Here is a 448,515-nt window from a genome sequence, read left to right as displayed (position 1 = left end):
GCACCACCCCGATCGGCGGATGGATCGTCCCCAGGATCAGGTTGAGGATCATGATGATGCCGAACTGGACCGGGTCGATGCCGAAGCTGTTCGCCGCCGGCACCAGGATCGGGATCAGGATCAGCAGCGCCGCCAGCGCCTCCATGAAGCAGCCGACCACGAGCAGGATCAGGTTGCAGACCAGCAGGAACATCAGCGGGTGCTGGATCGTCTCGACGATCAGCGGCGTCAGCGTCTGCGGCACGCGCGAGATCGACATGCACCAGCCGAGCGCGCCCGCCGCCATCACCAGCACGGCGACGAGCCCCATGGTCTCGACCGTCTCGATCAGGATCGGCCAGAGCTGCCTCACCTCCAGCGTGCGGTAGACGAAGAAGCCGAGGAACAGCGCGTAGAGGCAGGCGACGGCCGCCGCCTCGGTCGGCGTGACCATGCCGGTGAACATGCCGCCGAGGATGATCGGCGGCGTCATCAGCGCGAAGAAGCCGTTGAGGAAGCTGCGGCCGATCTCGCGGAAGCCCTTGAAGCGCTCCTTGCGGAAGCCCTGCCGGCGCGCGACGAACATCACCATCACCATCAGCGACAGCCCCATCAGGATGCCCGGGATGACGCCGCCGATGAACAGCCGGCCGATCGAGACATCGGCCGTGACGCCGTAGATCACCATCGGCAGCGAGGGCGGGATGATCGGCCCGATCGTCGCGGCCGAGGCGGTGATCGCGGCCGCGGTCTCGGGCCGGTAGCCGGCCTTTTGCATCGCCCGGATCTCGATCGCGCCGGAGCCCGCCGCATCCGCCACCGCCGAGCCGACCATGCCGGCGAAGATCATGCTGGTCAGGATCGAGGCATGCGCATAGCCGCCGCGCAGCCAGCCGATCACCGCGGTCGCGAAGGCGACGATGCGGTCGGTGATGCGCGCCGCCGCCAGGATGTTGCCCATCAGGATGAAGAGCGGCGCCGCCACGATCGGGAAGGAGTTCATCGCCTGCGCCATCTTCTGCGGCACGATCGAGGCCGAGAGATCGCCGAGCAGCACGAAGGCGAAGGCGGCGAGCCCCATCGAGGCGAAGAGCGGGAAGCCGGCGAGGATCGACAGCAGCCAGACGGCCGAGATCTTGAAGATCAGCGCGCTCATTCGGCGGCCTCCTGCAGGGGAGCCGCGGCCGGAGCATGCGGCGACATCCGCCGGTTGCGCAGATTGTCGACCAGCTCGTGCAGGCCCTGGAGCAGCGTCACGATCCCGGCCAGCACCATCGGCGCGTAGAGCAGCCCCATCGAGAGCGGCACCGTGGTCGCCTCGAGATCGTGGTTCGCCTGCACCAGATGCGCGGAATACCAGGCGATCAGCCCGCCGAAGAGGATCATGGCGAGCTGCATCCCCGCCTCGGCCGCGCGCCAGGCCCTGACCGGCAGCATGTCGTGGAAGAAGCGGATGCGGATATGGGCGCGGCGCCGGCTGGCGAGGATCCAGCCCGCCACCGCCACCCACAGCATCAGGAAGCGCGAGACCTCGTCGGTCCAGATCAGCGGCTCGCCGAGCGCGCGGGTGACGATGCCGAGCGTCACCGTGACGAGCAGCGCGACGAGCAGGATCGCGGCGATCACCTCCATGGTCCGGTCGAACAGCCTGGGCCAGATCGTCATGCGGTTCGCTTTCATGGTTAGGCTTCAGGCATCGACGCCATCATTCCGGGGCAGGCCGAAGGCCTGAGCCCGGAACCCATGAACACCACGCCGCAGTAGGAAGCGGGCGCGCGTGCTGCGACTTGCCGGCTCAAGCCGGTGTTCATGGGTTCCAGGCTCGCTGCTGCGCAGCGCCCCGGAATGACGGTCGAGGTTCAGGAGAGCGCCGTCACAGCGCCTGGATGCGGTCCCAGAGGCCCTTGCCCCATTTGCTCTCGAACTTGGCCGGCACGCTCGCCAGCACCGGCTTGCGGAAGGCCTCGTTGTCGGGCGTCGACACGCTCATGCCGGCCTTGGTGAGGCCGTCGACCAGCCCCTTCTCCTGGTCGAGAATCTCCTGGTCCTGCCAGGCGGCGGCCTTGTCGATCGCGGCGACGACGATGTCGCGGTCGGCCTGCGGGATCTTCTGCCAGGCCGCCTCGTTCACGATGACGAGCCGCGGCGTGATGATATGCGCGGTCAGCACCAGGTATTTCTGCACCTCGGCGAGCTTGGCCGAGGCGATGGTCGGCAGCGGGTTCTCCTGCCCGTCGACGGCGCCCTGCGAGAGCGCGAGATAGAGTTCGGAGAAGTTGAGCGGCGTCGGCCGCGCGCCCCAGGCCTCGGCCATGGCGCGGAAGGTGTCGACCTCCGGCACGCGCAGCTTGAAGCCCTTCATGTCCTCGACCGAATGGATCGGCTTCCTGCCGCTGGTGAGGTGGCGCACGCCGTAATAGTTGACGCCGATCATGCGCATGCCGCGCTTGGCGACGAGGACCTGGTTGAGCTCGTCCATCAGCGGGGATTTCAGCGCGCGGGTCACATGCGCCGCGTCCTTCCAGATATAGGGCGCCTCGATGATCGAGATCTGCGGCACGAACTGGCCGAGCTGCGCCGCGCCCTCCGTCACCATGGTCAGCGCGCCCGAGGCGACCGATTCGACCATGTCGCGCGAGGAGCCGAGCTGCCCGTTCGGGAAGGACTGGACGTCGATGCGCCCGCCGGTCTTCTCCTTGATCTCGGCGGCGGCCTTCACCGCGCTCTGCGGCGAGGGATGGCTCGCCGGCTGGCCGTCGGCCCAGCGCAGCACGAGCGGCTCGGCCCGCAGGATGCCGGGCGCGGCGATCGCCGTCGCCCCCGCTGCCGTGGCAGCCAGAAAATCGCGTCTCGTCTGCTTTTTCATGTCCGTTCCCTCCACAGGCAGCCGGTTCTCCGGCTCGTTCGCGATGATCTCAGTACTGCATCGCCCGTGTCCGGGCGTTGCCGATATGGGTCGCCATCGCTTCCGCCGCGCGCTCGGCGTCGCGCGTCTCGATCGCCGCGATGATGGCGAGATGATCCTGCATCACCGGGACGATGATGCTGTTGTGGATGCGCGTCTCGTATTGCCGGATCAGCCGGATCTTGAGCCAGGTGACGCGGAAGGCCTGGCTGACGATCTCGTTGTCGAGATGGTCGATGATCGCCTCGTGCATCAGCCGGTCGATATCCTCGGCATCCTCGATCAGCGTCGCATCGCCGCCGGCCTCGGCCCGCCGGACGATCGCCTCGTGCCGCGCCCGCTGCTCGGCGATCTCCGCATCGGTCGCGTTCCGGGTGTAGAGCGCCGTCGCCTCCTTCTCGAGGAAGAGCCGGAACTGGAAGGCGTTGCGGATCAGGTTGAGGTCGACATGGGCGACCTGCATGCCGCGCTGCGGCACGGTCTTGATCAGCCCTTCCGCCTCCAGTCGCGGGATCAGCTCGCGGATGGCGCCGAGCGGGAAGCCCGTCATCGCCACCAGCTCGCGCTGGGTCACGAACTGGCCGGGCTTGATCTCGCGCGCCAGCAGCCGCTCGGTGAAGGAGGCATAGGCGCGCTCCCGCAGCTTCAGCGGCTCGCCCTCGCGCGGCTCCTGCTCCGGCTGGCTCACCTGTTCCTCCTGTCCTTCCCCGTCATTGCAATGACGGTTCCATCGTGCCCCTCAGGCCGCCTTCGCCTGCATGATCGAATCGAAGGCCGCAAAGAGCCGCTTCCGCGTCGCTTCGTCCAGTGCCTCCAGCGGCGGGCGCATCGCGCCATAGCCGGCATCGCCATGGATGTGGCCGGTCAGCGCCTTCACCGCCGCCAGCACCGGATACGCGCAGATCTCGTCGACCAGCGCGTTCACCGCCGGGCTGTCCTTGCCTTCATAGACCATCGGGCGCACCAGCTCCGGCACCAGGTTGGCGATGCCGCAGATCGTGCCCTGCGCGCCGTTGCGCACCGCCTTTGCGAGCTGGCGCTCGTCGCCCACCAGAATGGCGAGCTCGCCATGCGCCTTCAGCAGCGCCTCGGTATTGGCAGCGTCGCCGGAGGAATCCTTGACGCCGATGACGAGCCCCGGAAACGCCGTCTTCAGCCGCTGCACCAGCCCGAGGCTGATATCCACCGCTGTCACCGAGGGGATGTGGTAGAGGACGACATTGCGGGCCGCGGCGCCGAGCTTCTCGAAGAACTGCGCGAACCAGGCATAGAGCCCCTCGTCGCCGACGCCCTTGAAGTAGAAGGGCGGCGCGACGAGCAGGCCCCTTGCCCCGGCATCGAGCGCCAGCCGCGCCTGCTCGACCGCCTCATGCATCGAGGCCGCGGCCACGCCGGCATAGATCTTCGCGGCCGGGTCGATCCCCGCCCCGATCAGCGCCCCCATCATCGCGGTCCGCGCCGGCAGGCCGAGCGCGGCGCCCTCGCCCGTCGTGCCGAACAGCGTGACCGAGTCGCAGCCATGCGCCAGCACATGGCGGGCATGGTGGACGAGGCGCGGCAGGTCGACGCCGCCGCCCTCCCGCATCGGGGTGGTGATCGCGCAGGAGAGGCCGAAGCGGGTCTTGTCGGTGGCCATGGGAAGGGCTTTCAAGGCTGACTGGTGACTGACATGTTAGTATGGAGACAGCGCCGTCCGCAAGCGGCCCACGCGGCTTTCGCTAGCCGTCCTTCAGGCCTCCGGCCGAGAGTCCGGCGACGATCTGGCGCTGGGCGATGACGGTGACGAGGAGCACGGGCAAGGTCACCAGAAGCGCCGCCGCGGCGAGCGGCCCCCAGGAGATCTGCTCGAAGGTCAGGGAGTTGTAGACGGCCGAGGGCAGCGTGCGGCTCGCCTTGCCGCCGAGCACCACCGAGAAGATGAAGTTGTTCCAGGAGAAGATGAAGGCGAGGATGCCGCCGACCACGATGCCGGGTTTGGCCAGCGGCAGCGCGACATGGCGGAAGGCCTGCCAGCTCGTGGCGCCGTCGATGCGCGAAGCGTCTTCGAGCTCCATGGGAACGTTCTCGAAATACCCGATCATGATCCAGACGATGATCGGGATGGTGATGACGAGATGGGTGATGACCAGCGCCGTGATGGTGCCCACCAATCCGGTGATCTGGAACAGCAGGAACAGCGGGATGAGATAGGACAGGGCCGGCGTCATCCGCGCCACCAGGATCAGGATCGCGAATTTATGCGCCTTGCCGCGCGCGATGCCGTAGCCAGCCGGCACGCCGACGATCAGCCCGAGCAGCACCGCCCCGCCGGTGACCAGGATCGAGTTCCACAGATAGAGCCCGAAATCGTTCTGGGCGAAGACGTCGACATAGTTCTTCAGCGTCGGCGGATCGGGGATGAAGACCGGCGGGAAGGCGGTGTTGTCGAGCTCGTTCTTGAGCGAGAGCGAGATCATCCAGAGGAAGACCAGCACCGCCGGCGAGACCAGCACGAAGACCGAGGCCCAGAAGCCGAGCTTTTTGAGCGTGCGGTTCATGGCGACCTCGCTGTCTGGCCATTTCCAGCACGGTCATCCCGGGCGACCGCAGGGAGACCCGGGATCCATGCCTGAACATCCATCCGGAAAGGTTCCGGCATGGATCCCGGGTCTGCGCTTCGCTTCGCCCGGGATGACAGCGCGTTTATGACAAAAGGTCCGCCCATCACGTGTTCCACTTCGACTTCTGCCGCGCATAGAGCAGCAGCAGCGAGAGCATGATGATGATGACGAAGAAGATCACCACCACGGCCGAGGCGTAGCCGATCTTGTAGAACTGGAAGGCCTGCAGATAGAGGAAGATGTTCAGCGTCTCCGAGGCCGTGCCCGGCCCGCCCTGGGTGATCACGAAGATGGTGTCGAAGGCCTTCAGCGCGTCGATGGTGCGGATCACGATCGCCACCATGACGAAGGGCCAGACCAGCGGCAGCGTGATGTGCCGGAACATGTGCCAGTCGTTGGCGCCGTCGATCAGCGCGGATTCGTAAGGCTCGCGGGGCAGGCCGGCGAGGCCCCCGAGCACGATCAGCATGACCAGCGGCGTCCAGTGCCAGACCTCGACCATCACCAGCGTCGGGATCACCGTGCCGGGATCGTAGACCCAGCCCTGCGGCGGAATGCCGACGAGCGAGAGCAGATAGTTCAGCACCCCGAGCTGCGGGTGGAACATCATCGTCCAGACCAGCGCGACCGCGACCGGCGTCGCCATCATCGGCATGACGAACACGGTCCGCAGCAGGCCCCGCGCCGGGAATTCGCGATGGAACACCAGCGCCGCCGCCGTGCCGAAGACGATCGGCAGCACCACCGCCAGCACGGTGAAATAGACGGTGTGCCAGATCGATTCGAGGAAGCGCGCATCCTGCGCCAGCTCGGCGAAATTACCGAGGCCGACGAATTCCGCGCCGCCGCCGATCTTCCAGTCCTGCGTCGACATGTAGAGCGTGAACAGCCAGGGGAACACGATCACCGCGGCGATCACCAGCACCGCCGGCAGCGAGAACAGCCAGTAGCGCGGCGTGAAATCCTGCGAGGTCGCGGCGGCGCTCACGGGCGCCGCGCTGGAGAGTCTCGCTGGAAGGGATGTGCTGGTCATGCGTTCCGGGCCGTCATGCCCGGGCTCGACCCGGGGCATCTCTGTAAGGAAGCCTAGTGGTCACGGCATAGCCGGGTCGGCCCGGCCATGCCTGTCGCCGAAGGGCGCCGCTCAGCCCTGCTCGCTCTTGGCGAGCACCGGTGCGAAGGTCTCCGTCGCCTTCTTCAATTCGCCGGCGACATCCGCCCCGCCTATCATATTGGTCAGCGCCACGCCGAAGACGTCGCGGAACTCCGTCACCGGCACGATCTGCGGCAGGCCGGCGCGCGCGATCTTGGCGGAGGCCAGCAGGCAATCGAAATACTGCTTGCCGAATTTCGAGGCCTGGATCGTCTCGGTGTCGAGATAGGCCGAGGAGCGGCCGGGCGCGCCGGCGCCGCTCTTCAGCATGGCGATCTGGTTCTTCTTGTTGGTCATGAACTGGAGATAGAGCCAGGCCGCCTCCTTCTTCGAGGAGCCGCGCGAGATGCCCATGCCGTCGGCGAACATGCCGGCGTGATGCGCCTTCGGCCCCGGCGGCGTCACGCCATAGCCGACCTTGCCGACGATGCGCGACTTGCTCGGATCCTCCAGCGGCGTGGCGAAGCCGACGCCGTCGAGCCACATCGCGGCGCGGCCCTGCATGAAGGTCGTCTGGCACTCGTTCCAGTTGAAGCCGACCGAACCGACCGGGCCGGTCTCCTTGTTGAGCTTCTTGTAGAGCTCGCCCGCCCAGACCGCCTCGGGCGTATCGGTCAGCAGCTTGCCCTCGGGCGAGACCGTCTCCATGCCCTGGCCCAGCATCAGCGAGGTCCAGACCGGGACATTGGCGTTCTTCAGCCCGCGCGAGACGAAGCCGGCGATGCCCTTGGCCGGATCGTGCAGCTTCTGCGCGACGGTGAACATCTCGTCCATCGTCTTGGGATAGGCCACGCCCTTCGCGTCGAAGAGCTCCTTGTTGTAGTAGATGATCCAGTAATCGACGAAGAAGGGAAGCGTATCGAGCGAGCCGTCCGCCTGCCGCGCATAGGCCACGGGACCGGCGCCGAAATCGGCGAAGTCGAAATCCGGCGCGGTCAGCGCGGCGTTCTTGATGAAGGGCTCGAGATTCTCGAACCACTTGCCCTTGGCCGCCATGCGCTTCTGCACATGCAGCGAGATGCCGCTGACGTCGAAGCTCGGCTTGCCCGAGGCGAACTCGATCACCGCCTTCTGGCGCTGCTGCTGCTCCGGCACCTGCTCGGAGGAGACCTTGATGCCGGTGAGCTCGGTGAATTCCTTCTCGGCCTGCTGCATCAGGTCGGAGCGCGGGTTCTTGACCAGCAGCACGTCGATCGACTGGCCGGAGAACTTCTTCCAGTCGAAGGCGCCCTGCGCCTGCGCCCTGCGCAGCACCAGCGGCGAGGCGAGCGCGGCCGCCGCGCCGCCGAGCAGCACGCGACGGGTCGGCTTGAGAAGATGATCGGTCATCGGCGTCCTCCCCAGGACTTGCAGGCGGCCCGTTTCGGGCCTTTCATGGTGCGCGGTACCGCCGGCGGGCAATGCCGCCCCTTCCGCGATCGGGAAGAACGCTAATCCGCTTTCCGGCCGGTTGCAAGCTAACATGTTGGCGTGCACATAGTGCTGCCAGACCGCTCCGTTCCGGCGCGGGATCCTCTGCGAGAGCCGCCCGTGACGAGCCCGCCGCGCATCGATTCCCACCAGCATTTCTGGCGGCTCTCCCGCGGCGATTATGGCTGGCTCACCCCCGCGCTCGGGCCGATCCACCGCGATTCCGAGCCCGCCGATCTCGCCCCGCTGCTCGCCGCGCACGATATCGCCGCGACCATCCTGGTCCAGGCTGCTCCGACCGAGGCCGAGACCCGCTTCCTGCTCGGCCTCGCGGCCGCTACGCCCTTCGTCGCCGGCGTCGTCGGCTGGGCCGATTTCGCCGCGCCCGACGCCCCCGCCCGCATCGCTGCACTGGCGGCCGACCCGCTGCTCGTTGGACTCAGGCCGATGGCGCAGGACATCCCCGATCCCGGCTGGCTCGCCCGGCCCGACCTCGCCCCCGCCTTCGCGGCGCTCGCGCGCCATGGCCTCGTCTTCGACGCGCTGGTGAAGCCGCCGCAGATCCCGGCCTTGCTCGCCCTCCTCGACCGCGAGACGCGGCTTCCCGTGGTGATCGACCACGGCGCCAAGCCCGACCTCGCCGGCACCGATCTCGCGCAATGGCGCGACGGCATCGCGGCGCTGGCCGCCCGGCCGAACACCGTCTGCAAACTCTCCGGCCTCGTCACCGAGGCCAGGCCGGGCTGGACCGCCGCGACGCTGGCGCCGGCGGTCGCGCATCTGCTCGCCTGCTTCGGGCCGCAGCGCCTGCTCTGGGGCAGCGACTGGCCGGTCGTCACGCTGCGCACGCCCTATGCCGGCTGGCTCGCGGCGGCCGAGCGCCTCACCGCGACGCTTTCGGCGGCGGATCGCGCCGCGCTCTTCGGCGGCAATGCGGCGCGGCTCTATCTGGCGAAACGTGGCCGAAATCCGGCGAAACCCGTCATGGACGGTTCATCTTCGCGGTCCTAGCCTGCGTTCCGCTGCCCGACCGCCCGGAATGATCCGCCCGGCCAGAGCGGCATCGACAGGCGTCCCTTCACCGGGAGGATCTCACATGACTCGGACCAGATTCGCGCTCGCTGCCGGCCTTCTCGCGCTCGCGGGCGGGTTCACGCTGCAGGCCTCGACGCCGGCGCTCGCGCTGACGATGAAGGAGTGCAGCACCAAGTACCAGGCGGCCAAGAGCGGCAACACGCTGAACGGCCAATCCTGGAACGATTTCCGCAAGACCCAGTGCGGCGACGGCGCCGCCGCGAGCCCCGCCGCCGCTCCCGCCGCGACCGCGCCCGCCCCGGCCAACCCGATGAAGCCGGCGACGACGACCGCGACCGCCCCGGCCGCGCCGAAGCCCGCCGCCGCCCCCTCGGCCGCGCCGACGGGCAGCGCCGTGTTCCCGAGCAAGGTCGATCCGAAATATTCGCAGCTCTCGGCCGGCAAGCAGCGCTTCAAGACCTGCAACGACCAGTACAACGCCAACAAGGCCAGCAACGGCAATGGCGGCCTGAAATGGATTCAGAAGGGCGGCGGCTATTACAGCCAGTGCAACGCCCGGCTGAAGGGCGCCTGAGCCGGCACGGCTTCAAGACGCGCGCCGGCGCCCGCCCGCGCCGGCGCGCGTTCGTTCGTGATGAGGGGCAGCGGAGCGCCGCGAGGCGCAGGTGGTATCAGGCCGCTTCCGTTGAGCCAGGAAGCGGCGCGGAAGGATTGAGCCACCTTCCGCACGCCCCGTGGCGCTCCGCTCATCGGCGTTCTTGCAGACTGCGGGCCGCGCTTATCCGGCTCTGCGCTTCCGGCCCTGCTCCCTCGACGCCAGTTCGGCCGAGCCTCGTCGCGCCTCGGGTCACAAGACCTTTCCCGTCGAACCTTCCAGCGAGCCCCTCGCGCAGGGACCGTAATATCCCCAGGGCGGTTCCCGCAGCCTCCCGAGTCCGGCTTGCAAGGCCGGCCGCAGGGCGCCGCCCTCATCCCGCCACACGACATGCCTCCGGATGGCTGCCCCTCGGGGATGAGGTGGAGCGAGGATAAGCGCGGCCGGACGGGACGGGGATAAGTTTTCTCAGGCGCCCTTGGCGACGGCCTGCTTCAGCCGCGCGATCGCCTCCGCCGCGCCGGCCTTCACCGAGACGTCCTGCGTCTCGCCCTCGCGCTCGATCAGCGCGATCAGCGACTCTGGAGTGATCTCGGCCCGCGCCGCGGTCAGCTTCAGCACGGCGTTGGCGAGGATGTTTGGCCAGAACGCCGCCCCGCCCTTGGCCAGCCCCTTGGCCTTGCGGCCTTCGAATTCACGGGCGAGCTGTTCGGGAGTTTTGCGGGGCATTTGGTTTCCGTGAATCGTGTTCAACTGAGAGCTTAGCTCAATCGGAATGGGCGCGAGGCTCTTTTCCATAGGGAACGAGGGTAAAGATGAGAAGTCGCCGCCGCCAAGCAGCGGACTTCCGCAATCGGTGGAAAGCGGAACATCCGCTCTCCACCTTGCACGGGTCGCTGTCAGCCGGATTGGCGGTCGAGGAAATGCAGATTGACAGGTCCGAGAGGCAGCTTCCTGTTCCGCCTTGGACGCGGCACGTCGGGAACGGACACATCGGAGTCGGTGGGCGTCAGATCGAAGGCGCGAGCGCGGACCTGGCCCATGCCCCTCAGGAAGAAGCCATAATGGACACTTTCAGCTTCGTCGGGCACGTCAAGGACGATTGAGCGACGGGTCCAGCCGGTCGTGCCGCTGATCGCGCCGTCGCTCTTGCGCTGCATCATGTTGTCGAAGCGCAGGACGGTCCCGGTTCCGCCATCGATGCGCATCCATATCGTGCCGAGTCCTGCGTCGGTCGCTCGGAGCTCGGCCGTAAGCTTGAGCTTTTGCCCACGATAGATTTCAGCCGAAACACTCTGCATCAGGCAGCCGAACAGATCCGCGGCGGGCTCTTCCATCGCACGGTCGACCAAGGACTCGATCAAAGCGACCCCCGGATTGCCCGGCTCCAATCCCATCCTGATCTTCTTGGGATCGGTCATGCCGCCAGAGAACCAACCTTCCGCCGCCGGAAGAGGGGCCTGCCGCCGCTCAATGCGTTCGATGATCGCCGAGAGCGTATTCCAATCAGTCGATCCAAATTGCTTTGCGACGAGTTCGAGACAAGCGCTATGCGAAAGGGCGTGCCCTTTCCCTGCCAAGGCCTCCTTGAGGTCCTTGGCCATGAGCTTCGCATTCAAAAAGCTGCGCATCGGTTCCATCCTTTCCGGGCAGCACGAAGGTCAGGGCTCGCATTGCTGACACACCACCCGGAAGGGTCAAACCGATGGATCGGTTGCGCATTCACCATTCCAAACAGGAGCGAGCGGCGGGCTGCGCGGGCCAAGCTCGATAATATCGTGAGTCGTCGATACGTCCAGCGTCCGCTCAGGGGCGCAAGCAGGCACGCATACCCTCCGCTTGACTCCCACCCCCACCCGCCCTACGCCCATCGACGGGACACGCCCCCCCAACGGGGCGCGCCCATCTGTAAGGATGGAGACATCGATGGCGAATACTGCTCCGGCCGTGCGTCCGCGCGTGCCGAATTTCTCGTCCGGCCCCTGCGCCAAGCGCCCCGGCTGGTCCCTCAAAGCCCTCTCCGACGCCCCGCTCGGCCGCTCGCACCGCGCCAAGATCGGCAAGGACAAGCTCAAGCGCGCGATCGACCTGACGCGCGAGGTGCTGCAGGTCCCGGCCGATTACCGCATCGGCATCGTGCCGGCCTCCGACACCGGCGCCGTCGAGATGGCGCTCTGGTCGCTGCTCGGCGCCCGCGGCGTCGACATGCTGAGCTGGGAGAGCTTCGGCGCCGGCTGGGTCACCGATGTCGTCAAGCAGCTCAAGCTCGCCGATGTCCGCACCTTCGACGCGCCCTATGGCGAACTGCCGAATCTCAAGAAGGTCGACACGAAGAAGCGCGACGTCGTCTTCACCTGGAACGGCACCACCTCCGGCGTGCGCGTGCCCGATGCGAGCTGGATCGCGGATGACCGCGAGGGGCTGACCATCTGCGACGCCACCTCCGCCGCCTTCGCCCAGCGCCTCGACTGGCAAAAGCTCGATGTCGTCACCTTCTCCTGGCAGAAGGTGCTCGGCGGCGAGGCCGCGCATGGCATGATCGTGCTCTCGCCCCGCGCGGTCGAGCGGCTCCTGACCTACAAGCCGGCCTGGCCGCTGCCGAAGATCTTCCGGATGACCTCGGGCGGCAAGCTCTCCGAGGGCATCTTCACCGGCGAGACCATCAACACGCCCTCCATGCTCGCGGTCGAGGATTATCTCGACGCGCTCGCATGGGCGCAGAAGGTCGGCGGGCTCGACGGGCTGGTGAAGCGCGCCGATGCGAACGCGCGCGTCATCGCCAAATTCGTGCGCGAGAACGACTGGATCGACTTCCTGGCGGTGAAGCCGAAGACGCGCTCCAACACGAGCGTCTGCCTGAAGTTCACCGACCCGGCCGTCACCGCGCTGCCGGCCGAGGCGCAGGCCGCCTTCGCCAAGCAGGTGGTCTCGATCATCGAGAAGGCCGGCGCCGGCTACGATCTCGGCCATTACCGCGACGCCCCTCCCGGCCTGCGCATCTGGTGCGGCGCGACCGTGCAGGCGCGCGACGTCAAGGCGCTGCTGCCCTGGATCGCATACGCCTTCGCCGAGGCCAAGGCGGGTCTGGGCAAGAAGGCGGCGTAAGCGCTTCGCCCTGTCATTCCGGGGCGCGGGCCTTGGCCCGCGAACCCGGAACCCACGACCGGGCGAGCCCTTTCCACCGCTTCATCAAGAACCGCAGCGTCGCACCCCGTCGTGGGTTCCGGGTTCGGCTTCGCCGCCCCGGAATGACAGGCGGGGCGCCCCCTCCCTTCTCAGCGCCAGACCGCTCCCTGTGCAGCGCGGCGCCAGCCGGAGCCTCCCATGCCCGCACCGAAAATCCTGATTTCCGACGCCCTTTCCCCCGCCGCCGTGCAGATCTTCAAGGATCGCGGCATCGACGTGACCTTCGATCCCGCGCTGGGCAAGGACAAGGACAGGCTCGCCCGGATCATCGGCGATTATGACGGCCTCGCCATCCGCTCGGCCACCAAGGTCACCGCCAAGCTGCTGGAGCAGGCCAAGAACCTCAAGGTCATCGGCCGCGCCGGCATCGGCGTCGACAATGTCGAGATCCCGGCCGCGACCGCCCGCGGCGTGATCGTGATGAACACGCCCTTCGGCAATTCGATCACCACCGCCGAGCACGCCATCGCCATGATGTTCGCGCTCGCCCGCCAGATCCCGGCGGCCGACGCCTCCACCCAGGCCGGGAAATGGGAGAAGAACCGCTTCATGGGCGTCGAGATCACGGCCAAGACGCTGGGCCTGATCGGCGCCGGCAATATCGGCTCGATCGTCGCCGAGCGCGCCATCGGCCTGAAGATGCGCGTCATCGCCTACGACCCCTATCTCTCGCCGGAACGTGCCGTGGCGCTGGGCGTCGAAAAGGTGGAGCTGGACGACCTGCTGAAGCGCGCCGACTTCATCACGCTGCACGTGCCGATGACCGAGAAGACCAAAAATATCCTCTCGGCCGAGGCACTGGCGAAGACGAAGAAGGGCGTGCGCATCGTCAACTGCGCCCGCGGCGGCCTCGTCGACGAGCAGGCGCTGGCGGAGCTGATCAAGTCCGGCCATGTCGCCGGCGCGGCTTTCGATGTGTTTTCGGTCGAGCCGGCGGAATCGAACCCGCTCTTCGGCCTCGACAACGTCGTCTGCACGCCGCATCTCGGCGCGAGCACCAACGAGGCGCAGGAGAACGTCGCCCTGCAGGTCGCCGAGCAGATGAGCGACTATCTGCTCAAGGGCGCGATCACCAACGCGGTCAACTTCCCGTCGATCTCGGCCGAAGAGGCGCCGCGGATCAAGCCCTTCGTCGATCTGGCGGAGAAGCTCGGCTCCTTCCTCGGCCAGCTCACCGAGGCTGCCGTGAAGGGCATCCGCATCGAATACGAGGGCGCGGTCGCGAGCCTCAACCTCAAGGCGATCTCAGCCGCAGCGATCACCGGCGTGCTGCGCCCCTTCCTGCCCGAGATCAACATGGTCAACGCCGCGCTGATCGCGAAGGAGAAGGGCATCGTCGTCGAGGAATTGACCCGCGACGTCGCCGGCAATCTCGAAAGCGTCATCCGCATCGTCGTCGAGGCCGAGGACATGCCGCGCCATGCTTCGGGCACCGTCTTCCATGACGGCAAGCCGCGCATCGTCGAGATCCGCGACATCGCCGTCGATGCCGAGTTCGCGCCGCACATGCTCTATGTCCGCAACGCCGACAAGCCGGGCTTCATCGGCCAGTTCGGCTCGCTGCTCGGCGGCGCCGGCGTCAACGTCGCGACCTTCTCGCTCGGCCGCGACAAGCCGGGCGGCGACGCGATCTGCTATGTCGCGGTCGACGAGCCGATCTCGGACGAGCTGCTCGCCAGGATCCACGAGATCCCGATGGTCAAGCGGGCGCGGCGGCTGAAGTTCTGACCCGACGGCTTCAGCGCCCCAGCGCCGCCGCAATTCTCGTCCCCTGTGGAGCCTGCCACAGGGGATTTTCATGCCTGCCCGCCTTCGCCTCGCCGCCACTGTTCTCGCCTGCCTCGCGGCGCTGCCGGCGCTCGCCGACTGGGACAAGGCCAGGCTCGACAAGGAGATCGGCGGCATCGAGGAACAGGCCAAGGGCCGGCTCGGCGTCGCGCTGCTCGATCTGAAGGACCGCAAGCTCTGGTCGCATCGCGGAGCCGAGACCTTCCCGATGCAGAGCGTCTTCAAGCTGCCGCTGGCGGTCGCGGTGCTGCAGCAGGTCGAGGCGGGCAAGTTCAGGCTCGACCAGCCGATCACCGTCACCCGCAAGGATTTCTCGCTGTTCCACAGCCCGCTCGCCAAGGCCTTCAAAGGCGAGCGCAACGACTATCCGCTGAGCGAGCTGATCCGGCTCGCCGCCGGCGAGAGCGACAACACCGCCGCCGACCTGATGATGCGCGAGATCGGCGGCCCGCAGGTCGTGACCAGGATGCTGCGCGACGGCGGCATCGAGGACATGTCGGTCGATCGCTACGAGCGCCAGTTCCAACCGGAGATCTACGGCCTGCCCGGCTTCGGCTGGGACGAGGCGGTCGACGAGCCCGGTTTCCGGGCTAGGCTCAGGGCGCTGAAGCCGCGCTACCGCATCGCCTCCCTCGCCAAGGCGCTGACCGACAAGCGCGACGCCGCGACGCCGGAGGCGAGCGCGCGTTTCCTGGAGGCCCTCGCCCAGGGCAACTGGCTGCGCGATCCCGCCCATAACGCCTTCCTGACGAAGGTCATCACCGAGACCAAGGTCGGCGCCGACCGCATCAAGGCCGGGCTGCCGGCGGGCTCCACGCTCGCCCACCGCACCGGCGCCGGGCTGACGACCGACGGGGTCAACCACGCCACCAACGACATCGGCATCGCCACCCTGCCGGATGGGCGGCGCTTCGTCATCGTGACCTATCTCGCCGGCGCGCGGGCCGATGCGCCGCAGCGGGAGGCGGCCCTGGCGGAGGTGGCGCGGCTGGCGGTTTCGGCGCTGCGCTAGGCTCAGGACCTATTAAATTGTTTGCGGATCGGGCGATTGGCTGATTCGATGGCGGCGGGAGGTGCCGTCATGGATGATCTGCTGTTGCTGTCCGAGGCGCAGATGCGCCGGATCGAGCCCTATTTCCCGCTGTCGCACGGGGTTGCGCGGGTCGATGACCGGCGCGTGCTGAGCGGCATCCTGTTCGTGATCCGCAACGGCTTGCGCTGGCGCGATGCGCCGGCCGCCTATGGTCCGCCCAAGACGATCTACAACCGTTTCATCCGCTGGAGCCGGCTCGGCGTGTTCAATCGGATCTTCGCTGAACTGGCGGCCGATAGCGACGCGTCGGACCGGCTGATGATCGACGCCACGCACCTCAAGGCGCATCGCACCGCCGCCAGCCTGCTCAAAAAGGGGCTCTACCCCGATGTATCGGGCGCAGCCGCGGCGGCCTGACCTCGAAGCTCCATGCCGTCTGCGACGGCAGCGGTCGTCCGCTCCGCCTGGCGCTGAGCGAGGGGCAGGCCAGCGACTTCAAGGGCGCCGCCATGCTCGTCGACGCTCTGCCGCCCGCCAGCACCATGCTCGCAGATAGAGGCTATGATGCCGACTGGTTCAGAAACGCGCTCGCCGCACGCGGCATCGCCCCATGCATTCCCTCGAAAATCAATCGCAAGACATTCATCCCGCATGACCGCGCGCTCTATCGCCAACGCCATCGCATCGAGAACATGTTCGCCCGTCTCAAGGACTGGCGACGCATCCACACACGATACGATCGATGCGCTCACACCTTCCTGTCCGCCATCGCCTTCGCCGCAAGCTTCATCTTCTGGCTCAATCAATGAGTCCTGAACCTAGTCATCTGAATCTAAAGTTCGCCACATAACGTGCGTTCTGCGGTCTGGCAGAAGCGCTTGACGGAGGCGAGGATCTCGTCGGCGGACTTGGTCCATCGGTAGGGTTTCGGCTTTTCATTATGCCGCTCGATGAAGGTGCGGATATCGCGTTCAAGCTGGCCGGTTGAGGTGTGGACGCCACGCCGCAACTGCTTGCGGGTGAGTTCGGCAAACCAGCGTTCGATCTGGTTGAACCACGATGCCGAGGTCGGGGTAAAATGGACATGGTAGCGCGGGCGGCGGGCGAGCCATGCTCGGACGAGCGCCGTTTTATGGGTCGCGTAATTGTCCATGATGATGTGGATATCGAGGTCGGCCGGCACCTGCGCATCGATCTGCTTGAGGAAGTCGAGAAATTCGGCGGCGCGGTGCCGCTTGTAGCATTTGCCGATCACGAAGCCCGAGGCGATGTCGAGCGCTGCGAAAAGGGAGGTCGTGCCATGGCGGACGTAGCCAGGAGTTCGACGTTCGGGCACGCCGGGCATCATAGGCAGGACCGGCTGTTCCCGGTCGAGCGCCTGGATCTGGCTCTTCTCGTCGACGCTGAGCACCAATGCCCGATTGGGCGGCGATAGGTAGAGCCCGACGATGTCGCGGACCTTGTCGACGAACAGGGGATCACTCGACAGCTTGAACGTCTCTGAGCGGTGCGGCTGCAACCCGAAAGCGGTCCATATGCGGCGGATCGTAGTATGGGAGAAGCCGGTCTCGCCCGCCATCGAGCGGATCGACCAGTGGGTAGCGTCGGCAGGCTTCGAGCGAAGCGTGCGCTCGATCACCGCGGCGACCTGGTCATCCTCGATCGTTCTCGGCCTGCCCGGACGAGCCTCGTCCAGCAGTCCTTCCACACGATCCTTGAGGAAGCGCCGGCGCCACTTGCCAACCGTGTGCTCGTGCACGCCCAACTCGGCCGCGACGACCTTGCTCTGAATGCCGTCGGCGCAGCGAAGGATGATCCGGCAGCGTTCCGACATTGATCGCGCCACTCGTTGCCGGCGGACCTGTCGTTCCAGATACTCCCGCTCTTCCGTCTCCAAAATCAACGGTGCCGTAGGCCGCCCACCCGCGTTCGCCATACTGCGCTCCTCATCACCAGAGCCCAGCATACAATGATGCTTACTTCAGTTCCAGATGACTAGATCGCCGTGCGTCCTAACGGACGCAAAGTGGCAATCTAGCTCTCTGTTTCAGCATCGGATTTTTCCGAAAGCCGGATTCCACTTTTCGGTCCGATGCTCTAAGACCGCCCGCGCCTCAGCGCCCCAGCCGCTCGGCGATGAAGATGCCGCCGAGGACGAGCGCCAGCGCCAGCGCGTGATGCAGGCCGAAAGGCTCCCCGACGATCAGCACGGCCAGGATCGGCGCAAAGACCGGCACCAGATTGACGAAGACGCCGGCCCGCCCCGGCCCGATCAGCTCGATCGCGCGCATGAAGGAGAGCTGCGACAGGATCGACGGGCCGATCACCGTGAAGGCGAGGATGCCCCAGCCGGTCAGGGTCGGCGCGTGGTACCGCCCGAGCCCGATCTCGATGGCGAGCAGCGGCAGCGCGATCACGCAGGCGAAGCTGGCGGCGACGGTGAAGAACACCAGCGGCGGCATCTTCGGCCGGTTGCGGACCGCGACGGTGTAGCCCGCATAGAAGATGCAGGCGAGGATCATCAGCAGGTCGCCCGCTGCGAAGCGCAGATCGGCCAGCGCGTGGATGTCGCCGCGGCTCGCGGTCACGGCCACGCCGAGCAGGGTGAGCAGGACGCCGAAGGCCTGCATGGCGCCGATCGGGATCCGGTAGACGACCAGGGCGCCGAGCAGCACGAAGACCGGGATCGCGCCCTGCAAAATGCCGATATTGATCGCCGAGGTCGAATAGGCGGCGATGTACATCAGCGTGTTGAAGGCCGTGAAGCCGGCGATGCCGAGCAGGGCGATGAACACCCAATGCGCCTTGACCTGCGGCCAATGCGCCGCGATCTGCCGCCGCAGCAGGAAGGGCATGATCAGGCACACGCCGATCCAGCGGAAGGAGGTCAGCGCCATCGGCGTGATGTTACCGACGGCGAGCCGGCTGGCGACGGCATTGCCGGCCCAGATCAGCGTCGTCAGGATCATCAGCAGATAGGCGTTGCTCCAGGCCCGCCGCGGCCAGCTCAGCGTGGAAGTCCGGTCTGGGTGCACGTTTCCGCTCTGTCGCGATGAAGGGGCTCTGCAATAGCCTTGCGCAGCGTGCTCCTCCTATGAGATTGCGCGCACACCCGCCCGTCGTCCGATGCATCCCCCTGGAATTCCCCGATGATCGAAACCGGCCACCGTTCGCTCCGCCTGCTCTTCGTCGACGGCAACACGCGCGAGCAGCGCGCGAACTATGTCAGGGACTATGGCGCGAGCCCGGCCGAGGCCTATGCCGCCGAGGTCGCGGCGATCGAGCCCGGCATCGTCTCCGACATCTGCCTGCCGGCCGATGAGGGCGCCAACCTGCCGGACGGGGCCGGGCTCGAATCCTATGACGGCATCTTCCTCACCGGCTCGGCCCTGCACATCTACGAGATCGAGCCGGCGGTCACCCGCCAGATCGAGCTGATGCGGGCGATCTATGCCAGCGGCACGCCCTGCTTCGGCTCCTGCTGGGGCATCCAGATCGGCTCGGTCGCGGCCGGCGGCACCGTCACCGCCAATCCCAACGGGCGCGAGGTCGGCTTCGCCCGGCGCATCGCGCCGACGGAAGCCGGCCGCGGCCATGCCCTGCTCGCCGGCCGCCCCGCCGCCTTCGACGCCCCGGCGATCCATCTCGACACCATCGCCCTGCCGCCCCACGGCACGACCATCCTCGCCTCCAACAGCGTCAGCCAGGTCCAGGCCGCCGAGATCCGGCACAATGGCGGCGTCTTCTGGGGCGTGCAGTATCATCCCGAATTCTCGCTGGGGCTGGTCGCCTCCATTCTCGGCCGCATGGTGCCGCAGCTCATCGAGGAAGGCTTCCGCAAGGACGAGGCCTCGACCCGCGGCTGGCTGGAGGAATTGCGGGCGCTCGACGCCGACCCGTCGCGCCAGGACCTCGCCTGGGCCCACGGCCTCGACCGCGAGGTGCTCGATGCCGGGCGCCGCGTCACCGAATTGCGCAACTTCATCGAGCGCCGCGTCAAGCCGCATGCCAGCGAGCGCGGCCGGGCCTGAGGCGCCGATCCGAAGTCGGGCCCGATTTCGCCTTGGGTGCGCCGGATTCCGCCGGATGATCGGCGCCTCGCAAGCGCGATCGGGAGGGGATGATCTTGATTCGAAGCCATATTGCCGCCGCCCTCGTTCTGGTGCCGGGCCTCGCGGCCGCCGCCGAGACCGAGCTCGACAGCCGCATCGACCGCGTCACCGTCTATCCGGACGGCGCCCTGGTCACGCGCCTCGGCAAGGCGGCGCTGGCGCAGGGCGCCTCCCGGATCGTGCTGCGCGGCCTGCCGGCGACGGTCGATCCCGCCTCGATCCGCGTCGAGGGCAGGAGCTTCGCGGAAGGACCGGGTAACGGCGCCTTCTCGGTCGGCGCCGTCGATGTCCGCGTCACGCCCGGGGAAGCGAAGCCCGTGCTCGACAGGACCGTCGCGGACAAGCTCAAGGCGCTGCGCGAGCGGAAGGGCGAGCATGAAGGCCGCATCGCCGCCATCGAGGCGCAGCGCGCCACCATCGAGCGCTTCGCCCAGGTCGGCCCCGACAAGCTCGGCCCCGAGGGCAAGGCGTTGCCCGTCTCCGACTGGCCGGCGGTGTTCGAGGCGATCGGCACCGCGCTGGTCAAGGTCCAGGACGAATTGCGCGGCGAGCGGGCGAAGCTCGCCGATGTCGCGGCCGAGATCGCCGCGCTCGAACGCGCCCGCCCGCAGGGGCCGCGCCCCGGCGCGCCGAAGCGCGACGTCGCCATCGCGGTGGAGGCTTCGCAGCCGGTCGCCGCCGAGTTCACAGTGAGCTATCGGGTCGACGGCGCGCAGTGGAGCCCGGGCTACGAGGCCCGGCTGACCACCACCGCGGCGAAACCGGCCCTGATCCTGACCCGCCGCGCCGAGATCCGCCAGCACACCGGGGAGGAATGGAGCGACGTCGCCCTGACGCTCTCCACCACCCGCTCGGCCGGGGGAACCGCCGCGCCCGAGCTGCAGCCGATGCAGGTGGGCTTCTTCGAGCCGCCGGTCGTCTATGAGAACCGGCGGCGCATGGAGGCCGTGCCGGCCCCGGCGCCGATGGCCGCGGCCAAGGCGAGGGCCGAGGCGGAGGCCCAGGCGGAAGCCTCGGCCCGCGCCGCCGGAGGCCGCCCCGCCGAGATCCGGCAGGCGACGGTCGAGGCCGGCCCCTATCAGGCGAGCTTCCAGGTGCCCGGCCGCGCCAGCGTCCCGCCCGACGGCACGGCGAAGACCGTCATGCTGACCCAGCGCCGGGCCGAGCCCGGCCTCTCGGCCCGCACCGTGCCCGAGCTCGAGCAGAAGGCCTTTCTCGAGGCGCGCTTCAACCATGACGAGGAGGCCCCGCTCCTGCCGGGCCAGGTCGCGCTGCACCGCGACGGCAGCTATGTCGGCACCGGCCGCATCGGCCTCGTCGCGCCCGGCGACGACGTCGCGCTCGGCTTCGGCCCCGATGACCGCATCAAGGTCAGCTACGCCCCGGTGAAGCGCCGCGAGAACGAGCCGCGCTGGCTCGCCCAGAGCCGCACCGACCAGCGCGAGTTCCGCACCGTGGTGAAGAGCCTGCACGCCCAGCCCGTCAAGGTCACGGTGCTGGAGCGCATCCCCTTCTCGGAGAACAGCGCGATCACGGTCGAGCCCATCCCGGCCCAGACCACGCCGCCGACCGAGAAGCAGGTCGGCGACCGGCGCGGCGTCTCCGCCTGGACCTTCGAGCTGGCGCCCGGCGCCGAGAAGGAGATCCGCCTCGCCTACCGGATCAAATGGCCGGGCGACCGCGAGGTCAGCTATGAGGAGCAGCCCTTGCCCCGGGCGGCGGACTGAGACGCGGGCAGGTCCGGGCTACCCCTCGGCTGAGCCTTACAGGCAATCCAAAGAATAAAGCGCATCCGGCCAGGAACTCTCGGTGGGATGCGGCGTTGTTGCGATTGGCTGGGGCATTCAGAAACCGGAGTTACTTCGATGCGCAACGCGATCATCGCCATCGCTTCTGCAATGATTCTTTCGACGAGTGCTTACGCGCAGACTGCGACCAGTACGACGGCGGTGAAGGAAGTCTATGTTGCGGCCAAGCCGACGGATGTTCTCAGCAGCAACCTGATCGGCCTCAACATCCACAACGGCGCCAAGGACAAGATCGGCGAGATCAAGGACATCGTCATCTCGAACGGCCAGCTCGCCGGCTACATCGTCTCGGTCGGCGGCTTCCTCGGCATCGGCGAGCACTATGTCGTGGTGTCCCCGGGCGCCGTGAAGGTGAACTACTCCGAGAACGACAAGAAGTGGTCGGCCCTGATGGAGACGACCAAGGACGCGCTCAAGGCCGCCCCGCAGTTCAAATATGAGGGCCGCTGGGCGAAGTAAGCCCTTCGCCGCGACCGCGACGACGACGGCCCCGCTTCGCACGGGGCCGTTTTCGTTCCGGGCCCGCGAGAGCGGACGCCGGGACCGGAGCGCGCTTCACCTTCGCGCCGGCGCGGGCCTCCCCGGAGCCTGCAGGCGCGGCGTGGACTACAGCGCCATCTCCAGCTCGCGGCCGCGGCCGAGATCGGTCATCCAGCGGCGGAAATTCGGCTGCGCCACGATCTGATGCGCATAGTGCCGGCGCAGCGCCTCGGTGAGGCGGCCGCGGCGCCCGAGCCGCGCATCGGCGAAGCCGACCATCACTGAGTTCGGCCAGGCCTGCGGCCGGATCTCGCGCAGCCGGACGAAGAGCGCATCCTCGCCCTCCTCCGGCGCCGCCTGCGCCATCAGGGAGAGCATCGCCGCCGTCGAACGCGAGACGCCCATATGGCAATGCACCAGCAGATGGCCGGTCCGGCGGGCGGCGGCGGTCTCGCGCAGGCCCTCGCCGAAATTCAGGATCGCCTCGACATGCTCCGGCGCCGGCATGATCTGGCCCGGGCGGGGGTCGATGATGTCGTGGAAGCGCAGGGTGACGCGATGGTGCTCGCCATAGGCGTCGAAGGCCTCGATCTCGGCCCGGTCGGGATCGAGCACCGAGAGCACATGCGTCACCTCACGGGCGCTGTTGCCGGGCAGCTCCTCGATGCCGCAGATCGTCAGGGTCGAGATGGCGAGGGTCTTCATCGGGAGCATCCCTTCATCAGGTCGTGCGGGTCATCCCGGGCAACCGGAGGGAGACCCGGGATGACCCGGAATCCGCCTAGGGCAGAAACAGGTTACTCCGCCGCGACGGCGCGCAGGCCCTGGCCGAGCTCCTGGTCGACGAGGCCGACCCAATAGCGCACGCCCGCCGGGATGATCGCGTCGTTGAAGTCGTAGAGCGGCGTGTGCAGGCCGGTGAAGGAGCCGTCCGGGTTGACGCCGTTGCCGATGCGCATGAAGGCGCCCGGCCGGACCAGCATCATCTCGGCGAAATCCTCGCCGCCGGTGCCGGGGCGCAATTTGCCGTCGACGTTCTCGGCGCCGGCCGCCGCCGTCGCCGCGGCGACCGCGACCGCGACCTGCTCGGCCTCGTTGATCAGCGGGCTGGTGCCGCGATGGTAAGAGGCCTCCGCCTGGCAGCCCCAGGCCTGCGCCGTCGCGGCGGCCAGTTCGGCGATGCGCCGCTCCACCGTGTCGCGGACCTCCTGCGAATAGGTGCGGGCGGTGCCGCCCAGCACCAGCTCGGAGGGGATGACGTTGGAAGCGTTGACGTCGCCGCCATGGATGTAGCCGACGCTGATCACCGCCGTGTCGAGCGGGGCGACGTTGCGGCCGACGATGCCCTGCAGGCCCAGCACGAAATGCGCCTGGGCATAGGTGATGTCGGTCGAGCGGTGCGGCTGCGAGCCGCCATGGCCGCCGACACCGCGGAAGGTGACCTTCCACGAATCCGCCGCGGCCAGGAACGGACCGACCGTGGTGCCGAAATGGCCGACCGGCATGCCCGGCGTGTTGTGCAGCCCGTAGATCGCGTCGCAGGGGAAGCGCTCGAAAAGACCATCGGCCAGCATGGCGTTGGCGCCGCCGCGGCCCTCCTCGGCCGGCTGGAAGATCAGGTTGACGGTGCCGGCGAAGTCGCGGTTCTCGGCGAGGTAGCGCGCCGCGGCGAGCAGCATGGTGGTGTGCCCGTCATGGCCGCAGGCATGCATCCGGCCGGGATTCTTCGAGGAATAGGGCAGGTTGGTCGTCTCCTCGAGCGCCAGGCAGTCCATGTCGGCGCGCAGGCCGATGGCGCGCCCGCCCGGCTGCTTGCCGCGGATGACGCCGACGACGCCGGTCTTGCCGACATTCTCGGTGACCTCGACGCCCCATTCCCGCAGCTTGTCGGCGACGAGCCTGGCCGTGCGCACCTCTTCCAGGCCGAGCTCGGGATGGGCGTGGATGTCGCGGCGGATCGCCGTGAACGCGGCATGGTGCTGGTCGAGCCAGGCGTCGAGCTTGGTCATGGTCGCTGATCTTCCCCTGTGCGGTCGCCCCGGCGGGACCTCCCGCCACCGGCCGAAATACCGCCCTAGCCCTTACCTCCGATTGCGGCAGGATTACCGTGCAGATGCTGCAGGGCCGCCATGCTCCGGCATTTTCCGCCCCCGCGCGATGGCGCCCGGGCGACGGCGAAACTTGACCTTCGCGCCGCGTTGGCCCATGAGGGCTTGCAAGGACCTGCCCCGAAACCCCGGCCTTGCGCCGGGGTTTTGCGTTTGCGCGGGCCGCTTGCGTGAGGCAAGGCGGAACAAGCAGGGACATCCCGCTCATGGCGAATGTTGTGGTGGTCGGCGCCCAGTGGGGCGACGAGGGCAAGGGCAAGATCGTCGACTGGCTTTCGAGCCAGGCCGATGTCGTGGTCAGGTTCCAGGGCGGCCACAATGCCGGCCATACGCTGGTCATCGACGGCGTCACCTACAAGCTCTCGCTGCTGCCTTCCGGCATCGTGCGGCCGGGCAAGCTCTCGGTGATCGGCAACGGCGTCGTCGTCGATCCCTGGCACCTCGTCGAGGAGATCGGCAAGCTGCGCGCCCAGGGCGTCGCGATCTCGCCGGACAATCTGCGCATCGCCGACAACGCCACGCTGATCCTGCCGCTGCACCGCGAGCTCGACCATTTCCGCGAGACCGCGAATGCCGGCATGAAGATCGGCACGACCAAGCGCGGCATCGGCCCGGCCTATGAGGACAAGGTCGGCCGCCGCGCCATCCGCGTCATCGACCTCAAGGACCCGGACCTGCTCGCGGCCAAGATCGAGCGCCTGCTCGCCCATCACAACGCGCTGCGCCGCGGGCTCGGCATCGGCGAGGTCGACGGCAGGGAACTGCTCGGCCAGCTCAAGGCGATCGCGCCCGAGGTGCTGCCCTTCGCCGACACGGTCTGGGCGCTGCTCGACGCCGAGCGCCGCGCCGGCAAGCGCATCCTGTTCGAGGGCGCGCAGGGCGCGCTGCTCGACGTCGACCACGGCACCTATCCCTTTGTCACCTCCTCGAACATCGTTGCCGGCCAGGCCGCGACCGGCTCGGGGCTCGGCCCTTCCGCGGTCGGCTATGTGCTCGGCATCGCCAAGGCCTACACCACCCGCGTCGGCGAAGGCCCCTTCCCGACCGAGCTGCATGACGAGACCGGCGAGCTGATCGGCACCAAGGGCAAGGAATTCGGCGTCGTCACCGGCAGGAAGCGCCGCTGCGGCTGGTTCGACGCCTGCCTGGTGCGCCAGACGGTCAAGACCTCCGGCATCGACGGCATCGCCCTGACCAAGCTCGACATCCTCGACGGCTTCGAGGAGATCAAGGTCTGCGTCGGCTACCGTCTCGACGGCCAGGTCATCGAGCATCTGCCGGCCGGCCAGGCCGACCAGGCCCGCGTCGAACCGATCTATGAGACGATCCAAGGCTGGGACGGCTCGACCGCCAATGCCCGCTCCTGGGCCGAGCTGCCGGCGCAGGCGATCAAATATGTCCGCCGCATCGAGGAGCTGATCGGCGCCACCGTCGCCGTGCTCTCGACCAGCCCCGAGCGCGACGACACCATCCTCGTCCACAACCCCTTCGAGGGGTGAGAGCCGTCCTTCGAGGGTTGACGCGGCCCGTCATCAGCGACAAGTGAGGCCAATGGCCGATTTCTACCCGATCCTGGCGCGAGCCGTCGCCGGGCTGCCCGACAACACTCCCGAGGCGCGCCGCGCCATCTTCGATCGGGCGCGGGCGGCCCTCGTCGCACAGCTTCGCGGTCTCGACCCGCCGCTGAGCGAGGCCGAGATCATGCGCGAGCGCCTGACGCTCGACGAGGCCGTCGCCCGCATCGAGGCCGAATACGACGAATCGCCGGCGCCGCCCCCCGGCGGCCGCGGCCCGCTGATCCGCCCGCAGGCCGGCGCCGCCCAGCCGCCGCGCCCACCCGAACCGAAGGCGCAAACCGCCTTCGCGCCGCTGCCGCGCGACGGCGAGGCGCAGGAGCCCGGCGAGGACGGAGCCGACGCCGATTTCGACGCCTCCCTGACCGAGGCGGCCGAGAGCCAGCCCGCCCGCCCGCGCATCCTGCCGCCGCGCGAGCCGCGGGTGAAGCCGGGCCATATCCGCACCGTCGTGGTCGGCGCGGTGGTCGCGCTGGCGGTCGCCGCCATCGCCGGAACCGCGATCTACGTGCACAAGCTCAAGCCGCAGGACGCGCCGCGCCCCAGCGCGGAGACCGCCGCCGTGCAGCAGCCGCCGCAATCCGACAATGCCGGCAAGATCGCCGACCGCGTCGGCGAGCCGAACGCGCCGGCCCAGGGCCGCCCCGGCGCCAGCAACGCGCCCGGCACGCCGGTCCAGCAGCCGGGCGGCGAGATCGCCGTCGCGCAGCGCGCCATCCTCTATGTCGAGAACCCGGACAACCCGCAGCAGCCGCGCGCCGTCACCGGCCGCGTCTTCTGGCGGCTCGACAGCGAGAGCGCCGGCCAGGGCCGGCCGGTCGAGACCATCGTGCGCGCCACGGTCGAGATCCCCGAGGCCGGCCTGAACCTCGACTTCACCATCCGCCGCAACACCGATTCGGCCTTCCCGGCCTCGCATATCGTCGGCATGCGCTTCGTCGGCAGCGGCGACGCGACCCAGACCATCAAGGAGGTCGGCGTGCCGCAGTTCAAGATCGCCGAGGGCGAGCGCGGCGCGCCGCTCTCGGCGATCAACTCGGCGCTGGGCGACAATCTCTTCGTCGCGGCGCTGTCGAACGTGCCCGTCGAGGTCGAGCGCAACACCGACCTGATCCTGAACCGGAGCTGGATCGACCTGCCGGTGCTGTTCACCTCCGGCCGGCGCGGCATCATCACCTTCGAGAAGGGCGTCTCCGGCGCCCAGACGCTGGGCGACGCCTTCGGCCGCTGGCAGTAGGCGACGATAATAGCCGGCAATTCCTGCATCGTCCCGGCCGGGCCGCAACAGCGGCGCCGAGCCGGGATGCCTGCGCCGTTCCGGCATGGATCCCGGGCTGACCCCGGAAGGGTAAAGCGTCAGCTCTTCCGCTGCGCCGCGAAGCGCGCCGCCGCCCGCAGCACCTCCGCCTCCGGCCCGAAGCCGGCGAGCGCCGCCACGGCCGCCTCGCTCAGCCGGTCGCGCTCGCGCTTGGCGCCGTCGAGTCCGAGCGCGCCGATCAGCGTCGCCTTGCCCTTCTCCGCATCCTTCGCCGTCGCCTTGCCCATCTGGGCCGCATCCGCCTCGACGTCGAGAATGTCGTCGGCGATCTGGAAGGTCGCGCCCAGCGCCCGGCCATAGGCGTCGAGCGCCGCCAGCGCCGCCGCATCGGCCCCGCCGAGGCGCGCGCCGATCTCGACGCTCGCCGCCAGCAGCGCCCCGGTCTTCATCGCCTGCAGGCGCCGGATCTCGGCCTCGCCCAGCGCGCCGCGAGCCTCCTCGAAGCGCCCCTCGGCGGCGAGATCGAACATCTGCCCGCCGACCATGCCGCCGAGGCCCGATGCACGGGCGAGCGCGCGCACCAGCGCCGCCCGGACCGCGCCGGATTCATGCGTCGCCGGATCGGCCAGCACGTCGAAGGCCAGCGTCAGCAGGGCGTCCCCCGCCAGGATCGCCGTCGCCTCGTCGAAGGCCTTGTGGACGGTGGGGCGGCCCCGGCGCAGATCGTCGTCGTCCATCGCCGGCAGGTCGTCATGCACCAGCGAATAGCAGTGCAGCAATTCGACCGCCGCGCCGGCCCGCAGCGCCTGCTCGCGCGGGACGCCGAAGAATCCGGCGGTCTCGACCGTCAGGAAGGGCCGCAGCCGCTTGCCGCCGGCGAGCGCGCCATGCCGCATCGCCGCGACCAGCCGCTCGGGCCGCGCGATCTCGCCTTCCGCCGGCGCCGTCCCGAGCAGCCGCTCGAGCAGCCGCTCGATCGCCGAGGCGGTCGCCGCCAGGCGCGGCCCGAGATCGCTCTCGGAGACAGGGGAAGAAACCGGCTTCATCGACCAAACTCGCATTCGCTGCCGGTGGGGCCTTGCCGGACGATGGCCGCATCGTCAAGCTGCGCCGCCATGGCGAGCGTAATGGCGGAACGGGGCGGGACGGGAGGCGGTCTGCTGGGCTGGTTGATCGGATGGTGCTTCAGGCTGGCCTTCTGGCTCGTCCTGGCCTTGGCCCTCGCCCTGGCGCTCTACCGCTTCGTGCCGGTGCCCTCGACGCTGATGCTCGGCCGCTGGCTGACTCTGCGGCCGGTCGAGCGCGACTGGGTGCCGCTGGAACGGATCTCGCCCAACCTGATCCGCGCCGTCATCGCCTCCGAGGACCAGCGCTTCTGCCGCCATCGCGGCGTCGACTGGATCGAGCTCAACGCCGTGATGGCCGACGATGACGGGCCGAGCCGCGGCGCCTCGACGCTGACCATGCAGACCGCCAAGAACGTCTTCCTCTGGCCGGGCCGCTCCTATCTGCGCAAGGGGCTGGAGATCCCGCTCGCCATGGCGCTCGACCTCGCCTGGGGCAAGCCGCGCGTCGTCGAGGTCTATCTCAACGTCGCCGAATGGGGCGAGGGCCTGTTCGGGGCGGAGGCCGCGGCCCAGCGCTATTTCCGCAAATCCGCGGCCCGGCTCACGGTGGCGGAAGCCGCCCGCCTCGCCGGCGCCCTGCCGAATCCGCGGCTGCGCAATCCGGCCCGGCCGAGTCGCGCCCTGCAATCGGCCGCCGGGCGGGTGCAGCGGCGCATGGGCCAGCTCGGCCCCCTCGGCGACTGCGCCCTGCCCGGCTGAGCGCCCCGCCGGGCCGCCGGCCCCGACATATTCGCGGCGCAAAGCCGCGTTAGCGACTTTTTCACGCAAGGCTCTAGCCAGCACGCGCCCGAGCGTGTATGGGCAACGCCTCACGAGATTGATCCGTCGTCGTGGCGGCGGCGTGGCTTTGGCGAGCCGCGCACCGGGCGGCGGCATGATGGAGAGTACAATGGCCGTTCCGAAGAAGAAGACGTCGCCGTCGAAGCGCGGCATGCGCCGCTCGGCCGACGCGCTGAAGCAGCCCGCCTATATCGAGGACAAGAACTCCGGCGAGCTGCGCCGCCCGCACCATGTCGACCTGAAGAGCGGCATGTATCGCGGCCGCCAGGTCCTGACGGTCAAGGCCGAGGCCTGAGACCGCAGCGCCGGAGCCCGCTCCGGCCGGCATGACGAGACGACGGAACCGGCCGAAAGGCCGGTTTTTCTTTGCTTTACGGCGAATGAAAGGAACAGCGTCGTCCCGGCCGGAGCCAAGCGCAGAGCCGGGATCCATGCCCGGGCCTCTGTCGGAAACGCTCCGGCATGGATCCCGGGTCAAGCCCGGGACGACCCGTATTGTCCCGCGGCGGCGGCGCCGGCAGCGTGTCGGCGTCCCGCGACGCCCGGCACGGCCAGCCGCGCCGCCGCCCGGTAGAGCGAGGCCGCCGATCGCGGGCTCGCCAGCCCCCGGAAGGCGAAAGGGCCGATTCCCGCCTGCGAGGCGGCGGCCTGCAGCAGCAGCAGCGCGGTGGCGCTGGCGCCTGCCCGGCCCCGATCGGCTCGCTCTCCGCTACGCAACATGTCTCGCTCCGGCACAACGCGTCGTGACGGAAGGGAAGGTTGCAAGCCGGCGGCCAGGCTTAACGCGGTGTTAAGCAGAATCCTCGCATCGTTTGGAAACGCTTCCGTAACCACCGGGACAGGCAGACCGCGCCAGGACGGCACGGCGCATTGTCCGATCGAGGCCGCCCGCGATGTCCGCCCCGTCGCTCTTCAGCTTCCGCAAAGAACCTGCGGTTGACCCCAGAGGCCTGCTCTCCTCGATCGGCGAAGTGGTCTATGGCTGGGACATCCGCAGCGACGCGCTGAACTGGGGGCCGAACGCGGCCGAGGTGCTCGGCCCGCTGCCCGAGCGGGCGATGACGCGCGGCATCGGCTTCGCCGCGCTGGTCGAGCCCGGCAGCCCGAGCCGCTACGACGCGATCTTCGGCTCCAGCGAGCAGGACCAGGGCGAGGGTGTGCTCTACCGCACCCGCTACGCGCTCGACCTCGACGGACGCAAGATGTGGGCGGAGGACAGCGGCCGCTGGTTCGCCGGCGGCGACGGCCGGCCGGCCCGCGCGCATGGCGTGCTCCGCCTCGAGCGCGCCGCCCGCGGCGAGGAGCCCGGCCCCGCCTCGGCCGAACTCTGCGACCGCCCGGCCCTGGTCGAGCGGATCGGCCTGTGCCTGCAGGAGCAGCTTCCGCAGGAGCGGCCGGTCGCCGTCCTCGTCGCCGCGATCGACGAGCTCGCCCGCCTCAACGACGATTTCGGCCATGAGGCGACCGACGAGATCGTCGCCACGGTGCATGAGCGCCTGCGCTCGGTGACGCGCCGGCGCGACCATCTGGTCCGTTATTCCGGCAACAGCTTCGCCATCATCCTCTCAGGCTGCCCGCGCGAGCAGATCGATTCGGCGGCGCGCCGCTTCATCAGGGTCGTGGCCGAATCGGCGATCGAGACCGGCCGCGGCATCGCCCTGGTGCGCCTGCGGGTCGGCGCCGCGCACGCGCCCGAGCTCGGCAACCATGCCGGCGAATTGCTCGCCGCCGCCGAGACCGCCCTCGCCGCGGCCCGCGCCGGCGCCTCGGACGAGGCGGTGATCGCCCGGCCGCAGCGCCGCCGGCAGGACAGGCCCGAGCATGGCGGCCTCGACGTCCAGGCGGTCAGCGCGCTGAACGAGCGCCGCGTCCGGCTCGCCCTGCAGCCGGTGGTCTCGGCCCATTCGCGCATTGCCGTCTTCCACGAGGCGCTGCTGCGCGTCGGGCAGCCCGAGGCCGGCCTGTTCTTCGCCTCGGCCGAGCTGATCCCGATGCTGGAGCGGCGCGGCCTGGTGCGGCTGTTCGACCACCGCGTGCTGGAGCTGGCGCTGGCGCTGCTGGCCGACGACCCCGCGCTCAGGCTCTCGATCAACGTCTCGCCGGTCTCGCTCGGCGACCCCGAATGGCTGGCCGCCTTCCTGAGCCTGGCCGGCACCTCGCCCGGCCTCGCCGCGCGCCTGATCGTGGAGGTGACCGAGACGGCGACGATCGAGGACCCGGTGCGGCTGGCCAAGCTGCTCGGCCGGATCAAGGAGTGCGGCAGCCGCATCGCCATCGACGATTTCGGCGCGGGCCACACCTCGCTGAAGCACCTGCGCGCCTTCCCGGTCGACATCCTGAAGATCGACGGCGCCTTCACCCAGAACCTGCGCCGCTCGACCGACGACCGCTTCTATGTCCGCACCCTGATCGACCTCGCCCGCCATCTCGGCGTCGAGACCGTGGCGGAATGGGTCGACGACGAATTGCAGGCGACGATGCTGCGCGACTGGGGCGTCACCTATCTGCAGGGTCACCTCGTCGGCCGCGCCGAGCTGGCGCCCTTCCTGCAGCCGCAGCAGCGGCGCGCCGCCTTCGCCTGAGGGCCGGACCGGCCGCCGCGGGCGGGCCGGCGGGCGGCGCCCGCCGACGCCTCGCTCACTTGCTGCGGGACAATTTGTCCAGCCGCTCGCGCATCTCGTTGAGCTCGCGCTTGAGGTCGCCGAGATCGTCGCTCTTGGCGGGCTCGGCCGCGCCGGCCTGCCTGGCCTTCTCGGCCGCGGCGGCGGTGAACGGATTGAACATCCGGAACGCCTCGGTGAACATCTGCATGTTGGCGCGGGTCTGCGCCTGGATGGCGTCGAGCGCGTTGCCGCCGAAGGCCGTTCCGCCGAAGGCCTTGGCCATCTGCTCGCGGAACTTGCTCTGCTCCTGGGTGAAGTTCTCCATCGAGAATTCGAGGTAGCGCGGCACCAGCGCCTGCATGCTGTCGCCGTAGAAGCGGATCAATTGTCGCAGGAAGGTGATCGGCAGCAGGTTCTGCCCGTCCTTGGCCTCCTCGTCGAAGATGATCTGGGCCAGCACCGAACGGGTGATGTCCTCGCCCGACTTGGCGTCGTAGACGACGAAGTCCTCGCCCGCCCGGACCAGCCCGGCCAGATCCTCCAGCGTCACATAGGAACTCGTCCCCGTGTGGTAGAGGCGCCGATTGGCGTATTTCTTGATGACGGTCGGTTCTTTTTCGCTGGCCATCATACCCTGCTAGACGTTGACCCGTGGCACCGGCCCGGCCGGCGCGGTTCGACGGGGCGTTCTCCCCGCACCGACGATAGCCGCTCGGTGCTGCACCGCAAGTTTTTTGAGCGCGGCGCAAAAACCGCCGGAATTGTGGCGCGGGCCCGGCGAGTCCGGGCCGTCCACAGCCGTTCCGCCCGCCCCGGCCCCGCCTCTGTCGGAAAAGCTGACTTGACGCCGTCACGGCAGGCTTCGAAGGTGGCACCGACAGCGGCGTCGGCGGGAGCGGCGCAGCCGGACGGCACTCGAAAGTAGAAGCAAGGAATTCCCCCCATGGCAGATACGGATATCGTGATCGTCGGCGCCGCGCGCACGGCGGTGGGCGCCTTCAACGGCGCTTTTGCCAACACCCCCGCCCATGAGCTCGGCGCCGCCGCCGTCAAGGAGGCGCTGAAGCGCGCCAAGGTGGAGGCCGCCGAGGTCGACGAGCTGGTGATGGGCCAGGTGCTCGCCGCCGGCCAGGGCCAGAACCCGGCCCGCCAGGCGGCGATGGCCGCCGGCATTCCGCAGGAGAAGACCGCCTGGGGCCTGAATCAGCTCTGCGGCTCGGGCCTGCGCACCGTCGCCATCGGCCTGCAGCAGATCGCCAATGGCGACGCGAACATCATCGTCTCCGGCGGCATGGAATCGATGTCGCTCGCCCCGCACGCGGCCTATCTGCGCGCCGGCACCAAGATGGGCGACGTCAAGTTCGTCGACACCATGATCAAGGACGGGCTCTGGGACGCCTTCCACGGCTACCACATGGGCACCACGGCGGAGAACGTCGCGACCAGGTACCAGATCAGCCGCGAGGAGCAGGACCGCTTCGCCGTCGGCTCGCAGAACAAGGCCGAGGCCGCCCAGAAGGCCGGCCGGTTCAAGGACGAGATCGTCCCCTTCACCGTCTCGACCCGCAAGGGCGACATCGTCGTCGACACGGACGAGTATCCGCGCCACGGCGCCACGCTGGAGGCCATGGCCAAGCTCAAGCCCGCCTTCTCCAAGGACGGCACCGTCACCGCCGGCAACGCCTCGGGCATCAATGACGGCGCCGCCGCGCTGGTCATCATGACGGCGAAGGAAGCCGCCCGCCGCGGCCTGACCCCGCTCGCGCGCATCGCCTCCTGGGCGACGGCCGGCGTCGACCCGGCGATCATGGGCACGGGCCCGATTCCCGCGACCCGCAAGGCGCTGGAGAAGGCCGGCTGGAAGGTCTCCGACCTCGATCTCGTCGAGGCCAACGAGGCCTTCGCGGCGCAGGCGCTGGCGGTCAACAAGGACCTGGGCTGGAACCCCGACATCGTCAACGTCAATGGCGGCGCGATCGCGATCGGCCATCCGATCGGCGCCTCCGGCGCGCGCGTGCTGGTGACGCTGCTGCATGAGATGGCCAGGCGCGGCTCCAAGAAGGGCCTCGCCACGCTCTGCATCGGCGGCGGCATGGGCGTCGCCCTGACCGTGGAGCGCTGAACGCCTCCCGCAGATCCGGGATCGACATCCGCGCCCCGGTCAACGCCGGGGCGTTTTCACCCTCAGAGGGTCAAAGAGAAAAGGGAACGGCCATGACGAAGGTTGCTCTGGTCACGGGGGGAACGCGCGGCATCGGTGCCGCCATCTGCAAGGCCTTGCAGGCCGCGGGGCACAAGGTCGCCGCCAGCTATGCCGGCAATGACGAGGCCGCCGCGAGGTTCAAGGCCGAGACCGGCATCCCGGTCTATAAATGGGATGTCGGCGACTACGACGCCTGCGCCGCCGGCATCGCCACGGTCGAGGCCGAGAACGGGCCGATCGACATCCTGGTCAACAATGCCGGCATCACCCGCGACGGCTTCTTCCACAAGATGACCAAGGAGCACTGGTCGGAGGTGATCCGTACCAATCTCGATTCGCTGTTCAACATGACGCGCCCGGTGATCGAGGGCATGCGCGCCCGCGGCTTCGGCCGCATCGTGGTGATCTCCTCGATCAACGGCCAGAAGGGCCAGATGGGCCAGGTCAACTACTCCGCCGCCAAGGCGGGCGACATTGGCTTCGTCAAGGCGCTGGCGCAGGAGAACGCCAACAAGGGCATCACCGTCAACGCCATCACCCCCGGCTATATCGGCACCGACATGGTCGCCGCCATGCCCGAGGCCGCGCTCCAGCGCGTCGTCGCCGGCATTCCGGTCGGCCGCCTCGGCAAGCCCGAGGAGATCGCGCAGATGGTCGTCTGGCTCGCCTCCGAGCACGGCGCCTTCGCCACCGGCGCGACCTTCTCCATCAATGGCGGGCAGTACATGGCCTGAGGCCGGCGCCGCCGCCCCGCGCCGGGTGGCGGCTCCTTCGCGTCAGGCCGCGGCCGGGCGCGGCGTGCCGTCCGGCTCGACCGCCTCCGGCTCCTGCGAGATCGTCGGGTTGAGCGGATCGATCACCTCGAAGGGCCGCTCGACCTTGGCCGGGGCCGCCCGCATCCGCATCCGCAAGGCGGCGAAGCCGGTCAGCGCCAGCGCGGACGCCGCCATGAAGTAGAGCAGTCCGGCGATGCCGAAGCGGGCCATGACGCCGGCTCCGAGCAGCGGGCCGAGCACCGAGCCGACGCCGTTGACCAGGATCAGCCGCCCGCTGACCGCGACCACCCGGTCTGCCGGCATCCGGTCGAGCGCATGGGCGACGCAGACCGGATAGAGCGTCGACATGAAACCGCCGAGCAGCACCGCCAGCGGCAGCCCCGCCGCCAGCGAGCGCGGCGCCGCCACCAGCAGCAGCACCGCCAGGGCGAAGCCCGCCGCCAGCCCGGCCAGCACCAGCCGGCGGTCGTTGCGGTCGGAGAGCCGCCCGACCGGGACCTGGAAGGCCAGCCCGCCGAGCACCGCCACCAGCATGAACAGCGCGATGGTCTGCTGCGGAATGCCCTCCCCCAGCATCCAGGCCGGCACCAGCGCGTAGAAGGCGCTGGTGATCAGGCCGCTGACGACGCAGCCGATCACCGAGAGCGGCGCCTGCCGGGTCAATTCGCCATAGCGCAGCGACGCCTCCGGCGCGAGGCCGGGCGCCTCGGCCCGGGTCGTGCTGACCATCACCAGCGACAGGGCGAACAGCACGATGATCGCCTGGAACGGCGCCGAGGAGCTGATGCTGAGCCAGGCGACGACGAGCTGGCCGATCGCCAGCGCCACGAAGGTCCCGACCATGTAGGAGGAGAACACCCGGCCGCGCTGGTCCGGCAGCGCCTTGGCGTTGAGCCAGCTCTCGGTGGTGACGAACAGCCCGACGCAGCCGACGCCGATCACCGCCCGGCAGGCGGCCCAGGCCGCCGGCGCGGCGACGAGCGGCATCAGCGCCGTGGCGATGACGACGAGCCCGGCGAAGGCGGTATAGGCGCGGATATGGCCGATGCGCTGGATCACCCCGCCGCAGCTCACCGCGCCGATGGTATAGCCGACGAAATAGGCGCTGAGCACGATGCCCGTCGCCGTGGCGCCGAAATCCGCGAGCGTCAGCCGCAGCGACAGGAAGGTGTTGAAGAAGCCGTTGGCGAGCTGCACGAGGCTCGTCGCGGCGATGAGCGTTCCGATCTGCACGAGCATCGCGCCCTCCTGCATGGCGTCCACCGAATCCGGCCGCGATAGCAGCCGCAGGCGGCGGGAGAATGGTCAGGGAACCGGCCGAGGCCGCGGCCTCTCTTAGCCCCGGCCCGGTGGCGATGCGCGTCCCGTCCGGCCGACGCGCCGCGTCGACGCTCAGGCTCTTCTCGCTCCACGCGGCAGCAGGAAGGTCAGGAGGCCGAGCGCCGGCAGCCAGGCGCAGAGCTTGAACACCTGGATGATGCCGATCTGGTCGGCGAGCGCGCCGATCGCCGCCGCGGCCACCCCGCCCAGCCCGAAGGACAGGCCGTAGAACAGCCCGCCGACCAGGCCGATCCGGTGCGGCACCAGGTCGATGGCGTAGATCAGGATCGCCGAGAAGGCGCTCGCCATGACGAAGCTGACGATGACGCTGAGCACGCCGGTCCAGAACAGGTCGGCATGGGGCAGCAGCAGCGCGAAGGGCAGCGAGCCGAGGATCGACAGCCAGATCACCCGGTCGCGGCCGATCCGGTCGCCGATCATCCCGCCGAGGATGACGCCGATGGCGCCGACCACGAGATAGAGGAACAGCATGATCTGCGAGAGCTGCACCTCCACGCCGAAGCGCTGGATCAGGTAGAAGGTGTAGTAGGAGGTGAAGGCGGCGGTGTAGCCGTTCTTCGAGATCAGCAGCACGATCAGCACCGTCATCGCCAGCAGGATGCGCCCCGAGGACAGGTTGTGGCTCGCCACCTCCTCGGCATGCCCCTTGGAGGAGGCCTGCTCGCGCCGCATCGCCGCGTAGCGGGCGCCGATCCAGCCCATCAGCCCCATCGCCAGCAGCACGACCAGCGAGAACCAGGACAGGCTCTCCTGCCCGCGCGGCACCACGACGATCGCCGCCAGCAGCGGGCCGACCGCATAGCCGATATGGCCGCCGACCTGGAACACGCCCTGGGCCAACCCCTGCCGCCCGGCCGCGGCATGGCGGGCCATGCGCGTCGCCTCCGGGTGGAACACCGCCGAGCCGAGCCCGATCAGCCCCGCCGCGAGCAGCACCACGGCATAGCTGTGCGCGAAGGAGAGCAGCAGCAGCCCGACCAGGGTCGAGCACATGCCGGCGACCATCGCATAGGGCCAGGGCTTGCGGTCGGTGACGTAGCCGAGCAGCGGCTGCAGCAGCGACGACGTCACCTGGAAGGCCAGCGTGATGAAGCCGATCTGCATGAAGTCGAGCCGATAGGTCTCCTTGATCAGCGGATACAGCGCCGGGATCATCGACTGGACGAGGTCGTTCAGCAGATGGGCGAGGCTGAGCGCCGCCAGGACGGGCATCAGCGGGCGGCGCGCGACGGCCTGCATCGGAATCGTAGTCATGAAGGAGGCATATCCGAGCCGGCTCCGGCGTCAACGGGGCCCGAAGCATGGCGCCTATGGCCGCGATGCCGGGATGCAGCGCAGCAGAGGCGTCGCCGCGGCCATCCGTACCGTCATTGCGGGCCTCCGCTTCGCCCGGGACGGCATGCGGGCTTATCCCAAAGACGAGGCCGGAGGCCGCCTTGCCGGATCGGCAAAGCCGGCAAAACCTGCTATCGCAGCGTAATCCGTCCCCCGCTGCACGGTCATGACCGCCCGCACCGCCACCCTGACCGGCTTCTGCGCCATCCTGCTCTGGTCGACGCTGGCGCTGTTCGCGGCGATGTCGGGGCGGGTGCCGCCCTTCCAGCTCGCCGCCATGACCTTCGTCGTCGGCGGGCTGCTGATCCTCGCCATCGCGGGGCTGCGGGGCCGGCTCGGCCGCGCCTGGCCCACGCCGGCCTCCTTCGCGCTCGGCCTCTACGGCCTGTTCGGCGACACCGCGCTCTACTACGCCGCGGTGAAGACCGCCCCGCCGGCCGAGGCCAACCTGATCCACTACCTCTGGCCGCTCCTGATCGTGCTCTTCGCCGCGCTGCTGCCGGGCGGCGGGCTGAAGGCGCGCCATCTCGCCGGGGCGCTGATCGGCCTCGCCGCCACCGGGCTCCTCGTCTCCGGCGGGCTCGGCAGCGGAGGCGGCCTCAGCCTCGGCCACGGCCTGGCCGCGCTCGGCGCCCTGACCTGGGCGAGCTATTCGGTGGTCTCGCGCCGCTTTGCCGCGGTGCCCTCGGAAAGCCTCGGCCTCACCATGCTCGGCTGCGCCGTGCTGGCGCTTGCCTGCCACCTCGCCTTCGAGGCCAGCCTGTGGTCGCTGACGGCGACGGAATGGGGCAGCGTCCTCGGGCTCGGCCTCGGGGCGATCGGGCTCGCCTTCGTGCTCTGGGACGTCGGCATGAAGCGCGGCGACGTCGCCCTGCTCGGCGTCGCCTCCTATGCCGCGCCGGTGCTGTCGACGGTGGTGCTGGTACTGTGCGGCTACGCCCCGGCGAGCTGGCTGCTGGCCCTGTCCTGCGCGCTCATCGTCGTCGGGGCGCTGGTGGCGGGCGGCGGCGCGCGGCGGCGCGCGGAAAACGTGGCGCCGCTCAGTTCCGCCGGAGCAGCCGCTCCAGGTAATCCAGCTCCTCCTGCGGCCTGAGCGGATCGCCGAGGCGCTTGCGCAGCTCCTCCAGGATGCGGCGGGCCCGCTGCGTCGCGCTCTCGTCCGCGCCCGGCACCTTGACCCGGCCATCGGCCCAGTCGCGCTGGCGCTGCGGCCGGCCGAGCGGGTCCTCGCTGCCACGCTGCTGCCCGGAAGGCCGGCCCTGCTGGCGCCCGTCCGGCTCGCCATAGGCGTTCTCGGTGCCGTCCCCGGGCTGGCCCTGCATCTGCTGGGCGAGGTTCTGGCCGCCGCGGCGCAGCGCGTCGATGGCCTTGCCCTGCGCGTCGAGCGCCTCGTCGCCATTGCCCTGCCCGAGCTGCTTCTCGGCCTCGCGCATCGCCTCCTCGGCCTCGTCGAGTTCGCCGTTCTGCGGCGCGCCCATACCGCGCATCCGCCGCTGCAGGTCCTGCAAACGCTCGCGCAGCGCCTGCTGGCGCTGGGAGAGGCCCTGCCCCTGCCCGTTCTGGCCCTGCATGCCCTCGCCGCCTTCGCCATCCTCGCCCTGGTCGCCCGGCTGCTGGCCGGGCTGGCGTCCGCGCTGGCCGCGTTGCCCCTGCTGGCCCTGCTGCCCGCGCTGGCCGGGCCGGGCCTGCTGCTGGCCGGGGCGCTGGCCGCGCTGGGCCTCCCCTTGCCGGTTCTGCTCGTTCCGGTAGGTCTCGTCGCGCAGGTTCTGCTGGTCGCGCGTCATCCGGTCGAGATCGCCCAGCGCCTGGTTCATCTGGTTCTGGCGCGGATCGCCCTGACCGGGGCGCGCCATCTGCAGGTTGTTGAGCATCCGGTTGAGCTCTTCCATCAGGCGCTGCGCCTCGGCCATGTCGCCGCGCTTCGACAACTCCTCGATGCGGTCGAGCATGTTCTGCAGGTCGCGCGGCGTCACCGTGCGGAAATTCTCGGGCAATTGCGCCTGGTTCTGCTCGCCGTTCTGCTGCTGGCGCATCATCTGCTCGGCGAGCTGGCGCATATAGTTGTCCATCGCCCGCCGCATCTCCTCGGTGAGCTTCCTGATATCCTCCTCGGAGGCACCGCGCTCCAGCGCCTGCTGGAGGTTCTCCTGCGCCTGCCGCAGCGCCCGCTCGGCGTCCGACATGTCGCCGTCCTCGAGCTGGAGGGCCATCGCCCACATCATCTCCGCGACCTCGCGCAAGGCGTCGTCGCCGCCGGCCTTGCGCAGCCGCTCGGTCAGCATGCGCATGCCGAGATAGGTGCCCATCTCCTTCATGAAGAGCTCGGGCTCGATCATCAGCGCGTCCATGGCGAGCTGCACCTTGGAGCGGTCGTCCACATTCATCACCAGCTTGCGTCGCTGCTCGACCAGCGCCTTGGCCAGCGGGTTGGTGAAGGTGCGCTGCGGCAGCACGACCTCGACCGGCTGGCTACGCCCCTCCTGCCCGGCCTCGTCCCTGGCGATCAGCACCATGCGTACCTTGGCGCCGGCCCAGGGATGCGCCGAGAAGTCGACGCTGCCCTTCAATTCCTCCTCGCCGGTGGCCGAAGGCGGCACGGCGAGGTTCTGTTTCGGCGGCTCGACCAGCGAGCGCCCGCCGGCCGCGGCATCGGGGCGCGAGACGCCGACCTCGATCGAGGCCAGCCCGTAATCGTCCTTGGCCTTGTAGCTGATGCTCAGCCCGCCCGACTGCCCGCCGACGATCGGCTTGGGCGGATCGGTGAAGGCGATGGTCGGCGGCTGGTCGGGAATGGCGGTGATGTCGAGCGTGGTGCCCGGCGCGCCGCTGCCGGTGAGCCTGAGCGTGCCGTTGCCGGCGAGGATATAGCGCTTCTCCAGCACGGCCTGCTGCGGGTCGCTCGCCGGCGCCTGCCGGACCGCCCCCGCTTCGCCTTCCTGCTCGGCCGGCTTGGCTTCGAGCCTGCCGGTGGTGACGACGTCCATGTTCGCCTTGCCCGCGACGCGCACGACGATGACCGATTTCTCCGGCGCACTCAGCTTCGGGCTGGCGAGCCTGGCGAAGTCGATCAGGATCGGCGGCAGCCTCGTATAGGCCGGCGGGTCGATCCAGGCGTCGATGCGGGTCGAGGGCGAGGAGCCGGGCGGCCCCTGCCAGTCGAAGGCGGCGGAAAGGCGCTGCGTCGCCTCCGGCCCGGCGACGAAGAAGGCGGCGATGGCGGCGAGCAGCGGCACGGCGCGCAGCGCCCGCCGGTCGTGCACCGCCATCCGCGGATGCGGCAACTCGACCTTGAGCGCCGACACCTGCCGGCTCTGGCGCTCGACATGCAGCTTCCACAGCGCCTGCGAGACCGGATCGCCGGCGCCGACCGCGAGGCTGTCCTCCAGCGCCGAGGCCGGGCGATGCCCGCCGGCGAAGGCGCGGTCGAGCCGCGTCAGCGCCTCGCGATGCGTCGGCGGAACGAGGCGGGCGACATGCCAGAGCCCGGCGAGGAAGGCGGCGGCGAAGCCGAGGACGCCGGCGAGCCGCCCGTACCAGGGCAGATGCGTCCACAGCCCGAACCAGGACAGCGCGAGGAAGGCGAGGACGATGCCGAGCGGCAGCCAGAGCCGCGGCCACAACCTCTCCCAGCCGAGCGAAACCCGCGAGGCCAGCGCGAGACGGCTCAGCCGCTGCCGGACGCCGTCCATCCTGTCGGGCGCCTTGCGGCGCTCTGCCTCGCTCATGCCATCGCTCCGGGCAGCCCCCATTTCCATGTGAAATCGCCTGATCCGGTCAGGCTAACACGGGAATGTGGCATTGCCAGTCCCCGGGCCGGCCTTTGCACCGCGCTCGACGTTTCGTGAACAGCGGGCGGCGTCACGCCCGGACCCATCCCGGGCAACCGAGACCGCCGGTCACGAGCTGCCCGGATCGAGCCCGGGACTGACGCTGGAATTCACGCGAACCAGACCGGAGCCCGGTCCAGCCCGATCAGCTCCTCATAGCTCTGGCGCGGGCGGGTGACGGCGTACTGGTCGCCCTTGACCAGGACCTCGGCGACCAGCAGGCGCTGGTTGTAGGTCGAGGACATCGAGGCGCCATAGGCGCCGGCGGTCATGAAGGCGACGAGATCGCCCTGCCCGAGCGGGGGCAGCGCCCGCCCGGTGGTGAAGGTATCGCCCGATTCGCAGATCGGCCCGACCACGTCATAGGCGACCTCCGGCGCGTCAGCCGGCCGCTCATCGACCGGCCAGATCTCGTGATAGGCCTCGTACATCGCCGGCCGGACGAGGTCGTTCATCGCCGCGTCGACGACGAGGAACTGCCGGGTCGGCCGCGGATTGAGATGCAGCACCCGCGTCAGCAGGATGCCGGCATTGCCGACGATGAGGCGTCCCGGCTCGAAGCCGAGCTCGACGTCGAGCCCCTTCGTCACCCGCCCGACCATTTGCGCATAGGCCTCGATCAGGCTGGGCCCGTAATCGAAGGCCTTGGGGATGTCGTAGGGGATGCCGAGCCCGCCGCCGAGATCGAGCCGCTCGACGCGGTGCCCCTCGCCCTTCAGCGCGCCGACCAGCGCGACCATCTTGGCATAGGCCGCCTCGAAGGCGTCGATCTCGCGGATCTGGCTGCCGATATGGACGGCGAGCCCCATGATCCGCACGCCCGGCAGGTTGGCCGCCCGGGCATAGAGCCGCCCGACCTCCTCGAAGGAGACGCCAAACTTGTTCTCGGAGGAGCCCGTCGTGATCTTGGCGTGGCCGCCGGCGCCGATATCGGGATTGACCCGGAACACCGCCTCCTGCCGCCTGCCGAGCGAGGCCGCGACCCTGGAGAGCAGGTCGAGCTCGCTCTCGCTCTCGATATTGACCTGGTAGATGCCGGCCTCGACGGCGAAGCGCAGTTCCTGCTCGCTCTTGCCGACGCCGGAGAACACGATCTTGTCTGCCGGGATGCCGGCGGCGAGGGCCTTGCGCACCTCGCCTTCCGAGACCGTGTCGATGCCGGCGCCGAGCGCGCCCAGCGTCTTGAGCACGCCGAGATTGCCGTTCGCCTTCATCGCGTAGAAGACATGCGCCTTGCCGGCCGGCGCGGCCTGCTTCACCGCCGTCTCGAACAGCTTGTAGTGCCGCTCGATCGTCGCCGTCGAATAGACATAGACCGGCGTGCCGACCTCGGCCGCGATCCGCTTGAGATCGACGCCCTCGGCATGGAGCGAGCCGTCGCGATAGGCGAAATGATGCATGGGAACGAACCCTGAGAAGGCCGACTGAAACCGCCCCGTCATCCCGGATGGAGCGCGATGGAATTCCGGGGCCGCGGCCCCGCGCCGCCGGCGCAGGCTCCGGCACGGACCCCGAACCCCGCCTCGGCCGCCCCGAGCGACCGGCGGGGGAGGAAGCCGCTACATCAGCGGATCGAGCAGGAACGGCTTGTCCGGCACGGCGATCGCCTTGTTCGTCTTGGCCGGCTTGGCCAGCACCGAGGTCTGGCCATAGCTCGAGACGTCGTTGGCGTCCTCCCCGCCGATCTGGCTGTCGGGAAGGTCGACCGCGCCGGCGACGTTCGGCGGCGGCTCGAGCGGCCCCTTGCGCCCGCAAGCCGCGAGCGCCACGCCGAGCAGGCCGACGACCAGGAGGGTGCGGCCGAATTTCAGTCGGGAATCAAGCACGAAAACGAACCCTCGGGCGAAACGTGGCGGGACCTTAGCGGAGGATGCGGCGGAGCGCGAGCGCTTGTGACGGGGGAGCCGCCATCCCGGACGAAGCGCAGCGGAAATCCGGGACGACGCGGCGGTTCGGCCGCGAACTAACCCTTCGCGAGCTGCTTCAGCCAGCGCCTTGCCTGCTTGCGGACATTGGCCGGGGCCGTGCCGCCATAGCTGACGCGGCTCTTCACCGACTGGTCGACGCCGAGCACGGCGAAGACGGCCTCGGTGATCTGCGGCTCGACGCCCTGCATCTCGGCGAGCGAGAGCTTCTCCAACCCGACCTTCTTCTCGGAGGCGAGGGCGACGAGCCGGCCGGTGACGTGGTGCGCATCGCGGAACGGCATCTTCAGCACCCGCACCAGCCAGTCGGCGAGGTCGGTCGCGGTGGCGTAGCCGGCGCCGGCCGCCTTCTTCATCGCCTTGAGGTCGGGCTGCATGTCGCGGACCATGCCGGTCATCGCGGCGAGGCAGAGCGACAGCGTCTGGAGGGCGTCGAAGGTGCCTTCCTTGTCCTCCTGCATGTCCTTGGAATAGCTGAGCGGCAGGCCCTTCATCAGGGTCAGCATCGCCTGCAGCGCGCCGAAGACGCGCCCGGCCTTGCCGCGCACCAGCTCGGCCGCGTCCGGGTTGCGCTTCTGCGGCATGATCGAGGAGCCGGTCGAGAAGGCGTCGGAGAGCCGGACGAAGCCGAATTGCGGCGTCGCCCAGAGCACGATCTCCTCGGCCAGCCGCGAGAGATGCATGGCGCAGATCGAGGCGGTGGAGAGCGTCTCCAGCACGAAGTCGCGATCCGAGACCGAATCGAGCGAGTTCGCCGTCGGCCGGTCGAAGCCGAGCGCCTTCGCCGTCATGTGCCGGTCGATCGGGAAGGAGGTGCCGGCGAGCGCGGCGGCGCCGAGCGGGCATTCGTTGAGGCGGGCGCGGGCATCGCGCACCCGGCTGCGGTCGCGGCCGAGCATCTCGACATAGGCCAGGAGATGATGGCCGAAGGTGACCGGCTGCGCCGATTGCAGATGGGTGAAGCCCGGCATCACCGAGCCGGCATGGCTCTCGGCCTTTTCGGCCAGGGCACGCTGGAGATCGGCCATCTGGCCGTCGAGCTCGTCGAGCGTGTCGCGCACCCACAGCCGCATGTCGGTCGCGACCTGGTCGTTGCGCGAGCGGGCGGTGTGCAGCCGGCCGGCGGCGAGGCCGATCCTGTCCTTGAGGTTCGACTCGACGTTCATGTGGACGTCTTCGAGCGCACGCGAAAACGTGAAGGTCCCGCTCTCGATCTCGCTCTCGACCTGCCTGAGGCCGGCGGTGATGGTCGCGACGTCGTCTCTGGTCAGGATGCCGGTCTCGGCGAGCATGGCGGCATGGGCCAGCGAGCCGCGGATGTCCTGGCGCCAGAGCTTCCGGTCGAAATCGATGGAGGCGTTGATCTCCTCCATGATGGCGTCGGGACCTGTGGCGAAACGTCCACCCCACATGCGATTGCTCACGACGGTCTTTCCTGCTTTTGAGGACGCACGATGACGTCTGGAAAAAAGATCGGACTGGCCCTCGGGGTCGTGGCGGCGCTCGGCCTCGCTGGCGTGGCAGCCTTCTACTCCGGGCTGGGCGATGCCGGCAACGGATCATGCAGCGCCGCCGCCAAAACCGCGGCGCGCATGGCGCCGCTCGCGAAGGGCGAGGTCGCCGCGGTCGAGATCCGCTCCCGCCCCGCGCCGGCCCCGGAGCTCGCCTTCGCCGGCCCGGACGGCAAGCCGCTGACGCTCGCCGATTTCAGGGGCAGGACCGTGCTGGTCAATCTCTGGGCGACCTGGTGCGCGCCCTGCCTGAAGGAGATGCCGGCGCTCGACGCGCTCGAAAAGGCGATGGGCGGGCCCGATTTCGCCGTGGTCGCGATCAATATCGACACCCGCAATCTCGACAAGCCCAGGGCCTGGCTCGCCGAGAACGGGGTCACGGCCCTGCTCTTCCATGGCGACCCGCAGGCCGCGACCTTCCAGGCCCTGCGCAAGGCGCATCAGGTCGAGGGCATGCCGGTCAGCATCATCGTCGACAGATCCGGCTGCGAGCTCGGCATCATCCAGGGCCCGGCCGACTGGGCGAGCGCCGATTCGAAGGCGCTGATGGCGGCCGCCGCCGGTCGCCCCTGATCGCCCCCGCGACCGGCCGACGAATTCTTGTCGCATTGCGGCGTTCTGCTGCACGCAGCAGCAGAGGAAAGGATCGGACATGACGGGCGCAGAGAACCGCAGGGGGAAGCTCGGACCGGCGCGCCTCGCCGCGCTGGCATTGGCCGCCCTGCTGGCGGCCAGCCCCGCCGGCGCGCAGGAGCGCAAGCCCGTCGCCGGGACCAGCGTCTCGCTCGCCGCGCCGAAGGGCTTCGAGCCCGCGACCGGCTTCGCCGGGCTGATGAACAAGGCGACGCAGGCGAGCGTGCTCGTCGTCGAGCTGCCGGCCGAGGCCCACGCCCAGCTCTCGGCCCTGTTCGAGAACGCCGACGCGGCCAAGGCGGGCTTCGCCCGCCAGAACGTCACCATCGCCGCGCTCGACCGGGTCGATGTCGGCGGCGAGAAGATCCCGCTCCTCACCGGCTCGCAGATCGCGCCCAATGGCGGCACCTTCGACAAGTGGATCGCGCTGTTCAAGGGCGAGAAGACGGTGATGCTCACCGTGCAGGCGCCCAAGGCCGCCAAGCTCGCCCCCGCGACGGTCAAGACGATGATCGCCTCGGTCTCTCTGGGCAAGGAACCCTCGCTCGACGACAAGCTCGCCGCCCTGCCCTTCGCCATCAAGCCGGCCGCTCCCTTCCGCGTCATCGACACCATCGGCGGCTCCGGCGCGCTGCTCACGGTCGGCGACCGGGACACGGATCCCTCGGGCACGCAGCCCCTGATGGTCGTCGCCTACCAGACCTCGGCGCCCGTGAAGCCGGGGCAGGAGGAGGCGCTCTCCGAGACGCTGCTCAAGGGCACCCGCAATCTCGAGAACGCCACCATCGCCGAACGCCGGCACCTGCCCTTCGCCGGCGGCGACGGCATGCTGCTGCGCGGCGGCTTCAAGCACCCCAGCGGCGCCGACAAGGCCTTCGCGCAATATCTCGCCATCGGCCCGGATGGCCGCTTCGTCCGCCTGATCGTGATGGCGGACGAAAGCGCGATGCCGCAGCTCCAGCCGGCCATCGACCAGACCGTGGCGAGCATCGCCTTCACGGCGAAGTAGCCGCCGCGCCTCCGCAGATGGCCGCTCGGCCCCGCGCCATTGCGATTGGCGCGGCGCGCCGGCGCGGGTAAAGGCATATCCATGCGCTATACGATCGGCCTCGCCACCACCTTCCACGACCCCGCCATCGCGATCATCGGCCCCGACGGCGCCGTGCTCTTCGCCGAGGCGACCGAGCGCTACCTGCAATACAAGCGCGCGCCCAATTGCGAGCCCGATTCGGCCCCGCGGATGGAAGCTCTGCTGAAGCGCTACATCCCGAAGGACGCCGAGGTCGCCATCGCCACGAGCTGGGGCGAGGATTTCACCGGCTTCCTCGACCAGATGGCGCGGGCCGGCTCCTTCACCCTCGACGCGCTGCTCAGGCTCTCGCCGGAGCTCAACCGCTCGCTGGTGCCGGAGCGCACCGAGCGCGCCCTGATCGCCTCGCTGCATCTCGGCCAGCAGCGCGCCGGCATGGGCGTGCTGCTCGGCCTCGACCGCGCCTATGGCAAGGCCAATGTCACCGGCCTGAAGCGCTACGGCCACCATCTCAGCCATGCGGCCTATGCCTGCTGGTCCTCGCCCTTCGAGAACGCCGCCTGCCTCGTCGTCGACGGCATGGGCGAGACCGGCGCCTCGGCCATCTTCGCGCTCGAGAACGGCAGGCTGCGCGAGGTGAAGCGCCATCGCGGCCGGGAATCGATCGGCTTCTATTTCGGGCTCGTCACCGACCTCGCCGGCTTCGACCAGGCCAAGGGCGAGGAATGGAAGATCATGGGGCTCGCGCCCTATGGCAAGGCCGACCCGGAGCTGATGGCGCTGCTGCGCAGGCTCTACACCATCGAGGGCCACAAGCTCTCCTTCGCCAAGGCCGATGTGGTGCAGGCGGTCGCCGCCGAGATCCTGGCGAAACGTCCCGCCGACGCGCTCGACCGGGGCTGGGCCGATCTCGCCCGCTGCGGGCAGGACGTCTTCGCCGAGATGATGGAGGCGCTGCTGGCTGAGGCCGCCGCGCTCGTTCCCAGCGAAAACCTCGTCCTCGCCGGAGGCTGCGCGCTGAACTCCTCCTTCAACGGCAGGATCGCCGGCCGCCACGGCTTTAAGACCGTGTTCGTGCCCTCGGCGCCGGCCGATGACGGCAATGCGATCGGCGCCGCCTGGCTCGCCCATGCCGAGGCGAATCCGGACTGGCGCGCGCCGAAGGGACCGCTCTCGCCCTATCTCGGCTCCACCGTCTCGACCGAGCCCTTCGAGCGCATGCAGGCCTGGGAGAAACGGCTGCGCAGGCTCGCCCCCGAGGAGATCGCGCCGGTGACGGCGAAGCTTCTCACCGAGGGCAAGCTCATCGGCTGGGTGCAGGGCCGCGCCGAATTCGGGCCGCGCGCGCTCGGCAACCGCTCGATCATCGCCGATCCGCGCCCGGCCGACGCCAAGGACATCCTCAACGCCAAGGTGAAGTATCGCGAGGCCTTCCGCCCCTTCGCGCCCTCGATCCTGGCCGAGCAGGCCGCCGACTGGTTCGAGAACTACCAGGACGCGCCCTATATGGAGCGCACGCTGACCTGGAAGGAGGCGGTGCGCCACCGCGTCCCGGCCGTGGTCCATGAGGACGCGACCGGCCGCCTCCAGAGCGTCACGGCCGAGCGCAATCCGCGCTACCACGCGCTGATCTCGGCCTTCCACGCACTGACGGGCGTGCCGGTGATCCTCAACACCTCCTTCAACATCATGGGCAAGCCGATCCTGCACACGGCGGAGGACGCGATCCTGATGTTCTACACCAGCGGGCTCGACGCGCTGGTGGTGGAGGACTGGCTGCTGGTGAAGTGAAGGCTGCCGGCCGCCCGGCCCAAGAGCACGCCGTCACCCCGGACGCAGCGAAGCGGAGATCCGGGATCCATGCCGGAGCGCTGTCCGAAGAAGGTTCCGGCATGGATCCCGGGTCTCCCTCCGGTCCCCCGGGATGACCGCGCAAGATTCGAAGGGCTGAAAAACCGATCCGCCTCGTTGATCGGTCCGATCACACGAAATCGCTGGTTTCGGCCCGGTTTGCGGTCATTCTTCCGGCCCTCGGAAGGGAGACGACGCCATGCTGCAATTGCGCCCGAACTGCGAATGCTGCAACCGCGACCTGCCGCCGCAATCGCGCGACGCCCTGATCTGCACCTTCGAATGCACCTTCTGCAGCGACTGCGCCGAGACGCGCTTCGCCGGCACCTGCCCGAATTGCGGCGGCGAGCTCGTGCGCCGCCCGGTCAGGCCGGGGCGGATGCTGGAAAAATACCCGGCCTCGACAGAACGCATCCGCAAGCCGCATCCGCAATGCGCGGCGGCTTGAAAGCGCTGGCCCGGATTGGCGCGAGGATGGAGCGCGTGTTAGCCAGAGCGGAATGACGACCGCACGCCCTCAGTTCTGGATCGTCGCCGGCCCCAATGGAGTCGGCAAGACGACTTATGCCTTCCGTCACATCAAGGCCGTTTCCGGCAGCACGCGCTTCGTCAATCTCGACGAGATCGCGCGCGGACTCTCCCCTCTCGATCCGTCGATGGAGCAGCAGCGCGCCGGTCGCGTCGCGCTGGAATTGACACGTTCGCTGATCGCCGAGCGGCGGTCGTTCTCGATCGAGACGACGCTTTCGGGAAAGACCCATCTGCGCACGATCGACGCGGCCCGAAAGGCCGGTTTCGTCGTCAACCTGCTGTATTTTCTCGTCGCCAGCCCAGAGGTCTCGCTGGCTCGCATCGCTCGCCGCGTCAGCGAGGGCGGGCATGATGTCGCGGAGGCCGATGTCCGTCGCCGCTTCGCGCGTTCGCTCGAAAACCTGCCGACCTATATCGATGCGGTCGACCAATGGCGCGTCTTCGACAACGCGACCTTGCGCCCCAAGGCGGTGGCCGAAGGGCGGCGCGGTTGCATCTCGCTGATCGAGCGCGAGGGCGGTCTGCCGCAGGCGCTATGGGCGGCGCTGGAGACGCTGCCGCCCTGCGTGGAAGGCTGAGACCGAAGCCTGCGCCCTCAGCTCGCCTGCTTCACCGCGATGCCCTTCTCCTCGAAGAGCGCCTGCAGTTCGCCGGCCTGGAACATCTCGCGGGTGATGTCGCAGCCGCCGACGAACTCGCCCTTGACGTAGAGCTGCGGGATCGTCGGCCAGTTCGAATAGGCCTTGATGCCCTCGCGGATCTCCTGGTCCTCCAGCACGTTGACGCCTTTGAACGGCACGCCGACGTAAGACAGGATCTGCACGACCTGGCCGGAGAAGCCGCACATCGGGAATTGCGGCGTGCCCTTCATGAACAGCACCACGTCGTTGTTCTTCACTTCCGCTTCGATGCGGGCATTGACGTCGGACATGGGATGACGGCCTTTCTGCCGGACGGAACTGATGGCGGTCGCCGATGCGATCCGCCTTATATCGGGACGAGCGTTAGCAGATTCCAGAGGAAGCCGCATCCGCCGCCTCGCCCCTCGCACGATCAGGGTGCGGCATACCCTTCCGGGAAGGTGCGCGACGCTTCGTTCTCGAAGCGGAAATTGGTCATCGCCCAGCCTTCTTTGATCTTCTTGTAGGTGAACTGGTAGTACATGAACGGATAGCGATTATCGTCGTACTGCGCGTAGAACACCATCACCCGGATCAGATCGTTGTAGTTCCGGTCGTAGGCGAGGCCGAGGACATCGGGCTTTTTCTTGCTGAACGGCCTGAGATTGGTGGAGAGTTCGGTGTTCTCGCCCTTCTTCTTCAGGAGCCGCATCACCTCGGCGACAAATGGCTCGGCCCCGTCGCTCTGAAGCCGGTCCAGCAAGGCGCGCGAATTCGCGACCGGATCCTCCACCGGCGGCATGATTTGGGCCATGGCCGAGGTTGCGTTCAGCGCGATACAGAGCGCCGCAGCCGCCAGGCCGGCGCGCAATGACACCGCCAGCCGCCTCATTCCGGCACCGCCGTCGTCAGCGCGAGCGCGTGCAGCACGCCGCCCATATTCCCCTGCAGCGCGGCATAGACCATCTGGTGCTGCTGCACCCGGTTCTTGCCCTTGAAGGCGGCCGAGACGACGGTCGCGGCATAGTGGTCGCCGTCGCCGGCCAGATCCCTGATCTCGACCGCCGCATCCGGCAGCGCCGTCTTGATCATCCGCTCGATCTCATGGGCATCCATCGCCATGGGTTCAACTCCTAAATCAGCAACGCCATCCGTCATTGCGAGGAACGAAGCGACGAAGCAACCCAGGGGGACGCAGAGCGCGGCCGCCCCTGGATCGCTTCGCGGAGCCTGTCCTCGGGCTTGCCGAAGGCAAGACCCGGGGGCTCGCAATGACGATCAGGCCGCCTTGCCGGCCATGTAGCCCGGCAGCCAGCCTTCGTGGATCGTGTTGAGCTCGGCGATCGCCAGCGCCGGCTCCCCCGGCAAGGCGAGCGCCGCGCCGCCCGTGCGGCCGATGGCGAGCGCCGGCACGCCGGCCGCCTTCGCCTCGGCCAGAACCGCCTCGGCCTCGGCCGCCGGAACCGCCAGCACATAGCGCGCCTGATCCTCGCCGAAGAGCGCGGCATGGGCCGGGCCCGCCGGCAGCGTCTCGATGGTGGCGCCGACGCCCTTCGCCATCGCCATCTCGGCGAGCGCGACGGCCAGCCCGCCATCCGACAGGTCGTGGCAGGTCGCGACCTTGCCCGACGCGATCAGCCCGCGCACGAACTCGCCATTGCGGCGCTCGATCGCGAGATCGACCGGCGGCGGCGCCCCTTCCTCGCGGCCGCAGACCGTCGCGAGCCAGGCGCTCTGGCCGAGCCAGCCCTGCGTTTCGCCGATGAGGAGGATCGCCTCGCCCTCGGCCTTGAAGGCGATCGTCGCGTGCTTCGTCACATCGGCCATGACGCCCACGCCGCCGATGGTCGGGGTCGGCAGGATCGAGACGCCGTTGGTCTCGTTGTAGAGCGAGACATTGCCGGAGACGACCGGGAAGTCGAGCGCCTTGCAGGCCTCGCCGATGCCGCGGATGCAGCCGACGAACTGGCCCATCACCTCGGGCTTCTCCGGATTGCCGAAATTGAGGTTGTCGGTGATCGCCAGCGGGGTTGCGCCCACCGCGGTCAGGTTGCGCCAGGCTTCGGCCACCGCCTGCTTGCCGCCCTCGAACGGGTCGGCCTCGCAATAGCGCGGGGTGACGTTGGCGGTCATGGCCAGGCCCTTCGGCCCCTCCTCGATGCGGATCACGCCGGCATCGCCGCCGGGCGTCACCACCGAATTGCCGAGGATCAGCGTGTCGTACTGCTCCCAGATCCAGCGCTTGGAGGACAGGTCTGGCGAGCCGATCAGCTTCTTCAGCGCCTCGGCGTTGCCGCAGGGCGGCGCGACGCTCTCGGCCGCGATGCGCTGCTGCGGCGGCGTCTCGATCCAGGGCCTGTCGTATTCGGGGGCCTCGTCGCCGAGCTCCTTGATCGGCAGGTCGGCCATGACCTCGCCCCGGTGCTTCACGACGAAGCGCAGCGTGTCGGTGGTGTGGCCGATGACGGCGAAGTCGAGCCCCCATTTGCGGAAGATCGCCTCGGCGGCTTCCTCATGCCCCGGCTTGATCACCATGAGCATGCGCTCCTGGCTCTCCGACAGCATCATCTCATAGGCGCTCATGCCCTCCTCGCGGCAGGGCACCTTGTCGAGATCGAGCTCGACGCCGAGATCGCCCTTGGCGCCCATCTCGACCGCCGAGCAGGTCAGCCCGGCCGCGCCCATGTCCTGGATCGCGTCGACATGGCCGGCGGCCATGATCTCGAGGCAGGCTTCGAGCAGGAGCTTCTCGGCGAAGGGGTCGCCGACCTGCACGGTCGGGCGCTTCTCCTCGGACTTGTCGTCGAACTCGGCCGAGGCCATGGTCGCGCCGTGGATGCCGTCGCGGCCGGTCTTGGAGCCGAGATAGACGATCGCCTTACCGACGCCCGACGCCTTGGCGTAGAAGATCTCATCGGCCTTGGCGATGCCGACCGCCATGGCGTTGACCAGGATGTTGCCGTCATAGCGCGAGTGGAAGCCGGTGGCGCCGCCGACATTCGGCACGCCGAAGGAATTGCCGTAGCCGCCGATGCCGGCGACGACGCCGGAGACGAGATGGCGGGTCTTCGGATGGTCGGGCGAGCCGAAGCGCAGCGCGTCGAGCACTGCGATCGGCCGGGCGCCCATGGTGAAGACGTCGCGCAGGATGCCGCCCACGCCGGTCGTCGCGCCCTGATAGGGCTCGATGAAGGAGGGGTGGTTGTGGCTCTCCATCTTGAAGACGATGGCCGTGCCGTCGCCGATATCGATGACGCCGGCATTCTCGCCCGGTCCCTGGATCACCCAGGGCGCCTTGGTCGGCAGCGTCTTGAGGTGGATCTTCGAGGATTTGTAGGAGCAATGCTCGTTCCACATCGCCGAGACGATGCCGAGCTCGGTGATCGTCGGCTCGCGACCGATCAGATGCAGGAAGCGCTGGTACTCGTCCGGCTTCAGGCCGTGCTCGGCGACGAGCTGCGGAGTGATCTTGATGTCGTTCGGAATCACGGGCTCAGGCTTCCTGGCGGTCCGGCGAGGGGGTTTGGCAGGGGCATAGCCTGCCTCACGCCGCAGTACAACGCATTCGCGCCCGTGCCGCCCGTTTCAGCTCCGAATCGCTGAAAGCGCCGCCCTGAGCGGCGCCGGGATCGGCACCGGCTTCTGCCCGGCCCGCTGCACATAGACATGGGTGAAGCGCCCCTGCGCCGCGGCCTGCCCGCCGCCCTGCCGGAAGATGCCGATGCGGTAGGTGACCGAGCTGTTGCCCAGCCGCTCGACCGCGATCCCCGCCTCGACGACCTCAGGAAAGGCGACGCTTTCGAAATAGGTGCAGCCGGTCTCGACCACGAGGCCGACGATCCCGCTCGCCGCCGGATCGAGGAAGCCGTTCTCGATCAGCCAGGCGTTCACGGCCGTATCGAACCAGCCGTAATAGACGACGTTGTTGACATGGCCGAAGACGTCGTTGTCGTGCCAGCGCGTCGGAATGGCGCGGAAGACGCGGAAATCGTTGCGCGTCAGGCGCGGCTGCCGCTCGCTCACCCCTCGCCTCCCGGCTTTTCGCCAGTCCTGATCTCCGGCACGCCGAGCGCGTCCGCCAGCCTCGCCTTGGCCGAGCCGGGGCGCAGCGGCTTCTGCTGGCTCTCATGCGGCGACCAGCCGGAGAGCCAGACGAATTCGAAGGTCGCCGGCAATCGCCCGTCGGGATCGGCGAAGCGCTCGGCATAGAGCGCCGCCGCCCGCAGCAATGTCTCGCGCCGGAGCGGCGCCTTGCAGCGGGCGATAAGGCTGTTCGCCCAGCCCATCGCACGGAGATCGCGGAACAGGCCGAAGACGTCGCGATAGCGCACCGTGACGGTCTCGCTGTCGATGACCGGCAAGGCGAAGCCCGCGCGCTGGAGCAACCCGCCGAGATCGCGCAGATCGGCGAAGGGCGCGACGCGCGGGCTGACCCCACCGGTCGTCTCGCTCTCGGCTTCGAGCAGCGCCTGCCGCAGCTCCTGGAGTGAGCGTCCGCCGAGCAGGCAGGCCATGAACAGCCCGTCCGGCCTCAGCGCCCGCTTGATCTGGATGAGCGCGCCGGGCAGGTCGTTGACGCCGTGCAGCGCCAGCAGCGAGACGGCGAGGTCGAGCGAGCCTGCGGCGAAAGGCAGGCGCTCGAGATCGCCGACGAGATCGGCGCCGGCGCCTTCCGCCTCGGCCATGCGCAGGAGGCGGCCGGCCTTGCCGGCGAGCACGGGCGCGACGACCGGCAGCGGCGTGCCGAGATCGGCGGCCATGGCGAATTCGCGCAGCACCGCCCCGAGGCGCTCCTCCAGATCGCCGGCCGCGCGCTGGAGCAGGAAATCCGGATAGCCGCCGGCAAGCGCGCGCCTCAGCCGCGAGCGGCCGAGCGCACGATCGAAGACGAGGCTGTGGTCGCTCAACTTTGCACCGTCAGCAAGAATGCAAGCCCTCATCCTGAGGAGCAGCCGCGAGGGGGCGTCTCGAAGGATGCTCCAGCGGCTCCTGAGCCTTCTGGACCGTCCTTCGAGACGCCATTCCTAACCGGAATGGCTCCGCGGGACGAGGGCCGTCGGTTCGGAGAGCCGTCGCCTCAGCGCGCCAGCAGCTTCGCGATCTCGGCGCGCAGTTGCGGGCCGAGATCGTCGCGGTCGAGCGCATAGGCGACATTCGCCGCCAGGAAGCCGATCTTCGAGCCGGCATCGTAGATCTCGCCGTCGAAGCGCACCGCGTAGAACGGCTCCTGACGCGAGAGCGCGATCATCGAATCGGTGAGCTGGATCTCGCCGCCGGCCCCCTTCTCCTGGTTGGCGAGCAGGTTGAAGATGGTCGGCTGCAGGATGTAGCGGCCGGAGATGTGCAAATTGGACGGCGCCGTACCCTTCGGCGGCTTCTCGACCATGCCGGTGATCTTCGAGACCTTGGCGCTGGCGTCCTCGACGCCGACGATGCCGTATTGATGGGTCTGGTCGTCGGGCACCGGCGCCACGGCGATGTGGTTGCCGCCATGCCGGTCGTAGGCCGCGATCATCTCGGCGAGGCAGCCCTTGCCGGCGCTGTAGTGCAGCATGTCCGGCAGCAGCAGCGCGAAGGGCTCCTCGCCGACGATCTCGCGGGCGCACCAGACGGCGTGGCCGAGGCCGAGCGGCGCCTGCTGGCGGGTGAAGCTGGTCGCGCCTGCGGCCGGCAGATCGGCCTTCAGCGCCTCGAGCTCCTTGATCTTGTTGCGCTTGGCGAGCGTATCGTCGAGCTCGTAGGCCATGTCGAAATGGTCCTCGATCACCGCCTTGTTGCGGCCGGTGACGAAGATGAAGTGCTCGATGCCGGCGGCGCGCGCCTCGTCCACGACATGCTGCACGACCGGGCGGTCGACGATGGTGAGCATCTCCTTCGGCACCGCCTTGGTGGCGGGCAGGAAGCGGGTTCCCAGACCGGCGACGGGAAGAACGGCCTTGCGGATACGTTTCGTCATGAAGGGTCCTTGGCGCGGTAGCCTGTGCCGAAGCGAGGCTGTGATGGGGCGGGCCGCACAACTGTCACGGTTGCCGGCCATCAGGGGCGTATTAGCCGACAGGCCTTGAGAACCCGTCAACGGTTCTCGGTTAAGCCGGGTTCCTGACAAAGATGAGGCGAGAGACAATGGCGGTATTGGTTTCCGGCGGCGCCGGCTACATCGGCAGCCACATGGTCCTGGAATTGCTCGACCGGGGCGAGAAGGTCGTCGTCCTCGACGATCTCTCGACCGGCTTCTGGTGGGCGGTGCCGCCCGAGGCCACCTTCGTGCAGGGCGACATCGGCGACCAGGAGCTGGTCGAGGGGCTGATCGCCGAATACGGCGTGACCGAGATCGCGCATTTCGCCGCCAGGATCGTCGTTCCGGAATCCGTTTCCGATCCGCTGGGCTACTACTTCAACAACACCGTGAAGACGCGCGCGCTGCTCGAGAGCGCCGTGCGCAGGGGCGTGAGGCACATCATCTTCTCCTCCACCGCCGCGGTCTATGGCGAGCCCTCGGTCTCGCCGGTGCCGGAGGAGGTCGCGCTCAACCCGATCAACCCCTATGGCCGCTCCAAGCTGATGAGCGAATGGATGCTGCAGGACGCAGGCCGGGCGCATGGCTTCAATTATGTCGCGCTGCGCTACTTCAACGTCGCCGGCGCCGATCCGCAGGGGCGCTCCGGCCAGTCCTCGCCCAACGCCACCCATCTCATCAAGGTCGCGAGCCAGGCGGCGCTCGGCCAGCGCGACGGGCTCACCATCTTCGGCACCGACTATGCGACGCCGGACGGCACCTGCGTGCGCGACTACATCCACGTCACCGACCTCGCCCGCGCGCATCTGGCCGCGCTCGACCATCTGCGCGGCGGCGGGGCCAGCCTGACGCTGAACTGCGGCTATGGCCGCGGCTACTCGGTGAAGGAAGTGGTCGACGTGGTGAAGAAGGTCTCGGGCGTCGATTTCCCGGTGGCGCTCGCCCCGCGCCGCCCCGGCGACCCGGCCTCGCTGATCGCCCGCGCCGACCGCATCCGGGCCGAGCTGGGCTGGCGGCCCGAGCATGACGATCTGGAGGAAATCGTCGGCCAGGCGCTGGCCTGGGAGGAGAAGCTCAGGACGAGGAACGCATCGGCCTGAGGCTCGTTCGTGAACATCCGCGCTCATCCCGAGAGGCTGGGCCGCGGGCTTCGATAACGGGTCATCGCGGGCGACCGAACGGAGGTCCGGGATGGCCAGCGCTGCTTTTCGGGCTCGGCAGCTTCCGAAAAGCGCCGCTCAGGACGCCGCCTCCTCCTCGACCGGCTCGCGCACCTCGAGCACGGTCAGGCGCTTCACGTCGCCCGAGCGGGTCGTCCAGTCGATCGTGCGGTCGGCCGCCATGCCGATCAGCGCGACGCCGATCGGCGTCATCACCGAGATGCGGTTCTTCTCGATATTGGCGTCCTGCGGCCAGACCAGGGTCACCGTGGTCTCGCGCTTGGTGCTTTCGTCGCGATAGACCACCTGGCTGCCGATGCGGGCATGGTCGATCGAAACCCGGCCTTCCGGCAGGATGCGGGCCCGGTCGAGCTCATGCGACAGCTCGGCCGCGAGTTCCGGCATGGTGTTGGCCGCGCCGGCCGCGATCCGGCTCAGCATGGCATGGTCCGCGGCCGTGACGGTGATGGCGGGACGCTTGGTGGTCATGAACAGGTCTTTCATCGAAGGCGAGCGCCCGCCGGGCGGACGCAAGGCCGCACGGAATGACTAGGTCGAACTCGCAGGTGAGATGGAAACAGTGGGGCGCCCCCGAGCCGGAGGCGCCAAGCGCGACAGACCCGGGGCTAGAAGCCCGCGATGAGATTACCCGAGCGGTGCAGACCGCGGCGGAAAGAAGAGGCGCTATACATCGCCGCAGAATCCGCCAATCCTGGCGGCTTGTCAAATGGTCAGATCGTAGGGTTCGCGCGCCCGGCTTAACCCTCGCTTAACCTTGTTCGGGCGCTGTGATGGGGTTTCCGCCAGCCTCCGCAGGAGTTCTCATGCGCCTGTCCGTCATCGCCGCTTCGGCCGTGCTCAGCCTGGCACCGGCACTGGCGCAGACCACGGGCTCGATCACCGTCTCGCGCGCCCATGCCGCCCCTCCGGCGGCGACGCCGGCGAGCGTCGGCTTCGATGTCTTCCTGCAGCGGCTCTGGCCGCAGGCGCAGGCGCGCGGCATCTCGCGCGCGACCTTCGACCTCGCCTTCCGCGGCGTGACGCCCGACGCCTCGATCGTCGCGCTGACGAAGAAGCAGGCCGAATTCAGCGCGCCGATCTGGAGCTATCTCAACAATGCGGTCGGCGGCGGGCGCATCCAGCGCGGCCAGGCCGTCGCCGCCGAGAACGCGGCCGTCCTCGCCCAGGTCGAGGCCCGCTACGGCGTGCCCCGGGAGGTGGTGCTCGGCGTCTGGGGCATGGAGACCAATTACGGCTCCTTCAAGGGCGGCAAGGACGTCATCCGCTCGCTGGCGACGCTGGCCTCGATCCGTTATCGCAGCGACTTCTTCCGCGACGAATTGCTGACCGCGCTCGAACTGATCGAGAAGGGCTATGTCGCGCGCGACGAGCTCAAGGGCTCCTGGGCCGGCGCCATGGGCCACACCCAGTTCATGCCGTCGAGCTATCTGAAATACGCCGTCGACTGGACCGGCGACGGCCATGCCGACATCTGGACCTCGTCGAGCGACGCCATCGCCTCGACCGCGAACTATCTGAAGAGCCATGGCTGGGTGGCCGGGCTGCCCTGGGGCATGGAGGTGGCGCTGCCGGAGGGCTTCGACCACCGCCTCGACAAGGCAAGCTTCGCCGCCTTCCGCTCGGCCGGGGTGCGGCGGGCCGACGGCAGGGCCCTGCCCGCTTCCGGCGAGGGGCGCCTGTTCTATCCGGCCGGCCATACCGGCCCGGTCATGCTGCTGACCGCGAATTTCGACGTGATCAAGAAGTACAATTCCTCGGACGCCTATGCGCTGGCGGTCGGCCATCTCGGCGACCGCATCATGGGCCGCGCCGCGATCCAGGCCGGCTGGCCGCTCAAGGCCGCCCGCCTCGACATGGCCGGCACCAAGGACCTGCAGCGCCGCCTGAAGGCGCTCGGGCTCTACGACCACGACGCAGACGGGCGCGTCGGCACCGGCACGCGCGAGGCGGTGCGGCGCTACCAGATCAGCGTCGGCGAGATCGCCGACGGCTACCCGACCCCGGCGCTGCTCGCCCGGATGCGCGGCAGGCGCTGACTTCGGGCCGCCGCCGGCCTATACTGGGTCCGTCACGCGCCTCTGGATCGGATGGCTGATGCGCCTGCGCTCGCTCGTCATGGTTCTCTGCGCCGCCGGCCTGTTCCTGCTGACCGGCGGCCCGCTCTCGCTTGCCCAGCAGCCGCAGCAGCGCAGCCTGTTCCAGCTCTTCTGGCAGTTGCCCGCCAAGCCGGCGGTGCAGCCGCAGCAGCCGCGCCAGCGCGCCGCCCCGGCCGTGCGGCGCCGGCCCGCCGCCCCCGTCGTCGTGCGCGACGATCCGGTGATCCCCAAGGTCGATGTCGCGCATCACGTCGTGGTGATGGGCGATTCCCTCGCCAACCTTCTCGCCGACGGCCTCGACGACGCGCTGAACAACCGGCCCGACGTCGAGGTGGTGCACCGGGCGAAGCCCGATTCCGGCCTCGTCCGCACCGATTTCTACGACTGGCCCAAGGCGGTCTCGGAGCTGCTCGCCGGCGAGCAGAAGGTCACGATCGCGGTGATGCTGATCGGCCTCAACGACCGCCAGCCGATCCGCGACGGCGACACCGTCCAGGAGCCCATGAGCCCGCGCTGGCTCGAGCTCTACCGCGACCGCGTCGATGCGCTCGCCAATGCCTTCGCCGCCCGGCGCATCCCGCTGATCTGGGTCGGCGCGCCGCCGATGCAGAACGCCCGGCTCTCGGCCGACCTCGTCACGCTGAACGAGATCTTCCGCGAGCGCGTCGAGAAGGCCGGCGGGCATTATGTCGACCTGTGGGGCGGCTTCGTCGACGCCGAGAACCGCTATGCCGCGACCGGCCCCAACGTCTCCGGCCAGCCGACGCGGCTGCGCCTCGGCGACGGCATCCATTTCACCAAGGCCGGCGCCCGCAAGGCGGCTCATTTCGTCGATCTGGTGATCCGCCGAATCATCGAGGCGGCGCCGCAGAACAACGTCATCGCCCTGCCGGTCGCGCCGGGCACCGGAGCTCCGACCGCGCCGGAATTGCAGCCCGGCGGAGTCGAGCGCCTGATCGACCAGATGGCCGCCGGCGTGCCGCCGCTCGGCCTCGCTCCCGCGCTCCAGGCCCGCCCGCTGGCCGGGCCGATCCAGCCGCTGACCGGCGAGGCGGCGCCGTCGGAGCAGCCCCTGCTCGCCTCGATCGCGGAGGCGCGCGGCCAGGGCGACGCCGCGCGCCAGCTCGAGCGCGTCTTCGGCCAGGGCATCGCGCCGGAGCCGATGCCGGGCCGGATCGACGATTACCGCTGGCCGCCTCCCGCGACGCGATAAGCCGGACGGTCAACCGGCCATCAGCCGGTCGAAGACGGGATCGGGGTCGTCGACCTCGACCAGCCTCCTGCCCTCGATCACCCAGATCCGCGTCGCCACCCCGCGCACGAAGGCCCGGTCATGGCTGACCAGCAGGCAGGCGGGCTCGTGCTCGATCAGCTCGCTCTCCAGCCGGTCCTGCCCCTCGATGTCGAGATGGTTGGTCGGCTCGTCGAGCAGGTAGAAATTCGGCTGGGCGAGGCGCAGCAGCAGCATCGCCAGCCGCGCCTTCTGCCCGCCCGAGAACCGGGCGATCGGCGCGGACTGGCTCTCGCTCGCGATCCCCGCTCCCGCCAGCAGCGTGCGGGCGAGCTGGTCGCCGGCATCGCTCGACCGCTTCACCGCCTCCCAGGGCGTCGCCCAGGCGTCGAGCTGCGCCAATGCCTGGTCGGAATAGCCGAGCTTCAGGCTCGCCGCGCCGCGGATCTCCGGATCGCCTCCGTCCAGCGCCGCGCGCAGCCGCGCGACGAAGCGCGTCTTGCCGGTGCCGTTGGCGCCGAGCAGGGCGATCCGGTCGCCCTGCTCGATCCAGAGCGGGCCGGTGCGAAAGAGCAGCCGCCCGTCCGGCGCAACGATCGCCGTATCCTTGATCGCGACCAGCGCCTTGGCATGGCTGCCGCTGTTGCCGAGCCGGATCGCCCCCGCCGAACGCTCCTGATGGGCCGGGCGGGCGCTCTCCTCCAGCCTGTCGGCCCGCTCGGACAACTGCCTGGTCTTGACCACCAGCAGGTCCGAGCCGGAATTGATGCCGATATTCTTGAGCTTGGCCGCCTGCTGCCGCAGCGCCCTCACCTTGCGCATATCGTTCTCGAACTGCCGGCCCCGCGCCGCGTCGCGCTCCTCCAGCGCCTGCAAGGCGCGCGAATAGGGCAGCGCGAAATCGGCGCTCTCCGCCGGGCGCAGGAACAGGGTCCGGCGGCTGACATCGTCGAGGAAGGCACGGTCATGGCTCGCCACCACGACGGCGCAATCGCGAGGCAGCGCGGCGAGGAAGCGTTCGAGCACGCCGATCCGCGCCAGATCGAGATGGTTGGTCGGCTCGTCGAGCAGGAGCAAATCGGGCTCGATCACCGCCGCCCGCGCCAGCAGCATGCTGCTCTGCCAGCCGCCCGAGAGCTCGCCGACCGGGCGGCCGCGCAAGGCCTCGTCGACGGCGAGATCGTCGAGCAGGACGTCGACCCGCCAGCTTTCGGTTTCGGCCGCCTCGGCATCGAGCGCGTCGCGCACCGCATCGTGGAGGCTCATGGAAAGCAGCCGCGCCGGCGGATCCTGCGGCGCGAAGGCGGTGACGAGGCCGCGCGCCCGGGTCAGCGTGCCGCCCGTCGCCTCCTCCTCGCCGGCGATGATGCGCAGCAGCGAGGATTTGCCGCGCCCATTGGCGGCGACGAGGCCGAGGCGGTCGCCCTTGGCGATGGCGAGGTCGAGCCCGGCGAACAGGGTCTCGGTACGGATGAGCGACAGGTCTTTGATGGCGATCAGGGACATCGGAATCTCATGAAGTCAGTCTGGCGCGAGCGGGCGCGCCGAAAAAGGCTGACGACGAGACGGCGATGCGTTCCCTGTCAGCCCCGCGAGACGAAGCGCGGGGCGCAGACAGGTCCGCGGGTGCGGCAATGGAAGCGGCGGCGCGGCGCCTGCTTCCCCTTCTGGCTCGATTCCATGGCGGCGAGCATAGAGCATCGGCCCGAAAAAGGGAGCGCGGTTTTCGCAGGAGGCCGATGCATCGGTGCTGAGGGCGCGGCCGATCCGCCTCACACCGGCAGGATCGTCTCGCCCATCAGGTCCCGGTCGATCGCATGCGCCGCCTGGCGGCCCTCGCGGATCGCCCAGACCACCAGCGACTGGCCGCGCCGCATGTCGCCGGCGACATAGACCTTGTCGACGCTGGTCTTGTAGTCGCGGTCGTTGGCGACGACGTTCGCCCGCCGGTCCACCGCCGCGCCGGACTGGGCGATCATGCCCTCGATCACCGAACCGGCGAAGCCGATGGCGAGGAAGCAGAGATCGGCCTGGAGCACGAATTCCGTGCCCGGAATCGGCTTGCGCTTCTCGTCGACGCGGGCGCATTTCACCCCGGTCAGCCGGCCGTTGCGGCCCTCCAGCCCGAGCGTCGCCGCCTGGAACTCGCGCTCGGCGCCCTCGGCCTGCGAGGAGGAGGTGCGGAACTTCGTCGGCCAGTACGGCCAGACGGTGAGCTTGTCCTCGATCTGCGGCGCCATCGGCCGGATGTCGAGCTGCGTCACCGAGAGCGCGCCCTGCCGGAAGGCGGTGCCGACGCAGTCCGACGCCGTATCGCCGCCGCCGACCACCACGACATGCTTGCCCGCCGCCAGGATCGGCGTCTCGGTCGAGATGTCCTCGCCGCCGATGCGCTTGTTCTGCTGGGTGAGGTAGGGCATCGCGTAGTGCACGCCCGACAGGTTGGTGTCCGGCAGGCCGGGATCGCGCGGCGCTTCCGCCCCGCCCGTCATCAGCACCGCGTCATGCTCGGCGACGAGCTGGGCGAAGGGCAGAGTCACGCCGATATTGACCTTGTAGTGGAAGGTGACGCCCTCGGCCTCCATCTGCCGCACGCGGCGGTCGATGTGCTTCTTCTCCATCTTGAAGTCGGGGATGCCGTAGCGCAGCAGGCCGCCGGCCTTGGCCTCGCGCTCATAGACATGCACGTCGTGGCCGACGCGGGCGAGCTGCTGCGCCGCCGCCAGCCCGGCCGGACCCGAGCCGACGATGGCGATGCGCTTGCCCGTGCGCTTCGCCGGGATTTCCGGGGCGATCCAGCCCTCTTCCCAGCCCTTGTCGGCGATCGCCTGCTCGATCGTCTTGATCGTCACCGGCATGTTTTCGAGGTTGAGCGTGCAGGCCTCCTCGCAAGGCGCGGGGCAGATGCGGCCGGTGAATTCCGGGAAGTTGTTGGTGGAGTGGAGGTTGCGCAGCGCCGCCTCCCAGCCCCCGGAATAGACCAGCTCGTTCCAGTCCGGGATCTGGTTGTGGACCGGGCAGCCGGTCGGGCCGTGGCAGAAGGGGATGCCGCAATCCATGCAGCGCGCCGCCTGCTTGCGCACGTCCCGCTCTTCCAGCGGCAGCGTGAACTCGCGGAAATGCCGGATGCGGTCGCCGGCGAGCTGATACTTCTGCTCCTGCCGGTCGTATTCGAGAAAGCCCGTGACCTTGCCCATGCCGTTTCTCTCGCCGTGTGCCCGGGATGTCCCGCGCGCGTGCCTTAACCTGATCGGAGTGCCGGGGCGCATGGCCCCGGACGGTGGCGTTTCGCTTATTCCGCAGCCTGCAAGGTGCGGGCCTGCTCCATCTCGCGCAGCGCGCGGCGGTACTCGACCGGCATCACCTTGACGAACTTCGTGCGGTAATCCGCCCAGTTGTCGAGGATGGTGCGGGCGCGCTCAGAACCGGTGTAGTTGGCGTGGTTCGTCAGCATCTGCATCAGCCGCTCATCGTCATGGCCCGACATGTTGGTCATGTCGATGCGGCCCTTGTGCTCGAGATCGCCGCCGTGATGGTGCAGCCGCTCCATCAGCTCCTCCTCCTCCTCGACCGGTTCGAGATCGACCATGGAGAGGTTGCAGCGCGACTTGAAGGTGCCGTCCTCGTCCAGCACATAGGCGATGCCGCCCGACATGCCGGCGGCGAAGTTGCGCCCCGTCTGGCCGATGACCGCGACGACGCCGCCGGTCATGTATTCGCAGCCATGGTCGCCGGTGCCTTCGACCACCGCGATCGCGCCGGAATTGCGCACCGCGAAGCGCTCGCCGGCGACGCCCCTGAAATAGGCCTCGCCCGAGATCGCGCCGTAGAGCACCGTGTTGCCGACGATGATCGAGCGTTCGGCCACGGCCTTCGAGGCCGGATCCGGCTTCACGATCAGCTTGCCGCCGGAGAGGCCCTTGCCGACATAGTCATTGGCCTGGCCGGTGAGCTCGACCGTGACGCCCGCGGCGAGGAAGGCGGCGAAGCTCTGGCCCGAGGTGCCCTTCAGCTTCACCGTGATGGTGTCGTCCGGCAGGCCGGCATGGCCGTAGTTCTTCGCCACGACGCCCGAGAGCATCGCGCCGGCCGAGCGGTCGACATTCGAGATCGTCTCCTCGATCACGACCGGGGTGCCGGTCTCGATCGCGCCTTCCGCCGCCTCGATCAGCCTGCGGTCGAGCACGGTGTCGATCGGGTGGTTCTGCCGCTCGACATGGCGGATCGCCACGCCCGGCAGCTCGACCTTGTGGAAGAGCTTCGCGAAATCGAGCCCCCTCGCCTTCCAGTGATCGATCGCCTCGCGCTTGTCGAGCAGGTCGGAGCGGCCGACGAGTTCCTCGATCCTGGTGAAGCCCATCTCCGCCATGATCCGGCGGACATCCTCGGCCACGAAGAAGAAGTAGTTCACCACATGCTCGGGCAGGCCCTTGAAGCGCTTGCGCAGCACCGGGTCCTGCGTCGCGACCCCGACCGGGCAGGTGTTGAGATGGCATTTGCGCATCATGATGCAGCCGGCCGCGATCAGCGGCGCGGTCGAGAAGCCGAATTCGTCGGCCCCGAGCAGCGCGCCGATGACGACGTCCCGCCCCGTCCGCAACCCGCCGTCGACCTGAAGCGCGACGCGGCCGCGGAGCTGGTTCAGCACCAGCGTCTGCTGCGTCTCGGCGAGCCCGATCTCCCAGGGCGAGCCGGCATGCTTCAGCGAGGTCAGCGGGCTCGCGCCCGTGCCGCCCTCGAAGCCCGAGATGGTGATGTGGTCGGCCCGCGACTTGGCGACGCCGGCCGCGACCGTGCCGACGCCGATCTCGGAGACGAGCTTCACCGAGACGTCCGCCGCCGGGTTGACGTTCTTGAGGTCGAAGATGAGCTGCGCCAGATCCTCGATCGAATAGATGTCGTGATGCGGCGGCGGCGAAATCAGGCCGACGCCCGGCGTCGAATGCCGGGTCCGGGCGATCTTGGCGTCGACCTTGTGGCCGGGGAGCTGGCCGCCCTCGCCGGGCTTGGCGCCCTGCGCCACCTTGATCTGCATCACATCGGAATTGACGAGGTATTCGGTGGTGACGCCGAAGCGGCCGGACGCGATCTGCTTGATCGCCGAGCGCTTGGAGCGCCCGTCCGGCAGCGGCTTGAAGCGGATCGCCTCCTCGCCGCCCTCGCCGGTGTTCGACTTGCCGCCGATCTGGTTCATCGCGATGGCGAGCGTCTCATGCGCCTCGCGCGAGATCGAGCCGAAGGACATCGCGCCGGTGGCGAAGCGCTTGACGATCTCGGCCGCCGGCTCGACGGCCTCCAGCGGCACGGGCTTGCGCCCGTCATCTTCCGCCATCTTCACCTTGAACAGCCCGCGGATGGTGCTGAGCCGCCGGCCCTCGTCGTTGACCTGCCGGGCGAAATCCTCGTAGCGCTCCTGCGCGTTGAGGCGCACCGCATGCTGCAGCGAGGCGACCACGTCCGGCTTCCAGACATGGTCCTCGCCGCGGACGCGGTACATGTATTCGCCGCCGATATCGAGGCTGTCGCGGTAGAGCGGCGAGTCGCCGAAGGCGTCGCGATGGCGCCTGACGCTCTCCTCCGCGATCTCCTCCAGCCCGACGCCCTCGATCGCGGTGCCGGTGCCGAAGAAGAACTTGTCGACGAAGGCGCTCTTCAGGCCGACCGCGTCGAAGATCTGCGCGCCGCAATAGGACTGGTAGGTCGAGATGCCCATCTTGGACATCACCTTGAGCACGCCCTTGCCGACCGACTTGATGTAGCGCGTCACCACCTCGCCGGCATCGACCTCCTCCGGGAAGGCGCCCTGCTCGTGCTGGTCGAGCAGGGTGTCGAAGGCGAGATAGGGGTTGATCGCCTCGGCGCCGTAGCCGGCGAGGCAGCAGAAATGATGGATCTCGCGCGGCTCGCCGGATTCGACGACGAGGCCGACCGAGGTGCGCAGCCCCTTGCGGATCAGGTGGTGATGCACCGCCGCCGTCGCGAGCAGCGCCGGGATCGGGATGCGGTCGGAGCCCACCTGCCGGTCGGACAGGATGATGATGTTGTAGCCGCCATGGACCGCGGCCTCCGCGCGCTCGCACAGCCGCTCCAGCGCGCCTTCCATGCCGGCCGCGCCCTCGCGCGCCGGATAGGTGAAGTCGATGGTCTTGGTGTCGAAGCGATCCTCGTAATGGCCGATGCAGCGGATCTTCTCGAGATCGTCGTTGGTCAGGATCGGCGTGCGCACTTCGAGGCGCTTGCGCCGCGAGGTGCCTTCCAGGTCGAGGATGTTCGGCCGCGGCCCGATGAAGGAGAGCAGGCTCATCACCAGCTCCTCGCGGATCGGGTCGATCGGCGGGTTCGTCACCTGCGCGAAGTTCTGCTTGAAATAGGTGTAGAGCAGCTTCGACTTGAGCGAGAGCGCCGAGATCGGCGTGTCGGTGCCCATCGAGCCCACGGCTTCCTGCCCGGTCACCGCCATCGGCGCCATCAGCAGGCGGACATCCTCGGTGGTGTAGCCGAAGGCCTGCTGGCGATCGAGCAGCGGCACGTCGGTGCGCGAGGCCCGCGCCTCGACCGGCGGCAACTCCTCCAGCACGATCTGGGTGCGCTTCAGCCAGTCCTTGTAGGGATTGGCGAGGCAGAGCTGCGTCTTGATCTCGTCGTCGCCGATGATGCGGCCCTGTTCGAGGTCGATCAGCAGCATCTTGCCGGGCTGGAGCCGCCACTTCTCGACGATCTTCTCCTCCGGGATCGGCAGCACGCCGAACTCCGAGGCCAGCACCACGAGCCCGTCATCGGTGACGAGATAGCGCGCCGGACGCAGCCCGTTGCGGTCGAGCGTCGCGCCGATCTGGCGCCCATCGGTGAAGGCGATCGCGGCCGGCCCGTCCCAGGGCTCCATCAGCGCGGCGTGGTATTCGTAGAAGGCGCGCCGCTCCTCGTTCATCAGCGGGTTGCCGTTCCACGCCTCCGGCACGAGCATCATCATGGCGTGCGCCAGCGAGTAGCCGCCCTGCACCAAAAATTCGAGCGCATTGTCGAAGCAGGCCGTGTCCGACTGCCCCTCATAGGAGATCGGCCAGAGCTTCGAGATATCCGAGCCGAACAGCTCCGAATCGACGCTCGCCTGCCGCGCCGCCATCCAGTTGACGTTGCCGCGCAGCGTGTTGATCTCGCCGTTATGGGCGACCATCCGGTACGGGTGGGCGAGCCGCCAGGACGGGAAGGTGTTGGTGGCGAAGCGCTGATGGACCAGCGCGATGGCGCTGACGAAGCGCTCGTCCTGCAGATCCTTGAAATAGGAGCCGAGCTGGTTCACCAGCACCATGCCCTTGTAGACGATGGTGCGGGCCGACATCGAGACGGGGTAGTACTCCGCCGTCTTGCGCTCCTGATGCTTGTAGACTTTGTTCGAGACCGACTTGCGCAGGACATAGACCTGCCGCTCGAACTCCTCCTCGCTGGCGATGTCGTCGGGGCGCCCGACGAAGAGCTGGCGGTGCACCGGCTCGGTCTCCAGCACCGCCTTGCCGAGGTCGCTGTTGTCGACCGGCACGTCGCGCCAGCCGAGGAAGTTGAGCCCCTCCTCCTCGACGGTCTGCGCGATGATCTCCTCGCAGAGCGCCCGGATCGCCGGATCGCGCGGCATGAAGAACTGGCCGACGGCGTAGAAGCCCGGCTCTGGCAGGTCGATGCCGAGCCTCGCGCACTCCTCCTTGAAGAAGCGGTGCGGAATCTGGGTGAGGATGCCGCAGCCGTCGCCGAGCTTCGGATCCGCCCCGACCGCGCCGCGATGGTCGATATTGTGCAGGATCTGCAGGCCCTGCTGCACGATGGCGTGGCTCTTGCGGTTCTTCATGTCGGCGATGAAGCCGACGCCGCAGGAATCCTTCTCGTTGGCCGGGTCGTAGAGGCCTTGCCGCATCGGCAGGGCCGGATCATAGGCCGCCGGAAAACGCGCGAGCCCCTCTGCGCCGCTGACCTTGCTGGTTGCGCTCATCGTCAAACCTGCTCCCAGAACCCCGCTGGCTCTTCACCGGCGGACAAACCGTCACTCTCGATCCTCCCCGCGGCAGGCCCCGGCGCCGACGCCGCCGGTCGGCAGCGCGGATGAGGCCAAGGCGGGTCGGCCGTCGTCTCGTCGGAGGCTTACTTGCGCTTCGTTTCGATCGCGCCCGCGTCCTCCGCAGGCGCCTTCGGGCTCGCTGTCGCCCGGCCGCGCCTGTCTCAGGCCGTCGTTTTACGGATGCGCGTACGGTTGGCTTCGGCAGTATTGGCCTGGCCCCTCGTCATGCTCCGCTCCATTGCGACGGCACGACCCCGGCTGAACCAGCCTTCGGTCGGCGCGGTGAAAAATGGGACAGCAACACTGTCCTATTGCGATGAACTTGCCAGAATTCCAATCTACGCACAAGCGCCGATTTCGCGTCGCAGCGAAATTTTATTGCAAAATCGAATCCATGCCAGACATTTCCGGCACGAAAGCCCGAGTCGGACGGTCCGCTTCTTGTTTTGCCGGGTTTCGACCGGCGCGGCGCGCAGGCCCCCTCTCCGCCGCTGTCGGTTGGCAGGAAAGCGGCCCTTCCCTAACCCTTGGCGCATGAACTTCATCAGCGACAACACCGCCGGCGCCAGCCCCCGCGTCATGGCCGCGCTGGCCGCCGCCAATGACGGCCCGGCCTCCGGCTATGGCAGCGACGACTGGACGAAGCGGGTCGAAGAGCGGCTCTCGGCCCTGTTCGAGCGCGAGGTCGCGGCCTTCCTGGTGACGACGGGCACGGCCGCGAACGCGCTGGCCCTCGCCAGCGTGGTCAAGCCCTGGGGCGCGGTGCTCACCCATGAGGAGAGCCATATCGTCGAGGACGAGTGCGGCGCGCCCGAATTCTTCAGCAACGGCGCCAAGCTGGTCGACCTTCCCGGCACCGGCGGCAAGCTGACGCCCGAGGCGGTGGCCCGGGCGCTGGGCTATCTGAACGAGGGCAGCTTCCACAACGTCCAGGCGCAGGCGCTGTCGCTCACCCAGGCGACGGAATGCGGCACGATCTATACGCCGGAGGAGGTCCGCGCCCTCAAGCAGGCCGTCGCGGCGCGGCGCCTGACGGTCCATATGGACGGCTCCCGCTTCGCCAACGCCCTCGTCACGCTCGGCTGCACCCCCGCCGAGATCACCTGGAAGGCGGGCGTCGACGTCCTTTCCTTCGGCGGCACCAAGAACGGCGCCTGGGCGGTGGAGGCCGTGGTCTTCTTCGACCCGGCCCAGGCCGATGAGATGAAATGGCGGCGCAAGCGCGCCGGCCAGACCCTGTCCAAGGGCCGTTTCCTCGGCGCCCAGTTCGAGGCCCTGCTCGCCGAGGACCACTGGCTCGATCTCGCCCGCCACGCCAATGCGCAGGCGAAGCGCCTTGCCGACGCCGCCGTCGACGGCGGCCAGGCGCGGCTCGCCTGGCCGAGCCAGGCCAACGAGGTCTTCCTGATCCTGCCTGCCGCGACGCAAGCGCGGCTGGAGGCGGCGGGCGTGCGCTACCATTCCTGGCCGGGCCGCTCGCTCGCGCCCGACAACGCCCTGCGCGAAGGCGAGATCGTCGGCCGCTTCGTCATGTCCTTCGCGACCGAGCCGGCCGACGTCGGCCGGCTGATCGCGACGATCGCGGGCTGATGCGGCTTTCGGCGCAACCCGGCCCCATGCCTGCCGCAATCGCTAAGGAAAACTGAACGCCGCGCGACACCCGTTAAGGAAGGAAGCCATGGCAAAACGTTCGACCGCGTCGAGGCGCATCGGTCTGATGGGCTTGGCCGTGGCCGGTGCGCTCGCCGGCTCGGCGGGAGGCGCCGCCGCCCAGTTTTATTATTATGACGACGACTACTATGCGGTGCCGGCGGTGCCCTATCCGCCGGCCTATGGCTATGGATACGGCTATCGCTACGCCCCCCGCATCGCCGAGCCGGTGACGGCCTACGACATCCGGCGCATCGCCTCCCAGACCTATGGCTTCGTGCGGATCGACCGGCTCTACCGCAGCGCCGACACCTATGTCGTCGACGGCATGCGGGCGAACGGGCAGCGGCAGCGGCTGATTCTCGACGCCTTCGCCGGCAACCTGATCCGCCGCGTCCCGCTGCGCGGCGCCCAGGCCGGACAGGGGCCGGATATCGCGCGGATCGACCCGCTGCAGGAGCGCGAGCCTTCGCGCCCGCGCCTCGTGCCTCAGCCGCCGCAGCGCCCGGCCGAGCTCGCGCCGCCGGCCGCGGCGAGCGCGCCCGCGACCGTCATCCCGCCTGCTCCCGCCGCGCCGGAGAAGGCGCCGGCCCCGCAGCCCGCGCCGCACCCCCCTGTCGAAGCCAACGCCCCGGCGACGCAGGAGTCGCCGCCCTCCCCGGCCGCGCCGGCCGCACCGGAGAGGGCGCCGAGCCCGCAGCCCGCGCCACAGCCCCCCGTCGAGGCCAATGCCCCGGCGACGCAGGAGGCCCCGCCTGCGGCCGCTACCCCGGCATCTCCCGAAAGCGCCCCGGAGAAGCCCCGGCTGGTCAACCCGCAGGATGTGCGCGGCATCGACGAAACCGAGCGCAGGCCGCCTCTGGCGACACGGCCGCCCGCCTCCGCCGAAGCCGCCGTGCCGCTGGCGCCGGTGCAGGGTCAGGATTCGGGCACCGCGAAACCGCGCCCCGAAACGCCGATCGTCCCGGTGGCGCCGCTGGACTGAGCCGGCATCCGGGTCGGACCGGCGTCACATCCCGGGCGAGGCGGCCTCCCAAGCCGGCCGCCGCCGGCATGGCAAGCCCGGTCCGGCCGTCGGCAAGCCCCGGGAGAGGCGGCTCCATCCTTCGCGCGCAACAAAAAGGGCTCCCGTCTCCGGGAGCCCTCGCCGTTCAGAGCAGAGGCTCTGAAGGATTACGCGGCCTTGGCGGTCTCGACCTTGGCTTCGAGAACCTTGGCCGAACCGGCGCCGATCGGGATCTGGCGCGGCTTCTTGGCCTCGGGGATCTCGCGCACGAGGTCGATATGGAGCAGGCCGTTCTCGAGGCTGGCGCCGGTCACCTGCACATAATCGGCAAGCTGGAAGCGGCGCTCGAAGGCGCGCGCGGCGATGCCCTGATGCAGGACCTCGCGCTTCTCGTCATTGTCGTTCGTCTGCTTCTCGCCCTTGACGGTCAGCGCGTTCTCCTTGCTCTCGATCGAGAGGTCGGCCTCGCTGAAGCCCGCGACCGCGATGGTGATGCGGTAGGCGTTCTCGGCGGTGCGCTCGATATTGTAGGGCGGGTAGCTCGGCGCCGTTTCGTTGCTGGTCGCCTGGTCGAGCAGCGAGAACAGGCGGTCGAAGCCGACGGTCGAACGATAGAGGGGGGAGAGATCGAAATGACGCATGATGTGTCCTCCAGAGAAGCGACAGGCAGTACGGCCCGCCTCGCCTGAGCGCGGGCCTGGTTGAGGTTCGCGCAGCCGGTTCCGGCCTGCGCAGGATTGATCTGGTAAAGCGTTTTCGGCTTTTCAAGAGGCCGGCGCGAAGGGCATAACCAGCCGAGGGGAACCCGCTCGCCGGAGCGGTCCCGAGCGCGGCGGACGCCGCCGCGCAGGACGACGATCCGATCCATCAGAGGGCCGGAGCAGCCTCGCGCTTCGCGGAAGCGCGCAGCGGCGCCGGCCCGGAGTCAGCCATGGCCGAGGCCGCCTTCTTCAACGACCCCGACTATCCCGTTCCGGGCCATGGCAAGGTCTGGCTGGCGACGACGCGGGACGGCGCGTCGCTGCGTTTCGCGAGCTGGCGGCCGACCGTGAAGCCGGTGCGCGGCACCGTCGTCCTGGTCCAGGGCCGGGCCGAGTTCATCGAGCGCTACAGCGAGACCGCCGCCGAGCTGCGCCGCCGCGGCTTCCACGTCCTCACCTTCGACTGGCGCGGCCAGGGCGGCTCGCAGCGCTTCGTCCGCCGCCTGCGCAAGGGCCATGTCGGCCGGCTGAGGCATTACGAGGCCGACCTCGCGCTCGCCATGGCGGAAATGCAGGCGAAGTTCCCGCCGCCCTATTTCATCCTCGCCCATTCGATGGGCGCGGCGCTCTGCCTCGATGCCGCGCGCCGGGACAGGCTGCCGGTCTCCCGCATGGTCGCCATCGCCCCGATGCTCGGCCTCACCATGGTGCGGTATCCCGTGGCGGCGAGCCGGCTCGCCAGCATCCTGTACTGGCTCGGCTTCGGCCGCGCCTTCGTGCCCGGCGGCGGCGAAACCGCCATCGCGACGAAACCCTTCGAGGGCAACCGGCTGACCGGCGACCCGGTCCGCTATGCCCGCAACAGCCGGCTGTCGGCCGAGGCGCGCCATCTCAGCATCGGCGACCCGACCATCGCCTGGGTGCGCAACGCCTTCCGCCTGATGGGCCGGCTCAACGCGCCCTCGGCGGCGCTGGAGGTGAAGGTGCCGACCCTCGTCATCGCCGCGGGCCGCGACCCCGTCGTCTCGACGCCGGCGATCGAGCGCTTCGCGGCGCGGCTGAAGACCGGCGGCGCCCTGGTGCTGCCCGAGGCGCGCCACGAGATCCTGATGGAGAACGACGCGATCCGCGCCCGGTTCTGGGCCGCCTTCGACGCCTTCATCCCCGGCGAGGACCGGGCCCTGCCCGACTCAGCCAGCGAGCAGGGCGAGCGCGGCCTGATGCAGCGCCTTGCTGCCGGCGGCGACGACGCGCCCGCCCCCGGCGGCGCTGCCGCCGTCCCATGAGGTGACGACACCGCCCGCCCCCTCGATGATCGGGATCAGCGCGACGATGTCGTAGGGCTTCAGCCCGCTCTCGATCACCAGGTCGACATGGCCGGAGGCGAGCATGCAATAGGCGTAGCAGTCGCAACCATAGCGCGAGAGCCTGACCTGGCTCTCGACCCGCGCGAAGGCCGCTTCCTCCTCGCCCTGGAACAGATGCGGCGAGGTCGTCATCAGCGTCGCCGCCGCGAGTTCCGGCACCTGGCGCGTCTGCAGCCGCCGCGGCCCGCCCGGCCCCTCATAGCGCGCCTCGCGCCCGTCCCCGGAGAAGCGCTCGCCCGAGAAGGGCTGGTGCATCATGCCGTAGACCGGCACGCCCTGGCGCGTCAGCCCGATCAGCGTGCCCCAGACCGGGATGCCCGAGATGAAGGCGCGGGTGCCGTCGATGGGATCGAGCACCCAGACATAGTCGGCCTCGATGTTCTCGTTGCCGAATTCCTCGCCGAGCACGCCATGCTCCGGGAAATGCGCGCGGATCAGGCTGCGCATCACCGCCTCGCCTGCACGGTCCGCCTCGGTGACCGGATCGAACACCCCGCCGGGGGCCTTGTCCTCGAGGACGTGATGCGCCCGGAAGAAGGGCAGGATCGCCTGCCCCGACCGGCTCGCCAGATCGTTGACGAAGGCCCCGAAATCGACCGCGCTCATCCGCGCCTCCCCGCCTGCGTTTTTGTGCTCTGCAACATGAGCCTGATCCCGATCCCCCTCTAACACGGCGCCACACCCGCAGAAATGCCGTAAATGGTTTTATTTGAAACAGTTTTCAGCCATCGTCATGCATCCATGGCATGGCGACTTTGCCGATTGACGATTTCGCTTGCTTTTCCGCGCCGCACAGTCATATTGTGCACTTGCGAAGGGGAGATGACCTCAAGCCTTCGCTTGCCCTCCTTGGGCGTTTCCTCCCTAGACTTGGGCCGCCACGCAAGTGTGCGGCCCTTTTTTCTGGGCCTGCGCGCTTCGCGGCGGGGGCTGCGCTATTCGGCCGCCTCGCGCCATTCGTCGAGCCAGCCGCTCCAGCGCGCGAAGCAATCGGCAAGCGCCCGCGAGATCCCCTCCCGCAGCGTCTCGAAGCCGGCATGCGGCTCCAGCGTCGTCTCGTTCATGTAGAGCGCGCGGTTGACCTCGATCTGCAGCGCATGCACGCCCGAGGCCGGCGCGCCGTAATGCTCGGTGATGAAGCCGCCGGCATAGGGCCGGTTGCGGGTGACGCTCAGGCCGAGCCGGCCGAAGGCCTCCTCGGCGATGTCGATGATGTAGCCGGCGGCGCTGGTGCCGAATCGGTCGCCGAGGATGATGTCGGACTTGGCCAGCCCGTCGCGGTCGAGCCCCGCCGACGGCATCGAATGCGCGTCGACCAGGATGCAGGTGCCGAACACGCTCTGCGTCCGCTGCACGAGGCCGCGCAGCGCGGCATGGTAGGGCCGGTAGAGCGCGTCGATCCGGGCCAGCCCCTCGCCGATCGGGATGCGCCCCGGATAGATGTCCTGCGCGTCGCCGACGATGCGCGGGATGGTGCCGAGCCCGCCGGCGACCCGCATCGAGCGGGTGTTGGCGAAGGGCGGCACCCGCCCCTCGAACATGCGCGGGTCGAGCTCGTAGGGCTCGCGGTTGACGTCGAGATAGGCGCGCGGGAACTCCGCCACCAGGAGCGGCGCGCCCAGCGCGACGCCATGGTCGAACAGCCGGTCGACGAAGGCGTCCTCCGAGCGCCTGAGCCCCCTGAGCGGCAGCCGCGCCCGTTCGACGAAGCCGGCGGGGTAGCGGCGCCCGGCATGGGGCACGTCGACGACCACCGGCACCACCTGAAGGGCCGGCGGATACAGGCTGAACGGGCGCTCGATCTCGCCGACGACAGCGTCGGGAGCGGGCGGGAACGGGGCGCTGGACAAGCTCATCGCAGCCGACTGAAGCACACAAACCGGACGGGTTGAAGCGGTCCCCGCCGGGCAGCCGTCCCGCGGCGCGGATTCACGCGTTGTTTACCACGATGAGGCCTAATAGAAAGGCATGGTTCCAACGGTGCCGCGGGGTCGCTACCCAACCGCACCGGGCCCGGTGGCGGCACGGGCGCCAGACGCATTGAAACGGACGCTGCATCAGCCGGGCCGGACCCGGAGAGACAGGCCTCAGGGACGGACAGAACAGGCCCATGACGAAGATTTTGCTCGCGGAAGACGACAACGACATGCGTCGCTTCCTGGTCAAGGCCCTGCAGAATGCAGGCTATGACGTCGCCTCCTTCGACAACGGCCTGTCGGCCTATAACCGCCTGCGGGAAGAGCCTTTCGAGCTGCTGCTGACCGACATCGTGATGCCGGAGATGGACGGCATCGAGCTGGCGCGGCGCGCGACCGAGCTCGACCCCGACATCAAGGTGATGTTCATCACCGGCTTCGCGGCCGTCGCGCTCAACCCCGATTCGCAGACGCCGAAGGACGCGAAGGTGCTCTCCAAGCCCTTCCATCTGCGCGAGCTGGTCAACGAGGTCGAGAAGCTGCTGGCCGCCTGAAAGGCCGCCCGGCGCCGCCCGATGCGGATGCCGACAGCCTCGTGAGAATTTATGCGGCAAACGCCTTGCCAGCCGCGAGGCGACTCGCTATAGCCCCCTCACCTCGCAGCGTGAACGCGGCCGCCACGGCCCGGACACGCTTCCTGAAGCCGCCGAGGCGGCCAACGGGCGCGTAGCTCAGCGGGAGAGCACTACGTTGACATCGTAGGGGTCACAGGTTCGATCCCTGTCGCGCCCACCATTTTACTCCTTGTTTTGCAAGGACTTACGGCCACCCTCCGGGGTGGCCGTTTTGCTTTGGGGCCGCGAATGGGGCCGTGAACCTTCAAAGCCCGAAGATTTCATCCTGCTTCCCGCCCCAGGCGACGATCGTCAGCGAGCCGTCCGGCAACGGGCTCTGTAGGGCGAGATCTGCTCCCAGGGCTACGTCATCCAAGCCTCGCACTCGTCTGGCGTCGTCAAGATCACCGGCATGGCCTTCGGATGGACCGCCTTGACCTAGGCGTTCGCGTCGGTGGTGAGGAAGGCGAACAGGTCGGCGGTCACCTCGCCGTCCTTGACCTTCCGGACACTGCGCCATTGCGGCGTCCAGACACCGGCGAAGAAGGCGGTCGGGCGCTCTTCCCCAAAGGCGAACCAGATATCCTCGCCCGCGTCCTTGTAGAACTCGCTGAAGGAGGTGAACTGCTCCAGACAGCAGCTTTCCATGCCAAGCCAACGCGTCCAGTATTTGGTCTGCCGGATGTTGGTGTTGCCGGCGTTCGACTCCATGTGGATCAGCTGCTGCATGTCGACCGGCTTGCCCTTGGCTTCGAGTTTCGCGGCTCGCTCCTTGGCGGCTTTTTCGAGCACGATCGGTTGCGCCGGCATCCCCACCTGGCCATCGCAAGCTCGGACCCGCCGCCGCCCGCCGGGTTGCGGATCACGGGCGCGGTGTAGTCGGGGAAGATTCCTGGCTACGGGACGACCTAGTCATCTGGAACTGAAGTAAGCATCATTGTATGCTGGGCTCTGGTGATGAGGAGCGCAGTATGGCGAACGCGGGTGGGCGGCCTACGGCACCGTTGATTTTGGAGACGGAAGAGCGGGAGTATCTGGAACGACAGGTCCGCCGGCAACGAGTGGCGCGATCAATGTCGGAACGCTGCCGGATCATCCTTCGCTGCGCCGACGGCATTCAGAGCAAGGTCGTCGCGGCCGAGTTGGGCGTGCACGAGCACACGGTTGGCAAGTGGCGCCGGCGCTTCCTCAAGGATCGTGTGGAAGGACTGCTGGACGAGGCTCGTCCGGGCAGGCCGAGAACGATCGAGGATGACCAGGTCGCCGCGGTGATCGAGCGCACGCTTCGCTCGAAGCCTGCCGACGCTACCCACTGGTCGATCCGCTCGATGGCGGGCGAGACCGGCTTCTCCCATACTACGATCCGCCGCATATGGACCGCTTTCGGGTTGCAGCCGCACCGCTCAGAGACGTTCAAGCTGTCGAGTGATCCCCTGTTCGTCGACAAGGTCCGCGACATCGTCGGGCTCTACCTATCGCCGCCCAATCGGGCATTGGTGCTCAGCGTCGACGAGAAGAGCCAGATCCAGGCGCTCGACCGGGAACAGCCGGTCCTGCCTATGATGCCCGGCGTGCCCGAACGTCGAACTCCTGGCTACGTCCGCCATGGCACGACCTCCCTTTTCGCAGCGCTCGACATCGCCTCGGGCTTCGTGATCGGCAAATGCTACAAGCGGCACCGCGCCGCCGAATTTCTCGACTTCCTCAAGCAGATCGATGCGCAGGTGCCGGCCGACCTCGATATCCACATCATCATGGACAATTACGCGACCCATAAAACGGCGCTCGTCCGAGCATGGCTCGCCCGCCGCCCGCGCTACCATGTCCATTTTACCCCGACCTCGGCATCGTGGTTCAACCAGATCGAACGCTGGTTTGCCGAACTCACCCGCAAGCAGTTGCGGCGTGGCGTCCACACCTCAACCGGCCAGCTTGAACGCGATATCCGCACCTTCATCGAGCGGCATAATGAAAAGCCGAAACCCTACCGATGGACCAAGTCCGCCGACGAGATCCTCGCCTCCGTCAAGCGCTTCTGCCAGACCGCAGAACGCACGTTATGTGGCGAACTTTAGATTCAGATGACTAGGTTCAGGACTCATTGATTGAGCCAGAAGATGAAGCTTGCGGCGAAGGCGATGGCGGACAGGAAGGTGTGAGCGCATCGATCGTATCGTGTGTGGATGCGTCGCCAGTCCTTGAGACGGGCGAACATGTTCTCGATGCGATGGCGTTGGCGATAGAGCGCGCGGTCATGCGGGATGAATGTCTTGCGATTGATTTTCGAGGGAATGCATGGGGCGATGCCGCGTGCGGCGAGCGCGTTTCTGAACCAGTCGGCATCATAGCCTCTATCTGCGAGCATGGTGCTGGCGGGCGGCAGAGCGTCGACGAGCATGGCGGCGCCCTTGAAGTCGCTGGCCTGCCCCTCGCTCAGCGCCAGGCGGAGCGGACGACCGCTGCCGTCGCAGACGGCATGGAGCTTCGAGGTCAGGCCGCCGCGGCTGCGCCCGATACATCGGGGTAGAGCCCCTTTTTGAGCAGGCTGGCGGCGGTGCGATGCGCCTTGAGGTGCGTGGCGTCGATCATCAGCCGGTCCGACGCGTCGCTATCGGCCGCCAGTTCAGCGAAGATCCGATTGAACACGCCGAGCCGGCTCCAGCGGATGAAACGGTTGTAGATCGTCTTGGGCGGACCATAGGCGGCCGGCGCATCGCGCCAGCGCAAGCCGTTGCGGATCACGAACAGGATGCCGCTCAGCACGCGCCGGTCATCGACCCGCGCAACCCCGTGCGACAGCGGGAAATAGGGCTCGATCCGGCGCATCTGCGCCTCGGACAGCAACAGCAGATCATCCATGACGGCACCTCCCGCCGCCATCGAATCAGCCAATCGCCCGATCCGCAAACAATTTAATAGGTCCTGAGCCTAGGGCGCGACGTCGAAGCGCGCGAACAGCTTGCGCATGGCCTCGACGTTGCGAGTATGTGAGCAGAGGTTGCACATGATCCGCTCCTGGCTCGCCCGACGCCGCGACTATCAGGCCCTCGTCGATACCGAGGCAAGCAAGCTCGTCGAGCGCGAAGGCGGCGCCGGCTACTACACCGCCAGGCAGATCGCGAGGGCGGCTCGTGACCAGGGCGATCACCAAGCCGTCAAGCTTTGGGGCCGCGTCGCCCAGCAGGTCGCCGACAGGACCGGCCTGGTGCCCGGGCACAGCAAGATCGGGAGGCCGGAATCAGAATGGTGAAGTTCGCCACGTGGTCGCGGTGGCGGCCCTTTCCCGACCCACGCAGGGGCGAAGACCTGGTCGCCCCGATCGGAGCCGGCTGCTACGACCTGCGCTTGCGCTCCACCGGCGAGCGCATCTTGTTCGGCACGGGCGCGCACCTGGCAGAGCGAATGACCTCGCTCCTACCTGCACCCTTCGGCAAAGGCACCCGGAACAACTCCGGAAAGCGCCAGTGCGTCTTGGATGAGATCGCGGACATGGAATACCAGACCATAACGTTCGCGACGAAGGCCGAAGCCCAAGCCTTCGAGCGGACGCTGCGCGGCCTCGGCTACCGATTCCCCGACCTGATCAGTCCTCTACATCATACTCGGCGGCCAGCCTGTCGTAGGCATCCTCGGCGGCCATGTCGGCATCCATCGCTCGCTGGACCTCGTCCAAGGGCACATGAACGCCGCCGAAATGGCTGACGAATGCCCAGGCGAATCGGGCGTCATCGAAGGTGATCCGCACGGTGAGCGGTTCGATAGTCTCGATCACGCGCATCCCTATCTGCCAGTCCCCGCACCAGGCTTCCATCCGGCGAAGGCGATCGCCGGCGGCGTGGCGGTCGAGGCGAAGCTCGACTTGGTGGACCCAGCTATTCATCGGCGCCGCTCGTCCGGCTGCGGACCACGGCCAGGCGCCCGTAGACATAGCCGTACGAGACGGAAGCGTTGTGATCCCGTGCCAGCGCGTCGACATCCGACAGTAGCATGCGGACCGCCTCCCGCGCATGGCCAGCGGCTTCGGCGATCACCGCGTCCACGTCCGCGTCTGTCGGATGTGCGGGTTCCAGCTTCTCTTGCCGCTCTGCTGCCATTGGGGCTGCCCTCGAAATGAGAACATAACTAGAACATCAGAGTCGGCGCGGGAGTCAAGTGACGCCGTAGTGACCATCGGTTAGGCTTCACTTCGAACCATCAATAGGCAGATTATGGATCGCGAATGAGCGAACGTCCCCTCAATATCGTCAACGACCTTCTCGACCTCAGGTCACGCGTCGAGTGTCATGACGAGGAGACCTTTCACCTGCGATCGGAAGCCCGCGTCGGCCGGCCTGAAATCGATAAGCCGGTCGGCGTCATCACCGCCAAGCGCGTCTTCATCAAGCTTGAACTGGATGGCTATGAGATCCGACCGGGGAATCGTCTCGGTGAGCCCGTGAAGCCACCCGTCGTCGAAGAGACGAAAACGGTGATCGAGAGGAACAGCTCGGCATCCGCGGGAGCGAATGCACAACTGGCGATCGCCGCAGATGGAAGGCCGAAAGCCGCGGTCGGCGTAAAAGGCGGCGCCGCGATCGAGGGTAAGGCGAAGTCGCAGACGACGAGCAAGACGAAGGTCGAACGCGGCTACGTCAAGGCCATCGGCGGGGACGTATGGGTGATTGCATCGATCGAGCCGGAGCGCCATCTGGAGGTCGCGACATACGTGACCGACGACGAAGTCCTATGCAAACTCCAACGCAGCAAAGGCGCCAATCGCAGCGCGGTTCGGATCAGCGGATACGTCAAGAAGCGGGACCTCGATTTCGTTCCGCAAGATACCCGTTTCAGCCTGCTGAACTGGAACAAGAAGCAGACGATCAAGGCGTTCCTCGCAAAGGCGATGGGCGCCCAAGCGAAAGACGAGGGCGAGAGACTGGTGATCTCCGAGCAGGAAATCTCGAATGAATAGGGGCGGCCCGCTCTCCGATCTCCTGACCGCCGACGATCTCGACCGGCTTGAGGCCGTCGAAGAGGTCGACGACGACAACTTCATCCGGCTGATCGAGAGGCTCGGGCTGGATCGCAGGGTCGACCTGCGATACCGTGATTTCTCCGGCGTGGACTTTTCGGACTGTGACCTGCGCGGGTGTGATTTTACCGGCGCGGATCTGAGAGGCGCGACCGGTCGAAACGTCGAGTGGGACGATACCACCATCCTAACTGCCGCCGACCTCGATCGCTCGATGTTCGTGGTCGAGCCCAAGCGTCCGGACATCGTCCAACGGTTACCAGAGCTCGGCAAGGAATACGCTCGCATAAAGCGGGCCTATTGGACTGACCAAGCGATGTGGGTGATGGACTCTCTGAAGGAGGGCATCAAGAACCCGATCGAGCGGCAGGCATTGGCGATGTCCCTCTACTTCGACGCGACTGACGGCTTCGTCCGCAACACGATCCTCCAGTTCGTCATCCACGGCAGCGGGCGAGAGGCGCGCCTGGAGTTCCTGAACAAGATCATGACCAATCGCCAGATCCCACCCGGCACGATCGCAAGCGCCCTTCAGACATTCGGGCGCGTGCTCCGGCAGGATGACCAGATCGCGGTTGCGCTCCTGGGCATTGCGGAAGATCCCGGCACACCTCCAGCGATCGTCAAGGAAGCGGTCCGCGCGGCGCTTCGGAACAGGTACATTTTGAAGCACAATCGACGCGTCTATCGTCTAGTCCGTGCGGGCCAGGATACGGAACTGGAGAACCTTTATATCCGGGCCTTTGCGGCGGCGATCGGCGTGGATCATGCGACTGCCGTTTCAGAAGGTCGCGCCCAGGGCGGCGTCTCCTTCGGAGAGAAGGTAACCATGGAGCGCGTCCGCGAGATCGCCCTGAACGTCTGGCGAACCAAGCAGTCGGTCGAGGCCGGCCCCCGGCATGAATGGCGACCCATTTTTCGGGACATTGGCTCGCGGCTGGAGTTCGAGCCATATGTGATGCGGCTGCTCTCCGAACTAGTGGAGAAAGGCCTGAAACTGAATCTCGATTTCGCGCAGGCGGAGGAGAGTTTGGTGCCTGCGTAAAAATCGTGATTTCTGCGTAAGAACGAAGCGACGGCCCTCGAAAGGACCGCCGCCTCCCCGCAAGCGATTGAGCGCGCTAGCTAAATCGTCGTGAAGGTTTTCTCGCACGGTTGCGGGCTGATCGTGCTTGATGCGCGATAGTATTTGGCCACCTCGCGCCGCTCCCCCGGCAGCGCCTTCACCCGCCGCTTCGTGCAGGGCCACAGTGAGTGGGCTATGTCTCGGTCACCCCCTGCCGTCGACCACGGCCATCGCCAGCCGGCCCTTGCAGGCCCTTCGCACTGTGCTCTCGGTGCAGCCGCGGTGCCGAGCGTATGCGCGCTTCGCCCTCCATTCGGGCTCCCGATTTTCCCAGGACCGATCGGACTCGGGCCATCCGCACTGAAGGTTTTCACAGAACCAAGCACCCAGGTCCGTAAGCCAGAAGCTCGAGCCGGTCGGGTCGATCTCCAGGCAATTCAGCTTGGAGAGGATTTCATATTCTTCCCGCCACTCGTCAGCGGCGTAACCCCAGTCCAGTCCGCTGATGCTGCTCGTGTCGAGCACGTGCCACGCCATACTATCGTAGATGTGTGCCATGACTACTCCACTCTGCTTAGAGAAGCCTGACTTGGAGATCGCTAGCTGCTGCCGGCCGGGTCCAGGCCTTTTCGAAAATTGCGCCTACGCGCTGACCGATCTCCATCAGTTCCGGGGAAAGCTTCCCCGACGCGATGGCATCGCGAAATTCCGCGAGTTCGACAGGCGCCGGGTTTATGAACATGAATCCGCGCGCTCCCTTCGGACGCCCCAACCGCGTGGCTCGGACGCCATCGTCATCGGCTTCCGCGAGGATGGTCATCAGCCTGCCGCGATGAAGAAACGTCGCCCGGTCGGGGCCGACAGCGACGAACTGGATTTTGCGCTTCTGCGCCATGATGCACTCCATGCTACTGACTGGTCGGATCGCCGGGGTTGGCTCTCCCCGTGGCAGCTCCTGCAAGCCGCCCCAGGCAGGGCCGAGGCCGCTAGCCCTGCCTGTCCGTCGTCGTGCGCACGCGATCGCTGACGATGGCGTGGAAGCGGGCGCCGACCCTCATCTCAAGGTCGGAGGTTAGCGAGGCACGAATGTTATCCTCCCACGCTTAAGTCGCTTCTTCTCACTACGCAGATGAGCGAGCCTATCGGCGGGCGGGGTGACGATCTCGGTGCTGGTGACGCTGAGGGGCATGCTGCAACTCCACTTGATGACGATGAAGATGGGCGATTTGCGACTTGAGTCCAGCGCCAAAACTACCCTGATTTACTTAACCTTACCTCATATAGGGTCTTGCATCGCCGCCGCCCCCCTGCATCTTGTGCCTGAGCGGCGGCAAGGGTTTACGTGACGGATCCGGCGGCCATCGACCTGGCCTCCCAATCGCCCAGGCGTAGGCGGCGTCAACGAGATCCACGCTCTGATCTCGCTCGATCCGGATCGGCCCAGCCTCATGGAGCGGCGTCACTTCGTCGTGGAGTGGCCGTAGACGAGGAGCTCCTCCACAATGACGACCCGACGCGGGACGAAAAGCGGCCGATTAAGCCCCGGCCGCAACGCGCCGCTTCGAACCGGGACCCTCACCGACATGGCGGTGAGGGCAAGATCAAAATTTGGCATTAGCTCGGCAAGATCGAGGGCCAGGACTAACCACGCCATTCGGCCTAGGTCGCCCTCCGACGATTTGGCGCTGATGAAGCAGACGCTGGCGGAGACGCAAGCGATCGGGCGCAGTTGAAGCCGCGCGCACTTACCCATTTTGTCGTTTTCGTAGTCTCTCGGCAGCATGGCCTTCGAGGCCGCATCCGGCCGAGGAGGCACACATCATGAAACGCGTTTTGCTCGCTATCGCCCGCGCTCTCGCCGCAATCCCGAAACTGGCCTGGACCGTCTGCACGAAGACGGGGCAGATGATCCTGTCGCTGATCCCGGCGCCAGCGGGTCCGGTCACCACCGCCGCCGGCGGCGAGGCCGATGAAGCGCTGGAGATGGCCCAGGCTCGCCAGGAGCAGGCAGAGATGGCGCCGAAGTCGCAATCGCAGGCGCACATTGCCCTAGCCTACGCGGCCACCCTGGTAGCCGGAGGATCGCCGCCGAATCTCGTGGGGCAGCCGCCTGCATTCGTGCGCTGGCTCGAGGACCTGACCCCGTCGGCGGCCCGTCGACTTTTCAAAGCCTCCGTGGCCCAGATCGAGGCGCATCTCGATCCGAAGTGCGCTGAAGATCACCTCGAAGGCGTTCCTTCCATCGGAGCAAGGCCTGCCAGCGCCGCCGCTGTGGGGCTCGGCTCGCAGAAGGGGAACCTCGCTCATGCGAAGATCGTCGACGACATCCTGGCGGGGGTTATTATCAACGAAGAAGATGAGGCAGCTAGACGAGCCGCCTGATCGCTGCGTGAGCCCGCCCGAGATCGAACCGCAGCCGGTTGATCTCCTCCTGCATCGCCGCTTCCCTGCGCCGGGACGCGGCGACTTCGTTTTGGGCGGTGGCCAGGGCGGCTGCTAGTCGGCGGACGCTGGCGACCGAGTTGGCCTCGGCCTCGGCGGCGATCCGCTCGTCCCGGCGCCGGATATTGTTCTGGACAATGGCGTTGGCCAAGCTGCTGCCGATGACCGCGGAGCCCATCTCGAGATTGAAAGCATGGTTCGACATGGGGCGTCCTCCGTTTCGGGCGGACCCTATGACTCTCACATGAGATTCCCTGCAGTCCAGCTCGATCTCCGGGATTCGTAAATAAGGATCCAACGCCGCCAGTACGCGACAGTCTAAACAAGTCCCCAGCCCCAGCCCATCTGATGAGCGTCACGACAATCCGAAACGTCTACCGAGAGCGTCGAGAGGCTTCTCGATGCCAGCTTCGACAAGACGCTCCAAGGCCCCCCTCCCCAACGTCGCGGAGCAAGACGGCAACCGACGTCGCCGGCTTGATCCAGGCAAGCGCCTCAGCCAGGGCCTCAACGATAGCGGCGTCGACAGCGGCCGAATGAGCGGACCGAGCTAGACTGGCGCGAGCGCGGACGACGGAGAAGCGGCGGCGATCAGCGGCTTTGGCAGGATGGGACAGGGCCGACGTCATGAGCGAGATCATGCTGTGTGTCGGCGCAAAGTACGAACGAGGGTATTTTGGAGATCGGGAAGTTGCCCCTTTCGTCGACCACCCCAAAGCCGTACGCCACCCAACCTCGGCAAACTGTGAACCGCTTCGTCGGGCTCACGCAGCCTCTTCAGGTTCGTCGAGACAATCACGCCTGGCATCGACGAGGGCTTTCGCGGCCAGAATCCGCAGAGCGACGATAGCATCTTCGTCATCGCGATCCGCTTTGGTGATCGCCGCCGCAGCTTTCGCTAAGTCGGCCTCCGTCATCTCGCGGCCGCTGCCGCTGATCTCGGATCCGCCAAGATCGACGAGCGTGCAAAGCTCACCTTCGTGATCGATCGAGATGTCGACGCGAATGTCCTTAAAGAAGCCGCAGAAGCGCGCCGCCCGCCGTGAAGACGAAGTATCAAGCGTGACCAATTCATCGAAACGGAGCTCGCCGAGCGCATAATCGTCGGCGTCGAGGGCTTCCTGATCAAACTCGACATACCGCTTCGCTCCGCGCGCAATGCGGTACTCGCCTGGCTCGCGGGTCGGTCTGACGACGTCCGCGAAGTCCCAGCCCCGCGGATAGCTAATCAGCACGAACTGGTTTTCGTCCCAATAGCCGCTCTGTGGGACGATCTCGGCGAGGGCGACATATTCGTTCTGGCTCTCACTCCAGCCATCGTGATGGCAAATGAGGCGCTCATCCCGCATGTCGGCAAAAACGGCAAACTCGACAGGGCAATCCGCCAGGTGCACGTAGCCCTCGGGATCACCAAGATACAGCGATCTCGGCACGAAGATATCTTCGGCCTTGCCACGATCGATCAGCAAGCCGAGGCGCTCCGATGCCGCCAGCGTAGAGATGCTGTCCGACGCATGACCGGCCGCCATGGCAGCGGCGGACGCCTCTTCCTTGGTGCGGCCGTAACCCGCGATCCGATCAGGAGCAGCGGCAGTGAATGCGATGAATCTCGTCCTGGCTTTCGCCATGTCTTCCTCCGTTGTGAGCAACCGGGACTGACGCTCGTTCGGGATTCCGGCCTCCCGCCGCTCGCCTGGGCAAGCGTCACCCCATAGGCGCAAAAGTCACACGCCCCACTCTCGCTCGCGTCAGGTTCGGCTCAGTAGGGAATCTCCTCGTCCCAGCGGTCCGGCCCGGTGGGTTTTCTAACCGGCTGCGACGGCTGCCTGTGCAAGCGGACAGGACGCCTCGAGCCGGGCATGACGGGCCTGGCCCCCGGCAGAGGCTTCCCCATCGCAGCAATCGGAAGCTCCGGCAGCGGCAGGGTGGCGTGCGCTTTCGCGAGAGCATTTTCCAGATCGCGGCAGGCCTCGACGGCGGCCAGAGAGAGACGAGCATCGATGCTGCCAACGATATCGGTCAGCCGCGCGGCGAGAGCGGCACTGCGGAGATTCTGCAGGCGGGCGCGGAGTTCCGAAGCAACGGGCGCAGGGCATTCCATCAGGCGTTTTCCTCGAAGAGGTCGGGAAGACGCGCGGCTCGCTGACGATCGAGGTAGCGGTCGATCCGGAGGGTGTCGATCCGCTTGCGACACGCCTGCACGGCAACCGACAGCGCGGATCGATCGACGTACGCGATCAGATCGCCGGCCCAGTCCTGCGGTGCCGCCTTGATGTCGACGATCTCGGGACCGGCGGAGCGGACGACGAAGTGCCTCCCGTGCTTGCGCGAGATGAGGCGGGTCATGGCACACAAGCGCGGCCCGAAATCAAGATCGACTTCCGAAATCTCGGCCGCGATCGGTCCCTTGCCAACATCGGCAACGATATAAAGACCCATACAGCGAATTCTCCGGCTGCCATGAGGATTTATCCACAGATGGAGGATTCGATACGCTGATACAACGTCAACTTCACTCAAAACAATGCCTTGGTTAACAAGATAAAGCAGAATTGAAGCGCCATAATGACTTCATTTTATTAACCAAATCGCGGAATGGCCCTTGCGTCTATACTAGAAGACGCTCCGTCCCGCAGCCGCAGCGATGACGATTGGCGAAGCCCCAGCCAGATGATCGGTTGCGGCGGTGCGCGGGTTCGCGAAGATCCTCCGGCACGCAGGCCGGCATCGATCACGACAGCGCGAAAAGCCCTGACAGAATTCAGGCCCACCACCCGTCGCGTTGGGTGGCAGGCCTAAATGCTCATTGGGGTGCCCTGAGCCAAGGTCTATATATTGTAGCGATTCATTCGTGAACCACAAGAGAGCGATCAACGGCCTCCGGTGTCGTCCCTGACCGGCAATCCGAGACGCTTGTCGAAAGCGCGGCGAGGCTTGTCCTGGCCGGCATGACTGAGGCGCACCAGTGCAAGACCGGCCAAGCTTCGCACGAATGCCGCAGCGGACATGTCCGGACGCAGCGACCCGAGTGCTTCCGTCAGCGCGTCGAGGATGGCGCCATCGACCGCTCTGGCCTCGCGCACGAGCTTGCGATGCCGCCGGGCGCGTTCGGCGGCCAGACGCGCCCGGTGGGCTCGGAGGGCGCGAGGGTTGGTCTTGTCGATCGGCATCATCACAAGACTATTCGGGATGGGCGGGAAAGGCACAATGGCCGGGACGTCGTTGGAGGCCGGACGTCGTTGGAGATCATACCGGGCCGAAGGCCCTTGCCGGATTTTTCTCGTGGTCATCCCGCAATCCCCGCCGGAGCGGCAGCGGAGGCAAAACCCCGACCATCGGGCCTGGCCAGCCTGCCTTCGGCTGGGTCAACCCAGACCTGCGCGCGCGCAAGCGCGCTTGCATAAGGAGTATAATTATAAGACGAAGCGGCGCCGCCGCCCCTCGATTTTTCAATGACTTGGTCGGCCGGCCGAGTGCAGCGGCCTTCGGGCCGAACGACGTCGGCCGGGACGCGCCGTCAAGGTCCGGTATCACCCTGTCGCTGCGGGAAAATACGCGCAGCGGACGGCTGCAGGGCCAAAAACGACGAAACCCGACCGCCATTCGGGCAGCCGGGCTCATGCGGGCGCAAGGCCCGTCTCATCATGCCGCAATGTCGGAACGGCCTGCGGGTTCTAGGCCGCCTGCACATCGGGCGGGGGTTTGGGCTCCTCCGCGGGCGGGAATGTCGTCAGGATCATCAGGACGTCGAGCGGCAAGCGGCTACCCAAGCCGCCGATGGAGATAGCCGACCACGACCACGGATCCGACGGCGGCTTCGCCTGGGCCGCCTCCATGACGCGCTCGCGCAGGATGGCTTCGGCATCGGCCCGCTCCTGGAGAAGCTCCTCCCGCGTCGCCGTCGCGGCGTTCGGGAGCCGGCTCATCGCGCGATCGAGCTTGCTGGGCGCGGGGATGACGGCGAGCGCATTAGTGACCGCGCAGGTATCGACGACCTCGTACCGATCGAGCTCGCGGCCGAGCCGGCGCTGCGCGTCGTAAATGGCCTGCCACATATCCGGTGCCCAGACCGCGACGCGGACGAGGCGCCCATCCGTCTCGCCGTCGACCCAGATCCGGACGGTGGCATATCCCTGCGCCACACGCGGGTTCATGGCCGCGATCGCCTCAGCGATCATGGTCTCGCCACCGATCACCTCGGGATGGAGCGCAGCCCCCTTCTCGTCGAGGACGCCGCCCATGCGCCTTGCGAGCTCCGCCAGGCCCGCTCCCTTGACGACCTGATCGAGGGTCAGGACGTCGTCGACAACGAAGTCACTCGGGACGCAGGTCGCGCAGACGATCCAGAGCGGCGCCTCACCTGTCCGATACACCGGGCGCAACCGGCCGGCGAATTGCCGCAGCTCCTCCTCGCGCCACTGGGCCTGGATGGCGCGATGCCAGGGATACCCATCGGGGAAGACGGCGTCCTCGATGGTCACATACGCGCCATCACGGCGCTGGAGGCGCCTCTCGCCCTTCGGGGCCCGCAAGCGCTGATTTCCCACCCAGCCTGTGCCGTCGGCATTCCAGTCGGCCTCCTCGGTCTCGTCGTCATAGCTGAACGCGGCCGCCAGACCATCGAGCACGTCGATAGGCAGCTCCATGCGCCCGACACTGAGCGCGACAGCATGGTGCTTGTAAGCGTCGAGGCCACGGAACGCCCCGAAATGGCCGAAGTCCGCATTCGGCGGCGAGCCCCAGGCGGCCTTCACCGCCTTCTCCACCGGCAGCGTCGAGCCGATCAACACGCGCTCGGTCGGGTAGAGCCCGCAGAGATGCGAAATGAGATGCCGGACCTTGGACAGCCTGATCGCCGCTCGCTCACGGTCGTCCGGCGCCTTGTTAGCGTCCGTCTGGGGCAGCAGGCTCTGGTCCGAGAAACTTTCGGCGATCACCACGGTGCGAAGGTGCAGCGGCGCATCGACGCGATGGACGCGAACCGGGCGCGACCCGTAGAGCTTGCGAAGGATGCGTTCGTCCGCGCTGGCATCGAGGAGGAACGTGGGACGATTTGCGAGCACGAATTTGCCGCGCCAGGAGATCCTGATCTGCGGCTCCTGCCCTTCCGCCTGGAGCAGCTTGATCCGGCGCTCACGGCCTTCGCCCCGCCTCTTGCCAGAGCGATAGGCAAGAATGGCGTCCTCGACGATGCTCCAGAAGCGCCACTCGATCATCAGATGGTCCGCCTCGGGGCGGGCCAGCAGGGCGTCGACCTCGGCTGCGCTCATATTCGGACGCACTGCGAGCGCCGAGCTCTTGGCCCGACCGCAGATCGTCTTCGCCGCGTGCACCAGCTCGAGGCCGTTGATCGACTTCTTCGACAGCGACGATTTATAGACATAAGATGCCAGCGCACGTGCCGGGCATTCGCCGGCGAGCAGAGCCTTGATCGCGAGATCGGCCGCCCGATCGCGGTTGATCACGTAGTCCATGGCGGACATGCCATTGCGCCTGTCCGTTTTCAGCAGAAACGGCAACTTCCTGGCCATTCGCAGCGCTTCGATCGGCAGGAAAGCCGTCCGGGCGATCTCGGGCCAGAATCGCTCGTCGATGATGATGGCGCCGATCCTTTCCGACACAGGCTTGGGCAGCGGCGCGGTCAGGTAGGCATGCGGCATCAGGATGAGGTCGGCCGTTCTGGCGAGCTCGAGTTGCGTCCAGACCGGACAGACATCGCGATGGACGCAAACCTCCTCGCGCTTTTCCTCCGTGACAGGATCGACCGTTTGCGAAACGCACATGCCGGCGATGGAGACGTTGGCGGCCTGGAGCTTGGCCATGCGATCACCGAGCAGGCAGCCGGCGGCAACCTTGCCCTTATACTGAAGCACCGTGATGTCGCGAGCCGCGTCCAGTGCTTCCGCCCATGCGTCATCTGCGCCAGCATCAATCGCAACGGTCTTTGCTTCCTCGGCATTGGCATGACCGGGCAGGAAGACCGCGAGCGCGAAAGGGAGCGGGCCCCGCTGCTCCCTCATCGCGACGAACCTCCGGATCAGCGTCGAGGTCTTGCCGGCACCGGTCGGCGCAACGAGCGCTCCGACCTCGTGCAAGGCGTCAGGAAGCGCCTTGCCTTCCTCCAGCAACGCCGCGATCTGGTCAGCGCTGTCCCAGAGCTTCGTCAGGAACGATTCGATCGCATCGCGGACCTCGTCGGCCACGCGCTCGCCGACTGCGATTCGCGCCGACGTATCGAGCAGGCGCAGCCTCTCCGCGCGATCGCGATCCGGCATGTGATCGGCGTCGATCTTCCGAAGGATTTTTCGTGGCGAGGTGCGGCGGTGCTTCGAGCCCGGCTCGGGAAGCCAGCCCTTCGCCTCGCCGAGGTCGCCATCGATGGCGAGCACGGCGTCGGTCGGCGAGATGATGCGGGTGCCGTCCTCCTGCACCGCGACGATGGCCGGCCTGATCCTATCCGCAAGGAGATTGTCTCGCGTCCTGCGGAAAATGCCATCGGCCTCGCGGCGGATCGCTTCGTCGGAATGCCAACGCCCGGTGCGGCCGAGGCTGCGCAGGGCCTCATCGAGGTAACGCGAAAACACCACTTTGCTGCCGTCCTCGCTGCGGACGGCGTCGGCATTGAGCCGAACGTAAGCGAGGGCGCGCCGGAACAAGAATTCCTGCCTGCCGTCAACAAGCTTCTTGCCAAGTCCATCCTTTTCCCAGACGCCGATCTCGAGGCGCCGCGGCGGGGTGATGACCTCGCCATCGAACGCGACCGCTTCCCCGATGAAGGCGCTGGCGACCCCGGTGCGATAGCGGGCGAGCGGGCGCCACTGATCGACCGCGTCCAGAAACTGCCGCAGTTGATCGGCGGTCACCAGCGGCGCGGCTTCCGGGCCGGCCTCCGCGAGATGCTTGACCGGCCAGGTGAAATACTGCCCGGTCTTGTAGTGCTCGCCGAAGCAGGTCAGCGCCTTGCCGTCCGACAGGATCTCGATCTGGTCGGAAGACGGCTTGCCATTGTCGTCGAAGCGATAGCTTGCCGAGCGCAGGAGGTGATCCGGGTCGCGCCGATAGATCAGGGCCGGCCGCCGGCCCCAGCGATGGAACGGCGTCTCCCCGAGGATCTCCAACGCCAAACGGATAATGCGGGTGGTATTCGGCTCGCCCTCGACATCGATATCGATGGCGAAACTGTGCCCCGAAGCCGGGCAGAATTGCACCGCGACGTTCGACAGGCCCGCCTTCCAGGACCAGAACTCGATTTCCGCTGCAGACGGCAGCTTGTCGCGATATTGCGACGGCCGGACCGACTCGCCGGCGACCAGCGCCGGCCGGCGGCCGCCATCCCGGTTCTGCGGGAAGATCGACCAACCCTGTTCCAGGCAGCGCTTCGCCCACCACCTGAAATGCGGCTCGTGCGGCTCGTGCCAGCGCGAGCGAACGGTTCCCTTGGGGGTATCCTCGGTGACAGGCCGCGCGCCCTTGAGGAGCGGATGGTCGAAGACAAAGGGAAGGCCCTCAACCGGAAAAGCGCTTGCAGGCTTGGACTCTTCGGACGCTACCGACACAGGAACTCACCTTGGCTAGACTTGCGCCGGGGGCACCCCTGCAACCGATCGCAAGCAAATCGAATCCAAACCTACCAGATGGCCGAGCAACTTCAAAATCGAGAAGCTAACTCACCTTAGCTTCCGATCTTGATTCCCAAAGTTGACGCCAGGACAGGAGCAGCGTTCGTAACGATCAACGCTGAGGTTATTTTCTCAGCGTCGATGATGCTTACCTGACGCACCAGGGCGATGAAGCGTCGCTCAGCCGGGTGGCTGGCAATGCCCGCGCATCAATGCAGCCGGGACGAGCCGGCCGCGCCCGACGGCGAACCGACGCCCTTCGAACCGAAGACCTCATCGAAATCCCCGACGTCCCGAAAGATCATCTGCGCCTGCTCCCTGGAAGCGACGACCATCGACGTCGTGGCGCAAGACAGGCTGCCGCCCTCGCGGATCGCCCGCGCCATGAGAGGCATGCCCTTGGCCACGATATAGCCAAAGCCGTAGGGCTCATCGCTGTCGTGATAGATCAGGAAAACCACGCCGGCGGGAGCAAAGAGATCGCGGTACCAATCGCGCTGGTCCACTCCGGACGCGATAGCACGCTTCATGGCTTCCAGGTTACGGTTGGCCTGCTCAAGCCTACCCCGCCACTCCGCCGGAACCGGCAAGCGCCCCGACGGGCTGGACAACCGGAAGCTCCTCTTCTTCCGCTTCTTCAGCATCCGCTCCCGGTCCAGACGGGTGTCCGTCGAAAAGGCAGCGCGAATCCGCATCGCCTCGGCCGCGTCCGAGCAGTGCCAGGCCGTCACCTGGACATCGATCCCCTCGTCGGAGGCAGGGTTGAGCGACATCGCGCGGGCAATCGTCTTGGCGCCCTGGAGCACATCCGTCGTGAAAGCGCCCGGCTCCTCCGCATGCGGCACGATCGCGAAGACGATCTCGTTCTTCGCGAAGAGGTCGCGCATGAAAGCGATCGGCTCGGCGCTCTGAACATCGAACGCATTGCGGTTGGCGTAATGCAGGAGGTCCGGGTCGAAGTCGCAGCGGATCCCCTCCGACCTGGAGGACTGGGTGGCACGAAGGATGGCGGTTCGGGTGTCGATCTGGATGATCATGACGATGTGTCTCCGGTCGATGATTTGGAGTAGAGGGTTTGAATTGCGGTTCCCGCGACGATCACCGTCCAGCGGAACAACCACTGCGCTGCTGATAGATTGCCCTTGCTCGGCTCGACGGGCTTCGCGTCAAGCGAGCCAGCGGCCGATCTTCGTTGAAACGTTTGGCGGCGCGCGCACCGATCTCCATCCGTGCTCCCCGGCAACGAAATGGCGGGCGACAGGCCGCGCGCGTTTCTCGGCAACGATGCGCTTCATCAGACGAGCCCCCTAGCAATCCGATAGACTCCCGGATAGTTCAAATTCAGAATATTGGCGGCCGAAAACGCACCCCGTGCGCCTCTGAAGCGCTCGATGGCAGCAATCTTTGCGCTCTCGTCCTTGAGCGGCATTCTATATAGCCTTTTGATTGACGATTTACTTACGATATAAGCCGCTCGTTAATTGAAGGTTACTTTCTCAAAAATAGAGTTTTTACCGGAGTGCATTGCGGAGTTCATGGTTAATTGCCTCGTTTACGGAAACTTAATTTGACGCGCCATACTGTCTTGGCCGGAGGTTTTATGCGTGGGGGCCGGACTTCAGAATCGGCGAATGCCGCACGCGGACGGAAAGGCGGTCAGCCGGCCATCCAGAGCGGCCAATCGCCGGTGAGCTCCGGATGGCGAACCGACGACCGCTCTAATTCGTCGAATTCGTGTCCAGATGCGTCGGCATCCAGCCGATGACCACCTTGCCGCGCTTGTCGCAATAGTGGAAATACACGCGAATGAGACGCTTGGGGGTGCGGCCCCATTTCAGGTGCCGTTCGAGCTCGACCTTCCTGCCCTCCCAGGAGGCCGTGTAGCCCATCGTGGAAAGCTTCGACGCGTCGGCGAGCGAGGGCACCTCCTCGAACAGGGTGCCCCGCAAGGCGGCGGCGTAGGCGCCCGAAGAGATCTGTTCCTTCCTCATGGGGACATAGCTGTCCCGAAGAAAGGTCAAGGCGGTGTAGAGGCGCTCGACATTGACATCGAGACACTTGCGGGTCGCCTTGATCGCCTTGGGCAGAACGATGACATCCGGCCCCAGGTGCCTATCGACAAAATCCAGCAGCTCTTCGAGCGTCTCGGGCGGCGCGACAACGGCAGCCGAGGACGAAGCTCTTTCCCGGAGAGCCAAAAGCTGCGCGCGAAGCGACGCTGTTTCGGCCTCGAGCTGAAGCTTCTCAAGCCGAAGCCTCTCCCGCTCCGCCTCGCTTTCGGCCAGATCTTCAGCCGCAAGGTTGAACAGCTCTTGCGCTTCCAAGGCCTGCTTTTGAAGCGCGGCGTGGTCCAGGTCGACGGTCGCAGCCCCACCGTTGAGGCAAACATCGTCGGCCTCCGAGAGGACGATATCCTGACCCGGCCGCACGTTGAGGCGCCGGGCCTGGTTCCGAATGTGATGGTCAGCCACTCCCAAGCGCGCCGCGAGGGCACTCATGCTCGAGCACGAGCTGATCATCTGGCACAGCGCAGCGTCATCCGGCAATCCGCGCCGAACCTGGCGCCGCCCGTCCACACCGATCTCTGCGGCCTTCGCCGCGAGCAGGGTCGTCGTGACATGGAGATTCCGCGCAAGCGACTTCAGCCCGCTGCCCTGGCCTGCTTCCAGCAGCATCCCCCGGAGGATGTCGTCCGGCGGCAGCCGTTCCCGCCCGAGGCGGAACTCACTGCGGACGCCAAGCCTGCGCGCATGCTTGGCAACGGTTGTTTGGGATACGCCGAGCTTCGCCGCAGCCTCCTTGAGCGAGGAGGATGCCTGGATCACCGCGGCAAGATCGCTCGCATTCGGAAGCGGATTGCGAGCCAACCGCTGCTTGCGACGCATCCTCGCAGGCCCGACCGTCACTCCCGTGTTCGAGTCGGCATGCTGGATCGTCTGATTTACGCAGTCGTGTTCAATGGACGCACTACGGGCGTCGAGGGAAAATTCGGTCATGCACGGTCTCGCCGATAGTGGGCTAGCTACCGTCAGTCCGGCCTATGCCGCGACCGAATGGTTGGGGATGATCCTAATAGCACCCCCTTTTTAATATCACGTTTCAAAAGCGCGTAAGAATGTTGGCTCTTTTCCGACCCGCAATCGACCGACCATCGATACGGCTCGTGGCAACAAGGCTTGCAAGCGGATTTCGATCGGTGGGATTTCGCTGGAGGAAAGGCGCAGCGTGGCCGAACCGCCCTCCCGACCAGCCATCATTCGAGCGGCTGCCAGCAGGAGGTCTCCGAAAGCCCGAGGGGGAGCAACCGCGGTGCTCATCTCGGACGCATGCCCTATGAAAAACAGTATCGCGGGAGGCAGACCGTTCTTGAAAATACGATCACGCTGCACGGCTCGCGCGCTCACGCCCGTGACAACATGGAAAGGATGGGGCCAGTCGCCTCCAAATAGCGGGGAAAGGGCCTCGTCGACCGCGTCCAATAAATCTTGTGCGATATCGGCATGAGCAAGAGGTACTTCGCCGGCATACGGCGTCCTCTTGGTGTACCATAGCGGTAGACCGTCTATCACACCGACGGGAACACTGCCACTTGGGGTCGGGAACGTAAGCTCAACCGGCTTCAAGGTGATCTTTCGCATGGAATTATATGACCGCTGACGCCGATAGCTTCGTAGAGCCGGAGGAAGAATCTTATGCCAGGGATTTAAACGAATGGTTTGTAATGTCGCTAGCACCGCCTGTGCCGTCAGCAAGCCGACGCCCCTTTCCGCCGTTCCCATCGGCGCCTCCATTAGGCCACTTCGACCAAGTGGAGGCTCGCAGAGTGGGATTTGGGGTCGTCGGGCCAGCTGTCATCGTGGCGAAAGACCAGCGTCGCGGTAGCTAAAGGCACTTAGCTACGCATTCTTGCACCGAGGAATTCTTCACATCTGATAAGCGCGAGTTATCAGATGTCAGCCGTGCCGTTTCCGTCGCAGATCGCCCCAAATGGGGGCTGCCGCATGCCGATCCTGCTGGGCTTTTGCCGCGTTTTGCTCAACCTTAACGATCGCTATCGCCGCGCCTTTCTTCGCACCACCGCCGGCGATCGCAATGTCAGCGTCGAGCATAGCGAAATCGCGCAAGGCGCTGTCGCGCGGGACGCAGCCTTCGCATGTGAGCGGCTGCGCGATCACATCCATCGCACCGGCACCAATCTCCGCGCTCATCTCGCCGATAAAATCGCGCCGTAGAGGCCGCCTTCCTCGCGAAGCTGCCAGCGTCTGCCGGCGTAGCTCCGTCGAACCCCAAATTGAATCAGACTGAATCGCGGGAGGATTCCTTGCCACATCTCAATCTAGCCGTTGCCGGTGCTGGCCTGATCGGCCGCCGCCACATCGCCATGATCATGGACAGCGACCGTTGCAATCTCTCAGCGATCGTCGACCCCTCGGAAGCCGCAGCTCAACAGGCGCGAGAGCTTGGCGTCCCGTTGTATCCGACGATAGAAGCCCTCTTCGCTGCCGCGAAGCCCGATGGCATCGTTCTCGCAACTCCCAATCAGTTGCACGTCGTCCACGCGAAGCAATGTATCGAGGCTGGTGTCCCGGCGATCATCGAAAAGCCGGTGGCCGACACTCTGGAAAGCGGCATTGAGCTCGTTGAAATCGCCGAACGAGCGAATGCGAAACTGCTGGTCGGTCATCACCGCCGGTATGGCTCGGTCATCGCCAAGGCCGTCGAGACGATCGGCTCCGGAGCATTGGGTAAGATCGTAGCGGTGGTCGGGACCGCGCTGTTCTACAAGGCCGAGTCCGAAGGCTATTTCGACGGCGCGTTTTCGTGGCGGCGCGAACCGGGTGGCGGCCCGATCATGCTCAATATGATTCACGAAGTCAGCAATCTGCGGGCACTGGTCGGTGAGATCGTCGAAGTCCAGGCCATGGCCTCCAGCGCGACCCGCGGCTTTCCAGTCGAGGACACCGCCGCGATCACGCTGCGTTTCGAGAACGGCGCGCTCGGCACGTTCCTTCTCTCGGATACCGCCGCGACTGACCGGAGCTGGGAGCACACCTCCGGGGAAGACAAGTTCCGCTTCGCCAAGGCTCATACGGACGATGACGATTGCTACTTGGTGAGCGGAACCTGGGGAACACTGGCCATCCCGACAATGCGGCTGCAGAGATACATCAGGGAGGAGGACCGCTCCTGGCATAAGGCCCTGGAGAAAACCAGATTGTCACTCGACGTGGCGGACCCCCTCGCCCAGCAGATCGACCATTTCTGCGACGTCATCGAGGGGAAGGCAGAGCCGCTGGTCACGGTGCGCGACGGCCTCCAGAATCTGCGGGTCGTCGATGCCATTCTGAAGGCGATCACCACCGGAGGCGTCGTTTCGATCGCGAGGTAGCGAAACGTCGACGATCCGCTGCGGCAGGCGCATTCACGAAGCTTTAACAACTCCCAGGAATCCCATGCCCTCAAGCAAGCCCGCCGTGCTGATCGGCCTGATCGGCGCTGACATCCAACAGTCGCTCGCGCCTGAGATCCACATGCGCGAAGGCGAACAGCAAGGTCTTCGCTACTTCTACAGGCTCATCGACATCGCCAGGCTCGGGCTCGACGAAACCGCCTTGCCCGAATTGCTGCTTGGCGCTGAACGATGCGGCTTCGACGGCCTGGGTATCACGCATCCGTGCAAGCAGCTCGTCATTTCGCATCTGACCGAACTCTCCGAAGCGGCACAGGCGCTCGGATCTGCCAACACCGTGCTCTTCAGGGATGGCAAGCGGATCGGCCACAACACCGACTGGGTAGGGTTCGCCGAGATGTTCCGCCGTGACATGGGCGGGCAGCCGCGAGCGAACGTCGTCCAGCTCGGCGCCGGCGGTGCCGGCGTCGCGGTCGCCTTCGCGGCGCTGACTGTGGGCGTGCAGAACCTGACAATCTTCGACGTCGACGCCGGTAAAGCTGACCGTGTCGTGGATACCCTGACGCGGCATTTCGGAGAAGGACGGATCCGGCGCGGAGATGATCTCGAAGCCGCGGTCGCCTCGGCGGAAGGCCTCGTCAATGCGACGCCTGTCGGCATGGACGCGCATCCGGGGATGCCGCTGCCAGAGCGATTCTTGCGCTCCGATTTGTGGGTCATCGACATCATCTATTTCCCACGAGAGACAGAGTTGCTGCGCAAGGCGCGCGCGCTGGGCGCAAAAGCCCTGAACGGCGGGACAATGACCGTCCTGCAGGCTGCCGGGCAGTTCCGCCTATTCGCCAACGTCGAGCCAGACATTGAGCGAATGCTCAGTGATTTCGAACAGATCGCGGCGCGTTAGACCGTCGGGCCGAATGTCGTCCCGGCCCGATGGTCTAGGATTTGCCTCAGCATCGGCTTTTCACTGACCGCTTTTCACTTATCGAGGCGATGCTTCGAGGCGATGCTCTAAAATCGAAAAATCTTAAATTAACTACCGAGGATGATCAATGAGCCGACTTGTTTTCCTTATCAATGGACCAAATCTGAATTTGCTCGGGAAGCGCCAGCCCCATATCTACGGCGACGAAACCCTTGCGGACGTCGAACGCGAATGCGGCAAGCTTGCTGAGGAGCTTCGACTTGAACTGCGCTTCCATCAGAGCAATCGCGAATACGAGATCATCGACTGGATACATGAGGCGAGAGAGATCGCCGGCGGTTTGATCATTAACCCAGGCGCATTCACCCATACGTCGGTTGCGATCCTTGATGCCCTGAATACATTCGACAATCCGGTGTTCGAATGCCACATCTCAAATGTCCACAAACGTGAAGCGTTCAGGCATCATTCCTATGTCTCCCTCCGCGCCGATGGGGTCATCGCAGGGTTTGGGACGCATGGCTATCAACTTTGCCTGCGTAGTATCGCTCGAATAATCGATAGCCGATAAGAAGCATATCATTAGGAAAGCATTTCGATCGTGCTGTTCCGTGGTTCACGGGAAACAGCGCAGCCGGCGATGTCCTCTCCTGAACATTCACGAATGTGGCTCGACGGCAAAGCGAGCAACGGAGCGACCCGTGCTGCGCTTTCGCCGATATCCACGCCGACGCCCGGTAACGCGAGATCGCAGGCAAGCGCCGCCTTGCCGGTCTTCTGCGTCTTCTGCAGCCATCGCCGTGGTTTCGATGCCGGGAAGGGATCGGCGAACGCCGGGCCTGTCGCCTCCGGCCGGCGAATCTCGTTTTTGATCGGCCTTCAATCAGGCGAGTATGCCCCGACTACGCCAAACGTACACGGCACCGCGAGGAGGACGGCCCGATAGCGGGCTTTTGATGATCCGGTTGACACCAATGGCGGGCATTCGGACCGCTCCGGATAGAGCGAACGCACCGGGTCAATCTTCACAACCTCGGCCACCGACGCATTGCGGCCGACGCCATGTCCGGGTGCCGGCGGGAGATTATCCCGTCGTGTCAGACTCGTTCGAGGGCAACGGCGATACCCTGGCCGACGCCGATGCACATGGTGGCGAGCGCGCGGCGCTTGCCGGTCAGGGACAGTTCCAGCGCGGCCGTGCCGGCGATGCGGGCGCCGGACATGCCGAGCGGATGGCCGAGCGCGATCGCGCCGCCATTCGGATTCACATGCGCGCCGTCCTCGGGAATGCCGAGCTCGCGCAGCACGGCGATGCCCTGCGAGGCGAAAGCCTCGTTCAGCTCGACAATGTCGAAATCCGTGGGCTTCAGCCCGAGCCGGGTGCAGAGCTTCAACGTCGCGGGGATAGGACCCAGCCCCATGACGCGCGGGGCAACACCGGCCGCGGCCCCGCCAACGACGCGCGCCAGCGGGGTCAGCCCGTATTTCGCCGCCGCCTTCTCCGAGGCGACGATCAGCGCCGCGGCCCCGTCATTGACGCCCGACGCATTGCCCGCGGTCACCGTGCCGCCCTCCTTGCGGAACGGCGTACCGAGCTTGGCGAGCTTCTCCAGCGTGGTGTCACCGCGCGGATGCTCGTCGATCTCGACGCGGATCGGATCGCCCTTGCGCTGCGGGATCAGCACCGGGACGATCTCCTTGGCCAATCGGCCGTTTTGCTGGGCTGCGACCGCCTTGAGCTGCGAACGCAGCGCGAAGGCGTCCTGATCGGCACGGCTGATATGGCAGTCGGCCGCGACGTTCTCGCCCGTCTCGGGCATGGAATCGATGCCGTACTGCGCCTTCATCAGCGGGTTGACGAAGCGCCAGCCGATCGTGGTGTCGTGGATCTCGGCATGGCGGGAGAAGGCGCTGTCGGCCTTGGGCAGGACGAAGGGCGCGCGCGACATGCTCTCGACGCCGCCGGCGATCATCAGCTCGGCCTCGCCGGCCTTGATCGCGCGCGCGGCGGCGATGACCGCGTCCATGCCCGAGCCGCAGAGCCGGTTGATGGTCGTGCCCGGCACCTCCTTGGGCAGGCCGGCGAGCAGCAGCGACATGCGCGCGACGTTGCGGTTGTCTTCGCCCGCCTGGTTGGCGCAGCCGTAGATCACGTCGTCGACGGCGCCGAAATCCACTCCCGGGTTGCGCTCGACCAGGGCCTTCAGCGGCACGGCGCCGAGATCATCCGCACGGACGGAGGAGAGCGAACCGCCGAACCGGCCGATCGGCGTGCGGACATAGGCGCAGATGAAGGCTTCGGTCATATCGTCGGTACTCTGTTCGCCGCTGACTGGTGAGGCTGGAAAGGCGGCTCTCCGCTGCCTCAGATGTCGAAGAAGACGGTTTCGTTCTCGCCCTGCAGGCGAATGTCGAAAGTGTAGGTGGGCATGCCGTCCTCGTCCGTGCGGGCGGCGATCAGCGTCGGGACACGTACGCGATGCTCGATGCGCCCGAGGATCGGATCCGCCATGTTGGCTGCCTCCTCGTCGCCGAAATAGAGCCGCGTATGCAGCCCGATATTGATGCCGCGCGCCACGATCCAGAAGGTGATGTGCGGGGCCATCGCGCGGCCGTCGAAATAAGGTACGACGCCCGGCTTGATCGTCTCGAAGCGGTAGACGCCCGTGGTGCCGTCGACCGGCTGGCGGAACCAGCCGGGGAAATGCGGGTCGGCCTCGCCCCGTCGCTCGCCTTGGCCCGGATAGAGTCCCAGCGCATCGGCTTGCCAGATCTCGATGAGCGCGTCCTTGATCGGCGTGCCCGAACCGTCGAAGATGCGGCCGGTGACGACGATGCGCTCACCCTTCACCTCCGGGGAGAGCGGCTGCGAGCCGAGATCGTGAGGGTAGACCCCTTCGATGCCGGAGAAGTTCGGCGTCGCGCCGATATGGACATAGGGGCCGGCGGTCTGCGACGGGCTTTCCCTGAGGCGGCGGAGCGATTGGACCATCAGTTGCCCTCCATCCGGTTCTCGAACAGGGTCGAGCGCCGGCCACGCAGTACGATATCGAATTTGTAGGCCATCGTGTCCATCGGCAGCGTCGCCTCGCGATCGAGAGCCGCGACGAGCCGCTCCACCGCCTCCCGGCTGGGGATGCCCATCACGATCGGGCACTGCCAGATCATCGGATCGCCCTCGAAATACATCTGGGTGATCAGACGCTGCGCGAAGGCCTGGCCGAAGATCGAGAAATGGATATGGGCCGGACGCCAATCGTTGACCCCGTTCGGCCAGGGATAGGGGCCGGGCTTGATCGTGCGGAACCAGTAGCGGCCCTCGTCGTCGGTGATGGTTCGCCCGCAGCCGCCGAAATTCGGGTCGATGGCGGCGAGGTAGGTCTCCTTCTTGTGGCGGTAGCGGCCGCCGGCATTGGCCTGCCAGAATTCGACCAGCGCGCCGCGCACCGGCCGCGCGTCCTCGTCAAGCACCTGGCCGTGCACGATGATGCGGGGACCGATCGGCTCCGCGGTCTTCGCGTAGTTAAGGATCAGGTCGTTATCGAGCGTCCCGAGCATGTTGTGGCCGAAGACCGGTCCGGTCATCTCGGAGAGCGTATTGCCGAGCGAGAGCAATGCGTTCTTCGGCGAACGCAGCACCGAGGTCTTGTATTCCGGCGTAAAGGCGGGCGGATGCCAGTTCCGGTCGCGCTGGTAGAACGAGCCGCCCTGATGGCTCGAATTTTCGTTGCGCATTGCGGCGCCTCCCTAGATGGAGCGTCTCTCGTTGAATCGGGTTGGTTTACAACGGGATCGGCCCGACTGGTTTTGATCTTGCTCAATCTATGGCGATCTCGCCGTCTAGCGACCCGAGCGCGGGACGGGTTCAGTCTGCCTGGTCGTCCTGCATCTCGGCATAGGTCGCTTTGGCGATCTTGAAGGCGTGGTTGGCCGCAGGCACGCCGGCATAGATCGCGACATGCAGCAGCGCTTCCTTGATGTCGCTCATGCTGGCGCCAGTATTGCGCGTCGCCCGGATATGCATCGCGACCTCGTCATGATGGCCGAGCGCAGCGAGCAGCGCGATCGTCAGCATCGAGCGCTCGCGCTTGCTGATCGTGTCGCGCGACCAGACCGTGCCCCAGGCGCTTTCGGTGATCAGCGTCTGGAAATCCTCGGTGAAGGGATCCGTGTTCGCGACCGCCGCGGCGACATAGCGCTCGCCGAGCACGGACCGACGGGTCGCCATGCCTTGGGTGAAACGATCCTGTGCGTCAGCCACGTCCGTGCTTCTCCAGATGCTCCGTCACCAGCGTGAGCAGCCGGTCCGGCTGCTCGACTGGCGGAATATGTCCGCAACCCTTGATCAGTGCGAAGCCCGCGCCTGGGATGCGCTGCGCCATCTCCCGCACCAGATCGGGCGGCGTCGAGAGATCACCGTCGCCGACGACGGCAAGCGTCGGCACCGGGACCGAACCGATCGCATTCGTCAGATCCGCCTGGCTCAACGCCTGGCAGGTCGCGATATAGCCATCGGCGGGCTGCCGCAGCAGCGCGTTGCGCCAGCCGGCGAGATCATCCGGCCGTCCGGCATGGAAGGCGGGCGTGAACCAGCGCTCCATGACCGAATCGGCGATCGCCGCGAGCCCGCCCTTGCGGATCGTCTCGATGCGCGCATTCCAGCTCTCGGCCGTGCCGACCTTCGAGGCGGTATCGGCCAGGACCAGCGCCGTAAGGCGCTCAGGCCTCCGCACGGCCAGATCCTGCCCGATCAGCCCGCCGATTGAAAGGCCAACGAGAGCGAAGCGCGTCAGGCCGAGATGATCGGCAAGCCCGATGAGGTCGTCCGTGAAGTCCCCGATCGCATAGGGCCCCGGCGGTACCTCGGAGAGACCATGGCCGCGCTTGTCATAGGTAATGATACGCCAATTGGCGGACAAGGCCGCGGCGACCTCGTCCCAGATGCGAAAATCCGTGCCGAGAGAATTGACCAGGACCACGGCAGGCGCGCCGGCTGGGCCGCTTTCGCGCCAATGAACCAGGCCGTGGCCGAGCCGCGTGAATGCCATCGAACTTCCATGCCCTTGCCGAGGCCCCAACATGACCTGAAAATTCATTTATGTTAAATGGCATTATCGCCTTGTACGATAACTTCCAGGTTATTCTAAATGCCACGAGCCCAATTTGTTCGCTTGGATGGAAGGATCAGGCTTCGCCATCTCACATGCTTCATCGAGGTTGCCCGCCTCAAGAGTTCCGTCAAAGCGGCCACGGCGCTTGGTCTCAGCCAGCCCGCCGTCTCCAAGACCATTCACGAGCTGGAAACGGCCTTGTCAGCAGCTCTTTTCGAGCCGAAGCGTCGGTCGATGGTGCTGACATCTGCAGGGGAAGTCTTTCTGCGCTACGCAGATTCCAGCGTCACGGCTCTCAAATTAGGCATCAGGACGGTTGGCCAGAACAGAGCCTCCGAGCAGTCGATCTTTACCATCGGCGCTTTGCCGACGGTTTCAGCAAGAATATTGCCGACAGCCCTTGCGGATCTCGCGAAGAGCATCCCAAGCCTGAGATTTCGGGTTGTTACTGGATCCAACGACGTGCTCATGTCTCAATTGCGCCTGGGCGACATCGACTTGGTTGTCGGGCGCATGGCTTCTCCGGAGACAATGAAGGGCTTGGCATTCGAATATCTCTACTCGGAGCCAATCGCTTTTGCTGTGCGCCCGGGGCATCCGCTCCTCGGAGTCGCCGGCTTCAGTATCTCCGACATCGCAACCTATCAAATGCTGGTTCCACCGCCCGGCTCCGTCATACAATCGACCGTCGAGCGCTTTTTCGTGGCGCACTCGGTTCAGCCCTCCGAGGGTGAAATTCAAACAGTCTCGGATGCCTTCGCTCGGAACTATCTGCTTCGAACGGATGCAATTTGGGTTATTTCCGAAGGCGTGGTCGCCGAGGATGTCGCCAAGGGCATACTCAAGACCTTGCCGATCGATACCGACGACACGATCGGTCCCGTCGGCCTCACGACACGCACGGATACCGATCTGCCTTTCCCGGCTCAGCTATTTGTAGCTTCATTACGGTCTGCTATCGATTTTCGGACAAGGCCTGACATCAAGGCGGGGCAATATTCAGGAGATCTGCGGCCGTCTAATCAAAGCCGACCCGAATAAAGTAATTCCGCAATTCCCTGAATCGAAAATCGTTCCAAGCTTTTATTTCATCGCGTTTCCTTTACGCGCGCGGCATCTGCCTCGCTCGAAAATGCTCTAAAACGGAGTGCGCTCGCAGACATCACCATCATCGACAAAGCTGCCGAAGCGGCTATGCCGACTTCAGGAGAATGCTCCCAAACGGTCTCCGAAGAGCTGCCTAATTCGCGAACAGATGAACGAACAAATCTCTCAACCAGCGATGGGCGAGGTCTTCTTGCAATCGCTCATGCCAGAACATGGCGAGGCGGATGTCCGGTATCGCGAAGGGTAGCGGAATGCTGACGACGCCTGCCGCCGTGTGGGCATCGATGAGCTTACTGGGAACGGTGACCGCCAGATCCGTCGCGGCAACGATCTGGGGAGCGCCTGCGAAGTGGGGTATGACGAGTGCGATCTGGCGCTCCACGCCCAGCGCCCCGAGGCTCGCCGTCACAAGGCTCTCCCGCGCCCCCGCCCTGGCGACCGAGATATGGGACAATTGCAGGTACCGCTCGAGCGTTAGCGGTGCATCCAGGACAGGATGATCGCGCCGGACCATGCAAACGAAGCTGTCGGTGAACAACGGCCGTGATCGCAGGCTGCCACGCGGATTCGCCAGGTAGCCGATCGCGAGGTCGGCAAGGCCCGCCTCGAGCGCATGCCCGTAGCCGCCCCGTGCCAGTTGACGCACCCGGATGCGGATATTGGGCGAATGTGCCTGCAAATGCCGCATCAGCTTCGGCAGATACACGATCTCGCCGAGATCGGAGATGAGCACCTCGAACATATGGTCCGACGCCGCAGGATCGAAGCCCGGATCGGCGCCGAGGCCATGGCGGATCATGCCGAGGGCGGCATCGAAGGAATCCAGCACCCGCCGGGCGCGCGGAGTCGCTTCCATTCCCGCGCTGCTGCGCACGAACAGCGGATCGCCCAGCGTGCGACGCAGCCGGGTGAGAGCGTTGCTGACGGCAGGCTGCGACAAGCCCAGCCTTTCGGCCGCGCGCGTCACGCTTCCCTCCTGGTCGACGATACGCATCAGGCGAAGGAGATTCAGATCGATCCGGTCAGTATCCATTCGATGAATATTGCCTATTGCGTCTTCGGATTCGTCGATCGCCTGCGCTCGGGATAACGGTCGCTCACGGGGCGCATTCAAGACCTTTCGTCCGACAGGCTATGCGCGCCACCCCATGTCACCAAGCGGGATTTCGAGCTCATGGAAAACGGGTCGGCAGAGGCCGCAGGCGGCGTCACCTTCGAGACTCTCCTGGTGGATGTCGTGGACGGCGTCGCGAAGATTACGCTGAACCGCCCGCGGAAACGCAATGCGATGAGCCCGTCGCTGCATCGCGACATGACGCGCGCTCTCGCGCTGCTGCGCGACGACGACGCGGTGCGCGTTCTCGTCATCACCGGGGCGGAGGATCATTTCTGCGCGGGCATGGACCTGAAGGAGTTCTTCATCGCGCTGAAGGACGCTCCGGCCGAATACGAGCGCGTCTGGCGCATGGCCGTCGAATGGCGGGCCCGGACGCTGCGCAACTATCCGAAGCCCACGATCGCGATGATCAACGGCTTCTGCTTCGGCGGAGCTTTCTCGATCGTCGAGGGATGCGATCTGGCCGTCGCGGCGCAGGAAGCCACCTTCGGTCTCTCCGAAATCAACTTCAAGCTCTTCCCGGGCGGCAGCGTCAGCAAGAGCCTCGCCAATCTGCTGCGCCCGCGCGATGCGCTCTGGTACGGCATGACGGGACGGCCCTTCGACGGGCTGACGGCCGAGAAGATCGGCCTCGTCAACCTCGCGGTACCCAAGGCAGAGCTCGAAGCCACCACCATGGAGCTGGCCCGTGAGCTCGCCGCAAAGGATCCTCATGCGATGGCGGCGACGAAGGAAGCCTACCATATGTCGCTCGAGATGAGCTGGGACGCCGCCATGGCCTATTCCTTCGCCAAGGAGCAGGAGCTGGTCGTCCGCCAGGGCGATGCATGGAAATCCGAGGGGATCGGCGACTTCCTCAAGGGAAAGTTCAAGCCGGGCCTGGAGAGCCACGACGCCAAGATCGGGCAAGGCTGAGGTCGCGCAAGGCCGGCTGGACATCCGCGGGCCGTGGCGCCCCGTGAGGATTGATCCGGCTGATGGCGTGTATTCACGCAGGTGATGCAGGGAGACGCTTCCCGCGTTGAGGCACGATGCGGGCGGCCGTATGTAGATAGAAATAATATAAAATCGGGGGAGGACAGGCTGTGGCTGGAATAACGCGCCGCGCGCTCGCGGGACTGGCAATTCTCGGCGCGCTGCCGCAGCGCGGCCGGGCCCAGGCATCGATGGCTCCGATCCGGATCGGGGTTCTCAACGACCAGTCTGGCGTGTTCTCGGACAGCACCGGGGAGGGCTCGGTGATAGCGGCCCGCCTGGCTGCCGAGGAGTTCGGTGCCGCGACCGGCCGGCGCGTGGAGATCCTCGCGGCCGATCATCAGAACAAGCCCGACCTGGGATCGAACATCGCCCGGCAATGGTTCGACAGGGACGGCGTGCATGCCATCGCCGATCTCGGAAACTCGGCGGTCGCCCTCGCCGTGAACACGCTGGCCCGCGAGAAGGACAAGGTCTGCCTCGTCTCCGCCGGAGGCACCACCGCCCTGACCGGCGCCCAGTGCTCGCCGAATACGATCCATTGGACCTACGACACCTATGGGCAGTCGACCTCGCTGGCGGAGTCGCTGGCCAGAGCGGGCAAGAAGCGCTGGTTCTTCATCACGGCCGACTACACTTTCGGCCACAGCCTGTAGGACGAGGCGACGCGCGCCCTGACGCGCCTCGGCGGCACCGTGGTCGGCTCCGTCCGGCATCCGATCAACAGCAACGACTTTTCGTCCTATCTGCTCCATGCGCAGGCATCGGGCGCGGAGGTCGTCGCGCTCGCGAACGGAGGCGAGGATACCGGCCGGGCCGCGAAACAGGCGCGCGAGTTCGGCCTCACCGATACGCAGACCATCGTCGGCCTCGCCATGCTCATCACGGACGCGAACGCTCTCGGCCTCGAGACGGCGCAGGGCCTGCTCGTCACGGAAACCTTCTATTGGGACCTGAACGACCGCACGCGCGCCTTCAGCCAGCGATGGAGCGACCGCAATCGCGGGCGCAAGCCGACGATGATGCAGGCCGGGACCTACGGCGCGGTCGTCCACTATCTGCGGGCCATCCATGCGCTCGGAAAGGCGGAAAGCGGGGCCGAGGTCGTGCGCAAGATGAAGGAACTGCCGACGGACGACGATGCGTTCGGAACCGGGATGGTCCGGGCCGACGGGCGCAAGATTCACGAGAACTACGTCTTCAGGGTGAAGCGCCCGGCCGATTCCAAGCGGCCCTGGGACTATTACGACCTCGTCAGCACGGTGCCGGGCGATGCCGCCTTCAGGCCCATGGCCGAAGGCGGCTGCCCGCTGCTCGGCAGCATGACGACGAGATGATTCGGAACGGGCGGGTCGAAGGACGGAGGCATCCTTGAGAGGCATGGTTCTTGCCGACGTCGTCGAAAGAAACGCCCGGCTGCGACGCTCGGAGGCGGCCTTCGTCTTCGAGGGACGGACGCTCACGCATGAGCGCTTCGCCGAGCGCTCCTTCGCGCTCGGCAACGCGCTCCTTCGACTCGGCCTCTCCCGGCAGGCACGCGTGGCGGTCCTGGCGGAGAACCGACCGGAGTATTTCGAGATCTTCGCCGGCGTCGGTGCGGCCGGGATGATCACCGTCAATCTCAACTGGCGCCTCGCCGTCCCGGAGCTCACCGGGATCATCGCCGACTGCGAGCCGCAGATCCTGATCTTCGACGGACCTTCCGAGGCAAAGGCGGCGCTCCTGAGGCATGCGCCCGGCATCAGATGGCTGGTCGCACTCGATTCCGCACCCGACTGGGCGCGCTCCTACGAGGAGATGATCGGCTCCGAGGACACGTCGCGTCCGGGGGTGGAGGTGGCTCCGGAGGACATCGAGAGCCTCATCTATACGAGCGGGACGACCGGCCGCCCCAAGGGCGTGATGATAAGCCATCGCGCGCTCCTCGCGGCAGCCTCCGTGATCGCCTGGGAGGGAGAGGCGCGCACGGACGACCGCATGCTCATCGTCATGCCGCTCTTCCATATCGGCGGGAAGATCGAGCAGATGGCGTTCTGGCTCGCCGGCGCAACCACCGTTCTGCACCGATCGTTCGATCCCGCGGCGATCCTGCATTCCTTCGCGCAGGACGGTGTCACTGCCGCCCATCTTGCCCCCACGATGGTCGCCCGGCTCCTCGATCATCCGGATCTCGACGCCACCGCGTATTCGCGACTGAGAGTGATCCATTACGCCTCGGCGCCGATGGCTGTCCCTCTGCTGCGGCGGGCGATGGAGGCGTTCGGACCGATCTTCCTCCAGATCTATGGGATGACCGAGTGCATCACGGTCAGCATCCTCAAGCCCTTCCAGCACCGGCCGGACGGCACCCCGGACGAGGTGCAGCGGCTCAGCTCCGCCGGCCAGCCCTGTTTCGGCGTCAGCGCCCGCATCGTCAGGCCGGACGGCACCGGATGCGGCCCCGGCGAACTCGGCGAGGTCGCGGTCAGATCGGAAGGGCTGATGAGCGGGTACTGGAACGGCAACGCGCTGACGCTCGCGGCCGTCCGGGACGGCTGGTTCCGCACGGGAGACATCGGCTTCCTCGACCGGGACGGCTTCCTTTTCATCGCCGACCGCGCCAAGGACATGATCATTTCCGGCGGCGAGAACATCTACAGCCGGGAGGTCGAAGATGCGCTGATGTCGCATCCCGCCGTTCGCGAGGTCGCCGTTACCGGCGTGCCGGATCCGGAATGGGGGGAGAGCGTCAAGGCCTGGATCGTTCCGCGAGACGGGGCCGAGCCGACGCCGGCCGCCCTGATCGATCACTGCCGGAGCCTGATCGCGAGCTACAAGAAACCCCGTTTCATCGAGTTCACGACCGACCTTCCCCGGCTCTTCAACGGCAAGGTCGACAAGAAGGCGCTACGCGCCCGGACCTTAACGCCCGATGGATCGGTTGCTCGCGGCGCCTTCCCGGGGACAGCCTGATGGCAGGGCTTCGCTATGACGAGATCGAGGCGGGCCAGCGCTTCACCTCGGCCGGCCGGACACCGACCGAAACCGATCACGCTCTCTTCATGATGCTCGTCGGCGACTGGCACGCGATCCACGCCGACGAGGAATATGCGCGCAGGACGGCCGCCGGCAGACGCCTGATGCATGCGAGCCTGGGCCTTTCTCTGGCGATGGGATTGCAAGCCCAGGCGATGGCTTTCGCGGATCCGATGATCGGCGCGATCGGGCTGACGGACTGGCGCTTCCGCACGCCGATGTTCATCGGCGACACGGTCCATGTCGAGATCGAGATCCTGCGCAAGCGGATAACGAGCGACCGGGCCCGCTACATCGTGGAGCGAACGCTACGTCTCGCCAGGCACGACGGCGTCGTCCTGCAGGACGGAACGGCCGCCGTGATGCTGCGCCTGCCGCCGGGCGCAGGCACGGCCTCCCTCCCGTCCGACCATGCCCCGCCACCCGGAGCGCAGCGATGACCCAGCCGATGACCACCGGCCTCTGCCAGGCGACGAGCGACAAGGTCGTCCTGCGCGGGCACGACCTCTCCAAGGACATCATGGGGACGATGTCCTTCGCCGAAGCCTTCTTCCTCCTCGTCGTGGGGCGACGGCTCGATCCGGGCGGCGTCCGGGTGCTCGACGCCGTGCTCGTCGCATTGATGGAGCACGGCATGACGCCGCAGGCGATCGCGACCCGGATGATCTATCTGGCGGCGCCGGATTCGCTGCAGGGTGCGATCGCCGCAGGGCTGCTCGGCGTCGGCGGACAGTTCGCCGGCACGATGCAGGAGACGGCGTCCCTCCTGGCGCGGATCGTTTCGGCGCCTGTCGGAGAGGAAGCCGCGCGCGAGATCGTTCGCGAACACCGGCACGCGAAGAAGGGTATCCCGGGCTTCGGGCATCATCTCCACAAGCCTGACGATCCCCGCTCGCTGCGTCTCTTCGCCATTGCCCAGGAAGGCGCCGTCGCGGGTGCGCATATCGCCGCGATCCAGCTTCTGTCGCGCGAGCTGGATGCGGCTTCCGGCCGGCACCTCACGATCAATGCGACCGGAGCCATTGCGGCCGTGCTGATGGATCTCGGCTTTCCGGCCTCGCTGATGCGGGGGGTCGCGGTCGTGTCCCGGTCGGCCGGACTCGTCGCTCAGATCGGGGAGGAAGAAGCCAACCCGATCGCGAACCGGCTGTGGCGGAAGATCGAGGAAGACGTCGCCTATAAGCCGAGCTAGGGCCTTTCGCGCGAATTGGGCATCGGCTCGCGGGAGAGGCTCGGCAGAACAAGACGTCGGGGGAGATTTCCACGATCGGGGAAGCCCGCCAATGTCGAGGGCATGGCGATCGCCCTGCCGATAGCGCTGCAACGAAAAGGCGCGCCGCCAAAGGGGCGCCGTTCAGGAGGACACCCAATGAAGCACCTTACACTCCTGCTTGCGATGCTTGCCGCAGTGATCGCCGGTCCTGCCCGAGCTCAGGACTGGCCCACGGGACCGGTGACGCTCGTCGTGCCGTATCCGGCAGGGGGCGGTGTCGATACGATCGCCCGGATCCTGGCGGACGACCTTGGCCGGCGCCTGCCCCAACGCTTCATCGTCGAGAACAAGCCGGGCGCTGCCACACTGATCGGTACGAGCGCCGTCAAGGTCGCCCGGCCGGACGGGCAGACGCTGGGAATCATTACCGATTCCCACGCCATCAATCCCGGCTACGGCCGCCCGCTGCCTTATGATTCCGAACACGACTTCGCATTCGTGAGCGGCTTGATCAGGGTGCCGCTCGTCCTGATCGTCAACACCGAGAAAGTACCGTTCCGGACATTGGCGGAGGTCATCGACGCGGCCAAGCGCGATCCGGGCTCGCTGACGTTCGCATCGCTCGGCGGCGGAAGCCCGCATCAACTCGCCTTCGAGTGGCTGCGCATGAAGGCGGGGATCGATGTCCGGATCGTGCCCTATCGCGGCATCGCGCCCGCGCTTCAGGACGTGGTCGGCGGCCAAGTCAGCATGATGCTCGTGGGCGTTTCCGTTGCGGACGGCTTCATCGCGAGTGGAAAGGTCAGGCCGATCGCCGTGACCAGCGCCACCCGACTGCCGCGGCTGCCCGATCTGCCGACCGTCGCCGAACAGGGTTTCCCGGATTACGAGGTGGTCACCTGGTACGGCCTGGTCGCTCCGGCGAGGACACCCGCTTCCACCCTCGCCCGCCTGCATGACGAGATCAGGCGGACGCTGGCGGCCCCCGAGGTCAAGGCGCGGATCGACGAGACGGGGGCGGACATCTTCCCCGGAACGGCCGCGGACTTCGCCGCCTTCGTCAAGGCCGAGACGAGCAAGTACCGGCAGATCATCGAACAGACCGGATCGAAGCTTGATTAGCAGCTTGACGCCGCCGCCGCTCCGACCCCGGGGGAAGCTCATGGATTTCGCATTGCCGGAAGAATTGCGGCAGCTCCAGGAGATGGTGCGTCGCTTCGTCGATCGCGAGCTCATTCCGATCGAGATGGAGGCGATGGACGGTCCCGATCTCAAGCCGGAGATCCGCCTGCACCTTGAAGCGAGAGCGCGGGAGCTCGGGCTCTGGCTGCTCGACGTGCCGGAGGAGCATGGCGGCATGGGGCTCGGCCTGCTTGGCATGACCGTCGTCTGGCAGGAGCTCGCCCGAACGATCGCCCTGCCGCCACGGGGGCCCGGCATATTCGGGCCGGAGGTCCGCGCGGTCCTGTTCAGGCTCGATGCGGCTCAGCGGGCGCGCTATCTCGACCCCGTGCTGCGGGGCGAGAAGCGCACCGCCTTCGCGCAGACGGAACCGGATGCTGGGGCCGATCCCGGCATGATCCGCACGCGCGCCGAGCGGCAGGGCGACGGCTACGTCATCAACGGCACGAAGCGCTTCATCTCGCATGCGGAGCGCGCCGACTTCCTCCAGCTCGTGGCCGCGACGGAGCCCGGCCTCGGCACGCGCGGCCTGAGCATGTTCCTCGTCGACATGGACACGCCGGGCGTCTCGATCGCGCGCCGGTCGGGGACGATGATGGGCGACGTGACCTGCGAACTCGTTCTGGAAAATGTCCGCATTCCCGCGGAGAATCTGATCGGGAAGGAAGGCGATGGAATGCGCCTCAGCCAGAGCTGGCTGACCTCGGGCCGCCTGTATCAGGCGGCGCGCGGGCTGGGCGTGGCGCAGCGCTGTCTCGAGATGGCGACCCGCTATGCACGCGACCGCGTGACCTTCGGATCCCCGCTGAGCGACCGGCAGGCGATCCAGTTCATGATCGCCGACATGTTCACCGAGCACGCGCTCGGGCAGCTCAACGCCTACCGGACGGCGTGGAAGGCGGACCAGGGCACGCTGGAGCGGCACGAAAGCTACATGGTCAAGGTCAGCTGCACGGAACTCGGTTTCAAGGCCGCCGACCGGTGCCTGCAAATCCACGGCGGGTCCGGCCTGAGCCTCGATTTGCCCGTTCAAAAAATGTGGCGGGACGCACGCAGCTTCATGATCACCGAGGGCGCCACCGAGGTGATGCGTGTGGCGCTGGCCCGTGAGATTTTCAGGAGCCTTGCATGAGCGGATGGCTTTCGGCAGCAGATCGGGGGACGGCGATGCCAGGCATGCTGGACGGTGTTCGGGTCGTCGATCTCGGGACCGTCATCACGGGGCCGCTCGCCGGTCAGATGCTGGGCGATCTCGGCGCCGATGTCATCAAGGTCGAGCCGCCCGGCGGAGATCCGTTTCGCCGCACGGACGGAAGCGACTACGGTCCGACCTTCCTCGCCTATAACCGCAATAAGCGGAGCGTCATCCTCGATCTGGCGCAGGATCACGATCGCGCCGCCCTGCTCGCGCTGGTGGAGACCGCCGACGTGCTTCTGGACAATTACCGGCCAGGCGTGCTCGCCAAGGTCGGGCTGGCACCGGACGAGCTGAGGCGCCGCAACCCGCGCCTCGTCCAATGCTCGATCACGGGCTTCGGCGATACCGGGCCCTATCGCCGGCGACCGGCTTTCGACGGCATCGCTCAGGCACTGAGCGGGATCGCCGGCCTCATGATCGATCCGGACGAGCCTCTCGCCTTCGGCCCGACGATCTCCGACAACGTCACGGGGATGTATGCGTGCTACGCGATCCTGGCAGCGTTGATTGAACGTGGCCGCACGGGCGCGGGGCGTCGCCTCGAGGTCAACATGATCGAGGCCTCCATGGCCTTCATTCCGGACGCCTATGCCAATGCGGCGGCCTCCGGCCGGCAGCCCGATCGCTTCTCGAGGGTGGCGGTCTCCCAATCGTTCGTCTTCCGTTGTGCCGACGGCCTGGCACTGGCGATCCATCTCTCGACGCGCGAGAAGTTCTGGGAAGGCCTCGTTACAGCGATCGGGGCGCCGGAGCTGGCGGCGGATGCGCGTTTCGACCGGCATCTCGATCGCGTGCGGAACTACGTCGAGCTTCAGCGCGAACTCGCCTTGCGGTTCGCCGTCAGGCCGCGGGGGCAATGGAGCGATATTCTCGGCGCCACGGATGTGCCGTTCGCCCCTGTACTGAGCCTGTCCGACGTCCTCGTCGACCCGCAGATAGAGGCTCTGCGATCGGCCACTACCTTGCATCACCGGGAACGTGGCGCCGTTCCGGCGATCCATTGCCCGATCCTGGTTGACGGCGCCCGCCCGATCTCTGCCATGAAGGCCCCTCCCACGCCTGGAGAACATAACGACGACGTGCTGGGCAGGGCGGATTTCAAGTTCGGAAAGGAGGGGGGCCAGAACACGTAAGCTAGAGCATTTCGAGCGAAGTCCAGCTTCCAGTAGATGCGGGCGCCATTGCTCGCTGCGAAGGGCATCGTGCGTTCCTCAATCGTCCCGGGCGATCAACGCGGCGACCAGGGCCGCGCTCTCGCCGATGTCGTCGCCGAGCCCGGCCGCCGCGAGATTGCGCGCGATGGCGGTCTCGTCGATCTCCAGCCCTTCGGCGACCGCCGCCATGGCCTCGGCCGCGCCGGCCGCGAGCAGGAAGAGATCGGCCAGCGCGGGGCCTTCCGCCTGCCAGCCGCCGAGGCCGCGCTCCTGCTCGGCCGGGAGCCCGGCGAGGATGCCGGCGGCGAGGCCGGGAGCGCGCAGGCTGGCCGAGAGCGCGACCTGGCAGCCGGTCGGGTTGCGCTTATGGGCCATGGCGGAGGAGCCGCCGCGGCCGGGGATCGCGGGCTCGCGGGCCTCGGCGATTCCGTTCTGCGCCAGCAGCGAGACGTCGCGCGCCATCTTGCCGAGCGCGCCGATGGCGATGGCGAGCGCCGCCGCGATGCCGGCGATGCCGCCGCGGCGGGTGTGCCAGGGCGCCGCATCGGGCAGGCAGAGCGCGCTCGCAAGGCGAGCGGAAACGGCTGCCGCCTTGCCGCCGAGGCCGGCGCGAGAACCGGCCGCGCCACCGAATTGCAGGACGGCACCTGCCTCGATTTCATGGCGCAGGCGGATTGCGGATTCCGCGATGCCGGCCTGCCAATGCGCGATGCGCAGGCCGAAGCCGATCGGGAGCGCGTCCTGCAGCAGGGTCCGGCCGATGGCCGGTGTCGCGGCATGGCGCCGGGCGAGGGTGGCGAGCGCCGTCGTGACACGGTTCAGGTCATTGCCGAGCACGCCGCTCGCGGCGCGGATCTGGCAGGCCAGAATGGTGTCGGCGACGTCCTGGCTGGTCACGCCCTTGTGCAGGGCCTTGGCCGCCTCGCCGCTCAGGGCGGCACGCAACCGCGTCACCAGCGGGATCGCCAACGTGCCGGCGAGCGCCGCTTCCTCCGCCAGTTCGGCGGGGTCGATCTCGATCGAGGCGCAGAGCGCGGCGATCGCTTCGGCCGCTTCCGTGCTGATCAGGCCCTCGGCCGCCTCGGCGCGCGCCAACTCCGCCTCGAAGGCGAGGGCATGACGCAGCGTGGCCGCATCCGAGAACGCGGCCAGCATGGCTGAGGTCGTTGCCGGCCTTGCGCGGAGGAGCCCGCTCACGCGGCCTTTGCGAGGCTGGGAGCGACGGCGAAGGCGGCCTGGGTCTTGGCCTTGACCTCCTCGAGCGTGACGCCGGGGGCGAGCTCGATCAAAGTCAGCCCCCCGCCATTGGCCTTGTCGCAGGTCATCACGCAGAGATCGGTGATGATCATGTCGACGACGCCCGCGCCGGTCAGCGGCAGCGAGCAGCGCTCCAGCACCTTGGATTCGCCGGCCTTGTTGGCATGATCCATCACGACGATGACCTTCTTGACGCCAGCGACGAGGTCCATCGCGCCGCCCATGCCCTTCACCATCTTGCCGGGGATGGTCCAGTTGGCGATGTCGCCGTTGGCTGCCACTTCCATGGCGCCGAGGATGGTCAGGTCGATATGACCGCCGCGGATCATCGCGAAACTGTCAGCCGACGAGAAGAAACTCGAGCTCGGCAGGATCGTGATGGTCTGCTTGCCGGCGTTGATCAGGTCCGGATCGGCCTCGCCTTCATAGGGGAAGGGGCCGATGCCGAGCAGGCCGTTCTCGGACTGCAAGGTGACGTCGACGCCGTCCGGGATATAGTTCGCCACCAGCGTCGGGATGCCGATGCCGAGATTGACGTAGAAGCCGTCCTTCAGCTCCTTGGCCGCGCGCGCGGCGACCTCCTCGCGAGTCCAGGCCATCAGGCTGCCTCCCTCTTGCGCTCGGTCAGCTTCTCGATGCGCTTCTCGTTGATCGTGCTCTTGATGACGCGGTCGACATAGATGCCGGGCGTATGGATCGCCTCGGGATCGAGCGAGCCCACAGGCACGATCTGCTCGACCTCGGCGACGGTGACCTTGCCGGCGGTCGCCATGTTCGGATTGAAGTTCCGCGCTGTCTTCCGATAGACGAGGTTGCCGGCGGTATCGGCCTTCCAGGCCTTGACGATGGCGACATCGGCGCGCAGCCAGGTCTCGCGGACATAGAGCGCGCCATCGAATTCCTCGACCGGCTTGCCCTCGGCGACCACGGTGCCGACGCCGGTCCTGGTATAGAAGGCCGGGATGCCGGCACCGCCGGCGCGGATGCGCTCGGCCAGCGTGCCCTGCGGGTTCAGTTCCAGCTCCAGCTCGCCGGCCAGGTATTGCTGCTCGAACAGCTTGTTCTCGCCGACATAGGACGCGATCATCTTCTTGATCTGCCGGCTCTCCAGCAGCATCCACAGGCCGAAGCCGTCCGCGCCCGCGTTGTTCGAGATCACCGTCAGGTTCTTCACACCCGAGGCGCGAATCTCGGGGATCAGGCTCTCGGGATTGCCCGACAGGCCGAAGCCGCCCGACATGATCGTCATCCCGTCGAACAGCAGCCCCTCAAGCGCAGCCGAAGGGCTGCTATAAATCTTCGTGCTCATGACCTACTTCCGATCTCCGCTCGTTGCCGTTCCCCCGAGGGGGGATGCCTGCGTCGTGACCAGGGTGACACCCGCGACGATGACAACGAAAGCCACGGGATGATACCAAGCCAACGTTTCCCCAAGGAAGACCGATGCGAGCCCTGCGCTGAAGAGCGGAAGGAAATGCATGAACATTCCCGTCGTTGCCGGGCCGAGCACGGCCACCGAGCGGTTCCAGAAAATATAGGCCAGGATAGAGGGGAAAATGGCGAAGTAGATTAGAGCGGGCAGGGTGCTCGACGTCGGCACGAACGCGCCGACCGTGTTTACCTCGAAGAGCATGAAAGGAAGATGGAAAAGGACTCCGAAGGCCGTCGTGCTTCCTAGAAGAGACAGCGGTTTGAGGCCGGGCGGCCGCCACCTGATGAGCACGGTATAGAGCGCCCAGAAGCTCATGCCGGCGAAGACCAGGACTTCGCCGCGACCGATCGTCAGCCGGGCGAGCGCAGATGGGTCGCCCCTGGCGATCACCAGGGCGGCGCCTGCCAGCGACATCAGGATGCCGAGCGCGCGCCGAGGGGTGACGAGCTGGCCGAGCAGTACCCGCGCGATTGCAATGGTTACGACCGGCAGCAACGAATTGACGAGCGCGGCATTGACCACCGTGGTGTAATGGAGCGCAACATAGACGAAACAATTGAAGGCCGTCACACCGATCGCCCCCAGCAACGCCAAGAAGGCGAGCTGGGAACGGATGCGCGACCAGTCCCGCCGCACCGGCGCCACGATGAACGGCAGCAGGATTGCAAGCGCCAGCAGCCAGCGCCAGAACGACATCTGGATTGGCGGGATCTCGCCGCGCATCAGCCGCGCGACCAAGAAATTTCCCGACCAGAACAGGGGTGGAAGCACCGCGACCAAATAGGCCGCCAAGGCGGGGACGGACGCTTGGCGCGTCCGCTCGGCCCGAACAGGCTCAGCCATCGGATGCCTTCTTTGCCATCCGGACCTCCGTGTAGCGTCCAAGGGCGGTGTTCACCGCAATGGCCAGAAGAAAAACGATCAGCAGCAGTGCGTACATGCGCGGCATGTTGAAGGTCGCGTAGGTTTGGATGACGGCATAGCCCAGGCCTTGGTTGGCGAGCTTGGTCTCTGCCAGCAAAGTGCCGACAACCGCGACGCCTAGGCCGATGCGGATGCCGTTGATGACCGGAATCCGCATCGCAGGAAGATAGATCTTGGTGAACATCTGGGACGCGCTCAGCCGGAAGCTGAGCCCGACCCGGATCAGCACCTGATCGACTTCGCGCATGGAACTCGCAACGCTAACCGAGACGGGGAAAAAGCAGGAAAGCGCGCCCATCGCGATCTTGGAGCCAGGACCGACGCCGAACCACATGATCATGATCGGAAAGAAGATGATCTTCGGCGTCGGACCGAGATAATGGAGCAGCGGCTCGAAGGCGCTGCCGAGATAGCGGTTGCGCCCGAGCACGACGCCCACAGCAATGCCGGCTCCCCCGCCTACCGCCACCGCCAGCAGAACCTCGCCAACGGTGACGCCAAGATTCCAGTAAAAGGAGGGGTCGACGAAAAGCAGGACGAATTCCCTCGCGATCAATGGCAGGGGCGGCACGACGTCCCGATAGAGCAGCCCTGAACGGGCGAGAAGCTCCCAGGCGACCAGGACCGTCGTCAGGATCGTCAGGCGTGTCAGGAGAACGGACCGGGCCTCGTCCGATCCGCCGACCCGAGTCAGCTGTGTCGCTCCCAGTGCTGCGAGCCGCTGCATGATTTAACTCTCCGGGCTGGCGTCGGGATCACCGACGCGGCGGAATCTGAATGAGCGTGTCGAGCTGAGCCTGAGTCAAAGGCTGCGCAGTATACTTCAGGGTGACCGCATCGTTTACAATGGTTTCCAATCCGAAGATGCGGTCAGGATTCAGCGCTTCCTTCGGGAAGAATTCGTCGCGCGTGCGTTTTGCGATTTCCAGTGGCACGCCGACGAATTCAGCATAAACTTTGAGCGCCTCATCGCCGGAGTACATCGCCTCGACTGTCTCGCGGTAGGCTTTCATGAAGCGGTCAATCTGATCTTTCTTGTTCTGTAGAACCGCGGTGTTCGTAATCAGGAGACGAACCGTCTGGCTCTTGAACGCTTTGGTATCGTTGCCTGTAGCAATGACACGAATCTCGCCCTTGTTGAGCTGTTCGAGACCAAAGGGGGGAGCCGACCAGCCCACATCGATCTGACCCGACATCACCTGCGTGAGTGTCGGGGCGGGACCTCCCGTCGCCGTCAACCGAGGCTTGAGGCCGTTTTCCTGAACGAATGCGTTGACGACGCCGTGGGTCGACGAGCCGTTGGTCGAATAAGCCACCGTCTTGCCGTCGAAATCCTTGAGGGTCTTGATCGGCGAATCCGCCTTCACATACCAGTACAGATCCTGGCCGCCAGTGGTTTCGGCGCCGATGATGCGGATCGGAGCCCCCTTTGAGAAGGCCGACAGCGCACCCATGATGCCGCCTGCAATCCCAATGTCGACGCTGTTCGAAAGGACCGCCTGCTGCGTTTCGCCGCCGCCCTGCGTATAGAGAAGCTGCAGCTCCAGATTGTGCTTCTTGAAGATGCCGAGCCGGCTGCCGATCTCCGATACCGACGTGTCCCAGTTGCCGCGTTGGCCGACGGCCAGCTTCAGTTGTTCCTGTGCTTGGGCCGAGCCCGCGTTCGAAGCCGCCAGCGCGACCAAGCCGGCAGCCATCAAAATCCGCTGCAATAGAGTCATTTGTTCCTCCCTCCTCTGTTTTTGGATTTTCCGCTGCTGACGGTTGAAGAGCGCCAGTTCGGACAGACGTCAGATCTTGAAGGCCTCCAGCGTCGTAGAATGAAACAGGTCATCGACCGATAGCCGATGGGACGACAGGCCCTGGGAATGATGCGTCTTCAGAAACATATCGAGCACATGCCGGTTAGGGTCCACGCCATAGGACCAGAAGTCCTCGCCCATCAGGCTTCTGGCCGCCTGGAGCTGTTCCTCCACGAAGGGTAGCGTGATCTTGGTCGCTGACGTGTCATTCAGCCGGCCAAGCGCCACCCGCTTTGATTGCTCGAACGCTTTGAGCAGCGCGGCCGGCAGCCACGGATGCCGGTCCACGATCGTGCGACGCGCACCGATCATGTGCATGATCGGAAACACCTTCGTGCGCCGGTAATAGTCCGCCGCCGCTGAGGTGGGATCGGAGAAGAGCCGCACGACGTTCGGATGCCTTGCGTCGAAGGAAGAAGGAGAACGAGGACCGATGAAGCCATCGACATCACCATCGACGAGCATCTGATTGACGGTCTTGTCCGGTGGTGCCGGCACTACCTTGATCTCGGAAGGCAGGTCGAGACTGATCTTCTCTGTTCGTCCAGTCTGCTCCACGCCCCCACGGACCCACGTGATGTCGGACAATCCGATACCGTAATCGTCCTCCAGCAGCGAGCGGATCCAGACATTTGCGGTAAGCTGATATTCTCCGCAGCCGATGCGCTTGCCCTTAAGATCCTCCGGGCGCTCGATGCCGCGGTCGTTCCGGATGAAGATACCGGTATGCCGAAAGGCCCGCGACACAAAGGCCGGTACGCCGATATAGGGGTTTGTGCCTTGCGCTGTTTTGATTGTGAAACTTGAGAGCGACGCTTCGCACACATCGAATTCGGCATGCCTGAAAGCCCGAAAAAATATCTCCTCCGGCACGAGCTTCATGAAGACCGGATCGACACCATCGATTTGGACCTCACCGTCTAGCAACGGCCTGTTGCGGTCGTAGTCACCAATAGCGATTGAAAGACGAAGTTTCGACAATGATGCCTCCCGAGCGACACGACCGGTCGCGCTCATTTTGAAGGATCATGCTGCCTGCGGACGCCCACGACAAAGACTTATCCGAGATGCCAGTGAGATATTACCTGTTTGGCGCTGAGGCCCCGACACGCCGCGCGAGCGGCCCGAGCGACTCAAGCAGACGTTTGACGATCGTGTCGAGAAAGCTGTCGATCGCATCCTGGTGGCGGGACACCGGCGCGTGGGACGGTTTCAGCAGATAAAGGGTACGGGTCAAAGGGGTATCTGAAATGCGTTGAACCGCAATTTTACCGGCCCGAATTTCCTCCACCGCAGTTCCGTAGGGCATGAAGCTCGAAGCAGCTCCCCGTACTACCAAGGTGCGCATCGCAGGAATGGACTGCGCCTCATAGACGATCCGCAGATTTAGCGTATATTTCTCGGCGGCACTTTTCAAAAGGCGCTGGACCATGTCACGTTCACCAGCTTGGACCAGATCATGCGTCAGCGCTTCGGCCAGCGTCAGCGACTCCGGTAGAGGCGTGTCAACTGCCGGACGTACGAAAAGCAATTCCTCAATCAGAATGGCCTTGCGCTCAACGCCTGGACGCGGCTCGTCAGTTCCATAGGCGAATGCATAATTGAGCTCGCCGCGTTCGAGGGACATCGCAAGGCCGTAGCTGAGCTCTTCCACGAGGCTGAGCGACACGTTCGGCATGGTCTGCTTGGCGTCGAGCAACATGTCCGGGCCGATCTGTAGCATGATGCTGGGGGTCAGCCCCAATATGAGCATCTCCTGCTCATGACCCGACACGCCGCGAAACTCTCGCTTGATCTCTTCTACGTCCTGAAGCAGTCGGCGAGCGCGCTCCAACAGGAGCTTGCCGGCCTCGGTGAGTTCCACGCCACGAGAATGGCGCAGCAGCAAATCGGCGTGAAGTTCTTGCTCCAGCTGTCGAATTTGCAGGCCAAGGGCAGGCTGGGCGACATTGAGTTGCTCGGCAGCGCGCGTGATGTTTCCGACCTCTGCGATCCGCACGAAATATTGAAGCTGTCGGAGATTGATCTTCGCCTCCTCTGGAAATGCAAGACGCCAATTATGTCGCTGGCGAGCCTTGTCGAGAAGAAGCTAATACATCATGTCCATGATCACGAGGCACGTTACCGTGCAGGACGAAGCCAGCGTTCGATCCGCTCCAACGCCGAGAAAAGGGCGACGCTCACCAGGATCACAAAGATGATAGTGGCAAAAACGCCAGGAAGATCATACCGTTCAGCAAGATCATTGATGAGCTGACCGAGGCCGCCAAAGTTGATCAGGAATTCAACGCCAATGAGGTTTATCAGTGTGAAAATCAAGCCGAGGCGAATACCGGTAAAGATCGTAGGAATCGCCGCAGGAAACTGAATTTTCCAGAACATCTGCGTCGGGCTCAGATTGTAGCTGTGGCCCACATTCAGCAGCGTTTTCCTGACGCCCTGGAACCCTTCAAGCGTCTTCAACAAGGCCGGAGCGAGCCCAGCAACGAATCCCATCGCGACAATCGTTGCCGAGCTGCGACCAAATATGACGAGAAAGAGCGGATAAGCGAGTACGATCGGTGCAGCAGCGGCGGCTGCGATCCATGATTCTGTGGCCAGCCTCAGGATGCGGTGCCTGTGAAGCAATATGCCGCCACCGATGCCGAAGCCGATGACAAGCAGGCTCGCGGCAAGTGCCTCTGCACCGGTAACCAGCAGCCGGTGCAGAAGCTGCTCCTCGGCGAACAGTCGACCGAAGGAGCTGATAACGGCAGAGGGGAAGGGGATGACGAACTGGTTCAGCACCCCGACAGCGAGCATGACCTCGACGGCGCAGAAGGAGAGCGCGACGCAGCCCAGCCCGAATGCAATGGGCGGTATCCTGACAATTTGCACGGTTTAGGCTCCCCTCAGCCGCGCACTATCCTCGGCTTCCGCCATACCACGCGATGCCTCCTCACGCAGATCGTTCCAGATCTCCGCCACATAGCGGCCGAAAGCGTCACTGCCGACCACATCACCCTGGCGCGGGCGCGGCAGATTAATATCTACGATCCTTTTCACCTTGCCGGGCCGGAACGTCATGATGAGGACCCGGTCGGAAAGCTGCACGGCTTCCGTGATGTTATGAGTTATCAGCAGCGTCGTCTGGCGCAAATCCTGCTGGATCTTGAGAACCTTGTCTCCGAGCAGCACGCGGGTCTGCTCGTCCAGGGCCGCGAAAGGCTCGTCCATCAGCAGGATCTTGGGCTCGAATACCAGCGTGCGGGCAATGGCCACGCGCTGCCGCATGCCGCCGGAGAGCTCGGACGGATAGCGCTGTTCGAACCCGGTCAAGCCAACCATGTCGATGAACTTGCGTGCAATCACATAACGCTCCGCTTTGGGAACGCCTTTGACTTCCAGCGGAAAGGCGACGTTATCGATCACGGTGCGCCAGGGGAACGTCGATTCCTCCTGGAAAACCATGCCAATCGACGCATGAGGCCCCGAGATCCGTTCGCCTCCGACAACGACAGAGCCGTCGTAACCGCGCACGAGCCCGCCGAGGATGTTGAACACGGTCGACTTGCCGCAACCCGACGGGCCGATGATGGATACGAACTCTCCTCGCTTGATCTCGAAGGACACTCCGTCAACGGCGGTCACCGTGCCTTCACGCGTATTGAAACGCATGGAGACGTCCTGGATGACCAAATCGATTTCATCGGTCGTGTCGGCCGCCAGACGCAGCTTCGCACCGGATGCCCGCATATCCGTTTCGTCCTCTGAATGGCTGCCGCTCATAAACCCGATCCGCGCTTCGAAACGCACAATGGTGCGGCGCGCGGAACGGAGGCATTGCTTTCTGTTGCGATAAATCCGAGCATGCCGGCCCTTCCCTTTATCGCGGTCGTCGTTATGGAGATGCTCCGCTTGCAATCGACGGTATGAGCGTCGGGCAGCCAGGTCCAAGATTATCTCGCTTGGCCTCTCAAACATTTGTGCGGTACCCTCGACGCTCCGCGTGGGTGCGCGAAAGTCGGTGTCGCACACATGAGTAGAGGATCAGGTCGGAGTCGAGATCCGGAAATCATGGCAAGCAGAAAGCACGCGCGGGTCGATGAGCCGGCGGTCGAGTTTAACGATCTACCCTTGCAATCGAGCGTCGGCTATCAGTTGCGCATGGCTAATCGCGCGATGCAGCGTTATCTTCAGTCGCAGATCGAACCGCACGGCGTGACACTCGGCATGTGGTACTTCTTGCGCGCTCTTTGGCAAGAAGACGGCCTCACACAGCGCGAGCTGTCCCAACGAATCGGCACGATGGAGCCGACAACGCTCTCTGCCTTGGCGGCGATGGAGCGCTCCGGGCTGGTGACCCGTGAGCGTGACGGTACGGATAGGCGCAAGCTGAACGTGAGGCTCACGCCGAAGGGACATGCGTTGAAGAAAAATCTGATCCCCTGCGCGGAACACGTTATCGATCGCGCGACGATCGGCTTCGCTCCAGAGGACAAGGCGAGATTCCTGGGCTATCTCGCCGCGGTTCAGCGCAATTTTGGGGGCAACTGCGCAACGGCTGAAGAGGTCGACTAGAGCATTTCGAGCGAAGTGGACACCGGTTCGCGTGAAGAAAATGCGATAAAACAAAGATCTGAAGCAATCTCGTGATTCGGAGAATTGCGGAATTGCTCTAGTCTCCAGTCGCTTTAGAGGCTTCGCGGGTCATTCCCGCCGCCATGGTCGGGTTATAGCCTGGCTTCACCCGCGCATCTATCAAAACCGACGCGCCTGCCTTTGCGGCTGCGGCTCCCTCACGGACGGCTGTCACGAGTTCGTCCGTACTCGATACCGGACCGATTCCAACGAGTCCTTGCGCCCGCGCAATGGCTGCGATGTCGATATCGGGATCTCCGATCCGCTGCCCGATCCACTTGTTTTCGACAGGCCGGTCGCGGGTGCGCGCGACGCGCTCCTGATGGATCTCATCATTGTAGAACGACCGGTTATTCGAAACGATCGCCAGGAAAGGCAGCTTGTAGTGAGCGGCCGTCCACAGCGCCGAAACCCCCATCATCGTATCGCCGTCGCCGAGCACGGCGACCGGAAGCCGCTCGGAGCCCTTGAGCGCAAGCGCTGCGCCAATGAGCATGCCGGGGCCGGAACCGATACCGGCGCCGCCGTCGGAACCGAGATAATCGAGCGGGTGGCGAAAATGCCAGGAATCGCCGGCCCAGCCCAGCGGCAGCCGCACCAGGGAGACGATCTCGTCGCGCAGGACCTCACCGATCGCCGCGGCAAGCGAGACCACGTCGAGTTCGCCGGCCTCGCTCCCGAGCCTCAGCGCAGGCAGGGCCGGAAGCGTGTCCGGCTCCGGGCCTGCGCCCACGCCGAGCTCGTCCGCGATGAGATGCAGGGTGAGGTCCGGGTCGCCGCTCAAATACAGGTCGGCGGGCGGCAGCGCCTGATGATCCATGCTCCAGCCATTGTGGAGATGGTGATCGAGCGCAACGTTGATCACCTTCGCACCGGCCGCGCCGCCCCCCTGCTTCAGCGTTCCGGCGAGATCGACCCAGTCGAAGGCTGCGATCACGTCCGCCTCGCGAATATGCTGGGCTCCCGTCTCGTCGAGGAAATGGCCGGGCTTGGCGGCGTGGAGCTCATGGTCGGTCGGGAAGACCGCGCCCACCTTGATATCGGTGAGCACCCGCGCCTTGAGCCGCTCCGCGAGCGCGACACGGCGCGCCCAGTCCCGCGGGTCGCGCGACAGCCGGCCGAGCAGGATGAGCGGGTTTCGGGCGCCGGCAAGCAGCGCGGCGGCGGCGGCGATGTCATCGCTCGCCGGAACGCTCGTGGACGGCGCCCTGTAGCGCGCCGGATCGGGAAATTCGGGCATGGCCTCCAGGCGTCGCTCCTGCATGGAGACGTCGAGGCAGACATAGGTCGGCGCCATGGGGGTCGCGCGCGTCAGGTTGACGGCGCGCAGCAGCGATTCGAGCGTCGCCGGCACCGAAACGGGCTGGTCGTCCCATTTGATGTAAGGCCTGATCAGCGCCGCCTGGTCCTTGGCGGTGTGCAGCCAGTCGATCCAGGGGCGCCGCTCGGCGGCGTCGAAAGGCCCCGTCGCGCCGAGGATGAGCATGGGAACGCGATCGCACCACGCATTGTAGATCGCCATCGCTCCATGCATGAGCCCGACATTGCTGTGAAGGATCACGCCCATCGGATGGCCGGCCACTTTCGCATAGCCATGGGCTACGGCGACGGCATGCTCCTCGTGCAGGCACAGCAGCATCTGCGGCTGCTCGTTGCCGAGATGGTTGACGAGGCTGTCATGCAACCCGCGGAAGCTCGAACCCGGATTCAGGGCGAGATACGGTATGTCGAGCTTGCGAAGCATGGCGGCGACGGCGTCACTGCCCCAGATCCCGTTATCATGGGATGCCACCGGCACGTCGATGCCGTCCAACGGAATGCTCATCAGGTTTTCCTCGGTTGTTCTTCTCATTGCTCAGGCGCCGCCGCCATCCGCACTTCTCGCACAGGATGTCAGCGGCCAGAACGGTTGATGATTGTCTGGCAGCAAGCTCCGGTGCTTTGGGCAGGAGCCGATCGAGCGCATGACGCTCGACCGGCGGCTCGTCGTCACAAAGGCGGGATCCCGCGGGCCGTTCAGGCGCGGCCCTGTTTCAGGCTGACGTGAACATTCTTCTCCTGCGTGAACGCCAGGAGCTCGCCCAGGCACTCCTCGCGCCCCAGCCCCGATTGCTTCCAGCCGCCGAAGGGCGCGCCGAGGAAATGCTTCGAGACCTCGTTGATCCAGACGAAGCCGGCCTCGACCGCCATCGCGGTGCGGTGCGCCTTGAGCAGGTCGTTGGTCCAGATCGAGCAGGTCAGCCCGTATTCGACGCCGTTGACCTGCGACACCATCGCAGCTTCGTCGTCCCAGGGCGCGATCGCCAGGACGGGACCGAAGATCTCCTCGCGGGCGATACGCATCCCTGGCTCGACATCGGCGAAGATGGTCGGTTCGATGTAGAAGCCCTTCTTCAGGGCCGGGCCGTCCGGCGTGCCGCCGCCGGTCACGAGGCGCGCGCCCTCCTCCCTGGCCGATGCGATGTAGCCGAGCACGCGCTCGTACTGCGTGCGGCTGATGATGGCGCCCATCGTCGTCGCTTCGTCCGTCGGCAGGCCCGGCACATAGTGGCTCGCCTTGGCCGGAAGGCGGGCCAGCACGTCTTCGTAGATGGCGCGGTGCACGAAAGCGCGGCTGGTCGAGCCGCAGGACTGCCCGCACCAGGTGAAGTTCATGCCTGCGACGATGGCCTGCGCGACCCGCTCCGGATCGGCGTCCGGAAAGGCGATCAGCGCGTTCTTGCCGCCGAGCTCGAGCAGAACCGGCTTGATCGTGTCGCTCGCGGCGCGCATGACCGCGCGCCCCGCACCCACGCTGCCGATGATCGCGACCTTGTCGATGCCGGGATGACCGGCAAGTGCGGCGCCCGCCTCGCGCCCGCCCGGCAGGACGCTGAACACGCCCTTCGGCAGGATGCCGTGGACGAGCTCCGCCAGCCGCAGCGATGACAGCGGCGCCTGTTCCGGCGGCTTCACGATGACGGCGTTGCCGGCCGCGAGCGGGGCCGCGATCTTGCCGGCACAGAACATGAACGGGTGATTGAAGGCGAGGATGCGCGCCACGACGCCGAGCGGCTGCCGGACCGTGAGATTCAGCGCGTCCGGCCCCATCGGAATGGTGTCGCCCTTCATCTCGGTGACGAGACCTGCGAAGAAATCGAGCTGGGCGGCGGCGATCGCGGCGTCGCCGATCATCTCGCGCACGGGATTGCCGCAGTTCGCCGCATCGAGCGCGGCGAGTTCGCGCGCATTGGCGCGCACCACGGCCGCAACCTCCTTGAGAAGGCGCCCGCGCTCCAGCGGCGCGACATCGCGCCAGACACGGAAAGCCTCCCGGGCGGCGGCGACCGCTGCGTCGACATCGGCGCCGTTCGCCTCCGCAACATCGCCGATCGCTTCATCGAGGCCGGGATTGAAGGTCGGATTGTAGCGCCCCGAGCTGGGATGATGCCATTCTCCGTCGAAATAGAGACTACGGCCGCTCGGTGCCGGTTGAGATTTCAACATCCTTGGGTCCTCACAAGCCACCGCCACGTCGAAGGGCGGCCACGAGGGCCGCCCTTCCCAAACTGCTTCAGGATCAGGAGTGCGCCGCAGCCGCCATCTCGGCTTCCGTCTCATCCTGCTCCATTCCCTCGATCAGCGCGATCTCCTCGTTCGACGCGCCGAGCCGGCGCCAATCCTCGCCCTTGGGGACGATCCCCTGATAGGAGCGCAGCTTGGCCTGCGGGATATGCGGTTCGATCAGGCCGATGGGCGGACCGCCCGCGGCATATTTGCGGGCGGCATCGATCATGACGCGGCGGAACTGCACGATGGCGATGTCGCTGGCGCCGAGACGTTCGCTCGTGCGGTCGGCAATCGGCCCCATGGACTCCCACATCATGATGTCCTGGTTGGGGATGCCCGGGACGCCCGTGAAATTGCCGAGCTTCATCCACTGACGATCCTGCAGGTAATTATTGGCGCGGGTGCGCAGGACCGGCTTGTAGTTCTTGTCGAGATCGATCCCCACCTGAGCCACGCAGAACTTGCGCCAGCTCTCCTGGTCGATGCAGTCGTCATTGCCCCAGGCGATGAAGTGGAAATAACTCGAGACGTCATCCTTGGGCACGATCACGCTCGCGACGTTGTAGGACGAGTTCGGCGGAATCAGCGCGGTGAACGGCGCCACATAGACGGTCAGACGGACGTAGTCATGCGTCTGGGCATTCGTGATCGGCCGGCGCAGGGCGGCGTAGCGGAAACCGTAATTGGTGAGCTGGACCTGGATTCGCGGGTTCTTGTCGGTGGAAGGCCGCGTCCAGTGCGTGTCGGTCGCCCCGGCCGTGGTCACGCGCGCCGGCTTCATGTCGGAGGAGTGGAGGCTCGAGGAGTGAGCGGAGTCGATCTGCCCCTCCATGATCTGGGCCCAGTTGCAAGGCAGGTCGATCTTCACGATCGAGACCTTGGCTTCGGGCGTCGGCGCCCAAGGCGGCGGCTCGAACTCCGGCATCTCGTCCTTCGGCCCCATATAGACCCAGATGAAGCCGCCGGCCTCATGGGTCGGATACGCCTTGTGCTGCACCTTTTCGGCGAAACCGCTCTCGGCCGGCTCGGAGACCATCTCCAGTACCTTGCCGTCCACGTCGAACTTCCAGCCGTGGTAGAGGCAGCGCAGGCCGCATTCCTCGTTGCGCCCGAAGAAGAGCGAGGCCTTGCGGTGCGGGCAGTATTCGCCGAGCACGCCGATGCGCCCGTCCGTGTCGCGGAAGGCGACGAGATCCTCGCCGAAGAGCCGGACGCGAACCGGGGCACCGTCGCTCTCGACGAGTTGTTCCGAGAGCAGGGCCGGCACCCAGTGGCGCCGCATCAACTGGCCCATGGGCGCATCGCCCTCGACACGGCATAGCAATTGGTTTTCTTCGTGCGTCAGCATTGGCTTCCCTCCATCCATCGGCCGGGACTAGCCAGCCGGATAATACTTAGATATCTAATCCTCACATTAGTCTGGATGCAAGCTCCTGTCGAGCGGGAGCAGGCTGAGGGTGAAAATGGCCGAGGAAAATCAGACCTTTAATGTCAAAATCGTCGAGAAGCGGGCGATCGCGGACGACATCGTGATGTTCGAACTGCAGACCGTCGACGGCAGCCCGCTGCCGCCTTTCACGCCGGGCGCGCATCTGGGCGTGCAGGTGCCCAATGGCGAGCTCCGCAAATATTCGCTCTGCAACGGGCCTGACGAACTCGACCGCTACGTCATTGCGGTGAAGAAGGAGCATGGCGGGCGCGGCGGGTCGATCAGCCTGATCGAGGGCACCGAGGTCGGCGACGAACTTCCGATCACGCCCCCGCGCAACGACTTCTCCCTGAAGGAGGGTCCGTCGAGCTACATCTTCATCGCCGGTGGCATCGGAATCACGCCGATCCGGTCGATGATTCGCCATCTGATGGCGACGCGGGGCAGGCCGTTCAAGCTCTATTACTTCACACGGACGCCGGCGATGATGGCGTTTCGCGAGGAATTTGCCGGCCCGGAATTCCGCGGCAAGGTCGTCATCCACCACGACAATGGCGACCCGGAACAGGCCTATGACCTCTGGCCCGTGTTGGAGGAGCCGAAGGGCGCCCATCTCTACTGCTGTGGCCCGCGCGGCCTGATGGAGGCCGTGCGCGACATGACCGGCCACTGGTCGTCGGCTGCGGTGCATTTCGAGGATTTCGGCGCCGCCAGGGCTCGCCCGGAGGACAACACGCCCTTCACCGTTGTTCTGGCCAAAAGCGGCGAGCGCTACGAGATCCCGGTCGACAAGACGATCCTCGAAGTGCTCCGCGCCGCGGGCAGGACATTGCCGAGTTCCTGCGAGAGCGGCACCTGCGGCACCTGCAAGACGCGGCTCGTCGGCGGCGAACCCGATCACCGTGATCTGGCTCTTTCCGAGCAGGAACGCGCGCGCAACATCATGATCTGCGTCTCGCGCGCGAAATCCGACGAACTTGTGCTCGATCTCTGAGGAACGGCGATGAGTGATCCGTTGCGCCTTGGCGTGGTCGGTCTCGGCCGCGCTTTCATGTTGATGCTGCCCACCTTCGCTCAGCATCCGCTGGTGCGCCTGACCGCGGCGAGCGATCCGCGCGAGGAAGCGAGACGGCAGTTCGAAGCCGATTTTTCAACACCCGCCTCGGCCGCGCGCTCCTACGAGACGCCCGAAGCGCTATGCGCCGATCCCGGCGTGGACGTCGTCTATATCGCTTCGCCTCACCAGTTCCATGTCGAGCACGTGCGGCTGGCCGCGCGCGCCGGAAAGCACATTCTCGTCGAAAAGCCGATGGCCCTTGCCCTGGCCGATTGCCGGGCCATGATCCAGGCCGCCCGCGAGAACGGAGTCCATCTCTTGGTGGGACACAGCCACTCCTTCGACGCTCCCTATCTTCGCGCCACCGAGCTGATCCGCTCCGGTGAATACGGCCGGCCGCGCATGATCCTGGCGGCGAATTTCACGGATTTCCTCTACAGGCCCCGAAGGCCGGAGGAGCTCGACACCAGCCAGGGCGGCGGCGTGGTGTTCAGCCAAGCCGCGCACCAGGTGGACGTCGTCAGGCTGCTGGCGGGAAGCAGGATCAGCACCGTCCGCGCCGTGACGGCACGGCTCGATCCGGCGCGCCCGACCGAGGGCGCCTACCAGGCGTTCCTGACTTTCTCCGATGGCGCGAGCGCCATGCTGACCTACAGCGGCTACGGCCGCTACGACACCGACGAGCAGCTGGGCTGGCTCGGCGAGCTCGGCCAGAAGAGGGACCCGTCGCAATATGGCTCGGCGCGCCGAGCGCTCGCCAAGATCGCGACGCCGGAGGAAGAAGCCGCGCTCAAGAACAAGCGCGCCTACGGCATCTCGACAGGCGGAGCCGGTCCCTTTCCCGTCCCGGCAGGTCACAACCATTTCGGACACGTCGTGGTCTCATGCGACAAGGCCGATCTGCGGCCGACGGCCGAAGGGGTCCACATCTACGCCGACGAACGCAACTGGCTCGACCGGTTGCCGGTCCCGGTGGTGCCGCGATCGGAGGTCGTGGACGAGCTCTACGCGGCCGTGCGCAATGGGGTGCCGCCGCTCCACTCCGGCGAGTGGGGCATGGCGACGCTGGAAGCCTGCCTCGCCATCCTCGATTCGGCGGCCTCCGGCCGGGAGATCGACCTCGGCGGCTCACCTGCGGGCGTCTGAGCCGTTCTCCCGACGGCGCAGACGCCGGCTCAGGCATAGGCGGGCCGTTCCGGCGCAAAGCCCATGATGGCGGCGAAGCGCCGGCTGAAATCCGGCCAGGCTTCCGGATTGACGATGCGCGGCGGCGCCCGGCCGTTCAACAGTTCGATCCACTGCTCCGCCGCCGAAACCGCCATCTGGCGCAGCGCCTCCTCGGTGATGCCGCCCGTATGCGGCGTCGCCAGGACATTGTCGAAAGCCAGCAGCGGATGGTCCGGCGGCGGCGGCTCCTTCAGGAACACGTCGATGCCGGCCCCCGCGATGCGCCTCTCGCGCAAGGCCGCGGCGAGCGCCTCCTCGTCATGGATTCCCCCGCGGGCGGTGTTGATGAAATAGGCGGTCGGCTTCATGAGCGCGAACTCCGCCGCGCCCAGCATGTCGAGCGTCTCCTTCGAGCGCGGGCAATGAACGGAGACGTAGTCGCTGCTGCGCAGGAGCTCGCCGAGATCGACCTTGCGTCCATGGCGGCGCGCGATCTCGTCGGCATCGAGATAGGGATCGCAGGCCAGCACCGTCATGCCGAACAGCCCGTGGCAGAGTTCGGCGAAGCGGCGGCCGATCGTGCCGATGCCGATGATGCCGACCGTCTTGCCGTGGATGTCGTTGCCTTGCAGGGCATAGCGGTCGATTGCAGCGCCCGGCCGGCGCAGCAGCTTGTCGGCGAGCCCGATGCGCTTGGACAGGGCGAGCATCAGCCCCAGCGCGTGCTCGGCCACCGCCTCGGTATTGGTTCCGCCCTGGTTGCAGACCAGGACGCCGGCCGCCGTGCAGGCATCGACGTCGATATAGTCGTAGCCCGCGCCGGTCGAGCTCATCGCCAGCAGATTCGGACAGCGCGCGATCAGCGCCGCATCGCCGAACCAGGGTTCGCGCAGCTCGGTGCGTGCCTGGACCTGATAGCCGTGGGCGCCGGCCATGATCTGCCAGTTGCGGGCTTCCGGCGTGGCGTAGTCGAGCTTGACCAGCTCGAGGTCGTCGCGGTCGCGCAGCATGGTCTCGGCTATGGAGTCGACCCAGCTGTCGAAGAAGACCAGCCGCGGCCTGTTGGTCGAAATGCCTGTCATGATCCGTCCGTCCGGGAGCTAGGCCGCATCTGCGGCGGTTCCAGTGAAGAATACGCCGCTCGATCCGCAGGAAGCCGGGATTGAGCGCGAAGCCGCAGCATGGGCGCCCGCCTGCCCGTCCGGGCTGAGGGGCACCGACGCTTCGACCGGGAGCTTGGCCGCGAGGCGATTGCCATTCTCCGGAATGTCGCTTAGTTTTCTAACTAATAAAAGATGGAAACGGCACTGGCGAGCAGGAGGAGAGCATTGAGAATCTTGCTGGGCCTGCTCGTCGGGCTGGGAATCGTCGCGGCGACATTGGTGGCCGCCGAAGGAACCAAACAGCTTCATGTCGCGATCGTCTCGCGAACGATATTTTATCTCCCTGTCTGGCTGGCAGCGGAGAAAGGCTACTTCAAGGACGAGGGGCTCGACGTTCGCATCGACGTCTTCGACAATGCCGAGAAAATCAACGGCGCCCTGCGTGAGAACGCCGTCCAGATCGCCGTCTCGACGCCCGAGAGCATCATCGTCGACGCGCTCAAGGGCGGCAGTTTGCGAATGGTCGCCGGGAACGCCGGTCGGCTGCCGCACTATGTGATCGCGCGCCCGGAGATCCGCTCCATCGCGGATCTGCGCGGCAAGACGATCGGCGTGCTGTCGAACGAGGAAGGCACCACGCATCTCGTGCCTGAAGTGACACGCAGCGCGGGCCTCCGGCCCTCCGACTACACGGTGAAGGCTGTGGGCGGCGCGCCGACGCGCTGGCGGCTATTGCGTTCGGGCGAGATCGACGCCGGCCTTCAGCCGTTCCCGCTGAGCTACGAGGCTGAGGCTGCCGGCTTCAGCAATCTCGGCCCCTTGGCAAATTTCGTGCCCGACTGGCAGTTCACGAGCGTCAATGTCGACCTGCGCTGGGCGGAGCGGCATCGGGCGGAACTCGTCGGCGCCCTGCGCGCCCTGCAGCGGGGGCTCGACGCGATCGCCGGGGATCCCGCTTCCGCGGTCAAGGTCGCGGCGCGCGAGCTCCAGACCGACGAGAAGCTCGCCGAACGCGCCATCCGGGATACTGCCAGGCTGGGGATATTGACGCCGAAGATGGAGATCTCCGCCGCAGGCACGAGGCGGGTCCATCAGGCATTGATCGCGGCCGGGCTCGTCCGGGACGAGCCGTTCGGCCTCGAACGCGTTTCCGATGCGCGGTTTCTGCAGGAAAGCCGCCGATGAACGAGCCGGCGCGATCCCGGAGTTCCTCCGGCAGGGAGATGGTTGCCCACGCACCGGTTCGCGGGCTGTCGCGCACAGCCCTGGCCAGATGACGGATCGCAACCGTGAAGCCGTTCCGCGGCCGCCTTGAGAGAGACTGCGCCGATCCCCGCCGGCCGGTGCCGGCGGCTTTGCGCGACTTCAGGTGGGAGGACTCGTTTGGCCAATGATCTCGAGATATGCAGCGTTTCGAAGCGCTACGGCGATCCGCCCGGCGGGTTGCTGGCGGTCAGCGACATCAGCCTGAATGTGCGGATGGGCGAATTCGTCTCGATCATCGGGCCGAGCGGCTGCGGCAAGTCGACCCTGTTCGGCATCATCGGTGGGCTCCTTCCCGACTACGAAGGCGAGGTGCGCGTCGGAGGGCGGCGTCATGTCGGGACGCACAAGGACATCGGCATCGTCTTCCAGGAGGAATCCACCCTGCCCTGGCGGACCGTGCTGGCCAATGTCGCGCTTCCCCTGGAGATCCAGGGGGTCCCGCGAGCGGAGCGCGAGGAGCGCGCGCGTCATTATATCGAACTCGTCGGCCTGACCGGCTTCGAGAACAGCCGCCCCGTCGAACTGTCCGGCGGCATGCGGCAGCGGACGGCGATCGCGCGCACCCTGGCCTTCCAGCCAAAGGTGCTACTGATGGACGAGCCCTTCGGCGCGCTCGACGAGCAGACGCGGCTGCTGCTCGGCGACCGGGTGCTCGCCATCCACAAGGAGCTAAAACAGACGACCTTGCTGATCACCCACAACATCACCGAGGCGGTCCAGCTCAGCGATCGGGTGGTGGTGATGTCCTATCGGCCGGGGCGTGTGCTGCGGATCGTCGAAATCGACCTGCCGCGGCCGCGCAGCTCCGACAGCGTCACCGACGAGCGTTTCGGGCGCTACGTCGCCGAGATCTGGGGCGACCTCCGCGCGGAGGCGAGCCGCGGCATGAAGGAAGCCGAGGCGTCACGGGGAAGCGGCCGAAGAGCCGGCTGAATCGAGAGGAGAGAAACGTATGTCAGGACTGCCGATACGATGGTTCACGCCGTCGCGTCGCAGCGTGCTCCAGGGGGCGGGCGCCGCGCTCATCGCGTCGCGGCCGGCCAGGGCCGCCGACAGGATGCGCATCGTCAGCAGCCAGAAGGGCTTCTGGGATACGACGCTCATCCTATTCGGCCAGCAGAAGGGCATCTTCGCCGATAACGGGCTCGAATTCGACATCATCTGGACGGATGGCGGCGCCGACATCCAGCAATCCATCATCGCCGGGTCCACCGATTTCGGTGTGGCGCCCGGCATCCTGGGGGCGCTCAGCGCCTTCGTCAAAGGCGCCCCTGTCGCCGTCACCAACGCCGCGATGACGGGCTCGAGCGACCTGTTCTGGTATGTGCGCGCGGACAGCCCGATCCGCAGCCTCGCCGACTGCGCCGGCAAGACAGTGGCATTCTCGCGCCCGGGCGCCTCGAGCGAGCTCATTGCCGCCACCCTGCTCGACCATGCCGGCGTCAAGGCCAGGCTGGTCGGCGCCGGCGGACCCGGCGCCACCCTCACCCAGGTCATGTCGGGCCAGATCGATGTCGGCTGGTCGGCGCCGACGGTCGGCCTGGCCGAGGAACGTGCCGGGCAACTGCGCATCATCGCCCGCGGCAACGATGCTCCCGGCCTCGCCTCGCAGACGGTTCGCGTCGGCATGACCAACACCAGGTTCCTGACGGAGCGGACGGATTCCATCCGGCGCCTTCTCAAGGGAATCCAGCAGACGATCGAATGGGCCTATTCCGGAGACGAGGCGGTGCAGATGTATGCCGATCTCAACCGCATCGATCTCGCCACCGGCCGGCAGGCGCGGGACGTCAATTATCCGAAGGCGGCGCTGGCGCTGGCCCCGATCGGCAACCTCGAGCTCAGCGTCGCGCAGGCCGTCAAGGACAAGCGGTTGTCCGCTCCGCTGACGCCCGACCAGACCAAGGCCTTCACGGCCAATGTCGGCCGGTTCCTGGCATGACGCGCGGCGGGAGCATCGGCAGCATCGGGTTGCTCGTTGTCGTCGCGGCCGGGCTGGAGGCCCTGTCGCGCAGCGGCCGGGTTTCGGCGTTCGTGATGCCGCCGCCCTCCGAGATCCTGGCCGCCATCCCGGCCCTCGTGCTGCACGAGGGGCTGGGCTACGCGACCTGGCTGACCTTTCAGACCACCTTCGCGGCCACCGCGGCGGCGCTGCTGCTCGGCGTTCCCGCCGGCGCCGTGCTGGCGCGGCGGCGCCTGCTGGGGCAGGCCTACGAACCGTGGCTCGAGGCGGCCTTCGCCGCCCCGATCATTCTGCTCTATCCGCTGTTCCTGATCTTCTTCGGCCGGAGCCTAGTGACCGTGGCGGTGATGGGGTTCGTCGTGGCGGTGATCCCGGTCATCATCAAGACGCGGGAAGGAATCACCGCGGTGAGGCCGGTTCTTCACAATCTCGCGCTGTCGCTCCACATGACGCCGCTGCAAAGCCTCGCCAAAATCGTGCTGCCGGCGGCGCTTCCGACGATCTTCGTCGGTTTGCGGCTGGGACTGATCTACGCGATGATCAACATCGTCGCGGTCGAATTCCTCGTGGGCATCGGCGGTCTCGGCTTTGTCGTCGCCGACATGTACGACCGCTACGATATTCCCTCGATGTATTCGGCCGTCGTCTTCGTCATTGTGCTGAGCAGCCTGTTTTTCTTGCTGATCGAGCGGGGGGAGCGATGGCTACGGCCGGTCTGACTGCGTTCGCCCCGTCCCGATCCGGCGGCGTGACGGTGACCATGATCCGGATGCTGACGCTCGCCGGCCTGCTGGCCGCATATCAGGCGATCTCGTCATCGGGGCTCGTTTTCACCGGCGCCATGCCGAGTCTTTGGGCCATCGGCTCGGCGTTGCTGCGGCAGCTTGCGGATGCCGGCTTCTACGCGCATCTCGGCGTCACCGCCTATGAAGCAGGCACGGGCATCCTGATAGGCGGGAGCGTCGGCGTGCTCTGCGGGATCGCCCTGGGCGTCTCGCGACTGCTGGCCGCGGTGCTCGATCCGTGGGTGCGTGCGCTCGCCCCCGCACCCAAGATCGTTTTCCTGCCCATCCTCATGGTGCTCTTCGGAATCGATACCGGCCCGAAGATCGCGATGGCGGCGATCTCGGCTTTCTTCCCGGTGGTCGTGGCGACCTTCGGCGGCATGCGCAGCGTCAGTCCGATCTTGATCCGGGTCGTGCGCAGCTTCGACGCCTCCCTGCCGCAGCTTGTCCGGCTGGTCTATCTGCCCTCGATCGTGGTGCCCGTGCTCGGCAGCTTGCGGCTCGCCACCGGCGTGGCTCTGATCGGGGCGCTGCTGGCCGAGGTGAAGATGTCCAATCGCGGCCTGGGGTATCTGATCATCCAGGACTACAATGCTTTCCGGACGGCGGAGATGTACGCTCTGCTCATCTCGGTGTTTACCCTCGCACTGGTCGTCAATGCAGCGCTGCGGACGTTCGGGCGCCGCTACGGTGCGGTGTGAACGATCGTTTTTCCTGACGGCCCGCCTTGCGCAGACTTCCGCCTTATCCGATTGGAAGGGACCATGCCTCTCGACAACGCGATCAATATCGCGGACCTTGCTGCCCGCGCGCGACGGCGCCTGCCGCGTGTGGTCTGGGACTATCTCGACGGCGGAGCGGAGGACGAAGCGACGCTGCGCGACAATCGTGCCGCCTTCGAACGGTGGCGGCTGACGCCAAGCGTGCTGACCGGCAACAAGCAGCGCGATCAGTCGGTCGAGCTGTTCGGCAGCCGGTTCCTCGGGCCGTTCATGATCGGGCCGACCGGGCTCAACGGCCTGTTCTGGCCGGATGCGGACCTCGAACTCGCCCGAGCCGCGGCCGATGCGGGCGTCGGTTTCGCATTGTCGACGGCATCGAACAACGCGCTCGAACAGGTCGCCGCGATCGGCGCAGGCACGCGCTGGTTCCAGCTCTACCCCTGGGGTGACGTCAGCTTCGCAAGCCGGCTGCTCGAACGCGCGCGCAACGCCGGGTATCAGGCCGTGATCGTCACCGTCGATACGCTGACGGCCGGCAAGCGCGAGCGCGACCTGCGCAACAATTTCTCGCATGAGTTGCGCCTGACGCCCCGGGTCGTGCTCGACGGTCTCCTTCACCCCGGCTGGCTGGCCAATGTCTGGCTGAACAAAGGGATGCCGCGCTTCGAGAACCTCGCCGAGTTCCTGACGCCCGGCGCCACGGCTGCCGAGCTTGCCGACTTCACGCGCTCGAAGCGCAATCCCGCGTTCTGCTGGGACGATATCGCACGGCTGAAGGAGCGCTGGAACGGGCCGCTGCTCGTCAAGGGAATCCTCTCCGGCGCCGATGCCCTGCGCGCCCGCGAGCACGGCGCCGACGGCGTCATCGTCTCCAACCACGGCGGTCGCCAGCTCGACGGCGCACCGGCCTCCATCGACGCCCTGCCCGAGGTGGTGCAAGCGACGGATGGTCGGATGGTCGTGCTCATGGACGGGGGCATCCGGCGCGGCTCCGACATCGTCAAGGCTGTGGCGCTCGGCGCCGATGCCGTCCTGCTTGGGCGCGCGACTCTGTACGGCGTTGCGGCAGCGGGGCGGGCCGGGGTCGAGCGTGCGCTAGCGATACTGCGGGACGAAGTCGATCGGACCATGGCGTTGACAGGCGTGCGCACCCTCGCGGAGCTTCGCGCGAGGGACATCCTCTTCCCGCATCCGGCGTCCAGGAAGATATCCGCCCGGTCCGAACTCGCGGCGTGCTGAGCGCCACGATCGATGCCTCTTCCCCTCTTTGCCACGCCCGCCCGTTTCCCTCCTCATCCCGCTCGCCTGATGGCGAACCGCGTGGAAAGGTCGCCTCTCCCATGACATTGCTGGCGGCGCGGCTCGGCGAGCTGTTTTCGATTCTGTCCGTCCTGGCCTTCGCCTTCGGCGGGGTCGCGATCGCCAAGGCACGCAAAAGCGGGCCCGGCGACGGAGGGGCCATTCTCTCGGTGGGTTTCACCGCGCTGCTTTCTGCAGTCCTCTGGCTGAGCATGGCGCGGGGTTCTGAGAACCTGGTCGGAAGACCTGGCGCGCTCGCAGGTCTCGCATGGTTCGCGCTTTCGGGACTTCTCGCGACGGCCCTTGCCCGCAGCCTCTATTTCCTGTCGGTACGGGATCTCGGCGCGATCCGCGGTGCCGCGGTCAAGCGCGCCATTCCCTTTTTCTCCGTGCTGTTCGGCGTCGTCTTTCTCGGCGAGATCCTGACCTCGGCCAAGCTCGGCGGCCTTCTGCTGATCGCGATCAGCGTAGCCGCTCTGGTGGCGGTCGATCTCGCGGGCAGCGGAAAGTTTTCTGCACCGGCAGCGGATAAGATCGAACCGCTGGGCTATGTCTGGGGAACGGCTTCGGGTCTCTGTTACGCCTCGGCCTACGTCGCGCGTAAATTCGGTCTCAACCTCGTTCCGGACGGAGCGTTGGGTACCTTCGTCGGAGCCATGGCAGCCATGAGTTACTATATGCTGGCAGCGCTCGTCAGCCGACATCGTCGCAGGACGATCGTCACGGCGCTGATCGCGCGCAATGTCTGGAGCTTAGTCGCGGCGGTATGCTTCGCAGCGGGGCAGATCGCCAACTTTTATGCGATACAGTACACTGCGATCTCGACCGTCGGTGCGATCCAGTCGCTGGAGGTTTTCGTTTCGATGCTGATAGCCGCGTTCCTCCTTCGAACCGAACGCGCTCCGAATCTTATCACCATCGCCGCAGCATTGGTCGCAACTGCAGGGGTGCTGCTGGTCGTCGCCTGACGCCAGCTGCACGATCAACCGCAGATTCAATCAATGTTTACCGCCTGTTGGGCGGTTCTTCCGGCGCGGGGTTGTTCGCGGCGGCCGACAGGATCGCAATGGTATCCTGCTCGGCGGCCGCGGCGCTCTTGTAGCGCGGTGCCGTGGTCACCAGCGGCTTTTCGGCGTCGGCCGGCAGGTAGATCTCGATGGCGAAGCGGCCGGAGGCACGATCCTCGACTGGTTCAATACGGATCGTCGGCATGTCAAATCCTCCCTATTCTCATGAGCGCGAAAGTCTCCTCTGGTATTTTAGGATAGCCGCAGGCCGGTGGTCCAAGACAAAAGCGCTTTGTCAGCCAAGCTTCATGCTCATGGTCGATTTCGGCCGTCGCGGCCATCAGGCTTTCGATCATGGCGGAGCGAACCCGTGTTCACCTCGCTCACAAATGCTCCAGGCCTTTGATTTTGCACCGGCTCTCCCGAAAACCGCGTTACGCTTCCGAAAACCGCCTTACGCTTCTCGGGCCATGCTCTAGCTGGCCGACACCAACCGCAATGGCGCGCGCGAGGCCTCGTTGTTGGATTCGACGAGCCTGGCCAATATGCTCAGGAAGGCCTGCCGGTCATCGGGCGCCAGCGGGGCCAGGATTCGCATCTGGGCTCGCTCGACCAAGGGCTCGGCCTGCACGAGAACCGCCTCACCCTCGGGCGTGAGCCGCAGAACCTTGACGCGCCTGTCGTTGTGATTGCCCGAACGCAGGATGAGCTGTTTCGTCTCGAGACGCTCCAGCACGTTGGCGAGCGTGGAGCGATCGAAAGCGACCAGCGCGGACAACCGCGTCGCGTCGATCCCCGGATTGTCGCGGATGGTGACGAGCGCGGCATATTGCACCGGCGTCATGTCCAGGGACGCGCATTCGTCGAGGAAGATCGAGACTGCGATCTGCTGGGCGCGCCTGATCAGATGACCGGGCATCGAATAGAGATTCTGGCTCGCCATTCTATGATCTCCGCCTCGCCTTCGTCCCGCAACGGCGGCAATCCATGCCCAGAGCAACCTCCCGCGGCAAGCGGGACCGGTCTTCCTCTTTCACTTCGCCGGTCCGATCTCCCCCGCGACCAGCATGAAGGACGCGAAGAAGGCCGAGAGCGCTGCCCCGTCTGCGAGCGGCAGGATCTCCGCGACATATTGGTCCGGCCTGACGACGACGACGCAGCCGGCCTCGCGGCGGACGCCGCGCAGATCGAAGATGTCCTGCCCCGAGCGCGTGTCGGCACAGAACAGCTTTTCATAGTCCCATAGACCGTAGCGCCCCTTCGCCGGCCGCAGAAAGGCCGGGACGCGGGCCATATCGACCTCGCGATGGTTCTGCTGCAGCACCGCCAGCACGTCGATCACGGCGTCGACATCCTGTCCCGGCGGCGTATGGCGCCGGACGGGCGACGATTCGTCGGCATCGAGGAAACGGCAGAGCTTCATCAGCTCCGATCCGGCCTCGAAAGGGTCGCCCGCATCGGCGAAGGCGACCAGGCGCCAGCGTCCGTCCGCCTTCGCACAATGGCCCAGTTCCACCGGCTTTGCGTCCGCCAGCCGTACGACCGGGGCCGAATGCAGCCGCATGCCGAGCGGAAAGCCGCTTGCCAGAGCCTGGTGCCGGCCATCGCCGCAGATCAGCGAGGGCTTGTAGCGGACGGCCGTGCCGGCTGTGAACCGCGCCTGCTTGACGAAATAGCGCTGGAACTCGGCAGGATTGACGGCATCATCCTGGTTGCCGGCCCCCGTTTTGGGACGGGCGCTGAACATCCGGGCGAACTCGCGGTCGAAATCGATCAGCTCCTTTGCGACGGCATGGCGCTCGATCGAATATGTGTCGAGCAGCCGCGGCGAGGCCTGTCCCCGGATGACGGCCGCCAGCTTCCAGCCGAGATTGAAGGCATCGCCCATCGAGACGTTCATGCCCTGCCCCGCCTTGGGGCTGTGGGTGTGACAGGCATCCCCGGCGATAAAGACGCGCGGCCGGCGATCCTCCCCGGCCGGGACGTCGTCGAACTTGTCGCATAACCGCTGGCCGATCTCGTAGACCGACCACCAGGCGATCTCCTTCACATCGAGGGAATAAGGACTGATGATGCGCCGGGCTGCCGCAACGAGCCGGTCCGCGGTGATCGCGCGGGCCGAGACCCGCTCGTTTTCGGCGAGCTTGTCGAGCTCGATATAGAAGCGCACGAGATAGCCGCCCTCGCGCGGGATGATCAGCATGCTGCCTTCCTCGGCGGAGTGGATGGCGCTCTTCAGGCGGATATCCGGAAAATCGGTGACCGCGAGGACATCCATCACGCCCCAGGCCTGATTGGCCGAGTCGCCGGTCAGGCTGCGGGCGAGCGCCTTTCGCACGGCGCTGCGCGCACCGTCGCAACCGACCACGTAGCGGGCCTTGACGACCTCCACCGTTCCCCGGCCTTCGGAGCCCACCCGCTCCAGCCTCACCGCGACCGGATGGGACCGGCGGCCGTCGCCATCCCCGCCCGCGATCTCGAGATCGACAAAGCGCAACTCATAATGCGGCTCGAGGCCGAGGGGCGCATTGCGCATGGTCTCGAGGAGAAAATCGTGCACGCGCGCCTGATTGAGGATGACATGCGGAAACTCGGACAGGCCGTCCTCTGTATCCTGGATGCGGCCGTGGCGGATGATCTTGCCGGCATCCGCCTCATCGGGTTTCCAGAAGGTCGTCTCGTTGACCCAATAGGCTTCCTTCACGACACGTTCGGCAAAGCCGAAGGCCTCGAACATCTCCATCGTGCGGCAGGCGATGCCGTCCGCCTGCCCGATCTGGAGCGGTCCGGACTTCTGCTCGACGATGCAGGCGCTGAGATCGGGAAAGGCGGCGAGCTGGGCCGCCAGGACCAGCCCCGCCGGGCCGCAGCCGACGATCATGACATCGACCTCCCGCGGCAGGCTCCGGTCGCCTCCGGACGCCGGGATCGTCCGGACCGCCGGATCCCCCGGCCTGAAACCATCGAGATGAAATTGCACGGGCGCTTCCAGGATCTCGGAACGGTTTGCGGTTCAGCCGGGCACGGCCTCGCAGCGAATGCGCGCTTTCTCGAGCCAGAGATCCCAGGGCCGCTGCATCTGACCCTCGACCTTGTCGACGCAGGCGCGGCACTCGCCCTCGGTCAGGAAGGTGACCTCGCCGAGCTGCATCGCCTGCAACTGGTAGCGTGCGTTCAGCTCCGCATAGACCGCGCGATAGACGGCACGCTTGATCGAATCGCCGACGACGGTCGAACCGTGCCCCCGCATCAGCACGATATCGCTTGAAGAGAAATGCCGCGCCAGCGCCGCGCCGATGTCGTTGTTACTGATCAGCAGATCCGTCGCCTCGCCGGCCACCTCCCGGATCTCGAAAACCGGCGCACGGAGCCCGATGAAGCCCGCCATGTGGAACAGCGGACGCAGATGCGCGCCCTTGACGACGCTGAGCGGCACGATCGAATGCGAGTGGCTATGGATCACCGCCTGGACGTCCGGCCGCGCCTTGAAGATCTCGGAATGGATGAAGCGTTCGAGATAGACCTTGCGCCCCTTCGCGTTCACCGCCTCGCCATCGAGCGTGAACTCCACCAGATCGTCGCGAGTGACCCTTCCCGGCGCCATGTTGCGGGCGAGGAAGAAACGGTCCGGCCGATTGTCGTGCCGGACGCTGACATGGCCGAAGGCATCGACGACACCCTGGTCGAACAGGATGTGATTGGCTGCCACCAGTTCGTCGAGCAAGGCAGGCGAAACGTCGCCCGAAGCGCCGCCGACGTCAGGAACCGCAACCGCGGCCTGGCTTTCAGACTCGTTGCGACACATGGCCCGTCCTCCCTTGGAAGCTGTTCCGCCTTGTCTCTCCGCGACGGCCTCAGCGGAGGCTGGAGAATATGAGAGCACTGAATATCAGCATACAGATCAATTACAAACCTTATCGGCGCATTTTCGAGCAGAGCGGAACGCCTCCGCATAAAAACGACGAATCAGATGCTTGGGGCGCTTTGACGGAGGTACGGAACGCAATGGCCGGCCACGGCTTCACGCGGCTTCCGCTTGGCGCGATGCTCAACCAGGTCGGCGATACCCGGACCTTCCTTGCCCCGCTCCGGGTCAGGCGACGCGCCGCAGATGCGCCTCCTCCGCCGCGGCCGTCCGGAATTGCGCGACCAATCCGTGAAGCCGGTCGATCTGGACGGCGAGAGCCACTGCCGATGCCGAGCTTTGCTCGGCGAGCGCGGCGTTCTGCTGGGTCATCTCATCCATATGCGCCACGACCTGGCTCACCTCGTCGATTCCGCTCGCCTGCTCGTCGCAGGCGACCGAGATCTGGGACACGTTTCCGACGACCCGATCGGACGCCTCGACGATCCGCGCGAGCGTGTCGCCGGCCTGACGCACGAGCGCCACGCCCTGCTCGACCTCGCGCGTCGACGAGGAAATCAGCGTGCCGATGTCCTTGGCGGCGTCCGCAGCGCGCTGCGCCAGCGTCCGCACTTCGGTTGCAACCACCGCGAAACCGCGGCCGGCATCGCCGGCGCGGGCGGCCTCGACCGCAGCGTTGAGGGCAAGCAGGTTCGTCTGGAACGCGATTTCCTCGATGACATTGGTGATTGCCGCCACGCGGCCGGCGGTCGTTTCGATCTGTGACATGGCGGTGACGGCCTGGCCGATGATCGTACCTCCCTCCGTCGCGACCGAGCGCGCCGCTTCTGCATCGGCGACCACCAGTTTGGAGGAGCGGGCCGTCGATTTCACGGAAGCGGCCAGTTGCTCCGTCGTGGCTGCGGTCTCCTCCAGTGAAGCGGCCTGCTGCTCCGTGCGCTGCGCCAGATCATCCGCGCCAGTCTTGATCTCGGTGGAGGAGACCTGCACCTCCTGCGCCGTCTTCTGAATCGTCGCCACCGCGGTGCTCAGCCTGTTCGCGGTGCGGTTGATCGCCGTCTTCAACTGATCGAGCCGCCCGCGGTAATCACGGTTCACATCCTGGACGAGATCGCCCTCCGCGATCGCTTTCAGCACCCGCTCGAAATCGCCGGTGGCGTCGTCGACGACGGCATTGATCCGGTTGATGCCATCGGCGAGGGCGCGCAGCGAAGGATCGTCCGCGACGACCTGGACGCGCCCGGTGAAATCCCCCTCCGCAGCGCGATGGACGACCTCGCCGACCGACGCGACGACCTCGGACATCGCCTGCGCGCGCTCCGCGCGTGCATTCAGCGCCCTGCGCTCCTCCAGCTCCAGATCGCGGACCTTCAACGCATTGGCCCGGAAGACGTCGAGCGCGGCCGCCATGCGGCCGATCTCGTCGGAACGGTCGGCAAACGGGACGGTCGTGTCGAGGGTGCCGTCCGCGATCTCCGTCATCGAAGCCGCAAGGCGGCCGAACAGCGAGCGGATCACGCGGCTCACCCGCAAGGCCAGCCCCACCGCAAGCAGGATGACGACGACCGATGCCGCCCCGTAAAGAAGGAAGCTGCGATAGCTCGAGTCGAGCAGCTCCGCGGTCTGCACCGATAAGCTGTTGCGCATCTCCTCGATCTGCTTCAGCCAGAAGGCCCGGCGCGCCTGGTCGGCCTTCGTCCAGCCGGGTGCATCCTTGGGATCGAGCTTGTCGTAGCCGGCATCGAGCAGCAGCGGCCGCACGCGGTTGATCAGCTGATAGTCGGCGGATCCGAGGAAATCCTTGTATTGCGCGATGTGCTCCGGCCGCGCGAACGCTTCGAACTGCCGCCCGAAGATCTGCTGGAGCTCCACGCCCCGGTGCATGACGCGAAACAGCGACTGGCTCAGCTTGCCCGTCTGGAATGCGATCTCGCCGCGGCCGCCTTCGTTAAGACTGCCGGTGCTGATCTCAAGGGCCGCATGCAGCGCCAGGATCGGCCGGGCGATCTCGCTGTTGTCGACCGCGCCGGCGATACGTCCCACGAGCTCATTGGCGAGATTGCTGCTGTTCTGCAGGAATGCGCCCATCTGCGAGCGATCCGTCTCGCGGCGCATGGCCTTCTGCCGGATCTCGCCGAGGAGCTGGCGCTGCTCGAGTATCCTCCGCAACAACCCGGCCGTTTCGGGATTGGGGATCTGCGCGGCCCCGGCAGCGAGCTCGATGCGCTGGAAGGCCTCGTCCGTCAGGGGCCATTGCGTTTCCATTTTGGCGCGCGCCTCGGCCGTACCCTGAGCGAGATAGGGATAGGCGGCCCTGCCTTCGTTCGGGATCGCGGTCGCCGAGAAGATCGTCGTCGCGTCCACGAGCGCCTGCAGATGCGAGGCCCTCCGGACCTCCTGATAGGTGCGGAAACTCTGGTAGGCGAGGATCGCGCCAAAGCACACCAGTGCCAGGAGAGGCACGAGCGTCAGGCAATGAAGCAGATTGCCAAGTCGGATTTTGTGCATTTTGTCCGCCCCGTTCAGAGGCGAGGATCGTTGCTTAGAAACCTAAATTTTCTCTGTGCCGCCGATGGGCGCCTTCCCACAAGCGACCTCCTCCACAGCCGCGCCCAAAGGCTCAGAACGCCGAACACAGCCGGCTGCCAGGATGCCGGCGGCCCGACGGCGAACCTGCTTACGCCGTTGAGCTCATTATTTTTTCTGTCGCGCAACATCGCGATTGGTAGGACGATCGAGCGGCCGGGACAGGGACGAGCCACCCAATCGAGACAAACGACATCTTTCAGACCAAACAATTCAGTTTGACAGAATTCTGGGCCTCGATTTGCGGCTTTTCGCGAAACTGAAGCGTGCGCGGCAGCGTCGCTTCCGGTCAATTTTCTAATCGAATCTCGTACACGCTCCGGTCGGCGCATGAGCGCAAATTCCCCAGGAAATCCCTTGTTCCGGGCTGTACGGCAGCAAAACGCACCCAAATCCGTGCAGCATGGCAGGAAGAAGCAAGAGGCGAACGCATTCCACCTTTCATGCGAAATCGCCGCGGCTCTCGCCGCGCCGCCAACCCGAGGCGCAGTTTCGGAAGACCCAAAAGCTTCGATAGCTAAGGAAACGACCTTGACAAGCCGGCCGAGGGACGAATGGTATTCGTTATGACGGTATACCATTCGGCCGCGATGAACGGTTGGAATGATAACGAGGGGAAAACGCAAGAAATGGTCCAACCCTGCGACCTCACGGCTTCCGAAGCCCGCTTCCTGATCGGCGCCAAACAGCTCTCCCCGGTCGAACTGCTCACGTCCTGCCTCGCCCGGATCGAGGACGCCAACGAAGCCGTGAACGGTGTCGTCGCCATCGACAAGGAAGGGGCGCGGGCCGCCGCCGAAAGGGCTGAAAAGGCGGTCCTGGCCGGCGAGGAGCTGGGCCCGCTGCATGGCCTGCCGATCGGCATCAAAGATCTCAACGATACGGCCGGCTTGCGCACGACCTACGGCTCGCGGCTCTATGAGCAGCACGTGCCCGCCGAGGACGAGCATCTGGTCGCCAATCTGCGCCGCAAGGGCGCCATCGTCTTTGCGAAGACCAACACTCCCGAATGGGGCGCCGGCGGCAACACCTTCAATCCCGTCTATGGCGTCAGCGGCAACCCGTTCGATGTGAGCCTGACCTGCGGCGGCTCCTCCGGCGGCTCCGCGATCGCGCTGTCGCTCGGCATGATGCCGCTCGCCCACGGCTCCGACAACGCCGGCAGCCTGCGCATCCCGGCCGCCTATTGCGGCGTTGTGGGTTTCCGCCCGACGGCGGGCATCGTCGCGTCCGAGAAGCGGCTGATCGGCCTGTCGCACCTGCCGGTGCAAGGGCCGATGGCCCGCACGAGCGAGGATGTGCGCCTGCTGCTGCGTGCGATGGCGACGTCGGCGAGCATCGACGCGCTGGCCACGCCGCTCGACGAGAAGGACGACGCGCCCGTCGACGTCTCGAGGTTGAAAGTGGCCTTCTCGCAGGATCTGGGTTTCGCCCCCTGCGAGGAAGGGCTGCGCCGCACCTTCGACGAACGGACGGCCGCCTTCGCATCCATCTTCCGCGAGACGGCGGTCGCGCATCCCGATTTCGGCGAGGTCCGGCGCGTCTACGAGATCCTGCGCGCCGTGAACTATATCGGCATGTTCGCCGACCGCCAGAAGGACAAGCCCAGGCAATGGGGACCGCTCGTTCAGCAGAACCTGGACCATGCCGCGCGCTTCTCCCTGGAGGACGCTTCGCTGGCCTTCATCGAGCAGAACCGCATCTACCAGCGCGTGCAGGCTTTCTTCCGCGAGTTCGACCTGCTGATCACGCCGACCGTCGGAGCCTATCCCTGGCCCAAGCACGACATGTATCCCGCCGAGATCGGGGGCGAGCCGATCGCCAACTATTTCGACTGGGTCGGGCTGACCTACGCGATCACGCTGATCAATCACCCCTGCATCTCGATTCCGTGCGGGCGCGATGATCGGGGCCTGCCCTTCGGCCTCCAGATCATCGGTCGCAGGAACGCGGACCTGCATCTGGTGCGTGTCGCCGAGGCGATCGAGAAGGTTCTCGCGCCGTCGCCCGCGCTGGCGAGGCCGCTGCCCGACCTGAGCTATGTGCGGACGGTACAGGTGAACGACCGCATGCAGCCCGTCGTCGCGGCCGGCTGATGTGAGCGGCACTGACGACCGGCAGCGGAGCCGGTCCCGTGCCGAGCGGGGGGAGCCAGGATGCTTCGACATATCGCAGGACGAGTTCTGGGAGCCGTTCCGGTCGTCCTCCTCGTCGCATTGGGGATCTTCGCCCTCGTCAGGCTCGCTCCCGGCGACGCGGCGAGCACGCTGGCGGCCGAGGATGCGACCGAGGCCGATCTCGCCCGCATGCGGGCGCAATGGGGGCTGGACCAACCCCTGCTGGTCCAGTTCTTCTATTTCCTGTCGAATCTGGCGCGACTCGATTTCGGCACCTCCTATCGCTACCACGCGCCCGTGACCGAGCTCATCGGTCAGCGCTTGCCTGCCACCATCGAACTCGCGGTGATCGCGCTGCTCATCGCCGCCGCGATCGCCGTCCCGCTCGGCGTCGCCACGGCGCTGCGCAAGGGCAGCTGGCTCGACGGTCTCGGTTCGCTCGTCGCGGTGCTCGGCGTGAGCGCCCCGTCCTTCTGGGTCGGCATTCTGCTGGTCCTGTTCGTCTCGGGCTATCTGAACCTGCTGCCTTCGAGCGGACGCATTCCACTGGACGTCCCGCTGCGCGAGGTGACGGGCTTCGTGCTGATCGACAGCCTTCTGCAGGGCCAGCTCGGCCTCTTCCGCCAGGGGCTCCAATACATCCTGCTGCCGGCCACGACGCTCGCCTTCGGCATGATCGGCATCATCGCGCGCATCTCGCGCTCGGCGGTGATCGACGTCGGACAGGAAGAATTCGTCGTCACCGCCGTCGCCAAGGGGCTGAAGCGGCGGGAGGTCGTCCGCAGCCATCTTCTGCCGAATGCAACGGTGCCGATCATCACCATCATCGGCCTCGAGCTCGGGACCCTTATCAGCGGCAGCATCGTGGTCGAGGTCGTCTTCTCCTGGCCCGGACTCGGCTCGCTGCTCTACTCGGCCGTCACCTCGCGCGACATCCCGCTGACCACCGGGATCGTCGTCTCCTACACGTTCATCTTCATCTTCCTGAACGTTCTCGTCGATCTGGTCTATGTCCTGATCGACCCCCGCCTCAGGGTCGGGAGGACCTGACCATGCAGGCCTGGCGCTTCCTCGAACTCAAATTCATCATCGGCGTGGTCTGTCTCGGCAGCATCGTCGTGCTGGCGCTTTTCGGCGGCCTCATTGCCGGGCACGACCCCAATGAGCAGAACCTGCTGTTTGCGCTCGAACCGCCTTTCGGCACGGAAGGCGGCTACCTTCTCGGCACCGACCATCTCGGGCGCGACCTCTTATCGCGCATGACGTCGGGAGCGCGGGTATCGCTGGCCATCGCCGGTTCGGTCGTCGTGCTCTCCGGCGTCGTGGGCGTGCTGGTCGGAGCTCTTTCGGGCTACCTCTCGGGAACACGCGACATCCTCATCCAGAAAGTCGTCGAGACGTTCTGGGCGTTTCCTCCGATCCTGCTCGCGATCGCGATCCTCGCCTTCTTTGGACCCAGCCTGACCAATGTCATCATTGCGCTGACGATCCAGCGCTGGATCCCTTACTGCCGGATCGCGCGGGCCCAGGCGCTGATGCTGCGCTCGCGGGAATACATCTCCGCCGCCAAGATCATGGGAGGCGGCACGATCTGGGTGCTGCGTCATCATGTCCTGCCCAACCTGCTCGCCTCGGCCATCATCATCGGCACCTTCACGATGGCGACCGCGATCCTGGCGGAATCGAGCCTGAGCTTTCTGGGGCTGGGCGTTCCGCCCAGCGTCCCGACCTGGGGCGGCATGCTGGCGGAGGGACGCTCCTACATCACGCGCGCCTGGTGGCTCGCGGTTCTGCCGGGGCTGGGCATCTTCCTGACCGTGCTCGGCCTCAACCTGCTCGGCGACTGGCTGCGCGACCAGCTCGACCCCAGGGCGGCGCTGAATCTGTCCTGAGGAACGCGGCATGCATGATACATCCCGGACGGCCGGTGCAGTCCTCGAAGCAGAGGAGCTCTCGCTGTTCCTGCGCGCAGGACACGGCGCCGAGCTGAAGATCGTCGACGGCGTCAGCTTTTCGATCGCACGGGGCGAATTCTACGCGCTCGTGGGCGAAAGCGGCTCGGGCAAGACCGTGATCGCCCGCTCGCTGATGCGGCTCTTCCCGCCGAACACGCTGCGCATGGAAGGTCGTCTCGTTCTGGACGGCGTCGACCTGACCACGGCGCCTGCGAACCGCGTGCAGCAGATGCGGGGCCGCAGCGTCAGCATGATCTTCCAGGAGCCGATGACCTCGCTCAACCCGTTGATGACGGTGGAGCGGCAGATCGACGAGGCGATCGCCGTCGCAGGCGGACTGGGCAGGCGCGAACGTCGCGAGCGGGTCGTCGAGCTGCTGGCGGACGTCCAGTTCGCGAATCCCGAAAGCGTGAGGAGCATGTATCCCCACGAGCTCAGCGGCGGCATGCGGCAGCGCGCGATGATCGCGATGGCGCTCGCCAACAATCCCTCCCTGCTGATCGCCGACGAACCGACGACCGCCCTCGACGTGACGATCCAGCAGGAGATCCTGCAGCTGCTGCTGCGGCTGCGCGATCAGCACGGGCTGTCGATCCTGTTCATCTCGCACGATCTTTCGCTGGTGCGCCGCTTCGCCGATCGCATCGGCGTCCTCTATGGCGGGGTGCTCATGGAAACGGGCCCGGCGCATGGGCTGATCGATCACCCGACGCATCCCTATTCGCGCGCATTGATCGGCTGCATCCCGCGCCGGCGCGAAGCCGGCAGACGGCAGGCCGGCATCGAAGGTCTGGTGCCGGGCGTCGCCGACTGGTTCGACGGCTGCCGCTTTGCCCCGCGCTGCCCGCGCGTGGGCGAAGATTGCCGGCACGGCCGGATCGAGATGACCTCCACCCGGCCCGCCCAGGCCGCGCGATGCCTGTACCCGCTATGACCGTTCCTTCCGCTCCCGTCCTGCGCGCCGAACATATCGGCAAGACCTACCAGGGGCGCAGCAGGCTGTTCGCCCAGGGGACCGGCGTCACGGCTCTCACCGACGTCTCCTTCGAGGTGGGACCGGGAGAGATCCTCGGCATCGTTGGGGAATCGGGCTGCGGGAAATCGACCCTGGCGCGCATCATCGTCGGGCTGGAACAGGCGAGCGTCGGCCGCCTCGTCGCCGGCGACGCCACGCTCGTCGACGTGGCCGAGGGCGTCTTCGTTCCGCCGGCGGCGCGGCGGATCCAGATGGTGTTCCAGGACCCGTATTCGTCGCTCAACCCGAGGATGAAGGTGGGCGATGTCGTCAGCGAGGGACTGAGGATCGCCGGCGAGACGAATCGAGGACTTCTGGCCGACCGCGTGGCCGGGATGCTGCGGCTCGTCGGGTTGCCGGCCGAGGCCGCCTCCCGCTATCCGTTCCAGTTCAGCGGCGGCCAGCGGCAGCGGATCGGCATCGCCCGCGCGCTGATCACCGAGCCGCGCATCCTGATCGCGGACGAAGCAGTTTCCGCGCTCGACGTCTCGGTTCAGATGCAGATCCTGAACCTGCTGCTCGATATCCGGGATCGACTCCGGATTGCCGTGCTGTTCATCAGCCATGACATCGGGGTCATCGAATATCTTTGCGACAAGGTCATTGTTCTCGCGCAAGGCAAGATAGTCGAATCCGGTGCTGCTGGCGCGGTAATCTCAGAACCTTCTCATGCCTACACGAAGAAGCTCATCGAGGCCGTACCCAGAATCCAGGATTGAATTGCCTAACACATCGCCAACACATTGACCCATGTCGGAGGACCGAAGATGATTGACTGCCGAAAGCCTTCGCTTCGAATCGCCGTTCTCGCCGCCGCACTCGCATCGGCCTTTTCGGCATCCGCTCAGACGGACAATGACACGCTCGTTGTCACGACCACGGACACGTTGGTCACGCGGCATCCCTATGCCGAAAGCAGCGCGCAAATGTATTCTGTATGGTGCCAAGTCTACGGCTGCCTCGGTCGCTACAACTATGCCGCGCGCAAATTCGAGGGCTTGCTTGCCGAGCGCTGGGAGCAGCTCGACGTCCTGACCTGGCGATTTCACCTCCGGCGCGATCTCGTCCGGCATGATGGCGGCCCCGGCCCGACGACCGCGGACGTCCTGCATTCCTACAATCAGGTCATGACCGATCCGCAAAGCCAGGGACGCTTCTATCTGTCCAGCGTCAAGGAAATCAGGCGGGTCGATGACCACGCCTTCGATGTCATCACGAAAGAACCCGCCTCGTCTCTGCTCGGCCAGCTCTTCGACAAGTTCACGATCACGAGCGAGGAGATCTTCAAGAAAGAGGGCGGCGTCGCCAGCTACAACACCGCACCGATCGGCTGGGGCCCCTACAAGCTCCGCAATTTCGCGATCAGCGAGCGCATCACGCTGGACCGCAACGAGGCTTATCCGGGAAAGGTCGAGACCGCGCCGCGCACGGTCGTCTTCCGCCGTATCCAGGAGCCGGACCAGCGCGTCACCGCCCTGCTCAACGGCGAAGTCCACATCGCCCGGCTCATTCCCCCGCAGCTCGTCGGCCGGCTCGACAACGTTCCGGCCGTGGAGGTGCGGCGCGCGCCTTCCAACGAGCCGATGTTCATCGGTTTCAATGCAAAGATTAAGCCGTGGGACGATCCCCGCGTGCGCCGAGCCGCCGCGATGGCGATCAACAAGGACATCATCATCCAGCGCATTCTGTTCGGCATGGCCAGTCGGCTCGACGGCCCGGTCGGGACCGAGCAGGTCTGCTACACCGCCCCGATTGCGAACAAGACGCCCTACGACGTGCAGGGCGCACGCAAGCTGCTGGCGGAGGCCGGCTACGCAAATGGCGGCCCGGCGGTCGACTTCTATACCGCGGCTGGACGCTACATTTCCGACCGGCAGGTCGGCGAGGCGATCACCCAGATGTTGAACCAGGCCGGTTTCAAGGTCACGCTGCACACTCCGGAGTTCGCAAGCCTGTGGGCGAATGTGCGAACCGGGAAAGCGCCGATGTACTATATGGGCCGCGGGCTGGCGCTCGAGCCGTCGGAGTGGCTGTCCCAGTATTTCGAAACGGGCGTCACGCCGCGCATCAGCTACTCCAATCCGCAGCTCGACGCCCTGTTCGACAGGGAGAGGAAGACCTTCGCCTTCGAAGAGCGCTGCAAGATCATCCGGGACATCAGCCAGCTCATCGACACCGAGGCGCCAGCCATCTTCCTGTGGAATCACCAATACGTCAGCGGCGTCCGCAAGAGCGTCCGCTTCGTGCCCGACGCTTCGGGAGAACTCTGGCTGCCGGATGTCGGCCTATGAGACGCCCCGATACGTTCCAATTTCACTACAAGGATTGTGAGCTCATGAACGAGGATCTCATCCGGAAGCCGTCACGGCGGACCGTATTGCAGGTGGCCGCCACCTCTCTGCTGGCCTCGTCGGCCCTGCCCCGGCCCGGCGCGGCGCAGACCAGGGCGTTGACGATCACGACGACCGGCATCCTGAACAATGCGAATCCGTACGCGCATTCCAGCATTCATCTCTATTACATCTGGAGCCAGGTCTACGGCAGCCTGGGTCGCTACAATTACGGCCGCAAGGCCTATGAGGGCGTGCTCGCCGAGAGCTGGGAGGTCGTGGAGCCGACGCGCTGGCGGTTCAGGCTGCGCAGCGATCTCAAACGCCATGATGGCGGCCCCGGCCCGACGGCACGGGACGTCGTGCATTCGTGGCGGCGCATCCTCAGCGACGCTGCCAGCCAGCAGGCGTTCTATCTGACCGAAGTCGAGAAATTCGAGGCGGTGGACGATCGCACGGTGGATATCGTGACGAAGCGGCCGGTTGCGCAGCTTCTCTCGTTCCTTTTCGACCGCTTCGTCGTGACGAGCGCGGACCTCTACGAGAAACATGGCGGCGATGCCGACAAGATCGCGGCCTTCGGCTGGGGACCCTACAAGCTCGAGCGCTTCGACATCGACCGCAGCGTCATCGTGGCCCGCAATCCCTTCTGGCCGAACATGCCCGCGGCAGCGCCCGAGACGGTGGTTTACCGGCTGATCCTCGAGCCCGAGCAACGTGTGACGGCGCTGCTCAACAACGAGGTCCAGATCGCCCGGCTGATCCCCCCGCAACTGGTCGATCGCTTGAAGTCCAATAGCGGCGTCAGGCAAATCGAGACCGGCTCGCTGGAGTGGATGTTCCTCGGGATGAACACCGCCATAAAGCCTTTCGACAACCCGCGCGTGCGGCGGGCCGTCGCCCATGCGATCGACGCCGACCTGATCATCAAGCGGCTCCTGTTCGGCCTCGCCGACCGCATGCAGGGCGCCATCGGCAATTTCCAGGACTGTTTCGGCCCCAGCGCGAACCGCCCGGCCTACGATCCGGGCCGGGCCAAGGCGCTGCTGGCGGAGGCGGGCTTCCCGAACGGTTTCGACGTCGAATTCTCGACGGCAAACGGGCGTTACGTCTCCGATCGTCAGATCGGCGAAGCGCTGGCGCAGATGCTGCGTCAGGTCGGCATCAGGGCCAGGCTGAACACCCCGGATTACGCCAACTTCACCAATGACATCCGGCAGGGCAAGCTGCCGCTCTACTATACCGGCCGGGCTGCGAGCAACGACCAGATCGAGGCGCTGGCGCAGTACTTCGAGACGGGCGGCTCGCGGCGAACCAACTATTCCGACCCCGAGGCGGACCGCCTGTTCAAGGACGTCCGCTCGGCCTTCGGCGTCGAGAAGCAGTGCGCGCTCCAGCGGACGCTGAGCGACAAGCTCTCGCAGGACTCGCCCGTCGTCTTCCTCTGGACACACCGGCTGGTGAACGGCGTGCGCGCCAATGTCGATTGGCCGGCCGACGCGACCGGCGAGCCGTGGCTGACCGACATATCGGTCCGTTAGCGGGCCTTCGCCGTATCCGGCGCCACGCTTGCGGCCTGATCCGCAGCGTTTCGCGGCGCGCAGACCATACCATCCGGCCGATGAAGCCGGCACGCGATCGAGGACCTGATGAGCAACAGACAAAGCGCGCTCGAACGCGCGCGAGGCTATATCGACGACGGCAGCTTCCTGCAGCGCCTGACGCAGCTGGTGGCCTATCAGACGGAAAGCCACCCCCCCGGCCGCAAGAAGGAGTTGGAGCGCTACTGCGCCGAGGGGATCGGACCGATCGTCTCCGCGCTCGGCTTCGAGACCGAGATCCTGCCGAACCCTCTCGACGAGCATGGGCCTGTCCTGATCGCCTCGCGTCACGAGGGCGACGGTCTGCCGACGCTGCTGATCTACGGGCACGGCGACGTCGTGAGAGCGATGCCCGAGCGCTGGAGATCGGATCTGGATCCGTGGGTCCTCAAGGTCGAGGGCGATCGCGTCTACGGCCGCGGCGTCGTGGACAACAAGGGGCAGCACCTTCTGGCGATCGAGGCGCTGCGCGCTGTTCTGGAGGAACGGGGATCGCTCGGCTTCAATGTGAAGATCTTCGTCGAGACCGGCGAGGAAGCGGGCTCCCCGGGGCTGAAGCGCTTCCTGGAACTTCACCGGGAGCGCTGCGCGGCCGACGTTTTCATCGGGCTCGACGGTCCCCGTCAAAGCATGTCGGTGCCGGATATCACGCTCGGGACGCGCGGCGGGCTGGCGCTGGACCTCGTCGTCAACCTGCGGGAGGGATCGCACCATTCGGGGCACTGGGGCGGACTGCTCAAGGATCCGACCGTCATCCTGGCCCATGCGATCTCGGCCATCATCTCACGGGACGGCCGCATTCTGGTGCCCGGCTGGACGCCTGCCTCGGTGCCCGCTTCGGTGACTCAGGCCAGCCGGGCGGTCGTGATCGACGACGCGCCGGGTGCGCTGAAGCCGGACGAAGGATGGGGCGAGCCCGGCCTGACCCGTCCGGAGAAGATCTATGCGTGGAGCAGCGCGATCGTGCTGGCGTCCATCAGCGGACAGCCTGAGGCTCCCGTTCCCGCCGTTCCCGGCTTCGCCAAAGCGCGCATACAGTTGCGGCACACCGTCGACGTTGCCGCCGAGGATGTGGCGCCTGCGTTGCGGCGACACCTGGACAGGCTGGGCTTCACGGAGGTCGAGGTCGTCCCGGTGGTCGAGCGCGACATGTTCCCGCCCTCGAGAACCGACCCGGAAGACGTCTGGGTGCGCCGGATCGCGGATTCCATGACGGAGACGGTCGGGCACGCCCCGAACATTATCCCGAACATCGGCGCCTCCGGCCCGTCCGAATTCTTCCGGAAGACGCTGGGCGTCCCCGTCCTGTGGATCCCGCATTCCTATGGCGGCTGCGGTCAGCACGGTCCCGACGAGCACGGGCTGATTCCGCTGTTCCGGGACGGTCTCGGCATCATGGCCGGCGTGTTCTGGGACATCGGTCTCAACCCTGCTACACGCGCGGAGGCCTGATGGATTTCGCCGATGGTTGCAGACGGCCGGGCAATTGCCACAGGATGGATTTAAGACTAAAGTATCTTCGAGTGAAGTGGAAATCGGTTGTGTGAAAAAATACGACAGAATAACAATCTAGATCAGCTTGATAAACTGTTGAATTGTGGAATTGCTCTAGCTGGAAACAATCCGCCGCAATGTTCGAGATCGCCGAATCACCGCTTACTCAAGGCTGAAGCTGACATGCCGCAACCGTCTTCGCTCAAGGTCGTGCAGGACACCCTCAGCCTGCGCGATCGGACCACGGCAGTCCTGCGCAATGCTATCCTGACGATGCGGTTCAAGCCCGGTCAGCGTATCGTCGAGCGGCAGCTCTGCATCGAGACGGGGGTCAGCAGAACCTGCATTCGCGAATCGATGCGGCATCTTGAGGCCGAGGGTCTCGTGCGGCGCGAGCACAACAAAGGCATCTTCGTGTCGAGCATCACACCCACGGAAGCGGCCGAAATCTACGAAGTGCGCAAGATTCTCGAGCCCAAGATGATGGAGAAGATGATCGGCAACATCGACCCGCAGTTCGGTCAAACCATGAAGACCGCACTGCGGCGAGCTGAATCATGCATCACCATGCCAATGGAATACGTTGCAGCGATCGGAGATGTCATCAAAATTCTCTGGAGCGGCTACAACAATGATACTGCAAAGAACCTCCTGATCTCAATTTTTGACCGGATTTCCTACATCCGGATCATTCTAAGTTTTTCAACGACCGCCGAGCAGAAGATTGATACTATTAAGATTCTCGAAGGTGTAATTGATGCCATCGACCGGCGCGATACTGTTGCCGCACAGGAACGGTACATTCATTATCTCTCTCGTGCGGAGTATACAGTGATCCAAATCATCGAATCGAATACCGAGGCTGACACCTTATGGCCCGCCGTCGGCTGAATCTTGAAGAAGCGGTCGAACTTTTTTCCAGTTCCGGGGGCACGGGCGGAGCGCGCAGTGGCAGGCCCTGGCCGGCCAGATGCCTTGTCTGCTCCTATTCTTCGGATGAATCGCATTGACGTCAGGCAAAATAGCTTTATTGGGAACAATTCTTTACATAGATTTCCGTTATATCTAAGATGTAGTATTTAACACTGAAATAATCTGACCTATTTTTCATTTTTGCTTTAAGAGTCGCGGTGCTCGCTCGTTAAATTCGTTCATACATTATTCCATCGCCGATCTTGAGGCCCGCGCCTTTTCTCTGAGCTATACATAGCGACACGCAAATCACTCTCGCTTTCCACGGGGCGGGAAAGGCCGGCTCTTTCCAACTGGTTCACCGCACTCACGAGGGATGGGCCGACCGCCTTGACCGGCGACCAAGCACGATCTGCGAAATGCCGTCCTGATGATACAGCGCCCATAGATAGGGCCATATTCCTATAATGCGCCTTGCTCCGCGAGCAGCTCCTTGATCTGGTCCCAGGCGCGCCGATTGATGGTCTGAACGAGAAGCCGACGTTCCAAGCTCCGGAATAGAGCGAGTATCTGCCCTCGTCATCCAGCCTCGTCCGGCGCTCCCTGCCGGGGCTTACCCAAAGCCCGGCCCCGTTCTTCTTCATCATCTGTCGTCCTCTCGCCGCCGCCGAATCCGGTTCGCGCATCTACCAAGCTATTCGGAACATTCAGCTTTATTGAAGCCCGGCGCCGAGCTCTCTTCATCTGAAACCGAAACGGCGGCCTCGTGCCAAAACGCTGGAGCAGCATGGTTGACAATGCTCCATTCGCCAATAACTTAGCTAGTATAGCTAAGTTATTGGCCCTCGGCGCGAAATGTCGGATGGATAGGTCCCGCGCCGCCAATCGGCCCAGCCCCTGGCTTTCATCGCAGCGCTGAATACGCGCCTCGTTGAACGATTGTAATTGAAACAAGAATTGATCGGGAGGAACGCATGAAAAAATTAATATCCGCCGCTATCGGATCAGTTCTATGGCTTGGCCTGACTGCGACAGGCGTCACTTCTCAGGAGAATAGGACATACTTCGCACTCGGACCGGCGCGTGCGGTCTACGCCACTCCTGCAAGTTCGGCCAGGATTGCCTTTCTCGTCATCCATCGAACGGCCGATTTCACCACCCATGTCGCGTGCCAGGAGTTGCCGAAGCGCGGCTTCGCGGCGCTGTGCATGAGCACCCGCTTCACGAACAATGAATTCCAGGTGGATTGGGACCGCGTCGCCCTCGACGTGAAAGCAGGAGTCGAGTTCCTGAGGAAACAGGCCGGGATCGAGAAAGTCATCCTCTTCGGCCACAGCGGCGGCGGGCCGACCACGAGTTTCTTCCAGGCGGTCGCGGAAAGCGGACTCGCCTTCTGTCAAGATCCCAAGAAAATCCTACCATGTCGCGACGACCTCGCCGGTCTGCCGAAAGCCGATGCGCTTGTTCTCGCAGACGCGCATCCGGGCGTGCCGGTCATCCTCCTGCGCAGCCTGAACGGCTCCGTGATAGACGAAACGCCCGGCCGATTCGACCCTGCGCTCGATCCGTATAATCCCGCCAACGGCTATAGCCCTGCCGGATCATCCTCTTATTCGGAAAACTTTCAGAAGCGCTACTTCGCGGCGCAATCGGCGCGCATGAATGCGCTCATCGAGTCGGCACGATCGCGGCTCAAGGCCATCCGGGAGGCGCGCGGTCCTTATCCGGACAACGACCTTTTTGCGATTCCGCATGGCGGCAATCCCGGTGCGGGCCCTGGTGGCGCATCCCAGCTCCACAGCCTCGACACATCGATCGCTTTACGGAAAACCCGCGAGCCGCAGAAGCTGCTGCGCAATGACGGTTCGATCGTGAGAGAGATCGTCACCTCGGTGAGTCCTCCCGAGCTTGAGACCAAGGACTCGACGATGCGCTTCAATACCGGCACGAAGATCCTGTCCTTGCAGTCCTTCCTGAGCACGCAAGCTGTCCGCTCCAGCAATTCCCTGGATGGCATCGATCACTGCAGCAGCAACAATTCCACTGTCTGTGCCGTTCGATCGATCCGTGCGCCATTGCTGATCGCCGGCATGGGAGGGTACCTCTTCATTCGTGATTCCGAAGAGGAATACGAGAATGCCGCGAGCGTCGATAAGGACCTCATCTTTATCGAAGGCGCTACGCATGGCTTCACCCCATGCGTAACCTGCGCGAGCACTCCCAATGCCTACGGCAACAGCCTGCGCAATTTCTTCGATTATGTAAAGAAATGGGTCGACGACCGGAAATTTTAAATGGCAGGAAAACTTATGGCTGAAGCAATTCTTCCGCTGGGGCGCTGCAGAACGGCACCGCCCGGCGGTCGAAGAATGAAGCGTCGGGGAAAGAGCGTTTCGTGACGGGTCCACGTCTCAAGCCGCGCCATGGCGAAGGCGTTTGTCGACAGCCAGCAGCGCCATGCTCGCCGTGATCGCGAAGGCCACGATCAGGAGCGTCAGGGCCATGATCAGGTCCGTGTCGTGCAGCCCGATGGCTTGCATGAGAAGAAACCCGATGCCGCGCTGGGACGCGAACATCTCGCCGAGCAAGGTGCCGATCAGCGTCAGGGAGAAACCCAGCCGTAGCCCGGTGAAGATCTCCGGCCGGGCCGCGGGCAGGAGCACCGTCCACGCGCTTTGCCAGCGGCTCAGGCGCAAGGCGCGGGACGTCCGCCCGAGCACCGGGGGGAGGTTGCGCAAGGCGCCGAGGGTGAAGATCGCGATCGGCATGATCCCGTGGAGCGCGCCGAACGCGATCTTGGAAGGCATCCCGATGCCGAAGATCAGCAGGACGATGGGGTAGAGGGTGATCTTCGGCAGGGAGTAGAAGGATACCAGCAAGGGCTCTCCCACCTCCCCGGCGAGCCGGCTCATGCCGAGGCAGAATCCGAGGCCGACCCCGACGACCACGGCGATGCCGAGCGCGAGGGCGAAGGCCCGCATCGTCTCGGCCAGATGGGCCGTGAAGCCCTCCGAGGCGATCAGGGCGGCCGCCTTGCGCAGCGTGTCGAGCGGAGGCCGCAGGGCCAGGTCCCCGATCGCCCAATAGGCCAGCTGCCAGAGCGCGATCAGTGCGAGGATGACGAGGAGGTTGTTCCTGGCGCTCGTCATCACGACCGGCTCCTGCGGCTCAAGAGGCGCTTTTCCCAGGCGTAGAAGAGACCGTTGACGGTTCCGGCCACGAGCAGGACGAACAGGATCAGCGGATACATGATCTCGTTCTCGAAGTTGTTGTAGGCGAAGACGATCTCGTGCCCGATGCCGACGCGGGACATGATGAACTCGGCTCCGATCACCCCGATGAAGGAGTAGGAGACCGCGAGCTTGACGCCCGTCGCGAGATAGGGCCCCGCATGGGGCAGGTAGATGCGCCTGGCGGCTTCCAGCGGGCTCATGCCGTAGACCGCCGCCGTCTTGCGCAGCACGCGCGGGATGCGATCCAGCGCGTTGATCGTGTTCACCACGACCGCGACGACCGCGAGCATGAAGCCGATGACGACCTGGGGCGCCTCCCCCACGCCGAAGATGGCGATCATCAGCGGATAGAACGCATAGACCGGCACGGCGTAATAGGCCGTGAAGAACGGCGCCATCGCGTCGGCCACGGCGCGCGAGCGCTGGACCGCGACCCCTACCGCGCTGCCGACGACGATCGCCGAGGCGCAGGCGATCGCGATCTTGCCCAATGTCTGGGCGATCGCGGGCTGGACGCGACCGGAAAGCAACAGGCGCCAGAGCCCGGCGACCATCTCGCTCGGAGGCGGCGCCACGAAACGCGCGATGATGCCGGTGCGGGTGAGGAGTTCCAGCGCCAAGACGATCGCTGCAATCAGTGCGAGCCTTATGGCTGTCGCCCGCTTCATGTCAGCCGGCCTTCTGCGAGAGCGCCGACATCGACTCGTCGCGCAGGCGGGTCCAGAGCCTCGCGGTGATCTCGCCGAAGCGCGGATCCGCGACGACGCGGCTGTCGCGATCCTTGCCCCAGGGCGTTTCGACGAGGTCGATGATCCTGCCCGGACGGGCCGACATGACGCCCACACGGTCGGCGAGCATCGCAGCCTCGTCCAAGGCATGGGTGATGAGCAGCACCGTCGCCCCGGTTTCCCGCCAGAGCTTGAGGAGTTCCTCGCCCATGATCAGGCGCGTCTGCTGGTCGAGCGCCCCGAAAGGCTCGTCGAGCAGGATCAGGCGCGGGCGCTGGACGAGGGTCCGGGCGATGCAGACCCTCTGGCGCATGCCGCCGGAGAGCTGGGCGGGATAGGCGGCGGCGAAGTCGCGCAGCCCCATGAAGGCCAGGGTGTCGTCGACCCGGCGCTTGACCTCGGCCGCGCCGAGCCCTGCCCGCCGGATGCCGAAGGCGACGTTGTCCGCGACGGTCAGCCAGGCGAAGGAGGCGTCCTCCTGGAAAACGACGCCCACTCCCTCGGGGACGGTCCGGCCGTCGAGCGGCCGCCCCTCGAAGGTGGCGGTGCCGTCCGTGGCGGGCGAGAGCCCGGCCACGATGTCGAACAATGTCGACTTGCCGCAGCCCGACGGGCCGACGACGGCGAAGAACTCTCCCCTGCGCAGGTCGAGGTCGATGGGTCCCAGGGCATTGACCCGGGTCCTGGGATCGGTTCCGAAGATCCGGGTCACTCCGCGCAATCCGACATGGACGGCGGCGTCGGTCGCCGCGACGTTCATTTCAGGACGCGCTCGCCTTCGGGAAGGAAGCTCTCGTCGATCATCCGGCTCCAGTCGATGTCGCCATCCGCAGCTCCGACGAGGATCTGGGTCCGCCACATCTCCTTCAGCCCGGCGAGATCGAACTTGCCCGTGCTCCAGTAGGGCAGCGCCCCCTTCGCGTCGTTCAGGTTCCTGACCGCCTGAAGCGCGACCGGCTGCTCCAGCTTGTAGACCTTCGCCACGATCGCCGCCGCCTCCTCCGGCCGCTCCTTCATGAAGGCGACGGCCTTCGCGCGGCCCGCGATGATCGCACGCAGGAAATCGCCGCGCTTGCCGGCCGCGGCCTGCGTCGTGACGCCGACGACGTTGCTCATCGGGGGGAAGAGCTCGCTCGCCGTCGCGATGACCCGGTATTTTTCGCGATACTTGGAGAGCAGCGGCTCCGTCGCCGGGGCCACGTCGATGGCGCCGAGGTCGAGCGCGACGAGGGCCTCGCCGAGCCCGCCGGTCATGACCAGCTCGACATCGGACGGCTTCAGGCCCGCCTTCTCCACGACCAGCATCGCGAGAGCCTGGCTGACGGATCGCGGGCTGGAATAGCCGAGCTTGCGGCCCTTGATGTCCGCGATCGTCTTGATGGGGGAATCGGTCTTCACCATCCAACCGAATTCGGAGACGGTCTGGACGTTGTTGCTGATGATCTTCAAGGCCGCGCCCTGCCGGATCGCCGTCGCGACGGCGATGGGGCTCACCTCGGCATAGGCGATGTCCCCGGCCAGAAGGTTGCGCACGGTCGTGCCCCCGCCCTGCGAGGACAGGATTCCCGTGACCTTGCCGTCGAAGAAGCCCTTCTCCATCGCCACGGCGAAGGGCATGCCGCTGGCGGAGACCCCGTAGTTGCTGACGACGATCTCCTCGGCGCGCGCCGAGGCCGCGCCCAGGGCGCATGCGGCCAGGGCCAGGGACAGGCATCGCCTGCGCAGTCTGCTCATGAAATGCATCTTTTCCTCCCAGAGTTTCTTGTTTGATGGCTTGCCGGCCGGCGTCAGATCTGGTCCGACCAGTACTCCCAGATGCGCCCGATGACAGCGTCGGTCAGGTTGCTCCGGCTGGAAAGCTCGATCTCGCCGCTCGTCAGCGGCGACAGGGGCGCGATGCTTGCCGCCTGGAGCTGCAGCTCCGCGTTGAGCCGTAGGTGCACGGCGCGGAAAGTCAGCTCGCGGATCGAGCGGCCAGCCACGGTGGCGCCGTGCCGGCGCATCGCGACCACCCAGTTGTCCGCCAGCGCCACGGCGAGGGAGGCGGCCTGGTCCGGCGTGCGCACCAGCAGGTCCGTATCGCCGAATTCGTCGCGGCTGTCCCAGATGGGCACCCGCTGCCCGATCACTGCGCCGAGATGGCAGACCGGGACGATCTCGACGCCGGCGATGCAAAAGGCGACGACCGCGGGCGCGTGATTGTGACAGACGGACATGACATCCGGGCGCGCCTTGTAGATGGCGCTGTGGATCACCCGCTCGGCGTATAGTTTCGCGCCGGTATTGCGCACCGGGCGTCCCTCGAGATCGAGCTCGACCAGATCCGCCCTCTCCACCAGAGCCGGGCTGCGCGAGCGGGAGATGAAATAGCGTTCTGGGTCCAGCGGGTGGCGGGCGCTCACATGCCCGAATCCGTCCAGGACGCCTTCGCGCGCGAGAATCCGGTTGGCCGCGACCAGATCGTCCAGGACGTTTTCCACGTCCCCGTCGCGGCACGGCTCGTCCGCGCCAGCGTCAGAAGCGAGCGCTACGCTCATCTGCAACTTTCTCCTCCCCGAAGCCGATGGCGGCTCCGCATGGCCGGGCAGCGCCTGGGCGGGGCACAGATCGACCGTGATCGTTCTTGTCGGCCCAATTTGCTCCCTCACGAGAGGAGGCACAAAGGCTGTTTCCACCTGGCAGCCAGCGAAAAAACAGCTCGCCAGGGCCGCAGGTCATGTGGCATCGCTTCCCGGGCGCCGCATGCTCCACCAGTCCCGGCGCAACCTCTCAAAGGAAGGGCACCGATCGTGCGGTTCCGCCAACTCGAATGCTTCGAACGCGTGTGCGAGTTCGGGAGCATCACCCGGGCAGCAGCCTGTCTCAACGTCGCTCAGACCGCGCTGGGGCTCCAGATCCGGCAATTGGAGGACGAGATGGGGGTCCCCCTTCTGACCCGGACGAGCCGCGGCGTCCTTCCCACGGATGCCGGCAGGGTCTTCCTGGACTGGGTGCGGCGGACGCTCGACGGACGCCGGGACATAAAGGGCGCGCTCGCCGCGTTTCGCGACGACACGGCTCCCAGGATCGTGACGGTCGGCCTCACGCCGAGCCTTACCCTGCTCATGGGCGCGGACCTGGTTCAAGCGGTCGCGCGATCGCCGTTGAACGTGAGCCTCCGGCTCACCGAGGGCCTCAGCCACGTGATGGTGGCGAGTCTCCCCGCGGGCAAGATCGACCTGGCGTTCGCCTTCAAGCCCGAGACGGGCGGGTCCTATCGATGCTCGCCGCTATTGAGCGATTCCTTGTTCCTGGTGCGCGCCCCGTCCGACGACGGGCGCTCGGAAAGGACCGTATCGCTACGCGAAGCGCTGAGCGACCGCTTCGCGATGCCGGATCGCGAGGACGTTGTCCGCCGCATGGTCGAGGACAGCGCCTCCGCCGAAGGGCTGACCCTGGAGGTCGCTTACGAGGTGCATTCGCTCACCGCCATAAAGCAGCTGGTTTCGCGTGGCCTGGCCTCGGCCATCCTCCCGCTGGGAAGCGTCTACGACGACGTCGCCTCGGGGAGGCTGACGGCCTCACGCATCATGGACGCATCGCTCCAGAGGACCCTCTACGCGATCCGCGCCTACGATATCGACCCCGCCGTAGACGCGCTCCTGGTTTCGACCTTCCTCTCCATCTACCGGGAAAATGCCGGCGCATGGGGGATGGGCGAGGTGTTGATGTTGGCCTAGGACCACCGGAGTTCGGCTTTCGCGCGGCGCTCCATCGGGCGGACGACCGCGGTCAGATCGTCGATCTCCACACCTTCGGATCTGGCGCGGCGGTACGCTTCCAGCGCGCTGCGACAGGTGTCCACAAGTGCGCCGTCGGCCGCAGCCGGCTCGGCCAGGAACAGCTCCAGGTCCTTAATCACGACGTCCAGGCTCGCTCCGAAATCGAAGGAGCCGGGCAGGATATGCGCCGGGACCTTGCCCAGCGTCGCGCTGTTCTGGCCGCTCCCGTTGTTGATCACGTCCAGCATCGCATTGGCGGGCAATCCCGCCCTGGCGCCGACGACCATGGCCTCGCAGGCCGCCACGAGATTGACGAGCGCGATCGCGTTGTTGACGAGCTTCAGCGTCTGGGCGCGCCCCGGGGCGCCATCGACCGCGACGACCTTGCGGCTGTAGAGCGCGATCGCATCGCGGACCTGCGAGAGACATGCAGGCTCGCCCGAGACGATCGAGGTCAACTCGCCCGACCGCGCCTTCGGGGGGCCGCCCGTCACCGGCGCATCCACCGTCTCGACGCCGTGGCGGCCCATCTCCGCGGCCAGCTCCGCGACGAAGAGCGATCCGCTCGTCCCGAGATGGACATAGATCGTCCGCCGTCTGCCGTGCGCCAGCCCCGCCGGCCCCAGCAGCGCATCCCGATGGTGACGCTCGGCGGCCAAGCATGCGAAGACGATGTCGGCACCGTCACCCACCGCCCTCGGCGACGGCGCCGGCCGGATATCGGACGGCAAGCCGTCGAACCGCGCGGGATCTGGATCGAAAGCCAAGACTGGCCCCACCGCTGCCAGCCTCCTCGCGATGGGCGCGCCTAACGACCCCAATCCGAGAAAGCCGATCGCCGGAGCCTGGTCGGAGCGCGCCATTTCAACTACCTCGAAATTACCCGGTGCTGTTCACATCCGGTGCCTGAAAGCTTCAAGAATTTTTTTTTGCTTGCTGCGAGCGATGGATTGACGCCCGGCCTATCCTCTCCGACCTCCGCCATATCGCGTCCGACGCAACATCGGCCTCAGCGAGATCGATGGGATTGCTCAGGGACGAAGGCGGCATGTCTCCTTCCCACAGGATGTGACGGCGTGTACAGATTTGGCTGCCTGCAGGAAGCTTAAAGGCCCTCGTCGGCTAAGTGTTTGATCCCGGTATTTGATGGTGCAGTCTTTTCGCAGAGCTGGAAGGATGCTCCTGGCCGCCAGCTGCCCTGGGGCGGCGTCGGCGACGTCAGAACGCTTCCGGGCACAGCCCGGCCAGCAACGGGCGCAATCCCGGCTTCTGCTCGAGGCCAAATCCCGGAGCATCGGTCGCGCGAACCTCGCCTCCGCCGAGCATGCAGGCGGAAGTGTATCCCCCGAAAGGCTGGAAGACGCCCGGATAGCACTCGCAGCCGCCGAGCCCGAGGCCGAGCACGATATGCAGGTTGATGAGATGCCCGCCATGGGGCACCGCTTGGCTTCGGCGGAAGCCATGTCGTTCCATCAACGCGATCATGCGGGCATATTCGCCGAGACCGTAGCTCAACCCCGCATCCATCTGGAATAGATCCCGGCCGGGGCGCATTCCGCCGAAGAGCAGCAGGTTCTTCGCATCGGCGGCCGAGAACAGGTTCTCGCCGGTCGCGATCGCCCCGTCATAGCGCTCGGCGATGCGGCGGTTCAGGTCGAAGTCGAGCGGATCGCCGATTTCCTCGTACCAGCGCAATCCGTAGGAGCTGATCGCCTGCGCATAGGTGAGCGCGGCATCGAGGTCGAAGCGGCCGTTGGCATCGACCGCGAGCGCCCCGCCCTTGCCCGCCACAGTCAGGGCGGCCTCCATGCGGGCGACGTCCTCCGCGAGGGAAGCCCCGCCGATCTTCATCTTGAATGCCGTGAATCCGAGATCGCGATAGCCCGACAGTTCGTCGCGCAGCCGGCCTGCGCTATCGCCGGGGTAGTAATAGCCGCCGGCGGCATAGGCGCTCGTGCTCGCAGCCGGTCCTGCCCGCCCGAAGGCCCGCGCGATCGCGACGCAGGCCGGCTCGTCGGCGAGCTTGGCGTTGAGATCCCAGATGGCCAGCTCGACCGCCGCGACCGCACCGGCCCGGTCGCCATGGCCGCCGGGCTTCTCGTTGCGCATCGCGACCTTGACGACCTCGGCGGGATCGAAACGGCCGCCCGTCTCCTCGATCAGCATAGCGGGCTCCGCCGCCATCAATCGCGGCACGATGCGCTCGCGCAGGATTCCACCCTGCGAGAAGCGGCCGATCGAGTTGAAGGCGAAGCCGGCGACCGGCCGCCCGTTGCGGACCACGTCCGAGACGACGGCGACGAGCGAGACGTCGTGCTCCGCGAAGCTGACCACGGCGTTGGCGACATCGCCTTGCAGGCGCACGGCGATGTCGCGGATGGCGGTGATGCGCATGCTGCTGCTTCAGCCGATGCGTCCTGCGGTGCCTCTCGGCCTCACTGCCCGGTGACACCGGCCTTCTTGATGACCGGTCCCCACTTGTCGAGCTCGGCCTGGAGATGCCTGCGCAGCGCGTCCGGCGTCGCACGCTCCGCCGAGACGGCTTCCGCACCGAGCTTGCCGAAGCTGTCGCGGACGCTCTTGTCCTTCAGGGCGGCGTCCAGCGTGGCGACCAGCTTGTCGACCACGGGTCTCGGCGTGCCCTTCGGCGCGAACAGCCCGTACCAGATCGAGAGGTCGAAGCCGGGCAGCCCCGCCTTGTCGGCGGTCGGCAGCTTCGGCAGCGCCTTGGCCGGCTCCTTGCCGGTGACGGCATAGGCCTTGATCGTGCCCGCCTCGACATTGGGGACGACGTTGACGATCTGGTCGCAGATGAAGTCGACCTGCCCGCCGATCAGGTCGTTCATCGCCGGTCCGCTGCCGCGATAGGCGACTTGCGTCAGCTTGACGCCTGCCGCATCGGCGAAGAGCAGGCCGCACAGATGCGAGGCCGAGCCGACGCCGGCATGGGCATAGGTGGTCTTCTCGGGGTTCTGCTTCACATGGGCGATAAACTCGGCGAAGCTCTGGGGAGCGAGTTGCTTGCGCGCGACGAAGACCGAGGGCAGCTCGGCGACCAGGCCGACCGGCTCGAAGTCCTTCATCACATCGTATTTCAGGTTCGGGTAGAGGAACGGATTGGTCGCCTGGCTGACATGGATCAGCAGCAGCATATGCCCGTCCGGAGGCGCCGAAGCGACCCGCGCGCTGCCGATCGTGCCGCCGGCGCCGGCGATGTTCTCCACGACGACCTGCTGCTTGAGAGGGCCGCTCATCGCCTGCGCCAGGATGCGCGTCAGCGTGTCGCTCGACCGGCGCACCGGCAAACCCCTCACCGAAGTCGTCGAGAAGCCCGTGCCGCAGGGTGGGGCCGAAGATCCGGCCCGGCTGTCGAAGACCCAGCCGTTCTCGGTCGGCATGCCAGCCTTCGACGGCCTCGATCCCAGCACACCGCTGGGCCTCACCGAGAAGGACATGTGGGGCGCCACGCCCTTCGACCAGCTCTATTGCCGCATCAGGTTCCGGCAGGCGCGCTGGTAAGGGACGATGACGCCCCTCGGCCTCGACAATGCCATCGTCCTGCCCGGATCGCTCGGCGGCAGCAACTGGGGCAGCCTGTCCTTCGATCCCGAGCGCCGGGTCATGGTGGGCAATTGGAACCGGGTGCCGATGTATGCGCGCCTGATGCCGCGCGCCGAGGCGGATGCGAGGGGACTGAAGGCGGCGGACGGACGGCCCGGCATCTCGGTCGGCGGCACGGTCCCGCAGGAGGGCACGCCCTATGCCGCTGAGCTTGCGCCCTTCGTCTCGCCGCTGGGAGCGCCCTGTACCGCGCCGCCCTACGGGATGGTCACGGCCGTCGATCTCAACAGCCGGAAGGTGATCTGGAGCCGCCGCTCCGGCACGGCGGAGGATAGCGGTATCCTCGGCATCCGCTCGCATCTGCCGATCCCGATGGGCATTCCCGGACTTGGTGGCTCGATCATCACCAAGGGCGGCCTCGTCTTCATCGCGGCTTCCGGTGAGCAGTCGCTGCGTGCCCTCGACCTTGGGACCGGTGACGTTCTCTGGAAGGGCAGGCTGCCGGCGGGCGGCAATGCCACGCCGATGACCTATCTGTCGCCGGCAAGCGGGCGCCAGTTCGTCGTGATCGCCGCAGGCGGCCACAACCTCATGCAGACCCAGCCGGGCGATCACATCGTCGCCTATGCGCTGCCGAAGACGCCATAGGATGATCGAAACCCATCATCGGATCTTCTCGGGTCGAGCGACGGCCGAGCGGCGCGGTCCCGACTTGCTCGTGCCGGCCGGAGAAGGCTGAGGCGCCGTGTGGGCAGTGGCTTTGCCGAAGCAAAGCGCAATCTGGGCCTCGAACAGGTCGCCAATGTCGATTGGATGAGACGGGTCAATGACGCCGTTGTGGACCATGCCGATCCACAGTGGAGCGGCGAGCAGATGCGGGTGCCAGACGAGCGAATCCTCCGCGAGCTCACCCCGGTCATGGGCAAGCCGTGCGCACCGGCGGATGTGCTCAATGAAAGGGTTATAGACTTCCCTCCGGTAGATCTCACTGAGGAAGGGAAACTTCATTCCCTCTGCGATCACCAGACGAGCAACCGAAGCACGCCCCCCAGGTTCGATTGCCCGCATCACCGGCAGCAACGTGCGACGCAGATAGTGGGCAACGCCTTCGGCTGGCCCGATCTCCTGATGCTCGGCGTTTCCGAGAGGGTTCGTGATTACGTCACGAACAATACCGGCGAACAGCGCTTCCTTGGTCTCGAAATAGAGATAGGGCGTACCCTTGGCCAGTCCCGCCCGTCGCGCGATTCCTGCCATGGTCGTCGCGGCGAAGCCGCTTTCCAGGAACTCCGCCATCGCGGCTTCGATGATCGCGGCCCGCGTGCGCGCCGTCTTCTCGGGACTCGGGCCGCGCGTGCGGGGCTTGGGCTTCTGCTGTCTTTTGCGTTCGTTCACGGCTTGCCTTCCCTCCCGAGCACCGCCGACGATGGCTTCTTTTAAAATGACTATATGGTCATTTAAGGGTGCGTCAAAGATGATCCGGCGCTTGTTTCCGGAACCAATGGACGAGCCGGTCAGCTTCGCGGCTCACGCAGCCAGACCCGCTGGACGCGTCCCGGGGATCTGGCTCCGGAAGGCACGTCCGCATGCCATTATGGCCTTGATTGCTTCCAATCTGGAATCAATGAACTCCGTCCTGCCCCAATAATCGCAGGCGACGTTTTCGGTCAAATAAGCGGGCATCCTGGCTCACCGACACCGCGAGACCCCGTCATGACCGACCTGCGCACCGCTCCCTATGCCGCCTTCGTCCTGCGCCTCGCGCTGGGCATCCTGTTCCTCGCCCATGCCGGGCTGAAGATCTTCGTCTTCACGCCCTCCGGCACCGCCGGCTTCTTCGGCTCGCTCGGCCTGCCGGGCTGGCTCGCCTATGTCACCATCCTCTGGGAGCTGCTCGGCGCCGCCGCGCTGATCCTTGGCGTGTGGCCCCGCATCGCCGCGCTGGTCCTGATCCCGATCCTGCTCGGCGCCATCTTCACCGTCCATGCCCCGGCCGGCTTCTTCTTCACCAATGCCAATGGCGGCTGGGAATTCCCCGCCTTATGGATCGTGGGCCTCGTCGTGCTCGTGCTGACCGGCGATGGCGCCTACGCGCTGAAGCCCACGCCCGCGGGTATCGACAAGCGCTGAGCCGAACCATCCGGAGAGACCGCCATGGCTGCTTCCCCGGACACGATCCATCATGGGGCCGGGTCGGGCTCGACGTCCCGGGGCCTGTCGCTGGGCCGGGTCGCGCTGACCGTCCACGATCTCGATGGCGTTCGCAGCTTCTACGAACAGACGGTCGGCTTGCATCTCCTGCGCCGGGACGGCGAGACGGCCGAGTTGGGCGTCGGCAACGACGTGCTGGTGGAACTGCGCCGGGATCCGTCGGCGCGGCGCCGGTCGCCGCGCGAGGCGGGCCTGTTCCACACCGCCTTCCTGCTGCCGGCACGCGCGGACCTCGGACAATGGGTCAGGCACGCGGCCGCGATCCGGGCGCCGCTGGTCGACGCCTCCGACCATGCCGTCAGCGAGGCGCTCTACCTCTCCGACCCGGAAGGCAACGGCATCGAGATCTACGCCGACCGCCCGGCCTCGAGGTGGCGCTGGAAGGACGGAATGGTGGAGATGCCGAGCGATCCGCTTGACGTCGCGGACCTCGCGGCCAGCGCCGGCGACGGCACCTGGTCCGGCTTCCCGGAGGGCGCAAGCGTCGGCCATGTCCATTTGCAGGTCGGCGCCATCGCGCCGGCCGAGGCCTTCTATGCGGGCGTGCTCGGCCTCGCCATCACCTGCCGCTATCCCGGTGGCACCTTCTATGCCGCCGACGGCTATCACCATCACATTGCGACCAACATCTGGAACAGCCGCGGGGCGGGCGAGCGCAGCTATCCCTCGACCGGCCTGGCCGAGATCCAGATCCGCCTCGATCCGGCGCGGACCGAAGCGGTGCGACAGCGCGCGGGCGACGCGGCGAGCGTGACAGCGGCCGGCATCACGCTGCGCGATCCGTGGGGAACGCCCGTCGCGCTGGTCCTGCGCTAGACGAAAGGCCGCGGGCCAGCCGGGTCCGTGCGGAGAAATGGATATTCGACAATGCTCCTGAATGGAAAATGGACGCAGGACTGGCAGCCGGTCCAGGCGACCGATGCGAAAGGCGGCTTCGTGCGGCAGGTCTCGGGCTTCCGCAGCTGGGTCACGCCGGATGGCGGCGCCGGGCCGACGGGCGAGGCCGGCTTCAAGGCCGAAGCCGGCCGCTATCACCTCTATGTCGCGCTGATCTGCCCCTGGGCCTCGCGCACCCTGATCGCACGCAAGCTCAAGGGACTCGAGGATGTCGTCTCGGTTTCCGTGGTCGAGCCGGCCCTGACCGATCAGGGCTGGCGCTTCGGGGACGATCCGGGGACCGGCCCGGATCTACTGAACGGCGCCACCTATCTGCACGAGATCTACACGAAGGCCGACCCGGACTATACGGGGCGCGCCACCGTTCCGGTCCTCTGGGACAAGACGCGCGGAACGATCGTGAACAACGAATCCGCCGAGATCGTGCGGATGTTCAATGCCGGCTTCGGCGAGCTGGCGCGCGCCGACATCGACCTTTGTCCGGCCGATCTGCGAGCCGGCATCGATGCGCTCAACAAGCGCATCTATCCGCGCCTCAACAACGGCGTCTATCGCGCCGGCTTCGCCACGACGCAGCTCGCCTATGAGGAAGCCTTCCGCGACGTGTTCGGCATGCTCGACGAACTCGAGGCGTGGCTCGCGGGCACGGGTCCCTTCCTCTTCGGCGACCGCTTCACGGAGACCGACATCCGGCTGTTCGTCACGCTGGTGCGGTTCGACGTGGCCTATTACGGCCTGTTCAAGTGCAACCTGCGTCGCCTTGCGGACTATCCGTCCCTTAGCGCCTATCTCCTGCGCGTGCTCGACGTACCGGGCGTGCGCGAGACGGTGAATATCGACCACATCAAGCGCGGCTACTATTCGATCAAGGCGCTTAATCCCACCGGGATCGTTCCCCTCGGCCCCGATGTGCCTGGCCTCGACCCCGTCGCCCGCCGCCTGGCCGAGGCGGCGGGACCGCCGGCACAGGCCCGGGGAGGGCAATATCGATGAGCCGCTCGCTGGTGATCTTCCTGCATGGCGTCGGCAGCCGCGGCGCCGATCTCACGCCGCTTGGCGAAGCCGGGCGTGATGTGCTGACCGACACGGACTTTGCCGCGCCCGATGCGCCGTTCGCGTTCGATCAGGCGAGCGCGGGGCGTCAGTGGTTCAGCATCCGGGGCGTGACGGAAGAAAATCGCCCGGGCCGGGTCGCGGGCACCCGTGAAGCCTTCGACGGGACCCTCCGCAATATTGTCGCGGCCCACGGCCTCGATGGACATCCCGGCCGGGTGGCACTGGTCGGCTTCTCGCAAGGCGCGATCATGGCGCTCGACGCCTTGACTTCGGGGCGCTGGCCGGTCGCTGCGGTCGTCGCCTTCTCCGGGCGCCTCGCTTCGCCGGAGCCGTTGACGCCGTCGCCCGCCACCAGAGCACTCCTGGTCCATGGCGACGCCGATCCGGTCATGCCGCCGCGCGAAAGCGAGGTCGCCGCCAGGCGGCTCCGCAACGCGGGCGTCGAGGTCCGCCACCATCTCCTGCCGGGGCTCGGCCATACCATTTCCGGCGATGGCGCCGCGCTCGCCCTGACCTTTCTCGCCGACGCCTTTCGCGCGCGCTCCAGATCATGATTGGGCGCTCTTGTGGACGCGGCATGGCAGGACTAGAAATGAACGCGCATTCAATTTTGCTTGGCCGAGCATCATCACGCCCGGTACGGGCTCCTCTGAGGTCAACGATGCGTCGTATCACGATGACGGCGGGCGTCAGAGCTGCGGAGGAATCTTGCCTTGATTACACGAATCTGGCTCGTGCTTCTCGGCGCGGTCGTCATGGCCGCCGGACTGTTTTTCCTGGCTGGCGGAGGATATCTTCTCTGGCTGGGAGGCAGCTGGTACTTCCTGACCGCCGGCATCGTGCTCATCGTCGCCGGCCTGCAGATATTCCGCGGTCGCGCATCGGGCGCCGCTCTCTTCGGGCTCGTTTTCCTCGCCACCGGCATCTGGGCTATCTGGGAAGTCGGCTTCCAGTTCTGGCCGCTGGTGTCGCGCCTGTTCGCCATGGCGGTCGGAAGCCTCGTGATCGCTGCGTCGGTTCCGCTCCTGACGCGGGACGCCATCCAGCGCCGGACCGGCTACGGGGCGGCGATCGTGCTCGCAATCGGCATCGTCGCAACGACGGTCAGTGCCTTTTCGCCCAAGAACATGATCGCGCCCAATGAGGCGGCGGTGCCCGCGGCGCCGGCGGCCACATCTGCTCCTGCGACCGATTGGGCCGCGTGGGGCGCCAACAACGCCGGCACGCGCTTTTCCGCGCTCGGCGACATCACGCCGGAGAACATCGGCCAGCTCAGGGTGGCCTGGACGGCTCATACCGGCGAGACGCCGCAGAGCACCGGCTCGGGCGCGGAGGACCAGAACACGCCGATCCAGATCGGCGACAGCCTGTTTGTCTGCACGGCCTATGGCACGGTCCTTTCGCTCGACGCCGACACCGGCGCGGAGAAATGGCGCTACGTGTCGGGCGGCACTGTCCCATCCTGGCAGCGCTGCCGCAGCGTCGCCTATTACGATGCGACGACAGCGGCCCGCGTGACGCCGCTCCCCGATGGGGCCGATGCAACCGTCAGCCCGCGCCGCATCTTCGTGCCGACGGTCGACGCCCGCCTGATCGCCCTCGACGTCGACACCGGCAGGCCGGCCGCCAATTTCGGCGACAACGGCATCGTCGACCTGAAGGTCGGCATGGGCGAGGTCAAGCCCGGCTACTACCAGCAGACCTCGACCCCGCTGGTGGCCGGCAATCTCGTCATCCTCGGCGGCCGCGTCGCCGACAACAACGAGACCGGCGAGCCGCCCGGCGTGGTGCGTGCCTTCGATGCCGTCACCGGCCAGCTCGTCTGGGCCTGGGATCCGGGCAACCGGCCGTCACCCGCGAGCCGCTCTCGCCCGAAGGCTATACCCGCGGCACGCCGAATGTCTGGTCGGCCATGTCCTATGACGCCGAGCTCGGCCTCGTCTACCTGCCGACCGGCAACGCGACGCCGGACTTCTGGGCGGGCGAGCGCACCGAGCTCGACGACAAATACTCCTCGTCCATCGTCGCGGTGAACGTCGCCACCGGCCGGCCGGTATGGACCTATCAGACGGTCCATCACGACCTGTGGGACTTCGACGTACCGGCCCAGCCGGTGCTCTACGACATCCCCAACGCCGACGGCACCACCACGCCCACGGTGGTGACCGTGTCGAAGACCGGCATGATCTATCTCTTGAACCGGCGGACCGGTGAGCCGATCGCCCCCATCGAGGAGCGTCCCGTCCCCCAAGGCAATGTCGAGGGCGAACGCTATTCGCCCACGCAGCCCTATTCGGTCGGCATGCCGATGATCGGCAACCAGACGCTGACCGAGGCCGACATGTGGGGCGCCACGCCCTTCGACCAGTTGCTCTGCCGCATCGCCTTCAAGGGCATGCGCCACGAAGGCGTGTTCACCCCGCCCGGCCTCGATCCGGCGCTGCAGTTCCCCGGCTCGCTCGGCGGCATGAACTGGGGCTCGGTCTTCATCGATCCGACGAAGAACTATATGTTCGTCAACGACATGCGGCTCGGCCTCGCCAACTACATGATCCCGCGCGACCAGGTGAGAGGCGGCAGCGGCATCGAGATGGGGGTCGTGCCGCAGCTCGGCACGCCGTTCGGCGCCATGCGCGAGCGGTTCCTCTCCGAGCTCGGGATTCCCTGCCAGGCGCCGCCCTTCGGCACGCTGTCGGCCATCGATTTGAGGACCCACCGGCTGGTCTGGCAGGTGCCGGTCGGCACGGTGGAGGACACCGGGCCGCTTGGGATCAGGATGGGCCTGCCGATCCCGATCGGCATGCCGACGCTCGGACCGACGCTGGCCATTCGATCGGGCCTCGTCTTCATCGCCGGCACCCAGGACTACTACCTACGTGCCTTCGACAGCCGCACCGGCCGGGAAGTGTGGAAAGCGCGCCTGCCCGTCGGCAGCCAGGGCGGGCCGATGAGCTACCGCTCGCCCAAGACCGGCAAGCAGTACATCATCGTGACCGCGGGCGGCGCACGCCAGTCGCCCGATCGCGGCGACTATGTCATCGCCTACACACTGCAGTGAGAGACCAAGGGCCGCCGCGGAGTATTTCCTCGGCGGCCTTCATTTCAGGAACGACCATTCATGCACCGCGCCGCGCCATTCGCAGATCAGTCGACCCTCTGGCAGCAACTGCGCGACTTCTTCGTCCTTGCTCCCATGTCGCCGCCGGCGTTGAGGGAAGCGCTGAAGATGGGCGCCACATCCTCGGCGACCGTGCTCGTCGCCTGCCTTCTCTTCGGTCCCGAACTCGGCCCCGTCGCCCTGTTCGGCTCGATGCTCGCCCAATGGGAAGCCGGACGGCCGCTGGTTCCGCGCATCCTGTGTGCGCTCATCGTCGGCGCTGTCATGACCGGCTCGATGGCGCTTGGCGTGTTCATCGCACCTTATCGGTTTCTGATCGCTCCCGTGGTCGCCGCCGTCGTCGTCATCACCACCACCGCCTACTATTCGTTCCTACTGACCCGCGGCCCGGGCCCACTGCACCTGTTCTACGCCGCTGCCATCGGCAGCTATTTCGGGATGTTTCCGCAGGTCGCCTGGCCGAGCGTGGCGATCACCGCGTTTTCGACCGCACTCACCGGCCTCCTGACCCTCATGTCCCTGATCCCGGACCGCTATCGCCCGGACCGGCAGGCGCTCGCAGCAGCCGAAGACGCCGTCGCCACCTTCGAGGCGGCGATCGCCGGGGCTGAAGCGCAGGACCGACTGAGGGCCCTGCGGCACGCCGCCTACACGGCGGTCAACCGCGGCTGGCTCACGCTGCAATCGGCCCGGCTCGGGCCGTTTGGCCGCGAGGAAACAGCGAAGTTCGCGCCGGACCTCTTCGCCGTCAATCGGCGACTGGCCCATCTCGCTGCACAGCGGAACTACCCTGGCGCCCGGCTCGGCGAGGAACCGGCACTGGCCGTACCGTTGCGCGGCCATCCCGGCCTCGGATTCCTGTTCCGGCACGGCTTTCGTCGCCGCTCCGTCGCATGGTTCACCGCCTGGCGGGTCGGGCTCGCCACCGCCATCGCCGGCCTGGTCGCGGAAGGCGTTGGCCTCGGCCATCCCTATTGGGCGATCCTCACCGCTGCTCTCGTCCTGCATCTGTGGATCGGGCGCATCGCCACCACCGTCCGCGCGCTGAGGCGGGCCGCCGGCACCGTTCTCGGTCTTGCCCTCGTGGCAGCCGTCGCCTGGGTCGATCCGAATCCTTGGGGCGTCGTGTTCCTCATCCTGGGCTGCATCATGACGATGAACATCCTGTTGCCGCGCAACTATGCCCTTGCCATCGCGTTCGTGACGCCCATGGCGCTGCTGTCCATCGAGGCGACCGGCCATGGTGGCACGATCGGGGAACTGCTCGGAGATCGCCTCATCGAGACCTTCCTCGGCGTCGGTATCGCCATCTGCGTGACCTATTTCACCGGACGCCATACGCCGCGTCTTCTGGTCCGGGATCAGATCCGCCGGACGATAGACGCCATTCACAAGACAATGCTCGTCATCGCGGCTGGCAGGGTCCTTCGATCGGACGGCATCAAGGCGAGAGCGGCGCTCCAATTCGAATTGCTCACCACGACCGCCATCCTCACCCGTGCCACGGCCGACAATCCGAGCCTTGCTGCCTGGCACGATGTGGAGGTCGCCTTGATCGATCTGGGCTATGCTGTCATGAGCGCCTGCTGGATCGCGGACGCCGCACATATGCTCCCCATTGGGAAGGCGATCTTCGAGTTGGACCACCTTGCCCGGTCGCTACCCGATGTGAACACGGATGACGACGATCCGGCGGCGATCTCGTCAGCGCTGGACCGGATAGATCGGCTGCTGAAGTCCTCCGGAGAGGAAAGCCACGCAGAGGATCGTGCGCCGTAAGGCATTGCCATCTCCCCGAGCATATGGCGCTTCGTCCCTCACGACGGATACCCTCTCTGCGCCGGGCGCCGTTCCATCTCGCTTCCCGATTGGATGGAATGAGGGATAAGATGCCATTATAATTGCTCATTCTGGAAACTCAGGTGGACCGTCTCGACTGCGATCGCATGTTCGTCGCCGTGCTCGACACCGGCAGCTTCGCTACCGCCGCGCGGCGCCTCGGCGTCAGCAGTGGCCAGGCGTCCAAGCTCGTCTCGAAGCTGGAGACAGACCTCAGCGTCCAGTTGCTCAAGCGCACCACGCGGGCGCTTTCGCCGACCGAGGTCGGCCAGGCTTATTACGAGCGCATGAAGGCGCTGCTCGAGGAATTCGACACGCTGGATGCCTCCGTCCGCAACGCCTCCGGCGCACCCGCCGGGCGCCTGCGGCTGACGGCGCCGATGTCTTTCGGCACGTTGCAGCTCGCGCCGGTTCTTCTCGACTTCGCACGCGCCTTTCCCGACATCCAGCTCGACGTGGGTTTCTCCGACCGCGTGGTGAACCTGATCGACGAGGGTTTCGACGTCGCTGTCCGGATCGGCAATCCGGTGGACAGCAGCCTGATCGCGCGCAAGCTTTACGATGCGCGGATCGTCGTCGTGGCCGCATCCAGCTATCTCGAGCGCTATGGCGAGCCCCTGCGCGCCGACGACCTCGTCCGGCACGACTGCATCATCGACTCCAATTTCCGCGATCCCCTCAATTGGCGATTCGCACCTGCAAGTGCCGCCGGGTCGACGGTTATCGCCGTGTCCGGCCGCCTGCGCTTTTCCAACGGCGAAACCTGCCTTGCGGCAGCCCGCGCCGGGCCGGCATCAATCGCGGCACTTTCTACGAGCACGCCCGGTCGTCGGTGAATCTTCTGACGCGCGTCCTTTCCTGCGAACTGGACGCGGTGCGTCAGCGTGGCTTCGAGCAGCTTGAGCGTGACGGCCTGCTCTTGCGCGATCTGACGCGGAGCACGCTGCGCGACATCTTCAGGCATGTTCTGAAGCGCGAGGCGATCTACGGCTCGGGGCGCGGCTTCTCCAAGTTCGTGCTGCGCGTGGTGCTAGCCGAACACATTGAGCAATCCACGCTGACGATCTTTCACGAGAGCTTCGTGAAGCCGCCGATGCCGGGGCGAGAAGCGGCCGCGCTCTACGCGGCTTACCTCGCCCACGGCGCCACGGCCGCCGTCGAGGCATGGCTCAAGCTTCCCGTCCCCCGCGACGAGGAGATGCTGCTCGCCGTCATCGAAGCGATGTACCCGCCCTGGTTCGCACCGGACGCGCCTGTGCGGGATTACGGCGCAGACGTCCGCCCGCGAGCAGCGGAGAAGGCCTGAGCAGCGTGGCTGCATCGGCATCCTCGCGGCTTTGGAACGGACCATCCCAGCGGACCTGCCATAGCTTGCGTCGCTCACCGTCACCTACCATGCCTCGCGCTTCGTCCTGCTCTGCGAAACCCTCGAATCGGCATCAAGAGGGCCGACGAGGGCATTTGGATCGTCAGCTTCATGCGCTACGATCTCGGCTTCATCGACTTGGAGCAGAAAACCTTGCGACCCCTTTGGGCCGGGGGGTCTCACCCATTTCTTAGGTACAATACGTCACCTATCTGTCCGGGCCGGACAGCAGAAAACTGGCGCGAGCGAAGGGATCCGAATCCTCGACCCAACCTTGGCAAAGAAGAGACATAGAATGGTTCGCTTCACCGGAGATGAAGCGAACCAGATTTTCGACACTCTGGCAGATTAGGAACAGGTTTTAAAGGATACGTCGCTGGCTCGACCCACGCCTCCTTCGTTGTGAGGTGCGGCCATGTCCGACATCCCGAAAAATCCGGCGCGGATGATCCCGCACCGAAGAGAGCCGCCCCGTTCAGCATCCGCCTGACGGAAGATGAGCGCGAGCGCCTGATTCAGGCTGCGGGCGGGATTCCGCTCGGCAGCCACATCAAGGCGACGGTGCTCGGCCATGCCCCGCCGATCCGCCGCCGCGCCTCGCGCCTGGCGTCCAGACCACAGAGGGCGTCGAATCGGGAAGTGTCATCGACCGTAATGATAGAATATTAGTGCACTTTACGCTATCTACTCTGGAAAAACCGTACCGATTGTCGCCGAATAAAAACGAACGATAAGATCTCATTGTCAAATTATTCATGAAAGTCTGAAAATTTACTTGAATTTTCCAGTGACATAAATATTACTTACTATATTGAGGCTTGAGGATCACTCAATCCCCGCATAGTCCCGCAATCAACCTCTCACAGACCATAGAGCGCCTCCAGATCCTCATCTGAAAGCTGCGAGTAGCGAGACAGGTCTTCGCCTCGGGCAATCTCGAAGGCCCATCGCTGAACGATGATCTCCATCTGTGACCAATACCCAAACTGGGAACCACACCGGACGTCCGCCTCAAGCGCTCGGTGCAGGGTTGTCATAGCATCGAGGATCATGGCGACATCACAGGTATCCGGAGCGATCGCGCCACCTTCAAGGCGCTCGCAAAGAGCAGCGGCCTCGTCGAGTTGTTCAGAAATTTCCATTGGCGGCCAGGCTGCATACCGCACCATCGGTACCGCGGCTGAGCGGGCAAGGTGGAGGAGGCAGTGGCGCTTCACGCTGCTGTCAGACAAGATATGGATTCGTCGTTCATCGTTGGCGGCAGCAGCGCCAATCTGATCGGCCCATGCCCTTGCAACCTCGAACTCATCAAGCCGGAAACAATGCGCGGCCTGGGATAGCGTTGGCCTGTTCCACAAGCATAGTGCAGGCGGCCGTGGCCAGGTTCGGACCGCCCAAACCGGCTCCGGGCAGGCGATGTGCAACGCACCGTCCACGACGATGAACGTTTCAGCGTAGAGAGCCTGTGCTCGTCCCCTCTCGCAATCTTCCGATGACTCCTGAACCACAGGCCCTCGCCACCCACGCTCTGCGACCCAGGCTGCGAAGGTGTGAAGCGACAACGCGCTACTTTCTCCCTCCAGGCTCGATGCGACATTCCAGCGGCTGTTGGGGGTGGGAAAGAAACACGGATCGAAATCGACCGCAGCATGCGCGACAAGTTTGCCGGCGCCGGTAAAGCGCTCCGAGACCTCGCGCTGGAAATCCTTCACTGACAACGGCTCGCCATTGGACCGTCGGCGAGCCGGCCGGAACAATCGGCCGTTCCAATCGAATAGAGTGGATCGCGGTTGCCGACGTTCGATAACGATGGCCGGATGGATCTCAGAAGCCGAGAGCTCGGGAACAAGCACATCGGTATAGGCCCGCACGTTCACGCGATCGGGAATCCGATGTCTCCGGGACGGGAGCACGGTTGCGGTGTAAGAGAACGGCAGGCTCATCAACAATGTCTGATCCTCGGTTGCCTTGCCATGATAGCGATTCGTTTGATTTCCACGTCACGAAAGGAGGTTTCCCACATCACCAACTGGATTGCCGCTGCGATGGTGACGTCACGCGCCAACTTACGAGGCAGGAATTCTCGTCCCCCCGTTACTCCCGCAATATGAATCGCGTTTATGAGCGCGTACGTTACGGGGGGAAGCTGGCGGTTTTGAAGGCACTGGCACCGAACGGCCGGGTTTTGACGATCTGCCTCGACCCAATCGACAGGGCTTGTTGGCGCGCCAAGTTACCCGGCTCCGGTTATCCTTGAACAAGAGATTCCTTATTCAAGTTTAGCCGCCGCCTGAGGTCAGCATCCCCGCCCCCTGGGCGCAGTCCGACCCGGACGTGACGACTCCAATCGAACCGTCCTCGCGGGGGACGACGATGATCTTCATCGCGCGATCCAGCGTCCCGAGCATCATCGTCCCGTTCCACTCGGCCTTCCCGCGATACCTCAGCACGCGCTCGCGGCCGCCCCGGCGAGGCACGGAGCATTCCATCGTCACCGTCCAGCCGGCGCCCTGCTTGCGAGCCGAGATGACGGTGGAGCGGTTGTTGGCGTGAACCTCCGCGCCCCAGGTGTAGGCCTCTGGCGAAAGCTGAGCGGCCGCGGACGTGGCGAGGAGAACGGCGGCGAGGATGGGCAGCGTCTTCATGTCTTGGTCCCCCACAACTGTTGCGCCGCTTCGATCATCTGCTCCGTCGAGATCTCGCCGACGATCCAGCGCTCCGTGAGCGAGAGGTATTCCGGCGTCGGACGCCTGCCGCCCGTCCACATGCTGCCGATCGCTTCCCGCGCGGCCTCTCGCCGGCGCGCGACCTCCAGGTCGGTATCGACGGGCTCGGGCGTCGGGACGTAATCGCGATACGCGTCCGCGAGCCGCCGCCATTCCTCTTCGGTGATTTCCTTTCGCGGCATGCCGATTTCCTCTTGTGCCTTGCACCTGCACACACCGTGCGCACGATTCGGGCGCAGGTCGGCCCGAAGTCAGCGCCACCAGGGGCGCAGGTGCGCATCATTCAATCTCGTCACCCGGGTCGGGCGGGACGTCCGGCGCATTCTCAAGCAGCGCGATGATCGCGGCCGGACCGCCCGGTTCGGCCGCGACGTCCTGGAAATGGGCGCGGATGCGATCGACGAGAGTTTCGTCGACGACGAAGCTGCGCAGATTTCCGATGCGCCGGGGCGAGTGCCAGGGATTATCGAAGGGCACGATCAGGGCCCCGGCCTCGCCCGCCTGCATGCGGCGACGCCCCTCGCCGGTGACGAAATAGGAGACTGTCACGGGGATGGCGTGCCGATCCCTATCGTCGGGGCCGACCAGTCGGATCGGCGGGGTGTAGGCCTCGATCAGGGTGCCAACCGAGCCCGGGCGAAGCCTGTTGTAAGCTGGCCGCGGGACAACGATCTCGACGCCGAGCGCGGCGAGGGCCGGCAGCAGGCGGAAGTCCCGGACGTTAAGCAAGGCTTCGACGTCGGCGATCACGATGAAGCTCATGTCTCGCCCTCAAGCTCGCGCCGCCGCCGCTCCATCATCTCGGGCAAGGCCTCCGCATAGACTTCGACTGAGATTTCGCCGCGGCGCAGGCGGGCGACCATCTCGGCTTCGCCAACATAGTATTTCGACGGCTCGCGCTCGATCCAGGTGAGGCGATACTCAGCCATCCACACGCGGGCTCGCCTGTCCGCTTCGCCCGAGAGAACCTCCGGGGGGATGCGGTAGACCTCGACGATGCGCTCGTCGTTCCAGCCGAGCTCACGGAAAACCGGGGCGACGTAGATCCAGATCTGCCGCCCCGCCTCGACAGGATCGCCACGGTTCTCGGCCCGGATGACGTCTGCCAACATGTCCGCTTCCATGGCGCGCGAGGCCTTGATCCGCATCGTCCCGCCCTCGATCGTCGCGGTGATCGAGAAGGCGGCCGGATCGTCTGACGGCTCACTCATCGCCATCCTCGCGCTCGAACCGGTTGAGGCGAGCCTTCGCGCCCAAGAGGCTGATCTTCTCCGTCTTCACGCGGATCACGTCCGAGTCCGGCATCGCGTGTTCGTCGCAGGCCGCGTGCACATAACCCATGGGCGGCCGGGTCTGCCTCATTTTGGCGTCCTTGCCGCACGTCTCGCACATGCTCGCCGAGATCTCCTCGGCGGCCTCGACGAGTTGGTTGATCCGGCCAGAGGGATCGGCGCCGTGCCAATACATGCGCAGCTGCCCGAACTTCTCTTTGATCTGCGTGAACCTGAATTCCGGCTCCGCTTCCTGGTCGATAAGCTCGTTCACGGCGACGACGAGGTCGTGCCAGCCCGGCCCACACGACATCTCGCACATGAGGCGCATCGGCCATCTCTTGCGGACGCGCAGGGACCACATCTGGTCCGCCACGTAGCCCTCGGCGAGGCGCATCGCGCGGGCGAGTTCAACTTGATACGCCAGCCGGCGCTCGGCGGGGCTACGCATCGGCCTGGTCCTCGCGAGACATCGCTTCGTAGCCGTCGACGATCCACCGCAGGAGACCATCTTCGAACCTGGGGAGGACGCGCATCCCGTCGCCGTCTTCGATCACGGTCTCGATTCGGACGCCGCAGCGTCCCTCGATTCCTGCGAGCGTCAGCTCCATAGCCAGGCCGCGGAGCAGCCCGCCGCTCGTCGCAAACCGGGGCGCGGAGGAAGACGTCCGGGTTTTCGCTCGCGACGGACGCGAGGGTGTTACCGGACCTTTCGACGGCGTCGATCATCAGCCGGCTGGTTACGGGATTGAATGCGAAGGACGGGACGGGGCTGACGGTCGGGAAAGTGCGGCTCATAGCGGTCTCCATCAGTTGCGGGTGGCGAGCCGGTCACGGCCCGAAAGAAGGATCTCGACGCGGCGCCGGAGAGAGCGCATGGAGCCGGGCTTCCAGCCCTCGGCGAGGATCTCGATCTCGTCCGGCGCGAGGTCTTCGACGAAGGCGCCGGCTGCCCCGCGCTTCTCGCGGATCTCGTTGACCAGCCCCTGGGCGATTGCGGGCACGTGCTCGACGCCCGGCGCCGGGATCTCGATGACCTTGAAGCGATCTCGCAGCGGTCCGGACAGCAAGTTCGGGTTGTTCGCCGTGGCGATGAATGAGATCGCCGACAGATCGACGGAGCATTCGAGGTAGGGGTCGAAGATGGCCTTCGCCGAGGTCGGCTCCGTCATGGACAGGAGGACGTCCGCCAACGCGCCGTTGTGCCGGCTCTCGCCGCTCTTCTCGATCTCGTCGAGCACGATCACCGGATTCGCCACGCCGGCCTTGAGGATCGTCTGAAGCGGCACGCTCGCGCGCCCGGTCGACCACTGCCTGGACGTCCCTGCGAAGGCGCCATCGTGAACGCCGGCGGCGCTGTAGACCGTCGACGGGATGTCGAAGCCCTTGAGCATCCCGATCGCGGCCGAGGTCTTCCCGCACCCAGGCCCGCCGGCGAAACACAGCGGAGGCAGCCGAAACGCGCCGTCCGAGTAAACCAGGTGCTGGCCGACTTCGTCGAAGACATGGCGCATCCACGGGAAGCGAAGGCCGAGCGACAGCAGAATCTCGATCAGCGCGTTTGGCACCGGCTTGAGCGGTAGGGCGACGCCCTCGATCCTGCCGAACTCGGCGCGGGGCGTGTCCCTGCGGTCGCGCTGCGTCAGCGTGGCCTTCGGCAGGTGGTCGAGACTCGGCACGACGACCAGCGTCTGCTGCACAGGCTTGGCGTAGGCCCACTGTCCCCGGTCACGGTCGTCCTGGACCGCTTCGACGAGAGTGATCTCGTCATCCTCCTCGACGAGCACCTTCTCGGTTTCGCCGGCCCTGAGCTTTTCCTGATGAGCGGCCCAAGCCTCGATCCACGCCGACATCGACGACTGCGTCGTGCCGGCGCGATCGCGCATCTGGACGTGGAGGGCGCTGTTACGGATCTGCCTCTGGACGGCTTCGTAAGTCATTCCCGACGCCGTCTCGATCGCCGTCCGAAGCAGCCCGTCTCGGATCGGGGCGCGGGCCACGTTCGTGATCCGGTCGAGGGCCCGAAGCACGCAGCGGCCTGCGGCCGACTCGTCGCCGAGGTGCCAGAGATAAATGTCCCCGCGCTCGACGCATTCGTCGAGGCGGCCATTGTATTCGCGGCTCCACTCAGGACGGCGGCGGGAGGCTGCCTTACGCAACGCAGTCAAGTTGCCGAAGGTCGGCTTCGTCATGACCTGGCGCAGCGCGCGCTCGACGGCGGGCGGCAGCGACGGCAGGCCCGGCGGCTCCTGGTCCGCGAGGACGCGCTGCGCCCACACCGCGGCGTCGACTTGCCAAGAGTTCGCGCGCATCGGCCAGCCGGCGAGGAGCTGGACAACGGTCGCGCTGTTCTGATCGTCAAGGATGGCCAGTTGCTGCTGAGCGGCGGCGAGCTCGCCCGGGACGAGCTTGGCGATCTCGCGATCGGTGTCGTCGTATTCGCCAGTGCCCACAGCCGCCTCCGATCACTCTATGGATGACCGATTCGCACATAATGGGTGACCGCTCAAGCGACGGAATGGAATGGGCTTAACGCGCCGTTAAGCCAGCTTGGTCAGCCCTTGGGTGACCGGGACTTGTCCTTTGGGGTTTTCGCCGTCTTGAAATACTCTGCGAGGTCGGCAAGGAGCGCGGCGACGACGTCGGGGTGCAGCTGACCGGAGGTGATCTGCATCTGAAGTCTCTTAGATAGCTCTTCGCGTAGGCGCAGCGTCTGGAGCGTTTCGGCCTGATCGCGCAGCCAATTGATCAGATCTACCGGCGGCGCCCGGGTCTTCTCCTTCGGGTCACACCATCGATGCACGGTGCGGACCGCGACCTCGCAGTGTGCGGCCAGCCGGTATTTCCAGCCGGCACCGAAGACCTCGGGGCCGAGGACCTTGAGGTCGTCTTTGAGCGGTGGAAAGAGATCGCGAAGGACACCCATAGTGTGACCCTAAGCGCAGATGGTTATCGGACCGTCAACCCGCCCCGCGGCTCTTCGATCGCCGGCTCCGCTGCCTCGGCCAAACGGAGCCGGATGTCTTCGATGCTGACCGGTGCGAATCCCCAGCAGTCGACGCCTACGTCGATTGAATTTCGGGTCGCCGCGAGATTGCCGTGCGAGTGCCCGTAGAGCTGGATCGCCCCGTAATGCTGCCCGGGCCATACGCGCATCGCGTAGTGCGACATCACGATCTGAAGGCCGTCCACAGTCTTGAACTGGATCTGGTCCGTCTTCGCCCAGGGCAGCGCAAGCGTGGCGGCGGCGTCGTGATTGCCGGGCGTCAGGTGTTTGCTTCCATTCAGCTGACTGAAGATCCTGCGAACGGTCCGCGGGTCTCGCGAGATGGCAAAATCCCCGAGGTGGAAGACGAGGTCGTTTTTGCCCACGACGGCATTCCACGCCTCAATCATGTGCGCGTCCATGTCGTCGGCGGAGGCGAACGGCCTCTTGCAGTATTTGATGACGTTCGCGTGCATGAAATGCGTGTCAGCGGTGAACCAAATCTTCGACATCGTGCCTCCTGCCGAGCATCGTGCCGGTCGGCGACGCAAGGCACCAGACATGCGCTTTTTCACCCAAAGCCTCGATCTGGGTGAAAATTCGCATCGGCTTTAAAATCTGGGAAATTTCAGACAGATGAAATAGCCTGTATTTCAGGCCATCCCGGTTCGATCTCGCAGATGACCTGCCCGGTGCCGGTGACCTCCCAGCGGCGCCCATCGGGATCGTGCCGGATGATGCGGTCGCCCTCGCCGTAGTGACATGGAACGCCCAGCCGCTCGGCCTCGGCCAGCCACGGCTCGGGCAGGCCAGCGGCGGCGCGCGCGGCCTGGTCGGCGAGCACGCGGTCGACGAGGTCGAAGAGCTTCATGCCTTCAACACCCGTCCGCTCTCGACGGCGAACCGGTCGATTGCTGTCTTCGAGGCGTCAGGCGTCGTGACGTAAGCGAAGACGTCGGTGTCTCCGATGCAGTCCCTGAGATCGCCCATGAAAGCCATCTGGGCATCGAGTGAAGCGACGGCTGCGGCGACGATGTAGAGATCGCCGTTGTCTAGCAGCCGCACGACGGTTCCATCACCGAAATGGTTCTCGGCGAACTCGACGACACGTTCTTCGCCGTCAGCGATCAGCGCATGCTTGCCGCCTTCCGTGCGGCCCTTTCTCAGCCCGTCTTGAAATCCTTGGAGGTATGCGCGTTCGAGATCCGAGGTCGCATCCGTGTGATCGCCGATCTCGGCCAGAGCGGCCTCGACATCGGAAGGCTTCCCGGGATCACTCGTCATCGTCGACGCCCTGCACCAGCGCGAGGCCGCGCTCGCCCTCGCGGGCCTCCCCGACCGTGATCAGGATGTCCGCGCCGAGGCGGGTGAGCGCCTCGATCAGTTCGCCGACGCTGAACTTGCTCAGCTGCCCCCTATCCGCGAGCGCGAAGAGGTCCGCCCCGAGGCCAGTCGCCTCGGCCGCCGCGAGGGGTCCCCAGCCACGTGCCAGGAGGATCTCCGTTACCCGGCCGCATAGACGGGACTTCACGGACATCTCGGCCGGGTTGGGATAGCCTTGGTCGGTCCAGAAGCAGCCGCTTCCTCGGTGGATCGTCATTTCCTCGTCGTCGGTCATCCCGTCACAAAAGCCGGATCCCGATTCCTGCAGTCAAGCGTTGTAGGCAAATCGCCGGATTGCCTACAGGTACCCACCTCGGGCGCAGTGAGCACGCGCCGGGGTGCAGCTGATTCCCAAAACGCAAGACGAACGGCCATGCCATGCGCGAGACGCAGGATCGAGCGCGCTGAAAACGAATCGCTAGAATCAGACGTTGGCAACGCTGACTTGGGCTGGCGCTGCTTGAGGAGGCAGCATGCGACACCCCGATACCCAGCTTATCCATCACCGCGCCGCCGCGCCCGACATCGTCAAGCCGATCACGGACAACGGCGGCAAGACACCCGAGGTCATGGCGATTTTGGACAGCGTCGTGCTCGGCACGATCTCGATCCTGGCGATCCTGGACGGCCACGCACGCGTCGAGAGCGACGTGGAGACAATGGCGCGGAGTTGGGCCGACGCCGTCATGAACCGTGCCTGCCGGACCGATCTCATCGAAGGTCCTCTGGCGGGGAGCACGTGATCATGAGGAACGTCGACACCCACCGGATGCCCCTGATCCCAGGGCCGGTTTCCATCCATCGTCGGGTTTCCAGCGCGCTGACCCGGATGTCCAACCCCATCGGCCGGGTGAAGTGGAAATCGGACAGCTTCATCGCAGAAGCCTTCGAAGCCGGATACCTCAAGCGCGAAGGCAGCGGCGACTACCTCACCTCGAAGGGGATCGGCATCTGGTTCGTCGTTAACCCGCGCCCCGCTGCAGATCCCGACGCCGACCGCCGCCGGGATCTCGTCGCCTATGACGAGGTCCTCCTGGAGATGGGTCCAGAGATCGCCCTGCGCGAGGCGCGGCCTCCGCTCGAACACAGGCAGCGTGTCGACGCCGCGGTGGCGAGGATATTCTCCGACATCGGGTACAAGCCGGGCTGCGGGAAGGCGCCATGATCCGGTCTCCCTCGCTTCATCCCGAGCTCTCGCCCTTCGCCGAGGAAGGCGTTTGCGCCGCCCAACTGCTCGGCGACGGGGGAACTCGCCGAAGGCATCTGGATGCCGGATTGGATGACCGACCAGGAACTCCTCGATACGGGACTGGTCGCCCGTCACATCTTTCAGGACGGCCGCGCGACTTACTGGCTGACGGAGGCCGGGAAGGCACGGAGTTCAGCATGAGCCCCTGCTCGATCCGCACCGACGATGGCACATGGTCATGGGATCGCTGGTGCTCGATAGCGGCCGGTTACCCGCCGAACGATACGCCCGGCGGTTCGGGAGCCTCGATCGGCGCGTCCGCGAACAGATTGGGAAAGAGCCGTTCCCGATAGTCCAGCGGAAAGCCGACCCTGACAGCGCCTTTCGGCGTACTGGACTTCAGGAACCCCTCCTGCACCAGCTTCGACATCGTGTTCCTGGCCGTCCGCTCAGAGGTCTTCAGGACCACATGAGCATCGCCACGTTCGACCTGGCCGAAGCGCAGCACCGCCGCGACCAGCTTTGCGGCGCGATCGTCATGACCGAGATCGAGCAGGAGCCGGCGATAGCGATCGTTGAGCGTTTCAAACCGGAAGGCCGCCTTTGCGAAACGTACCTGATCGAGCATGACGCTCAGCATCCATTCGCAGAAATCCTGCAAGGCCTTCTCCGACAAATTGCCCCGCCCATCGCGGTCTCCCTGGCGGGGACTATCGGCATGATCCATCATGCGCTTGTACTCGCCGCGATCACGCAGCCCACGCGCCAGCCCGCGCGAGATGGACCAGAGGCCGCCGCCGCCAATGCCGGCGCGCAATGCCATGGCATGCGACATCAGGCGGCTGACGCGCCCGTTGCCGTCGATGAAGGGGTGGATGTAGTTCAGCCGATGGTGAGCGGATGCGATCGCGATCACCCGCGCGCTGGCCCAGTTTTCGGCAGCGCCGAAGCGCCGCTCGAAATGCGCCATGAAATCCGGCACACGATCCGATGACGGCGGCAGATGCCGCCCGACCTGGACATCGTCTTCCGCAGCCGACCTGAACTGGCCGGGCACGATCGGCCGCGTCGAGTTGTCCGGATGTCGGACGAAGCGGAATTCGGCTGGCATCTCCTCGTAGAAGCTCTTGTGCACCCACTTGACGAAGGCGATCGAGGTGGCGGACGGCAGACGCCCTTCGAGGAAGGCGCGATCAATGGCCCGTTGCACCAGCACATGCGCCCGTGCCTCAAGCGCGAGGGGGCGCCTCTCGGGATCGAGTTCCTGGTTCGCCAGCGCTCGTTCGATATCCCTGGGCCGGGTGTCGTGCCCCTCGATCAGGTTCGAGTAGTAGCAGTTCATCATCCGAACCAGATCGGCGAGTTCGTCGGCCGAATCGGGATGCAGGTCCCGCCCGAGGGTGGTCACCTCCTGCTGGATTTCTCCGACCAGGTCGGCAAGGACACGGGGAACCTGTTCCTCGAAGAACAGGGGCTCGATACGGCTGGGGGCTTCGACGGCATCATTAGACATTTGCCGATTATGATCAGAAACCAAGATACTGACAATGTGTGATTTTCAGGATTTTTAGGCGCCTCTCTGCCGATATTGGCTGCCGATCTGAGTTAACTGAATTGCGATCCCACTCGGCATCATTCGGCCAACCTGGCCCCGGCCGGGATCACCGATCGTCCAGCGCCGCGAAGGCCTCTTCGAGCAACGCGTCCAGCGCCTCCAGATCCAGGCCCTCGACGCGATCCCGAGCCGGTCCATGTGATCTGGGTCGAGAGCCGTCAGCAATGCAACGGCCGCTATGCGACGCCCCTGTAAGCGTCCCTGCCGTCGCCCGGCTTCGTAAGCGGCTATATAATCGGGTTGTCCGGCGACAGTTCCATGCCTCCGATTCTGTCACCAAGCGACCCGCCCCGCCAAGGTCTCCCCAACCAAATGTCGGACGAGATCGGGACGAGCAGCGCCTCAGTGCCTTGCCGACGGCGTTCCCAATTTCAGATTTCCTAAATGATAGCAATATGTTGCGCTGGCGTCCCGGAAGGGATTCGAACCCCTGACCTACGGTTTAGGAAACCGCAGGTCTGTCGCGGTTAACCCTCGTTTCGCTTTTCGTTGACTGCAGCGGCAGCCACCTGCGAATCTCGCGCCATGCAATTCGTTTTCGACCTCGGAACCGTCGACCTCAGCGACGGAATGGCCACCATCACCGCAATCGCCGGCGACGACGCCCCGCTGTCTCTTGAGACCGCGATCTGGGCGCCCGAACTCGCCGGGCCGTTGGGCTTTCCTGCATGGACCGCGCTTGACCTCCGCGGGGCGATCCGCCGGGGCGACCTTCGGCCCGAGCGGCACGGTCACCGAATCCTTGTCACCAGACGTCAGCTTGTTGAGTGGAGAGATCGTTGCCGAGCCCCGGAAAAGCCCGCGACAGAAATACCGTCCTCGCCTTCGATGAGGAACGCGGCCAGTGGCTCATCCGATTCTGGGACGAGGAAACCGGGCAGCGACGCAAGCGCCGACTTAAGTGCGGCGCAAGCGATCGCAAGGAGGCTGATCGGCAGTTCGCGGAGTTCCTCCTCGAAGCCGATCGGGCGCGAAAAGAGCGCGAGCTAGTCAGCCCGACGCCCGGCGATCCGACGCTCAAGAGGTCAGCGCTGATCTCCATCGATCGCGTGCTCGCGTTCTACGGCGAGCGGCAGATCGGGACGCCGAACCAGGAGATCGTCGGCTATCACATGCAGCGGCTCCTGCCGTTCTGGACGGGCAAGATGCTCTCTCAGATCGATGGCTCGACGTGCCGGGGTTACGTGAAGAAGCGGACGAGAGAGACCTTCACTTCGCCGGGCGCAAAGAAGGCCCGGGAGGTCACCGAATCGACGGCACGGCGCGAGCTTGAAACGCTCGGCGCAGCGGTAGGCGCTTGGCACAAAGAATACACACTCGATTCGCGGCCTTTGATCACCCTGCCGGCGAAATCGAAGGCTCATCCAGACTGGCTGACGGACGGCGAGTATGAGCGCCTCCTGCGCGTGGCGAAAGGCGGACGCATCGTCGCCGGCGACGCCAAGCAAGGCTTCGAGTGGGTCGACGACGGCCAGTCCACCGAGCATCTAGTGCGCTTCCTTGAGCTCACATTCTCGACCGGGTCCCGTGCCGGTGTCATGCTCGGCCTGGGATGGGAGCCCGATCCCGAACGGAAACGCGGACATGTCGACTTTGGCACGACGACGATCTTCCGGCTTGGCCCCGATGCTCCGGTCACGCGCAAGAGGGGCGAGCCCTGCCGTATCCCGGACCGCATCCTGCCACTGCTGCGCGCGTGGCATGCCGCCGACATGGCCGAGAAGGCGAAAGTCGAGGCAGAGGGCGGCGCGTGGGTCGACCGCATCGTGCGATATCACGGCAAGGCCATGGCAAGGATTGGGCAGGCCTTCGAGAACGCGGCGACCAACGCCCGGCTGGAGATCCGCGATATCGACGGCCGCCATAGGCTTACGGACAAAGCGCTCGGACTGCCCACGCCCCACATCTTGAGGCATTCGAAGGCAACGCTGCTGCTCCGCGCAGGTGTGCCGCCGATCGAAGTAGCCGAGTTCCTCTCGATGAGCCTGAAATCGCTCCTCGACACCTGCGGCCACACGGCGTCGGAATATCAGCGGGCGGCGGCCGCCGCCGCTTAGGTGGCCAGGCTGGCGTCTTCCAGGCCATGCCGAGCGAGTGACTGCCTCGCTCGAGCGCAAGAAGGCCATGTAGATATCGCTCGGCTTCCGATACCGCTCTTGATAGCCTAGCTTTTTCGTATCGCATTGGACGCAGTGACCGGATCGCACCCGCAGCCGATGCCCAGCCTTCGCGCACGCCGCGCCAAGCACCGCGGCCGGGCCACGATCCTTGGCGATCAACCTGATCTGCTCATTGCTTACCCGGCGGCCGTAGAGAACGTCGGTCTCACTCAGCCCCTAGCTTGTCAGGAAATCGATCTCGCTTCGCGTCAGATCTATCCATCTCCCCAATTTTTTCGCAGCATATCGCGATCGCCGGCGACTGCCAATCCTGGGGCCACGTTGGGGCCGCGAACGGCGTTTTGGGGCCACGGGGCTGCGAACGGCCATGAACGGTGCAGAACGGCTATAACCGAGAAAATCTTTTTGGATCAGGTCATTGCAGCGATAGCGCCGACCTTGTATGGATCGGAGCTCAATCGAAAAACTACGTTGACATCGTAGGGGTCACAGGTTCGATCCCTGTCGCGCCCACCATTTTCGCCCCCTGTTCTGTAAGATTTTGCAGGACGGGGGGTTTTCGTCTCGAGCCCTCTTCCCTGCCGCTCGCCCGCCGAGAGAGCTCTTCAGGAGCGAACGCGGCGCCCCACGGGTTTCCGCGCGGTCAGGAGACCGCCGGAAGAAGCGGCGCGGCCGATCCGAGAAGCCGGTCGCGAAAGGCAAGCCGCCATTCCGATGCCGATCGCCTGATGGATTGCGACTCTACCGGCGAATCGCCCCGTTGCCTTCAGGCCGCGCCCGGCCGGATGGAGCTTCAGCACCGGGAAGCAGCGCCGCCCTGCTGCCACCGTCGCGGCGGCCCGCCACGATCGAGCCTACCGCAGCAGGTTGAGATAGCGCTCCCGATCTTTGGGGGGCATGCTGGCCGGCAGCGGCGGAAGCTGGAAGCTCCAGGTCTCGGAGAACGTGCGCCCTTCCAGCTCCAGCGCGGCGCGCAATTCGGAGGCCTTGGTCGAATCCTTCACCTTGACCCGGTAGGTCAGGCGCCAGCCCTGGATGGCGGGGTTGGGCTGCAGCACCGTCCCGACGATCTCGACATTGTCGTTGGCGCTGATGCGCGCCACGACCGGCGCGTTGCCCGGCAGGTCGCGCAGCCCCTCGCCCTTGAAGTCGACCAGGAAGGCGAGCGTGCCGTCGGCGGCGCGGATCAGGTTGGACTGGTAGATCTCGCCGGTCGAGCGCAAAGTCTGCCAGACATGGGCCGGGCCGTCCTTCATGATGGCGGGCTCGTCCATGGTCCAGTGGATGCGGTAGTCGAACTGCATCGCATGGCCGACCTCGGGCAGCGTCTCGGGCGACCAGAAGGCGACGATGTTGTCGTTGGTCTCGTCGGCGGTCGGGATCTCGACGAGGCGGACATGCCCCTTGCCCCAGTCGTTCCGGGGCTCGATCCAGGCGCTCGGGCGCAGATCGTAGCGGTCCTTCAGATCCTCGTAGCGCGAGAAGGCGCGGCCGCGCTGCAGCAGGCCGAAGCCCTTCGGATCCTCGACCGCGAAGCTGCTCAGCGCCACCATCGGCGGGTTGTTGAGCGGGCGCCAGATCCATTCGCCGGCGCCGGTATGGATCGCGAGCCCGTTGGAATCGTGGATCGCCGGGCGGAAGTTGTAGGTCGGCGGCGGCTGGTTGGGCCCGAACAGGAACATGCTGGTCAAGGGCGCGATGCCGAGCACCTCCGGCGTCGTTCCGGCGCGCCGGAAGATCCGCGCCTTGACGTCGAGCAGCGTGTCGGAGCCGGGCGTCAGGGTGAATTCATAGGCGCCGGTCGCGCGCGGCGAATCGAGCAGGGCGTAGAAGACGAGCGACTTGTCACCCGGCCCCGGACGGCGGATCCAGAACTCGCGGAAGGCGGGGAACTCCTCCGGGATCGACAGGCCGGTGTCGATGCCGAGCCCACGCCCGGACAGCCCGTAGATCTGGCCCTTGCCGACGACGCGGAAATAGCTCGCGCCCAGCACGCTCATGATCTCGTCGTCCTTGCCGGGCTGGTTTACCGGATACATCACCCGGAATCCGGCCCAGCCGAGCTTGCTGGTCTGCTCGCGGTCGAAATGCAGGTCGCCGAAATCGAAGCGGCCGGGATCGTAGGGGATCTCGTGCACCGCGTCGTCGACGATCTCGCTGATCCTGACCGGCGTGTTGAACTGCATGCCCTGGTGGTAGAAGGCGAGCTTGAACGGCGTGCCGAGCTCCGACCAGGCGAAGCGGTCGCGCCGCGGCTGCATCTTCTGGTAGTCGAGGAACTGCATCTTGCTGAAGACGTCGGGCAGATTGCTGGCCGGAGCGGCATAGGGCGCCGCCGCCATCGCCCTGGCGCGGGCGACCACCTCGTCCAGCCCGAAGCCGGGACGTTCCTGAGCCGGGGCCGGGCCGGAGAAGGCCAGCACGCCGGCGAGCATGGCCCCCAGGGACAGGGCGCCGGATTGCCGTCGAGTCAGACCGTTCCCGGGCGAAATCGACGTGGATCGGGCCGAGGAAGGCCGGGCCGGGTCAGAGGGTCCGGCCGCGGGACGGGTCGACAAGTTCACGGAAGCTCCCTTAAATACCGGATGACAGGATGGTACGCGCCCGTCCTGCCTGGCAGTGGCGCGTCCGAGACAAATGCCCATCATGGGGACGAGGGTCAAGGAATCAGCCCCCAGCGATTCGACCCGCGTCCGCGCCCCCGCCAACCACGATCGAAGTGAACGAATCAAGCATGGATAATCGAAACGGTGTGCCGGTCGTCGACGGGCGAGAGGAGGATTCCCGCACGGAGACGAACAGGAGCGGTCTGTCCCGGCGGCAGGCGCTCGGCGCCCTCGCCTCGGCCGCCGCGGCGGCGGGAATGGCCGGCAGCCCTGCGGCGGCAGCGCCGAAAAAGCCGGGCAAGCCGACGGGCCCCGCCGCCAAGGAGGCCTTCATCGACGACCTGATCGCGCGCATGACTGTGGACGAGAAGGTCGGGCAGCTCCGCCTGATCAGCATCGGCCCCGAGATGCCGCACGCCAAGCTGATGGACGAGGTCGCGGCCGGGCGCATCGGCGGCTCGTTCAACACCGTCATCCGGCGCGACAATCGGCCGCTGCAGGAAGCCGCCGTCAAGCGCAGCCGCCTGAAGATCCCGCTGTTCTTCGCCTATGACGTGGTGCACGGCCACCGCACCACCTTCCCGATCCCGCTCGCGCTGGCGGCGAGCTTCGACATGGCCGTGATCGAGCGGATGGCGCGCGTCTCGGCGATAGAGGCCAGCGACGACAGCATCGACATGACCTTCGCACCGATGGTCGACATCAGCCACGACCCGCGCTGGGGCCGCACCTCCGAAGGCTTCGGCGAGGACCCCTATCTGGTCAGCGAATGCGCCCGCGCCAGCGTGCGCGGCTTCCAGGGCGCCGCGCCCGACAAGCCCGACACGATCATGGCCGCGGTCAAGCATTTCGCGCTCTACGGCGCGGTCGAGGGCGGGCGCGACTACAACACGGTCGATATGAGCCCGCTGCGCATGCACCAGGTCTATCTGCCGCCCTACAAGGCCGCGATCGACGCCGGCGCCGGCGGCGTCATGGTCGCGCTCAACTCCATCAACGGCATTCCCGCGACCTCGAATGTCTGGCTGCTGCAGGACCTGCTGCGCAAGCAATGGGGCTTCAAGGGCGTCACCGTCAGCGACCACGGCGCCATCACCGAGCTGACGCGGCACGGCGTCGCGCGCGACAACCGCGAGGCGGCCAAGCTCGCCATCAAGGCCGGCATCGACCTCAGCATGGCCGACCAGATCTATCTCGCCGAGCTGCCCGGGCTCATCGCCTCGGGCGAGATCAAGATGGCGGAGATCGACGCCCGCGTCCGTGAGGTGCTCGGCGCGAAATACGATCTCGGCCTCTTCGCCGATCCCTTCCTGCGCATGGGCAAGCCGGAGGACGACCCCGCCGACGACAAGGCCGAAAACCGGCTGCACCGCCAGCCGGCCCGCGAGATCGCGCGCGAGACCATCGTGCTGCTGGAGAACCGCAACCAGACCCTGCCGCTGAAGAAGCAAGGCACCATCGCGCTGGTCGGGCCGCTGGCCGATTCCGGGCTCGACATCCTGGGAAGCTGGTCGGCCCAGGGCGTGGCCGAGCAGGCGGTCACGGTGCGAGCCGGCATCGAGAAGGCGATCGAGGGCAAGGCGAAGCTCCTCACCGCCCGCGGCTCCAACGTCCTCGACGACGAGAAGGTCGTCGAGTACCTCAATTTCCTGAACTGGGACAAACCCGAGGTCGTCCAGGATCCGCGCCCGATCGAGACGATGATCGAGGAGGCCGTCTCGGTCGCCAGCCAGGCCGACGTGGTGATCGCGGTCGTGGGCGAGGTGCGCGGCATGTCGCATGAATCCTCGAGCCGCGTCACCATCGACATGCCCGGCTCGCAGCGCCGGCTGCTCCAGGCCCTGAAGGCGACCGGCAAGCCGCTCGTCGTGGTGCTGATGAACGGCCGCCCGCTTGCGATCGGCTGGGAGAAGGACAATGCCGACGCGCTGCTGGAGACCTGGTACACCGGCACCGAGGGCGGCAACGCCATCGCCGACGTGCTGTTCGGCGACCACAACCCCTCGGCCAAGCTGCCGATCAGCTTCCCGCGCTCGGCCGGCCAGATCCCGACCTATTACAATGCGCTGCGCATCGGGCGCCCCTTCACGCCGGGCAAGCCGGGCAACTACACCTCGCAATATTTCGAGGAGGAACAGGGGCCGCTCTATCCCTTCGGCTTCGGCCTGAGCTACAGCCGCTTCACGCTCAAGGACCTGAAGCTCTCGGCCACGCGCCTGAAGCGCGGCGAGACGCTCGCCGCCGAGGCGACGCTGACCAATGAGGGCAGCTATGAGGGCGCCAATATCGTGCAGCTCTACATCGCCGACCCTTTTGCCTCGATCGCGCGGCCGGTGAAGGAGCTGAAGGGCTTCCAGAAGATCACGCTCAAGCCCGGCGAAAGCCGGGTGGTGCGTTTCGAGATCGGCGAGGACCAGCTCAAGTTCATCAACGCCGATCTCAAGGAGGTGGTCGAGAACGGCCGCTTCGACGTGCAGATCGGCCTCGATTCCCACGATGTGCTGGTGCAGAGCTTCGAGCTGGTCTGAGGGATGTCGGGCAGGCCCCTCACGCCTCGCTCGGCACGCGCTCGCGCACGAAGCGGCGCAGCAGCGCCTCGAAGGCCGAGAGCGCCGGCGGGACCGAGCGGCCGCTCGGCCGGATCATGACGATGTCGCGGGTGATCGCCGGCTCGACCAGCGGCTTCGCCACGATCGAGGTCGGCGCCACGGCGCGCGCATAGGTCGGCAGCACGGCGATGCCGAGACCGGCCTCGACCAGCGCCAGCGCCGTGGTGATCTGCGCCACCTCATAGGCCGGCCGGAGCGTGATCTGCGCGCTCTCGTAGCCGACCTCGACCAGGAGCCGGATGCCGCTGTCGCGCGTCAGCGTCACCAGCTCCTCCTCGGCGAGTTCGCGCCACGCCACGGCCTCCCGCCCGGCAAAGCCGCTGTCGCGGCCGCAGAACAGCATCAGGCTGTCGCGCGCCAGCGGCAGGCGCTCGATATTATCCTCCAGCGCCGAGAAGGTGCCGATTCCGCAATCGGCCTTGCCGAAGCGCACCGCCTCGACCACGAGGTCGTTGCGGGCATCGAGGATCGTCACCTGCAGGCCGGGATGCTTCCCGCGCAAGGCCGCGATCGCCGGCGGCATGATCACCGCGGCGAGCAGCGGCGGCACCGCCACGACGATGCGCCCGCGCCGGCGCTCGGCCAGGCCGTTGGCATTCTCCACCGCCGTGTCGAGATCGGTCAGGATCTTCACGGCCGCGCCATGGAACTCGCGCCCGCCCTCGGTCAGCTCGACGCGCCGCGTCGTCCGGTCGAGCACGCGGATGCCGAGTTCGCGCTCCAGCTCGCGCACGAGCTGGGAGAGCGCCGGCTGCGCCATGTGCAGCCGCTCGGCCGCCTTGGTGAAGGTGCCCTGCTCGGTCACGGCGAGGAAAGCCTGGATCTGGCGCAGCGTGATCGCCATGGGCGCTCCGATTTATAAGAACAGCTTCCCAATTCATACGAATGTTGCGAGTTGCCGTATAGCCCGCCCGTGCCATCATCGTCATGCCGCCTCGATGACGATGCGGTACGGCGCGGGCCGGCGGCTGAGGGGTCTGCGCGATGGACAGGCCGCCCGCGCGTCTCTCCGCCGCGGGCTCGGGAAGCGGGAACAGGCTTGATGAAATACGCCAGGAAGGACGCCAAGGCCTATGCCCGCGCCCATATGAAGGGCATCTGGGCGGCCGCGCTCACGCCGTTTAGCGATACGCTCGCCATCGACGAGGACGGCTTCAGGCGGAACATCCGCCACTGGCTCGACGAGCTGAAGATCGACGGGCTGTTCATCGCTGGCAAGCAGGGCGAGTTCTTCTCGATGTCGATCGAGGAGCGCAAGAAGAGCTTCGAGCTGGCGGTCGAGGCCGCGGCTGGCAGGGGTCAGACCATCATGTCCTGCTCCGACCAGAACATGGACGTGGTGATCGACCTCGCCCGCCACGCCCAGAAGGTCGGCGCCGACTACATCGTCGTGCATGCGCCGATCCTGCATTTCTTCAAGGCGCAGGACGAGACGCTCTACGAATACTACCGGACCATCGCCGGGAAGGTCGATATCGGCATCGCGCTCTGGAGCCACCCTGATTCCGGCTATCTGATGAGCCCGCAGCTCTGCAACCGGCTCGCCGATATCGAGAACGTCGTCGCGATCAAGTACAGCGTGCCGCGGCCGATGTATGCCGAGCTGACGCGGCTGGCTTCCGACCGCATCCTGGTCAGCACCGCCTCCGAGGAGGAGTGGCTCGACAACATCCTGGAGCTGGGCTGGCAGCTCTATCTCTGCTCCTCGCCGCCCTATCTGCTCCAGACGGCCCATGATCTGCGCATGCGCGAATACACCGACCTCGCCTTCCGCGGCGAGGCCGGGAAGGCCCGCGCCGTGCGCGACAGCCTGAACCCGGTGCGCGAGGCGCTGCGCGGCACGCGGCCGGCCGAGAAGCCGCATGCGCACCAGAAATACTGGCAGGAGCTGCTCGGCCAGGTCGGGGGCCGCGTCCGGCCGCCGATGCTGGAGCTGACCCAGGAGGAGAAGGCGGCGACGCGGGCGGCCTTCGAGGCTTGCGGGCTGAAAGCCGGCCCGCCGCTGGCGAAAGCCGGCTGATCGACGTCGCGAACGCATGACAACGGGAGAGGTGGAACCATGGCGACCGAAGGACGGCTCAAGGCCTTCAACTTCAAGAAGTGGATCGCGGAGCACGAGCACCTGCTCAAGCCGCCGGTCGGCAACAAGAAGGTGTTCGACGACGGCCAGATGACCGTGATGGTGGTGGGCGGGCCCAACCAGCGCGCCGATTTCCACGACGACCCGGTGGAGGAGTTCTTCTACCAGCTCAAGGGCGACATGATGCTGAAGGTCGTCGATGACGGGCAGCATTACGACGTCACCATCCGCGAGGGCGAGGTCTTCCTGCTGCCGCCGCATGTGCGCCACTCGCCGCAGCGCCCGCAGGAAGGCTCGATCGGTCTCGTGGTCGAGCCGGCGCGCCATGCCGACCAGGTCGACGGCTTCGAGTGGTACTGCTTCGAGTGCAACGGGCTGGTGCATCGCATCGAGCTGAAGGTGGGCGATCTGGTCAAGGACCTGCCGCCGCTCTACGAGGCCTTCTTCGCCGATGAGAAGGCCCGCACCTGCAAGCATTGCGGCGCGCTCCATCCCGGCCGGAAGCCGCCGGAAGGCTGGGTCTCGCTCTGATGGCGCCGGGCCGAAAGGCGGACTCCACTTTTCGGCGAGCGCCATGCTGAAATAACAGGCAGGACCGCCTTGCGTCCGGACCGTGGCCCGGCGATCCTGCACCATCGCCGCAACGGCGTCGAACACCGGAACACGCATGAGCGCGGCGGCGCAGAAACGCCGCGTCGAACCATTTCAGAGGCAGAACGGAACGACGGGAGTCCATGATGAAACTGCGCGGATTGCTTTTCGGCATCGCGGCATCGCTGGCGGCGGGGGCCAGCGCCCTCGCCCAGCAGGCGCCGGTCAAGATCGGCATGATCACCACCCTGTCCGGCCCGGGCGGCTATCTCGGCCAGGACATCCGCGACGCCTTCAAGCTCGCCATCGAGATGGAGGGCGGCAAGCTCGGCGGCGTGCCGGTTGAGCTCACGGTCGAGGATGACGGGCTGAAGCCCGGACAGGGCAAGCAGATCGCCGAGAAGATGCTCAAGACCGACGGGGTGAAGATCCTGACCGGCATCGTCTTCTCCAACGTCGCCGGCGCGACCGTGCCCGACATCGTCGATTCAGGCGCGCTCTATGTCAGCCCCAACGCCGCCCCGTCCAACTTCGCCGGCAAGGAGTGCAACGAGAACTATTTCGTCGTCTCCTGGCAGAACGACAGCCTGCACGAGAGCGCCGGGCAGTACGCCACCAATCTCGGCTACAAGAAGGCCTTCATCCTCGCCCCGAACTACCAGGCCGGCAAGGACGCGCTGACCGGCTTCAAGCGCATGTTCAAGGGCGAGATCGCCGGCGAGGTCTATACCCGCCTCGACCAGACCGACTTCGCTCCCGAAATGGCGCAGATCCGCGCCGCCAACCCGGATGTGGTCTTCCAGTTCCATCCCGGCGGCGTCGGCATCGCCTTCCTGCGCCAGTACCAGCAGGCCGGCCTGCTCGGGAAGATCCCGATGGTGCTCGCGGCGCCCTCGCTCGATTCGACGACGCTCAACGCGGTCGGCGACGCGGCCGTGGGGCTGCACGTCACCAGCCACTGGAACACCGATTTCGACAACCCGGCCAACAAGGCGTTCGTCGAGGCCTGGACCAAGGCCTATAACCGCGTGCCGACCTATTACGCCAGCCAGGGCTACGACACCGCGCTCGCCATCGCCTCGGCGCTGAAGGCGACCGGCGGCAAGGTCGACGTCCCGGCCCTGCGCAAGGCGATGCGCAAGGCGGACTTCGCCTCGGTGCGCGGCGCCTTCAAGTTCGGCCCGAACCAGCACCCGGTGCAGGACTGGTTCGCCCTCGAGGCGCAGAAGGGCGCCGACGGCAAGCCGGTGCTGAAGACGGTCGGCAAGGTGCTGAGCAACCATAGCGACGTCTACGCCAAGGACTGCAAGCTCTGAGGCGCGCCGACCCCGCCGGCCGGCCAGCCCGGGCTGCGAGGTTCGCTCCGACCTGTGCTGATCGAGCTTGGAAGCACGCCGTCGTTCCGGGGCAGGCCGAAGGCCTGAGCCCGGAACCCGGAACCGATGCCGCCGGTCGGAGGTCGCGCCGGTAGCGGGTGTCTTTTCCGGCGCCCGCATCGGTTCTGGATTCCGGGCTCTGCGCTGACGCGAAGCCCCGGAACGACAGCAGAGTTTCCGTCCTCCAGAGGATTCCGGCTTCCGCAAAGATGACCCTCGTTCTCGAACAACTGCTCAACGGCCTGCAGTTCGGCGTCATGCTGTTCCTGCTCGCGGCGGGGCTGACGCTGATCTTCGGCATCATGGGCGTGATCAATCTCGCCCATGGCTCGCTCTACATGGTCGGCGCCTATGGCGCGGCCTTCGTGGCGGCGCAGACCGGCTCGGTCGTGCTCGCCATCCTTGGCGGCCTCGCCGCGGCGGCGATCGCCGGCATGGCGATGGAGCTCGTCGTGCTGCGCCGCCTCTATGCGCGCGACCATCTCGACCAGGTGCTGGCGACCTTCGCGCTGATCCTGATCTTCAACCAGGGCGTCACCATCCTGTTCGGGCGCCAGCCCCTCTTCGTCTCGGTGCCGCCGGCGCTGAACGGCTCGGTCCAGCTCCTGCCCGGCCTCGCCTATCCGGTCTACCGCCTGGCCATCATCGCGGTCGGGCTGCTGGTGGCGCTCGGGCTCTACCTGCTGATCAACCGCACCCGCATCGGCATGCTGGTCCGGGCCGGCGCCACCCATCGCGAGATGGTGCGCGCGCTCGGCGTCGACATCCGCCTGCTCTATACCGCCGTCTTCGGGCTCGGCGCCCTGCTCGCCGGCCTCGCCGGGCTGATGGCGGGGCCGATCCTGGCCGTGCAGGTCGGCATGGGCGAGCAGATCCTGATCACCACCTTCGTCGTCGTCGTCATCGGCGGCGTCGGCTCGATCCGCGGCGCCTTCTTCGGCGCGCTGATCGTCGGCCTCGTCGACACGTCCCTGCGCGCCTTCCTGCCCGGGCTGCTGCGCCATGCGATGACCGGCTCGGAGGCCGACGCGCTCGCCGCCGGCCTGTCCTCGATGGGCATCTATCTCCTCATGGCCGTCGTGCTGCTCGTACGGCCGAAAGGGCTCTTTCCCGCCCATGTTTGATCGCCGCAATGTCTGACAACACGATCGAGCGGGCCGCACCCGCCCCCCTCGCGATCGGGACGCTGCTGGCGACGCTCCTGCTCGCCGCCGCGCTGATCGCGCTGCCCTTCGCCATGCAGGCGCTCGGCCAGCCCGCGCTGGTGCCGCTGGCGAGCCGCGTGCTGATCTACGCCGTCGCGGCCGCGAGCCTCAACCTCGCCCTCGGCTTCGGCGGCATGGTCTCCTTCGGCCACGCCGCCTTCTTCGGCGTCGGCGGCTATGTCGTCGGCATCCTCTACCAGAGCTATACCGGCGACGAGCCCTTCCTCGGACTGATCCCCGGCACCGACCAGCTCCTGATCACCCTGCCGGCCGCGATCCTGGTGGCCGGGCTGCTGGCGCTCGTCATCGGCGCGCTGAGCTTACGGACAAGCGGCGTGCAGTTCATCATGATCACGCTCGCCTTCGCGCAGATGCTGTTCTTCCTGTTCGTCTCGCTCAAGGTCTATGGCGGCGACGACGGCATGACGATCCGCCGCCGCAATGCCCTGTTCGGCCTGAACACGCGCGACGACGCGACCTTCTATTTCATCTGCCTCGCCGTCGCGGCGGTGGTCTTCCTGCTGTTCTGGCGGATCGTGCGCTCGCGCTTCGGCCTGGTGCTGGCCGGCATCCGCCAGAACGAGCGGCGCATGGCCGCGATCGGCATCGCGCCCTATCGCTACAAGCTCGCCGCCTTCGTCATCTCCGGCATGGGCGCCGGCCTCGCCGGGGCGCTGATGGCCAATTACATGCGCTTCGTCAGCCCCGACATGCTGCACTGGACCAAGTCCGGCGAGCTGATGATCATGGTCATCCTCGGCGGCGTCGGCACGCTGCTCGGCCCGCTGCTCGGCGCCGCGGCGCTGGTGACGCTGGAAACCGTGCTGACCTCCTGGACCGAGCATTGGCAGCTCGTGCTCGGGCCGGTCCTGCTGCTGGTCGTGCTCTTCACCCAGGGCGGGCTCAACGGCCTGCTCGCCCGGCTGCGGCCCGGACGGAGCGCGCGGTGACCGCCCCGCTTCTCTCCGTGCGCGGGCTGCGCAAGCGCTTCGGCGGGCTCGTCGCCACCGACGGCGTCGATCTCGACGTGGTCGAGGGCGAGATCCACGCCCTGATCGGCCCCAACGGCGCCGGCAAGACCACGCTGATCACCCAGCTCTTCGGCGAGTTGACCCATGACGAGGGCGCGATCCGGCTGTCGGGCGAGGAGATCGGCGCGCTGAAGACGCCGCAGCGGGTCGCGCGCGGCCTCGCCCGCACCTTCCAGATCAACCAGCTCCTGCCCGACTTCAGCATGCTCGACAATGTCGCGCTCGCCGTGCAGGCGCATGCGGGCCACAGCTTCCGCTTCTTCGCCGATGCGCGCCGCGACGAGGGCCTGCGCTCCCGCGCCCGGCAGCATCTCGCCGCGGCCGGCCTCAGCCACCGCGCCGAGACGAAGGTCGCCGATCTCTCCCATGGCGAGCAGAAGCAGCTCGAATTCGCCATCGCGCTGGCCTGCGAGCCGCGCCTGCTGCTGCTCGACGAGCCGATGGCGGGGCTCGGCCACGCCGAGAGCGAGCAGATGGTCGCGATGCTGTCGGCGCTGAAGGGCCGCGTCACCATGCTTCTGGTCGAGCACGACATGGATGCGGTGTTCAAGCTCGCCGACCGCATCTCCGTGCTGGTCTATGGCCGCGTCATCGCCACCGGCACGGCCGAGGAGATCCGCGACAACCCGGAGGTGCGCACCGCCTATCTCGGCGAGGGAGACGCCTGATGCTGAGCGTGCGCAACCTGCAATCCGCCTATGGCGCGAGCCAGGTCCTGTTCGACGTCGCGCTCGACATCGCCGAGGGCGAGGTCGTGACCCTGCTGGGCCGCAACGGCATGGGCAAGACCACCACAATCCGCTCGATCATGGGCCTGCTCGCCCCCCGGTCCGGCGACATCCGCTTCGAGGGTCGCGCGGTGGCCGGCATCGCGCCCGAAAAGATCGCCCGCTGCGGCATCGGCCTGGTGCCCGAGGGCCGGCAGGTCTTCCCGACTCTCTCGGTGCGCGAGAACCTCGTCGCCACCGCCGCGAACCGGCTGAAGCGCCCCTCGCCCTGGACGCTGGAGCGGGTCTACGCCCTGTTCCCCCGCCTGCAGGAACGGGCCGGCCAGTCGGCCCGCACGCTGTCGGGCGGCGAGCAGCAGATGCTGGCGGTCGGCCGCGCGCTGATGACCAACCCGAAACTGCTGATCCTCGACGAGGCGACCGAAGGCCTCGCCCCGGTCATCCGCGCCGAGATCTGGGGCTGCATCGAGGCGCTGAAGGCGCAGGGCCAGTCGATCCTGCTGATCGACAAGAACATCAACGTGCTGAAGCGCATCGCCGACCGGCACTACATCCTCGAAAAGGGCCGCACGGTCTGGTCGGGCACGAGCGCCGACCTCGCCGCCAACGCCGAACTGGTGCACCGCTATGTCGGCGTCTGAGAACGACCTGCCCGAACTCGTCGCGCACAGCGCCGCGACCGATCCCGTCGAGGCCCTGCGCGACGCCCTGACCGAGATCCTGAACGGCCTGATCGCCGCGGGCTGCGGCCCGCATCATCTGTGCGGAATGGTCTGGGAGACGGACCGGCCCGCGGCCTTCCACCTGTCGCGCCACACGGTCGAGCTGGCCTGGCGCGAGGTCTTCGTCGGCTTCCGCCCGCCGATCGCCCTGCGCCCCGCGACCGCCCCCGGCCTGACGATCCGCGCCCGCCACGTCGCGCCGCAGCCTTTGCCCGACACGCTCGTCGACGGCTACGGCTTGCGCGAGCTCGGCCGGCAATACAGCCCGCGCCTCCAGGCCGACATGAAGGCGCTGTTCCGGCAATGGAGCCGCGACGGCGAGGCCTTCCGCGCCCGGCATGATGGCGTCGATCTCGCCTATGGCCCTGGCCGCTTCGAGACGCTCGACCTCTATCGTCGCGCGGACGCGGGCCGGGCGCCGGTCTTCGTCTTCATCCATGGCGGCTACTGGCAGGCCTCGGACAAGATCCAGCATGCGCAGTTCGCGCAGGGGCTGCTGGATGCCGGCTTCGCCGTCGCCATGCCGAATTACGGCCTCGCGCCCGACACGCCCCTCGAAGACAGCCTCGCCCAGACCGTCGCGGCGCTGAACTTCCTCGTCCGCGAGGCCGATGCGCTTGGCCTCGACGCAGCGCGGCTGCATCTCTGCGGCCATTCCGCCGGCGCCCAACTCGCCGCCATGGCGCTCTGCGCGCCGGACGCGCCGCCGATCGCCTCGGCCCTGCTGCTCTCCGGCCTCTACGAGCTGAAGCCGCTCGGCCATCTGCCGCTCGGCCGTTTGCTCGGCCTCGACGATGCCGCCCGCGCCGCGCGCCTGAGCCCCCTCGCTCATCCGCGCCCGAGCACGCCGCGCCTCGCGCTCGCCGTCGGGGCGGGCGAAAGCGACGCCTTCAAGGCGCAATCGGCCCGGCTCGCCGCCGCCTGGCAGGCGCCGGAGCCCCTGATCTGCCCCGGCTATCATTTCAGCATGCTCGACGGGCTGAATGGCGGCGCCCTGCTCGACCTCGCGCTGGCGACGGCCGCGCCATGACGCGAGCCCGCCGCCAGACGCTGCGCCTCGCCCTGATCGGCTGGGGCGCGATCAGCCGGCGCATCGCGGCGCTGCTGGCCGGCGCCTCCGACATCGGCATCGTGGCGGTCGGCGTCCGCAACGCCGCCGGGGCGGCGGACATCCCCGCCGGCGCCCGCCTCGTCACCGACCCGCAGGCGCTCGCGGGTCTCGATCTCGACCTTGTCGTCGAAGCCGCCGGGCGCGAGGCCGTCGCCCTCTGGGGCGAGGCGGCGCTCACCCATGCCGCGGCCGTCGCCGTCGCCTCGACCAGCGCCTTCTGCGACACCGCCTTGCTCGACCGCCTGCTCGAAACGGCGCAGGCGCATGGCAGCCAGTTGCTGATCCCGCCCGGCGCGCTCGCCGGCATCGACGGCATCGCGGCGGCCTCGCTGCTGCCGCTCGACGCCGTTGTCCACCGCATCGTCAAGCCGCCCGAGGCCTGGCGCGGCACGGCGGCGGAAGGCCTCGTCGCGCTCGACGGGCTGACCCGGCCCGCGACCTTCTTCTCCGGCACGGCGCGCGAGGCCGCCTCGCGCTTCCCGCAGAACGCCAATGTCGCGGTGATCTCGGCTTTGGCCGGCATCGGGCTCGATCGCACCCGCGTCGAGCTCGTCGCCGATCCGGCCGCCGGCGGCAACGGCCACCAGCTCAGCGTCCGCGGCGCCTTCGGCAAGCTCGACCTCGCGATCGAGAACCGGCCTTTGGCCACGAATCCGAAATCCTCCGAGATGACCGCGCTCGGCCTCGTCCGGCTGATCGAGAACCGCATCCGCCCGCTGGTGCGCTGAAAACGGCCCCGCCGGCCACGGCATCCCCGCGACCGCGGGGAGGCCGTGATCCACGGCTGATCGCCCCCGAAGAAGCCGAGGACCTGGATCCCGGGTCTCCGCTTCGCTCCATCCGGGATGACGCCGTCCCCCTCCTTTCGGCGTCATGGCCCATCGCGGAATTGATAAGGCAAACAATCTGAATTTATCTGATTTATCCGTCTGGATCGCGCAATGAGCCACGCCCTATCGTCCGGCGAAACCGGGGGAATGGCCCGGAGATTCACGCTGAACGCGCCAGCCGAGGCCTGCATGACGACCTATCCCGATCTCAAGCTCTATATCGGCGGCGCCTGGCGGAAGACGGCGGAGGAGCTGCCGGTCCTCAACCCGGCCGATGAAAGCGTCATCGGCGCCGTCCCCGTCGCCTCCCAGGCCGATCTCGACGACGCGCTGGCCGCCGCCGCCGAGGGCTTCAGGCTCTGGAGCCGCACCGCGCCGCGCGAGCGCGGCGCGATCATGCTCAGGGCCGCCGCGCTGATGCGCGAGCGCGCCGAGGAGATCGCCCATGCGATCACGCTCGAGCACGGCAAGCCGTTCAGGCAGGCCTGCCTCGAGGTGGTGCGCGGCTGCGAGTTCTTCGAATGGGATGCGGCCGAGGGCCAGCGTACCTATGGCCGCGTGGTGCCGAGCGAGCCCGGCATCCGTTACATCGTCATGCGCCAGCCGGTCGGCATCGTCGCCGCCTTCTCGCCCTGGAACTTCCCGATGAGCCAGCCCGCGCGCAAGATCGCCGGCGCGCTCGCCGCCGGCTGCGCGATCATCATCAAGGCGGCGGAGGAGACACCGGCCGGCGCGCTCCACATCGCCCGCGCCTTGCACGATGCCGGCCTGCCGCCCGGCGTCTTCAACCTCGTCTTCGGCGTGCCGGCCCGGATCTCGGACTATCTGATCCCGAAGCCGCAGACCCGGCTCGTCGCCTTCACCGGCTCCACCGCCGTCGGCAAGCATCTCTCGGAGCTCGCCGCCCGGCACATGACGCCGGTGCTGATGGAGCTCGGCGGCCACGCCCCGGTCATCGTCTGCGACGATGTCGACCCCGTCGCCGCCGCCCAGGCCTCCGCCACCCGCAAGGTCCGCAATGCCGGGCAGGTCTGCACCTCGCCGACGCGCTTCTTCGTGCAGGAGGCGATCTTCGAGCGCTTCGCCCGGAGCTTCGTCGAGAAGGCCCGCGCGACCGTCGTCGGCAACGGCCTCGACCCGGCCACGGAGATGGGCCCCGTCGCCAATCACCGCCGCATCGAGGCGCTGGAAGCCCTGACCGCCGATGCCCGTGCCCGCGGCGGCCGCGTCCTGACCGGCGGCGAGCGCATCGGCAATCGCGGCTATTTCTTCCCGCCGACCGTGCTGACCGAGCTGCCGGACGACGCCCGGGCGCTGCGCGAGGAGCCCTTCGGCCCGATGGCGATCATCAACCCGGTGCGCTCGGTCGAGGAGGCGATCGAGAAGGCGAACGCCCTGCCCTTCGGGCTCGCGGCCTATGGCTTCACCCATTCCGCCGCCCGCGCCGATCTGCTGGCCGAGGGCATCGAGGCCGGCAACGTCTCGATCAACACGCTGGAGGCCTCGGTGGCCGAGGTGCCCTTCGGCGGCGTCAAGGACAGCGGCTATGGCCGCGAGGGCGGCGCCGAGGGCCTCGACCACTACATGACCATCAAGACGCTCTCGCACCGCATGGCGATCTAGGAACATCCGCCCGAAAAGCGGAACGCGGTTTTCGGGAAAAGCCGGTGCGAGGTCAAAGAGCTGGGGTATCGGACTGAATACGATATTCAGCCCGATACCCTAGGCGCGCGCCCGCCGGCCCGCGGGATTCTCCGGCGGCAGCAGGCGGCCGGAGCCGGAGAGGATGCTGGCGGCCAGCGCCCGCGCCGCCGCCTCATGCGACTGCCCGCCGACCACGACGAACTCGATCGAGCCCAGCCGCGGCAGGGCCTCGCGCGGCTCGACCTCGGCCAGCCCGGGCGGGATCAGCCGGGCCGAATGGGCGGTGACGCCGAGCCCGGCCACCGTCGCGGCGCGCAGGCCCGCCAGGCTGCCGCTGGTGCAGGCGACCCGCCAGGCCCGCCCGGCCCGCTCCAGCGTCGCGATCGCATGCATGCGCGAGATGCTCGGCGGCGGATAGAGCACCAGCGGCACCACCGGCTGCTCGGCCAATCGTGAGCCCGGCCGGCCGATCCAGACCAGGCGTTCCTCCCAGGCGACGACGCCGCGCGCATCGCCGGTGCGGCGCTTGACGAAGATCAGGTCGAGATCGCCGGCATCGTATTGCTCGTAGAGCCGGCCGCTCAGCCCGACCGTCAATTCCAGGTCGACGGCGTGATGCTGCATGGCGAACTCGGCCAGGATCTCCGGCAGCGCCGTGAAGGCGAAATCCTCGGAGACGCCGAGCCTGAGCCGCCCGCGCAGGGTCGAGCCCTTGAGGTAGTGCTCGATGCGGCTGCCTGCTTCCAACACCTGCCGGGCGAAGGGCTGGATCGCGTCGCCATCCGGCGTCGGGCGCACCTCATGGGTATCCCGCGCCAGCAGCTTGCGGCCGACCCGCTTCTCCAGCCGCGCCACATGCTGGCTGACCGAGGATTGCCGGAGGCCGAGCTGCCGCGCCGCCTCGGTGAAGCTCAGCGTCTCGCAGACCTTGAGGAAGCTGCGCAGCAGGACGGGGTCGAGCGGTTTCGGATCGGCACGCATGGCCATCATGATTCATGATAGGCAATATCATGTCCAGTCCGGATCAAAATGATGCGGCGATCTGTTAGGAAGCCGTCCTCGCTGTTCAGGAAGGCCCGGATGATCCGCCGCACGCTCGCCCGCTTCGGCATCGACCCCTATCTGCTCGCATTGCTGGGCACGGTCGCCGTCGCGATCCTGCTGCCGGCGCGCGGACAGGGCGCCGTCGTCGCGAACCAGGCCGTCTCGGTCGCGGTCGCGCTGCTGTTCTTCCTCTATGGCGCGCGACTCTCGCCCAAGGCGGTCTGGGAGGGGCTGCTGCACTGGCGGCTGCAATCCCTCGTCTTCGCCAGCACCTACATCCTCTTCCCGCTCCTCGGCCTCGGCCTGACCAAGGCGTTCGGCGCCTGGCTCTCGCCGGCGCTCATCCTCGGCCTGATGTTCGTCTGCGTCCTGCCCTCGACGGTGCAGTCCTCGATCGCCTTCACCTCGATCGCGCGCGGCAACGTCGCCGCGGCCCTGTGCAGCGCTTCGGTCTCGAACCTGTTCGGCATGGTGGTGACGCCGCTGCTCGTGATGCTGCTGCTCGATTCCAAGGGCGTCGGCTTCAGCGCCGAGGCGATGAAGAGCATCGCGCTGCAATTGCTGCTGCCCTTCGCCGCCGGCCAGCTCCTGCGCCCCTGGATCGGCGCCCTCCTGCAGCGCTACAAGGCGGTGATCTCGATCGTCGATCGCGGCTCGATCCTGCTCGTGGTCTACGACGCCTTCAGCGAGGGCATGGCCGCCGGCATCTGGTCCCAGGTCACCCTCGGCGATCTCGTTATGGTCATCCTGCTCGACATGGTGCTGCTCGCCGCCGTGCTGGCGATCACCACCCTGCTCAGCCGGCGCCTCGGCTTCTCGAAGGAGGACGAGATCGTCATCGTCTTCTGCGGCTCGAAGAAGAGCCTGGCCAGCGGCATTCCGATGGCCAACATCCTCTTCCCCGGCCAGGCGCTCGGCCTCGTCGTCCTGCCGCTGATGCTGTTCCACCAGATCCAGCTCTTCGCCTGCGCCACCCTGGCGCAGCGCTACGCCAGGCGCCCGGCCGAGCCGCACCCCGAGCCGACCGCCCCCGCCATGCTCGGCTCGGCGAAAGCCTGAGCAGGCCTTCCACCTAGCCAAACCTTGACCTTGCCGATCTCCGGCGCGCCCCTACATGAAGACCAGTCGCCCGTACCCGGATACGGGCCCCTTCATGGAAGGGCAGGCGGAGACGAGGCGAGGCCCTGCGCGGTCCGGGCCGGCTTCGCCGGATGTCTCCAGGGAGAGCCGCGGCGGCCGCCCGATGGCGGCGTCACGGCGTCACGGCGGTCGCCCGCCTTCCGGTGGATCCGGCCGTCGCCGACGATGGAGGATTGCATGACCCTGAGCGAGAAATCCCAGCGCGAGATCCGCAAGATCGCCTATGCCATCTGGATGCAGGAGGGGCAGCCGGAAGGCCGCGACCGGGAGCACTGGGAAGCGGCCAAGGAGATCTGGGCCTTCCGCAGCCACAACCATGCCCTCGCCGACGAGGGCGAGGACGATAGGACGGCTGCCTCCGGCCCGGGCGAGCGCCAGCGGCCGGAGCATGGCCGCCCGCTATAGCGGGCCGGACACCCCCGCCGCCTCAGCGCCGCGGGGCCTCTCGGGCAAAGGCCGTCACCGGCAGGCCTTCAGGGGCAAGTATAGCCGGCGGGAGTCGCGGCGCAGCGCGCGCCGGTCGGCAGGATCAGCGCGCCGCCCCGGTCGCGGCGGACATAGTCGCCATTGGGAAGCTGGAAGCCGCCCGTGACATCGGGCGTGACCCGGGTGCCGTCGGGCAGGACGAGCTGGCCGCCGTCGCGCCTGATCTGCTTGGCCACGCCGGCCTGGGGCGCGGGGGCCGGTTCCGGGCGGCCGGACACGCAGCCCGCGAGGAAGAGCGCGATGGCGCCGACCGATATCGATGTCCTGATCATGACCTCACCTTTGCCGCGTCGATGAGAAACCGAAGGGCGACGGCGGCCGGAACCGCCATCGCCCGCATAGTGACGCCGCGACGGGCGGCTGGGAAGCCGCCCGCGGCCGCATGCCGAGACCGGGCCTGCCGTGCAGGCCCGGCCGGTCCGGCTCAGTACACCCAGCGGCAGACGCGCTCCCGCCGGCCGAAGCGGTTGCGGCGGACGGTGCAGACCTGGCGGCGCGGCCGGGGGCGGCGGTGGCGCGGCCCGCGATGATACTGGGCCTGTTCGATCGGCGTGCCATCGGGCAGCGTCGCGGCCTTCTCGGCCGGCGTGGCGCCGAGGACGGGAGCGGCGGCGCCGAGCGCGGCGGCATCGGCCTTGCCGGAGATGGCGACGGTCGCAGCGCCGGCGGACAGGGCGAACAGCCCGAGCAGGAAAGAGCGTCGTTCCATGAAATGGTTCTCCAATCGAATCAAAAAAGACCCAGTCGAATCAAACGGGACCAGGCTATTCCCCAAAACGGCAGATCGACAACAATGTTTCGTTAACGGAGCCGAATTGATCTCCGCGATATCGGCGCCGGAAAGGCCTGCGCAGCCGAATCGCAATGCTGGCGGAACCGGATCGCGATCTGGAACGTTGACGCTTTTCGCCCCATGCCCTGAAGCGATGATTATCCGACTATCTGGCCACCCGTGGGCTGGTCTTGGAATCCCCCGCAGCCACGGCCCCGGCGGCGCGAGCCCGCGCGGACAGGCCGGGCCGCCGGCGGCCCGGCCCCGCTTCGCCGAAAGGAAAAAGGGTTCCGCCGCTCAGGGCGCCGGCGGCGTGCCGTGGGTGTGGAAGCTCTCGATCGTCCGGAGCCCCCAGGCCTGGCCCTTCTTCCGCTCCGCCTCGGTCCAGGTCACGGTCTGCCAGTCGGGATCGAGGATGAGGCGGGCGCCGGCATTGGCGATCTCGACGCGGTTTCCGGCCGGCTCGTAGACATAGAGGAAGAAGGTCTGCTGCACCGCGTGCTTGTGCGGACCGGTCTCGATGAAGACGCCGTTCTCCAGGAAGAGATCGGCCGCCTCCAGGATGTGCTCGCGCTGGTCGACCGCATAGGTGACGTGGTGGAAGCGCCCCCGCGCGCTGGTGTGGTCGCGGGTGTAGGCGATGTCGTAGCTCTTGTTGTTGACCGTGAACCAGCAGCCGCCGACCTCGCCGGAATCCAGCACGATCTGCTCGGTGACGCGGCTGCCCAGCGCCTTCGGCATGAAGTCGCGGATCGCGGCGACGTCCTGCGCCAGCAGGTTGAGATGGTCGAGCCGGCGCACGGCGCAGCCGCGGCCATGGTTGCGCTGCGCCTGGTTCTTCAGCGCCGGCCGCTCGCCTTCGGGCGCGACGTATTTGCGGGTGTCGAAATAGATCTCGAAGACATGGTTGTCGGGGTCGCGGAAGCGATAGGCCCGGCCATGGCCGAGATCGCCCTCGCTCCAGCCGATGCCGGCGCCCATCGCCTCGATCGCCGCGACGCGCCGCAGGAGGGCCGCCTCGCTGGAGGCGCGATAGCCGATATGGCCGACGCCGGTGGTGTTCGAGGCGGTCAGCTTCAGCGTGTGGAACTCATAGTCGTCCCAGGCTCGCAGATAGACGGAATCGCCCTCGCGCCCGCTCTCCGTCAGCCCGAAGACGTTCACGAAGAAATCGAGGCTGGCCTCGGGCTTGTTCGTGAAGAGCTCGACATGGCCGAGATGGGCGACGTCGAAGCAGGGCTCGCTGCTCATCCCCGAAATCCTTTGAAGTCTTGTTTTTCGACGGAACCGCCGAGTCATCCCGGATCTTTGCTTCGCTGCGTCCGGGATGCCCCGCGGTTCCTGCAACCGCTCTTCAGCCCCAGACGTCCTTCGCCACCTCGAGGATGCGCGAAAGCTTGGCCCATTGCTCCTCCTCGGCCAGCACATTGCCTTCCTCGGTCGAGGCGAAGCCGCATTGCGGCGACAGGCAGAGCTGTTCCAGCGGAGCGTATTTCGCCGCCTCCTCGATGCGGCGCTTCAGATTGTCCTTGCTCTCGATCGCCCCGAACTTCGAGGTGACGAGGCCGAGCACGACCTGCTTGTCGCCCTTGGGCAGGAAGCGCAGCGGCTCGAAACCGCCGGACCGGTCGTCGTCCCATTCCATGAAATAGCCGTCGACATCGATCTGGTTGAAGACGAGATCGGCCACCGGCTCGTAGCCGCCGGACGCGATGAAGGTCGATTTGAAGTTGCCGCGGCAGGTGTGGGTGGTGATCTGCATGTCGGCGGGCTTGGCCTTCAGCGCCGCGTTGAGGATGTCGCGATAGGTGAAGATCAGCTTGTCCGGGTCGTCGCCGCGCTCGGCCAGCATCGTCCTCTGCTCGGGATCGCAGAAATAGGACAGGCTTGTGTCGTCGAGCTGGAGATAGCGGCAGCCGGCGTCGTAGAAGGCCCTGATCGCCTTGGCATAGGCCTTGCCGAGGTCGTCATAGTAATCCTCCATCCTGAGATAGGCGGAAGGATCGACCGCCTTCCGCCCGCCGCGGTAGTGCAGCATGGACGGGCTCGGGATCGTCATCTTCGGCACGCGATCGGTGATCGAGGCCAGGAATCGGAAATGCGCCAGATGCGGATGGTCCTCGGGGAAGTCGAGCTTGCCGGTGACGCGGATGCCCCGCGCCTTGGTCGCGACGCCCTTGAACTGGATGCCTGAATCCGAATCGTAGCCGGTGACGCCGGAAAGCCCTTCGAGAAAGTCGAAATGCCAGAAGGCACGGCGATATTCGCCGTCGGTCACGGCCTGCAGGCCGATCTCCTCCTGCGTCCTGACGAGCTTCCTGATCTCCTCGTCCTCGATCCGCGTCAGCTCGGCCTGGCTCATCTCGCCGGCGGCGACCCTGGCGCGGGCCTCCTTGACCGGCGCGCTGCGCAGCAGGCTTCCGACCATATCGCCCCGGAACGGCGGCTTGGCTCTCTGCGTCATGGTGTTTCCTCCCGGTTCTTCATGGTCAGGCCGCGGCGGCGAGGCCGAGGTGGTGTTCGAGCCGTTCCGGCTCGGCGATGAGCGCGGCGCTGCGCTCGGCCAGGACGACGCGGCCGCGTTCGAGCACGATGGCGTCGTCGGTCAGCTCGAGGATCTTGCGCGCATGCTGCTCGATGACAATGGCGGCGAGCCCCTCCTCGCGGAACAGCGCCTTCAGCGCCTTCAGCAATTCCTCGACGATGATCGGGGCCAGCCCCTCGGTCGGCTCGTCGAGCAGGAGCAGCTTCGGGTTCAGCATCAGCGCCCGGCCGATCGCCAGCATCTGCTGCTCGCCGCCGGAAAGCTGGTTGCCGAGATTGGCCTTGCGCTCCTCCAGCCGCGGGAACATGCGGAAGACGCGGGCGGCGTCCCACGGCCCCGGACGGGCCACCGCCGTCAGGTTCTCCAGCACGGTCAGCGATTTGAAGATGTTGCGCTCCTGCGGCACCCAGCCGATGCCGGCATGGGCCCGCTGCTCGGGCGAGGCGGCGGTGAGGTCGCGCCCGGCGAGCGCGATCCGCCCGCCGCGCCGGCGCGTCACGCCGATGATGCTGTTGACCAGCGTGGTCTTGCCGACGCCGTTGCGCCCGAGCAAGGCGAGCGAACGGCCCTCGGCCAGGGTGAGGTCGATGTCGAACAGCACCTGCGCCTCGCCATAGCCGGCGCTCAGCTTCTCGATGGTCAGGAGCTCGGGAGTCGCTGCGTCAGACATGGGCGTCCTCGCCGAGATAGGCCGCGCGCACGGCCGGGTCGCGCGCCATCTCCTCCGGCGTGCCCTCCGCCAGAACCCGGCCGTTGACCAGCACGGTGATGCGCGTCGCGAAGCGGAAGACGAGGTCCATGTCGTGCTCGATCAGCAGCACCGAGACGTCGTCGGGAAGCTCCGCGACCGTCCGCATCAGCTCGCGGCGCTCGGCCTCGGGCACCCCGGCCGCCGGCTCGTCGAGCAGCAGCACCGAGGGCCGCGCCGCGAAGGCGGCGGCGATCTCGATCTGGCGCTGCTTGCCATAGGGCAGCGTCGCGATCCGCCGGTCCATGATGTCGTCGAGCCGGAAGCGGTTCAGGATCTCCGCCGTCTGGTCGACGAGTTCCGCGTCGCGGTCGAGCGCGCGGAAGGGGTGGCTGCCGCGCCCGAGCCGCTCCGCGGTGACGAGCGCGATCATTTCGAGCGGCGTCATCGTCGCGAAGAGCTGATTGATCTGGAAGGTGCGGGCGAGGCCGCGCTTCACCCGCGCCGCGCGCGGCAGCGTCGTGATCTCCTCGCCCATCAGCTCGATGCGGCCGGAGCTGGGCTTGAGCACGCCGGTGAGCTGGTTGACGAAGGTGGTCTTGCCGGCGCCGTTCGGCCCGATCAGGGCGTGGCGGGCGCCCTTCGCCAGGGTGAAGTCGACATGGTCGGTCGCGGTGATGCCGCCGAAGCTCTTGACCAGGTCGAAGGTCCGGAGTGCCGCGCTCATCGGGCCGCTCCCCTGCCGATGCCGGCGAGACGCCCGGCGACGGCCTTGACGCCGCCATGGATGATCTCGCGTCCGCCGAGCACGAAGAGCACCAGGAAGAGCCCGATCCAGAACATCCAGTATTGCGGCGTGAAGGTCGCGATCGCGTCCTGGAGCAATTTGAAGGCGATGGCGCCGATGAGCCCGCCATAGAGATAGCCGGCACCGCCGATGATCAGCACCAGCATCAGATCGGCCGAGCGGTGGAAATCGAGCACGTCGAGCGAGACGAACTGGGTGGTCTGGGCGAGCAGCGCGCCGGCCGCCCCGGCATAGGTCGCGGCGATCGTGTAGGCGGCGGCGAGGCGGCGCGCATTCGGCACGCCCGAGGCGGAAGCCCTGAGCGGGTTGTCCCGGATCGCGCGCAGCGAGAGCCCGAAGGGCGAATGCACCACCCGCCGCGCCACCAGGAACAGCGTAAAGAGCACGCAGAGCGAATAGAGATAGGCGGTGCGGCCGAAGATGTCGAAATCGAACAGGCCCAGCACCGGCCCCATGACGACGCCCTGCAGCCCGTCGGCGCCGCCGGTGAGCCAGCCGAGGGAGTTCGCCAGCTCGTAGAGGATCAGCGCCACGCCGAGCGTGATCATCAGCCGGGTGAGGTCGGTGCCGCGCAGCACCAGCGGGCTGGTGACGAGGCCGAGCAGCCCGGCGGCCGCCATGCCGGCGGCAAGCCCGGCCAGCGGATCGCCGCCGACATGCTTGGCGAAGAGCCCCGCCGCATAGGCGCCCGTGCCGAGGAAGGCTGCATGCCCCAGCGAGACGATGCCGGCATAGCCGAGGATCAGGTCGAGCGAGAGCGCGAACAAGGCGAGGATCGCGATCTCGTTGAGCAGCAGGAGCTGGCTCGGGAACAGCAGGAAGGCGGCGAAGGCCAGGCACCAGAAGGCGATCTCGGCCGGATGCCAGCGGCGGCCGGCATGGAGCGCCTGCCTGACACGGCTCTCGAAGGTCTCGGCCCTCATGCGCGGACCCTCGCGAACAGCCCGTGCGGGCGGGTGATCAGCAGCACGACCATCAGCGCATAGATGATGAAGGCGCCGATCTCCGGCACCAGGTACTTGCCGATGACATCCGCCACGCCGAGCAGCATCGCGGCGAAGAAGGGGCCGGTGATGCTCGACGTGCCGCCGACGGTGACGACGATCAGGAAGTAGATCATGAATTTCAGCGGAAAGCTCGGGTCGAGCCCCATCAGTTCGATGCCGAGCGCGCCGCCCAACCCCGCCAGCCCGCAGCCCAGCGCGAAGGTCAGCGCGAACAGCCGGTTGACCGGAATGCCGAGCCCGCGCGCCACCCGCGCATCGTCGACGGCGGCGCGCAGCCGGCTGCCGAAGCGGGTGCGGGTGAAGCCCCATTGCAGCGAGACGGCGAGTAGGCCGCAGATCGCGATGACGAAGAGCCGGTAGCGGCCGATGCCGATGCCGGCGACCTCGAAGCGCCCCTGCAGCCAGGGCGGCAGATGCATGAACTGCTGGGTCGAGCCCATCAGCCAGTCGGTACCGGCCACCGCCATGAAGACCAGCCCGATCGAGAACATCACCTGGTCGAGATGACTCTTGCCGTACATCGGCCGGTAGATCAGCCGCTCCAGCACGACCCCGACCAGCGCCGCCGCCAGGAAGGCCAGCGGCAGGCTTGCCAGGAACGGCACGCCCAGCCGCTGCATCGCCTGCACGGCGACATAGCCGCCGAGCATGGCGAAGGCGCCGTGGGCGAGGTTGACGAAATTCATCAGCCCCATGGTCACGGAGAGCCCGCAGCCGAGGACGAAGAGCACCATCCCATAGGCGATGCCGTCGAACAGGATCGTCAGCATGCGTCCTGCACCTGCTCGGCCGGAAATGCCGGTCTCGTCCTGGCTGGACAAGCCACCGTCCTTGCGCGGAGCGAAGCGACGAAGCCATCCAGGGGCGGCAGGGCGCGAGGTTTCAACCCAGCCCCCTGGCTTGCGTCGCTTCGCGGGCAATGACGGTTCTTCACTTGCGGGCCTTCACCGGGTCCTTGACGTCCTTGATCGTCTCGAACTCGACATTGTGGAGCTCGGAGCCGACCTTCTGCGTCTTGCGGACATAGATGTTCTGGATGATGTCGCGGGTCTCGGGGTCGATCTTCACCGGCCCGCGCACGCTCTCCCAGGAGGCGCCCTTCATCGCCGCGATCAGCTTGTCGCCGCTGGAATCGCCCTTGGTCGCCTCCAGCGCCTTGGCGACGAGCTTCATGCCGTCATAGCCGCCCACCGCCATGAAGTTCGGCCGCATGCCGGCATTCGCCTTCTGGAAGGCCGCGACGAACTCCTTGTTCGCCGGGCTGTCATGCGCCGCCGAATAGTGATGCGTGGTGATGGTGCCGAGCGCGACGTCCCCGATGCCCTCGAGGATGTCGTCGTCGACCACGTCGCCGGGGCCGATCAGCTTGACGCCGGCCTTGTCGAGGCCGCGCTCGACGAACTGCTTCATGAACTGCGCCCCGACGCCGGAGGGCACGAAGACGAAAAGCGCGTCCGGCTTGGCCTCGGAGACGCGCTGGAGGAAGGGTGCGAAATCGGGATTGCGCAGCGGCACGCGCACGCTCTCGACCGTGCCGCCGGCCTGCTTGAACCGGCCGGCGAAGGAGGTCTCGGCGTCGATGCCCGGCCCGTAATCGGTGACGACGGTGAAGACCTTCCTGATGCCGTTCTTGGCGGCCCAGTCGGCCATCGGCTCGGAGGCCTGCGGCAGGGTGAAGGAGGTGCGCACGATATAGGGCGAGGCCTCGGTGATCGAGGCGGTCGCCGCCGCCATCACGATCTCCGGCACCTTGGCCTGGGTCGCGATCTGGGCCGTCGCCATGGCGAGCGGCGTCAGGCCGAAGCCGGCCAGCACCGCGACCTTGTCGTTGACCACCAGCTCCTGCGCGAGGCGGCGCGTCGCATCGGCATTGCCGGCGTCGTCCTTGAGGATGACCTCGAGCTTGCGCCCGCCATGCACCGCCCCTTCCCTGGCGAGGAAGAGCTTCACCGCCGCGTCGATCTGCTTGCCGGTCGAGGCGAAGGGCCCCGTCATCGGCAGGATGAGGCCGATCTTCACCGCCTCCTGCGCCAGCGCGTATCCGCTCGTCGAAGCGGCCAGCGCCAGTCCGAGCATGCCACCCAATACCGTCCTGCGATGCGTCATTGCCGTTCCTTCCCCTGCTCTGGCCCGTTCTTCCAAGCCGTTCTTCGTTCGTCTCAATCGTCGTCGCGATAGACCAGGCCCGCCTTGGCGAGGCCGTCGCGCATAGCGTACATGTCCAGTCCCAGCTCGCCAGAGGCGAGACGCCGGCGCTTCTCCTCCTCGGCGGCCTCGCGCTGGCGTGCCGCCGCCGCGACCGCCTCGGCCTCCAGCCGCGGCACCACCATGACCCCGTCGTCATCGGCGACGACGACGTCGCCGGGATGGACCAGCGCCCCGGCGCAGACCACCGGCACATTGACCGAGCCCAGCGTCGCCTTGACCGTGCCCCTGGCCGAGATCGCCCGCGACCAGACCGGGAAGCCCATCCCGCTCAGCACGCGCACGTCGCGCACCCCGGCATCGATGACGAGGCCGACGCCGCCGCGCGCCCTGAGCGAGGTCGCGAGCAGGTCGCCGAACATGCCATCCGTGTTGTCGGTGGTGCAGGCGACGACCAGCACGTCGCCCGGCTGCACCTGCTCGATCGCGACATGGATCATCCAGTTGTCGCCGGGCTGGGCGAGCACGGTGACGGCCCCGCCGGCGATCTGCGCGCCGGCATAGATCGGCCGCATATAGGGCTTCATCAGCCCGCTCCGGCCCATCGCCTCATGGGTGGTCGAGACGCCGAGCTCCCTGAGATCGGCCATGGCGGCGGCGGGCGCGCGCTTTTTCGTGCGGATCACGACGGGGGTCATGCCAGCGCCTCCAGCGCTTCCGGGAACAGCCGCTGATAGGCCTCGCCATAGGTCATCGCCTTGCCGGAGTTGCGCCCGCCCTGCATGCCGCGGTTCAGCGCCACGCGGGTATAGTATTCCCACAGATGCTTCTGCGCCGCGAGGATCTCGAAGGCCTTGCGCTTCTGCTCCCAGACCTCGTCGATGTTGAGGATGACGTTCGGCTTGAAGTTGCATTGCTCGGGCTGGTGCGGCTCGAACAGGAAGACCGGGGGGGCGGCATAGGCGCGGCCCGGATCGGGCTTGTGCCCGGCCGCCTGCGCGATGATGCGCGCCTCCTGGGCGAAGCGCGTCGCCTCGGGATGGTCGACATTGTAGGGGTCTTCCAGCGCATGGGTCAGCACGAAGCGCGGGCCCAGCTCATGGAAGATGTCGATCGCCCGGTCGAGCATTTCGGGGGTGGTGCGCAGCGGATAGTCCCCGGCATCCATGAACTCGATCTCGGCGCCGAGCAGTTCCGCCGCGGCTTGCGCCTCCTCGCGGCGCTGCGCCTTGACGTCCTCCATCCTGACGCCGGCCTTCTTCCAGGCGAACTGGCTCTCGCCGCGCTCGCCATAGGACAGGCAGAGGATCTTCACCCGCATGCCGCGCCGGGCATGCAGCGCGATCGCGCCGCCCGCCCGCCAGACGAAATCGCCCGGATGCGCCGTGATCACCAGACCCGTCTTCTGCGCGCTCGCCATCGCCGCCCGCCCTCCTTCCCAGCTCATTCCGCGGCATGGCGGGCGCCGCCCGCCTGCGCCGCCATGACGCGCGCCGGCACGAAGGCGCGCCCTTCCATCAGGATGCGCGCCGTGCGCAGCAGCCCGGCCCGCTCGACCACCGGCCGCTCGGCGGTCCCGCCCAGCGTCAGCGTCACGGTGAACTCGCCGGTCGGATGCTCGACCGGGAGCGAACGCTCCCGCCCCTGCGGCATCGCCGCCACGGAAGCCGCCGGCGAACCGGGCAGCGCAGCCGCGGTCGCCACCGTCACCGCGGCGAAGACGCCGATCGAGGCGTGGCATTCATGCGGGATGAAGCTGCGGGTGCAGATGGCCCCGCCGGCGCGCGGCGGCGCGACCAGCGCGATCTTCGGCACGACCTTTTGCGCGACGTCGCCGAGATTCATCAGGGGCCCGGCGGCAAGCCTGATGCGCTCGATCCGCGCCTTCAGCTCCATGTCCTTGTCGAGCGCCTCGCGCGGCTCGTAGCCGGTCCGCCCAACATCGGCCGCCCGCATCACGATCACCGGCATGCCGTTGTCGATCAGCGTGCAGGGCACGCCGTCGACCAGATCGACGGTGTTGCCGGTCGGCAGGAGCGCGCCGCAGACCGAGCCCGCGGCATCGAGGAAGGCGATGTCGATCGGCGCCGAGGTGCCCGGCACGCCGTCGATGCGCGCGCTGCCCTCGGCGCTGGCCTCGCCCTCCGGCGTATCCATCGTCAGCGCGGCGACGGTGCCGGTGTTGAGCGTGCGGACCAGCAGCGTCGTGCGCGCGCCATCCGCCTTCGCCAGCCCGCGCGCCAGCGCGAAGGGGCCGATGCCGGCGAGGATGTTGCCGCAATTCGGCGTCGTGTCGACCGAAGCGGTCTCGATGCCGACCTGCGCGAACAGGAAGTCGATATCGCAGCCCGGCTCGCTCGAGCGCGAAACGATCGCGACCTTGCTGGTCAGAGGATGGGCGCCGCCGAGTCCGTCGACCTGCCTTTTGTCGGGCGAACCCATCAGCGCGAGCAGCAAGGCGTCGCGCGAGGCGGTCTCCGCCGGCAGGTCGTCGCGCAGGAAATAGGCGCCTTTCGAGGTGCCGCCGCGGATCAGCATGCAGGGAATGGCGATCTGCCCCATGGCCTAGGCTCCCGCCGCCGTGGCGCGTGCGCCGCGCTGCTGGGCGTCGGCGACGGCAGCGGCCAGCCCCGGCTCCAGCCCCGCGGCGGCGAGCATCTCCGCCGCCTCGCGCATTTCCGCCGCCCGGCGCACGCCATGCGTCGCGACGCGCTCGCGCATGTCGGCGGCGAGCCGGTGGAAGTCGATCGAGGGAAAGGTCGCGTGCAGGCTGGCGAAGACCGGCTCGGTGACGTCCCAGGCCGCGCAGGCCGTGGCGCAGTCGACCATCAGCGCCTCGAGCCCCTTGATCACGATGCTGCGGCAGAGCTTCATCGCCGAGGCACGGCCGAAGGCTTCCGAGACCGGGGTCAGGTTCATGCCGAAGCCGTTGAGCGTGGCCGCCGCGGCTTGCGCCTTCGGTCCGCCGGCGAGGATCGCGACCTTGAGCCCCGGCTTCAGCACCGGCGCCATCACAGCCGCCTCGAGATAGGCGGCCCCGCTCGCCTCGACGGCCCGGGCGGCGCGCTGCTTGGTGGTGGGCGCGGCGGAATTGACGTCGACGAAGATCTGGCCGGGCTTCAGCCAGGACGCGGCCTCGCCCGCCACGGCCTCGGCGCGGTCCGCCGTGACGGCCGAGAAGACGAATGAGGCTCCGGCGCAGGCCTCGGCGGCGGTAGCGCCGAGCCCGACCCCGAGCCGCTGCGCGGCCTGCTCCAGCCGCCGCCCCGGCTCCGTGCCGAACAGCAGGTCGTAGGCGCGGATGCCGGCCACGCCATTGGCCAGCAGATCGCGCGCAAAGGTCTGCCCGACCTCGCCGAACCCGATGAACGCGATCGTCGCCGGTGTCGAACCAGCCATCGCCGCCACTCCTGATGCGTTTCCGTCCCGCGCCAAGGGTGGAGCAGCCTCATCCCCTCATCAAATGATAAGAATGCAGTGATTGATTATTTCGATTCATCTTTCCGCGCCGCCACGCCGCGCTTCAGCGCCTGGCTGAGCAGGACGAGCAGATCGCGCGCGGCCGGCCGCAGCGGCACGCTCTTGCGGGTGACGACGCCGAGCGTGCGCGTCACGGCCGGCGCGCGCAGCGGCACCGCCACCAGCTCGCCATCGGCGAGCGCATCGAGCGCGAGCTGGGGCACGATCGCGTAGCCGATGCCGGCGCGCACCAGGCTGACGGCGGTGACGACGCGCTGGACCTCGTAGCGCCAGCTCAGCGCCTCCCGGCGCGGCCCCAGCGCGTCGTCGATCAGGATCCGGTTCCCGGTCTCGGCGCTGACCCGCACCAGCGGCTCGCCCTGGAGCTGCGCCCAGCTCAGCGCGGGCGCCGCGGCGAGCGGCATGCTGCGATGGCTGAGCAGCACGAAGGGCTCCTTGACCACCGGCTTGAGCTCCAGGTCCCAGCGATTGGCGGCGACGATGGTGACGCCGAACTCCGCCTCGCCCGACTGCACCTTGTCCGCGATCTCCGAAGCCGAATTGTCGTGCACCCTGACGCCGATGCCGGGATGGCGCCGGGCGAAGGCGGCGATGACGGAGGGCATGCAATGCACCGCGATCGTCGGCAGGCAGCCGACCGAGACCTGCTCGGCCCCCTCCCGCGTCTCGACCCGGACCTCGCCCAGCGCCGAGCCGAGATCCTCGAAGATGCGCCGCGCCCGCGGCAGCAGCGTCGTCCCGGCGGCGGTGAGCGAGACCTGCCGGGTGGTGCGCAGGAAGAGCGGCGTGCCGAGCGCCTCCTCCAGCTTGCGGATGCGGTGGCTGAGCGCGGTCTGCGAGAGGTTCAGATGCGATGCGGCCGCCCGGAAGCTGCCGCGCTCGGCGATGCTGACGAAGGCCTGAAGCCCCAGGACATCAACGCGCATGGGAGACATCCGGGGGCGAACCCGCTCCGGCGGCGCCGCGCCATGCGGAAGTGGCGGACAGGGAGGGATTTGAACCCCCGATACCCTTGCAGGTATGCCGCATTTCGAGTGCGGTGCATTCAACCACTCTGCCACCTGTCCGCGGTCGCCTTCGGTCGAAGCGAGGCGCTTACTACACAAGCCGCGCCCGGGGAGCAAGCCTCTCCGGCCGGAGAAATCTACCGTCCCCAGCCGGTTTCGCTTGACCTTCCGCCCCGCGGCGACTATCGAGCCCCATCCGGCGTGGGGAAACCCGCGCCCGATCTCTTTTGGCATGTGCGCTGCGTCGCATGCCGGCCAGAGCAAGCCAGACCACGCAATCGACTGCCAAAAAGCCGTCCCGCGGGCTTCCATCCGGAAGCCGCGACAGGACGGGGCCGAACATGGAGGACAAAATGTTCGCAGTCATCAAGACCGGCGGGAAGCAGTTCCGCGTCGCCGCCAACGACAAGATCACCGTCGCCAAGATCGAGGGCAACCCGGGCGACACCGTCGCCTTCGGCTCCGTGCTGATGCTCACCGAGGGCGAGAAGACCACGCTCGACGCCAAGGCCCTTTCCGAGATCACCGTTGCGGCTGAGATCGTCGAGCAGGCCCGCGGCGAGAAGGTCATCGCCTTCAAGAAGCGCCGCCGCCAGAACTCGAAGCGCAAGCGCGGCTTCCGCGCCGAGCTGACCGTCATCCGCATCACCGACATCCTCACCGGCGGCAAGAAGCCGGAGATGAAGAAGGCCGATGCCGCCGCTCCGGCCGCCGAAAAGGCCAAGGCCGCTCCGAAGGCCGCCAAGGCCGAGGCCGGCGAGGAAGCCGAGAAGCCGAAGAAGGCCGCCGCCAAGAAGGCTCCGGCCAAGAAGGCGGCCAAGGACGAGGCGTCCGAGGCCTGAGGTCGGGTTTTCCCGGCGTCGATATCTGCGCCGGACCATCATCGTCGAGGCATCGCCCTCGCTCTGTCGCTGCTGACAGAATGGTGCTCCGGCATTTCGTATCCGAGACGGGTGGCCTTCGCCGCCGATTCGGGTTAGAGAGACACGACAAGTTTTGAGGTAGGGCGTCATGGCTCACAAAAAGGCAGGCGGCTCGTCGCGTAACGGCCGCGATTCCGAAAGCAAGCGACTCGGCGTGAAGCGCTTCGGCGATCAGGCCGTCGTTGCCGGCAACATCATTATTCGTCAGCGCGGCACGAAGTGGCATGCCGGCGTCAATGTCGGCATGGGCAAAGACCATACCCTCTTTGCGACGACGAACGGCCGCGTCCGATTCACCACGAAACTCGGCCGAGCTTTCGTGAACGTAGTCCCGGCCCAAGAGGCCGCAGAGTAAAAGGCGGATAGGGACATCTCTCGATCCGCCGGTTCCATCGAACCGAACGGATCAAGGGTTGAAGGCCCGCTGAGGGTCTCCCGAAGGTCAGCGAGAGGGGAGATGGGACCAAAGTCCCAGCTCCCTTTTTTCGTTTGCGCCGACGGAGAGACACGATGTTCCCCGAATTGACCCGCGACGATGTCTTCCGGCTCGAGACCCGGCGTCTCTGGCTGCGTTGGCCCCGCATGGCCGATGCCAACGCCATCCTTCGCCAGGCCGGCGACAAGGCGGTGGCGGAGATGACGGCATCGATCCCGCACCCCTATCCGCCCGAGGCGGTGGAGCCCTTCATCTTCGCGATGCGCAAGGGCAACGCGCTGGGCGAGCATCTCGCGCTGGCGATCACGCCGCGCGCGAAGCCGAACGAGCTGATCGGCATGATCGGCGCGCACCGGCAGGCGACGGGCACGCCCTTCATCGGCTACTGGCTCGGCACCCAGCACTGGGGCAAGGGCTACGCCACCGAGGCGGTCCAGGGCCTGATCGACACGCTGTTCTCGCTGGTCGACATCCCGGCGATCGAGGCCGACACGCGCGTCATCAACCCGGCCTCGCGGCGGGTGCTGGAGAAGTCCGGCTTCCGCCCGGAAGGCTCCTTCCTGAAGTCGCTGCCGGCCCGCGGCGGGCTGTTCCCCTGCGAGCAGTTCCGGCTCGACCGCTCGACCTGGGCGGCGCTGAAGAGATGGGGCGCCACCGGCTGGACGCATGCGCCCGGCCAGGCGGAAGACCCATCCGACGCGCCGGAGCCCGAGCTTCCGACCCGGGGCCAGCAGATGCAGGGCGAGCCCTGCCCGGCTTGAGCGCGTCGGAAAAGGACAGCCGCGGATAGCCAACCTCCACGGCTCCGATCGGCCAAAAAATGCCCGGCTTACCGCCGGGCATTTCTCTTTGGTGGCATAGGGCCACCTCCTGCCCGCAGGCAGGCTACGTCACTTCACGAAGGTCCCGTGCAGCTCGTCCTCGATATGCACGCGGATGATCTCCTCGAAATTCGACTCGGCCCTGAAGCCGAGCGCCAGCGCCCGCTGCGGGTCGAAGTTGCGCGGCCAGCCGGCGACGATCCTGTCGATCACCGGATCGGTCTCGCGGCGAATACGCTTCACCACGTTCTCGCCGGCGACCTTGCGCAGCATCTCGATCTGCTCGGCCACGGTGCAGGAATAGCCCGGCATGGTCAGCGCCCGGCGCGGGCCGATGGCGGCGGTGTCCATCGTCGCGGCATGGACGAGGAAGCCCACCGCCGAGCGTGGCGAGGCATGCCAGTGACGCACCTGGTCCGAAACCGGCAGCACCGCCTCCTCGCCGTTCAGCGGCTCGCGGATGATGTTCGAGAAGAAGCCGGAGGCGGCCTTGTTGGGCTTGCCCGGACGCACGCAGATCGTCGGCAGGCGGATGCCGACCCCGTCGAAGAAGCCGCGCCGCGAATAGTCGCAGAGCAGCAATTCGCCGATCGCCTTCTGCGTACCGTAGCTGGTCAGCGGCGTGGTGAAGAACTCGTCCTCGATCTTCTCGTGGAAGGGCGCGCCGAACACGGCGACCGATGAGGTGAAGACCAGGCGCGGCATATAGCCCTCCGCATGGCGGATCGCCTCGAACAGATAGCGCGTGCCGTCGAGATTGATCCGGTAGCCCTTGTCGAAATCGGCTTCCGCCTCGCCCGAGACGACCGCGGCGAGATGGATGATCACCTCCGGCCGGGTCGCGATCAGCTTCTCCGCCTCGCCCGCGAGCGAGAGATCGGAGACGACCGATTCGAAGTCGAAGGGCGCGGCCGCCGGCGGCGTGGCCGGCACGACGTCCTGCGCCGTCACGCGGGTGACGGGCTTGCCGCCGAGCCCGCCATCGCGGGCCAGCCGCTCGATGAATTTGCGCCCGACCATGCCGGCGCCGCCGAGAACGAGGATATGCATCCTTACCTCCCTGGAGTTCTGAGATCGTGCTGATCGGCCCGAGACGATCGGGCCGCCCCGGGCTCTGCCCGGGGTCCGTGCCGGCGCGCTTCCGCCGAAGGCTCAGCCCCGGCTTCCGGCGCGGCGCTTCGCGCCGGCCGGAACGAAGCGTGCATGCCGGGCTGCCGCGTCAGAGCGCGAAGCCGCCATCGGCGAGATGGATCTGGCCGGTGGTGTAGGTCGCCTCGTCCGAGCCAAGATAGACCGCGAGCCAGGCGATCTCCTCGGCGGTGCCGAGCCGGCCCATCGGCTGGCGGTCGATGAAGGCCTGGCGGGCGGCGGCCTCGGTCACGCCGGTCGAGGCGGCGAGGTCCTTGATGCGCTGGTCGAGCGAGGGCGACTGGATGGTGCCCGGGCAGATCGCATTGGCGCGGATGCCCTTCTTGATGAAGTCGGCCGCCACGGATTTGGTCAGGCCGATCACCGCCGCCTTGGTCGCGCCATAGGCGTAGCGGTTCGGGATGCCGCGCACCGAGCCGGCGCCCGAGGCGATGTTGACGATCGAGCCCGCGCCCTTGGCCAGCATGCCCGGCAGGAAGGCCTGGATCGTGCGGTGCATCGCCTTGACGTTGAGGTCGAAGGAGAAGTCCCAGGCCTTGTCGTCGGTGTCGAGGACCGTGCCGTGATGGACGAAGCCGGCCGCGTTGACGAGGATGTCGATCGGCCCGACCTTCTCGGCGAAGGCGTTGACGGCCTTGGTCGAGAGCACGTCGAGCTTGCGCTTCTTCGCCTTCGGAATGCCCTCGAGCAGGGTGACGTCCTTGTCCGTCGCCCAGACCGTGGCTCCCTCCGCGACGAAGGCCTCGGCGATGGCCCGGCCGATGCCCTGCCCCGCTGCGGTGACGACCGCGACCTTGCCCTTCAAACGACCCGCCATGTTCCTGTCCTCTTTCAACCGGCTTTGGAAAAGATCTTGCGCATATGGGTCAGCCGCCGGTCGGGCAGATCCTCATGATGCGTGATGGTGTAGCCCAGCCGCTCATACCAGCCGATGCGGCGGGTGAGCCTGGCATGGGTGTAGAGATGGACGGAATCATAGCCGAGCGCCCGCGCCCGCTCCTCGGCGAAGGCCATCAGCCCCGCGCCGAGCTTGCGGCCCGCGGCTTCAGGCGAAACCGCGATGCTCCAGAGGATGAAATCCGAGGGCTCGGCCTGCAGCACCAGGACCGCGTCGAGGCCGCTCGCCCCGTCGACGAGCCAGACCTCGTGCTCGGCCAGCACCTCGTGATAATCCGCGATGCGCGGCAGCGAAGGCACGCCGATGATCGCCTCGTTCGGCAGATAGGCGGCCTGCGTCAGCGCGACGATGGCCGGGATGTCGGAAGGCGTGGCGCGGCGCGGCGTCATCGTCAGCCCTGTGTCCTGGCGATCTCGCCCAGCGAAGCCTTCTGCCGGCCTTGCGCATCGAAATTCCCGGGCGCCAGCCAGGCCTGAAAGGCGCGGGCGCGCGCCGGCCATTCGGAATCGAGGATCGAGAACCAGGCCGTGTCGCGGTTCGCGCCCTTCACCACCATGTGCTGGCGGAACACGCCCTCGGGCTGGAAGCCGAAGCGCAGGGCCGCCCGCTTGGAGGGCTCGTTGAGGTCGTTGCACTTCCATTCATAGCGGCGATAGCCGAGCGAGAAACCGTATTCGCCAACGAGATAGATCGCCTCGGTCGCCACCCGCGTGCGCTGGAGCGCCGGCGAATAGGTGATCCAGCCGACCTCGAAGACGCCATGCTCGGGGCGGATCTCCATGATCCAGAGATGGCCCTTGGCCTTGCCGTCGGCCTTGTCGATCACCGCAAGCGGCACGATGCCGGCCTTCGCCACCATCGTTTCGAGCAAGGCGCGGTATTCGTCCTTGCTCTTCGGCGGCGTCGCCGGCAGCCAGTCCCAGATCGCGTCGTGGCCGGCCGCGGCCGACCAGATGTCGTCGAGATGGCGTGCCACGTCGAGCGGCTCCAGCCGGCAATAACGCCCATCCAGCACCTTCGCCGGCGGAAACGGGGCGGGCTTCCAATCCTGCAGAGACGTCATGATTTTCCCCTCCCCCGCCAGCCGGTCAGATCCTGCCGAACCTCCCAGCCCGGGCCGAGCTCGGCCGCGACCGCATGGGCGATCGCATGGCCCTCGGCCTCCCAGGCCAGCCGCTCGACCTCGTTCGGAAAGTCGGAAGCCGCCTCGTCGTCCTCGTCATAGATCGCGTCGAAGGCGTCCATCCAGGCTTCGAGCCGATCGGCCAGCGCCTCGGAAAGGCCGATAGCCTCGGCATCGACGGCCCGGCGCCGTCCCTTGGCGTCGAACTGCCAGAGCCCGCTATGGCCGAGCCATTCCGGCGCGATCAGGATGCAGCCGCCGTTCATGAACGCGCCTTGAGATCGTCCCGGAAGAAGGGGTTGAGGGGGGCGGACGGACCGTTTCCGGCAAAGCCCCTGAAGCTGCCCTCCTCCGCGATCAGCCGCGTCGCCTCGATGAAGGCCGCCCAGGCGGCCCGCGCCAGCGCGCCGCCGATCGAGATGCGCCGCGCGCCGGCCGCCGCGATATCGGCGACGCCGAGGCCGTAATCGCCATAGACCAGCACATTGACCGGCCTGCCGCCGGCCGCTGCCACGATCGCCCGGATCTCCTCGGCCGTCTTCGGCCCCGGCGCGTAGAGCACGTCGGCGCCGGCCGCCGCATAGGCCTCGATCCGGCGCACCGCCTCCTTCAGCGGCTCGGGATGGCCGGTCAGGAAGCATTCGGCCCGGGCCGTCAGCAGCACGCCGGAGCCGGTCTCGTCGACCGCCTTGCGCGCCGCCCTGATCCGCTCGACCGCGAGCTCGAACGGATAGAGCGGGTCCTCGGCGCGCCCGGTCGCATCCTCGATCGAGAGCCCGGCGACGCCGGTCGCCACGCAGAGCTTCACATTGGCCGCGACGCCGTCGGGCGTATCGGCATAGCCGTTCTCGAAATCGGCATTGACCGGCAGGTCGGGAACCGCCTTCACCAGCTCGGCGATATGGGCGAGCATCGCGTCGCGCGGCACGTCCTGGTCGGCGCGGCCCTGCGTGAAGGCGAAGCCCGCGCTGGTCGAGGCCAGCGCCTTGAAGCCCTGTCCGCGCAGCCAGCGCGCCGAGCCGAAATCCCAGGGGTTCGGCATCACGAAGCAGCCGGCCTCATGCAGCTTGCGGAAGGTTTCGACCCGAGGGGAATAGCTCATTTTAAATCGTTTCAAAGCGGTCGGAACCACGGGCTGGCATAGTGTCGGCCGCCGGCCCGTTTGTCAGCCCCGTCCCCGCGCATTTAGCGGCGGGAACCATTGCGCGGACGGAATAGCCGCGGTGTCGTCCCGCACGCGCCGCGGCATGTGAATGCCGCGGCGCAGATGCCGGACGATCCTCCGGAAGAGGCACCCGGCGTCGCGGCGTGAGCAGCGGCGCCTTCTCGTCACGCGGTCCCGTGTCTGCGCCGCGCCATGGCATGCCGCGGCGCGCGCGGGATGACGCCGCGTTCAGTGGTTGTCGCGCGGCACGCCGAATTTCTTGTTGATCTTCTGGTACTTGACCGCCGGCTTGAGGACCATGCCCTCGGACAATTCGTCGACGATCTTGCGCTGGATCTCCTGCCAGGGCGTCTGGCTCTTCGGGTATTTGTAGCCGCCCGCGGCCTTGAACGCGGCCCGGCGCTCGGCCAGTTCCGCATCCGAGATCAGGATGTCGGCGGTTCGCTTGTTCAGGTCGATGCGGACCTTGTCGCCAGTCCTGAGCAGGGCGAGCCCGCCGCCCGTCGCCGCTTCCGGCGAGGCGTTGAGGATCGAGGGCGAGCCCGAGGTGCCGGACTGGCGCCCGTCGCCGACGCAGGCGAGCGCGGTGACGCCCTTCTTGATCAGGTAGTCCGGCGGGCGCATGTTCACCACCTCCGCCGCGCCCGGATAGCCGACCGGCCCGACGCCGCGGATGAACAGGATGCAGTGCTCGTCGATGGCGAGCGCCGGATCGTCGATGCGGTGGTGATAATCCTCCGGCCCGTCGAAGACGATGGCGCGGCCCTCGAAGGCGTTCGGGTCCTTGGGGTTCTCCAGATAGCGCTTGCGGAATTCCGGCGTGATCACGCTGGTCTTCATGATCGCCGAATTGAACAGGTTGCCGGAGAGGTTGAGGAAGCCGGCCTCCTTCTTCATCGGCGCGTCATAGGCCTTGATGACGTTGCGGTCGCCGGAGAAGAAGCCCTTGCAGTTCTCCTCATGGGTGCGGCCGTTCGCCGTGATCGCCGGCTTGAGCTTACCCTTGGCGAGCAGTTCGGCGATCACCGCCGGCAGGCCGCCGGCGCGGTAGTAGTCCTCGCCGAGATATTCGCCGGCCGGCTGCATGTTGACCAAGAGCGGCGTGTCGTAGCCGATCTTCGTCCAGTCCTCGTTGTCGAGCTTGACCCCGATATGCTTGGCGATGGCGTTGACGTGGATCGGTGCGTTGGTCGAGCCGCCGATCGCCGAGTTGATGACGATGGTGTTCTCGAAGGCCTCGCGCGTCAGGATGTCGGAGGGCTTCAGATCCTCCCAGACCATCTCGACGATGCGCTTGCCGGTGAGATAGGCCATCTCGTAGCGGTCGCGATAGGGCGCCGGGATCGCCGCCGCGCCGGGCAGCGTCATGCCCATCGCCTCGGCCAGCGCGTTCATCGTCGAGGCCGTGCCCATCGTGTTGCAGTGGCCCGCCGACGGCGCCGAGGACGCCACCAGGTCGACGAAGCCCTTATAGTCGATCTCGCCGGCCGCCATCATCTGGCGCGCCTTCCAGACGATGGTGCCGGAGCCGGTGCGCTCGCCGCGGAAGGAGCCGTTCAGCATCGGCCCGCCCGGCAGCGCGATCGCCGGGATGTCGACCGTCGCGGCGGCCATGATCTGCGCCGGGGTGGTCTTGTCGCAGCCGGTGGTCAGCACCACCGCGTCGATCGGATAGCCGTAGAGGATTTCGACGAGGGAGAGATATTGCAGGTTGCGGTCGAGGCTTGCGGTGGGCCGCTTGCAGGTCTCCTGGATCGGATGGATCGGGAACTCGAAGGGCACGCCGCCCATCTCGCGGATGCCGTCGCGGATGCGCGGGGCGAGATCGAGGTGATGGCGGTTGCAGGGGGCGATGTCGGAGCCGGTCTGCGCGATGCCGATGATCGGCCGGCCCGACTGCAGCTCCTCGCGCGAGAGGCCGAAATTCATGGTGCGCTCGATATAGAGCGCGGTCATGTCGGCATTGGCGGGATTGTCGAACCAGGCCTTGGAGCGCAATTGCTCGGGCTTGATGCGCCGCTTCGCCCTGCGCTTCGGGGCCACGTTGCTCTCCGGGGTCTTCGCCATCGAACGCTCCTCTCCCACGCCTCGCCGAAACCTCGCGAGACGCCCTCTTCTTTAGAACGATGCGACGATTATCCGGTCCGGCCCCGCCGCCCGCAAGGGGCTCGCCCCGATAAATCATACTATTTTTCATGCGCGCCTTGCATGGTCGAGGCGCGGAAAGTTGCGCGGGGGAAAGTTGCGCGGACTTGCATCGCGGCGCCATTTGCGGCGAAGACTGGGCCCGAAGGCCGCCTGCAAGCCGGCCAGCGGAAACAGCCAAGCCCGAGGCCGCCATGACCCTGCACGTCGTCCCTTCCTTCGCTCGCATCGGCGAGGAGAACGCCTTCGCCGTGCTGGCGCGGGCCACCGAATTGCAGCGGCAGGGCAAGGACATCGTCAATCTCGGCATCGGCCAGCCGGATTTCTCCACGCCGGAGCATATCGTCGAGGCGGCGGTGAAGGCGCTGCGCGACGGCCATCACGGCTACACCCCGGCGAACGGCATCCTGCCGCTGCGCGAGGCGGTCGCCGCCGATCTGCACAAGCGCTTCGCGGTCGAGGTCTCGCCGGAGAGCGTGATGATCGTGCCCGGCGGCAAGGTCACCATGTTCATGGCGATCCTGATGTTCGGCGAGCCCGGCGCCGAGATCCTCTATCCCGATCCCGGTTTCCCGATCTACCGCTCGATGATCGAATATACCGGCGCGACGCCGATCCCGGTGCCGATCCGCGAGGAGAACGGCTTCGCCTTCTCCGCCGAGGAGACGCTGGCGCTGATCACGCCGAAGACCCGGCTCCTGATCATCAACTCGCCGGCGAACCCGACCGGCGGCGTCACCCCGAAGGCCGAGATCGACAAGCTCGTCGCCGGGCTGTCGAAGTTCCCCGATGTCGCGATCATGTCGGACGAGATCTACGACCAGATGGTCTATGACGGCGAGAAACACGTCTGCCTGCTGAGCTACCCCGAGATCCGCGACCGGCTGATCCTGCTCAACGGCTGGTCGAAGACCTATGCCATGACCGGCTGGCGCCTGGGCTACTCCGTCTGGCCGAAGCCGCTCTACGACAATGCCCGCAAGCTCGCCGTGAACTCGCATTCCTGCGTCAACGCCCCGGCGCAATGGGCGGGGCTCGCGGCGCTCACCGGCCCGCAGGACGCCGTCCACGCCATGGTCGCCGAGTTCGACCGCCGCCGGAAGGCGGTGGTGAAAGGGCTGAACGGCCTGCCGAACGTCTCCTGCGCCGTGCCGAAGGGCGCCTTCTACGCCTTCCCGAACGTCTCGAAGACCGGCTGGAAGGCGAAGAAGCTCGCCTCCGCCCTGCTCGAGGATGCCGGCGTCGCCACCATCGGCGGCCCCGATTTCGGCGTCCATAGCGAGGGCTATATCCGCCTCTCCTACGCCAACTCGCTGGAGAACATCGAGAAGGCGCTGGAACGGATGAGGCGCTTCCTCGAACAGGCCAGGGCCGCGTGAGGGACGCGCCCGGCTATCTCTGGCTGGCTTTCGCCATCGTCAGCGAGGTCATCGGCACCTCGGCGCTGAAGGCCTCGCAGGAATTCACGCGGCCCCTGCCCTCGCTGATCACCGCGGCGGCCTTCCTCTGCGCTTTCTACTGCCTGTCGCTCACGCTGAGGACGATTCCCGTCGGCGTCGCCTACGCGATCTGGTCCGGCGTCGGCATCGTGCTGATCAGCCTGATCGCCTTCGCGCTCTTCGGCCAGCGGCTCGACGCGCCGGCGCTCGCCGGCATGGCGCTGATCGTCGCCGGCGTCCTGGTGATCAACCTGTTCTCGAAATCCGCGGCGCATTGAAGGCCGCGATGCCTCCTCGTCATCGCGAGGAGCGAAGCGACGAAGCCATGACGGCGTGACGCCTCAGTTCCGCGCGGCCGTGGCGGTCACCCCCGGATCGACCTTGAAGCTCGACGCCTCGATCACCGCCGTGCCGATCATCGTCTTCACCGAGATCCGCACCGGCACCATCACGTCGGTGCCGGCCACGGGCGCGAGCCAGGTTGTGATGTCCCGGTTTTCGCTCATGAACTTGGTGCTGGGCCTCAGCGCCCTGTGGCCGGCGATCGGAACGTAGCGCGCATGGCAGACCGAGACCGGCCCGCTATAGCCGTCAAGCTTGACGTTGCGCGTGCCGGCGCTCGAAAGCTTGATGTCGTAGCGCGCCGCGCCGTCGAAGATCGGCAGCACGCGGTTGCAGGCCCCGCTTCTGCCCTTGCCGTTGACCGGCATGATGAAGGCGCTGAGCGGATCGACGATGTTGTGCCTGTGGCTCTCGGTGAGCGGCACGCGGTCCGGCTTCTCGTCGATCGGCGGCTCGATGTCGATGCCCGCGACGCTGTTCTCGGCAAGCGCCATCCGGACCGTGCGGCTCTCGCTGGAATTCGCCGAGCTGACCGCGAAGGTCCGGGGCGAAAGCCGGCCGCCGACCAGCGTGCCCGTCGCCGCGCCCGAGCCGCGTCCGCCGGTGACGCCGCCGACCACGCCGGTCAGCTTGGCGACGAGGTCGAGCTTGTAGCTCGAGCCGTCGATATTGCCGCTCAAGCCCGCCTTGCCGAAGGTGATTCCCAGAAGCGAGACGTCGTATTTGGCGTCGAGCGAGGCCGCCTCCGCCAGGGTGGCGCCGGCCATTGCCAGGATCACACCTGCCAGGGACGATGCGGCGGCGGGCTTCATCCAGTTCCTCCGGGGCGGCGCGATCCTGCCGCGATATGCTGTGTGATTCGGTCCGAATCGTGACCGCTGCGCCGTCCGCGGACGGCCTGTCCCTGGCAGCATCCTGCCTGGCTCTTTACGAGCCGTTAACGCTGACGCGCCGCCGCCGCGCGCCTTGGAGTTTTTCTTGACGCCGGCTCCGGCCTTGGCTATGGAACCGCGACTTCAATTTGACTTCCGGTGCTCGATGGCCGGCACGTCGCGTGTCGGCATTTTTATTTGAGCGCTCCGGGGATGCAAGGAACGATTGCCATGGCCCGCCGTTGCGAACTGACCGGGAAAGCCACCCAGACCGGCCACCTCGTCAGCCACTCGAACCGCAAGACGAAGACGGTCTTCCGTCCGAACCTCGTCAACGTGACGCTGCAGTCGGACGCGCTCGGCCGCTCGGTGCGCCTGCGCGTTTCGGCCCACGCCCTGCGCTCGGTTGAGCATCGCGGCGGCCTCGACGCCTTCCTGCTCAAGGCTGCGGCCGATGACCTCTCGGTCGGCGCGCTCTCGCTGAAGCGCGACCTTGAGAAGAAGCTCGCCGCCAACTGAGCGAGCGGCCTTTTCGGGTTTGAAGGAAGCGGCCGCGAGGCCGCTTTTTCGTTGGCGGGACCGCAGATAACGGCTCACGCCAGCTCGAATTCCAGCAGCAGCGTCCGTTGCAGGAATGAGAAATTATCGTCCGAGATCAGGGTGAGGATCGTCCGCCCCTGATCCAGATGGACCGACAACCCCTCCATGTTATCGATCTCGAAGCCGAGATCCGCCTCGATCAGGTAAGGCCCGTCGAGCAGCGCGCCGGCCTTGAGATCGCGCCCGGCGATTCGCCGGATCCGCATGCCAACGCCGCGCCACGGCTTGTACCAGCGTTCCAGCAGCAACAGATCGCCGGAAGGCAGAAAGGCGAGATCGGTGATGTCGTAGCCGTCGTGTCGCGCGACCTTGAACAATTCCGGCCGGCCGGGCTTCAGGATGACGCCGAGCGTCGGCTCGTCCTCGCGGACTGAGCGCTCCGCGATCGCCACCACGATGCCGGTATGCGGACCCGCCGGCGCCACGCCGATCGCTTCCAGCCCGCGATTGCGCGGCAGGCGCTTGATCGCGGCCGGCACCGGCACGGAACGCGCCCGCGCATCGAAGCCCTGCCCCGCCCAGTCGAAGCGCAGCACCTCATGCGTCCGCTCGACGCCGACATAGGCGACCCCGCCGGCAATGGCGAGGCTTTCGGTGTCGAAGGAGCGCGAGCGGATCAGCGGGCGCCCCGAAGCGCCGAGCATGGCCGCCATCTCCGCGCCCTCCAGCGCGACCGGGCGCCCCTCCTGCGAGGCGACCTTCGCCGTCAGCCAGAAACCGCGATCGCTGACCGCGACGAGGTCGCGCCCGTCGGCCGAGCGCCACAGCCCCGAAAACCCGCCGAAGCGCGGATGGCCGCAGGACAGCACCAGCCCGCCGCGGAACTGCAAGGCGCCGAAGCGCCGCTTCTCGGGGCTGCGCGGCTCGAAGGCGGCGATGCGCCGGGCACCGATCGCGACGGGAAAGCGATTCTGCTCGATCGCCAGCGCCGCCCGCGGCAGCGCGAGCGAGCCCAGCCCCGCCAGCAGGCCACGGCGGCTGAGGCGCATCAATGCAGGCGGCGCGAGGCGGAGGCAGAACCCGAAGCCGGACCGTCTTCCTCGAACAGCTCGGCGAGCTTCTCCGTCATCACGCCACCGAGCTCCTCGGCGTCGACGATGGTGACGGCGCGGCGGTAATAGCGCGTGACGTCGTGGCCGATGCCGATCGCGATCAGCTCGACCGGCGAGCGCGTCTCGATCTCGGCGATGACATGGCGCAGATGCCGCTCCAGATAGTTGCCGGCATTGACCGAGAGGGTGGAATCGTCGACCGGCGCGCCGTCCGAGATCACCATCAGGATCTTGCGCTGCTCGGGCCGGGCCAGCAGGCGCTTATGCGCCCAGTCCAGCGCCTCGCCGTCGATATTCTCCTTGAGCAGCCCCTCGCGCATCATCAGCCCGAGATTTTTCCGCGCCCGGCGCCAGGGGGCATCGGCCGCCTTGTAGATGATGTGGCGCAGATCGTTGAGGCGGCCGGGATTGGCCGGCTTGCCCGATTGCAGCCAGGATTCGCGCGACAGGCCGCCCTTCCAGGCGCGCGTCGTGAAGCCGAGCAGCTCGACCTTGACGCCGCAGCGCTCCAGCGTCCGCGCCAGGATGTCGGCGCAGGTCGCCGCGACCGTGATCGGCCGGCCGCGCATCGAGCCGGAATTGTCGATCAGCAGGGTGACCACCGTGTCGCGGAAGTTGACGTCCGATTCCTGCCGGAAGGAGAGCGGCTGGAACGGGTCGATGATGATGCGCGGCAGGCGGGCGGGATCGAGCGCGCCCTCCTCCAGGTCGAACTGCCAGGAGCGGTTCTGCTGCGCCATCAGGCGCCGCTGCAGCCGGTTGGCGAGCCGCGCCACCACGCCCTGGAGATGGGCGAGCTGCTTGTCGAGATAGGCGCGCAGGCGCGCCAGCTCCTCGGCGTCGCAGAGCTCCTCGGCGGTGACCGTCTCGTCGAACTTGGTCGTATAGGCCTTGTAGTCGGTGGTCTGGCGGCCGTCGTTGCGGCCCTCGCGCGGGCGCGGCGCCTCGCCGGCCTCCTCGGATTCGGAGTTCTCGTCCTCCTCTTCCCAGTCGCCGGCCGGCGCGTCGGTCGATTCGGAGGCGCCGTCCTGCAATTCCTCGGTGGCGTCCTCGCTGACCTCGACCTCGGAGCGCTCGGAGCCGCTTTCCTGCTCGGATTCGCCGTCCTGCTGCTGCTGGTCGTCGGAGGACTGGTCCTGATTGTCCTCGTCCTCCTCGGATTCGTCGCCCTGCGCGGTCTGGTCGGCCATGTCGAGCGCCGCCAGCATGTCGCGCACCGTGCGCGCGAAGCCGCGCTGGTCCTCGATCGATTTCGACAGCCGGTCGAGGTCGTCGCCGGCCTTGGCCTCGATCTGCTCGCGCCACAGATCGACGATCTTCTCGGCCGCCTTGGGCGGCTTCAGCCCCGTCAGCCGCTCGCGCACCATCAGCGCCAGGGCGTCCTCCAGCGGGGCGTCGGCGCGGTCGGTGATCTCCTCGTAGCGCCCGCCGCGATGGTAGCGGTCCTCCAGCATCGCGGTGATGTTGCCGGCCGTGCCGGACATGCGCCGGGCGCCGATCGACTCGACCCGGGCCTGCTCGATGGCATCGAAGACGGCACGCGCCGCATCGCCTTCCGGCGCGGCGCGGCGGTGGATCGTCGCGTCGTGGCAGGCCAGGCGCAGCGCCATCGAATCGGCATGGCCGCGCAGGATCGCGACGTCGCCGGCCGTCAGCTTGCGCGGCGGCTCGGGCAGGCGCGCCCGCTCGCCGACCAGCGAGGGCTTGTCGGCGGCGAAGACGATTTCCATTTCCGGCTTGCGCGCGATCGCCTTCATCGCGCCCGAGATCGCCCGCTTCAGCGGCTCGGCCGGGGCTTCCTTCGGCGTTCCGGGCTTGCGGTTCGAGATGGACAAGGCTCGGCCGTCCTCATGGATTTCGAAAGTTAGCGCGACCGCCCGTCGAACATCGTCGGCGAAAGGTCGCCCGGCTCCACCCCGGCGAGGCAGCGCACATTGACCGCGACCGTCGGCGTCCCGTCGGGCATCGCCCCTCTCGCGAAGGATTCGATGCCGCAGGTCTCGCAGAACAGATGCTGGATCTTCTGCGTGTGGAAGCGGTACTCGGTCAGCGCATCCGCGCCCTTGGTCAGGGTGAAGGCGCTGGCGGGCGAGAATGCGAGGATCGAGCCGCGGCGCTGGCAGTAGGAGCAGTTGCAAGTGAGCGTCTTGCCGAGATCGGCCTCGACCTCGTAGGCGACCCGCCCGCAGTGGCAGCTTCCCTGATACTGCGCCATGGCTCCTGCCCTCCCGTTAGCTGAGCACGACGTTCGCCGCGCTCTCCGGCAGCTCCTTGCCGAAGGAGCGCTGGAAGAACTCGGCCACCAGCGTGCGCTCCATCTCGTCGCACTTGTTCAGGAAGGTGACGCGGAAGGCGAAGCCGATATCGCCGAAGATCGCCGCGTTCTCGGCCCAGGTGATGACCGTGCGCGGGCTCATCACGGTCGAGAGATCGCCGTTCATGAAGGCGTTGCGGGTGAGATCGGCGACGCGGACCATCTTGTTGACGATGTCCTTGCCTTCCGGGCTCTTCTGGTAGTGCTTCGACTTCGCCAGCACGATCGCGACCTCGTTGTCGTGCGGCAGATAGTTCAGCGTGGTCACGATCGACCAGCGGTCCATCTGGCCCTGGTTGATCTGCTGCGTGCCGTGATAGAGGCCCGAAGTGTCGCCGAGGCCGACCGTGTTGGCGGTGGCGAAGAGCCGGAAGGCGGGGTGAGGACGGATGACGCGCTTCTGGTCGAGCAGCGTCAGCTTGCCCGACTGCTCCAGCACGCGCTGGATCACGAACATCACATCCGGCCGACCGGCATCGTATTCGTCGAAGACCAGCGCGATGTTGTTCTGCAGCGCCCAGGGCAGGATGCCGTCCTGGAACTCGGTGATCTGCTTGCCTTCCTTCAGCACGATCGCGTCCTTGCCGACGAGGTCGAGGCGCGAGACATGGCTGTCGAGGTTGACGCGGACGCAGGGCCAGTTCAGGCGGGCCGCGACCTGCTCGATATGGGTCGACTTGCCGGTGCCGTGATAGCCCGAGATCATGACGCGGCGGTTATGCGCGAAGCCGGCGAGGATCGCGATGGTGGTGTCGCGGTCGAAACGGTAATCCGGGTCGAGATCCGGCACATGCGGATCGGCTGCGGAATAGGCCGGCACTTCGAGATCCGTGTCGATCCCGAAAGTCTGGCGCACCGACAGCTTCATGTCGGGCAGGCCGGGCGCAGTCGTCGTCGTCATCTTCTTGTCTCCGGGCGCAGGGCCATGGCCGGCAACTTGCCGGTTACCCAGTGCCGACCGAGGAGGGAGGCGGATCGTTCCTCATTAGAGCGAAAGACCGGAAGCGGCAATTCGCAAAGCTGCAACCCGGCCCTCGCAAAGGGCATGCCGGCTCAGGGTCTCGACCGATCAACGCGGTTCGCGAGCAGCAGTTTCACCGCTGCGACAGCGCGTCCGCCGTCGTCGGGGCGGGGCCCGCCCGCCGGCACCGGACGCCCGATCCGCGCCGCGACGGCGCGCCACAGCGCCGCCGCCGTCAGCGGCGGCCCCGAGAGCCGCAGGCACGACGCCAGCCCGGCCCGCTCCAGCGCCTCGGCCCGGACCGCCTGCTCGGTCTCCGCCCCGGCATCGAAGGGCACGACGATGGCCGGGCGCCGCGCCGCGAGCAGGTCGAGCACGGTGTTGTAGCCGGCCTGGCTGACCGAGAGCGCGCAGCCGGCGAGCAGGGCCGGGAAATCCGGCCGCGCCCGCTCGACGACGGCATGGCCGGGAGCCGCCGCCGCCAGTTGCCGGAACGCCGCCTCCGCCACGCCGCGTCCGACGAGGATGCGCCAGCGCCACGCCGCCGGGCCGATCCGCGCGGCTTCGAGGGCGAGCTGGAACAGCGGCAGCGCCGCCGCCGAGCCGCCCCCTGAGACGACGATCTCGCCCGTCCTTCCCGAGCCCTCATCCTGCGGAGCAAACCGAAGGCTCGTCTCCTCAGGATGAGGGCCGTGGCAGGCAACGCCGGCACCATCCGCCAGATAACCCGTATAGAGCAGCTTCGCGGCCAGCGCGGCATCGACCGGCCAGGAACGGTCGAGCGGCAGGAAATCCGCCTCGCCATGGACGAGCACCGCGTCGAACAGCCGCGCGAGGCGATCCTGCGCTTCGGCGATGCGGGCGGCTTTCGGCGTCACCAGCACGTCCCTGACCGAAGACAGCACCAGCGCCGCGGGATTCGCCGCCTTCGCAGCGGCGATGACCGCCAGAAACTCCCCGGCCAGTTGCCGCCGGCCGAAGGGAAAGTGCTCGGTGACGACCACGTCCGGCCGCAGCCGCGTCGCCAGCGCCTCCAGCGCGGCGATGCGAGCGGCCATCCGCTCGGACCCCGCCGGCCGCCCCTCCTCGGCGAGCAGGTTGCGGAAGTCGACGCCTTCCGTGCGGACCGGCGGCAATTGCTCGAAGGCGAAGGGCTCGCCCTCCGTCGGCCGCAGCGGCATGCCGCCGCTGGCGAGCGTCACCGCGAAGCCGCCTTGCGCCAGAGCCCGGGCCAGATGCGCCGCCCGCACCAGATGCCCGCTGCCGAGCAGATGCGTGACGACGATCAGGACCGTTCCGCTCATGCGCCCTCGCCCGCCGAGCTCCGCAGCGTGGCGGCGATCCGGTCGAGCCCGGCCGCGGCCGAAAACGCCCCGGTCAGACGCCGGAAGGCGGCCTCGCCCAACGCCAGGCGCCGCTCCGGCGCGGCGGCGAGATCGGCCAGCGCCGCCGCCAGCGCCTCGACGTCGCCGGGCGGGACGAGCACGCCTTCGACGCCGGAGCGCACGAATTCGGGGATGCCGGCGAAATCGGTGGCGACGATCGGCAGCTTCTGGCTCGCCGCCTCCATCACGACATTGGGCAGGCCGTCGCGGTCGCCGTCGCCCGCCTGCTTCGAGGGCAGCACGAAGAGGTCGGCCTCCCGCAGGGCGGCGACCACCTCCGCCTGCGCCTTCGGCCCGGTCCAGTCGATCCGGTCCGCGAGGCCGAGCGCCCGCGCCTGCGCCTTCAGCGCCTGGAGCTTCTCGCCGCCACCGATATGCGTCAGCCGCCAGTCGAGCACGCAGGGCAACCGCGAGAGCGCGTCGAGCAGGTCGTCGAAGCCCTTCTTGGCGACGGCGCGCCCGACGGTGACGAAGCGCACCGGGTCGGACGGGTCGGAGCCGTCGCGCGCCGGCCGCGGGCCGGGCGCCGGAAAGCGGGCGAGGTCGAGCCCGTGATAGAGCAATGCGACCTTGTCGGGCCGCTCCGCCAGCCGCTCCAGGGCGCGATGCCCGTCCTGCGTGCAGGTGACGCCCCAGGCGGCATCTGCGATCTTCTCGCGCTTCTCCCAATCCGGTGTCGTCCAGATGTCCTTGGCATGGGCGGAGAAGGACCAGCTCAGCCCCCGAAGCAGCGCGGCATAGCGAATGACCGAGGCCGGCGTGTGCAGATAATGGACGTGCAGGTGCCGGATGCCCGCCGGAAGCTCCCGCGCCATGACGCAGGCCTGGCCGAAGCGGCGCCAGCGGTTGCGCGTCCGGTCGCGGGCGAGGTCGCGCAGGAACACCGGCAGCAGCCGCAGCAGCCCCGGCCGCCGCAAGGCGCCGAGCAGGCCGCGCGCCACGCGGCCCCAGTCGTCGTGCAGATATTCCGGCAGGTAGCGCACCCGCGCGGTGATCTGCCTGTGCATCAGGTGCCGGTCGGCATCGGTGGGATGGCGCAGCGACCAGATCTCGAAGGCGAGGCCGCGCTGCTGCAGGCCGAGCAACTCCTGCGCGATGAAGGTTTCCGACAGGCGCGGATAGCCCTTCATCGCGATGGCGAGGCGTGGCGCGGCCGGAGATGTCATCGCCGGCCGATCAGCATGAAGCGGGTATAGTTCTTCGTCGGCCGCGCCCCGGCGAACCAGACCTCCGCCAATCCCGCCTGTTCGCGGAAAGCGTCGAGCGAGGGCACGCAACTGCGATGGTCCGGCTCGCGGTAATAGTCGTTCGACTGCAGCAGCAGCGGCAGGCCGGCCGGCAAGGTCGAGAGCCAGCCCGGAACGTCGTCGAGATGCTCGCAGCTCGTATTGACGACGAGCCCCGGCGCCGGCGACAGCGCCGCGAAATCGAGCTCCGTCATATCGGCGGTGACGGCCCGGAAGCGGCCGGCCGCGACATGGCGGTGGTTGAGCGTCTCGGCCACGGGCGCGCAGCTCGGATCGATGTCGAGGCTGACGACCTGCGGCACGGCGAGCCTGTCGTCGTCGAGCAGCAAGGCACCCAGCACGCCGTACCAGGCGCCGAGCACCCAGACCGGCCCGTCCGGCCGCGGCAGCGTCCTGGCCAGCTCCTCGACCAGCCACTGCTTCGAGGCGATCTGCTTGTGGTTGCAGGCGATCGAGAGGTCCGGCGGCGCGCCCTTGCCGTAGAGCCGGGCGACATCGGCGACGATGCGATTGCCCGACAACGCCGCCATGCCGCGCAACAGGTCGTGAAAAGCCTCGACGGGCGGTTCTGGCGTCATGGTTCGTTCGGTTTGAGGCAAAAGCCCGCGGACCATAGGCAGGCTCGCCGGCAAACGCCAGCCTGCCTCCGGCGTCAGGCTCCCTCCGGCTTCCGTTGCGGATCCGGCGCGGCGCCGGCGGCTTCGGCCTCGCCCCGGACCGGCTCCGCAGCGGCGGCAGCCGGCTCCTCGCTGCCGCGCCGGCGCCGCGCGGCCTCGGCGGCCGGGGCGAAGCCATAGGCGGCGAGAGGGGCCTCGCGCCCCTTGATCACGACCTTCAGGGCGGTCGCATCGGGATAGCTGCGGGCGGCCGTGCGGACCGTATCGTCCGAGACGAGGATGTCGGCGAGCACCCGCCGCGTCGCCGCTTCGAGCTGGCTCGCGATCATCACCGTCTCGCCCACCGTGATCTCGCGCCGGCCGAGATGGTCGTTCTCGACCGCGCCGACGATGGTGTTGCCGGTGTGGATGCCGATGCCGATCCGCAGCGGCAGCGGCAGCGCGGCGCCGAATTCGCGGTTGAGCGCCTCGACGGCGCGCACGATGTCCGCCGCCGCCGCGATCGCCGCCCGCGCCGCCTTCGCCATCGAGCCCTCGAGGCCGAACACCGCCATGAAGCCGTCGCCATAGAAGGCGTCGATGCGCCCGTCATGGGCGGTGATCGCCTGGCCCATCTCGTCGAAGAAACGGTTGAGCAGGCCGATCAGCTCCTGCGGGAGCTGCCGCTCCGACAGGGCCGAGAAGGCCCTGAGATCGGCGACCATCACGGTCAGGTCGCGCCGGCCCAAGGTCGCGTCGGGCTCGAGGCTCCGGCCCGGCATGGCGTTGAGGCGCGAGGCGAGCAGGATCTGGACCTGGAGGTCGTCGCGCGGCCTGATCTGGCAGGCGAGCCTGACCCGGTCCGGCGCCGAGATCCGGCGCAGCAGCCTGGCTTCGTTCGCCGCCGGCGGCGGCAGGCGGTCGGCGCCGTCGATCACCAGCACCCGGCAGGTGGCGCAGCGCGCCCGTCCGCCGCAGAGCGCCGCATGGGGGATGCCGAAGCGCCGGAACATCTCCAGCACGGTCGGCCCCGGAGCCAGCCGCCGCGTGCCGTGCCCGACGAAGCGCATGGTGATCTGCCGGGCGGTGCGCATCCGCACCTCGCGCACCGCGACGAAGGCCATGAAGCCGGCGACCAGCCCGTAGAACAGCCGCTTCGCCCAGATCACCTGGAACGAGACCATCGCCTCCTGGGCCGGCGTCACCAGCTCCGGCGGCAGCCCCAGCAGGAGCGCCTGCCGCGCCGCGACGAAGAAGCCGATCAGGGCGAGCAGCGGCACCAGGATCGCCGCGAGCAGGAAGAGGTCGCGCCAGTGGCGGTAGCTGTCCCGCGAGCGCAGCAGGAAATGGATGCCGATCATCCCGTGCGCCCAGACCAGGATGAGGAGCAGCGACTGCGTCAGGGCGGCATTGGGCCAGATCCGCCGCAGCACGGCCCGGTAGCTCTCGTCGATCTGGAAATAGGCGCCCGCCACCCGGGTGGCGATGATATGGTCGACCAGCAGGAGCGGGATCGCCAGGCCGAGCGCGATCTGCAGCATCTCGCGCGCCGGCATCTTGAAGGTCCGGCGCTGCGCCACCCGCAGGAGCGCGAAGAGCGGGTGCAGCAGCAGGGAGCCGTAGAGCGCCACGGTGCCCGGCCAGGTGTGCCAGAACCAGTAGCGCCAGTTCTGCACCTGCTCCATCGCATACACGCCGAAGATGCCCATGGCGTGGTTGAGGAAATGCGAGGTCGCGAAGGCCAGCAGGATCAGGCCCGAGACGAAGCGGATGTTGCGGCTCCAGGAGGACACCTGCTCCATACCCGTTCCCGTCGCCCCCCCGGCGCCGGCAATCTGTGACACGCTCATCGGCAGGCCCGTTCCATCAGGCCTCTTCGCCGGCGAGCAGCAGCGCGTTCGCCAGCCGGGCGACGCGCTCGGCCAGGTCGCGGCTGACCGCGAGGCTGAATTCCGGCACGGTCTGGAGCAGCTCGAAGAACAGGTCCTTCGGGATCCTGAGGGCCAGCACGTCGGTACCGGCCGTGACCTTGCCGAGGAAGCGCTTGCCGCTCAGCAGCGAGACGTCGCCGATGATGCTGCCGGCCTCCTTGTGGAACCGGCGGCCGCCGCCATCCTCGCGCCGCTGCGAGAATTCGACGTCGCCCTGCAGGATCACATAGACCCCTTGCAGCCGCTCCTGGTCGCTGACGATGACGGAGCCGGCGGCAAAGCGCAGCCGCTCGCCCATCAGCGCGACGAGCTTGAGGCGCGAGGGCGGCAGGTCGCGGAACAGCGACAGTCCGCTGAGGCAGGCGAGATCGGCTTCGAGCGTCATGACCGGGCCTCCATCCGCTGAGCGTCCTCGAGGCGGGGCGTCTGGCCGAGGGCATCGCTCCCGGCCGGCGGCGCGGCGCCGGCCTCGACGACGCCGGTCGGACCGTGGAAGGCCACCCGCAACGGAACATCCTCGACCAGACTAGCATCTCCCATGAGAAGAAACAGTGTCATGCCGCTGCAATAGCGGCGCAGCCGCGCGACGACCGCGGCCGGATCCTCCGCGACCGCCAGGAAGGCCCCGACATCGAGCACCGCGATCTGCGGCGCCTTGATCAGCGCCTGCATCAGCGGAACCGCCTGGCGCAGCCGGGCCGGCAGATAGCGCCCGCGGATGCCGCTCTCCGTGTCGAGGCCGAGGCGGTAGAGCGTGCCTTCGAGCCCGACGCGCGACAGCGCCTCATGGACCACCATCGAGACCTTCTGGCCGGCATCGGCGATGCCGTAGCCGACCCGCCCGAACAGCAGGTTGTCGCGCACGCTGGCGCCGAACATCACCTGGTCGGGATCGTAGAAGGCGACGTCGCCCGCGGCATCGGCGGGCAGGTGCTTGCGGAAGCTGGCGCGGGCCCGCAGGATCCGCTGCTGCAGGCGCTGGTCGATCAGGTTCAGCCGGTGCTTCGGCTCGATATAGCCCAGCGCCAGCGCGACGAGGTCGCATTCGGTCTCCGGGTCGAGCGGCGCGCGCATGTCCTGCTTGGCCAGGGTCGCGGCCAGCCCGTTCAGCCGCTCGAAATCGAAGGCGGAGCCGAAGGAGTAGCGCTCGAACAGCGCATGCCCGGTCGGCAGGCCGGCGAAGATCTCGACCACGGTGGCGACGATCCGCCGGCCCATCTCCGCCAGTGGCTCGACCAGCGCCTCGGCCTGCAGGATGGCGTGGGCATAGGGCTCGAAATAGAGCGTGGCGCTGTCGAAGCGCGACGTCGCGCAGGTGCCGAAGATCAGGTTCTCGGCCATCGTCGCATTGGCGTTGTAGCGGTCGGCGACGAAGGGCTCGACCAGGTCGCCGCGATCGGTCCGCGCCAGCTCGCGCGCCACGGCCCGGCGCGCGGCGATGATGCGCCGGTCGGCCTCCTCGCTGATCGGGGGCATCACCTTGCCGCCGAGACCGAGATTGTAGATGTCCTCCGTGCAGCCGAGCACGTCGAGCAGGTCGCGGACGCGGCGCGCCAGCGCCGCCCGGTCGTCGAGCCCGGCCCCGTCGTAGTCGGTCCAGTCCGCCTCGAAGGGAAAGGGCGAGTTGCCGGAGCGCAGCGCCTCGACGAAGCGGCGCTGCTCGCCCGGCGGGACCGTGCCCTGCCCGTTCAGCTTCGGCCGATGGCGCTGGAGCGGCAGCAGGATGTTGTCGCGCATCGAGCCGGCGATGATCTCCGCCTCGTCGCCGGCATAGCCGACGATATGGCTCGCCCGCTCGACCGACATGGCCGAGAGCGGCTCTCCGTCGATCAGCACCCGGCCGGCATAATTGGTCGCCTGGCGGCCGAGGATGCGCCCGAGCACGTCCTTGCCGCCGCCCTGCGGGCCGATCAGCGCCACGAGGCCGGGGCGCGACACGCGGAAGGACAGCGGCGTCAGCAGCGGTTGGCCGCGATTGTCGAGCATCTGCAGGGATTCGACCTGGATCTCGCCGCCCGGCGGCAGCGGCGCCACCGCCTTGTCCTCGTCGAGGACCAGCGTGTCGTCGTTGTTGAACTGCGCGATCACCTGCTCGTATTTGATGGTGACGTCGTTGCGCTGCTGGTCCCAGTCGATCAGCTCCTTGATCGGCGAGGGCAGGTCGCGATAGGCGGCGATCACCGCGACGAGCTGGCCGATGTCGAGCCGCCCCTGCAGCGCGAAATAGCCGCCGATCGCGTAGAAGAAGAACGGCGTGATCTGGGCCAGCAGGTTGTTCAGGAACTTGACCGCGAATTTCCGCTTGTAGAGCGCGTAGCGGATGTCGAAGAGCTGCCCGAGCCGGGCGGCGATGTCCGACTGGACATAGGCCGTGGCGCCATGGCCCTGGATCATCGGGCCGGCGTCGACGATCTCGCCGATCCGGCCGGCGAGCTGGCGCGAGGCGATCTGCCGCTCGCGGCCGAGGCGGAGCTGCTCGCGCCGCAGGATCGGGATGATGATCGCCTGCGCCAGCACGATCAGCAGCGCGATCGAGCCCAGCCAGAAGCTCTGCGCCATGATGAAGACCAGCGCCGTCAAGGCCTGGCTGAGCAGGAAGACCGGCTGGATGAAGGCGTCGCCGACGAAGCCGCCGATCGGCTCGACCTCGTCCTTGATCATGCTGGCGATCTCGGCCGGCTTGACCGCCCGCATCTCCTCCGGCCGGAAGCGCATGAGCTGGCTGAACAGGTCGTAGCGCATGCGCCTGAGCATGCGCTCGCCGAGGATGCCCTTGCGCACGTTGACGACGTATTTGAAGCCGCCATTGATCAGGACGAGGACCAGGAAATAGCCGGAAAGCCCGATCAGCAGGCCGAGCTGCCCGACCTGGATGCCGTCGAACACCCTGACGCTGGCGCCGCCCAGCCAGGAGGGCAGCCGCAGCGTCAGGTCCATCAGCGTCGCCGTGCTGTGCCCGCCCTTGAAGGCCCCGCCCTGGATGGCGTCGTTGACGATGCGCTTGGGAACGTCGAACGACGCCCAGTTGAACGGGATCGAGACGAGGATGATCGCCAGGACGACGATCTGCTCGCTGCGGCTCTTCTGCCAGATATAGCGGAAAAGGTTGGGCTCCAAAGGAGACGATCCTGTTCGGCGCGGCCGCGCACCCGGTTGAAACGGGGCTCCGCGGCCCGTAGGCGTCCATATATGGTGAGCGCGGGGCGGCGCACAATCCGCGGCTCCGGCCGGCCGGCATGCCGCCGCCCGGAGCCGCCCTATTCGGAGACGACATGGCCCGGCTCGCCGGAAGACATCGGATCGCGCAGACGCTGCTGCTGGCGGTGCTGCTTCCGGGCGCGGCGCCCGCCGCCGCGCCGGACCCCGTCCGCGGCCCGGCCGGCCGCCTCCTGAGCGACGGCTTCGAGCAGGGCGGTTTCGCGCCCGGCGGCGGGCTCTTCTACAAGAACAATCCCGAGCAGCGCGCCGGGAAGGTCGCCTTCGGCGCGAGGGCTCCGCTGCGCGGGCGCGGCGGGCTGACCCTGACGGTCATGCCGGCCTGCGCGCCGGACGCCCGCGGCTGCAGCGAGCGCGCCGAGGTCTGGGAGCGCCCGAGGGTTCTCGTGCCCTATGCCGAAGCGGTCTGGTACGGCTTCGCCATGCGGCTGGAGGAGCCGCTGCCGCAGGACGACCGCCGGCACGTCATGGCGCAGTGGAAGCGCGAGATCCGCCGCGACGCGCCGGGCGACTTCTCGCCCTTCCTCGCCCTGAGACTTTATCGGGGCCGCCTCGGCTTCACCGTCGAGACCGATTTCGTCGAATCCTTTCGGATCGGCGGCCCGCAGCGCCCGCAGGGCTGCCTGCCCGGCGAGGCGCGCGTCTTCAGCCGCCCCAAGGTCCGGCAGACCCGCGCCCTGGTCGCGGTCGAGGCCGGCTCGGCGCCGGAGGATTATCCGGGCTATTTCGACGCCTGCGCCCCCGCCATCCGGGTGACGCGGCACGCCGACCTGCCCGCCGCCCGCTCGGGCTGGATCGATTTCGTCGTGCGCTCGCAGCCGGGCCCCTCCGGCGGCGGCCATATCGAGATCCTGGCCGACGGCGTCCCGACCGTCACGGTCACGGGGCATGTCGGCCACGCCGGCCCGGGCCTCGGCCGCAACCAGTATTTCAAGTTCGGCCCCTACCGCGCCGCGGGCCGGCTGCCCTGGAGCGTCAGCTACGACGATTTCCGCCGCGGCCCGCGTTGCAGCGATGTCATCCGCGTCGGGCACTGTCCGGCCGCGCCGTGAGCCGGCCTGTCGAAAGCCATTGGCAAGACGCGACTTTCGACGTCTAGTGACGTGAGGGGAGGACGGAGCCTCCCCCAAGGGGACGCATCAAGCTCGGTTCATGGATATTCTCCGCGTCAGCGATCTGCGCATCGGCTTCACCGTCCACGGGCTCGCCCGCGACGTCGTGAAGGGGGTGAGCCTGCGCGTGCCGGCCGGCAAGACCGTCGCGCTCGTCGGGGAATCCGGCTCGGGCAAATCCGTGATCTCGCAGGCGATCATGGGCCTGCTGCCGCGCGCCGGCTCGATCACCGGCGGCGAGATCCTGTTCCGCGACCCGCTCGCGCCCGACAGCGTGACCGACATCGCCGCCCTGCCCCGCGAAGGCCCCGGCATCCGGGCGCTGCGCGGCGGGCGCATCGGCATGATCTTCCAGGAGCCGATGTCGTCGCTCTCGCCGGTCCACACCATCGGCAACCAGATCGAGGAGGCGCTGCTCCTGCACCGGCCGATGCCGAAGGCGCAGGCGCGCGAGCTGATCGAGGCCATGCTGCAGCGCGTCGGCTTCAAGCAGCCGAAACGCGCCTTCGGGCTCTACCCGTTCGAATTGTCGGGAGGGCTGCGCCAGCGCGCCATGCTGGCGATGGCGCTGATCTGCCAGCCGGCCCTGCTCATCGCCGACGAGCCGACGACGGCGCTCGACGTCACCATCCAGGCCCAGGTGCTCGACCTGATGCGCGACCTCCAGGCCGAGATGGGCATGGCGATCCTGCTCATCACCCACGATCTCGGCGTCGTCGCCAACATGGCCGACGAGGTCGTGGTGATCTTCCACGGCGAGATCATGGAGCGCGGCCCGGTCGAGGACATCTTCCGGCGCCCGCGCCATCCCTATCTCAAGGCGCTGCTGAAGGCCTCGCCGCATTTCGACATGCAGGAGGGCGAGCGCCTCGTCGCCCTGCGCGAGGCGCGGCCGCGCCCGCCCGCCGCCGCCAGGCCGCTTTCGGCGCCGGCTGCGGAGGCCGCGCCTCTGCTCGGCGTGCGCCACCTGCACAAGACCTATTCTACCGGTTCGCGCGGCTTCTTCGGCAAGGGCAGCCTCTCCACCGTCAAGGCGGTCAACGACGTCTCCTTCGACATCCGGCGCGGCGAATGCCTGGGCCTCGTCGGGGAGAGCGGCTGCGGCAAGACCACGGTCAGCAAGATCATCATGCGCGCCGTCACCGCCGATTCCGGCTCGGTGATCTTCGACGACGGCCGCGAACGGATCGACGTGCTCGGCCTCGAAGGCGAGGCGCTGCGCGCCTTCCGCCCGCGCGTCCAGATGATCTTCCAGGACCCGGTCTCCTCGCTCTCGCCGCGCATGACGGTGAAGAGCATCCTGCGCGAGCCGCTGGTCATCCACGCGCGCGGCGAGGCGCCGGAGCAGGCGGAGCGGGTCAGGGCGCTGATGCAGGATGTCGGCCTCGATAGCCGCTTCCTCAACCGCTACCCGCATTCCTTCTCCGGCGGGCAGCGCCAGCGCATCGGCATCGCCCGGGCGCTCGCGCTCGATCCCGAGCTGATCATCTGCGACGAGCCGGTCTCGGCGCTCGACGTCTCGGTGCAGGCGCAGATCCTCAACCTGCTCAAGGACCTCCAGGCCGAGCGCGGCCTGACCTTCCTGTTCATCTCGCACAATCTCGCCGTGGTGAACTACATGGCCGACCGCATCGCGGTGATGGCCAATGGCCGCATCGTCGAGCTCGCGCCGCGCCACGCGCTGTTCAACCGGCCGGTCCATCCCTACACCAAGGCGCTGCTGCGCTCGGTGCCCTTCGCCGATCTCGACCGCAAGCTCGACTTCAAGCTCGCCGCGCCCGGCGGCGCCTCCGACGACAGCGGCTGGAACAGCGCCTTCAGGACCGGGCCCGATGACGGCGAATTGACTCACCTCTCCCTCGGAGAGGGGCATTATGTGCTGGCGCGCCCCAATGCCGACATGAAGGAGCTGGCGCCATGACCCAGCGCCATTCCCGCCCGACACGCCGCTCGGCGCTGCTGCTCGGCTCGGTCGCGGCCGCCGCCGGCCTCGGCCTGCCGCGCCGCCCGCAGGCCGCGCCCCGGCCGGCGCCGCAGGAGCCTCCCGCCGCCGCGCAGCCTCCCGCCGCGATCGACAGCCCCTTCTTCGCCGACCGCGTGGCGGCGGGCGCCCTGCCCCCGGTCGGCGACCGGCTGCCGGACCTGCCGCGCGTGATGGACATGGCGGGCCTGGGACGCAGGCCCGGCCGCCATGGCGGCAATCTCCGGCTGCTGATGGGCGACCAGCGCGACCTGCGCATGATGACGCTCTACGGCTATACCCGCCTCGTCGTCTATGACGACGCGCTCGAGCTCGTCCCCGACGTGCTGGCCGGCTTCGACGTCGAGGAGGGACGCATCTTCACGCTGCGCCTGCGGCCCGGCCATTGCTGGTCGGACGGCTCGCCGCTGACCAGCGAGGATTTCCGCTATTGGTGGGAGGATGTCGCCAACAACAAGCGCCTCTCGCCCGGCGGCCCGCCGCAGGCCTTGCTCTCGGCCGGGGAGCCGCCGGCCTTCGAGGTGCTGAGCGAGACCGAGATCCGCTATAGCTGGCAGACGCCGAACCCCGTCTTCCTGCCCGCGCTGGCAGCGGCGCAGCCGACCTATATCTTCATGCCCTCGCATTATCTGCGGCAGTTCCACGAGCGTCACGCGCTCCGGCACGAGCTGGCCGCGAAGGTCAAGGAGAACCGGGTCCGCGACTGGGGCGCCCTGCACGAGCGCAACTCCCGCATGTACCGCCCCGAGAACCCGAAGCTGCCGACCCTCGAGCCCTGGCGCAACACCACCCCCCTGCCGGCGGAGCAGTTCGTCTTCGAGCGCAACCCCTATTTCCACCGCATCGACGAGAACGGCCGGCAACTGCCCTATGCCGACCAGGCGACGATGACGATCGGCACCAGCGCCCTGATCCCGGCCAAGACCGCCGCCGGTGAGGCCGACCTGCAGGCCCGCTATATCCGCTTCGACAACTACACCTTCCTCAAGGAGGCCTCGAAGCGGATGAATTTCGAGGTCAAGCTGTGGAAGCGGGCGGAGGGCGCCTATTTCGCCCTGCTGCCCAATCTCAACGCCATCGACCCGGTCTGGCGCGACCTCAACCGCGACCTCCGCTATCGCCGCGCCATCTCGGTCGCGATCAACCGGGCCGACGTCAACAAGGTGATCTTCTTCGGCCTCGCCAAGGAGAGCGGCAACACCGCCTTGCCCGAGAGCCCGCTCTACGACCCGGCCCTGGCCGCGCTCTGGATTCAGCACGATCCGGCGCTGGCCAACCGGCTGCTCGACGAGATCGGCCTGACCAGGCGCGACCGGGACGGCGTGCGCCTGCTCTCCGACGGAAGGCGGCTGGAATTCACCATCGAGACCGCCGGCGAGAACACCGAGGAGACCGACATCCTCGACCTGCTGAAGCAGGACTTCCTCGATGTCGGCATCAAGATCTATCCGCGCTCGACCCAGCGCGACGTCTTCCGCCGGCGCATCCTGGCCGGGCAGACGATCATGTGCGCCTGGGCCGGCATGGACAACGCGCTGGTGACGCCGGAGATGGAGCCGGACGCGCTCGCCCCCACCACCTCCTCCCAGTTCCAGTGGCCGCGCTGGGGCCAGTTCTTCGAGAGCAACGGCCGCGAGGGCGAGCGCCCCGCCCTGGCCGAGGCCAACGAGCTCGTCCGCCTCTACGGCGAGTGGCGCATGAGCGTCACCACCGCGCAGCGCCGCGCGATCTGGCGGGAGATGCTGCGGATCAACGCCGAGCAGCTCTTCACCATCGGCGTCATCAACGGCACGCTGCAGCCGATCGTGGTCTCCAAGAACCTCGAGAACGTCCCCGATCACGGGCTCTACAGCTTCGAGCCGGGCGCCTTCCTGGGCCGCTACCTGCCGGACGCCTTCTGGTTCGACGAGGCGAAGACCGAGGGCGAGGGCTGAAAGGTGCTGCTTCGCTATATCCTCAAGCGCATCCTGATCATGATTCCGACGCTGCTGGTCACCAGCGCGCTGATCTTCACCGTCATCAACCTGCCGGAAGGCGACTATTTCGAGACGATGGCGGCGGAGATGCAGGCCCAGGGCGAAAAGGCCGATATGAGCCGCATCGAGTTCCTGAAGAAGGAATACGGCTTCGACAAGCCGCCGCTGGAGCGCTATTTCTGGTGGGTCGCCGGGCTCGTCCAGGGCGATATGGGCTATTCCTTCGAATATCAGCGCCCGGTGCGCGACATCGTCGGCGACCGTCTGCTGCTGACGATGATCGTCTCCTTCGCCACGATCATCTTCACCTGGATCGTCGCCTTCCCGATCGGGATCTACTCCGCCACCCACCAGTATAGCTGGGGCGACTACGGGCTGACCTTCATCGGGCTGATCGGGCTCGCCGTGCCGCATTTCCTGCTGGCGCTGGTCTTCATGTATTTCGCCAATATCTGGTTCGGCATCTCGATCGGCGGCCTCGTCGACCCGCGCTACCTCAACCAGCCGATGAGCTGGGCCAAGCTGCGCTCGGTGCTGGAGCATCTCTGGATCCCGGTCATCATCATCGGCGCCGGCGGCACCGCGGGCATGATCCGGGCGCTGCGCGCCAACCTGCTCGACGAATTGCAGAAGCAGTACTACGTCACCGCCCGCGCCAAGGGCCTGCCGCCGGGCAAGGCGCTGCGCAAATACCCGCTTCGCATGTCGCTCAACTTCTTCATCTCGGATATCGGCGACATCCTGCCCTCGATCGTCTCGGGTGCCGAGGTCGTGGCGATCGTGCTCTCGCTGCAGACCACCGGCCCGCTGCTGATCCGCGCCCTGCAGAGCCAGGACATGTATCTCGCCGGCTCCTTCCTGATGTTCCTCTCCTTCCTCACCGTGATCGGCGTGCTGATCTCGGACATCGCGCTGGCCATCCTCGATCCGCGCATTCGCTTGCAGGGGGCTGCAACGAAGTGACCGCGAACACGCTCCAGCAGAACCCGCTCGCGGGCCTGCCGCCGGACGGCGCACCCCTGCCGCACGCGGCCTCGACCGCCCCGTTCGAGCCCTATGCCACCGAGGCGATGACGCCGGAGCAGGAGCGGGTCTACCTCGCCTCGCAATGGCAGTTGATGTGGTGGAAGTTCCGCAAGCACAAGCTCGCGGTGATCTCCGCCGTCGTCATCTTCGTGATCTATGCGATGGCGGCCTTCGCCGAATTCCTCGCGCCCTATCACTACAGCACGCGCAACACCGACTTCATCCGCGCGCCCGGCCAGCAGGTCCGGCTGTTCCACGAGGGCGCGTTCGTCGGCCCCTTCGTCTACCCCTACAAGCTCCATCTCAACATGGAGAACCTGAAGCGCGAATATGCCGAGGACCGCACGCAGCCGCAGAAGCTGCGCTTCTTCTGCCGCGGCGACCGCTACGACTTCTGGGGCCTGGTCCCCGGCAATTTGCATCTCGTCTGCCCGCCTGACGGCGGCACCTTCTTCTTCCTCGGCTCGGACCGGCTCGGCCGCGACATGCTCTCGCGCATCCTCTATGGCGGGCGCATCTCGCTCTCGATCGGCCTGATCGGCGTCAGCATCTCCTTCGTGCTCGGCGTCATCATCGGCGGCATCGCCGGCTACTATGGCGGCCGGGTCGACCTCGTCGTCCAGCGCGTCATCGAGATCGTGCAGTCGCTGCCGCATATCCCGCTCTGGCTGGCGCTGGCCTCGATCATGCCTCCCTCCTGGAGCCCGCTGCTGGTCTATTTCGGCATCACCGTCATCCTCGGCCTGATGGACTGGACCGGGCTCGCCCGCTCGGTGCGCTCGAAGCTGCTGTCGCTGCGCGAGGAGGACTACGTCGTCGCGGCCCAGCTCATGGGCGCGAAGCCCCGGCGCATCATCGCGCTGCATCTGGTGCCCGGCTTCATGAGCCATCTCATCGCCTCGGCGACGATCACCATCCCGCGCACCATCCTCGGCGAGACGGCGCTCTCCTTCCTCGGCCTCGGCCTCAGGCCGCCGATCACGAGCTGGGGCGTGATGCTGAACGAGGCGCAGAACATCAATGTGGTGGCGCTCTATCCCTGGCTGCTCTATCCGGTCGTGCCGGTGATCGTCATCATCCTCGCCTTCAACTTCCTCGGCGACGGCCTGCGCGACGCGGCCGACCCCTATCGCTGAGAGCCCCGGCCCGCCCGCGGAACCGCCTTGCGCATCGCATTCCACACCCCGCTCAACCTGTTCGACGACGCCGGCGTCTCCGGCGACCGCCGCATGGCGCGCCAGCTCGTCGCGGCGCTGGAAACGCTCGGCCACGCCGTCGCGCCGGTGCAGGCCGGGCGCGGCTATCTGGCGGACTCCGAGCCCGCCGCCCTCGCCCGCCTCGAAGCCGAGGCGGCCCGCCTGCGCGACGTCCTCCTCGCCGGCTGGCGGAGCGGCGCCGCGGCGGCGCCCGAGCTCTGGTTCACCTATCACAACTACTACCGCGCCCCGGACCTGCTCGGCCCGGAGATCGCGGCCGCGCTCGGCATTCCCTATGTCACCGCCGAGGCCAGCGACGCCGCGCGGCGCGCCGAGGGCGAATGGGCGCGCCATACCGCGATCGTCCGGCACGGGCTCGACGCCGCCGCCGCGCATTTCCATTTCACCGGGCGCGACCGGGAAGGCCTCGAACCCTGGCGCCGGGACGGGACCGCCCTGCTGCCGCTGCCGCCCTTCATCGCCTTCGATGCGCCGCCGCCCCGGCATGGCGGCCATGATGGCGGCCATGACGGACCGCCGCGCCTCGTCACCATCGCGATGATGCGCGAGGGCACCAAGCTGAACAGCTATCGCGCGCTCGCCCGCATCCTCGCGCGCATCGGCGATGAGGACTGGCGCCTCAGCGTCGTCGGCGACGGCCGCAGCCGCGGCGAGGTCGAGCAGGCCTTCGCCGGTTTCGCGCCCGAGCGCATCGCCTGGCGCGGCCTGGTCGCGCGCGAGTGCGCCCTGGACGAACTCGCCGCCCACGACCTCTTCGTCTGGCCGGGCCTGCGCGAGGCCTATGGGCTGGTCTATCTCGAGGCGCAGGCGACGGGGCTGCCGGTCGTCGCCTTCGACAGCGGCGGCGTCCCGGCGACCGTCCGGCCCGGCGAGACGGCGCTGCTGGCGCCCGAGGGCGACGAGGCGGCCTTCGCCGCGAACCTCGCGGCCCTGCTGCGCGACGGAAAGCGCCGCCGGACGATGGGCGAGGCGGCGCGCCGCTTCGTCCTGACCGAGCGCACCCTGGGGCGCGCGGCGGACAGGCTGGCCGAAGGCCTCGCCATCGCCTGCCGCAACCATGCCGCCAGGCGCAGGACCGCGGCCGGAGGCCGGGCCTCGTGAGCGCCGCCCTCTGGTCCCCGCTCCTCCGGGAACTCGACCTCTGGCAGGAGGCGGGCCGGAGGCTGCGGCTCTGGCTGCGCGATGACGACGCCGTCGCCCCGAGCGCCGCGCTCGACCGGCTCGCCGCCTGCGCCGAGCGCTTCGGCGCGCCCGTCCTGCTCGCCGTCATCCCCCTGCTGGCGGAACCCGCCCTGGCCGGCGCCCTGCGCGGCAAGCCCGTGCTCCTGCCCTGCCAGCATGGCTGCCGCCACCGCAACCACGCGCCGGCGGGCGCGAAGAAGTCCGAATTCGGCCCGGACCGCGCGCCGCAGGAGGTCGACGCCGGGATCGCCGGGGCATGGCTGCGCCTGCGTGACCTGCTCGGCGAGAGCGTCCTGCCGGTCTTCGTGCCGCCCTGGAACCGCATCGACCCCGGCCACGCCGCCCGCCTGCCGGCGCTCGGCTTCGCCGGGCTGTCCTGCTTCCGCGACCACCGCCACGGCCCGGCCGGCGGACCGCACCTCCTGAACACCCATATCGACGTCATGGACTGGCATGGCGGGCGCGTCGGCCGCTCTCACGGTGAATTGATCGCCGAGATCGCCGGGCTGCTGGCGCGATGGCGCACGCGGCCGCGAGGCCCCGACACGCTCGGACTGCTCCTGCATCACCGCGACCACGACGCCGTCGCCTGGGCTTTCCTCGACGGGCTTCTGGCCCGCGCGGCCGCGCATCCGGCCGTCGCGCTCACCGATCCGCGCGATCTCCTGCGGCCGGAGAACCCGCCGTGAAAAACCGCCCGGGGCGCCGGCCGGGCAGGCTTGGAACGGCTCCGGCGCCGCGTTATAGACGGGTACAGCCATGCTCCGGCATGGTCGTCTGGTGTGCTCGGCCCCGCCAGGAAGTCTTCTGATCCGCCCCGGAGGCCGCGCCCCATGTCGTCCAACGTCATCGACCTGGCGGGCCCCGAGCGGAGCCCGCGCAGCCCGCATGCCCCGCGCGTGCTGATCTACAGCCACGACACCTTCGGGCTCGGCCATATCCGGCGCTGCCGCGCCATCGCCAACGCGCTGGTCGCGAGCTTTCCGCACATCTCGATCCTGATCGTCTCGGGCTCCTCGATGATCTCCAGCTTCCAGTTCGGGGCCGGCGTCGACTATGTCCGCATCCCCGGCATCGAGAAGCAGAGCGACGGCCATTACGGACCGCACCATCTCAATCTCGACCTCGACGGCACGATCCGGCTGCGCACCGACATCATCGAGCGGACGGTGCTGTCCTTCGACCCCGACGTGGCGATCGTCGACAAGGAGCCGATCGGCCTGCGCGGCGAGCTGAAGCCGGCGCTCGACATCCTGCGCCGGCGCGGGGCCCGTATCGTGCTCGGCCTGCGCGACGTGCTCGACGAGCCCGCCAAGCTGCTCGAGGAATGGCGGCACAGCGGCGCGCTCGACGCCCTCGACACGATCTATGACGACATCTTCGTCTACGGGCTGGAGAGCGTCTACAATCCCCTCCTCGGCCTGCCGAACCAGCACCGCTTCTCGGCCAAGACCCGCTATCTCGGCTATCTCAAGCGCGCCGTGCCGAGCCCGATGCCGCCGAACCGCTATCCGCGCATCACCAAGCAGCCCTTCATCCTGGTCACGCCCGGCGGCGGCGGCGACGGCGCCGGCGTCATCGACTGGGTGATCTCGGCCTATGAGGCGGACCCGACCATCGCGCTGCCGGCGCTGATCGTCTTCGGTCCCTTCATGTCGCGCGAGAAGCGCAAGGAGTTCGCCGAGCGCATCGCGCGCAATCCGAAGCTGGAGGGGCTCGGCTTCGAGCCGCGCCTGGAACTGCTGATGAACCGCGCCCACTGCGTCGTCGCCATGGGCGGCTACAACACCTTTTGCGAGATCCTCTCCTTCGACAAGCCGGCGCTGATCGTGCCGCGCGTCAGGCCGCGGCTCGAACAGGCGATCCGGGCCGGCCGCGCCGAGGAGCTCGGGCTGATCGACGTGCTCTACGACCCCTCGCAAAACGGCGAGGGCGAGCGCGACCCGCTGGTCATGGCCGCCGCGCTGCACGCCCTGCCCAAGCGCCTGCCGCCCTCGCAGGCCTTCGTGCCGGACCTGCTCGACGGCCTGCCGGCGATCTGCCGCGCCCTGGCTGAGGAGCTCTCCGCCCCGATGCGCGGGCGCGCCCCGGCCCAGAGCGCGATCTAGAGCATCGGCCCGAAAGGCGGAACGCGGTTTTCGGGAAAGCCGATGCGAGATCGAGGAGCGCCCCTGCCGCTTGCGGCGATCCCGCCTCTGGCAATGCATCCGAGAGCGCTTTAAGCCTGTGCCATGACGCTATCGAACACGCTCGTCCCCATCGCCATCGGCGCCGTCGCCATCGTGCTGCTGCTCGGCCTGATCAACATGATGCGCGGCGGCAGCGCCAACACCTCGCAGAAGCTGATGCAGCTTCGCGTGCAGCTGCAGTTCCTCGCCATCGTCATCATCGTCATCGTGCTGTGGTGGCGCAGCGGCGGCTGACCGCACCCGAGCCCAACAGGCTGATTTCGCTGGTTTTTCGGATCAGCTTTCATGGGGATCGCGGCGCCCGCCGGGGCGCATCGCCACAATCCGAACACGAGTCTGTGTGCTTCACTAACGCCTGCTCCGCTCACTCGTCGGTCGTCATGGTTCGCCTCGCGTCGCTTCTCCTTGCCGGTTGCCTGCTCGCCTCCCCGGGCTGGGCGCAAACGGAGTCGCTGCCCGCAGGCGTTTCGAGCTATGCCCCGGCCACCCGCTCCATCGCCCCCGGCTGGGAGGCGCGCCTGGGCGCCGGCATCGCCAATCCGGGAGGCGGCCGCGAGAGCGGATTGCCCGTGATCGGCGGCGAGGTGCTGTCGCCGCGCCTCGTCCCGCTCAACGACCGCATCGCCGCCGCCTTCATTCCGCGCTTCAACATCGGCTCCAGCCTGCATCTCAACGGCACGCGCTACGCCTATGCCGGCGCGACCTGGACCTTCGACCTCAGCCACGACGTCTTCGTCGAGGCCAGCCTCGGCGCGGCGCTGCATGACGGCAAGACCGGCGCGATCATCCCGGAGAACCGCCTCAGCCTCGGCTGCAATGCCGGCACGCGCGAGGCGGCCGCTTTGGGCTTCCGCCTGTCGGACCGCTGGAGTCTCGTCACGACGCTCGAGCATTTCAGCACGGCGGGCTGCTCCGGCCAGCCGGGGACGGCCTCTCCGCGCGGGCCGGCCAATATCGGCGCCCGGCTCGGCTACACCTTCTGAGGCCGCCCGCCGCAGGCGGCGAAGAGCCTGCTTCCACCCGGCCCGGCGCGCGCTATAAGCGAGGCATGGTCAAGCTCAACCGCATCTACACCCGCACCGGCGACAACGGCACGACCGGGCTGACGTCCGGCCCGCGCCGGCCGAAATACGACCTGCGGGTCGCAGCCTACGGCACCGTCGACGAGACCAATGCCTGCGTGGGGCTGGCGCGGCTTCATGCCGCAGCCGAGGATGCCGGGGTCGAGGCGATGCTCGGACGCATCAGCAACGACCTCTTCGACCTCGGCGCCGACCTCTCGACGCCCGAGACGGACAAGCCCCTCGCCTTCGCGCCGCTGCGCATCGTCCAGGCCCAGGTCGACCGGCTGGAGGGGGAGATCGACACGCTCAACGCGACGCTCGCGCCGCTGCGCTCCTTCGTGCTGCCGGGCGGCACGCCGGCGGCGACCCATCTCCATCTCGCCCGCACCGTCAGCCGCCGGGCCGAGCGGCTGATGGCGGAGCTCGCCGCGACGAAGGGCGAGACGGTCGCCGCGCCGGCGCTGAAATACATCAACCGCCTCTCGGATTTCCTGTTCGTCGCCTCGCGCTTCCTCAATGCCAAGGCCGGGGGCGACGTGCTCTGGATTCCGGGGCAGAACCGCTGAGCCGCCGTGTTCGTCCCGATCTATGACGGGGTGCCGCTGCGCTTCACCCGCTCGGCCTTCATCACCTACGGGCTGGTGGCGGCCTGCACCGCGATCCAGCTCCTGCTGCGCTTCGGCCCGCAGCAGGAGAGCGAGATCGCCGTCATGGCCGGATTCGGGCTGATTCCCTCCGTCCTGTTCGGGACCGCGGTGCTGCCGGAGGGGCTGACTCACGCGCCCGCCTGGCTCACTCCGTTCAGCAACATCCTGCTCCACGCCAGCTTCGCCCATCTCCTCGGCAATCTGCTGTTCCTCTGGGTCTTCGGCGACAATGTCGAGGACGCGATGGGCCATGCCCGCTTCCTCGCCTTCTTCTTCCTGTGCGGGCTCGGCGGCTCGCTCGCCCATGCGCTGGCCTATCCGGCCTCGGAGCAGCCGCTGGTCGGCGCCTCCGGCGCGATCTCCGGCGTCATCGCCGCCTATCTGATGCTCTATCCGCGCGTGCGGGTCTGGGGCCTCGCCTTCAAATGGATCCCGGTCCACATCCCCGCCGTCTACACGCTCGGCGGCTGGATCGTCTTCCAGGCGGCCTCCGCCTGGTTCGATCCACAGGGCGATATCGGCTGGTGGGCCCATCTCGGCGGGCTCGCGACCGGGGCCGTCCTGACGCCGCTGTTCATCCGCCGCGGCGTCGCCCTGTTCGGGCGCCGGAGCGCCCGGCCCTGAGATGACCGCCCCGGAGCTCCTCTTGCGGCGGAACGGCGCCCCCTGACGCCGTTGACAAGCGCAAATCCCCATCGTTACGGTCCGACCGCATTCCAGCCGAAGGCCGCGATGCCGCCATTCCGCCCTCCCCGGCGGTGCGGCGCAAGGCGCATCTCTTCAGAACGGTGATCTGGCAATGAAGATCTTGGTGCCCGTGAAGCGGGTGGTTGATTACAACGTGAAGATCCGCGTGAAGGCGGATGGCTCGGGCGTCGAGCTGGCCAATGTGAAGATGTCGATGAACCCGTTCGACGAGATCGCGGTGGAAGAGGCGCTGCGGCTGAAGGAAGCCGGCAAGGCGAGCGAGGTGGTCGTCGTTTCGATCGGCCCGGCGCAAGCCGCCGAGACGATCCGCACCGGCCTCGCCATGGGCGCCGACCGCGGCATCCTGGTCAAGGTCGACGGCACGGTCGAGCCCTTGGCCGTCGCCAAGATCCTGAAGAAGGTGGTCGAGCAGGAGGCCCCCGGCCTCGTCGTGCTCGGCAAGCAGGCGATCGACGACGACGCCAACCAGACCGGCCAGATGCTGGCGGCCCTGCTCGGCTGGCCGCAGGGCACCTTTGCATCCAAGGTCGAGCTGGCCGCGGATCATGTCGACGTCACCCGCGAGGTCGATGGCGGCCTGCAGACCGTCTCGCTGAAGCTGCCGGCGATCGTCACCACCGACCTGCGCCTGAACGAGCCGCGCTATGCCTCGCTGCCCAACATCATGAAGGCGAAGAAGAAGCCGCTCGACGAGACCTCGGCCGACGCGCTCGGCGTCGACGTCGCGCCCCGCCTCAAGGTGCTGAAGACGGCCGAGCCCGCCGGCCGCTCCGCCGGCGTCAAGGTCGCCAACGCCGCCGAACTCGTCTCCAAGCTCAAGACCGCCGGGGTGATCTGATGACCACGCTGCTGATCGCCGAACACGACAACGCCTCGCTCAAGGACGCCACCGCCAAGGCGCTGACCGCCGCCGCCCAGCTCGGCGCACCCGTGCACATCCTCGTCGCTGGCCAGAACGCCAAACCCGCGGCCGATGCCGCCGCCAAACTCGCCGGCGTCGAGAAGGTGCTGCTCGCCGACGACGCGGCCTATGGCCATGCGCTGGCCGAGCCGCTTGCCGCGCTGATCGTCAAGCTGGCCGACGGCTATGACGCCATCGTCGCCCCCTCGACCACCACCGGCAAGAACGTCCTGCCGCGCGTCGCCGCCCTGCTCGACGTGATGCAGGTCTCGGACGTGATGAAAATCGTCTCGCCCGACACCTTCGAGCGTCCGGTCTATGCCGGCAACGCCATCCAGACGGTGCAGGCGACCGACGCCAAGAAGCTGATGACCATCCGCACCGCCTCCTTCCAGGCGGCCGGCGAAGGCGGCTCGGCCGCGGTCGAGGCGGTTTCCGCCGCGGAAAACCCCGGCAACTCCGCCTTCAAGGGCGAGGAGGTCGCCAAGTCCGACCGTCCGGAGCTGGCCTCGGCCAAGATCATCATCTCGGGCGGGCGCGCGCTCGGCTCTGCCGAGAACTTCGGCAAGGTGATCGAACCGGTCGCCGACAAGCTCGGGGCCGCGATGGGCGCCTCGCGCGCCGCGGTCGATGCCGGCTACGCTCCCAACGACTGGCAGGTCGGCCAGACCGGCAAGGTGGTCGCCCCGGAGCTCTACATCGCCGTCGGCATCTCCGGCGCGATCCAGCATCTCGCCGGCATGAAGGACTCCAAGGTCATCGTCGCCATCAACAAGGACGAGGAGGCGCCGATCTTCCAGGTCGCCGATTACGGCCTCGTCGGCGACCTCTTCACCGTCCTGCCCGAGCTCGACGCCGAGCTGGCGAAGGTCGGCAAGTAACACTGAGGCTCCATGTGCCGGGCCGCCCCGAGGGGCGGCCCGTTGGCTCCCGCGGGAGCAGGAAAGCGATCGGGATCGGATCATGTCGGACCAGGCGATCAGGAAGATCGGCATCATCGGTGCGGGCCAGATGGGCAACGGCATCGCCCATGTCACCGCGGCCGCCGGCTTCGACGTCAAGCTGCACGACGTCGCCGAGGAGCGGATCAACGCGGCGCTCGCCACCATCGACGGCAACATGGCCCGTCAGGTCGCGAAGGGGGCCCTCTCCGACGAGGAGCGCCGCTCCGCCATGGCCCGCATCGCGCCGGCGGTCGGGCTCGCCGATCTCGGCGACTGCGACCTCGTGATCGAGGCCGCCACCGAGAGCGAGGAGGTCAAGCGCAAGATCTTCACCGCCGTCTGCCCGCATCTCAAGCCGAAGGCGATCCTCGCCTCCAACACCTCCTCGATCTCGATCACCCGGCTCGCCGCGGCGACCGACCGGCCCGAGCATTTCATCGGCATCCATTTCATGAATCCCGTGCCGCTGATGCAGCTCGTCGAGCTGATCCGCGGCATCGCCACCGATGACGGCACCTTCGAGCTCGCCAAGGATTTCGTCGCCAAGCTGCACAAGACGGCCTCGGTCTCGGAAGACTTCCCGGCCTTCATCGTCAACCGCATCCTGCTGCCGATGATCAACGAAGCGGTCTACACGCTCTATGAGGGCGTCGGCTCGGTCGAGGCGATCGACACCGCGATGCGGCTCGGCGCCAACCATCCGATGGGCCCGCTCCAGCTCGCCGACTTCATCGGCCTCGACACCTGCCTCTCGGTGATGCAGGTGCTCCATGACGGGCTGGCCGATTCCAAGTACCGCCCCTGCCCGCTGCTGGTGAAATATGTCGAGGCCGGCTGGCTCGGCCGCAAGACCAAGCGCGGCTTCTACGACTATCGCGGCGAGAAGCCCGTCCCGACCCGCTGAGCCGGCGCATCCGCCGCCTCAATAGCGGCTGATCCGGTTGTCGACCCCGGCCGCCGAGACCGCGGGCGCCGCGACGTCCGGCCCGGCGCGCCAGCGCAACCGGTTCCTGGCGCCCTGCATCTCGATCCGGGTCGGGCCGGCGAGCGTCAGCTCCACCTCGTGATCGGCCCCGGAGACGTCGACCTTCGCCGGCTCGGCCGCAGGCTCCATCGCCGTGGCGACCCTGTTCTTCGCCACCTCGACCACGAGACTGCCGACCGCGCGGCCCCGCGCCTCGATGGACATGCCGCTGACCACGAGCGCGTCGGCGGTCTCGAAGCTGAGGCCGTGGCCGCTGCCTAGCACCTTCACCACGCCGCAGCGGCCGGTAAGCGAAACCCGGTTGTCCGCCCCGGAGACGACGACGTCCTGCCCCGCGGCGCAGGCGAAATCGCGCGACATCCGCACGCCCTCGATCGCGATGTCTTCAGCCCGGCCCGGCGCCGCCGGCAGCAGGAAAGCGAGCAGGACGAGGGGACCGATCTTCACGCGCGAATCTCCATGCGGCATCCGCGCCTGCCGTCGCAGGCGCTTGCGACAACTATCCGGCGAGTGCGGCGATCCTGTGCCCTCGCAGGCGCGAGCGACATGGCAGCAGTCGCAACAAGTTTCTTCACATTCCTGTCGTCTCGCGCTTACATTGATCGTTGGGCGGGATTCGTCCCGCTCGACGAAGCGGAGGTGCGACGAGTTTGACGGCGCATGTGATGCATCCGATGGCGTCGCCGGACGGCTGCCCGGCCCTCGTCCTGAATGCCGATTTTCGGCCCCTGAGCTACTATCCTCTCTCCCTCTGGAGCTGGCAGGACGCGATCAAGGCGGTGTTCATGGACCGCGTCAACATCGTCTCCGAATACGACATGGTGGTCCGCAGCCCGAGCTTCGACATGCGGCTGCCCTCGGTCGTCTCGCTCAAGAGCTACATCAAGCCGTCGCGGACCCCGGCCTTCACCCGCTTCAACGTCTTCCTGCGCGACCGTTTCGCCTGCCAGTATTGCGGCCAGCGCGAGGAACTGACCTTCGACCATGTCATCCCGCGCTCGAAGGGCGGCCTGACGACTTGGGAAAACGTCGTCGCCGCCTGCTCCCCCTGCAATCTGCGCAAGGGCGACAAGATGCCGGCGGTCGTCGAGATGTTCCCGACCCAGGCGCCCTATGCGCCGACGGTCAACGACCTGCACCGCAACGGCAAGCTCTTCCCGCCCAACTATCTGCACGAAAGCTGGCTCGACTATCTCTACTGGGATTCCGAACTGGAGCCGTGAGGCTCAGGCGCGCGCCCGGCGCGTCAGCCCGTAGAGCGCCAGCAGGCACAGCCCGGCCGACGCCACGGCGTTCCAGCCGGCGAGCGACAGGCCGAGGAAGCGCCAGGCGGCCTCGCCGCAGGACACCACCCGCACGCTCTGCAACTGCTTCATGAAGTCCCCGACACCGGCCGCGACGGGCACGCCGCCGCCGCAATCGCTCGGCCCCAGGAACCAGCCCCATTCGACCCCGGAATGGTAGAAGCCGAGGCTCGCGCTCCAGGCCATCAGCACCGCCAGCCCTGCCAGCGCCAGCCCTTGCAGCCGGACCGAGCGCGCCAGCAGCAGCGCCGCCGCCGCCAGGCCGATGGCGGCGTAGTGCGGCCAGCGCTGCTCGAGGCAGAGCTTGCACGGCACCAGCCCGGCCACGAGCTGGAAATACCAGGCGCCGGCGATCAGCGCCGCGCTCGCGGCGCCGATCAGCCCGATCAGGCCCGGCCGGGTCAGCAGCCGGTTGCGGCCCGAAGCGGAATCGAAAGCGGAGATCGTCATCGGCACCGGCTCAGCAGGAGAGAAGCTGGCCCGACCCTGCGACCAGCTTGAGGCCGAAATAAAGCAGAATCAGCAGGCCCGCCGCGACGACGGCGATCACTTTCAGGCGACGTTCGATGAAATGGCGGATGGTGTCGCCATAGCGCCTGAGGAGGAAAGCGAGCGCGAAGAAGCGCGCCCCGCGCGCCAGGACGCAGGAGGCCACGAAGAAGGCGAGCCCGATATGGACGGCGCCCGCGAGAATCGTCACCACCTTGATCGGCGGCAGATGGGCGAGGCCCGAGGTGGTCAGCAGGACCAGCGTCGTGTCCGGCCCGGCGCAGGCGCGCAAAGTGTCGAAGGCGTCTAGCTTGCCGTAGAAGGCGAGCACCGGCTTCGCCAGCGCCTCGAAGGCATAGTAGCCGATGGCATAGCCCATGATGCCGCCGAGCACGGAGAACACCGTCGCGACCAGGGCCAGCCGGTAGGCGCGGGGCGGCCGTGCCAGCGCCATCGGCACGAACAGCACATCGGCGGGGATCAGGAAGAAGGAGCTTTCCACGAAGGCGACGATCGCCAGCCACAGCGTGGCCCGGGGCCGGGCCGCGAGCGACATGGTCCAGTCATAGAGGCGCTTCAGCATGGCGGCTCGGGCGCAGGCGGCGACGAGGAGGCAGCCTCTCCTTCGCCATGGCCTGCCCCCACTCCTCGGTGAGAGACGGGTCGGAATCCCGGGCGGCTCCTCCTCGCGGCCCCGCCCGGCATCATCCGGCTCTAGAGCACGCGCCGGCCGCCGGCGCAACCGCCCGCACCGGGCCGGCTCCCTCCCCCGGCGCGGGAGCCTTGAAAACCCGGCATCCGCCCGGCTCCCCCCGATTGACCGCCCCCGATCGATCGCTATAGTCCGCCGGCCTGCAAGGGCCCCTGTGGCGGAATTGGTAGACGCGCTCGACTCAAAAAGGGATTTGTCTACCAATCCACAGAAAATCACGGTGAAGTGAAAGCGTCGTGTTTTCAACGGACTGGCGGTATGGAAGTGAAGTGAGAGGTTTCCGTCGAAATGGCGCTAGGGGTCGGCTAGGAGCCGAGACCTAGAGTAAGATCGGCGGCAAAGTGCGGGCGTGGCGGAATTGGTAGACGCAGCGGATTCAAAATCCGCCGTCCTTACGGATATGTCGGTTCGAGTCCGACCGCCCGCACCATTGTCTCATTCACTGCAAAAGGCGCTTCTTGATAACGCGAAGTTCGCACTACCTGTCGAAGGACTTCACCAGATCATCGACGGCCTTCTCCTGCGAAAGGGACGCGGGGAGTGCAGCGAGACACAAGGGGCTTGGACCGTCGCACAATGCGTGGTCAGGATCGGGATGGGCTTCAAGGAATAGTCCAGCCAGCGACAAGGCCATTGCCGAACGGACGAGTGAAGCCGGTGGCGCGTGTAAAAGACTTCGGGGTATCGCCCTCAATGGCTTCCCGGCGCTTCATCGCGTAGCATCTACCTAGCCGGGGCTCTCAATGAACACGTCCAATCGACGAGCCGCGTGCGCACATGTTCCGGTCGGAAGCCGATCCCAATGAGGCGGCCGGTCAGCCGCGGCAGTAGGTGTGACTGGGCAATCAGGCGCATGAAAAGCGGAGGTCTTCGAATTTGCGTGTTGCCCGCTTCACCGGCACGCTTCCGGCTGCGCATCATCAATTGCAGTTTCTGGGTTGCCTTGGTCGGGAAGTTGCGACGGCGCTGTACGGCTTCGAGCATGCGCGTTTGCAGCCGCCCCTCGCGAAGAGCCTCCGCCAGCGTGTTGGCGGTGGCGATCGCGTCCTGGATCGCGAGATTCACACCGACCCCGCCAATGGGCGACATGGCATGGGCCGCGTCCCCAATGCAAAGCACGCCGGGTTTCCACCACGACTTGAGACGGTCGATGCGAACACTGAGCAGATGGATGTCATCCCAGGAACGGATTTCTTCAAATCGATCCGCCGACAATGGTGCTACGTCGGCAATCCTGGCGCGAAGCGCCTCAAGCCCTTGCTCTTTCAGCGAATCAACGGTTCCCTTCGTGATTACATAACCGCATTGCCAGTAAACGCCACGATCGATCAAGACCAGCCCTTGGCTCGGACCGGCGTGGCCCATTGCCTGCTGCGGATCGCCTGCTTTTTTGGAGATCTTCATCCAGAGAATGTCGGTAGCGATACCGAAGCTCTGAACCTCAAGTCCAGCCGCCTTGCGGATGATCGAATTGCGTCCGTCCGCCCCGATGACGAGAGCGGCTTCCATGGCGAGTTCACGTTCGCCCTGGCGAGCATTCAGGCCGACAACCCGGCAATTGTCCCAACGGAGCGAAGTTGCCTCAGTGGACATGATCAACCGAAAGCGCGGAAACTCGCCTGCCTTTCGCGCAAGAAAATTCAGGAAGTCCCATTGCGGCATGAAGGCGATGAACTTAGCGCGCGTCGGTAGTCTGGAGAAATCGGCGATCGTGGCCTTGCGGCCGGCGATCTCAGCGTGGAGATGGTAGGCTCTCTGATGGGGGAGAGAAAGAAGCTCATCGAGCAAGCCAAGCTCATGAATCGCTTCGAGGGTCGATGGATGGATGGTGTCCCCGCGAAAATCGCGCAGAAAGTCTTGATGTTTTTCGATGACCGTAACATCGACGCCCGAGCGGGCCAGCAAGAGCCCGAGCATCAGGCCCGCCGGTCCCGCACCGACCACGACGCAGCTCTGGCTCCTTTTCACATGGGAATAGTATCTCAACGTCGTCGGTCCTTGGGATGAGGCTAGTGAATCGATTCGCGGCCTTTGCTTGAAGTTTTCACCTCAGCATCGCCATCGCGGCTGGTGTCTTTCAAGGGCAAAATATCGAGCGGGATCAGATCCCCGTCATTCTCGCTTTCGGCAACGAGCTGGATCATCTTTTCGAGTGTTTCCAGTTGAGCGATTTTTTCCTCGACCGCAGCGAGTTGCTCCTTTGCGATGCGGAGCGCTTCGGCCGGACTTGAGAACGAGACGTCGGCAAGTCGAAACAGGTCCTTGATCGCCTCGATGCTGAAGCCGAGATCGCGGGCGCGGCGGATGAAGAGAAGGCGATGGACCGCGCCGTGGTCATAGCGTCGCTGGTTTCCCTTGCTCCGCAAGCGCTCGCGCAGCAACCCAATCTGCTCGTAGTAGCGGATCGTCGGAATTTTGACGCCGGTGAGCTGAGAGAGTTCGCCGATGCCGATATCCATGTTTGAAGTCCCTTCCGGATAGCCGCGTGTTTATGATTTGCTGCGTGTTCGATCGCTGAGGCCCTGACGGCCCGACCGCGCCGGGGTGCGGCAGCAGCCATGGGCCGCCCCGGCGTGGAATTGTGTGTCGGCCTGCTCAGGTATGGACTTCGGTCGCCTGTTGGGGCGACGCGCTCCGCCTGATCGCGAGCCGCCGCACGACCACATAGAAGATCGGCGTCAGAAGCAGGCCGAATAGCGTCACGCCGAGCATGCCGGCAAAGACGGCGATGCCCATGGCGTGCCGCATTTCGGCGCCCGCTCCGGTGGCGATGACGAGCGGAATCACGCCGGCAATGAAGGCGAGCGACGTCATCAGGATCGGCCGAAGGCGCAGGCGGGCCGCTTCGAGAACGGCGGCCAACGGATCGACGCCTTCATCCTCCTTCGCTCGGGCGAACTCGACGATTAGGATTGCGTTCTTCGCGGCAAGTCCGACCAGAACGACAAAGCCGATCTGCGTGAAGATGTTGTTGTCGCCGCCAGTGAACCACACCCCGGCGATCGCCGAGAGGAGCGCCATTGGAGCGATCAGCAGCACCGCGAAGGGAAGCGACCAACTGTTGTACTGCGCCGCGAGGATCAGGAACGCGAGCAAGACGGACAGCGGGAAGACATACATCGCTGTGTCGCCGGCCTGCTTCTCCTGATAGGCGAGATCGGTCCATTCGAAGGCCATGCCCGCTGGCAAGGTTTCGGATGCGATGCGCTCCATGGCGGCGGTGGCCTGCCCGAACGAGTATCCGGGCGCGGGACTGCCGCTGATGTCCGCAGAGGGGAAGCCGTTATAGTGCATGACACGATCGGGGCCTGAGCTGTGCTTGATGGTCAGCAGAGCCGAAAGCGGAATCATGTTGCCGGTCGCGTTGCGGACCTTCAGGCGGCCGATGTCCTCGGGCTGCATGCGGAACGGCGCGTCCGCCTGCACCATCACGCGGTAGGTGCGGCCGAAGCGATTGAAGTCGTTCGCGTAGAGCGAGCCGAGGTTGACCTGCAACGTCTCGAAGATGGTATTGAGCGGCACGCCTTGCGACTTCGCTTTCACCCTGTCGATATCGACCTGCACCTGCGGCGCGTTCACCTGGAAACTTGCCAGCATGCCGGCCAGCTCGGGCGTCTGCATCGCTCTGCCCATGACCGCGCCTTGAGCCTGCGCGAGCGCCTCGAAGCCGAGGCCCGCTCGATCCTCGATCTGGATCTTGAAGCCGCCGGTCGAACCAAGTCCCGGAACGGGCGGCGGCGGGAAGATGCCGGCGAAGCCATCGGGAATCTGGCTGAACTTGCCCATGAGCTTGCCGGCGATGGCAAAGGCCGAAAGAGACGGGTCCTTTCGTTCGTCGAACGGCTTGAGCATCGTGAACATGACGGCCGCATTGGGGATGTTGACCATGCCGTTGACCGAGAGCCCTGGAAACGCGACGACACTCTCCACGCCCGGCTCGGCCAGCGCGATCTCCGACATTTTCTTGACGACGGCCTCGGTGCGGTCGAGCGAAGCGCCAGTCGGGAGCTGGGCGATGCCGACGAGATAGTATTTGTCCTGGGCCGGCACGAAGCCGCCCGGCACCGTCTGGAAGCCGACCCACGTCATGCCGACCAGGCCGGCATAGACGAGCAGGACGAGAACACTGAGCCTCGCGGCACGGCGCACCGACCAGACGTAGGCGGTCGAAGCGCCGTCGAAGAAGCGATTGAACAGCCGGAAGAACCAGCCGAACAGGAAGTCGATCACGCGGGTCAGGAGATCGCGCTTCACGTCGCCGTGGTGGGGTTTCAGGAGCACGCCAGCAAGCGCGGGAGAGAGCGTGAGGGAGTTGATCGCCGACAGGATGGTCGAGATCGCAATCGTCAGCGCAAACTGGCGGTAGAATTCGCCCTGCAAGCCCGAGAGGAACGCCGATGGAATGAACACGGCCGACAGGACAGAGGTGATGGCTACGATCGGCCCCGTCACCTCGTCCATGGCCTTGCGCGCCGCCTCTTTCGGCGTTTCCCCAAGCGCGATGTGGCGCTCGACGTTCTCGACCACGACGATCGCGTCGTCGACCACGATGCCGATCGAGAGAACGAGGCCGAAGAGGGACAACGTGTTCAGCGAGAAACCGAACATATACATCAGCGCAAATGTGCCGACCAAGGAGACGGGAACGGCGACAAGGGGAATAATCGACGCCCGCCACGTCTGGAGGAACAGAACCACGACGATAACGACCAGCACGACGGCTTCGAGCAGCGTCATGACCACAGCTTCGAGAGACGCCTTGACGAACACCGTTGGATCGTAGGCGATCCGATATTCGATGCCTTCCGGAAAGCCCTTCTGAAGTTCGGCCATGGTGGTGCGGACGGCGCTCGATACGTCGAGCGCATTCGCGCCGGGGCTTTGGATGATCTGCATCGCGAGCGCCGGCTTGCCGTTGAGGAGGCTACGAAGGGCATAGGAGTCTGCGCCAAGCTCGATGCGGGCAACGTCGCGCAAGCGGGTGACCTGACCGTCGGTGCCTGTCTTTACGACGATCTCGCCGAACTGCTGCTCACTGGACAGCCTTCCGAGCGTGTTGACCGTCACCTGAAACGCGGCCGAGGCTTCGGGCTGCTGGCCGACCGAGCCGGCGGCCACCTGAACGTTCTGTTCCTGAATCGCCCCAACGACGTCGCTGGCGGTCAGCCCCCTCGCGGCCACCTTGGCCGGATCGAGCCACACGCGCATGGAATACTCGCCAGCCCCCCAGACGAGTACGTCACCCACACCTGACAGGCGCGCAAGCTGGTCGCGTACCTGCAAGGTGGCGAAGTTCGACAGGTAGACGGGATCGTAGCGATTGTCGGGCGAGACGAGATGGACGACCATCAGGATGTCTGGGGACGTCTTCTGCGTCACGACCCCGATGCGCTGCACTTCCTGCGGAAGCCTGGGCAATGCGCGCGAAACGCGGTTCTGCACCTGAATCTGCGCCATGTCGGGATCGGTGCCCTGCTTGAACGCAATGGTCAGGGTCATGCGTCCGTCGGTCGCCGCCTGTGAACTCATGTAGAGCATATTCTCGACGCCGTTGATCGCCTGCTCCAGAGGGGCGGCGACGGTTTCGGCGATCACGGCGGGATTTGCGCCGGGATAGCTGGCGGTGACCTGCACCGTCGGCGGCGTGACCTGGGGATATTCGCTGAGCGGGAGCTTCAGGAGCGTGAGGCCGCCAGCGATCAGCATCAGGACGGACAGAACGACCGCGAAGATCGGGCGGTCGACGAAAAAGCGCGGGATATTCATTGACGCGCCTCCTGCGAGTTTGCCGCAGCCCGGTCATCTGTAGCGGTGTCGCCGGGCGCCATGGAGATCATCTGCGGAACTACCTGCATGCCTGGGCGGACGAGTCCTTTTACGATGATCTTGTCGGCCGGCTTGAGACCCGCCGCGACGACGCGCAGGCCATCGATCATGGGTCCGATTTCGACCGGGCGGTATTCCGCCTTGTTGTCGGCGCCGAGAGCGAGAACGTAGCGCCGCCCCTGGTCGATACCGATCGCCTGATCGTCGATGAGCACGGTCTGGGCTGGTTCGGCCGTGACGAGCTTGACCCGCGCGAACAGGCCGGGCGTCAGCCTGCCGTCCGGGTTCTTGACGATGGCTCTTGCGCGGATCGTCCCGGTGCTCCGGTCCACGCGGTTGCCGAGGAAGTCGAGTTCGCCGGCATGCGGAAAACCCGTATCGGTCATCAAGCCCAGATGCACCGGGAGCTTGCCGGCAACCGTTCCCGTCTCGGGTGCGCGGGCATTGGCTACGAAGCCGAGATAGGTGGCTTCGTCGATGTCGAAATAGACGTAGAGCGGATCGGTCGCGACAATCGTGGTGAGGAGCGTCGCAGCGCCTGCATTGCCGCCGGTGACGAGATTGCCTTCCGTGACGAGGACCCGGTCGATGCGCCCAGCAATCGGCGCGGTGACGCGGGCAAAGGAGAGATCGAGTTCGGCGGCCGAGACGGCAACCTTGGCGATGTCGACTTGCGCCTGGCGTTGACGCCGCATGGCCAGCGCGTCATCGAAAGCCTTGCGCGGCGCGTTGCCGTTCGAAGCGAGCGCCTCGGTGCGCCCGAAGTCGATCTCGGCCTGATCGAGCAGGACGTTTGCCTGCTGCAACTGCGCTTTGGCCGCGTTCAGGACCACCTCGAACGGTCGCGGATCGATCTGGAAGAGAAGCTCGCCGGGCCGCACGAGACCGCCTTCGGGAACGCTGGCGGCGACGATCGCGCCGCCGACGCGCGGACGCAGCTCGATAGCCTTGGTCGCTTCCAGATGGCCGGTAAACTCAACGGATGGCGCGACCTTGCGCGTGATGACCTCGGCAACCGGCACCTGCGGAACAGGCATCTGTGCCGGCTGCGCGACAGCCTCCGACGCAGCGGTCGAGGAAGCAAGCGCCAGAACGCTTTTGGCGTAGGGTCCGATCTCGTCGCGATAGACGATGGCAAGCGTGCCACCGGCGATGACGGCGCCGGCTAAAAACAGGGCGGCGGCTTTATTACTCATTCTCGTTCACCTTCAAAAGGCGCGCGCCCCCGGCCAGCCGGATGCGGCGACGTTCATTTTCTGCGAAGGTGCGGTTTCCAACGATGGAAAGGTCAAGGGCCTTGCAGGATGTTTCCGAACAGACCCTTGACGCTGCCGCCTAGCCATGTCGTGGCCAACCGCATGTCTCGCTTCGCCGACGTCTTGGAAGAAGCGGAGTCCGTCCCCGAATGAGCGCGATGGATCAGCGTTACCTCGACGGGCTCCAGTTGTGTGAAGCCGCCAGACCGATCCGGTTGGCGGCTCCTTGAGTGCGAGCGACTAGTGGCTTTCGGCCGGGACGAGAGGGTGAGAACGCATGCCCTCATCGCGACCGTCATCGGCAGACTTCGCACCCTTGAAGCGCAAGAGCCGCAACGCATTCAGCGTGACGATCGCCGTTGCGCCCGTATCGGCAAGGACCGCGATCCAGAGGCCGGTGATGCCGAGGACGCTGGTAACGAGGAACAGGCCCTTCAACGCGAGAGCGAAGACGACGTTCTGGTGGATGTTCGCCATGGTGGCGCGGGACAGCGCGACGAGATGGGCGACGTCCGTGACACGGCTCTTGAGCAGGGCGGCGTCCGCAGTCTCGATCGCCACATCGGTTCCGCCGCCCATGGCGATCCCGACGTCGGCCGTCGCCAGTGCCGGAGCATCGTTGATGCCGTCGCCGACCATGGCCACCTTGGACTTCCGCTTCATCTCGTTGACGAGATCGAGCTTGTCCTGCGGAAGCAGCTCGGCGCTCCACTCGATACCGAGACCCTTGGCAATGGCCTGGGCGGTGCGCCGGTTGTCGCCGGTTAGCATGACGGAGCGGACCCCCATAGCTTTGAGCTGGGCGACACCCTCCCGCGCGTCACGGCGCGGTTCGTCGCGCAGGGCGATGAGGCCGAGGACTTCCTTCGCCTGCTCGTCGAAAAGGACGGCAACGGTATTGCCGCGATCTTCGAGCTTCTCGATGGCGCTGCGCTCAAGCACCCCGAGCGTCACCATCTGTGCGGCATGGGTCGGGGAGCTGACGGCGAGGCGACGTCCGGCAACGGTCGCATGTACGGCCTTACCCGCCGTCGCCGATGCATCCTGTGCAAGGGGAACGGCGATGCCATCGGTTTCGGCACGGCCGATGATCGCCTTCGCAAGCGGATGGCTCGAACCTGTTTCGACCGCCGCTGCCAAAGCGAGAACGTCGCTCTCCTCGTTCTTGCCAAAGGCGAAGACTTCGGTGACGCGCGGCTTGCCCTCGGTGAGCGTACCCGTCTTATCGAAGGCGATGGCGCTCACCTTGCCAATGGTTTCGAGCGCATTACCGCCCTTGATCAGGAGGCCGCGGCGCGTGCCGACGGCGAGGCCCGAGGCAATCGCAGCAGGCGTCGAGAGGACAAGCGCACAGGGACATGCGATCAGCAGCAGCGCGAGGCCGCGGTAGATCCATGTGTCCCAATCACCGCCCATCGCGAGCGGCGGGACGACGACGATCAGCGCGGCGATCAGCATCACCGCCGGGGTATAGTAGCAGCTAAAATTCTCAATGAAGCGCGCGGTCGGGGCCTTGGCGGACTGCGCCTGCTCGACGAGCTGGATGATGCGCGAGATCGTGTTGTCGGAAGCCGTCTTTTCAACGCGGACCTGAAGAACGCCATCGACATTGATGGAGCCGGCGAAAATGCTGTCTCCCTTGGCCTTCGAGCGCGGCACGGATTCGCCGGTGATAGGCGACTCGTCTAGGCTGGAAGCGCCCTGTATGATTTGCCCGTCCGCCGGCACGCGGTCGCCGGGCCGCACCAGAACTAGATCGCTGACACGCAAGGACGTGGCCGGGACGCTGCGCTGCCCGCCATTCGGATCGAGCAGGACGGCCGTCTTCGGCACGAGCGATGCAAGGGCCTTTATGCCGGCGCGCGCCCTCCCGGCCGCGACGCTTTCGAGCAATTCCCCGACCGCGAACAGGAATACGACCGCAGCCGCCTCTTCAGCCTCGCCGATCACGAGGGCGCCTATCGAGGCGACGACCATCAACGTCTCGATAGAGAACGGAGATCCAGAGGTCGCGAGCGCGAATGCCTTGCGAGCGAAAGGAATGACGCCCGCGACGACGGCGGCGGCAAAGATCCATTCCGCATAAAGGGGGAAGAATTGGGCAATGGCGTACGCCGAGCCCATCAGCAGACCGAGCCCAATGACATGCTTCCCCTTGCGGGTCTGCCACCAGCGCTGATTGGGCATCGCTGGCGCTGGCGCGACGTCGATGGCCGCATCCGACGAAGCCGAAAGCTCGCGTGTGTTAGACACACCGAAGCCGAGGCTCTTGATCGTCTTTTCGATGTCGGCGACCTTGGTGATCGCGCCGGCAGCGAGCGTCAGTTCAAGCGTTTCGGTCGTGAAGTTCACGCGCACGTCGGAGACGTCTGGCATCCGTGCCAAGGCGACCTCGATCTTGCCGACGCAGCTTGCGCAATCCATCCCCTCGACGCGCATGGAGACATTGGGCGGAGAGGCCGGTGCGGCGCGGGGAGTTGGCGCAAGGCCCGCGTGATCATGTCCAGAGCAACCACCGTGGCCGTGATCATGATCGTGATGAGCGTGGTCGTGGTCATGGTGAGCGTGATCGTGACCGTGACCGTCATGACCATGGTCGTGCTTGTGATCGTGGCCGCCGCAGCCGCTGTGATCGTCGTGGCTTGCGTGACCGTGATCGTGATCGCCGGCGCAGCCGTTGTGATCATGACCAGCATGGGCGTCGGAGCGCTGCTCAGGCGCGGCGGGAATCGCAGAAGACGGCAGCTCGGTCACGTCGAACCCAAGCGAGCGAATCTTCTTGGCGATATCCTTCGACGTCGTTTTGCTCGTGGCATCGCGTGAGAGCAGCAATGTCTCGGTCGCGAAGTTGACGGCAACGTCGGAGATACCCCCCAGACGGCCCAAGGCCGTCTCGATCTTGCCGACGCAGCTTGCGCAATCCATGCCGTCGACACGAAAGCCGAGCCGTTCACCAGCGTCCGGCGTTGAAAGTCCAGTTGTCATTCCGATCTCCTTTCCGGCCGCCGTAGCGGGCGCGCGTGCTCACACGCCCTGCGCGGCTTCGGAAGGAGTCAATAACACACTTGAACAGCTATTCAAGTGTTAGTGGTAAAATTATGCTCTTCTCCAGGCGGATCAGTCGTCCGCATGATCCTCTGAAATATGCGTCGCCATATCCTGAAGAACATGGCTGACGTGCTGGTCGGCGATCGCGTAGAAGATCTGCTTGCCTTGGCGATCGCCCTTGACGAGACGCGCGCCGCGCAGCAGGCGTAGATGGTGGCTGACGAGGGTCACGGACAGGTCGAGCCGCTCGGCGATATCGCCCACCGAAATGGGCGCCGGTACACAGCTCAGCAGGATCTTCAACCGTGAGGGATCGCCGAGCAGGCGAAACGTTTCCGCGAGGATCGTGATCTCGTTCTGCGAGAGTGAAGGGAGCAGGAGGTGACCTTCAACCTCCATATGCTCGGGGGTCGCACGATCGTCTGGCTTCGTGGCGTTTGTCTTCTTGAGAGCAGTCATCTGCGTGCTTTACCTGAGTTCGGGACGGAACCTGCCGGCATTTGATCGCCAAGAGCTGTCCGTGTTTGATTGGTCTCGCCCAGTTTACCGGATGGGCGCGCAATCACAATGCGAAACACGGTCGCTGTCGATCGGCGGGACAGTTGGCGCAGTCCTTCTCTGCCCCTGCGTCATATCTCGAATTTTCCTTTTCCGCGCACGAACAGTCTTGACCTTACAAGCGCTGGAAGCCGCACGCTGACGACAATCCTGCCAAATCCGCCTGCGGTTGGGCGGCCTGGCGGCGGGGCAACCGTGTCGAATTCAGAGAAAGGCAAGACCGATGACGGAGAGCAGCAAACCCCAGATTCTCATCTACACCACACCGACCTGTCCGGACTGCCACGCGCTCAAACGCTGGCTCGACCAACAGGGCCTCGCCTACGAGGAACGCGACCTCACCGACCCGAAGATCGCCGAGGAGGCAAAGGCCCGGACCGGCGTCCGGGTCGCTCCGATCACCATCATCGGATCGGAAGTCTTCTACGGGACCTTCCCGAGCCAGAAGCCGGGCCTCGTCAAGGCGCTCGGTCTCGCCGGGAGCCTGTGAGGAGACGCAGATGACGAGCAAGTTCGTTGATATCCGGCAAGCGCGGACCAGCCTTGAGGTCCAAGAGGACCAAACCATCCTCGACGCCGCGCTCGCCGTCGGCATTCCCTATCCTCACGGTTGCCGTTCCGGCCGCTGCGGCTCCTGCAAGTCCCGCCTGATCGAGGGCGAGGTGGAATTGCTCCAGCACTCGCGCTTCGCGCTCACCGAGGAAGAGAAGGCCGATGGCCTGATCCTCGCATGCCGCGCTATGCCGCAAACGGATGCGGCCGTCGCTTGGCTGGGCAGCGATGACGACGATTCCGTGGAGACGCCGCGACGCCTGGACGCGATTGTCACCGGCCTCGACGATCTCACGCACGATATCAAGCTGGTGCGGATTGCACCCGCGGATGGTAGCCCGTTGCTGTTTACCGCCGGGCAGTATGCGCAGGTCGGCTTCGATGGAGCGCCGGCGCGCAGTTATTCGATGGCCAATCGTCACGGCGACGACAGCCTTGAATTCCACATTCGTCGCGTTCCGGGCGGCGTCACCTCGGAGCATGTGCATTTTGGGCTGAAGACTGGCGACAGGGTGGCGCTCGAATTTCCGCTGGGCTCTTCCTACCTGCGCCAGCATCATTCCGGCCCGATTCTTTGCATCGCCGGGGGCTCCGGCCTGGCGCCGATCAAATCGATCGTCGAAACCGCTCTTGCGCACGGCATGAAGCAGCCGATCCATGTTTACTTCGGCGCACGCGGCGAGCGAGATCTCTATCTCGTGGAGCATTTCCAGGCCATGGCCGAGCGTCACTCCACTCTTGCCTTCTCGGCCGTGCTCTCGGAGGCAGAGTCAGCGCAGCACCGGCGCGGTTTCGTGACCCAGGCGGTGGCCGAGGATCTGGAGGATCTCGACGGCTGGAAAGCCTACGTCGCCGGGCCGCCGCCGATGGTCGATGCAGCGATGGAGGTCGCCTTCGGACGGGGACTGCGCAGGGAGGACATGCACGCTGACGTGTTCTTCACGCCTGACGATCAGGATGCGTGAGGACGCCAGCCAGCAAGAGGGCAAGTCGCGGGCGAAATGGGGGAGAGCAGCTCGCCAGAGCGGGCAAAGGAGACCGAGAGTTATGAGCAGCCATACCGGGCGCCGCCCGAAGCCGACCGTTGCAGAGCTTCTTTCCGATCCGATTGTCCGCGCTGTGATGTCGGCGGACGGAGTGGACGAGGCCCAACTGCGAGAGCTGCTTGATCGCGTTTCCCGAGAGCAGTCGATGTGCGCGCCCCCCCACGCGCACGAAGCTGTGAAGATAGTCGGGAGCGCTATCGAGCAAGCCTGCGCCGCGATCCCTCGCGGCGCAGGCGCCCTATCACGCTGATACGCTGAACTCGGTCATCATGCCAGTTTGAAGGTGCGGCATGTGGTGGCAATGCAGCATCCAGCGCGCCGCCTCGCCAGCATCGAGCGCCACCGTCACCATGCCCATCGGAGGAACATAGACGGTGTCGCGCCGCGCGCCTTCGAACCGCTTGCCGTTGATCTCCACGACCTGAAAAACGTGGCCGTGCAGGTGCATCGGATGGCCCATCATCGACATATTGTGGAACATGATCTCGACGCGCTCGCCAGTCGTTGCGACAATCGGCTTGTGCTCTCCCCAGACCTTGCCGTCGATGGTCCAGAGGTAGGGCTGCATTGAGCCGCCTAGCATGACCATCTGGGTGCGTTGCGCGGCACGCGGCGGCAGATTGTCCGTCGCCCGCAGCCTCTGCTCTTGCGAAAGCTCGATGTCGAATGCAGGCGTATCCGCGTCGCCGAGTGCGGGAACCTTCTGAATAGTCGCGCCCGGCGTTGCGAGGATCAGCCCGGTGCGCTCCTTTGCGCCCTCGCGCAACGCCAGCACAGGCCAGGCTCCATCTCCGGCAAGCTCCAGCTCAAGATCGAGACGCTGGCCCATGGCGACGCCGAACCGTTTGCCCTCAAGCGGTTGCACGGCATGGCCGTCGACAGCTACGAGGCGCGCCGAAAGCTCGCCGGTATCGATCCAGAAGACGGTGGCCGAAGCGCCGTTGATCACCCGAAGCTTTATCCGTCCGCCCTTCTCGACCCTGACGATCTGCGGATCGGACAAGGTGCGGTCGTTGGTGAGGTAGGCGTCCCAATCGTAGTCGTTCAGGTCCACGGCCATGCCCTGCATCGAGGACATATCCATCTTCATGCCGGAATGGTCCATCGACGCGCCGGGATCGGATTGGCCTCCCATCGCGCTCATATCATGGCCGCCACCATGTCCGCCGGTGATCTCCTGCATGACCTCTTCGGGCGTCTTGAACGAGAAATCATGAAGGAACATCACGACCTCCTGGCGGTCGGCCTTCACGTCTTCGGCGCTGCGCACGATCAAGGCCGCGGCGAGAAGGTTCATTTCTTGAAGCGGGATATGCGCGTGCATCCAGTAGGTGCCGGGAAGCGGCTCATAGTCATAGGAGCGCGTTTCTCCGGGTTGCAGCATCGGGCGCGGCACGTCCGGAACGCCGTCCTGCTCGTTGGGCGGGATCTGGCCGTGCCAATGGATCAGGGTCGGCACATCGAGACGATTGGCCAGGTCGACGCGAAAGCGTTGTCCGGGGTCGAGAACCAATCCTTGCCCGCTCGACCCTTCAAGGCCGAAGACTGTGGCGGCGCGCCCGTCGACGTCCAGCACGCGCGTTGCAGCGCTGAGGGCCATCGCGCTTTGGGCGTTGGCGAAGCGCGGTAGAGCTGCTGCGGATAGCGTGGCAGCGCCTGCGGCGAGAAAGCTGCGGCGTGAGATAAGCTTCATTTTCGGTCTCCTGGGAGGACTATGCTCCCTCTGAATTCAGATCGGCGTGCGACTAGGCAGGCCACTTGCGTTCAGCAAGACCGTCGTTGGGAGGGCGTTCGTTGCGTGCGGGGCCGATGCCGGCGAGGTCCGGCATCTCGGTAATGCTCCAGATCGCTGCGGTAGGAGCGGTGGCATTTGTCGGCGCCTTAGGCGCAAGCCAGTGCGTCATGCCTGAGCATAGGGCATAACAGAAGGCATTGTTTCCGTTGCAGATTCGATGTTCCTGGCACGGCACGGCAGCGGTATCCGCGGCCGGATGCTGCGATCCGTGTTCCGAAATCATTACGTGGGAGTTACTGGCCATGCGAGCACCGAGCGCCGGAACGGTCAACGCCACGCTGGCGAAGGAAAGGAGCATGAGCAGAGCGATGAACAGCCGTTGCATCGCCGTCAAAACGCCGTGCAAGACAACATCATCCGCACCCTCGGCTTGCGTTCATCCAGGGTGGTCCGCTCCCACCCGCTCGCCGCGTCCGCCGCCGAGCGTCTTTTTTGGTGACACACCACGGCGGTTCCAGGCGACACTGGTTACTTGCCTCGGTCGGCGAGCCACTTCTTCATCATGGCGATCTCGCCCTCCTGGGCCTTGACCACCTCTTCGGCGAGTTTGCGGACCTCGGGGTCCTTGCCGTACTGGAGCACGACCTTCGCCATGTCGATCGCGCCCTGATGGTGCGGGATCATACCGCGCATAAAGTCCACGTCGGCGTCGCCGGTATAGGGCACCATCATGTCCTTCATCATGGCATCCATGGCGGTCTCGTATGCCTTCGTCGACGGCGTGTCCGATCCTGGCGTCTGCATGCCTGACATGTCGTGACCTTGCATCGTGTTGTTGTCCGTTTTCATTTGGGTTTGAGCGAATGCCAGGCCGCCGGCGATAGCGATGGCCCCTGCGATGAAGATCGGAGTGAGCTTGTTCATGGTCTCGCTCCCGTTCAGTTTGAGGTCGCCGGATAGCCGGCTTCTTCCAGAACCTGCAAGATCGCGGACGGCGTGGCGGTCGTCTCGACCTTGACGGCGCGCGCGGCGGGATTCGTCTCGATCTTGGCTGCGGAGTCCACCGACTGGATCGCCTTGGTGACGGACTTGGCGCAACCGCCGCAGGTCATGTTTTCAATTTTGAGGTCCATGAGACTTCTCCTTGTTTTGATCTCATGTCGCCCAAGGTGGTGCTTCCAACCGTGGTAAGGTCAAGGGCCAAAAAAAAGAAAATGCGCTATTGACCTTCCCATGGTTGGAAGCCTCATTTTCCGTCCGAACGTGAATTTCGGAACGAGAAAAGGAGGCGGCTATGAATGCCCCCGTTCGAGCTGCGGACACCAGGAACGCGGCAATTTCCCTGTCAATAGAAGGCATGACCTGCGCCTCCTGCGTCGGTCGTGTCGAACGAGCCCTCAAGGCCGTCCCCGGCGTTGCCGATGCGGTCGTCAACCTGGCGACCGAAAAGGCAAGCATCACGACGAATGCTCCCGTCGATCGCGCTACGCTCGTCAAGGCCATCGAGGATGTCGGCTATGAGGTTTCGGAGAGCCCTGCCGCACAAGCGGCCGCCTCGCTTGAAGTCGCGATCGAGGGCATGACCTGCGCCTCCTGCGTGGGTCGTGTCGAGAAGGCCCTGAAGGCCGTGCCGGGCGTCACCAGCGCCGTCGTCAACCTCGCGACCGAGAAGGCCACGATCCAGGGAACCGCAGACACGGCAGCCGTGATTGCGGCCATCGAGAATGCGGGCTACGACGCCAAGGTCATCTCGGCGGCAACCGGATCGAGCCAGGCCGAGACGAATGACCGCGCAGAGAAGAAGGAAGCCGAACGCCGCGAGCTGACCCGCGACTTCACCATCGCGGCGGTGCTGACCGCTCCGGTCTTCCTTTTGGAAATGGGCTCGCACCTCATTCCGGGCGTGCATGGCGTGATCGAATCCACCATCGGCATGACGAACAGTTGGTATCTCCAGTTCGTGCTGACGACGCTGGTGCTGTTCGTGCCGGGCATCCGCTTCTATGACAAGGGGCTTCCCGCCCTCTGGCGTCTGGCGCCGGACATGAACTCGCTGGTGGCAGTCGGCTCGCTCGCGGCTTACGGCTATTCGCTGGTCGCGACCTTCGCGCCGGGCTTCCTGCCCGCAGGGACGATCAACGTCTATTATGAAGCCGCCGCGGTCATCGTCACGCTGATCCTGCTCGGCCGGCTGCTCGAAGCCCGCGCCAAGGGGCGTACCTCGGAAGCGATCAAGCGTCTGGTCGGCCTTCAGGCCAAGACGGCGCGCGTCCGCCGTGACGGCAAGACGGTCGATCTTCCGATCGACTCCGTGCTGTCGGGTGACATCGTGGAGGTCCGTCCCGGCGACCGTATCCCGGTCGATGGCGAGGTCATCGAGGGCGAAAGCTATGTCGATGAATCCATGATCACCGGCGAACCGATCCCGGTTTCCAAGACGAATCGTAGCGAGGTCGTCGCCGGCACCGTGAACCAGAAGGGCGCCTTCGCGATCCGCGCCACGGCGGTCGGCGGCAACACCGTGCTGTCGCAGATCATCCGCATGGTTGAGGAAGCACAAGGCTCGAAGCTGCCGATCCAAGCGCTGGTCGACAAGGTGACGATGTATTTCGTGCCGGCTGTCTTCGCCGTCGCGGCTCTGACCTTCGCGGCATGGCTCTATTTCGGGCCGTCGCCGGCGCTCACCTTCGCGCTGGTCAATGCGGTCGCCGTGCTGATCATCGCCTGCCCCTGCGCCATGGGTCTGGCTACGCCGACCTCGATCATGGTCGGCACCGGCCGGGGCGCGGAGCTGGGCGTACTCTTCCGCAAGGGTGAAGCGCTGCAACTGCTGAAGGACGCCAGGGTCGTGGCCGTCGACAAGACCGGCACGCTGACCGAGGGCAAGCCCGCCCTGACCGACCTCGAACTGGCCGCCGGCTTTGACCGTGCGACCGTGCTGGGTCTAATCGCGGCCGTCGAAGCCAAGTCAGAACACCCGATCGCCCGCGCCATCGTGGAAGCGGCCGAGGCGGAAGGCATCGCGCTTCCCGCCGTGTCTGGTTTCGAATCGGTAACCGGCTTCGGCGTGAAGGCCGTGGTCGACGGCAAGCGTATCGAGATCGGCGCGGACCGCTACATGGTCGAGCTTGGCCATGACGTGGCGGGCTTCGCCGTCGTGGCCGAACGGCTCGGCAACGAGGGCAAGTCGCCGCTCTATGCCGCGATCGAGGGCAGGCTCGCGACGATCATTGCCGTGGCCGACCCGATCAAGGCGACGACGCCGGCCGCGATCAAGGCGCTGCACGATCTCGGGCTGAAAGTCGCGATGATCACCGGCGACAACCGGCGGACGGCCAAGGCCATCGCCGCGCGTCTCGGCATCGACGAGGTGGTGGCGGAAGTGCTGCCGGACGGCAAGGTCGAGGCGATCCGTCGCCTCAAGGCCGAGCACGGTAAGGTCGCCTTCGTCGGCGACGGCATCAACGACGCTCCGGCGCTCGCCGAGGCGGATGTGGGCCTCGCCATCGGCACCGGCACGGATATCGCCATCGAGGCGGCGGACGTGGTGCTGATGTCGGGCAGCCTGACCGGGGTGCCGAACGCCATCGCACTGTCGAAGGCGACGATCGGAAACATCCGGCAGAACCTGTTCTGGGCCTTCGCCTACAACACGGCCCTGATCCCGGTCGCCGCCGGCGCGCTCTATCCGGCCTACGGCATCCTGCTGTCGCCGGTCTTCGCCGCCGGCGCCATGGCCCTGTCGAGCGTCTTCGTGCTCGGCAATGCGTTGCGGCTCAAGACCTTCAAGGTCCCAACCTAATGAACCGAAGCAGCCGACCCTATATTCGGGGTCGGCTGTCGTACCTTACGGGAGAAAACGCATGAATATCGGACAAGCTTCGAAAGCGTCCGGCGTCTCGGCCAAGATGATCCGCTACTACGAACATACCGGCCTCATTCCGGCCGCCGATCGGACGTCTTCCGGCTATCGCGACTATTCGGACACGGACGTTCACATGCTGCGCTTCATCCGGCGCGCGCGTGATCTCGGCTTCTCGGTGGCCGAGATCGGCGATCTCCTCGGCCTCTGGCGCGACGAGTCGCGGCAGAGCGCGGAGGTCAAGCGTCTGGCGCAGGGCCACATCGACGCGCTGGAGAAGAAGATCGCGGACTTGCAGGACATGGCGCACACGCTCACGATGCTGGTGAAAGCCTGCACGGGCGACCATCGCCCGCATTGCCCGATCCTCCAGCGTCTGGAAACCGATCAGGACGATGAGGACCTCACGGTCCAGCCGCGCAGCGGTGCGATTACTCGTTCCGTGCAGTAGAGTAACACTCGGCCCGTTCGCCTAACCGAAGCGGCCTGATGTTTTCGTCCCTGCCAGATATGGCGGGGACTTGTCGTTTCAGGCTTGGGGTTTGCGCGCCGCCTGCCAGAGCAGCGGCACGAGGATCAAGGCGACCGGCGGAAACAACAGCCAGTTGATCGCCGCCCAGCCCGAGTTGTGCAGGACGCTGCCAGCCAGAAACGATACGGCGGCGGTCGTGCCGAAGACCATGAAGTCGTTCGCGCCCTGCGCCTTGGCGCGCTCGCCCGGCGTATGGCAGTCCGTGACCATAGCCGTCGCGCCGATGAAGCTGAAATTCCAGCCGAGCCCCATGATGGCGAGAGATCCCCAGAAATTGATCAGCTCAAGCCCGGCCAGTGCGACCACGGCCGAGACGGCGATGAGCAGCATCCCCGCAGCGGTGACCCGCTCCTTGCCGAAGCGTGTCATGAGACGGCCGGTGACGAAACTTGGCGCGAACATCGCCAGTAGATGCCACTGGATTCCGAGTGCTGCACTGTTGACCGAATGGCCGGTGTTGACCATCGCGATCGGAGCCGCCGTCATGACGAAAGCCATGAGGCCGTAGGAGACGACGCCGGCTGCGACGGCGAGCATGTAGCGGGGCATCATCAGGATCTGAATCAGGGAACGGCCGGAGCTTTCGGACTCGGATTGCGAACCAGATTGCGGCGCGCGTAGCATCAACAGAATCGGGATGGACAACAGCGGAAGCGCCGCCTGGCTGAGAAAGCTGCCGACATAGGGCGTGCCGGGGAAGGAATCGCGTGTCCAGATGACGAGCTGGGGACCGATGACAGCCGCGATCAGTCCGCCGACCATCACCCAGGAGATTGCGCGTGCCTTCAACGCGCCTTCGGCAGCGTCGGCGGCGGCGAAGCGATAGCTTTGAACGTAGGAGCCGTAGAGACCGGCGGTAAAGCAGCCAACGCAGAACAGCAGAAACGATGCCACAAAGATACCAAGTGCTGCGATGAGACCCGCCGCGAGGCCGAAGAAGGCGCCGAACAAGTAACCGCTCCGGCGTCCCCAAGCGCGCATGACGAACGCGGCGGGCAGCGTGCCGATCGCCAGGCCGACGCCGAACAGGCTGACCGGCAGCGTCACCCATGCGGGGTTGTCGGCGAGCTGCTGGCCGACCAGGCCGCCGAGCGACATGACGATTGGCGCGCTCGATCCGCCGAGCGCCTGAGCGGCGGTCAGCACGGTGATGTTGCGCCGGACAGTTGCAGTATCGTCCATGGGAACTCCCACAATTATTTGCTTCGACGTTGACATGCCGGCAAAACTTTTGGGTTTTGCGGGAACGAAACCTTTCCTGAAACGTATATATACCCATACCGGGTAGGGGTAGCTGGATGTGCAATAAAAACTCGAAGCAGATCATTGCGTCACTCAACCGGATCGCCGGCCAGGTTCGCGGCGTCGGTCAGATGGTGGAGGACGAGCGATACTGCATCGACATTCTCAACCAGATCCACGCGGTCAAGGCCGCCCTCTCGAAGGTGGAGAACCAGGTGCTGCGATCGCATGCCGCCTGCTGCGTCGAGGAGGCGATCGCCTCGGGCGATGGCGACCTGCAAAGAGCAAAGTTCAACGAGCTGGTCGAGGTGTTCGCAAAGGCGAAACTATAGATCGAAGGGATCAGACAATGGCGACCCATGCTGCCAAACGCGCCGAACTTCATCGAATGGTGATGGAAAACCATACGTGTCCCTACGGGCTGAAGGCGCTCGATCTCCTCAAGCGCGAAGGCTACGAGGTCGATGATCACCATCTGACGACTCGCGCCGAGACGGATGCTTTCAAAGCAAAGCACAATGTTCAGTCAACGCCACAGACCTTCATAGGCGGCAAGCGGATCGGCGGCTACGATGATCTCGTCCGGTTCTTCGGCGGCAAGGTCAAGGACAAGGACACCGTCACCTACAAGCCGGTGATCGCGCTGTTCGCGATGGCAGCGCTGATGGCGTTGGCCGCGAGCTGGGCGGCGTTCGGCAACCTCGCGACGGTCCAGGCGGCCGAATGGTTCATCGCCATCGCGATGTGTCTTCTTGCCCTTCAGAAGCTGAAGGACGTGGAAGGCTTCGCGACCATGTTCCTGAACTACGACCTTCTGGCGCAGCGGTGGGTCCGATATGCCTACATCTATCCCTTCGCGGAGGCGCTCGCCGGCGTCCTGATGATGGCTGGCGCCCTGATGTGGGTGTCGATCCCCGTCGCGCTGTTCATCGGCGGCATCGGCGCGGTCTCAGTGTTCAAGGCGGTCTATATCGACAAGCGCGAGCTGAAATGCGCCTGCGTCGGAGGCGACAGCAACGTGCCGCTCGGCTTCGTGTCGCTCACCGAGAACCTCATGATGATCGGCATGGCGGTCTGGATGATCTTCAAGCCGATGGGCATTGGACACTGACAACCGCGAAAGGACGATCAAATGGCGAGCGACCACACATCTCATGGCGGGCATTCGAGGGGCTCCCATGGCCGTCCCTATCTGATGTTCTGGATCAACATGATCCTCTGCCTCATTGTGATGTATGTCGTGATGTTTTCGATGATCGACGGCTGGGGCGACTTCCGGAATAATCTGAACATGCTTTACATGGCGATAACCATGTGGGCGCCGATGGGCATCTTCATGCTGGCGACAATGCCGGGCATGTTCCCGAACCGGAGCGCGAATATCGCCCTTTACGTCGTCTTCGCGCTGCTGACCGCCGGTTCCTTCTGGGCGACGCGGAGCCAGACCCTGATCGATGATCGCCAGTTCATCGATTCGATGATCCCGCACCATTCCGGCGCGATCCTGATGTGCCGCGAGGCGAAGCTTGCCGACTCGGAACTGAAAACGCTGTGCGACGAAATCATGGCAGCTCAGCGTGAGGAGATCGACAAGATGACGAGCATTCGAAATCGTCTCTAGTGTAGCGGCGGCGATAAAGACTCTACATCACGCACGCCGTCGCCGCCGCCAGAACCAGATATCGCCCGAGCTTGGCGACGCCAACTAGGAGGAGAAAGACGGGTAGCGGCTCCTTCATGATCCCGGCCGCGAGGGTTAGCGGATCGCCGATGACCGGCATCCAGCTTAGCAGCAACGACCATTTCCCATAGCGGCGATACCAACGCCGCGCCCGCTGGAGACCGGCTTCCGACACCGGGAACCAGCGCCGGTTACGGAAACACTCGACGCCGCGCCGATGATCCAGTTGACGACCGAGCCGGCCACGTTGCCAAGGCTCGCTGCGGCGACCAATGCCCAGGCCGCGAAAGAATCGGCCAGCAGCAGCCCGATCAGCGCGGCTTCCGACTGCATCGGCAGCAGGGTGGCAGCAAAGAAGGCGGTGAGGAACAGGCCCAAGCAGGCCGCCAGTGTGCTCAAGCACCGGCCCCGCGATCGCGCGGCGAAGCCGGCCATCTTGTATGATGGCGGTCGATGACGAAGGCATGGCGGTGCCGATATCCGCCATCGGCGGCAGCCGCATCGGACAGATGCGGATGGCTCGCCTCGAGCGTGTCATGCATATGGTCGAGTTCGTCGGGATCGGCCGCGGGCCAGAGGACCGCAGCGGCCGATACGGCGGCGGCGGCCAGCAGCCCCAGCGCAACGAAGGTGATCGGGAGGCCAAACGCGGCGCCCAGGCGCTCCGCGAAGGTCGCTGCGATAGGGGCCACCCCCACATAGGCGACCATCTTGATGGCGAGCGCCGTTCCCAGCACCGCATCCGCATCGGGACCGGCGAGATCATAGGCCAATAGCCCCAGCGCGATCGTGGCAAGCCCTGTTCCGATAAGCGCGATAACCTGTGCCAGGAAGAGGTGGCGATAGGTGCGGTTTCCAAGAACCTGCAACATAGGAACCTCACAAGTACTTGGTTATTTCCTTGAATTCGTCGATCGAACGACGATCGTCCTTAACAAGCGGCCCGACCACGTCGTCGAGACAGTGGTCGAGGTGGTTCTGAATCAGCGTCCGCTTGGCTTGTGCGATGGCCTTTTCGACCGCGTGAAGCTGCTGCGCGATATCGAGGCATGGCCGACCAGCTTCGATCATCTCGACGATCCCGCGCAAATGGCCGTCCGCACGCTTGAGGCGCATTGTGATCGCGGCGTGGGATCTGTGGGCATCGGATTGTTCGCTCATCCAGATATCCTATCCCCCTGGAGAGGATATTGTAACGAGCCTGCCGCCGGCGTCGCCTCAACCCCATGATCGTCGATAAGCCGTCGGCGTCGTCCCGAGCCAGCGCTTGAACATGGCGGTGAGAGAAGCCTGCCTTTCAAATCCCAGCGACGACGCCACCGTGCCGATCTCGTAGCCTTGGACCATCTTTCAGACGCCGCCGTCGCATGGTGGCTGGCTACTTTCTCGTTGCCACGCCAGCGGCGAAGATGCCCAACAGGGTAAGAAGCGCGATGCCGAGCGTAACATAGCGTGCGGAATCCACCGCAGATTCCCCGCCTGCCGCCATCAGCGTGCCAGCGAGTGCGGAAGTGATCGAGAAAGCAATAAGCTGTGTGATGGTGATCGCAGCAGCAGCCTTGCCTCCTTCGGCGGGATCATGTGTGCTGCTCATCGCTGCAACACCGAGCAGCGGCCACGCCAGTCCGATGCCGACGCCGGCAAGCGCGAGGACAGCCGCCCAAATCAGCACCATCCCGATATCGGCACCGAACACTTGTAGAAGTCCATAAGCGATCAGCCCAGCCGTCAACAGCAGTGGGCCGACGCGGATGGCGCGGCGGCGGCCGCTCTCACTCTTGACCGAAACAATGAAGAGCTGGGCGATGACCCATGCCAGCGAAAGAACTGCGCCAAGGAAACCGGCGATCAGCGGCGAAAGGCCCGCCAGTTGCTGACCAAACAGGGGGATGAAGTTCTCCACCATCACGCCCGCGCTCAGGGCAGCGACCGTGAGATAGACCCATTTCAGGGAGTTGCCACGCCGATAGGTGATGTGCGGAAGGATGGTCTCTTTTGCTCGCCGCTCCACGACGACGAAGAGCCAGAGCAGCACGATGCCAATTCCGACCATTGCCAGCGTTGGCCAGCCTATCGGCACGATGGCGCTGAGGCTGATAGCGATGGTCGCAAGCACAAGCGGAATGAGGGAGGCGACGGGAACAGGTGAACGATGCCCCGATCCAGCCATGCGGCCGAACGCGCGTTGAGCGGGCGTAAACATGAGTCATGGCGTTCCCACATAGATTGAAAACTGTCAGAAAACTGCGTATATTTCTGACAGGAGATTTATCATGCAGCGACTGACCGAACAGATTCTGGCGCATACCGAGGGTTTGCCCGAGGGCGCTCCGATCGCCGCGAAAAGCCTGCTCCATCTCGGCAACCGCCCCGCATTGGACCAGGCATTGTCGCGACTGGCAGAACGTGGCCGGCTGATACGGGCCGGGCGCGGCGTTTACCTACGTCCGGTTTCGAGCCGGTTCGGCGTTCGCGCGCCCTCCGTCGATAAAGCCGTTGAAGCCCTTGCGACGCAGCGTGGTGAAATCATCGTGTCGAACGGAGCGGCGGCTGCCAATGCGCTCGGGCTCACGACCCAAGTACCGGTCCGGTCGGTCTATCTGACCTCGGGCCGAAGCCGGACCATGACTCTGGGCCAGCAGACTATTGAGCTGCGCCATGCGCCACGCTGGCAGTTGGCGTTGGCCGATCGCCCTGCCGGGCAGGCCGTGCGCGCACTCGCCTGGCTGGGACCGGAGAAGGCGGAAGCGGCCTTGAAGACGCTGAAACACAAGCTGCCGTCTTCTACGTTCGGCGAGCTTGTCGCGGCCGCGCCGCAACTACCGAGCTGGCTCGCCAGATCGGTCGGCAAGGTCGCTCATGGCTGAAGCCTTCGTCACATTGTCAGCGAACGATCGGCGCGAGGCTCTTGCCGTTGCCGCCGATCGATCCGGCCGCCCGGCCCATCTGCTTGAAAAGGACGTGTGGGTCGTCTGGACTCTCGCAACGCTGTTCGGGTCAAATTTCGGCGAACATCTCGTGTTCAAGGGCGGCACATCACTGTCAAAGGCTTATCACGTCATCCGGCGTTTTTCCGAGGACGTGGATCTCACCTACGACATCCGCGCCATCGCCCCCGACCTGGTGGGCGAAAACGGCGAGGGCCTGCCGAAAAACCGGAGTGAGGAGAAGCGATGGTCGAAGGCAGTCCGCCACCGGCTGCCAGAATGGGTCGACGGAACAGTCCGACCTCTCCTTGCCCGCGCGATCGACGCGCAGTCGTTGCCTGCAACGTTCAGGGCCGAAGGCGACAAGCTGTTCATCGACTATGAGGCGACCTCTTCGGGATCGGGCTATGTGGCTCCGAGCGTGATGCTGGAATTCGGCGCCCGCTCGACCGGGGAGCCGGCCAGCCCGCGCGATGTTGTATGCGACGCGGCCGGATTGGTCGACGGCGTCGAATTCCCAACGGCTCGTCCCCGGGTCATGCATGCCGAGCGAACCTTCTGGGAGAAAGCGACGGCAATGCATGTTTATTGCCTCGAGGGCCGGTTGCGGGGCGATCGGTTCGCCCGTCATTGGCACGATGTCGTCCGACTGGATGATGCGGGGGTCGCCAACGCCGCAATATCGGATCGTGAGCTCGCCGACGCGGTTGCCCGCCACAAAACCATGTTCTTCGGGGCGAAGACGGTTGATGGCGAGGTTATCGACTACGAAGCCGCCGTCGGTGGAAAGCTGCAACTCGTGCCGGACGGAGATGCGCGCGCTGCGCTGGCAACGGACTATGCGCACATGGTCGAGGATGGGTTGCTGCTTGACGACGCGGAACCCTTCGAGGCGCTGATCATGCGATGTGCGGACATCGCCGGGCGAGCCAACCGTGCTGCGAAGTGATGATGGGAGATAGGGTGTCGAGCTATTTTACGGATCGTGAATATGGGGCACGCCCTGCAACAATCGATGTCATTGGTGACCGTCTGTGGGCGGGTCTTTTCACCTTGATCGAGACGAGGATTGGCGATGGCTCGTTTGGCTTTCGCTTTCCGGAACAGTGCCCCGACGGGAATGGTCCGTGCGGATGTGACGTCCAAGCCTTCAGCCGGGTGCTGGGCGCCGAGGTGCCGTGGATCGAATGGCCGTTCTCTGTGAACGAAGTGCCCGATACGCCGGTGATCCTCGATCTGCTCGAGTTTTGCGCCAGCGCCGTCGGCGAGCCGATTCAAGGCAGTTATCATTCCTACTTCGGTCACCATCACTTGAGCTGGAACCGGGACGGCGGCCTTGCTCGGTTCGTAGCCGACGTAAACCTCCTGTTTCGCCGGAACGCGATTGCGTATGAACTCACATCGAGCGGACAGGCCCGCCGGCTTCTCCCACAGCCGGTCGCCGATGTTCTCGGTTGGGCGATGTTTCATACCGGTGATGCGGAGACGGACCGCCTGCTCGAAGCCGCTCGCCAACGGTTTCTATCGCCCAAACCTGAAGACAGGCAGGACGCGCTGGAGAAACTGTGGGATGCCTTTGAACGGCTGAAGACACTGGAACCCGGCGCCAACAAGCGCGCTCAGGCCGAAGCGATGCTGGACCGTGTCGCCACGCCGGACTCTGGATTCCGGGAAGCCCTTGGGCGGGAGGCCGCTGAGCTGACCTCCATAGGGAACAGCTTTCGCATTCGTCATTCCGAGACGACCCAAGAAACCCTGACCTCTCTGGATCAGGTGGATTATCTGTTTACGCGGATGTTTGCATTTGTGCGTGTGATCCTGAGAGGGACCGGGCGTGGCGGATGATCTTTATCGGCTTATCTTCGGAATTCTGCACGGGATGAGCCACGCCCAAATGAGTCAGGAGCCGGGGCTGGTCGCTGGGCTGGTCGTGCCGGCACCAGAGGGCTTCTCAAAACGGCAGCGTATCGAACTTGCGCTCGAAAACCTCACGCAGGCGGACTTGGCTCGACTGGCGCTCAAATTCGCTGCTGCTCGCAGCGACATCCCGCTTGATGAGGCGGGCCGCAAGGTGCTTGAGGCTGATGATCCACCGCTGACGCAGATCACACGACGAGACGTCGCGCGGATTCTCGGCAACGACCTCGCCGGCGAGCGTAGCACCGTGGAGGTCGTCGAGAGCTACTTCCCGCTTTCCTCACCATTCGAAGCCCTTTTTGGCAGCAAAGGCCAGAGCCTGCGCGACCGCATCGCCCGGCACATGGATCACAATCCCGGCGATTGGTCGGTCGAACAACTGTTTGGAGAAATCGGGGCCTTCGATTGTTCCAGGGCCAGGTTCGGCGCCTTGCTCGAACAAGCTGTTCACCCCCTTTCCCGATCAGGTGATGAGCAGACGAAGACAGTCGAAGCGTTGAACAGGGTGCTCGCGCGGGATGGATATGAGCTTGCGCAGGATGGCGAGGTATCCGGCCATCCGCTTTTCAGTTTCCGCTCTCTGGTGCGGGGGGTTGGCGGCCGGCCGAAAAACCTGATCTTTGCGTCACGAGGACCGAAGCCGGAAATCGGCTTCGCCGATGCGATCAACAACGACATCGTCATTCTGTCCGGCGAAGAGAGCTGCCTGATCTACGACCGGCCGATCAGCGCGAGCGGCCTTCTGTGGTCGGAACTCGTTTCCTGGTGGGGCGACGTTACGCCCGGTGCTGATGCCGCAAGACTCGGAGCGCGTCTCCAGGAATCCCTGGCCTCGGATGCGGAACGCAAGCTTTTCGCGGCCTACTTCAAGGCTTATCGGTCTACCCTCGGCGAGGCGCTGCCCGCGCTGCTGCCGCAGGTCTACCTTCACTATGATCCTGCCGTCGTAAAAACCCTGCGTCACCGGCTTCCATTGCCGCGTCAACGCATGGACTTCCTGCTTCTGTTACCCAGCCGTCAGCGCGTCGTGATTGAGGTCGACGGTAAGCACCATTTCTCGGAAAACGACCTTCCTTCATTGAAGGTCTATGCCGATATGGTGTCGGCCGACCGCGAGCTGCGCCTTGCGGGATATGAGGTCTATCGGTTCGGTGCAAATGAACTGGTCGGTGACGGCGCCGAAGCGAAGATCAAGGATTTCTTCGACAAACTTTTTCGCCTGCATCGCATTCGCCAATGAACTCACTCGCTGATCGGTTGGCGTATGATCAAATCAGGGCGCATTCTCGATCTGGCGGGCAACCCATTGGGTATGTTCACGAGAGAACGCTCGCTCGGCTTCATTTACGAAGGCAGAAAACTTCTCTTCGCTGTCAATCGTGCCAAGCCGCGTCTGCAAGATGCCGATCTCGTGGGCGGTGAGGCTGTAGGCAGAAGCGAGTTCGTTGAATTTCTTCAGTTGGATCCAACCTATGGCGGAAGACGCTATCACCAGCAAAGGTTCGGTTGGCCAAATCATCCATGGTGGATCATGGCGGATTCGGAGGAGAGCTAAAGCGATTGCGGCACCTTGAACGAGGACGCATATCAATATCCATAGGCGAAAACGCTGCCTATTCCAGGTAACCTTTGCTACATACCATTCGCGTTGGTCCGTAATCCGGTCAGTATTATATCGTTGAACACGCTCTGCGAGAGGCAGAGCACGAACCGCATTCATTTCGTTGGTGATCTGATCGCCGGTTACCGGCCGACGGCTTATCGAGTCGCGGACGTGGCTGTTGGCATCCAGAATCGCCCTCAGAAACTCCGAGAATTTCTCTGCTACTGTTGAGAGTTTCGGGGCATCTTCGAATGGCTCAGCTCGCATCATGTAACGCCAGGTTGATGTCTTGATCGACTCCGCCAGCGCTCGGCACCCGTACCACTCTTTCTCAGGTTTTTGGACTGCCATATATAGTAGGAGACCCGTAGAGGCGGCCAGAACTAACGCATAAGCGATGTATAGATCAGGAGACGCTCCAAACCAAATAGAGATCGTCGCTGCGACAGTGAGCAGAAGGTACTGCAGCCGAATAAGCCTTAGATAGGTGGACTGGGCATCGGCGGCGGAGCCGTCTGCCGAGCGGTACAGGGCGGGAAAACTATCAGGCGTCATATCGACGGATCTCCGGGCTATTTCAGTTCAGCGGCCAATTGATTCCACTGGACGACTTTCACGCCGTGCTTCGCCACCCAAGGCGGATTTTGCCGTGGGGCGCCCCCCTTGGGGTGAACCGCCACCACCTTTTTCCCAAGAGCGAGGCTGGTCTCCACTTCCCAAGTCACCCAACGGCTTTGCGCAGTATTGTCGGAGATGTAGACGACACAAACAGATGAGCGCTCTATCCGCTCGCTGATCTTTTGTTTGATATATTCTGCGCGTTCGCTGTCGTAGGGCTCGCGAACAGAATGATCGTTGAACTCGATATCACTGTTCTCGTTCTTCGCATGCGCGCGCAGAAGATTGACCTCGTCCATATCTTCGGTTGCAAAACTGATAAAGACATTTCGTTTGCCGCCCTGAAGCGCCGCCTTGGCTTTCTCCTCCAGGGACCGAATGTCGCCTAACCTGCTCCAGCTCCCGCTACTCCCGCCGCCCATATCAGACCCCCTCAGCCTTGAATTCATTACATGCTATGCACGCTCCACAAGGTGTTTCACCCCCGAGATGACAGGAATAAGTGCCCTCGATGCCTTTAAGCGTCGCGAGTTCGATGACTTCCTGCTTGTGGAACGACGAGAGCGGTGCAAGGACCTTTATTTCACGCCCCATGCTCCTTGCGATCATTGCCTCCGCCTCCTGCAAGAACGCCGATGTCTGGTCAGGAAACAGGCTGGTTTCCTCATGGAGGAGTCCAATCGATATCGCATCGGCGTCGCGCTGAAATGCGTAGGCTGCTGCTACAAGCAGAAAGAGGAGATTTCGACCAGGAGTAAACGCATCCTCCAGCACTCGCTGGTTCGGGTCCGTCAACCCGGACTTAATGAGGCGGCCATAGCCCGACAGGTCGGCCACCTCCAAATCTGGTAGCTGCAACTTGGCCATCGCTGACCGGCAAGCCGCGTGCTCTCGATCGCGGGATCGCTGCCCATAGTCGATGAAAATCGGATATTGCTGAATCCCTTCCTCTTTTGCGAGGTAGGCGACCAGCGTGGAATCAAGCCCACCGGAAACGAGAGTGACAATGCTCATGCTAACGCGCGCTCCGTATCTTGAGAACCCGCAACCCGCATCACTATCCAGATCGCCCAATCCATAAGGCCGACTGCAAATCCGAGCCTATTTGCATGTGAAATCAGTTTATCTTCTTGCATGTGATAGTGTGAAAGCTTCGAGATGGCTCGGCCGGCCCCTGTGTAGAGTCCAATAATCGTCATGTAGTTCAATACGTGGCGATCCAGGACTGCGAGATCGTAGCTGATACCTGCGTTACGCAGGAACATACTCGCCTGCTTTGGCCCGATTCCAGCTACGTTCGACACAAGCCACGAGCGAGCGGTTGCCGCATCTCCGAAGGCATGCACGAGTGAGCACAGGTCCCCGCTTTCCTGCGAGACCGATTCGCGCGCAGAGGCCAATTGCATCGACTTTGATCGAGGAAAGCGATAATTTCGAAGGCTGCCGTTCACCAGTACAGGTTGACGGAGAACCCCGAGGATTTCATCGGCGAGTTCGGCCCGGGGTGCCGATGTGTTGAGGAGAAGCTGCCGTTTATCCAAAGCATCGGCGGTGGCTACGGCAAGCCCATACGGTACTTGACTGCTGAGCAGGCAGCATGAGAGTTCCCACCAGAGATTTCGCTCGTCAAGCGCACTCTGAGAGCGCTTAGCCCGCTCTTCAATCTCCGGGCATATTGCGGCAACGGCGTGCTCCAGCCTGGCAGCATCGTTTCTCATCTGAACAAATCCGGCATTTGATCCCTAAGTTGTTTTGAATTGGATTGGCCCAACAGGCCGACGGCAAATGCTTCTAAGCGATTTGTTGAAGCGGCAGCCTGCAAGTCGTGGGTTAGCTCCCGATAGTAGTCCAAATTATGGAAGGCAACTTTACCTGCGTAGTCTATATTATCGTCGGAGAGCGCAGAAACAGTGATGGCCGAAGCCGCCATCTGCGCCTGGTATGCGAAAAAATCGAAATGTTGGTAGTGATTTAATCTGTGCTGCTGTCGGTCAACGGCAACCCGGCACCACTCTAACCCATCGAAGCTGTCTGCTCCAGCTGCCGTTAGGATCGCTATACTCCATGGATTTCCCGTACCCAAGAGATGGATCGGCTGATAAAAGGATAAGCGATCAAGCTCGTTCCGGACGCGCCTCATGGTCTGTGCGCGCTGGATCAGCCCTCGGCCCAACTCGCGCTCCGCCAGCGCGATCATCGGTGGCTGGAGCTGGTCGGCGACATCCCGCACGACCTCGGGGAGAATAGTAAGATCGTACCCTTTCGACCTAGTGGCGGGAGCATGAATGATTGGAAGGACGGGGGCTTTGGTGAACTTCCTGTCTCGTTCGACCGCTGCAATGACTTGCCCAACCGCACGCTTTCTGTCCCTCGACGGATCCATCTCGTCGAAGCAATACACCCAATCGTGTGAAATCCCTTCCAGCGCCAATTCGAAATCTTGGGGCTTCCAGCTGTCGTCGTCGCGTCGCGTCGCTTCATAATTGCCTGAATCGACGAGGACAAATCCGCCTTGCGCGCGGATACGCTTCAGCTCCTGCTGGATACCTCGAGGGCGGCGGGGTGGAAACAGGTCGTAGGCGGAGACAAGGACCGTCGATGTACCGAAGAGACGAAGAGCCTTAAGAGCTTCGAGAGGAACGAGTTGTGTCTCGTGTGATGACACGGAGAGGAACAAGCTCGGAAGGGGGACTCTACCCGCAGCGATGGCTGATGGGCGGGTTGGCGCCATCCTCGGCGGGACGACAGTCGAAATCTTGCGCATCAGGTGCTGGATACCAGGATGATCGTCTTCTCCGGTCCAGCCCAGAAGATCAACCGCACTATAGCCGTTAAAGCCGTACGGCGCATTTGTCGGAATGATCTTAGCGGGAATAATCGGAATATTATATTGCTCAGCTAAGCGGAGTTCGTCCTTTACATTACTCTTGTCCTTAGCTGTCGGCGACCAGAGCGGAACGACGCATTTTGTATTCTGGATTTCACGTTCGATCACGGTCGAGAAGTCGCCGACGATTTTATCGTCCCACCAAACATCCCATCGGGTTGAAAGTGTTTTTACTAATCTCTCCGCCTGTCCGACATCTTCTCGTGAATAGACTATGTAGACGTCTGACATACGTAATTACTCCCCCCAGAGTAGTGAATCAGAAGTCTCACAAATTATGCGTCGCCGCAACTGTCTAGGCTACGGCAAGATGCACGAGGCCAGGCAGCTCGGTACAAAGACGAGGCGAAGTCGGGAACAATCGTAACGCCGAGATCGGAGAGTGCAGCGATATCGGACCGCTGCTCCTCGTCCAGTATTACAATATTTTGGTGAGATCGCGTTGCGCAGAGTCGTCGAATTTCCGTTGTGCTCAATCCGTCCGCCACTAGAAGTGAAGGTGCATTTTCGAGGAATGAATCTGGGACCTCATCGAGTTGAGGTGAGAGCACTTCAACACCAAGCTCTTTCAGGCGGAAGCGCGCCTCCTCAAGCGTATACCGCCTTCCGATTGTAGATGTTGAGCCATGCAGAACAATCCGGTTTGGTGCCTGCCCTGTTATGGGCTCGCGGCTACTGAGCAAGTCGGTTTGCACCGGAAGGGTCATTGTCTCACAGTAGGCGGACACCGATCGGGAGGCGAGGTCCGCGGCTTCGGCCGCGGAAGTTCCGGCTTCGCCCCAATGATATGCAAACACGGCACTGAAGACATCCCCTGTTCCGATCTTGAAGACCCGAGATGAATAATATGCGGGAATGGTATTAGGTTCGGCATGACGCTCAAAGACGGTGACCCCCCGCACCCCTCTTTTTACGACTATCACAGTCACCCGATCGCCATGCGACATGGCTTTCGCGGCGGCAGTCGCCAAGTCGGTGCAACCCGCATAGCGGCAGAGCTCTAGCTCATTCATAACCAAAGCAAGCCGTTTCGCTGTCGAGCCATTGGCTCCAAATGGCTCAGGACGGACAGCTGTCTGAGGATCGTAAATCGCGCGGACAGCGTGCACGATGGCAGATCCTTCCAGGAACCCGAATCTCAGGACCACATCTCCCGAAACATGTATCGGAGGCTGCTGAGGAAATGACCCAGGTCGCGGCTCGATGTGTGGTTGAGACAGTGGGTGGAAGTACGCAAATGCGATCGCAATATCGGAATGGGTGCGGGATAGCCGCACACCGAGGTCCGACAGTTCGTCCGCTCCCGGGCTGCTCTCGTCCCGTGCATAGGTGTGAAGAGTGCTCCCTGGCGAAAGAGCACTGACGGCTGCCGCCGCGCGCCCGCCCGAGCCAAACTGTGCGTTCCACTTCGGCGTTTCGCACAATTCGCGATATAGTCCACCTGCGATTTGCATGATGCATACGTCCAGCTAATGGCCGATGATTGTCTGCATGCGGGCTAGTAGCGTCGCGGACAACTCGGCCCGACCTTGGTCGTTGTTGAGGTAGCGCACATATCGGAGATGGCGCAGGTCGAACGGGATATCGTGATCGCTTTGTGCAATGAGGATGACCTCTCGACCTAAGGTGTGTGCAATCCCGGCTTCGTAAAATACATTCGGATTTCGACCTGAGCAGTCACAGATCACGATGCGCGAACGATCAATCAGGGAAACGACATCCTGAATAATTGACGCATTCTCCCAGATGTCGTCCGCCCGTCGGCAACGAAGTCCGACACCTTGAGCAGCGTTTCGGATAGCATCAAAAACAGGATTAAACGCCGCATCGAAGGGCATCATGGCGGATGCAAGATGGGGGTCTAAATTCTCATGCTCGGCCAATGGGAAGACCGTTGGCCGCTGTCGCCGGGGGCGTACCTGGCGAAGTAAAAAGCGGTACAAGTCGACCTCTTTCACGGCCCAATGGTTGCGAGAGAATTCGAAATCTCGGGGCATGTCCAGTTCAGCCCGGCTATCATAAAGCAGCGAGTTTGTTAGGGGAGGAACGTCGGGGTCAAAGCTTACCTCGAGTGAGACTTCGCCCCCTACGATGCGCGCCCGGTTTATCTGCCCGACATACGCGGACTCATCGCCGGTCCCCTCTTCGCAGAAGAGACAAGGCAGAGCCGTAAGTTTGTCCAGAAGTGGCGTATTGTTCAATCTGAATAGTTCGGCGATATGCGCTTCCGTATATTCGAACATCCGGCCGATCGGCACAGTGACTCTTCCCGATGGCCAATCAGCATTAAACATCAAAAGATTGAAAATCGACGTCCCCTCCGCGTTAAATTACAGGCCCCAGCTACGATACTGATCCGTGCCGTAGTGCCGTGCTCCCCCGGCCCTTTCGGTGCGGCTCAAATGTTGGAATTCAGTTGGCCAATGTCTTATAGCATGTTCTATGGCCTTCAGTTTGAATGGTACGTGTACAACACAATGATCCCTAATGATCGGCGGGCACAAACTGTCCTGTACGCGGCTTTCATTGAGGTTGACGGCAATAATCGGCAGATCCAAGCTCAACGCGAGTTCTAGCTCCCACCTTACAAAGCGGAAAAGATTCTTGGTCGAGTTTCCAATCAACACCATAACTGCTGTCGATTGTCGCATTCGCTCCCGCAATTTCGATTTTACGTAATCCTCATTCTGAGCACGCGACGTCATGTTGTCGAGATCATGAGAGTCCACGAACTGGAACGGTATTCTGGGGTTGGCATGCCACCCCCGGACATACCGGTAAGCCCATTGGTCGTTATCGCCATCGAAAACGACGTAAGTCGACATTTTCCGTTCCCCCCAAGACTACTTAACGCTGAACCCGATCTACAAAACTCAGAAGCTTCCTTCGCCGCGTGCGAACCCCAACGCGATTCAGAACTCTCGGTCAAAGGCTCGAATCTCATCCTCGAAGGAAGAGTGAGCGTGCCCCTCCAAGAGACATAGCCTCAAACCTATGTTCGATTAAGAGGGAGAATGCGCGGTGCTTCCGGAGAAGCGGTCGTCGAACGTCGGCAGCTTTCCGCCCAGGCATCAAGGTCGCCGACCGCGTACCGGACGTAGCGTCCGAACTTGTAGAATGCCGGCCCCGTATCGAGAGATCGGTAGCATTCGAGCGTATGGGCATCGAGCGCCAGATATCTTGCCGCTGCGTCTGTATCGACAAAGCGGACGGGGCCAGCATCTTCCACGTAGACCGCGCGCGCGAGGAGGTCTGCGGACGGCCATTTTGCTCGGTTGTTAGGTCGCGACATGACGCACCTCCGTTCGTGCTTCGGCAGGGATCGATGTGAAACGGGGCGCGCTCATCGCGTTGCCTCCCTGTTTTCATCATGTCGGGCGCCGGGCGGGGTGGCGCGATTGGCCCCGTTGCGATGGCGGAATGGCCGATAGTTTCCGACCTTGGTGCGCGACGAATACTTGCCGTCTTCCAGGCCGGGAGGCGGCGACGCGGGCTCGGCAACGTCCGCTGTTTCCAGCGCGGCGCCGACCTCGATCTCGACCTCTGTCGACGGTTCCTCAGCGACCGGGGCTTCGGCGCCGACGACGATGCGCCTGCGCGCGGCGACCGCATCCGCAGCCATGCGCACCGGGTCTTCCTCGTTGTGAACGTAGCGCATGAACATGGTGACGGTCTTATGCGCCGTGAGCGCCATACCGACCTTCAATGGCACGCCCGAGTTCGCGATATCGGTTGCGGCGCGATGGCGGATGCCGTGCGTACCGACATGGGGGACGCCCGCTCGGGCAAGGATGCGCCGCCATCCGTGTTGATAGGTATTGTCCGTCATCGGCTTCGAGGGATCGAAGATCGACGGGCACACATAGGGCGACGTCTCGAAGCGCGGAGCCTTGCTGAGCAGCCGGTGAGCCTCGTCGCTGAGAGGCTTCGTCATTCCTCCCGTCTTGCTGTCAGGCCAGGTCACGCGCCGGCGTTCGAGGTCGATCCAGGCCCATTCGAGCGTAAGCACCTCGGACTTGCGCGCCGCCAGCTCGAACTGGAGCCGGATGGCGAGGGTGATGAAGGGATGCTCCAGGCCCTCCCGGTCCGAGCGGTCGAGATAGGCGAAGAGCTTGCGCATCTCCTCGTCGGTGATGAACCGGGTCGATCCGTTCTCCGCGAATTTCTGGACGTGCCTGCACGGATTGGAGCCGTCTGGCCGATATCCCCACAGTTCGGCGAGGTTGAACATCTTCCGAAGGGCAGCGAGCGTTCGATTGGCGTTCACCGGCCGGTCGGCCATGCCGGTCATCAATTCCGAGATGTGGGCGCGGGTGACTTCATGAGCCTTGTAGCGGCCCAGGCGCGGAAGGATGTGGTTCTTGATGTTCAGTTCGTTCGTCGCGACGGTGGAGGGCTTGTTGTGAAGCTTCGAGTGCTCCTCGATGAACTTGGTGCACAGCTCCTTCATGGTCGGTGCTGCGCGCGCGGCTGTCTTCTCCGCGCACGGGTCGCGTCCATAACGAACCTCCGCGAGCCAGTCCTGTGCCAGGTTGCGGGCCTGATCGACGGTGAGTTCTCCGAATCGACCTAGCGCGGGCTTCCGGCGGACGCCGGAATTGGTCACGTAGGCGAGCATGAAGATCTTGCCGCCGAACGGTGTGACTTTCAGCATGAAGCCCGGTACGATCGTATCGCGGAGTTCGTATTCGCGCTCCTTCGGGCGCGCGGCGTCCACAGCCGTCTTGGTGAGTTTGATTTTGGCCATCAGAGGTCTCCAAACACGTTAGTCGTAGGAGTCGCGCGAGGGTGTCTAGGAGCACGATTCCCGGCTATTGCCGGCAAGTATGGAGAAGTTTGAAGCCTACGATGGTCAAGCTAAATCATTGATCGTAGTAGGTTTTCGCGCTTTTACTTGCAATCGGCGGTGTTTAGAATATCGTCCTTTGGGCCGCTCAAAATCGAGTTCCGCAAGGAGTGCTGGTTCGATCCCGGCCAGGGGCACCAAGGCTAAACGCCTTTTTCCCTTGCAAGACAATCACTTAGGTATTCACTGACGGCTCTCGTGATGATACACGAGGTAATACGCAGTGTCGAGAATCATCCTGAACCTCGGGTTCCTCAAGGTGTCCGCAAGCTATCTTCAGCGCCGCTCGTCCGGTCGATTCTACTACTATCGACGCATTCCGAACGACATTAGGAACCACTACGGCAAGAGTCGGTTTCGTGTCGGGAGCTTGAAAACCACCGATGAGCGGGAAGCGCTGAAGAAGGTCGCGAAGCTCGCCTCTCAGGATGACGCCTATTGGGCCTCCCTGAGGACGACAGCGGCTCAGGACATGGGCCTAACGACACCTAAGGCTCGCGAGGGCGCAAAGGCTCTCATGGCTCGTCTGGGGCTTACAGAGGGCGCCGGGCATAGGACGGGTCCTGATGCACATCTTCAGGTAAGTGAAGTTGTTGATATTCTAGACAGCTATCTCACCGAACAATACGGCGAGAGGTATGCGCGTAGACGGTTTGATGATGATTATGCAAAGCATCATGGGTCCGTCGATACAATCATGTCAGAGCTGGCTCGGGAAAACTGGACAGGTCGGATAAGTGGAGTTTCTGCCTGAAGGCGGCATGATGGCCGCGACAGGAGAGACCATGGCGAAACGACCGTGGCGGAACCACACGCCGGCCTTCAAGGCGAAGGTGGCCCTTGCAGCGGTCAGGGGCGAGAAGACGATCGTCGAGCTGGCACAGCAATTCGACGTGCATCCGAACCAGATCACGCAATGGCGCAATCAGCTTCTCGACGGGGCTGCGGGCGTGTTCGACGGCGAGGCGAAGGCCCAGCGCCGGCTCCGGCAGTCGACGTGAAGACGCTGCACGCGAAGATCGGGGAGCTGACGCTGGAGAATGATTTTTTGTCCGGCGCGCTCGGGACGGCCGGTCTTCTGAGCGCAAAGCGATGATCGACCGTCAGCACGATCTGCCGCTCAGCCGGCAGGCGAAGGTTCTGGGGATCAGCCGGGGCAGCGTCTACTATCTGCCCCGCGCGGTTCCGGCTGCCGATCTGGCCCTGATGCGCCGGATCGACGCCCTGCACTTGGAATATCCCTTCGCCGGCAGCCGGATGTTGCAGGGCCTTCTCAATGCCGAGGGACATGTCGCGGGGCGCCTGCATGTTGCCACGCTGATGCGGCGCATGGGGATCGAGGCGCTCTATCGCAGGCCGAGGACCTCGAAGCGGGCTCCGGGGCACGCGGTCTTCCCCTATCTGCTGCGCAAGCTGCCGGTGACGCGTGCCTAGGGATCGTCGGAGAGACAGGATGCGGAAAGAGCATCACGGCCCGGGCCATCATGGGGCTTGTGCCCCATCCCGGCCGGATCGAAGCAGGCGAGATCCGTTTCGAGGGGCGTAACCTTCTGACGCTATCGCCAGCCGAAATGCGCCATATGCGCGGCCGGCAGATCGCTTTCGTTTTCCAGGAGGCACGGCGCGCGCTCGACCCCACCGCAACCGTCGGGAGCCAAGTGATGGAAGCGGCCATGCTCGGGCGTGGCATCAAGGCCCGGGAAGCACGCGAACTCTCGATTGCGACGCTGAAATCGGTGGGGTTGGCTGATGCCGAGCGCCTCATGTCGTCCTATTCATTCGAGCTCAGCGGTGGAATGGCGCAACGCGCCATGATCGGCATGGCAATCGTGGGCGGGGCGCGGCTCGTCATCGCCGATGAGCCGACCTCCGCACTCGACGTCTCGATCCAGTCCCAGATTCTCCGGCTTCTCCGCGACGTCCGCGAGAAAACGGGTTCATCGCTTATTCTCATCACTCACGACCTGGGGGTCGCGGCGGAGAATTGCGACCGTGTCGCCGTGATGTATGCCGGACAAATCGTCGAGATCGCGCGGGCGGAGACGTTGTTCCGCCAGCCCGCGCATCCGTATACCGAACGCTTGCTCAAGGCCCTTCCAATCCCAGGGCACGATGCTCTCATATCCATTCCAGGCTCTGTGCCCGATCTGATTTCGCCGCCGAGAGGCTGCCGGTTCGCTAACCGCTGCGACCGAGCCATCGCGAGTTGTATGCAAGCCGCTCCGGCGCTGGAGGAGGTGGATCATGGCCATCGCGTGGCCTGCTACCGACCGACCACGCCCACTTCCTCTACCGAGCGGGGAATCTGAACCATGAAGCAAATGGTGTCGGCAGTCCCCGCGGAAGCGAAGGGGGTCCTTGAGGCGCGCGATGTATCGCTGAGCTTCAAGCTGCGCGGGAACAGTGTCCGGCCTTGGGGCCCCAGGCGCCAGGTACAAGCGCTGGCGGGCGTGTCTCTGAGCGTCCGGCGTGGAGAAATGCTCGGGATAGCCGGAGAGTCCGGCTGCGGAAAAAGCACCCTGGCGCGGCTGCTACTGAAGCTGATCCAGGCCAATGAGGGCAGCGTTCTTCTCGACGGACAACCACTCGACTGGTATCCGCTGCTCGAATTGCGCGAGCGGGTCCAGATGGTCTTTCAGGATCCTTTCACCTCTCTCAATCCACGTCGCCGCGTCGGCGACATCATCGCCGATTCCCTTATAGTGCACGGCAAGGGTGCGCCCGCCGAGCGGCGCGGCCGTGTCATTGCGATGTTGGAGCGCGTCGGGCTGGGCGCACATCACTACGACAGATTCCCGCACGAATTTTCTGGCGGTCAGCGTCAGCGCATTGCAATCGCCCGCGCATTGATCATCCGTCCGGAATTCCTCATTCTCGACGAACCGACATCGGCATTGGACGTCTCGGTCCAGGCCCGCGTGGTTGAACTGATTCAGGAACTACGCCGCGAACTCGATCTCGGCTGTATTTTCATCACGCATGACCTGAACCTCCTGGGCTTCCTCAGCGACCGCCTCGCGGTGATGTATCTGGGGCGAGTGGTCGAGACCGGTCCGACCTCCGAAATTTTCTCAAACCCAAAGCACCCCTATACCAGGGCATTGCTCGCGGCAACACCGAGCCCGGATCCGCAGCGGCGCGTTCAACGCATCGACCTCGAGGGAGAGATTCCGTCCAGCGTCAACGTCCCGACCGGTTGCCCGTTCCATACCCGCTGTCCCGAAAAAATCGGGACGATCTGCGAAACTGTCCGGCCGGCATTGGCTCGCCGCGGCGATACGCAGGTGAGCTGCCATCTCTATGGAAATCAGGAGCACGCGCGCGCGACCGATGCGGTGGGGGTGTCGTCATGAACCGGATCGTTAGCGTTCTTGTCGGGCGCCTTCTGAGCAGCGCCATCGTGCTCGTCGCACTCTCGATCATCGTGTTCGCTTTCATCCGCGCCATACCGGGGGATCCGGTTGAGGTAATGATGGGAACCGACGGCGGCTCGCCCGAACAGGCCGAGGCTCTGCGGCGGGAGCTCGGGCTGGACCGGCCGGTCCACGTCCAGTATCTGGCCTGGGCCGAGCGCGCGTTGCACGGAGATTTCGGACAAAGCCTTCTGACCCAGGAACCGGTCCTTTCGACGGTTCTTCAGAGGCTCCAGGCAACGACCGAATTGGCGCTTGTCGCAATCTTCCTGGGGGCCGTCATCGGCATCGTCGTCGGCACCCTCGCGGCCGTCAAGCGCGGCAAGCTGTTTGATGCCGTCGTGATGGTCGCGACCTTGTCGGGAGTGTCCTTGCCGGTTTTCTGGGCCGGCACGATGCTGATCGTCCTCTTCAGCGTCTTCCTCGATATCTTCCCGACAGGCGGGATGCTGTCCTTCGATACGCGCATCTCGGCGATTACTGGCTTCCCGCTGCTCGACGCGATTTTGAGCGGCAACCTGCTCGCAGTGAAGGATATACTGAGGCATATGGTGTTGCCCGCGCTGACGCTGACGCTCGGCCCGGCGGCGCTGATCGCCCGCAGCACCCGCGCCAGTGTCCTGGAAGTCATCAACGAGGACTACGTCAATGCCGGGCTCGCCCGGGGCCTCTCCTACAGAGCGGTTGTTTGGCGCCATGTGATGCGCAACGCCATGATCCCGGTCGTGACGATCATCGGTCTCGAGATCAACGTCTATCTGGCTGGTTCGATCGTGACCGAAACGGTGTTCGCCTGGCCGGGCTTGGGCCGACACATGATGCAGGCGATCAACTCGAACGACTATCCCGTAGTCCAGGGCGTGATCGTTGTTTATGCGGCTCTGATTGTCTTCGTCAATCTAGCTGTCGATCTTCTCTATGGTCTGGTCGACCCACGTATTCGTAGCTGATCCCTGCGAGCGGCCGAAGGTATGCATTCATGACTCAAGCGAACTCCACGGACACGCCGCACCCGGCATGGCGCGAGAAGCTCGCGCTGCTGACCGAAAGCAAGACGGCCGTGTTTGGGCTGGTGGTGGTCGGCCTTCTTCTCTTCGTCGCGATTTTCGCCCCGCTGCTGGCGCCTTATGCTGCCGATGATTTCACCGACACGGTGCTTTCCGGCCCCACTATCAGCCACCCAATGGGGGTCGACCAACTCGGCAGGGACGTTTTCAGCCGGGTCATTCTGGGAGCGCGCATCTCGCTGCAGATCGGCCTGGAAGCAGTCAGTATAGCGCTCGTCTTCGGCGTCGCGCTGGGCATGGTGGCGGGCTTCTACGGAGGCCGCATCGATGCGCTGATCATGCGCCTGATGGATATCATGATGGCGCTTCCCTACATTCTGCTGGCAGTGTTGATCGCCGCGGTGCTGGGACCCTCGCTGCAGAACGGCATCATCGCAATCGGCATCGTGCGCATTCCCCGCTTCGCGCGCCTGGCCCGCGCCCAGACTCTGGCGACCATGCAACTGCCATTCATCGAAGCGTCGCGCTGCATCGGTTCGTCCAGCACGCGCATCATGTTCAAGGATTTGCTGCCGAATATCATCGGACCCATTTCGGTCTACTGCACCTTAAGCCTGGGAGAGGCGATTCTCGGGGCCGCCGTCCTGAGCTTCCTCGGCCTCGGTGCCCAGCCGCCGACGCCGGAATGGGGCGCGATGCTCTACGAGGCGCAACGATACGTAACCACGGCCCCGCTTCTCTCGATCTTTCCGGGATTGGCCATCTTCATCACCGTGCTCGCTTTCAATCTTCTGGGTGACGCTCTCCGCGACATTCTCGACCCTAAAAGCAAGCGCTAGCCCGAGCCATTCCAAGCTGATTCAACTCCAATCAGAGATAGAGGACGCAGATGAAGATCGATTTCAGCGGCCGCGCGATCATCGTCACCGGCGCCGGCGGTGGCTTCGGCCGGCCTTTGTCCCAGGCCTTGGAGCAACTCGGGGCACGTGTTTTCGCGAGCGACATCAACGCTGCCGGTCTCGAAGACATCCGCAGCCCGAACATCACCACGAAAACGCTCGACCTCACCGACCGCGCGGCGGCGGCCGCCTGGGTCAAGGAAATCGAGGAGACCACGGGTGGTCCGATCGACGTTCTCATCAACAATGCGGGTGGTGCGCTCGGCTTGCCGGCCCGGCCGATCGAGACTGTGCCCGATGAGGAATGGGATCGCATCATCGACGTCAATCTTAACGGCGCCTTTGCAATGTGCCGCGCTGTGAGCGCCGGCATGAAAGCGGCCGGCAAGGGCCGAATCATCAACATCAGCTCCGGCGCCGGATTCAAGCCCTCGCTGACGGGCGTGCAGGCCTATTGTTCAGCCAAGCACGCGCTCATCGGGCTGACGCGCCAGCTTGCGGTCGAGCTTGGCCCTTTCGGCATCACGGTCAACAGCGTGGCGCCCGGCCTGGTGCTCATGAGCGAGGGACAAAAAGAGCGCTGGGCGAATTACAGCCAGGAGTATCGGGACGCCTTCCTGCGTTCCGTCTCGCTTCGCCGGTTCGGCTCCGCCGAAGACATCTCGAACGGCGTCATCTTCTTTGCATCGGATCTTTCCAGCTTCATTACTGGTCAGGTTCTCTCCGTGTCAGGTGGGGCCTGAAATGACGGCGGCATGCGGTGCCGCGGGTGGCAGGGAGATTTTTGACACTGCCACCCTGCTTGCCGGCATTCGTCGCTGGGTCGAGTGCGAAAGCCCGTCGACGGATGCAGCGGCGGTAAACCGCATGGTCGATCTCGTCGAGCAGGATGCGCTGGCAGCGAAGCTCGCCGTGCAGCGCTTTCCGGGCAGGGACGGCTATGGCGATCACCTGCTGGTTGCCACGCCGCAGGCAGGATCCGGTCCGGGGGTTCTGGTTCTCAGCCATTTGGATACGGTGCATCCGGTCGGAGCACTTGACGGCGCGCTGCCGTTCCGCGTCGAGGGCGACTTTGCCTATGGCCCCGGCATAGCGGATATGAAGGGCGGCGCGTTTCTGGGCTTCACGGCGCTCCGCCACCTCGTAGCGCAGCAATCGCCGACGCCTTTACCGATACGCCAGCTCTTTGTGTCAGATGAGGAGGTCGGCAGTCCCACCTCCCGCGCCCTGATCGAAGCCGAGGCGGCACGCGCAAAATTCGTCCTGGTGACGGAGCCCGCCCGGCAGGGCGGAAAAGTCGTTACGGCCCGGAAGGGAACGGCTCTCTTCAAGCTTCATATCAAGGGCCGCCCGGCCCATTCGGGCACCGGGCATCAGGATGGGCGCAGCGCCGTCAGCGAGCTCGCCCGGCAAATCCTAGCGCTCAACGCCCTGACCGACTATGCATCGGGTGTCACGGTGAATGTCGGCGTCGTGGCCGGCGGCACGCGCGCCAATATTGTGCCGGCCGAAGCCCATGCCGAAATCGACATGCGCCTCCCCACGCCGGAACTTGCCGACGAGATGATCGCCAAAGCGCTTGGTCTGATGGCGCATGATCCCGATGTCACGCTCACGGTGACGGGCGGGCTCAATCGCCCACCCTACATCAAGAGTCCGGGGATCGAGAGCCTCTTTGACCATGCCTGCCGGCTTGCGGCACAGATCGGCTTCGCGCTGGAGGATCTCGCCACCAGCGGCGCCAGCGACGGCAACTTCACGGCGGCCTCCGCTCCGACGCTCGACGGATTGGGCGTTGACGGCGTAGGTGCTCATACGAGCCAGGAACGCCTCTACATATCGTCCCTGGTGCCGCGTTGCCGCCTTCTCCTGCGGCTGATGGAAACTCTTCGCTGAGCACCGTTTCCGTGGCAATCGAGGGTATAATGAAGAATTTATTGATCGACAGGCTTGCTAGCGAAGTCAGAACCGTCGAACTGATGTCGCATATGCGAGAGTTCGCCCGGTGGATAAAACTGTCTGGGACCCCCGAAGAAGAAAAGGCATTTCGATATATCGACAAGAAGCTTACGAGCTACGGATTTCGAACACAGACGATTCTCCATGATGCCTATATCAGTTTGCCCGGCGATGCCTCGATCGAGATCGACGGCAGGATCATTGCCTGTATCACGCATTCGCACGCGCGGCCTTCCGCCCAGGGCGGCACGAACGGGGATGTCATCTATGTCGGCGAATGCGGTCCCGCCGATATCGAGGGCCGCGATCTCAAGGGACGCATCCTCCTCATAGACGGCATGGCTGTGCCTCAGGCGGCCTATCTGGCCTCGCGCGCCGGGGCAATCGGTCAGATTCATATTACCCCGGACGATTATCTGCACGAGATGTGCGTATCGCCGATCTGGGGCAGCCCCTCGGTGGAAACGCTGGACCGATTGCCCAGCACCGTCATCACGACGATTTCGCGCGCCGATGGCGCGGAGTTGCGTGACCGGCTCAGCCGGGGCGAGCGGGTCTCGGCGACGTTGCATGCCCAGGTGGATACAGGCTGGCGGCAGACGCCGATCCTCGTCGCCGATCTCGACGGCCCCAACGGCGCCGCCGATCCGTTCGTCCTATTCGCCGCCCATGTCGACACCTGGCACTATGGCGTGATGGACAATGGTGGCGCAAACGCCACCATGCTCGAAGTCGCGCGTATCTGCGCCCAGCACTCCGATAGCTGGCGCCGAGGAATTCGGTTGTGCTTTTGGTCGGGACATTCGCACGGGCGATACTCGGGCTCGACCTGGTACGCCGATCAGAATTGGGCGGAACTCGAGCGGCGCTGCGCGCTTCACGTCAATATCGACTCGACCGGGGGACGCGGCGCAACGATCGTCTCCAATACCGGAGCGGCACCGGAGCTGCGCCAATTCGCATCCGACATCATCGCCGCTGAAACGGGGCAGAGCTTCGCCGGCCGTCGCGTCGGCCGGCAGGGCGACCAATCTTTCTGGGGAATCGGCGTCCCTACGATGTTCGGCAGCCTCAGCCATCAGCCGCGGCCAGAAGGACATCAGGGACACCATCTTCATCTCGGCTGGTGGTGGCACACGCCCGGTGATACGCTCGACAACATCGACGAGGCCATTCTCGCCCGCGATACGCGCATCTACTTGCGGACCGTCTGGCGTCTCCTCACCGATCCGGTGCTGCCCTTCGACTACGGCACCCATCTCGACGATCTCGCCACCGAACTCGGCGCGATCGCCCCTCGTCTGGCGGAGGATTGTCCAGTCGACGCACTGATCGAGGAAACCGCGCGGTTGCGTGAGGCGATCTCGACGATGATGGCGCATGCGGCCGACGCCGATGCCGTCCAGGCAGAACGGTTGAACCGCGCGCTCATGGCGATCTCCCGTTCACTCGTGCCGGTCGAGAGTTCGACCGGGGATCGCTTCGGCCACGACCCCGCGCTCAGCCAGCCGGCCTGGCCGGCATTGCAACCACTGCGTGCCTTGTCCAAGACACAGGTCAATTCAGACGAGGCCTGCTTTTCAGTTGTCAGCGCGGTGCGTGCCCGCAATCGAGTCGCCTATGCGTTACGTGAGGCGAAGGCGGTCTGTGAGCGCTTCATGGCGAATAAGACCTAAATCTACTGATTTGACGGGAACCAGTTCGTCATCCCGGGCTTGCCCCGGGATCTATCAGAGGGCTCCGGAGCTCTATGATGGGTCGCGGATCGACGCTGCTGCGCAGCTTGTCCGGGATACCCCCGTGGGTCCGTGAAAACCAAGCAAGCCCTGGACTCAGCGCCTGCTGGTTGTACTTGGGATGTGCTATTCCGGGAGAGACCGTGATGGGTGTGTTCGACCGCATCTTCGCCGGACTGGCTGGGGAAGTGCCCCCGTTTCACGTTGATGCTGCGCACCCGAGGGGCAACAGCGCTGCTGCCAGCCTGTTAAAAAAGGGGCTGCTCTGCGGCGCATCCGGCAGACCAAAGGGCGATAGCGTTCCAGGCAACCCGCCTTCTGCGAAAGTGAGGGCCGTCACAGGGCGGTTGGGCTTCTTCCCTGGCGCGAGGAGGATTCGCGCAGGCTCCGCTTCCTTTGCCCGAACGGGCACCGCAATCACCAGAAACAAACCAAGTGCTGTATGAAAGCCTCGGCGATCGCCCCCGCATCGGCTGCGTCGGTTTTGTTGCGCTTCACATGGGGCGTACGCGGGCGGCATCAGCTTAACCTCGTGCCCGAGCGCGATCAGCTCGCGTGCCCGGTGGTGCGCCGTTGCACAACCCTCCATGCCGACGCGGCAAGGCGAGAGCTCGCGGAAGTAATCGAGCACCTGAGCGCGACGAAGGCGCACCTGCGCGACCCGACGCCCCTCGGCATTTGCCGCGTGGACCAGAAAGATCTGCTTGGCGATGTCCTCTTGCTCAAAGTGGACCAACACTGCGGCCACTATGGCACGCCGATGCCGGGGCAGGGGCTGTCCCCCATCAACGGACGCTTCCGGGACGAGTGCCTCAACGACACGCTGTTCTCGACGCTCGTCGAGGCCCGCAGCGCCATCACCGCATGGAAAAGGAAGATTACAACCGGTACCAACCCCACTCGGCCCTCGGCAACATGAGGCCCGCCTGAGAGCAATTCCGCAATTCGTAGAATTGTGAAATTGCACCAGGTCTCTATTTTATTGCACTTTCTTCACGCGAACCGGTGTCCACATCGCTCGAAAATGCTCTAGAGACGTACCGATTGGAACCCTTCTGAATTTCAACCGGCCTGGCCAAACGAATATCGATTGCTCGCGAGCAATCTCCCTGGCCCTTGAGAAGGTACGAGAAATTTGTTCATCCGGCGAAGCCTCAATCCATCATTGCGTTCGCTGCTTACATTCGCTTCGGCTGCACGTCATGGCAGCTTCAGGCGCGCGGCTGCGGAGCTGTCGCTGACGCAAAGCGCGGTCAGCAAGCAGATCCGCCAACTGGAGGATGCAGTCGGCGTGGCGCTCTTCGAGCGTATCCGGCAGCGAGTGGTCCTGACCGATATCGGAAAGCGCTATTTCAAGGATGTTTCGCGCATTCTGGACGACCTGCACGAGGCGACCAATCGCATCATCTCGTCCAGTCAAGACGGTGGCGAGATCACCATATCGTCACTTCCGGCGTTTTCCGTTCGCTGGTTGATTCCGCGGTTGAGCGACTTCGTCAGCCGCCATGCGGACCTTCAGGTCAATTTCACCACGCATCTGGTTCCGTTTTTTTTCAGGGCCGAGTTTGACGTCGCCATTCACTACGGCTCGCCCGATGTCGCAGGCGCGACGGCGCAGTTTCTCATGCACGAGAATCTGACGCTCGTGGCGAGCCCCGGCTATCTCGCTCAGCATCCGGTCACCAATCTCGGAGATCTCAACAATCTCACGCGATTGCAGCGGAGCACGCGTCCGGATGAATGGCTGGAATGGAGCGAACACCAGGGCATCGCCCTCGCACATCCTCGGCGAGGCCCACGCTTCGATCATTTCGCCATGCTTGCCCAGGCCGCTGTGTCGGGGCTCGGCATTGCCTTGATGCCCGATTTCCTGATTGAAGAGGAAATTACCGATGGACGGCTTGTCGTCGTCCTCGACACTACGTACCGCAGCAAATCCGGATACTATCTGATCATTCCGGAGCGAAATCTCAACCTCACCCTCGTTAAGCAGTTCCAGACCTGGATTCTGGAGCGTTTACGGGATGAGGGAAGATTGGACGATACCTGAACCAGCGCGCCTCAGTCTCCGTTAGGCGGGAGTACCGCGGGCCGCTGCGCAAGACAGCGCGTAATCTCCGCGCCGGCCTGGCCGAGGGCTGCCACCAGGCGATTGCAGCCGCGCATCAGATCCTGCTGGGCGAAGTGGATTTTTTCCGCGGGGAGCGTGGCGATCACACCGGCAATCGCGACGTAAGGCAGCGGCGGAATCGTCACCGCAGGATCGTGCAGGAAGCGCGGTACGGAGGTGAAATTCAGCGGTATCAGAATGCGCCCGAGCATCGTCACCATCGCATTGGCACGATCAAGGGGTATCGTCTGCGCTTGGAACGCGGCGTAGAGTTCTTCCAGCCGTTGCAAGAGCGCCTGGGCCGCCGAGGTTGCCGGAGCTAGGTCGAAGAGCGCTCCGCAACTCTGCTGATAAAGCGCGAGCGTCTGGAGAAACTCCCGGGCCGCCAACCGCCAATCGAAAGGAAGCAGCGCGGAATTGGCGGTACGGAGAACCGCCAGCGCATAAACCTTCATATCGCGCAGCAGATTGTCACGATCCGCGATTTCGATCGTGTCGTTCTCGGTGTGCCACGCGATATTGCCGCCGCAGCCGCCAACAGGATAGTAGCCCTTCTCCGCCCTGATCTCTGGACTCATCGTCGAGGAGACGGTGAAATAGCTGGTCACACCGATATTGTTGAACGAGAGGTCTCCAGCCCGTGCGGGGCGCCGCGCCTGCATGGTCTGCGCGGTCATGTCCTTGATGATCTCGGCCAGGAAGGGCACGGCCTCCGGCATGCAGGCAATGTTGAGGTAGTCGGTGGCCCAGCGGCAGCCAGGACTGTCGCAATTGATTTGGGCGACGCAATGCTCCTCGATTTCGAGCGCAAACCTGTCGGCATACCAAGTCGACCCGGCATAGCGTCCGGCCGAATGCCCGGGCCACCAGGCGATACGAACGCTCCGGCGCAGACTGTCTTGGTGCAGGTAGAGGATCCGGGCAATTTCCAGCAGGGCCGCATTGCCCACAGCATTGTCGCCGACGCCTACGTCCCAACTGTCGAGATGGCCGTGCAGCAGCACAAATTTCTCGGGCTCTTGCGAGCCGCGAATATCGACGACGACAATCTTCTGAGGGAACCAGCCATCGTCGATCTCCGATACGAGTTCGACCATCGTTCCAGCGTCCGCGGCGGTCAAAAGACGCTCCCCGTCGGGCCGGTTGACCCCGACCACCGGAATACGCGTGCGTCTTTCCAGATCGGCGAGACCAGGGGAGCCCCAGACGTCCGAGCATGTCCCCCAGTGGATATCGGCACCGGGATTGGCCGCGATCACAGCCCGGGCGCCGGCCCGTTGCGCCTCATTCACCAATTCGGGCGTGGGCAGCCCCTTCCCGACGACGATGCAGTCCTGAGCGTCGGTGGTCGGCCACGGCCGCAACCGGCCTGTCACGCCGGCACGAGCGTCGGCACTGAACGCGACAGGCTTGGCGCGCAAGAATTGCCCGTCGAGTTTCACATGAGCTCGCCCGGGCTGGCTCAGATAGATTTCCGGCACATAGGTGGTCGCCGGCACGCCCAGACGAGCCAGTCGGTCAATCAGACAATCCATGCCCCGGTTGACTTCGTGGGGTTTCTCCCGACGAAGTTGGGCAAAGGTCTCGACGAGCGCCCAAGGCTCGTCGATGGTGATCTCATTGACGATCCGGCGCTCGACGTCGTTCAGCAAAGCTATCTCCTCTCGCTGGCGAAGACTCGATCAGGCTTTCAGCCGCTCGAGGATGACCTGACCGAACGCGCGCGTTCCCGTGGTGCCGCCGACATCGAAGGTGCGGACGCCATCGGCGATCGTACCGTCGATGGCCCGCGCGAACGCCTGCCCCGCCATTTCGAGATCCTGGCGCTGGTGCTTCTTGCCCAGCCACTCCAGGAGCATTGCCGCTGACATCATGAGACCGCAGGGGTTGGCCTTGTCCGTGCCGGCGATGTGCGGCGCTGAGCCATGTGCCGTTTGCGCCACGGCATAGTGGTCGCCTGCATTCAGGGAAGAGGCGAAGCCGAGGCTTCCGCTCATTTCGGAGGCAATATTGGACAGGATGTCGCCATACATATTGGTGGTGACGACAACGTCGAAATCCTCGGGCTGTCGCACGAGCATCGAGGCCATCGCATCAATATGGAAGTCGTTCACTCTGACGTTAGAGTAGCTCTTGGCAACCTTGTTGACTTCCTCGATGAACCAGCCGTCGGTCAACTTCAACACGTTGGCCTTATGGACTATCGAGATCTGCTTCTTGCGACGCGAAGCCAGCTCGAAAGCCACTTCTGCAATACGGCGGCAGCCCTTGCGCGTGATCTTGCGTACCGAGAGCGCGACATCATCGGTCGGCGCGAACTCCCCTACTCCGACGGCCATGTTGCGGTCCGAATAAAAACCCTCAGTATTCTCGCGAACGATGATGAGGTCCATCGCTTTGGCAAGCGCGCCGCAGCCCGGTCGAACGGCGCTTGGACGGATATTCGCGAACAGATCGAGCTTGATGCGAAGCGCCGAGGAGGGATTGACGCCCCCCTTTTCGACAGGCGGGTATTCGGCGCTTCCGATGGGTCCCAGGATGACACCGGCCGCGGCGCGCGCTGCATCGAGCACCTTGTCGGGAAAGGTCGAGCCGGAATGTGCAAGGCTGGCGAAGCCGATATCCTCATGGATGAAGTTGAGGCCGAGCTTGTGTGTCGAATTCAGAGAGGCAAGGCAGCCCGCGGTCACCTTCGATATCTCGGGGCCGATACCGTCACCCTGGAGAATGAGAATATCCATTATGTCCTCGCTGTCTGAGTTGGCGTCGCTAGGAGACTAGGCTGCGGCCAAGTTTGCACCGGCACTTCCTCAGCCCAAGGACACAAAGTAAATCGACAAATATGAAACACATGATCTCTTCGAGGAAAGACCTCGCTTGCGAGGTCCTTCGGTAGGCGGGTCTTTCCGATCCGCGATCAGATGTGCACCAATTATCGCTTCTTTCTTGGCTCGGTTTTGCGCATCTTCGCGCTATAGCTGGCTACGTCATCCGCGCGGACTGGTGTGCAGGACGCATCCGTCCGATCTGAATTGAAGTCAGGCGCGTCAATAAAATTTAGCAAAGTAATTCCCAACGGTAGAGAATGACATGAATATTCGGAGCGAACAGCCGCGAATTCTTATTATCGGCGCGGGTGCAGTAGGCGGGTATATTGGAGCATATCTTTCTCGCAGTGGTCGCGACGTTATTCTGGCCGACCCGTGGGTCGAGCATGTTGAGGCGATGCGGCGTGACGGCCTGCGCCTGCAGGGCACCTCCCCAGAGGAGTGCTTTACGACCCCGGTGCGAGCGCTTCATCTTGGCGAATTGCAGTCGCTACGGTGCGAGCGTCTGGTCGACATCGTATTCATCTCGCTGAAATCCTACGACACGGCCTGGGCCTCAATGCTATTGCGCGACGTCCTGGCACCCGGCGCCGTGGTCGTGGTGATGCAGAATTCGATCAACGAACCGACTGTCGCGGAAGTCCTGGGCTGGCCATGCGTATTGGGCGGCATCGCGAACAAGATCGTCGTGGAACTGATCCAACCGGGCTTTATCCGTCGTGCCATCGCCAAGGGCGGCGCAGGATTCGAAGTGTTCCGCGTCGGAGAACCGCATGGCCGCATCACGCCTCGGGCGAAGATGATCGCGGAGATGTTGTCCGAGGTCGATTCTACCAAAATTACCCCGGCGCTTTGGGGCGAACGCTGGTCGAAGCTGGTGCAAAACGCCATGTCCAACGCCGTCGCTTCCGTTTCGGGCCTGTCCACCCGCTCCTATATCGAGGAACCCTCGACCCGCCGCCTGTCGATCCGGGTTGCCGGGGAAACCGCGCATGTCGGGCAGGCGATCGGATATCCGCTCGAGCCGATCAACGGCGAGGCGCCGGAATTGTGGATTGAGGCCTGGCGCGAGGCCGAGGGCGCGGCCTCCGGGAACGGCGCCTTCAAACGAGCCGAAGAGGTGGTTCTCGGCATCGCATCGCGGATGGAATACACCGCACGTCCTTCAATGGCGCAGGACCTCGCGAAGGGGCGACGCTCCGAAATCGAGCATATCAACGGCATGGTCGTGCAGGAAGCGGCGAGCCATGGCGTCGAAGCTCCCATCAACGCGGCGCTCCTCAAGCGCGTGCGAGAAATCGAACTGGGTCGCGCAGCCCCCTCGCTCGATTTCGCCCGGTCGATCTGACATCGGAGAGTGACTGACGATTGAGCGGGGCTGAGCTCCGCCCATTCCCGAACTCGGTCTTTTGCCTAGTTATTTCAAAGGGTCTGACAGATGAACGGCGCAAATATCCTATGTGAATCGCTACTCGCGAACGACGTCGACGTCTGTTTTGCAAATCCGGGCACCTCCGAAATGCATTTCGTTGCGGCGCTTGATGCAAAGCCCCGGATGCGTTGCGTGCTCGGCCTTTTCGAAGGGGTCGTCACCGGTGCCGCCGATGGCTATGCGCGCATGGCCGACAAGCCGGCCGCCACGTTGCTGCATCTCGGCCCCGGCCTCGGCAACGGCCTGGCAAATCTTCACAATGCGCGCCGGGCTTTTACGCCGATGATCAACATCGTTGGCGACCATGCGACCTATCACCTGAAATATGATTCCGCACTCACCAGCGACATCGACAGCCTGGCGCGACCGATGTCGCAATGGGTCCATCGTATTCGCAGCGCCAATGACGTGGCGAACGCCACCAAGCAGGCCTATCAGGCCGCGGTGACGATGCCGGGTATCGCGACCCTGATCCTGCCGGCCAACGCGGCATGGGACGAGGTTGACAACGTCCCCGCCCTACGGGCCGAGGTCCCTCGCCCCGGTCGCGTCAATCCGTCAGCTCTGCGCGCTGCAGCCACGGCTATTCGCGGGGGTCGCCAGGTCGCGGTGCTCCTGGCCGGGCGCGCTACTCGGGCCGAAGGCCTGGCGATCGCGGACCGGTTGACACAAGGGTTCGGTGTTCGCGTGTTGGTTCCCACCGCCAATGCGCGGGTCGAGCGGGGCCGAGGTCGCGTTCCGGTGACGCGGGTGCCCCATGCTCCCGATGCGGCGATGGAAGTCCTGCGCGATGTCGAAACTCTGGTGCTCCTGGGCGCGCCGGAGCCGGTCAGCTTTTTTGCCTATCCCGGCAAGCCTTCCCGCCTTCTGGACCCCAACTGCGAGATCGTTGAACTCGCTGCGCAGGGAGATGATCTCCTCAATGCCCTAGCCCAGTTGGCCGACGAGGTCGGCGCGCCCGCAAAGATCAAGCCGACCAAGGGGCGGGCGACTCCGGACGGCGCGCCTCACGAATTTTCGGGCGAGGCGATCACTCTGGCCATCTCGCAGATGCTGCCGGAAAACGCCATCGTCTGCGACGAGGCCGTGACCTCTGGACGTAGCTTCTTCGCATTCTCGGAGGAAGCGGCTCCGCATGACTACCTCCAGGTCACGGGCGGTGCCATCGGAATCGGTTTTCCGATGGCAGTCGGTGCCGCGGTCGCCTGTCCAGACCGCAAGGTCATTGCGATGCAAGCCGATGGAAGCGGCATGTATACGGTTCAGGGCCTGTGGACCCAGGCCCGCGAGAAACTGGATATCGTCACAGTCGTCTTCTCCAATCGGACCTACGCGATTCTGCAGAACGAAATGCGCAATGTAGGCGTCGATCACTACGGTCAGAACGCCCAGCGCATGTTGCATCTCGATAACCCGTCGCTGGACTGGGTGTCTATAGCGCGTGGGATGGGCGTCGAAGGCGGGCGCGCCACGAACATGTCCGAATTCACGAAGCTGTTTCGCGAAGCCCTCTCGCGGCGCGAACCTTTCCTCATCGAGGCAGTGCTGCCTTGAGGCGGCCTCGTCCAATCTCCTTCAGCCGAGAGAATACGGTGATGATTCCAACTACGTTCAAGGTGACGGCTCGGGACGGTGTAAAGCTCGCAACGGACGTTTATCGCCCCGATGGGCAAGGTCCCTTCCCAGTCATTCTCGAACGCACGCCGTATGGGCGCAATGTCGTGAGCCGAAGCGAACGCACGGCCAGCGAACCACGAGCGGCGACGCGCGCCGAACTCGCAGCCTATTTCGTCGCCCACGGCTATGCCGTAGTCTATCAGGATTGTAGAGGACGCTACGGCTCCGAGGGTGAGTTCGTCAAATACCTGTCCGAGGGGCGGGACGGCTACGATACCTGCGCCTGGCTGCTGGAACAAGATTGGTGCGACGGCCGCATCTGTACCATGGGTCATTCCTACGGCTGCCAGACCCAGTTGGCCCTCGGAGCGCTCGACGCGCCCGGCGTCGTCGCGCAGGCGCTGGATTCCGGCGGCTTCTTCAACGCCTGGCGTGGTGGAATCCGCACTTTCGGCGCATTTGAGTTGAAGCAGCTCACCTGGGCGCATCAGCAGGCGATCCTGTCCCCGGAGGCGACGCGTGATCCGGTGATGAAAGCCGCGCTCGAAGCGGAAGACATGGCCGAGTGGTTCACGCGGTTCCCGTGGAAGGAAGGGCACTCGCCGCTACGCCACCACCCTGCCTATGAACGCTATATCTTCAGCCAGTGGCGGCATGGAACCTTCGACGACTACTGGAGGCAGAACGGCATCTGGACAGAAGGCTCGCATGCCGGATACAGCGGCGCCGCCTGCCTTCACATGTCGTCCTGGTTCGACGTTTATCCCTATGGTGCCGCCAATAACTATGCGGGCCTACGGGACGCAGGCCGTGGTCCGCAACGCCTGATTCTCGGCCCCTGGACACATGGCGACCGGAGTTCGAGAGTATTCGGAGACGTCGATTTCGGCCCCGATGCGACGATCGAGTCCTGGCTGGGCGAATGGCGGGCGGTGCGTCTTCGCTTCTTCGATCACGTGATCAAGGGCACGGCAGCCGATGTCCCTCCCGTCAGCGTGTTCGTGATGGGCGGAGGCACCGGGCGGCGCACCCCTGCTGGTCACCTCGATCATGGTGGGCGCTGGCTCGCGCTGGAAAACTGGCCGCCGCCCGAGAGCAAAGTAACGGACTACCACCTGCACGCGGATGGCCGGCTTTCCCCCGATGCGCCAGCTGCGGACGCCCGGCCGCTTCGCTATAATTTCGACCCATCGCATCCCGTACCGACGATCGGGCATGCATTGACGCGAGAGCCGCTGATCCCCGGCGGAACGTTTGACCAGGTCGAAGCGCCAAAGTTCTTCGGAAGCCGCGCGCCCTATCTGCCCCTCGCCGCAAGGCCGGACGTGCTGGTTTTCCAAACGGAACAGCTTACGGAATCCATACAGATCGTCGGGCCCATTGAGGCCACGCTTTGGGTTGCAACCGACGGGCCGGATACAGATTTTGCCGCCAAGCTCATCGATGTTCATCCTCCAACAGCCGACTACCCGCATGGATACGCGATGCTGCTGACCGACGGCATCCTGCGCTTGCGCTATGCGGAAGATCCCGCCAACCCCCGTTTCCGGGAGCCCGGCGAGATCGTGAAGATAACCGTAACCTTGAACCCGACAGCCAATCTTTTCCTGCCGGGACACCGCATCCGGCTTGATATCTCGTCGAGCAATTTCCCGAAGTTCGACGTCAATTCGAATACTGGGGAGCCGGAAGGCGAGGCTCTATGCAAGAGGGTCTCAGTCAATACGGTATTTGTGGACGCGTCGCGGCCAAGCCATATTAAGATTCCGCTGTTACGTTGATATCGAGTCCAACGTAAAGAACGCTTAAGATCCTGATATGGCGTCGAATTTTTTGAGGTATTTCAATATTCGTTCTCCCCGGACTTGGAGGGTTAACCTACGAATTCCCGGCAAATTGCTTTCGGGATGCGGTCGTGGTTCCATCGCTGGAACGCAGCACGGGCGGAGGATCGATGCGCCGAAGGAGCGTCGCGAGAGCGGGCAGACCGATCTGTTCAAGGCCCGGCTCGACCCAGATCTTCGATCTGGATCATCCTCTGGCCAAGCTGTCGCGCCAGATCGACTGGAATTTCCTGGAAGAGCTTCGGCACGGTTTATGACGACGATCCCGGCCGGCTGCCTTTGCGACACGATTGATGGCCGGTTTCGCGATCCTGAAGCACATGCACGACCTGTCCGATGAGGCTTTGTGCGAGCGCTGGGTCGAGAACCGTGTAACCGCTGTTCCGACCCCACCTTCTTCGCCGCGGGTTGAGCGCGCACTCTGACGATCCTGATTTGGAGGATCGTTTTGTGTCTAGGCTTGACCACAGACTTGAGCTTGAGGGCGAGGTGCGCCGCTTCGAGGTGATCACCGGGGCGATAGGTCGACGGCGGTGGAGTGCCGATGACCGGGCACAGATTCTTGAAGAGACGCTGGTTCCCGGAGCGGTCGTCTCTGAGGTGGCGCGTCGGCATGGCCTGACGCCGCAGCAGTTGTTCACTTAGCGCCGGGAGGCGCGCAAGGCCGCACAGGCGCTGCCGGCCTTCGTGCCGGCGGTCGTCGCTCCCGAACCGGTTCTCGCCGCGGAGCCGCCGGCAGCATCGCCGCGCCGAAAGCGGCGCAGTCGACACCATCGGCGCGCGGCGGCGATCGAGATCGACGTCGCCGGTGTGAAGGTGACGATCGAGAACGGGGCCTCGCCGGCCATGATCGCCGCGGTGCTGGGTGCGTTGAAGGCCGGCTTGTGATCGGCCCGACCGGCGCAGTCCGCGTCATGGTGGCGACGAAGCCGGTCGACTTCCGCAAGGGTGCTGAGGGCCTGGCGGCGTTGGTTCGCGAGAGCATGGGCGCCGATCCGTTCTCCGGCACGGTCTATGTGTTCCGGGCGCGGCGCGCCGACCGGATCAAGCTGGTCTACTTCGATGGAACCGGCGTCTGCCTGTTCTCCAAGAGGCTGGAGGATGGCAAGTTCCAGTGGCCTGCCATCGCCGACGGTGTCGTGCGGCTGACGGCTGCCCAGCTTCAGGCCTTGCTGGAGGGTCTGGACTGGCGCCGCGTGCATGAGCGGCGCCAGACGCGCGTTCCAATCGCCGCAAGTTGATCGGACCTGCGCTGGCAAGCCACTGTAATCCATGATTGAATCGGCTTTGTGAGCGACGCGGCCGAACCTCAGATCAACGATCCGATCACGCTTCGGGCGATGCTCGCGGCGGAGCGCGCCGAAAATGAGCGGCTCCGCCAGATCATCAAGGAGTTACAGTGCCACCGCTTCGGCCGCAGGGCCGAGAGCCTGCCGATCGATCAGTTTCTGGGGCTCGAGGAGGCCGAGCAGATCGAGGCCGAGGGCTTTGCCGGCGAGGAGGCAGCCGATCCTGCCAAACGGGCCGAGCGGGCCAGGAAGCGGCGCATCAACCGGGGCTCGTTGCCGGCACACCTGCCGCGCCTCGAGCAGGTCGTCGATATCGAGGACAAAACCTGCCCCTGCTGCCGGGGCACGCTGCATGCCATCGGCGAGGATGTGTCCGAACGCCTCGACATCGTGCCGGCTCAGTTCCGCGTGGTCGTGACGCGTCGACCGAAATACGCCTGCCGGGCCTGCGAGGAGGTTGTGGTGCAGGCGCCGGCGCCCGCCCGGCTCGTTGAGGGCGGCATCCCGACAGAGGCCACCGTCGCCCATGTCCTCGTCGCGAAATACGCTGATCACCTGCCGCTTTACCGGCAGGCCCAGATCTATGCCCGGCAGGGCGTGAACCTGGATCGCTCGACCTTGGCCGACTGGGTCGGCAAGGCCGCCTTCCTGCTGCGGCCCGTGCATGCGCGGCTGTTCGAGCGCCTGAAGGCGTCGGACAAGCTCTTCGCCGATGAGACCACGGCGCCGGTGCTCGACCCGGGTCGCGGCCGGACCAAGACCGGCCAGCTCTTCGCCTATGCCCGCGACGACAGGCCCTGGGGTGGATCGGATCCGCCTGGCGCGGCCTATCTCTATGCTCCCGACCGCAAGGCCGAGCAGCCGATCCGGCATCTTCAGGGCTTCGCGGGCACGCTGCAGGTCGATGGCTACGCGGGTTACAAGGTCCTGGCCGAGCGCAATGCGGTGAGCCTGGCGTTCTGCTGGAGCCACGTCCGGCGCAAGTTCTACGAACTCGCCCAATCCGGCCCGGCGCCGATCGCCACGGAAGCGCTCGCGCGCATCGCGGCGCTTTACCAGGTCGAGGCCGAAATCCGCGGCTGCTCGGCCGAGGAACGTCGCGCTGCCCGGCAGGCCAGGAGCCGCCCCATCGTCGCGGCACTGGAGCCGTGGCTCAAGGAGAAGCTCGGCCTCGTCAGCCAGAAGAGCAAGCTCGCCGAGGCCATCCGCTATGCCCTCTCGCGCTGGCAGGGTCTCACCCGCTTCCTCGACGACGGCCGCGTCGAGATCGACTCCAATGTGGTCGAGCGCGCCATCCGGCCGATCGCCCTCAATCGCAAGAACGCGCTCTTCGCCGGCTCCGACGGAGGCGGCGAGCACTGGGCCGTCATCGCCTCGCTGGTGGAGACCTGCAAGCTCAACGCCGTCGACCCGCAAGCCTACCTCGCCAACGTCATCGCCCGCATCGTCGCCAGCCAGCCCCAGAGCCAGATCGACGACCTGCTGCCCTGGGCCTACGCGACCCAGCCGCTCAAGGCCGTGGCCTGAAAAACAGCGGTTACAGAACCGTTATCTCCAGTTGTTCTGCGGTGAAGGTGCCTGATCCGGGCCAACGCACACTGGAGCCTTGATTTTCTGTCCAATACAATCTCGGACGGTCGCCGCTTCAGGGTGCTCGCCATCGTCGACGACTACACGCGCGAGTGCCTGGCGCTCGTCGTCGACACCTCGCTCTCGGGCCTGCGCGAGCGGCGTAGATGCTCTGCCAGATGCCCTTCCGGGACCAGCAATTGAAGCGGTTGTAGACTGTCGTAGAGGGGCCGTACTCCGCCGGGCAATCGCACCAGCGGCAGCCGCACCGAAGCACATGCACGATCCCGCTCAGGATACGCCGGTCATCGACCCGAGGCGGGCTGCCATAATGCGGCAGCAACGGCTCGATCTTCGACCACTGCTCGTCAACCAGAACAGCCGGCTCATGGAACTCTCCTCCCCATGACCCAAGTGAATCACAATCAATCCGTTGAGTTTAGACCTTAGCGAAGAGTATGATCTATCTCATTGCTGGTGCATCGGCCCAGAAAGCGGAACGCGGGTTTCCGGAAAGGCCATGGGGCGCGGATGGAACACAGAAAACAAGCCTTCATTCGGCGCTGTAGACCTTTTCGCCTCCAAAGAAGGTCTCCAGCACTTTCGTGTTCTGCAAAGCCTCGACATCGACGGCGAGCACGTCGCGATCCACGACGATGAAGTCGGCCCGCTTGCCTTCGGCCAGGGTGCCGATCTCCCGCTCCAGGCCGATCGCCTGCGCCGCATGGCGCGTATAGGCCAGCAGCATGTCGGTGCGGTCCATGCGTTCCGCCTCGTTCAGTCCTCCGTCCGGCCCGCTGCGCGTCATGGCGTGATGCATGGCCTCCCAGGGATTGGCCGTCGAGATCGGCCAGTCGCTGGCTCCCGCGATCACCGCGCCGCTGCGCTGCAGGGATCTGGCGGGATACTGGCCCCTGAATTCGGTCTCGCCGATATAGGGCTTCACCAGCTCGGTCAGGTAATTGTCCATCTGCGCCCAGTGCAATTGCATGACGGCGATGACGCCGAGCTGCGCAAATCGCGGATAATCCCCGGGATCGACGAGCTGGAGATGGGTGATCGAATGACGCACCCCGCTGTCGCGCCGGCCTCGCGCCGCCGCGAAGGCATCCAGGGATTCCCGCACCGCACGGTCGCCCAGCGCGTGGATATGGACCAGCCAGCCCCGTGCGTCGGCGGCGTCCACCAGTCCGCGCAGAACCTGCCGCTCCAGGAGCATTTCTCCCTGTTTCCCCGAATTGGTGTAATGCCCCAGCAGCGCCGCGCTTTGCGCCGGATATTCCAGCACGCCATCGGCGAATATCTTGATGCCGGGGAGTGTGAGGTTCGGGATGCCGAGGAACGCCCGCCGCACGCTTTCCAGACGGTCGAGGTCGGCGGCATCGCCCTGCGGACTCGCCACCAGCAGCGCCGCGACATGCGCGGTCAGCGCATTCGCGCCGGCCAGCGCGCGGTAGGCCGGGAGCACGCCGGTGCCGAGGCTCCCTGGCGGCCGGGAGAACAGCGCCTCGCCGGGGCCGGCATTGGCCGCCGCGTCCATCCAGGCGGTGATGCCATAGCCGTTATTCGTCTTCACCGCGATCCTGCCGGCTTCGAGCAGGGTCTTCTCGTCGGGTTTCGGGAGATGCACGCTGACCAGATCGAGCCCGGCATCGACGAGGATGCCGTTCGGCTCACCGTCCTCCCTCGCCCCCACCATATGCCTGCGCGCTTCGGGCAGGGCCAGGACATACCGCCGGTCGATCCCCGCCCTGGCGAGCATGGCGCCGTTGGCCCAGGCGGTGTGATAGTCCGACCCCATCAGCAGCAGCGGCCGGGCGGCCCATTCGCCCGAATCGAACAGCGCGGCCAGGGCGGCGGGATCATCCCATGTGCCAGAATTCACGCCGAAGACGACCAGGGGGGCATTCCCGTCCCGGCGCTCCTCCGCAGCCCAGGATCGCACGCGGCGCTTCAGCTCGTCCTTCGTGATCTCGGCGTCCTCAAGATTGGGCGCCAAGGCGGCGAGCCCCCCGAAAATCGCGTGGGAATGCGCATCGATCAGGCCCGGCAGCACCCGCCTTCCGGCCAGGTCGACGATCTCGGTGGCGGGCGTTCTCCTGGCCAGGATATCGGCGCGAGACCCGATCGCGAGGATGCGCCCCTCGCTGACGGCAAACGCTTCGGCCGAAGGCCGGGCCTCGTCGGCAGTGAAGATCTCGGCATTGAGGAAGATGCGCTCGGGAGCCTTCTGCGCCGTCGATACGGAGGCCGACATCACGATCCCCAGCGCCGCCACCATCCATGATCTGAAGATAAACATGCGGGAATCTTGTCTCTGAACGATGGGCCCGAAAATCGATTCGGGCCGAACCTAGCACGGCGACGGCCGGACCTTCCCCTCTTGAATGGCAGAGGCGGCATTCGCGCGCGAGCCTCCGGCGACCCGCATCGAGCGCGGGCCAAAGACGGTCGACGCCATCGGCAGGTTTCGGGACCCGCTCATCCTGTGGTTTGCCGGAGCATGGGGCCAGCGTTGCGAAGGCCATGCAGGAATCAAGCGGCGCCGACACCATTATGCCCTGCCTCTCGGCGCCAGCCTTCGGAACTCGTCCTCAGGCCACGACGCTTCCCTGCAGCCGTACCTGCTCGACCGCGGGAATGCCGTCCTCCAACCAGTAGGCCGCGGCGGCTCGCGACATGGCCGCGCCGTCATGTCTCAAGGAGTTGAGCGAGAGCCTGCTCCGGACCTTCCATCGCTTCACCGGAATTTCGTGCAGCGGCCCACCACCCTCGGGGATCGCCTACCCATCCCGGAAACGATCGCCGGACGCAAGGCGGCCTCACGCCGGGCCTTGAAACGGCAGGACGGAGCCTTCGCCCGCCCGCGGCACGCCGGCGAGCCGGGCCGGAACGGGCGCCGAGGTCTTCCGCTCCTCGTCGCCGCCGCTGCCCGCAATCTCCTCCTTCGGCACGAGCTTCGGCTTCGGAAAGCGCCCTTCCCTTTCCTTGCGGCGCCGGGCCTGCTCGCGCTTCGACGTCGCCCGGCGCATCGCCTGGGACAGCCGGTGGAGCCGCTTCATCGCGCAGACCTCCGGGCTCCGCGGCGCGCGCCGCATCTCCCCCAGGGCTGCCGATGGCTCCGATCCGAACCGGATTGTTTCATTTCGGCGCGTTCCTCGCGGCGTTCGGCCGAGAGGATCAATAAGCGCGCCAATCCGCGCGGGCCGGTCAGGGAAAGCCGGCGTGGCCTCCAGGCCGGCGCCGCCTCTCAGGGGCGATCGCGCCGGGTTTCCTTGCCGCCCGCCTCGGGGGCCGCCAGGCCGTGCTCCAGCACGAGCGCCATGATCTGCCGGGCAACGCTTTCGGGAACGGTGACGTCGAGCGCCAGCCGCACCAGATCGGGGCCGCTGCGCTGGACGAAGAGCTCGAAATCGCTGCGGGCGGCCGCCCGCCGTCGCCGCGGCCAGCCGCGCGAGATCAGCAGCGAATCCAGCCGCTTGCCGAATTCGCTCAGCTCGAGATCGAGACCGGCCTCGTCCAATGCATCCATCTTCAAACCGTCTGCCAAATCGCGAGACAGCCCTTGAAACGGCGCATCCGCTTAAGAAAGGACGTCGGGAATCCTTAAAATGCGAGCGACCGCCCCCGCCTTCCACAGGCCCTGCATGATCCTCTCCGCGGCCGGAGCGGGCGAGTGGCGCCCGTCCGCGCGGATGGCGGCCGGCCCGCCCTGCCGCCGCCCGGCGCGTCGGGAGGGATCAGCCCTTCCCGGCCAGCGAGACGCCGTTGAGCCCGGCGATCCAGTCCGAGATCATCGGCACATAGTCCCCGCCCCGGCCGCTGGCGACGGCGGTGGCGTAGCTGTTCTTCACCGCGTTGCCGATCGGGTTGGCGACGCCGGCGGCATTGGCGACGCCTTCCAGATAGCGCACGTCCTTGAGCGCGTTGACGAGCGTGAACTTGTGCGCGTCGCGGTCGCGTTCCAGCACGTATTGCATGAAGGTCTGGTAGAAGCCGCAATCCATCCGGCTGCCGCGGATGACGCTGTCGAAGGTCTGCGGCGTGATGCCGATCTTCTGGCCCAGCGTCAGCGCCTCGGCATAGATCGCCGCATAGCCCATCGACAGGAAGTTGTTGATCAGCTTCATCTTGTGGCCGTCGCCGACCGGGCCGAGATGCACGATCTTCTGCGCCCAGGCCTCGCAGGCCGGCCTGATCCGCGCGAACACCTCGGGCGAGGCGCCGATCATCGCCGAGAGCTGGCCCAGCGCGGCTTGCGCCGGCGTGCCGCCGAGCGGCGCGTCGGCGAGGTGCAGCCCCGCCTCCTCGAGCTCCGCCGCGAGCCGGACGGTGACGGTCGGGTCCGAGGTCGAGCAGTCGACGACGACCGTGCCCGGCCGCGCTCCGGCGACGATGCCGTTCTCGCCCTTCAGCACCTCCTCGACCTGCGCCGAGCCGGTGACGCAGAGGAAGATGATGCTGGAGCGCCGCGCCAGATCGGCCGGGGTCCTGGCCTCGACGGCGCCGGCCGCGACCAGCTCCTCGACCGGCTTGCGGTTGCGGTGCCCCATCACCGTCAGCGGAAAGCCTTTCGCGACGAGATTGGCGGCCATGCCCTGGCCCATGAATCCGACGCCGATGAAGCCGATCGATTCCCTGGCAGCGCTCATTTTCATATTCTCCAGCTTGTCTGTATGACTATGCCAATGGGAGAGTTCTCTCCGGCACGGATGGCTTCAGGACGCATGACGACGCTCGCCCTCGATACGGACCGGCGATGACCGCCGGCGACTCGTCCCCGCCCAGTTCGGCGTCTGCCGTCGGCCGCAGCCGCGTCACCCTTCAGATCATCGCCGACCGCCTGTCCGTCTCGACCGCGACGGTTTCGCTGGCCCTGCGCGATTCCCCGCTGGTGGCGGAGGCGACGCGCCAGAGGGTGCGCGAGATCGCGCGGGAAATGGGCTACAGCTACAACCGCAGCGCCGCCGCCCTGCGCACCGACCGCACCAACATCATCGGCGTCGGCTTCCACGACATCACCAACCCCTATTTCGCCGAGCTTCTCTCGGCGATCGAGGCGACCATCGCCGATTTCGGCCGCTCGCTGCTGCTCGGCACCTATGCCGAGGATCTGCAGCGGCAGGAGCGCGTGCTGAACTCGCTGGCCGAATACAGGCCCGACGGCATGATCCTCTGCCCGGCCGGCGGCAGCACGGCCGAGAGCCTGCGCCATCTCGTGGCGACCGGCATCCCCATCGTCCAGCTCTCGCGCGAGATTCCCGAGCTCGGCCTCGACTTCGTCGGCTCCGACGACCGCCACGGCATCCTGCAGGCGATGGAGCACCTGATCGGGCTCGGCCACCGGCGCATCGCCTTCCTCTGCGCCAATGAGGGCATCTCGACCGGGCGCAACCGCTACCATGCCTATCGCGAGGCGCTGGCCCGGCACGGCCTGCCGATCGACCCGGCGCTGATCTATTTCTCCTACGGCACGCGCGAGAACGGGCTCAAGGGCATCCAGCAGGTGCTCGACGCGGCCGAGCCGCCGACCGCGGCCGTCTGCATGAACGACCTCGCCGCCTTCGGCGCCATGCTCGGCCTGCGCCATCGCGGGCGCGAGGCCGGCACCGACTTCGCGCTGATCGGCTGCGACGACGTCAAGGAGGCGGCGCAATGGTATCCGGCGCTGACCACCATCCACAATTTCCAGAACCGGATGGGCGCGAAATCGGCCGAGTTCCTGCTCCAGCGCATCGCCGAGCCGGCCGCGCCGCAGAAGCGGCTGCTGCTGACGCCCGAACTGGTGCTGCGCGGGACGACCTGCCCGCCCCGCTGACCCGCTAGGCATCGTTCGCGGGCCTGGCGTTGAGGGCGCGATAGGCGCGCACCACCTGGGAATCGTCGCGCGCGCCATGGCCCAATCCCGAGGCGGCGAGGAACATCTGATGCGCCGCCGCCGCCAGCGGCAGGGCCGCCCTGGCGGCCCGCCCGGCATCGAGCACGATGCCGAGATCCTTGACGAAGATGTCGACGGCGCTGGCCACCGCCGGGTCCGGCTCCTGCATGCGCGGCCCGCGATCCTTCAGCATCCAGGACGAGGCGGCCGAGCCGCCCATGATCTCGAACAGCAGGCGCCCGTCGATGCCGGCCTTCTCGGCCAGCGACAGCGCCTCGGCGGCCACCGCGATATGGACGCCGGCCAGGAGCTGGTTGACGGTCTTCACCGTCGCACCCTGCCCCGGCTTCTCGCCGACATGGAAGACCTTGTCGCCGAGCGCGTCGAGCACCGGCTTCGCCCGCGCGAAGCTCACGGCCGGCGCGCCGACCATGATGGTCAGCGTCCCGCCGCGCGCGCCGTTGACGCCGCCGGAGACCGGCGCATCGACGAAATGCCGCCCCGTCCGCGTCACCTCGGCGGCGATGGCCTCGGCCTCGTCCGGCGGGCAGGTCGCCATCAGGATCACCGTCGCGCCGGGCGCCAAAGCCGCGAGCGCCCCGGCCTCGAACAGCACGGCACGCGCCTGCGCCGCGTTGACCACCATCAGCAGCAGGGCATCGGCGCCGGCCGCCGCCTCGGCCGCGCTGGCGGCGGCCGCGCCCCCTGCCGCCACGAGCGCCTCGCGCGCGGCCTCGCGCATGTCGAAGCCGGTGACGCGGAACTGCCGCCTGACAAGGTTCCCGGCCATCGGCGCGCCCATCGCGCCGAGGCCGATGAAGGCGATGGTGGAGATCGGACGGTCAGGCATCTGTCGGCGGCTTTCGCAGGAACGCGTGCCGGGCCCGCGGCGCGGCACGCCGGAAGTGCAGGCAGACGGCGCCGAGAAGCCGGCGCCGCCGCTGCGGCGTCACTCCTTCACCGCGCCCGTCAGCGAGGCGACGTAGTAGTCGACGAAGAAGGAGTAGAGGATCGCCACCGGGATCGAGCCCAGCAGCGCGCCCGCCATCAGCGAGCCCCAATGGTAGACGTCGCCCTCGACGAGCTGGGTCAGCACCGCGACCGGCACCGTCTTCTTCTCGGCCGACTGGATGAAGGCGAGCGCATAGATGAACTCGTTCCAGGACAGGGTGAAGGCGAAGATGCCGGCCGAGATCAGCCCCGGCATGGCCAGCGGCAGGGTGATGCGCCACAGGGTCTGCAGCCGCGTCGCCCCGTCCATCATCGCGCATTCCTCGAGCTCGTAGGGGATCGACTTGAAATAGCCGATCAGGAGCCAGGTGCAGAACGGGATCAGGAAGGTCGGATAGGTCAGGATCAGCGCCAGCGGCGAGTCGAACAGCCCGAGCTGGAAGATCAGCGTCGCCAGCGGGATGAACAGGATCGAGGGCGGCACCAGATAGGCGAGATAGATCGCGAGCCCCACATATTGCGAGCCCTTGAACTTCAGGCGCTGGATCGCGTAAGCCGCGAGCACGCTGGCGAAGAGCGACAGCGCCGTCGCCACTGCCGCGACCATCATCGTCGTCCAAAGCCATTGCGGATAGTCGGTCTGGAACAGCAGCTTGTTGATGTTCTCCAGCGTCGGCGACTTCACCCAGAACGGGTTGTTGTTCTTGTAGTCGAGCAGTTCCCCGTTCGGTTTGATCGCGGTGATCGCCATCCAGTAGAACGGGAACAGCAGCACCAGGACGAAGATCGACAGCGGCAGATAGAGCGTGACGAAGCGCCGGGGGCCGGACGACCAGTCGATGACGCCGGTGCTTTCCTTGTCCGTCAGATGCGGGCGCTGGCTCAGGGTCTGATCAGTCATTGTCTTCCCCCTGCTGCCACTTGCGCCGGGCCAGGCCGAAATAGCTGAACAGCGTCGCCAGCACGAGGAACGGGATCATCGCCACCGCGATCGCCGCGCCCTCGCCGAGCTGGCCGCCGGGAATGCCGCGCTGGAAGGCGAGCGTCGCCATCAGATGCGTGGCATTGACCGGCCCGCCGCGGGTGATGGCGTAGACGAGCTGGAAATCGGTGAAGGTGAACAGCACCGAGAAGGTCAGCACCACCGCCAGGATCGGCATCAGCATCGGCAGCGTGACGTGCCGGAAGCGCTGCCAGGCATTGGCCCCGTCCAGCATCGCCGCCTCGTAGAGCGAGGGCGAGATCGTCTGGAGACCGGCGAGCAGGCTGATCGCGACGAAGGGGATGCCGCGCCAGATATTGGCCGCGATCAGCGACCAGCGCGCCGGCCAGGCCTGGCCGAGGAAGTCGATGTAGGTATCGCGCCAGCCGAGCACGTCGACGAGGACATAGGAGATGATCGAGAACTGCGGATCGTAGATCCACCAGAAGGCGATGGCGGAGAGCACGGTCGGCACGATCCAGGGAACCAGGATGATCGCCCGGAGCAGCGACTTGAAGGGCAGATGGTTGTTGAGCAGCAGCGCCAGCCACAGGCCGAGCGCGAACTTCCCGGCCGTCGCCACCCCCGTATAGAGCAGCGTGTTCCAGACCGAGGTGATGAACACCCGGTCGTACCAGAGCGACTCGAAATTCTCGAAGCCGATGAAATGCCCGACCCGGCCGATGCGGGTGTCGGTGAAGGCGAGCCAGATGCCGAGCCCCAGCGGATAGCTGAGGAAGACCAGCAGGAAGCCGGCCGCGGGCAGCAGGCAGAGGAAGATCAGGAAAGGCTTATAGTCGAACAGACGCACCAGCCAGCTTTGCTGCAGGCTGTGGACGGTTCGCGATTCGGCGGCAGCAACGGCCATGGCGCCCTCGCGTTCGGATCGGCAATGTTCGGCCGCCGGACCTGCCGGCGGCCGGATGTTTCCGCGTCAATGCCGGGCGGGCATCAGCTCTTGTAGTAGCGCTTGGCCCGGCGCTCGGCCTCGGCGGCGGCCTCCTCCGGCGTGGCCTGGCCGGCGCAGACGGAGGCCACCATCTGCACGGTCACATATTCGGCGTTGACCGTGCCGGCCGCCTCGTTGATCGAGCCCTTGTAGCCGCTCCAGAGCGCGCGCTCCCAGGTGTCGCGATAGATCGTGATCTTGGGATCGCTCGACCAGACCTTGCTGTCGGCATAGCCCTTGAGCGGCTGCGCCCAGTAGCCGGAGCTGCCGGTCAGCCACTTGTCGTAGTTCTCGCGCTCCATCATGAAGCGGAGATAGGCCTTGGCAGCGTTCGGGAACTTGGTGTGCTTGAACGCCATGGCGTTGATGATCAGCGCCGGCTCCGAGGGCCGCCCGAGCGGGCCGATCGGCATGGTGGCGTGGTTGAGGTCCTTGCCGATCGCCGCCGTCTTCTCGTCCTTGGAGTTCTTGATCGAGAAATAGAGCGAGACGCCATTCTGGGTGACGCTGATTTCGCCGGCCGTCAGCGCCTTGTTGTTGCTGATGTCGAGCCAGGACAGCGTGCCCGGGATGAAGGTCTCGTAGAGCGCCTTGCCGTATTTCAGCGCCTCGATCGTCTCCTTCGAGTTGATCGCGACCTTGTTGTTCTCATCGACCATGTAGCCGCCATGGGTCCAGACGAGCCAGTTGCAATAGGCGTTGCCGTCGCCAACGGCGTTGCCCAGCGCGAAGCCGGCCGGGTGGCCCTGCTCCTTGAGCTTGCGGCAGAGCTTGAGGAAACCGTCGAGATCCTTCGGGAAGCTGTCGAACCCGGCTTCCTTGACGTGGGATTCGCGGTAGACGGCCGGCGCGCCGGAGGCGCCCATCGGGATCGAAACCCACTGGTTGGTCTTGTCTTTCTTGCCGTATTTCTCGGCGATCGGATACCAGCCGCCATTGTTCTTGCCGAGGTCCTCGGCGAGGTCGGTCAGGTCGATCAGCTTGTCCGAGAAGATGTGCGGATCGTCGGCCCAGCCGACGACGACATCGGGGCCGGCGCCGGTATTGGCGGTGACCGCCGTCTGCGGGCGCAGATCCTCCCAGCCGGCATAGTCGACCTTGACCTGCACGCCGGTCGCCTTGGTGAAGGCGGCGGTGTTCTCGTCGAAGATCTGCTGGTCGAGCTCGACGAACTTGGTCGGGCGCAGCACGCGCAGCGTCGCGCCCTTCTCGATATTGGCCTGCGCGAACGCCGGCGCGAGCGGCATGGCAGCCCCGGCGGCCAGCCCGGCACCGCCGATCAATACGTCGCGTCTGGAAATACCCATGGTCACCATCTCCTCCGTAAAAGCCGCGCGGGCCTGCTTCGGGCCCCCGTCACGCATGGTCATCGCCGCAGATATGGCGCCGCCGGCAGCCTCTTGCCGGCGGGCGCCGCCGTTCAGAGACGCTTTCCGGTGGCCGCGTCGAAGAGATGGGTCACGCCGGTATCGGGCGCGATGCCGATGCTCTCGCCGGGCTGGGCCGTGATGCGCTCGCGGAAGACGCAGGTCAGCTCCTGGCCGCCGCAGCGCACCACCACCTGCGTTTCCGAGCCCGTCGGCTCGATCACCGCCACCTCCGCCTGGATGCCGTTCGGGTCGAGCCGGACATGCTCGGGCCGGATCCCGTAGACCGCGGCCTTGCCCTCGCTCCCCGCCGGACGCTGGCCGATCGGCCAGACCAGCGGCGCGCCGCCCTTCGGGTTCTCCGCCTCGAAGCCCGCCGCCGTGATCGTCCCCTTCAGCAGGTTCATCGACGGCGAGCCGATGAAGGCCGCCACGAACAGGTTCGCCGGATTGTCGTAGAGATCGAGCGGCGCCCCCATCTGCTCGACGATGCCGTCATGCATCACCACGATCTTGTCGGCCATCGTCATCGCCTCGATCTGGTCGTGCGTGACATAGACCGTCGTCGTCTTCAGCCGCTGGTGCAGCTCCTTGATCTCGGTGCGCATCTGCACCCGCAGCTTGGCGTCGAGATTGGACAGGGGCTCGTCGAAGAGGAACACCTGCGGATCGCGCACGATCGCCCGGCCCATCGCCACGCGCTGGCGCTGGCCGCCCGAGAGCTGGCGCGGATAGCGCTCCAGCAGATTGGTCAGCCCGAGGATCTGCGCCGCCTTGCCGACCCGCTCGTCGATCTCGCTCTTCGGCGCCTTCCTGAGCTTCATCGAGAAGGCCATGTTGTCGGCCACCGTCATATGGGGATAGAGCGCGTAGTTCTGGAACACCATGGCGATGTCGCGCTCCTTCGGCGGAACGTCGTTCACCACCTTCGGCCCGATCCGGATCTCCCCGCCCGAGATGTTCTCCAGTCCCGCGATCATCCGCAGCAGCGTCGACTTCCCGCAACCGGACGGGCCGACCAGGATCACGAACTCGCCGTCGTCGATGTCGATGTCGACGCCGTGAATGACCTGCGTCGAACCATAGGCCTTGCGAACATCGGCGATCTGGACAGATGCCATCCTTATCCTCCCTGCGACCGTTCCCCGGATGCGCGCCAAAGCTGCGCGCATGCCGTTCTGATATCGGCTTCTTGTGACCGACTGATGCAGACGAGGCCACGATCCCGGCGGTTGTATCCTCGTGCGTCTGGGATAAAGTCATACGATACCCGGAAGCCTGTCAAGCAGGCGCCACCCCGGGTCAGCGACCGGGGAAGCGCGCAGGTGCCGCAGGGCGAGAGGAAGGGCCGATCCATCAGGGTGCGCGATTTCTCGCGGCCGACGACCCTCAATGCGGACCGCCTCTTCGGCCAGGTCGCCCAGAAGCTGGCGGTCGCGATCATCAGCGGCGAGATCGGCGCCGGGGAGCTGCTGCCGAACGAGGACGCCCTGCGCGCCGACATCTCGGTCTCGCGCACCGCCTTTCGCGAGGCGGTCAAGATCCTCACCGCCAAGGGCCTCGTCGAGGCGCGCCCGAAGAGCGGCACCCGCGCCGCGCCGCGCGAGCGCTGGAACCTGCTCGACCCCGACGTGCTGTCCTGGCATTTCGAGGCCGACCCGAACGAGAAATTCATTCGCGATCTCTTCGAGTTGCGCCGTTTCGTCGAGCCCAGCGTGGCGCGGCTGGCGGCGCAGCGCCGCACCGCCGCCGACATCGCGCGCATCGAGGCGGCCCTGCGCGCGATGACCGAGAACCCGCCCTATTCCGACGCCTGCGTGCGCGGCGACCTCGCTTTCCACGAGGCGATCTTCGCCGCCTCCCAGAACGCGCCGCTGCAATGCCTGGCGAGCGCGGTGATCGCCACGCTGCAATGGTCGATGGTGCTGAAGAAGGGCGAGGAGGAGGCCTTCGCCGACTCCCTCCCCGACCATGAGAACATCCTGCTCGCGATCATCGACCGCGACGGCGACCTCGCCGCGGTCCGCATGACCGGGCTGGTCATCGACAGCTTGAACACGACGCTCGCATCGGTGAATGTCGGCCAAGTCGAGCCCGACAAAATCGCCCGAATAAAGCATACTAAATGATGAGAGCGCCGCTGCCGCGGGGCAGGCCGTTTCAAGGACGGGCTGCCGCGCTATCCTCTGCGGCAACGCCTGAATTCAATCGATTCGCAAAGACCGAATCATCGCAATCACGGATATGGACAGACCCGAGATGACAGCTTCCGACCGCCCCGAGATCGTCATGACCGGCCCGCTGATGGCCTATGCCGCCGATCAGCTCAAGGCCCGCTTCACCGTTCACGAGCTCTGGAACGCCCCGGACGCGGCCGCGCTGCTGCGCGAGGTCTCGGGCCGCGTGCGCGGCGTCGCGGCCGGCGGCGGGCACAGCCATGTCGACGCGGCGCTGTTCGACGCGCTGCCGAAGCTCGAGATCGTCTCCAGCTTCGGCGTCGGCTACGACCATGTCGACGCGGCCGAGGCCGGCCGGCGCGGCCTCGTCGTCACCAACACCCCCGACGTGCTGACCGACGAGGTCGCCGACCTCGCCATCGGCCTGCTGCTCGCGACGGTCCGCCAGCTCCCGCAGGTCGACCGCTATCTGCGCGAGGGCAAGTGGCTGAAGGGCAACTATCCGCTGACCACCTCGCTGCGCGGGCGCAAGGTCGGCATCGTCGGCCTCGGCCGCATCGGCAAGGCGGTCGCGCATCGTCTCGAGGCCTTCGGCGTGCCGGTCTCCTATCACGGCCGCTCGCGCCAGGACGACGTCGCCTATCGCTACTACCCCTCGCTGGTCGAGATGGCCGCCGATGTCGACGTCCTGATCTCGGTCGCGCCGGGCGGGGCCTCGACCCGTCACATCATCAATGCCGAGGTGCTCGAGGCGCTCGGCCGCAACGGCATCCTGGTCAATGTCGGGCGCGGCACGGTGGTCGACGAGAAGGCGCTGATCAGGGCCCTGCAGGACGGCACCATCCTCTCCGCCGGCCTCGACGTCTTCGAGGACGAGCCGCGCGTGCCGGCCGAGCTGATCGCGATCGAGCATGCCGTGCTGCTGCCCCATGTCGGCTCGGCCTCGGTCCATACGCGCGAGGCGATGGGCCAGTTGCTGGTCGACAACCTGGTTTCGTGGTTCGATGGCAAGGGCCCCCTGACACCCGTCTCGGAAACGCCATGGAAAAAGGCCTGACCCGGCGGTTCCTGCCGCTCCTGCTCCTCGCCGCCGGCGCCCTGCCGGCGGCCGCCCAGACGGTGCCGCCGCGCGGCGCCGTCACGGCTCCCGCCCCGGTCCGGCCCTGGCTCGGCGCCTGGGAGCTCGCCCTGGCCGGCGCACCGCGGAGCTGCACCGTCACGCTCGGCGCCGAAGCCGGCGGCGACCGCCGCGCGCTCCGCTTCCCGGCGACCTGCCGGCGCGCCTTGCCCATCCTCGCCACGGCCGCCGCCTGGACGCTCTCCGCCGAGGGCCGGCCGCGCCTCCTCGACGCGCAGGGAAAGGTCCTGATCGAGTTCCGGGCAGGCTCCGCCGAAACCGGCTGGGAGGGCGCGGGCAGCGACGGCAAGACCTACCGCCTTTCCGGAAAGGGGCATCCCCGCATCGCGGCGCGCGCGCCGCAGGAGCCCGCCGACGCGACCGCGGCGGCCGCCCGGCGGCCGACCGCGGTCGATCCGGCGCAGGCGCCGGCCCCGGACGCGCTGCCGGGCCGCTACCGGTTGATGCGCCAGCAGGATCGCGAGGCCTGCCGCCTGCTGCTCTCGGCCCCGGCCGCCGGAACGGCTCCGGGGCAGATGGCGCCGGCCGCCTTCGACGGCGGCTGCCAGGATACCGGGCTCACCATCTTCGACCCCGTCGGCTGGCGCTATGCCGGCGGCCGCCTCGCCCTCGTCGCCCGCCGCGGCCACAGCGTCGAGCTCGTCTTCGAGAACGGCCAGTGGCGCAAGGACCCGGCCGTGGGGGCGCCGCTCCTGATGCGCAAGCTCTCGCCCTGACGCAAATGCGCGCGACGCCGGCGAAGCAGGCCCCGCCGCCGGCATAAACCATCTCTGAAGGAGCCCGCGCTTCGTCGTTGCCGCTGGCTCCGGCCGGGCGCTATGCAGGCAGCGCCCTCGTCGTGCCGTTCTCGCATGGCATGGCGGGGAAAGCGCCGTGTCCGCGGCGGCATTCTGAGGAGGACCGATATGTTCAACGCCAAATCGCTGCTCGACGCCCTGGTGAGCGCCGGCAGCCAGGCCGCTGCGCAGGCCGGCCAGCAGGGCGGCCTCGGCAGCGTCCTCGGCGGCCTGGCGGAGCAGGTCCAGCGCTCGGGCGGGCTCGGCGGAGTGGCCGGCCAGATCCTCACCCAGGCGACGCAGGGGCTCGGAGAGGCCGCGCGCCAGACGGGCGCGCAACAGGGCGCCAACGACGCGCTCGGCCGCGTCACCGGCGGGCTGACGGCGGGCGATCTCCTCGCCCAGGCCAAGGGCGCCCTCGACAGCAACCCGGCGCTGGCCACCGCCGTCCTCGGCGGGCTCGGCGCGCTCGTCTTCGGCACCGGCACGGGCCGCTCCGTCGCCGCCTCCGCCGCCAAGCTCGGCGGCCTCGCCTTGATCGGCGGCCTCGCCTACAAGGCCTATCAGAACTATCAGGCCGGCAAGCCGCTGCTCGACGGCAACCACCAGCCGATCCTGCCCGCCCCGGCCGGGACCGGCTTCGAGCCGCAGGCCGCCACCGAGGCCACCGCGCTCGTCTTCATCCGCGCCATGATCGCCGCGGCGGCGGCCGACGGCACGATCGACGCCGAGGAACGCCAGGCCATTCTCGGCGGGCTCAAGCAGGCCGGGCTCGAGGCCGACGCGCATGACTGGCTCGCGCAGGAGATGGCGAAGCCGGCCTCGATCGACCAGCTCGCCGACGCGGCCGAAACGCCGGAACTCGCCACCCAGATCTATGCGGCGGCGCGGCTGGCCATCAATCCCGACACCGCCGCCGAGAAGGACTTCCTCGCCGGCCTCGCCGGCTCGCTCGGTCTCGACGCGGAGCTCGTCGCCAATATCGACGCCGCCGCGAGCGCCGCGAAGCTCTGAGCGCCTCCAGGGCAGGCTTCCGCCCGGACGGAAGCCTGCCGTTAAGCATGAAGGCGGATTCGCGGCGGCGCGCGGGAGGCATGCACCCCCGCTTAGGAGTTTTCCGCCACAACCCTCGCGCCGGGAACCCGGCCGCCCGCTCCCGCGTCGCGGGGCGGGTGGAGACGCAGGAGCGCTTGGGGGGAGGCCCGACCATGTCCGTCACCGCACTGATCAGGGCGATGCGGCCACATCACTGGCTCAAGAACGGGCTGGTTTTCGTCCCGATCCTGCTCAACCACGATGTCTTCGATCCGCACGCCCTCTGGCTCGGCCTGGTCGCCTTCGTCGCCTTCAGCCTGATCGCCTCGGCGATCTACCTGCTCAACGACATCAAGGATGTCGAGGCCGACCGCAGGCACCCGACCAAGTGCAAGCGGCCGCTCGCCGCCGGCGAGATCACGGCGGGCCAGGCCTATGCCGCGGTGCCCCTGCTGCTCGTCGCCGCCTTCTCGACCGTCCTGCTGGTGCCGCAGCCCTGGCACTACTTGCTGGCGCTGCTGGCCTATCTCTTCCTGGCCCTGGCCTATCTGCTCTTTCTCAAGCGCAAGCTGCTGGTCGACGTGCTCGGCCTCGCCGCGATGCACACGCTGCGCATCCTCGTCGGCAACGCCGCGGCGGCCATCCCGGTCTCGTCCTGGCTGCTGGCCTTCTCGATGTTCCTGTTCCTCAGCCTCGCCCTGGTGAAGCGCTACGCCGAATTGCGCATCACCGAGGACCGGTCCGGCCTGAAGAAAGCGGGGCGCGGCTATCATGCGGAGGACATCGAGGCGCTGTCCCAGCTCGGCATGGCCTCGGGCTGCACCTGCGCCCTGATCATGGCGCTCTATGTCGACAGCGCCAACGTCAAGCAGCTCTATCGCCACCCGGAGCTGATCTGGCTGCTCTGCCCGATCGTCCTCTACCAGATGGCCCGCATCTGGTTCATGGCCCGCCGCGGCGGCATGCCGGACGATCCGCTGGTGTTCATGATCCGCGACTGGCGCAGCCAGCTCATGGGCCTCGTCGTCGTCGTCATCATGGTCGCGGCCACGATCCTGCCATGACGGCGCCGCTCGACGCCTATCGCTCCTGGGGCGGACTTGCGGCACGCGACAGCGAGATCGTCGAGGCGCCGGACTGGATCGCGCGGCCCGGCGGTCACCGCCGCCCGGCGCTCGCCTATGGCAACGGCCGCTCCTACGGCGATTCCTGCCTGAACAGCGGCGGCACCCTGATCGACACGCAGACGCTCGACGAGGTCCGCGCCTTCGACCGGGAAACCGGACTGCTCACCTGCGGTCCGGGCCTGCTGCTCGACCGCCTGCTCAACATGGTAGTGCCGGCCGGCTGGTTTCCGCCGGTCACGCCGGGCACCGCCTTCGTGACGATCGGCGGCGCGCTGGCCAACGACGTGCACGGCAAGAACCATCACCGCGCGGGCAGCTTCGGCTGCCATGTCCGGGCCTTCGAGCTGATGCGCTCCGACGGGCAGACCCTGCTCTGCGCCCCCGACATCAATCCCGGCCTCTTCGCCGCCACGATCGGCGGCTTCGGCCTGACCGGGCTGGTGACGCAGGTGACGCTCCAGCTCATGCCGATCCGTTCGGCGGCGATGGAGCAGGAGGTCCTGCATTTCGACGATCTCGACGGCTTCTTCGCGCTCGCGGCCGCCTCCGACGCGACGCATGACTACACCGTGGCCTGGGTCGACTCGCTCGCCAGCGGCCGGCATTTCGGCCGGGGCGTCTTCTTTCGCGCCAACCATGCGCCGGATCACGGCTTCCTGCCGCCGGCGACGGCGCGCGGCCTGCGCTTTCCGCTGCAGCCGCCCTTCCCGCTGATCAACCGGGCGACGATGCGCGCCTTCAACTGGGCCTATCGCCACAGCCAGCCGCGGGTGCCCGCGCCGCGGCGCGTGCCCTACAGGCCGTTCTTCTACCCGCTCGACCGCATCCGCGACTGGAATCGCGCCTATGGTCCGCAGGGCCTGCGGCAATTCCAATGCGCCATCCCGATGGCCGAGGCTCGCCGCACCGTCGAGGCGATGCTGCGCCGGACGCTCTCCGCCGGCGAGGCCTCGTTCCTGACCGTGCTCAAGCTCTTCGGCGCAAGGCCGTCGCCCGGGCTGATGTCCTTTCCGCTCGAGGGCGCCACGCTGACGCTCGACTTCCCCAACCGCGGCGCCCGCACCGAGACCCTGCTGACCGAGCTGGACCGGCTGGCGATCGAGGCCGGCGGCCGGGTGAACCCCTACAAGGACGCCCGCATGTCGGCGCGGACCTTCCGGGCCTCCTTCCCGCAATGGCGCGATTTCGCCGCCCATATCGACCCGGGCTTCTCCTCGGATTTCTGGCGCCGCGTCGGCGGCGGCTGAGCGCTGTGCCGCCGGGCCCGCCTTCCGCCGCGAGCGGAATTCGCTTTGAACCCTTTTCGCACCCGCTGCGACGAACGGTCGTAGAGGGCGAACGGTTCGCTCTCGCCGAACTCGGGAAGACGATCATGACGACGTTCCGCAAAGCGACGACCGCCACCCTCGCTGCCCTGACGCTGGCGGCGACCCTGATGGCCTCGGGCGCCGAAGCCCGCCCGCGCTGGGGCTACGGCTATGGTCACGGCCATCGCGGCTGGGGCGTCGGCGCCGGCGTGGTCGGCGCGATCGCCGCCGGCGCGCTCATCGCCGGCGCGGCCCGCCCGGCCTATGGCTACGGCTACTACGCCGCCCCGGTCCGCTCCTGCGATCTGGTCGAGCGGCTCGACCGCTGGGGCAACGTCATCGGCTACCGCCGCGTCTGCGGCTACTACTGAGCTGTCCCGAGCGACCCCTGTTTCGAGACCCCTCACTCAAAAGGCCGGCGCGAGCCGGCCTCTTTTTCGTTCATGCACCGCCGAACCGTCATTGCGAGCGCAGCGAAGCAATCCATGGGGGCCGGGCGTTCAATCCTGCGGCCCCTGGATTGCCTCGTCGCTGCGCTCCGCGCAATGACCGCGAGGCTCAGCCCTTGGCGGTCGCGACCTTGCGCAGATAGCCGGTGACGATCCCCGCGACGCCGCGCGACAGGATATCCTCGAATGCGGCGAGGAACTGGTCGCACTGCTCGCGCGTCACGATCAGCGGCGGCTCGAGCCGGATGACGTTGCGGTTGTATTCGGTGAAGGCGACGAGCACGTCGTGCTCCTTCAGCAGAAGCGCCCCGACGAAGCCGCAGAGCGAGCCCTTCAGCTTGTCGTCGAGCAGCGCGACCATGTGCTTCAGCCCGAAAGGCATGGTCTCGCTGATGTCCTGGAACTCGACGCCGATCATCAGCCCGCGCCCGCGGATCTCCTTCAGCAGCGTCGGGTATTTCGCGCGCAGCGCGTTCAGCCGCGCGATCAGGTAGTCGCCCTGGCGCTTCGCATTGCCCATCAGGTCCTCGTCATAGAGGACCTCGAGGGCCTCGATCGCCGAGACGCAGGCCTCGCCCATGCCGCCGAAGGTGGCCTGCGCGTGGATCAGCGCCGTCTTCGGCTTGCCATAGGCCTTCATATAGACCTCGCGGCGGGCGATCATCGCGCCCATCGCCGCCTTCGAGCCGCCGAGCGCCTTGGCGAGCGCGGTCACGTCCGGCACCACCCCGTCGCGCTCGAAGGCGAAGAACTGGCCGGTGCGGCCGAGCCCGCACTGCACCTCGTCGGCGACCCAGAGCACGCCATGCTTGTCGCAGAGCGCGCGCAATTCGCGCCAGAAGCCCTCGGGCGCCTCGACGATGCCGCCGCCGCCCTGGATCGTCTCCATCACCACGATGCCGATCGACGGATCGCTCTCCAGCGCCTGCCTGACCGCGGCGATATCGCCGAAGGGCACCTTGACCCGGTTCTCGACCAGCTTGAACTGCGACTGGTAGAGCGTCGAATCCGTGACCGAGAGCACGCCCTTGGTCTTGCCGTGGAAGGAATTCGCCGCGTGCAGGATCTTCGACTTGCCCGGCCCCTGCGCCTGCTCGGCGACCTTGAGCGCGGCTTCCATCGCCTCCGAGCCGGTCGAGCCCAGGAAGACCATGTCGAGATCGCCCGGCGCGATGGTGGCGAGGTTCTTCGCCAGCGCCGCCGCATATTGCGACATGAAGGCCATGCAGATCTCGTGGCGGTTCTCGTCCTGGAACTTCTGCCGGGCCGCGACGATGCGCGGATGGTTGTGGCCGAAGGCGACCGAGCAGAAGCCGCCGAAGAAATCGAGGATCCTGCGGCCGTCCCTGGTGACGTAATGCATGCCCTCGGCGCGATCGACGAGGATCTTGTCGAAGCCGAGCAGCTTCAGGAAATGGAGCTGGCCGGGGTTGATATGGGCGGCGAAGAGATCCTTCACCTGCGCGGCGTCGAGCTGCTTGGCGGCTTCGACGCCGATGAGCTGCGGGCGGGATCCGTTCACGGGCGCATCCTCCCGGTTCAAGGCGGGCATGCTCATGCGGCGAGGCTCCTCTGCGCCTGTTTCAGGGCATCCTTGCCCTTGCGGTATTCGGTATAGGCGGCGAGCAGCATGTCCTCGTCGCGGTATTGCGGCCGCCAGCCGAGCTCGCGCTTGGCCTTGGAGGTGTCGAGGATGCAGATCTCGTCGGCGATCTTGTACTGCTCCGGGTCCATGATCGGCATGTTCACCGCATCGAGCGCGTCGAGCGTCAGCTTGACCAGCGCGGCCGGCGTCGGCAGCAGGATCGATTTCGAGCCGGCATGCCTGATCAGGTCGCCGAGCAGCTTCTTGACCGGCGGCGGGTCGTCCGAGCCGAGATTATAGGCCTCGTTCGGAAAATCCGCCTTCCAGGCCGCGACGCAGGCGCTGGCGCAGTCGAAGACCGAGATGAACTGGTAGGGGTTGTTGCCGCCGCCGATCATCGGCACCGGCAGGTTGAGGTCGATCAGCTTGAACAGCTTGACCAGGATGCCGAGCCGCCCCGGCCCGATGATCAGCCGCGGCCTGAAGATCGGGATCTTGAAGCCCTTGGCCCTGTACTCGTCGGCCAGGCGCTCGGTCGCGAGCTTGCTCTCGCCATACTCGCCGAGAGGCTTCGCCGGATGGGTCTCGTCCTGCGGCACGCTCACCGAATGGCCGTAGATCATGTCGGTGGTGAAGTGGACGAGCCGGTCGGCGCCGTTCTTCTCCATCCAGCTCAGGATGTTCTGCGTGCCGTGATAGTTCACCGGCCAGAAGAAGTCGTGGCGTTCCGCCCGCGTGACGATCGGCGAGAGCATCTTGGCCGAGAGGTTGTAGACCACGTCCTCCGGCGCGAGCGGGATGCTCTCGACGCTCTCGGCCCTGGTCACGTCGACGGCGAGGAAGGGCACGCTCGCATAATGGGCATGGCCGCTCTTGTGGATGTCGGCGACGAGCACGCTCTCGCCCATCGCCGCCAGATCGGCCGCCAGATGCGAGCCGACGAAGCCGTCGCCGCCGATGATGATGTGCTTCATGTCCGGGCTCCGGTCAGCGTTGCGGGCGGCGCGCGCGCACCGGCACCGGGACGGGCGCGGGCCGCGGCGTCCAGAAGGCGCCGAGGCGCAGGAACAGGCGAACGATCAGGTCCATGATCTTCCTCAGCTTTGCGCGATGAAAACAGTGCCGATGACGATGAAGCCGATGCCGGCGAGCCGGCTCGGGCTCAGATCCTCGTGGAAGACGAAATAGGCATAGGCCGCGACCACGACATAGGCGAGGCTCAGGAACGGGTAGGCGTAGCTGATCTGCACCTTGGACAGCACGATCAGATGCGAGGCCATGCTGACCACGAAGGTGCACAGGCCGGCGAAGACGAAGGGATTGAAGACGACGCGGAAGACCGTGCCGACGATCCCGTCCCGGGCGAGGTCGAAGCCGCCGAGGCCGCTCATGCCCCGTTTCAGCAGGAGTTGCGCCGCCGCATTGGTCAGCACCGTGAAGAGGATCAGGGGAATATAGGAACTCATATCGTGCTGCCGGTCGGCTCCGCTCGTTCTGTACGGTTCCCGGAATGCGTCCGAAACTACTTCAAATGCCTTAGGGGCCGCCGGCGATCTGCTCCTAACGTTAAGAAGAACCTGCCGGAATGGTCGAAACCCGACCCTGCCGCATCCTGACGCAGGGCAGCCTATGCTGGCCTGCGTCCCCCGGCGGAGGAGAGCCCATGCCCTTGCCCAATCGCGTCAGGCCCGACGGCGCGCTCTTCGCCGACGCCGCGCGCGGCACCCTGTTCGGCAATCGCGGCGGCCGCTTCCACGACCCGCGGACACAGGCGCTGCCGCGCCGCATCCAGGCCAGCCGCCAGTGGATCTGCTGCGTCCTTTCCTTCAAGGGGCGCCGGCACCGGGTCTGGGGTCCGGGCTATACCGACCTGTTCTTCTGCGACGAGGTCACGGCACTGGCCGCCGGCCACCGCCCCTGCATGGAATGCCGGCGGCAAGACGCCCTCGCCTATCGCGCCGCGCTGGTCGAGGGCCTCGGCCTGGCACGCACCCCGCTCTTTCCCGAGATCGACCGCATCCTCGACGGCGAGCGCCGCGCGGGCCGGGACAAGCGCGCGCATCGCCTGCCGGCGGTCGGGCTGCCGGACGGGGCGGTGCTGCGCTCGGACGATGGCGAAGCCTTCCTGGCTTTGCGCGGCGAGAGCGCGCTGCTCTGGTCGCCGGCAGGCTATGCCGGCCGCCGCGAACGCCCGACGGGCACCGTGACCGTGCTCACCCCGCCCGCGACCCTGGCGGCGCTGAGCCGGGGATACCGGCCGTTCTGGCATCCCAGCGCCGAGGCGCTGGCGCCCTAGGTGCATGGCGGCGGCCAGGAACTTTCCACCGGCGACGGGCGTTGCCGCAGCATCATCCTGTCCATGAGGGGCTGCCAATGCGTTCGATCATCCTGTGGCTTGTAGGCGTTCCGATCCCGATCATCATCCTGTTGTGGTTCTTCATGAAATAGCCGCCCATCGGACAGGCGTGCCGCAGGGCCGGGCAGGATCGCCCGGCCTTTTCCGTTGCCGGTGCCGCCACGCCCTGGCAGGAATGCGCGCGGCGCACGCCCGCCAGCCATCGCAACCGGCGCCGAACGGGCCTATATGGCGGCCATGCTCATGACCTCGCCATCACCGATCATCACGGTCTCCGGGCTTTCCAAGACCTATTCCACCGGCTTCAGCGCGCTGAAATCCGTCGATCTGGAGATCCGGCGCGGCGAGATCTTCGCCCTGCTCGGCCCCAACGGCGCCGGCAAGACCACGCTGATCAGCATCATTTGCGGGCTGGTGAAGCCGAGCGCCGGCACCGTGCTGGCCGACGGCCACGACATCCAGCGCGACTATCGCGCCGCCCGCTCGACCATCGGCCTCGTGCCGCAGGAACTGACCACCGACGCCTTCGAGACGGTGTGGAGCACGGTCAGCTTCAGCCGCGGCCTGTTCGGCAAGCCGAAGAACCCGGCCTTCATCGAGCGCATCCTGAAGGAGCTCTCGCTCTGGGACAAGAAGGACACCCAGATCCGCCGGCTCTCCGGCGGCATGAAGCGGCGCGTGCTGATCGCCAAGGCGCTCGCCCACGAGCCGCGCATCCTCTTCCTCGACGAGCCGACTGCCGGCGTCGATGTCGAGCTGCGCCAGGACATGTGGCAGATGGTGCGCCGGCTGCGCGACGGCGGCGTCACCATCATCCTGACCACGCATTACATCGAGGAGGCCGAGGAGATGGCCGACCGCATCGGCGTCATCTCCAAGGGCGAGATCATCCTGGTCGAGGACAAGGCCGAGCTGATGCGCAAGCTCGGCAAGAAGCAGCTCTCCCTCCAGCTCCAGCAGCCGATCGCCGCCCTGCCCGCGGCGCTCTCGGGTTTCGACCTCAGCCTGTCCCCTGCCGGCGACGAGATCGTCTACACCTATGACACCCAGGCCGAGCGAACCGGCATCACCACGCTGCTGCAAGGTCTGGGAGAGGCTGGCATCAGGTTCCGCGACCTCAGCACCAGCCAGAGCTCGCTCGAGGACATCTTCGTCAGCCTGGTCAAGGAGCGCGCATGACCACCGCCACCTCCCAACGCGACGCGGCCGGCATGCGCCTCAACCTGCGCGCCGTCGCCGCGATCTACCGCTTCGAGATGGCGCGCACCTGGCGCACGCCCTTGCAGAGCATCGTCTCGCCGGTGCTGTCGACCGCGCTCTATTTCATCGTCTTCGGCGGCGCCATCGGCTCGCGCATGCAGTCGATCGAGGGCGTGCCCTATGGCGCCTTCATCGTGCCGGGGCTGATCATGATGTCGCTGCTGACGCAGAGCATCGCCAACGCCTCCTTCGCGATCTATTTCCCGAAATTCACCGGCACGATCTACGAGCTGCTCTCCGCCCCCGTCGCCTGGTGGGAGGCGGTGATCGGCTATGTCGGCGCCGCCGCCTCGAAATCCATGCTGCTCGGCCTCATCATCCTGCTGACGGCGACCTTCTTCGTGCCGCTGCGCATCGAGCACCCGGCGATGATGCTGCTCTTCCTGGTGCTGACGGCGACGACCTTCAGCCTGTTCGGCTTCATCATCGGCATCTGGGCCGACGGCTTCGAGAAATTGCAGGTGATCCCGCTGCTGATCGTGACGCCGCTCGCCTTCCTCGGCGGTTCCTTCTACTCGATCGCGATGCTGCCGCCCTTCTGGCAGAAGGTGACGCTGTTCAACCCCGTGGTCTATCTGATCAGCGGCTTCCGCTGGAGCTTCTACGGCCTCGCCGATGTCAGCCTCGGCGTGAGCCTGGGCATGACGCTCTTCTTCCTCTTGCTCTGCATCGGCATCATCGGCTGGATCTTCAGGACGGGCTACCGGCTGAAGAACTGAGCATTCCGCTCATAGGTCATCCCGGGCGGAGCGAAGCGCAGACCCAGGATCCATGCCGGAACGGTTCAGGCATGGATCCCGGATCGGCGCCGCTGACGCGGCTTGTCCGGGATGACTGAGCGAGAGAGCGTCATTGACTTCCGCCCCCCTTCCGTCTTGAAGCGCGCCATGACCGATCTCTCGACCCTCCAGGCACCGGGGACGCAGGCCCCGCATGCGCGCCGGCGCACCTTCGCGATCATCTCGCACCCGGACGCGGGCAAGACGACGCTGACCGAGAAGCTGCTCTATTTCGGCGGCGCCATCCAGCTCGCCGGCGAGGTGCGCGCCAAGCAGGGCCGCCGCCAGACCTCCTCCGACTGGATGAAGATCGAGCGCCAGCGCGGCATCTCGGTCGTCACCTCGGTGATGACCTTCGAATATGGCGGCCACGTCTTCAACCTGCTCGACACGCCCGGCCACGAGGACTTCTCGGAGGACACCTATCGCACCCTCACCGCCGTCGACTCGGCCGTGATGGTGATCGACGCGGCCAAGGGCATCGAGGACCGCACCAGGAAGCTGTTCGAGGTCTGCCGGCTGCGCGACATCCCGATCGTCACCTTCATCAACAAGGTCGACCGCGAGACCCGCGACCCCTTCGACCTGATCAACGAGATCGAGACCACGCTCGCCCTCGACGTCGCGCCGATGACCTGGCCGGTCGGGCGCGGCCGCGACTTCGCCGGCACCTACGACCTGAAAGCCAACACCTTCCGCCGCAACCAGAAGGGCGACGAGACGGCCCAGGACAGGCGCGTCAACGGCTGGGACGATCCCTTCTTCGACGAGACCCTCCCGGACGGCGCCGCCGAGACCTGGCGCGAGGAGGTCTTCCTCGCCAGCGAGGGGCTGAAGCCCTTCGACCTTCAGGCCTTCCGCGAGGGCCATCTGACGCCGCTCTACTGGGGCGCGGCGCTGCGCGACTACGGCGTGCGCGACCTGATCGACGCGCTCGGCGCCTATGCGCCGAGCCCGCGCGCCCAGGTCGCCGACAAGCGCGCGGTCGAGGCCGGCGAGCCGAAGATGACCGGCTTCGTCTTCAAGATCCAGGCGAACATGGACCCCAACCACCGCGACCGCATCGCCTTCATGCGCGTCTGCTCCGGCAAGCTGACCCGCGGCATGAAGGCGAAGCTCGTCCGCACCGGCAAGCCGATGCCGCTCAACGCGCCGCAGTTCTTCTTCGCCCGCGACCGCTCGATCGCCGAGGAGGCCTATGCCGGCGACATCGTCGGCCTGCCCAACCACGGCACCTTGCGCATCGGCGACACGCTGACCGAGGGCGAGGAGATCGTCTTCAAGGGCGTGCCGAGCTTCGCCCCCGAGATCCTGCGCCGGGTCAAGCTCAAGGACGCGATGAAGGCCAAGAAGCTGCGCGAGGCCCTCCAGCAGATGGCGGAGGAAGGCGTCGTCCAGCTCTTCCTGCCGCATGACGGCGCGCCCGCCATCGTCGGCGTCGTCGGCTCGCTCCAGCTCGACGTGCTCAAGGAGCGGATGGAGGTCGAATATTCGCTGCCGATCGACTTCGAGCCCTGCCAGTTCTCGATCGCGCGCTGGGTCTCCTCCGACGACAAGGCGGCGCTGGCGAAATTCGTCGGGGCCAAGCCCTCGGCCATGGCCGACGACCTCGACGGCGACCCGGTCTTCATGGCCTCGTCGCAGTTCACCCTGAAATACGATGCCGAGCGCGCGCCCGGCGTGACCTTCTCCGACGTCAAGGACTACCAGAAGGCCGCCAAGGGCTGAGCCGCTGTTGCGCAAAAGAGACAGCGCTTCCGCTCCGGAACGGGATTTGATTCCGATCAACCCGCGGCAGGCGGAATCGGCGCTGATGGCGGCATGAGCCCGGTCGCGCGGCAGAGAGCGGATCGCGGCTCGCCATTCGGGGGCAACCGCCATGATCTCGCATTCGATCCGCCTTTCCTTCGCCGCCGCGCTGCTCGGCGCGACCGCGCTTTCGCCGGCCCTGGCTTCGGATCTGCCGTCGAGCAAGGCGGCGCCGGTCGCCCCGATTCTGGAGCCGTGGAGCCCCTGGATGATCCGCGGCAGGGCGCTTTTCGTCGTGCCGCAGGAGGACGCCAACCTCAAGCTCGGCGGCGCGCCGATCGTCGGCGGCGACGTCTCGATCTCGAGCTCGCTCGTGCCCGAGCTCGACATCACCTATTTCTTCACCAAGAACATCGCGGCCGAGCTCATCCTCGGCGTCACCCCGCACAATGTGAAGGGTGCGGGCAGCCTGGCGGGAACGCGCATCGGCTCGGCCTGGCTGCTGCCGCCGACCCTGATGCTGCAATATCACTTCACCGATCTCGGCGCCTTCAAGCCCTATGTCGGCGTGGGCGTGAACTACACCGTCTTCTTCGACGAGAAGGCCAAGGGCGGCTTCGCCAGCTTCGACCTCCAGGACAGCTTCGGCGTCGCCCTGCAAGCGGGCTTCGACTACATGATCGACCGGCACTGGGGCATCAACGTCGACGTGAAGAAGATTTTCCTTGAGCCGAAGGTGAAGGTCAACAACGGGCTGGTCGCCGGCAAGGTCCGGGTCGACCCCTGGCTGATCGGCGCCGGCGTGACCTACCGCTTCTGAGCGGCGCTCTTCCGGTTGGGGCGAGGGGGGAAGGGAGCGGTTCGCCGCTCCCTTTTTCATTGCGCCCGCTCAGCCCTCCAGCGCGAAGCCGAGCGGGATCGCCGTCGTCGACTTCAATTCCTCCATCGCGAACATCGAGGTCACGTCGGAGAGGTCGATGCGCGAGATCAGCTTCTTGTAGAGCGCGTCATAGGCGGCGATGTCGGAGACATAGGCCTTGAGCAGATAGTCGATCTCCCCGCTCATCCGGTAGAAATCGACGATCTCCGGCAGGTCGTGCACCGCCGCGTGGAACCGCTCCAGCCAGTCCATCGAATGCCGCGCCGTCCGCACCGCAATGAAGACGGTGACGCCGGCCTTGAGCTTGTCGCGATCGAGCAGGGCGACGCGGCGCCTGATATAGCCGCCCTCCTCCAGCTTCTGCACCCGCCGCCAGCAGGGCGAGGGTGACAGCCCCACCGTCTCGGCGAGCTCGGCGAGCGGCAGGCTCGCATCTTCCTGGAGCCGCGCCAGAATGCGCAGGTCGAAAGCGTCGAGCTTGGCCACGGAGCCTCCTGAAATCGGAATTCGATTCCCTTTATAACCCAATGAAGTGGATTATTTTTTCTGATATCAGGAGATATAGGGTATTATTTTCCGATCTCAGCAAAAAATTCTCCACCTTCGCAAATGGCTGCCTGCCCCGGCGCCCTATCATTCCGGCCGGAGTGAAGCAGGGGAAAGCGGATGCAGGGCATTCTGAGCGCAGAGCGGCAGGGCGCGGTTCTTCACAGCCTGCGCAGCGGCCAGGGCACGCTCTCGGGCGATTATCTCGCGGCCGCCCGCGCGGTGCTGCGCGAGCTGGTGGCCAGGCCGCAACTGATCCAGCGCCTGCCGCTCGAACGCAAGCCCGGCGTCTATGCCCGCAACCTGCTCGCCGGCGACGAGGGGGTCAGCGTCTGGGCGATGGTCTGGGGCGCGGGCTCGGCCACCTCGATCCACGACCATCACTGCTCCTGCTGCTTCGGCGTCGTCTCCGGCACCATCACCGAGACCTGGTATCGCGCCATCGACGCCACCCGCGCCGTCCCCACCGCCGAGCAGCAGCGCGAGCCCGGCTATGTCGCCTGCATGCTGCCCTCCGGGCCGAATATCCACCGGATGCGCAATGTCGGGCCGGGCGAGGCGATCTCGATCCATATCTACGGCTTCGACCACGAGCTCCACGCCTCCTCGATCGAGACGGAATACGTCGCCGTCGGCGGCTGAGCCCAGAGCATCGGCCCGAAAAGTGGAACGCGGTTTTCGGGAAAATCCGACGCAAAATCAGAGACCTTGAGTATCGGACTGAATACGATATTCAGTCCGATACTCCTGGCCGGGCCACTTATCCACGCGGCCGCCCACGGCATCAGGATGGCCTTCTCGAGAGGGAAGGTCAGCCATGTCGTTCAGGGGTATCGTCTCGTCCATCTTCGGCGGCTCGCCGCCGGCCGCGCTGGCCGTCACCGGCGAGCGGCTGCTGCGCCTCGCGCCCGCGGGCAGGGCCGGCATCGTGGAGGGCATCGCGCAGCGCTTCGACGCGCTGGCGCGGCAGCACGATGTCGATACCCGGCTGCGCCTTTGCCATTTCCTGGCCCAGGCCGCCCATGAGACCGACGGCTTCCGCACCCTCGCTGAATATGGCGGACCGAGCTATTTCCTGCGCTATGAGGGCCGGCAGGACCTCGGCAACGTCCAGGCCGGCGACGGCATCCGCTATCACGGCCGCGGCATCTTCCAGCTCACCGGCCGCGCCAATTACCGCCGCTTCGGCAGGATCGTCGGCATCGACCTCGAGGCCGAGCCCGAACGGGCCGGCGAGCCCGCAATCTCGCTCGCCGTCGCCTTCGCCTATTGGCGCGAGCGCGCGATCAACCCCGCCGCCGATGCCGACGACGTCGCCGCCGTGACCAGGCTGATCAATGGCGGCCGCAACGGGCTTGCCGAGCGGACGCGCTATCTGGAGAAGGCGAAGGGGATCTGGACGTGACGCCGCCCGCCCCGGGCGCTCGTCGCCCTGGAGCGCGCCGGCTTTTGAAGCGGACGAGAGCATCGGCCCGAAAAGCGGATGCAAAATCAGAGACCTCGCGTATCGGACTGAATACGATATTCGGTCCGATACGTTAGGCGTGCCCTGCCTTCAGCGCCGCGTCGAGATCGGCATAGAGATCGTCGACGTCCTCGATGCCTGTCGAGAGCCTGAGCAGGTCCGTCGGGCAGGGCGAGCCCGCCCCCTCGATCGAGGCGCGGTGCTCGATCAGGCTCTCGACGCCGCCGAGCGAGGTCGCCCTCTTGTACAGTTCGACATGCGCCGCTGTGGCAATCGCCGCCGCCTCGCCGCCCGTGACCTGGACCGAGAGCATGAAGCCGAAGCCGTTCTCCATCTGTCGCGCCGCGATATCGTGGCCGGGATGCTGAGGCAGGCCCGGATAGAGCACCCGCGCCACCAGCGGATGGGCCGAAAGCCGTTGCGCCAGCGCCATGGCCGAGGCCGACTGCCGCTCCTGCCGGACATGGAGCGTACGCATGCCGCGCATCAGGAGATAGGCCTCGAACGGGCCGAGGATGCCGCCCTGGCCTTTCTGGATCGTCTTGACGCGGTTCCAGAACGCGTCGTCCTCGCGGGCGCAGAGCGCCCCGGCGATCACGTCGGAGTGGCCGTTCAGCACCTTGGTCGCCGAATGCATGACGATATCGGCGCCGAGCGTCAGCGGCCGGGTATGGACCGGCGAGGCGCAGGTCGAATCGACCGCGAGCTTGGCCCCGGCCCTGTGCGCGATCTCGGACGCGGCCGCGATGTCGGTGATCGTCCAGAGCGGGTTGGAGGGCGTCTCGGCCCAGACCAGCTTGGTCACGCCGGGCTTCACCGCCGCCTGCAGCGCCGCAAGATCGTCGGTCTCGACGAACTCGACCTTCAGCCCCCAGCGCGTCGCCTCCGTCATCAGCCAGTTGCGCAGCGCCCAGTACATCACCTTGGAGGCGACGACATGGTCGCCGGGCGAGAGCGCCTGGAACACCGCCGTCGCCGCTGCCGAGCCGGAGCCGAACAGCAGCGCGCCGGCCTCGGCCTGCTCCAGCATCGCCAGCACGCTTTCGGCCTCATGCGTCGTCTCGTTATGCGGCCGCCCGTAGACGAAGCCGGTCGAATAGCCGTTATCCGGATCCCGGATATAGGTCGTCGCGACATGGATCGGCGGCACCACCGCCTTGGTCACGGCATCGACCTTGCCCATGGCCTGCGCGGCGAGACTCCGCGGGCTCCAGCTCTTCCTGCTCATCGTCTCTCCGTGCATTCCTGCGTTGCGGCGGTCCTGGCGACGCCCGCGGCCGAACGCATCCTGAAACGGGCGAGCGTTGTTTTAGTCGGCGTTCTTCGTCGGGCGAAGACTCTTTTCGCCATGACGGCTTATCTCACGGCGCAAATCGCCGCCGCCCCCCTGTCCGAGGAATTGCGATCCGGCGTGCGGCCGGCGGAAAGGTTCCATGACGGGCGAGCATGCCGGCTGGGGCGAGAAACATGTCGGGGACCGCCGCGCGGCCTTGCCGGTCGCCCGAGCTGCCTTCATCTTCGGAGCATGACGACGCTGCCGGGCCTCTCCACCGAACGCCGCCCGCCGCTCTGGGCGGCTCTGCTCATCGCGATTGTTCCCGTCGTCGCGGCCTCGCTGCTGGGCAGCGCCGCGACCGTCCCCCAGATCGCCGGCTGGTATGCCGGCCTGGCCAAGCCGCCATTCAATCCGCCCAACTGGATTTTCGCGCCGGTCTGGACCGCGCTCTTCGCGCTGATGGCGCTGGCGGTATTCCGCATCCTGCGCGTTCCGGTCGGCCAGCCGGGGCGGCGGCGGGCCTTGCTGGCCTATCATCTGCAGCTTCTCTTGAACGTCGCCTGGTCCTTCGCCTTTTTCGGAGCCAACAGCCCCCTGGCCGGCCTCGCCGTGATCCTGCCGCTGCTCGCGGCGATCCTCGCCACGATCGCCGCGTTCAGGCCGCTGGACCGGCTCGCGTCGAATCTGCTCTGGCCCTATCTGGCCTGGGTCGGCTTCGCGACCCTGCTCAACGCCTCGATCTGGTGGCTGAACCGCTGATGCCTCAGCCGATCGAGCGCTCGATCACCTTCATCACCGTGCTGCGCAGCTCGGCGATGGTGAAGGGCTTGCTCATCACCTCCGCCACGATCGTCTCGAGGCTCTTGGCCCGCTCGCGCTGCTCGGCATAGCCGGTCATCAGCATGATGGTGAGGTCGGGGAATTGCTGTTTGGCGGCGAGCGCCAGGGCGATGCCGTCCATCAGCGGCATGCGGATATCGGTCAGCAGCAGGTCGAACCGGCCCTGCTCGGCCACCAGCCGGTCGAGCGCTTCGGCCCCGTCGGCGGCGGTGAGGCAGGCATGGCCATCCATCCCGAGGCCGCGCGCCACCAGCAGGCGCAAGGGCTCTTCGTCGTCGACGACCAGGATACGCGACATGGCAGTTCCTCAGATGCCCGGCAGGCCGGCCTGATCCTCCGTCTCGACGACGCCGACGAAGGGCAGTTGCCGGTAGGAATGGGCGACGTCCATGCCATAGCCCACGACGAAATAGTCCGGGCATTCGAAGCCGACATAATCCGCATGGATGTTGACGGCGCGTCTGGTCGGCTTCTCCAGCAGCACCGCGGTCGAGACCGAACGGGCGCCGCGCGCCGCCAGGAGATCCTTGGCGAAGGCGAGCGTGCGGCCGGATTCGAGGATGTCGTCGATCAGCAGCACGTCGCGGTCGCGCACCTCGCTCTGCACGTCGCGCAGGATCTCGACCTGGCCCGTCGAGACGGTGCCGGCCCGGTAGCTCGACAGATGGATGAACTCGACCTGCGGCTTCAGGCCGGCGCGATGCATGGCGCGGATCAGGTCGGCGGCGAACATGAAGCTGCCCTTGAGGACGGCGACGACGAGCAGATCCTTCGGCTGGCTGGCCGCGACGGCCTGCGCGATCGCCTCGTTGCGCTGCGCGATCGCAGCCTCGTCGAAAAGCACCCTGATCCGCCGTTCCGGCATGTCGACTCCGTTCCTGTGACGCTCCGGCCGCAACAGCCCAGCGCGGATCGCCGCGCCGGAACTCGCTGCCGCTGAATGATAACCCGACCCGGCCCCGCGGCGAACCGCGCTCCGGCGCGCATGGCCGGCGAGGCTAGAGCATCGGACCGAAAAGTGGAATCCGCTTTTCGGAAGAATCCGATGCTCCGACAATGAGATAGAGCATCGTTACCGCGTCCGGAAGGACGCGCGATGATCTAATGCGTGCTGGCGATATTGGTGGCTGGCGGCGCGGAAGTGAAGCGCACCTGCACCGAACGCCCCTTTTCCGGTGGAGAGGCGAGCCGCGCCCGGAAACGCACCAGCTCTGCCGGCTCGAGCACGCTGCGCGGCGGCTCCGTCGTCCAGCTATAGAGGGTCTGGCCCGCCTCGTCCCGCACCGAAACCAGAATCCGCGGCACCGGCGTCCGCCCCTTCGCGATATTGGTGACGTCGCCCTCGACGACCAGGAAGCGATTCGGCCCGTCCGCGACCAGCCCGCTCTCGACCGCGCTCAGGCTGAGCCCGCGCACATTCACCGGCAGGCCGACGCCCTCGAACACGCCGGCGAGCTGCGGCAGCGCGCGCACCACGAGATTGCGCTGCCAGGCGAGGCCGGCCAGCAGGGCGGCGCCGGCCAGCGCCGCCGCGGCCGGCAGGGCGACGCCCCTGCGGGCGATCATGCCCGCCTCGGCGCGGCCCGGCTGGCGCGCGGCGGCCGGGCGCCGCGGCGCCGCGACGACAGGCGGCTCGTCCGCCACGATCTCCGCCGCCTCGCCCGGCGCCGCATCGGCCTCGGCGGCGACGGCGGTGATCTCGGCCTCGATGGCGGCGGCGCGCTCCAGCTCCTCGGCGAGCAGGGCCTGCGTCTCCTCCGGGCTGGGCGCCGGCGGCATCTCGCTCGCCGGGTCGACATGCCAGAGCGTCCTGCACTGGGCGCAGCGCACCTTGCGTCCGTCCGGCCCCAGTTTGGCCGCGTCGAGCTCATACTGACTGGCGCAGGAGGGGCAGACGATCAGCATGGAGGCGGCGTGTTCCCTGATGGCGGCGGCGGCGGTCGGCGCGGCCCCGAGCCTTTCCCGGTTCCGGGCAAACGGCAAGCCGCGACGCCGCGTTGCCCCGGCAGGCCGGGGCGGCCACCGCCATTGACGCCGTTTATGGTTAACGCCGCGTGAAGAATCTCGGGAGCATGATGGCCGCGGCGCCCGCCCGGCCGCGGCTCGCGGCATGGCGGCGCCAACCCGTTTGATGAGGAAGACCGCTTGGTTCGCTTCGAGAATGTCGGCCTGCGTTACGGCATGGGCCCGGAGGTGCTGAAGGACATCAACTTCAGCATCGAGCCCCGCTCGTTCCAGTACCTGACCGGGCCGTCCGGCGCGGGCAAGACCACGCTGATGCGCCTCATCCTGATGGCGCTGAAGCCGACACGCGGCCTGGTCAACCTGTTCGGGCAGGACGTCTCGCGCCTCGACGCGCCGACCCTGACGGCCTTCCGCCGCCGCATGGGCGTGGTCTTCCAGGATTTCCGCCTGCTCGACCATCTCACCGTCTACGAGAACGTCGCGCTGCCCCTGCGCGTGCTCGGCAAGGAGGAGGCGAGCTATCGCGCCGAGGTCGTCGAATTGCTGCGCTGGGTCGGCCTCGGCGAGCGCATGCATGCCGTGCCCGCCGTGCTCTCGGGCGGGGAGAAGCAGCGCGCCGCCATCGCCCGCGCCCTGATCGGACGCCCCGAGCTCCTGCTCGCCGACGAGCCCACCGGCAATGTCGACCCCGGCCTCGGCCGCCGTCTGCTGCGCCTGTTCATGGAATTGCAGCAGCTCGGCACCGCCGTGATCATCGCCACCCACGACCTCAACCTGATGGACATCTACGACGCGCCGCGTCTGGTCCTCGCCGACGGGCACTTGCATGTCGATGCCTGAGACCGCCGAATACGAGCCGGAGCCGGCGCGGGAGAAGCCGCTGCCGGTCAATCTCCGGCGCGACCAGCCGCTGGTCCCGGTCGATACCGTGGCCGGGCGCGCGCTGATGGCCGTGATCGCGATCCTGACCTTCCTCGCGGCGCTGAGCGCCGGCGCCGCCGTGCTCGCGGCGCGCGCCTCCGAGCAATGGCGCGGCGCCGTCTCCGACGAGATGACCATCCAGATCCGCCCCGATTCGCATCGCGGCATCGAGGAGGACGTCGCCCGGGCCGTCGCGATGGCGCAGGCGCTCGACGGCATCGAGAGCGTGCGCGCCGTGCCCAAGGCCGAATCCGACAAGCTGCTCGAGCCCTGGCTCGGCACCGGGCTCGATCTCGTCGAGCTGCCGGTGCCGCGGCTGATCGTGCTGAAGCTCAGGCCGGGAGCCACGCCCGACATCGCCCGCTTCGGTCCGGCCTTGCGCAAGGAGGTGCCGACGGCGATCCTCGACGATCACCGGCTCTGGGTCAGGCGGCTTTCGGCCATGGCGAGCACGATCATCTTTTCCGGCTTCGTCGTCGTTCTGCTGGTGCTGACGGCGGCGGCGCTGGCCGTCGCCTTCGCCACGCGCGGCGCCATGGCCGGCAGCCGGGAGAGCGTCGAGGTGCTGCATTTCGTCGGCGCCGACGACGATTTCATCGCGCGCGAGTTCCAGAGCCGCTTCATCCGGCTCGGCCTGCGCGGCGGCGCCGCCGGCGGGGTCGCCGCCATCGTCGCCATCGCCTTCCTCGGCTTCCTCGCCTCCTTCTGGTCGACGGCGCCGGAAGCCGAACAGTTGCAGGCCCTGTTCGGCGCCTTCGAGATCGGCTGGGCCGGCTATGCCGCGGTGCTGCTGGTTGCGATCGTCGTCGCGGCGATCGCCGGGCTCGTCTCGCGCATCACCGTGCGCCACTACCTGAAGATGCTGGCATGACGGCGCGGCGCGGCCAGGACCGGCGCGCTGCCGCCGTTATGCCCGATTGGCCGGCTACGGTCCGCGCGTCATGGCCATGATCGGCAGCGGCAACGACCATCTCCCGGTGGGCGCGCCGGGCGCATCCGTCCCGCGCGGCGGCTTTTCGCGCCGGCGGCTCCTGGCGCTGGCCGCGGCGGCGGCCGCCGCTCTGGGGGTGGTGCTGTTCCTCTGCGGCTATGCCCGCTTCGCCGCCGGCATCGAGGCGCGCGAGCCCGCGGCGACGCCGCGCACCGACGCGATCGTCGTCGTCACCGGCGGCTCGCAGCGCGTCGGCGACGCCATCGGCCTGCTCGGGGCCGAGCGCGGCGCGCGCCTCCTGATCAGCGGCGTCAACGAGAAGACCAGCCGCGAGGAGCTCGCCCGGCTCAACCCCGCCTCGCGCGACCTGCTCGCCTGCTGCGTCGATCTCGACTACCGCGCCCGCAACACCATCGGCAACGCGATCGAGACCCGCCGCTGGGCGCTCCGGCACGGCTTCCGCTCGCTCCTGGTCGTGACCTCGAACTACCACATGCCGCGGACCCTGGCCGAGTTCGGCCATGCCATGCCGGGGGTGCGCTTCGTCGCCCATCCGGTCGTCACGGACCGGCTCGATCCTTCCGGCTGGTGGCGCCGCTGGGCGACGATCAAGGTGCTGATGCCGGAATACGCGAAATACCTCGTCGCCCGGCTGCGCAGCCTCGTCGAGAGCGACCCGGAGAACTCGCATCTTTCGGTGATCATCGGCGGGCGCAAGCCGGTTTCGCCCAAGCCGGCCGAGGTGCTCGGGCCCGAGGCCGAGCGGCGCTCGCATCTGCGCGGCGGCCCGAGCCGCGACGGCTGAACCGCGAGGCGCTTGACCGGCGCCCCGTCTCACGCTCATTGCGGGCTCATGCTGATCCTGCGTTCGCTCGCCTTCAACGTCCTGTTCTACGCCAACCTCGTCCTCTGGCTGGTCTGCGCGGCCCTGCCGGCGCTGCTGCTGCCGCCGAAGGCGCTGCAGCTCATCGCCGCGGGCTGGGCGCGAAGCGCGCTCTGGCTGATGCGCGTCGTCGCCGGCACGCGCTACGAGGTGATCGGCCGCGAGAACATCCCCGCCGGCGGGCTGATGGTCGCCGCCAAGCACCAGTCCTTCTGGGAGACCTTCACCCTCTTCACCCTGTTCCCCGATCCGGTCTTCATCCTGAAGCGGGAGCTGATGCGCATCCCGGTCTTCGGCTGGTGCCTGGCCAAGCTCAGGATGATCCCGGTCGATCGCGGCGCCCGCGCCCGCGCCCTCAAGGACGTCACCCGCCGCGCCAGGGTCGAGCTCGGCCAGAAGGGCCGCCAGCTCCTGATCTTCCCGGAGGGCACGCGCCGCCCGCCCGGCGCCCCGCCCGCCTACAAGTTCGGCGTCGCCCATCTCTATGCCGAGCTCGGCGTGCCCTGCGTTCCGGTGGCGCTGAATTCGGGGCTGTACTGGCCGCGCCGCCAGTTCCTCCGCCGGCCGGGAACGATCCGGCTCGAGATCCTGCCGCCGATCCTGCCCGGCCTCGACAAGGCGAGCTTCCAGCACGAATTGCAGGGCCGCATCGAGGCGGCCTGCGACCGCCTGCTCGCCCAGGGCCGGGCGGAACTCGCCGCGCAGGGGCTGGATCCGTTCGCCGCTCCTGACAGGTCCTGACAGCAGCCTGGACTCCCCGCGCCCGGCGCCTGTTGACTTATCCCCATCTTGTTCCCATTTTGTTCCTCAGCACAGGAGGAACGGATATGGCTGCCCTCGCCTATCGCTTCACCCCGGATCTGTTCGACGAGCCGGCCCCGGCGCCGGAAACCGCGGCCCGCGAGATGCCGCTGCGCAGCGCCGCTTCGCTGAGCGAGCGGCGCTTCACCGCCTGGCGCGGCCGCTCCGGCCGGCGCTATGTCGCCTCGGTCTTCCCGGTCGAGGACAGCCATGCCCTCAGCTTCACCGATGCGGTGCTGCTCGCCGTCACGGCGGAACGGCAGATCGTCGCGGCCCGCGATTCCGGCCCCTTCGGCGTCGAGGCCGCCTTGGCGCGCTGGCAGCGCTCCGTCGCCGAGGCCGGCGCCCGGGAAATCCACGTGCATCTCCTCGCCGAGGACGGCGCGAGCCGGCGCGCGGCGCTGCTCGACCTGATGCCGCAGGCGGATGCGGCGGACTGAGGCCGCCCCGCTCAGCCCTTCAGCGGCGGGTGGGTCGCGCGCAGCCCCGGCGCCAGCTCCTGGGCCAGCGCCGCGAGCACCGGGTCGTAGACCCCCATCCGGCGCAGATGCTCATGGGTCTGGAGCACATAATCGGGATTCTCGCCCAACTCGCCCCGCCCCTGCCGGACCAGCTTCAGCAATTCCTGCGCCGGCAGCCGGCCGGCATATTGCAGGTGCCGGCGGTCCGCGACATAGGCCACCCCCCGCACCTGCCGGCCATCGTCCAGCTTCAGCCCGACATGGCGCTCGATATAGACCGAAGTCGCCTGCTCGCGCGCCCTGAGATAGGCGATGGTCTCCTCCGCCAGCCCGGCCGCGACGCGGAAGGCCAGGCCGCGGCAGACCCCGCCGCGGTCGAGCCCGAGCACGAGGCCCGGCCGCTCCGGCGTGCCGCGATGGACATGCGAGAAGACGCAGAGCGAGCGGTGATAGCCGTGCAGGCGCGCCGCGACGCTCTCCTCGAAGGCGAAGCCCGGCCGCCAGATCAGCGATCCGTAGCCGAAGACCCAGAGATCCGCCGCCTTGTCCCCGCTCGTCATCGCCATCTCATAATTTGGCCGCCCGGGCCTGCTTGGTGCGGCAGGAACGCCTGCTGGCGCCCGCCGCCATTGCGAGCTATCGGGTCGCTGCGAAAAGCGGAATCCGCTTTTCGACCAAACCCGATGCTGCAACAACGTGCTGGGATCGCCAGCAGGCGATCTATTCAGCCGCCCGCCTTCGCGCAAGGAACGCCTGCCGCATGACCGACATCCCAGCGACGCGCCGCCAGAGCCGCTTCTGGCTCTATGGCCCCGTGACCCTGCTCGTCCTTCTGGCGGCCGCCTGGTCGGGCTTCTGGTTCTACGCCCATGGCCGCGTCGTCGCCGAGCTCGACAAGGCCCTGGCGCGCGAGGCCGAGCGCGGCCGCACCTGGACCTGCAACAACCGCTCCGTCGGCGGCTACCCGTTCCGCATCGAGCTGCGCTGCGATTCGCTGGCGCTGACCTCGACCCGCTGGTCCGAGGCGGTGCGCGTCGAGACCGGCCCGGCCGTGGCCGTCGGCCAGATCTACTCGCCCGGCCTGGTCATCGTCGAGGCGACCGGCCCGGCCAGCGTCACCCTGCCGGAGGGCCGCCGCATCGCCCTTTCCTGGAAGCAGCTCGACGCCAGCCTGGCCTGGCGCGAGCCGCAGCGCTTCGCCCTGGTCGCGACCGAGCCCCAAGCCACGCTGACCGCTCCGGGACAGACGGACGAGACCTGGCGCGCCGCCACGCTCGAGGCCCATCTGCGCCGCAACCCCGACCGGCCCGCGGCCGACCAGGCCGTCGACATCGCCCTCTCCGCCACCGGCACGGTCCTGCCGGCGATCGACGCGCTGCTCGGCACCACCGACGCCGGCACCATCGACCTCCAGGCGACGCTGACGCAGGCGGAGGCGTTCCGCAAAGGCTTCAACCCCGAGGCCCTCGACGGCTGGCGCGACGGCAACGGCGTGCTCGACCTGACCCGCATCGCCGCCACCAAGGGCACGGCCCGCATCGAAGGCAGCGGGCAGCTTCTGCTCGATCCGACCCACCGCATCGGCGGCGACCTGCAGCTCGCGGCGGCCGGCATCGAGCAGATCGGCGGCATCCGCGTCGGCAATCTCCTGGGCGGGCTCGGCGGCCTGCTCGGCGGCCGCGGCCCCGCCACGGCGGCGCCGGGCCTCACGCCGCTGCCGCCGGTCTCGCTGCGCGAGGGCCGCGTCTTCCTCGGCCCGCTGCGCCTGCCGCTGAAGCCGCTCCTGCCGCTCTATTGAACGGGCGTGCCGGCCCCCGCTCCGGGGCCGGCACGCCCACCGCCCGCCATGGCGCGGGCGAAGCCCTCGCGCTTTTGAGGCCTCGGCCAATCCGCCGGGCTCTTCTCCGGTTCCGCGGCGCCGCCCTGCTTTTCGACAGAAGACGAAACGTCGTTTCAAGACAGAGGCCCGCCCCTTCGCCTCTCCATGCGGGGAATATCTTGCGCTCTGCGTCGGCGCGGAAATTCCGGACGCCCCACGATCTGTTAAGTACTCCGAGCGACTGCGATTGCTGCGTCTCTCCCAAGAATGGACGCCCGCCTCATCTCATTGTAGCTTGCGCTCAGCAGACGCAGGAGAAGAGATGCCGGAACATCTGTTTGTCCGGTTCGGCGAGCGCCACTCTGACTTCCCGAACGACAGCGTCATGCTGGAACGGATCCGGGCGTTCGACTGGTCGGCATCGTCTGTCGGCCCCATCGAAACCTGGCCGGACGAGATCCGGTCCGCCGTCAGGATGATGCTCCTCTCCGAATCGGCCATGGCCGTCCTGATCGGCGGTGACGGCATCATCGTCCACAACGACGCGCTTCACCGGCTGCTCGGCGATCATTATGCCGGCATTCTCGGCCTGCCGGTCACCGAGGCGCTTCCGATCGCCGCCGGCTTCTTCCGCGACGCCATCGCCGCCTGCGGCGAGGGCAAGGGCGTGCGTTATCAGGACCACCCGCTGAAGCTGCTGCGCAACGGCCTCCTGGAGACGGCCTGGTTCTCGGTCAGCCTGACGCCGATCGCCGACATCGCGGCCAGGATCTACGGCGCCTTCGTGATCATCAGCGAAACCACCGAACGCATGCGCACGCTCCGGGCGCTCGGCCAGTCGCGGCAGCGCATGGACCTCGCCCTCGAGGCGGGGGGCATCGTCGGGACCTGGGACCTCGACATCAACACCGACACGGTCTTCACCAACGGCGCCTTCGCCGAGCTCTTCGGCGTCTCGGGCGACGAGGCCCGCCGCGGCATCAGCACCGATGTCCTGGCCACCGCGCTGCACCCCGACGACCGCGACCGCGTGCTCGGCGGTCTGAGGAGCGCGATCGGGACGGGCTCGGACTATCGCTGCGATTACCGCGCCGTGACCCGCGACGGCGAAACGCGCTGGTTCGTGTTGACCGGCCGTCCCCGCCGCGACGAGGCCGGCGCCATCGTCCAGTACGCCGGCATCGTCATCGACGTCACCGAGCAGACAGAGGCGGCGGCCGCGCTGGAGCAGAGCAATCTGCGCTTCGACATATTGGCCGAATCCATCCCGCAGATCGTCTGGAGCACGGATGCGGAGGGGCGGCACGACTATTTCAACCGGCGCTGGAACGAGTTCACCGGCATCGCTCCCGACCGGATTGAGCCGACGACCTGGCAGGAGCTGGTCCATCCCGAGGACTGGCCGCGGGTGCAGCAGGCCTGGCAGAACTGCTTCGCCACGGGAGAAACCTACGATATCGACTACCGCTTCCGGCACCGGGACGGCAGCTATCGCTGGCTCTGGGCGCTGGCGCTCCCGCTCCGGGACGCGGAAGGCAGGATCATCCGCTGGTACGGCACGGCAAGCGACATCGACGCGCCCAAGCAATTGGATCAGCAGCGGGAGCTGGTCGCCCATGAGCTCGACCACCGGATCAAGAACCTGTTCGCGCTGGTCAACGGGCTGGTCACCCTCTCGCTGCGCGAACTGCCCGAGCACCGCCCGCTGGCGGACGCGCTGCGGGCGCGCCTCGAGGCGCTGAACCGGGCGCACGGGCTGATCCGGGGAGAGCGGGATGCGCGGTGCGGCTCGCTGCGCCTCCTGATCGAACAGTTGCTCGCCCCCTATCGCGACGGCCGCGCCGGCCGTATCGCCATCGCGGGAGAGGACGTCGCCATCGATGCGGGCGCGGTTACCGCGGTCGCGCTGGTGTTCCACGAACTGATCACCAACGCGGCGAAATACGGCGCGCTGTCCCGTGCCGGCGGCACGCTCGGCATCAGGCTGAGCGCCGATGAGAGTCGCCAGACCATCGACTGGCAGGAGCGCTTCGAAGGCGGCATCGCCGGGAAGGTCGGCGAAGGGTTCGGCTCGCGCCTGCTCAAGACCATGATCGAGGGCCAGTTGCGGGGCACGATGACCCGCCGGCCCTCCTCGCAAGGGCTGTGGCTGCGCATCGACCTCCCGCGCACGGCGTTCGGCCCCACGGCGCGGGGATAGCCGCCGACGGTCGGAACGCCCCTTCCCGCGCGGGCGAAACCGCGCCGCCGGGCGGAAGGCACCGGGCGCCGCAGCCTCGCGATCAGGCCGCCGGCAGCGCCGCGCGCGGCGCCTCGATGCGGGTGATTGCCTTCTTCACCGCCTCCTGCACCTTCTCGAAGGCGCGGACCTCGATCTGGCGGACGCGCTCGCGCGAGACGCCGAACTCCTCGGAGAGCTCCTCCAGGGTGATCGGATCCTCGGCGAGGCGGCGCGCCTCGAAGATGCGCCGCTCGCGCGGGTTCAGCACGTCGAGCGCCTCGCGCAGCGCCGTATGGCGGTTGCTGGCCTCCTCGGAATCGGCGAGGCGGCGCTCCTGGCTTTCCGAATCGTCGACCAGCCAGTCCTGCCACTCGCCCTCGCCGTCCTCGCGCAGCGGCGTGTTGAGCGAGGCGTCGCCGCCGAGGCGGCGGTTCATGTCGATCACGTCCTGCTCGTTGACGCCGAGCTTGGTCGCGATCTGCTTGACCTGGTCCGGCCGCAGATCGCCGTCGCCCAGGGCCGAGATCTTGCTCTTGGCCTTGCGCAGGTTGAAGAACAGCTTCTTCTGATTCGCCGTGGTGCCCATCTTCACCAGCGACCAGGAACGCAGGATGTATTCCTGGATCGAGGCCTTGATCCACCACATCGCATAGGTCGCCAGCCGGAAGCCCTTGTCGGGCTCGAAGCGCTTGACCGCCTGCATCAGGCCGACATTGCCCTCCGAGACGACCTCGCCGATCGGCAGGCCGTAGCCGCGATAGCCCATGGCGATCTTGGCGACGAGGCGCAGATGCGAGGTGACGAGCTTGTGCGCCGCATCGCGGTCGCCATGCTCGCGCCAGCGCTTCGCCAGCATGTATTCCTCGCTCGGTTCCAGCATCGGGAACTTGCGGATCTCGTCGAGATAGCGTGAGAGCCCGCCTTCGGCGGACAGGACAGGCAGCGAAGCACTCGCCATGCGCGTGTCTCCTCCTTCAGGCCCCCGCTGCGCGGCAGGCCCACCGCGCGATCAACCTTCGCGCAGGTTTCGGACAATGCGATTGATCCAACGCAGAAACCGCTCTGGAGTTCGGCGGGATCGATTGCGTGCGGCGCCCCCTTGGCCATCCGCATCCGACAACCCCAGTATATGCGAACTCAGTCTGGCGGAAAGGTGGCAGCGGCGCCAGATCGGCTCACAGCCTCGCGAGCGCTGCTTGCAGATTCGCAAAATCGGCGGGCGGATCGGATTCGAACAGCATCTCCTCGCCGGTTGCCGGATGAGCAAAGCCGAGCAGGGCGGCGTGCAGGGCCTGCCGCCCCAGCGCGGCCAGCGCCTCGCGCGCCTCCTCCGGCAGCCGCACCGCCTTGGTCGCGAATCCCGAGCCGTAGAGCTGGTCGCCGAGCAGCGGATGGCCGATATGGCTCATATGCACGCGAATCTGGTGCGTGCGCCCGGTCTCCAGCCGGCATTCGATCAGGCTCGCCAGGGCTTCCGTCTCGTCGAGCCCCCTGAGCAGCGGCGGATAGCGCTCGAGCAGGGTGATGTGGGTGATCGCCTCGCGCCCGCGCCCCTCCTTCACCACCGTCATCTTCTCGCGGTTGCGGCTCGAGCGCTCGATCGGCGCATCGATCGTGCCCTCGCGCAGGCGCGGCACGCCCCAGGCCAGGGCAAGATAGGCGCGCTGGAGCGGGCCGGTGCGGCCATGGTCGGCGAACTGCTTGGCGAGCTTCTGATGCGCCCGGTCGTTCTTGGCGACGACGAGCAGCCCACTCGTATCCTTGTCCAGCCGATGCACGATGCCGGGCCGACGAACGCCGCCGATGCCGGAGAGGCTCTCGCCGCAATGGGCGATCAGCGCGTTGACCAGCGTGCCGTCCTCGTGCCCGCCGGCCGGATGGACGACGAGACCCGCCGGCTTGTCGATCACGATCAGGTGTTCGTCCTCGTAGACGACGTCGAGCGGGATGTCCTGCCCAACCGGCTCGGGCGGCTTCGCCTCCGGCATCACGAGGGCGAGCGCATCGCCCTCCGCGACCTTGCGGCTGCCGTCGCCGACGACGGCGCCGTTGAGCCTGACGCCGCCCTCCTTGATGACCTGCTGCAGACGGGCGCGCGAAACCTCGCCGGCGAGCAAAGCCAGCGCCTTGTCGAGCCGCAGCCCCGCCTGTTCGGCGCCGACCTGCAGGGTGACGGAGCCGTCCGCCGGGCCCGTTCGGCCGTTCTCTTCAAATCCAGAATCCATGCCGCCGCTATAAGGCGCATGGGCTCCCGCCGCACGCCTTTTCCGCATGCTGGCCTCATCGTGCCTGGGTTTGATTCGCGCGTTTCGATGACCGCGAGGCGCGTGTGAGCCGTCATTGCGAGGAAGCAGCCCGGAGGCGGCCGGGCTCCACGTCCCCCGGATTGCTTCGCGAGCCTGTCCGCGGGCTTGCCGAAGGCAAGACCCGGGGGCTCGCCATGACGGGAAACGTCGCCCGCCCCTCATCCGTCACCGCTTCGCGCTGCCGCCTTCTCCCGCAAGGGGAGAAGGAACGCCCGCCTCAGCCGAACAGCCGGAACCCGCTCTTCTTCGGCTCGGAGGGCGGCTCCTCGTCCGGCCCCGGATCGTCCGGCGCATGCGGCACGGGGAAGATCACCGGCTTCGGCACCGCCGGATCACGGGCCGCGGCGACGGCGACCGCACCGGCCGGAGCGTCGGCCGCTTCCGCCGGTTTCGGCGCCTCGACGGTTTCCACCCTGGCCGGGTCGGGACTGGCAGGCGACTCGCTCCGGGCAGGCGCGGCTCCGGCCTCGGAAGGAGCCGCCGGCATCGGTTTCGGCGCCTCCTTCGGAGCGGGCGGCGCGGTCACCGCCGCCGGCTCGACCGTGGCGACGGTCTCCGCCTTGACCTCGATCAGCTTGGTCGAATCGTCGAGATCGGCAAGCACGTCGTCGAGCGCCTGGGGCGGGCTGCCGAGCGTCGCCGGCGGCACGGTCCAGACGAAGGCGTCGAGCCGCCCGGTGATCGGCGAGACCGGCATCCAGTGGTCGGAGACCAGCCCGTCCGCGACCCAGGCGGCGTCATGCGGCGCCCGCGTGGCGCGCGCCAGCCATTCGCGCACCTTGCCGGCGGCGCCGTGCTCGGCATCTTCCAGCTCCGCCATCAGCAGGCAGGCGCGGACGGAGGCGCCGCCGGCCAGCAGCGGCTTCAGCGTCTCGCGCGCCTTCTGGAATTCGCGGGCCTGGATCGCCGCGCCCGCCAGCGCCAGCACGCTTTCCGGATCGGCGGGGCGCAGCCGCGACAGGGTCTGGGCCCGGTGCAGCCGATCGAGCGCGCTGTCGCCGGGGCGGACGTCGAGATAGGCGGCCGCGATGTCGGGATGGGGCGCCTCGCGCCAGGCCGCCTCGAGCAGCTTCGACGCCTTGCGGACATCGCCGCGCTCCGACAGCATCCGCCCGGCCAGCGCCGCGGCGGGCGTCAGCCCGGGCGCGAGCTTCACCGCCTCGAGCGCCGCCGCGAGCGCCCGCTCCGGCTCCTTGTCGCGCGCCTCCAGCGCCTCGGCGGCGAGCAGCACGGCGCGCTGGCGCCGCGCCTCCGCCTTGTCGGCGAGGCGCAGCGCCGCGCGGCGCTCCACGGCGGTGCGCGCCGCCTGCCAGTCGCCGGCATTGGTGTGGAAGTCGAGCAGCGCGTCATTGGCCCAGGCGAGCGAGGGCGAGCGCCGCACGGCGTCGTCCGCGAAGGCCCGGGCCGCCGCCATGTCGCCGCGGCGCTTGGCCTCGACGAACAGGCCGCGCAGGCCGAGCACGCGCGTCTCCGAACGGTCGAGCATCGCCTTGAAGGCGGCCTCGGCCTGGGGGCGGTTGCCAGTGAGCTGCGCCGTCTGCGCCTCGAGCAGCAGGGTCAGCGGCTCGTTCGGCACGAAGCGGCGCGCCTCGCCGGTATAGCGCCCGGCCGCGACCGGATCGCCCGCGCCGATCGCAACCATGCCGCGCGAGACGGCCTCGAAGCCGCGCGCCCGGCGGCGCGCCCGCGAGGACAGGCTGAAGGCCGAAGGCAGGCCGAAGACGAAGCGGATCACCGCCCAGGCCAGCAGCACCAGGAAGGCGAGCAGGACCACGCCGATCGCGCCGATCGCGACGCTGGTGTCGATGCGGTAGCCTTGCCAGATCACCGAGATCTCGCCCGGGCGGTCGGCGAGCCAGACCGCCCCGAAAGCGAGGCAGGCGAAGACGGCGAGATAGACGAGAACGCGAACCATGGCCTCTTCTACCCTCCGTCAGCCCGCCGTGCCCAGCGCCGCAACCGCATCCTGCGCGATTTTGGCGATGGCCGCCTCGGCCGCCGCGCGCTGCTGCAGCGCGGCGCCGAACGCTGCACTGGCACGGCGCGCCGGCTCAGGCAACTGGCCCCACAGCGCCGCCGCCTTCGGCATGTCGCCGGCCGCGATCGCGTTTTCGAGCCGCAGCGGCAGCGTCGCCGGGTCGCTGGATTCATTGTCCCCGACCGGCCGCACGGTGACGATGCGGCTCGCCAGGCCCCAGAGCCTGTCCGTCCAGTTGTCGGATTGCGGCGTGACCTCGCGCTGGAACATCGCGCCGTGCCGGCGGAAGCCGGCAAGCAAAGTCTCGCGCGTCGCCGCTCCCGCCGCCGCAACGGCCGTCAGAGGCTCCGCATCGGCCTGGGCGACGCCGCCCTTCACCAGCGCCGCGACGTCGTTGGCGAAGGGGCGCCCGCCCGCCAGCGCCCGCTGGACCCGCTCGGCGAGGACGAGGCGCGCAGCGACCAGCCCTTCGGGGCTGGTCGCGGGGGCGGCCTTGGCCTGCGACTCGACCGCCGCGACCCGGGCCGCCAGCCTGTCGAAGCGCTCGCCGGAGGCGGCCAGGGCCGTCTCGGCGCGCTGGAGCTGTTCGGCCACGGCGCCCGTATCGGGAGCCGGTGCCTTGGCGAGTTCGCCGACGCGGCCGGCGAGCGCCTGCACCTGCGCGTCCGCCTTCGCCGCGGCCTCGGCGGCCGAGCCCGCCTTGCGGTCGGCGGCGGCTGCGGCGACCTGCGCCCCATCGACGCGGCCGGAGAGTTCCGACCATTGCGCCGGGGTGACGGCCGGGCCGCCGGGCCGCAACGCATAGGCCGTCAGCCCCGCGCCGACGCCACCGCCGAGCAGCCCGGCGATCGCCAGAGCGAGCCAGGGCGTCGCGGGCTTCGCAGCCGGCGCGGATGCGGCGCGCGGCGGCTCGGCCGGCGGCGGGGAGAATTCCTGCGGCAGGGCCTCGGTCGGCGCCACCGCCTCGGGCGACGGCTTGCCGGCCGGGGCGTCCGGCTCAGCCTGCGCCTGCGCTGCGGCTTCCAGCTCGATCGTCGGCGGCGTGCGCTTGAGGCTGCCGCGCGCCTGCGGGCGTTCCGCCTCCCCGGGCCGCAGGCGCTGCGAGACCTGCTCGAGCGCGGCCAGCATCCCGGCCTCCTCCGGATGCTCGGCCACCAGCACCGTGCTGGCGCCGGCCGAGATCAGCGGCGAGGCGACATTGGCCGAGAGCGCGACATGGGTGAGCTCCAGCGCCTGCTCCTCGACGCCGGCCGCCTGGGCCAGGCTGAGGAAGGTGCGCGCGCCGCGCGGCGAGTAATGCAGGGCGGCCCCGACCTCGCCATGCCGCAGCGCGGCCTGGGCATCCTCCGGCAGCACCGACACCGCCTCGGCGGCATAGGCCTCCCAGAGCACGACCTCGTAGCCGGCTTCCCGCAAGCGCGGCGGCACGTCCTCGTTGCGGTCGCGCGCGGCGATCATCAGCAGCCGCGCCGGCGCCGGCAGGGTGCGCTCGATCAGCGCGATCAGGTCGTTGCGGTCGCCATCGGCGCTGCGCGCATCGCCGAACCCGGCCTCGCGCGCCCGGGCGGCGGTGCGCGCGCCGACCGCGAAGACCGGCAGCTCGCGCCAGCCCTGCGGCCCCTCCGCCAGCATCGGCACGGCATTGCCGCTGGACAGCACGATGGCGGCGAAATCCCCGGCCGGCGCCTCGCCCGGCAGCCGCACCACCTCGAACAGCGGCGCGATCAGCGGCTCGAAGCCGTGAGAGGCGATGGCCTGCGCCGTGCGCTCTGCATCGGGGCGGGGTCGGAAGACGAAGACGCGCATTCACAGCTCCTGACGGGACAGCCTACGATCACAGCACCCGCCGCAGGCGGCCGCGGTTCCGGCGATCGGGTCGCATTGAGGCGGAACGATGATGCCGGCCATCCCTTCTCCCTTTTCTTCCCGACCCGGCGGCGGCCGCCCTCCGGAGCGTGCCGCTTTGCCATTGGCCTTCGGCCATGGCAGGCACTATACGAGGGAATTGCCGGCAGGATACCGCTGCCTGCAAAGCTTCATCACCTGATCCTCCATTCCGCGGGACAAGTCGACCGAATCATGCGTGTTCTTGGGATAGAGACGACCTGCGACGAAACGGCAGCGGCGATCGTCTCCGTCGAGCGCTCGGGCGAAACGAAGATCCTGTCGAACGAGATCCTGAGCCAGATCGCGGCCCATGCCGCCTATGGCGGGGTGGTGCCGGAGATCGCGGCGCGCGCCCATGTCGAGGCGATCGACCGCATCGTCGCCCGCGCCTTCGCCGATGCGGATCTCAGGCCCGGCGACATCGACGCCGTCGCCGCCGCCGCCGGCCCCGGCCTCGTCGGCGGCGTCATGGTCGGCCTCACCGCCGGCAAGGCGATCGCTCTGGCGCTCGCCAAGCCCTTCATCGCCGTCAACCATCTCGAGGCCCATGCGCTGACCGCGCGCCTGACCGACGACGTCGCCTTTCCCTATCTGCTGCTGCTGGTCTCCGGCGGCCATACCCAGCTCCTGGCCGTGCGCGGCGTCGGCGACTACCTCAAGCTCGGCGGCACCATCGACGACGCCGTCGGCGAGGCCTTCGACAAGATCGCCAAGATGCTGGCGCTGCCCTATCCGGGCGGCCCCTCGGTCGAGCGCGAGGCGGCCAAGGGCGACCCCGAGCGCTTCGACTTCCCCCGCCCGATGCAGGGAAGGCCCAACCCCGACTTCTCGCTCTCCGGCCTGAAGACGGCCGTGCGCCTCGTCGCCGAGCGCATCGCGCCCCTGTCCGACAACGACGTCGCCGATCTCTGCGCCTCCTTCCAGGCCGCCATCGTCGACGTCATGGTCGACCGCACCCGCGCCGGCCTGCGCGCCTGCCGCGAGGCCGGCATCACCCCCTCCACCCTGGTCGTCGCCGGCGGCGTCGCCGCCAACCAGGCGATCCGCAGCGGGCTCGCCCGCCTCGCCACCGAATCCGGGCTGCCGATGGTCGCCCCGCCGCTCGCGCTCTGCGGCGACAACGGCGCGATGATCGCCTGGGCCGGGCTGGAGCGGCTGAGGCTCGGCCTGGTCGACGACATGACGGTCGCGGCCCGTCCGCGCTGGCCGCTCGACGAACTGGCGCCGAAGCCAGCGACGGCGGCATGAGTCCAGGCCCGGGCTTCGCCACGATCGGCGTGGTCGGCGCCGGCGCCTATGGCGCCGCGCTGGCGCTCGCCGCCAGCCGGGCCGGGCGCACCGTCCGGCTCTGGGCGCGCGACGCCGCCACGGTCGAGGCGATCGACCGGACGCGGCAGGCGCCGCGCCTGCCCGGAATCGACCTGCCCGCGGCGGTCCAGGCCACCGCCCGGCGCGGCGACCTCGCGGGCTGCGACGCCCTGATCCTCGCCGTGCCGACCCAGAGCCTGCGCCAGGCCTGCGCCGAGATGGCGCCCGCCCTGCCCTGCGGCATCCCGGTGGTCTCCGCCGCCAAGGGCATCGAGCAGGCGAGCGGCCTCTTCCCGACGCAGATCATCGCCGCCGCCTGGCCGGGCGCGCCGACCGCGATCCTCTCCGGGCCGAGCTTCGCCGCCGATATCGGCCGCGGCCTGCCGACCGCGGTGACGCTCGCGTCTGGGGCTCCCGATCTGGCGCAGGCACTGGCCGAAGCGTTGAGTTCGCCCGCCTTCCGCATCTATCATTCAGGCGATCCGCGCGGCGTCGAGATCGGCGGCGCGGCCAAGAACGTGCTCGCCATCGCCGCCGGCATCGCCATCGGGCTCGGCTTCGGCGAGAGCGCCCGCGCGGCCCTGGTGGCGCGCGGCTTCGCCGAGCTGCGCCGCTTCGGCGAGGCGCATGGCGCCGAGCCCGAGACGCTGATGGGGCTGTCGGGCCTCGGCGACGTGGTGCTGAGCTGCGCCTCGCCGCAATCGCGCAATTTCGCCTATGGTCTGGCGCTCGGCCGGGGCATGAGCCCCGCGGAGGCGTCCGGCGGCCGGCTGGCCGAAGGCGCCTTCACCGCCCCCATCCTCGCCAGCATGGCGCGGGCGGGCGGCATCGAGACACCCATCGCCGAGGCCGTCGCCGCGATCATCGCCGGCCGCAGCGGCGTGCGCGAGGCCGTGGCGGCGCTGCTCGCCCGGCCGCTCAAGGCGGAATGACGGAGGAAGCCATGGCGGGAGACCTCTCCGATCTCGGCAAGCGCATCGCGCGCGGCATCGCCGAGGTGAAGAAGACGACGGGGTCCGAGCTCATCGCCGAGAGCGGCCCGGTGCCGCTCGCCGGCCGGATCGCCGGCCCGGTCATCCAGCATCGCCGCCGCCGGGCCGAAGGCACGCATCGCTTCGTGCTGATCCTGCCCTTCGGCGAGGGCGAGGTCCGCGTCGAGCTGGAGCCGAAGGACTACGCCGCGCTGACGCGCGAGATGGTGCGCTTCTGGAACGAACAGGGCGAGGCGGCCTCGCAGCCGCCGGTGCCGCTCAAGGAGGACGAGGCCTGATGGCTCACTGGCTGATCAAATCCGAACCCTCGGTCTGGTCCTGGGACGACCAGGTCAAGGCCGGCGCGGAAGGAACCCGCTGGGACGGGGTGAAGAACCACACCGCCAAGCTGAACCTGATGGCGATGAAGCGCGGCGAGCAGGTCTTCTTCTACCATTCCAACGAAGGGCTCGCGGTCGTCGGCATCGCCGAGGTCATCCGCGAAGCCTATCCCTGGGAAGAGGCGGGCCCGCCCTGGGTGCTGGTCGACTTCAGGGCGGTGAAGCCGCTGCCGAAGCCCGTGACCCTCGCCGCCGTCAAGGCCGAGCCCCGGCTCGCGAAAATGTCCCTCGTCACCTCCTTCCGCCTCTCGGTGCAGCCGGTGACGGACGAGGAATGGGACATCGTCTGCAAGATGGGCGGCCTATGAGGCCGTCTTCCGGACCGCCTTCCGGCCGCCGGCGCGCACCGCCGAAAGTCTGTGACACGAAAGTGCGAGCGCGAAGCGCTTGCCGCGCCGCACGCGCATCCTATGATGCACCCAATTCAAAGGAGCGGGACCGCGCCCGCCGTCGCGGCGGAGACGGGAACGCGACACAAGACCCTATCCGGGGAGACGCCTGCAAATGTCCGAAACGATCTACGACGTGCCCGCAGCCTGGGCGGAAAAGGCCTGGGTGACCGACGCCCAGTACAAGGAGATGTACGCCGCCTCGATCAAGGACCCGGACACGTTCTGGGGCGAGCATGGCCGGCGCATCGACTGGTTCAAGCCTTACGCCAAGGTCCGCAACGTCAGCTACAAGCCGGGCGAAGTCTCGATCAAATGGTATGAGGACGGCACCACCAATGTCGCCTACAACTGCGTCGACCGGCACCTGGCCACCCGCGCCAACCAGACCGCGATCATCTGGGAGGGCGACGACCCGGCCGAGTCCAGGACGATCACCTATGGCCAGCTCCATGCCGAGGTCTGCAAATTCGCCAATGTGCTGAAGGCGCATGGCGTCCGGAAGGGCGACCGCGTCACCATCTACCTGCCGATGATCCCCGAGGCGGCCTATGCGATGCTCGCCTGCGCGCGGATCGGCGCCATCCATTCCGTGGTCTTCGGCGGCTTCTCGCCGGACTCCCTGTCCAACCGCATCGAGGACGCCGATTCCAGGGTCGTCATCACCGCCGATGAGGGCCTGCGCGGCGGCCGCGCCGTGCCGCTCAAGAAGAATGTCGACGCCGCCGACGACAAGGTGAAGGGCGGCATCGGCGCCGTCATCGTCGTCCGGCGCACCGGCGGCCACGTCACCATGAAGCCGGGCCGCGACTTCTGGTACCACGAGGAGGCCGAGAAGGTCTCGGGCCACTGCCCGCCGGCCGAGATGCAGGCGGAGGACCCGCTCTTCATCCTCTACACCTCGGGCTCGACCGGCAAGCCGAAGGGCGTGCTGCACAGCACCGCCGGCTATCTCGTCTATGCCGCGATCACCCACCAATACGTCTTCGACTATCATGACGGCGACATCTACTGGTGCACCGCCGATGTCGGCTGGGTGACCGGCCACAGCTACATCCTCTACGGGCCGCTCGCCAACGGCGCGACGACGCTGATGTTCGAGGGCATCCCGACCTATCCGACGATCTCCCGCTTCTGGGAGGTCATCGACAAGCACAAGGTCAACACCTTCTACACCGCCCCGACCGCGATCCGCTCGCTGATGGGCGCCGGCGAGGAGCCGGTGAAGAAGACCAGCCGCGCCTCGCTGCGCCTGCTCGGCTCGGTCGGCGAGCCGATCAACCCGGAAGCCTGGGAGTGGTATCACCGCGTCGTCGGCGAGGGCCGCTGCCCGGTCGTCGACACCTGGTGGCAGACCGAGACCGGCGGCATCCTGATCACGCCGCTGCCCGGCGCGACCCGGCTGAAGCCCGGCTCGGCGACCCGGCCCTTCTTCGGCATCAGGCCCGAGATCGTCGACACCGAGGGCAAGGTCCTCGAGGGCGCCTGCGAAGGCAACCTCGTCATCGCCGATAGCTGGCCGGGCCAGATGCGCACGGTCTATGGCGACCACAAGCGCTTCGAGGAAACCTATTTCGCCACCTATCCGAACAAGTACTTCACCGGCGACGGCTGCCGGCGCGACGCCGACGGCTATTACTGGATCACCGGCCGCGTCGACGACGTCATCAACGTCTCGGGCCACCGCATGGGCACCGCCGAGGTCGAATCGGCCCTGGTCGCGCATCCCGCGGTCTCGGAGGCCGCGGTGGTCGGCTACCCGCACGACATCAAGGGCCAGGGCATCTACGCCTATGTCACGCTGATGACCGGCGAGAGCCCGTCGGAGGATCTGCGCAAGGAGCTCGTCGCCCATGTGCGCCGCGAGATCGGCCCGATCGCCTCGCCGGACCTGATCCAGTTCTCGCCGGGCCTGCCCAAGACCCGCTCGGGCAAGATCATGCGCCGCATCCTGCGCAAGATCGCCGAGGACGAGCACGGCGCGCTGGGCGACACCTCGACCCTGGCCGATCCGGCCGTGGTCGACGACCTCGTCGCCAACCGCCAGAACAGGCGCAAGGCCGGCTGAGCCGGCCCGGGCCCGCAGGCGCGTCCGCCGGGAGGGGCCGCCCCTTCCGGCACCGCCCTCCCGCGGCGGCGGAATCGCCGTCTTGTCGCGCTCCCGCCGCCTACGGATTTGGCGAGGCCGCGATCACCTCGATCTCGACCTTGAACTCCGGCCGGGTGAAGCCCGAGACGATCATCAGGGTCGAGGCCGGCGGCGGCGTGCCGACATGGGCATCGCGCGATTCCATATAGCCCTTCATATGGGCGCGATCGGTGACATAGGCGTTGACCCGCACGATATCGGCGAGCGTCATCCGCGCCTCGGCGAGGATCGCGGCGATATTGGCGAAGCAGAGATCGGCCTGCGCCCGCACATCCTCCGGCACGGCGCCGTCCGCGGCGATGCCGAGCTGCCCCGAGCAGACGGCCAGGCGCCACCCCGCCGGCACCGCGATGCCGTGGCTGTAGCGGGCGAAGGGAGGGGCGATGGTGGCGGGGTCGAGCGGCGTCATGGCGGTCCTTCCGAAGGGCCGCACTATGCCCGCCCCGCGCGAGCGGAACCAGACCGGGCTTCGCGGGTTCGCAAGCGGATGCGCTTGGGCTAGACCATGCTCATGCCGCGTTCATGATGGCTTTATGATATTGGCTTGATATTGCATCGATCGGGACCGCGCCGCATGACGACGACGAAAACCGCCATTCCGACGCTGAAAGCGACGGCGCTGCTTCCGCTCCTGGCCCTGACGGCCTGCGCCGGCTCGCAGCGCTTCTCCGGCCCGGTGATGAACCCGCCCTCCTACAGCCAGCCCGTTTTGCCCGCGGCCCCGCCGGTGGCCTCCGCGCCCGTCACCTCCGAGCCGCTGCCGCCGCCGGGCGGCTACCCCGCCGCCTCCGCGCCGGCGCCCGCTCCCGGCGCTCCGGGGCAGGATCCCTTCTTCGAATCCGGCGGCGTGCCGCCCGGCCAGGGCCAGCCGCCGATGGGACAGCCGGGTTCCGCTCCCACCGCGCCCGGCAACAACCAGGTCGCGGGCCTCGGCCCGAGCCCGGCCGCCCCGGCCCGCCCCTCCGCGACGCGCGACAACGTGATCGGCGGCTGGACGGCGCGCGAGGCGACGGGGGGCACCTGCCGCATCCAACTCTCGAGCGCGCCGACGCTCGACCTCTACCGCGCCAGCTCCTCGGGCTGCGCCAATCGCGACCTGCAGAAGATCACGGCCTGGGATTATCGCGACGGCGAGGTCTATCTCTACCAGCAGGGCGGCACGGTGGCGGCGCGGCTGCGGGCCACCAGCGGCAATGCGCTCGACGGCGCCGTGACGAAGTCCGGCGCCGCGCTGTCGCTCAATCGCTGAAACGGGCAGGAAGATCGCTCGCCGGGCCGACGGAGCGAGGCGAGCGTGAAGGCGTCGCCTATGCCCCCATGGCGCGGGCGAGCAGCCGCGTCGGCCAGAAGGCCTTCTGGAGCGACAGGGCCAGCGTCGCGAAGCCCTTGGCATTGTCGAGGGCCTCGTCGAGGATGGTGAAGGGCGTCGGGCCGCCGGTCGCGATCACGCCCTCGATATCGGCATAGCCGCCGACCAGATCCGCCTTGAACTTGTGCGCCAGCCGCCGCATCGCGGCGTTCTCCGGCAGGCAGGTCATGTAGAGCGTCCGGATGCCGCGGTTGCGCGCGGCCGTGATCAGCCGGGCGAACAGCTCGCTGCCGATGCCGCTGCGGCGCCATTCGGTCTCGACGCTGAAGGCGGCTTCCCCGGTCTGCGCGATGATGTCGTCGAGGCCGCGCAATTCCGCCGCCCCGCGCACCACCCCGTCCTCGACATAGGCATAGACCAGCCCGCCGACCCCGAAGGTCGTCGCGGCGTAGTTCTCGAGGAAGGCGTCGTTCACCGCCGTGCCGAAGCGCTGCTGCCGCGTCAGCGGGTCGAGCCGCAGCAGATGTTCCCGGAACAGGTCGCGCTCGGCGAGCCACAGCCTGCGGATTTCCCCGTGGCGGACCTTGCCGCGGGCTTTCGTCGATCGAGTCATTCTCATCTCCCGAACGGCGCCTCGCGGCGCCATCGAACAGGAGGCGTTCTTCCCTATACGCGCTTCAGATCGTCCCCGATTGCGGCGATTGCAAGAGGTCGAGCTGCGGCATTTTTGCCAGAACGGCCGAAAAAACAGGCAATATTTGCAGAGCATCATGCATCAGACGCATGACGACCGCCGCCACTCCAGTTGGGGACGGCGCGGAAAAAAGCACTATTATGACGTGAATTGTCGTGTAATAATTTCGCGTTGCCCCCGATGACGGCGCGCCCGGCATGAGCTAAGTTGCGTGCTCCCGGTCACTCATACCTGAAGCTCCATGTTCGATCGTCGCAAGCCTCCCGCTGCTCAGCCTTTCGTCACGCACGAAAATATCGAAGCCAAGATCAAGTGGTTCGACCCCGAGAAGGGGTTCGGTTTCGCCTCCCCCGTCGACGGTTCGGGCGACGTTTTCCTGCATATTTCGGCGATCGGACCGCTGGACCAGCAGGACCTGCTGCCCGGCGCGACCATCGTCGCCGATCTCGGCGAGGGCCGCCGCGGCCTGCAGGTCGTCGCGGTCCACGAGATCGACCCGACGACCGCGACCCAGACGGCGCCGGCCGCGCCCCGCGGATTTGCCCCGCGCGCGCCGCGCGACGATTTCGGCGGCGGCTTCCAGGACCGTGACCGCGGCCCCCGCGGCGGCGGCTTCCAGGACCGCGACAGCGGCCCCGTCGAGGGTCCCTTCGACGGCGCGGTCAAGTTCTTCAACTCGGATCGCGGCTTCGGCTTCATCGCTCCCGACAAGGGCGGGCCCGACGTCTTCCTGCACGTCTCCTCGCTGAGCCGCAGCGGCCTGCAGGCGCCGATGGACGGCCAGCGCGTGCGCTTCTCGATCCGCGCCGGCCGCAAGGGGCCGGAGGCCTCGAACATCAGCTTCATCTGATCGGATTCGTCCGAGACGAAACCATCGAGGGCCCGCCCATGGCGGGCCCTTTTTCTTGGCCCCTCCCCCGCAGGCGCAATCCGTCCGCGAACACATTCCCGAAGAATCGCACCAAATCTGCGCCCCGAGGCGTCCCGGAATCGATCCGACGATCGCGAGGCCGCTGGTCTCGGTCCCAAGCCGGAACGACGGGAGCGGACCCGTTTCTGTTCCGCAGGGCATAGCGGAAACGTCAGCACGGCCGTCTTGCCGAAATCCCGTCTCCGGTCTCACGGAGCGGCAAGGCGTGCGCGCCGTCGGAAGGCAGCCCGAGGCGCACGCCGGACGGATGGGCCGGAGACGAGCCCCGGCCCGGCCTCCGTCAATGCTCGTGGTCGTCGCCTTCGAGACCGCCGATATGCTTCTGGGTGTAGAGTTCCAGGCCGACGCGGCCGATCAGGTCGAGCTGCGTCTCGAGGAAGTCGATATGGCCTTCCTCGTCCTTCATCAGCGCCTTGAACAGGTCCTCGGACGGGTAGTCGCCGACCTCGCGGCAATATTTCGCCGCTTCCTGATAGAGCGCGCGCGCCTCGACCTCGGCCTTGAGGTCGCATTCGATCACTTCCTTGACGTTCTCGCCGATGCGGAGCTGGTCCAGCGTCTGCAGATTGGGGAAGCCGTCGAGGAACAGGATGCGGTCGACGAAGCGGTCGGCATGGACCATCTCCTCGATCGATTCCTTCTTCCAGGTCTTGGCCATCTCCTTCAGCCCCCAATTGTCGAGCATCCGGTAATGCAGCCAGTACTGGTTGATCGCGGTGAGCTCCGAACGCAGCCCCCGGTTGAGATATTCGATGACCTTCTTGTCGCCCTTCATGGCGCCGCTCCTCGCGATCCACATTAGAATAATCCTAATGTAGAGAGATGCGGAGCGAAAGGGAAGAGCAAAACGGGGATGAAGCGGAGGCGCGCGTTGCGCCGGTCCGCCGATGCCCCTCAGGCCGCCTGGGCGGCGTCTTCGGAAATGGTGATGCCTTCGAGAATCCGTCCGACGCTGACATGGACGGCGCATTCGATGTCACGGCTGGCGCAGCTATCGCACTGGCTCGCGCAGGCGGCGCGGGCCTCGGCCAGAATCGCGCGGACCTCGCGCGCGCAACGTCCGCAATCCGGGCTGCAGCCGAGGCAGTCGTAAGCCTCCCCGGCCGTGCGCGGACCGCTGCCGTCAGGGCCGACAGTGCCCCTGATCTGCCGGCAGGACAGGACGTTGCAGGAGCAGACGATCACGCGTGATGGCCCGCCACCCGCTTGCTCGTGGTCACCTCTTCGCCATCGGCGCTGCGCAGCCGCACGATGACCTCGACGGAGGAGATCACCATCCCGGCCGGCGCCTCGGGCAGGCCCGAGACATGGATGGTCGAGCCGGGGATGTCGGTCACCGTCTCGTCCTCTTCATTGTAGAAGTGGTGGTGCTCCGAGACATTGGTGTCGAAGAAGGTCTTGGGGCCGGAGACCGAGACCTGGCGCAGCAGGCCGGCTTCGGAGAACTGGCGCAGCGTGTTGTAGACCGTCGCCAGCGACAGCGGCTCGCGCGCGCGCAGCGCCTCCTCGTAGAGCATCTCGGCGCTGACATGGCGGTCGCCCTTGGCGAAGAGCAGCCAGCCCAAAGCCATGCGCTGGCGCGTGGGCCGCAGCCCCGCCGAACGCAGCCGCGCCTTCACCGCGCTGATCGGGCAGGAGGCCGGGCTTTTCTGCGGCCACGGAATATGCTCCGCCGCGACAGCCTGCTCCCGATCCTTGCTTGCCAGAATGCCCATCTAGAACGCCTTCCACGCTGCCTGCCTTGCGGCCGCGTAGTTTAGAAGTCATCTAAACTACTGATATTACTGCCATATTTGGCCTGCCGGAGCGGAAATGTCAATCGCGCGGGTTGCGACATCGCGCAGCAGCGCAACGTTATGCACCGGCGCCGGCCGGTCGTGGACGCCGGAAACCGGGCGTGGCGGCGGCGGTGCGCGCCGCGCGGATCCGCCGCGGCCGCCGCTCCGCTCAGTGGCCGCCGCCGCCCGCTCCGGCCGGCGCCGGCTTCGGCTTGCTGAGGAACAGCGACAGCACCACGAGGGCGGCGAAGATCGCCGTGAGCCCGAGGAAGACGTCGCCGAAGGCCATGACCAGCGCCTGCTTGTGGGCGCGCTGGTTGAGCACCGCCAGCGCCATGGTCTGGGCGGCGTCGCCGAAATCGCCGAAGCGCTGGGTCGTGTTGGCGAGCGCTTCCTCCGCGACCTGCCGCCCGGCCGCGACCCATTCGTGCAGCCGGGTGATGTGCAGGTCGGTGCGGGTGTTCAGCAGGGTGTTGATGATGGCGAGGCCGACGGCGCCGCCGAGATTGCGGGTCAGGTTGTAGAGGCCCGAGGCGTTCTTGAGCTGCTGCGGCGGCAGCGTGCCGAGCGCGACGTTGTTGATCGGCACCATGCACAGCATCAGGCCGCAGCCGCGCAGCACCTGCGGCCAGAGCAGCTCGTAGAAGTCCCAGTCCGCGGTGATCCGGGAGGCGATCCAGGTTCCGAGGGCGAAGGCGCTGAACCCGATCATCATCATCACGCGCGGGTCGAGCCTGGCCGAGAGCCGGCCGGCGACCGGCGCGGTGAAGAACATGCACAGGCCGGTGACGAACATCGTCTCGCCGATCATCAGCGCGTCATAGCCGCGAATGCGCCCGAGATAGACCGGATAGAGATAGGTCAGCCCGTAGAGCCCGATGCCCATGCAGAAGGAGAACAGCGAGCCGAAGGCGAAGTTGCGGTCCTTGAAGGCGTAGAGGTCGACCAGCGGTTCGTCGCGGGTCAACGCGCGCCAGAAGAACAGCACCGCCCCGACCACCATGACGACGGAGAAGACGACGATCTCCTCGCTCTCGAACCAGTCGAGCCGGGTCCCCTCCTCCAGCACATATTCGAGGCTGCCGAGGAAGGCCGCCATGGCGCCGAGCCCGACCCAGTCGAAGCGCTTGATCAGGCTGTGGTCGGGCTTGTCGAAATCGATCAGCGTCCAGGCCGCGATGGTGACGCCGATGCCGGGCACGACATTGACCAGGAACAGCCAGTGCCAGGAGAAGGCGTGGCTGAGATAGCCGCCGACCGTGGGGCCGATCGTCGGGGCGAGCGTCGCGACGAGGCCGATCAGCGGCGAGACCACCGGCCGCTTCGAGGGCGGGAAGATGGTGAAGGCCGCGGCGAAGACGCCGGGGATCATGCCGCCGCCGATGAAGCCCTGGATGGCGCGCCAGAGAATCATCTCGTTGATCGAGGAGGCGGTGGCGCAAAGCACGCTGGAGATGGTGAAGCCCGCCGCCGCGATCGAGAAGAACACCCGCGTCGACAGCGCCCGGCTGAGATAGCCCGACAGCGGGATCATGATCACCTCGGCGATCAGATAGGCCGTCTGCACCCAAGCGATCTCGTCCGAGGAGGCCGACAGGCCGGCCTGGATCTCGGCCAGCGAGGCCGAGACGATCTGGATGTCGAGGATCGCCATGAACATGCCAAAGACCATCGCCATGAAGGCGAAGATCCGGCGCAGCGGGATCGCGTCCTCGGCCGGCTTGGCGGCCGGCCCGGCGGCGATGGTCGCGGTGGCCATGACGGCCTCCTTGCAGCGTCAGCGCTGGGCGGCGGGACGCGGATCGATCGAGACGACGACCGACATGCCCGGCCGCAGCACATGCTTGCTGGTCGATTCGCGGTCGAGCGCGATGCGCACCGGCACGCGCTGCACGATCTTGGTGAAGTTGCCGGTCGCGTTGTCCGGCGGCAGCAGGGTGAAGACCGAGCCGGTGCCGCCGGCAATGCCGCTGACCGTGCCGTGGAAGACCTGGCCCGGCAGCGCGTCGACCGTGACTGAGGCGCGGTCGCCGATCTTCAGCGGCGCGATCTGCGTCTCCTTGAAGTTGGCGTCGACATAGACCTGGTCGAGCGGGACGACCGACATCAGGCGCTTGCCGGCGCTGACGAGGTCGCCGAGCTGGACATTGGTGCTGGCGACGACGCCGTCGATCGGGGCGTTGACCTGGGTGAAGGAGAGGTCGCGCTCGGCCTTCTCCTCGGCCACCTTCAGCTCGTCGATCTGGCGGGCGGCCTCGACGCGCTGGGCCTCGAGAACCTTGATGTTGGCATCCGCCTGCACGACGCCGGCCTTGGCGCTGGCCAGCGCGGCGACGGCCTGGTCGCGCGCCGCGGTGGCGGCGTCGAGCGTCGCCTGGGAGCCGTAGGACTTGGCGGCCAGGCTGCTGGCGCGCTCGTAATCGGCGCTGGTGCGGGTGACGGCCGCCTCAGCCGAGCTCTGCTGCGCCTTGGCTTGCGCCAGCGCGGCGCGCCCGGCCTCGATCTGGCTGTCGATGCGCGCCAGCGTGGCTCGGGCGGTCGCGGTCTTGGCCCGGGCGCTGGCGAGCGCGATCCGCCAGTCGCCGTCGTCGAGCGTCACCAGCGGCTGGCCGGCCTTGACCTCCTGGTTCTGCACCACCGAGACCGTGGCGATGTTGGCCGCCAGCTTCGCCGAGACCGTCGCCATCTCGGCCCCGACATAGGCGTCGTCCGTCGAGACGATGAAGCGGCCGTTGCGCCACCAGTCGATGCCGTACCACAGGCCGGCGCCGATCGCGGCCGCCCCGACCAGGATCAGCCCGGCGCGGCGCAGGGTGTTGCGCTTCGCCGGCGGCTGCGCCGCGTCCGGCGGAGCGGCCTCGGCACTCTCGGCGGGTTGGCGCGCCTCGGCGGGACTGGCGGTTTCGAGGGCCGGGTCGACCAGCTTCAGGCGGTCGCGGCGCTTTTCCGTGATCTCGGCGGACATCGGTGATCCTGATGAGAACAATTCGAACCGCATGGTTCGATTGCGCTTGAAATAGCGCCGCCGATATTGCATATCAAGTGAAGTCGAACTGGGCGGTTCGATTATTTTGAATGGCCGGCCTGCCGGCGGAACAATCATGACGGACACGATGACGCCGGTCTCCGGACCGGCACGGCGCAACCGGCGGGCGGCCGGAACGGACCCCGAAAAGCGGCGCCAGATTCTCGACGGCGCCTATCAGGTCTTCACGGCCCGCGGTTTCGACGCCGCGAGCATGAACGACATCGCGGCCGCCGCCAATGTCTCGAAGGGCACGCTCTACGTCTATTTCCAGGACAAGGAGCATCTCTTCGTCGCGCTGATCGAGCGCGAGCGGGAAACGCAGAAGCGCGGCGCCTTCGAGGCGCTGGACCAGGATGCCGACCCCGTGCGGGCGCTGGCGAATTTCGGCCGCTGCCTGGTGCGCATGATCACCCACGAATTCGCGGTCAGCGCCCACCGCATCGTCATCGGCGTGGCCGAGCGCATGCCCGATATCGGCCGCAGCTTCTACGAGAACGGCCCGATGCAGGGGACGAGGCTGATCGCCCGCCATCTCGATCGCATGGTCGCCGAGGGCAAGCTGGTGCCGATCGCCGATACCGGGCTCGCGGCGGTGCAGTTCATCGATCTGTGCCAGTCGACGCTGACCCGTCCGCGCCTGTTCAACGCCGTCCGCACCCCGCCGGACGAGGCCGAGATCGACCATGTCGTCGAGGAGGCGATGGCGATGTTCCTCGCCCGCTACGGCGTGAAGCGCCGGGCCTGACGCCCTCACCCGGCGCGCCCGGTCACCTCCCGCGCCCGTGCCCGCTCGCGATGCGCCGTGTAGAGGCCCGAGCCGGCGATGATCGCCGCGCCGGCCCAGGTCCACAGATCCGGCAGTGTCGCGAACAGCAGGAAGCCGAACAGCGAGGCCCAGAAGAGCTGGATATAGGAGAAGGGCGCCAGCAGCGAGGCGGCCGCGAAGCGGAAGGCGACGATCACCAGCCAGTGCCCCGCCGTCGAGACCGCGCCGATGAAGAGGCCGACCCAGGCGATCGTCCAGCTCGGCTCGACCCAGTGCAGCGGCAGCAGCAAGGTGGAGACGAGCGCGCCGAACAGGGTCGACCAGGTGATGGTCGCGACCGGGTTCTCCGTCCCGCTCATCAGCCGGGTCACGATCAGCGAGAACGCCCAGCTCAGCGACGAGAAGACCGGCAGCAGCGAGGCGGGCTGGAAACCGCTGCCGCCCGGCCGGACCACGATCAGCACCCCCATGAGCCCGATGACGGTGGCCAGCCAGCGCCGCCAGCCGACCTTCTCGCCCAGGAACGGGATCGACAGCGCCGTGACGAAGAGCGGCGCGACGAAGCTGGTCGCGGTGGCATCGGCGATCTTGAGGTATTTCAGCGACGAGACGAACAGCACCGACGAGCCGATCAGGCCGATTCCGCGCAGCAATTGCAGGCCGGCGCGGCGCGTCCGCAGGGAAATCCGCGTGCCGGGCCAGGCGACGATCGCCAGCAGGATCAGTCCCGACGTGGTGTAGCGCAGCCAGACGATGTGCAGCGCCGGCACGTTCTCGGAGGCGAGATATTTCGAGGCCGCGTCGCCCGCCGACAGGAAGATCGTCGCCAGCAGCATGATGCCGATGCCGAGCAGGGCGTTGTCGCGCCGCAGCGATCCGGCGGGCGCCGGATGCGCGGTTTCGGAGGCGGGTCCGGAAGGAATCGGGCTGGGCACGGCGAGGATGGTCGCGAGGAGGCGTGCAGCTTAATCGATTTGAAGCCGCGCTGCTGCGCAAAGATCACACGCGGCCCATGCACGGCTCATGCACGGCTCATGCGCCGCTCGGGCGCGACCCGGTTCCTGCCCGACGAAAAAGGCGGGCCGAAGCCTGCCTCTCGGCAGAGCGAAGCCGGGGCGTGCCGCTCAGGCGGCCTGCTTGCGCGGCTGGATCAGCTTGCGGTTGACCAGGACCTCGGCGATCTGGACGGTGTTGAGCGCCGCGCCCTTGCGCAGATTGTCCGAGACGCACCAGAAGGCGAGGCCGTTCTCGACCGTGGCGTCCTCGCGGATGCGCGAGATATAGGTGGCGTCCTCGCCGGCCGCCTCGTGCGGGGTGATGTAGCCGCCGGGCTCGTGCTTGTCGATGACGAGGATGCCGGGCGCGCTGCGCAGCACCTCGCGCGCCTCATCGGCGGTGATCGGCTTCTCGCACTCGATGTTGACCGCTTCCGAATGGCCGATGAAGACCGGCACGCGCACGCAGGTCGCGGTCAGCTTGATCTTCGGGTCGAGGATCTTCTTGGTCTCGACCACCATCTTCCACTCTTCCTTGGTGAAGCCGTCCTCCATGAAGACGTCGATCTGCGGGATGAGGTTGAAGGAGATCCGCTTCGGGAACTTCTTGGTCTGGATCTCGCCGGCCGAGAAGACCGCGCGGGTCTGGTTGAACAGCTCGTCCATGCCCTCCTTGCCGGCGCCGGAGACCGACTGATAGGTCGAGACGACGACGCGCTTGATGCCGAAGCGGTCATGCAGCGGCTTCAGCGCCACGACGAGCTGGGCGGTCGAGCAGTTCGGGTTGGCGATGATGTTCATCTTGCCGAAGCCGGCGGCGGCCGCGGCATTCACCTCCGGCACGATCAGCGGCACGTCGGGATGGGTCCGCCAGGCCGAGGAATTGTCGATCACGACGCAGCCCTGCGCGCCGATCTTGGGCGACCATTCCTTCGAGATCTCGCCGCCCGCCGACATCAGGCAGATGTCGGTGTCGGAAAAGTCGTGATGCTCGAGCGCCCTCACCTTCAGCGTCTTGTCGCCGAAGGAGACCTCGGTGCCGACCGAGCGGGACGAGGCCAGCGCCACCACCTCGCCGACGGGGAAGGCGCGCTCGGCGAGGATGTCCAGCATCTCGCGGCCCACATTGCCGGTAGCCCCGACCACTGCGACCTTGAAGCTCATTGATGTGATCCTTTGCGGATAGATCGGTTCGGATCTCCCTTTGGGAGCCGCCCCCGTCCTGTCTCGGGCGGGTTCGGCGATCTGCCCCCGCCGGGGGGAGATGGACCCGGAACCGAGGCGAAGCGTCAGCGCGACGGACCGGCTTTCCCGGTCGTCGTTTTGGTCGTGTGTTTCGTCGTCAGGCCGACAGTCACGGAACCAATCCCGAAGGGCTGCAAACTTCGCAAAGCGGCGCGAGACTGCGCCGTGCGCTGTCAGAACACCGGCGGCGACAAAAAGTCAATTCCCTACCCGTTCCGCCGTTCCGGCGGCGCGCTCCATTAACCCTGCTTCTTGACCCGCTGTTCATGCTGCCGGGCGAAACCCGCCGCCCGGTAACCTCCGGGCCACCCTCCCGCGGCAGGCTCCGGGCAGTTTTGCAGAGAGGCGCGGCGATGCCGCCGCGCGGGAGTGACGGGTTGCGTTCGGGATCGGGTTCGGCGTCGGGGAGCATGCGGGCGGGGCTGGAGCGGCTGCGGCCCTGGCTCGCCTTGGCCGGCGCGGCATGCCGAAGCGCGGCGCGGCGTCTCGCGCGCATCGACATCGTCCCCGCCCTGATCTCCGCCGCCGATCACGGCGAACGCCAGGCGCGCGCCTTGTGGCGAGGCCTGGGCCGGCTCGTCCCACGCCGCGGGCTCGGCCTGCCGGGCGCCCTGCTCTGGCGCGGGCTCGCCGCCCTGGCCGGACTCGGCATGACCGCGGCCCTGGTCACCGGGCTCTCGGCCAAGGACGAGGCCCCGCCGCAATTGGCCAGCCTCGCCTCCGCTCCCCTATCGGAGGATGCCGCTTCGCCGCCGGCCGCGCGGTCCGCCGCCCGTCCGGCGAGCCTCGGCGCCGGCGACTGGAGCCCGATTTCCCGCCCGATCGCGCTGTTCGATCTCGCCGCGCCCGAACTCGGCCGCGCCGCCCCCGCCTATGAGGCCCGGCGCGCGCCCGACGGCCGCCGCGAGGACGTGATGACCTTCGCCGCCTTCGCCGGGAAGGGACCCCATCTCGCCCTGCGCCTGCGCACCGGGCCATCGGCGGCGCGCGGCGCCCGGCCCTTCACCATCGACCTCGTCCGCGAGGCGGCGCAGCGCGCGCTCTCGGTGACGCGCAGCAGCGCGCCGGCCGCGATCCCGACCCGCTTCGGCACGCTGGAAACCGCCGATGTCGTCCTCGACGACGGCGGCACCAGCCGCAACTGCCTCGCCTTCCGCTCGGCGCAGGAGAGCGCGGCCTTCGCGATGAGCGGCTGGTGGTGCGCCGCCGGCAGGCCCAGCGACCGGCGCCAGCTCGCCTGCCTCATCGACCGGCTCGACCTCGTCAACGCCGCGGACGACGAGGCGCTGCGCCGCGCCTTCGCCCGCAGCGAGCTCGCGCGCGACCCCGCCTGCGCCCGGCAGCATCTCGCCGCGACCGGCCGCAAGGCGTCCTGGCTCGATGGCGACGGCGCGGTGCCGGCGCTGCGCATGAAGACCGCGACGGCGGAAGCGGCGAAGGCCACGCCGCCGGCGCGCCCCGCCCGCGCCAAGGCCGCGCGCCGCAAGCGCTGAGCCGCCCGCGGGGCCCCGGCGCTGGCGTACCGGCCTCGACACTCTATCTCACTGATTTTTCGTGTGATTTTACCGAAGGCCGCGTTCCGCTTTTCGGGCGATGCGCTAACAATCTTGTTAACGGGCGTGCATTAGGCTTCGCTGCGTAATCGGGATGCTTACATCGAGTGGGTGCCGCCACTCCCGGAGGTTGTCTGTCATGATGTCTTTCAAGCGCCTTGCCGCCGCATGCGCCGTCGCTCTGGCGGCCTCGACCGTCATGGCGAGCCTCGCCGAAGCCCAGAATCGCCGCGGGCCGCTGCGGATCACCGTCCAGAAGCGCAGCTATCTCGACGCCGGCAATGTCGTGCCGGTCGGCTCGATGAACAACTATGCGAGCCAGCATTTCGCCGCCGCGCCGGTCTATGTGAACACCGGCAGCCTCTATGGCGAAAGCACCCTGCCCGGCCGCGTCGGCTCCGGCAGCAACCCCTTCGCCAACACCATCGAGACGCCGCGCTTCTGAGCGACGGCGTCCCGCCGCGTCACCTCAGGGCAGCGCCTTGAGATAGCGCACCGGCCGCCCCGGCGCGGCGGCGTTGGCGGCGTGGACGATGGCGTTCGCGTCGATGCCGAAATGCCGGTAGAGATCGGCGACCGTGCCGGTCTGGCCGAAATGCTCGACGCCGAGCGCCTTCTGCCGGTGGCCATGGACGCTGCCGAGCCAGGCCAGCGTCGCCGGATGCCCGTCCAGCACCGAGACGATGCCGCAATCGCGCGAGAGCACGCCGAGCAGGCGCTCGATATGGCTGGTCGCCGCGTGGTTGCCGCGCTGGCGCGCCCGCTCGGCCGCCTGCCAGCCGGCATTGAGCCGGTCGGCCGAGGTGATGGCGAGCAGGCCGACATCGCGCCGGTCCTCGGAGAGGAGGCCGACGGCCTCGATCGCCTCCGGCGCCACCGCGCCGGTATAGGCGATGACCACCGAGGCGTTCGGGCCCGGCTTCCTGAGCCAGTAGGCGCCGTCGATGATCTCGCGCTCCAGCTCGGGCGTCATCGCCCGGCTCGGCTGCTCGACCTGCCGGGTCGAAAGGCGCAGATAGACCGAGCCGCCGGTCTCGTCGCGCAGCCAGGTCTTTTCCACTAGCTCGCGCTCGTCGGGGTCGCCCTCGCCGTCGCGCTGCATGTAGTCGAAGGACCAGCGCATCATCACGGCGAGCTCGTCGACGAAGGCGGGCTCGAAGGCGCACAAGCCGTCCTGGCTCATGCCGATCAGCGGCGTCGCGATCGACTGATGCGCCCCGCCCTCCGGCGCCAGCGTCACGCCGGACGGCGTCGCCACCAGCATGAAGCGGGCATCCTGGTAGCAGGCATAGTTCAGCGCATCGAGCCCGCGCGAGATGAAGGGATCGTAGAGCGTGCCGATGGGGATCAAGCGCTCGCCGAAGATCGAATGCGACAGGCCGAGCGCCGAGAGGTTGATGAACAGGTTCATCTCGGCGATGCCGAGCTCGATATGCTGGCCCTTCGGCGAGAATTCCCATTTCTGCATCGAGGGAATGCGCTCGTCCTTGAAGGTGTCGGCCATCGAGGCCTTGGCGAAGAGCCCGCGCCGGTTCACCCAGGGGCCGAGATTGGTCGAGACGGTGACGTCCGGCGCCGTGGTGACGATGCGGTCGGCGAGCGGGCCGCCCGCCTTGGCGAGCTCGTCCAGAATCTTGCCGAAGCCCATCTGCGTCGACATCGTCGGCTGGATGCCGGCCTCCAGCCTGGCCGGCACCGGCAGCTTGGCGGCGGAGAGGCGCCGGCGCCCTTCCGCGAAGAACGGCACGGCGTCGAGGAAGGCGCGGATCTCGCCCTCGGGCAGGCCCATTCCCTCGAACGGATCCCATTCATGGCCGGGGCGGATGCCGTTGGCCTTGCGGAAGCCGTCGAGCTGCTCCCTGGTCATCAGCCCGGCATGGTTGTCCTTGTGGCCGGCGATCGGCAGGCCGAAGCCCTTCACCGTATAGGCGAGGAAGCAGACCGGCCGGTCATGGTCGATCGCCTCGAAGGCCTCCAGGATCGACGGCAGATCGTGGCCGCCGAGATTGCACATCAGCTTCGACAATTCGGCGTCGGAGCGCTTCTCGATCAGCCTGGTCACCGGCCCCTGGTCGCCGAGATCGTCCATCAGCCGCTTGCGCCAGGCCGCGCCGCCCTGGAAGGTCAGCGCCGAATAGAGCTGGTTCGGGCAGGAATCGATCCAGGCCTTCAGCCTGTCGCCGCCCTTCTCCTTGAACGCCGCCTGCTGCAGCGAGCCGTATTTCAGCGTCACGACATCCCAACCGAAATTGCGGAACATCGTCTCGAAGCGGTCGTAGAGCCCCTCGCGGATCACCGCGTCGAGCGACTGGCGGTTGTAGTCGATGATCCACCAGGTGTTGCGCAGCCCGTGCTTCCAGCCCTCCATCAGGGCCTCGAAGATATTGCCCTCGTCGAGCTCGGCATCGCCGATCAGCGAGACCATGCGGCCCTCGGGACGATCCTTCGCCCAGCCATGCGCCTTCACGTAATCCTGGGTCAGCGAGGAGAACAGCGTCTGCGCGACGCCAAGGCCGACCGAGCCGGTCGAGAAATCGACGTCGTCGATATCCTTGGTGCGCGAGGGATAGCTCTGCGCGCCCTTGTAGCCGCGGAAATTCTCCAGCTTCTCGCGGGTCTGCAACCCCATCAGATAATTGATGGCATGGAAGATCGGCGAGGCGTGCGGCTTCACCGCCACCCGGTCCTGCGGGCGCAAAGCCGCCATGTAGAGCGCCGTCATGATGGTGGCGAGCGAGGCCGAGGAGGCCTGGTGCCCGCCGACCTTCATCCCGTCCTCGTTCGGGCGGATATGGTTGGCGTTGTGGATCGTCCAGGAGGCGAGCCAGAGGATCTTCTTCTCCAGCTCGGCGAGAAACGGCAGGCGCGGATCGGTGGTCATGGTTTTTGGCTCGAACTCCCCAGGCTCCCGATCATGCATGGAAGCCCTGGTGAGGCGAACCAATTTTCAGCGCCGCGGCTGCCGTTCTTAGCGGATTCCCCTACACATCTTCGCCCGATGGCAGAAAAACGCCAAAAGCCCGGAGAGTCCCGTGCCGGCTACCGGTCGATCTGGCCGATCCGGTCCAGCCCGGCGGCGAAGCCGTTGAGCGGCACGTTGAACGAGACCGGCTCGCCGGTGGAGAGGTTGAGCGCCGCCACCGTCAGCGTCTTGCCGGCCTTCATCGCATCGGTCGCGACCGTCGGGAAGGAGATCGGCAGCAGGCAGCCCTGCGCCAGGCAGGTCGAGAAGCGCAGGCCCTGGCCGAGATCCTTGTCGTCGAGCCGCAGCACCGCGCCGTTCTCCAGCTTCATGCCGAACGGGAACAGGATCGTGCCTTCCGCCCGCCCGTCCTTGGGAGTGCGCAATTCGATGGCGAAGACGCGCTGGCCGGTCTGGCTGTTGCCCTGCGCCTGGGTCAGCAGGCAGAGGCGCTGGCCGTTGAGGATGCGGCAGTCGACGGTCCAGTCGCCATAGGTCTCGTTGATCGCGCTCGCGCCGTTCGGCAGCGTCGCCGCAGCCGCCGCGGGCTGCGCCACGGCCGGGGCGGCGGGGCTTGCGGCCGGCTTGGCGGCCGGGCGCGCGGCGGGCTTCGGCGCCGGGCGCGCGGGCGCAGGCGCCGCCGGAGCGCTCGCCGGCTCCTCCTGGGCGCGCAGAGGCTGCGCGCCAAGCCAGAGCGCCGAGAACAGAAGAGCGGCGGCCGCGGAAGCCGAACCCAGGCGAAGGACAGTCTTCATGGCATTTCAATTCAGCGAGAGGAACTGCATCGGCAGGTAGCAAGGCGCCACGGCAACGTCAAAACCAAAGACGATTTCAGATGACCCGCGCGTCATCCTGTGTCTTTTCAGCAATTGAGCCGAATTCGACAAAGTCTAAACATGGGAAGCTATGGAGCCGGCCGCGCGAAGACAGCCGCGGCCGGGCGAGAGAGGCAGGCAGCGGCCGGACCGCCGCGCTCATGGCTCGCGCCGCGCTCATGCCGCATCCTGCAGGATATGGGCCCGGACCAGCCGGCGCAGCGCCGCGGCGTCGCGGGCCGCCAGCGCCTCGACCATGGCAAAATGCTCGCGGTTCGACTGCTCGATCCGGCTGCGCTTCTGCCACTGCCCCGCCGCCGCCGAGGAGATGCGCCCGCGCAGCTCCTGCACCAGCGCGGTCAGTTCGGGATTGCCGGACAAGCCCAGCAGATGGCCGTGGAAGGCGATATTGGCGTCGTGGAGGTCGATCACCGTGCCCTTGCCCAGCAGGCTCTCGAAGCGGCGCGCCAGCCGCAGCGCTTCCGCGACGTCCTCATCCCGCAGACGCGCCATGATGCCGTCAACCGCGCCGGTCTCGAGGATGACCCGCACGTCGCGGATCTCGCGCGCCAGACGCCCGTCGGGCTTGACGACATGGTAGCCGCGATTGGGCAGGTGCACGACGAGCCGCTTCTGGACCAGCCGGTCCAGCGCCCGGCGCACATCCATGCGCTTGGCGCCGTGACGCTGCTCGATATCGATCTGCTTCAGCCACTGGCCCGGAGCGAGCGCGCCGGACTGGATCTCGCCCGCCAGCGCGTTGGCGAGCGCGTCGGGGCGGCCGGAGCGCGCCTTCGCGCTGCCCGCCTGCCCGCTCGCCCGTTTCGCCTCGCCGCCAGCCATCGCCGCCTCATGCATCGCCGGACCGGCCGCCCTGCGCCCGGCCGGCTTGTCCCGTCACAACCCATATGGGAAAAATTGGCGCCAATACAGATGGCGCGATTCCGCGCGACAGGAGCCCCCATGAGCAGCAGCAAGGACGCCAGCAACAGCAAGGAAGTCTGGCGGCGGATCGACGACAAGGCCCCGGAGTATTTCGCGCTGTCGGACCGCATCTGGCACATGCCCGAGCTGAACTATCAGGAGGTGCGCTCCGCCGCCGAGCACCGCGCCATGCTGGAGCGCGAGGGCTTCCGGATCACCGAAAATGTCGCGGGCCTGCCGACCGCGCTGATCGGCGAAGCCGGCGAGGACGGGCCGGTCATCGCCATCATGGGCGAGTACGACGCCCTGCCCGGCCTGAGCCAGGAGGCCGGCGTCACCGCCGCGTCCCCGGTCGAGAAGGGCGGCAACGGCCATGGCTGCGGCCACAACATGCTGGGCGCGGCCTCGCTGCTGGCCGCCGCCGCGGTCAAGGACTATCTCGCCGCCAACGGGCTGAAGGGCCGGGTGCGCTATTACGGCTGCCCCGCCGAGGAAGGCGGCTCGGCCAAGGGCTTCATGGTCCGCGCCGGCGCCTTCGACGATGTCGACATCGCCCTGTGCTGGCACCCGGCCTCCTTCTCCGGCGTCAGCCGGCCGTTCTCGCTGGCCTGCGTCGAGGTCGAGTTCACCTTCACCGGCAGGGCCTCGCATGCCGCCGCCGCGCCGCATCTCGGCCGCTCCGCCCTCGATGCGGTCGAGCTGATGCATATCGGCGTCAACTACATGCGCGAGCACATGCCGTCGACGGCGCGCGTGCACTACGCCGTCATCAACGCCGGCGGCATCGCGCCCAACGTCGTGCAGGCGACGGCGACGACGCGCCAGCTCATCCGCGCCGCGACGCTGTCGGAAATGTGGGATCTGGTCGCCCGGGTGAAGAAGATCGCCGAGGGCGCGGCGCTGATGACCGAGACGCAGGTCGCCGCCAGGCAGCTTTCGGGCGACGCCAACCTCGTCGGCAACCGCCCGCTCGAGGAGGCGATGCACGCCAATCTCCAGGCGCTCGGCGGTCCCGGCTTCGACGCCGCCGACCACGCCTTCGCCGCCGGCTTCCAGAAGACGCTGAGCGCCGAGGACATCGCCGCGTCCTATGCGCGGCTGGGCCTGGCCCCTCGGCAGGGGGAGGCGTTGAACGACGAGATCTACCCGCTCGGCGCCGGCAGCGACACCTCGGTCGGCTCGACCGATGTCGGCACGGTGAGCTGGGTGGTCCCGACCGTGCAGTGCCGCACGGCCTGCTATGCGGTCGGCACCCCCGGCCATTCCTGGCAGCTCGTGGCGCAGGGCCTCGCCCCCGCCGCGCATAAGGGCCTCGCCCTCGCGGCCAAGGCAATGGCCGGCGTCGCCGCGGACGTGCTGAACGACCCCGCTTTGCTCGCGGCGGCCAAGGACGCCTTCGCCGCCTTCCGGGCGCAGAATCCCTTCGCCAATCCGATCACCGACGATGTCGAGCCGCCGCTCGACATGGCGGCTCACTGAGTCGGCGCATCCGGCCCGCCCTGCCCGGCATCGGGGCCGGGCGGGCGCGTCGCCTTGAACGTCTCGACGGCGGCGGCGGCGAGGTCGGTGATCGAGGCCGGCCGCTCGCCGATCAGCCGCAGCACGATGCGCCCGAGCCGGGCCTTGGCGTCGCTCTCCAGCTCCGCCGCGAGGCGCTCGTCATGGCCGAGCGCCGCCCAGGCGCGGGCGTGGACCGCTTCGGCGACGAGCAGTTCCTTGGAGTTCAGCACTCCGGGAAAACTTGAGGGGCGTGGCGGCATCGAACGGTCGGTCATGGTCACGCGGGCGATATAGGGTCGGCGCGGGCGAGGGCAACCCCGCCCATCGTCGCCCTCACCCGCGCGGAACCTTTCCCGCCGCCCGGTCCAGCGCGCGCTCGCGCAGCGTCGCCGCGAGCAGTTGCGCCGGCAGGGGCAGCACCGTGTCGCTGCGCGTCGTCAGCCCGACCGGGCCGAGCGTATCGGCCGTATCGGCCGGCAGGGCCGCGAGCCAGCCCGTCCCGACATCCTCGGCGACGACGCCTTCCGAGATGAACCAGATACCGTCGCCCAGGCGCAGATAGTTCCGCGCGAAGGCGTCGGACACCGTCTCGATCACCCCGGCGGCCGGCCGCAGCGCATGGGTGAGCAGATAGCGCTCCACCGTCGAGCTGATCACCGATCCCGGCGGCGGCAGCAGCCACTGGTAATCGGCGACCTTGGCCATGTCGAAGGAGGCGGCGCCGAGCAGCGGATGCTGCGGCCGGACCGCCAGCGCGATCCGCTCCGAATAGAGATGCTCGAAGGCGAAGCCGCGCATCGTCTCCGGGTCGGGCATGCGGCCGATCACGAGGTCGAGATCGCCCAGCCTGAGCTGCGTCATCAGCACGTCGTTCGGCCCGGTCACGATGCGCGGGCGCATCGCGCCGTAGCGGCTCACCACCTCCGCCAGGGCGCGCGGCAGAACATGCGCGGAAACCGTGGGCAAGGCCCCGACCGAGAACGCGATCGCGGAGTCGCCGCCGTCATGCCCGACCATGCTGACGCCCTGCTTCAGCGCCGTCACGCTCGCCCCGGCATAGCGGAAGAACACCTCCCCGGGGCCGGTCAGCACCATCGGCCGGCGGCTCGGCTCGAACAGCGTCGCGCCGAGGATGTCCTCCAGTTCCTGCACGGTCTTCGAGACCGCGGGCTGGCTCAATCCGAGCAGCGCGGCGGCCTTCACCACGCTCCTCAGCCGCGCCACCTCGAGGAAGGACACCAGATGGCGCAGCTTGATGCGCCCGTTGAGCGGCCGAAGGCGCGGCATGATGTCGGCCAGGATAACCTCCCAGTTAATCTGAAGCCCGTAAAACGGCCCGAACATATCCTTTCCCGCATGAGGAAGGGCGCTCCGTCAAGGCGATGCGGCAGGCTGCCTCGTGCGGCATTGTGGGCCGCGCCACGAGTTGGCCGCGGGCTTGCGAAAGGGTAAGGTGCGCCATCTTGCGTGACGACATCCACACCACCGGCTTGCCGGCCCTCTGCGCCTCCTGCGAAGCACGCCATCGCGGGATCTGCGGTGCGCTGACCGCCGAGCAGCTCACCCTGCTCGCCAAAGCCTCGTCGAAGCGCAGGGCCGAGGAAGGCGCCGAGCTGATCGGCGACGCCGAGAACGTCGAGAGCTACGCCAACGTGCTCTCCGGCGTGGTCAAGCTGACCAAGATGCTGTCCGACGGCCGCCAGCAGATCGTCGGGCTCCAGTTCGCGCCCGATTTCGTCGGCCGGCCCTTCCGGACGGAGAGCACGCTCGCGGCCGAGGCCGCGACCGATGTCGAATTGTGCTCCTTCCCGCGCGCCACGGTCGAGCGGATGATGGCGGAGCAGCCCGATCTCGAGCACCGCCTGCTGGAGCAGACCCTGAAGGAGCTCGACCAGGCCCGCGACTGGATGGTAACCCTCGGCCGCAAGACCGCGGCGGAGAAGGTCGCGAGCTTCATCCTGATGATCGCGCGCAACATCGACCCGACGATGCAGCCGCAGCAGCGCGCCGTCACCTTCGACCTGCCGCTGTCGCGGGCCGAGATCGCCGACTTCCTCGGCCTCACCATCGAGACCGTCAGCCGGCAGTTCACGCGGCTGCGCAGCGAGGGCGTCATCCGCATCGAGCACAACCGCCGCGTCATCCTCGACGACATCCGCAAGCTCGCCGCCAGCGCCGGCAACTGAGCGCCGCTCAGCCGCCCCCGGGCAGCATGGTCAGGATGCAGTCCTGCTCGAAGGCGATGTGCCGGCGCATCGAGTCGAACAGCGCCCGCAGCATGTAGCCGAACGCCTCCGGATTCGCGATCGGCCGCCCCTCGCCATAGGCCCGCAGCGCCTCGCTCAGATCCTCGGCGGCGCAGCGATCCTGGACATGCTCGGCGCGCAGCCGGCTCACGATGACGGCGTTGCGCTGCGAGATGGCGAAGACCGGGAAGACGAACTGCTCCTCGAAGCGGTGGCAGGCCTCGATCAGCGGCACGAGGCTGCTCGCCAGCATCAGGCAGCGCATCCGGTCGACATGGGCCGGCAGCTCGTCGGCGATCCGCTCCAGCGCTTCGCAGGCTTCCAGCATCCGGGCATGGCCCCGCGCCATGTCCATGCGCGGGACGAAGCCGGCGGCGTTCCATGCGCCGCTCCCGACCGGGTGGCGTGTCATGGCCGTCCCATCACGGCGTCGGCAGCGGGACGGCCTCGTGCGTCGGCTCTTCGCGCACGGTGCGCAGCTCGTACCAAAGCGCGTTCAGGATGCCGACGGAGGCGGCGAGGCCGAGGCCGAGTATCCAGGCGAAATACCACATGGCGCGTTCTCTCCTGTCCGGGTTCAGTAGGCCGAGTGGCCCGCATCCTCGACGCTCTTTTCGGTGACCTTGCCCCACAGCACGCTGTAGACCCAGGCGGTGTAGGCCAGCACCAGCGGCAGGAAGACCACGGTCGCCAGCAGCATGTTGCGCAGCGTGGCGCGGCTCGACGAGGCATCGAACACCGCGAGCGAATGGGCCGGATTGCTGCTCGAGGGCAGCAGGACCGGGAACATCGCCACGCCGACCGTCGCCACGATCATGGCGACGCCGAGCTTGGAGGCGAGGAAGGTCAGCCCCTCCCAACGGGCCCGGAAGCCGATGAGGGCGACGAGCGGCGCGGCGACGCCGAGCGCCGGCACGATCCAGAGCAGCGGCCGCGCCCGGAAATTGGCAAGCCAGGCGCCCGGATCGGCGACCACCGTCTTGAGCAGCGGGTTGGACGGCCCGTCCCAGGCGATCGGCGAGGTCACCTTGTAGCCGCCGAGCAGGCCGGCCTGCACCAGAAGCCCGCCGCCGGCGAACAGCACCGCCGTCAGCAGGGCGGCGAGCGTCCCGAAGCGGCGCGCCCGCGCCGCGACCGGCCCGTCGGCCTTGAAGGCGAGCCAGGCGGCGCCGTGCATCACCAGCATCGCCAGCGACACCAGCCCGCAATAGAGCGCGGCCGGGTTGAGCAGGCCGAAGAGGTTGCCCTCGTAGATCGGCCGCAGGTCCGGGGTGAAGTGGAAGGGCACGCCCTGCAAGGTGTTGCCCACCGCGACGCCGAAGATCAGCGCCGGCACGGCGCCGCCGATGAACAGCGCCCAGTCCCAGCGCGCGCGCCAGGCGGGGTCGGGCCGCTTCGAGCGGTATTTGAAGCCGACGGGCCGCAGGATCAGCGCGCTCAGCACCAGGAACATCGCCAGGTAGAAGCCGGAGAAGCTGACCGCGTAGAGCGCCGGCCAGGCGGCGAAGATCGCGCCGCCGCCCAGGATGAACCAGACCTGGTTGCCCTCCCAGACCGGGCCGATGGTGTTGATCGCCACCCGCCGCTCGATGTCCTCCCTGGCGACGAAGGGCAGCAGCGCGCCCACGCCCATGTCGAAGCCGTCGGTCACGGCGAAGCCGATGAGCAGGACGCCGAGCAGGACCCACCAGATCAGCCGCAGCGTCTCGTAGGAAAACAGGAATTCGATCATCGTCATGATTCCTTGCGGGCTGCGGTCATTCGGCCGGGGCGACGGCGGGGCGCGGGGCCGGCCGGCCCGGCCGCAGCCCCTCGACGACGGCGGCGATCTCCGGCCCCTTGCGGATGGCGGCCAGCATCAGCCTGACCTCGATGATCGCGAGCACGCCGTAGAGCAGCGTGAAGCCGGCGATGGTGAGCAGCAGATTGTAGATGCCGAGCTCCGAGGTCGCGAGGAAGGTCGGCAGCACGCCTTCGATGATCCAGGGCTGCCGGCCGAACTCGGCGACGAACCAGCCGACCTCGATCGCGATCCAGGGCAGCGGCATCGCCAGCAGTGCCATGCGGAACAGCCAGCGCGGCGCCTCCGCCTCGCGGATCGTGTGCCACAGCGAGACCGCGAAGACGCCGAGCAGGACGAAGCCGCACAGCACCATCAGGCGGAAGCCGAAGAACAGCCACGGCACCCCCGGCACGGTCGACCAGGCGGCGTCCTTGATGTTCTGCTCGGTCGCCTGCCGCGGATCGGCGACGAACTGCTTCAGCAGCAGCGCGTAGCCGAGATCGTGCGAGGAGGCCTTGAAGGCGGCGCGGGCGACGCCGTCGTCCCGGTCGACCTTCAGCTTCTCCAGCGCGTCATAGGCGATCAGCCCGTCGCGGATGCGCGCCTCCGCCCGCTGCACCAATTCGTCGATGCCGGGGATCGGCGTGTCGACCGAGCGCGTGCCGATCAGGCCCATCACCCAGGGGATATGGATGGCGAAATGGGTCTTGCGGTCGCTCCGGCTGGGGATGCCGATGGCGGTGAAGGAGGCCGGCGGCGCTTCCGTCTCCCACATCGCCTCGATCGCGGCGAGCTTCATCTTCTGGTTGTCGGTCAGCGCATAGCCGCTCTCGTCGCCGAGCACGATCACCGACAGCGCCGAGGCGAGGCCGAAGGCCGAGGCGATGACGAAGGAGCGCTTCGCCAGCTCGATATGCCGGCCGCGCAGCATGTACCAGCCCGAGACGCCGAGCACGAAGGTGGCGGCGCAGACATAGCCGGCCGAGACGGTGTGGACGAACTTCGCCTGCGCCACCGGGTTGAAGATCACCGCCACGAAATCGGTGACCTCCATGCGCATCGTCTCGAGGTTGAAGGCGGCGCCAACCGGGTTCTGCATCCAGCCATTGGCGACCAGGATCCACAGCGCCGAGAAATTCGTGCCGAGCGCCATCAGCCAGGTCACGATCATATGGGCGCGCGGCGACAGCCGGTCCCAGCCGAAGAAGAACAGCCCGACGAAGGTCGCCTCGAGGAAGAAGGCCATCAGGCCCTCGATCGCCAGCGGCGCGCCGAAGACGTCGCCGACATAATGCGAGTAATAGGCCCAGTTCATGCCGAACTGGAATTCCATGGTGATGCCGGTGGCGACGCCGAGCGCGAAGTTGATGCCGAACAGCACGCCCCAGAACTGCGTCATGTCGCGCCAGATCGTCCGGCGGGTCATGACATAGACGGTTTCCATCATCGCGAGCAGGATGGACAGGCCGAGCGTCAGCGGCACGAACAGGAAGTGATAGAGGGCCGTCAGCGCGAACTGGAGGCGCGACAACTCGACGAGAAGCGGATCGACCATGGCAGCATCCTTTCGGGACGTTTCCTTATAGCCCAATAGCCGTCACGCTTCTTGACTTCGATCAAGCCGGATCGGCCGGCGCCGTGCGAAGGAAGGGACATGGAGCAGCCTGCCACATCGGGGGACCAGCCAGACCGCGGCGGCGCCGGAGGCGCCTTCGCCGCGCTCGAGCGGGCGCGCCGCCTCGGCGCGCGCGGACTTGCGCATCTGCTCGGCTGGCAGTTCGCGCGCCTCGCGTTGCGGCTCGCCGCTTCCGGCCTGATGGCCTGGCTCTTCGGCCATCTCGTGATGGGCGGGACCGTCCCGCCCATGCTCGTCGCCGGGATCGCGCTTTCGGCCCTCGGCGCGGCGCTCGCCGGGCTGATCGCCGACCGCACCCAGGCCACGGCCGAGGCGCGGGTCGCGACCAGGCTGCGCGACGCGGCCACCATGCGGCTTCAGTCCCTGCCGGCCCGGCGCCTGCGCGCCCTTTCGGCCGGCGGCGCCACGGTCGGGCTCCAGCGCCATCCCGAGGCGGTGGCGAGCCTCGTCATCGGCCACCGCGCCGCCAGCCTGGCCATGGCCGTCGGTCCGCTCCTGGCGGCGGCGGTGCTCGCCATCGTCTCCTGGCAGGCGGCGCTGCTGGTGCTGGTCCTGACCCCGGTGATGATCCTGTTCTTCGCCCTGGTCGGCCAGGCCATCCGCCGGCGGGCCGACGCCCAGGAGGAGGCCTTCAGCCATCTCGCCGGCCAGTTCGCCGACCGCATCCGCACGCTGCCGACCATCCTCGCCAACGACGCGCTCGCCGCCGAGGAGAGCAAGCTCGCCGGCCGGCTCGACGCCTATGTCGGCAAGACCATGGGCGTGCTGCGCATCGCCTTCCTCAATGCCGGGCTGATCGACTTCTTCGCCTCGCTCTCGATCGCGATGCTCGCCGTCTTCCTCGGCCTCGGCCATCTCAGGCTGGCGACGATTCCCGGCTTCTCCGATCTGGCGCTCTGGCAGAGCCTCTTCATCCTGATGATCGCGCCGGAGTATTTCGCGCCGTTCCGCCGCTTCTCCGAGCAGTATCACGCCAAGGCCGAAGGGCTCGCCGCCGCCGCCGCCCTCGACGGCCTGCTCGACGCCGACGCGGCCCCCGCACCGCTCCTGCCCGCGGTCGAGCGCGCCCTGGCGACGCTCGTCCTGCCGGCGCGGGGCCTCGTCGTCGTCGCCGGCCCGAGCGGCGCCGGCAAATCGACCCTGCTGCGCCGGCTCGCCGGCGTCGAGGCCGGCCCGGCGCCCTCTCCCCGGCCGCTGCCGGGCTGCGTCTGGGTCGCGACCGACAGCCCGGTCGCCGGCGGCACGCTGGCGGACGCGCTCCGCGACGGAACCGGCCCCGCCTGCCCGACCCGCCTGCGCGAGGCCGCCGCCCGGATCGGCCTGCTCGACGACGCCCTGCTGCCCGGCGGGCTCGAGGCCCGCATCCGGGCCGGCGGCGCCAACCTGTCCGGCGGCCAGCGGCTGCGGATCGCCCTGGGGCGCGCACTGCTGAGCCGGCGCATCGTCGTCGCCGACGAGCCGACGGCCAAGCTCGACGCCGCGACCGCCGCGGCGGTGCGCCGCGCGCTGGGCGACATGGCGAAAACCCGGCTCGTCATCGTCGCGAGCCACGACCCCGCGCTGATCGCCCTCGCCGACCGCAACGTCGCGCTCGGCGCCACGCCCCGGCTGGAGACGGCCGCATGACGGATGCCTCTCCCGAACGCAGCGGCGGCGCGCGCAGGCTCTGGCGTCGGGCGGCGCTCTTCGCCGCGGCCGCGCTCCTCTGCGGCGTGCTGCTCGGCGGGCTTTCCGCCTGGTTCCTCGGCTCGGTCGCGCTGGCGGGGCTGACGGCCGCCGCCTACAGCTTCAACTTCCATATCCCGGCCGCGCTGGTGCGGCTCTTCGCCGTCGGCCGGACGGCGGCCCGCTATGGCGAGCGCCTGAGCGGCCACCATGCGGCGCTGAGCGACCAGACGACGCGCCGGGTCGCGCTGTTCCGCGCCATGGCCGCCGCCCCGGCGGTACGCAGCGCCGGCTGGCAGCTCGCGGACCAGGCGCGGCTGGCGGATTATCTCGACGACGTCGAGGATCTCGACTTCGCCCGGCTGCGCGCCGATCTCCCCGCCCTGCTCCTCGCCGCCGGAACGGCCGCCGCCCTGGTCGCCACCGCCTGCATCGCCCCGCTCGCCCTGGTTCCGATCGCGGCCTGGCTGGCCGTCCTCGCCGTCGCGGCGCGCCGGCTCGCCCGCAGGGGCGCGCTGGCCTGGGAGCAGGCCCGGGCCCTGCGCCGCGACGGCGCGCAGCGCTTCGGCGCCGCGATGGCCGCGGTCGTGCCACTCCAGGCCGAGGGACGCTGGGCCGGCCATTGCGCCGAGGCGCTCGGCCGCTTCTCGCGCGCCGACGAGGCCGAGCGCACCCTGCGCCTCTCCCAGTCCGGCCTCGACGCGCTCGCCTCGCTGCTCGGCCCCCTCGCCGCCGTCAGCGTCTTCGCCGCCGCCTGGCATGGCGGGGCGCGGGCCGAGGCCTTGCTGGTCCCGGCTTTCCTCGCCTTCTCCTGGTTCGCGCTGGCTGAGGCGGCGCAGGGCGCCTCGCGCATGGTCGTCGCGACGCTGCGCCGCCGGGCCGCGCAAGCGGGCATCGACCGCTGGACCGAGACCCGGGCGCGTTCGGCGGCGCCGGCCCGGGCCCCGGCCCGGCTCGCCACGCTCCACAGCGCCGCCTGGCAGCGCCGCGCGCCGAATGGCCGCCCGCTCGGCGGCCCGCTCGCCCTGGCCCTGCGCGCCGGGCGCCCGACCATACTCACCGGCGCCAGCGGCATCGGCAAGACCAGCCTGCTCAAGCAGATCGCCGGCTGGACCGGCCAGGACGTGCTGGAGAGCGAGGCCGGGCCGCTCGCCGCCGCCGACCGGCGCGCTGCCAGCATGTTCTGCCCGCATGACGCGGCGATCCTCGCCGATACGGTCCGCGCCAACCTCTTCGCCCCGGCCTGCCCGGACGAAGAGCTCTGGCAGGCGCTGGAGGCCGTCGAGCTGGCCGAGCGCATCCGCGCGGCCGGGGGGCTGGACGGCTGGATCACGCAGGACATGCTCTCCCTCGGCGAGGCGCAGCGGCTGAACCTCGCCCGCGCCTGGCTCTCGGCGAAGCCGCTGGTGCTGCTCGACGAGCCGACCGAGCATCTGCGCGCCGATCAGGGCCTGCGCATCCTCGGACGGCTGCTCGAACGCTTGCAGGATCGCGTCGTGGTGCTGTCGAGCCACGGCGTCGAGGCCCTGCCCGGCGCCGAGACGATCCGGCTCTGACGCCGCCCGCCGTCAGCAGAGGTCGACATCGACGCCCTCTTCGGCCTGGAGCACATGGCTGTCATGGCGCTTGTCGCAGCCGCGCCTTTCAGTCTCGACGGCCTGCGGCAGGGCCGCGCGCCGTGCCTGGAGCTCCGCTTCGGGCACCAGCGGGTCGAGCCGCCCTTCGGAGACGCCGAGCCCGATCCGGCCGCCGTCGCGCACCGGCGCGAGCGGGCCGCCCGGGGAGCGGCGCAGATAGCCGGCAAGTTCTGGGGCGCCGTAATGGGCGCCGCCCATGCCGCTCCTGCCGGCAGGCGCCCCTGTCGTTCAGAGCGCCAGGCCGCGCCCGCGCAACTCGGCCCGCAAATCGATCGGCTCGACGAAATGCACCGTCCGCATGCCGACGCCCCGCGCCGCCTCGATATTCCGGGCGCTGTCGTCGACGAAGATGCAATCGCCGGCCGCGAGGCCGTAGCGCGCCAGCAGCAGCTCGAAGATCGCCGGGTCCGGCTTGATCAGCCGCTCATGCGCCGAGACGACGACGCCGTCGAAGGATTGCAGGAAGGGGAAGCGGATCAGGCACTCCGCCCATTTCTCGCGCGAGAAATTGGTGATGGCGTAGACCTTGTCGCCGCGCCGCTTCAATTCCTCCAGCACCGCGACGCTGTCCGCGATGACGCCGGGCACGGTCTCGTGCCAGCGCTCGTCATAGGCGCGGATCTCGCGCTCCCATTCCGGATGCTGCGACACCAGCAGCGCCACGGCCTCGGCCCAGGAGCGGCCGCGATCCTGCTCGATGTTCCAGGCGGCGGTGCAGACGTTCTGCATGAACCAGTCGAGCCGCTCGGGCTCGGGAATCAGCTCCCGGTAGAGCAGCCGCGGATCCCAGCGGACCAGCACATTGCCGACATCGAAGACCACCGTCGGGGACGCTGCTGCCATGTTCTCCATCCGCTCCTCAGGGCCCGCGGCCGGCCATGGCCGCGAAGCATCCCCTCGAAAGGTGGAGCGGCTCGGGCCGCCGCGTCAACCGGACGCCTGCCTCGCGCGGTCAGAGCGCGAGGAAGACCCGCGCCACCCATTCGAGCGCCGCCTCGGCATCGGCGCAGGGCACGGCGCCCTCCACCGTCGGCGCCCCCTCCAGCAGGAAGACCGGCCGCCTGAACTGCAGCGCGAAGGCGATTTCCGACAAGGTGCCGTAGCCGCCGCCGACGGCGACCATGCAGAGCGCCGCCCGCGCGATCAGCGCGTTGCGCGCCACGCCGATCCCGGTCGCCAGCGGCACCGTGACATGAGGGTTCGCCGCCGCCGGCTCCTCGTCCGGCAGCAGACCGATCGACAGGCCGCCCGCGCCTTCCACGCCGCGGCAGACCGCTTCCATCACGCCGGCGCGGCCCCCGCACAGCACCGTCACGCCATGCCGGGCGAGCAGCGCGCCGAGACGCTCGGCGGTAGCGGCCTGCGCCGCGCCCGGCTCCCGCGGGCCGACGACCGCGACGGGCACGCGCACGGCCCTGCCGCTCTCCTTCTGCAGCCAGCGCAGCGCCTCGGCCGCCGTGACGGCCTCGCCGGCTTCGGCCCCGTCCCCGGCGGCCCAGAGGCGCGCGGCGGGATCGAAGCGGCGCCCGGCGGCGTCGCGCAGCAGGCCGCGGCCGGCATCGAGGCTCAGGCGCGGAGCGGGCTCCATCGCCGTCAGGCCGACTTTTCCTGGCCGAATTCGGAGATGCCGCCATGCTTGGCCGACCAGCTCGCCGGATCGTTCAGGAAGCTCTCGACCTCGGCCAGCACCTTCGGCTCGAAATGGCCGCTCTCCTTGGCGGCGGCGAGCACGTCCCACCAGGTGGTGAGATAGTGCAGGTTGACGCCGAGCTCGGCCATCAGCTCGCGGCTCTTCGGGAAGATGTCGTAGTAGAACAGCACGAAGCAGTGCTGCACATCGGCGCCGGCATGGCGCAGCGCCTCGGCGAAATTGACCTTGCTGCGCCCGTCGGTGGCGAGGTCCTCGACCAGCAGCGTGCGCGCGCCCTCGACGACCGAGCCCTCGATCTGGGCGTTGCGGCCGAAACCCTTCGGTTTCTTGCGGACATACTGCATCGGCAGCGCCAGGCGGTCGGAGATCCAGGCGGCGAAGGGGATGCCGGCCGTCTCGCCGCCGGCGATGGTGTCGAGCGATTCATAGCCGATGTCGCGGACGATGGTGGTGGCGGCGAAATCGATCAGGGTCGAGCGCAGGCGCGGATAGGAGATGATCTTGCGGCAGTCGATATAGACCGGGCTCGCCCAGCCGGAGGTGAAGAAGAAGGGCTTGTCCTGGTAGAAATGGACCGCCTTGATCTCGAGCAACATCTTGGCTGCTTCGCGCGCGATCACCGCGCGGTCGGTCGGGGTGAACAGATTGGCCATGGCGTCAGTTTCTCCGGTCTGAGCGCCAGCGTTCGCCGCGCGGCGGCGTGGGACGAGGCACCTGTCGAGTTCGCAAACGGCCCCTTCTGTTCCGTCCCGCGGGACCGGTCAATCCCCGAAGCGGGTTTTCGACAGCGGCCCGGGCCCGGGTCTTGCATCGCTGGCCTGCGCCCGGCCGGCCGGGGCCATCGTGGCTGTGGATGCCCGCCGCGCCATGCATGCGAAGGGCGGCGATAGTAGGCTAAGGATACGAATTGACCCAGGCGTCAACGAGTGCCCTTGGGCCCGCGAAACAGCGACCAGACAAGGGGATCGACACCGTGAGCGACAATCAGGCCGCAACCGCCGGCTCCATGCGGTTCTCCGCCCCGACGGAGGTGGACGACAAGGCCCGCAAGGCCGTCTGGGGCGCCGCCATCGGCTACGCCATGGACGGCTTCGACCTCCTGATCCTCGGCTTCATGCTGAAGGCGATCTCGACCGAGCTCGCGCTCAGCCAGGGCCAGGCCGCCTCGCTGGTCACCGCGACGCTGGTCGGCGCCGTGCTCGGTGGCATCGGCTTCGGCATGCTCTCCGACCGGATCGGCCGGGTCCGGGTGCTGACCTGGACGATCGTCCTCTTCGCCGTCTTCACCGGGCTCTGCGCCCTGGCGCAGGGCTATTGGGACCTGCTGATCTACCGCACCATCGCCGGCCTCGGGCTCGGCGGCGAGTTCGGCATCGGCATGGCGCTGGTCGCCGAGGCCTGGCCGGCCTCGAAGCGGGCGCGGGCCTCTTCCTATGTCGGCCTCGGCTGGCAGGCGGGCGTGCTCGCCGCCGCGCTGGTGACCCCGCTGCTGCTGCCGAGCATCGGCTGGCGCGGCATGTTCGCGCTCGGTATCCTGCCGGCGGTCGTCGCCTATTTCATCCGCCACTCGCTGCACGAGCCCGACGTCTTCGTCGCCCGCGCGCAGGACAAGCCGAAGGAATCGGCGCTGCACCTGCTGGTCAAGGATTGGGACACGACCAAGCTCAGCCTCGGCATGGTCATCCTCTGCTCGGTCCAGAACTTCGGCTATTATGGCGTGATGATCTGGCTGCCGAACTATCTCTCGACCCGGTTCGGCTTCGCCCTGACGCAATCGGCGCTGTGGACGGCGGTGACCATCGGCGGCATGGCGCTCGGCATCTTCGCCTTCGGCCATATCGCCGACCGCATCGGCCGCCGCCCGGCCTTCTTCGCCTATATGATCGGCGCGGCCGTCATGGTGCTGGTCTATTCGCGGCTGACCGACCCGACGACGCTGCTGATCGGCGGCGCGGTGATGGGCTTCTTCGTCAACGGCATGCTCGGCGGCTACGGCGCGCTGATGAGCGAGCTCTATCCGACGGCGGCGCGCGCCACCGCCCAGAACGTGCTGTTCAACATCGGCCGCGGCGTCGGCGGCTTCGGCCCGGTGGTGGTCGGCGCGCTGGCGGCGAGCCACGGCTTCGAATTCGCGATCGCGGCGCTGGCCGCGCTCTACATCCTCGACCTGCTCGCCATGTGGTTCCTGATCCCGGAACGGCGTGGCGCCGAGCTGACCTGAGGCCGGCTCACCCGCCGGAGGCGAGGCTGGCGAAGCCCTTGCCTTCGGCGGCGAGGCGCCTCAGCAGCGGCGCCGGCTTCAGCGCCGCGTCGCCGCTCTCCGCCGCCTGCGCCTCAAGCCGCTTCGCGATCACGCCGAGCCCGACGCCGTCGGCCCAGAACATCGGGCCGCCGCGCCAGGCCGGCCAGTTGTAGCCGTTGATCCAGACGATATCGATGTCGCCGGGCCGGGCGGCGATGCCCTCCTCCAGGATGCGCGCGCCCTCGTTCACCATCGGATCGAGCAGGCGCGCCAAGATCTCCTCCTGCGTGAAGGCCCGGCGCGTCACGCCCTGCTCGGCCGAGATGCGCTGGATCAGCGCCTCGACCTCCGGGCAGCGCTGCCCGGCGCGCGCGCCCTGCGGGTAGAGATAATAGCCGCGCCCGGTCTTCTGGCCGAACCAGCCCGCCTCGCAGATCGCGTCGGCGACGGCGGCCTTGAGGCCGCGCGCCTTGCGCGAGCGCCAGCCGATATCGTTGCCGGCGAGGTCGGCCATGGCGAAGGGCCCCATCCTGAAGCCGAAATCGACCAGCGCCCGGTCGACCTCGTAGGGCAGCGCGCCGGCGACCAGCAGCCGCTCTGCCGCGCGCGTGCGCTGCTCCAGCATGCGGTTGCCGACAAAGCCGAAGCCGTTGCCGACCACGACCGGCACCTTGCCGAGCCTGCGCCCGAGCGCGACGGCGGTGGCGACGGCGTCGTCCGCCACGCCCTTGGGCCGCACCACCTCGAGCAGCTTCATGACGTTGGCCGGGCTGAAGAAATGCATGCCGAGCACGTCCTGCGGACGCTTCGTCGCGGCCGCGATGGTGGGCACGTCGAGATAGGAGGTGTTGCTGGCGAGGATCGCGCCCGGCTTCGCCACCGCGTCGAGCTCGCCGAAGATCTGGCGCTTGACGCCCATCTCCTCGAAGGCGGCCTCGACGACGATGTCCGCCTGCGCCGCGGCGGCGAGCCCGACCGCGGGCTTGATCAGGGCGAGCCGCGCAGCGCGGGCCTCCGGCGTCAGCGAGCCGCGCTGGACGGAGATGTCGTAGATCGCGGCGATACGGTTCATGCCGTTGTCGAGCGGCGCCTGCGCCGTCTCGATCAGCGTCACCGGGATGCCGGCATTGGCGAAGCACATGGCGATGCCGCCGCCCATCGTGCCGGCGCCGATCACCGCCGCCCGCGCGACCGGACGCGGCGTCACCGCGGGCCCGATGCCCGGCACCCTGGCGATGGCGCGCTCGGCGAAGAAGACATGGCGCAGCGCCTTCGCCCGCGGATCGTCGAGAAGGGCGAGAAACAGCGCCCGCTCCGCCGCCAGCCCCTGCTCGAAGGGCAGCAGGAAGGCGTTGCGCACCGCTTCCACCAGCGCCGGAACGTTGGGCGCCTCGCCCGCCTGGCGCAGCGCCTCCTTCGCCTGCGCCTCGAAGGCGGAGCGGTCCGCCTCGGTAAGACGCTCCGCCGCCGCGCTGGTCACCGGGCGCCGCCCCTCGGCCGCAAGCCCTTGCGCAACCCGGATCGCCGTCGCCAGCAGGTCGCTCGACACCACCTCGTCGAGCAGCCCCCATTCGAGCGCCCGCCCGGCCAGGACCGGATCGCCGGAGAGCATCATCGCGAAGGCCTTCGCCGCCCCGATCAGCCGCGGCAGGCGCTGCGTGCCGCCGGCGCCCGGAATGAGCCCGAGCCTGATCTCGGGCAGGCCAAGCTGCGCCGCCGGGAGGGCGACGCGGGCATGGCAGGCGAGCGCGACCTCGAGCCCGCCGCCCAGCGCCGCACCCTGGATCGCGGCGACGACCGGCTTGGCCGAACGCTCGATCGCATCGAGCACGTCGGGCAGGAGGGGCGGCACCGGCGGCTTGCCGAATTCGCCGATATCGGCGCCGGCGATGGAGGCCTTGCCCGCGGCGGCGATCACCACGGCCTCGATCGCGGCATCCGCATTGGCCTGCGCGATCGCCGCGACCAGGCCGGCCCGCACCGCCGCGCCCAAGGCATTGACCGGCGGATTGTCGATCGTGACGACGGCGACCGCCGCATGGCGGGAGAAAGCGACCGGACTCAAGGCGACGGCTCCTATCGAAACGCGGGGAAGGCCGGCCTGCGGTCCGCCCGGAGAGTTGCGAGGAATAGCCCATCTCCGCCGATCGGCAGCAGATTTTTTGCGGCCGCGCGGCGCGGAAGCCGCCGGCTGCGCCCTTGCCCGCCCCGCAGCACGGGGGCCGGGCCATGCCGGCACCGGAATTGTCGCGCATGGCACGGTTGCAATGCATGGTGTCGGCGCGGGCCGCTCTTGGCTTATGGTCGCCGGCAGGACGAACGGAGCATCGATTATGCCGCAGCGCTTGGACAGGATCTGGAGCGAACTGGCCGCCCGTCGCACTGCGACGAAAGACCGTCACCTGCGCGCGCTCTTCGCCGCGGATCCCCGGCGCTTCGACCGCTTCTCCGCCCGGCTCGACGACCTGCTGCTCGATTATTCCAAGACCGCGGTGACGCCGGAGATCTTCGCCCTCCTCCTCGATCTCGCCGCCGCCGCCGGGATCGAGGCCAAGCGCGACGCGATGTTCGCCGGCGCGGCGATCAACACCACCGAGAACCGCGCCGTCCTGCACACGGCGCTGCGCAATCTCTCGGACCGCCCCGTCACGGTCGACGGCACCGATGTGATGCCGGAAGTGCGGGCGACGCTGGACCGGCTCTTCGCCTTCGCCGAGGGCGTCCGCGACGGCCGCATCGCCGCGGCCGATGGCGGCCGCTTCACCGATGTCGTCAATATCGGCATCGGCGGCTCCGATCTCGGGCCAGTGATGGCCACGCTGGCGCTGGCGCCCTATCATGACGGCCCGCGCCTGCATTACGTCTCCAATGTCGACGGCGCCCATATCGCCGACACCATCGCCAGGCTCGATCCGGCGCGGACGCTGGTGATCGTCGCCTCCAAGACCTTCACCACCATCGAGACGATGACCAATGCCGCGACCGCCCGCAAATGGCTCGCGGGCGCGCTCGGCGAGGCGGCTGTCGGCGCCCATTTCGCCGCGGTCTCGACGGCGCTCGACAAGGTCGCGGCCTTCGGCATCAAGCCGGAGCGCGTCTTCGGCTTCTGGGACTGGGTCGGCGGGCGCTATTCGGTCTGGTCGGCGATCGGCCTGCCGGTGATGATCGCCGTCGGGGCGGAGAATTTCCGCGCCTTCCTTGCCGGCGCCCATGCGGTCGACGAGCATTTCCGCACCGCGCCGCTCGGCGAGAACCTGCCGGTGATCATGGGCCTGATCGGCCTCTGGCACCGCGACGTCTGCGGCTACCCGACCCGCGCCATCCTGCCCTACGACCAGCACCTCCTCCGGCTGCCGGCCTATCTCCAGCAGCTCGACATGGAATCGAACGGCAAGCGCGTCCGCAAGGACGGCACGCCGGTCGCGCGGCCGACCGGCCCCGTGGTCTGGGGCGAGCCCGGCACCAACGGTCAGCACGCCTTCTACCAGCTCATCCACCAGGGCACCGACGTCGTGCCCTGCGAATTCCTGATCGCGGCCGAGGGCCATGAAGCCGACCTCGCCCATCACCAGCGCCTGCTGATCGCCAACTGCCTCGCCCAGAGCGAGGCGCTGATGAAGGGCCGCACGCTGGAGGAGACCCGGGCGCAGCTCGCCGCGAAGGGGGTCGCCCCGGCGCAGATCGAGGCGCGCGCGCCGCACATGACCTTCCCCGGCAACCGGCCCTCGCTGACCATCGCCTATCGCAAGCTCGACCCCTTCGCGCTCGGCCGCATCATCGCGCTGTTCGAGCACCGCGTCTTCGTCGAGGCGGCGATCTGGGACATCAACGCCTTCGACCAATGGGGGGTGGAGCTCGGCAAGGAGCTGGCGACGGCCCTCATGCCGGTGATCGAGGGCAAGGCCGACGGTGCCGGCCACGATTCCTCGACCGCGGGGCTCGCCGCCTATCTCACGTCCTAGCCTTGTCGCGAAACGCGCGGGTCATCCCGGACGCAGCGAAGCGGAGATCCGGGATCCATGCCTGAAGCTTCATCGGAAGCGTTCCGGCAAGGATCCCGGGTCAAGCCCGGGATGACAGCGTGTCGTCTCGACAGGCGGCATATTCTGGAAGCTTGCCTGTCCCCCTGTCTTCAGCCAGCCTGGACCGATGATGGATTTCACGATTTCCCCCGAGCTCGAGGAACTGCGGCGCCGGATCGCGGCCTTCGTCGAGACGGAGATCATCCCGCACGAGACCAACCCGGCGAGCTGGGACGCGCATGAGAACATCGCCGAGCCGGCGCTGGCAGAGCTGCGCGCCAAGGCGCGCGCGGCCGGGCTCTGGTGCATCCAGCTCAAGCCGGAGACCGGCGGGCTCGGCGTCGGGCGGGTCGGCATGGCGGTCTGCTACGAGGCGATGAACCGCTCGATCTTCGGGCCCGTGGTCTTCAATTCGGCGGCGCCCGACGACGGCAACATGATGGTTCTGGAGGCGGTGGCGACGCCCGACCAGAAGCGCCGCTGGCTCGCCCCGATCGTTGCCGGCGAGGTCCGCTCGGCCTTCGCCATGACCGAGCCCCATCCCGGCGGCGGCTCCGACCCGACCATGATCCGCACCCGCGCCGAGAAGCAGCCGGACGGCTCCTGGAAGCTCCATGGCCGCAAATGGTTCATCACCGGCGCCGAGGCCGCCGCGCATTTCATCGTCGTCGCCCGCAGCTCCGACGACGCCCGTCGCGGCCTGACCGCCTTCCTCTTCCACCGCGACCAGCCCGGCTGGGAGATCCTGCGCCGCATTCCGATCATGGGGCCGGAGGAGCATGGCGGCCATTGCGAGATCGCCTTCGACGGGCTGCACATCCCGGCCGAGGACGTGCTGATGGGCGAGGGCGACGGCTTCAAGGTCACGCAGATCCGGCTCGGCCCGGCCCGCCTGACCCATTGCATGCGCTGGCTCGGCCTCGCCAAGCGCTGCGTCGAGATCGCCCGCGCCTATGCGGCGACGCGCGAGGGCTTCGGCATCCGCCTCGCCGACCGCGAGAGCATCCAGCTCAAGCTCGGCCGCGCCGCCATGGCGATCGAGATCGGCCGGCTGCTGGTGATGAAGGCGGCCTGGGAGCTCGACCGCGGCGGCCAGGCCCGCAAAGAGGTCTCGATGGCCAAGGTCCAGGCCGCCAACACGCTGCACGAGGCGGCCGACATGGCGATCCAGATCAACGGCGCCCGCGGCTATTCCAAGGACACGGTGCTGGAATGGATCTACCGCTACGCCCGCCAGGCGCGGCTGGTCGACGGCGCCGACGAGGTGCACCAGATGGTCCTCAACCGCTTCCTCGACAAGGAAGGCGACGATTTCTGGCGCTGGCAGGTCGCCGGCGCGTGACGCTTCCCGCCGCACAGCCGGAAGCCGGCTTCGACGCCGCCGCGCTCGACGCCTATCTGCGCCGGGCGGTGGATCGCCTCTCCGGCCCGATGCGGCTGGAGCGGATCGGCGGCGGCCAGTCCAACCCGACCTTCTTCGTGAGCTATGACGACCGGGCGCTGGTGCTGCGCAAGCAGCCGCCGGGCGAGCTTCTGCCCTCCGCCCATGCCATCGACCGCGAATACCGCGTCATCAGCGCGCTCAGCCGGACGGATGTGCCCGTCCCGCCCGCCCTGCTCTATTGCGAGGACCGCACCATCCTCGGCACGCCCTTCTACCTGATGGAGAAGGTCGAGGGCCGGGTCTACCACGACTGCACCCTGCCCGGCCTGGCGCCGCAGGAGCGCAGCGCCATGTATGCCTCGCTGGCGCAGACGCTGGCGGCGCTGCACAATGTCGATGTCGCGGCGGCCGGCCTCGCCGATTACGGCAAGCCCGGCAACTACTTCGCCCGCCAGATCGCGCGCTGGGGCCGGCAATGGGAACTCTCGCGCAGCCGCGACGACGCCCATATCGACCGGCTGCGCGCCTGGCTGCCGGAGCATATCCCGGCCGACGAGACGGTCAGCCTGGTCCATGGCGACTACCGCATCGGCAACGCCATGTTCCACCCGACCGAGCCACGCGTCGTCGCCCTGCTCGACTGGGAACTGTCGACGCTCGGCCACCCGCTCGCCGACCTCGCCCATACCGCCATCGCCTGGCTGTCGCGGCCGGACGAGTATGGCGGCGTCGCGGGGCTCGACCTCGACGCGCTCGGCCTGCCCGATCTCGATCGCTTCGCTGCCCTCTATGGATCGCAGGCCCGGCACGGCCGGATCTTGCAACCCTTCCATCTCGCCTTCGCGCTGTTCCGCTGGGCGGTGATCTTCGAGGGCATCGCGGCCCGTGCCCGGGCCGGCAACGCCTCGGCCGGCAACGCCGCCGAGACCGGCCGCCTCGCCGCGGCCTTCGCCCGGCGCGCCGCCGAACTCGCCACTTAGAACACCCCGGTTTCGCCGCGAAACGCAGCAGGCCGGGCGCGGCGCATCCGACCGAGGCGGCCGCGATTGATCCCCGGCCGCCTCGCCCCTATGCCTCTTCCCGACAAGAGGGTTTCGGATGAACGCCACCAAGACACCGTCCCCGCCGCCGGAGCGCAAGCGCGGATTGGGCGCCAGACTGGTCTATGACCTGCTGCGCGACGAGATCCTCGACCTCGTCCTGCCGCCCGGCAGCCCGATCGACGAGGTCCAGCTCGCCGAGCGCTTCGAGATGTCGCGCACGCCGATCCGCGAGGCGCTGGTGCGGCTCGCCGGCGAAGGGCTGATCGCTACGCTGCCGAACCGCTCGACCATGGTGGCGAATCTCGACTTCCTCAACATGGCGCCCTTCTTCGACGCGCTCACGCTGATGTACCGGGTGACGGGCCAGCTCGCCGCCCGCAACCGGCGGCCGGAGGATCTGGAGGCGATCCGCGCCCGGCAGGCGGAATTTTCCGCCGCGGTCGCCGCCCAGGACGCGCTGGCGATGATCGCCACCAACGCGGCCTTCCACGCGGCGATCGCCGAGGCCGGCCGCAACCCCTATTTCAACAGCCTGTTCAGCCGCCTGCTCGACGAAGGCCGCCGCTTCCTGCGGCTCTACTACCAGTCCTTCGAGGACCGCCTGCCGCAGCGCTTCGTCGACGAGCACGAGGCGATGATCGCCGCCATCGAAGCCGGCGACGCCGAGACGGCGGAGCGCCTCGGCAAGGCCCATGCCGAGCAGATCGTCGTGCAGATCCGCAAGCTGGTGATCGGCGAGCAGCGGCTCGACATCGCTCTCTGAAGGACCCGGTGCAATGCGGCCCGGCGGAGGTCGCCGGCACGGCAGCCGCAATCTTGTCGACAAATAATATGCAAACTGATAGGGAGGAGCCTTCGGGAGGAGCGCGGCCCGGCCGGCGCCGCGTCTTAGCCGCATCGGAAAGCGGAAGGGAGAGCGAGATGAAGGCCCAGATTTTCTCCGGCGTGATCCCCGCGCTGATGACGCCCTGCAAGCCGGACCGCAGCCCGGATTTCGACGGGCTGGTGCGCAAGGCCGGGCAGTTGATCGGCGCCGGCATGTCGGCGGTGGTCTATTGCGGCTCGATGGGCGACTGGCCGCTGCTCAGCGACGCCCAGCGCATGGAAGGCGTCGAGCGCCTGGCGGGCGCCGGCATTCCGGTCATCGTCGGCACCGGCGCGGTCAACACCGCCTCGGCCGTCGCCCATGCCGCCCATGCCCGCAAGGTCGGCGCCAAAGGCCTGATGGTGATCCCGCGCGTGCTCTCGCGCGGAACCGTGATCGCCGCCCAGAAGGCGCATTTCAAGGCGATCCTCGCGGCCGCGCCCGAGCTGCCGGCGGTGATCTACAACAGCCCCTATTACGGCTTCGCCACCCGGGCCGACCTGTTCTTCGCCCTGCGCGCCGAGCACCCCAACCTCGTCGGCTTCAAGGAGTTCGGCGGGCCCGCCGACATGCGCTACGCCGCCGAGCACATCACCAGCCGCGACGACGACGTCTCGCTGATGGTCGGCGTCGATACGGCCGTCTTCCACGGCTATGTGAATTGCGGCGCCACCGGCGCGATCACCGGCATCGGCAACGTCCTGCCGCGGGAGGTGCTGCATCTGTGCCGGCTCTGCGAAGCCGCCGCCGCGGGCGACGCCGAGGCCCGCCGCCGCGCGCTGGAGCTGGAGCAGGCCCTCGCCGTGCTCTCCTCCTTCGACGAGGGGCCGGACCTCGTCCTCTTCTTCAAGCACATGATGGTGCTGAAGGGCGATGCGGAATACGCGCTGCACTTCAACGAGACCGATTCGCTCAGCGACAGCCAGCGCGGCTATGCCGAGGCGCAGCTCGCGCTCTTCGACGCCTGGTATGCGGACTGGTCCAGCCGTACGGACGCCGCCCGCAGATCCGCCGCCTGAGCCCGCCCGCCGCCATCGGCACCGCCGTTCCCGCCGCAGCGCCTTCCGAGGGACATCGCGCATGGCCAGCCACACCTTCTCCTGCATCGACGGCCATACCTGCGGCAATCCGGTGCGGCTCGTCGCCGGCGGGGGCCCGCGCCTCGAAGGCGCGACCATGCTGGAGAAGCGGGCGCATTTCCTGCGCGAATTCGACTGGATCCGCACCGGGCTGATGTTCGAGCCGCGCGGCCACGACATGATGTCGGGCTCGATCCTCTACCCGCCGACCCGGCCCGACTGCGACGTCGCCGTGCTCTTCATCGAGACCTCCGGCTGCCTGCCGATGTGCGGCCACGGCACCATCGGCACCGTCACCATGGGAATCGAGAACGGGCTGATCGCCCCGCGCGAGCCGGGCCGGCTCGCGATCGACGCCCCGGCCGGCAAGGTCGAGATCGGCTACCGCCAGGAGGGCCGCTTCGTCGAGGAGGTACGCCTGACCAATGTGCCGGGCTTCCTCCATGCCGAAGGGCTGACCGCCGAGGTCGAGGGTCTCGGCGAGATCGTCGTCGACGTCGCCTATGGCGGCAATTTCTACGCCATCGTCGAGCCGCAGAAGAACTTCCGCGACATGGCCGACCATGGCGCCGGCGAGCTGATCGGCTGGTCGCTGAGGCTGCGTGCGGCGCTCAATGCCACATACGAATTCGTCCATCCCGAGCACCCCGAGATCCGGGGCCTCAGCCATATCCTGTGGACCGGCAAGGCGACGAAGCCCGAAGCCCATGCCCGCAACGCCGTGTTCTACGGCGACAAGGCGATCGACCGCTCGCCCTGCGGCACCGGCACCAGCGCCCGCATGGCCCAGCTCGCCGCCAAGGGGAAGCTGAAGGTCGGCGAGGACTTCGTGCACGAATCGATCATCGGCTCGCTGTTCAACGGCCGCGTCGAGGCGGCGGCGACGGTGGCGGGCCGCGCCGCGATCGTCCCCTCCGTCGCGGGCTGGGCGCGGATGACCGGCTACAACACCATCTTCATCGACGAGCGCGACCCCTTCGCCCACGGCTTCGTCGTCGCCTGAGCACCGGAAGGCTTCGTTTGAATCCGGCGGGCGCGGATAGCGCTAGCGCGAAAGGCGGCCCTCAGGCCGCCTTCTTGCCCGCGTCGAACGGGATCTCGATGTCGACGGCCAGCGTCGAGACCTGGGCGCCGCGCTCCATGCGGACGCTGACCTTCTCGTCGTCGACCTGCATGTGCTTGGAGATGGCGCGCAGGATCTCGTCGCGCAGCTTGGTGACGAGATCCGAATCGCCGACCGAGGCGCGCTCATGCGCCAGCAGGACCTGCAGCCGCTCGCGGGCGGCGGGAGCCGACGGGGCGCGGAAGAAAAGACGGAACAGGCTCATGCCGCTTTCCTTCCGAAGATCTTGCCAAAGAAGCCGCGCTTCTCGCCGGGGACCGCGACCGGAAGCGTCTCGCCCTTGAGCCGGCGCACCGCGTCGAAATAGGCGACGGAGGGCGGGCAGCGGCCATCGGCGAGCGTGACCGGCGAGCCGAGATTGGAGGCGCGCAGCACGTCCATGCTCTCCGGGATGATGCCGAGCAGCGGGATCGACAGGATCTCGAGGACGTCGTCCACCTTCAGCATGTCGCCGCGCTCGGCCCGGGCGGGGTCGTAGCGGGTGAGCAGCAGGTGTTTCTCCATGCGCTCGCCGTTCTCGGCCTTGAGCGTCTTGGAGTCGAGCAGGCCGATGATGCGGTCGGAATCGCGCACCGAGGAGACTTCCGGATTGGTCACCACGATGGCGACGTCGGCGTGGCGCATGGCGAGGGTGGCGCCGCGCTCGATGCCGGCCGGGCTGTCGCAGATCACCCAGTCGAAGCTGCTCTTCAGCGCGCCGATCACCGCCGCGACCCCCTCGGCCGTGAGGTTGTCCTTGTCGCGCGTCTGCGAGGCGGGCAGCAGGTAGAGCGTCTCCAGCCGCTTGTCGCGGATCAGCGCCTGGGTCAGCTTGGCCTCGCCCTGGATGACGTTGACGAGGTCGTAGACCACCCGCCTTTCGGCGCCCATGACGAGATCGAGATTGCGCAGGCCGACGTCGAAATCGACCACGACGACCTTGTCGCCGCCCTGTGCGAGCGCGGCGCCCAGCGCGGCGGAGGAGGTCGTCTTGCCGACGCCGCCCTTGCCCGATGTGACCACGATGACCTTGCCCATTGACCGCTCCTTTGAATGATGACGCCGTCGGCTCAGGCGAGCGCGCCGACCTTGAACGTTTCGCCTTCCAGCCAGATCTGCACCGCCTTGCCGCGATGCTCCGGCTCCATGTCCTCGGCGGTCTTGTAGAAGCCGTCGATCGCGACGAGCTCGGCCTCGAGCCTGCGGCAGAAGATGCGCGCCGCCCCGTTGCCCATGGCGCCGGCGAGCGCCCTTCCCCGCAGCGTGCCGTAGACATGGACCGACCCGCCCGCGACGATCTCGGCCCCCGACGCGACCGAGCCGACCACGGTGACGTCGCCCTCGAGGAAGACCAGCGACTGGCCCGAGCGCACCGGCTGGGTGACGATCATCGAGGGCACGGCCTTGGGCGGCGGCGGAGCCGCGGGCTCGACGCTCGCGGCCGCCTGCGCCCCGGCGCTTTCCGGCGCCGCCGGCGGCGGCTCGATATCGGCGGTCGGCCGGCCGTCGGCCATGGCCGGCGGCAGGTCGGAGCCGAGCAGCGCCGGGGAGGCGCCCTCGATGCCCATGATCCGGACCTGGCGGGCGGCGAGCTTGCCGACGAAGTCGCGCAGCTCCGCCCGGTCGATGTCGAGCCCGGTGACGTCGAGCACGACGGGCCGCCGCAGGAAGAAGCCGGCGGAGCGCGACGCCAGATCGTCGAGCCGCACCAGCCAGTCCTCGAAGGGCAGCTCCGGGGTCAGCGTCAGCGCGAGATAGGACCGCCCCTTGAGGCGGATGGGCCGGGGTTGAGTTAACACGTCGGTTATCTTGGTAAATTTTCGGTTGCTTCGGTGTATCGAGCAAATGGTTAACGGATCGTAAATCCGCCGCGCCGCGGCGCGAAATCCGGTGGAGCGCAAAGATCCGGTCGAAGGCCGGGCGGCGGCCCTCCGTCAGGCGTCGATGGCCGAGGTCAGCCCGACGCAGAGCTGCCGCAGCGCCGTCACATAGGGGTTGCGCGCCAGGAAGCTGGCCTCGCCGAAATAGATCGGAATCTCCGGCAATTCCGGCAGGTCGACCGTGCTGATCGTGGTCTCCGTGCCCTCGATGCACCAGGCGGGAATGATCGCGTAGCCGAGCCCGGCCTCGACGCAGCGCTTCACGCTCGAGCTGCCCGATGTCGAGATCGCGATCTCCATCTCGGCGTCGTCCGTCTGCAGATAGTCGATGGCGAGGTTGCGCAGGAGCTGGCCGGGCTCATAGGTCACGAAGGGGCGCCCCTTGAGCCATGGCCTGATCTCGCCATGCGGCGGCGCGCCCCAGTCCCGCGGCAGCACCAGCGCCGGCCGGTAGGTGCAGACGAGGTGCTGCGGCACGTTGGGGTCGCCGAAATAGCGCTCGGTGATGCACAGATCGAGGCTGCCGTCCCGGATCATTTCCGGCAGGGCGGTGTCGCGCTCGAAGGCGATGATCTCGACCTGCGGGAACAGCGCCCTGAACTGCGCCAGGATCGGCGGCATCAGGTAGAAGAAGATCGCCTGCGGCAGCCCGACGCGCAACACCGGCCGCTCCTTCTGCAGCGTCCGGTCGAGCCGGGCCAGCATAGTGTCGAGCTCCGGCAGCAGCAGCTTGTAGAGGCTGCGCCCGCGTGGCGTCAGCGCCACCGTCTTGGCGCCCTGCTCGGAGACGACCAGCCGCTCGCCGAGAAGCTGCTCGAGCCGGCGGACATGGTTCGCCGCCGACTGGTAGCTCATGCCCAGCTTGCGCGCGGCGGCGGAATAGGAGCCGTCGCGCGCGACGATGAAGAACGTCTGGATGAGCGTCAGATTGGCTTCGCGCATGGTCCGTTACCGCGGGCGGGCTCGTCGTTTCCATTCCTACAACAGCCCGCTTTGCGCCACTTGCAAACAATGAGGCAAGTCGGGGCGGATCATTTGCATCGACCCGCCGGGTGAAGCCGGGGAGGTTCTGGCCATCGCTTGATGGGACGAACCGCTTCGGCATGGCCTCCTCCGCCGCCATACATGTCGCCGTGATCGGCGCCGGGATCGTGGGCGCCGCCGCCGCCCATTTCCTGGCCGCCGCGGGGGCGCGGGTGACGCTGCTCGACGCGTCGGGGCCGGCGGCGGGCGCGACCGGCGCCTCCGACGGCGCCGTTTCGGTCGCCAGCAAGCGGCCCGGCCCGATGATGGACCTCGCCCGCCACGCCCGCGCCTTCTATGTCCGCTGCGAGCGGGACGGCCTGTTCCGCGGCCTGTTCCATCGCCGCTCCACCTTCCTCGTCGCCCGCACGGCGGTCGAGGCCGAGCTCGTCGCCCGCCACGGCGCCGATCTCGCCGCGGCCGGCGAGCGCGTCGTCGAGGTCGACCGCGCGACGCTGCTGGCGCGCATCCCGGGCCTCGGCGCCAGCGTCTGCGCGGCGCTCGAAATCCCCGATGACGGGCATGCCCTCGGCTACGAGATCACCCAGCGGCTGCTCGGCCGCAGCCGCATCGCCATCCGCCGCAATGCGCCGGCCGCCGAGATCGTGATGCGGGCCGGGCGCGCCGCCGGCGTCGCCATCGGCGACGAACTGGTCGCCGCCGATGCGGTGCTGGTCGCCGCCGGCATCGGCTCGGCGCCGCTGCTCGGCCTCGGCGAGATCCTGATCCCGCGCAAGGGGCAGATGGCGGTGACCGACCGCGCCAGCCCGTCGGGACCGGCGATCGACGGCCATCTCATGGCGGCCTCCTATCTCGCCGCCAAGCGCGGCATCGCCCGCGAAGACGGGCATATCGGCCTGGTGATCGACCCGCTGATGACCGGCCAGTTCCTGATCGGCGGCAGCCGCGAGGACCATCGCAGCGACCACGCCACCGATGCGCGCACCATCGCGGCGATCCTGCGCGAGGCGCTCGATCTCTACCCGCCGCTCGCCCATCGCCGCGTGCTGCGCAGCTTCGCCGGGGTGCGCACCGCCTCCCGCGACGGGCTGCCGATCGTCGGCGCGCATCCCCGGCGCGAGGGCATCGTGATCGCGACCGGCTTCGAGGGCGACGGCATCTGCCTGGGGCCGTTCATGGGCGCCTGCGCGGCCCGCCTGCTGCTCGGCGAGGCGCCGGCGGTCGATCTTAAGGCCCTGTCGCCGCAGCGTTTCCTCCGTGTCGAGGCGCACGCATGAGCGGCCATTTCTTCTGGAGCGGCATGCCGGTGGCCTTCCTGCCGGGCGAGACGATCGCCGCCGCCCTGCTCAGGGCCGGCATCGCCGATCTCGGCCGGCCGGACGGCCACCTGCCGGGCGGGCGCGTCTTCTGCGGGATCGGGGCCTGCCAGGGCTGCGTCGTCGCGGTCGAGGACGCGGCGCCGGTCGAATCCTGCCTCACGCCTGCGCAAGAGGGCCTGCGGCTCGGCCCGCTCCCCGCGACCGGCGCCGGCCATGACTGAGGCGCCCATCCTGATCGTCGGCGGCGGCCCGGCCGGCGCCAGCGCGGCGGCGACGCTCGCGGAGGCGGGCCTGCCCGTCCTGCTGGTCGAGCAGCGCGACCAGCTCGGCGGTGCGATCCATCGCCAGCCGGCCAACGGCGCCGGAAACCATGTCTGGCGTCCCGCCCGCCACCGCCGCAACTGGGCCGCGCTGACGGCGCGGCTGCGCGCCTGCGCCGGCATGATCGAGATCCGCACGCAGACCGTCTTCCTCGGCGTCGACGGAGAAGGCCGCTTCCTGTTCGACGACCGCCGCGCCGGCCGCGTCTTCGCATCCCGGCCGCGCGCCGCGATCGTGGCGGTGGGCGCCGTCGAGACGATCCGCCCCTTCCCGGGCTGGGAGCTGCCCGGCGTGATGACGGCGGGCGGCGCCCAGGTCCTGCTCAAGGAAACCGGCCGCCCGCCGGAAGGGCCGATCCTGATCGCCGGCAGCGGGCCGCTGCTTCCTGCGCTGGCGGCGCAACTCGCCAGGGCCGGCAACCCGCCTGTCGCCGTGCTGGAGCGCGGCAGGCCCTGGCGGCGGCCGGCGACGCTCGCCCGCCTCGCTCTGGCGGGCGGGCCGATGGGCGAGGCCGCGGCCTATGCGGCGGCGCTCGCGCTCGCCCGCGTGCCCTATCGCGGCGGCGCCGTGGTGACCCGGGCCGAGCCGGACGGCGCCGGCCTCACGGTCGGCATGCGCATCGGCGCGGACGAGCGGGTCCTGCGCGTGCGGCACCTGCTGATCCATGACGGCATCGAACCGAATCGCGTGGGCATTCCGCTGCCGGCGCCGGAGGCGGCCGTGCCCGTCCTGCTGGCCGGCGACGGGCGGGAGGCCCTCGGCGCCGATGCCGCGCTTCTCGACGGCCGCCGCGCCGCCCTGCAACTGCTCGCCCGCCTCGGCGCCGGCGCCGCGGAGCTCGCCGGGCTCGAGAGCAGGCTGGAACGGGCCCGCCGGGTCCAGGCGGCGCTGGCCCAGGCCCTGCGCAGCGAGCCGGTCGAGCCCGCCCCCGAGACCCTGATCTGCCGCTGCGAGGGCCGCAGCTATGCCGATCTGCAGGCCCTGGACGGCGACGCCTCGGCCCGCGAGATCCGGCTGATGGGCCGCTTCGGCCTCGGCGCCTGCCAGGGCCGCTTCTGCGGCCCGATGATCGCAGCCCTGCGAGGCCGGCCGGTGCCGGCCGCCTCTCCCCCGCGCTGGCCCTTGCGACCGGTTTCGGTCGCGGCGCTCGCGCGCCTCTCCACCGATGAAACGGAGTGACGTCACCGTGCCCATGACCCTCGCCAAGCCCGCCCGGGCGGCTGCCGCCTCCCTGATCGAGGTCGTCAACCCGTTCGACGGGTCGCCCGTCGGCCAGCTCCGCCAGGCCGACGAGGTCGCGGTCGCCGAGGCGCTGCGCAAGGCGCGCAGGGCCTGGTCGGAGTTCCGCTTCAGCACGCCGGCCGAGCGCAAGGCATTGCTGCACCGCCTCGCCGACCGGCTCGGCGACGAGGCCGAGGCGATGGCCCAAACGATCTGCGCCGAGGTCGGCAAGACCATCACCGAGGCGCGCAACGAGGTCCGCCGCGCCCGCAACACGCTGCGCCTGAGCGGCGACGCCATCACCGTGCTGCATGGCGAGGTGCTGCCGACCGCGATCGTGCCGGGCGCCCCCGACAAGCAGGCGGTGATCACCCATGAGCCGGCCGGCGTCGTCGGCGCGATCACCCCGTTCAACTATCCGCTCAACCTGCTCTGCCACAAGCTCGGCCCGGCCATCGCCGCCGGCAACGCCGTGGTCGCCAAGCCCTCGCCCAAGGCGCCGCTCGCCGCGCAGCGCCTGGCGGAGCTGGCCGCGGAGGCGGGTTTCCCGGACGGCCTGTTCGGCATCGTGCATGGCGGCGCCGACGTCGCCGCGATGATCGCCAGCGGCGACATCGACCTGCTCAGCTTCACCGGCGGCCCCGCCGCGGGCCTCGCCCTGAAGAACGCCTCGGGCCTCGTGCGCTGCCTGATGGAGCTCGGCGGCAACGACCCGCTGATCGTCATGCCCGACGCCGATCTCGACCGCGCCGCCGAGGTGGCGATCGCCCACCGCTTCGAGATCGCCGGCCAGAGCTGCGCCGCGGTGAAGCGGCTCTACCTGCACGAGGCGATCCGCGAGACGATGATCGAGCGGATCGCGGCCCGGATCGCCGCGGTGACCACCGGCGACCCGGCCGACGCCGGCACCGTCATGGGCACCGTCATCGACGAGCCGGCGGCGGCCGAAGTCGAGCGGCGGGTCCGGCTCGCCGTCGCCGACGGCGCCCGGATCGTGGCGGGCGGCAGCCGCCGCGGCACGCTCTTCGCCCCGACGCTGCTCGATTCCGTCCCGGCGCAGACGGAGCTGGTCCGCTCCGAGACCTTCGGGCCGGTGCTGGCGGTGCGCCGTTTCGACGATCCCGACGCGGTGATCGCCGAGATCAATGCCGGCGCCTACGGGCTTCAGGCCGGCCTCTTCACCAACGACCACGCGCTGGTGAAGCGCGTCGGGCGCCGGCTGCGCGTCGGCGGCGTGATGGTCAACGAGGGGCCCGACTTCCGGGCCGAGAACGTGCCGTTCGGCGGCATCAAGTCGAGCGGGCTCGGCCGCGAGGGCATCCACATGACCCTGCGCGAAATGAGCGAAACCAAAGTCGTCATCGACTGACGATGCAAGGAGCCAATCCGATGATCGATCCCACCTTGCGCCGGCGGCTGACCGGCGTCTTCACCGCCCTGGTCACGCCGTTCCGCGACGGGGCCGTCGACACCCCCGCGCTGGAGAAATTGATCGAGGCGCAGATCGCCGCCGGCGTCGCCGGGCTCGTCCCGGTCGGCACGACCGGCGAAGCCGCGACGCTGAGCGAGGAGGAGGCCGAGGCGGTGATCCGCACCACGGTCAGGGCCGCAGCCGGGCGCGCCTTCGTCATGGCCGGCGCCGGCTCCAACGCGACGCGGCTCGCCATCGCCAAGGCCGAGCGCGCCCAGGCCGCGGGCGCCGACGGTCTCCTGCTGGTGACGCCCTATTACAACAAGCCCTCGCAGGACGGCCTGTACGAGCATTTCTCGGCTATCGCCGCCGCCGTGGACCTGCCGATCATGCTCTACAGCGTGCCGGGGCGCACCGGCGTCGAGATCGCGCCCGCGACGGCCGCCCGCCTGGCCGCCGCCCATCCGAACATCGTCGCCATCAAGGAAGCCGGCGGCAAGGCGGAGCGCGTCACCGAATTGCGGCTGGCGCTCGGCCCGGATTTCGTCATCCATTCCGGCGATGACGCCCTGACCCTGCCCTTCCTGGCGGCCGGCGCCGACGGCGTCACGAGCGTCGCCTCCAACCTGCTGCCGGCGCAGGTGGTGGCGCTGTGCCGGGCCTGGTTCGCCGGCGACCCGCGCGAGGCGCGCCGCATCCACGAGGCCCTGTTCGACCTGGTCGGCCATCTCTTCATCGAGAGCAACCCGGTGCCGGTCAAGACGGCGCTGGCGCGGGCGGGGCAGATCGGCCCGGAACTGCGCTCGCCGCTCGCCCCCTTGCGCCCGGAGAGCCGCAAGGCGCTGGAAGCAAGCCTGCAGGCCTTCGAGAGCCGCGCGAACATATAAGAAATCCGGTAGGAGGACGCCCTACTCTCGCATTGTCCGCGCAAGTGCGTCGCCTAGGCTCTTGGCGTCCTGACCACCAGCGCAAGACCGAACAACATCGGCAAGGGAACGGAGTGGAAAGCTCATGAAATCGATCATTCGCGCCTTATGCGTCGCCAGCCTGGGATTGCTGGCGCTTCAAACCTCCGCCCGGGCGGAGGACACCATCGAAGCCATCCGCTCGCGCGGCGTGCTGCGCATTCCGGGGATCATCAACGAGGACCCCTATTTCAACAAGGATCCGCGCTCCGGCGAATGGCGCGGCTTCGCCATCGAGATGGCCCGCGACATCGCCAGCACCCTCGGCGTCAAGCTGGAGGTGGTCGAATCGAGCTGGCCGAACTCGATCCTCGACGTGCAGAGCGGCAAGGTCGACCTGGCGCTCGGCGTCACCGCGACGCCGCAGCGGGCGCTCTCGGTCGCCTTCTCGGCCCCGACCTATTTCAACAGCTTCGTCATCGTCTCGCCCAAGGCGGAGCTCTCGAAGCTGAGCTGGGCCGAGCTGAACGACCCGAAATACACCTTCGCCGTCGACCTCGGCTCCTCGCAGGACCTGATCGCCCAGCAATATCTGCCCAAGGCCAAGATGCTGCGCTTCAAGTCCCGCGACGAGGCGATCGTCGCGGTGGTCAGCGGCAAGGCCGACGGCCTCGTCAACACCATGCTGAACGGGCTGGTGATGAGCAAGAAGGCGAGCGGCATCGGCAAGGTGATGGTGCCCTCCCCGGTCCTCTCGACGCCCTCCGTCGTCGCCATGAGCTGGAAGGCCGACGAGAAGTCGCGCGCCTTCATCTCGGCCTGGGCCGAATACAACCGCCGCATCGGCAACAACCAGACCTGGATCGTGAAGAGCCTGGCGCCCTTCGGCATCACGCTCGACGACATGCCCGAAGGCTTCGGCTTCGGCGGTTGAAACAAGGGCGGCCCGCAAGGGCCGCCCTCACGAAAGGCTGGCATGACATGTACACGTGGAGCTTCGCCCCGATCCTCCAGGCGAGCGACCTGTTCCTCTGGGGCGCCTGGATCACCGTGGTCTACACGGTGGCCTCCATCGCCATCGGGCTCGTCCTCGGGCTGCTCCTGTGCTTCGCACGGCTTTCCGGCATCGGGCCGCTGAACTGGCTGGCGCAGGGCTTCCAGGAGCTGTTCCGCTGCACGCCGCTGCTGGTGCAGTTGCTGTGGATCTACTACGCCCTGCCGCTGCTGCTCGGCTTCGACCTCGCCAACTGGGCGGCGGCGCTGATCACGCTCTCGCTCTATGCGGCGGCCTTCTACGCCGAGGTCTTCCGGGGCGGCATCGTCTCGATCGACAAGGGCCAGTCCGAGGCCGGCGCCGCGATCGGCATGTCGGGCTGGCAGGTGATGCGCCGCATCGTGCTGCCGCAGGCGATCCGCCGGATGATGCCGGCCTTCATCAACCAGTCGGTGACGCAGTTCAAGAACACCTCGCTGATCTCGGTGATCTCGGTGGCCGAGCTGACCTACATGGCGAGCATCGTCAACGGGCAGACCTACCGCCCGCTGGAATCCTACACCGTCCTGGCGGTGCTCTACTTCGCCATCCTGTTCCCGATCACGAAGTTCGCCGACATCGTCGAGAGCCGGACCCGCGGCGGCCATTGAGCGAGGACCATTCCATGACCTCCGTCACAGCACCGGCCGCGCGCGACACCGTTCTCGCCGCCCGCGGCATCGTCAAGCGCTTCGGCGCGCTGACCGTCCTGCACGGCATCGACCTCTCGCTGACCAGCGGCGAAGTCGTCGCCATCATCGGCCCCTCGGGCTCCGGCAAGTCGACCTTCATCCGCTGCATGAACATGCTCGAGGTGCCGGATGCCGGGGAGATCAGCTTCCGCGGCCGGCGCGTCGTCCCCCGGTTCCGTGCCGCGGGCGAGACGCTCGGGCTCGGCGAATTGCGCCGCCATGTCGGCATGGTCTTCCAGCATTTCAACCTGTTCCCGCATATGAGCGTGCTGGAGAACGTGATCGAGGGCCCCGTCACCGTGCAGCGCAAGCCGCGGGCCGAGGCCGTCGACATCGCGATGGACTACATCGCCAAGGTCGGCCTGGCCGAGAAGCGCGACGCCCGGCCGGACCAGCTCTCGGGCGGGCAGAAGCAGCGCGTCGCCATCGCCCGGGCGCTCGCCATGCAGCCGGACGCGCTGCTGCTCGACGAGATCACCAGCGCGCTCGACCCCGAGCTCGTCGGCGAGGTCCTCGGCGTGGTCCGCAACCTCGCCGAGCAGGGCATGACCATGGTGCTCGTCACCCATGAGATCTCCTTCGCGGCCGATGTCTCGGATCGCGTCGTCTTCATGGAGGCCGGGCGCATCGCGGAAGAGGGCAGCCCGGACCGCATCCTGCACAATCCCGACAACGAACGGCTCAAGACCTTCCTCGCGCGCTTCCATGGCTGAGCGGCACGAGGGCGGGACCCGGCCGTTCAGGGTCGTCGTCGTCGGGGCCGGCCGGATCGGCATCACCCTGGCGCTGCTGCTGCGCGAGGAGCCAGGCTTCGCGCTCCTGCTCGCCGACCCGACCGAGCCGGGGCGCGACCGGGCCCGGGCGCTGGCCCTGCCCTTCGCCGAGGCCGACCCGGCCGACCCCGTTGCGCTCGACCGGATCCTGGAAGGCGCCGATGCCGTCGTCGCCGCGCTGCCCTCGCAGGCGACGCCGATGGTGGCCGCCGCCGCGCGGCGCCATGGCTGCCACTACCTCGACCTCGGCGACGACGGCGCCGCGCTCGAAGCCGTCCGGCGCGAGGCCGCCGGCGCCGCCGGCTGCTTCGTCGCGCAATGCGGCATCTCGCCGGGGCTGGTCTCGGGGCTGGTGCTCGACCTCGCCGCGCGCTTCACGCAGGCGCCCGACATCGCGGTCCGCATCGGCGGCCTGCCGCGGGAGCCCGTCGGGCGTCTCGGCTACGGGCTGATCTGGGACGTCGATGCGACGCTGCGCGAATACACCCGCGCCTCGCTCGCCCTGCTCGACGGCCGGGAGGCCGAGCTTCCGCCGCTGTCGCGGCTTTCTCCCTTGCGCCTCGGAGCGCGCGACTACGAGGTCTTCGTCTCGGGCGCCATCCCCGCGACCTTGCGCCAGCGCCTGACGGGCAAGGTCGGCGACCTGGTCTCCTACACGATCCGCTATCCCGGCCATGCCGGGCAGATGGCGTTCCTGCTCGACGAGCTGAAGCTGCGCGAGCGCGTCTATCTGCTGCGCAACCTCTTCCTCAACGCCCTGCCCGAGATCGCGGACGACCGCCTGCTGATCTCGATCACCGCGACGCCGCGGCAGGCCGAAGACGCGCCCGCCGCGCATTTCCTGCGCGCGGTCGAGCCGGTGACGATCGGCGTCGTCGTCATCGGCGCGATGCGGCGCACGGCGGCATCCCATGTCGCGGCCGTGCTCGATCTGCTGCGCCAGCGCCGGATCGGCCGGCCGGGATTGCTGGCGCAGGAGGACATTCCCTTGCGCCTCCTCCAGGAAAACCGTTTCCTCGCCTGGTTCTTCGACCCTGCCGCGCCGGCGGTGCCGCACGCTCTTCAGGAGACCTCGCGATGACGGGCACCGGCCTCTCCCCGGCCCATGCCGCCGTGAACGGACTGAGCATCGGCGTGCTGATGCTCGACACCCATTTCCGCCGCCTGCCGGGCGATGTCGGCAATGGCCGCACCTGGTCGTTCCCCGTGCAGTTCCGGGTGGTGCGCGGCGCCGACCCGGCGGCCATCGTCCACGGCAGCCCGGAGGAGTTCCTCCAACCCTTCATCGCCGCCGCGCTCGACCTCGTCGCCTGCGGCGTGCGCGGCATCACCACGAGCTGCGGCTTCCTCGCCCTGCTCCAGAAGGAGCTCGCCGCCGCCCTGCCCGTGCCGGTGGCGACGAGCAGCCTCCTGCAGGCGCCGCTGATCGAGGCCATGCTGCCGGCCGGCCGGCAGGTCGGCATCCTGACCTTCGCGGCGGAGGCGCTGACGGCCCGCCATCTTTCGGCCGTGGGCGCCCGGCCGGACACGCCCGTCATGGGCCTCCCCCCGGACAGCCTGTTCCGCCAGGTCTACGGCAACCGCGGCGGGGTTTCCGATCCGGCTAGGCTGGAGGAGGAGGTCGTGGCCGCCGCCCAGGCGCTGGTCGAGCGCCACCCCGATGTCGGCGCCATCCTGTGCGAATGCACCAACCTGCCGCCGCATGCCGCGGCGATCGCCGCTGCGACCGGGCGGCCGGTCTTCGACATCATCGGCTTCATCGACTGGTTCGCGCGGGGCATCGCTCCGCCCCGCTTCGGAGACGCGTGAACCGGCGGACGGCATTGGGCATGGCCGCCGCGGTCACGATGGGCGTCGCGCGTGACTGCGGGCTCGTGCCTGCCATCGGCGAGCATGGGACAGCCGAGGATTGAGCAACGGGCCGGCCGGACAGCGTTCCGGACCGGCGCTCAGAGCGACAATTGCGCGCCCGCCTCCTGGCAGATCGCCTTGAGGCCGAGCAGGATCGCCTCCTCGTCGGTCTCGACGCCGTGGCGCTGGAGCGACGGCACCAGCATCGCGGCCTCCGCATGCCCCGAAGGGCCGATCACGGGGCAGGCGATGTCCGTCACCGCCATGATGTCCCGGCTCGGCGCGGCCCGGTGACCCTGCGCCCTGATGGCGGCGAAGACCGCGGCCAGCTCGGGATCGTCGAGCCGGCGCTGGTCCTCCGGGCTCGCATCCCGCATCAGGGAACGCCGGCGCGCCTCCGACTGGAAGGCGAGGATGAGCAGCCCCGAATTGGCGGCCAGCGCCGGCCGGCCATAGCCCGGCCGGACCATGACGCTGGCGTCGAGATGGCCGGAGGTCGCGGCGAGGATGACGGTCTGGGCCCGGCTGAGCACGACCAGATGCGCCGCCTGCCCGCTCTCCTCGCTGAAGCGCTGCATCAATGGCAGGACGATCGAGGTCAGTTGCCGCCCGCCCGGCGTGCGGATGCCGAGATCGAAGAGCCGCCGCGACAGGGCGAGCCGGTCGGTCCCCGGCTCGCGCACGAGATAGCCGCGCTGCTGCAGCACGAACACCATCCGGAAGATCTCGCCCTTGGAACGCTGCAGCCGCTCGGCGATCGCCCGCGTCGAGAGCGGCTCGCCGACCTCGGCCAGCAATTCGAGGATGTCGAGCCCCTTCTCCAGCGCGGGCGCCGCATAGGAGATCCTGTCGCCGCTATCCGTATCGATGTGGTCGGTCATGCTCTCTCATTTCATATATGAAGCTTGACATCAAATAAGAAACAAACCTAGCCTCTCCGCAACGAGGGGATCAATGCTGCGAACGTCGACCATACCGCCAGGCCGGGCCGGCACGTCAGAACGGCGCCGGGGCGCGGCCCGATGAAGTACGGGCTGCAGTTCCGCGACGTCTTCGCCGCCTGGGAGTCGATCCTCGACGGCGTCCTCGTCACGCTCTTCCTCTCCGTCTGCACCATGGTCGGCGGGCTCGTCATCGGGGTCGCCTGCGCCGCGGCGCGGGTCTACGGGCCGGGCTGGCTGAAGCGGCTCGTCGGGACCTATGTCGAGGTCATCCGCAACACGCCGCTGCTGGTCCAGCTCTTCCTGATCTTCTTCGGCCTGCCGAGCTTCGGCCTGCGGCTCGACGGCCTCACCGCCGCGATCATCGCGCTCGTCATCAATCTCGGCGCCTATACGACGGAGATCGTCCGCGCCGGCCTCCAGGCCGTGCCGAAGGCGCAGGTCGAGGCCGGGCATTCGCTCGGGCTCTCGGGCCTGCAGGTCTTCCGCCATGTCGTGATGTTTCCGGCGCTGAAGGCGATGTTCCCGGCGCTCGCCAGCCAGTTCGTGCTGCTGATGCTGGCGACCAGCGTGGTCTCGCAGATCTCGGTGCAGGACCTCTTCCACGCCGCCTCGATCGTGCAGTCGCGCACCTTCCGCGACTTCGAGGTCTACACCGTGATCGGCGTGCTCTATCTCGGCCTCGCCTTCGCCTTCCGCGGCCTCTTCGCCGGCATCTACTACTGGGCGTTCGTCAGGCGATGATCCGGACCTTCTCCTTTATCGACGTAATGTATCTGGTCGCGGCGGCGCGCTGGACGCTCGCCTTGACCGTCACCGCCTTCGCCGGCTCGGCCGTGCTCGGTCTCGCCCTGGCGCTGGCGCGGATCGCGCCGGTGGCGCCGCTGCGCTGGATCACCGCCGCCTATATCCATGTCGTCCAGGGCACGCCGCTGCTCGTCTGGCTGTTCCTGATCTTCTTCGGCCTGCCCCTGACCGGCATCTCGGTCAATCCGTGGATCGCCGCCGCGGTCGCCTTCTCGATCTACGGCTCCGCCTTCCTCGGCGAGATCTGGCGCGGCGCGCTGATCTCGATCGCCCGGACGCAATGGGAGGCCGGCGCCTCGCTCGGCCTCTCGCTCTACGAGCAACTGCGCCACGTCATCGTGCCGCAATCCATCCGGGTGGCGATCCCGCCCACGGTCGGCTTCCTGGTCCAGCTCATCAAGAACACCTCGCTGGCGGCGACGATCGGCTTCGTCGAGCTCACCCGCGAGGGCCAGCTCACCGCCGCCGGCACCTACAAGCCCTTCGCCGTCTACATCACCGTCGCCGCGATCTATTTCGCGATGTGCTTCCCCCTCACGCAATGGAGCCGCTCGCTCGAGCGGAAGCTCGATGTCGCTCGTTGAAATCCACGGGATCAGCAAGAGCTACGGCTCCGTCCAGGTCCTCAAGGACGTCTCTCTGGACATCGCCCGCGGCGAGGTCGTCGCGGTCATCGGCCGCTCCGGCTCGGGCAAGAGCACCATGCTGCGCTGCATCAACGGGCTGGAGCCGATCCAGGCCGGCTCGATCCGCGTCGACGGCGTGCAGGTCAACGATCCCGCGACCAATCTGCGCAAGCTGCGGCAGGAGGTCGGCATCGTCTTCCAGAGCTTCAACCTGTTCCCGCATCTCTCGGTCAGCGACAACATCACCCTCGCCCCGCGCGTCGTGAAGAAGCAGCCGCCGGCGGCGGCCCGCGAGGTGGCGCGCGAGGTGCTGCGCCGCGTCGGGCTCGAGGACAAGCTCGACGCCTTTCCGGCGCAGCTCTCCGGCGGCCAGCAGCAGCGCGTCGCCATCGCCCGCTCGCTGGCGATGCGGCCCAAGGTGATGCTGTTCGACGAGGTCACCTCGGCGCTCGACCCCGAGCTCACCGGCGAGGTGCTGAAGGTGCTCGAATCCGTCGCGCAGGAGGGCATGACCATGATCCTCGTCACCCATGAGATGGGCTTCGCCCGCCGCTTCGGCTCGCGGGTCGTCTTCATGCACGAGGGCCGGGTCCATGAAGAAGGCCAGGCCGCGGCGGTGCTCGCCGCGCCGAAGACGCCCGAATTGCAGACCTTCCTCAGCGCCGTGCTGCACTGAGGAACCGTTCCGGACCAATCAACGAGGGGAGAGATCAGATGCGTTCATTCTTCGCAGGCCGTTCCATTCTGGCTGGCCTGGCCGCCCTTGCCGTCGCCGCCTTCGGCACGGTGGAGGCCCATGCCGACAAGCTTCAGGACATTCTTCAGAAGGGCGTGGTCCGCATCGGCGTGCCGCTCGACGCCCCGCCCTTCGGCGCGCAGGACGCGAACCGCAACCCGATCGGCTTCGACATCGAGATGGCGGAGATGGTCGCCAAGGGCCTCGGCGTGAAGCTGGAGATGCAGCAGATCACCGGCGCCAACCGCATCCCCTTCCTGCTGACCGACAAGGTCGACATCGTCATCTCCGTGCTCGGCCTCACGCCCGAGCGCTCGCGGCAGGTGATGTTCACCGCGCCCTACGCCAACACCTTCCTCGCCGTCTACGGGCCGAAATCCTCGCCGGTGACCAGCCCCGAGACGCTCGGCTCCACCCGCATCGCCGCGGCCAAGGGCACCACGCAGGAACTGGCGATCAGCGCGGCCGCGCCGAAGGCCGACCTGATGCGCACCGAGGACGACGCCACCGCCGCCGCCGCCTATATCACCGGCCAGGCCGACCTGCTCGCGACCAACAGCATCGTCGCGCAGGCGCTCGCCAAGCAGAACCCGAACAAGGAGTTCGAGCGCAAATTCGTCATCCGCCGCAGCCCGGCGCATATGGCCGTGCAGATGGACCAGCACAATCTGGTGCGCTGGCTCGACAGCTTCATCTTCTTCAATACGATGAACGGCGAGCTCGACCGGCTGCACAGGAAGTATCTCGACATGCCGATGGACCCGCTGCCGACGCTCTGAAGCGTCCCAGCCCGGCCGGGCGCATGCCGCGCCCGGCCTTCTTCTTCGCAGGCAGCGGGCCGCCAGCGGCACCGATTGCCTCGCCACGCCCGAGCCAGCCATGACCAGCCAACGCCAGCAGCCCGCCCCCCGGCCCTCCAGCGCCTTCCTCACCATCGACCCGGAGCGCGAGGGCAAGCAGCTCGGCTTCCTGATGATCCCGCATTCGCCCGACGACGACGCCTGGGGCGCGACCCGCATCCCGATCGCGGTCATCAAGAACGGCACGGGCCCGACGGCGATCCTGGAGGGCGGCAACCATGGCGACGAATATGAGGGGCCGATCGCGATCTGCGACCTGATCCGCGATCTCGACCCGGGCCGCGTCCAGGGCCGGCTGATCCTGATGCCGGCCAACAACGTCCACGCCGTCATCGCCGGCAGGCGCACCTCGCCGGTCGACGGGCTGAACTTCAACCGCACCTTTCCCGGCGATCCGCGCGGCACCATCACCCAGCAGATCTCGGCCTACATCACCGATCATGTCTACCCGCTCGGCGACGCCTTCCTCGACCTGCATTCCGGCGGTTCCTCGCTTGACATCATCCCCAGCGCGATCGTCGAGCCGACCGACGACCCGGCCCTGCACAAGCGCAACGTCGCCGCCGTGCGGGCCTTCGACGCGCCGATGACGGTGGTGATCAGCAATCTCGGCGAGCCGCGCACCGCGACCGCCGCCGCCTGCCGGGCCGGGCTCGTCACCGTCGGCACCGAGATGGCGGGCGGCGGCACGGTCTCGCTGGAGGCGCTGAAGGTCTGCCGCCGCGGCGTCGCCAACGTGCTCGACCATCTCGGCATCGTCGCGCGCGACACGCCCGAGCCGCGCCGCGGCGAAGGCGGCATCCTCGAACTGCCCGGCACCTCGGCCTATGTCTATGCCAGCGCCGACGGCATCTTCGAGCCCTTCCACGCCAATGGCGAGACCGTCAGCGCCGGTCAGCCCGCCGGCCGCATCCACTGCACCTGGGACCCGGCGCGCGCGCCCGAGCTCCTGCACTACGCCGCCGACGGCATCCTCTACGGCCGCCGCCAGCCCGGACGCGTCAGGCCCGGCAATTGCTGCCTGATCGTCGCCGCGCCTTACAAGGGAACCTTGTCGTGATCGATCTCGCCGCCATCGAGGAAGCCCGCCGGCGCATCGCCCCCCATATCCGCAAGACGCCGACGCTGCGCTACGGCCAGCTCAAGGACGGCGACGCCGGCGGCCCCGACGTCACGCTGAAGCTCGAACTGCTGCAGGCGGCCGGCTCGTTCAAGGCGCGCGGCGCGATGAACCGGCTGCTGACCCTGACCGAGGCCGAGCGCGCGCGCGGCATCGTCACCGCCTCGGGCGGCAATCACGGCCTCGCCATCGCGCGCTCGGCCAAGGTGCTTGGCGCCGGCGCCAAGATCTTCCTGCCCTCCAACGTCGTGCCCGACAAGGTCGCGAAGCTGAAGCAGTGGGGCGCGGAGGTCGAGATCGTCGGCGACATCTGGGACGACGCCAACGCCGCCGCCCTCGCCCATGCCGAACGCACCGGCGCGACCTATGCCCATCCCTTCAGCGACCCCGTCGTCGTGGCCGGACAGGGCACGCTCGGCCTCGACATCCTCGACGACATGCCGGAAGTCGACGTCATCCTCGTCGCGATCGGCGGCGGCGGCCTGATCAGCGGGCTTGCCACCGCGGTCAAGGCCAGGCGACCGGCGACGCGGATCATCGGCATCGAGCCGGTCGGCTCGCCGACGCTGCATGCCTGCCTGGAGGCGGGCAGGCTCGTCGCCCTGGACACGCTGTCGACCCGCGTCGCCACCATGTCCTGCCGGCTGACCGATCAGGCGATCTTCGAGACCGTCCGGCGCCATGTCGACGAGATCGCGCTGGTCAGCGACGCGGAGATGGAAAGCGCCGCCCGCTCGCTCTGGTTCGAATTCGGCGTCGCCGCCGATCTGTCGGGGGCCGCCTCGGTCGCGCTGCTTCAGGCCGGCCGCATGCGCTTCGCGCCCGGAACCCGGGTCTGCGCGATCGTCTGCGGCGCGGGCGCGGACGGCCTCGCCTGAGGCGAGGCTTTTGAGGCGAGGCTTGCCGGCCGGCGGATCGACAGGCATGAACCGGGGCCCGCGACCCCGCCCCGAAGCCCCGGAGCCTCCGCCATGAGCGCGTCCCTGCTCTATCTCTCGCGCCAGGATGTGCAGGCGCTCGCCATCGCGCCCGGCGCAGCGCGCGAGGCCGTCCTCCAAGCTTTCCGCGACCACGCCGCCGGGCTCAACCGCAGCCTGCCCAAGAGCGTGCTCGCGCTGGGCCCGGGGCACGGCTTCCAGGCGATGGCGGCCGCCTCGCAAGCCGACGGCATCGCGGCGCTGAAATGGGTCTCGATGACGCCGGCCGGGCCGGACAGCGCCGCCCCGAGCGTCAGCGCCCTGCTCTGCGTCAGCGACTATGCCGGCGGCGCGCCGCTGGCGGTGCTCGACGGCGACGAGATCACCCTGATCCGCACCGCCGCGCTCTCGGCCGCCGCCGCGAGCCGGATGGCGCCGGCCGCGCCCAGGACCATCGGCTTCGTCGGCTGCGGCCTCCAGGCCCACGCCCATCTCGCCGCCTTCCACGATCTCTATCCCGGGCTGGCCACCGCGCTGGCGCTGAGCCGCAGCCCTTCCTCGGCCCGGCGGCTGGGGGACGCCGCCGCCGGCCGCGGCCTCGCGGCCGAGGTGACGGGCGACGCCGGCGCGCTGCTGGCCCGCAGCGACATCGTCATCTCGATGGTGCCGGGCGCCCCGGGGCTGGCGCCCTTCCTCGACGCCCGCCTGATGAAGCCCGACGCCTTCGCCGCCGCCGTCGATACCGGCCGTAGCTGGATCCCGGAAAGCCTGCCCGCCTTCGACAGCCTGGCGACGGACAGCCTGGAGCAGTCGCAGGCGCCCTACGACGCCGCCGGCAACCCGGTCGCGACGGTCGCCTTCAGCCACGACCTCATCGGGCTCGCCGCCGGCACCGAGGCCCCCCTGCGGAACGGGCGCTCGCTGTTCTGCTTCCGCGGCTTCGCCCTCGCCGATCTGGCGCTGGCCCATCTCGCCGTCCGCCATGCGCGCGAGCGTGGCATCGGCACGGCGCTGCCGCGCTGAATCCGCGGCAGCGGCGCCTCCCCCGCGATCCTCCGGCGCCGGCGATCAACGACAGCCGGGCCGGCCGGTTGATGAAACGCAGCGATGGGCCGAACCGAATTTCGGTGTCGACGAGAGGCAGCGTTCTTCCGCCAGGGGCTCCCTGAAGGATATCTGACGAAACTCCGAATATAGTCCGGGATTTTACTTGAAGCTGCGCATGCCTTCTCGTGCCGGCGGAAGAGCGGCTCGGCAGCGATTATCTTAGAAAGGCTATAAAGAGAAAAATTGCTTTGCGGCGCAACGACACCTCGTGATAGCGCCAGCCGATGCTCCCGATCTCGGCACCCCGCTTTGCTTTGCCGCCTGGCTGCAGCCTGCGCTGGCCTCGCGTCACAGCCGGGCAGTGATGCTGCAGTGAGATGAAGCCCATGGCCGCGGTCCTGCCCGCGGCGGCCGATGCCGCCGCGGATTATCGCAAGCGCAATGCGCGCCGGCTGCTGCTCGTCCTGGGCGGACTGCTGGCGCTGGTCCTGTCGCTGGCGCTCGACGTCGCGATCGGCCCGGGCAACCTGCCGCTCGCCGACGTGCTGCGGACCCTCGCCGACCCGCAATCGGCCGCGCCGCGCCTCTCCGTCATCGTCTGGGACCTGCGCCTGCCGATCGCGCTGATGGCGCTCGCCGTCGGCGCCATGCTGGGGCTCAGCGGCGCCGGCATGCAGACCATCCTGTCGAACCCGCTCGCCGATCCGTTCACGCTCGGCGTCTCGGCCGCCGCCACCGTCGGCGCCTCGGTCGCCATCGTCACCGGCTGGAGCGTGCTGCCCGGCGCCGGCGCCTTCATCGTCACCGCCAACGCCTTCGTCTTCGCGCTCGGCGCCTCGCTCATCCTGTTCTTCATGACCAAGCTGCGCGGCGTCAGCGCCGAGACCATGATCCTGGTCGGCATCGCCCTGCTCTTCACCTGCAACGCCGTCACCGCCCTGCTGCAATACCGCTCCAACGAGGTGCAGCTCACCCAGATCGTGTTCTGGACGCTCGGCAGCCTCGCCCGCGCGACCTGGACCAAGGTCGGGGTCGCGGCGCTGCTGATCGCGCTCGCCCTGCCCTTCTTCCTGCTGCGCGGCTGGGCTCTGACGGCGCTGCGGCTCGGCGACGAGCGGGCCGAGAGCCTCGGCATCCGCGTCGACCGGCTGCGCCTCGAGATCCTGATCGCGACCTCCCTGCTCGCGGCCGTCTCCGTCTCCTTCGTCGGGGGCATCGGCTTCATCGGGCTCGTCGGCCCGCATATCGCCCGGCTTCTGGTCGGCGAGGACCAGCGCTTCTTCCTCCCGGTCGCCACGATCGCCAGCGCGACGCTGCTCTCCCTCGCCTCCAGCCTCTCCAAGGCGATCACGCCGGGCGTCATCTACCCGATCGGCATCATCACCGCCCTGATCGGCGTGCCGTTCTTCTTCAGCCTGGTCATGTCGATCCGCGGCAAGGGGGCCTGAGGCATGGCGCTCGCGATCCGCGACCTCTCCTTCAGCTACGGCGCGGCGCCCGTGCTGCAGGGGCTTTCCACCGGCCTCCTGCCGCGCGGCGAGCTCGCGGCGCTGGTCGGCCCCAACGGCGCCGGCAAGTCGACGCTGTTCCGCTGCGCCGCCGGGCTGCTCAGGCCGCGCGCGGGCAGCACCAGCCTCGACGGCACCGATCTCGCCCCGCTCTCGGGCCGCGAGCGGGCGCGCAGGATCTTCTACCTGTCGCAGGACACCGAGGCCCGCGTCGCACTGTCGGTCTTCGACATCATCCTGCTCGCCCGCAAGAGCCTGCATCGCGGCTTCGCACTCGCCGCCTCGGCCGCGGACATGCGCGCGGTCGAGGCCGTGATCGCCGAGCTGGGCCTGGGCCCCTTCGCCTCGCGCGACATCGGCACGCTCTCCGGCGGCCAGCGCCAGCTCGCGGCGATCGGCCAGGCGCTGGTGCGCGAACCCGACGTGCTGCTGCTCGACGAGCCCACCAGCGCGCTCGACGTGCGCCGCCAGCTCGACGTGATGGCGACGATCCGCGAGGCGACGCGCCGGCGCCGGATCGTCACCGTCGCCGCCATCCACGACCTGTCGCTGGCGGCGCGCTTCGCCGATCGCGTCCTGGTGATGAATGGCGGCCGCATCGCCCAGGCCGGCCCGCCGGAGGAGGTGCTTGCCCATCCGGCCGTTTCGGAGACATATGCGGTGGGCGTGCATCTCGAGCGGTCGGCCCGCGGCACGCTGCTGGTCGAGCCCTATATCCAGACCGAGTGAGCCATGACCGCGCGGGCCGCGCCGGCCCGTCAGAGATCGAGCCGGAAGGAATAGCTCGCGCCGAGGCCGACCGTGACCTGGTCGCGCTGGCCGACGGTGCGCACGAGCGGCGAGCTCGCGGCCTGGTCGATCATGCGGTCATAGCGGGCGAACAGCGTCGTCGACCATTGCTCGGACCACGCATAGTCGAGCGCGGTGGCGACGCCGAGGCTCTTGGCGCCGCCGGAGGGGCTGTAGGGCGCCAGCAGCGGATTGATCATCGCCTCGCTCGGCGAGACGCCGAAATTGCGCCGCATATAGGAAGCGTTGCCGAGCGAGAGGCGCGGGCCGCCCGACAGCGTCAACCGGCCGAAGCGCTCGACCCAATCGGCGGAGAAATCGGCGACGATGCCGTGATGGCCGTGGAAGCCCTGCCGGACCTCGACGCGGGTGCGCAGACGGCTCTGGACCGGCCAGTACTCGGCGAAGAGCCCCGCCTCGATCGCCCAGGGAACGTCGCGCATGCCGAACAGCCGGGGGCTCGACGAGGAATAGCGGCCGCTCTTCCAGGTTCCGGCGACGCCGAAGCTGAAGCGGTCGGTTTCGTAGAGCGCGTAGTCGAGGCTGTCGTCGGGGGCGCTGAAGCTCTCCGGCTCGCCGGCGCGGCGCCAGCTTATCGAGGGCATGAAGGACAGCCCGGCCGCGTTCGCGCCCTCGTATTTGGGGCCGAGCTCGACCGTGCCGCCGAGCGTGACGATCCAGCCCTTGGCGGGCGTCGGATCGCTCAGCGCCGGCGACGCCTCTCCGGCACCGGCGGCGGCCGGCAGCAGCAGGAGGCAGGCGAGGCTTCCGATGGCAACACGCAACACAGATCCTCCGCGCCCTTCATCGATCTCCGCAGCCGCGCCGGCCGGTGCGGCTGCGGCCGCGATCCCGCGGCTCATTCCGCGACGGTCCGGTTCAACCGGATACCGAGTTTCTTGATGCGGTGCCAGAGGCTGCGTTCCGCAATCCCGAGCAGCCGCGCCGCCTTGACCTGCACGCCGCCGCTGCGGCGCAGCGCCTCGAGGATGAATTCGCGCTCGATCCGCTCGAGCTCTGCGTCGAGATCGCGCGGCAGCGCCGCGCCTCCCGCCCGGCGCTGGCCCTCGAACAGCTCCCGCGGCAGGTCCTGCACGTCGATCGCCGAGCCCTTGGCGACGATCAGCGCGCGCTCGACGCAATTGTGCAGCTCGCGGATATTGCCCGGCCAGTCGTAGGCCGACATCGCGGCGAGCGCCGCCGGAGAGAACCCCGTGACCGGCTTGCCGACCGTCTCGGACAGCGACGCCAGGAAATGCGCGGCCAGCAGCGGAATGTCCTCGGCGCGCTCGCGCAAGGCCGGCAGCCGGATCGGGAACACGTTCAGCCGGTAGAACAGGTCCTCGCGGAACAGGCCCGCGGCGACCGCCGCGCGCATGTCCTTGTGCGTCGCCGCGACCAGGCGGACATCCGCGGTCTGGCTGCGGCTCGCCCCCACCGGCTCGAAGCTGCGCTCCTGCACCACGCGCAGCAGCTTTGCCTGGATCGCCAGCGGCATGTCGCCGATCTCGTCGAGGAAGAGCGTGCCGCCCTCGGCGGCGGCGAAGCGGCCGACGCGGTTGGAGACGGCGCCGGTGAAGGCGCCCTTGACATGGCCGAAGAGCTCGCTCTCCAGCAGGGTCTCGGGGATCGCGGCGCAATTGACCGCGACGAAGGGGCGGGCGCGGCGCGGGCTGTTGAAGTGGATCGCCCGGGCGACCAGCTCCTTGCCGGTCCCGCTCTCGCCGTTCAGCATCACCGTAGCGCGGGTTTCGCAGACCTCGGTGACCTGCTCGATCACGCGGCGGAAGGAGGCGCTGTTGCCGATCAGCGTGTCGAAGGAGTGGCGCCCCTCGAGTTCGCTGCGCAGGCGCTCATTGTCGCGCACCACATCGGCGAGGCGCAGCGCCCGCCCCAGCGTCGCCGCGACATCCTCCATCTCGAAGGGCTTGGCGATATAGTCGAACGCCCCTTCCTTGACGAGCTCGACCGCGTCGCGCACCGCGGCGAAGGCCGTGATGATGATGACCGGCACCTCCGGCCAGCGGCGGCGGACCTCGCGCAGCAATCCGCGCCCGTCCAGCACCGGCAGCCGCAGATCGGTGAGCACCAGGTCGAAGCGCGACTGCTCCAGCGCCATCAGCGCCGCCTGCGCGCTGGTCACGGCGGTCGCCCGGTAGCCGAGATCCTCCAGCGCGGCGGCCAGAACGTCGGCCAGCCGCTCCTCGTCGTCGACCACCAGAATGGCGTGGCTCACGCGTCCTCTCCCTTCCCGGCCCGCGGCAGGACGAGCGTGAAGGCCGCGCCCTTGCCCGGCTCGCTCTCGCAGATCGCGCTCCCGCCATGGGCGGCGGCCACGCTCTGCACCTTGGCGAGCCCGAGCCCCGTTCCTTTCGCCTTGGTGGTGAAGAACGGGTTGAACACCTCGGCGCGGATCGCCTCCGGCACGCCCGGCCCCTCGTCGCGGATCGTCAGCGACACGGTGTCGGGCCCTACCGCCACGCGCGCGAAGATGGTGCCTCCCATCGGCATGGCATCCATCGCGTTCAGGACCAGATTGAGGCAGGCCTGATGGAGCTGATCGGCGTCGCCCGCGATTTCGGCCCCCTCGCTCTCGTCGTCGATGCGCAGAGCGATGCCGCGGCGCGCCAGCTCCGGGGCGGCGATGGCCGCGACCCGCTCGATCACCTTGCGCAGCGGCAGCGGGCTCAGCACCAGCGGGCGCGGCTGGGCGAAGTCGAGGAACTCGCGCATCAGCGTCTCGATCCGCCGCACCTCGTCGATGACGTAGCCCAGCATCTTCTCCTCGGCGCCGCCGAGCCGGGCGCGGTTGCGCACCACCTCGGTCGAGGTCTTGATGATGCCGAGCGGATTGCGGACCTCATGGGCGATCACCATCGCCGCCTGGCCGAGCGCCGAGAGCCGGTCGCGGCGGCGCAGCTCCGTCTCCAGCTCCTGCAGCTTGCCCAGTTGCTCGGCCATGCTGTTGAAGCCGGTGGCGAGCTCGGCGATCTCGCGGCCGCCGCCGATCGGCACGCGCTGTCCGAAATCGCCGGCCGCGATCGCCCTGACGCCGCGCGTCAGCGCCCGCAGGGGGCGCACCAGCACGCCCGACATCAGGCTGCCGACCAGCACGGCGATGAAGCTGCCGAGCAGGAAGATGCCGAGGAACAGCCGCTCGCGGCCGAGCTGCTCCAGAAGTCCCGCCCCGCTGCGCAGGCCGATGAAGCTGAGCGCCGCCAGCTTGCCGTCGATGCCGCGGAAGCCGGAATAGACCGCGCGATAGGCGCCGTCCCCCGCCCCCGGGTCGAAGATTTCGTCCTCGCCGGCATCGAGCCGGGCCTTGATGTCCCGGGGCACGGCCGTCGGCTTGTCGTCATGCGTCTGCATGATGGCTTCGAGCTTGCCGTCGAAATCGGAGAACAGCGTCACCTCGAGCGAGGTCACCACCTTGATGCCGCCGAGATAGTTGTCGTCGAGCCAGCTCCCGACCAGGATGTTGGCGGGCTGGCCGTTGATGGTGATCGTCTGCACCGCGCCGGCCATCAGCCAGCGCTGGCCGTCCGCCGCGATCTTGAACAGCCCCTGCCCGGTCGCCGTCGGCAGCGCGCCGATGGCGGAGAAGGGGCGCGAGGAGAAGATGATCTCGCCGCTGGGCCGGTAGATCGCGATCAGATCGTAGCCGACCGAATTCAGCACCGCGAATTCGCGCTCGACGGTCCGCTGCATCTTGACGTCGTCGGCGCTGTGCTCGAGGCGATGGCCGATGACGCCGGCGACGCGCTGCGCCTCCTGCACCGCCTCGACGATCTCCAGCCGGAAGAAGCGCGAGGTCTCGCGCAGCCAGTGCCCGACATTGTCCTCGAACACGCTGGAGATCAGCTTGGCGGCGATGAAGGCCGAGGCCAGCATGGCCGGCACGCTGACCAGCATGAAGCCGATGACCAGCCGGAGCCGGAGCGAGGTCACCTTGCCCGGCCCGGCGGGATGTCGCGGGGAGCCGGGCTGCATCCGCCCCACCCGCCGGTTCTGGAAGGGGCCCGTCCCACTAGCGCCTCGTCCAGGTGTCGTCGTCGCAGATCAGCCCGCCGAGAACGCAGCCGCGCACGACCAGCGAATCCGGCGCGGCCAGCTCCAGCGTGGTGCGATAGGTCTTGCCGTCGGCGGGATTGTAGCCCTCCCCCGCCAGAAGGCTCGCCCCGTCGGGCCTGAAGCCGCTCAGCACCTGCAGGCCGAGCAGCGAGCGCGCCCGCAGCTTCGGGTCCGGGTTGAAGCGGTCGAAGCGCGGCTGCTTCAGCCAGACCACACGCCCGCACAGCGCCGCGCCGCAGCGCGCGATGGCGATCTCCGATTCCCCGTCCGAATCGCGCCAGCGGCCGACGATCTCGGCCATCGGGTCGGCCAGCGCCGGCAGCGGCAGTCCGCCGGCCAGCAGCGCCAGCAGCGCCGCCATCCGCATCCTAGGACTGTTCATCTTCATGCTCCGAACCCAGCAGGATGACGCCGACGATGATCAGGGCGATGCCGCCGGCGCGCAGCAGGTCGATCTGCTCGCCGAAGGTAGCCCAGGCGAGCAGCGGCACCGTGACATAGACCAGCCCGGTCATCGGGAAGGCGCGGCTCAGCGGCATGTCGCGCAGGATCGCCATCCAGACCACGAAGGTCCCGAGATAGCCGATGATCGCGAACCAGACGCCCGGCAGCGTGACCGAGCGCGCCAGCATGTCGAGGCCGAAATCCATGTCGCCGAGGCCGTCGGCCCCCCATTTGAAGGCGATCTGCGTCCCCGTGTCGAGCGCGATGAAGGCGAGCCAGACCAGGAGCTGGCGCCAGCGCGAGACCGGCTCTTCGGATGTCATGGCGCTCATGCGGCCTTCCTTCCGGCCCCCGCGGCCAGATCGGGGTCGAAGCGGTCGAAGCCGAGCCAGGGGCTCGCGCGCCGCAGCGCCCATTGCAGGGGGCGGCTGCGGTGCCGGACATGGATCGCGGAGGGAACCAGCCTGCTGCCGAAGCGCAGCTTCGACGCATAGGCCGTCTGGCCGCTCTGGAACAGGCCGATGCCGCGCGCCATGCAGAAGCGGATATTCGCCATCCAGCTCACCACATAGAGGTTGTGCTCGCGGGCGAGCGGGTAGCGCATGCCGAGAAACTTGTCGACGACGCGGTCGGCCTCGAGCAGCAGCAGGTTGAAGGCCGCGAGCTCGGGGCCGATCCAGTAGAGCGCGAACACCGCGCGGTCTCCGAGCGCCCGCGCGACGGCGGCGAAATAGCCGGGCGGCAGCACTTCGAGATCGCCATAGTCGAGACCGCTGCGCGCCCGGGTCGATTCGTAGAGCGCGTCGATCTGCGCCTCCAGCCCGGCGATGTCGCTGCGGAACTCGATGCGGACCGCCCCGGCCTTGGCGAGCTTGCGCCGGATGTCCTTGCGGGTGGCCGCCGACAGCGAGGCGAGATAGCCCGCCTCGTCCCGGAACGGCAGGTCGAGCACCGCGACCGGCAGGCTGGCGAGGCGGGCGAAGCCGGCCTGCGCCAGCGGCCCGGCGGCCTCCTGCTCCTGGGCCGGAGCGAGATCCTTCCAGACGACGAGCTGGGCGCCTTCGGCCGCGGCCTGCCGCTGCAGGGTTCCGATCAGCAGCCCCAGCGCCTCGGCGCGCCCGGCCGCATCGAGGCCGGGCGAGAAGCCGAGATGGCAGCGCTCGGCATAGGGCGAGCCGACGCAGAGCGCCTTCAGCGTCAGCAGGCCGGGAAGGCGGCGGAACAGCGCCTCCCCGAGGCCGCGCAGCCGGCCCTGCAACGGGGTGTCGAGCCGGTAGCTCAGCCTGAACAGCGGCGCTACCGCGACGACCCGGCCGCGCTGCTCGACGATGGCCGCGGCCATGCGCAGCCCGACACCGGAGGCGGAAGCGGCCGCCTCGCAGGCGCTGTAATAGGCGTGGCATTCCGCCTCGCCCGGCAGGCACGCATCCCAGGCCGCGGCCTCGACCGCGGCGACGCTGTCGACCGTTCTGGCGCTCAGCGCATTCATTCGGCCGCCACGACGCGCAGCCCCGGCTCCAGCTCCGGCAGATGCGCCCTGGCCAGCCGCGACGCCAGGGCGAGCGAGCGCTCGACCACGATCTCGCGCTGCTGGTCGATGGTCACGAGATGGTAGCTGTCGTCGAGGATGACCGCGTCGACGAGCCCGCCCAGCCGCCGCTGGATCTCAAAAGCATTGGAGAGGCTGGCGACGTCGTCCTCGCGGGCATGCACCAGCAGCGCCGGACACTTGATCGCCGGCATCTCGCGCCGGGTCTGGTCGATCAGCTCCCACATCTGCTTGAGCGCGCCCGAGGGCGTGCCGAGCAAGCCGGCCTCGGCGCTGTCGCCGCGCGTGATCGCGGCCGTGATCATCGAGCGGGTCCGCAGGTCCTTGACCCCGTAGGGCTCGCGCTCGACGAAGCTGTAGCGCCGGCCGAACGGGGTGTTGATCAGCCATTTCAGCAGGAAGGCGTAGCGCGGGATCGACCAGCCGTCATACCACAGCGTCGGCGCGTAGAGGGCGAGGCCGCTCACCGCGTCGGGCCGCACCGCGGCGACATGCATCGCCATCACCGCCCCCATCGACAGCCCCCCGACGATCACGGTGTCGCAGAGGCTGCGCATGCGCTCCAGTTCGTCGGTGACGCTGCGGGCCCAGTCCCGCCAGCTCGTCGCCAGCAATTCGCTCTCGCCCGCGCAATGCCCGGCCAGTTGCGGGCAGTGGACCGTATGGCCGGCCCGGTGCAGCGCGCGCGCCACCAGCCGCATTTCGGTCGGCGTGCCGCCGAGCCCGTGGATCAGCAGGAAGCCGGTGCGGTCGCCGGCATAGCGGAGGCTGAAGTCGCGCATCGTCACGTCTCGATCCGTCAGGCTGTGCGGGCGACGATGACCACGCCGCAGGTGATGAGGCAGGCGCCGAGCCATTGCCGCGTGCCGACCCGCTCGCCGAGCAGGATGGAGCTGGCGAAGGTGATGGCAAGGAAATTCAGGCTGGCGATGGGAAAGGCGATCGAGAGCGGGACCTCGGCGAGGATCCGCAGCCAGATGAAGAACTCGGCGACATAGGTCAGCACGCCGGCGAGCGCCCAGCCCGAGCGACCGAGCGCGACGCTCATCTCGCGGAGGCTGCCGCTCGCCGGCAGCTTGTCCGCGCCGAGCTTGAGGCAAAGCTGCCCGACGACGTCGCAGACGATCGAGAGCACGAACCAGAAGACGATGGTCAGGGTCACGGCAGCACCCGCGCGAAACAGTCGATCAGCGCCGCGTTCGCCCGCGCATTGACGGCGAGCTCCGCCTGCGAGGGCCGCAGCAGCGGCGGATGGTCGAAATAGGCGAGCGTCGCCCGGAAGGGATCGGAGAAGCGGGGTTCGGACCAGTCGCCGCAGACATCGACGCCGAGGATGCGCCGCCCCGCCGCCAGACGCTCGATCGCCGCGAGGAGATGGGCGAGGCTGAGCTCCCCCTGGTCCCAGTTGGTGACGGCCTCGCCGCGGCCGAGCACGTCCTTGTCGATCGTCAGCCAGACGGCGTCGGTCGGGATCGCCGGCAGCAGATCGTCGAGGAAGCCGGCCCAGTCCTCCTCCGCCAGGTTGCGCCAGTGCAGATGGCTGCCCTCCTGGCGGAAGCTGCTGGCCCTGCCGTAGCGCCCCCAGACGCGCGACGGCGCGTGCCGCCAGGGGAAGAGCGCGATCCGCTCCGCCTCGACCGCCCTGAGATTGGCGAACTGCCATTCCGGCCGCACCAGGTCGCCGCTGCACGGCCCGATGGTGACGACCTTGCGGACCTGCGGCAGTTCCAGCGCCCGGTTGACCCAGGCGCCGCAATTCACCGTCGCCGGAAAGCGGACCCAGTCCGGATGGTTGTCGAAATGCACGACCGTCACCGGCTCGGCGACGCCGCGCAGCAGCAGCGCGGTGAGGTGATGGAAGTCGCCCGAGCCGTAGAAATGGACCGGCGGTCCCGCCCCCTCGTCCGGCCCCTCGGCCAATCGCCGCAGAAGGCGCGCGCTCGCATCGCGGCTCGCCACGATGCGCAGGCGCGCCGCGAGGTCCGCCGCATCGATGCGCGCCGCTTCGCCGGCATCGATGCGGCGCCGCAGCGGCTCCTGGCCGGCGACGCTCCCGTCGAGATCGATCACCTTCAGGCGCAAATGCCCGTCTCCAACCGGCTCAGGCGCTGGCGACGCGGGCGAAGAGCTGGTCGAGCAGCGCGATCGCCAGATCGATCTCGGCATGGCTCATGGTCAGCGCCGGCGCCAGCGTGATGACGTTCTTGTAGTAGCCGCCGATGTCGAGCACGAGCCCGTAGCGCCTGCCGGCCACTTCGAGATCCGCCTTCATACCCTCGTCGCACATCAGGTCGACCAGCCGCTTCGATGGCGTATAGCTGTCATGCGGCTCGCAGATCTCGATGCGCAGCGCCATGCCGAGCCCGTCGACCTCGCCGACGATCTTGTGGCGGCGCTTCAGCTCCTGCAGCCCTTCGAGGAAATGCGCGCCCTTGGCCATGACCATGGATTCGTAATCCTCCTCCGCCATCATCTTCATCGCCTCCAGCGCGACGGCGGTGCCGAGCGGGTTGGCGTTGAAGGTCGAATGCGTGGAGCCCGGCGGGAAGACGGTGGGGTTGATCAGCGCCTCCTTGGCCCAGATGCCGGAGAGCGGGTTGAGCCCGTTGGTCACCGCCTTGCCGAAGACGATCACGTCCGGCTGCACGCCGAAATGCTCGATCGACCAGAGCTTGCCGGTCCGGTAGAAGCCCATCTGGATCTCGTCGACGACGAGCAGGATGCCGTGCTCGTCGAGCACCTTCTTCAGCCCGGTGAAGAAGTTCGGCGGCGGGATGACGTAGCCGCCCGTGCCCTGCAAGGGCTCGACATAGAAGGCGGCGTATTCCGCCTCGCCGACCTTCGGGTCCCAGACGCCGTTGTATTCGCTCTCGAACAGGCGGGCGAACTGCGCGACGCAGTGCTCGCCATACTCCTCCTTGCTCATGCCCTTGGGACCCCGGAAATGATAGGGGAAGGGGATGAAATGGGCGCGCTCGCCGAAATGGCCGAAGCGGCGGCGATAACGGTAGGAGGAGGTGATCGCCGAGGCGCCGAGCGTGCGGCCGTGATAGCCGCCCTCGAAGGCGAACATCAGGCTCTTGCCGCCCTTGGCGTTGCGCACGAGCTTGAGCGAATCCTCGACCGCCTGGGCGCCGCCGACATTGAAGTGGACCCGGCCCTTGGCGCCGAACTTGCGCTCGGCATCCTTGGCGATCATCGCCGCGAGTTCGATCTTCTCGCGGTGGAGATACTGGCTGGCG

Annotated in this window: 427 protein-coding genes, 4 tRNA genes and 14 pseudogenes (2 of these 445 cut by a window edge); 213 read left to right on the top strand and 232 right to left on the bottom strand. The window is 67.1% G+C overall.

The genetic code is table 11. The features are described from left to right. The 8 genes from ACWH43_RS05115 to ACWH43_RS05080 all read right to left on the bottom strand — a co-directional run. Positions 1-1,135: the 5' portion of a TRAP transporter large permease gene (locus ACWH43_RS05115; RefSeq protein ID WP_158444688.1), read on the bottom strand. Its footprint begins 152 nt before the window's first position; 1,135 of the gene's 1,287 nt are visible here — the first part of the coding sequence; it begins with the start codon at positions 1,133-1,135; its stop codon lies beyond the left edge, outside the window. After that, positions 1,132-1,644, bottom strand: coding sequence for a TRAP transporter small permease (locus ACWH43_RS05110; protein ID WP_260349303.1), 513 nt, complete (start codon positions 1,642-1,644; stop codon positions 1,132-1,134). The genes ACWH43_RS05115 and ACWH43_RS05110 overlap by 4 nt, the downstream gene beginning before the upstream one ends. A 208-nt stretch (positions 1,645-1,852) precedes the next feature. Then, positions 1,853-2,845 carry a sialic acid TRAP transporter substrate-binding protein SiaP gene (locus ACWH43_RS05105; RefSeq protein ID WP_158444690.1) on the bottom strand — a complete coding sequence of 331 codons (993 nt, stop codon included), beginning with the start codon at positions 2,843-2,845 and terminating at the stop codon, positions 1,853-1,855. 49 nt (positions 2,846-2,894) lie between these two features. Then, on the bottom strand, positions 2,895-3,572 hold the full coding sequence (locus ACWH43_RS05100) for a GntR family transcriptional regulator (protein ID WP_158444691.1): 678 nt from the start codon (positions 3,570-3,572) through the stop codon (positions 2,895-2,897). Positions 3,573-3,623: 51 nt separating this feature from the next. Further along, a complete protein-coding gene (locus ACWH43_RS05095) occupies positions 3,624-4,520 on the bottom strand; it encodes a dihydrodipicolinate synthase family protein (protein WP_158444692.1) in 897 nt (298 codons plus the stop codon). A gap of 82 nt (positions 4,521-4,602) precedes the next feature. After that, positions 4,603-5,421 carry a carbohydrate ABC transporter permease gene (locus ACWH43_RS05090; RefSeq protein ID WP_158444693.1) on the bottom strand — a complete coding sequence of 273 codons (819 nt, stop codon included), beginning with the start codon at positions 5,419-5,421 and terminating at the stop codon, positions 4,603-4,605. Between the two features lie 166 nt (positions 5,422-5,587). Beyond that, positions 5,588-6,517 (bottom strand): carbohydrate ABC transporter permease, encoded by a 930-nt coding sequence (locus tag ACWH43_RS05085; RefSeq protein ID WP_158444694.1) that lies wholly within the window; start codon positions 6,515-6,517, stop codon positions 5,588-5,590. Between the two features lie 111 nt (positions 6,518-6,628). Beyond that, positions 6,629-7,966 carry an ABC transporter substrate-binding protein gene (locus ACWH43_RS05080; RefSeq protein WP_158444695.1) on the bottom strand — a complete coding sequence of 446 codons (1,338 nt, stop codon included), beginning with the start codon at positions 7,964-7,966 and terminating at the stop codon, positions 6,629-6,631. A 201-nt stretch (positions 7,967-8,167) separates the two neighbouring features. Here ACWH43_RS05080 and ACWH43_RS05075 point away from each other — a divergent pair, with 201 nt between their 5' ends. Together ACWH43_RS05075 and ACWH43_RS05070 are read left to right on the top strand one after the other, a co-directional pair. Continuing rightward, on the top strand, positions 8,168-9,058 hold the full coding sequence (locus ACWH43_RS05075) for an amidohydrolase family protein (RefSeq protein WP_158471829.1): 891 nt from the start codon (positions 8,168-8,170) through the stop codon (positions 9,056-9,058). An 85-nt stretch (positions 9,059-9,143) separates the two neighbouring features. Next, positions 9,144-9,656 (top strand): hypothetical protein, encoded by a 513-nt coding sequence (locus ACWH43_RS05070; RefSeq protein ID WP_158471828.1) that lies wholly within the window; start codon positions 9,144-9,146, stop codon positions 9,654-9,656. Positions 9,657-10,145: 489 nt separating this feature from the next. Here the strand turns inward: ACWH43_RS05070 and ACWH43_RS05065 are convergent, their stop codons facing one another. Together ACWH43_RS05065 and ACWH43_RS05060 are read right to left on the bottom strand one after the other, a co-directional pair. Further along, positions 10,146-10,406, bottom strand: a complete 261-nt coding sequence (locus ACWH43_RS05065) for a hypothetical protein (RefSeq protein WP_158446759.1) — start codon at positions 10,404-10,406, stop codon at positions 10,146-10,148. A gap of 170 nt (positions 10,407-10,576) precedes the next feature. Beyond that, positions 10,577-11,308, bottom strand: coding sequence for a glyoxalase superfamily protein (locus tag ACWH43_RS05060; RefSeq protein WP_158446760.1), 732 nt, complete (start codon positions 11,306-11,308; stop codon positions 10,577-10,579). A gap of 295 nt (positions 11,309-11,603) precedes the next feature. Here ACWH43_RS05060 and ACWH43_RS05055 point away from each other — a divergent pair, with 295 nt between their 5' ends. The 4 genes from ACWH43_RS05055 to ACWH43_RS05040 all read left to right on the top strand — a co-directional run bounded on the left by ACWH43_RS05055 (position 11,604) and on the right by ACWH43_RS05040 (position 16,493). Further along, entirely contained in the window at positions 11,604-12,782 is a 1,179-nt protein-coding gene (locus ACWH43_RS05055) for a phosphoserine transaminase (protein WP_158471855.1), read from the top strand. A gap of 219 nt (positions 12,783-13,001) precedes the next feature. Then, positions 13,002-14,591: a phosphoglycerate dehydrogenase gene (gene serA / locus ACWH43_RS05050; RefSeq protein WP_158445557.1), complete on the top strand. Its 1,590-nt coding sequence runs from the start codon at positions 13,002-13,004 to the stop codon at positions 14,589-14,591. 70 nt (positions 14,592-14,661) lie between these two features. Next, the gene (bla, locus tag ACWH43_RS05045) at positions 14,662-15,663 is read left to right on the top strand and encodes a class A beta-lactamase (RefSeq protein ID WP_158445556.1); all 1,002 of its coding nucleotides are present in this window, start codon (positions 14,662-14,664) and stop codon (positions 15,661-15,663) included. Between the two features lie 69 nt (positions 15,664-15,732). Further along, a protein-coding gene (locus ACWH43_RS05040; protein WP_260349792.1) for an IS5 family transposase occupies positions 15,733-16,493 on the top strand; the annotation gives its coding sequence in 2 pieces (ribosomal slippage) (positions 15,733-16,066 and positions 16,066-16,493; 762 coding nt in all). A gap of 23 nt (positions 16,494-16,516) precedes the next feature. Here ACWH43_RS05040 and ACWH43_RS05035 read toward each other — a convergent pair. Then, the gene (locus tag ACWH43_RS05035; RefSeq protein ID WP_260349791.1) at positions 16,517-17,620 is read right to left on the bottom strand and encodes an IS630 family transposase; all 1,104 of its coding nucleotides are present in this window, start codon (positions 17,618-17,620) and stop codon (positions 16,517-16,519) included. Between the two features lie 178 nt (positions 17,621-17,798). After that, positions 17,799-18,719, bottom strand: a complete 921-nt coding sequence (locus tag ACWH43_RS05030; RefSeq protein WP_260349583.1) for a DMT family transporter — start codon at positions 18,717-18,719, stop codon at positions 17,799-17,801. A gap of 114 nt (positions 18,720-18,833) precedes the next feature. Here ACWH43_RS05030 and ACWH43_RS05025 point away from each other — a divergent pair, with 114 nt between their 5' ends. The 3 genes from ACWH43_RS05025 to ACWH43_RS05015 all read left to right on the top strand — a co-directional run bounded on the left by ACWH43_RS05025 (position 18,834) and on the right by ACWH43_RS05015 (position 22,063). Beyond that, positions 18,834-19,715 carry a type 1 glutamine amidotransferase gene (locus tag ACWH43_RS05025; protein WP_158445555.1) on the top strand — a complete coding sequence of 294 codons (882 nt, stop codon included), beginning with the start codon at positions 18,834-18,836 and terminating at the stop codon, positions 19,713-19,715. An 89-nt stretch (positions 19,716-19,804) separates the two neighbouring features. Next, on the top strand, positions 19,805-21,523 hold the full coding sequence (locus tag ACWH43_RS05020) for a mucoidy inhibitor MuiA family protein (protein WP_158448050.1): 1,719 nt from the start codon (positions 19,805-19,807) through the stop codon (positions 21,521-21,523). Positions 21,524-21,661: 138 nt separating this feature from the next. Then, entirely contained in the window at positions 21,662-22,063 is a 402-nt protein-coding gene (locus tag ACWH43_RS05015) for a PRC-barrel domain-containing protein (RefSeq protein ID WP_158445552.1), read from the top strand. A gap of 147 nt (positions 22,064-22,210) precedes the next feature. Here the strand turns inward: ACWH43_RS05015 and ACWH43_RS05010 are convergent, their stop codons facing one another. Then, positions 22,211-22,789, bottom strand: a complete 579-nt coding sequence (locus ACWH43_RS05010; RefSeq protein WP_158445551.1) for a tyrosine phosphatase family protein — start codon at positions 22,787-22,789, stop codon at positions 22,211-22,213. 92 nt (positions 22,790-22,881) lie between these two features. Continuing rightward, a complete protein-coding gene (locus ACWH43_RS05005) occupies positions 22,882-24,093 on the bottom strand; it encodes a M20 aminoacylase family protein (RefSeq protein WP_158445550.1) in 1,212 nt (403 codons plus the stop codon). Positions 24,094-24,398: 305 nt separating this feature from the next. Here ACWH43_RS05005 and ACWH43_RS05000 point away from each other — a divergent pair, with 305 nt between their 5' ends. Together ACWH43_RS05000 and ACWH43_RS04995 are read left to right on the top strand one after the other, a co-directional pair. Further along, a complete protein-coding gene (locus ACWH43_RS05000) occupies positions 24,399-25,691 on the top strand; it encodes an adenylosuccinate synthase (protein WP_158445549.1) in 1,293 nt (430 codons plus the stop codon). A 52-nt stretch (positions 25,692-25,743) separates the two neighbouring features. Continuing rightward, complete coding sequence (locus ACWH43_RS04995) at positions 25,744-27,003, top strand: histidine kinase (RefSeq protein ID WP_158445548.1); 1,260 nt, start codon at positions 25,744-25,746, stop codon at positions 27,001-27,003. Positions 27,004-27,122: 119 nt separating this feature from the next. On the opposite strand, the gene ACWH43_RS04990 is transcribed toward ACWH43_RS04995, so the two are convergent. After that, entirely contained in the window at positions 27,123-28,070 is a 948-nt protein-coding gene (locus ACWH43_RS04990) for a polyprenyl synthetase family protein (protein ID WP_158445547.1), read from the bottom strand. Positions 28,071-28,139: 69 nt separating this feature from the next. On the opposite strand from ACWH43_RS04990, the gene mtgA reads away from it, so the two are divergent. Together mtgA and rpmF are read left to right on the top strand one after the other, a co-directional pair. Then, complete coding sequence (gene mtgA, locus ACWH43_RS04985; RefSeq protein WP_260349579.1) at positions 28,140-28,850, top strand: monofunctional biosynthetic peptidoglycan transglycosylase; 711 nt, start codon at positions 28,140-28,142, stop codon at positions 28,848-28,850. Positions 28,851-29,040: 190 nt separating this feature from the next. Beyond that, entirely contained in the window at positions 29,041-29,226 is a 186-nt protein-coding gene (gene rpmF, locus ACWH43_RS04980; protein ID WP_158445545.1) for a 50S ribosomal protein L32, read from the top strand. Positions 29,227-29,405: 179 nt separating this feature from the next. Here rpmF and ACWH43_RS04975 read toward each other — a convergent pair whose 3' ends face one another. Continuing rightward, the gene (locus tag ACWH43_RS04975; protein ID WP_158445544.1) at positions 29,406-29,651 is read right to left on the bottom strand and encodes a hypothetical protein; all 246 of its coding nucleotides are present in this window, start codon (positions 29,649-29,651) and stop codon (positions 29,406-29,408) included. Between the two features lie 173 nt (positions 29,652-29,824). Here ACWH43_RS04975 and ACWH43_RS04970 point away from each other — a divergent pair, with 173 nt between their 5' ends. Next, on the top strand, positions 29,825-31,513 hold the full coding sequence (locus ACWH43_RS04970; protein ID WP_158448049.1) for an EAL domain-containing protein: 1,689 nt from the start codon (positions 29,825-29,827) through the stop codon (positions 31,511-31,513). A gap of 55 nt (positions 31,514-31,568) precedes the next feature. On the opposite strand, the gene phaR is transcribed toward ACWH43_RS04970, so the two are convergent. Continuing rightward, the gene (gene phaR / locus ACWH43_RS04965) at positions 31,569-32,162 is read right to left on the bottom strand and encodes a polyhydroxyalkanoate synthesis repressor PhaR (protein WP_158445558.1); all 594 of its coding nucleotides are present in this window, start codon (positions 32,160-32,162) and stop codon (positions 31,569-31,571) included. A gap of 315 nt (positions 32,163-32,477) precedes the next feature. Between phaR and ACWH43_RS04960 the strand changes: the two genes are divergently transcribed. Beyond that, positions 32,478-33,656 carry an acetyl-CoA C-acetyltransferase gene (locus ACWH43_RS04960; RefSeq protein WP_158445542.1) on the top strand — a complete coding sequence of 393 codons (1,179 nt, stop codon included), beginning with the start codon at positions 32,478-32,480 and terminating at the stop codon, positions 33,654-33,656. Positions 33,657-33,748: 92 nt separating this feature from the next. Further along, on the top strand, positions 33,749-34,471 hold the full coding sequence (gene phbB / locus ACWH43_RS04955) for an acetoacetyl-CoA reductase (protein ID WP_158445541.1): 723 nt from the start codon (positions 33,749-33,751) through the stop codon (positions 34,469-34,471). Positions 34,472-34,513: 42 nt separating this feature from the next. Here phbB and ACWH43_RS04950 read toward each other — a convergent pair whose 3' ends face one another. Together ACWH43_RS04950 and ACWH43_RS04945 are read right to left on the bottom strand one after the other, a co-directional pair. Then, a complete protein-coding gene (locus tag ACWH43_RS04950; RefSeq protein WP_158445540.1) occupies positions 34,514-35,752 on the bottom strand; it encodes an MFS transporter in 1,239 nt (412 codons plus the stop codon). A gap of 153 nt (positions 35,753-35,905) precedes the next feature. Beyond that, positions 35,906-37,108, bottom strand: a complete 1,203-nt coding sequence (locus ACWH43_RS04945; protein WP_158445539.1) for an MFS transporter — start codon at positions 37,106-37,108, stop codon at positions 35,906-35,908. A 247-nt stretch (positions 37,109-37,355) separates the two neighbouring features. On the opposite strand from ACWH43_RS04945, the gene yddG reads away from it, so the two are divergent. Continuing rightward, positions 37,356-38,282: an aromatic amino acid exporter YddG gene (yddG, locus tag ACWH43_RS04940; RefSeq protein WP_158445538.1), complete on the top strand. Its 927-nt coding sequence runs from the start codon at positions 37,356-37,358 to the stop codon at positions 38,280-38,282. On the opposite strand, the gene ACWH43_RS04935 is transcribed toward yddG, so the two are convergent. From ACWH43_RS04935 to argH, 4 genes are all read right to left on the bottom strand, one after another. Beyond that, positions 38,230-40,914, bottom strand: a complete 2,685-nt coding sequence (locus ACWH43_RS04935) for a TIGR02302 family protein (RefSeq protein WP_158445537.1) — start codon at positions 40,912-40,914, stop codon at positions 38,230-38,232. The two genes, yddG and ACWH43_RS04935, sit on opposite strands and share 53 nt — an antisense overlap. Positions 40,915-41,126: 212 nt before the next feature. Further along, complete coding sequence (gene lysA / locus ACWH43_RS04930; RefSeq protein WP_158445536.1) at positions 41,127-42,416, bottom strand: diaminopimelate decarboxylase; 1,290 nt, start codon at positions 42,414-42,416, stop codon at positions 41,127-41,129. 159 nt (positions 42,417-42,575) lie between these two features. Then, positions 42,576-42,842 carry an LPS translocon maturation chaperone LptM gene (gene lptM, locus ACWH43_RS04925; protein ID WP_158445535.1) on the bottom strand — a complete coding sequence of 89 codons (267 nt, stop codon included), beginning with the start codon at positions 42,840-42,842 and terminating at the stop codon, positions 42,576-42,578. Positions 42,843-42,979: 137 nt separating this feature from the next. After that, positions 42,980-44,365 carry an argininosuccinate lyase gene (gene argH / locus ACWH43_RS04920; RefSeq protein ID WP_158445534.1) on the bottom strand — a complete coding sequence of 462 codons (1,386 nt, stop codon included), beginning with the start codon at positions 44,363-44,365 and terminating at the stop codon, positions 42,980-42,982. 30 nt (positions 44,366-44,395) lie between these two features. Between argH and tlpA the strand changes: the two genes are divergently transcribed. The 5 genes from tlpA (at position 44,396) to ACWH43_RS04895 (ending at position 49,075) form a co-directional block, all read left to right on the top strand. After that, positions 44,396-45,025, top strand: coding sequence for a thiol:disulfide interchange protein TlpA (tlpA, locus tag ACWH43_RS04915; RefSeq protein WP_158445533.1), 630 nt, complete (start codon positions 44,396-44,398; stop codon positions 45,023-45,025). A 79-nt stretch (positions 45,026-45,104) separates the two neighbouring features. Continuing rightward, positions 45,105-46,094, top strand: a complete 990-nt coding sequence (locus tag ACWH43_RS04910; RefSeq protein WP_158445532.1) for a hypothetical protein — start codon at positions 45,105-45,107, stop codon at positions 46,092-46,094. An 81-nt stretch (positions 46,095-46,175) separates the two neighbouring features. Beyond that, a complete protein-coding gene (locus ACWH43_RS04905; RefSeq protein ID WP_158445531.1) occupies positions 46,176-47,906 on the top strand; it encodes a carbamoyltransferase family protein in 1,731 nt (576 codons plus the stop codon). Between the two features lie 259 nt (positions 47,907-48,165). Continuing rightward, positions 48,166-48,414, top strand: coding sequence for a DUF1272 domain-containing protein (locus ACWH43_RS04900; protein ID WP_158445530.1), 249 nt, complete (start codon positions 48,166-48,168; stop codon positions 48,412-48,414). 52 nt (positions 48,415-48,466) lie between these two features. Continuing rightward, on the top strand, positions 48,467-49,075 hold the full coding sequence (locus ACWH43_RS04895; protein ID WP_158445529.1) for an AAA family ATPase: 609 nt from the start codon (positions 48,467-48,469) through the stop codon (positions 49,073-49,075). 17 nt (positions 49,076-49,092) lie between these two features. Here the strand turns inward: ACWH43_RS04895 and grxD are convergent, their stop codons facing one another. From grxD to ACWH43_RS04860, 7 genes are all read right to left on the bottom strand, one after another. Further along, entirely contained in the window at positions 49,093-49,428 is a 336-nt protein-coding gene (gene grxD / locus ACWH43_RS04890) for a Grx4 family monothiol glutaredoxin (protein ID WP_158445528.1), read from the bottom strand. Positions 49,429-49,550: 122 nt separating this feature from the next. Next, positions 49,551-50,009: a hypothetical protein gene (locus ACWH43_RS04885; protein ID WP_158445527.1), complete on the bottom strand. Its 459-nt coding sequence runs from the start codon at positions 50,007-50,009 to the stop codon at positions 49,551-49,553. Further along, complete coding sequence (locus ACWH43_RS04880) at positions 50,006-50,239, bottom strand: BolA family protein (RefSeq protein ID WP_158445526.1); 234 nt, start codon at positions 50,237-50,239, stop codon at positions 50,006-50,008. Before ACWH43_RS04880 ends, ACWH43_RS04885 begins: the two co-directional genes overlap by 4 nt. Before the next feature lie 156 nt (positions 50,240-50,395). Then, positions 50,396-52,606, bottom strand: a complete 2,211-nt coding sequence (purL, locus tag ACWH43_RS04875) for a phosphoribosylformylglycinamidine synthase subunit PurL (protein ID WP_448153410.1) — start codon at positions 52,604-52,606, stop codon at positions 50,396-50,398. Positions 52,607-52,702: 96 nt separating this feature from the next. Beyond that, positions 52,703-53,140: an acyl-CoA thioesterase gene (locus tag ACWH43_RS04870; RefSeq protein WP_158445524.1), complete on the bottom strand. Its 438-nt coding sequence runs from the start codon at positions 53,138-53,140 to the stop codon at positions 52,703-52,705. Then, positions 53,137-54,024 (bottom strand): methyltransferase domain-containing protein, encoded by an 888-nt coding sequence (locus tag ACWH43_RS04865; protein WP_158445523.1) that lies wholly within the window; start codon positions 54,022-54,024, stop codon positions 53,137-53,139. Before ACWH43_RS04865 ends, ACWH43_RS04870 begins: the two co-directional genes overlap by 4 nt. 170 nt (positions 54,025-54,194) lie before the next feature. Then, positions 54,195-55,073 carry a UTP--glucose-1-phosphate uridylyltransferase gene (locus tag ACWH43_RS04860; RefSeq protein ID WP_158445522.1) on the bottom strand — a complete coding sequence of 293 codons (879 nt, stop codon included), beginning with the start codon at positions 55,071-55,073 and terminating at the stop codon, positions 54,195-54,197. Between the two features lie 167 nt (positions 55,074-55,240). On the opposite strand from ACWH43_RS04860, the gene galE reads away from it, so the two are divergent. Beyond that, positions 55,241-56,233: a UDP-glucose 4-epimerase GalE gene (gene galE, locus ACWH43_RS04855; protein WP_158445521.1), complete on the top strand. Its 993-nt coding sequence runs from the start codon at positions 55,241-55,243 to the stop codon at positions 56,231-56,233. A gap of 138 nt (positions 56,234-56,371) precedes the next feature. Here the strand turns inward: galE and rnk are convergent, their stop codons facing one another. Next, entirely contained in the window at positions 56,372-56,782 is a 411-nt protein-coding gene (rnk, locus tag ACWH43_RS04850) for a nucleoside diphosphate kinase regulator (protein ID WP_158445520.1), read from the bottom strand. 335 nt (positions 56,783-57,117) lie between these two features. Here rnk and ACWH43_RS04845 point away from each other — a divergent pair, with 335 nt between their 5' ends. After that, entirely contained in the window at positions 57,118-58,350 is a 1,233-nt protein-coding gene (locus ACWH43_RS04845; protein WP_158445519.1) for a lytic murein transglycosylase, read from the top strand. Positions 58,351-58,408: 58 nt separating this feature from the next. Further along, a complete protein-coding gene (locus ACWH43_RS04840) occupies positions 58,409-59,623 on the top strand; it encodes an SGNH/GDSL hydrolase family protein (RefSeq protein WP_448153409.1) in 1,215 nt (404 codons plus the stop codon). 9 nt (positions 59,624-59,632) lie between these two features. Here the strand turns inward: ACWH43_RS04840 and ACWH43_RS04835 are convergent, their stop codons facing one another. The 3 genes from ACWH43_RS04835 to gltB all read right to left on the bottom strand — a co-directional run bounded on the left by ACWH43_RS04835 (position 59,633) and on the right by gltB (position 67,622). Further along, positions 59,633-61,147 (bottom strand): ABC-F family ATP-binding cassette domain-containing protein, encoded by a 1,515-nt coding sequence (locus ACWH43_RS04835; protein ID WP_158445517.1) that lies wholly within the window; start codon positions 61,145-61,147, stop codon positions 59,633-59,635. Between the two features lie 266 nt (positions 61,148-61,413). Then, a complete protein-coding gene (locus ACWH43_RS04830) occupies positions 61,414-62,838 on the bottom strand; it encodes a glutamate synthase subunit beta (RefSeq protein ID WP_158445516.1) in 1,425 nt (474 codons plus the stop codon). Between the two features lie 95 nt (positions 62,839-62,933). Continuing rightward, a complete protein-coding gene (gene gltB / locus ACWH43_RS04825) occupies positions 62,934-67,622 on the bottom strand; it encodes a glutamate synthase large subunit (protein ID WP_158445515.1) in 4,689 nt (1,562 codons plus the stop codon). Between the two features lie 600 nt (positions 67,623-68,222). Between gltB and ACWH43_RS04820 the strand changes: the two genes are divergently transcribed. Together ACWH43_RS04820 and ACWH43_RS04815 are read left to right on the top strand one after the other, a co-directional pair. Beyond that, positions 68,223-69,278: a threonine aldolase family protein gene (locus ACWH43_RS04820; RefSeq protein ID WP_158445514.1), complete on the top strand. Its 1,056-nt coding sequence runs from the start codon at positions 68,223-68,225 to the stop codon at positions 69,276-69,278. A gap of 88 nt (positions 69,279-69,366) precedes the next feature. After that, complete coding sequence (locus ACWH43_RS04815) at positions 69,367-70,323, top strand: hypothetical protein (protein ID WP_158448048.1); 957 nt, start codon at positions 69,367-69,369, stop codon at positions 70,321-70,323. Between the two features lie 188 nt (positions 70,324-70,511). Here ACWH43_RS04815 and ACWH43_RS04810 read toward each other — a convergent pair whose 3' ends face one another. Next, entirely contained in the window at positions 70,512-70,985 is a 474-nt protein-coding gene (locus tag ACWH43_RS04810; RefSeq protein WP_158444282.1) for an Hsp20 family protein, read from the bottom strand. A 290-nt stretch (positions 70,986-71,275) separates the two neighbouring features. On the opposite strand from ACWH43_RS04810, the gene ACWH43_RS04805 reads away from it, so the two are divergent. Next, positions 71,276-72,331, top strand: coding sequence for an alpha/beta hydrolase (locus ACWH43_RS04805; RefSeq protein ID WP_158444283.1), 1,056 nt, complete (start codon positions 71,276-71,278; stop codon positions 72,329-72,331). Here ACWH43_RS04805 and hisN read toward each other — a convergent pair. Both hisN and ACWH43_RS04795 read right to left on the bottom strand, forming a co-directional pair. Then, entirely contained in the window at positions 72,236-73,018 is a 783-nt protein-coding gene (gene hisN / locus ACWH43_RS04800; RefSeq protein ID WP_158444284.1) for a histidinol-phosphatase, read from the bottom strand. The two genes, ACWH43_RS04805 and hisN, sit on opposite strands and share 96 nt — an antisense overlap. A 329-nt stretch (positions 73,019-73,347) precedes the next feature. Further along, positions 73,348-74,268: an N-formylglutamate amidohydrolase gene (locus ACWH43_RS04795; RefSeq protein ID WP_158444285.1), complete on the bottom strand. Its 921-nt coding sequence runs from the start codon at positions 74,266-74,268 to the stop codon at positions 73,348-73,350. A gap of 254 nt (positions 74,269-74,522) precedes the next feature. Between ACWH43_RS04795 and cpdR the strand changes: the two genes are divergently transcribed. Further along, complete coding sequence (cpdR, locus tag ACWH43_RS04790; protein ID WP_038363805.1) at positions 74,523-74,882, top strand: cell cycle two-component system response regulator CpdR; 360 nt, start codon at positions 74,523-74,525, stop codon at positions 74,880-74,882. A 166-nt stretch (positions 74,883-75,048) separates the two neighbouring features. Beyond that, positions 75,049-75,123, top strand: a tRNA-Val gene (locus tag ACWH43_RS04785). An 84-nt stretch (positions 75,124-75,207) separates the two neighbouring features. Here ACWH43_RS04785 and ACWH43_RS04780 read toward each other — a convergent pair. Beyond that, positions 75,208-75,838, bottom strand: a pseudogene (locus tag ACWH43_RS04780) (SOS response-associated peptidase family protein); the annotation flags it as partial. Between the two features lie 75 nt (positions 75,839-75,913). On the opposite strand from ACWH43_RS04780, the gene ACWH43_RS04775 reads away from it, so the two are divergent. Continuing rightward, entirely contained in the window at positions 75,914-77,017 is a 1,104-nt protein-coding gene (locus tag ACWH43_RS04775) for an IS630 family transposase (RefSeq protein ID WP_260349791.1), read from the top strand. A gap of 23 nt (positions 77,018-77,040) precedes the next feature. On the opposite strand, the gene ACWH43_RS04770 is transcribed toward ACWH43_RS04775, so the two are convergent. Continuing rightward, positions 77,041-77,801, bottom strand: a protein-coding gene (locus tag ACWH43_RS04770; RefSeq protein WP_260349792.1) for an IS5 family transposase whose coding sequence is annotated in 2 segments (ribosomal slippage) — positions 77,041-77,468 and positions 77,468-77,801 — 762 coding nt in all. Because the reading frame shifts where the segments join, the coding sequence is not laid out codon by codon here. A gap of 145 nt (positions 77,802-77,946) precedes the next feature. Between ACWH43_RS04770 and ACWH43_RS04765 the strand changes: the two genes are divergently transcribed. Then, positions 77,947-78,192 carry a hypothetical protein gene (locus tag ACWH43_RS04765; protein ID WP_260348436.1) on the top strand — a complete coding sequence of 82 codons (246 nt, stop codon included), beginning with the start codon at positions 77,947-77,949 and terminating at the stop codon, positions 78,190-78,192. Positions 78,193-78,525: 333 nt separating this feature from the next. On the opposite strand, the gene ACWH43_RS04760 is transcribed toward ACWH43_RS04765, so the two are convergent. Together ACWH43_RS04760 and ACWH43_RS04755 are read right to left on the bottom strand one after the other, a co-directional pair. Then, positions 78,526-78,822: a hypothetical protein gene (locus tag ACWH43_RS04760; protein ID WP_260348439.1), complete on the bottom strand. Its 297-nt coding sequence runs from the start codon at positions 78,820-78,822 to the stop codon at positions 78,526-78,528. Continuing rightward, positions 78,815-78,982, bottom strand: a complete 168-nt coding sequence (locus tag ACWH43_RS04755; RefSeq protein WP_260348440.1) for a hypothetical protein — start codon at positions 78,980-78,982, stop codon at positions 78,815-78,817. Before ACWH43_RS04755 ends, ACWH43_RS04760 begins: the two co-directional genes overlap by 8 nt. A 179-nt stretch (positions 78,983-79,161) precedes the next feature. On the opposite strand from ACWH43_RS04755, the gene ACWH43_RS04750 reads away from it, so the two are divergent. Beyond that, on the top strand, positions 79,162-79,893 hold the full coding sequence (locus ACWH43_RS04750; RefSeq protein ID WP_260348441.1) for a hypothetical protein: 732 nt from the start codon (positions 79,162-79,164) through the stop codon (positions 79,891-79,893). Next, complete coding sequence (locus ACWH43_RS04745) at positions 79,886-80,998, top strand: pentapeptide repeat-containing protein (RefSeq protein WP_260348444.1); 1,113 nt, start codon at positions 79,886-79,888, stop codon at positions 80,996-80,998. The genes ACWH43_RS04750 and ACWH43_RS04745 overlap by 8 nt, the downstream gene beginning before the upstream one ends. A gap of 225 nt (positions 80,999-81,223) precedes the next feature. Here ACWH43_RS04745 and ACWH43_RS04740 read toward each other — a convergent pair whose 3' ends face one another. Further along, a complete protein-coding gene (locus ACWH43_RS04740) occupies positions 81,224-81,577 on the bottom strand; it encodes a hypothetical protein (RefSeq protein WP_260348446.1) in 354 nt (117 codons plus the stop codon). Positions 81,578-81,593: 16 nt separating this feature from the next. After that, entirely contained in the window at positions 81,594-81,914 is a 321-nt protein-coding gene (locus ACWH43_RS04735) for a hypothetical protein (protein WP_260348448.1), read from the bottom strand. A gap of 926 nt (positions 81,915-82,840) precedes the next feature. Between ACWH43_RS04735 and ACWH43_RS04730 the strand changes: the two genes are divergently transcribed. Next, positions 82,841-83,401 (top strand): hypothetical protein, encoded by a 561-nt coding sequence (locus ACWH43_RS04730; RefSeq protein WP_260348450.1) that lies wholly within the window; start codon positions 82,841-82,843, stop codon positions 83,399-83,401. On the opposite strand, the gene ACWH43_RS04725 is transcribed toward ACWH43_RS04730, so the two are convergent. The 10 genes from ACWH43_RS04725 to ACWH43_RS04680 all read right to left on the bottom strand — a co-directional run bounded on the left by ACWH43_RS04725 (position 83,385) and on the right by ACWH43_RS04680 (position 94,859). Beyond that, the gene (locus tag ACWH43_RS04725; protein ID WP_260348454.1) at positions 83,385-83,666 is read right to left on the bottom strand and encodes a hypothetical protein; all 282 of its coding nucleotides are present in this window, start codon (positions 83,664-83,666) and stop codon (positions 83,385-83,387) included. The genes ACWH43_RS04730 and ACWH43_RS04725 overlap by 17 nt on opposite strands. Positions 83,667-84,225: 559 nt before the next feature. After that, complete coding sequence (locus tag ACWH43_RS04720) at positions 84,226-85,089, bottom strand: hypothetical protein (RefSeq protein ID WP_260348457.1); 864 nt, start codon at positions 85,087-85,089, stop codon at positions 84,226-84,228. Positions 85,090-85,220: 131 nt separating this feature from the next. Then, positions 85,221-85,562, bottom strand: coding sequence for a hypothetical protein (locus ACWH43_RS04715; protein ID WP_260348462.1), 342 nt, complete (start codon positions 85,560-85,562; stop codon positions 85,221-85,223). Next, a complete protein-coding gene (locus tag ACWH43_RS04710; protein WP_260348466.1) occupies positions 85,562-85,900 on the bottom strand; it encodes a hypothetical protein in 339 nt (112 codons plus the stop codon). The genes ACWH43_RS04715 and ACWH43_RS04710 overlap by 1 nt, the downstream gene beginning before the upstream one ends. A gap of 431 nt (positions 85,901-86,331) precedes the next feature. Further along, positions 86,332-86,634 (bottom strand): hypothetical protein, encoded by a 303-nt coding sequence (locus ACWH43_RS04705; RefSeq protein WP_260348469.1) that lies wholly within the window; start codon positions 86,632-86,634, stop codon positions 86,332-86,334. Positions 86,635-87,135: 501 nt separating this feature from the next. Further along, entirely contained in the window at positions 87,136-91,017 is a 3,882-nt protein-coding gene (locus ACWH43_RS04700; RefSeq protein ID WP_260348473.1) for a hypothetical protein, read from the bottom strand. A 272-nt stretch (positions 91,018-91,289) separates the two neighbouring features. Then, a complete protein-coding gene (locus ACWH43_RS04695; protein WP_260348478.1) occupies positions 91,290-92,117 on the bottom strand; it encodes a hypothetical protein in 828 nt (275 codons plus the stop codon). 257 nt (positions 92,118-92,374) lie between these two features. Then, positions 92,375-92,509 (bottom strand): hypothetical protein, encoded by a 135-nt coding sequence (locus tag ACWH43_RS04690; RefSeq protein WP_260348482.1) that lies wholly within the window; start codon positions 92,507-92,509, stop codon positions 92,375-92,377. 289 nt (positions 92,510-92,798) lie between these two features. Beyond that, positions 92,799-94,076 carry a hypothetical protein gene (locus tag ACWH43_RS04685; protein ID WP_260348484.1) on the bottom strand — a complete coding sequence of 426 codons (1,278 nt, stop codon included), beginning with the start codon at positions 94,074-94,076 and terminating at the stop codon, positions 92,799-92,801. Between the two features lie 96 nt (positions 94,077-94,172). Continuing rightward, positions 94,173-94,859 (bottom strand): hypothetical protein, encoded by a 687-nt coding sequence (locus ACWH43_RS04680; protein WP_260348490.1) that lies wholly within the window; start codon positions 94,857-94,859, stop codon positions 94,173-94,175. A 213-nt stretch (positions 94,860-95,072) separates the two neighbouring features. On the opposite strand from ACWH43_RS04680, the pseudogene ACWH43_RS04675 reads away from it, so the two are divergent. From ACWH43_RS04675 to aroQ, 4 genes and pseudogenes are all read left to right on the top strand, one after another. After that, positions 95,073-95,312 (top strand): annotated as a pseudogene (locus ACWH43_RS04675) (GntR family transcriptional regulator); the annotation flags it as partial. Positions 95,313-95,401: 89 nt separating this feature from the next. After that, positions 95,402-96,469: a Gfo/Idh/MocA family protein gene (locus tag ACWH43_RS04670; protein ID WP_260348494.1), complete on the top strand. Its 1,068-nt coding sequence runs from the start codon at positions 95,402-95,404 to the stop codon at positions 96,467-96,469. Positions 96,470-96,554: 85 nt separating this feature from the next. After that, positions 96,555-97,394, top strand: coding sequence for a shikimate dehydrogenase (locus ACWH43_RS04665; protein ID WP_448153408.1), 840 nt, complete (start codon positions 96,555-96,557; stop codon positions 97,392-97,394). Positions 97,395-97,542: 148 nt separating this feature from the next. Continuing rightward, positions 97,543-97,986, top strand: coding sequence for a type II 3-dehydroquinate dehydratase (aroQ, locus tag ACWH43_RS04660; RefSeq protein ID WP_260348503.1), 444 nt, complete (start codon positions 97,543-97,545; stop codon positions 97,984-97,986). Between the two features lie 526 nt (positions 97,987-98,512). On the opposite strand, the gene pcaF is transcribed toward aroQ, so the two are convergent. The 5 genes from pcaF to pcaD all read right to left on the bottom strand — a co-directional run bounded on the left by pcaF (position 98,513) and on the right by pcaD (position 102,463). Then, positions 98,513-99,721: a 3-oxoadipyl-CoA thiolase gene (gene pcaF / locus ACWH43_RS04655; protein ID WP_260348508.1), complete on the bottom strand. Its 1,209-nt coding sequence runs from the start codon at positions 99,719-99,721 to the stop codon at positions 98,513-98,515. Between the two features lie 59 nt (positions 99,722-99,780). Continuing rightward, complete coding sequence (gene pcaG / locus ACWH43_RS04650; protein ID WP_260348516.1) at positions 99,781-100,407, bottom strand: protocatechuate 3,4-dioxygenase subunit alpha; 627 nt, start codon at positions 100,405-100,407, stop codon at positions 99,781-99,783. Next, a complete protein-coding gene (gene pcaH, locus ACWH43_RS04645; RefSeq protein WP_260348519.1) occupies positions 100,407-101,150 on the bottom strand; it encodes a protocatechuate 3,4-dioxygenase subunit beta in 744 nt (247 codons plus the stop codon). The genes pcaG and pcaH overlap by 1 nt, the downstream gene beginning before the upstream one ends. Before the next feature lie 130 nt (positions 101,151-101,280). Beyond that, positions 101,281-101,676: a 4-carboxymuconolactone decarboxylase gene (pcaC, locus tag ACWH43_RS04640; RefSeq protein ID WP_260348521.1), complete on the bottom strand. Its 396-nt coding sequence runs from the start codon at positions 101,674-101,676 to the stop codon at positions 101,281-101,283. Then, entirely contained in the window at positions 101,669-102,463 is a 795-nt protein-coding gene (gene pcaD / locus ACWH43_RS04635) for a 3-oxoadipate enol-lactonase (RefSeq protein ID WP_260348524.1), read from the bottom strand. Before pcaD ends, pcaC begins: the two co-directional genes overlap by 8 nt. A 99-nt stretch (positions 102,464-102,562) precedes the next feature. Here pcaD and pcaQ (ACWH43_RS04630) point away from each other — a divergent pair, with 99 nt between their 5' ends. Next, positions 102,563-103,567, top strand: a complete 1,005-nt coding sequence (pcaQ, locus tag ACWH43_RS04630) for a pca operon transcription factor PcaQ (RefSeq protein ID WP_260348525.1) — start codon at positions 102,563-102,565, stop codon at positions 103,565-103,567. Positions 103,568-103,766: 199 nt separating this feature from the next. On the opposite strand, the gene ACWH43_RS04625 is transcribed toward pcaQ (ACWH43_RS04630), so the two are convergent. Next, complete coding sequence (locus ACWH43_RS04625) at positions 103,767-104,747, bottom strand: LysR family transcriptional regulator (RefSeq protein ID WP_377785408.1); 981 nt, start codon at positions 104,745-104,747, stop codon at positions 103,767-103,769. Between the two features lie 60 nt (positions 104,748-104,807). Between ACWH43_RS04625 and ACWH43_RS04620 the strand changes: the two genes are divergently transcribed. From ACWH43_RS04620 to ACWH43_RS04585, 8 genes and pseudogenes are all read left to right on the top strand, one after another. Next, positions 104,808-105,665: a p-hydroxycinnamoyl CoA hydratase/lyase gene (locus ACWH43_RS04620; protein WP_260348526.1), complete on the top strand. Its 858-nt coding sequence runs from the start codon at positions 104,808-104,810 to the stop codon at positions 105,663-105,665. Positions 105,666-105,916: 251 nt separating this feature from the next. After that, positions 105,917-107,062, top strand: a pseudogene (locus ACWH43_RS04615) (ABC transporter substrate-binding protein). A 43-nt stretch (positions 107,063-107,105) separates the two neighbouring features. After that, a complete protein-coding gene (locus ACWH43_RS04610) occupies positions 107,106-108,677 on the top strand; it encodes a class I adenylate-forming enzyme family protein (RefSeq protein ID WP_260349001.1) in 1,572 nt (523 codons plus the stop codon). Further along, positions 108,677-109,180, top strand: a complete 504-nt coding sequence (locus ACWH43_RS04605; protein WP_260348527.1) for a MaoC/PaaZ C-terminal domain-containing protein — start codon at positions 108,677-108,679, stop codon at positions 109,178-109,180. The genes ACWH43_RS04610 and ACWH43_RS04605 overlap by 1 nt, the downstream gene beginning before the upstream one ends. After that, entirely contained in the window at positions 109,177-109,932 is a 756-nt protein-coding gene (locus ACWH43_RS04600; protein ID WP_260348532.1) for a citryl-CoA lyase, read from the top strand. The genes ACWH43_RS04605 and ACWH43_RS04600 overlap by 4 nt, the downstream gene beginning before the upstream one ends. A 177-nt stretch (positions 109,933-110,109) precedes the next feature. Further along, on the top strand, positions 110,110-111,075 hold the full coding sequence (locus tag ACWH43_RS04595) for a Bug family tripartite tricarboxylate transporter substrate binding protein (RefSeq protein ID WP_260348533.1): 966 nt from the start codon (positions 110,110-110,112) through the stop codon (positions 111,073-111,075). Positions 111,076-111,115: 40 nt separating this feature from the next. Then, a complete protein-coding gene (locus ACWH43_RS04590) occupies positions 111,116-112,267 on the top strand; it encodes an acyl-CoA dehydrogenase family protein (RefSeq protein WP_260348534.1) in 1,152 nt (383 codons plus the stop codon). Further along, positions 112,264-113,466, top strand: coding sequence for a CaiB/BaiF CoA transferase family protein (locus tag ACWH43_RS04585; RefSeq protein WP_260348536.1), 1,203 nt, complete (start codon positions 112,264-112,266; stop codon positions 113,464-113,466). Before ACWH43_RS04590 ends, ACWH43_RS04585 begins: the two co-directional genes overlap by 4 nt. Positions 113,467-113,544: 78 nt before the next feature. On the opposite strand, the gene ACWH43_RS04580 is transcribed toward ACWH43_RS04585, so the two are convergent. From ACWH43_RS04580 to ACWH43_RS04535, 10 genes are all read right to left on the bottom strand, one after another. Further along, the gene (locus ACWH43_RS04580; RefSeq protein ID WP_260348541.1) at positions 113,545-114,642 is read right to left on the bottom strand and encodes a lyase family protein; all 1,098 of its coding nucleotides are present in this window, start codon (positions 114,640-114,642) and stop codon (positions 113,545-113,547) included. Positions 114,643-114,680: 38 nt separating this feature from the next. Beyond that, entirely contained in the window at positions 114,681-115,343 is a 663-nt protein-coding gene (locus ACWH43_RS04575) for a 3-oxoacid CoA-transferase subunit B (RefSeq protein ID WP_260348544.1), read from the bottom strand. Beyond that, positions 115,343-116,053 (bottom strand): CoA transferase subunit A, encoded by a 711-nt coding sequence (locus tag ACWH43_RS04570; RefSeq protein WP_260348547.1) that lies wholly within the window; start codon positions 116,051-116,053, stop codon positions 115,343-115,345. The genes ACWH43_RS04575 and ACWH43_RS04570 overlap by 1 nt, the downstream gene beginning before the upstream one ends. Positions 116,054-116,056: 3 nt before the next feature. Next, positions 116,057-117,019: a DMT family transporter gene (locus ACWH43_RS04565; protein ID WP_260348549.1), complete on the bottom strand. Its 963-nt coding sequence runs from the start codon at positions 117,017-117,019 to the stop codon at positions 116,057-116,059. After that, on the bottom strand, positions 117,012-117,827 hold the full coding sequence (locus ACWH43_RS04560; protein ID WP_260348556.1) for an ABC transporter permease: 816 nt from the start codon (positions 117,825-117,827) through the stop codon (positions 117,012-117,014). Before ACWH43_RS04560 ends, ACWH43_RS04565 begins: the two co-directional genes overlap by 8 nt. Before the next feature lie 28 nt (positions 117,828-117,855). Then, positions 117,856-118,821, bottom strand: coding sequence for an ABC transporter substrate-binding protein (locus tag ACWH43_RS04555; RefSeq protein WP_260348560.1), 966 nt, complete (start codon positions 118,819-118,821; stop codon positions 117,856-117,858). A gap of 69 nt (positions 118,822-118,890) precedes the next feature. Then, positions 118,891-119,919, bottom strand: coding sequence for an ABC transporter substrate-binding protein (locus ACWH43_RS04550; protein ID WP_260348562.1), 1,029 nt, complete (start codon positions 119,917-119,919; stop codon positions 118,891-118,893). A 64-nt stretch (positions 119,920-119,983) separates the two neighbouring features. Continuing rightward, entirely contained in the window at positions 119,984-120,928 is a 945-nt protein-coding gene (locus ACWH43_RS04545) for a LysR family transcriptional regulator (protein ID WP_260349002.1), read from the bottom strand. 95 nt (positions 120,929-121,023) lie between these two features. Further along, entirely contained in the window at positions 121,024-121,779 is a 756-nt protein-coding gene (locus ACWH43_RS04540) for an ABC transporter permease (protein WP_260348567.1), read from the bottom strand. A gap of 3 nt (positions 121,780-121,782) precedes the next feature. Next, entirely contained in the window at positions 121,783-122,838 is a 1,056-nt protein-coding gene (locus ACWH43_RS04535; protein WP_260348573.1) for an ABC transporter ATP-binding protein, read from the bottom strand. Positions 122,839-122,958: 120 nt separating this feature from the next. Here ACWH43_RS04535 and ACWH43_RS04530 point away from each other — a divergent pair, with 120 nt between their 5' ends. Beyond that, positions 122,959-123,462, top strand: a complete 504-nt coding sequence (locus ACWH43_RS04530; protein ID WP_260348579.1) for a MarR family winged helix-turn-helix transcriptional regulator — start codon at positions 122,959-122,961, stop codon at positions 123,460-123,462. Between the two features lie 97 nt (positions 123,463-123,559). Here the strand turns inward: ACWH43_RS04530 and ACWH43_RS04525 are convergent, their stop codons facing one another. From ACWH43_RS04525 to ACWH43_RS04515, 3 genes are all read right to left on the bottom strand, one after another. Then, positions 123,560-125,347: a thiamine pyrophosphate-binding protein gene (locus ACWH43_RS04525; protein WP_260348582.1), complete on the bottom strand. Its 1,788-nt coding sequence runs from the start codon at positions 125,345-125,347 to the stop codon at positions 123,560-123,562. A 191-nt stretch (positions 125,348-125,538) separates the two neighbouring features. Next, positions 125,539-127,008 carry an aldehyde dehydrogenase family protein gene (locus ACWH43_RS04520; RefSeq protein ID WP_260348586.1) on the bottom strand — a complete coding sequence of 490 codons (1,470 nt, stop codon included), beginning with the start codon at positions 127,006-127,008 and terminating at the stop codon, positions 125,539-125,541. A 73-nt stretch (positions 127,009-127,081) separates the two neighbouring features. Continuing rightward, a complete protein-coding gene (locus tag ACWH43_RS04515; RefSeq protein ID WP_260348590.1) occupies positions 127,082-128,419 on the bottom strand; it encodes a Rieske 2Fe-2S domain-containing protein in 1,338 nt (445 codons plus the stop codon). 115 nt (positions 128,420-128,534) lie between these two features. Between ACWH43_RS04515 and ACWH43_RS04510 the strand changes: the two genes are divergently transcribed. Beyond that, positions 128,535-129,494, top strand: a complete 960-nt coding sequence (locus ACWH43_RS04510) for a PDR/VanB family oxidoreductase (RefSeq protein WP_260349003.1) — start codon at positions 128,535-128,537, stop codon at positions 129,492-129,494. Positions 129,495-129,503: 9 nt separating this feature from the next. Next, positions 129,504-130,703 (top strand): Gfo/Idh/MocA family protein, encoded by a 1,200-nt coding sequence (locus tag ACWH43_RS04505; protein ID WP_260348593.1) that lies wholly within the window; start codon positions 129,504-129,506, stop codon positions 130,701-130,703. Positions 130,704-130,732: 29 nt separating this feature from the next. On the opposite strand, the gene ACWH43_RS04500 is transcribed toward ACWH43_RS04505, so the two are convergent. Continuing rightward, the gene (locus ACWH43_RS04500; protein ID WP_260348601.1) at positions 130,733-131,806 is read right to left on the bottom strand and encodes a hydroxyacid dehydrogenase; all 1,074 of its coding nucleotides are present in this window, start codon (positions 131,804-131,806) and stop codon (positions 130,733-130,735) included. A 255-nt stretch (positions 131,807-132,061) separates the two neighbouring features. On the opposite strand from ACWH43_RS04500, the gene ACWH43_RS04495 reads away from it, so the two are divergent. From ACWH43_RS04495 to ACWH43_RS04465, 7 genes are all read left to right on the top strand, one after another. Continuing rightward, positions 132,062-133,012, top strand: coding sequence for an ABC transporter substrate-binding protein (locus ACWH43_RS04495; protein WP_448153407.1), 951 nt, complete (start codon positions 132,062-132,064; stop codon positions 133,010-133,012). 198 nt (positions 133,013-133,210) lie between these two features. After that, positions 133,211-134,026 (top strand): ABC transporter ATP-binding protein, encoded by an 816-nt coding sequence (locus tag ACWH43_RS04490; protein WP_260348611.1) that lies wholly within the window; start codon positions 133,211-133,213, stop codon positions 134,024-134,026. Between the two features lie 19 nt (positions 134,027-134,045). Beyond that, positions 134,046-135,035 (top strand): ABC transporter substrate-binding protein, encoded by a 990-nt coding sequence (locus ACWH43_RS04485; RefSeq protein ID WP_260348623.1) that lies wholly within the window; start codon positions 134,046-134,048, stop codon positions 135,033-135,035. After that, entirely contained in the window at positions 135,032-135,775 is a 744-nt protein-coding gene (locus ACWH43_RS04480; protein ID WP_260348628.1) for an ABC transporter permease, read from the top strand. Before ACWH43_RS04485 ends, ACWH43_RS04480 begins: the two co-directional genes overlap by 4 nt. Positions 135,776-135,804: 29 nt before the next feature. Further along, the gene (locus ACWH43_RS04475) at positions 135,805-136,542 is read left to right on the top strand and encodes an ABC transporter permease (protein WP_260348632.1); all 738 of its coding nucleotides are present in this window, start codon (positions 135,805-135,807) and stop codon (positions 136,540-136,542) included. 63 nt (positions 136,543-136,605) lie between these two features. Further along, a complete protein-coding gene (locus tag ACWH43_RS04470) occupies positions 136,606-137,802 on the top strand; it encodes an alpha-hydroxy acid oxidase (RefSeq protein WP_260348635.1) in 1,197 nt (398 codons plus the stop codon). Between the two features lie 101 nt (positions 137,803-137,903). Further along, a complete protein-coding gene (locus ACWH43_RS04465) occupies positions 137,904-138,830 on the top strand; it encodes a DMT family transporter (RefSeq protein WP_260348639.1) in 927 nt (308 codons plus the stop codon). Positions 138,831-138,867: 37 nt separating this feature from the next. On the opposite strand, the gene ACWH43_RS04460 is transcribed toward ACWH43_RS04465, so the two are convergent. The 5 genes from ACWH43_RS04460 to ACWH43_RS04440 form a co-directional block, all read right to left on the bottom strand. Beyond that, positions 138,868-139,074: a hypothetical protein gene (locus tag ACWH43_RS04460; RefSeq protein WP_260348641.1), complete on the bottom strand. Its 207-nt coding sequence runs from the start codon at positions 139,072-139,074 to the stop codon at positions 138,868-138,870. Positions 139,075-139,344: 270 nt separating this feature from the next. Next, positions 139,345-139,812: a MarR family winged helix-turn-helix transcriptional regulator gene (locus ACWH43_RS04455; RefSeq protein WP_260348652.1), complete on the bottom strand. Its 468-nt coding sequence runs from the start codon at positions 139,810-139,812 to the stop codon at positions 139,345-139,347. 90 nt (positions 139,813-139,902) lie between these two features. Then, a complete protein-coding gene (locus ACWH43_RS04450; protein WP_260348660.1) occupies positions 139,903-141,849 on the bottom strand; it encodes an FAD-binding monooxygenase in 1,947 nt (648 codons plus the stop codon). Positions 141,850-141,882: 33 nt separating this feature from the next. Next, positions 141,883-142,578 (bottom strand): class II aldolase/adducin family protein, encoded by a 696-nt coding sequence (locus tag ACWH43_RS04445; RefSeq protein ID WP_260348662.1) that lies wholly within the window; start codon positions 142,576-142,578, stop codon positions 141,883-141,885. Positions 142,579-142,962: 384 nt separating this feature from the next. After that, positions 142,963-145,242: a methyl-accepting chemotaxis protein gene (locus ACWH43_RS04440; protein ID WP_260348670.1), complete on the bottom strand. Its 2,280-nt coding sequence runs from the start codon at positions 145,240-145,242 to the stop codon at positions 142,963-142,965. 707 nt (positions 145,243-145,949) lie between these two features. Between ACWH43_RS04440 and ACWH43_RS04435 the strand changes: the two genes are divergently transcribed. The 10 genes from ACWH43_RS04435 to ACWH43_RS04390 all read left to right on the top strand — a co-directional run bounded on the left by ACWH43_RS04435 (position 145,950) and on the right by ACWH43_RS04390 (position 159,038). Further along, a complete protein-coding gene (locus ACWH43_RS04435) occupies positions 145,950-147,416 on the top strand; it encodes an amidase (RefSeq protein ID WP_260348673.1) in 1,467 nt (488 codons plus the stop codon). Between the two features lie 60 nt (positions 147,417-147,476). Beyond that, complete coding sequence (locus ACWH43_RS04430; protein WP_260348678.1) at positions 147,477-148,487, top strand: ABC transporter permease; 1,011 nt, start codon at positions 147,477-147,479, stop codon at positions 148,485-148,487. 2 nt (positions 148,488-148,489) lie between these two features. Further along, positions 148,490-149,329, top strand: a complete 840-nt coding sequence (locus tag ACWH43_RS04425; RefSeq protein WP_260348686.1) for an ABC transporter permease — start codon at positions 148,490-148,492, stop codon at positions 149,327-149,329. Positions 149,330-149,339: 10 nt separating this feature from the next. Further along, the gene (locus tag ACWH43_RS04420) at positions 149,340-150,326 is read left to right on the top strand and encodes an ABC transporter ATP-binding protein (protein ID WP_260348688.1); all 987 of its coding nucleotides are present in this window, start codon (positions 149,340-149,342) and stop codon (positions 150,324-150,326) included. Then, positions 150,323-151,126, top strand: a complete 804-nt coding sequence (locus tag ACWH43_RS04415; protein WP_260348691.1) for an ATP-binding cassette domain-containing protein — start codon at positions 150,323-150,325, stop codon at positions 151,124-151,126. The genes ACWH43_RS04420 and ACWH43_RS04415 overlap by 4 nt, the downstream gene beginning before the upstream one ends. A 48-nt stretch (positions 151,127-151,174) precedes the next feature. Then, complete coding sequence (locus ACWH43_RS04410; RefSeq protein ID WP_260348696.1) at positions 151,175-152,698, top strand: ABC transporter substrate-binding protein; 1,524 nt, start codon at positions 151,175-151,177, stop codon at positions 152,696-152,698. Positions 152,699-152,742: 44 nt separating this feature from the next. After that, a complete protein-coding gene (locus ACWH43_RS04405; protein ID WP_260348699.1) occupies positions 152,743-154,278 on the top strand; it encodes an ABC transporter substrate-binding protein in 1,536 nt (511 codons plus the stop codon). 108 nt (positions 154,279-154,386) lie between these two features. Further along, positions 154,387-155,790 carry a M20/M25/M40 family metallo-hydrolase gene (locus ACWH43_RS04400; protein ID WP_260348703.1) on the top strand — a complete coding sequence of 468 codons (1,404 nt, stop codon included), beginning with the start codon at positions 154,387-154,389 and terminating at the stop codon, positions 155,788-155,790. A gap of 225 nt (positions 155,791-156,015) precedes the next feature. Continuing rightward, positions 156,016-156,723: a GntR family transcriptional regulator gene (locus ACWH43_RS04395; RefSeq protein WP_260348705.1), complete on the top strand. Its 708-nt coding sequence runs from the start codon at positions 156,016-156,018 to the stop codon at positions 156,721-156,723. 995 nt (positions 156,724-157,718) lie between these two features. Beyond that, on the top strand, positions 157,719-159,038 hold the full coding sequence (locus ACWH43_RS04390; protein WP_260348706.1) for an alpha/beta hydrolase family protein: 1,320 nt from the start codon (positions 157,719-157,721) through the stop codon (positions 159,036-159,038). Positions 159,039-159,155: 117 nt separating this feature from the next. Here the strand turns inward: ACWH43_RS04390 and ACWH43_RS04385 are convergent, their stop codons facing one another. Genes ACWH43_RS04385 through ACWH43_RS04365 form a run of 5 tightly spaced genes read right to left on the bottom strand, consistent with a single transcriptional unit; the run spans position 159,156 to position 163,242 of the window. Next, positions 159,156-159,893 carry an ABC transporter permease gene (locus ACWH43_RS04385; RefSeq protein ID WP_260348713.1) on the bottom strand — a complete coding sequence of 246 codons (738 nt, stop codon included), beginning with the start codon at positions 159,891-159,893 and terminating at the stop codon, positions 159,156-159,158. Beyond that, complete coding sequence (locus ACWH43_RS04380) at positions 159,893-160,645, bottom strand: ABC transporter permease (protein ID WP_260348721.1); 753 nt, start codon at positions 160,643-160,645, stop codon at positions 159,893-159,895. The genes ACWH43_RS04385 and ACWH43_RS04380 overlap by 1 nt, the downstream gene beginning before the upstream one ends. A 1-nt stretch (position 160,646) precedes the next feature. Beyond that, on the bottom strand, positions 160,647-161,465 hold the full coding sequence (locus ACWH43_RS04375; protein ID WP_260348727.1) for an ABC transporter ATP-binding protein: 819 nt from the start codon (positions 161,463-161,465) through the stop codon (positions 160,647-160,649). Continuing rightward, positions 161,462-162,439 carry an ABC transporter substrate-binding protein gene (locus ACWH43_RS04370; protein WP_260348735.1) on the bottom strand — a complete coding sequence of 326 codons (978 nt, stop codon included), beginning with the start codon at positions 162,437-162,439 and terminating at the stop codon, positions 161,462-161,464. The genes ACWH43_RS04375 and ACWH43_RS04370 overlap by 4 nt, the downstream gene beginning before the upstream one ends. A gap of 53 nt (positions 162,440-162,492) precedes the next feature. Beyond that, positions 162,493-163,242: a class II aldolase/adducin family protein gene (locus tag ACWH43_RS04365; protein ID WP_260348737.1), complete on the bottom strand. Its 750-nt coding sequence runs from the start codon at positions 163,240-163,242 to the stop codon at positions 162,493-162,495. A gap of 252 nt (positions 163,243-163,494) precedes the next feature. On the opposite strand from ACWH43_RS04365, the gene ACWH43_RS04360 reads away from it, so the two are divergent. Beyond that, positions 163,495-164,424: a LysR family transcriptional regulator gene (locus ACWH43_RS04360; RefSeq protein ID WP_260348741.1), complete on the top strand. Its 930-nt coding sequence runs from the start codon at positions 163,495-163,497 to the stop codon at positions 164,422-164,424. On the opposite strand, the gene ACWH43_RS04355 is transcribed toward ACWH43_RS04360, so the two are convergent. The 3 genes from ACWH43_RS04355 to ACWH43_RS04345 all read right to left on the bottom strand — a co-directional run bounded on the left by ACWH43_RS04355 (position 164,421) and on the right by ACWH43_RS04345 (position 167,720). Continuing rightward, complete coding sequence (locus ACWH43_RS04355; protein ID WP_260348747.1) at positions 164,421-165,329, bottom strand: NAD(P)-dependent oxidoreductase; 909 nt, start codon at positions 165,327-165,329, stop codon at positions 164,421-164,423. The two genes, ACWH43_RS04360 and ACWH43_RS04355, sit on opposite strands and share 4 nt — an antisense overlap. A gap of 355 nt (positions 165,330-165,684) precedes the next feature. After that, positions 165,685-166,860, bottom strand: coding sequence for an enolase C-terminal domain-like protein (locus tag ACWH43_RS04350; RefSeq protein WP_260348748.1), 1,176 nt, complete (start codon positions 166,858-166,860; stop codon positions 165,685-165,687). Between the two features lie 41 nt (positions 166,861-166,901). Next, positions 166,902-167,720: a tripartite tricarboxylate transporter substrate-binding protein gene (locus tag ACWH43_RS04345; protein WP_260348751.1), complete on the bottom strand. Its 819-nt coding sequence runs from the start codon at positions 167,718-167,720 to the stop codon at positions 166,902-166,904. Between ACWH43_RS04345 and ACWH43_RS04340 the strand changes: the two are divergent. Next, a pseudogene (locus tag ACWH43_RS04340) lies at positions 167,680-168,675 on the top strand (hypothetical protein). The gene ACWH43_RS04345 and the pseudogene ACWH43_RS04340 sit on opposite strands and share 41 nt — an antisense overlap. A gap of 15 nt (positions 168,676-168,690) precedes the next feature. Here ACWH43_RS04340 and ACWH43_RS04335 read toward each other — a convergent pair. After that, positions 168,691-169,422 (bottom strand): TetR/AcrR family transcriptional regulator, encoded by a 732-nt coding sequence (locus ACWH43_RS04335; RefSeq protein WP_260348764.1) that lies wholly within the window; start codon positions 169,420-169,422, stop codon positions 168,691-168,693. A 318-nt stretch (positions 169,423-169,740) separates the two neighbouring features. On the opposite strand from ACWH43_RS04335, the gene ACWH43_RS04330 reads away from it, so the two are divergent. The 10 genes and pseudogenes from ACWH43_RS04330 to ACWH43_RS04285 all read left to right on the top strand — a co-directional run. Then, positions 169,741-170,157 (top strand): DoxX family protein, encoded by a 417-nt coding sequence (locus ACWH43_RS04330; protein ID WP_260348767.1) that lies wholly within the window; start codon positions 169,741-169,743, stop codon positions 170,155-170,157. Between the two features lie 24 nt (positions 170,158-170,181). After that, positions 170,182-171,054, top strand: a complete 873-nt coding sequence (locus ACWH43_RS04325) for a VOC family protein (RefSeq protein WP_260348771.1) — start codon at positions 170,182-170,184, stop codon at positions 171,052-171,054. Between the two features lie 51 nt (positions 171,055-171,105). Further along, a complete protein-coding gene (locus ACWH43_RS04320) occupies positions 171,106-172,128 on the top strand; it encodes a glutathione S-transferase family protein (protein ID WP_260348779.1) in 1,023 nt (340 codons plus the stop codon). After that, a complete protein-coding gene (locus tag ACWH43_RS04315; RefSeq protein WP_260348784.1) occupies positions 172,125-172,745 on the top strand; it encodes an alpha/beta hydrolase in 621 nt (206 codons plus the stop codon). The genes ACWH43_RS04320 and ACWH43_RS04315 overlap by 4 nt, the downstream gene beginning before the upstream one ends. A gap of 201 nt (positions 172,746-172,946) precedes the next feature. Continuing rightward, positions 172,947-173,984 (top strand): annotated as a pseudogene (locus tag ACWH43_RS04310) (membrane-bound PQQ-dependent dehydrogenase, glucose/quinate/shikimate family); the annotation flags it as partial. A 119-nt stretch (positions 173,985-174,103) separates the two neighbouring features. Beyond that, a complete protein-coding gene (locus ACWH43_RS04305; protein WP_446325286.1) occupies positions 174,104-175,249 on the top strand; it encodes an outer membrane protein assembly factor BamB family protein in 1,146 nt (381 codons plus the stop codon). 60 nt (positions 175,250-175,309) lie between these two features. Further along, a complete protein-coding gene (locus tag ACWH43_RS04300) occupies positions 175,310-177,088 on the top strand; it encodes an FUSC family protein (RefSeq protein ID WP_260348789.1) in 1,779 nt (592 codons plus the stop codon). Between the two features lie 143 nt (positions 177,089-177,231). Next, positions 177,232-177,984, top strand: coding sequence for a LysR substrate-binding domain-containing protein (locus ACWH43_RS04295; protein ID WP_260348797.1), 753 nt, complete (start codon positions 177,232-177,234; stop codon positions 177,982-177,984). Then, complete coding sequence (locus ACWH43_RS04290; protein WP_260348799.1) at positions 177,981-178,454, top strand: hypothetical protein; 474 nt, start codon at positions 177,981-177,983, stop codon at positions 178,452-178,454. Before ACWH43_RS04295 ends, ACWH43_RS04290 begins: the two co-directional genes overlap by 4 nt. Positions 178,455-178,580: 126 nt before the next feature. Beyond that, positions 178,581-178,679 (top strand): annotated as a pseudogene (locus ACWH43_RS04285) (transposase); the annotation flags it as partial. A gap of 183 nt (positions 178,680-178,862) precedes the next feature. Here ACWH43_RS04285 and ACWH43_RS04280 read toward each other — a convergent pair. The 14 genes from ACWH43_RS04280 to ACWH43_RS04215 form a co-directional block, all read right to left on the bottom strand. Further along, on the bottom strand, positions 178,863-179,087 hold the full coding sequence (locus tag ACWH43_RS04280) for a hypothetical protein (RefSeq protein ID WP_260348801.1): 225 nt from the start codon (positions 179,085-179,087) through the stop codon (positions 178,863-178,865). A 287-nt stretch (positions 179,088-179,374) separates the two neighbouring features. Beyond that, the gene (locus ACWH43_RS04275) at positions 179,375-180,457 is read right to left on the bottom strand and encodes a hypothetical protein (RefSeq protein ID WP_260348804.1); all 1,083 of its coding nucleotides are present in this window, start codon (positions 180,455-180,457) and stop codon (positions 179,375-179,377) included. A 336-nt stretch (positions 180,458-180,793) separates the two neighbouring features. Then, positions 180,794-181,159 (bottom strand): hypothetical protein, encoded by a 366-nt coding sequence (locus ACWH43_RS04270; protein WP_260348807.1) that lies wholly within the window; start codon positions 181,157-181,159, stop codon positions 180,794-180,796. Further along, entirely contained in the window at positions 181,156-181,422 is a 267-nt protein-coding gene (locus ACWH43_RS04265) for an antitoxin VbhA family protein (protein ID WP_260348810.1), read from the bottom strand. The genes ACWH43_RS04270 and ACWH43_RS04265 overlap by 4 nt, the downstream gene beginning before the upstream one ends. A 97-nt stretch (positions 181,423-181,519) precedes the next feature. Further along, the gene (locus ACWH43_RS04260; protein ID WP_260348812.1) at positions 181,520-182,002 is read right to left on the bottom strand and encodes a hypothetical protein; all 483 of its coding nucleotides are present in this window, start codon (positions 182,000-182,002) and stop codon (positions 181,520-181,522) included. Then, positions 181,999-182,451 (bottom strand): hypothetical protein, encoded by a 453-nt coding sequence (locus ACWH43_RS04255; protein WP_260348816.1) that lies wholly within the window; start codon positions 182,449-182,451, stop codon positions 181,999-182,001. Before ACWH43_RS04255 ends, ACWH43_RS04260 begins: the two co-directional genes overlap by 4 nt. Next, entirely contained in the window at positions 182,444-182,962 is a 519-nt protein-coding gene (locus ACWH43_RS04250) for a hypothetical protein (protein ID WP_260348819.1), read from the bottom strand. The genes ACWH43_RS04255 and ACWH43_RS04250 overlap by 8 nt, the downstream gene beginning before the upstream one ends. Continuing rightward, positions 182,955-183,122, bottom strand: a complete 168-nt coding sequence (locus ACWH43_RS04245; protein WP_260348825.1) for a hypothetical protein — start codon at positions 183,120-183,122, stop codon at positions 182,955-182,957. Before ACWH43_RS04245 ends, ACWH43_RS04250 begins: the two co-directional genes overlap by 8 nt. Positions 183,123-183,320: 198 nt before the next feature. After that, on the bottom strand, positions 183,321-184,964 hold the full coding sequence (locus ACWH43_RS04240) for an AAA family ATPase (RefSeq protein WP_260348828.1): 1,644 nt from the start codon (positions 184,962-184,964) through the stop codon (positions 183,321-183,323). Positions 184,965-185,065: 101 nt separating this feature from the next. Then, positions 185,066-185,437, bottom strand: a complete 372-nt coding sequence (locus ACWH43_RS04235) for a hypothetical protein (protein WP_260348830.1) — start codon at positions 185,435-185,437, stop codon at positions 185,066-185,068. A gap of 23 nt (positions 185,438-185,460) precedes the next feature. Next, positions 185,461-186,009, bottom strand: coding sequence for a metallophosphoesterase (locus tag ACWH43_RS04230; RefSeq protein WP_260348833.1), 549 nt, complete (start codon positions 186,007-186,009; stop codon positions 185,461-185,463). A 116-nt stretch (positions 186,010-186,125) separates the two neighbouring features. Then, positions 186,126-186,368, bottom strand: coding sequence for a hypothetical protein (locus ACWH43_RS04225; RefSeq protein ID WP_260348835.1), 243 nt, complete (start codon positions 186,366-186,368; stop codon positions 186,126-186,128). After that, positions 186,365-186,781: a hypothetical protein gene (locus tag ACWH43_RS04220; protein WP_260348837.1), complete on the bottom strand. Its 417-nt coding sequence runs from the start codon at positions 186,779-186,781 to the stop codon at positions 186,365-186,367. Before ACWH43_RS04220 ends, ACWH43_RS04225 begins: the two co-directional genes overlap by 4 nt. After that, the gene (locus ACWH43_RS04215; protein WP_260348841.1) at positions 186,771-187,115 is read right to left on the bottom strand and encodes a helix-turn-helix domain-containing protein; all 345 of its coding nucleotides are present in this window, start codon (positions 187,113-187,115) and stop codon (positions 186,771-186,773) included. The genes ACWH43_RS04220 and ACWH43_RS04215 overlap by 11 nt, the downstream gene beginning before the upstream one ends. A gap of 238 nt (positions 187,116-187,353) precedes the next feature. Here ACWH43_RS04215 and ACWH43_RS04210 point away from each other — a divergent pair, with 238 nt between their 5' ends. Continuing rightward, positions 187,354-187,623, top strand: a complete 270-nt coding sequence (locus ACWH43_RS04210) for a hypothetical protein (RefSeq protein WP_260348847.1) — start codon at positions 187,354-187,356, stop codon at positions 187,621-187,623. A gap of 2 nt (positions 187,624-187,625) precedes the next feature. After that, entirely contained in the window at positions 187,626-188,045 is a 420-nt protein-coding gene (locus ACWH43_RS04205; protein WP_260348853.1) for a hypothetical protein, read from the top strand. Between the two features lie 292 nt (positions 188,046-188,337). On the opposite strand, the gene ACWH43_RS04200 is transcribed toward ACWH43_RS04205, so the two are convergent. Together ACWH43_RS04200 and ACWH43_RS04195 are read right to left on the bottom strand one after the other, a co-directional pair. Continuing rightward, on the bottom strand, positions 188,338-189,582 hold the full coding sequence (locus ACWH43_RS04200; RefSeq protein WP_448153406.1) for a Fic family protein: 1,245 nt from the start codon (positions 189,580-189,582) through the stop codon (positions 188,338-188,340). A gap of 506 nt (positions 189,583-190,088) precedes the next feature. Next, a tRNA-Arg gene (locus ACWH43_RS04195) sits at positions 190,089-190,158 on the bottom strand. Between the two features lie 305 nt (positions 190,159-190,463). On the opposite strand from ACWH43_RS04195, the gene ACWH43_RS04190 reads away from it, so the two are divergent. After that, the gene (locus tag ACWH43_RS04190) at positions 190,464-191,741 is read left to right on the top strand and encodes an integrase (protein ID WP_260348860.1); all 1,278 of its coding nucleotides are present in this window, start codon (positions 190,464-190,466) and stop codon (positions 191,739-191,741) included. Between the two features lie 917 nt (positions 191,742-192,658). On the opposite strand, the gene ACWH43_RS04185 is transcribed toward ACWH43_RS04190, so the two are convergent. Beyond that, entirely contained in the window at positions 192,659-194,239 is a 1,581-nt protein-coding gene (locus ACWH43_RS04185; protein ID WP_158444286.1) for a glucan biosynthesis protein G, read from the bottom strand. Between the two features lie 299 nt (positions 194,240-194,538). Between ACWH43_RS04185 and bglX the strand changes: the two genes are divergently transcribed. Then, positions 194,539-196,938, top strand: coding sequence for a beta-glucosidase BglX (bglX, locus tag ACWH43_RS04180; RefSeq protein WP_158444287.1), 2,400 nt, complete (start codon positions 194,539-194,541; stop codon positions 196,936-196,938). 19 nt (positions 196,939-196,957) lie between these two features. Here the strand turns inward: bglX and ACWH43_RS04175 are convergent, their stop codons facing one another. Beyond that, positions 196,958-197,863: a LysR family transcriptional regulator gene (locus ACWH43_RS04175; RefSeq protein WP_158444288.1), complete on the bottom strand. Its 906-nt coding sequence runs from the start codon at positions 197,861-197,863 to the stop codon at positions 196,958-196,960. A gap of 198 nt (positions 197,864-198,061) precedes the next feature. Between ACWH43_RS04175 and ACWH43_RS04170 the strand changes: the two genes are divergently transcribed. From ACWH43_RS04170 to ACWH43_RS04125, 10 genes are all read left to right on the top strand, one after another. Continuing rightward, entirely contained in the window at positions 198,062-199,039 is a 978-nt protein-coding gene (locus ACWH43_RS04170) for a dihydrodipicolinate synthase family protein (RefSeq protein ID WP_158444289.1), read from the top strand. Between the two features lie 39 nt (positions 199,040-199,078). Then, positions 199,079-199,630 (top strand): 3-hydroxyanthranilate 3,4-dioxygenase, encoded by a 552-nt coding sequence (locus tag ACWH43_RS04165; RefSeq protein ID WP_158444290.1) that lies wholly within the window; start codon positions 199,079-199,081, stop codon positions 199,628-199,630. 206 nt (positions 199,631-199,836) lie between these two features. Next, positions 199,837-201,006, top strand: a complete 1,170-nt coding sequence (locus tag ACWH43_RS04160; RefSeq protein ID WP_158444333.1) for an ABC transporter substrate-binding protein — start codon at positions 199,837-199,839, stop codon at positions 201,004-201,006. A gap of 269 nt (positions 201,007-201,275) precedes the next feature. Then, complete coding sequence (locus ACWH43_RS04155) at positions 201,276-202,190, top strand: branched-chain amino acid ABC transporter permease (RefSeq protein ID WP_158444291.1); 915 nt, start codon at positions 201,276-201,278, stop codon at positions 202,188-202,190. Positions 202,191-202,198: 8 nt separating this feature from the next. Next, a complete protein-coding gene (locus ACWH43_RS04150) occupies positions 202,199-203,221 on the top strand; it encodes a branched-chain amino acid ABC transporter permease (RefSeq protein ID WP_158444292.1) in 1,023 nt (340 codons plus the stop codon). Further along, the gene (locus ACWH43_RS04145) at positions 203,218-203,970 is read left to right on the top strand and encodes an ABC transporter ATP-binding protein (protein ID WP_158444293.1); all 753 of its coding nucleotides are present in this window, start codon (positions 203,218-203,220) and stop codon (positions 203,968-203,970) included. The genes ACWH43_RS04150 and ACWH43_RS04145 overlap by 4 nt, the downstream gene beginning before the upstream one ends. Continuing rightward, positions 203,970-204,671, top strand: a complete 702-nt coding sequence (locus ACWH43_RS04140; protein WP_158444294.1) for an ABC transporter ATP-binding protein — start codon at positions 203,970-203,972, stop codon at positions 204,669-204,671. Before ACWH43_RS04145 ends, ACWH43_RS04140 begins: the two co-directional genes overlap by 1 nt. Next, positions 204,658-205,782 carry an alpha/beta hydrolase gene (locus ACWH43_RS04135; protein WP_158444295.1) on the top strand — a complete coding sequence of 375 codons (1,125 nt, stop codon included), beginning with the start codon at positions 204,658-204,660 and terminating at the stop codon, positions 205,780-205,782. The genes ACWH43_RS04140 and ACWH43_RS04135 overlap by 14 nt, the downstream gene beginning before the upstream one ends. After that, the gene (locus ACWH43_RS04130; protein ID WP_158444296.1) at positions 205,779-206,591 is read left to right on the top strand and encodes an aspartate dehydrogenase; all 813 of its coding nucleotides are present in this window, start codon (positions 205,779-205,781) and stop codon (positions 206,589-206,591) included. The genes ACWH43_RS04135 and ACWH43_RS04130 overlap by 4 nt, the downstream gene beginning before the upstream one ends. A 291-nt stretch (positions 206,592-206,882) precedes the next feature. Next, the gene (locus tag ACWH43_RS04125; RefSeq protein ID WP_158444297.1) at positions 206,883-208,316 is read left to right on the top strand and encodes an NAD-dependent succinate-semialdehyde dehydrogenase; all 1,434 of its coding nucleotides are present in this window, start codon (positions 206,883-206,885) and stop codon (positions 208,314-208,316) included. 99 nt (positions 208,317-208,415) lie between these two features. Here ACWH43_RS04125 and ACWH43_RS04120 read toward each other — a convergent pair whose 3' ends face one another. After that, positions 208,416-209,324, bottom strand: coding sequence for a LysR family transcriptional regulator (locus ACWH43_RS04120; protein WP_448153405.1), 909 nt, complete (start codon positions 209,322-209,324; stop codon positions 208,416-208,418). Between the two features lie 93 nt (positions 209,325-209,417). On the opposite strand from ACWH43_RS04120, the gene ACWH43_RS04115 reads away from it, so the two are divergent. Together ACWH43_RS04115 and ACWH43_RS04110 are read left to right on the top strand one after the other, a co-directional pair. After that, entirely contained in the window at positions 209,418-210,440 is a 1,023-nt protein-coding gene (locus ACWH43_RS04115; protein WP_158444299.1) for a bile acid:sodium symporter family protein, read from the top strand. A gap of 258 nt (positions 210,441-210,698) precedes the next feature. Beyond that, positions 210,699-210,926, top strand: a complete 228-nt coding sequence (locus ACWH43_RS04110) for a DUF2934 domain-containing protein (RefSeq protein WP_158444300.1) — start codon at positions 210,699-210,701, stop codon at positions 210,924-210,926. A gap of 68 nt (positions 210,927-210,994) precedes the next feature. On the opposite strand, the gene ACWH43_RS04105 is transcribed toward ACWH43_RS04110, so the two are convergent. The 15 genes from ACWH43_RS04105 to ACWH43_RS04035 all read right to left on the bottom strand — a co-directional run bounded on the left by ACWH43_RS04105 (position 210,995) and on the right by ACWH43_RS04035 (position 223,519). Then, the gene (locus ACWH43_RS04105) at positions 210,995-211,279 is read right to left on the bottom strand and encodes a hypothetical protein (RefSeq protein ID WP_158444301.1); all 285 of its coding nucleotides are present in this window, start codon (positions 211,277-211,279) and stop codon (positions 210,995-210,997) included. 152 nt (positions 211,280-211,431) lie between these two features. Further along, entirely contained in the window at positions 211,432-211,716 is a 285-nt protein-coding gene (locus ACWH43_RS04100) for a hypothetical protein (RefSeq protein ID WP_260348892.1), read from the bottom strand. Positions 211,717-212,076: 360 nt separating this feature from the next. Beyond that, on the bottom strand, positions 212,077-213,030 hold the full coding sequence (locus tag ACWH43_RS04095; protein WP_158444303.1) for a catechol 2,3-dioxygenase: 954 nt from the start codon (positions 213,028-213,030) through the stop codon (positions 212,077-212,079). Between the two features lie 103 nt (positions 213,031-213,133). Continuing rightward, positions 213,134-214,243, bottom strand: coding sequence for a 5-methyltetrahydropteroyltriglutamate--homocysteine S-methyltransferase (locus tag ACWH43_RS04090; protein ID WP_158444304.1), 1,110 nt, complete (start codon positions 214,241-214,243; stop codon positions 213,134-213,136). A 25-nt stretch (positions 214,244-214,268) separates the two neighbouring features. After that, entirely contained in the window at positions 214,269-214,994 is a 726-nt protein-coding gene (locus ACWH43_RS04085; protein WP_158444305.1) for an ABC transporter ATP-binding protein, read from the bottom strand. Next, positions 214,987-215,739: an ABC transporter ATP-binding protein gene (locus tag ACWH43_RS04080; protein WP_158444306.1), complete on the bottom strand. Its 753-nt coding sequence runs from the start codon at positions 215,737-215,739 to the stop codon at positions 214,987-214,989. The genes ACWH43_RS04085 and ACWH43_RS04080 overlap by 8 nt, the downstream gene beginning before the upstream one ends. Then, positions 215,736-216,743 (bottom strand): branched-chain amino acid ABC transporter permease, encoded by a 1,008-nt coding sequence (locus tag ACWH43_RS04075; protein WP_158444307.1) that lies wholly within the window; start codon positions 216,741-216,743, stop codon positions 215,736-215,738. The genes ACWH43_RS04080 and ACWH43_RS04075 overlap by 4 nt, the downstream gene beginning before the upstream one ends. Continuing rightward, positions 216,740-217,597 carry a branched-chain amino acid ABC transporter permease gene (locus ACWH43_RS04070; RefSeq protein ID WP_158444334.1) on the bottom strand — a complete coding sequence of 286 codons (858 nt, stop codon included), beginning with the start codon at positions 217,595-217,597 and terminating at the stop codon, positions 216,740-216,742. Before ACWH43_RS04070 ends, ACWH43_RS04075 begins: the two co-directional genes overlap by 4 nt. A 160-nt stretch (positions 217,598-217,757) precedes the next feature. Further along, a complete protein-coding gene (locus ACWH43_RS04065) occupies positions 217,758-218,933 on the bottom strand; it encodes an ABC transporter substrate-binding protein (RefSeq protein WP_158444308.1) in 1,176 nt (391 codons plus the stop codon). Positions 218,934-218,986: 53 nt separating this feature from the next. After that, a complete protein-coding gene (locus tag ACWH43_RS04060) occupies positions 218,987-219,670 on the bottom strand; it encodes a 4-carboxy-4-hydroxy-2-oxoadipate aldolase/oxaloacetate decarboxylase (RefSeq protein WP_158444309.1) in 684 nt (227 codons plus the stop codon). After that, the gene (locus ACWH43_RS04055; protein WP_158448047.1) at positions 219,667-220,392 is read right to left on the bottom strand and encodes a PIG-L deacetylase family protein; all 726 of its coding nucleotides are present in this window, start codon (positions 220,390-220,392) and stop codon (positions 219,667-219,669) included. The genes ACWH43_RS04060 and ACWH43_RS04055 overlap by 4 nt, the downstream gene beginning before the upstream one ends. Before the next feature lie 23 nt (positions 220,393-220,415). Further along, positions 220,416-221,534, bottom strand: a complete 1,119-nt coding sequence (locus ACWH43_RS04050; protein ID WP_158471785.1) for a 4-oxalomesaconate tautomerase — start codon at positions 221,532-221,534, stop codon at positions 220,416-220,418. Positions 221,535-221,537: 3 nt separating this feature from the next. Next, complete coding sequence (locus ACWH43_RS04045) at positions 221,538-222,371, bottom strand: NAD(P)-dependent oxidoreductase (RefSeq protein WP_158444311.1); 834 nt, start codon at positions 222,369-222,371, stop codon at positions 221,538-221,540. Positions 222,372-222,457: 86 nt separating this feature from the next. Beyond that, positions 222,458-223,378 (bottom strand): LysR family transcriptional regulator, encoded by a 921-nt coding sequence (locus tag ACWH43_RS04040; protein WP_260348923.1) that lies wholly within the window; start codon positions 223,376-223,378, stop codon positions 222,458-222,460. Between the two features lie 51 nt (positions 223,379-223,429). Beyond that, positions 223,430-223,519 (bottom strand) — tRNA-Ser (locus ACWH43_RS04035). Between the two features lie 293 nt (positions 223,520-223,812). Here ACWH43_RS04035 and rplU point away from each other — a divergent pair. From rplU to ACWH43_RS04020, 3 genes are all read left to right on the top strand, one after another. Continuing rightward, positions 223,813-224,301: a 50S ribosomal protein L21 gene (rplU, locus tag ACWH43_RS04030; RefSeq protein WP_158444313.1), complete on the top strand. Its 489-nt coding sequence runs from the start codon at positions 223,813-223,815 to the stop codon at positions 224,299-224,301. A 169-nt stretch (positions 224,302-224,470) separates the two neighbouring features. Further along, positions 224,471-224,737: a 50S ribosomal protein L27 gene (gene rpmA, locus ACWH43_RS04025; RefSeq protein ID WP_043241804.1), complete on the top strand. Its 267-nt coding sequence runs from the start codon at positions 224,471-224,473 to the stop codon at positions 224,735-224,737. A 155-nt stretch (positions 224,738-224,892) separates the two neighbouring features. Then, on the top strand, positions 224,893-225,579 hold the full coding sequence (locus tag ACWH43_RS04020; RefSeq protein WP_158444314.1) for a GNAT family N-acetyltransferase: 687 nt from the start codon (positions 224,893-224,895) through the stop codon (positions 225,577-225,579). Between the two features lie 129 nt (positions 225,580-225,708). Here the strand turns inward: ACWH43_RS04020 and denD are convergent, their stop codons facing one another. The 7 genes from denD to ACWH43_RS03985 all read right to left on the bottom strand — a co-directional run bounded on the left by denD (position 225,709) and on the right by ACWH43_RS03985 (position 232,041). Beyond that, positions 225,709-226,689, bottom strand: a complete 981-nt coding sequence (gene denD, locus ACWH43_RS04015) for a D-erythronate dehydrogenase (RefSeq protein WP_158444315.1) — start codon at positions 226,687-226,689, stop codon at positions 225,709-225,711. A 169-nt stretch (positions 226,690-226,858) separates the two neighbouring features. Continuing rightward, on the bottom strand, positions 226,859-227,605 hold the full coding sequence (locus ACWH43_RS04010) for an SDR family oxidoreductase (RefSeq protein ID WP_158444316.1): 747 nt from the start codon (positions 227,603-227,605) through the stop codon (positions 226,859-226,861). A gap of 14 nt (positions 227,606-227,619) precedes the next feature. Beyond that, positions 227,620-228,075 carry a GNAT family N-acetyltransferase gene (locus ACWH43_RS04005; protein WP_260348924.1) on the bottom strand — a complete coding sequence of 152 codons (456 nt, stop codon included), beginning with the start codon at positions 228,073-228,075 and terminating at the stop codon, positions 227,620-227,622. 2 nt (positions 228,076-228,077) lie between these two features. After that, positions 228,078-228,749, bottom strand: coding sequence for a GNAT family N-acetyltransferase (locus ACWH43_RS04000; RefSeq protein ID WP_158444318.1), 672 nt, complete (start codon positions 228,747-228,749; stop codon positions 228,078-228,080). After that, entirely contained in the window at positions 228,746-229,075 is a 330-nt protein-coding gene (locus ACWH43_RS03995; protein ID WP_158444319.1) for a hypothetical protein, read from the bottom strand. Before ACWH43_RS03995 ends, ACWH43_RS04000 begins: the two co-directional genes overlap by 4 nt. Then, positions 229,072-229,911: an isocitrate lyase/PEP mutase family protein gene (locus tag ACWH43_RS03990; RefSeq protein ID WP_158444320.1), complete on the bottom strand. Its 840-nt coding sequence runs from the start codon at positions 229,909-229,911 to the stop codon at positions 229,072-229,074. Before ACWH43_RS03990 ends, ACWH43_RS03995 begins: the two co-directional genes overlap by 4 nt. Before the next feature lie 291 nt (positions 229,912-230,202). Further along, positions 230,203-232,041, bottom strand: coding sequence for an IlvD/Edd family dehydratase (locus ACWH43_RS03985; RefSeq protein WP_448153404.1), 1,839 nt, complete (start codon positions 232,039-232,041; stop codon positions 230,203-230,205). 272 nt (positions 232,042-232,313) lie between these two features. Between ACWH43_RS03985 and ACWH43_RS03980 the strand changes: the two genes are divergently transcribed. Next, the gene (locus ACWH43_RS03980) at positions 232,314-233,498 is read left to right on the top strand and encodes a pyridoxal phosphate-dependent aminotransferase (protein WP_158444322.1); all 1,185 of its coding nucleotides are present in this window, start codon (positions 232,314-232,316) and stop codon (positions 233,496-233,498) included. Continuing rightward, on the top strand, positions 233,495-233,836 hold the full coding sequence (locus tag ACWH43_RS03975) for a DMT family transporter (RefSeq protein ID WP_158444323.1): 342 nt from the start codon (positions 233,495-233,497) through the stop codon (positions 233,834-233,836). Before ACWH43_RS03980 ends, ACWH43_RS03975 begins: the two co-directional genes overlap by 4 nt. A 63-nt stretch (positions 233,837-233,899) precedes the next feature. Here the strand turns inward: ACWH43_RS03975 and ACWH43_RS03970 are convergent, their stop codons facing one another. Then, complete coding sequence (locus ACWH43_RS03970; protein WP_260348928.1) at positions 233,900-234,712, bottom strand: DUF3108 domain-containing protein; 813 nt, start codon at positions 234,710-234,712, stop codon at positions 233,900-233,902. A gap of 291 nt (positions 234,713-235,003) precedes the next feature. Here ACWH43_RS03970 and rpmB point away from each other — a divergent pair, with 291 nt between their 5' ends. Next, positions 235,004-235,291: a 50S ribosomal protein L28 gene (gene rpmB / locus ACWH43_RS03965; protein ID WP_158444325.1), complete on the top strand. Its 288-nt coding sequence runs from the start codon at positions 235,004-235,006 to the stop codon at positions 235,289-235,291. A 74-nt stretch (positions 235,292-235,365) separates the two neighbouring features. On the opposite strand, the gene ACWH43_RS03960 is transcribed toward rpmB, so the two are convergent. From ACWH43_RS03960 to ACWH43_RS03915, 10 genes are all read right to left on the bottom strand, one after another. After that, positions 235,366-236,361: an esterase-like activity of phytase family protein gene (locus tag ACWH43_RS03960; RefSeq protein WP_158444326.1), complete on the bottom strand. Its 996-nt coding sequence runs from the start codon at positions 236,359-236,361 to the stop codon at positions 235,366-235,368. Then, positions 236,361-238,259, bottom strand: coding sequence for a cobaltochelatase subunit CobT (gene cobT, locus ACWH43_RS03955; protein WP_158444327.1), 1,899 nt, complete (start codon positions 238,257-238,259; stop codon positions 236,361-236,363). The genes ACWH43_RS03960 and cobT overlap by 1 nt, the downstream gene beginning before the upstream one ends. A 29-nt stretch (positions 238,260-238,288) precedes the next feature. Continuing rightward, complete coding sequence (locus ACWH43_RS03950) at positions 238,289-238,639, bottom strand: GFA family protein (protein WP_158444328.1); 351 nt, start codon at positions 238,637-238,639, stop codon at positions 238,289-238,291. A 16-nt stretch (positions 238,640-238,655) separates the two neighbouring features. Further along, a complete protein-coding gene (cobS, locus tag ACWH43_RS03945; protein ID WP_158444329.1) occupies positions 238,656-239,639 on the bottom strand; it encodes a cobaltochelatase subunit CobS in 984 nt (327 codons plus the stop codon). Between the two features lie 152 nt (positions 239,640-239,791). Beyond that, positions 239,792-241,003 carry a glycosyltransferase family protein gene (locus ACWH43_RS03940; protein WP_158444330.1) on the bottom strand — a complete coding sequence of 404 codons (1,212 nt, stop codon included), beginning with the start codon at positions 241,001-241,003 and terminating at the stop codon, positions 239,792-239,794. After that, positions 241,000-242,250 (bottom strand): glycosyltransferase family 4 protein, encoded by a 1,251-nt coding sequence (locus ACWH43_RS03935; protein ID WP_158444331.1) that lies wholly within the window; start codon positions 242,248-242,250, stop codon positions 241,000-241,002. The genes ACWH43_RS03940 and ACWH43_RS03935 overlap by 4 nt, the downstream gene beginning before the upstream one ends. Continuing rightward, a complete protein-coding gene (locus ACWH43_RS03930; protein WP_158444332.1) occupies positions 242,247-242,909 on the bottom strand; it encodes a class I SAM-dependent methyltransferase in 663 nt (220 codons plus the stop codon). Before ACWH43_RS03930 ends, ACWH43_RS03935 begins: the two co-directional genes overlap by 4 nt. Before the next feature lie 74 nt (positions 242,910-242,983). Then, the gene (locus ACWH43_RS03925; protein ID WP_158448045.1) at positions 242,984-244,777 is read right to left on the bottom strand and encodes an adenylate/guanylate cyclase domain-containing protein; all 1,794 of its coding nucleotides are present in this window, start codon (positions 244,775-244,777) and stop codon (positions 242,984-242,986) included. A 16-nt stretch (positions 244,778-244,793) separates the two neighbouring features. Beyond that, positions 244,794-245,243 (bottom strand): Crp/Fnr family transcriptional regulator, encoded by a 450-nt coding sequence (locus ACWH43_RS03920; protein WP_158446692.1) that lies wholly within the window; start codon positions 245,241-245,243, stop codon positions 244,794-244,796. Next, positions 245,240-247,975: an ABC transporter transmembrane domain-containing protein gene (locus ACWH43_RS03915; protein WP_158446691.1), complete on the bottom strand. Its 2,736-nt coding sequence runs from the start codon at positions 247,973-247,975 to the stop codon at positions 245,240-245,242. Before ACWH43_RS03915 ends, ACWH43_RS03920 begins: the two co-directional genes overlap by 4 nt. A gap of 155 nt (positions 247,976-248,130) precedes the next feature. Here ACWH43_RS03915 and ACWH43_RS03910 point away from each other — a divergent pair, with 155 nt between their 5' ends. From ACWH43_RS03910 to ACWH43_RS03840, 15 genes are all read left to right on the top strand, one after another. Beyond that, the gene (locus ACWH43_RS03910; RefSeq protein WP_158446690.1) at positions 248,131-249,126 is read left to right on the top strand and encodes a heparin lyase I family protein; all 996 of its coding nucleotides are present in this window, start codon (positions 248,131-248,133) and stop codon (positions 249,124-249,126) included. Positions 249,127-249,226: 100 nt separating this feature from the next. Further along, positions 249,227-251,107 (top strand): ABC transporter ATP-binding protein, encoded by a 1,881-nt coding sequence (locus ACWH43_RS03905; RefSeq protein WP_158448044.1) that lies wholly within the window; start codon positions 249,227-249,229, stop codon positions 251,105-251,107. Further along, entirely contained in the window at positions 251,104-253,101 is a 1,998-nt protein-coding gene (locus ACWH43_RS03900; protein WP_158448043.1) for an ABC transporter substrate-binding protein, read from the top strand. Before ACWH43_RS03905 ends, ACWH43_RS03900 begins: the two co-directional genes overlap by 4 nt. Before the next feature lie 6 nt (positions 253,102-253,107). Further along, positions 253,108-254,106, top strand: a complete 999-nt coding sequence (locus tag ACWH43_RS03895) for an ABC transporter permease (RefSeq protein WP_158444745.1) — start codon at positions 253,108-253,110, stop codon at positions 254,104-254,106. Beyond that, the gene (locus tag ACWH43_RS03890) at positions 254,103-255,305 is read left to right on the top strand and encodes an ABC transporter permease (RefSeq protein ID WP_260348935.1); all 1,203 of its coding nucleotides are present in this window, start codon (positions 254,103-254,105) and stop codon (positions 255,303-255,305) included. The genes ACWH43_RS03895 and ACWH43_RS03890 overlap by 4 nt, the downstream gene beginning before the upstream one ends. Positions 255,306-255,332: 27 nt before the next feature. Next, positions 255,333-256,487 (top strand): glycosyltransferase family 4 protein, encoded by a 1,155-nt coding sequence (locus tag ACWH43_RS03885; protein WP_158444718.1) that lies wholly within the window; start codon positions 255,333-255,335, stop codon positions 256,485-256,487. After that, positions 256,484-257,257, top strand: a complete 774-nt coding sequence (locus ACWH43_RS03880) for a polysaccharide deacetylase family protein (protein WP_158444719.1) — start codon at positions 256,484-256,486, stop codon at positions 257,255-257,257. Before ACWH43_RS03885 ends, ACWH43_RS03880 begins: the two co-directional genes overlap by 4 nt. A gap of 144 nt (positions 257,258-257,401) precedes the next feature. Then, a complete protein-coding gene (locus tag ACWH43_RS03875) occupies positions 257,402-258,676 on the top strand; it encodes a glycosyltransferase family protein (RefSeq protein WP_158444720.1) in 1,275 nt (424 codons plus the stop codon). Between the two features lie 123 nt (positions 258,677-258,799). Next, on the top strand, positions 258,800-258,991 hold the full coding sequence (locus ACWH43_RS03870; protein WP_158444722.1) for a twin transmembrane helix small protein: 192 nt from the start codon (positions 258,800-258,802) through the stop codon (positions 258,989-258,991). Positions 258,992-259,137: 146 nt separating this feature from the next. Further along, positions 259,138-259,740 carry an acyloxyacyl hydrolase gene (locus tag ACWH43_RS03865; RefSeq protein WP_158444723.1) on the top strand — a complete coding sequence of 201 codons (603 nt, stop codon included), beginning with the start codon at positions 259,138-259,140 and terminating at the stop codon, positions 259,738-259,740. 65 nt (positions 259,741-259,805) lie between these two features. Beyond that, the gene (locus ACWH43_RS03860) at positions 259,806-260,387 is read left to right on the top strand and encodes a cob(I)yrinic acid a,c-diamide adenosyltransferase (RefSeq protein ID WP_158444726.1); all 582 of its coding nucleotides are present in this window, start codon (positions 259,806-259,808) and stop codon (positions 260,385-260,387) included. A 6-nt stretch (positions 260,388-260,393) separates the two neighbouring features. Then, positions 260,394-261,092 (top strand): rhomboid family intramembrane serine protease, encoded by a 699-nt coding sequence (locus ACWH43_RS03855; RefSeq protein WP_158444727.1) that lies wholly within the window; start codon positions 260,394-260,396, stop codon positions 261,090-261,092. 175 nt (positions 261,093-261,267) lie between these two features. Continuing rightward, a complete protein-coding gene (locus tag ACWH43_RS03850) occupies positions 261,268-262,014 on the top strand; it encodes an electron transfer flavoprotein subunit beta/FixA family protein (RefSeq protein ID WP_158444729.1) in 747 nt (248 codons plus the stop codon). Beyond that, positions 262,014-262,958 carry an electron transfer flavoprotein subunit alpha/FixB family protein gene (locus ACWH43_RS03845; RefSeq protein ID WP_158444731.1) on the top strand — a complete coding sequence of 315 codons (945 nt, stop codon included), beginning with the start codon at positions 262,014-262,016 and terminating at the stop codon, positions 262,956-262,958. The genes ACWH43_RS03850 and ACWH43_RS03845 overlap by 1 nt, the downstream gene beginning before the upstream one ends. 82 nt (positions 262,959-263,040) lie before the next feature. Beyond that, positions 263,041-263,925, top strand: a complete 885-nt coding sequence (locus tag ACWH43_RS03840) for a 3-hydroxybutyryl-CoA dehydrogenase (RefSeq protein ID WP_158444733.1) — start codon at positions 263,041-263,043, stop codon at positions 263,923-263,925. Between the two features lie 18 nt (positions 263,926-263,943). On the opposite strand, the gene ACWH43_RS03835 is transcribed toward ACWH43_RS03840, so the two are convergent. Next, positions 263,944-264,453: a DUF3060 domain-containing protein gene (locus ACWH43_RS03835; protein ID WP_260348942.1), complete on the bottom strand. Its 510-nt coding sequence runs from the start codon at positions 264,451-264,453 to the stop codon at positions 263,944-263,946. Positions 264,454-264,671: 218 nt separating this feature from the next. Here ACWH43_RS03835 and ACWH43_RS03830 point away from each other — a divergent pair, with 218 nt between their 5' ends. Continuing rightward, complete coding sequence (locus ACWH43_RS03830; protein ID WP_158444737.1) at positions 264,672-265,229, top strand: HNH endonuclease; 558 nt, start codon at positions 264,672-264,674, stop codon at positions 265,227-265,229. A 3-nt stretch (positions 265,230-265,232) separates the two neighbouring features. Here the strand turns inward: ACWH43_RS03830 and ACWH43_RS03825 are convergent, their stop codons facing one another. Beyond that, entirely contained in the window at positions 265,233-265,760 is a 528-nt protein-coding gene (locus ACWH43_RS03825) for a disulfide bond formation protein B (protein ID WP_158444739.1), read from the bottom strand. A gap of 10 nt (positions 265,761-265,770) precedes the next feature. After that, positions 265,771-266,382 carry a YqaA family protein gene (locus ACWH43_RS03820; protein ID WP_158444741.1) on the bottom strand — a complete coding sequence of 204 codons (612 nt, stop codon included), beginning with the start codon at positions 266,380-266,382 and terminating at the stop codon, positions 265,771-265,773. A gap of 472 nt (positions 266,383-266,854) precedes the next feature. On the opposite strand from ACWH43_RS03820, the gene ACWH43_RS03815 reads away from it, so the two are divergent. Continuing rightward, positions 266,855-266,941 (top strand) — tRNA-Leu (locus ACWH43_RS03815). Positions 266,942-266,989: 48 nt separating this feature from the next. On the opposite strand, the gene ACWH43_RS03810 is transcribed toward ACWH43_RS03815, so the two are convergent. The 7 genes from ACWH43_RS03810 to ACWH43_RS03780 form a co-directional block, all read right to left on the bottom strand. Beyond that, positions 266,990-267,205: a hypothetical protein gene (locus ACWH43_RS03810; protein WP_375797014.1), complete on the bottom strand. Its 216-nt coding sequence runs from the start codon at positions 267,203-267,205 to the stop codon at positions 266,990-266,992. Between the two features lie 29 nt (positions 267,206-267,234). After that, complete coding sequence (locus ACWH43_RS03805; protein ID WP_046801861.1) at positions 267,235-268,497, bottom strand: FAD-dependent oxidoreductase; 1,263 nt, start codon at positions 268,495-268,497, stop codon at positions 267,235-267,237. Positions 268,498-268,520: 23 nt separating this feature from the next. Beyond that, on the bottom strand, positions 268,521-268,970 hold the full coding sequence (locus tag ACWH43_RS03800) for a MerR family transcriptional regulator (protein ID WP_003500212.1): 450 nt from the start codon (positions 268,968-268,970) through the stop codon (positions 268,521-268,523). Between the two features lie 136 nt (positions 268,971-269,106). Then, on the bottom strand, positions 269,107-272,277 hold the full coding sequence (locus tag ACWH43_RS03795) for an efflux RND transporter permease subunit (protein WP_003500205.1): 3,171 nt from the start codon (positions 272,275-272,277) through the stop codon (positions 269,107-269,109). Continuing rightward, complete coding sequence (locus ACWH43_RS03790; RefSeq protein WP_448153403.1) at positions 272,274-273,533, bottom strand: efflux RND transporter periplasmic adaptor subunit; 1,260 nt, start codon at positions 273,531-273,533, stop codon at positions 272,274-272,276. Before ACWH43_RS03790 ends, ACWH43_RS03795 begins: the two co-directional genes overlap by 4 nt. A 300-nt stretch (positions 273,534-273,833) precedes the next feature. Then, positions 273,834-276,578, bottom strand: coding sequence for a heavy metal translocating P-type ATPase (locus ACWH43_RS03785; RefSeq protein WP_080600488.1), 2,745 nt, complete (start codon positions 276,576-276,578; stop codon positions 273,834-273,836). A 132-nt stretch (positions 276,579-276,710) separates the two neighbouring features. Then, positions 276,711-277,100 carry an ArsR/SmtB family transcription factor gene (locus tag ACWH43_RS03780; protein ID WP_428839562.1) on the bottom strand — a complete coding sequence of 130 codons (390 nt, stop codon included), beginning with the start codon at positions 277,098-277,100 and terminating at the stop codon, positions 276,711-276,713. Between the two features lie 322 nt (positions 277,101-277,422). On the opposite strand from ACWH43_RS03780, the gene ACWH43_RS03775 reads away from it, so the two are divergent. Together ACWH43_RS03775 and ACWH43_RS03770 are read left to right on the top strand one after the other, a co-directional pair. After that, a complete protein-coding gene (locus ACWH43_RS03775) occupies positions 277,423-277,689 on the top strand; it encodes a glutaredoxin family protein (RefSeq protein ID WP_003500194.1) in 267 nt (88 codons plus the stop codon). A 10-nt stretch (positions 277,690-277,699) separates the two neighbouring features. Next, the gene (locus ACWH43_RS03770; RefSeq protein WP_003500193.1) at positions 277,700-278,716 is read left to right on the top strand and encodes a 2Fe-2S iron-sulfur cluster-binding protein; all 1,017 of its coding nucleotides are present in this window, start codon (positions 277,700-277,702) and stop codon (positions 278,714-278,716) included. 322 nt (positions 278,717-279,038) lie between these two features. Here the strand turns inward: ACWH43_RS03770 and ACWH43_RS03765 are convergent, their stop codons facing one another. The 4 genes from ACWH43_RS03765 to ACWH43_RS03750 form a co-directional block, all read right to left on the bottom strand. After that, the gene (locus ACWH43_RS03765) at positions 279,039-280,490 is read right to left on the bottom strand and encodes a multicopper oxidase family protein (RefSeq protein ID WP_003500192.1); all 1,452 of its coding nucleotides are present in this window, start codon (positions 280,488-280,490) and stop codon (positions 279,039-279,041) included. A gap of 52 nt (positions 280,491-280,542) precedes the next feature. After that, on the bottom strand, positions 280,543-280,938 hold the full coding sequence (locus ACWH43_RS03760) for a hypothetical protein (protein ID WP_035243490.1): 396 nt from the start codon (positions 280,936-280,938) through the stop codon (positions 280,543-280,545). Positions 280,939-281,060: 122 nt separating this feature from the next. Then, on the bottom strand, positions 281,061-281,456 hold the full coding sequence (copM, locus tag ACWH43_RS03755; RefSeq protein WP_003500191.1) for a CopM family metallochaperone: 396 nt from the start codon (positions 281,454-281,456) through the stop codon (positions 281,061-281,063). A 14-nt stretch (positions 281,457-281,470) separates the two neighbouring features. After that, positions 281,471-281,665 carry a heavy-metal-associated domain-containing protein gene (locus ACWH43_RS03750; RefSeq protein WP_003500190.1) on the bottom strand — a complete coding sequence of 65 codons (195 nt, stop codon included), beginning with the start codon at positions 281,663-281,665 and terminating at the stop codon, positions 281,471-281,473. 161 nt (positions 281,666-281,826) lie between these two features. On the opposite strand from ACWH43_RS03750, the gene ACWH43_RS03745 reads away from it, so the two are divergent. Further along, entirely contained in the window at positions 281,827-284,334 is a 2,508-nt protein-coding gene (locus ACWH43_RS03745) for a heavy metal translocating P-type ATPase (protein WP_024899654.1), read from the top strand. A 61-nt stretch (positions 284,335-284,395) separates the two neighbouring features. Further along, on the top strand, positions 284,396-284,845 hold the full coding sequence (cueR, locus tag ACWH43_RS03740) for a Cu(I)-responsive transcriptional regulator (RefSeq protein ID WP_003500188.1): 450 nt from the start codon (positions 284,396-284,398) through the stop codon (positions 284,843-284,845). A gap of 78 nt (positions 284,846-284,923) precedes the next feature. On the opposite strand, the gene ACWH43_RS03735 is transcribed toward cueR, so the two are convergent. Next, a complete protein-coding gene (locus ACWH43_RS03735) occupies positions 284,924-286,108 on the bottom strand; it encodes an MFS transporter (RefSeq protein WP_024899653.1) in 1,185 nt (394 codons plus the stop codon). Between the two features lie 116 nt (positions 286,109-286,224). Here ACWH43_RS03735 and ACWH43_RS03730 point away from each other — a divergent pair, with 116 nt between their 5' ends. Genes ACWH43_RS03730 through ACWH43_RS03720 form a run of 3 tightly spaced genes read left to right on the top strand, consistent with a single transcriptional unit; the run spans position 286,225 to position 287,789 of the window. Beyond that, complete coding sequence (locus ACWH43_RS03730; RefSeq protein WP_003500186.1) at positions 286,225-286,500, top strand: metal-sensitive transcriptional regulator; 276 nt, start codon at positions 286,225-286,227, stop codon at positions 286,498-286,500. A gap of 17 nt (positions 286,501-286,517) precedes the next feature. Beyond that, complete coding sequence (locus ACWH43_RS03725) at positions 286,518-287,279, top strand: glutaredoxin family protein (RefSeq protein WP_003500183.1); 762 nt, start codon at positions 286,518-286,520, stop codon at positions 287,277-287,279. Between the two features lie 21 nt (positions 287,280-287,300). Then, the gene (locus tag ACWH43_RS03720) at positions 287,301-287,789 is read left to right on the top strand and encodes a DUF305 domain-containing protein (protein ID WP_024899651.1); all 489 of its coding nucleotides are present in this window, start codon (positions 287,301-287,303) and stop codon (positions 287,787-287,789) included. 22 nt (positions 287,790-287,811) lie between these two features. Here the strand turns inward: ACWH43_RS03720 and ACWH43_RS03715 are convergent. The 5 genes and pseudogenes from ACWH43_RS03715 to ACWH43_RS03695 form a co-directional block, all read right to left on the bottom strand. Continuing rightward, a pseudogene (locus ACWH43_RS03715) lies at positions 287,812-288,248 on the bottom strand (YqaA family protein). Between the two features lie 257 nt (positions 288,249-288,505). Next, a pseudogene (locus ACWH43_RS03710) lies at positions 288,506-288,721 on the bottom strand (MFS transporter); the annotation flags it as partial. Between the two features lie 7 nt (positions 288,722-288,728). Continuing rightward, positions 288,729-289,010 (bottom strand): metal-sensing transcriptional repressor, encoded by a 282-nt coding sequence (locus tag ACWH43_RS03705; protein ID WP_024899650.1) that lies wholly within the window; start codon positions 289,008-289,010, stop codon positions 288,729-288,731. Between the two features lie 57 nt (positions 289,011-289,067). Next, on the bottom strand, positions 289,068-289,196 hold the full coding sequence (locus ACWH43_RS03700) for a helix-turn-helix domain-containing protein (RefSeq protein ID WP_003500177.1): 129 nt from the start codon (positions 289,194-289,196) through the stop codon (positions 289,068-289,070). Positions 289,197-289,227: 31 nt separating this feature from the next. Then, positions 289,228-290,052, bottom strand: a complete 825-nt coding sequence (locus ACWH43_RS03695) for an MFS transporter (protein ID WP_260348949.1) — start codon at positions 290,050-290,052, stop codon at positions 289,228-289,230. Positions 290,053-290,122: 70 nt separating this feature from the next. Here ACWH43_RS03695 and ACWH43_RS03690 point away from each other — a divergent pair, with 70 nt between their 5' ends. The 4 genes from ACWH43_RS03690 to ACWH43_RS03675 are packed head-to-tail and all read left to right on the top strand — an operon-like array spanning position 290,123 to position 293,933. Continuing rightward, complete coding sequence (locus ACWH43_RS03690; protein WP_003497286.1) at positions 290,123-290,716, top strand: DUF6088 family protein; 594 nt, start codon at positions 290,123-290,125, stop codon at positions 290,714-290,716. Then, the gene (locus ACWH43_RS03685; RefSeq protein ID WP_003497288.1) at positions 290,709-291,725 is read left to right on the top strand and encodes a nucleotidyl transferase AbiEii/AbiGii toxin family protein; all 1,017 of its coding nucleotides are present in this window, start codon (positions 290,709-290,711) and stop codon (positions 291,723-291,725) included. The genes ACWH43_RS03690 and ACWH43_RS03685 overlap by 8 nt, the downstream gene beginning before the upstream one ends. A 14-nt stretch (positions 291,726-291,739) precedes the next feature. Further along, positions 291,740-292,621 (top strand): hypothetical protein, encoded by an 882-nt coding sequence (locus tag ACWH43_RS03680; RefSeq protein ID WP_024896898.1) that lies wholly within the window; start codon positions 291,740-291,742, stop codon positions 292,619-292,621. Further along, entirely contained in the window at positions 292,611-293,933 is a 1,323-nt protein-coding gene (locus tag ACWH43_RS03675) for an AbiJ-related protein (protein ID WP_003497293.1), read from the top strand. The genes ACWH43_RS03680 and ACWH43_RS03675 overlap by 11 nt, the downstream gene beginning before the upstream one ends. Before the next feature lie 33 nt (positions 293,934-293,966). Here the strand turns inward: ACWH43_RS03675 and ACWH43_RS03670 are convergent, their stop codons facing one another. From ACWH43_RS03670 to ACWH43_RS03630, 9 genes are all read right to left on the bottom strand, one after another. Continuing rightward, on the bottom strand, positions 293,967-294,851 hold the full coding sequence (locus ACWH43_RS03670; protein WP_024896897.1) for a DUF4231 domain-containing protein: 885 nt from the start codon (positions 294,849-294,851) through the stop codon (positions 293,967-293,969). Positions 294,852-294,868: 17 nt separating this feature from the next. Then, entirely contained in the window at positions 294,869-295,336 is a 468-nt protein-coding gene (locus tag ACWH43_RS03665) for a TIR domain-containing protein (RefSeq protein WP_024896896.1), read from the bottom strand. A 1-nt stretch (position 295,337) separates the two neighbouring features. Further along, positions 295,338-295,928 carry a 7-cyano-7-deazaguanine synthase gene (locus ACWH43_RS03660; protein WP_024896895.1) on the bottom strand — a complete coding sequence of 197 codons (591 nt, stop codon included), beginning with the start codon at positions 295,926-295,928 and terminating at the stop codon, positions 295,338-295,340. Then, a complete protein-coding gene (locus tag ACWH43_RS03655; RefSeq protein ID WP_024896894.1) occupies positions 295,925-296,632 on the bottom strand; it encodes an 8-oxoguanine DNA glycosylase in 708 nt (235 codons plus the stop codon). The genes ACWH43_RS03660 and ACWH43_RS03655 overlap by 4 nt, the downstream gene beginning before the upstream one ends. Beyond that, positions 296,629-298,032, bottom strand: coding sequence for a toll/interleukin-1 receptor domain-containing protein (locus ACWH43_RS03650; protein ID WP_003497299.1), 1,404 nt, complete (start codon positions 298,030-298,032; stop codon positions 296,629-296,631). Before ACWH43_RS03650 ends, ACWH43_RS03655 begins: the two co-directional genes overlap by 4 nt. Positions 298,033-298,076: 44 nt before the next feature. Next, positions 298,077-298,814, bottom strand: coding sequence for a carbohydrate kinase family protein (locus ACWH43_RS03645; protein WP_353612169.1), 738 nt, complete (start codon positions 298,812-298,814; stop codon positions 298,077-298,079). Between the two features lie 456 nt (positions 298,815-299,270). After that, on the bottom strand, positions 299,271-300,044 hold the full coding sequence (locus ACWH43_RS03640) for a hypothetical protein (RefSeq protein ID WP_199777866.1): 774 nt from the start codon (positions 300,042-300,044) through the stop codon (positions 299,271-299,273). Between the two features lie 87 nt (positions 300,045-300,131). Continuing rightward, a complete protein-coding gene (locus tag ACWH43_RS03635; protein WP_024896892.1) occupies positions 300,132-300,626 on the bottom strand; it encodes a TIR domain-containing protein in 495 nt (164 codons plus the stop codon). 518 nt (positions 300,627-301,144) lie between these two features. Next, positions 301,145-302,548 carry a tyrosine-type recombinase/integrase gene (locus tag ACWH43_RS03630; RefSeq protein ID WP_003497302.1) on the bottom strand — a complete coding sequence of 468 codons (1,404 nt, stop codon included), beginning with the start codon at positions 302,546-302,548 and terminating at the stop codon, positions 301,145-301,147. Positions 302,549-302,870: 322 nt separating this feature from the next. Here ACWH43_RS03630 and ACWH43_RS03625 point away from each other — a divergent pair, with 322 nt between their 5' ends. The 9 genes and pseudogenes from ACWH43_RS03625 (at position 302,871) to ACWH43_RS03585 (ending at position 311,601) form a co-directional block, all read left to right on the top strand. Continuing rightward, the gene (locus ACWH43_RS03625; protein ID WP_260348955.1) at positions 302,871-303,401 is read left to right on the top strand and encodes a DUF6538 domain-containing protein; all 531 of its coding nucleotides are present in this window, start codon (positions 302,871-302,873) and stop codon (positions 303,399-303,401) included. 31 nt (positions 303,402-303,432) lie between these two features. Continuing rightward, positions 303,433-304,075, top strand: a pseudogene (locus tag ACWH43_RS03620) (IS3 family transposase); the annotation flags it as partial. A 56-nt stretch (positions 304,076-304,131) separates the two neighbouring features. Beyond that, positions 304,132-304,956: an ABC transporter ATP-binding protein gene (locus tag ACWH43_RS03615; protein ID WP_260348957.1), complete on the top strand. Its 825-nt coding sequence runs from the start codon at positions 304,132-304,134 to the stop codon at positions 304,954-304,956. A 3-nt stretch (positions 304,957-304,959) separates the two neighbouring features. Then, positions 304,960-306,000, top strand: coding sequence for an ABC transporter ATP-binding protein (locus ACWH43_RS03610; protein ID WP_260348959.1), 1,041 nt, complete (start codon positions 304,960-304,962; stop codon positions 305,998-306,000). Further along, positions 305,997-307,010 carry an ABC transporter permease gene (locus tag ACWH43_RS03605; protein WP_260348961.1) on the top strand — a complete coding sequence of 338 codons (1,014 nt, stop codon included), beginning with the start codon at positions 305,997-305,999 and terminating at the stop codon, positions 307,008-307,010. Before ACWH43_RS03610 ends, ACWH43_RS03605 begins: the two co-directional genes overlap by 4 nt. Positions 307,011-307,039: 29 nt before the next feature. Continuing rightward, a complete protein-coding gene (locus ACWH43_RS03600) occupies positions 307,040-307,906 on the top strand; it encodes an ABC transporter permease (RefSeq protein ID WP_260348963.1) in 867 nt (288 codons plus the stop codon). Between the two features lie 50 nt (positions 307,907-307,956). Further along, positions 307,957-308,709, top strand: a complete 753-nt coding sequence (locus tag ACWH43_RS03595; protein ID WP_260348965.1) for an SDR family NAD(P)-dependent oxidoreductase — start codon at positions 307,957-307,959, stop codon at positions 308,707-308,709. A gap of 1 nt (position 308,710) precedes the next feature. After that, positions 308,711-309,862, top strand: a complete 1,152-nt coding sequence (locus ACWH43_RS03590) for a M20 family metallopeptidase (RefSeq protein ID WP_260348966.1) — start codon at positions 308,711-308,713, stop codon at positions 309,860-309,862. A gap of 41 nt (positions 309,863-309,903) precedes the next feature. Beyond that, positions 309,904-311,601, top strand: a complete 1,698-nt coding sequence (locus ACWH43_RS03585) for a M28 family peptidase (protein WP_448153402.1) — start codon at positions 309,904-309,906, stop codon at positions 311,599-311,601. 507 nt (positions 311,602-312,108) lie between these two features. On the opposite strand, the pseudogene ACWH43_RS03580 reads toward ACWH43_RS03585, so the two are convergent. Next, positions 312,109-312,400, bottom strand: a pseudogene (locus ACWH43_RS03580) (IS110 family transposase); the annotation flags it as partial. Between the two features lie 45 nt (positions 312,401-312,445). Here ACWH43_RS03580 and ACWH43_RS03575 point away from each other — a divergent pair. Both ACWH43_RS03575 and ACWH43_RS03570 read left to right on the top strand, forming a co-directional pair. After that, positions 312,446-312,591: pseudogene (locus ACWH43_RS03575) on the top strand (integrase core domain-containing protein); the annotation flags it as partial. Between the two features lie 235 nt (positions 312,592-312,826). Next, the gene (locus tag ACWH43_RS03570; RefSeq protein ID WP_260348970.1) at positions 312,827-313,711 is read left to right on the top strand and encodes a LysR substrate-binding domain-containing protein; all 885 of its coding nucleotides are present in this window, start codon (positions 312,827-312,829) and stop codon (positions 313,709-313,711) included. Between the two features lie 11 nt (positions 313,712-313,722). Here ACWH43_RS03570 and ACWH43_RS03565 read toward each other — a convergent pair whose 3' ends face one another. Together ACWH43_RS03565 and ACWH43_RS03560 are read right to left on the bottom strand one after the other, a co-directional pair. Further along, positions 313,723-315,423, bottom strand: a complete 1,701-nt coding sequence (locus tag ACWH43_RS03565; RefSeq protein ID WP_260348972.1) for a M28 family metallopeptidase — start codon at positions 315,421-315,423, stop codon at positions 313,723-313,725. A gap of 30 nt (positions 315,424-315,453) precedes the next feature. Then, positions 315,454-316,512, bottom strand: a complete 1,059-nt coding sequence (locus ACWH43_RS03560) for an isocitrate/isopropylmalate dehydrogenase family protein (protein WP_260348973.1) — start codon at positions 316,510-316,512, stop codon at positions 315,454-315,456. Between the two features lie 349 nt (positions 316,513-316,861). Here ACWH43_RS03560 and ACWH43_RS03555 point away from each other — a divergent pair, with 349 nt between their 5' ends. From ACWH43_RS03555 to ACWH43_RS03515, 9 genes and pseudogenes are all read left to right on the top strand, one after another. Beyond that, positions 316,862-317,947 (top strand): ketopantoate reductase family protein, encoded by a 1,086-nt coding sequence (locus tag ACWH43_RS03555; protein ID WP_260348974.1) that lies wholly within the window; start codon positions 316,862-316,864, stop codon positions 317,945-317,947. A gap of 90 nt (positions 317,948-318,037) precedes the next feature. After that, entirely contained in the window at positions 318,038-319,585 is a 1,548-nt protein-coding gene (locus ACWH43_RS03550; protein WP_260348975.1) for an acetolactate synthase large subunit, read from the top strand. 41 nt (positions 319,586-319,626) lie between these two features. Further along, positions 319,627-321,429 carry a CocE/NonD family hydrolase gene (locus ACWH43_RS03545; RefSeq protein WP_260349006.1) on the top strand — a complete coding sequence of 601 codons (1,803 nt, stop codon included), beginning with the start codon at positions 319,627-319,629 and terminating at the stop codon, positions 321,427-321,429. Between the two features lie 169 nt (positions 321,430-321,598). After that, positions 321,599-321,860: pseudogene (locus tag ACWH43_RS03540) on the top strand (IS5/IS1182 family transposase); the annotation flags it as partial. An 82-nt stretch (positions 321,861-321,942) separates the two neighbouring features. Further along, positions 321,943-322,137, top strand: coding sequence for a transposase (locus ACWH43_RS03535; protein WP_448153401.1), 195 nt, complete (start codon positions 321,943-321,945; stop codon positions 322,135-322,137). A gap of 42 nt (positions 322,138-322,179) precedes the next feature. Then, positions 322,180-322,380, top strand: a complete 201-nt coding sequence (locus tag ACWH43_RS03530; protein WP_260348976.1) for a hypothetical protein — start codon at positions 322,180-322,182, stop codon at positions 322,378-322,380. A 26-nt stretch (positions 322,381-322,406) separates the two neighbouring features. Further along, positions 322,407-322,733 carry an IS66 family insertion sequence element accessory protein TnpB gene (gene tnpB, locus ACWH43_RS03525; RefSeq protein ID WP_377785409.1) on the top strand — a complete coding sequence of 109 codons (327 nt, stop codon included), beginning with the start codon at positions 322,407-322,409 and terminating at the stop codon, positions 322,731-322,733. Positions 322,734-322,832: 99 nt separating this feature from the next. Beyond that, a complete protein-coding gene (gene tnpC, locus ACWH43_RS03520; protein ID WP_448153657.1) occupies positions 322,833-324,308 on the top strand; it encodes an IS66 family transposase in 1,476 nt (491 codons plus the stop codon). Between the two features lie 63 nt (positions 324,309-324,371). Next, positions 324,372-324,515 (top strand): annotated as a pseudogene (locus tag ACWH43_RS03515) (IS3-like element ISMamg1 family transposase); the annotation flags it as partial. On the opposite strand, the pseudogene ACWH43_RS03510 reads toward ACWH43_RS03515, so the two are convergent. From ACWH43_RS03510 to ACWH43_RS03490, 5 genes and pseudogenes are all read right to left on the bottom strand, one after another. Further along, a pseudogene (locus ACWH43_RS03510) lies at positions 324,502-324,726 on the bottom strand (transposase); the annotation flags it as partial. The pseudogenes ACWH43_RS03515 and ACWH43_RS03510 overlap by 14 nt on opposite strands. A 177-nt stretch (positions 324,727-324,903) precedes the next feature. After that, positions 324,904-326,652, bottom strand: coding sequence for an amidohydrolase (locus ACWH43_RS03505; protein WP_158445945.1), 1,749 nt, complete (start codon positions 326,650-326,652; stop codon positions 324,904-324,906). Between the two features lie 520 nt (positions 326,653-327,172). Beyond that, positions 327,173-327,412: a hypothetical protein gene (locus ACWH43_RS03500; protein WP_158445944.1), complete on the bottom strand. Its 240-nt coding sequence runs from the start codon at positions 327,410-327,412 to the stop codon at positions 327,173-327,175. Between the two features lie 188 nt (positions 327,413-327,600). Continuing rightward, entirely contained in the window at positions 327,601-327,882 is a 282-nt protein-coding gene (locus tag ACWH43_RS03495) for a hypothetical protein (protein ID WP_158445943.1), read from the bottom strand. A gap of 208 nt (positions 327,883-328,090) precedes the next feature. Beyond that, positions 328,091-329,008 (bottom strand): NAD(P)-dependent oxidoreductase, encoded by a 918-nt coding sequence (locus ACWH43_RS03490; protein WP_158445942.1) that lies wholly within the window; start codon positions 329,006-329,008, stop codon positions 328,091-328,093. 101 nt (positions 329,009-329,109) lie between these two features. On the opposite strand from ACWH43_RS03490, the gene ACWH43_RS03485 reads away from it, so the two are divergent. Continuing rightward, positions 329,110-330,168, top strand: a complete 1,059-nt coding sequence (locus ACWH43_RS03485) for a LacI family DNA-binding transcriptional regulator (protein ID WP_158445941.1) — start codon at positions 329,110-329,112, stop codon at positions 330,166-330,168. A gap of 4 nt (positions 330,169-330,172) precedes the next feature. Here ACWH43_RS03485 and ACWH43_RS03480 read toward each other — a convergent pair whose 3' ends face one another. From ACWH43_RS03480 to ACWH43_RS03460, 5 genes are all read right to left on the bottom strand, one after another. After that, a complete protein-coding gene (locus ACWH43_RS03480; RefSeq protein WP_158445940.1) occupies positions 330,173-331,078 on the bottom strand; it encodes an NAD(P)-dependent oxidoreductase in 906 nt (301 codons plus the stop codon). Positions 331,079-331,177: 99 nt separating this feature from the next. Further along, positions 331,178-332,080, bottom strand: a complete 903-nt coding sequence (locus ACWH43_RS03475; protein ID WP_158445939.1) for a carbohydrate ABC transporter permease — start codon at positions 332,078-332,080, stop codon at positions 331,178-331,180. Next, positions 332,073-333,029: a carbohydrate ABC transporter permease gene (locus tag ACWH43_RS03470; protein WP_158445938.1), complete on the bottom strand. Its 957-nt coding sequence runs from the start codon at positions 333,027-333,029 to the stop codon at positions 332,073-332,075. Before ACWH43_RS03470 ends, ACWH43_RS03475 begins: the two co-directional genes overlap by 8 nt. Before the next feature lie 83 nt (positions 333,030-333,112). Next, positions 333,113-334,417, bottom strand: a complete 1,305-nt coding sequence (locus ACWH43_RS03465; RefSeq protein WP_375797015.1) for an ABC transporter substrate-binding protein — start codon at positions 334,415-334,417, stop codon at positions 333,113-333,115. 113 nt (positions 334,418-334,530) lie between these two features. Then, complete coding sequence (locus ACWH43_RS03460) at positions 334,531-335,598, bottom strand: ABC transporter ATP-binding protein (protein ID WP_158445937.1); 1,068 nt, start codon at positions 335,596-335,598, stop codon at positions 334,531-334,533. Positions 335,599-335,838: 240 nt separating this feature from the next. On the opposite strand from ACWH43_RS03460, the gene ACWH43_RS03455 reads away from it, so the two are divergent. The 7 genes from ACWH43_RS03455 to ACWH43_RS03425 all read left to right on the top strand — a co-directional run bounded on the left by ACWH43_RS03455 (position 335,839) and on the right by ACWH43_RS03425 (position 342,408). Further along, positions 335,839-336,606 carry a FadR/GntR family transcriptional regulator gene (locus tag ACWH43_RS03455; RefSeq protein ID WP_377785410.1) on the top strand — a complete coding sequence of 256 codons (768 nt, stop codon included), beginning with the start codon at positions 335,839-335,841 and terminating at the stop codon, positions 336,604-336,606. Between the two features lie 130 nt (positions 336,607-336,736). Continuing rightward, positions 336,737-337,711: a 2-hydroxyacid dehydrogenase gene (locus ACWH43_RS03450; protein ID WP_158445935.1), complete on the top strand. Its 975-nt coding sequence runs from the start codon at positions 336,737-336,739 to the stop codon at positions 337,709-337,711. Further along, positions 337,696-338,508 carry an AprI/Inh family metalloprotease inhibitor gene (locus ACWH43_RS03445; RefSeq protein WP_158447977.1) on the top strand — a complete coding sequence of 271 codons (813 nt, stop codon included), beginning with the start codon at positions 337,696-337,698 and terminating at the stop codon, positions 338,506-338,508. The genes ACWH43_RS03450 and ACWH43_RS03445 overlap by 16 nt, the downstream gene beginning before the upstream one ends. A 189-nt stretch (positions 338,509-338,697) precedes the next feature. After that, a complete protein-coding gene (locus ACWH43_RS03440; RefSeq protein WP_260348986.1) occupies positions 338,698-339,582 on the top strand; it encodes a tellurite resistance TerB family protein in 885 nt (294 codons plus the stop codon). Between the two features lie 47 nt (positions 339,583-339,629). Then, a complete protein-coding gene (locus ACWH43_RS03435) occupies positions 339,630-340,667 on the top strand; it encodes a UbiA family prenyltransferase (protein WP_158445905.1) in 1,038 nt (345 codons plus the stop codon). Then, a complete protein-coding gene (locus ACWH43_RS03430; RefSeq protein WP_158445904.1) occupies positions 340,664-341,977 on the top strand; it encodes an FAD-binding oxidoreductase in 1,314 nt (437 codons plus the stop codon). The genes ACWH43_RS03435 and ACWH43_RS03430 overlap by 4 nt, the downstream gene beginning before the upstream one ends. Positions 341,978-342,102: 125 nt before the next feature. Continuing rightward, positions 342,103-342,408: a hypothetical protein gene (locus ACWH43_RS03425; protein ID WP_158445903.1), complete on the top strand. Its 306-nt coding sequence runs from the start codon at positions 342,103-342,105 to the stop codon at positions 342,406-342,408. Positions 342,409-342,595: 187 nt separating this feature from the next. Here the strand turns inward: ACWH43_RS03425 and ACWH43_RS03420 are convergent, their stop codons facing one another. The 3 genes from ACWH43_RS03420 to ACWH43_RS03410 all read right to left on the bottom strand — a co-directional run bounded on the left by ACWH43_RS03420 (position 342,596) and on the right by ACWH43_RS03410 (position 345,537). Next, positions 342,596-344,044 carry an aspartate aminotransferase family protein gene (locus ACWH43_RS03420; protein ID WP_158445902.1) on the bottom strand — a complete coding sequence of 483 codons (1,449 nt, stop codon included), beginning with the start codon at positions 344,042-344,044 and terminating at the stop codon, positions 342,596-342,598. Next, entirely contained in the window at positions 344,041-345,045 is a 1,005-nt protein-coding gene (locus ACWH43_RS03415) for an NAD-dependent epimerase/dehydratase family protein (protein WP_158445901.1), read from the bottom strand. The genes ACWH43_RS03420 and ACWH43_RS03415 overlap by 4 nt, the downstream gene beginning before the upstream one ends. Before the next feature lie 123 nt (positions 345,046-345,168). Continuing rightward, complete coding sequence (locus ACWH43_RS03410) at positions 345,169-345,537, bottom strand: EamA family transporter (protein WP_158445900.1); 369 nt, start codon at positions 345,535-345,537, stop codon at positions 345,169-345,171. Between the two features lie 197 nt (positions 345,538-345,734). Here ACWH43_RS03410 and ACWH43_RS03405 point away from each other — a divergent pair, with 197 nt between their 5' ends. The 5 genes from ACWH43_RS03405 (at position 345,735) to ACWH43_RS03385 (ending at position 351,035) form a co-directional block, all read left to right on the top strand. Next, positions 345,735-346,367, top strand: coding sequence for a hypothetical protein (locus tag ACWH43_RS03405; RefSeq protein WP_158445899.1), 633 nt, complete (start codon positions 345,735-345,737; stop codon positions 346,365-346,367). A 303-nt stretch (positions 346,368-346,670) separates the two neighbouring features. After that, a complete protein-coding gene (locus tag ACWH43_RS03400; protein WP_158445914.1) occupies positions 346,671-347,606 on the top strand; it encodes an ABC transporter ATP-binding protein in 936 nt (311 codons plus the stop codon). Continuing rightward, positions 347,603-348,406, top strand: a complete 804-nt coding sequence (locus ACWH43_RS03395; RefSeq protein WP_260348990.1) for an ABC transporter permease — start codon at positions 347,603-347,605, stop codon at positions 348,404-348,406. The genes ACWH43_RS03400 and ACWH43_RS03395 overlap by 4 nt, the downstream gene beginning before the upstream one ends. 168 nt (positions 348,407-348,574) lie before the next feature. Beyond that, entirely contained in the window at positions 348,575-350,194 is a 1,620-nt protein-coding gene (locus ACWH43_RS03390; protein WP_158445898.1) for a peptide chain release factor 3, read from the top strand. A 151-nt stretch (positions 350,195-350,345) separates the two neighbouring features. Further along, a complete protein-coding gene (locus ACWH43_RS03385) occupies positions 350,346-351,035 on the top strand; it encodes an OmpW/AlkL family protein (protein ID WP_375797016.1) in 690 nt (229 codons plus the stop codon). Positions 351,036-351,104: 69 nt separating this feature from the next. Here ACWH43_RS03385 and ACWH43_RS03380 read toward each other — a convergent pair whose 3' ends face one another. Next, complete coding sequence (locus tag ACWH43_RS03380) at positions 351,105-351,581, bottom strand: Lrp/AsnC family transcriptional regulator (protein ID WP_158445897.1); 477 nt, start codon at positions 351,579-351,581, stop codon at positions 351,105-351,107. Positions 351,582-351,761: 180 nt separating this feature from the next. Here ACWH43_RS03380 and ACWH43_RS03375 point away from each other — a divergent pair, with 180 nt between their 5' ends. Together ACWH43_RS03375 and ACWH43_RS03370 are read left to right on the top strand one after the other, a co-directional pair. Beyond that, complete coding sequence (locus tag ACWH43_RS03375; RefSeq protein WP_158445896.1) at positions 351,762-352,283, top strand: cysteine dioxygenase; 522 nt, start codon at positions 351,762-351,764, stop codon at positions 352,281-352,283. 175 nt (positions 352,284-352,458) lie between these two features. Further along, positions 352,459-353,046: a glycoside hydrolase family 19 protein gene (locus tag ACWH43_RS03370; RefSeq protein WP_158445895.1), complete on the top strand. Its 588-nt coding sequence runs from the start codon at positions 352,459-352,461 to the stop codon at positions 353,044-353,046. A 133-nt stretch (positions 353,047-353,179) separates the two neighbouring features. On the opposite strand, the gene ACWH43_RS03365 is transcribed toward ACWH43_RS03370, so the two are convergent. Beyond that, a complete protein-coding gene (locus ACWH43_RS03365) occupies positions 353,180-354,334 on the bottom strand; it encodes a trans-sulfuration enzyme family protein (RefSeq protein ID WP_158447976.1) in 1,155 nt (384 codons plus the stop codon). A 297-nt stretch (positions 354,335-354,631) separates the two neighbouring features. Here ACWH43_RS03365 and ACWH43_RS03360 point away from each other — a divergent pair, with 297 nt between their 5' ends. Beyond that, positions 354,632-355,141: a TspO/MBR family protein gene (locus tag ACWH43_RS03360; RefSeq protein ID WP_158445894.1), complete on the top strand. Its 510-nt coding sequence runs from the start codon at positions 354,632-354,634 to the stop codon at positions 355,139-355,141. A gap of 4 nt (positions 355,142-355,145) precedes the next feature. Here the strand turns inward: ACWH43_RS03360 and ACWH43_RS03355 are convergent, their stop codons facing one another. The 3 genes from ACWH43_RS03355 to ACWH43_RS03345 form a co-directional block, all read right to left on the bottom strand. Continuing rightward, a complete protein-coding gene (locus tag ACWH43_RS03355; RefSeq protein WP_158447975.1) occupies positions 355,146-355,520 on the bottom strand; it encodes a response regulator in 375 nt (124 codons plus the stop codon). 9 nt (positions 355,521-355,529) lie between these two features. Then, positions 355,530-356,087: a hypoxanthine phosphoribosyltransferase gene (hpt, locus tag ACWH43_RS03350; protein ID WP_158447974.1), complete on the bottom strand. Its 558-nt coding sequence runs from the start codon at positions 356,085-356,087 to the stop codon at positions 355,530-355,532. 236 nt (positions 356,088-356,323) lie between these two features. Continuing rightward, positions 356,324-357,127, bottom strand: coding sequence for a DUF3426 domain-containing protein (locus tag ACWH43_RS03345; protein ID WP_158447973.1), 804 nt, complete (start codon positions 357,125-357,127; stop codon positions 356,324-356,326). 240 nt (positions 357,128-357,367) lie between these two features. Between ACWH43_RS03345 and ftsE the strand changes: the two genes are divergently transcribed. From ftsE to ACWH43_RS03320, 5 genes are all read left to right on the top strand, one after another. After that, positions 357,368-358,027 carry a cell division ATP-binding protein FtsE gene (gene ftsE, locus ACWH43_RS03340; RefSeq protein ID WP_158447081.1) on the top strand — a complete coding sequence of 220 codons (660 nt, stop codon included), beginning with the start codon at positions 357,368-357,370 and terminating at the stop codon, positions 358,025-358,027. Beyond that, positions 358,014-358,979: a cell division protein FtsX gene (locus ACWH43_RS03335; RefSeq protein WP_158471837.1), complete on the top strand. Its 966-nt coding sequence runs from the start codon at positions 358,014-358,016 to the stop codon at positions 358,977-358,979. Before ftsE ends, ACWH43_RS03335 begins: the two co-directional genes overlap by 14 nt. A 70-nt stretch (positions 358,980-359,049) precedes the next feature. Continuing rightward, positions 359,050-359,844, top strand: a complete 795-nt coding sequence (locus ACWH43_RS03330; protein ID WP_377785411.1) for a YdcF family protein — start codon at positions 359,050-359,052, stop codon at positions 359,842-359,844. 48 nt (positions 359,845-359,892) lie between these two features. Continuing rightward, positions 359,893-360,663 carry a lysophospholipid acyltransferase family protein gene (locus ACWH43_RS03325; protein ID WP_158446593.1) on the top strand — a complete coding sequence of 257 codons (771 nt, stop codon included), beginning with the start codon at positions 359,893-359,895 and terminating at the stop codon, positions 360,661-360,663. 86 nt (positions 360,664-360,749) lie between these two features. Beyond that, positions 360,750-361,163 (top strand): hypothetical protein, encoded by a 414-nt coding sequence (locus ACWH43_RS03320; RefSeq protein ID WP_158446594.1) that lies wholly within the window; start codon positions 360,750-360,752, stop codon positions 361,161-361,163. Between the two features lie 11 nt (positions 361,164-361,174). Here ACWH43_RS03320 and ACWH43_RS03315 read toward each other — a convergent pair whose 3' ends face one another. Beyond that, positions 361,175-361,744 (bottom strand): gamma-glutamylcyclotransferase, encoded by a 570-nt coding sequence (locus tag ACWH43_RS03315; RefSeq protein WP_448153400.1) that lies wholly within the window; start codon positions 361,742-361,744, stop codon positions 361,175-361,177. A gap of 200 nt (positions 361,745-361,944) precedes the next feature. Between ACWH43_RS03315 and ACWH43_RS03310 the strand changes: the two genes are divergently transcribed. Further along, positions 361,945-362,982, top strand: a complete 1,038-nt coding sequence (locus ACWH43_RS03310; RefSeq protein WP_158446596.1) for a DUF2125 domain-containing protein — start codon at positions 361,945-361,947, stop codon at positions 362,980-362,982. 343 nt (positions 362,983-363,325) lie between these two features. Then, complete coding sequence (locus tag ACWH43_RS03305; protein ID WP_158446597.1) at positions 363,326-365,203, top strand: sensor histidine kinase; 1,878 nt, start codon at positions 363,326-363,328, stop codon at positions 365,201-365,203. Positions 365,204-365,285: 82 nt separating this feature from the next. Here the strand turns inward: ACWH43_RS03305 and rpoH are convergent, their stop codons facing one another. The 4 genes from rpoH to ACWH43_RS03285 form a co-directional block, all read right to left on the bottom strand. Then, entirely contained in the window at positions 365,286-366,182 is an 897-nt protein-coding gene (gene rpoH, locus ACWH43_RS03300) for an RNA polymerase sigma factor RpoH (RefSeq protein WP_158446598.1), read from the bottom strand. Positions 366,183-366,399: 217 nt separating this feature from the next. Beyond that, complete coding sequence (locus ACWH43_RS03295; protein WP_158446599.1) at positions 366,400-367,449, bottom strand: RluA family pseudouridine synthase; 1,050 nt, start codon at positions 367,447-367,449, stop codon at positions 366,400-366,402. A 298-nt stretch (positions 367,450-367,747) separates the two neighbouring features. Further along, positions 367,748-369,445 carry a heme biosynthesis protein HemY gene (locus ACWH43_RS03290; protein ID WP_158446600.1) on the bottom strand — a complete coding sequence of 566 codons (1,698 nt, stop codon included), beginning with the start codon at positions 369,443-369,445 and terminating at the stop codon, positions 367,748-367,750. An 18-nt stretch (positions 369,446-369,463) separates the two neighbouring features. Continuing rightward, complete coding sequence (locus ACWH43_RS03285; protein ID WP_158446601.1) at positions 369,464-371,314, bottom strand: uroporphyrinogen-III synthase; 1,851 nt, start codon at positions 371,312-371,314, stop codon at positions 369,464-369,466. Positions 371,315-371,587: 273 nt separating this feature from the next. Here ACWH43_RS03285 and tsaD point away from each other — a divergent pair, with 273 nt between their 5' ends. From tsaD to acs, 5 genes are all read left to right on the top strand, one after another. Then, positions 371,588-372,643 carry a tRNA (adenosine(37)-N6)-threonylcarbamoyltransferase complex transferase subunit TsaD gene (gene tsaD / locus ACWH43_RS03280; RefSeq protein ID WP_158446602.1) on the top strand — a complete coding sequence of 352 codons (1,056 nt, stop codon included), beginning with the start codon at positions 371,588-371,590 and terminating at the stop codon, positions 372,641-372,643. Then, positions 372,640-373,635 carry an NAD(P)H-dependent glycerol-3-phosphate dehydrogenase gene (locus tag ACWH43_RS03275; RefSeq protein WP_158447971.1) on the top strand — a complete coding sequence of 332 codons (996 nt, stop codon included), beginning with the start codon at positions 372,640-372,642 and terminating at the stop codon, positions 373,633-373,635. Before tsaD ends, ACWH43_RS03275 begins: the two co-directional genes overlap by 4 nt. A gap of 11 nt (positions 373,636-373,646) precedes the next feature. Then, positions 373,647-373,973 carry a hypothetical protein gene (locus tag ACWH43_RS03270; RefSeq protein WP_158446456.1) on the top strand — a complete coding sequence of 109 codons (327 nt, stop codon included), beginning with the start codon at positions 373,647-373,649 and terminating at the stop codon, positions 373,971-373,973. Further along, entirely contained in the window at positions 373,973-374,383 is a 411-nt protein-coding gene (locus tag ACWH43_RS03265) for an EVE domain-containing protein (RefSeq protein WP_158446455.1), read from the top strand. Before ACWH43_RS03270 ends, ACWH43_RS03265 begins: the two co-directional genes overlap by 1 nt. Before the next feature lie 196 nt (positions 374,384-374,579). Then, complete coding sequence (gene acs / locus ACWH43_RS03260; protein ID WP_158446454.1) at positions 374,580-376,532, top strand: acetate--CoA ligase; 1,953 nt, start codon at positions 374,580-374,582, stop codon at positions 376,530-376,532. Positions 376,533-376,632: 100 nt separating this feature from the next. Here the strand turns inward: acs and ACWH43_RS03255 are convergent, their stop codons facing one another. Then, positions 376,633-377,022 carry a RidA family protein gene (locus ACWH43_RS03255; RefSeq protein WP_158446453.1) on the bottom strand — a complete coding sequence of 130 codons (390 nt, stop codon included), beginning with the start codon at positions 377,020-377,022 and terminating at the stop codon, positions 376,633-376,635. Positions 377,023-377,187: 165 nt separating this feature from the next. On the opposite strand from ACWH43_RS03255, the gene ACWH43_RS03250 reads away from it, so the two are divergent. Then, on the top strand, positions 377,188-377,862 hold the full coding sequence (locus ACWH43_RS03250; RefSeq protein WP_158446452.1) for an AprI/Inh family metalloprotease inhibitor: 675 nt from the start codon (positions 377,188-377,190) through the stop codon (positions 377,860-377,862). Positions 377,863-377,920: 58 nt separating this feature from the next. On the opposite strand, the gene ACWH43_RS03245 is transcribed toward ACWH43_RS03250, so the two are convergent. Beyond that, a complete protein-coding gene (locus tag ACWH43_RS03245) occupies positions 377,921-378,535 on the bottom strand; it encodes a GNAT family N-acetyltransferase (protein WP_260349739.1) in 615 nt (204 codons plus the stop codon). Between the two features lie 322 nt (positions 378,536-378,857). On the opposite strand from ACWH43_RS03245, the gene ACWH43_RS03240 reads away from it, so the two are divergent. Next, positions 378,858-379,466: a cold-shock protein gene (locus tag ACWH43_RS03240; protein ID WP_158446450.1), complete on the top strand. Its 609-nt coding sequence runs from the start codon at positions 378,858-378,860 to the stop codon at positions 379,464-379,466. A gap of 361 nt (positions 379,467-379,827) precedes the next feature. Here the strand turns inward: ACWH43_RS03240 and bfr are convergent, their stop codons facing one another. The 5 genes from bfr to ACWH43_RS03215 form a co-directional block, all read right to left on the bottom strand. Continuing rightward, complete coding sequence (bfr, locus tag ACWH43_RS03235) at positions 379,828-380,322, bottom strand: bacterioferritin (protein ID WP_158446449.1); 495 nt, start codon at positions 380,320-380,322, stop codon at positions 379,828-379,830. Between the two features lie 119 nt (positions 380,323-380,441). Beyond that, positions 380,442-380,732: a (2Fe-2S)-binding protein gene (locus tag ACWH43_RS03230; protein ID WP_260349736.1), complete on the bottom strand. Its 291-nt coding sequence runs from the start codon at positions 380,730-380,732 to the stop codon at positions 380,442-380,444. Continuing rightward, entirely contained in the window at positions 380,729-381,262 is a 534-nt protein-coding gene (gene irrA / locus ACWH43_RS03225; protein WP_158446448.1) for an iron response transcriptional regulator IrrA, read from the bottom strand. The genes ACWH43_RS03230 and irrA overlap by 4 nt, the downstream gene beginning before the upstream one ends. Positions 381,263-381,494: 232 nt before the next feature. Next, on the bottom strand, positions 381,495-383,084 hold the full coding sequence (locus ACWH43_RS03220; protein ID WP_158446447.1) for a DHA2 family efflux MFS transporter permease subunit: 1,590 nt from the start codon (positions 383,082-383,084) through the stop codon (positions 381,495-381,497). A gap of 18 nt (positions 383,085-383,102) precedes the next feature. Then, the gene (locus ACWH43_RS03215) at positions 383,103-384,290 is read right to left on the bottom strand and encodes an HlyD family secretion protein (protein WP_158446446.1); all 1,188 of its coding nucleotides are present in this window, start codon (positions 384,288-384,290) and stop codon (positions 383,103-383,105) included. 136 nt (positions 384,291-384,426) lie between these two features. Here ACWH43_RS03215 and ACWH43_RS03210 point away from each other — a divergent pair, with 136 nt between their 5' ends. Beyond that, entirely contained in the window at positions 384,427-385,098 is a 672-nt protein-coding gene (locus ACWH43_RS03210; protein ID WP_158446445.1) for a TetR/AcrR family transcriptional regulator, read from the top strand. 5 nt (positions 385,099-385,103) lie between these two features. Here ACWH43_RS03210 and ACWH43_RS03205 read toward each other — a convergent pair whose 3' ends face one another. Next, complete coding sequence (locus tag ACWH43_RS03205) at positions 385,104-386,054, bottom strand: DMT family transporter (RefSeq protein ID WP_260349734.1); 951 nt, start codon at positions 386,052-386,054, stop codon at positions 385,104-385,106. Between the two features lie 189 nt (positions 386,055-386,243). Beyond that, positions 386,244-387,278, bottom strand: coding sequence for an aspartate-semialdehyde dehydrogenase (locus tag ACWH43_RS03200; protein WP_158446444.1), 1,035 nt, complete (start codon positions 387,276-387,278; stop codon positions 386,244-386,246). 491 nt (positions 387,279-387,769) lie between these two features. Here ACWH43_RS03200 and ACWH43_RS03195 point away from each other — a divergent pair, with 491 nt between their 5' ends. Both ACWH43_RS03195 and ACWH43_RS03190 read left to right on the top strand, forming a co-directional pair. Further along, the gene (locus ACWH43_RS03195) at positions 387,770-388,852 is read left to right on the top strand and encodes a hypothetical protein (protein ID WP_158446443.1); all 1,083 of its coding nucleotides are present in this window, start codon (positions 387,770-387,772) and stop codon (positions 388,850-388,852) included. A gap of 199 nt (positions 388,853-389,051) precedes the next feature. Further along, positions 389,052-389,357, top strand: coding sequence for a hypothetical protein (locus tag ACWH43_RS03190; protein WP_158446442.1), 306 nt, complete (start codon positions 389,052-389,054; stop codon positions 389,355-389,357). Between the two features lie 24 nt (positions 389,358-389,381). On the opposite strand, the gene ACWH43_RS03185 is transcribed toward ACWH43_RS03190, so the two are convergent. The 3 genes from ACWH43_RS03185 to ACWH43_RS03175 form a co-directional block, all read right to left on the bottom strand. After that, the gene (locus ACWH43_RS03185; RefSeq protein ID WP_158446441.1) at positions 389,382-391,793 is read right to left on the bottom strand and encodes a transketolase-like TK C-terminal-containing protein; all 2,412 of its coding nucleotides are present in this window, start codon (positions 391,791-391,793) and stop codon (positions 389,382-389,384) included. Positions 391,794-391,951: 158 nt separating this feature from the next. Continuing rightward, complete coding sequence (locus ACWH43_RS03180; RefSeq protein WP_260349732.1) at positions 391,952-392,629, bottom strand: invasion associated locus B family protein; 678 nt, start codon at positions 392,627-392,629, stop codon at positions 391,952-391,954. A gap of 237 nt (positions 392,630-392,866) precedes the next feature. Further along, on the bottom strand, positions 392,867-393,532 hold the full coding sequence (locus ACWH43_RS03175) for a GntR family transcriptional regulator (protein WP_158446440.1): 666 nt from the start codon (positions 393,530-393,532) through the stop codon (positions 392,867-392,869). A 120-nt stretch (positions 393,533-393,652) separates the two neighbouring features. Here ACWH43_RS03175 and ACWH43_RS03170 point away from each other — a divergent pair, with 120 nt between their 5' ends. Next, on the top strand, positions 393,653-395,092 hold the full coding sequence (locus ACWH43_RS03170) for an amidohydrolase (RefSeq protein WP_158446439.1): 1,440 nt from the start codon (positions 393,653-393,655) through the stop codon (positions 395,090-395,092). On the opposite strand, the gene ACWH43_RS03165 is transcribed toward ACWH43_RS03170, so the two are convergent. Together ACWH43_RS03165 and pcaQ (ACWH43_RS03160) are read right to left on the bottom strand one after the other, a co-directional pair. Then, complete coding sequence (locus tag ACWH43_RS03165; protein ID WP_158446438.1) at positions 395,086-395,388, bottom strand: hypothetical protein; 303 nt, start codon at positions 395,386-395,388, stop codon at positions 395,086-395,088. The two genes, ACWH43_RS03170 and ACWH43_RS03165, sit on opposite strands and share 7 nt — an antisense overlap. Positions 395,389-395,446: 58 nt before the next feature. After that, the gene (gene pcaQ, locus ACWH43_RS03160) at positions 395,447-396,457 is read right to left on the bottom strand and encodes a pca operon transcription factor PcaQ (protein WP_311734894.1); all 1,011 of its coding nucleotides are present in this window, start codon (positions 396,455-396,457) and stop codon (positions 395,447-395,449) included. A gap of 119 nt (positions 396,458-396,576) precedes the next feature. Here pcaQ (ACWH43_RS03160) and ACWH43_RS03155 point away from each other — a divergent pair, with 119 nt between their 5' ends. Next, positions 396,577-397,299: a Crp/Fnr family transcriptional regulator gene (locus tag ACWH43_RS03155; protein WP_311734893.1), complete on the top strand. Its 723-nt coding sequence runs from the start codon at positions 396,577-396,579 to the stop codon at positions 397,297-397,299. A 7-nt stretch (positions 397,300-397,306) separates the two neighbouring features. On the opposite strand, the gene ACWH43_RS03150 is transcribed toward ACWH43_RS03155, so the two are convergent. From ACWH43_RS03150 to ACWH43_RS03135, 4 genes are read right to left on the bottom strand one after another with little or no spacing between them, the layout of a single operon-like run. Continuing rightward, positions 397,307-397,771, bottom strand: coding sequence for a hemerythrin domain-containing protein (locus ACWH43_RS03150; RefSeq protein ID WP_260349784.1), 465 nt, complete (start codon positions 397,769-397,771; stop codon positions 397,307-397,309). Positions 397,772-397,781: 10 nt separating this feature from the next. Then, positions 397,782-397,913 carry a cytochrome bd-I oxidase subunit CydX gene (cydX, locus tag ACWH43_RS03145; protein WP_158446436.1) on the bottom strand — a complete coding sequence of 44 codons (132 nt, stop codon included), beginning with the start codon at positions 397,911-397,913 and terminating at the stop codon, positions 397,782-397,784. A gap of 23 nt (positions 397,914-397,936) precedes the next feature. Beyond that, complete coding sequence (gene cydB, locus ACWH43_RS03140; protein ID WP_158446457.1) at positions 397,937-399,091, bottom strand: cytochrome d ubiquinol oxidase subunit II; 1,155 nt, start codon at positions 399,089-399,091, stop codon at positions 397,937-397,939. 25 nt (positions 399,092-399,116) lie between these two features. Next, positions 399,117-400,697 carry a cytochrome ubiquinol oxidase subunit I gene (locus ACWH43_RS03135; protein ID WP_158446435.1) on the bottom strand — a complete coding sequence of 527 codons (1,581 nt, stop codon included), beginning with the start codon at positions 400,695-400,697 and terminating at the stop codon, positions 399,117-399,119. 99 nt (positions 400,698-400,796) lie between these two features. On the opposite strand from ACWH43_RS03135, the gene ACWH43_RS03130 reads away from it, so the two are divergent. Both ACWH43_RS03130 and ACWH43_RS03125 read left to right on the top strand, forming a co-directional pair. After that, a complete protein-coding gene (locus ACWH43_RS03130) occupies positions 400,797-402,404 on the top strand; it encodes an ABC transporter transmembrane domain-containing protein (protein ID WP_158447970.1) in 1,608 nt (535 codons plus the stop codon). Further along, positions 402,401-403,999 (top strand): ATP-binding cassette domain-containing protein, encoded by a 1,599-nt coding sequence (locus ACWH43_RS03125; protein ID WP_158447969.1) that lies wholly within the window; start codon positions 402,401-402,403, stop codon positions 403,997-403,999. The genes ACWH43_RS03130 and ACWH43_RS03125 overlap by 4 nt, the downstream gene beginning before the upstream one ends. 12 nt (positions 404,000-404,011) lie before the next feature. Here ACWH43_RS03125 and ACWH43_RS03120 read toward each other — a convergent pair whose 3' ends face one another. The 4 genes from ACWH43_RS03120 to ACWH43_RS03105 form a co-directional block, all read right to left on the bottom strand. Continuing rightward, entirely contained in the window at positions 404,012-404,278 is a 267-nt protein-coding gene (locus ACWH43_RS03120) for a dihydroxy-acid dehydratase domain-containing protein (protein WP_158446761.1), read from the bottom strand. Between the two features lie 30 nt (positions 404,279-404,308). Next, on the bottom strand, positions 404,309-404,923 hold the full coding sequence (locus tag ACWH43_RS03115) for an HAD family hydrolase (RefSeq protein ID WP_158446762.1): 615 nt from the start codon (positions 404,921-404,923) through the stop codon (positions 404,309-404,311). 109 nt (positions 404,924-405,032) lie between these two features. After that, entirely contained in the window at positions 405,033-405,668 is a 636-nt protein-coding gene (locus tag ACWH43_RS03110; protein WP_158446763.1) for a TIGR00725 family protein, read from the bottom strand. Positions 405,669-405,673: 5 nt separating this feature from the next. Further along, complete coding sequence (locus ACWH43_RS03105; RefSeq protein ID WP_158446764.1) at positions 405,674-406,384, bottom strand: orotate phosphoribosyltransferase; 711 nt, start codon at positions 406,382-406,384, stop codon at positions 405,674-405,676. Positions 406,385-406,704: 320 nt separating this feature from the next. Here ACWH43_RS03105 and ACWH43_RS03100 point away from each other — a divergent pair, with 320 nt between their 5' ends. Then, a complete protein-coding gene (locus ACWH43_RS03100) occupies positions 406,705-407,952 on the top strand; it encodes an MFS transporter (RefSeq protein WP_260349751.1) in 1,248 nt (415 codons plus the stop codon). Between the two features lie 7 nt (positions 407,953-407,959). On the opposite strand, the gene ACWH43_RS03095 is transcribed toward ACWH43_RS03100, so the two are convergent. Beyond that, positions 407,960-410,038 (bottom strand): 3-hydroxyacyl-CoA dehydrogenase NAD-binding domain-containing protein, encoded by a 2,079-nt coding sequence (locus ACWH43_RS03095; RefSeq protein ID WP_158446765.1) that lies wholly within the window; start codon positions 410,036-410,038, stop codon positions 407,960-407,962. Between the two features lie 280 nt (positions 410,039-410,318). Here ACWH43_RS03095 and pgi point away from each other — a divergent pair, with 280 nt between their 5' ends. The 6 genes from pgi (at position 410,319) to ACWH43_RS03065 (ending at position 417,369) form a co-directional block, all read left to right on the top strand. After that, entirely contained in the window at positions 410,319-411,935 is a 1,617-nt protein-coding gene (gene pgi / locus ACWH43_RS03090) for a glucose-6-phosphate isomerase (protein ID WP_375797052.1), read from the top strand. Positions 411,936-412,125: 190 nt separating this feature from the next. Further along, positions 412,126-413,337: an acyl-CoA dehydrogenase family protein gene (locus ACWH43_RS03085; RefSeq protein WP_158447968.1), complete on the top strand. Its 1,212-nt coding sequence runs from the start codon at positions 412,126-412,128 to the stop codon at positions 413,335-413,337. Further along, a complete protein-coding gene (locus ACWH43_RS03080; protein ID WP_260349750.1) occupies positions 413,334-414,359 on the top strand; it encodes a phosphotransferase family protein in 1,026 nt (341 codons plus the stop codon). Before ACWH43_RS03085 ends, ACWH43_RS03080 begins: the two co-directional genes overlap by 4 nt. A gap of 118 nt (positions 414,360-414,477) precedes the next feature. Beyond that, complete coding sequence (locus ACWH43_RS03075) at positions 414,478-415,185, top strand: GntR family transcriptional regulator (RefSeq protein ID WP_158446840.1); 708 nt, start codon at positions 414,478-414,480, stop codon at positions 415,183-415,185. Positions 415,186-415,343: 158 nt separating this feature from the next. Beyond that, on the top strand, positions 415,344-416,306 hold the full coding sequence (locus ACWH43_RS03070; RefSeq protein ID WP_158446841.1) for a dihydrodipicolinate synthase family protein: 963 nt from the start codon (positions 415,344-415,346) through the stop codon (positions 416,304-416,306). Positions 416,307-416,367: 61 nt separating this feature from the next. Next, complete coding sequence (locus ACWH43_RS03065) at positions 416,368-417,369, top strand: 4-hydroxyproline epimerase (protein WP_158446842.1); 1,002 nt, start codon at positions 416,368-416,370, stop codon at positions 417,367-417,369. 61 nt (positions 417,370-417,430) lie between these two features. Here ACWH43_RS03065 and minE read toward each other — a convergent pair whose 3' ends face one another. From minE to ACWH43_RS03045, 4 genes are all read right to left on the bottom strand, one after another. Beyond that, positions 417,431-417,694, bottom strand: coding sequence for a cell division topological specificity factor MinE (gene minE, locus ACWH43_RS03060; protein ID WP_158446843.1), 264 nt, complete (start codon positions 417,692-417,694; stop codon positions 417,431-417,433). Continuing rightward, positions 417,691-418,506: a septum site-determining protein MinD gene (gene minD / locus ACWH43_RS03055; RefSeq protein ID WP_158446844.1), complete on the bottom strand. Its 816-nt coding sequence runs from the start codon at positions 418,504-418,506 to the stop codon at positions 417,691-417,693. The genes minE and minD overlap by 4 nt, the downstream gene beginning before the upstream one ends. A 32-nt stretch (positions 418,507-418,538) precedes the next feature. After that, entirely contained in the window at positions 418,539-419,276 is a 738-nt protein-coding gene (gene minC, locus ACWH43_RS03050; protein ID WP_158447978.1) for a septum site-determining protein MinC, read from the bottom strand. A 126-nt stretch (positions 419,277-419,402) separates the two neighbouring features. Next, the gene (locus ACWH43_RS03045) at positions 419,403-420,290 is read right to left on the bottom strand and encodes a LysR family transcriptional regulator (RefSeq protein WP_158447967.1); all 888 of its coding nucleotides are present in this window, start codon (positions 420,288-420,290) and stop codon (positions 419,403-419,405) included. A 161-nt stretch (positions 420,291-420,451) separates the two neighbouring features. Between ACWH43_RS03045 and ACWH43_RS03040 the strand changes: the two genes are divergently transcribed. From ACWH43_RS03040 to ACWH43_RS02995, 10 genes are all read left to right on the top strand, one after another. Beyond that, entirely contained in the window at positions 420,452-421,609 is a 1,158-nt protein-coding gene (locus ACWH43_RS03040; protein ID WP_260349747.1) for an NAD(P)/FAD-dependent oxidoreductase, read from the top strand. Then, positions 421,606-421,872, top strand: a complete 267-nt coding sequence (locus ACWH43_RS03035; RefSeq protein ID WP_158471800.1) for a 2Fe-2S iron-sulfur cluster-binding protein — start codon at positions 421,606-421,608, stop codon at positions 421,870-421,872. Before ACWH43_RS03040 ends, ACWH43_RS03035 begins: the two co-directional genes overlap by 4 nt. Then, positions 421,865-423,151 carry an FAD-dependent oxidoreductase gene (locus ACWH43_RS03030; protein WP_158471801.1) on the top strand — a complete coding sequence of 429 codons (1,287 nt, stop codon included), beginning with the start codon at positions 421,865-421,867 and terminating at the stop codon, positions 423,149-423,151. Before ACWH43_RS03035 ends, ACWH43_RS03030 begins: the two co-directional genes overlap by 8 nt. 13 nt (positions 423,152-423,164) lie before the next feature. After that, the gene (locus tag ACWH43_RS03025) at positions 423,165-424,562 is read left to right on the top strand and encodes an aldehyde dehydrogenase family protein (protein ID WP_158471803.1); all 1,398 of its coding nucleotides are present in this window, start codon (positions 423,165-423,167) and stop codon (positions 424,560-424,562) included. Positions 424,563-424,582: 20 nt separating this feature from the next. Next, positions 424,583-425,491, top strand: a complete 909-nt coding sequence (dapA, locus tag ACWH43_RS03020) for a 4-hydroxy-tetrahydrodipicolinate synthase (RefSeq protein ID WP_158445655.1) — start codon at positions 424,583-424,585, stop codon at positions 425,489-425,491. A 124-nt stretch (positions 425,492-425,615) separates the two neighbouring features. After that, positions 425,616-426,443: a transporter substrate-binding domain-containing protein gene (locus tag ACWH43_RS03015; RefSeq protein WP_158445654.1), complete on the top strand. Its 828-nt coding sequence runs from the start codon at positions 425,616-425,618 to the stop codon at positions 426,441-426,443. A gap of 47 nt (positions 426,444-426,490) precedes the next feature. Beyond that, a complete protein-coding gene (locus tag ACWH43_RS03010) occupies positions 426,491-427,153 on the top strand; it encodes an amino acid ABC transporter permease (protein WP_158445653.1) in 663 nt (220 codons plus the stop codon). 14 nt (positions 427,154-427,167) lie between these two features. Next, the gene (locus tag ACWH43_RS03005) at positions 427,168-427,947 is read left to right on the top strand and encodes an amino acid ABC transporter ATP-binding protein (protein ID WP_158445652.1); all 780 of its coding nucleotides are present in this window, start codon (positions 427,168-427,170) and stop codon (positions 427,945-427,947) included. Next, entirely contained in the window at positions 427,940-429,088 is a 1,149-nt protein-coding gene (locus ACWH43_RS03000; RefSeq protein WP_158445651.1) for a saccharopine dehydrogenase family protein, read from the top strand. The genes ACWH43_RS03005 and ACWH43_RS03000 overlap by 8 nt, the downstream gene beginning before the upstream one ends. Further along, complete coding sequence (locus ACWH43_RS02995) at positions 429,085-429,816, top strand: aspartate/glutamate racemase family protein (protein WP_158445650.1); 732 nt, start codon at positions 429,085-429,087, stop codon at positions 429,814-429,816. The genes ACWH43_RS03000 and ACWH43_RS02995 overlap by 4 nt, the downstream gene beginning before the upstream one ends. Positions 429,817-429,956: 140 nt before the next feature. Here ACWH43_RS02995 and ACWH43_RS02990 read toward each other — a convergent pair whose 3' ends face one another. Beyond that, positions 429,957-430,739, bottom strand: a complete 783-nt coding sequence (locus ACWH43_RS02990; RefSeq protein ID WP_158445649.1) for an IclR family transcriptional regulator — start codon at positions 430,737-430,739, stop codon at positions 429,957-429,959. Between the two features lie 141 nt (positions 430,740-430,880). On the opposite strand from ACWH43_RS02990, the gene ACWH43_RS02985 reads away from it, so the two are divergent. The 9 genes from ACWH43_RS02985 to ACWH43_RS02945 all read left to right on the top strand — a co-directional run bounded on the left by ACWH43_RS02985 (position 430,881) and on the right by ACWH43_RS02945 (position 439,149). After that, complete coding sequence (locus ACWH43_RS02985) at positions 430,881-431,543, top strand: amino acid ABC transporter permease (RefSeq protein ID WP_158445648.1); 663 nt, start codon at positions 430,881-430,883, stop codon at positions 431,541-431,543. Beyond that, a complete protein-coding gene (locus ACWH43_RS02980) occupies positions 431,540-432,190 on the top strand; it encodes an amino acid ABC transporter permease (protein ID WP_260349499.1) in 651 nt (216 codons plus the stop codon). Before ACWH43_RS02985 ends, ACWH43_RS02980 begins: the two co-directional genes overlap by 4 nt. Continuing rightward, positions 432,177-432,908 (top strand): amino acid ABC transporter ATP-binding protein, encoded by a 732-nt coding sequence (locus ACWH43_RS02975; RefSeq protein WP_158445647.1) that lies wholly within the window; start codon positions 432,177-432,179, stop codon positions 432,906-432,908. The genes ACWH43_RS02980 and ACWH43_RS02975 overlap by 14 nt, the downstream gene beginning before the upstream one ends. Before the next feature lie 38 nt (positions 432,909-432,946). Further along, complete coding sequence (locus tag ACWH43_RS02970) at positions 432,947-433,747, top strand: transporter substrate-binding domain-containing protein (protein WP_158445646.1); 801 nt, start codon at positions 432,947-432,949, stop codon at positions 433,745-433,747. 100 nt (positions 433,748-433,847) lie between these two features. Next, entirely contained in the window at positions 433,848-434,888 is a 1,041-nt protein-coding gene (locus tag ACWH43_RS02965) for a succinylglutamate desuccinylase/aspartoacylase family protein (protein ID WP_158445645.1), read from the top strand. Next, entirely contained in the window at positions 434,885-435,826 is a 942-nt protein-coding gene (locus ACWH43_RS02960) for a threonine ammonia-lyase (protein WP_158445644.1), read from the top strand. Before ACWH43_RS02965 ends, ACWH43_RS02960 begins: the two co-directional genes overlap by 4 nt. A gap of 93 nt (positions 435,827-435,919) precedes the next feature. Beyond that, positions 435,920-436,888, top strand: coding sequence for an ornithine cyclodeaminase family protein (locus ACWH43_RS02955; RefSeq protein WP_158448277.1), 969 nt, complete (start codon positions 435,920-435,922; stop codon positions 436,886-436,888). Between the two features lie 410 nt (positions 436,889-437,298). Continuing rightward, positions 437,299-438,360, top strand: a complete 1,062-nt coding sequence (locus ACWH43_RS02950; RefSeq protein ID WP_158444418.1) for a FecCD family ABC transporter permease — start codon at positions 437,299-437,301, stop codon at positions 438,358-438,360. Between the two features lie 3 nt (positions 438,361-438,363). Beyond that, on the top strand, positions 438,364-439,149 hold the full coding sequence (locus ACWH43_RS02945) for an ABC transporter ATP-binding protein (protein WP_158444419.1): 786 nt from the start codon (positions 438,364-438,366) through the stop codon (positions 439,147-439,149). Positions 439,150-439,178: 29 nt separating this feature from the next. Here the strand turns inward: ACWH43_RS02945 and ACWH43_RS02940 are convergent, their stop codons facing one another. From ACWH43_RS02940 to ACWH43_RS02895, 10 genes are all read right to left on the bottom strand, one after another. Continuing rightward, entirely contained in the window at positions 439,179-439,994 is an 816-nt protein-coding gene (locus ACWH43_RS02940; protein ID WP_260349498.1) for a MipA/OmpV family protein, read from the bottom strand. Positions 439,995-440,068: 74 nt separating this feature from the next. After that, positions 440,069-441,445: a sigma-54-dependent transcriptional regulator gene (locus ACWH43_RS02935; protein ID WP_158444421.1), complete on the bottom strand. Its 1,377-nt coding sequence runs from the start codon at positions 441,443-441,445 to the stop codon at positions 440,069-440,071. Next, a complete protein-coding gene (locus ACWH43_RS02930) occupies positions 441,442-443,199 on the bottom strand; it encodes a sensor histidine kinase (protein WP_158444422.1) in 1,758 nt (585 codons plus the stop codon). The genes ACWH43_RS02935 and ACWH43_RS02930 overlap by 4 nt, the downstream gene beginning before the upstream one ends. Before the next feature lie 37 nt (positions 443,200-443,236). Then, a complete protein-coding gene (locus ACWH43_RS02925; RefSeq protein ID WP_260349496.1) occupies positions 443,237-443,662 on the bottom strand; it encodes a DUF2147 domain-containing protein in 426 nt (141 codons plus the stop codon). Beyond that, positions 443,649-444,056 (bottom strand): EamA family transporter, encoded by a 408-nt coding sequence (locus ACWH43_RS02920; protein ID WP_260349494.1) that lies wholly within the window; start codon positions 444,054-444,056, stop codon positions 443,649-443,651. Before ACWH43_RS02920 ends, ACWH43_RS02925 begins: the two co-directional genes overlap by 14 nt. Continuing rightward, positions 444,053-445,213 carry a GNAT family N-acetyltransferase gene (locus ACWH43_RS02915; protein WP_158444425.1) on the bottom strand — a complete coding sequence of 387 codons (1,161 nt, stop codon included), beginning with the start codon at positions 445,211-445,213 and terminating at the stop codon, positions 444,053-444,055. The genes ACWH43_RS02920 and ACWH43_RS02915 overlap by 4 nt, the downstream gene beginning before the upstream one ends. Next, entirely contained in the window at positions 445,210-446,055 is an 846-nt protein-coding gene (locus ACWH43_RS02910) for an alpha/beta hydrolase (RefSeq protein ID WP_260349505.1), read from the bottom strand. Before ACWH43_RS02910 ends, ACWH43_RS02915 begins: the two co-directional genes overlap by 4 nt. 17 nt (positions 446,056-446,072) lie before the next feature. Further along, complete coding sequence (locus tag ACWH43_RS02905) at positions 446,073-446,435, bottom strand: EamA family transporter (protein WP_158444427.1); 363 nt, start codon at positions 446,433-446,435, stop codon at positions 446,073-446,075. Then, entirely contained in the window at positions 446,432-447,355 is a 924-nt protein-coding gene (locus tag ACWH43_RS02900) for an arginase family protein (RefSeq protein WP_260349493.1), read from the bottom strand. Before ACWH43_RS02900 ends, ACWH43_RS02905 begins: the two co-directional genes overlap by 4 nt. Before the next feature lie 19 nt (positions 447,356-447,374). Next, positions 447,375-448,515 carry the 3' portion of an aspartate aminotransferase family protein gene (locus tag ACWH43_RS02895; protein WP_158444429.1) on the bottom strand. The gene runs 305 nt beyond the window's last position, so the window shows 1,141 of its 1,446 coding nt (coding positions 306-1,446); its start codon lies off the right edge, out of view; its stop codon occupies positions 447,375-447,377.

Source organism: Allobosea minatitlanensis (assembly GCF_964020775.1).
This window is presented reverse-complemented; position numbering and strand designations above follow the sequence as displayed.

Coding starts and splice junctions, on each gene's coding strand:
- ACWH43_RS05110 (WP_260349303.1), bottom strand. CDS start 1,644: ATGACGATCTGGCCCAGGCTGTTCGACCGGACCATGGAGGTGATCGCC.
- ACWH43_RS05105 (WP_158444690.1), bottom strand. CDS start 2,845: ATGAAAAAGCAGACGAGACGCGATTTTCTGGCTGCCACGGCAGCGGGG.
- ACWH43_RS05095 (WP_158444692.1), bottom strand. CDS start 4,520: ATGGCCACCGACAAGACCCGCTTCGGCCTCTCCTGCGCGATCACCACC.
- ACWH43_RS05090 (WP_158444693.1), bottom strand. CDS start 5,421: ATGAACCGCACGCTCAAAAAGCTCGGCTTCTGGGCCTCGGTCTTCGTG.
- ACWH43_RS05085 (WP_158444694.1), bottom strand. CDS start 6,517: ATGACCAGCACATCCCTTCCAGCGAGACTCTCCAGCGCGGCGCCCGTG.
- ACWH43_RS05080 (WP_158444695.1), bottom strand. CDS start 7,966: ATGACCGATCATCTTCTCAAGCCGACCCGTCGCGTGCTGCTCGGCGGC.
- ACWH43_RS05070 (WP_158471828.1), top strand. CDS start 9,144: ATGACTCGGACCAGATTCGCGCTCGCTGCCGGCCTTCTCGCGCTCGCG.
- ACWH43_RS05065 (WP_158446759.1), bottom strand. CDS start 10,406: ATGCCCCGCAAAACTCCCGAACAGCTCGCCCGTGAATTCGAAGGCCGC.
- ACWH43_RS05060 (WP_158446760.1), bottom strand. CDS start 11,308: ATGCGCAGCTTTTTGAATGCGAAGCTCATGGCCAAGGACCTCAAGGAG.
- ACWH43_RS05055 (WP_158471855.1), top strand. CDS start 11,604: ATGGCGAATACTGCTCCGGCCGTGCGTCCGCGCGTGCCGAATTTCTCG.
- serA (WP_158445557.1), top strand. CDS start 13,002: ATGCCCGCACCGAAAATCCTGATTTCCGACGCCCTTTCCCCCGCCGCC.
- bla (WP_158445556.1), top strand. CDS start 14,662: ATGCCTGCCCGCCTTCGCCTCGCCGCCACTGTTCTCGCCTGCCTCGCG.
- ACWH43_RS05035 (WP_260349791.1), bottom strand. CDS start 17,620: ATGGCGAACGCGGGTGGGCGGCCTACGGCACCGTTGATTTTGGAGACG.
- ACWH43_RS05025 (WP_158445555.1), top strand. CDS start 18,834: ATGATCGAAACCGGCCACCGTTCGCTCCGCCTGCTCTTCGTCGACGGC.
- ACWH43_RS05020 (WP_158448050.1), top strand. CDS start 19,805: ATGATCTTGATTCGAAGCCATATTGCCGCCGCCCTCGTTCTGGTGCCG.
- ACWH43_RS05015 (WP_158445552.1), top strand. CDS start 21,662: ATGCGCAACGCGATCATCGCCATCGCTTCTGCAATGATTCTTTCGACG.
- ACWH43_RS05010 (WP_158445551.1), bottom strand. CDS start 22,789: ATGAAGACCCTCGCCATCTCGACCCTGACGATCTGCGGCATCGAGGAG.
- ACWH43_RS05005 (WP_158445550.1), bottom strand. CDS start 24,093: ATGACCAAGCTCGACGCCTGGCTCGACCAGCACCATGCCGCGTTCACG.
- ACWH43_RS05000 (WP_158445549.1), top strand. CDS start 24,399: ATGGCGAATGTTGTGGTGGTCGGCGCCCAGTGGGGCGACGAGGGCAAG.
- ACWH43_RS04995 (WP_158445548.1), top strand. CDS start 25,744: ATGGCCGATTTCTACCCGATCCTGGCGCGAGCCGTCGCCGGGCTGCCC.
- ACWH43_RS04990 (WP_158445547.1), bottom strand. CDS start 28,070: ATGAAGCCGGTTTCTTCCCCTGTCTCCGAGAGCGATCTCGGGCCGCGC.
- mtgA (WP_260349579.1), top strand. CDS start 28,140: ATGGCGAGCGTAATGGCGGAACGGGGCGGGACGGGAGGCGGTCTGCTG.
- rpmF (WP_158445545.1), top strand. CDS start 29,041: ATGGCCGTTCCGAAGAAGAAGACGTCGCCGTCGAAGCGCGGCATGCGC.
- ACWH43_RS04975 (WP_158445544.1), bottom strand. CDS start 29,651: ATGTTGCGTAGCGGAGAGCGAGCCGATCGGGGCCGGGCAGGCGCCAGC.
- ACWH43_RS04970 (WP_158448049.1), top strand. CDS start 29,825: ATGTCCGCCCCGTCGCTCTTCAGCTTCCGCAAAGAACCTGCGGTTGAC.
- phaR (WP_158445558.1), bottom strand. CDS start 32,162: ATGGCCAGCGAAAAAGAACCGACCGTCATCAAGAAATACGCCAATCGG.
- ACWH43_RS04960 (WP_158445542.1), top strand. CDS start 32,478: ATGGCAGATACGGATATCGTGATCGTCGGCGCCGCGCGCACGGCGGTG.
- phbB (WP_158445541.1), top strand. CDS start 33,749: ATGACGAAGGTTGCTCTGGTCACGGGGGGAACGCGCGGCATCGGTGCC.
- ACWH43_RS04950 (WP_158445540.1), bottom strand. CDS start 35,752: ATGCTCGTGCAGATCGGAACGCTCATCGCCGCGACGAGCCTCGTGCAG.
- ACWH43_RS04945 (WP_158445539.1), bottom strand. CDS start 37,108: ATGACTACGATTCCGATGCAGGCCGTCGCGCGCCGCCCGCTGATGCCC.
- yddG (WP_158445538.1), top strand. CDS start 37,356: ATGACCGCCCGCACCGCCACCCTGACCGGCTTCTGCGCCATCCTGCTC.
- ACWH43_RS04935 (WP_158445537.1), bottom strand. CDS start 40,914: ATGAGCGAGGCAGAGCGCCGCAAGGCGCCCGACAGGATGGACGGCGTC.
- lysA (WP_158445536.1), bottom strand. CDS start 42,416: ATGCATCATTTCGCCTATCGCGACGGCTCGCTCCATGCCGAGGGCGTC.
- tlpA (WP_158445533.1), top strand. CDS start 44,396: ATGACGTCTGGAAAAAAGATCGGACTGGCCCTCGGGGTCGTGGCGGCG.
- ACWH43_RS04910 (WP_158445532.1), top strand. CDS start 45,105: ATGACGGGCGCAGAGAACCGCAGGGGGAAGCTCGGACCGGCGCGCCTC.
- ACWH43_RS04905 (WP_158445531.1), top strand. CDS start 46,176: ATGCGCTATACGATCGGCCTCGCCACCACCTTCCACGACCCCGCCATC.
- ACWH43_RS04900 (WP_158445530.1), top strand. CDS start 48,166: ATGCTGCAATTGCGCCCGAACTGCGAATGCTGCAACCGCGACCTGCCG.
- ACWH43_RS04895 (WP_158445529.1), top strand. CDS start 48,467: ATGACGACCGCACGCCCTCAGTTCTGGATCGTCGCCGGCCCCAATGGA.
- grxD (WP_158445528.1), bottom strand. CDS start 49,428: ATGTCCGACGTCAATGCCCGCATCGAAGCGGAAGTGAAGAACAACGAC.
- ACWH43_RS04885 (WP_158445527.1), bottom strand. CDS start 50,009: ATGAGGCGGCTGGCGGTGTCATTGCGCGCCGGCCTGGCGGCTGCGGCG.
- ACWH43_RS04880 (WP_158445526.1), bottom strand. CDS start 50,239: ATGGCGATGGATGCCCATGAGATCGAGCGGATGATCAAGACGGCGCTG.
- ACWH43_RS04860 (WP_158445522.1), bottom strand. CDS start 55,073: ATGACGAAACGTATCCGCAAGGCCGTTCTTCCCGTCGCCGGTCTGGGA.
- galE (WP_158445521.1), top strand. CDS start 55,241: ATGGCGGTATTGGTTTCCGGCGGCGCCGGCTACATCGGCAGCCACATG.
- rnk (WP_158445520.1), bottom strand. CDS start 56,782: ATGACCACCAAGCGTCCCGCCATCACCGTCACGGCCGCGGACCATGCC.
- ACWH43_RS04845 (WP_158445519.1), top strand. CDS start 57,118: ATGCGCCTGTCCGTCATCGCCGCTTCGGCCGTGCTCAGCCTGGCACCG.
- ACWH43_RS04840 (WP_448153409.1), top strand. CDS start 58,409: ATGCGCCTGCGCTCGCTCGTCATGGTTCTCTGCGCCGCCGGCCTGTTC.
- ACWH43_RS04835 (WP_158445517.1), bottom strand. CDS start 61,147: ATGTCCCTGATCGCCATCAAAGACCTGTCGCTCATCCGTACCGAGACC.
- ACWH43_RS04830 (WP_158445516.1), bottom strand. CDS start 62,838: ATGGGCAAGGTCACGGGCTTTCTCGAATACGACCGGCAGGAGCAGAAG.
- gltB (WP_158445515.1), bottom strand. CDS start 67,622: ATGAGCGCAACCAGCAAGGTCAGCGGCGCAGAGGGGCTCGCGCGTTTT.
- ACWH43_RS04820 (WP_158445514.1), top strand. CDS start 68,223: ATGAACTTCATCAGCGACAACACCGCCGGCGCCAGCCCCCGCGTCATG.
- ACWH43_RS04815 (WP_158448048.1), top strand. CDS start 69,367: ATGGCAAAACGTTCGACCGCGTCGAGGCGCATCGGTCTGATGGGCTTG.
- ACWH43_RS04810 (WP_158444282.1), bottom strand. CDS start 70,985: ATGCGTCATTTCGATCTCTCCCCCCTCTATCGTTCGACCGTCGGCTTC.
- ACWH43_RS04805 (WP_158444283.1), top strand. CDS start 71,276: ATGGCCGAGGCCGCCTTCTTCAACGACCCCGACTATCCCGTTCCGGGC.
- hisN (WP_158444284.1), bottom strand. CDS start 73,018: ATGAGCGCGGTCGATTTCGGGGCCTTCGTCAACGATCTGGCGAGCCGG.
- ACWH43_RS04795 (WP_158444285.1), bottom strand. CDS start 74,268: ATGAGCTTGTCCAGCGCCCCGTTCCCGCCCGCTCCCGACGCTGTCGTC.
- cpdR (WP_038363805.1), top strand. CDS start 74,523: ATGACGAAGATTTTGCTCGCGGAAGACGACAACGACATGCGTCGCTTC.
- ACWH43_RS04775 (WP_260349791.1), top strand. CDS start 75,914: ATGGCGAACGCGGGTGGGCGGCCTACGGCACCGTTGATTTTGGAGACG.
- ACWH43_RS04765 (WP_260348436.1), top strand. CDS start 77,947: ATGATCCGCTCCTGGCTCGCCCGACGCCGCGACTATCAGGCCCTCGTC.
- ACWH43_RS04760 (WP_260348439.1), bottom strand. CDS start 78,822: ATGAATAGCTGGGTCCACCAAGTCGAGCTTCGCCTCGACCGCCACGCC.
- ACWH43_RS04750 (WP_260348441.1), top strand. CDS start 79,162: ATGAGCGAACGTCCCCTCAATATCGTCAACGACCTTCTCGACCTCAGG.
- ACWH43_RS04745 (WP_260348444.1), top strand. CDS start 79,886: ATGAATAGGGGCGGCCCGCTCTCCGATCTCCTGACCGCCGACGATCTC.
- ACWH43_RS04740 (WP_260348446.1), bottom strand. CDS start 81,577: ATGGCACACATCTACGATAGTATGGCGTGGCACGTGCTCGACACGAGC.
- ACWH43_RS04735 (WP_260348448.1), bottom strand. CDS start 81,914: ATGGCGCAGAAGCGCAAAATCCAGTTCGTCGCTGTCGGCCCCGACCGG.
- ACWH43_RS04730 (WP_260348450.1), top strand. CDS start 82,841: ATGAAACGCGTTTTGCTCGCTATCGCCCGCGCTCTCGCCGCAATCCCG.
- ACWH43_RS04725 (WP_260348454.1), bottom strand. CDS start 83,666: ATGTCGAACCATGCTTTCAATCTCGAGATGGGCTCCGCGGTCATCGGC.
- ACWH43_RS04720 (WP_260348457.1), bottom strand. CDS start 85,089: ATGGCGAAAGCCAGGACGAGATTCATCGCATTCACTGCCGCTGCTCCT.
- ACWH43_RS04715 (WP_260348462.1), bottom strand. CDS start 85,562: ATGGAATGCCCTGCGCCCGTTGCTTCGGAACTCCGCGCCCGCCTGCAG.
- ACWH43_RS04710 (WP_260348466.1), bottom strand. CDS start 85,900: ATGGGTCTTTATATCGTTGCCGATGTTGGCAAGGGACCGATCGCGGCC.
- ACWH43_RS04705 (WP_260348469.1), bottom strand. CDS start 86,634: ATGATGCCGATCGACAAGACCAACCCTCGCGCCCTCCGAGCCCACCGG.
- ACWH43_RS04695 (WP_260348478.1), bottom strand. CDS start 92,117: ATGATCATCCAGATCGACACCCGAACCGCCATCCTTCGTGCCACCCAG.
- ACWH43_RS04690 (WP_260348482.1), bottom strand. CDS start 92,509: ATGCCGCTCAAGGACGAGAGCGCAAAGATTGCTGCCATCGAGCGCTTC.
- ACWH43_RS04685 (WP_260348484.1), bottom strand. CDS start 94,076: ATGACCGAATTTTCCCTCGACGCCCGTAGTGCGTCCATTGAACACGAC.
- ACWH43_RS04680 (WP_260348490.1), bottom strand. CDS start 94,859: ATGGGAACGGCGGAAAGGGGCGTCGGCTTGCTGACGGCACAGGCGGTG.
- aroQ (WP_260348503.1), top strand. CDS start 97,543: ATGAGCCGACTTGTTTTCCTTATCAATGGACCAAATCTGAATTTGCTC.
- pcaF (WP_260348508.1), bottom strand. CDS start 99,721: ATGACCGAAGCCTTCATCTGCGCCTATGTCCGCACGCCGATCGGCCGG.
- pcaG (WP_260348516.1), bottom strand. CDS start 100,407: ATGGTCCAATCGCTCCGCCGCCTCAGGGAAAGCCCGTCGCAGACCGCC.
- pcaH (WP_260348519.1), bottom strand. CDS start 101,150: ATGCGCAACGAAAATTCGAGCCATCAGGGCGGCTCGTTCTACCAGCGC.
- pcaD (WP_260348524.1), bottom strand. CDS start 102,463: ATGGCATTCACGCGGCTCGGCCACGGCCTGGTTCATTGGCGCGAAAGC.
- pcaQ (WP_260348525.1), top strand. CDS start 102,563: ATGCCACGAGCCCAATTTGTTCGCTTGGATGGAAGGATCAGGCTTCGC.
- ACWH43_RS04620 (WP_260348526.1), top strand. CDS start 104,808: ATGGAAAACGGGTCGGCAGAGGCCGCAGGCGGCGTCACCTTCGAGACT.
- ACWH43_RS04610 (WP_260349001.1), top strand. CDS start 107,106: ATGGTTCTTGCCGACGTCGTCGAAAGAAACGCCCGGCTGCGACGCTCG.
- ACWH43_RS04605 (WP_260348527.1), top strand. CDS start 108,677: ATGGCAGGGCTTCGCTATGACGAGATCGAGGCGGGCCAGCGCTTCACC.
- ACWH43_RS04600 (WP_260348532.1), top strand. CDS start 109,177: ATGACCCAGCCGATGACCACCGGCCTCTGCCAGGCGACGAGCGACAAG.
- ACWH43_RS04595 (WP_260348533.1), top strand. CDS start 110,110: ATGAAGCACCTTACACTCCTGCTTGCGATGCTTGCCGCAGTGATCGCC.
- ACWH43_RS04590 (WP_260348534.1), top strand. CDS start 111,116: ATGGATTTCGCATTGCCGGAAGAATTGCGGCAGCTCCAGGAGATGGTG.
- ACWH43_RS04585 (WP_260348536.1), top strand. CDS start 112,264: ATGAGCGGATGGCTTTCGGCAGCAGATCGGGGGACGGCGATGCCAGGC.
- ACWH43_RS04580 (WP_260348541.1), bottom strand. CDS start 114,642: ATGCTGGCCGCGTTCTCGGATGCGGCCACGCTGCGTCATGCCCTCGCC.
- ACWH43_RS04575 (WP_260348544.1), bottom strand. CDS start 115,343: ATGGCCTGGACTCGCGAGGAGGTCGCCGCGCGCGCGGCCAAGGAGCTG.
- ACWH43_RS04570 (WP_260348547.1), bottom strand. CDS start 116,053: ATGAGCACGAAGATTTATAGCAGCCCTTCGGCTGCGCTTGAGGGGCTG.
- ACWH43_RS04565 (WP_260348549.1), bottom strand. CDS start 117,019: ATGGCTGAGCCTGTTCGGGCCGAGCGGACGCGCCAAGCGTCCGTCCCC.
- ACWH43_RS04560 (WP_260348556.1), bottom strand. CDS start 117,827: ATGCAGCGGCTCGCAGCACTGGGAGCGACACAGCTGACTCGGGTCGGC.
- ACWH43_RS04555 (WP_260348560.1), bottom strand. CDS start 118,821: ATGACTCTATTGCAGCGGATTTTGATGGCTGCCGGCTTGGTCGCGCTG.
- ACWH43_RS04550 (WP_260348562.1), bottom strand. CDS start 119,919: ATGAGCGCGACCGGTCGTGTCGCTCGGGAGGCATCATTGTCGAAACTT.
- ACWH43_RS04530 (WP_260348579.1), top strand. CDS start 122,959: ATGGCAAGCAGAAAGCACGCGCGGGTCGATGAGCCGGCGGTCGAGTTT.
- ACWH43_RS04525 (WP_260348582.1), bottom strand. CDS start 125,347: ATGAGCATTCCGTTGGACGGCATCGACGTGCCGGTGGCATCCCATGAT.
- ACWH43_RS04520 (WP_260348586.1), bottom strand. CDS start 127,008: ATGTTGAAATCTCAACCGGCACCGAGCGGCCGTAGTCTCTATTTCGAC.
- ACWH43_RS04515 (WP_260348590.1), bottom strand. CDS start 128,419: ATGCTGACGCACGAAGAAAACCAATTGCTATGCCGTGTCGAGGGCGAT.
- ACWH43_RS04510 (WP_260349003.1), top strand. CDS start 128,535: ATGGCCGAGGAAAATCAGACCTTTAATGTCAAAATCGTCGAGAAGCGG.
- ACWH43_RS04505 (WP_260348593.1), top strand. CDS start 129,504: ATGAGTGATCCGTTGCGCCTTGGCGTGGTCGGTCTCGGCCGCGCTTTC.
- ACWH43_RS04500 (WP_260348601.1), bottom strand. CDS start 131,806: ATGACAGGCATTTCGACCAACAGGCCGCGGCTGGTCTTCTTCGACAGC.
- ACWH43_RS04485 (WP_260348623.1), top strand. CDS start 134,046: ATGTCAGGACTGCCGATACGATGGTTCACGCCGTCGCGTCGCAGCGTG.
- ACWH43_RS04480 (WP_260348628.1), top strand. CDS start 135,032: ATGACGCGCGGCGGGAGCATCGGCAGCATCGGGTTGCTCGTTGTCGTC.
- ACWH43_RS04470 (WP_260348635.1), top strand. CDS start 136,606: ATGCCTCTCGACAACGCGATCAATATCGCGGACCTTGCTGCCCGCGCG.
- ACWH43_RS04465 (WP_260348639.1), top strand. CDS start 137,904: ATGACATTGCTGGCGGCGCGGCTCGGCGAGCTGTTTTCGATTCTGTCC.
- ACWH43_RS04460 (WP_260348641.1), bottom strand. CDS start 139,074: ATGCCGACGATCCGTATTGAACCAGTCGAGGATCGTGCCTCCGGCCGC.
- ACWH43_RS04455 (WP_260348652.1), bottom strand. CDS start 139,812: ATGGCGAGCCAGAATCTCTATTCGATGCCCGGTCATCTGATCAGGCGC.
- ACWH43_RS04440 (WP_260348670.1), bottom strand. CDS start 145,242: ATGCACAAAATCCGACTTGGCAATCTGCTTCATTGCCTGACGCTCGTG.
- ACWH43_RS04435 (WP_260348673.1), top strand. CDS start 145,950: ATGGTCCAACCCTGCGACCTCACGGCTTCCGAAGCCCGCTTCCTGATC.
- ACWH43_RS04430 (WP_260348678.1), top strand. CDS start 147,477: ATGCTTCGACATATCGCAGGACGAGTTCTGGGAGCCGTTCCGGTCGTC.
- ACWH43_RS04425 (WP_260348686.1), top strand. CDS start 148,490: ATGCAGGCCTGGCGCTTCCTCGAACTCAAATTCATCATCGGCGTGGTC.
- ACWH43_RS04420 (WP_260348688.1), top strand. CDS start 149,340: ATGCATGATACATCCCGGACGGCCGGTGCAGTCCTCGAAGCAGAGGAG.
- ACWH43_RS04415 (WP_260348691.1), top strand. CDS start 150,323: ATGACCGTTCCTTCCGCTCCCGTCCTGCGCGCCGAACATATCGGCAAG.
- ACWH43_RS04410 (WP_260348696.1), top strand. CDS start 151,175: ATGATTGACTGCCGAAAGCCTTCGCTTCGAATCGCCGTTCTCGCCGCC.
- ACWH43_RS04405 (WP_260348699.1), top strand. CDS start 152,743: ATGAACGAGGATCTCATCCGGAAGCCGTCACGGCGGACCGTATTGCAG.
- ACWH43_RS04400 (WP_260348703.1), top strand. CDS start 154,387: ATGAGCAACAGACAAAGCGCGCTCGAACGCGCGCGAGGCTATATCGAC.
- ACWH43_RS04395 (WP_260348705.1), top strand. CDS start 156,016: ATGCCGCAACCGTCTTCGCTCAAGGTCGTGCAGGACACCCTCAGCCTG.
- ACWH43_RS04390 (WP_260348706.1), top strand. CDS start 157,719: ATGAAAAAATTAATATCCGCCGCTATCGGATCAGTTCTATGGCTTGGC.
- ACWH43_RS04385 (WP_260348713.1), bottom strand. CDS start 159,893: ATGACGAGCGCCAGGAACAACCTCCTCGTCATCCTCGCACTGATCGCG.
- ACWH43_RS04380 (WP_260348721.1), bottom strand. CDS start 160,645: ATGAAGCGGGCGACAGCCATAAGGCTCGCACTGATTGCAGCGATCGTC.
- ACWH43_RS04375 (WP_260348727.1), bottom strand. CDS start 161,465: ATGAACGTCGCGGCGACCGACGCCGCCGTCCATGTCGGATTGCGCGGA.
- ACWH43_RS04370 (WP_260348735.1), bottom strand. CDS start 162,439: ATGAGCAGACTGCGCAGGCGATGCCTGTCCCTGGCCCTGGCCGCATGC.
- ACWH43_RS04365 (WP_260348737.1), bottom strand. CDS start 163,242: ATGAGCGTAGCGCTCGCTTCTGACGCTGGCGCGGACGAGCCGTGCCGC.
- ACWH43_RS04355 (WP_260348747.1), bottom strand. CDS start 165,329: ATGGCGCGCTCCGACCAGGCTCCGGCGATCGGCTTTCTCGGATTGGGG.
- ACWH43_RS04350 (WP_260348748.1), bottom strand. CDS start 166,860: ATGCGCATCACCGCCATCCGCGACATCGCCGTGCGCCTGCAAGGCGAT.
- ACWH43_RS04345 (WP_260348751.1), bottom strand. CDS start 167,720: ATGAGCGGCCCTCTCAAGCAGCAGGTCGTCGTGGAGAACATCGCCGGC.
- ACWH43_RS04330 (WP_260348767.1), top strand. CDS start 169,741: ATGACCGACCTGCGCACCGCTCCCTATGCCGCCTTCGTCCTGCGCCTC.
- ACWH43_RS04325 (WP_260348771.1), top strand. CDS start 170,182: ATGGCTGCTTCCCCGGACACGATCCATCATGGGGCCGGGTCGGGCTCG.
- ACWH43_RS04320 (WP_260348779.1), top strand. CDS start 171,106: ATGCTCCTGAATGGAAAATGGACGCAGGACTGGCAGCCGGTCCAGGCG.
- ACWH43_RS04315 (WP_260348784.1), top strand. CDS start 172,125: ATGAGCCGCTCGCTGGTGATCTTCCTGCATGGCGTCGGCAGCCGCGGC.
- ACWH43_RS04305 (WP_446325286.1), top strand. CDS start 174,104: ATGTCCTATGACGCCGAGCTCGGCCTCGTCTACCTGCCGACCGGCAAC.
- ACWH43_RS04300 (WP_260348789.1), top strand. CDS start 175,310: ATGCACCGCGCCGCGCCATTCGCAGATCAGTCGACCCTCTGGCAGCAA.
- ACWH43_RS04280 (WP_260348801.1), bottom strand. CDS start 179,087: ATGGCCGAGCACCGTCGCCTTGATGTGGCTGCCGAGCGGAATCCCGCC.
- ACWH43_RS04275 (WP_260348804.1), bottom strand. CDS start 180,457: ATGAGCCTGCCGTTCTCTTACACCGCAACCGTGCTCCCGTCCCGGAGA.
- ACWH43_RS04270 (WP_260348807.1), bottom strand. CDS start 181,159: ATGAAGACGCTGCCCATCCTCGCCGCCGTTCTCCTCGCCACGTCCGCG.
- ACWH43_RS04265 (WP_260348810.1), bottom strand. CDS start 181,422: ATGCCGCGAAAGGAAATCACCGAAGAGGAATGGCGGCGGCTCGCGGAC.
- ACWH43_RS04260 (WP_260348812.1), bottom strand. CDS start 182,002: ATGAGCTTCATCGTGATCGCCGACGTCGAAGCCTTGCTTAACGTCCGG.
- ACWH43_RS04255 (WP_260348816.1), bottom strand. CDS start 182,451: ATGAGTGAGCCGTCAGACGATCCGGCCGCCTTCTCGATCACCGCGACG.
- ACWH43_RS04250 (WP_260348819.1), bottom strand. CDS start 182,962: ATGCGTAGCCCCGCCGAGCGCCGGCTGGCGTATCAAGTTGAACTCGCC.
- ACWH43_RS04245 (WP_260348825.1), bottom strand. CDS start 183,122: ATGGAGCTGACGCTCGCAGGAATCGAGGGACGCTGCGGCGTCCGAATC.
- ACWH43_RS04235 (WP_260348830.1), bottom strand. CDS start 185,437: ATGGGTGTCCTTCGCGATCTCTTTCCACCGCTCAAAGACGACCTCAAG.
- ACWH43_RS04230 (WP_260348833.1), bottom strand. CDS start 186,009: ATGTCGAAGATTTGGTTCACCGCTGACACGCATTTCATGCACGCGAAC.
- ACWH43_RS04225 (WP_260348835.1), bottom strand. CDS start 186,368: ATGAAGCTCTTCGACCTCGTCGACCGCGTGCTCGCCGACCAGGCCGCG.
- ACWH43_RS04220 (WP_260348837.1), bottom strand. CDS start 186,781: ATGACGAGTGATCCCGGGAAGCCTTCCGATGTCGAGGCCGCTCTGGCC.
- ACWH43_RS04215 (WP_260348841.1), bottom strand. CDS start 187,115: ATGACCGACGACGAGGAAATGACGATCCACCGAGGAAGCGGCTGCTTC.
- ACWH43_RS04210 (WP_260348847.1), top strand. CDS start 187,354: ATGCGACACCCCGATACCCAGCTTATCCATCACCGCGCCGCCGCGCCC.
- ACWH43_RS04205 (WP_260348853.1), top strand. CDS start 187,626: ATGAGGAACGTCGACACCCACCGGATGCCCCTGATCCCAGGGCCGGTT.
- ACWH43_RS04200 (WP_448153406.1), bottom strand. CDS start 189,582: ATGTCTAATGATGCCGTCGAAGCCCCCAGCCGTATCGAGCCCCTGTTC.
- ACWH43_RS04185 (WP_158444286.1), bottom strand. CDS start 194,239: ATGCTCGCCGGCGTGCTGGCCTTCTCCGGCCCGGCCCCGGCTCAGGAA.
- bglX (WP_158444287.1), top strand. CDS start 194,539: ATGGATAATCGAAACGGTGTGCCGGTCGTCGACGGGCGAGAGGAGGAT.
- ACWH43_RS04175 (WP_158444288.1), bottom strand. CDS start 197,863: ATGGCGATCACGCTGCGCCAGATCCAGGCTTTCCTCGCCGTGACCGAG.
- ACWH43_RS04170 (WP_158444289.1), top strand. CDS start 198,062: ATGAAATACGCCAGGAAGGACGCCAAGGCCTATGCCCGCGCCCATATG.
- ACWH43_RS04165 (WP_158444290.1), top strand. CDS start 199,079: ATGGCGACCGAAGGACGGCTCAAGGCCTTCAACTTCAAGAAGTGGATC.
- ACWH43_RS04160 (WP_158444333.1), top strand. CDS start 199,837: ATGAAACTGCGCGGATTGCTTTTCGGCATCGCGGCATCGCTGGCGGCG.
- ACWH43_RS04155 (WP_158444291.1), top strand. CDS start 201,276: ATGACCCTCGTTCTCGAACAACTGCTCAACGGCCTGCAGTTCGGCGTC.
- ACWH43_RS04150 (WP_158444292.1), top strand. CDS start 202,199: ATGTCTGACAACACGATCGAGCGGGCCGCACCCGCCCCCCTCGCGATC.
- ACWH43_RS04140 (WP_158444294.1), top strand. CDS start 203,970: ATGCTGAGCGTGCGCAACCTGCAATCCGCCTATGGCGCGAGCCAGGTC.
- ACWH43_RS04135 (WP_158444295.1), top strand. CDS start 204,658: ATGTCGGCGTCTGAGAACGACCTGCCCGAACTCGTCGCGCACAGCGCC.
- ACWH43_RS04130 (WP_158444296.1), top strand. CDS start 205,779: ATGACGCGAGCCCGCCGCCAGACGCTGCGCCTCGCCCTGATCGGCTGG.
- ACWH43_RS04125 (WP_158444297.1), top strand. CDS start 206,883: ATGACGACCTATCCCGATCTCAAGCTCTATATCGGCGGCGCCTGGCGG.
- ACWH43_RS04120 (WP_448153405.1), bottom strand. CDS start 209,324: ATGGCCATGCGTGCCGATCCGAAACCGCTCGACCCCGTCCTGCTGCGC.
- ACWH43_RS04115 (WP_158444299.1), top strand. CDS start 209,418: ATGATCCGCCGCACGCTCGCCCGCTTCGGCATCGACCCCTATCTGCTC.
- ACWH43_RS04110 (WP_158444300.1), top strand. CDS start 210,699: ATGACCCTGAGCGAGAAATCCCAGCGCGAGATCCGCAAGATCGCCTAT.
- ACWH43_RS04105 (WP_158444301.1), bottom strand. CDS start 211,279: ATGATCAGGACATCGATATCGGTCGGCGCCATCGCGCTCTTCCTCGCG.
- ACWH43_RS04100 (WP_260348892.1), bottom strand. CDS start 211,716: ATGGAACGACGCTCTTTCCTGCTCGGGCTGTTCGCCCTGTCCGCCGGC.
- ACWH43_RS04095 (WP_158444303.1), bottom strand. CDS start 213,030: ATGAGCAGCGAGCCCTGCTTCGACGTCGCCCATCTCGGCCATGTCGAG.
- ACWH43_RS04090 (WP_158444304.1), bottom strand. CDS start 214,243: ATGACGCAGAGAGCCAAGCCGCCGTTCCGGGGCGATATGGTCGGAAGC.
- ACWH43_RS04085 (WP_158444305.1), bottom strand. CDS start 214,994: ATGTCTGACGCAGCGACTCCCGAGCTCCTGACCATCGAGAAGCTGAGC.
- ACWH43_RS04080 (WP_158444306.1), bottom strand. CDS start 215,739: ATGAGCGCGGCACTCCGGACCTTCGACCTGGTCAAGAGCTTCGGCGGC.
- ACWH43_RS04075 (WP_158444307.1), bottom strand. CDS start 216,743: ATGAGGGCCGAGACCTTCGAGAGCCGTGTCAGGCAGGCGCTCCATGCC.
- ACWH43_RS04070 (WP_158444334.1), bottom strand. CDS start 217,597: ATGCTGACGATCCTGTTCGACGGCATCGCCTATGGGATGGTGCTCTTC.
- ACWH43_RS04065 (WP_158444308.1), bottom strand. CDS start 218,933: ATGACGCATCGCAGGACGGTATTGGGTGGCATGCTCGGACTGGCGCTG.
- ACWH43_RS04060 (WP_158444309.1), bottom strand. CDS start 219,670: ATGACCCCCGTCGTGATCCGCACGAAAAAGCGCGCGCCCGCCGCCGCC.
- ACWH43_RS04055 (WP_158448047.1), bottom strand. CDS start 220,392: ATGGCGAGCGCGCAGAAGACGGGTCTGGTGATCACGGCGCATCCGGGC.
- ACWH43_RS04050 (WP_158471785.1), bottom strand. CDS start 221,534: ATGGGGCAGATCGCCATTCCCTGCATGCTGATCCGCGGCGGCACCTCG.
- ACWH43_RS04045 (WP_158444311.1), bottom strand. CDS start 222,371: ATGGCTGGTTCGACACCGGCGACGATCGCGTTCATCGGGTTCGGCGAG.
- ACWH43_RS04040 (WP_260348923.1), bottom strand. CDS start 223,378: ATGCGCGTTGATGTCCTGGGGCTTCAGGCCTTCGTCAGCATCGCCGAG.
- rplU (WP_158444313.1), top strand. CDS start 223,813: ATGTTCGCAGTCATCAAGACCGGCGGGAAGCAGTTCCGCGTCGCCGCC.
- rpmA (WP_043241804.1), top strand. CDS start 224,471: ATGGCTCACAAAAAGGCAGGCGGCTCGTCGCGTAACGGCCGCGATTCC.
- ACWH43_RS04020 (WP_158444314.1), top strand. CDS start 224,893: ATGTTCCCCGAATTGACCCGCGACGATGTCTTCCGGCTCGAGACCCGG.
- denD (WP_158444315.1), bottom strand. CDS start 226,689: ATGCATATCCTCGTTCTCGGCGGCGCCGGCATGGTCGGGCGCAAATTC.
- ACWH43_RS04010 (WP_158444316.1), bottom strand. CDS start 227,605: ATGGCGGGTCGTTTGAAGGGCAAGGTCGCGGTCGTCACCGCAGCGGGG.
- ACWH43_RS04005 (WP_260348924.1), bottom strand. CDS start 228,075: ATGACGCCGCGCCGCGCCACGCCTTCCGACATCCCGGCCATCGTCGCG.
- ACWH43_RS04000 (WP_158444318.1), bottom strand. CDS start 228,749: ATGACGTCTCTGCAGGATTGGAAGCCCGCCCCGTTTCCGCCGGCGAAG.
- ACWH43_RS03995 (WP_158444319.1), bottom strand. CDS start 229,075: ATGAACGGCGGCTGCATCCTGATCGCGCCGGAATGGCTCGGCCATAGC.
- ACWH43_RS03990 (WP_158444320.1), bottom strand. CDS start 229,911: ATGAGCTATTCCCCTCGGGTCGAAACCTTCCGCAAGCTGCATGAGGCC.
- ACWH43_RS03985 (WP_448153404.1), bottom strand. CDS start 232,041: ATGGCGAAGACCCCGGAGAGCAACGTGGCCCCGAAGCGCAGGGCGAAG.
- ACWH43_RS03980 (WP_158444322.1), top strand. CDS start 232,314: ATGACCCTGCACGTCGTCCCTTCCTTCGCTCGCATCGGCGAGGAGAAC.
- ACWH43_RS03970 (WP_260348928.1), bottom strand. CDS start 234,712: ATGAAGCCCGCCGCCGCATCGTCCCTGGCAGGTGTGATCCTGGCAATG.
- rpmB (WP_158444325.1), top strand. CDS start 235,004: ATGGCCCGCCGTTGCGAACTGACCGGGAAAGCCACCCAGACCGGCCAC.
- ACWH43_RS03960 (WP_158444326.1), bottom strand. CDS start 236,361: ATGCGCCTCAGCCGCCGTGGCCTGCTGGCGGGGCTGGGCTCGCTCGCG.
- ACWH43_RS03950 (WP_158444328.1), bottom strand. CDS start 238,639: ATGGCGCAGTATCAGGGAAGCTGCCACTGCGGGCGGGTCGCCTACGAG.
- cobS (WP_158444329.1), bottom strand. CDS start 239,639: ATGACGACGACGACTGCGCCCGGCCTGCCCGACATGAAGCTGTCGGTG.
- ACWH43_RS03940 (WP_158444330.1), bottom strand. CDS start 241,003: ATGAGCGGAACGGTCCTGATCGTCGTCACGCATCTGCTCGGCAGCGGG.
- ACWH43_RS03935 (WP_158444331.1), bottom strand. CDS start 242,250: ATGACATCTCCGGCCGCGCCACGCCTCGCCATCGCGATGAAGGGCTAT.
- ACWH43_RS03930 (WP_158444332.1), bottom strand. CDS start 242,909: ATGACGCCAGAACCGCCCGTCGAGGCTTTTCACGACCTGTTGCGCGGC.
- ACWH43_RS03925 (WP_158448045.1), bottom strand. CDS start 244,777: ATGAGCGTGTCACAGATTGCCGGCGCCGGGGGGGCGACGGGAACGGGT.
- ACWH43_RS03920 (WP_158446692.1), bottom strand. CDS start 245,243: ATGACGCTCGAAGCCGATCTCGCCTGCCTCAGCGGACTGTCGCTGTTC.
- ACWH43_RS03910 (WP_158446690.1), top strand. CDS start 248,131: ATGGCCCGGCTCGCCGGAAGACATCGGATCGCGCAGACGCTGCTGCTG.
- ACWH43_RS03905 (WP_158448044.1), top strand. CDS start 249,227: ATGGATATTCTCCGCGTCAGCGATCTGCGCATCGGCTTCACCGTCCAC.
- ACWH43_RS03900 (WP_158448043.1), top strand. CDS start 251,104: ATGACCCAGCGCCATTCCCGCCCGACACGCCGCTCGGCGCTGCTGCTC.
- ACWH43_RS03875 (WP_158444720.1), top strand. CDS start 257,402: ATGTCGTCCAACGTCATCGACCTGGCGGGCCCCGAGCGGAGCCCGCGC.
- ACWH43_RS03870 (WP_158444722.1), top strand. CDS start 258,800: ATGACGCTATCGAACACGCTCGTCCCCATCGCCATCGGCGCCGTCGCC.
- ACWH43_RS03865 (WP_158444723.1), top strand. CDS start 259,138: ATGGTTCGCCTCGCGTCGCTTCTCCTTGCCGGTTGCCTGCTCGCCTCC.
- ACWH43_RS03860 (WP_158444726.1), top strand. CDS start 259,806: ATGGTCAAGCTCAACCGCATCTACACCCGCACCGGCGACAACGGCACG.
- ACWH43_RS03850 (WP_158444729.1), top strand. CDS start 261,268: ATGAAGATCTTGGTGCCCGTGAAGCGGGTGGTTGATTACAACGTGAAG.
- ACWH43_RS03845 (WP_158444731.1), top strand. CDS start 262,014: ATGACCACGCTGCTGATCGCCGAACACGACAACGCCTCGCTCAAGGAC.
- ACWH43_RS03840 (WP_158444733.1), top strand. CDS start 263,041: ATGTCGGACCAGGCGATCAGGAAGATCGGCATCATCGGTGCGGGCCAG.
- ACWH43_RS03830 (WP_158444737.1), top strand. CDS start 264,672: ATGCATCCGATGGCGTCGCCGGACGGCTGCCCGGCCCTCGTCCTGAAT.
- ACWH43_RS03825 (WP_158444739.1), bottom strand. CDS start 265,760: ATGACGATCTCCGCTTTCGATTCCGCTTCGGGCCGCAACCGGCTGCTG.
- ACWH43_RS03820 (WP_158444741.1), bottom strand. CDS start 266,382: ATGCTGAAGCGCCTCTATGACTGGACCATGTCGCTCGCGGCCCGGCCC.
- ACWH43_RS03800 (WP_003500212.1), bottom strand. CDS start 268,970: ATGGATATCGGCATCGGCGAACTCTCTCAGCTCACCGGCGTCAAAATT.
- ACWH43_RS03795 (WP_003500205.1), bottom strand. CDS start 272,277: ATGAATATCCCGCGCTTTTTCGTCGACCGCCCGATCTTCGCGGTCGTT.
- ACWH43_RS03790 (WP_448153403.1), bottom strand. CDS start 273,533: ATGAGTAATAAAGCCGCCGCCCTGTTTTTAGCCGGCGCCGTCATCGCC.
- ACWH43_RS03785 (WP_080600488.1), bottom strand. CDS start 276,578: ATGACAACTGGACTTTCAACGCCGGACGCTGGTGAACGGCTCGGCTTT.
- ACWH43_RS03780 (WP_428839562.1), bottom strand. CDS start 277,100: ATGACTGCTCTCAAGAAGACAAACGCCACGAAGCCAGACGATCGTGCG.
- ACWH43_RS03775 (WP_003500194.1), top strand. CDS start 277,423: ATGACGGAGAGCAGCAAACCCCAGATTCTCATCTACACCACACCGACC.
- ACWH43_RS03770 (WP_003500193.1), top strand. CDS start 277,700: ATGACGAGCAAGTTCGTTGATATCCGGCAAGCGCGGACCAGCCTTGAG.
- ACWH43_RS03765 (WP_003500192.1), bottom strand. CDS start 280,490: ATGAAGCTTATCTCACGCCGCAGCTTTCTCGCCGCAGGCGCTGCCACG.
- copM (WP_003500191.1), bottom strand. CDS start 281,456: ATGAACAAGCTCACTCCGATCTTCATCGCAGGGGCCATCGCTATCGCC.
- ACWH43_RS03750 (WP_003500190.1), bottom strand. CDS start 281,665: ATGGACCTCAAAATTGAAAACATGACCTGCGGCGGTTGCGCCAAGTCC.
- ACWH43_RS03745 (WP_024899654.1), top strand. CDS start 281,827: ATGAATGCCCCCGTTCGAGCTGCGGACACCAGGAACGCGGCAATTTCC.
- cueR (WP_003500188.1), top strand. CDS start 284,396: ATGAATATCGGACAAGCTTCGAAAGCGTCCGGCGTCTCGGCCAAGATG.
- ACWH43_RS03735 (WP_024899653.1), bottom strand. CDS start 286,108: ATGGACGATACTGCAACTGTCCGGCGCAACATCACCGTGCTGACCGCC.
- ACWH43_RS03730 (WP_003500186.1), top strand. CDS start 286,225: ATGTGCAATAAAAACTCGAAGCAGATCATTGCGTCACTCAACCGGATC.
- ACWH43_RS03725 (WP_003500183.1), top strand. CDS start 286,518: ATGGCGACCCATGCTGCCAAACGCGCCGAACTTCATCGAATGGTGATG.
- ACWH43_RS03720 (WP_024899651.1), top strand. CDS start 287,301: ATGGCGAGCGACCACACATCTCATGGCGGGCATTCGAGGGGCTCCCAT.
- ACWH43_RS03705 (WP_024899650.1), bottom strand. CDS start 289,010: ATGAGCGAACAATCCGATGCCCACAGATCCCACGCCGCGATCACAATG.
- ACWH43_RS03700 (WP_003500177.1), bottom strand. CDS start 289,196: ATGGTCCAAGGCTACGAGATCGGCACGGTGGCGTCGTCGCTGGGATTT.
- ACWH43_RS03695 (WP_260348949.1), bottom strand. CDS start 290,052: ATGTTTACGCCCGCTCAACGCGCGTTCGGCCGCATGGCTGGATCGGGG.
- ACWH43_RS03690 (WP_003497286.1), top strand. CDS start 290,123: ATGCAGCGACTGACCGAACAGATTCTGGCGCATACCGAGGGTTTGCCC.
- ACWH43_RS03685 (WP_003497288.1), top strand. CDS start 290,709: ATGGCTGAAGCCTTCGTCACATTGTCAGCGAACGATCGGCGCGAGGCT.
- ACWH43_RS03670 (WP_024896897.1), bottom strand. CDS start 294,851: ATGACGCCTGATAGTTTTCCCGCCCTGTACCGCTCGGCAGACGGCTCC.
- ACWH43_RS03665 (WP_024896896.1), bottom strand. CDS start 295,336: ATGGGCGGCGGGAGTAGCGGGAGCTGGAGCAGGTTAGGCGACATTCGG.
- ACWH43_RS03660 (WP_024896895.1), bottom strand. CDS start 295,928: ATGAGCATTGTCACTCTCGTTTCCGGTGGGCTTGATTCCACGCTGGTC.
- ACWH43_RS03655 (WP_024896894.1), bottom strand. CDS start 296,632: ATGAGAAACGATGCTGCCAGGCTGGAGCACGCCGTTGCCGCAATATGC.
- ACWH43_RS03650 (WP_003497299.1), bottom strand. CDS start 298,032: ATGTCAGACGTCTACATAGTCTATTCACGAGAAGATGTCGGACAGGCG.
- ACWH43_RS03645 (WP_353612169.1), bottom strand. CDS start 298,814: ATGAATGAGCTAGAGCTCTGCCGCTATGCGGGTTGCACCGACTTGGCG.
- ACWH43_RS03640 (WP_199777866.1), bottom strand. CDS start 300,044: ATGTTCGAATATACGGAAGCGCATATCGCCGAACTATTCAGATTGAAC.
- ACWH43_RS03635 (WP_024896892.1), bottom strand. CDS start 300,626: ATGTCGACTTACGTCGTTTTCGATGGCGATAACGACCAATGGGCTTAC.
- ACWH43_RS03630 (WP_003497302.1), bottom strand. CDS start 302,548: ATGGCCAAAATCAAACTCACCAAGACGGCTGTGGACGCCGCGCGCCCG.
- ACWH43_RS03615 (WP_260348957.1), top strand. CDS start 304,132: ATGGGGCTTGTGCCCCATCCCGGCCGGATCGAAGCAGGCGAGATCCGT.
- ACWH43_RS03610 (WP_260348959.1), top strand. CDS start 304,960: ATGAAGCAAATGGTGTCGGCAGTCCCCGCGGAAGCGAAGGGGGTCCTT.
- ACWH43_RS03605 (WP_260348961.1), top strand. CDS start 305,997: ATGAACCGGATCGTTAGCGTTCTTGTCGGGCGCCTTCTGAGCAGCGCC.
- ACWH43_RS03600 (WP_260348963.1), top strand. CDS start 307,040: ATGACTCAAGCGAACTCCACGGACACGCCGCACCCGGCATGGCGCGAG.
- ACWH43_RS03595 (WP_260348965.1), top strand. CDS start 307,957: ATGAAGATCGATTTCAGCGGCCGCGCGATCATCGTCACCGGCGCCGGC.
- ACWH43_RS03590 (WP_260348966.1), top strand. CDS start 308,711: ATGACGGCGGCATGCGGTGCCGCGGGTGGCAGGGAGATTTTTGACACT.
- ACWH43_RS03560 (WP_260348973.1), bottom strand. CDS start 316,512: ATGGATATTCTCATTCTCCAGGGTGACGGTATCGGCCCCGAGATATCG.
- ACWH43_RS03555 (WP_260348974.1), top strand. CDS start 316,862: ATGAATATTCGGAGCGAACAGCCGCGAATTCTTATTATCGGCGCGGGT.
- ACWH43_RS03550 (WP_260348975.1), top strand. CDS start 318,038: ATGAACGGCGCAAATATCCTATGTGAATCGCTACTCGCGAACGACGTC.
- ACWH43_RS03545 (WP_260349006.1), top strand. CDS start 319,627: ATGATTCCAACTACGTTCAAGGTGACGGCTCGGGACGGTGTAAAGCTC.
- tnpB (WP_377785409.1), top strand. CDS start 322,407: ATGGTGGCGACGAAGCCGGTCGACTTCCGCAAGGGTGCTGAGGGCCTG.
- tnpC (WP_448153657.1), top strand. CDS start 322,833: ATGCTCGCGGCGGAGCGCGCCGAAAATGAGCGGCTCCGCCAGATCATC.
- ACWH43_RS03505 (WP_158445945.1), bottom strand. CDS start 326,652: ATGTTTATCTTCAGATCATGGATGGTGGCGGCGCTGGGGATCGTGATG.
- ACWH43_RS03500 (WP_158445944.1), bottom strand. CDS start 327,412: ATGAAGCGGCTCCACCGGCTGTCCCAGGCGATGCGCCGGGCGACGTCG.
- ACWH43_RS03495 (WP_158445943.1), bottom strand. CDS start 327,882: ATGGATGCATTGGACGAGGCCGGTCTCGATCTCGAGCTGAGCGAATTC.
- ACWH43_RS03490 (WP_158445942.1), bottom strand. CDS start 329,008: ATGAAAATGAGCGCTGCCAGGGAATCGATCGGCTTCATCGGCGTCGGA.
- ACWH43_RS03485 (WP_158445941.1), top strand. CDS start 329,110: ATGACCGCCGGCGACTCGTCCCCGCCCAGTTCGGCGTCTGCCGTCGGC.
- ACWH43_RS03480 (WP_158445940.1), bottom strand. CDS start 331,078: ATGCCTGACCGTCCGATCTCCACCATCGCCTTCATCGGCCTCGGCGCG.
- ACWH43_RS03475 (WP_158445939.1), bottom strand. CDS start 332,080: ATGACTGATCAGACCCTGAGCCAGCGCCCGCATCTGACGGACAAGGAA.
- ACWH43_RS03470 (WP_158445938.1), bottom strand. CDS start 333,029: ATGGCCGTTGCTGCCGCCGAATCGCGAACCGTCCACAGCCTGCAGCAA.
- ACWH43_RS03465 (WP_375797015.1), bottom strand. CDS start 334,417: ATGGGTATTTCCAGACGCGACGTATTGATCGGCGGTGCCGGGCTGGCC.
- ACWH43_RS03460 (WP_158445937.1), bottom strand. CDS start 335,598: ATGGCATCTGTCCAGATCGCCGATGTTCGCAAGGCCTATGGTTCGACG.
- ACWH43_RS03450 (WP_158445935.1), top strand. CDS start 336,737: ATGACAGCTTCCGACCGCCCCGAGATCGTCATGACCGGCCCGCTGATG.
- ACWH43_RS03445 (WP_158447977.1), top strand. CDS start 337,696: ATGGAAAAAGGCCTGACCCGGCGGTTCCTGCCGCTCCTGCTCCTCGCC.
- ACWH43_RS03440 (WP_260348986.1), top strand. CDS start 338,698: ATGTTCAACGCCAAATCGCTGCTCGACGCCCTGGTGAGCGCCGGCAGC.
- ACWH43_RS03435 (WP_158445905.1), top strand. CDS start 339,630: ATGAAGGCGGATTCGCGGCGGCGCGCGGGAGGCATGCACCCCCGCTTA.
- ACWH43_RS03430 (WP_158445904.1), top strand. CDS start 340,664: ATGACGGCGCCGCTCGACGCCTATCGCTCCTGGGGCGGACTTGCGGCA.
- ACWH43_RS03425 (WP_158445903.1), top strand. CDS start 342,103: ATGACGACGTTCCGCAAAGCGACGACCGCCACCCTCGCTGCCCTGACG.
- ACWH43_RS03420 (WP_158445902.1), bottom strand. CDS start 344,044: ATGAGCATGCCCGCCTTGAACCGGGAGGATGCGCCCGTGAACGGATCC.
- ACWH43_RS03415 (WP_158445901.1), bottom strand. CDS start 345,045: ATGAAGCACATCATCATCGGCGGCGACGGCTTCGTCGGCTCGCATCTG.
- ACWH43_RS03410 (WP_158445900.1), bottom strand. CDS start 345,537: ATGAGTTCCTATATTCCCCTGATCCTCTTCACGGTGCTGACCAATGCG.
- ACWH43_RS03405 (WP_158445899.1), top strand. CDS start 345,735: ATGCCCTTGCCCAATCGCGTCAGGCCCGACGGCGCGCTCTTCGCCGAC.
- ACWH43_RS03400 (WP_158445914.1), top strand. CDS start 346,671: ATGACCTCGCCATCACCGATCATCACGGTCTCCGGGCTTTCCAAGACC.
- ACWH43_RS03395 (WP_260348990.1), top strand. CDS start 347,603: ATGACCACCGCCACCTCCCAACGCGACGCGGCCGGCATGCGCCTCAAC.
- ACWH43_RS03390 (WP_158445898.1), top strand. CDS start 348,575: ATGACCGATCTCTCGACCCTCCAGGCACCGGGGACGCAGGCCCCGCAT.
- ACWH43_RS03385 (WP_375797016.1), top strand. CDS start 350,346: ATGATCTCGCATTCGATCCGCCTTTCCTTCGCCGCCGCGCTGCTCGGC.
- ACWH43_RS03375 (WP_158445896.1), top strand. CDS start 351,762: ATGCAGGGCATTCTGAGCGCAGAGCGGCAGGGCGCGGTTCTTCACAGC.
- ACWH43_RS03370 (WP_158445895.1), top strand. CDS start 352,459: ATGTCGTTCAGGGGTATCGTCTCGTCCATCTTCGGCGGCTCGCCGCCG.
- ACWH43_RS03365 (WP_158447976.1), bottom strand. CDS start 354,334: ATGAGCAGGAAGAGCTGGAGCCCGCGGAGTCTCGCCGCGCAGGCCATG.
- ACWH43_RS03360 (WP_158445894.1), top strand. CDS start 354,632: ATGACGACGCTGCCGGGCCTCTCCACCGAACGCCGCCCGCCGCTCTGG.
- ACWH43_RS03355 (WP_158447975.1), bottom strand. CDS start 355,520: ATGTCGCGTATCCTGGTCGTCGACGACGAAGAGCCCTTGCGCCTGCTG.
- hpt (WP_158447974.1), bottom strand. CDS start 356,087: ATGCCGGAACGGCGGATCAGGGTGCTTTTCGACGAGGCTGCGATCGCG.
- ACWH43_RS03345 (WP_158447973.1), bottom strand. CDS start 357,127: ATGCTGATCGTCTGCCCCTCCTGCGCCAGTCAGTATGAGCTCGACGCG.
- ACWH43_RS03335 (WP_158471837.1), top strand. CDS start 358,014: ATGTCGATGCCTGAGACCGCCGAATACGAGCCGGAGCCGGCGCGGGAG.
- ACWH43_RS03330 (WP_377785411.1), top strand. CDS start 359,050: ATGGCCATGATCGGCAGCGGCAACGACCATCTCCCGGTGGGCGCGCCG.
- ACWH43_RS03325 (WP_158446593.1), top strand. CDS start 359,893: ATGCTGATCCTGCGTTCGCTCGCCTTCAACGTCCTGTTCTACGCCAAC.
- ACWH43_RS03320 (WP_158446594.1), top strand. CDS start 360,750: ATGGCTGCCCTCGCCTATCGCTTCACCCCGGATCTGTTCGACGAGCCG.
- ACWH43_RS03315 (WP_448153400.1), bottom strand. CDS start 361,744: ATGACGAGCGGGGACAAGGCGGCGGATCTCTGGGTCTTCGGCTACGGA.
- ACWH43_RS03310 (WP_158446596.1), top strand. CDS start 361,945: ATGACCGACATCCCAGCGACGCGCCGCCAGAGCCGCTTCTGGCTCTAT.
- ACWH43_RS03305 (WP_158446597.1), top strand. CDS start 363,326: ATGCCGGAACATCTGTTTGTCCGGTTCGGCGAGCGCCACTCTGACTTC.
- rpoH (WP_158446598.1), bottom strand. CDS start 366,182: ATGGCGAGTGCTTCGCTGCCTGTCCTGTCCGCCGAAGGCGGGCTCTCA.
- ACWH43_RS03295 (WP_158446599.1), bottom strand. CDS start 367,449: ATGGATTCTGGATTTGAAGAGAACGGCCGAACGGGCCCGGCGGACGGC.
- ACWH43_RS03290 (WP_158446600.1), bottom strand. CDS start 369,445: ATGGTTCGCGTTCTCGTCTATCTCGCCGTCTTCGCCTGCCTCGCTTTC.
- ACWH43_RS03285 (WP_158446601.1), bottom strand. CDS start 371,314: ATGCGCGTCTTCGTCTTCCGACCCCGCCCCGATGCAGAGCGCACGGCG.
- tsaD (WP_158446602.1), top strand. CDS start 371,588: ATGCGTGTTCTTGGGATAGAGACGACCTGCGACGAAACGGCAGCGGCG.
- ACWH43_RS03275 (WP_158447971.1), top strand. CDS start 372,640: ATGAGTCCAGGCCCGGGCTTCGCCACGATCGGCGTGGTCGGCGCCGGC.
- ACWH43_RS03270 (WP_158446456.1), top strand. CDS start 373,647: ATGGCGGGAGACCTCTCCGATCTCGGCAAGCGCATCGCGCGCGGCATC.
- ACWH43_RS03265 (WP_158446455.1), top strand. CDS start 373,973: ATGGCTCACTGGCTGATCAAATCCGAACCCTCGGTCTGGTCCTGGGAC.
- acs (WP_158446454.1), top strand. CDS start 374,580: ATGTCCGAAACGATCTACGACGTGCCCGCAGCCTGGGCGGAAAAGGCC.
- ACWH43_RS03255 (WP_158446453.1), bottom strand. CDS start 377,022: ATGACGCCGCTCGACCCCGCCACCATCGCCCCTCCCTTCGCCCGCTAC.
- ACWH43_RS03250 (WP_158446452.1), top strand. CDS start 377,188: ATGACGACGACGAAAACCGCCATTCCGACGCTGAAAGCGACGGCGCTG.
- ACWH43_RS03245 (WP_260349739.1), bottom strand. CDS start 378,535: ATGACTCGATCGACGAAAGCCCGCGGCAAGGTCCGCCACGGGGAAATC.
- ACWH43_RS03240 (WP_158446450.1), top strand. CDS start 378,858: ATGTTCGATCGTCGCAAGCCTCCCGCTGCTCAGCCTTTCGTCACGCAC.
- bfr (WP_158446449.1), bottom strand. CDS start 380,322: ATGAAGGGCGACAAGAAGGTCATCGAATATCTCAACCGGGGGCTGCGT.
- irrA (WP_158446448.1), bottom strand. CDS start 381,262: ATGGGCATTCTGGCAAGCAAGGATCGGGAGCAGGCTGTCGCGGCGGAG.
- ACWH43_RS03220 (WP_158446447.1), bottom strand. CDS start 383,084: ATGGCCACCGCGACCATCGCCGCCGGGCCGGCCGCCAAGCCGGCCGAG.
- ACWH43_RS03215 (WP_158446446.1), bottom strand. CDS start 384,290: ATGTCCGCCGAGATCACGGAAAAGCGCCGCGACCGCCTGAAGCTGGTC.
- ACWH43_RS03210 (WP_158446445.1), top strand. CDS start 384,427: ATGACGGACACGATGACGCCGGTCTCCGGACCGGCACGGCGCAACCGG.
- ACWH43_RS03200 (WP_158446444.1), bottom strand. CDS start 387,278: ATGAGCTTCAAGGTCGCAGTGGTCGGGGCTACCGGCAATGTGGGCCGC.
- ACWH43_RS03195 (WP_158446443.1), top strand. CDS start 387,770: ATGCGGGCGGGGCTGGAGCGGCTGCGGCCCTGGCTCGCCTTGGCCGGC.
- ACWH43_RS03190 (WP_158446442.1), top strand. CDS start 389,052: ATGATGTCTTTCAAGCGCCTTGCCGCCGCATGCGCCGTCGCTCTGGCG.
- ACWH43_RS03185 (WP_158446441.1), bottom strand. CDS start 391,793: ATGACCACCGATCCGCGCCTGCCGTTTCTCGCCGAGCTGGAGAAGAAG.
- ACWH43_RS03180 (WP_260349732.1), bottom strand. CDS start 392,629: ATGAAGACTGTCCTTCGCCTGGGTTCGGCTTCCGCGGCCGCCGCTCTT.
- ACWH43_RS03175 (WP_158446440.1), bottom strand. CDS start 393,532: ATGGCTGGCGGCGAGGCGAAACGGGCGAGCGGGCAGGCGGGCAGCGCG.
- ACWH43_RS03170 (WP_158446439.1), top strand. CDS start 393,653: ATGAGCAGCAGCAAGGACGCCAGCAACAGCAAGGAAGTCTGGCGGCGG.
- ACWH43_RS03165 (WP_158446438.1), bottom strand. CDS start 395,388: ATGACCGACCGTTCGATGCCGCCACGCCCCTCAAGTTTTCCCGGAGTG.
- pcaQ (WP_311734894.1), bottom strand. CDS start 396,457: ATGTTCGGGCCGTTTTACGGGCTTCAGATTAACTGGGAGGTTATCCTG.
- ACWH43_RS03150 (WP_260349784.1), bottom strand. CDS start 397,771: ATGACACGCCACCCGGTCGGGAGCGGCGCATGGAACGCCGCCGGCTTC.
- cydX (WP_158446436.1), bottom strand. CDS start 397,913: ATGTGGTATTTCGCCTGGATACTCGGCCTCGGCCTCGCCGCCTCCGTC.
- cydB (WP_158446457.1), bottom strand. CDS start 399,091: ATGATCGAATTCCTGTTTTCCTACGAGACGCTGCGGCTGATCTGGTGG.
- ACWH43_RS03135 (WP_158446435.1), bottom strand. CDS start 400,697: ATGGTCGATCCGCTTCTCGTCGAGTTGTCGCGCCTCCAGTTCGCGCTG.
- ACWH43_RS03130 (WP_158447970.1), top strand. CDS start 400,797: ATGGAGCAGCCTGCCACATCGGGGGACCAGCCAGACCGCGGCGGCGCC.
- ACWH43_RS03125 (WP_158447969.1), top strand. CDS start 402,401: ATGACGGATGCCTCTCCCGAACGCAGCGGCGGCGCGCGCAGGCTCTGG.
- ACWH43_RS03120 (WP_158446761.1), bottom strand. CDS start 404,278: ATGGGCGGCGCCCATTACGGCGCCCCAGAACTTGCCGGCTATCTGCGC.
- ACWH43_RS03115 (WP_158446762.1), bottom strand. CDS start 404,923: ATGGCAGCAGCGTCCCCGACGGTGGTCTTCGATGTCGGCAATGTGCTG.
- ACWH43_RS03110 (WP_158446763.1), bottom strand. CDS start 405,668: ATGGAGCCCGCTCCGCGCCTGAGCCTCGATGCCGGCCGCGGCCTGCTG.
- ACWH43_RS03105 (WP_158446764.1), bottom strand. CDS start 406,384: ATGGCCAATCTGTTCACCCCGACCGACCGCGCGGTGATCGCGCGCGAA.
- ACWH43_RS03085 (WP_158447968.1), top strand. CDS start 412,126: ATGGATTTCACGATTTCCCCCGAGCTCGAGGAACTGCGGCGCCGGATC.
- ACWH43_RS03075 (WP_158446840.1), top strand. CDS start 414,478: ATGAACGCCACCAAGACACCGTCCCCGCCGCCGGAGCGCAAGCGCGGA.
- ACWH43_RS03070 (WP_158446841.1), top strand. CDS start 415,344: ATGAAGGCCCAGATTTTCTCCGGCGTGATCCCCGCGCTGATGACGCCC.
- ACWH43_RS03065 (WP_158446842.1), top strand. CDS start 416,368: ATGGCCAGCCACACCTTCTCCTGCATCGACGGCCATACCTGCGGCAAT.
- minE (WP_158446843.1), bottom strand. CDS start 417,694: ATGAGCCTGTTCCGTCTTTTCTTCCGCGCCCCGTCGGCTCCCGCCGCC.
- minD (WP_158446844.1), bottom strand. CDS start 418,506: ATGGGCAAGGTCATCGTGGTCACATCGGGCAAGGGCGGCGTCGGCAAG.
- ACWH43_RS03045 (WP_158447967.1), bottom strand. CDS start 420,290: ATGCGCGAAGCCAATCTGACGCTCATCCAGACGTTCTTCATCGTCGCG.
- ACWH43_RS03040 (WP_260349747.1), top strand. CDS start 420,452: ATGGCCTCCTCCGCCGCCATACATGTCGCCGTGATCGGCGCCGGGATC.
- ACWH43_RS03035 (WP_158471800.1), top strand. CDS start 421,606: ATGAGCGGCCATTTCTTCTGGAGCGGCATGCCGGTGGCCTTCCTGCCG.
- ACWH43_RS03030 (WP_158471801.1), top strand. CDS start 421,865: ATGACTGAGGCGCCCATCCTGATCGTCGGCGGCGGCCCGGCCGGCGCC.
- ACWH43_RS03025 (WP_158471803.1), top strand. CDS start 423,165: ATGACCCTCGCCAAGCCCGCCCGGGCGGCTGCCGCCTCCCTGATCGAG.
- dapA (WP_158445655.1), top strand. CDS start 424,583: ATGATCGATCCCACCTTGCGCCGGCGGCTGACCGGCGTCTTCACCGCC.
- ACWH43_RS03015 (WP_158445654.1), top strand. CDS start 425,616: ATGAAATCGATCATTCGCGCCTTATGCGTCGCCAGCCTGGGATTGCTG.
- ACWH43_RS03010 (WP_158445653.1), top strand. CDS start 426,491: ATGTACACGTGGAGCTTCGCCCCGATCCTCCAGGCGAGCGACCTGTTC.
- ACWH43_RS03005 (WP_158445652.1), top strand. CDS start 427,168: ATGACCTCCGTCACAGCACCGGCCGCGCGCGACACCGTTCTCGCCGCC.
- ACWH43_RS03000 (WP_158445651.1), top strand. CDS start 427,940: ATGGCTGAGCGGCACGAGGGCGGGACCCGGCCGTTCAGGGTCGTCGTC.
- ACWH43_RS02995 (WP_158445650.1), top strand. CDS start 429,085: ATGACGGGCACCGGCCTCTCCCCGGCCCATGCCGCCGTGAACGGACTG.
- ACWH43_RS02990 (WP_158445649.1), bottom strand. CDS start 430,739: ATGACCGACCACATCGATACGGATAGCGGCGACAGGATCTCCTATGCG.
- ACWH43_RS02985 (WP_158445648.1), top strand. CDS start 430,881: ATGAAGTACGGGCTGCAGTTCCGCGACGTCTTCGCCGCCTGGGAGTCG.
- ACWH43_RS02980 (WP_260349499.1), top strand. CDS start 431,540: ATGATCCGGACCTTCTCCTTTATCGACGTAATGTATCTGGTCGCGGCG.
- ACWH43_RS02975 (WP_158445647.1), top strand. CDS start 432,177: ATGTCGCTCGTTGAAATCCACGGGATCAGCAAGAGCTACGGCTCCGTC.
- ACWH43_RS02970 (WP_158445646.1), top strand. CDS start 432,947: ATGCGTTCATTCTTCGCAGGCCGTTCCATTCTGGCTGGCCTGGCCGCC.
- ACWH43_RS02965 (WP_158445645.1), top strand. CDS start 433,848: ATGACCAGCCAACGCCAGCAGCCCGCCCCCCGGCCCTCCAGCGCCTTC.
- ACWH43_RS02955 (WP_158448277.1), top strand. CDS start 435,920: ATGAGCGCGTCCCTGCTCTATCTCTCGCGCCAGGATGTGCAGGCGCTC.
- ACWH43_RS02950 (WP_158444418.1), top strand. CDS start 437,299: ATGGCCGCGGTCCTGCCCGCGGCGGCCGATGCCGCCGCGGATTATCGC.
- ACWH43_RS02945 (WP_158444419.1), top strand. CDS start 438,364: ATGGCGCTCGCGATCCGCGACCTCTCCTTCAGCTACGGCGCGGCGCCC.
- ACWH43_RS02930 (WP_158444422.1), bottom strand. CDS start 443,199: ATGCAGCCCGGCTCCCCGCGACATCCCGCCGGGCCGGGCAAGGTGACC.
- ACWH43_RS02925 (WP_260349496.1), bottom strand. CDS start 443,662: ATGAACAGTCCTAGGATGCGGATGGCGGCGCTGCTGGCGCTGCTGGCC.
- ACWH43_RS02920 (WP_260349494.1), bottom strand. CDS start 444,056: ATGAGCGCCATGACATCCGAAGAGCCGGTCTCGCGCTGGCGCCAGCTC.
- ACWH43_RS02915 (WP_158444425.1), bottom strand. CDS start 445,213: ATGAATGCGCTGAGCGCCAGAACGGTCGACAGCGTCGCCGCGGTCGAG.
- ACWH43_RS02910 (WP_260349505.1), bottom strand. CDS start 446,055: ATGCGCGACTTCAGCCTCCGCTATGCCGGCGACCGCACCGGCTTCCTG.